Below are 367276 nucleotides of genomic sequence, written 5' to 3'. Positions count from 1 at the left end.
GAGGGTGCGCGAGCAATCCGCCGGCCAGGATCCGCAGGCGGCCCGGGACGCGGCGGTGGCGGCGGTGCGCGCGGTGCTGACCGGCGACCCGGCGCAGAAGGAGCAGGCCAGGAGCCGGGCCGCGGACGCGCTGGCCAAGGCGCAGGGGATCACGCCCGACCAGGCGCGGGCGCAGATCGACGACTACCAGAAGCAGTACGAGCAGGCGGTGTCCACCGCCAAGCAGAAGGCGGAGGCCGCCGCCGCGACGGCGAAGTCGGCGGCGATGCAGGGCGCCTTCTACGCGGCGATCGCGCTGATCCTGGGGGCGCTGGCGGCGTTCCTGGGCGGGCGGCTGGGCGCGCCGAAGCCGGCCACGTTGCCGGGCGCGTACGAGACGCGGCGGGTGTGACGCGGCGGCTCTGAACCCGATCACCGGCCCCCGCCAGCGGGCGGGGGCCATCCCGGCCGGGACGACCGGCCTCCATGCAGCAGGAGACGACACGATGAGCAGCACGAGCGACAAGCTGAAGGGTCTGGCCAACGAGGCGGTGGGCAACGTCAAGCAGGCAGCCGGCAAGGCGACGGGCAACGACAAGCTGGTGGCCGAGGGCAAGGCGCAGGAGCTGAAGGGCGAGGCGCAGAAGGCGGTGGGCGACGTCAAGGACGGCGCGAAGCACCTCGCCGACGCGGTCACCGGAAAGCGCTGACGCCGCACCGATGGCGACGGGTGATGCGCAAGGTCCCGGCGCAACGCCGGGATCAGGCAGGGCAGGCCGACGCGTCGAGGCGGAGATCGTCCCGCCGCGCCGGAATCGGCGCACGCCGCCCGCGACCTCACCTGAGCCGGCAGCCTCGATTTAAGAAGAGGAAGACGCGATGAGCGAAGGATATCCGTCGATGACGGCCCTGCTGGGTCTGCTGGCCGTGGCCGGCTTCCAGAACCATGACAAGATCGGGCAATGGCTCGGTCATCACGGTGCCACCACCACGCCGGCGCGCCCGCTCCCGACCGAGCCCGCGGGGGCGTCGGTCCCGGGCAATCTGGAGCGGCTGATCGGCGGTGTGGGCTCCCTCAGTGTCGGCAGTCTGATCGGCCGCGGCCTCAGCGAACTCGTCGATCATTTCACCAAGGGTGGCCATGCCGAGACGGCCCATTCCTGGATCAACCACGGGCCGAATCGCGACATCCCGGAGGCCGATCTGGAGCGGGCCACCGGACCGCAGACCCTCGCGGCGCTTGAGCAGCGGACTGGCTTGAGCAAGGCCGAACTGCTCGCCCGCCTCTCCCGCGATCTGCCCTCGGCGATCGACCGCTACTCGCCGGATGGCCGGTTGCCGGCCTTCGGGTGAGACGTTGGCCGTCCCCGTCGCGACCGGCTGGTCGCGATGGGGGCAGCCCCTGACCATCCGTCACTCGATCAACTCGTCGGCCTTGGCCATCAGCGAAGGACTGATCGTCAGGCCAAGGGTGGCGGCCGTCCTGACGTTGATGACGGTCAGGAAGCGCGCCGCAGCCTGCACCGGCAGAGAGCCGACCGAAGCGCCGCGCAGGATCCGGTCGATGTAGCCGGCCGCCCGCCCGACCTCCTGTGCGACGCTCGTGGTGTAGGCGGCTAAGCCACCCTGCCGGATCTGCGCCTCGTACGCGTAGACCGCGGGTAGCCGGTGGGCCGCGGCCAGCGCGATGATCTGCGGGCCATGGATCCCCGTCACCGCGTCCGGCAGCACGATGAGCCCGCCGCGCGGCTCCTTGGCGAAAGCGGTGACGGCCCGCTCGATCTCCGGAGCGTCGTGGATGCCGGCGATCCGGGCGTCGATGCCGAGTTCGGGCCCGATCCGGGCGAGCTCGGCCGTGTAGCCGGCGAGGCGCGCAGGGTAATCGGGGTTGATCAAGGCGAGCGCCCGGCCGGTCTCCGGGCTGAGCTCCTTGAGGAGCTGCAGCCATTTCCCAACCAGGGAAAAATCGAAGTTGGTGAAGCCGGTGAGATTGCCATCCGGATGCGACAGGCTGCTCACGAATCCGGCACCGACCGGATCCTGCAGCATCATGAATACGACGGGCGTCGTCTTCGTCGCGCGCTGGAGCACGGTCGTGCCGACCACGCCCTGCGCGAGGACGATGTCGGGCTGACGCGCGAGCATATCCTCCGTCTGCTTGCCCATCTTCTCGGTGTCGCCGTCGCCGAACTGAAGGTCCACCGCGAGATTCTGACCCCAGATCCAGCCGTGGCCCCGCAGGCTCGCCCGCAGGGTTTCGACGATCACCGGACTGTCGGGATGCGCCGCGCCGTAGACGAGGAGGATCCCGAGGCGGCGCCGTTTATCGGCCTGACTCCAGCCGGCGGTCGGCAGGATCGCAGCGCCGCCCAATCCCGCGATGACGTCGCGCCGTCTCATGCGCCTCTTCCAAGCCTGCGACGGTTGCGAAGCCTGAGGGCGGACGCCACTCCGATTTGGGGGGAGCGTCGATGCCGGTGAGTGATCGCGCATGGGATCGGGATGCAAGTCGACGCCGCACGCACCGGGCCATTCTCCGTGTCTTAACGTCTGCGTGCGCTGGTGAAAGCTTTGCGCCCGCGCAGTGAGGACCGGCCTGGGTCCGCTCTCAACGGAGCTCGATCCGCGTGCCGTTCGACCCGTTGAGGAGTCGCTTCAGGTGGAAGGCCGCGACGCTGTCGTCGGGCCGCAATCCGACCAGGGCGGCAAAGGCCGCCAGGGCGCCGGCCTCCCCAGCCTCCAGCTTGGCGAAAGCACTGCGATACTGGCTCAAAGCGGCCTCGTCGTAATCGGCCTCCGTCAGGGGCTCGAAGGCGCGCAAGGCCTCCTGCTTGCCGCGCAGGACGAGATCGCCGAGGGGCCGGCCGCGGAAGGATCCGGCGCGGGTCACCGCGGTCTCGCTGACGCAGATCCGCGTCCCGAACGCCTTGTTGGCATTCTCCAGCCGGGCCGCCGTGTTGATGGTATCGCCATAGGCCGTGTAGTCGAAATAGCGGCCGCCGCCGAAATTGCCCACGATCGCCGGCCCGGCATGCACGCCGATCCGCGTCACGCCGAAGGCGATTCCGCGCTCATGCCAACGGGCCCGGAAACCTTCGGCCGCCCGATCGAGGGCGAGAGCGCAGGCGACGGCCCTGGCGGCGTGGTCCGACTGGTCCCCCGGCGCATTGAACAGGACGTGGAGCGCGTCGCCGACGATCTTGGCGACCGTCCCCTCGTGGGCGAAGACGACATCGGTCATCTCGGCCAGATAGCCGTTCAGGATCTCCGCAAGCAGGCTCGGGTCGAGGCTCTCGACCAGGCTGGTGAAGCCCGCGATGTCGGTGAACAGCGAGGCCACGTCCCGGCGATGACCGCCGAGCTCCAGGCCGGAGGCATCTCCGGCGAGCCGTTCCGCCAGATTCGGTGAGAAGTAGCGGGCGAGCGATGCGTGTGCCCGCTCGGCCTGGGACTGCCGCCGCCGCCCCTCGCGCAAAGCCGCGACATGCCGCAGCGTCCGCTCGATCGTGGTTTCGAGGTCGCCGAAGTCGATCGGTTTCATCAGGAAGTCGAAGGCGCCGCGATTCATCGCGGTGCGGATATTGGCCATGTCGCCGTAAGCGGACACGATGATGGTCGACGGCCGTTCGGCGAAGTCCTGCAGCCTGGAGAGCAGAGTCAGCCCGTCCATACGCGGCATGTTGATGTCGGACACCACCATGTCGATGTCGCGGTGCGCGGCGAGCCTGTCCAGCGCCTCCTGCCCGTCATGCGCGAACAGGAACGTCACCGCGCCCTGGCGGATCTGGCGGCGGAATTTCTGCGTGATCAGCGTCTCGAGATCCGGTTCGTCGTCGACCACCAGAATCTTGGCGCTGGGCAGAGCGTCGCTCATGCCGTCCCCATGCGCAGGGCGAGCCGCTGTTCGATCTCGGTTTTGAGCAGGGCGAAGTCGATGGGTTTGGTGATGAGCCCGACCGCCCCTGCGGCCTCGGCCCGCTCGCGCGTCTCGGCATCGCCGTAGGCCGTGATCATGATCACCGGCACATCGGGCCGCGCCGAGCGGACCAGCGGCAGCAATTCGAGCCCGGTCATCCCGGGCATGTTGATATCGGAAAACATGAGAAGCAGATTCGGCCCGTTCGTGGCCTCGACCCGCTCCAGAGCTTCGGACGCGGAGTGAGCGAAGACCATTTCGAAGCGCCCGGCGCGCAACTCGCGGCGGAACTGCTGCCGGAACAGTTCGGTGACATCGGGTTCGTCGTCGACGACGAGGATCAGGACGTTCATGGCTGGCCCTCGGGCTCGCTCGCCGACACGGGCTTTGCGGCGGGCTCGGCCGGCGCTGCGCCGCCGCGCGGCAGCGTGATCGTGAACTCGGTGAACTGGCCGGGCTGCGTCGCCACGTCGACCGTCCCGCCGTGCTGCTTCACGAGAATGTCGTGGCTGAGCGACAGGCCGAGCCCGGTTCCCTCGCCGGCCGGCTTCGTGGTGAAGAACGGATCGAACATCTTGGCCTTGACGCTCTCGGGGATTCCCGTCCCGTTGTCGCGAACGCGGATCTCGATCGCGTCGCCGCGGTCGCGCGTGGAGACCGCGAGGGCCGGGGCATAGCCGGCCCCGGCCGCGGCGGCCTTCTTCTCCGTGGCGTAGAACCCGTTCGACATCAGGTTCAGCAGCACGCGCGTGATCTCCTGCGGGTAGATATCGGCCATCCCGGCGGCCGGGTCGAAGTCGCGCTCCAGGGTCACGTTGAAGCCGGGTTTGGCGGCACGCGCCCCGTGATAGGCGAGGTTCAGGCTCTCCTCCACCAGAGCGTTGATGTCCACGAGGCGGTGCTCGCCGGATCCGGTGCGCGAATGCAGCAGCATGTTCTTGACGATCGAGTCGGCCCGCTTCCCGTGCTGGATGACCTTATCGAGGTTGTTCTTCAACATTTCGGCGATCTCGTCGGCCTCCTCGCGGATATCCGCCGGGAGCGAGGCCGATTCCAGCATCCCGGTGAGCTCATCCACGAGCTCCTTCGAGAGCGCCGCGAAGTTGTTCACGAAATTCAGGGGGTTCTTGATCTCGTGGGCGATGCCTGCGGTCAGTTGACCGAGCGAGGCGAGCTTTTCGGACTGGACCAGACGGCTCTGCGCCTTCTGGAGATCGTCCAGCGACTGGTTGAGATCGCGGGTCCTTTCCTCGACCTTCGCCTCGAGCGTCTCGTAGGAGTCCTGGATCCGGCTCGCCATGGCGTTGAACCGGTGCGCGAGGGTCTCGATCTCGTCGCCGGTGCGGATCACGATGCGCTCCGACAGGTCCCCTGCGCCGAAGCGCTCCGCACCGTCCTGAAGCTGGCGGATCGGTACGACCATGCGCCGGGCCAGGAAGGTGCCCGCCACCGTCGCCAGCAGCAGGCCGAGGCCCATCAGCGCCAGGGTCTGGAGCACCGATTCCATGAGCGGTTCCATCGCCTCGCGCAACGGCAACTGGACGAACACGATCCAGCCGAGCCGGGGCACCGAGGCATGCGCCGCCAGGACGAGGCTGCCGTCGAGCCAGCTGGCGAGCTGGTAGTCGCGTGCGCCGTCCTTGCCGGGAAGGGCGGCGGCAACCTCCGGAAGACTGGACAGGTCCGTGTCCCGCAACACGAGGCTCAGATCCGGGTGCGCGATGAGCCGTCCGGTCGCCGTCGTGACGAAGGCGTAGCCGTTCGCGCCATTGTGGATAGTGCTGACCACATCCCAGATCAGCTTCAGGTTGACTTCTGCGACGGTCACGCCGGGATCGCGCCCCGCATGGGCGACCGCCACGGTCATGTAAGGTTCGGAGCCCCGACGGAAGTAGACGGGTCCGAACCACGTCTTGTCCTTGAGGGCCTGCGTGAAGCGGGGCGACGTGGAGAAGTCCTTGCCGCTGCCAATCACGTCCGGTTCCAGGCGCGAGACCCGCAGCTGTTCCCGTCCGCTCGGATCGAGATAGGATACCTCGGTGATCGCGGGCGCCTGTCGCATCAGGCGGATGAAGTCGTAGCGCTGCTGATCCGGCGCGATGCGGCGCCACTCGGCGCGCGTCGTCCAGCCGATCTGATTCTCGATCTCGGACACGAAGGCATCCACGCGTTCGGCCGCCGCGTGGGCCTTCTCGCGTTGCACCGCGATGGCATTCTCCTTCGCGTCCCGGAAATTCAGCATCAGGTCGACGGCGCCGTTGATGAGCAGCACCAGCGTCACCAGACCCACGAACGCGACCGCGAATTTTCCCGACAGCGGCAGGCGAAATTGTTTCGGCGGCGCGCGCGGCGGTGTGTCGAGCTTGGTCATTCGACCACCTCGTCCGCCTGCGCGAGCAGGGCGGATGGGATCTCGAAACCCTGGGCGCGCGCGGTCTTCAGGTTGACGACGAGCTCGAACTTCGTCGGGGCCTGGACAGGGAGGATACCGGGTTTGTCGCCACGAAGGATGCGGTCGACGTAGACGGCCGCCCGGCGAACCAGTTCGGCCGGATCGGGGCCGTACGACATCATCCCTCCGCGATAGGCAAAGCGCCGGATGGCATACACCGTCGGGATGCGATGTTCGGAGGTCAGCGCCACCAGGCGATCCCCGTTGGCCTCGCTGAAGGCGCCGGGCGCCACGATCAGCCCGGCCTGTCCGTGCCGCGCCAGATCGGCGACCACGGGCTCGATGTCCGTGGCCCTCTCGGCGACCACGATGCTGTGTTCGATGGCGAGTGCGGCCGCCGTGGTCTTGAAGGCGTTCGCGTAGAGATAGCCGCCGTTGATCTCGCCGCTCGGATTCAGCAGCAGGGTCACCCGCCGGATCGTCGGCACGGCTTCCCGGAGGGCGGCGAGCCACTTGCCGCCGAGCGAGGATTCATACAGCGTGAAGCCCGTGATGTTTCCGGCGGGGCGCTTGAGGCTCGCGATCAACCCGTAACCGACCGGGTCGGTCGCACCGACGAACACGATCGGGATCTTGCGGGTCAGCGTGGACACGGCGCGTAGCTGCGCGTTGAGATACGTGAAGATCGCATCGGGTTCCGTGCGCACCAGTTCGGCGGCGAGCGCATGTGTGCGCTCGTGATTGGCTCCCCCCCAGCGATGATCGATCCGGAGATCCGCCTGTCCGCGCCCGTGAAGGGCCGCGTCGAACGCGGCCGCGAGGGCACGGCCCTCGGCGTCGCCCTCGGTGAACGGCCAGAGTGCCGCCACCCGCGAGGCGGCGACGTTCCAGGCCGCGGCGGACCGGCTCGCGAGGAGCCAAGGCAACCCAGCGATCACGGTTCGCCGCCTCATCCGATCACCGAGCCCCCTCGACCGCCCTTGCCCGACCGGATGAGCCAAGCTTCGCACCCGTGATGCGAACCGGCTGCCCGGAATGTAGCTTAGCCGACGCTCAGCGGTAAAACCACGAAGCGACCGGAACACGGCTTCTAGAATGACAGCCGCATTCCGCCGACGATGTTGCGTGGCGCACCCGCGAACACGGATCCCGTGGTACGCGCGAGAACCGCCGCGTTGTTCTGAAGACCGGTCGCGCCGCTGATCGAATTGGACAGATTTTGCGCGGACGATACGTATGTCGTATCGAATACATTGCGGATTTCGAGATAGACGCTCAGACGCTTGGCGTATCCGCCGGTCAGTTCGGTCGCATAGTGCAGGTTGGCGTTGACGACGGCGTATCCCGGTGCCTTCAACAGGTTGGCGTTGTCGAGATAGAAATCGCCCTGCACCACGGTTTCCACGAAGGCGCCCAGGCCGGCGAACGGGCCGGCCGGCACATCGTAGCCGAGGCGCGCCAGGAGCTGATGGGCCGGAACGCCGGGGATCTGGTTGCCGGCGCGATCGAACCGGCGTGTCAGGCTGCCGGCGCTGAGCTGCTCGGTGTAGCGGGTGTAGATCTGGTCGTCGAACGTGTAGGCCAGGGTCCCGCGCCAGCCGGGCGCGAAGGCCCAGTCGGCGCCGACTTCGATCCCACGATGTTCGGAGGCCGGCGCGTTGAACGTGTAGGTCTGCCGGCCCGCCCCGGGCGATTGCGAGACCAGCTCGTTGCGGAAGAACTCGTAGAACCCGGTCACGCTGAGGCGCAGGGTCTCGAACGGGCTCCAATCCACGCCGAGATCGAAGCCGAGATTCTCCTGGGTCTGGAGCTGGGTGTTGTTGCCGGGCAGCCCGGCCGGGGTGACGAACAGGTTGGCGGCCGAAGGCGTCGCGTATCCGGTGGCGACCCGGCCGCGGAACGCCCAGGCGTCGTCCGGCCGGTAGACCAGGGCAAGTTCGGGGGCGACGTTCAGGAAGCCCCTCTTCGCGTCCGCCACGGTCCGGGTCGTGCCGTTCGCCGTGGTGCCATAGGCGAGATTGCGGCCGGTGATCTGCGTGGTCTCGGCGCTGATGCCGAGGACGCCGGTCCAGCTTTCCGAAAGGCCGAGTTCGAGGCGCGCGCGGCCGCCGAGATTCGACTGCACCGCGGACTGGTCGCCGATCAGCGCCCCGAGCCGTGGGCCGCCATAGGGCGCGAGATTGAACGTCGTGGTGTGGTAATCCAGTTCGTTGTAGCCGAGCGCCACGTATCCCGTCGCCGGCAAGCCGAACAGATCGCCGCGCCGGGTCAGATCGGTGAGGAGGTTCAGGGACGGGAACGTGCCCCGGTAGGCATTGGTGAAGACGGGCTGGTCGAAGTTGCGCTCGTCCAATCCGATCTGCGTCCGCCACGTCGTGACGGCGTCGAGATCGTGCTCCCAACGCGCCGCCACGACGGTCCGGCGGTCGTTGCGCCCGAAGCCGCCCTCGTCGGCGGTGACCGGGACCTGGGTGCCGAAGGCGCCGTTGCGGAACAGCGGGAACGTCGTGCAGCCCGGCGCCGCGCTTGCCGCCGCCGCGCAGCCCCGCTGGTACGGGTTGATGCGATACTGCGTCAGGGACGACCGCGCGGCGAGGTTGGTGTCGAGCGTGTTGTTGATCACCTTGAGGGTGAAGCGATTGTCTGGAGTCGGGGTGTAGCTCGCCAGCAGGTTGATGGTCTGCGTGTCGTAGGCGGAGTGGTCCTGGAATCCGTTGGCCCGCACGTCGCTGGCGAACAGGCTGATCTCCACCGGGCCGCTGACGCCGCCGACCGTGAAGAAGTTGCTGAGATAGCCGAAGCTGCCGGCATCGGTCCCGATCTCGTAGCCGTCGATCTCGCGGCCGGTGCGGGTGCGGAACGCGATCGCGCCGCCGGTGGCGTAGTTGCCGAACAGCGGCGATTGCGGCCCGCGGAACACGTCGACGCGGCTATAGGCCCGGGGATCCGTGAGGTCGAAGCGCGCGGCCCCGTCCGGCTGCGTGAGGACGAAACCGTCTTCCAGCACGACCGTGTTCTTGATCACCCCGGTGGAGCGGGCGTTGTTGCCGCGGATCGAGACGACCACGTCGCGGCCGCCGTTGCCCTGGCGCACGGTGACGCCGGGGCTGTTGACCAGCACCGAGCCGATGCTCGTCGCCGGCCGGTCGGTGATGGTGTTGGCACGGCCAATCCCCGTGACGACCTCGCCGACCGGGTGCTCGATGACGGACGGTGCCGAGCCCGGCGGTGCGGCCACGCCGAAGGCGGCTGGCCCGGCTCGGCCGGTGGCGGGCTGAGCCTCGCCCTCCACGGAGAGTTCCTCCAGCGTCACGGAACTCTGTCCCAGCACGGGGACGGGGATGCCGGCGAGCAGAACGGCGAGGGTGCCGCGGCGCAGGGCAGCTGTATCGATGAACATCGTCTGGTCTCGTCTGATCGGAGGAGCCGGGCGGCGGGCAGCCGCTCCGGTGCGGAAGGGGGCGATCAGGCGGTGGTCGGGGGCGCGCGGGGATCCGCGGATCGGTGGAATTCGAGCGAAGCTCGGACGGGCGGCGGGATCGGCCAGGCCACGGAATGCCAGCGCAGCTTGTGTGCGCATGTCGGTCCGTCCGGCACGGGCGGCGGCGCCAATCCGGCGCGGCACAGCTGGCACAGGGCGCAGGCTGGCGCCGTCTGACCCTGCCGATCGACCAGGCTGACCGGCTCAGCCTGGTCCGGCCCGTGCCCGCACAGGATGCCCGGGGGCAGGTTCCCGGGCGGACCGAGCATCATCCGCAGCGCTCCGACCGGCGCCAGCGCCTGGACCCAGAGGGCGAGCGCGATCAGCGCGACGCCGAGCGGATGCGGCCTCCGGTGGGGCGATCCCGATGTGAACGGCACGCGCACCGCGCCCGTCCGACGCGTCTCAGGCCCGGATCCTTCGTCGGAGGCGCTGCGCAGCGAGGTCGACGGCGAGCATCGCCAGGATGGCGAGGCCGGTCAGCGGGAACACGGCGCCGAGGCCGGCGACCAGCAGGGTCACCGTCGCGACCGCGCGTCGGTCCCGCGGCCAGGGCGGCACGCCGAGGCCGCCGGCGGGGCGTCGCTTCCACCACATGGTGCCGGCGGTGACGGCGAGCAGGATGATGGCGAGGCAGAAGGCCAGCATGGCGAGTTGGTTCGCGCGGCCCCAATGCTCGCCCTTATGGATGCCGATCCCGTACTGGATGGCCTGTCCGACCGGTCCGAGATCGGCAAAGCGCACGTCGAGCAGCGGCGCGCCGGTATATTGATCGAGGGCGATCACCCGTTGCCGGGTGACGTCGCGCGGGTAGACCGAGGCCGCGTAGACGCCGTCGGCCCCGACCGGCAGGGCGAGTTCGTAGCCGCGCGGCATCCCGCGTTCACTGAGGATCGCCGCCGCCCGGTCGATCCCTAGCGTCTCCATCGCCGGGGCGGCCGGATCCGAGCGCGGGACCGGCGCATCCTCCAGGGTCCAGCCCGGGTCGGTCAGCCGATCGCGAAGCGGCACCGTCGAAACCGGCCGCTGTGCCCAGAGGGCAGCGGGCTGGCCGAGGCCCGCGGCATTCGACAAGCCGCGCAGCTGCTGCCCCCACCAGATCGACCAGGGCAGCCCTGTCAGCGCCAGGAAGAGGAGGCCACCCCCCGCAACGAAGCCGGTGACGGCGTGGAGATCGCGCCACCACACCCGCTGCCGTGGCGTCCCGCGCAGGCTGATCACGCCACCGTCCCGGCCACGGGGCCACCACAGATAGGCGCCGGTCACCACCAGGATGACGGCGAAGCCGGCGACGATCTCGATCACCCCGTTCGCGATCGGACCGAGATAGGCGAGGCTGTGCAGGCCGCGCAGGACGACCATGAACTGCCGGTCCTGGGCCACGCGGTCGAGCACGTCGCCGATATAGGGATCCAGGTAGACGAGGATCCTGTGATCCCCGGCCGCGAGGGTGACCAGGGCGGAGGTCTCCGGCGTCGCCGGATCGGTGTAGGAAACCGGTCGGGCGTCCGGCACGGCCTGCGTCGCGTTGAAGATCAGGCGATCCGGTCCGAGCGGTGGCGTCGGGCGGATGGCGACGCGCGTCCGGTAGGCGAACAGGCTTCCGTTGATCTCGTCCTTGAACAGGTAGAGCGCCCCCGTCGCCGACAGGGTGATCAGGAACGGCAGGCAGAGAAGACCTGCGTAGAAGTGCCAGCGCCAGACGGCGCGGTAGACGGCCTCGCGCGAGGCACGCAGTGCGGCGCCCGCCCCATAGGCGGGGGCGCGGCCGGAGATGACGGTCGACATGGGTAAAGGGTCCGGGACTGAGCGATCGGGGAGGGATCGTCAGGCGGACGGAGGACCTCGTGCGGTGCCGACGCGGGGCGGCGGGCCGGTTCTCGGAAGCTCGGCCTCGGGCCGCCAGCTGAGTTGCGCGGCGGGCGCGCGGGGCATGACCGGCCCGGCGCATGCGGCGGCCGGCAAGGCCAGCGCGCCCGCCTGTACCAGCGTGCAGCAGGCATGGACGTGGATCTGGACGGGTCCGTGGCCTGGACCGTCCACGGGATGCTCGGCGCACAGCACGGCACCGGCGTCTGCGAGGGCCGGGACGGGCGCGGCGAAGCCCAGGAAGGCCTGGAGCAGCAGCGCGTAGAGCGCGACCAATCCGATGATCGCGCGGCCCGGGACCGATATGGGCAGGCGCCTGCGCATGGCGCGATCTAGGCGCCTGCGGCGGCGCGCGTCAATGCGGGCGCCGCCCTCGAACCACACCGATCTCGATGTCCCACGGTCCGTCAGGGCATGATCGGCGGGTGGTAGGTCAGCGTGAAGGCGAGCGCCCAGAGCAGGAACAGCACCAGCGGCAGGTGCACGATCAGCTGGAGGAAGCTGAAGCCGACGATGTCGCGCGCCTTCAGGCCGAGGATGCCGACCAGCGGCAGCATCCAGAACGGATTGATCAGGTTCGGCAGCGCCTCGGCGGCGTTGTAGATCATCACCGCCCAGCCGAGATGGACCTTCAGCTCGTTGGCGGCCTGCAGCACGTAGGGCGCCTCCAGCAGCCACTTGCCGCCGCCCGAGGGCACGAAGAAGCCCAGGATCGCCGAGTAGACGCCCATGGTCAGCGGGAAGGTGCCGGTGGTGTTGAGGCTGACGAAAGCGTGGGTGATCGCATCCGACGCGGAGGCGCCGGCGGCGTTCTTCGGCCCGGTCAGCATGCCGCTGATCGCCGCGTAGAGCGGATACTGGATCAGGATGCCCGCGGTGGCCGGCACCGATTTCGCCACCGCCACGAGGAAGCGCTTCGGCCGCCAGTGCAGCAGCAGGCCGAGGGTGAGGAACAGCAGGTTGTAGGTGTTGAGGTTCGAGATCGCCACGATCCAGGATTGGCGGGCGAATTCCTGCACGATCCAGCCGCCCGCGATCACCACGAGCAGGATGGTGAGGATCGGCGAATGTTCCAGCCATTCGCCGGGCTGGCGGGCGGGCGGAATAGCGCTCGTCTCCCGTTCGACCGGGACACCGAGCGCCTCGGCGGTGACGGCTGTCCCGCGGCGGGGCGCGGAGGCATACGCGATGGCGATCGAGACCACGAACAGGATCGCGGCGATCAGCATCGATTGCCAGAGGAAGATCGTCTCGCTGAACGGGATCACGCCGGAGATGGCGAGCAGGTTCTTGGTGAGGCTTGCCGGGTTTGCCTGCAGCTGCGCCGCCGAGGAGCTGAGCCCGAGCGCCCAGGTCGCGCCGAGCCCGAGATAGGCGGCCGCGCCGGCCGCCCGGTAATCCATCCGCAGGTCGGTGCGACGGGCGAGCGCCCGCACCAGCAGGCCGCCGAAGATCAGGCTGAGGCCCCAGCTGATGAACGAGGAGATCATCGTCGCGCCGGCCACGAACCCGACGGCGCCCCGCCCGGTCTTCGGGACCTGCGCCAGCCGCTCGATCAGCGCCTGTACGGGCGGCGACGTGGCCACGACGTAGCCTCCGATGGTGACGAAGGCCATCTGCATGGTGAAGGGGATCAGGCTCCAGAAGCCGTCGCCGAAGCTTTTCGCGATGGCGGCCGGCGGCGCGCCGTTGGCGAGCGCCCCGAGGGCCACGATCACCACCGCGATGGCCACGAAGATGAAGGCATCCGGAAACCAGCGTTCCGCCCAGTTGGTGAAGCGGACCCCGAGCCGTTCCAGCGATCCCCCGGTACCCGGATCAACCGCGGTTGAGCCGGTATTACGGGCGGAATTGGCCGGGATGGTTGGCATGAGGTTCCTCCACGATCAGGTCTTCCCGCTGATCGAAAGCGCAGGATCACGCAGACCGGCGTGATCGCAAGTCGAGAGCCGACAAAGACACGTAACAGCTTGAGGACAATGTGAGCGGGTTCTGTCGCAGGCGCTGCCGCCCCTTAGCCAGGGCGCGTCGTGCGGACCGAGATGTTGACCTATGCCGGCCGAATTCGTCCGCCCCGGTTCAAGACCTGCGACCTCGCGACCGAGGCACGCCTGATGTGGCGTGGACTGAGCGTCCGCAAATCCAGCTTATCGGACCGCATCGGTGTCGGGTGAAGGGGAGGCCGATCACGGCCGGTTTCCGCCGCGCCGTGCACGATGCTGTGATGACGCTGTCTTGAGCAACCGAATACGCGACACGATCGGCGGGTCGTTCCCTATCATGCGGCTCAACACAAGCTGCCCTCTGTCACCGTGTCGTCTTCCGCGATCTCGGCTCAACGCGCGTCTGCCCTTAACGAAGCGGCGGCTGATGACGGAAGGCGCGGATCGACGGCAATTCGCGGCAGGGCGCGCGTGACCACGGGGCCGCCGAGCCCCACAGCCGGGAGACGAGTATGAGTTCGGGCGAGGCACTGCTGCGTGAGGATGCGGATGCGCCGTGGTATGCTGGTCTGACCCGCCGGCATTGGCGCATCCTGTGGGGCAGTTATCTCGGCTGGGTCTTCGACGGTTACGAGGCCGTCGCCCTGATCTACGCCCTGCGGCCGGCGCTCCGCACGATCCTGACCCCCGAGCAGGCCCAGGCCCCCGCCTTCTATGTCGGCCTCGCCATCGGGATCACGCTGCTCGGCTGGGGGCTCGGCGGCCTGATCGGCGGCATCGCGGCCGACTATATCGGTCGCAAGCGCATGATGATGATCTCGATCCTGGGCTACGCGCTGTTCACGGGACTGACGGCCTTCGCGGAGAGCTTCACGCAACTCGCACTCCTGCGCTTCATCACCGGTCTCGCCATCGGCTCGGAATGGTCCACCGGCATCGCCCTCGTGGCCGAGACCTGGCCGAACCGGGCGCGGCCGAAGGGCTGCGGCTTCCTGCAATCCGGTTTCGGCGGCGGCGCGGTGCTCGCCGCGATCGTGTGGGCCGTGCTGGCCGCCACCAACCCGATGGGCGATCAATCCTGGCGGATCATGTTCGCGCTCGGCGCGCTGCCGGCCTTCGTCTGCCTGTACCTGCGGCGGGCGCTCGATGAATCCGAGCAGTGGATGCAGGCACTCAAGGCGCAGCGCTGGTCGGCCACCGCCGAGGATGCGGGCCGCGGTCCCCGCGGCGACGAACGGCCGTTCACGCTGGCCGAGATCTTCCGCGAACCCGAGAGCCGCCGCCGCGTGCTCCTCGCCACGGCGATGTCGTTCGCCACGACGGTCGGCTGGTGGGCGGTGTCATCCTGGCTGCCCGCCTATACCGAGGGGCTGGCCAGGGCGGCCGGCGAGCCGGCCAATGTCTGGGGCCCGCGCATGGGCATCATCTACAACATGGGCGCGATCACCGCCTACGTCGTTTCCGGCTTCGTCGCCGATGCGCTCGGGCGACGCGCCTTCCTGATTCTCACCCATGTCGGTTGCATCGCGACGTCGCTGGCCTGCTATCTTTGGACCGGCGGCCTGGGCGCCTATATGGGCCTCGCCTTCCTGAACGGGTTCTTCACCCTCGGCTTCGCCTTCTCGTGGATGGCGATCTACCTCGTTGAGCTGTTCACGCCGGCCGTGCGGACCACCGCGGCGAGCTTCGTCTTCAACGGGGCGCGGCTGATCGCCTGGATCTTCCCGATCATCGCCGGAGAGATCGTGACGTCTTTCGGGGGCGTGGCGGCTGCGGCGCTGACGATGTCCAGCGTCTACGTGATCGGGCTGATCGTGCCGTGGTTCATGCCGGAGACCACCGGACGGCCGCTGCCGGAGTGAGCCGGGCCCGTGCTGGGCGCGACGCTATCCCGTCGAAAGCGTCAGCGCTCTGAGGAACAGGAAGACTTGTGTGGCGGTCAGTGTTTGGTCGAACGGGCAAGCGGGTGCCCCACACATTCAAAATTGTCGGATAGTTTCAGGCGAATCGGTGGCTGGGGGACCTGGATTCGAACCAGGACTAGAGGAGTCAGAGTCCACCGTTCTACCGTTAAACTATCCCCCAATCGGCCATTAGCCGCATCCGACCGCCCTGATGACGGCCCGGATCGACCGCGCTGCATTCAGCGGCGTCAGGCGTGGGCGGTGAGATAGGCGGATTGGTCCCGCAGGTCAACTGTCGTTCTTCGGTTGACGGGGGATCGGCCGCCGCCGTAACCGTCGGGTTGCGGATGCCGTCGGGAAGGGTGGCCGAGTGGTTTAAGGCAGCGGTCTTGAAAACCGCCGTGGGGGCAACTCCACCGTGGGTTCGAATCCCACCCCTTCCGCCAGCATGCTGCTAAGTGGCTGAAGCGCCGCGAAACGCACCGAAATCAACGGCTTGCGACCGGGCGACTGCTGCAGATCAGTGTACGCAGGGAGCATGACGGACGTGGGTCAGCCCACATACCTCTCGCGTCGCGACGGCAGCGCAAAACAAGCCCCGCTATCGGGAGCCTTGGAGGATCAAGGCCACCTTCCGCCGCCTCAAGGACTTCCGCCGGATCGCCACCCGCTATGACAAGCTCGCCCGCGCCGCCTCAGCTATCGCTCTGGCCTCCGTCATCACGTTCTGGTGCCGATCGAGTCCAGACCTTAGGGGTGGTATGCTACGGATCCCGTCTCGCGCGAACCGAAGTCCGTCCGGCGCCTGCCGGCCCGTCCTGCGCGCGGGCCTCGATGCGATGCGCCATCCGGCCTACGCCGAACCCGGCCCGTAGCTTCGCCGTGACGCCAGCCATCACCACGAGACCGAGCACCAGGGCGAAGACCTTCAACGTGTGGCCGATCGCATCGTCGTAGTGCCGACCGGCATTGACGATCAGCCAACCGACCCCGACGAAGAGCGCGGTCGCAAGGAGCGGGATCGTGAGGTCCGGCATGATCGCGACAACGGCCAAAACGTCGTCGCGGTTCGGTCCATCGAGCCTGACGACCGCTTGCGCGACGCGCTACCGGCTCAGGCTCCGAGGTCCTTCAGAGGCCCAGTCGCCGCTGAGCGACTTTCGGAGCGGGAGACACCGGTTCGGCGCGATGCGTCACGTCGCGGAGCGCCGAGACCATCACGCCGGTCTGCGCTTCGAGCTTGCGCCGCTGCCGGTCGCGGCTGATGGTTCGCCACGCCAAGAGACCGCCGGCCAGGGTCGCCGCCGAACTCGCCACCAAGGGAGCCCCGATCACCGCGGCCCAGAACCCGAGCGGAAGCAGGGCGACCATGGCCAGAAGCCCGGTGCTCAGCGCGACGGCTAACAGGACGATCATGGAAGCCTCGCCCGACTCAAGCGAAACCGCTTCAGCGGCCATCCCTATGTGCCTATGCCGAGCCGGTTAATCGAGGGTCAACGGAAAGATTATGTTTCAGATGTCAAGCAATATCCGGCTCTGAGCCGCCGCCGCACTGGCGATTGTTGAGCTTCGGCGCGGTAGGACCCCGGACGTTCTTCTCAACGCTTTCAGCTGTCCGCCGTGCCGACGATGTCTCCCTGCGGGCCGGAACCCGGCGAAACCACGCGATCGTGGCCGAGCTCTCGAACCTGCGTCGCGGACCACGACGCTCAACCGTGAAAAGTGCCGGATCGGCTCAGCCTCTGCCTCCGATGAAAGAAGCGGCCGGACGAACCCATGCCGGACCGGACCCCGCGTCCGTTCGAGCCCGGACAGCTCCTCGAACCGTATCTCGGGGCGGGGATCCTGCAGCACATCGGCGACTTCCAGAAAAGCCGCTCGTGCCGAAGCGGCTCAGATGAACTTGTTCATTGGGATGCGCTCTTTCGATCGACAAGCACCCTAACCAGTACAAATTAACCACTTGTCGCCCTATACTCGAGCGCATAGCTTCCCGGCATGACGCGGTGCGGGAACAGAGGCTGAAATGGCGGTCGACGACCGCTTCAGTGCACGCTTGGCCGAGATCGCAAGGCTGCTTGGGTGTCCCGTCGAGAGCTTCTTCGGACGCGATGAGGACGTGTTCGATGTCGGCGCAACCTACGAACTGCTGAGCCTGTGGTGCACGATCCGGCAACCGCTCGTCCGACAGCGCATCCTCGAAACCATTCGGCGCGAGCTGGGGCGGGACGGCGCTGCACCGGAGGCGGCCGAGTAAGAGCCTCTCACACAATCCCGGGCACCGGAGTTTTCCCGCTCGCCGCGACAGCGCAGCGGCAGTTCTGTGAGCGGCTCCAAGCCGCGCGACGATCGCCAACGGCAGAGGATACGTGTTCCAGCAAAGGAGACGCGTGCGGCTCCGTCTGGCGCGGCCTCGGTGGCCTGGCCCGACAAGGCTGCACCATCCCGGCGGTTCGGCACCTTCCGAAACGCCTGTCCGGCCGCGACGCGGTTTCGGGCGCACGCGTCGAACAGGGTCGACGGGCGGCTCACACAAAAAGGGCCGGCCGGGCATCACCCCGGCCGGCCTTGTCTTCAGTCGCGGCGTGCCTCAGCGCAGGAGCTGCAGAACGCCCTGCTGCGCGCTGTTGGCCAGCGACAGGGCCGAGATGCCCATCGACTGACGGGTCGACAGCGCCTGCGAGTTCGCGGCCTCCTCGTTGAGATCGGCGTTCGTCAGGTTCGCCGAGCCCGTGCCGAGGATGTTGATCAGCTGCTTGGTGAAGTCCTGGCGGTTCTGCACGACCGTCAGGTTCGAGCCGAAGGAGGTCGACTGCGCGCGCAGCGTCGAGGACGCGGCATCGAGCTTGGTCAGGACGGCGTTGACGTCGGAATCGGCCTGGAAGTTGGAATTGGCACCCGACGTGGCGACCGGGCTGAGACCCAGACCCGTCGAGGAGAAATCGACACCCTGAACCACGAGGTTCGACTTCCCGTTCTCGTTGAACTGGATCTTGAGCTGGTTCGAGCCGCCGCCACCGAGCAGGTTGACGCCGTTGTAGCTCGCATCCGAGGCCAACTGATCGATCTGAGTCAGCAGGCTGTTGAACTGGCTTGCGAGGCTGGTGCGGGTTGCGTCGCCCGATCCTGCGACGGCCGCGGTGCCGGAGACGGCGCCCGTGTAGCCGAGATAGCCGGCATTCGTCGAGTCGAGGGTGATGTCGCTGCTGGTCGAGGCGATGGTGATCTTATGGGTCGTCGCATCGATCGAGAAAACGTTCGATCCGGCTGAGGCATTGAGGGCCGCGACGGCCGCATCGCCGTCGGCGGGCTCGACCGTGGCACCTGACGTGCCCGAGCCCTGCGGGATGGTCGCGGTTTTCGTCGCACCATCGACGGTGAAGGTCACCACCTGACCGCCAGCCCCGGTCGGCGCCGAATAGGCGCCGCTAGCCGTGGTGGATGTCGTGGACGCCGAAACCGGCGGGTTCGCATAGTTCTTGCTGGCCAGCGCCTGGTTGGCGAGCGACTTGGCGCTGTCGATCAGCTTCTGGATGCTGGTGATGCCCTGGTTGGCGGCCTGGATGACCTGCACGCCGTTGCTGACGCCGTTGAGCAGGTTGTTCAGGTCGTTGGACCGGTTGTCGAGGCTCTGAGCGGTGAAGAAGCTCAGCGGATCGTCGAGGGCCGAATTGACCTTCTTGCCGGTGGCAAGGCGGTTCTGGGTGGTCGCGGTCAGAGCCGCCGTATCCTGCAGCGAGAGCAGGTTCTGACGCGTGGCGGCCGACAGGGTGATGGAGGACATGGATCGATCTTTCTGATTGAGGTCCACCCGTTTCTCGGGTGCCGCAGTCATGGCGCCGCAGAAGTTTCTTTCGCGTTAAAACGCAGCGGTCTGTGCCAGTATGCGAGCCGATCCTTAATTTTCTGCGCGTATCACGGATTCAATTGTCTGTACTTTTCTCCGGGATTTCAGCCTGCCATCTCTCGGCGTTGGTAATTCTTGGTACCTGTTGCGGAGCGACTTGCAATCTCTGTCGTCGTCGGTGCGATGAATCCGTAAAGTGCTGATTTTTATTGTAACGACAGGCGCTTCTCTATGGCTGTTGTTCGTTGCGCAAGGTACGCGGATCGCTCGAAAGGTCGGGTCGTTCGTCCGAGCGTGCCGCCCTGGTCCGAACGGCGTTTTGGAAGGCCGCGAAGACCTTGTGCATCTGTGGGCGTTTGTACGGATAGAGATCCACCGGATCCATGTCGTGGATGACCATGCCGGTATCTGCTTCGAAGATCAGCAATCGACCATCCTGGGCCTCGGCGCAATCGAGGATCAGATAGTCGAGCCCGGTTCGACGGTGGATCTCGGCGAAGGCCGTGCGGTGCCGCGGCACGAACCGATCGTCGAACTCGGCCATTGCCAGGGCTTCGGCGTTTCGCTTCGCGGCATCATCGCTCATGCCGGCATTCAGATAATGGATCATCCAATGATCGCGGATGGCCATGTGGCAGAGGAACGGGATCCCGTCGATGAGGACGATCCTGAGCTTCCTGAACAGCCCGTCCGGCCCGCTGTAATCGCAGAATTGCGAGAGATAATAGGCGGCCGCATCGATCTCTCGGATATAGGCCGCAAGATCCTCGTCGCGGTCGATCTTCTGCAGCGCGTTGCCGGCATGGGTATCGATCGGTCGCGCGAGGATCGGGTAGCGCAAGCCGGCCGGCAGGCGGCATCCTGCGGAGACGATGTCGGCCTTCGTCATACGGGCGACGGCCGGGATCAGAAGACCCTCTGCCCCGTCGAGGGCCGCGGCGAGCCCGTGCCGGGACGTCTTCAGGACCTGGCGCGGCGGGTTGATGACCGGGCGATCCCAGCGCGCTGCCGCGGAGGCCAGGGCTTCCAGCACCGGTTCGTTGGCGCTCGAATAGGCGACGGCGACGACGCACACGTCGTGATCGGGCAGGGCGGCAGGAACGTCCTTTCCGGGAAGCACGAACAGGTATTCGACCCAAAAGTCCGGGTGATCCAGCAGGAAATCGACCGGCGTATTGGCCATGAGGTCGCCGGCCGTGGCGATGACGAGCACGCGCGTCGCCGCGTCGGGCTTGCTGGCAAGAAGCCGGAAACGCCGGCATCCCTGCAGAACCTCGCCCTGAAGCTGCAGGGCCGGCTCGAAGCGGTGCATCAGCAGCAGGATCGTCGCCAGATCGAGGGCCGTGCCGGCCTCGAGCGTGCCGTTGCCCGCAAGGGTCAGGATCTCGTCGGCCCGGGCGGCCATATCCGACCCCTCGAACGCCGCCCGGATGAGGCGAGCCGGCCCGATCATCGGGCTGGGGTCGGCGTCGTTCGTCGCTGGCGATGACATCAGTTCACTCCGCCCATGATGGTCAGCGCCTCCGTGGGGACGAAGCCGCTCGGCGCAGCGCGTCCGCGAGGGGGCCGTTCGGCGCGGCTTCCGGTGCCGGCCTGGGGCGCGCCGGGCGCGATTCGGAGCGCGCTTCCGCGACGGGACGCGCCGGGGCCTTCGTCTCGATCGGATCATCCAGCCGCATCGACAGCGCGATCCGCTTGCGGGGGATGTCCACGCCGAGCACCAGGACGCGGATCACCTCGCCGATCCGCACCACCTCGGTGGGCGACGTGATCCGGCGGCGCGCCATCGCCGAGATGTGGACGAGGCCGTCCTGATGGACGCCGATATCCACGAAGGCGCCGAACGCCGCCACGTTGGTGACGACGCCCTCGAGCTGCAGGCCCGGCCGCAGGTCGCCGATCGTCTCGACGCCCTCCTCGAAGCGCGCGGTCTTGAATTCGGGGCGCGGATCGCGGCCCGGCTTCTCCAGCTCTGCGATGATGTCGCGGACGGTCGGCAGGCCGAAACGCGTATCGACGAACGTCTCGGGGCTCAGCTTGGCCAGCGCCGCCGTGTTGCCGAGCAGGACCCGGATGTCGCTCTTGGTCGCCTGGAGGATGCGCCGCACCACCGGATAGGCCTCCGGGTGGACGCCGGAGGCGTCGAGCGGATCGTCGCCCTCCCGGATCCGCAGGAAGCCCGCGGCCAGCTCGAAGGTCTTCGGGCCGAGGCCCGGCACGGCCTTGAGGGCCGTCCGCGTGCGGAAGGGGCCGTTCGTGTCCCGGTGCGCGACGATCCGCTCGGCCAGGGCCGATCCGAGGCCGGAGACCTGCGCCAGCAGGGCAGGGGAGGCGGTGTTCACGTCGACGCCGACCGCGTTCACGGCATCCTCCACCACCGCCGACAGCGAGCGCGACAGTTTCGCCTCGCTCACGTCATGCTGGTATTGGCCGACGCCGATGGCTTTCGGGTCGATCTTCACCAGTTCGGCCAGGGGATCCTGCAGGCGCCGCGCGATCGAGGCAGCGCCGCGATGGGAGACGTCGAGATCGGGCAGCTCCCGGGAGGCGATCTCGGAGGCCGAGTAGACCGAGGCGCCGGCTTCCGAAACCGTGACCTTGACGAGCTTCAGGTCCGGATTCTCCGCGACGACCTCGCCGGCGAGCCGCTCGGTCTCGCGGGATGCCGTGCCGTTGCCGATCGCGAGCATCTCGACGCCGTGGAGACGGCACAGGCGCCCGATGCTCGTCACGGCCTCGCGCCAGCGGCGTTGCGGCTCGTGCGGATAGGTGGTTTCGACCGCGACGATCCGGCCCGTCCGGTCCGCCACCGCGACCTTCACGCCGTTCCGATAGCCCGGATCGAGCCCCATCGTGGGCCGTCCGCCGGCTGGCGCAGCCAGGATCAGGTCCTTCAGGTTGCCGGCAAAGACCTTGACCGCCTCGTCTTCGGCGCGCTCGAACAGCCGCGTGCGCATGTCGTGTTTGATCCCGGTGCGGATCTTGGTGCGCCACGCGGTCCGGACCGTGTCGAGCAGCCACGCGTCGCCGGGGCGTCCCAGCGCCGCGACGCCGAAACGCCGGCAGATCGCCGTCTCGAACGGGCCCGGAACCCCGGGCTGGGACTCCTCGCCCTCCGCCGCGAAGGCGATGTCGAGGACCTCCTCGCGTTCGCCTCGGAAGATCGCCAGGATCCGGTGCGAGGGCATCCGATCCAGGCGCTCGCTCCAGGCGAAGTAATCCGAGAATTTAACCCCCTCGTTCGTCTTGCCCTTGCGGACCTTCGAGACGAGCTGGCCGCCGCGCCAGTAATCCGTCCGCAGGCGCCCGATCAGGTCGGCATCCTCGGAAAAGCGCTCGATCAGGATCGCCCGCGCCCCCTCCAGCGCGGCGGCGGCGTCGGGCACCCCGCGTTCCGCGGACACGAACGCCCGTGCCGCCGCCTCGGGATCCTGCTCCGGGCGCTTCAGGATCGCTTCCGCCAGCGGTTCGAGACCGGCCTCGCGGGCGGTCTGGGCCTTGGTGCGGCGTTTCGGGCGGAAAGGCAGGTAGAGATCTTCCAGACGCGCCTTCGTGTCGGCCGCCGCAAGGGCCGCGGCGATCGCCGGAGTCATGCGCCCCTGGGCCTCGATGCTCTCAGCGATCGCCCGACGCCGGTCGTTCAGATCGCGCAGATAGGACAAGCGCTCTTCCAGCCTGCGCAGCTGCGTGTCGTCGAGGCCGCCCGTATGTTCCTTGCGGTAACGCGCGATGAACGGCACGGTCGCCCCGCCGTCGAGCAGCCCCACCGCGGCTGCCACTTGCGCTTCCCCGACGCCAAGTTCTTCGGCGATGCGTGCGGTCACGGCTTTCATGCGATCTCCGATCGGCAGGATGGCGGATGGGCGAGATTGGCCTGACCTGCCAAGCCGCCGGAAACGTGGCTTTCACCCGGTCCGATCATTTACCGCGGTGCGACCTTCATCGCGACGCCGAGCACCCGAGGTTATTCCTGTGGACAGGACGCAGGCGGGCACGCAGCAGCAATAGGCGTATCGGGCGCGTCGAAGAACTGCAACCTGTCGTCGAACATTTCGACCGGTGGGGCAACTCAAGTCTCGCGGATGCTTCTTCGCCTTCGTCGATCAGTTGACGCCCGTGCTTTCGAATCGGCGCCGATCTTGACGACAAGTTGATCGTGTCATCCCGGTGTCACGGTCAACTGAAATTGTCTTGTCGTCGCATGCTTCGGAAGGCAGGCGCTCCGTGCAGTTCGAGATCCGCGAATCCAGCCGGTCGCTGTGGTCCTGGGTGCTGTTGAACGAGACAGCCGAGACCGTGCTCGAATCACGCCGAAGCTTTCCCTCGCGGGCTCAGGCGACGGCGGCGGCCCTGGCATTCTCCCAGCTCGTCGCTCGGGCAGGGCGCACGCTCTCGGGTAGTCCGCGTCAGATCGGCTTCCTCTGATCGGCCGAGGCGCCTCAGGTCCGGTGGCGGGCCAGACTGACAAGGCTCAGGCAGGCGATCGCGCACCCCACACCCATGGCGCCGAGGCAGCTGATGGTACGCACCGGCTCGCCGCGAGCCAGCACGATGGCGATCGTCAAGGGCGGGAGCAGGAAAGCGAGCAGCAGCGTCATGGCGCGTTCCGGTCGACACAGCATCGATGTGCCGGCGCGACCCTAGCGGCCGATTGGTTAATCGCGTCTGACAGGCGCCCCGGTCGTCGGCGCGGCGCCCCATCGGGTCGCATCGATGCGCGCCGTACCCCAGCCTGTCCCAACCGTGATCGTCAGGGGGAGCAGGACATTGCTGCCCGGCACGGGCGCGAGGCGCACGTGCAGGTCGTCGTTCTCGGACATGCGCCGGACCGAGGAGCCCCGGGCGCGATGCCCGGCGACCGGAACCCAACGGATCCGGCAATCGAGGGCCGGCCCCCTGTAAGGCCCCGCGCTGACGCTCACGACCGCGCCGCGCGACAGAACGAGGTCGGCCCGGGTCGCCCCATCGAAGACCGGGATGCGCCGGTCGCAGAGGGCCGGCGTCAGCGGGCCGGATCCGGCCGGAACGATCAGCATGCCGACGGGATCGGTCACGCCGATCCGGTCGGCGGCCGTCACCGGAACGCGATCGGGCTTCGGCGCCGGCTCGGGATCGACCTCGGCCTTTCGGACGGTGCCCGATTCGAACGCGATGCGGACCAGCACCGGCATGGTCCCGTAACGGCTATCGATGCGGAACGCGTCCGGGACCGCACGGACCGCCGAGAGGCGCCCGTGAGACTGCGCGCTGCCCGATCCCTGGAAGAACCAGCCCGCAAGGCCCGTCAGGCCCCCTTCGAGCTTGAGGGCGTAGCGATCGATCCGCAGGTCCAGGGTGAGTTCGGCCTGACCGACCGGGAGGGTCAGAAAGCTCAAATCGTAATGCGCCGCGAAGGGCGGGGCCGCTTCAGGCGCCGGCGTGCTCTCGGCGGGAGAGACGGTTGCGGCGCACAGGATCAAAGCCCGCCAACGGGACCTCGCCGGCCTTCGGATCCCCTGATGACGACACGGGCCGCTGCGCCCGCCGGGAAGGACCGCCACCCGGCCGGGCGGCGCTCGGTCCGCCGCAACGGTTTTGCGCATCCCCTTCTCTCCCGCGGTCCAGGCGCGGAACGGCCAGCCGGTCAGCTCATGCGAGCCGAACCAACCGTTCGACGAGGGCCGGATCGTGCAGAAGCGCCATGCGCTCCCGCGGCGTCAGCCAAGCCCGGGCCTCGGCAACCGTCTGGGCCTCGCCGATCTTGGCGGCCGCGAGCGTGCGGTCCGCGTCGATGGCGCCACGCGGCCGCTCACGTGCCGGCGGCAGCATCAGGCTATGAGCCTGGGCAAGGCGGGGATCGGCGTGAAGCGTCGCGAGGGCATCGGCCTCGTCGAACGCCGCCGCGACGTTGCGGGCGGTCAGGGCGCCGGCACGGGTGGCGATGGCGGGGGGCGCGGCCTCCTCCGGCGTGGCGAGCAGGCGCCGGCGCTTCAGCGCCAACCCGAGGCCGAGCTGGCCGCTGGCCCAGGAAATCGGGATGGCGAGCACCAGACCCACGATGGTGGGGCTCATCCAGAGGAACAGCGACGTGGCGATGGCGAAGGCCGCGATGCCCGCCACGACGCCCAGCAGCGTGTGCCAACTGTGCCGGGCGATGATGTCGCGCAGCGGGATCGAGCCGTCGTCGCGCCGCTGCGGATTCCAGCCCGTGTCGCGGCCGAGCAGGATGCCCATGACGGACCCGGACTGGATCACCATCGCCACCGGCGCCACCAGGGCTGACAGCAGGATCTCGACGAGGCTCGAGAGCACGAGCCGGCCGCCACCGCCGCAGGCCCGCCGGACCGACCGGTCGAGCAGGGCGAGGATCAGGCCCAGGAACTTCGGCGCCAGCAGCACCGCCATGGTCAGCCCGAACAATTGCAGCGCGCGGACCGGGTCGAACCGCGGGAAGACCGGCGAGAAGCCGGCGCCCCCGAAATAATCCGGTCGCTCCGTGGCGGTCTGGAGGACCAGCAGGATACCGACCACCAGTTGCAGCAGCCAGAGCGGCGAGGCGAGGTAACCCGCGATCCCCGTGGCGAAGTGCTGCCGGGTCGCCGGGTGCAGGCCGGCAGCGCCGATCACCCGTGCGTGCTGGAGGTTGCCCTGCGCCCAGCGCCGGTCGCGGACCGCCACGTCGATCAGCGAGGGCGGGCTCTCCTCGTAGGAGCCTTCCAGGCGGTGCAGCATATAGACCGCCCAGCCGGCCCGGCGGATCAGCGCGGCCTCGACGAAGTCGTGGGACAGGATGTGGCCGCCGAAGGGAGGCTTGCCCGGCAGGTCGGGCAGGCCGCAGGAATCCGCGAAGGCCCGGGTCCGGATGATGGCGTTGTGCCCCCAGTAATTGCCGTCCCGGCCCGACCAAGCCGCGAGTCCGGCCGCGATCACCGGACCGTAGATCCGCGCGGCGAACTGCTGGAGGCGGGCGAACAGCGTGTTGCGGTTGATGATCAGCGGCAGCGTCTGGATGATGCCGGCATCCGGGTCCGCCTCCATGGCGGCGGCGAGCGCCACGATCGCAGGACCGCTCATCAGGCTGTCGGCGTCGAGGACCAGCATGTGGTCGTACTGGCCGCCCCAGCGCGTGACGAAATCGCCGATATTGCCCGCTTTACGATGGTGGTTCTTCGGTCGGTGCCGGTAGTAGAGGCGGGCATCAGGGCCCAGGCGCTCCCGCAGGTCGAGGAACGCACGCTCCTCGGCGATCCAGGCATCGGCCTGCGTCGAATCGGACAGCACGAACCAGTCGAAGTGCCGCCCGAGCCCGGTGGCCTCGACGGCCTCCCGCATCGCCTCGATCCCCGCGAAGGTGCGGGCCGTGGCCTCGTTGTAGACCGGCATCAGCACGGCGGTGCGGGTCGTGAGCGCGACCGGGTTCGCCGGAGCGCGCGCGCGGCGCAGCAGCATCGCGAAACCCAGCAGTGCGCTCGTGAAGGCCAGCGCGATCCACGAGAACGTCAGGCAGAACAGGACCACGAGGGCGAGCTGGAGCGCGGTCGGGCTGCCCGAGACCGACACGGTCTCGACCATCTGCCAGCCGCCATAGGCGGTCAGCGCCAGCGCCCCGCCGAACACCCAGAGGCGCGCGAGCCAGGGGCTGCGCGACCGGCTAACCGGCCTGTGGCCGAGACCCGGATCCCAGCGCGACAGATCCTGGACCGGCATCGCCAGCGGCGCCTCCGGCGGCAGGCCGGAATCGGCCGGCAGGGCGGCGCGCTCAGGCTCAGATGCCGTGCGGGAGGTGGGCTCGGGCAGGGTGATCGTGTCGTCCATTCGCACGGCGGAGGCTGATCCTCTCTCGGTGAGCGGCGGAAATTACGGCGTCCAGCGGTACAGCCACGTCTCGCTGGCCCGGGCTTGCCCGCGCCGGAGCGCGAGGCGCAACTCGCTGGCCTTCTCGCCGCCCGGATCCAGCTCGAACACGATCCGCAGGGTACTGCGATCGCGATAGCGATAGCGGTCCTGCCGGGTGATCGTTCCGGCCGAGGCACTGAGATCCACGTCGATATCGCCCGGCTCGAACAGCGTCTCGCCCTGGAAGTCGACTGCGAACAGCCGTCGGTTGCCGGAACTGCCGTGGCCGCAGCGGCTGTCGCTGACCCGCGCGATCCCGGCCGGCAGCGGGTCGGGCCATCCCTTGGACCAGTGCTGGCGGCAGAGGAAGCGCATCTCACCACCCTTGGCGAGCTTCGCCTTGGGACGCCAATAGGCGAAGACGTTCTCGTTCAGTTCGGAATCGCTCGGGATCTCGAGGAGCGTCACGGCGCCCTCGTTCCAATCGTCCAGCGGCTCCAGCCAGAGGGAGGGCCGCTGCTCCCAATGTCGCTTGTCGTCGTCGAAATCCGTGTAGGCGCGGGCGCGCTGCATCAGGCCGAAACCCTTCGGCCCGCGGTCCACGAAGGCCGAGACCTGGAGGGTTTCGGGATTGTGCACCGGGCGCCAGATCGGCTCGCCGTAGCCGTTGTGGATCGCCAAGCCCTCCACCGAGAAGGCGGCCGCGCGCAGGTCGTCGACATGGCGACGGTCGAGGGGTCCGAACAGGTAGCTCCCCTGCATCCCGCCGAGCCCGATATGGTCGAGATCGGCCCGCGCGAAGACCGTGCCGTCGATCCCGGCGACCGACGCCTCCCGGCCCGGCGTGAGGGTGAGCTTGAACGCCGCCGTCGCGGATTCGGATTCGGCGAGCGCGTGCACCACGATCGGCTGGCCGGGGCTGGGAGTCTCGATGAACAGCGCGCGGAACAGCGGAAATTCCTCGCCCCGCGCGTCCGCCGGCCGCAGCGCCAGCGCCCGGGCGTTGATCCCGAAATCCTGCCCCTCCGCCACGAGGTGGAAGAAGGAGCCGCCCTGGAACAGCGCGAAGTCCGACAGCGCCCCCCCGTCGGCGAACCGTGCGCGCAGCCGGAAGCCCGAGAAGGCGGCGTCATTGTCCAGATCCGGCAGCTCGAGACCCGGGGCCGAGAACGACGCCTTGTCGTAGGCGATCGGCCGCACCAGACCGTTCTCAACCAGAAACAGCGAGACCGGCGTGTCGAAGATCGATCCGCGCAGCAGGGGTTCGAGGCTGTAGCCGAGATCCTGGCCGGCCCAGATCCCGCGATCCTCGGCCGGACGGATCGCGTCGTAGGCGTCCCGCGACAGGTTCTTCAGAACGGCCGGCAGATCGCCGGATTTCGGGCCGGCATAGACGCCCTTGGAGCGGGCGCGGGCGAGGTCGGTGAGCGTGTTCGTCTCGAACGCCGCGCCGGCGGCCGGCAGAGGCGGCGGCGTCTCGGGATCAGCCGCCAGCGCGGCGCGGGGCAGCGACCCTACGGCCGCGCCCAAAGCCCCGGCCAGCACGACGCGGCGGGTCAGGGCGACGGGCGGGCGGGCGTCTCTCGTCATGCGGCGTTCGATCTCTGGTGTCTCAAGGCGTCGCCGGCCCTGCTGCCGACGGACCGGCACCCGCTCCGGCGGAAGGCGTTTCCAATCGGTGTCTATAGGGACTGTCCGGCTGAACCCAGGGTTAAGCGCGCGCGCGAACCGCAAGCCGCTCCGTTGACTTAACCCGAGCCGGCTCTCTAATTCGGCGACCTGCATCGAAACGGGGGAGGCAGCATGGGGTCGTTGCGAGTCACGGGTCACGGCGTGGATCTCGGTGAGAGTCTGCGCAGCCGCGTCGAGGAGCGGATGTCCGCGATACAGACCAAATATCTCGACTCGCATATGAGCGACGCCTGCACCGGTCACGTTACGCTGCGGCGGGATGGAACGGCCTTCCGCACGGATTGCGTGCTGCATCTCGTGTCCGGCCTGACCATCGAGGCGAACGGGTTCGCCCACGACGCGCGGTCGAGCTTCGAGCAGACCGCGGAGCGACTGGAGACCCGGCTGCGCCGCTACAAGCACCGGCTCAAGCAACACGCCACCGGGCCGAGCGACGACGCGGCTGTCGAGGCGGCCTACGCGGTCCTCGCCGCTCCGGAAGAGGATGACGACGAGCCGGCGGATGGGGATGCGCACCCGCCGATCGTCGCCGAGAGCACGCGGACCCTGCAGCGCCGCACCATTGGCGAGGCGGTCACGGCCCTCGATCTGACGGGATCGCCCGTCCTCGTGTTCGTCCACGCTGGCACCGGGCGCGTCAACGTCGTATACCGGCGCAGCGATGGCGCGATCGGCTGGGTGGACCCGCCGAACGCCGTCGACTGACGCGGCGGGTCGGGAGGAACGGAGCCGGAACCGGCCTGTTTCCCGGTCGATTGATGTGCAGGGGCGCGGCCGAAACGGCCGTTGATGCCCCCGCAACGAGGCCCGTTCCAACCGGACGGGCGACGGGGCAACGGTCGTTCGATGCCAGTTCTGGAATTCCTCGACCCCGAGTCGGTCGTGCCGTCGCTGCGCGCGCGGGCCAAGAAGCAGGTGCTTCAGGACCTCGCCGCCCAGGCGGCGCGTCGCCTGCCCGCCCTCGACGAACGGCCCGTCTTCGATACGCTGCTTCAGCGGGAGCGGCTGGGATCGACCGGCATCGGCGACGGCGTGGCGATCCCGCACGGCAAGCTCCCGGGGCTCGACCGGCTGTTCGGCCTGTTCGCGCGCTTCGACCGGCCGGTCGATTTCGAGGCGCTGGACGGCCAGCCGGTCGACATCGCCTTCCTGCTGTTGGCCCCGGAGGGCGCCGGCGCCGATCATCTGAAGGCCCTCGCCCAGGTCGCCCGCGTCCTGCGCGAACCCGGCCTTCTGGCTCATATCCGGGCGGCGCGGGATGCCGGGGCCCTCTACGCCCTGCTGACCCGCTCCACGGCGCCGCAGGCTGCGTGATGTCGAGTCTGCGTATCGCCGGGGTCCTCATGCTGAGCGCGGGGCTGACGGCTCGGCCGGCCCTGGCCCAGGGCGAGACAACCTGCGCGCGCGATCTCCTCGTGGCGCAGTCGATGCAGCGGCAGGCGATCGACCAGCTCGAACAGGCGGACGGCGACGATGCCAAGAACTGCCGCGTCTGGCGGCGGCACGTCGAGACGATGCGCCGGGTCGCGGGGGTCTACGGGCGCTGCCTGTCGGGCTCCGAGCGCGGCGAGCGCCTCGCTCAGGTTCAGGGCTCGGACCGGGAATTCTCGGCGGCCATCAAGGCGCGGTGCCGCGGCCAGTAGGTCGGGGATCACGCGGCGACGCGGACGGATCAATCCAGGTTTTGGGCGGCCAGCGGCTCGGCGACCATTTTCACGGGCTTCCCGCGTCCGATCAGGATCGCCGCCCGCGAGCGTTCGGGATCGGCCTCGAATCGGGTGCGCACCCAGCTGGCCAGGAACTTCACGTATTCGGAGGCGACGAGGCGCGCCGCGGGCGGACTCGTCCACCAGCGGTCGGCGTCGAACGCGTCCGTGACCACCGGATGCGGCAGGACCCGATCGCTGTCCTGCAGGGCATGGACCAGCTCGATCAAGGTGCGCGGCATGTGGTAGTTCGAGGTGACCACGGCCACGGTGTTGAAACGATGCGCCCGCATCCAGCGGCGGGTCTCGATCGCGTTGCCGATGGTGTTGCGCGCCCGGTAATCGAGATCGACGCAGCAGGCGATCAACGCACGCTGCGTCGGGTTCAGCCGGGCGATCTCTTCGCGGCTGGTGCGCTCGTTGACGCCCGTGATCAGCAGGCGTCGCCCGTATCCTCCGGCGAGCAGGTCGATCGCGTCGCCGATGCGTTGCGCGCCTCCGGTGAGTGCGACGATCCCGTCCGCCCGGTCGGCCGGGGCGCGCTCCTGCCGCGCGAGCGCGCTGACGAAGATCAGGAAGCCGGCGAACAGCGCAATTGCCCCGAAGCTCGCACCGAGGCCCAGCACCCACAGGGTCGTCGGTGCGCGGTGACGCGGCCTCGCGAGGCGGGTCGCCGGGTGCGCGAGGCCCCCTTCGTGCCAGGACCAGCCAAGGGCGTCGGCGAGGTGCGGATCCGATGCGCGTGGCATACGCGTGGTCATCCTCCGGAGGATCGGCTTCGATTGCGGCGACCCGGAGGCATCCGGGAGACCCAATCAACACCGCAACGAATAGGTTTCCAGATCGTAAACGTGCTGCCAAGACCCCCCTGTATCCACGCGCGCTGTTTTAAGGTCGGCGGGCGGCCGCGGCCGATCAGGCCAGGAACCGGCGCACCGTGATGCGCGACACCACGCCCGTGACGAGGGACGCGATGACGCCGATGAGCACGACGCTGGCATAGCCGCGCAGCCCGATCTGGAAGGCGCCGAACAGGGCTTCGACCTCTTGCCCCGCCGGTCCGGACCGCGCCGCCCGGGCGAGCACCCCCAAGATCACGAAGGCCAGGATGGCGCAGCCCGCGCCGATCGCACCGCCGCGAAGTCCCAGGCCGAAAAACCGCCGCTGGAAGGCCCGGGCGATGTAATCGTCGTCGGCGCCCACGAAGTGGAGCACCTCGACCACCTCGCGGTTGCTCGCCATGGCGCCCCGCGTGGCGAAGGTGACGGCGAGGCCCGTGGCCACCAGGACGAGGATCACCAGCCCGATCCCGATCCCCACGAAGGCGTTGGCCGCGCTCGACAGCCTTTGAAGCCAGAGCGCGTGGTCGTCGAGGCTCGCGACGCCGGGCAGTGCTTCGAGAAGCCGCGCGCGCAGCCGCTTCAGGTCGGCGCCCTGTCCCCGGGCGAGCTTGAGGGCGATCAGCCGGGGCACCGGCAGATCCGAGAGGTCGAGCCCGCTGCCGAGCCAGGGCTCCAGCAGCCGCTCGGCCTCGGCCTTCGAGAAAACCCGCGTCTCGGCGATGCCGGGCTCCGCCCTGGCGAGATCGGCAGCCCGGGCCAGATCGGCATCGACGTCGCGGCCCGGGCTCGGGCGGATCTGGATCGTGACTTCCTGGGCGACATCGCCCTGCCATTGCGCCGCGTTCGTCGCCACCATCTCGGCCGCGCCGGCGCAGAGGCCCGCCAGGAAGGTCAGGATGGCGATGACCGCCGCCAGGGAGCGCCCGGCCGCGGTGTCGGTCGGCACCAGGGGCGCGTTGCGGCGCAGCTGCGCCGGCAGAGCCGGGGAGGGCGCGCCGGAGACGGAGTCCGGTCGCGCCCGCGGGATGGCCTGAGTGCTCATTCCTCGATCCGCAGCCGGCCGTCGCCGAGCACCATCCGCCGGGCGTCGACCGCATCCATGATGCCGAAATCATGGGTGGCGATGACGACCGACGTCCCGAGCTTGTTCAATTCCAGGAACAGGCGGAGCAGCCGCCGTCCCAATCCCGGATCGACGTTGCCGGTCGGCTCGTCGGCGAGCAGCAGGTCGGGCCGGGCGATCAGCGCCCGGGCGATGGCGGCGCGCTGCTTCTCACCGCCCGACAGGAGCGGCGGCAGGGCATGCATCCGCTCGCCGAGCCCGACCCAGCGCAGCAGCTCGACCACCTCGGCCCGATAGCTCGCCTCCGTCCGCCCCTGGACGCGCAGAGGCAGCGCCACGTTCTCGTAGGTCGTGAGATGATCGAGCAGGCGGAAATCCTGAAAGACCACGCCCATCCGGCGCCGCAGGCCCGTGAGCGCCTTGGCTGAGATGCCGCTCACCTCCTCGCCGAAGATCGAGACGAGGCCGCGGGTCGGCCGAACCGACAGCAGGATCAGCCGCAGCAGCGTCGTCTTGCCGGCGCCCGACGGCCCGGTGAGGAACTGGAACGAGCGTGGGGCGATGCGGAAGCTCACGTCCGACAGCACCTCCGGCCCGAGGCCGTAGCGCATGCCGACATTCTCGAACTGCACCACCGGCCGCTCTGCGCCGGGCAGCAGGCTCTTCATGCTCGCCTGTAGATTCAAGGCCGTGCCGTATCTCTTCGATCCCGCCCCCGGGAATCGCCGGACCGAAGGGCGTTTTCAAGGCCTACCGGATTTCACCGCCGCTTAACCCTGTTCGGCCACACTTTCTCAATCGAATTCACTGTCCGGCCCCGGTTCGGCCGATCGATGCGAGTATGGCGCGTATGCTGATCGTCTGTCCGAGCTGCGCGAGCGCGTACGAGATCGAGGCCGGCAAGGTCGGCATGGAGGGCCGCTCGGTCCGGTGCGCGGCCTGTCGCGAGACGTGGTTCATCACCCCGGCCGACGTGCTCGCCGGGCACGAGGCGGAGCTGGCCGCGGAGGCGGATCCCATCGCCGACACGGCCTGGAAGGAGGCGACCGCCGCGGTCCGGGAGGCGGCCGATCTTCCGGTACCCGCCGCCCGCGCGCCGCGCCCGGGACGCATGACAGTGCGTGGCAAGAGCTTCGGCCTCTCGCCGGCCCTGGCTTTCGGGCTGACGCTGCTGTCGACTTTGCCTCTCGTGTGTCTGGCGCGCGCGAGTGTGGTTCGAGCCGTACCCCAGAGCGCGGCCCTGTTCGCCCGGATCGGGCTGCCGGTCAATCTGCGCGGCATCGCGATCCGCGACGTCACGGCCTTCAGCAGCCCGGCCGACGAGGGCCGACCGGCCGAGCTCGTGGTCGAGGGCGACCTGGTTGGCGTGGCGGCATCCGACGTGCCGGTGGCACCGCTCAGCGCCGAGATCCGTGACGCCGGCGGTCGCGTGCTCCGGACGTTCCCGGTCGCCGCACCGCGGGCGGTGCTCGGTCACGCGGAGGCTGCACGATTCCGCGGTTCACTCACCAACCCCCCCGCTGATGGGCGGGCGATCGTACTCCGGTTCGCGCGCGCAGAGCCCGCGCGGGCCGAGGCTCGGCGCGCATCCGAGCACAACTGAACCCGTCGCTGCCGTTCCTGGCGGTGCAGCCTCGATCCCGAGGCTCGGACGATCCCAAGGCATGGGCGGTTGGAGCGGGACCATATACGCTTCTTGCCCGATGCCTCACGCCGGCGGCGCACCCACGCTGATCGCGGTACGAATGCCAAACCTACGTCGGTTTAGTTTTTATAGATCTTATTTACTGATTTGTGTCGCGCGCGGATCAAATATTAAGGTGTGATAAGTACGGAAACCCGGGTGGATAATAGCGTCATATTGCCGTGTAAGGCTGTCCGTCGCCGAATGATGCAAAATTGCCGCAAGGGCATCAGCAAACAACTTGTCTGAGGATAGACTTATCTCGCGTGCATGTTTTCAATGTTAATATAGCCATGACTTAAAAAAAATAAAGATATCAATATCATTTGTGGCGGAACTTCTGAATTTTTGCGTGCGACGCTCCGCTGTTGCGCCCAAATGATGAATCTGTGATTCTGATAAGATGGCCGCATCTGCAGGCAGGCGTGAATCGCCGGTTGGGATAAATGAGGCTGATCCGCCGTGGTTGCGAATCAAAACGTCCCAGTTTTCTTTGGAACAACCGACTCTGTGGAAGAAAAAAGGGCCTTCGATTACTGGCGCAGCACGGTCATGTCGACGGTGGACTTGCATCGCCTCGATCTGGACCGGCCGTTTGCGGCGAGCCGGATGGTCGCACAGTCGGTCCATGGTGGCGTCTTCCACACGGTCAGTCGGCCTTACAGCCTTGAGCGGATGCCGCATCATATTCGCCGCGACGGCCGCGATGAGGTCGGCGTCATGCTGGTGCGCAAGGGGCGCGGCTACCTCGAGAACGGGCGCCACGGCACGATTCTCGGCGTCGGCGACATCGCGTTCCAAACGTGGAGCCAACCGGGCTCAGGAGGCGGATTGACTGATTTCGAAGAGATCCGGCTCCTGATTCCTCATGCGACGTTCCAATCGCAGATCGGTAACCTTCGCGAGTTGGCAGGCAGCAGGATTCCGGCCGGTCCGCTGAACGAGATGTTTTCCGCTTATCTCCGCACCTTTGCGGCCTCGATCCACACGATGTCCGAGGCGGAGACCGGCATCGCCATCGAGGGCGCGCTTCACCTGCTGCGCGGGCTGATCCATGGGCACACCGCGCGCGGGGATCGGGAGATTTCCGCGGATGCCCTGCGGTCTCTGGCGCTGGCGCGGATCGAGCGATGCCTGCACGATCCGGAGTTCGGGCCGGCGCACCTCGTCGCAGACCTCTGTGTGTCCCGCAGCCGGCTCTACGCGGCCTTCGCGGGTGGCGAGGGTATCGCGGCCACGATCCGCAACGCCCGTCTTGACCGTGCCTACGAGCGGATCGTCCGGGCCCCCAAGAAGGGGTTCAAGATCGCGTCGATCATGGAGGGTTGCGGTCTGACGGATCCGGCAGCCTTCAGCCATGCATTCCGTCAGCGGTTCGGTCTCTCGCCCCGGGACCTCGCCGCCCAGGGCGATGTCTCGAGCATTCAGGAGCGTCCGCGCTCCGCGTCGATGATGTGACGCCGGGGCAACGGCAGCGCGGTGATCCGCCTGGACCGCGAGAGCGCCAGGACCACGCGGATCACCGCGACGCCCACACGCGCGATGCGGATCTCCCGCGGCAACTGGCGCGGGCCGATGGGTCGATAGGCGAGGCGGGGACTCGCGCGCTCGGCTTCCGCCACGGCTTGGCCGAGGGGCAGTCCCGCGATGCGAAGGGCCTCGCCGGGGTCGATCCTGAGCCGCCGCGCCCAGGCTTGGTCCCGCGCGAGCAGGCCCTGCCCATGCTGACGCCGGAAGCGGCGGCGCCAGGCATAGCGGCGCACGGCGCGAAAGAACGATTCCATCCGGGCGTCGCAGAGGGCGTCCGGTTCCTCGCAGCGCGCGCGGATCGTATCGGCGACGCCGCCGGGGGCCCGGCCGGCGAGACGGGCCGAGATGGTCACACAGACGTCGGTGGCATGGCGCACCCGCAGGCCACGCTCGATCAGACGCGCGATGAAGGCACCGTCCTCACCCAGGGGGATCTCCGGCATGCCCCCCACAGCGCAATACGCCGCCCGCGTCACCGCCAGCGTGGCGCCGATCGCGGTGCGATGGCACGGCCAGGGATCGTGCGGATCGGGATCGATCCGCGCCTCCGCCTCGGTGATGAGCGCATCGTAGCGATCTTCGAGCCGACCGCGCGCGGGCAGGGACGGGGGCAGCCTTGCCGCCTCCGCCGCGTCGAGCTCGACGCGGCCGGCAACCGCGTCCGCCCCGGCCCGGATGGCTGCCCAGTTGCGCGCGACCCAGTCCGGTGGTACCCGGCTATCGGCGTCGGTCGACAGGATCATCCCGCCCGGCCGCGTCTCCCCGAGCCAATCCGCTGCTTCATCCATAGCCCGGCGCCGCGCCCAGCCGGCATGCGCCCCGGCGAACGTCTCGGTCATGACCCGGACCGGGATCGACAGGGTCGGCACCGTCGCGGCGACGATCGCTTCGGTCCGGTCCGTGCAGTTGTTGAGGAACAGGACGAGCCCGAGGCCGCCGGGCTCGAGGCCGGTCTGAGCGTCGATGGCGCGCAGGCAGGCCGTGATGCGCTCTTCCTCGTTGCGCACCGGCACCGCGATGATCGCGTCCGGGATCAGGGCATCTGGGGCTGGAACGCGCGTCACCGAATCCACTCCGTCGGGCCCCGGTGAATGGGTCGGGGTCCGCGGCGCTATGACGGACGCTGTCTGAACGAATGCGAAAGCCTGTGAGGGTCGCGCCGGCGCATCAGGCGAAAAGCCGGACGGGCATGAACGCCCCCGTCAAAGCGTTTTCTCGACCAGCCCTTCGATCCATTCGGGCTGCGTCTCGCCGACCGACCGTCCGACTTCGGTTGCGCCCTTGTAGGCGATGAGCGTGCTCTGCATGCGCACGTTCAGCCGCTTCAGCAGCGGCTTCTGCGTGTCGAAGTCGATATCGAAGATCTGGAGGTTCTTGAAGCGCGGCTCGGCCGCCAGCTTGGCCAGGATCGGCTTCTGCGTCTTGCAGATCGGGCACCAGGGCGCGCTGACCTCGATCAGGATCGGCTTCCCGCTCGTCTGGGCCGCCTCGAAGGCGGCCTGCGAGAACGGCACGGTCTCGCCCGCAAGCGCTGAGTCGAAGGCCAAACCCAGGATCGATCCCAGCGCGGCCAGACACGACAGTGCGACGACGCGTCGGCGGTTCCTCATGATGCCTCTCCCGGACGAGTCGATCCCCGTTATCCCCGGGGCATCGGCGTGCGTCTTACGCGACTGACCGATGAAAAGTTGCTCGGTCCCAACATGCCGACAATTCAAAAGCGAATTTTGCCGGTCACATCATCGGGATGAGGCGTGCAACGAGGCATCGCGGTCCTCCGCGATGAGGGCATCGATGTCGCCCGGACCCACGGCCTCCATCGGGCGCCGGATCCGCAGGGCCCGGGTCGGCGCCCCGGCGCGCATCACCAGGACGACGGTCTCCAGATCGGGGCAACCGGGATCGGGGCAGGCGATCTCGTTCACTGCGATTGTGTCGGTCTCGCCGAGATTCAGAGCCGCGACGAGATCGCGCTTCAGCCGGGCCGCGATCTCGGCGCGTTCGGCGGAACGTGCCCGCCATGCCTTGAGGCTGACGAAAGCCATGTGCGGGGCGTGTCCTCGATCAAGTCCGGGCCAAGCCTGGAAAGCCGTCGGCGTCACACCAGCCGATCCAGTCCGGGCGACCGTGGAGCGCAGACGAACGACGGTCAAGCGGCCCGTTCGATGCCTATCTCCGCCGCATACATCATGGGCCGCTCAAGCCATGCCTGATCGCGTTGCCATTGAGCGCGGCACTTATACCAGCCCTCGCTGATCAGAACCCATGGGCCCATGCGCGCAGTCCGATGGACATGATGCGCGCGGGTTGGTCGATGAGGGGTTCCAGGCATGGCAGCAGTGGTCGAGGATGTCGGCATAGGATGTGAAGATCCGATTGCCGAGCCCGTTGTCGCGCATGAACTGCCAGAGGTCCTCGTCCTGAGCCTGTCGAAGGACGTCGGAGAACCAGATCTCTATCGGCCTGCGCGCTCTCCGCCATGCGGGCGGGGAAGTCCTTTTAAGAGCCTCTCACAAAACTCCCGCTGCGCTGTCGCGGCCAGAGGGAAATATCCGGTGCTCGGGAGTTTTGTGAGGAGCTCTAAATGCGGGGATGGCGTCCGGGTCCTGAGCGTGGTGGCGCGGGCGGGCGGAGAGCTTGCGGTAGCCCATGCCCTGCAGGCCCCGGCTCAACCAGCGCGCGTAGAACTTCCCGTCACGCGAGCGTCAGGCGGTCCTCGACGGCACGGACGCCGGGCGCCGACCATGCGGCGCGCTCGGCGAGCTCGCGCTCGCTCCAGACGTCCACGCAGCCGTCCAGGGTCACCTTGTCCCCGTCCACGTGGACGCGGATCGTGTCCGGATCCCTGACGCTCCGCCTCAAGGCGGCGAGGATCCGTTCCTTGACCTCGGTGGGCTGGACCGGCGGCTTCACCGCGATGAGGTTGACGATGTCGGTGATGCCGGCGATCCGCCGCAGCGCCTTATCGACCGCCGCCTTCTGGTGGTAGTACGGCACGCAGCCTTCAAGCGTGACGCAGCCATTCTCGACCTTGAGCGAGACCGAGCGCTCCGGGATCTGCACGTTCCACTCCAGCACCCGGGCGCATCGCTCGGCCAGGGCCTCATCACCCACGCGTGGATTCTCCGGGTAGCGGACCTCGATCCGCTCGACGACGGCCCGCACGCCGCGAACCCGTAGCGCGGCGTGCTCGGCGATGCTCTTCTCGGCGAAATTCCGGACATGGCCGGTGAGCGTCACGACGCCGTCCTCTACGGCGACACCAATCGGCGCCGCATCGATCATCGGTGCGTATTCCAATTCGTCGATGACGTGCTGGCGTATTGTCTGGTCGCTCATGACCTATCTCCTCGGTTCGGCGGGGGTTCAGAGGACCAGCCAGAGCAGCACTGGCGTGACGATTGAGGCCGCTACGGCGAGGGCCAGGGCCTGCAGGCTGCCGGTGGCTTTGTAGCGATAGGCGTCCGTGATGAGTGCGGGCGGGGCATCGTTGCGCGGCACCAATCCGACCGGTACCCGCACGCGACGCACGGTCTGGATGTAGCTGGACCTTAGAACCAGGGTCATCGCTCGCTCCCGTTTCGTCTGACGAGAGGCATCCTGCCGCCCCGCGCCGAGCGCGCCTTGATCCACCTCAACGCCACCGGGCCTGGCCGCTGGCACGGTCGCTCTCGGGATTTGCTTCCTGCGAGGAACCGACATGGACGCGACGCACGAGCCGAGAAGTCGCCATGGCGGCGAATGTCGCGAGGGTCACGGCGGGTGCGACCTGCCCTTCGTACCGGGTCCGCTCGGGCCGGATAGCCTGAGGCAGATCCACGCCTACTGGCGGGCCGCCAATTACCTGTCGGTCGGGCAGATCTACCTCATGGCCAACCCGCTCCTGCGCGAGCCGCTCAAGCCCGAGCACGTCAAGCCGCGGCTCCTCGGCCACTGGGGCACGACGCCCGGCCTCAACTTCATCTACGCGCACCTGAACCGGGTCATACGCCAGCGCGACCTCGACATGATCGCGGTCTGGGGGCCCGGTCACGGTGCGCCGGGGCTTGTGGCCAACGCGTACTTGGAGGGCACCTACAGCGAGATCTATCCGGACGTAGCGCAAGACCTCGACGGGATGGCGCGGTTATTCCGGCAGTTCTCGTTTCCCGGGGGCATCCCGAGCCACGCCTCGCCGGAGCTGCCCGGCTCCATCCACGAGGGCGGCGAGCTCGGCTACTCCCTGGCCCATGCGTTCGGCGCGGCCTTGGACAACCCCGGCCTGACCGTCGCCTGCGTGGTCGGCGACGGCGAGGCGGAGACGGGGCCGCTTGCCGCCGCCTGGCATTCCAACAAGTTCCTGAACCCGACGACCGACGGCGCCGTCCTGCCGATCCTGCACCTCAACGGCTATAAGATCGCCAACCCGACACTCCTCGCCCGGATGCCTGCGGACGAGCTCCGCAGCCTCCTCGTCGGCTATGGCTACGAGCCGTCCTTCGTCGAGGGCGACGAACCGGCCGCCATGCACCAGGCCATGGCGACCGCGCTTGACGCAGTCCTCGATGGGATCACGGCAATCCGGCACGCCGCGCGCTACGGCGAGGTCCGGCGACCGTGCTGGCCAATGATCGTGCTGCGCAGCCCCAAGGGCTGGACGGGACCGAAGACCGTTGACGGCAAGCCGGTCGAGGGCACCTGGCGCTCGCATCAGGTTCCCGTCGCGGCAACGCGGGAAGACCCGGAGCACCGCGCGATCCTGGAAGCCTGGATGCGCTCCTACCGACCGGAGGAGCTGTTCGCCGAGGACGGCTCGCTCGGACCAGAACTCGCCGCTCTGGCGCCAATGGGGCCGCGGCGCATCTCGGCCAACCCGCACGCCAACGCGCATAAGAGCGTGCCCTTGCGGCTGCCGGACCTAAAGGATTTCGCCGTCCCCGTGCCGGGATCCGGCCGCTCCCGAGCCGAGGCCACCCGCACGCTCGGCGGCTACCTTCGGGAGGTACTGTCTCTGAACAGGGACGCACGCAATTTCCGCATCATGGGCCCCGACGAGACCGCCTCGAACCGCCTCGACGCGGTGTTCGAGGTGACGGGCCGGGCTTGGCAGGAGACGGTTCTGCCGGGCGACGACCACCTCCTGCGCGACGGCCGGGTTATGGAGGTACTGAGCGAGCACCTCTGCGAGGGCTGGCTCGAAGGCTACGTGCTCACCGGGCGGCACGGCCTGTTCGCGACCTACGAGGCCTTCGCGCACGTGGTGGACTCGATGGTGAACCAGCACGCCAAGTGGCTGAAGTCCTCACGCGACCTGCCCTGGCGGCGGCCGGTGCCGTCCCTCAACATCCTCCTGTCGTCCCACGTCTGGCGGCAGGACCACAACGGTTTCAGCCACCAGGACCCGGGCTTCATCGACTTCGTGGCCAACAAGCGCGGCGACACGGCCCGCATCTACCTGCCGCCGGACGCGAACTGCCTGCTCTGCGTCACGGATCACTGCCTCCGAACCTACGACCGCATCAACGTTGTCGTGGCCGGCAAGCAGCCTGCGCTGCAGTGGCTGACCCTGGACGAGGCTGTCCCGCACTGCGCGGCCGGCATCGACATCTGGGATTGGGCCTCGAACGAGGGGGAGGCGGAGCCCGACGTGGTGATGGCCTGCGCCGGCGACGTGCCGACGCAGGAGACGCTCGCCGCGGTGGATTGGCTGCGCCGGCATGTCCCGGAGCTCAGGATCCGCGTGGTGAACGTGGTCGACCTGATGACGCTGCCCGCGCCCGAGACGCACCCGCACGGCCTCGACGATGCGACCTTCGACAGCCTGTTCACCCGCGACCGGCCGGCGGTGTTCGCCTATCACGGCTATCCCTGGCTCATCCATCGGTTGACCTACAAAAGGACGAACCACGCCAACTTCCACGTGCACGGCTTCATCGAGGAGGGCACGACCACGACGCCGTTCGACATGTGCGTGCTCAATCGCCTCGACCGGTTCCATCTCGCGCAGGCCGCACTCCGGGCCGTGCCGGGGCTGGGGGCGCAGGCCGAGCACGCCGAGCAAGCGTTGCGGGACGTTCTGGCGGCCCATCGCGAGCATGTCCGCCGCACCGGCGACGACCTGCCGGAGGTGCGGGATTGGACTTGGCCGGAACGGCACGCGCCAGAGGACCATGATCGGCGCATCGACGGCGACATCATGCAGTGCGGTCCGACCGACACGGCCAAGCCCGGGCAGGCGCGGATGGTGGACGGTTATGGCCACCGCCGCGGGCCGGCATGACGAACAGTGCCGATGGCATCGCCTGCCCGAGTTCGGACCTTGATTCGGCGATCACTGACGCTGGCCGTCGTCCTCGACCTCACCGATGTGATCTGCGCTCCCGACATCATAACCGGGGAGGCGGTCCCCAATATCGGCAGGCTGTATCCATCGGTACAGGAGCCGGTCGACTTCGCATGCCCAGACCAGCGGGAGGTCGATCCAGAACGTGCGCCACAACGTCATCAGGGTATTCCCGGCGAGCTCGAACGTCGAGGACTGAGGATGTACTGGCAGGGCCGACGAGCCGCGCGTCATGACATGATCTTTGCCTCGACGTGGCTGACGTGAGCGACCCGGAAGGTGCGCTCGGTCTCGTCGCCGGCATCGCGGATTGAGACGTACTCGCCCTCGACGAAGGCGTGCATGCCGAGATGGTAGCCGGTCTCGTCGTCCTCGTCGGTGCGGTCGTCATAGTCGATCAGCCAGGTCGCGCCGCCCTCGCCGCCGGCGCGGTGCACGAGCCGGCCATGCCGGTCGCGCTCGCCGATCCAGAAGCGGCGAACGCGGCAATGGTCCCGGATTTCGCGCCACAGCGCAGCGTCGAGGCGGCCGTCCGGTCCGAGCGGTGCCACGATCTCGTAGCCCCGTCCGGCACTACCGTCCGGATGCTCCGGGCAGCGTGCCAGCGTCAGGGTCACGCGCTGCAGCGTGGCGGGTCCGCTCGGTTTGCCTGGACGCGGTCCCACCGCCGGAGCAATGGCGTCGGCGCCATGCGTTGCTTGAGCCATAATGAGCCTCCTCGTTTCGGGACGATGTGCGTCCCGAGACATCGGACGCAGAACACCGATCAGATGGAACCTTGATGTGGCGTTGCCGCCGGGTCGCGGACCAAGGGTCCAGAGTCAGCGTAGGCAACCGACACAGATGCCCCGCGTGACCGCATCGTCGCGCTCCTGTTCGCGCGTCCGCCGCTGGATGTCGCTGCCCGGCTTGAGGTCGAGCTTGTCTGGCCTCGGCACCGTCTCGCCGCTCTTGGTCACGTAATCGGTTCGGCTCGATGCAACCCGCTTCGATCCCGAGCCGTCGGCGTCGTGTCCGAACACCGGCAGCGGGACACAAAAGCCAAGGAAGATCCCGGCGGCGGCCAGCGGGAGGGATATCCACGCGACCTTGGTCTCCATCCGGGTGCCAGCGTGCAAGCATGTGCCGTGGAACATGGCGGCTCTCCTCAACTCAGGGCGACGATGCGGTCCTCGACGGCGCGGACGCCCGGCACCGACCAAGCCGCGCGCTCGGCGGCGTCGCGCTCCGCCCAGGCCGAGACCGCCCCCTCCAGCGTGACCTTGTCGCCGGCGACGGTGACCTTGATCCCGTCGGCCTCGGACATGACGCTGCGCCGGAACGCCTCCAGGATCTTGTCCTTGACCGCCGCTGGCGGAACCCGCGGCCTGACCTCGATGCGGTTTGTCACGCCGTGGACGCCCGACAGCTTCCGGACGGCCGCCTCGGCGCCCGCCATCTGGTACTGCCAGTCAACCGTGCCGGTCAGCGTGACCCAGCCGCCGGCGACCTTCACTCGGATGGCCTGCTTCGGGAGGTGCACGGACCAGTCGATGATGGCCAGGGCGCGGGCGGCGATCTGGTCGTCGGCGACCTTCTTCTCGTCGGCGTAGCGGACCTCGATCTCCTGCGCGATGGCGCGCACGCCTCGGACGCGGGGCACGGCGCGCTCGGCCTCCACCTTCTCGGCGTAGCTGCCGACGTGGCCGGTCAGGGTCACGACGCCTTCCGCGACGGCGACGCCGATGGCGCCGGCATCGAGGCTGGGGTCGAAGTCGAGCTCGTCGAGAACGTCGCGGCGCAGATCCTTGTCGGTCATGGCGTCCTCCGTCATGGCATGTGTCCGCTCTGTGCGGAGTAGCTGCCGGGTGATCCTGCGCGGCCTAGCCGGAGGAGCCTTGATCCAGCGCAACCCCGACGCGCCGGTCGGCCTGCGCCAGCGCGGCGCACCGGGTCATCTCCGTGCGCAGGCGAGCGACCGTCGCCTCGATGCCGGCCGCCTTCAGGTCCGATTGCAGTCTTGCGATCAGCGTCTCGTCGTCGGTCACGACGGCGCACTCGGTAAAGGACGTGACGTACCCCTCAGCTGCGGTGCCGCTCAGGCGCATCCGCTCACAGGCCCAGGTCGCCAGGAGACGGTTGCGCCGGTTGCGGGCATGGAAACGCGCCTCCTCCTCCTGGACGAAGCGGCGCTCAGCGGCCCGCTCGCGCTCGTCGAAGGTCGTGGTCATGATCTCCTCCATCGCTGGAGTGGGGCCGGACCGTGCCGGCCGCGGATCAGCCATCCTTGGTCCGGCCGTGGCGGCCGGCCTTGAGGCAGATCAAGCTCTCAGAGGTCGTGGGGAGCGATGCTGCTGGCACATGACCCAGGGCTTCACCATCTCGACCGCCACGAGGTAGGCGACGGTGATCAGCCCGATGCCGAGCAGGGCTGACGGCGAAGGCGCCTGGAAGCCGAACCAAGCTCCTGCCGGCGAGAATGGAAGGGTCAGCGCTGCCGCGAGCGCGGCGAGCGAGGAGACGGTCAGTGTCGCGCTCGGGCGGTCCTGCCAGGGGCGCCCGCTGGTCCGAATGACGAAGATCACCAGGATCTGGGTCGCCATGGATTCGAGGAACCAGGCCGTGCGGAATTCCTCTGCCGAGGCGCCGCAGAGAAGGAGCAGAACGCCGAAAGTCAGGAGATCAAACAGAGAGGAGAGCGGACCCATGACGCCTGCGAACCGGAGGAGCGCCGCCATGTTCCAGACCTGTGGCCGGGCGGTCGCGGTCGGATCGACCCGGTCGAAGGGGATGCCGACCTCCGAGAGGTCGTAGAGCAGGTTGTTAAGAAGGATCTGCGTCGGCAGCATCGGCAGGAACGGCAGCGCCACCGAGGCGACGGCCATCGAGAGCATGTTGCCGAAGTTCGAGCTCGCGCCCATCCGGACATACTTGAGGATGTTGGCGAACGTCCGCCGCCCCTCGTCGACGCCGTCGGCGACGACCTCCAAGTCCGATGCGAGCAGGATCATATCGGCGGCCGCCTGAGCCACTCCTGTCGCTCCCTCGACCGAGAGGCCGATGTCGGCCTGGGCGAGGCCCGGCGCGTCGTTGATGCCGTCGCCCAGAAAACCTACGACCGCGCTCTTGGATTGGAGTGCCCTGACGACGCGCGCCTTCTGGTCGGGTGTCAGCCGGCCGAACGCGTCCACCTTCCGGACCCGGACGGCGAGGGCTGCGTCGCTCAGGCCCGCGACCTCGGAGCCGGACAGGACCGTGCCGGCGCGAAGCCCGACGAGCCCCGCGAGCCGGCGCACCACCACCGGGTCGTCGCCGGACAGAATTTTCAAGCGCACGCCGGCTCTCGCGAGCCGCGCGATGGCGGCAGCCGCCGTCGGCTTGGGCGGATCAGCGAAGGCGCAGAAGCCCTCGAAGACAAGGTCACAATCGTCCAGGGCCCCGAGCGGGCGCAGGGGACCGGTCCAAGCTCGCGAGGCGATTGCGATGCTGCGGAGGCCCTCCTCGGCCAGGATCCGGACCTGCCCGAGGGCCTCGTCGCGACCCTCCGGTCCCAGCGGTTCGCTCCGCCCACCGGCGCGCCGCGCGGTGCAGAGCGCCAGGACCGCGTCCGGGGCGCCCTTCAGGATCAGCAACGGACCCTCCGGTCCCCGCGCGAGGACCGAACCGGTGCGGCGGCCGTAGTCGAACGCCCGTTGGCCGGCGCGTTCCCAGCCCCGCCCGGCGTCGGGATGGGCGTGTGCCAGGGCGGCGTCGAGCGAGCCGCGGTCGCCGCCGAGGTCCGCTGCGACCGCCGCGAGGCTCGCCGGCCGCGCGTCGTCGCGGCCCGTCGGGTCGAGGCTGCGTGCCAACGCGATCTCGGCCGAGGTCAGCGTGCCGGTCTTGTCGGTGCAAAGCACGGTCATCGCGCCGAGGTCGTGGATGGCGGCGAGCCGCTTCACGATGACCTTTCGCGCCGCCATGCGCAGGGCCCCGCGCGAGAGCGTCACCGTGGTGACCATAGGTAGCAGTTCCGGCGTCAGCCCGACGGCGAGCGCGACGGAGAACAAGAGCGAGTCGAGCACCGGCCGGCCGAGGACGACGCGGACCGCCAGGACGGCGACCACCAGGCCGAGGGTGAGTCGCGCGACGACCAAACCGAACGCGTGCAGGTCGCGCTGGAAGGGTGAGGGTGCCTGAGCCTCGGCCAGAGACGAGGCCACCGCGCCGAACATCGTGGTCGGACCCGTGGCGACGACCAGGGCGGTCGCCTCGCCCGTCCGCGCGACGGCGCCGCGGAACAGGGCGTTGAAGGCCTCGGCCGGCTCGGCGGAGCTCACGAGACCCGGCCGCTTCTCGACCGGATAAGGTTCGCCGGTGAGTGCGGCCTCGGCAGCGGTGAAGGCGGCGCTCTCGATGACGAGGGCGTCGGCCGGTATGATGTCGCCGGCTCGCACGCGCAGGATGTCGCCGGGGACGACCTGCTCCACGGGGACGGTGACGAAGCCGTTGTCGCGCCGGACCTCGGCCTTCAGCGCGACCGCGTGGCGCAAAGCCTGGGCGGCTCTCGTCGCGTGACCCTCCTGCACGGTGTCGAGGCCGACCGACAGGCCGAGGATGGCGACGATGATCGCGCCGCCGCCGACGTCGCCGGTCGCCACTGAGACGAGCCCGGCCGCGAGCAGGATCAGGGCGAGCGGTTCGATCAGGCGGCGCAGCACCGCCCGCAGGGCGCCACCGCCCTGCGCACCGGCATCGCTGTTCGGCCCGTAGCGTTCGAGCCGGCGCACCGCCTCAGCGGACCCCAGACCGTCGGAACCGCATTTGAGTTCCGCGCAAAGGGTCTCAAGTCCGCGCGTCCAGAATGCCCCGGTCGGCCCGGACGCCGGCAGGTCCGGCGGCGGGGCGGTGTCGTGGGCGAGCGCCGGAGCCGCCGTCATCTCCATGGGCTAGGCCTGTCGTTCGCCAGCTTGTCGATGCACAACATCACCGGTCGAAGGCAGGGGCGTTGCGGTGGATCAAACCGTCGCGGCGCATGGCCCCTCCAAATCATCATGGTCGGAACCCCCAAAGGCTTGCCCGGTGAGGGACAGGACGTTCGCGCGCAGGACGTCGAGGGACCGGTCGGCCGGGAGACAATGCCACGCGATCGCGCCGCCACCTCGGGCGACCTGAGCGGCGAGGACGGCGGGCGTCGCGTCCGATGGGTCATCGACGCGCCCCTCGATGCGTCTCGCGAGCATCGCTGCCGGTGCCTCCAGCCATACGCCGCGGAAATCGGCGCCCTCGTCCCGCGCGACCGCCTCAATCTCCTTCCGTTCCGAAGGTCGATCGAAGACCGCATCGGCGACGGCGCAGTGGCCTGCGGCCAGGACCCGGGCGGCTTCAATCCGTAGGGCCGCGTAGACGCGATGCGACACGGCGGGAGCGTAGGCCGATGCCGGCAGCCGCGTCAGGGCGTCGACGCCATGCAGGCGCTTGCGGATGCGGTCACTCGACAGGATGCGGGCACCCGGCGCCGAGCCTATCCACGGGGCAACTGCGGCCGCGACGCTCGACTTGCCGGAACCGCTGAAGCCGCCGATCGCCAGGAGGACAACTGGCTTGTCGGCAAGCAAACTGTCCCCGAGCGCCAGATAGGCTCGCGCCTCGGTGGTCTTCGCGGCGGCGACATCGCCAGTCGCGTCGGTCGCTTGCGCCGCCGTGACGTGGGCGCGGATCACCGCGCGCAGTGCCATCAGGAATGGCAGCAAGCCGATCCCGTCGGTCTCCTCCGTTGCATCCAGGTAGCGGTTGAGCAGGAGGTTAGCGAGGTCGCAGCGCTCTCGGTGCCACAGGTCCATGAGGACGAAGGCGAGGTCGTAGAGGATATCGGTCGTCGCGATGGTCTCGCTGAACTCGATGCAGTCGAACGGCGTCGGCCTGCCTTCGAACAGGCAGATATTGCGCAAGGTCAGGTCGCCGTGGCAGCGGCGGACCTTGCCTGCGGCGCGGCGGGAGTCGAGCAAGACGGCATGCCGCGCCAGGGCAACCCGGAACCGCGTGGTAAGAGCCTCCGCCGCCTCGGCGCTGACGAGCCCCGCCGCCTGGAGCGCGGCCCCGTTCATGTCGATGAGCGTCCCGATCGCGGCGGCCCCGCCTCCGTTGCGGTGGATCTCCGCGCCGGCATGGAAGGTCGCGATGACCTGCGCGAGATCCGCGATGTGGCTCGGCTTGAGGCGGCCGTCGCGCGCCATCGCGTCGAACAGGTCCGCCTCCGGGAACCGGCGCATCACCACCACGGCGTCGACGAGGTCTCCGGGCCCGTCGAAGGCCAAGTCTCCCCTCACGTCACGAGTGATCCGCCGGGCGCCGAGATAGAGCGCAGGTGCCGTGCGGCGGTTGAGCGCGACCTCGGCCTCACAGGCGGCGAGCCGGCGCTCGGGCGTTGAGAAGTCGAGATAGGGGAAGCGCACGGCGCGCTTGAGCTTGAAGACGCGGCTGCCTCCCAGGAACAGCCTGGAAATGTGGGTGGTCGCCGTGTTCACCGTTCCCGTGCGCGACAGGGCGAGCGTCAGGAACTCGACGACGTCAACCTGGTCCACAGGTGACATGCGGGTTGATCCTCGGGCGGCTCGACCTTCGAAGCGGCGTAGGCCGAAGTCGGCAGGGCTGAGCACCCTGACCTCGTCGGCGGCCGGCGTGCCGCCCGATCCCACAGACCGGCGCCGCCCGATACGTGCGCCGAAGCCGCTTCACGGGCTTTGCGATGGATCAAGGGAGCTGCTTCGTGGGTGGGACACGCAGAGTTTGCGCGGAGACCGCCATGGCTGCACCAGCCGACCTTCCCAAGGCGTTCGGCCCATTCGGCGCCGCGGCCTCGCTGGACGCGTGGTGCTGTCCGCTGCGGGCGGCGCAGAAAACCCGGCACATCGACGCGGCAATGATGGGAAGGATGATGAAGGCGGACGTCTCGGCCCCCACGACTCTGCCCCCGAGGCCATTGAGGAGGTGTGCAGCGTCGCGAGGCTGATGCGAGGCCTGAACGTTGACCGAGGCCATCCGGCGGCGCGAGCCCGAGGTCCCTCGGGCGATTGAGGCGGCCTGCCTGAGCGGCGCTGAGCGCAACCGATGCACGCGCGAGCTGTGGGCTGGGACGGCTGACGACACATACCCGGATGACTGCCCGAACGCGGCGCGCCTCGGCTGGCTGCGCCATGCTTGATCCGGGATCGGCCATAGAACCTGCATCGTCCGACCAGCAGGTGGCGTCCGGCCCCGCCGTGTCCGGAGACGGAGCCCATCCAGGCCCTATAGGCGAAGGACGCTTTGAGGCGCTTCGGAACCACCTTGCTCGCGGGCCTGACGGATGCGGAGGCTGGGCGAAGGCTTGCACGCGTCGGTCCGAACACGGTCGCCACGGAGGAGCGGACCGGCGCGCTCACCCTGCTCCTGCACCAGCTGGCGAGCCCCGTCGTCTGCTTTCTCGGGCCGGCCGGCGCCCTGTCGCTCGACTTCGGCAACTCGCCTGAGACGGAACGGCGGTGCCTCGCGCATCGGGCTCTCGCCCGTCGCGCGCACCGCGTGACACCGCGCACAGACCACGCCCGCGAGCCCTCGGCCGCGCGCCGCCGTGATGTCCTGCGCCGCGGTGGCCAGGGAGAGCGGCAGCAACGCTACGGCAGCACCGAGGAGGGCGTCTCCTCCGAACATCAGTGGCACATCAGGCAGCAGAGGGGCGAACGGTCGAGGACATCGCGTGTCACACCGCCGAACATCCACTCCCGCAACCGGGAGTGGCCGTAGGCGCCCAGGACGATCAGGTCGGCGTCCTGCAACAGGGCGAAGCGCAGGATCTCCGAGCCGTCATCATCCGCCGTGTGCAGAAGGTGGGCGGTGACGTGGGCGCCGTGCCGGGCGAGGTGGTTGGCCAGGTCGTCCGCGCCCTCATGTCCCGGATCCGCCCCGACGGAGGCGACGAAGACCTGGTCTGCATCGCGCATGAGGGGCAGCGCGGCCGACACCGCCCGTCGCGCTTCGGGACCGTCCTTCCAAGCAACGACGATCCGGGACGCCTTCAGGTGCGCGGTCCGCGGCGGAACGACGAGGACGGGCCTGCCGGCCTCCATCAGGACGGACCCGGGCAGCACGCCGAGCGGCCCTGGATCCTCGTCGCCCGGACCGCGCCGGCTGACGACGACGAGGTCCGCAGCCCGCGCCTGCTCGATGAGGTGCGCCGTGGCATCGATAAAGCTGGGGCGCCAGTCGGTGCGGATGCCATCCCCGGCGGAGCGCTCGAACGACGCGCGTGCCTGGTCCAGGATTGCTTGTATCTGCGCCTTGTTGCGTCGCTCTTGGTCGATGGCATCGTAGATGTCCCGAACCAGGATGGGCGCCGGGACCACGTCGGCGGCCGCACCCGTCAAAGTCGCGTCGAAGCGTCGGGCGAGGTCGGCGGCGAGCCGTATCCGGTCCGGGGCTGCCTCGCCAAGGTCGGCGGGAACAAGGATGTTCGCGTAGTCCATGGCAGCCTCCCAGTTGCGTCGAAGCCGACGAGGGGAGCCTGACCTTGCCTGGTGCGGCACACCTTGATCCATCGCAAGCCCGAAGGGCGCACCCGCCCCCTCACGAAGGTCGCGGAACGCCGCGTGCCTCGGGCTCGCGTCCACCCTGTGGACCGCCGAGCGCGCGCATGGCGTTGAGGATCACGGCGACGTCGATGGCTTCCTGCAGCAAGGCCCCTTGGAGGGGTGAGAGATAGCCCAGCGCCGCCGCGAGCATGCCGGTGAGCGAGAGCCCGAGGCCGACCCAGACGCTCTGGAGCGCGATGGCGCGGGCACGCTTGGCGATGCGGATGGCGCGGGGTAGCGGCGCCAAGCTGTCGACCAGCAGGACGACGTCCGCCGCCTCGGCCGCCGCCGCGGCACCTCGGGCACCGAGTGCCACGCCGAGGTCGGCTGCCGCCAGCGCCGGCGCATCGTTGACCCCGTCGCCGACCATCATCACGGGGCCGCTCCGCCGCTCGGCGGCCACGGTGTCCGTCTTGGACGTCGGGTCCAGGTCGGCGACGATGGCGTCTACCGGCAGCCCGGCAACCAGCGCCTCCGCGATGGGGCGTCGGTCTCCGGTCGCGAGCACCACGCGCTCAAGGCCGCACGCGCGCAGTTCCAAGAGCGTAGTGCCGCCGTCCGCCCGCAGCGGATCGGCGAACTCCAATGCGGCGGCCGGGACGCCATCGACGGCGATCAGCACCGTCGACGCGACCGCCGCGCTGGTCCCTGCCGTGCCCGGTGGCGGGAAGTGGATCCCATGCATCCGCATGATATGCGGACCCCCGACGGCGACGGGCCGCCCCTCCACCAGTCCTGTCAGGCCTTCCCCGGGCATCTCCTCGACCTCCTCGGGTTGCGAGAGCTCCAGGCCTCGCCTCGCCGCCTCCTCGATCAGAGTCCGAGCCAGCGGGTGGCCAGAGGCTTGTTCGAGGGATGCCGCGAATCCCAGGACCTCGCTTTCATCGAGGGCGCCGAGCATACGTGCGGAGGTCAGCTGCGCCGCGCCGTGGGTCAGGGTGCCCGTCTTATCGATCACCAGGACGCGAACCTTGGCCAGCGTCTCCAAAGCCCCGCCGCCCTTGATGAGCACGCCGATGCCGGCCGCGCGCGAGAGGCCGGAGACGAGGGCGACGGGGACCGCCAGGATGAGCGGGCACGGCGTGGCGACGACCAGCACGGCCAGCGCCCGAATGGGGTCGCCGGTGGCGAGCCAGGCGCTTCCAGCCAGCAGCAGCGTCAGGACGAGGAAGGCGAGCCCGTACTGGTCTGCTAGGCGTGCCATCGGCGCCTTCCGGGCTTGCGCCGCCTCCACGAGCCGGACGATCCCGGCATACGTGCTCTCGGCCGCGGGCCGCTCCGTAAGCAGCGTGAACGGCGTGCCCACGTTCACGGTCCCGCTCAGCACGGGCTCGTTCGCGAGGGCGGTGACGGGCAGCGCCTCGCCGGTCAGGCTCGACCGGTCGAGCACGGCTCGGCCCGCGGTGACACGACCGTCCACCGGCAGGACGTCTCCGACGCGCACCAGGATGCGGTCTCCTGGGACTAGCGCCGCGACGGGCACATCGATCAACGCGTTGCCGTCCTCGCGGAGGGCGGTGCGCGGCTGGCGCGCGATCAGCGCCGTCATGGCCCTGCCGGCGCGGCCGGACGCGTAAGCTTCTAGAGACTGGCCGCCCGCGTACATCAGGGCGATGACGGCGCCAGCCAGCGGCTGTGACAGGACGAGCGCGCCGCCCATCGAGAGCAGGGCCACGAGATCGAGGCCGACGTCTCCTTTTTTCAAGCGCGTCGCGATTTGAGCCAGTAGAAGTCCGGTGACGGTTAGGGTGGCAATCGTCCACGCCCACGTGGCGATCTCAGGATGACCCAACCCCCGTCCCAAGAGTCCCGCGCACAAGCAGGCCATTGGCAAAAGAGCCAACCATCCCCGAAGCCACAGCATCCAAACGGCAACGTGGGAGCATCCCATCTCGCGTGAGGGTGTGACCGCTGTCATCATCGTTTGGGTCACTCTTGATCGAGCGTACCTCCTGACTGCGTCTGGGCTGTTTAAAGGGCCATGCGTTAGATCAACGCTTCCGTGAGATCATGATCAAAGCCGCACCATCGTCCGCTGACATGCGTCCCGAGCGCGGCAGCAGACGGGCTGCGAACGGCCAAAACCGCTCAGCACACCCGCCCCGGGATCGCGCTACTGACATTCTTATGGGGCTGCCGCGGTTCCTGGCCGCCCAGGGAGGTCGCCGGTCTCATGAGAGCTGTACGCTACTCCTTCCAGTATGGAGCCTCACTCGCACACTCGGGTCCGTGACTACGAGTCCGGATCGGCTACGCCCGCTGCTCGACCGACAAGCAGAACCTCGCGGTCCAGCGCGCCGAGCTGAAAGTGCTTGGGGTCGCGCCGGAACGGATCCACACGGACTACGGCCTGATCGGTACGAACCGGTCCCGGCCCGGGCTAGAGCGTGTTATTGAGTTTTATCCTGTAACGGCTTCTCACTACCGGTCGTTTGGGCTTCGATCGAAAGTTTCCAAAGGGCTAAAGCCCTTTGGTGGGTCGCCAGGGCGAAGCCCTGGCTGTTCGCAGGGCTCCGCCCTGCACCCGCAAAAGGTCTCGACCTTTTGAAACCATGATGTTCGAGCATCCTCATAGGTCCCTGCCCAAAAATCTAGGGCTAGCAGTCAATAATACGCTCTAGACTCGGTGTCATTGCTATGGAGGTGGTCCATCCGAGGGTGTCGAGCGAGGCTGTGATTGCGAAGCCTGCAACCCCGGACCGGAAACCTCGGATGGACGCCCACCAGAATGCGCGCTAGCCTTGGCGGGCCGCCTTCACGTCTTTGCGTTCTTGGTCGGCCGCTTAGACAAGCCATTTGTACGGGTGACGCCCTGGCACGCGGAGCGATCTGCCCCTGCAGCCGGAGCCGAGCCACCGAGGCATGACAGGATGCTCCCTCGACGAGGGCTGCGACAACGCGCTCACGGAGATCAGTCGATACGGATGACGGCATCGGTGGGCGTGAGCGGCAGAGGCCCCCTCGCCAGTGGGCTCGAATTCGCCTGCACGGCGCGTAACGTCATGATCCGGTCTGTCGACATCCGCGCGCAGGCCTGCGTCAAGACAGGCGCCTCAATCGTCTTCTACCGCGATGGCCCCGGGCTCGTGCCGGGTCGGCTCGCGGCTGTGACCCGCCAGCGCTTCACGGTCGATCGGACACTGATCGAGGCGAGGCGTGACCGGTTCACCGCCCGGCCGGAATGGCAGTCCGGCAACGCCTCGCGTCATGACACAAACACCCTCGTTCGTGGTCCGGGCCGCGCTTTCCAGCGCCGAACCGGCATCCACAAAGGCGGAAAATGCCCAACCGCTCAGCGTCGCCCGCCCTTCCACGTCGGCAATAGCGTCGTGAGCATGGCGCCGAGGATCATGAAGGCGCTCGTCGCCAGCATGCCGCCATTGGTGCTCTGCGTCGTTTCCCGGATCCAGCCCACGGCGAAGGGGCTCACGAAGCCGGCAATCGCCCCCACCGAGTTGATGATGGCGATGCCGGCGGCGGCCTCGACACCCGTGAGGAAGAGCGGCGGCAGGATCCAGAACAGGGCTGTCACCGTATAGCAGCCCGCCGCCGCCACGCAGAGGGCTATGAGCGAGGCCGCCACGTCGCCGGCGAAGAGCGTGCTCGCGGCGAGGCCGAAGGCTCCCACCAGGAACGACGTGACGAGATGCCAGCGACGCTCGTTCCGACGGTCCGAACTCCGTGCGGTCAGGAGCATGCCCACGATCGCCACGCCGAACGGGATGGCGCTGAACAGGCCGATGGCGAGGGGACCCTTGACGCCGGCCTGTGCGATGAGCGTCGGCAACCAGAAGGAAAGCCCATATTGCCCGATCGCTTGGCAGAAGGCGATGATCGAGAGCAGGGCGACGATGCCTGACACGACCCCCGACAGACCTGCTGTCTCGGACGGGGCCGCGACGTCGGCGCGGAGGTCGTTCTCGATGAGCGCCTTCTCGTCTGCCGTCAGCCACCGCGCCTTGGCGGGGCTGTCGTCGAGGCAGACGAGAATCACGAGTCCCAGGATCAGGGATGGGAGGGCCTCGATCAGGAACAGCCATTGCCAGCCGCGCAGGCCCGCGGCGTCGTGAGACATCGCCAGGATCGTGCCGGACAAGGGGCCGCCGATCAGTCCCGCGAGGGGGATGGCACAGATGAACAGGGCGACGACGCGGGCCCGCCGCACGGCCGGGAACCAGTAGGTCAGGTAGAGGATGACGCCCGGATAGAAGCCCGCTTCGGCCGCTCCGAGGAGGAACCGGAGCGTGTAAAAGTGCCACTCGGTCTGGACGAAAGCGAACGCTGCGGAGATGAGCCCCCAGAGGATCATGATCCGGGACAGGGTGAGCCGCGCGCCGATGCGGTGCATCAGCAGATTACTCGGGGTTTCAAAGAGGAAGTAGCCGAAGAAGAAGAGGCCGGCGCCGAATCCGTAGGCAGCCTCGCTGAAGCCGAGATCCCCGAGCATCGTCAGCTTGGCAAACCCGACATTCACGCGGTCCAGGAACGCCGCGACGTAGCACAGCATCAGCAACGGAATGAGCCGCAGGGTCGCTTTGCGATAGGGAGCGCTCGCGGTTTCGGCCGTGACGGTTATCGCAGGCTGCGCGCTCGCAGAAATCATGTCGTCCTTCTCCCCGCGTGAGGACATCCGTCCGCTTCGGTCAGTGTATCGTCAGCAACATCCATGCCATTCATGGCGGAATGAGCGATAATCTGCCGTTTTTATTGGTTGGTCGTTTTACGAATAGCAAAATCGCACGCCGATCGATAGCAATCGGCGCGCGATCTCATCGTCAGGATGGAAACGACCTGGGGCCGCAGCGGTGGGGACGGTCAGTGTGCGGCGAACAGGGTGTCGAGGGACCGGAAGCCCTTGATCTCGATCGGGTTGCCGGACGGATCGTAGAAGAACATCGTCCACTGCTCGCCGGGCTGGCCTTCGAAGCGGGCCATCGGCTCCAGCACGAAGGCGACGCCCTTGTCCTTCAGGCGTGCCGCGAGGTCTTTCCAGTCATCGAGCTGCAGGGCAACGCCCAGATGCGGCATCGGGACGAGGTGGTCTCCCACCCGTCCCGTGTTCGCCACGGCGAACGGCTCGCCGAGATGGAGCGAGATCTCGTGACCGAAGAAATCGAAATCGACCCAGGTGGGCGCGCTGCGGCCTTCCTTGCATCCGAGGACGTCACCGTAGAAGCGCCGCGTTTCGTCGAGGTCGCGGACGTTGTAGGCCAAGTGGAAAAAGCTGCGCATGGTCAAGTCTCCGTTCGGTGCCGCCGGACGGGCCCGTCGGTGCCCCGGCCGAAGGAACCGCGCGACGCGTCGTATCGACCGTCCGATGTGTAGACGCGGGATACGCGCGTGATTAGCTTGGTTCCGGCACCTTCAGAACGAGGCGGAGACTTGGTTTGGAGACGCGTTTCCTCGAAACCTTCGTGGCTGTCGCCGAACGGGGATCCGTCGCCGCAGCGGCCCGCGCTCAAGGGCTGACCGCGACGAGCGTAACCCAGCGGCTCCAGGCCCTGGAGGACGAGCTGAGCATCGAGCTCGTGACCCGCATCGGGCGCGAGATGAAGATCACGCCCGTCGGTGACCGCCTCCTGGAGCAGGTGCGACGCATCCTCGACGACGTCCGCGCCCTGAAGGCCGATGCGTCGGCGAGCGTCAGCGACGCACTGGTGGGAACGCTCAGGATCGGAGCCATCTCCACCGCGCTCACCGGGCTGCTCCCGGATGTGATTGGCCGCTGGGCCACCGAACACCCGGCCCTGGACCTGAAGATCTCCCCCGGTTCCTCGGCCCAGCTGCACGAGGGGTTGATGGACGGACAGTACGACGCGGTGATCTCGGCCGCGCCTCCCTTCACGCTGCCGAAGACGGTGCAAGCCCGTCTCCTCCGGGTCGAGCCGCTGATCTGCCTGTTTCCCGGGCACTTGGCGGGGGAAAGCTCGGATACCGAGGGCGCGATCCGCCGGATCCTCGCGACGGAACGGTTCATCCGCTACGACGCGCTTTCCTGGGGCGGCCGCCTCTGCGATGCCTACCTGCGCGACAAGCGCATCCCGACGCGGGAACTCTGCTCCCTCGACGCCCTGGAAGCGATCGCCCTGCTCGTCGAACGGGGCGCGGGCGCGACCCTGGTGCCCGACTGGGCGCCCCCTTGGCCGGATGTCCCGTCCTGCCGGAAGATCAGGGTCGCCGATCCGGCCTATGCCCGCCGGATCGTGCTGACCCATCCCGTGAAGACCCGTTACGGTCACATCATCGAAGCTCTGATGCGAGCTCTGGCCCCCGGGACGATCTTTACACGGCCGGGACCGCAAGATTCGTAACCGGCGCTTCGGGCAGCGGTCATCGTTGCGCTTCCGGACCTTGAGACATGGCCGACCCGATCCCGGATCTGAAAACGATCCAGATCTTCTATTGGACGGCGACGCTCGGCAGTTTCAGCCGGGCCGCCGAGCACCTCAACACGACGCAGCCGGCGGTGTCCCACCGGATCGCCGCGCTGGAACGGGCCTTCGGGCTGACGCTCATTAACCGGGGGACACGCCACTTGAGCCTCTCGCCCAAGGGGCATGAACTGCTGGGCTACGCCGAGCGCCTCCTGCGCCTGCATGGCGAGATGGTGGGCGCCATGACGGTCCCGGCCACCCAGAGCGGCAGCTTGCGCCTCGGCGTGTCGGAGACGATCGTCCACACGTGGCTGACCGCGTTCATCGACCGGATGGGGCGGACCTATCCCGGCGTCGCCATCGACCTTTCGGTGGACATCTCGCCCGCCATGCGCGACGCCTTGCTGCGACGGGACCTCGACCTAGCCTTCCTGGTCGGGCCGGTCACGACGCCCCGCCTCGTCAACGTGCCCCTCGGACGCTTCTCCACGGCCTGGATCGCGTCGCCGCGCCTTCCCATCGCCGCCGGCCCGGTCGATCTGGCCGACCTCACGCGACACCCGATCATCACCTTCCCGCCCAACACGATGCCCCACACGCATCTGCGGGACCTGCTCGCCCAGGCGGACCTGCCGCCGCTACGCCTCTACACGAGCGCGTCCCTGTCGGCGATCATCCGCATGGCGATCGAAGGGACGGGAATCGGCGCGATCCCCGCCGAGGTCGTTCGATCTGAGATCGACAGGGGGCAGTTGCGGGTGCTCGACGCCAGGGTCCGCCTGCCGGACGTCACCTTCGTGGCAGCCTACGAGAATGCTCCCGATCAGGGGTTGAGCGCCGCAGCGACCCAGATCGCCCTGGAGGTCGCTGCGGACTGGATCGCTATGAACCCCGGGCATGGAAATCCATGACGAGTGATAATTTGTCGTCATCTCCTCTGCCGTTAAACCAGACGGGACATCAAGCAGACGAGGGGACGATGGCGTCGGACTCCGCACTCGTATCGGCCAGTTTGACATCCGCGACAGGCCTCGCCATCCGCCTCGCCTCGCGGGGCGGAGACCTCAACGGCTGCACGGCCGGCATGGCCGATGGCTATGTTCAGGGCAATCTCGCGGTCTTTCCCGAACGGCTGGCTGACGATTTTCGTCTGTTCGCCGAACGCAATCCCAAATCCTGCCCGATCATCGGCGAGTCCAAGCCGGGTCGCCGCGAGATCCCCGAACTCGGGCTCGATCTCGACATCGCGACCGACATCCCGATGTACCGCGTCTGGCGCGGCGGCGAGATGGTCGAGGAGCGGCCGGACGTCGTGGACCTCTGGCGTGACGACCTCGTCGCCTTCGTCATCGGCTGCTCGTTCTCGTTCGAGGCCGCGATGACCGAAGCGGGCCTGCCGCTGCGCCATGTCGAGCGGGGGACGCACGTCGCCATGTACCGCACCAATATCGCGTGTCGGCCCGCTGGCCCGTTCGCGGGGCCGATGGTCGTGTCCATGCGCCCGCTGACGCCTGCGCAGGCGATCCGGGCGGTCGAGGTCACCAGTCGCTATCCACGCGTCCACGGGGCTCCCGTCCACCTCGCGCGGCCGGATCTCATCGGAATCGACGATCTGGACCGCGTCGATTACGGGGATCCCGTGCCGGTCGGGCCGGATGAGATCCCCGTCTTCTGGGCCTGCGGCGTCACCCCGCAATCGGTGATCGCGGCGGCACGGCCGGACTTCGCGATCACCCATGCTCCCGGCTGCATGCTCGTCACGGATCGCCTCAATACAGAGTTCGCGACGGGCTGACGATGACCGAGAATGGAACGCCACGCCTCCTGGATGCGGGCGAGGCGGCGCTCGTCGTCGAATTCGGCACCATGGTCGATCCGTCGATCAGCGACCGGGTTCTCGCCCTCGACGATGCGCTTGCCGCCAACCGTCCGGCGGGCCTCACCGAGACGGTACCGACATACCGCTCCCTGATGATCCATTACGACCCGCTGATCCTCGACCGGGAGACCCTGGCCGGGCATGTCCGCGACCTGACCGGCGGGGACACGGCACGGGCCACCACCCCGGCCCGGTGGATCCTGCCGTGCTGCTACGAGGCCCCCCACGGCGAGGATCTGGCGGCGGTGGCCGATCTCATCGGGCAGACGGTGGATCGGGTCGCGGCCCTCCATACCGGCGGGACCTACCGGGTCTACATGTACGGCTTCGCGCCGGGCTTCGCCTATCTCGGCGGCCTGCCGGAGGTTCTGGCCGTGCCCCGCCGGCCGAGCCCGCGCCCGCCCCATCCGACCAACGCCGTGATGATCGGCGGCGGCCTCGCGGCAGTAGCCACCGTGCCGATGCCGACCGGCTGGTACGTCCTCGGCGCCACACCGTCGAAGCTCTACGCCCCCGAGCGGACGGAGAGCTTCTTCGTGAGCCCCGGCGACGAGATCCGGTTCGAGGCGATCGATGCCGCGAGTTTCGCCAGCCTCGCTATCCGGGAGGCCGCGGGCGAGCGGGTCGCACGGCGCGAGGAGGTACATTAGGTGCGCGTGCTCGCAATCGATGACGCCGGGCCGGGCGTCACCCTCCAGGACGGGGGACGGCACGGCTACCTCCGCTTCGGCATCACTGCCGCCGGGCCGATGGACCCGCTGATGTTCGCCACCGCTAACCGCACGGTGGGCAATCCCCTCCATGCGACGGCCATCGAAGTTTCGACCGGTGGGCTCACCGCCAGCGCGCCGGAAGGTCCGCTCGGCCTCGCACTGATCTCGGCGGGCTTCCGCGCGACCCTTGACGGGGAGGCTCTTCCGACCGCTTGCGCGCTGACCCTGGAGCCGGGCCAAAGACTCGCCATCCGCGCGGGGAGCACCGGGGCCTGGGGCTACCTCGCCGTAGCGGGACGGATCGACGTGGCTCCGGTCCTCGGCTCGACCGCCACCCATACCCGTTCGGCCCTCGGCGGCCTCGGAGGGCGCGGGCTTCGGGCGGGCGATCGGATCCCCGTCGCCGAGGCCCGGATGGGCGATGGCGCCCCCCAGCGCCTCCTCGCTCCGTGGCTCGCGCGAGACCCGTCCCTGATCCGTGTCGTCCTCGGGCCGCAGGACGATTACTTCGCCTCCGACCAGATCGCTGCTTTCCTGGAACGGTCGTGGACGGTCTCCCCCCGGGGCGACCGCATGGCCTGCTTCCTGGATGGCCGTCCGCTCACCCATACGAAGGGCCACGACATCGTGTCGGACGGCGTGGCGATGGGGGCGATCCAGGTCCCGGGTAACGGCCTGCCGATCATCCTCATGGCCGACCGTCAATCGACCGGGGGCTACCCGAAGATCGCCACGGTGATCGGCCCCGACCTCGGGCGGCTGGCTCAGGTGCAGGGCGGTTCACCGATCATCTTCAGCGCCGTCTCGATCGGCGATGCAATTGTCGCGCGGCGTGCGGAAGCTGAGGCGTTGCAGCGTGACATTCAACGTGAGCCAATGGTGCGAACGGACTTTCCGCCAGAATTTCTGCTGAATGTTAATCTGATCGATGGCATCACCGATGCTCTGGCCTGAATTTCGCAATCGTATCCGTGTCGTTCTGCCCGAATAATTTGTCGATCGGTAGCGGTTGGCTGGCACGCAATTGACGAACGCCTACGGACGATCATGATGGCGCGGAATCTGTCGGGTCTGGATCTGCAGGAAGCCGTCTGCTTTTCACGCCGCTTTCCTCCGGAACGGACCAGGCGCGTTTGGCCACATCCCGCGTAAGCTCGAACCTCTGCTCTGTAGGTCGATTTTCGAGAGCCGAAACACAGCTTCCGCAAGGCCGGCACAGGTCAGATCTCGCAGATGGCGAGATGGAAAGTCCGCCCCCGGGGCGGACACACCGAACTGGCACCGGAGCGCTTGACCGTGCGTAACGCCCGATTACCGGGGCCTATCGGCGGTCTGGTCGGGCCACGGATCGCGGACGATGGCGGCCCGCTGACGACGGGCAAGGTTGTCACAGAGGGAAAGCGGCCCTACGAGAGCGTGGCGTACCCGTCCTGGACATGGGGGCGCAGATTCAAATTCTGCCGCTTCGACCAGTCTCTCCGAGACGCAATCCATCCCTGCCTGAGCCGCCCGGACCGCAATCGCGTTGCTGGGGCTCGGCCCCTCAGGCAGGATCATCGGCCGGAGGAGCGAGAGCGCCGTCCATGGCATCGCGATCGCCGGAATGGTCATCTCACGAAGCGGCGGCCCGAGCGTGGCGCACCTTCGCGCGCAGCCTCATCGCCGCGACGGCCCTCATCGGCATCGCGATCATCGCCTTCGTCGCCCTGCTCGATCCCTACGGCCTGCGGGCCGCGCCCGGACATCCCCCGGGGCCGATCATGGACGCCAATCAGCGCCTGTCCTATCCCCAGATCGCCCGGGGCGGGGCGTTCGATGCAGCAGTGTTCGGCACCTCGACGGCCCGCCTGCTCGATCCGAACGCCCTCGACGCGGCCTTCGACGTCCGGTTCGCGAATCTCGCCGTGAACGCCGCGACGCCGGACGAGCAGATTCGCTTGGCCAAGCTTTTCCTCGCGCATCATCGCGTGCGCGCGGTCCTGTTCGGGCTCGACGCGACGTGGTGTTCGGCCGATCCCCCCGCCCGCACGGCCAACGCCTTCCCGGACTGGCTCTACGCGGAAGGCGCGCCCTGGGGCGTGCTGCGGCAGGTGAACCTGCGCTCCGTCACGGTGGCCGCGCAGGTCGGGCTCGCGCGGCTGGGTTTGGAGCAGCCGCGGATGCGGCGGGACGGCTACGCGGTCTTCACCCCGCCGGAGGATCGCTACGATCCGGAGCGCGCGCGCGCCCATATCCGCGCGGGCGCTGCCGATCCAACGGCCGCCGCCGATTCGGAGGACGCACCCATGCCGGCGCTCGCCCGGCTCGACGATCTCCTGAATCGCGTTCCGGCCGCTGCCCTGAAGCTCCTCGTCTTCACCCCGGTCCATGCCGCTGCACAGGGCGCGCCCGGCACGGCACAGGGCCGGCGCGAGGCAGCCTGCAAGAGCCGCGTCGCCGCGATCGGCGCCCGCCACGGCGCCACGGTGGTGGATTTCCGCATCGCCTCGCCGCTCACCCGCCAGGACGCGAATTACTGGGACGCGCTGCATTACCGCCTGCCGGTGGCGGCCCGGATCGTCGCCGACCTGAAGGAAGCGGTGGCGACCGGCGCGGACGATCCGGCCGGCACCTACCGGGTGCTGGCCCACCCCTGAGGCAGGCTCACGTGGCGGCGGCCTCAGCCCGCGCCCAGCCCGCGCGGGTCTCGCTGCAATAGTCGGCGTAACGCCCCTCCCGGATCGCCGCCCGGGCGCCGGCCATCAGATCCTGGTAGTAGGCGAGATTGTTCCAGGTCAGCAGCATCATCCCGAGGATCTCGTTCGAGCGGACGAGATGATGCAGATAGGCGCGCGAATAATCCCGCGTCGCCGGGCAGGTCGAGGCCTCGTCGAGCGGCGCCGTGTCCTCGGCATGGCGGGCATTGCGCAGGTTGATCCGGCCGTGGCGAGTATAGGCGAGGCCGTGGCGGCCGGCACGGGTCGGCATCACGCAGTCGAACATGTCGATGCCGCGGGCCACCGCACCCAGGATGTCATCGGGGGTGCCGACGCCCATCAGGTAGCGGGGCTTGGCGGAGGGCAGGTGCGGCTCCACCGTCTCGATCATCGAAAACATCACCGCCTGCGGCTCGCCGACGGCGAGGCCGCCGACCGCGTAGCCCTTTAGGTCGAGGCCGGCCAGCTCGCGGGCGCTTTCGACCCGCAGATCCGGGACATCGCCGCCCTGTACGATCCCGAACAGCGCCCGCTCGGGCTGCTCGCCGAAGGCGACCCGGCAGCGCTCGGCCCAGCGCAGGGACAGGTGCATCGCCTTCTCGATCGCCGTGTGGTCGGCCGGAAGGCGCACGCATTCGTCGAGCTGCATCTGGATGTCGGAGCCGAGCAGCCCCTGGATCTCGATGGAGCGCTCCGGGCTCATGTGATGCGCCGTCCCATCGATATGCGAGCGGAAGGTCACGCCCTGCTCGTCAATTTTTCGCAGGGCCGAAAGCGACATCACCTGGAAGCCGCCGGAATCGGTCAGGATCGGCCGGTCCCAGTTCATGAAGCGGTGCAGCCCGCCGAGGCGGGCCATCCGCTCGGGGCCAGGGCGCAGCATCAGGTGGTAGGTGTTGCCCAGGACCACGTCGGCGCCGAGGTCGCGGACCTGTTGCGGGTACATCGCCTTGACGGTCGCGGCAGTGCCGACCGGCATGAAGGCCGGCGTCCGGATCGCGCCGCGATGCGTCGTGATCGTCCCGGTGCGGGCCGTGCCGTCCTGCGCCAGCAGGGTGAAGCCGAAGGGGAGGGGATCGGTCATGACAGGTCCGCACCGGGGCCGGGGAAGAGCAGGCTGGCATCGCCGTAGGAGTAGAATCGATAACCCGCCTGGATCGCGTGCGCGTAGGCGGCCCGCATCGTGTCGAGCCCCGAAAAGGCCGAGACCAGCATGAACAATGTCGAGCGTGGCAGGTGGAAATTCGTCACCAGCGCATCGACCGCCCGGAAGCGGTAGCCCGGGGTGATGAAGATGTCGGTCGGCCCCGAGAAGGCGGCGAGCCGACCGTCCGGGCTCGCGGCGCTCTCCAACAGGCGCAGGGCGGTGGTGCCCACCGCGACGATCCGGCCGCCGGCGGCGCGGGTCGCGTTGAGCGCATCGGCGGTCGCCGCATCCAGGATGCCGATCTCCGCGTGCATCCGGTGGCCCTCCGTATCCTCGGCCTTCACCGGCAGGAAGGTGCCGGCCCCGACATGCAGGGTGACGTGGTGGCGCCGCAGCCCGGCGGCATCGAGATCCGCGAGCAGCCCTTCCGAAAAATGCAGGCCCGCCGTGGGGGCCGCGACGGCGCCGGGGTTGCGGGCATAGATCGTCTGGTAGTCCGTAGCGTCCCGGGCGTCGGCCGCGCGCTTGCCGGCGATGTAGGGGGGCAGCGGCAGGGCACCCTCGGCCGCGATGGCGGCGTCGAGCTCGGGTCCGGCCCGGTCGAAGTCGAGCACGATCTCGCCGGCCTCGCCCTTCCCGGCCACGGTGGCGGTCAGGTCGCCGAAGCGCAGCGTGTCGCCGGGGGCGAGCCGCTTGGCCGGACGGCCGAAGGCGCGCCAGCGCGCCGGCCCCTCGCGCAGATGCAGCATCGCCTCGGTGCGCTGCCCGGGCGCGCCCGGCCGCGTCCGCACGCCGTGGAGTCGGGCCGGGATGACCCGCGTGTCGTTGAACACCAAAGCGTCGCCGGCCCGCAGGGCGCCCGGCAGGTCACGGACAGTCCGGTCGGCGAGCGCCGCGCCCGGTCGCACCACGAGCAGCCGCCCGGCATCCCGCGGCTCGGCCGGGCGCAGGGCGATGCTGGTCTCGGGCAGGTCGAAATCGAAGAGGTCCACGCGCATTGCCGGCTGCCTGCACGGAACCGCAACCGGTTTCAACCGCGGAACCCGCGGGAGGCGTACCCGTTTTCCGCGTCACCGAGACGCGAGAGGCTTCACCGATGCCCTGGTACGCTGTCCGCCCCCGCGATGAAGCCGATCCGCGCTGGCCCCTGCCGGGGAAACCCGAGATCGTCCTGAAGGCCGCGGATGCCGACGCGGCCCGGGCGAAGTTCGAGGAAGCCTATCCGAGCCAGCCCTTCGGCAGCCCGGCGGTCCCGGTGCCGGATGCAGGCCTTGGCAGCTTCCGCGGGGAGCCGGACGCGCTGGTCGTCACCGAGACGGGCGAGCCGCCCGCCAATCGGGCATAGCGCGCCGTGGCTGCCCTCGGCCGCCCCCGGCGCGTGACCCTGGATGGCCAGTTGCTGGGCTACTGGGAGCGCGAGGCCGCGCGCCTGGAAACCCTGGCCGCGACCACGAGCTTCGCATGGCAGCGCCGCCTCTATCTGCGGAAGGCCGAGTCTGCCCGGGCCAAGGCCGCGCTGAATCGCCAGCGCGAGGCCGCCCGTGGAGACACTGCCGGTCCGGCTGAGATTTAGCCGAGGCTAAGACCTTTTCGGGAGCGTCGAACCTTTGCCGTGGCCTGGGCCAAGGTTCATGCCGTAAGGGCGCGCCGACTCTCATTCGGCGCCGACCATGGACCGCACCCAGAAAGCCGCACTCTTCAGCGCCGCCATCGGCCTCGCCGTCACGGCCCTCAAGTTCTACGCCGCATGGCTCACCGGCAGCCTCGCGCTGTACTCGGACGCGCTGGAGAGCATCATCAACGTGGTGGCGGCGATCGGCGCCTTCATGGCGCTCCGCGTCGCAGCGCGGCCCGCCGACGAGGACCACCCCTACGGACACCACAAGGCCGAGTTCTTCTCCGCGGTGATCGAGGGCGCGCTGATCATCGTGGCGGCGCTCATGATCCTGCGCGATGCGTATCACGGCGTGCTCGCCCCCAAGCCCCTCGACGCCCCGGCCCTCGGCGTGGCGATCAATGTCGTGGCCGGCATCATCAACGCGGCCTGGGCCATGGCCCTGATGCGGTGGGGTCAGCGGTGGCGCTCGCCGGCCCTGATCGCCGACGCGCGGCACGTCTTCGCCGATGTCGTCACGTCCTGCGGCGTCCTCGTCGGGGTGGGTGCCGTGCTGGTGACGGGCTATCCGGTCCTCGATCCGATCGTGGCTGGGCTGGTGGCGCTCAACATCCTCTGGTCCGGCTACCGGATGGTGCGCGAATCGGTCGACGGCCTCATGGACCGCGCCGCACCGCACGAGATGGTGGCCCAGATCCGATCCCTGATCTCGGAGCACGGCGAAGGGGCCTTGGAGGCCCACGACGTGCGCACCCGGGCGGCCGGGCAGGCGACGTTCATCGATTTTCATCTCGTCGTCCCCGGCGTGATGAGCGTCGAGGAGTCTCACGCGATCTGCGACCGTCTGGAGAACGCCCTGGAGACGACCATCCCCGGGGCGGTGGTGACGATCCATGTCGAGCCCGGCGAGCAGGCCAAGGCCCGCGGCGTGCCGGTGCTCTGACCCGGCGATCCGCTCCGGGAGTCAGCTCCAGGCGTGGAGCGGCGGGTTGACGCCGTTCAGCGCGTGGTTGCCGATAATGGCGTATTTCCACCGGACCGGGTCGTGCAGCGTATGGGTCCTGGCATTGCGCCAGTGGCGGTCAAGATTCTCGGCGGCCAGGGTCGAGCGGGTGCCCGACAGCTCGAACAGCTTGTTGGTGGCAGCGAGCGCAACCTCGGTGGTCAGGACCTTCGCCTCGGCCACGGCGAGCTGGGCGGCCGCCACGTTCTCGGCATCCGGCCGGGCCACCGCCGCGTCGAGGATGAGCCCCGCCCGGTCGAGCAGCGCCTCGGCGGCGTGCTGGCGGATGGTCAGGTCGCCGATCGCCTGGATCGTGTAGGGATCGTCACTGGCGCGCTCCTGCCCGCTGTCGATCCAGGGCCGGGCCTTCTCGCGCACGAACCGGATCGTGTCGTCCAGCGCTTCCCGGGCGATCCCGGCATCGACCGCCGCCTGGATGATCTGGAACGCGGCGCCGTCCGCGGTGGGCGCCTCGTAGCCCTTCCAGGCCGGGACCAGATGCGTCTTGGGCACCCGGACATCCTCGATCAGAACGGTGCCGCTCGCGGTGCCGCGCTGACCGAAGCTCGACCAATCGTCGATGATTGTCAGGCCCGGCGCGTCCCGCTCGGCGATGGCGTACCAAGCGCGGCCCGCGTCATCGAGGGCGACGATCGGAACGAGATGGGCGAGGAGCGCGCCGGTGGCGTAGAACTTCTGGCCACGCACGACGACATGGTCGCCGGCATCGGTGAAGCGCGTGTCGAAATCGGCCGCCCGCCTCGTGCCGCGCTCCGAGAAGGCGTTGCCGAACCGGGTGCCCCGCAGGACCTCCCCGAACAGCAGCCGCTTCTGCGCGTCGTCCGATACGGTCCGGATCGCCGCGACGATGCCGAGATGGTTCTGCGCGATCTGCGCGATGGCGGGGTCCGCCGCCGCGATGATGGCGATGACCTGCGCCAGGGTCCGATAGGACACTTCAGGGCCGCCAAAGGCCCGCGGCACGTTGATCGACCATAGCCCGCTCTGAGAGAACGCATCCAGCTCGGCGAGCGGCCGCACGGCGTTGCGATCCCGTTCCGAAGCGCCGGCGCGGAACTCGGCCGCGAGCCGGCGGGCGATATCGAGCGCCTCCGAATCGCCGCCGATGACATGGGCCTGGGTCGGCGGTCGTTGAGGGCCGGGTGCACCCCGGGCGCCCTGGGGTTCGAGGGTCCGTGCATCGACGGCGATGTTCATGGCAGACTCCGGACGAACAGAGGGAAGGAGCAGTGGATTGTCAGGCCGCCTGGGCGCGCTGGGCGCGGGCGGCCTCCAGGGCGCGCACCCGCGGGATCACGTGCGTGCCGAAATACGCGACCTCTTCCTGGAAATGCAGGAAGCCCAGCAGCGCGAGATCCGCACCGGCATCCTTGAGATCCAGGATCCGCTCGGCGATCTGATCGGGCGTCCCGATCAGATTGCTGCGGAAGCCGTCGTTGTACTGGACCAGATCCTCGAAGGTGGATTTCGCCCAGTTGCCCTCGCCTTCGGGGGAGGCCTTGCCGGCGTTTTTCGCCTCGTCGCCGAAAGCCTTCACGGCATCGGCGTCGGCATGGTCGATGATCTCCTGAAGGACGGCGCGGGCCTCCTCCTCGGTATCGCGGGCGATCACGAAGGCGTTGACGCCGATGCGCGGGTTGTTGCCGCTCTGCGCCGCCTTGGTGCGGATATCGTCGACCTGGGCGCGGATATTTTCGGGCGTGTTGCCGTTGGTGAAGTACCAGTCCGACACCCGGGCCGCCATGTCGCGCGCTGCCCGGGACGAGCCGCCCTGGAAGATCTCGGGCAGCGGCTGGCCCGGCTTCGGCTTCAACGTGTAGTCGCTATAGCGATAGAAATCGCCGCGGAAGGTGAAGTTGTCCTGGGTCCAGATCCCCCGCAGGCTGCGGATGAACTCCTCCGAGCGGCGGTAGCGCTCATCGTGATCGAGCCAGGACTCGCCGATGGCCCGGAACTCGCCCGAGAACCAGCCCGACACGATATTCACGGCGATGCGATTCTCGGTGAGCTGCGCGATCGTGGCGACCTGCTTCGCAACGATCGTGGGATTCCAGGGGCCGGGAAGGATCGCGGCGATCACCTTGAGCCTCGTGGTGGCGGCCAGCAGGGCGTGGCTGAACGCCACCGATTCGTGCTGGTATTCGGCACCGTAGCCGGCCGTGAAGCGGATCTGCGTCAGCGCGTAGTCGAAGCCCGACTGCTCAGCGATCTGCGCAAGCTTCCGATTGTACTCAGCATCCCAGCTCGTCCGTTGCGGGATCTTGCTGATCACCAGGCCGCCCGAGACGTTGGGCACCCAATAGGCGAAGCGGATCGGCTCCCGCTCCGTTGTCGCGATATGATGGCTGGTCATGCGGCGCTCCCTGAACCGCGCGGCGCCCGGCGCCGCGTCCCTCCCGATGGATCGCCGCAAACTGAATACATGATCCAGATGGCGGCCAATCGCTCAAGACAAAGGGAAGTATTCCGCTAGGGAGGTCGAACGTCAAAGGAACGCGTTGCTTTTTTCGCCCCGTCCCAGATGAGGCTGTCCTTCGTACACGCCTCGGCAGAGCGGATCTTTACTGAGCTGTGTCGGGCGTGTCTGTCTCGTGCAGGCGGCGCCATGCGAACACGGAAAAGACCGCGATGAGGCAGGCGGCGAGGCCGAACCACGTGAACGCGTATTGCAGGTGGTTGTTGGGCAGATCGACCCGCAACTGACCGCCCCGGGGCCATGTGGTCTGGCCGGGGGTGGAATCGGCCTCGATCAGGTAGGGCGCGACCTCCGGGAGGCCGCGGGCCGCCGCGATGCCGGCGATGTCCCGGTTGAACCACTCGCCGCGTTTCGGGTCCGGCTCCGGAACGAACAGGCCGCGGGCCTCGCTGGCGCGCAGGATGCCGGTGACCGTGGTCGGACCCTCGATCAGGCCGTCCCGCCGATCGGACTGGGCCTTGCGTTCGGTGGGTACGAAGCCGCGGTTGATCAGCACCACGCCGCCGTCGTCGCGCACGAGGGGCGTCAGCACGTAATAGCCCTGCAGGGCGCGGCCCGGCGTCTCGCCAGGGGCGAGCCCGTGCACGAGGGTCTCCTTGTCGTTGAGGAAGCGGCCGGAAACGCGCACATGGCGGAACTCGTCCCGGGCGGGATCCCAATCCGCGGCCTTCGGCGGAGCGACCGGCTCCGCCTGGGTCTGCCGGACGATGCGGGCGATCAGATCCTCTTTCCAGGCCCTGCGCTCGATCTGCCAGGTTCCGAGGCCGAGCAGGATCGCCAGGGCGATCAGCGCGGCGAGTCCCGGCGCGACGAGATCGCGCCACGCAGCCCGGGCGGCGGCTCCAGTCACGATTTGAAGCGTCCCTGCTCGGCCTTGTTGCTGTACTGGAGCGCGATCAGCAGGCCCTTCAACGGCCGGACGAGGATCAGGCTCAGGCCGACCGACAAGGTCGTCGCCACGAGGGCGTGGACCCAGATCGGCGGCTCGTAGGTGATCTCAAGCCAGAGGGCGAGACCGACCACGACGAGGCCGACGATCGACATGACGAAGAAGGCGGGCCCGTCGGCCGAGTCGAAATGCGCATAGTCGAGGCCGCAGGCTTCGCAGGACGGGCGCAGGGCCAGGAAACCCTTGAACAGGTGGCCCTCGCCGCAGCGCGGGCAGCGGCCCCGCAGACCTGTCGGGATCGGGGGCGGCGGCGAGAAGGTGCGTTGGTCCACGGGGTCACTCCTGACCGATCCACGGCGCTCGCGACCGCGCCGCCTCTGGGTCGTCGGTCTCGATATGGGGATTCGCCGGTTCCGCACACGAAAAAGGGCGGCCGGAGCCGCCCTTCGCAGGCCCGCCATGCAGAGGCGGGATGGATCTCAGTGGGCGCCGCCGTGGAAGACGCCCGAGCCCCACACGTAGATCGCGGCGAACAGGAACAGCCACACGACATCGACGAAGTGCCAGTACCAGGCGGCGAACTCGAAGCCGAGATGCTGGCGCGGCGTGAACTGGCCCGCATAGGCGCGGAACAGGCACACGGCCAGGAAGATCGTGCCGATGATCACGTGGGCGCCGTGGAAGCCCGTCGCCATGAAGAAGGTCGACGAGTAGATGCTGCCCGCGAAGCCGAACTCGGCATGGCTGTACTCGTAGGCCTGGCAGGCGGTGAACAGCACGCCGAGGATGATCGTCAGCCACAGGCCGTATTTCAGGCCCTTGCGATCCCCTTCGAGCAGGGCATGGTGCGCCCAGGTCACCGTGGTCCCCGAAGTCAGCAGGATCAGGGTGTTGAGGAGCGGCAGGTGCCAGGGGTCGAAGGCCTCGATGCCCTTGGGCGGCCAGACGCCGCCGGTGAACTCCACGCGCGACACCTGGATCGGGTCGGCGGTGTAGAGGGCGGCCTCGAAATAGGCCCAGAACCACGCGACGAAGAACATCACCTCGGAGGCGATGAACATCATCATGCCGTAGCGATGATGGAGCTGGACGACGCGGGTGTGATCGCCGGAATTCGCCTCGTGGGCCACGTCCTTCCACCACGAGAACATCGTGTAGAGGACGCCGATCGCGCCGGCGCCGAAGATGTAGGGACCCGGCGTCAGCGTGCCGATCTGCAGGCTCTTCATCCAGAAGACGGCGCCGAAAGCCATCAGGAAGCCCGAGAAGGCGCCGATCAGCGGCCACGGACTCGGGTTCAGGATGTGAAAGTCGTGATTCTTGGCGTGCGCCTCGGCCATCGTCCCGTCGCTCCTCACCCGCCGCCCTGCGCCGTTTCCGGCGTCCGGCCCGACGCTGCTGGCTGTTTGCTCTTATCGTGGTTTGCTCTTGGCCGGACGCGGCACGGACCACGCCCAAGCTTGTCTGCACGTTTAGTCGCTGCGGGCCTGTTTTGTCACGCGCCTGCGATCAGAATCCCCGCTTCTGCCCAGACGGTGCCGTGTTGGCCACGGCACCCGTCACCGGCTCGCCGTTCCTGCTGGCGAAGTAGGTGTAGGACAGCGTCATCTCGGAGAGATGCGCGGTGTTCGAATCGTCGCGCACCGCCGGGTCGACATAGAAGACCACCGGCACGTCGAGGGTCTCGCCCGGCTGGAGCGTCTGCGCGTTGAAGCAGAAGCACGCGATCTTCACGAAGTAGCCGCCCATCAGGCCGGGCTGGACGTTGAAAGTGGCGACCCCCGTCGAGGGCTTCGATCCGGTGTTCTGCACCCGGAAGAAGACCGTCTTGGTCTCGCCGAGCTTGGCCTCGACGCTGTTCGTCTCGGGGGCGAACTTCCAGGGCAGGCCCGGCGCGACGTTGGTGTCGAAATGGACCACCATGCCGTCGTCGGCCCGGGCCGCGGAGGCTGCAAGCGCCGGTCCCTGGCGGGGCGTGCCGTCATAGCCGGTCGCCTTGCAGAAGGCGTCGTAGAGCGGGACCGACGCGAAGGCGAGGCCGACCATGCCGACCGCGAGCCCGGCGCAGGCCAGCGCGGTGCGGTTTGCCCCGCGGCCCGGATTTGGTTGCGCAGAGGCCATGGCGGGTCTCCTCAGAGCGGCCGGGCGAGGATCTGCGGCCCGAGCTTGACGATCGTCAACACGAAGAACAGCAGGACCCAGGCCCCGAGCGCCAGGGCGATCGCCACAGAACGCTTCCGGCGCCGTTTCTCTTCCTCGGGGGTGAGCGGCCGATACTGGATCTCGGGCTCCGGCATGGCGCTCAGCCCAGGACCGGCCGGAACAGGCCGAAGCTCTGCTCGGCCAGCAGCGCCGAGAACAGCGCGAACAGGTACAGGATCGAGAAGCCGAACATGCCGAGCGCCGCGCGCCGCTCGGCCTCGCCCTCGCGGTTGCGCAGGACGCGGATGCTGAACGCCACCATGCCGAGGCCGCCGACGGTGCCGATCACCGCGTAGAGCATTCCGCCGAAGCCGAGCGCGACCGGCGCCAGCCCGAGCGGGGCCAGGAACAGCGAGTACCAGACGATCTGGCGGCGGGTGGAGGCGGGGCCGGCGACGTTCGGCATCATCGGGATGCCGGCGCGGGCGTATTCGTCCGCCTTGATCAGCGCCAGCGCCCAGAAATGCGGCGGGGTCCAGATGAAGATGATGGCGAACAGGATCAGCGACTCGATTCCGACCGAGCCGGTCACGACCGCCTGACCGATGACCGGGGGCAGGGCGCCGGCGGCGCCGCCGATCACGATGTTCTGGGCGGTCGCCCGCTTCAGCCACATCGAATAGACCACCGCGTAGAACACGATGGTGAAGGCGAGCAGCGCCGCGGCCAGGAGGTTGGCGGCGAGCCCCAGAACCAGCACGGACGCCACCGAGAGGAACAGGCCGAAGCCGAGGGCCTCCTCGGAGGTGATCCGACCCGACGGGATCGGCCGCGTCGCCGTGCGGGTCATCACGGCGTCGATATCGGCATCCCACCACATGTTGAGGCAGCCCGAGGCGCCGGCACCCACCGCGATGGCCAGCAGCGAGATCGCGCCGATCGCCGGCTGCACATGGCCCTGCGACACCACCATGCCGACCAGGGCGGTGAAGATCACGAGGACCATCACCCGCGGCTTCAGCAGCGCGAAATAATCCGGTACGTCCCCGCCGGCCGCCGAGCGGGCGGGGGCCGGGCCGTCCCGTCCGATGCTGTTCGTCAGGCTCGTCATCGCGTCTGCCGCTGCTGTGCCGGCGCCCGGCCACGCGCGTCACGGCCGAGTCAGGGTTCGAATTCGATTTGTTCCAAGGCTTGGCGTGGGCGAGGCCCGGGAATGGTCCCCCGGCCCGTGCGGATCGCCCTCAACGCTCGCCCTTGCCGGGAGGTCGGATCGCCGGCCTCCGGGGAAGGGCGAGGGCCGCGGATGCGGCCCTCGCGGTGTTCTATCAGTGTGCGCCCGGCTCGTCGACGATGCGGGGCAGCGTCTCGAACTGGTGGAAGGGCGGCGGGGAGGGGAGCGTCCATTCGAGGGTGGTGGCGCCTTCGCCCCAGGGATTGTCCGCGGCCCGCTCCTTCGAGCGGAAGGCCAGGACCACGCCGATGACGAACACGAACATGCCGAGCCCGAAGATGTGGCCGCCATAGGTCGAGACCTTGTGCCAGCCCGCGAAGGCGTCCGGATAGTCGGCGTAGCGGCGCGGCATCCCGGCGAGCCCGAGGAAGTGCATCGGGAAGAACAGGATGTTGGCGCCGATGAAGGCCAGCCAGAAGTGCAGCTTGCCGGCCCATTCGGGGATGATGCGGCCGGTCATCTTCGGGAACCAGTAGTAGACACCGGCGAAGATGATGAACACCGCGCCGAGCGACAGCACGTAGTGGAAGTGCGCGACCACGTAGTAGGTGTCGTGCAGGTACTTGTCGACCGCCGAGTTGGCGAGCACGACGCCGGTCACGCCGCCGACCGTGAACAGGAAGATGAAGCCCACCGCCCAGTGCATCGCGGCGGTGAAGCGGATGGAGCCGCCCCACATCGTGGCGATCCACGAGAAGATCTTCACGCCGGTCGGCACCGCGATCACCATCGTGGCGAACACGAAGTAGGATTGCGTCTGCAGCGACAGGCCGACCGTGTACATGTGGTGTGCCCACACGACGAAGCCGACGACGCCGATCGCCACCATGGCGTAGGCCATCGCGAGGTAGCCGAAGACGGGCTTGCGCGAGAACGTGGCGATGATGTGCGACACGATGCCGAAGGCCGGCAGGATCATGATGTAGACTTCGGGGTGACCGAAGAACCAGAACAGGTGCTGGTACAGGATCGGATCGCCGCCGCCGGCCGGGTCGAAGAAGGTCGTGCCGAAGTTGCGGTCGGTGAGCAGCATCGTGATGGCGCCCGCCAGGACCGGCAGCGAGAGCAGCAGCAGGAAGGCGGTGACCAGCTCGGCCCAGGCGAAGAGCGGCATCTTGTGCAGCGTCATGCCCGGGGCGCGCATGTTCAGGATGGTCGTGATGAAGTTGATCGCGCCGAGGATCGAGCCCGCGCCGGAGAGGTGCAGGGCGAAGATCGCGAAGTCGACGGCCGGGCCGGGATGGCCGGCGGTCGAGAGCGGCGGGTAGACGGTCCAGCCGGTGCCGGCGCCGGACGCGCCGGGCGCGCCCTCGACGAACAGCGAGCAGAGGAGCGAGCAGAAGCCCGCCACCGTCAGCCAGAACGAGATGTTGTTCATGCGCGGGAACGCCATGTCGGGCGCGCCGATCATGAGGGGCACGAACCAGTTGCCGAAGCCGCCGATCAGCGCCGGCATCACCATGAAGAACACCATGATGAGGCCGTGGCCCGTGACGAACACGTTGTAGGTCGCAGGATTCGAGAAATACTGCAGGCCGGGCTCCTCCATCTCCATCCGGATGCCGAAGGAGAGGAACGCGCCGATCATGCCGGCGCAGAAGGCGAAGAGCAGGTAGAGCGTGCCGATGTCCTTGTGGTTCGTCGACAGGAACCAGCGGGCGAAGAACGACGGCTTGTGGTCGTGGACCTCGTGGGCCTCGGCATGGGCTGCGGCTGTAGCCATGGATTCGGGTGCCTTGTGAATCGGATGGGTGCGGTTCGGTCAGCCGGGGCTCAGCGCGCCTCGGCGAAGCTCGTGCCGGTGTCGATGCGGGCGTATTTGGTCTTCGCCTCCTTCAGCCAGTCGGCATAGGCCTGCTCGCTGACCACGCGGACCACGATCGGCATGTAGGCGTGGCGCTGGCCGCACAGCTCGGAGCACTGGCCGTGGAACGTGCCCTCCTTCTCGGCCTTGAACCACATCTGGTTCAGGCGGCCCGGAACGGCATCGATCTTGAAGCCGAAGGACGGCATGGCCCAGGAATGCAGCACATCCGCGGCGGTGACCTGGATCTTCACGATCTTGCCGACCGGGACCACCATCTCGTTGTCGGTCTGGAGCAGGCGCGGCTGCTTGTCCTCGTCGATGTTGGCGTCGAAGGCGAAGCCGCCGCCGGCCTCGGTCTGCGGATACTCGTAGGACCAGTACCACGCGTGGCCGATGACCTTGACGATCATATCGGCCTTCGGGTCCGAGAGCTGCGTGCGCAGCAGGCGGAAGGAGGGGATCGCCACGGCGACCAGGATCAGCACCGGAACGATCGTCCAGGCGACCTCGATGGCGGTGTTGTGGGTGGTGCGCGACGGGGTGGGGTTGCGCTTCTCGCCGAAGCGGAAGACGCACCACAGGATCAGCCCCAGCACGAAGACCGAGATGGCCAGAGACAGCCAATGGAGGCCCGTCTCGAAGCTCAGGATGTCCCGGGCGTTCTCGGTGACCGGAATCTGTCGGCTCATCTCCCAGGGCGCAGGCTGGCCGAAGCCGGCGGCCTGGGCGTGGACTGTCGGGAAGAGCAGGGCGCCGAGAGCGGCGAGGCTCCAGAGTGACCGGTTGATCGTCCGCACCGTCCGCATCTGCCTCTCGTGGCTCCCCTGGCTGTTGGCTCCCGTCGGACCGGCCGATCCCTGAGAACGGCGAGATTGTACCGACGTGACGGAGTACCGGTTGTGTCACCCGGCATTATCCGACCGGGGCTTCAGACCACAAGCACCGCCAAGGCGCAACCGCACAAGCGTCGCATCGCGCGCTTTCCGGCGGTTTGTGCGCGGCTCACCTCAGTCTTGCGTGGGTTTGCCGCCGAAGCATTGCCTCATGCGCCGCGATCGATACCTAGGGGCCACGCCATCGGAGGTCTGAATGTCGACGGACACCGGGACTCACCCCACTGATCTGCCGCCCTGCTCGCTGAGCGCCCCGATGCAGGTCGTGGCTTATACGGGCGATGCGATGCGGCCTGGCGACCGGGCGCTCGCGGTCGAGACCCCGATCAACCTCGTCTATGGCAGTGTGCCGCACGCGGTCATGATGGCGACGCCCGCCGACCTCGAGGATTTCGCCTACGGCTTCAGTCTCACCGAAGGGATCGTCGAGGGGGCGGGGGAGATCCGCGAAACGCGGGTCGAGGTTGGTCCGGACGGGGTGCGGCTCCATGTCGAGCTGGCCCCGGGACGGCTGCGCGAGCACCTCGCCCGCAAGCGCGCGATCAGCGGGCGCACCGGATGCGGCGTCTGCGGCATCGAGGATCTCGCGGAATTGCCGCGGGCGGAGATGCGCGCCGTCACGGATCTCCGGCTCCCGCTGCCGGCGATTGCCCGGGCCCTCGCGAGCCTCGACGCCGCGCAGCGGCTCGGGACCGAGACACGGGCGGTCCATGCCGCCGCCTGGGCGGCGCTCGACGGGGAACTCCTGGCCGTGCGGGAGGATGTCGGGCGCCACAATGCCCTCGACAAGCTGATCGGCGCCCTGATCCGGTCCGGGACTCCGGCCGATCAGGGGTTCCTCGTGATCACCAGCCGCTGCTCGTTCGAGATGGTCGAGAAGGCGGCGCGTCTCGGCGCCGCCGTCATCGTGGCGATCTCCGCGCCGACCTCCCTGGCTCTGGACCGCGCCCGGGCGCACGGAATCACGCTCTGCGCCATCGCGCGGGCCGACTCGGTCACGGTGTTCACGGGGGCGGAGCGGCTCGTGGCGGCGGGATGATGCAAGACGGTCAAGCCAGACGCTGGAGACCCCGCGCCTCGCGACGGTTCCGTCATCCGCCCCGAAGCACCGAAGCCCTATTGCGCCGCCGCCGGCTCCTTCTCAGAGGGGCCCGGCACGATGGTGGCGCCGCCGATCACTCGCACCGGCTTTCTGTCGGCTGGCGGATCCTTCCACTCCTTGGCGGCGGGCTTGGCTGCATCCGCCATGGCGTGGGCGTCCGGCTTGGCTGTCTCTTCCGGACGTGAGGCTGGGTTTGCGGGCGGCGCCTTCTCGATGGCCGCCGACTTGGTCTCGGGCGCCGTGTCGACCTTCGGTTCGACCTTGGCTGCATCCGTGGGAGTGATTTTCGGGGCCGGCGCCTCGGGGGAGATCCGGTGCGCTGCGCGCGACTCGGGATTGCGTGACGGTACGGCGCGCACAACCTTCCGCGGCTTGGCGCTTCGGCCGACGCTGTCAGGATTGATGCCGTCAGGGTTGGTCTGGGGTAGCGCGGCCGTACCGGCCGGATGGCGGTCGAGCCGAGGGGCTGGCGCCGCCTCCCCCGGGAGGGGCCGAAGGACGCGCCGGGGTCCGGTATCCTCCTCGGTCCAGCCGAATCCGGGGGCGGGACGCTCCAGCCGCGCGTAGGTGTCGGGCGCGCCGAGACGCTGGCGACCGATGATCCCACCGGATCCCGGATCGACGAACAGGCGCATCGGCATGCCCGCGGGGCTTACGGCCTCGACCACGTAGACGCGGCCGTTGAAGCGCGGGCGGCTCAGGCCGGTGAAGCCCTGGTCGGCCAGGCGCCACGCCACGACGCGCGGGGGCACGACCTCTTCCTCGAAGACGAATTGCGCGCTGGCGCCGCGGCAGAGGCCCAGCAGCGCGCCGCCGGACAGGAGCGCGGCGCAGAGGGCCCGTGTCGTCGTGATTCGAAGGCGCGCGGCCGTCCTGCTCGTGATCATCACTCTGGTGCGTTCCCGTTGGAGACCCGGCAGAGTATCCGGTCCCGGCATGGTCCGGGCCGGTGGAACCCGGACCTCGACCATGCCGGCAGGGTCGTTGCCCCGCATGCCGCTTGTGCTCGGCCCCCCGGGTAGAGCGTCCGATTCGGGCGAGATTGCGGAGGCTGGACGGGACAGTCCGACAGGCGACCCACGGCTCGTTCCAGCGCTCGTGTCCGTGCCCGGCTCAAGGCTCACCGGCGGTCACTTGCTGAAAGCATTTCAATCTGGCAATTTCGCGACTTAGGACAGCACAACTGTCCCATCGGCCGTGCACCGGCCGTCGCCGTCTCGCGCGCGGGCGAGGTTTTCGGCAGACGGATACGGGCGCGCCAGCGCGCCGCTCATCGAGCGGTCCGGGTCCTCGATGAACGCAAGCCGATGGACGTGTCCCCTCGGACCGGCCGGATGGCCTGCGACATGAGGTCGGGATGGCTGGCGCCGACGGCTCACGGGCACGAAACATGCTCGCAAGGTCATGAGCGGGGCGCTCATGAACGGACGGTGTCGAGGGAAGGACGAATCGAAGCATGTCACAGCGCAGACCCGCCGACGCGTTTGCCGCTTCCACGCTCCAGGCTGCCGCTCCCCGTGGCGGTGCGACGCCGCTCCTCGTCCGTGATCCGGCGCTGCCGAAACAGCAGGGGGCCTATGATCCGGCCCGGGAGCGGGATGCCTGCGGCGTCGGCTTCATCGCCGACATGCACGACCGTCGCACCCATGCCATCGTCCAGCAGGGTCTGAAGATCCTCGAGAACCTCGATCACCGGGGCGCCGTCGGTGCCGACCCGAAGATGGGTGACGGCTGCGGCATCCTCACGCAGATCCCGCACGGCTTCTTCGCCGAGGAATGCTCGCGCCTGGGTTTCGAGCTGCCGCCGGCCGGTTCCTACGCGATCGGCCAGCTGTTCATACCCAAGGCCGAGGAGCCGGGGGCGATCATCCAGGAGATCGTCGAATCGGCGCTCGCCGCCGAGGGTCTGCCGCTGCTCGGCTGGCGCGACGTCCCGGTCGACTCGGAGGACCTGGGCGAGGCCGTGAAGGCGACCGAGCCGCGCCACCGGCAGGTCTTCATCGGCCGGCCGGCCTCGGTGACCGACCAGGACACGTTCGAGCGCCGGGTCTACGTCGCCCGCAAGGTGATCTCCAACAAGGTCTACGCCCTCGACGACCCGCGGGTGAAGGAATTCTACCCGGTCTCCGTGTCGAGCCGGACCATCGTCTACAAGGGCATGGTGCTGGTCACGCAGCTCGGGAACTACTTCCTCGACCTAAAGGACGAGCGCTTCGTCTCGGCGATCGCCCTCGTTCACCAGCGCTTCGCCACCAACACCTTCCCGACCTGGCGCCTGTCGCACCCGTACCGGATGGTCGCGCATAACGGCGAGATCAACACGCTGCGCGGCAACGTCAACTGGATGGCGGCCCGTCAGGCGAGCGTCGATTCCGACCTGTTCGGCAACGACATCTCGAAGCTGTGGCCGATCTCCTACGAGGGGCAGTCGGACACCGCCTGCTTCGACAACGCCCTCGAATTCCTCGTCCAGGGCGGCTATCCGCTCGCCCACGCGATGATGATGCTCATCCCGGAGGCCTGGGCCGGCAACCCGCTGATGAGCGAGGAGCGGCGCGCCTTCTACGAGTATCACGCCGCCCTGATGGAGCCGTGGGACGGGCCGGCCGCCGTGGCCTTCACGGACGGCCGCCAGATCGGCGCGACCCTCGACCGCAACGGCCTGCGTCCGGCCCGCTACATCGTCACCGATGACGGGCTCGTGGTCCTCGCCTCCGAGATGGGCACGCTGCCGATCCCGGACGAGAAGATCGTCCAATCCTGGCGGCTCCAGCCGGGCCGGATGCTGCTGATCGACCTGCAGAAGGGCCGCATCGTCTCCGACGAGGAGATCAAGGGCGAGCTCGCCGCGGCGCACCCCTATGCCGACTGGGTGAAGAACACCCAGATCGTGCTGGAGGATCTGCGCCCGGTTCAGCCACGCGAGGCCCGCGGCGATGTCAGCCTGCTCGATCGCCAGCAGGCCTTCGGCTACACGCAGGAAGACCTCAAGCTGCTGATGCAGCCTATGGCCGTCACCGGTCAGGAGGCGGTCGGCTCGATGGGCACGGATACGCCGCTCTCGGCCCTCTCCGAGAAGTCGAAGCTGCTCTACACCTACTTCAAGCAGAACTTCGCGCAGGTGACGAACCCGCCGATCGACCCGATCCGCGAGGAGGCCGTGATGAGCCTCGTCTCGTTCATCGGGCCGCGGCCGAACCTGCTCGACATGGAGGGCGCGTCCCGGCGCAAGCGCCTGGAGGTCCGGCAGCCGATCCTGACCAACGCCGACCTGGAGAAGATCCGCTCGATCGGCCATTTCGAGGACCGGTTCGACACCAAGACCCTCGACATGACCTACCCGGCCGAGATGGGCGCGGCGGCCATGGACGGGGCACTCGACCGCCTGTGCGACCGCGCCGAGGCGGCGGTGCGCGGCGGCTACAACATCATCGTTCTCACCGACCGGGCGGTCGGGCCGGACCGGATTCCGATCCCGGCTCTGCTCGCCACGGCCTCCGTCCACAATTACCTGATCCGTAAGGGCCTGCGGACCTCGGTCGGCCTCGTGGTCGAATCGGGCGAGCCGCGCGAGGTGCATCACTTCGCGTGTCTGGCGGGCTACGGCGCGGAGGCGGTGAACCCGTATCTCGCCTTCGAGACCCTGCTCGCCATGAAGGACGAGTTCCCGCCGGACCTCACCGACGACGAGATCATCTACCGCTACATCAAGGCGATCGATAAGGGCCTGTTGAAGGTGATGTCCAAGATGGGCATCTCCACCTACCAGTCCTATTGCGGCGCCCAGATCTTCGACGCGGTCGGCCTGAACTCGACCTTCGTGGGTCGCGATTTCTTCGGCACGGCGACGACCATCGAGGGTGTCGGCATGGCCGAGATCGCCGAGGAGACGGTCCGCCGTCACCGCGACGCCTTCGGCGACGCGCCGGTCTACCGGAACGCGCTCGATGTCGGCGGCGAGTACGCCTATCGGCTCCGCGGCGAGACCCACACCTGGACGCCCGACACGGTGGCGACGCTGCAGCACGCGGTGCGCCTCAACGTGCCCGAGCGCTACCGGGAATACGCGCAGCTGGTGAACCGTCAGGAGAACCAGCTCAAGACCCTGCGCGGCCTGTTCCGGATCAAGTCGGCGGCCGAGATCGGCCGCGCGCCGGTGCCGCTGGAATCGGTCGAGCCCGCCTCCGAGATCGTCAAGCGCTTCGCCACGGGCGCGATGTCGTACGGCTCCATCTCCAAGGAGGCGCACGAGACGCTCGCCATCGCGCTGAACTCGTTCGGCGGCCGCTCGAATTCGGGTGAGGGCGGTGAGGAAGTCGAGCGGTTCAAGCCCCTGCCGGACGGGCGCTCGCGCCGGTCCTCGATCAAGCAGGTCGCCTCCGGCCGGTTCGGCGTCACGACGGAATACCTCGTCAATTCCGACATGATGCAGATCAAGGTCGCGCAGGGCGCCAAGCCGGGCGAGGGCGGCCAGCTGCCCGGCCACAAGGTCGATGCCAAGATCGCCAAGGTCCGCTACGCCACCCCGGGCGTCGGCCTGATCTCGCCGCCGCCGCACCACGACATCTACTCGATCGAGGATCTGGCCCAGCTGATCTTCGACCTGAAGAACGTGAACCCGTCGGCGGACGTGTCGGTGAAGCTCGTCTCGGAGGTCGGCGTCGGCACCGTGGCGGCCGGCGTCGCCAAGGCGCGGGCCGATCACATCACGATCTCGGGCTATGACGGCGGCACCGGTGCGGCGCCGCTGACCTCGCTCAAGCACGCGGGCGGACCCTGGGAGACCGGGCTCGCCGAGACGCAGCAGACGCTGGTGCTCAACAACCTGCGCGGCCGCGTCGCCCTGCAGGCCGATGGCGGCATCCGCACGGGCCGGGACGTGATCATCGCGGCTCTGCTCGGCGCCGACCAGATGGGCTTCTCCACCGCCCCGCTGATCGCGGCCGGCTGCATCATGATGCGCAAGTGCCACCTGAACACCTGCCCGGTCGGCGTCGCCACCCAGGATCCGGTGCTGCGCAAGCGCTTCAAGGGCACGCCCGAGCACGTGGTGAACTACTTCTTCTTCGTGGCCGAGGAGGTCCGGGAGATCCTGGCCTCGCTCGGCTTCACGAAGCTGGAGGAGGCGGTCGGCCGTTCCGACGTGCTCGACAAGGTCGAGGCCATCGCCCACTGGAAGGCGCGCGGGCTCGACTTCACCAAGCTGTTCCACCGGCCGAAGGTGGCCGAGGGCACGGCGATCCGCCACGTCGACGTGCAGCACCACCCGATCGACACGGTCCTCGACCGGCGCCTGATCGAGAAGGCGCAGCACGCCATCGAGACCGGCGCGCCGGTGGTGATCACCGACACGATCCGGAACTCGGACCGGGCCGCGGGCGCGATGCTCTCCGGCGCGGTGGCGAAGGCGCACGGCCATGAAGGCCTGCCCGACGACACGATCGTGGTGAAGCTCGCCGGCACCGCGGGTCAGAGCTTCGGCGCCTGGGCGGCGGCGGGCGTGACGCTCGAACTCACCGGCCACGGCAACGACTATGTCGGCAAGGGCCTGTCGGGCGGCAAGCTGATCATCCGGCCGAGCGAGGCGCTGAAGTCGCCCCCTGACCGGACCATCATGGTCGGCAACACCGTGCTGTACGGAGCGATCGCGGGCGAGTGCTACATCCGCGGCGCCGCGGGCGAGCGCTTCGCGGTGCGCAATTCGGGCGCCATCACGGTGGTCGAGGGCATGGGCGACCATGGCTGCGAGTACATGACCGGCGGCGTGGTCGTGTCGATCGGCGAGACCGGGCGCAACTTCGCGGCCGGCATGTCGGGCGGCATCGCCTACGTGCTGGACGAGGACGGGTCGTTCTCGGCGCGCTGCAACCTGTCGATGGTCGATCTGGAGCCGGTCGAGGAGGAGGACGACCTGATGCGCCGCTTCCACCAGGACGGCGACCTGGAGACCAAGGGGCGGGTCGACATCCTGGCCGACATGTCGGGGCACGACGAGGAGCGGCTGACGCAGCTCATCACCAACCATCTGAAATACACGGGCAGCCCGCGCGCCAAGGCGATCCTCGACGATTGGAGCGGCTTCCGCACCAAGTTCGTGAAGGTGATGCCGGTGGAGTACCGCCGGGCCCTGCGCGAGATGGAGATGGCGCGGATGCCGGTGGCCGCGGAGTAGGGGAGACGGATGGACGGGCAGGTGGCACGGGTTCGCCTCGTCAAGACCGAGACCGAGACCGGGCAGCGCCTCGACATCCCCCCGGGCTTCGTGCTCGGCGGCGAGGAGGCGCTGCTGCGGCAGGACCGGGCGCGGCTCGTCCTCGAACCGGTCTGCCGTCCGTCCCTCCTGTCGGTCCTCGATGGCCTGGCCGATCTCGATGAGACGTGGCCAGACATCGCGGATCCAGTGCCGGAGGATGTCCGGCTCTGAATGCGCTACCTGCTCGACACCAACATCCTTTCGGCGCTGATCCGGTCGCCGCGGGGATCGGTGGCGGAGCGGATCCGGGAGATCGGCGAGGCGGGCATTTATACGAGCGCCATCGTTGCGGCCGAACTCCGCTACGGTGCGCTTCGAAAGGGATCCGAGCGGCTGTCGCGGCAGATCGAGGCGGTGCTGGACACCATCCCGATCACACCCTGGCAGCCGCCGCATGACAGCATCGACGCAAAGCTGCGTCTCGGGCTCGAGCAGGCCGGGACGCCGGTCGGGGCCAACGACCTGCTCATCGCAACGCAGGCGCTCGCCGATGCGAGCGTCCTGGTAACCGACAACACGAGGGAGTTCGCGCGGATCAGCGGGCTAACGATCGAGAACTGGCTGCGGTCCTAACCGTGCGGTTCTCCTTGATACGGCAAAGCCATCCGGCGAGAGACATAGCGGCGCGATTGGACTGATCGATGGGCAAGATCACAGGCTTCCTCGAATTCGACCGGCAGGAGCAGAAGTACCAGCTCGCCGCCGACCGGGTCCGGCACTTTCGGGAATTCACGCTGCCGCTCGACGAGCACGACCTGACGAAACAGGCCGCGCGCTGCATGGATTGCGGCATCCCGTTCTGCCATGGGCCGACCGGCTGCCCGGTCCACAACCAGATTCCGGACTGGAACGACCTCGTCTTCCAGTCGGATTGGGAGGAGGCCTCGCGCAATCTCCACTCCACGAACAATTTTCCCGAGTTCACCGGCCGCATCTGCCCCGCGCCCTGCGAGGAAGCCTGCACGCTGAATCTCGAGAACCAGCCGGTCGCCATCAAGACGATCGAGCAGGCGATCGCCGATCGGGCCTGGAACATGGGCTGGGTGAAGCCGGAGCCGGCCCAGACCCGCACCGGCAAGCGCGTCGCGATCGTGGGTTCCGGCCCCGCTGGCATGGCGGCGGCCCAGCAGCTCGCCCGGGTGGGTCACGACGTCCACGTGTTCGAGCGCGAGCCGAAGGCCGGCGGTCTGCTGCGCTACGGCATCCCCGACTTCAAGATGGAGAAGCGCCACATCGACCGGCGCGTGCGCCAGATGGAGGCCGAGGGCGTGGTCTTCCACTACAACCAGAACATCGGCGTAACGAAGTCGGTGGACGAACTGAAGGCCGAGTTCGATGCGGTCATGTTCTGCGGCGGCGCCGAGGATCCGCGCAACCCGCAGCTGCCGGGACAGGACCTCGACGGCGTCCACTACGCAATGCCCTACCTCGTCCAGTCCAATCGGCGGGTGAGCGCCGAGCCGATGCGCGGCAACGGCGAGCAGCCGATCCTGGCCTCCGGCAAGAACGTCGTGGTCATCGGCGGCGGCGACACGGCCTCCGACTGCGTCGGCACCGCCTTCCGGCAGGGCGCCCTGTCGGTGACGCAGCTCGATATTCGCCCGCGGCCGCCGGAGCGCGAGGACAAGCTGACCGTGTGGCCCTACTGGCCGACCAAGATGCGCACTTCCTCCAGCCAGGCTGAGGGCGCCGAGCGCGAGTTCCAGGCCGCGACGCTTCGGCTCGAAGGCAACAAGAAAGGGCAGCTCACGGGCGTCGTCTGCGCCCGGGTGGACGCCAAGCGCCAGCCGATCCCCGGCACCGAGTTCGTGCTGCCGGCCGATCTCGTATTCATGGCGATCGGCTTCGCGGGGTCGGTCCAGAAGGGCCTTCTGGAGCAATCCGGGATCGGCGTGAGCAAGCGCGGCAACGTCGAAGCGAACGATGAGGATTACCGCACCTCCGACGCGAAGATCTGGGCGGCCGGCGACATGCGCCGGGGTCAATCGCTCGTCGTATGGGCGATCCGCGAAGGTCGGCAGGCGGCCCGGGCCATCGACGAGACGCTGATGGGCGCGAGCGTCCTGCCGCGATAGGTGCACGCTACGACGAAGCCTCCCGGCGTCAGCCGGGGGGCCATCGGAAATCGTCGGCCCGCCCGGGCTGCGGCATCGGCGCGTTCCCGCGCAGCAGCGTCCGCTCCACGGTCCCGAAACTGTCCGCCTCGCGCGGGCGACCATTCAGCAAGGCTCCGCCGGGCGAAACTTCCGTCCGGCTCAGCGGCACGACCGGTCCGGCCGCGGGCTTTACGGGCAGTGCCGGGACGCCGGGGGGCTCGGGCAGGCTCGGCAGCATGGCGGTGATCTGCCGGTCGATCGCCGCCGTATCGGTGGGCTGCCCGGTGCCGTCGAGGCTCGGGGCCGCGGCCGCGGGCGCGCCGCTCGGGGTCACGGCGGCGGACGGCTGATCGGCCTGCGCCGGTGCGGTGCCCATCAGGCGCTTCAGCTCGACATCGGCGAAATGCGCGAGCTTCCGATCGCCGGCTTTCGTGAAATGGACGCCGTCGGCGGTGCGGAGCTTCGCGATCTGTCCTTCCGGATCCGGTCCCGAGGCGGCGTAGCGGTCCCGGTCGTCGACAAAGCCCGGCCAGATGTCGACATAGGTCGCGCCGGCCTTGGTCACGCTGTCGCGCACGATGTCGTTGATCGAGGCGAGGTCGCGGCTCAAGGATTCGCTCTGCATCGGCGGCAGCCCGACCCAGACCAGCGGCAGCTTCCGGTCGGTGAACACCTTCACGAGGGCATCGACCCGCGCCCGGTACAGGCTACGCCAGCGATCGGTCAGAGGCTCGACCGTCTCCTCGCCATCGCGGATCGGCTGCCGGTCGTTGGCGCCCAGCATGACCAGGGCGTAGCGGACCTTCGGGTTCGCCTGCAGGTAATCCTGCGCCACCTTCGGCCAGTCGACCACGTCCTTGCGCACGAGCCCGCTGTCGCCCTTGGCGCGGTCGATCACGGCGACGTCGGCATTGTCCTCGAACACGTCGTCGAGGCCCTTGGCGAGGTGATCTGCGAGCGAATCGCCGAACACCGCGATCTGCACGTGCGGCTCGGTCTTGGCGATTGCGGGTTTCGGCGGTGTCGGAGCCCGGGCGGGACGCACCCGGCGCTTGATCGCCGGTGCGGGGCGCTGCGTTTCGGCGGGGCCGTAACTGCGGGGACGCGGCGCCCGATAGGTCCGCTCCGGCGGGGGGGCGACGGGTTGCGGGCGGTCCTCCCAGGGCCAGTAGAACTGGCGCGGCGCTTCTTGCGGCGGCGCGTAGCGGGGCTGCCGCCCGTAGGTTCCGTCATCCCGGTAATACGCGTCCCGGGAGCGGCGCCGCGGCGGAGCCTCGTAGTAGCTGCCGTTGCCGGGCTGCTGATAGCCGTCGCCCCATTGGGCGAAGGCCGGCGCAGCACCGAACAGCGGAAGGCCCACAAGCCACAGCGCGGCAACCAACCCCAAGTGCCCGGGCCGTCTTGAGCCGCGCCGACCAGCGACTTTCATGCGCATCCCGCACTCTTCACGTCGAACGGAGCCGTCCGAAACGAGCCCACTATAGGGCGAAGTCGTTTCCGGGTCTAAACGCGCGCACCGCATCAGGGTCGGGGCGCCGTCTGGCCCACGACATGGGCGAGGAGCGTGGCGGTGGCGTAGCCGTCGGCCGGCAGGCCCGCGCGAATCTGATAGCGTCGCACCGCCTCGCGCAGTTTGGGCCCGGCGCGGCCATCCGTCGGCCCGTCGTAGAGGCCGGCCGACGCGAGCCCCACCTGAAGCTTCCGAAGGCCCGGCCCGTCGAGGCCCGGCGCCGCCGGCCAGGGAGCGGCCAGCGGCGGCCCGCCCCCCAGCCTGTCGGCGAGATGACCGACGGCCAGCGCGTAGGAATCCGAGGTGTTGTAGCCCCGGATCACCTCGAAATTGTCGGTGATCAGGAAGGCCGGCGCCCCGAGCCCGCCGGGCAGGAACAGGCTGGCGCGCCCCCGCGACGGCAGCGGACCGCCATCCGCCCGCCGGACGCCCCGCGCGGTGAAATCCGCCAGATCGCCCGCGTAGCGCGCCAGATCGAAACCCTCCGGCAGGCGCACCTCGTAACCCCAGGACAGGGCCGGATCCCAGCCGAGATCCTTGAGATAGGCCGCGATCGAGGCCAGCGAATCCGGCGCGCTGGCCCAGATGTCGCGATGGCCGTCCCCGTCGAAATCGACGGCCTGCGCCAGATAGGTGGAGGGCAGGAACTGGACCTGCCCCATCGCCCCCGCCCAGCTTCCGCTCATCCGGTCCGGCGTGACATCGCCCCGCTGCAGGATGGTCAGGGCCGCGAGCAGCTCGTCCCGGAACAGGGTGCCGCGATGACCTGCGGCTGCGAGGGTCGCCAGGGCGCGGATGGTCGGGACATCGCCGGCGCTGGCGCCGAAATCGGATTCGACGCCCCAGATGGCCAGCACCACGGGGCCTGGCACGCCGTATCGGCCCTCGATCGCCTGGAGCGTCGTAACCAGCGTGGCGGCGCGCGCACGGCCTCGGGCGATCCGTCCGCCGGAGACCGCCCCGACCAGATAATCCCAGACCGGCCGGACGAACTCGCTCTGGCGGTGTGTCCGCGCCAGGACGGCGGAATCCGGCGCCACGATCCCGCGGAAGGCGGCCTCGAAGGTCTGAGGCGTCACGCCCCGGGCAGCCGCGTCGGGGCGCAGGGCTTCGACGAAGGCCAGGAACGCGCTGTCGGCGCGCGCGCGCTCCTTCGCATGTGCTGCGCCCGAAAAGCACAGACCGGCCGCAAGCAAGGCCCGCCGCGACAGCACCCCGGTCAGATCCGGTTGCGCTTGGTCAGGTGATCCTCCCAGGCGAGCGCCTGACCCACGATCGCGTCGAGATCGTCGTGGCGCGGCTGCCAGCCCAGCCGCTCCCGGATGAGCCCCGCCTCGGCCACGATCTGGGCCGGGTCGCCGGGGCGCCGCGGGCAGAGCCGCACCGGGAAGTCGCGGCCGGAGATCCGCTTCACCACCTCGATGACGTCGAGCACCGAGTAGCCGCGCCCATAGCCGCAATTCAGCGTCAGGCTCTCGCCGCCCTTCCGCAGGTGATCGAGCGCGACCCGGTGGGCCTCGGCGAGGTCCGAGACCTGGATGTAGTCGCGCAGGCACGAGCCGTCCGGCGTCGGGTAGTCGGTGCCGTAGACGTCGAGGCGCTCGCGCCGGCCGAGCGCTGCCTGCGTGGCGACCTTGATCAGGTGGGTGGCGTTCGGCGTCGACTGGCCGGAGCGGCCCTCGGGATCGGCGCCCGCGACGTTGAAGTAGCGCAGGATCACGTAGGTGAAGTCGTGGGCCGCCGCCGCATCGGCGATCATCCACTCGCTCATGAGCTTGGAGCGGCCGTAGGGGTTGATCGGCTTCAGCGGCAGATCCTCGGGGACCGGCACCACCTCCGGCTCGCCGTAGACGGCCGCCGTCGAGGAGAAGATCACGTGCCGCACGCCGGCCCGGACCGCACCCTCGATCAGCGCGCGGGTCTTCACCGTGTTGGCGAGGTAGTAGCCGAGCGGGTCCGACACGGATTCGGGGACGACGATCTTGGCCGCGAAATGGGCCAGCGCGTCGATCCGGTGCTGCAGGATCGTCTGCGTGACGAGGGCTTGGTCGGCCACGTCGCCGACCACGAGCTTGACGCCCTCCGGCACGGCCCAGTCGAAGCCTGTCGAGAGATCGTCGAGGACGATGACCTCCTCGTGGCCGGCATCGAGCAGCGCCAGAACCATGTGGCTGCCGATATATCCGGCACCGCCCGTCACAAGGACCGCCATGTCATCTCCCTAGATGCCGCCGCCATTAGGGCCGGAGACGATTGCATTGCAACCGCGCGCCGCTCTAAACCTTTGTTGTGGTGCGCTCTCTTGCGCCGGACCGGTGTCCACTTCCGCCGGGCACGCAATAAGCCGTCTTACGTGGTTGCAGACGCTATATTTACGGGACACGGCCTCTTACTATCCACATCCGGCTCTTGCGACGCCTCACATGAATCTGTCTCAGTGCGGCGCCCGTCCGGAATGCGGGTCCCGTTCCGACATGAAGCGCGTCGAGCCAGTCGCTTGAATCGTTGCTCACATCTTTTCATTCAGTCCTTGGGGTTACCGATCGATGAAACCGATCCGCAAGGCCGTCCTGCCCGTCGCGGGCCTGGGCACGCGCTTCCTGCCAGCGACCAAGGCGGTCCCGAAGGAAATGCTCACGGTCGTCGATCGGCCTGTGGTCCAGCACGTCGTCGACGAGGCCCGGGAGGCCGGAATCGAGCATTTCGTGTTCGTGACCGGACGCGGCAAGGCGGTCATCGAGGACCATTTCGACATCGCGTATGAACTCGATCGCACGCTGCAGGAGCGGGGCAAGACGGCCGCCTTCGAGGAACTGAAGAAGGACCTTCCGAAGGCCGGGCAGACGAGCTTCACCCGCCAGCAGGCGCCCCTCGGGCTCGGCCACGCGGTCTGGTGCGCCCGCGAGATCATCGGGGACGAGCCCTTCGCGGTGCTGCTCCCGGACATGCTGAGCCGGGGCTGCATGCAGCAGATGCTGGCGACCTACGAGCGCCACGGCGGCAACATCATCGCGGTCGAGGAAGTGCCGCCCGAAGAGACCCACCAATACGGGATCGTCAGCGTCGGCGAGACCTACGGGCAATCGTTCCGGATCACCGGCATGGTGGAGAAGCCCAAGCAGGGCACCGCGCCGTCGAACTTCATCATCTCCGGTCGCTACATCCTGCAGCCGGAAATCTTCGGGATTCTCGAGCACGGCAAGAAGGGTGCGGGCGGCGAGATCCAGCTCACCGATGCCATGATCGACCTGATGGCAACCCAGGATTTCTTCGGCATGCACTACGAGGGCCGGACCTACGACACCGGATCCAAGCTCGGCTTCCTCGTGGCGAACCTCGCCTATGCCCTGGAGCGGAAGGACCTTGCCGACCCGCTGAGGGCGGAGATCGCCAAGCTCCTGAAGGAACACGGCTGATCAGGGCCGCCGGGCGCGAGGCAGGTATGCGCCAGATGCGGTGCGATCGGCGATTTAGCCCTTGCGTTTTGTGCGCCGCACTTTATTTTGTGCATTGCGAGATCGCGATGGCGTCGCGGTCTCGCTGCCCTTCTTGGGCGTTTCCTCCCTAGACTTCGGGCCGCTCCTTCGGGAGTGGCCTTTTTTCTATGTCGGGAGCGGAGAGCCCCGAGAGGCGGGCTATTCGGCGGCCATGCGGCGCGGCGCCAGGTCACCGAGGTCGGATGCGGCGGCGACGATGATGGCGCGGAGCGCATCGACGAGCCCGGGAAAGCCGGCATGCGTCGCGAGGCTGCTCTCGTTCATGTAGAGCGCGCGATTGACCTCGATCTGCAACGCGTGGCGTCCCAGGTTCGGCTCGCCGTAATGCTCCGTGATGAAGCCGCCCGCATAGGGCTTGTTGCGCACGACGCGAAAGCCCCTGGCTCGGAACGCGGCCTCGAACGCGTCGATGAGCGCGGGCGCGCAGGCGGTCCCGAACCGGTCCCCGAGGACGACATCAGCCTTGATCTCCGCGTCGCGTCCCAGACTCGACGACGGCATCGAATGGCAGTCGATCAGCACGCAGTGCCCGTGAAGCTTGGCCGTTCGCTGGATCAAGCTCCGCAGCATCCGGTGATACGGCTTGTAGAGCCCCTCGATCCGCGCGGTCGCCTCCTCGACCGGCAGCCGCCGGGCGTAGATCTCCTGGCCATCGGCCACGACGCGCGGAACCGTCCCGAGCCCCCCGGCCACCCGCATCGAGCGGGTATTGGCGAACGGCGGGAGCCGCCCGTCGAACATGCGCGGGTCGAGTTCGAACGGCTCGCGATTCACATCCAGGAACGCGCGCGGAAAGTTCGCCCGCAGCAGCGGCGCGCCGAGTTCGACCACGGGCGCGAACAGGCGTTCGACATAGGCATCCTCGGACCGGCGCAGGGCCAGGGCATCGAGGCGCGACGCGGCGATGAAATGCGGGGGGTAGACGGCCCCGGAATGACCGGTATTGAAGACGAAGGGCAGGGTATGCGCCGCGGGTTCGTCCACTGCATAGGGCGGGGCGAATCCGAAGGCGTCTGGCTTGACCGATTCGGGAGCGCTCATCGATGCGTCGACAACCCGGCGGAGGAAGAAGCACGGCAGATCTGCACTGTGGTGTGCGTTCGCCTGCCTGTCCACTCCGTCCCATCGGGTGATCGTGCCATCGGCGACACACGACGCATGCGGTGCGACAGCGATCCTAACACCTTGTTTACCATCCCGTCCCTTTATGGGATCAACACCACGACGCGAAGGCTCGGATCCGGCCGATGAAAATCCTGCTGGCGGAAGACGACAACGACATGCGCCGGTTTCTGGCCAAGGCGCTCCAGAACGCGGGCTATGATGTCCTGTCCTTCGACAACGGCCTCTCGGCGTATAACCGCCTGCGCGAGGAGCCGTTCGAGCTGCTGTTGACCGATATCGTGATGCCCGAGATGGACGGTATCGAGCTGGCGCGCCGCGCCACCGAACTCGACCCCGATATCAAGGTCATGTTCATCACCGGCTTCGCGGCCGTGGCGCTGAACCCCGACTCCAAGGCGCCGAAGGACGCGAAGGTCCTGTCGAAGCCGTTCCACCTGCGCGATCTCGTGAACGAGGTCGAGAAGCTGCTCGCTGCCTGACGGCGACCGGCCCGGCGCTGATGCCGGTCGCGTGGCGTTGAGCCTGTGGCCACGCGGACATAGGCAATGTGCCCTGCGCGCACCTATATGACGGGTGGTCACGCGCGGGACATCGAAGGCCATGCAGCCGGTTACCATCTACACCACGGCGTGGTGCCCCTACTGCTCGGCGGCCAAGAGCCTGCTGAAGGAGAAGGGCGTTCCCTTCCAGGAGATCGACGTCGAGCGGGTGCAGGGCGCCCGCGCCACCATGGTCGGGAAGGCGGGCGGCCGCACGAGCGTGCCGCAGATCTTCGTGGGCGGCACGCATGTCGGCGGCTGCGACGACCTCTACGCCCTCGACCGGGCCGGCAAGCTCGATCCCCTCCTGAGTGACAAAGCCGATGCCTGAGGCCCGCTTCACGGCTGCCTGCGTGCAGATGCGCTCCGGTCGCGATCCGGGCGCCAATCGCGACGCGGCCGTGGCGGGGGTGCGCGAGGCGGCGTCGCGGGGCGCGGCCTATGTCCAGACGCCGGAAATGACGTCCCTGGTCGAGCGCGACCGGCAGCGCCTGTTCGCGCATGTCACGAGCGAGGAGCGCGATCCCACGCTCGCAGCGCTGCGCGACGTCGCGCGGGAGACCGGGACAATCGTGCAGGTGGGCTCCATCGCGGTGCGCGCAGGCGACAAGATCGCCAACCGGGCCTACCTGATCGATGCCGCGGGAGCGATCGTCGCCGCTTACGACAAGCTGCACCTGTTCGACGTCGATCTGCCGAGTGGCGAGCGCTGGCGCGAATCGGCGACCTATACCGGCGGCGCCTGCGCGATCGTCGCTCAGACGCCCCTGGCCACGATCGGCCTGACGATCTGCTACGACATCCGCTTTCCCGGCCTCTATCGCGCCTTGGCGGAAGCGGGGGCCGATGTGCTGACCGCACCGGCCTGCTTCACCCGCCAGACGGGCGCTGCGCATTGGCACGTCCTCCAGCGGGCCCGGGCGATCGAGACCGGCGCCTTCGTGATCTCGGCGGCGCAGGGCGGTGTTCACGAGGATGGACGCGAGACCTTCGGCCATTCCATCATCGTCGATCCCTGGGGGCGCGTGCTCGCCGATGCGGGCGGCGACGAGCCCGGAATCATCCTGGCGGAGATCGACCTCGCCCAGGTCGCCGACGCCCGGGCGCGGATCCCGTCGCTGAAGCACGGACGTGCCTTTACCGTCGAGCGTGTCGGCCTTCAGGTCGAGCCGGCGCAGTAGACACCGATAGCAGAACAATGATCCGGTACAGTCTCGTCTGCGAGGCCGGACACGGCTTCGAGAGCTGGTTCCCGTCCTCCGCTTCCTTCGACACGCAGGTCGCGCGCGGTCTCGTGGTCTGCCCGGTCTGCGACACCACCGCGGTCGGCAAGGCGCTGATGGCGCCGAGCATCGCGCGCAGCGATCGGCCGCAGGCGCCGCATCCGGAGGCGCCTCCGCCGCAGGCCGAAGCTCCGGTGGCCCTGCTCGCCGAGCCGGAGCGTCAGCTCCGGGCCATGCTGAAGGCATTGCGGGAGCAGGTCGTCGCGAGCGCCGAACATGTCGGCGCTCGATTCCCCGAGGAAGCGCGCAAGATCCACTACGGAGAAGCGGAAGGCCGGTCGATCTACGGGGAGGCCAGCCCCGCCGAGGCGCGCGCCTTGATCGAGGAGGGCATCGACGTCGCCGCGATCCCGATTCTGCCCGACGACCGGAATTAGGACATCGACGCGGGCGCCGGGGGCGAGGTCTTCGGTCGGCCGGTCAGCGGCGCGCCGCGGCCGTCCCCGCCAGGGATGCCAGCACGAACGCCACGACGGCGTTCCAGCCGGCCAGCGAAATTCCAAGGATGCGCAAGGCCGCCACCGAGCAATCCACCACCTTGGTGGTTTGCAGGGCGTTGAGGAAGTCTCCGATCTGGCCGGGATTGGTTCCCGTGCCGCCGCCGCAATCCGTCGGCCCGGGCCAGAACCCCCATTCGGCGCCGGCGTGATAGACGCCGAGTCCGGCTCCGTAGAGCAGGCCGAGGGCAGCCAGTCCGAGAGCGATCCGGGCCAGGCGCTCCGGGGCGAACAACGCGATCAGGCCCAGCGGCACCGCCGCGTAATAGGGCAGGCGCTCCGTCAGGCAGAGCTTGCAGGGCGCGTAGCCGGATCCGTACTGCATCACCAGCACGGCGCAGAGGATCACGGCGGAGAGGATGGCCAGCCACAGGCCGGCGGTTTTGAGACGAAGCGCGGCCGCCGTATTCATCGCTACAGGATCACCTTGAACAGCAGGAAGCCGAGGACGATCACCGCCACCGAGATCGCCGCCACCGCGTTGAGATGCCGGTCGAGGACGCCGCGGATCTGGACGCCGTATCGACCGAGCAGTCCGGCGAGGATGAAGAAGCGGGCGCCGCGGGTGACGATCGACAGCACGATGAACCAGAACAGGCTGTAATGGGCGAAGCCCGACGTGATCGTGACGAGCTTGTAGGGGATCGGTGTCAGGCCCTTCAACAGGATCACCCAATGTCCGTACCGGGCATAGGAATCCTGGAAGGTCGCGGCCGAGTTCTGTAGGCCGTAGAGGCGGATCAGCCATTCCCCGACGGAGTCGAACAGCAGGGCCCCGATGGCGTAGCCCACGATGCCACCGAGGACCGATGCGACGGTCGCGATCGTGGCGTAGAGCCAGACCCGGTCCGGTCGGCTGACGGCCATCGGCACCAGCATCGCGTCTGGCGGAACCGGGAAGAACGAACTTTCGGCGAAGGCCACGGCGCCGAGCGCGTAGGGCGCGGAGGGCCTGACGCTGAGGGCCAGGATCCACGCATAGAGCCGGCGGAGCATTCGATCTCCCGTATTGGATCGTTGGCCGCCCTTTGAGCATAGGTGCCGCGCCTTGGCCAGATCGCCCGCCACCGCGAAAAATACGCTTGGCCCGTGCGGTCGACCTGTGCGAAGAGCGCCGGGCAGGCGGGTATGGCGGAACTGGTAGACGCGGGCGACTCAAAATCGCCAGCCGCAAGGCGTGGGGGTTCGATTCCCTCTACCCGCACCACCGCACGCCGCAGAATGCGTTTCCCGTCTCATCGGCCTGGCCGGTCACTCGGCTCGATCGGGTCACGCTCCGTCGGCCAAGGCCGGCAAGACGGACGTTGTTTCGCCCCCGGACGCGGGACGGAGCGTCGCGCTGTCGCCATCCGGGGACGCGCCTATCTTGGCCGAAAGGCGGCTCGCCGGGCCGCGTCTCAGACAGGATGAGGCCGTGAGCGACCGTCGGAGCGTGGCGAGGCTGGAGGCCGTCGACAGCGGGGCGGCTCTGGCCGCGGCCATCCTGGCGGATCTCGGCGCCCCGGCATGATCCCGCCGATCGCCTTTCATCCGGCCTACGAGGCGAGCCTGCCGGCCGGTCACCGCTTCCCGATGCGGAAATACGGGCTGCTTGCCGAGACGTTGATCGCGAAGGGGCTCGCGCCCCTCGGCTTCGTCACGCCCGAGCTGGCCACCGCGGACATCCTCGTTCGTGCCCACGATCCAGCCTACGTGCAGGCGGTCCTGAACTGCACCGTGTCGCCCGACGTCGAGCGGGCGATCGGGCTGCCGGTCGATGCCGCTTTGGTGCGGCGCTCGCGCAGTTCCGTGGGCGGGACCCTGCTGGCGGCGCGTCTGGCGCTCGCCGAGGGGCTGGCCGGCAGTGCCGCCGGCGGGAGCCACCATGCCCGGAGGCAGCAGGGCGCCGGCTTCTGCGTGCTCAACGACGTGGCCGTGGCGGCGCGCACCCTCCAGGCCGAAGGCCTCGTGCGGCGCGCCCTGGTCGTCGATCTCGATGTCCACCAGGGTGACGGGACCGCGGATTGCCTCGCGCTCTGCCCCGACCTGTTCACGCTCTCCATCCACTGCGAGAACAACTATCCCTCTCAGAAGATCGCCGGCGACCTCGATATCGGCCTCCCGGACCGGCTCGGCGACGAGGACTATCTCGCCGTGCTGCGCGGCCGCCTGCCGCAACTGCTCGACGCGCTTGCGCCCGACCTCGTCTTCTACAATGCCGGCGTCGATCCGCATCGGGACGACCGGCTCGGCCGGCTGAGCCTCACGGATGAGGGCTTGCTCGCGCGGGATCGGTACGTCGTGTCCCAGGCGCGGGCCCGCGGGATCCCCCTCGTGGCGGTGATCGGCGGTGGCTACACGACCGATGTGGCGGCGCTGGCGCAGCGCCACGCCCTGGTGTTCGAGGCGCTGGCCGCCGAGGCCGGAGGCGGATCGGACGCCGCGGCCGGGCGCAACCGTCCCCGTTGATGATGCGCTGCGGCATCAGTGTTGGACAGAGATGCCGCGCGCGGTGACTTGGTAAGGTTTGGGCAAGCCTGACGGCCCAGGCTGCGAGAACTGCGGAGGGCGTTCGCGACGCGCCCGCTTCTCGCATTCCGTCGCCGGTGAGGTCGAAGCCATGCTCGCGCGGGTCTGGGACGTGCTGAAGGCGACGCTGGCCGTGGCAGCCCTGATCGCCGCCGCGCTCGTGTCGGCCGACAAGCTCGACCGGCAGCGGGCGCAACCCGTCATCGGCGTCATCGCGGGCGAACCTGTTGTGACCGGCGCCATCGTGCCGGCCGCGCACCCTTGAACGCGGTTGGCGGCGCGCATCCCACGCTCGTTCCGGAGTTCGGCCTCACCACCCGTTGATCCGCGGCCAGACCGCACCGGTGAGATGGCCGTCCGCCACCACATGGTAGCGATCATGCTGCGCGCCGGTCGCACAGGCGTGGTTCGGCAGGATGCGCAGCCGCGCGCCGACCGGGAGATCGGGCAGGGCAGCCGCGGAGCCCTTCCGCAGGGCCAGGATGCCGTGCTCCTGATTGGCGTCGGCGACGATCAGGTCGGGGTAGGGCCGCCCCGCGCGGTCGCAGGCGAGGCCGTAACCCTGATCGACCGCCTGCCGGGCGGTCCCCCGGTCGCGCGAGAGCGCCATCCAGCCGGCATCGGTGATGATCCAGCCCTTCTCCCGCTGGTGGCCGATCACCGTGGCCAGGACGGTCAGCGCGATATCCTCCACCGCGCAGGAGCCGACGCCCGCCTGGAACAGGTCGCCGATCATGAAGACGCCGGCGCGGACCTCGGTGACGCCGTCCAGGCTCTCCGCATAGCGCGCGGTCGGTGTGGAGCCGACGCTGACCACCGGGCAGGGCAGGCCCGCCTCGCGGAGCGACGTGGCCGCCGTCACCGCGGCGACGCGCTCGGCCTCGGCGGCGGCACGCAGCGCATCCGGCTCACTCAGTCCGTAGCTGTCGCCGGCATGCAGGAGCACGCCGCGCAGGCTGGCCGCCTCGGCGAGGATGCGGCCGATCGCGACGAGCCGTTCCGCATCCTGCGGCTTCACGCCGGAGCGGTGGCCGTCCGCGTCGACCTCGATCAGCACCGGCAACCTTTCGCCATGGCGGCGGCTCCAGGTCGCCACCGCCTCGGCCTGCTCCAGCGAGTCGAGGATGATCGCGAGATCCGTCTGCCAATGCCGCCGGATCCAGCCGACCCGCTCGAGCTTCTGGGGCGCGATACCGACCGCGTAGATCATGTCGCGGACGCCGCCCTCGGCGAAATACTCGGCCTCGCGCAGCGTGGAGACGGTTGCGGGCCCGGCTGCGCCCGCCATGGCGATCCGGGCGACGTCGCGGGATTTGGCTGTCTTGAGATGCGGGCGCAGGACCACGCCGAGCCGGTCGAGCCGCGCCCGCATGGCGGCGACGTTGGCGGTCAGCCGGTCGGAATCGAGCAGGAGGCAGGGCGTCTCGATGAGGTCGAGCCCGTCGCCCTCGGCCGAAACCGTGATCTCATCCGCCATCAGGCCGCTCCCGTCTCGCCAGGGACGGCTGTCTGATAGGCGTTTGGCGGCGCCGGTCCAAGATGCGCCGGCTGTGGACTCGGCGTCGCGCGGTTACGCGGACCGCCGGACCGCTTCCACGAAGGCCGCCGCGTCGCGCGCGACATCGGCCGCCGCCTTGCCGGGGCGGTACAGGTTCGAGCCGAGGCCGAACCCGTCGGCGCTCGCCGCCCGCCAGGCGGCGATCCCCTCCGGCGTCACGCCGCCCACGGCGAGAACCCGCGTTCCGGCGGGGAGCACGGCTCTGTGAGCCCGCAGGGCCGCCGGCGACGCGACATCCGCCGGGAAGAGCTTGAGCGCGGTCGCGCCGGCTGCGAGCCCCGCGAAGGCCTCGGTCGGCGTCTGGTAACCGGGCAGAGAGACGAGGCCGAGCGCGCGGGTCGCCCGGATCACCGCGTCATCCGTGTTGGGCGAGACGATCAGGCTGCCGCCGGCCTCCCTGACCGCTTCGACCTGCGCGGCTTCGAGCACCGTGCCGGCCCCCACGAGCGCGCGCCCGGCGAGGCGCTCGGAGAGGCGGGTGATGCTGCGCAGCGGATCGGGGGAGTTCAGTGGCACCTCGATCAGCGTGAACCCGGCATCCGCGAGGGCGTCGCCGATGGCCGGCGCCTCCTCCGGCGTCAGCCCCCGCAGGATCGCGACCAGCGGGCAGGCGGCGAAGGCGGCTTCGAACCGATCGAGGATCGTCATGCGTTCAGGCTCCAGAGGGCGTGGATGCCGGCGGTCGTCGCCCCGTCCGGCACGATGACCGGAGTCCCGCCCATTTCGGTCACCGCGACGGCATAGAGGTCGCTCAGGGTCCCGCCGCCCAGCAGATGGACCGGCCGGCGGCTCAAATCGTCCCGGGTCGCGACATCCGCCCCGATCAGCACGCCGCTGGCGTAGGCGGCGGCCTCGGCGGGTTCAAGCCGGTCGAGCAGCAGCCCGGCCCGGACCTCGAACAAAGTCGCGGCGAGGTTGCCGGACGCGATCCCCCGGCGAAGGCCGCGGCGGAACGCGGCGCCGTCCGCCACCGGCCCGTCGAGCATGCCCGCCAGGATGCCGTGGCTCCGCAGCAGGGCGAAGAGTTCGCCGGTCATCACCGTGGTGAAGTTCGTGATCGCCCCGTCGACGGTCTCGACCCATTTGTTGTGCGTGCCGGGCTGGCAGAACAGGGCGGTCGCCGGCGCCGTGCCGGCATGGATCGCGCCCAGGATCTGGATCTCCTCGCCGCGCATCACGTCGGGCCGCCGGCCGTCCCGCAGGGCGACGCCGGGGACGATCCGCACATCGGGCGCGGCCTCCCGGCAGGATTCGACGAGGCGTTCCAGGGTTGCTGGCGCATCGACATAGGGCGCCTCGCACCAGCCCCGGCTCGACCCGACCATCCCGACGGCGATGACCGGTTCCGCGCCGAAGCGCGCGCGCAACGCCGAGATCTCGGCCGGATAGGCGTCCCGCGCGATGCTGAGCACGCCGCGATCGTCCCGAAGGGTTTCGATCACCGTCCCGTCGGATGCCATCGCGTAGGCCCGCCGGTTGGTCGTGCCCCAGTCGACCGCGATGTAGGCCGCGCGACCGACCATGCCCTCTACCCCCGAGCCCGCGTGCAATTTGTCTGAGTTAATGGGCTTGGCCGGGATGGTCAAGCTTCGACCCGCCCGGACCGGATGGACGACGCCGATATACCAGCCGGGGATTGTCGCGCCGCACCGCGCGTTTGCGATGGACGGATCCGGTGCAGTTCGGCGATATGGTCGCAAGATTCAAAACAAGAATCGGAACTTGGGAGGACAGTGCTTGGCACGGGACGTGATCCTGGCGACCGACGGCCTGACGATGGAATTCCGCGGATTTCGCGCCGTGAACGGCGTGGCGCTACAGGTCGAGCGCGGGACGATCCACGCGCTCATCGGTCCCAATGGGGCCGGCAAGACCACCTGCTTCAACCTGCTGACCAAGTTCCTGATCCCGACCGCGGGCACGATCCGCTACAAGGATCGCGACATCACCGGTCTGAGGGCGGCCGATGTCGCCCGGCTCGGCCTCGTACGCTCCTTCCAGATCTCGGCGGTGTTCCCGCACCTGACCGTCATGGAGAATGTCCGCATCGCCCTGCAACGGCGGCGGCGCGGCGATTCCTTCGACTTCTGGCGTCCCGAGCGGGTGCTGCGGGCGCTGAACGGCGAGGCGCTGGCGCTGGTCGAGGATGTCGGCCTCACCGAATTCGCCGACGTGCCGGCGGTGGAACTGTCCTATGGCCGCAAGCGCGCGCTGGAGATCGCCACCACGCTCGCCCTCGATCCCGAGATGCTGCTCCTCGACGAGCCGATGGCCGGTATGGGCCATGAGGACGTCGACCGCACCGCCGCCCTGATCCGCCGGGTCTCCCGGGATCGGACCATCCTGATGGTCGAGCACAACCTGTCGGTGGTCGCGTCCCTGTCGGACCGCATCACCGTTCTGGCCCGCGGGCAGGTGCTGGCCGAGGGCGATTACGCCACCGTGTCCAAGGATCCGCGCGTGGTCGAAGCCTATATCGGGGCGGGACATGCCTGAGGCCGCGCTGAAGACACCCACGCCCGCTGCCGCGACCGGCGCGCTCCTCACCGTCCGCGGCCTGGAGGGCTGGTACGGCGAGAGCCACGTGCTGCACGGCATCGATATCGATGTCCGGACCGGCGAGGTGATCACGCTGCTCGGCCGCAACGGCGCCGGCAAGACCACGACGCTCCGGGCGATCATCGGCATCCTGGGCAAGCGCGCGGGCTCGATCGTCTATGACGGCGTCGAGACGATCCGCATGGCCTCGCGCAGCATCGCCCGGCTCGGCATCGGCTACGTCCCGGAGGAGCGCGGCATCTTCGCGAGCCTCACGGTCCACGAGAATCTGATGCTGCCGCCGCGGGTCAAGCCCGGCGGCATGTCGGTGGCCGAGATCCACACGCTGTTCCCGAACCTCAAGGAACGCGCCGGCAGCCAGGGCACCAAGCTCTCGGGCGGCGAACAGCAGATGCTGGCGATCGGCCGCATCCTGCGCACCGGCGCCAAGCTGATCCTGCTCGACGAGCCGACGGAGGGTCTGGCGCCGGTGATCGTCCAGCAGATCGGCCGGACCATCCAGCAGTTGAAGGCTAAAGGTTACACCATCATCCTGGTGGAACAGAATTTCCGCTTCGCCCAGACCCTGGCGGACCGGCATTTCGTGATCGAGCAGGGACGGGTGGTCGACATGATCCCCAATGCCGAGCTTGACGCCAATATCGACAAGCTGCACGCCTATCTCGGCGTCTGAAGGCTGTCCAAGAATACTGTTCAAACGCCAGAATCGGCGTCCTGGGGTCCGGCCGGCGGAAGACCGTCGCGCCGATAGTGGATGGAAACGCGCATGTTCGGACGTATCGCCCGGCCCGTGACTCTCGCCGCCCTTGCCGGTGCCCTCATGATGGGCACCGCTGCGGCGCAGACCAACGTGAAGATCGGCATTCTGGGCGACCGCTCGGGCGCCTATTCCGATATCAGCGGCGAGGGCTCGGTGGTGGCCGCCAAGCTCGCGGTCGAGGATTTCAAGCCCGAGCAGCACGGGCTGAAGGTCGAGATCGTCTCGGCGGACCACCAGAACAAGCCGGATGTCGGCGCGGCCATCGCCCGGCAATGGTACGACCGCGACAATGTCGACATGATCACCGACGGGGTGACCTCCTCGGTGGCGCTCGCCATCAGCCAGGTCACCAAGGAGAAGAACAAGGTCTTCATCGATACCGGCGCCGGCACGGCCGACCTCACCGGACCGCAATGCACACCCAACACCATCCACTGGGTCTACGACACGGTGGCGCTCGCCAACGGCACCGGCGGCGCCATGGTCAAGCGCGGCGGCAATACGTGGTTCTTCCTGACCGCCGATTACGTGTTCGGCCAGACGCTCCAGCGCGACACCAGCGCGGTCATCACCAGGAACGGCGGCAAGGTCGTGGGCGCGGTGAAGACCCCGTTCCCGACCTCGGACTTCTCGTCTTTCCTACTGCAGGCTCAAGGATCGGGCGCCAAGGTGATCGGCCTCGCCAACGCTGGGACCGACACGATCAACTCGATCAAGCAGGCGGGTGAATTCGGCATCACCGAGGGCGGACAGGCGCTCGCCGGTCTCCTCGTCTTCTCCTCGGACGTGCACTCGCTCGGCACCAAGGTCGCGCAGGGGCTGGTGCTGACCGAGCCGTTCTACTGGGACCTGAACGACCAGACCCGTGCCTTCTCGGACCGCTTCGCCAAGCAGATGAAGAACGGCTCGAAGCCCACCGCCAACCATGCGGGCGTGTACTCGGACGTGCTGCACTATCTGAAGGCCGTGGCCGAATTGAAATCGACCGCCGACGGCGCCGCGACCGTCGCCAAGATGAAGGCGATGCCGACCGACGACCCGCTGTTCGGCAAGGGCACGATCCGCGCGGACGGGCGCAAGATCCACGACATGTACCTGTTCGAGGTCAAGAAGCCCGCCGAGTCGAAGGGCGAGTGGGACCTCTACAAGACGCTCGAGACGATCCCGGGCGATCAGGTCTTCCGCCCGCTCAACGAGGGCAATTGCCCGCTCGTGAAGGGCTGATGGGGCGATCGGGGCGCGGAGACCGGCCATGACCACGATCTTCGGAGTGCCGACGCAGGCCCTGTTCGGGCAATTGCTGCTCGGCCTGATCAACGGTTCGTTCTACGCGATCCTGTCGCTCGGGCTCGCGATCATCTTCGGGCTGCTCAACATCATCAACTTCGCTCACGGCGCGCTCTACATGATGGGCGCCTTCGTGGCCTGGATGCTGCTCACCTATGTCGGCCTCGGCTATTGGTGGGCGCTGGGGCTGGCACCGCTCGTGGTCGGCGCCTTCGGCATCGTGCTGGAGCGGGTGCTGATCGCGCGGCTCTACAAGCTCGACCATCTCTACGGCCTGCTCCTGACCTTCGGTCTGGCGCTGATCATCCAGGGCCTGTTCCGCAACCAGTACGGCGTCTCGGGGCTCCCCTACGCGATCCCGGCCGAATTGTCGGGCGGGCAGCGCCTGCCGTTCATGTTCCTGCCGAACTACCGGGCCTGGGTGGTGGTCGCCTCGCTGACTGTGTGCATCGCCACCTGGCTCGTGATCGAGAAGACCAAGCTCGGCGCGTATCTGCGCGCCGCCACCGAGAACCCGACGCTGGTCCAGGCCTTCGGCGTGAACGTGCCGCTGTTCCTGACGCTGACCTACGGGTTCGGCGTCGCGCTGGCGGGCTTCGCCGGCGTGCTCGCCGCCCCGATCTACTCGGTCAACCCCAATATGGGCGCCGACATCATCATCGTGGTCTTCGCCGTGGTGGTGATCGGCGGCATGGGCTCGATCATCGGCTCGGTGATCACGGGCTTCACCCTCGGCCTCGTCGAGGGGCTGACCAAGGTGTTCTATCCGGAGGCGTCCGCGACCGTGATCTTCGTGATCATGGTGCTGGTGCTGCTCGTCAAACCCGCCGGCCTGTTCGGGCGCACGGCCTGACCGCGAAGAGGCTCGACACAAATGGCCGACACCGCCGCCATCGATTCCGCCCCGATCGCCGCAGCCTTGCCGACGCGCCGGGACGACAAGGCGCTCCACCGCCTGATCTTCGTCGGCATCGCCGTGCTGCTGATCGTGGCGCCGCTGGTGCTCTACCCCGTCTACCTGATGAAGGTTTTGTGCTTCGCGCTGTTCGCGCTCGCCTTCAACTTGCTGCTCGGCTACGGCGGGCTGCTCTCCTTCGGCCACGCCGCCTATTTCGGCATGGCGAGCTACCTCTGCGCCTACACGGCCAAGAGCCTCGGCTTCACGCCCGAACTCGCGATCCTCTCCGGCACCGCGACGGCAGCTGTGCTGGGGCTGGTCTTCGGCGCGCTGGCGATCCGCCGGCAGGGCATCTACTTCTCGATGATCACCCTGGCGCTCGCCCAGATGGCGTTCTTCTTCTCGCTGCAGGCGAAGTTCACCGGCGGCGAGGACGGGATCCAGGCGGTGCCCCGCGGCAATCTGTTCGGCGCGATCAGCCTCGCCGACGACCGGGCCATGTACGGCCTCGTCTGCGTGATCTTCATGGCCGGAATTCTGCTGATCTACCGCATCGTCCACTCGCCCTTCGGGCAGGTGCTGAAGGCGATCCGGGACAACGAGCCGCGGGCGATCTCGCTCGGCTACCGGGCGAGCCAGTACAAGCTCGCGGTGTTCGTGCTCTCGGCGACGCTGGCCGGGCTCGCCGGATCCACCAAGGCGATCGTGTTCCAGCTCGCCTCGCTGACCGACGTCCACTGGTCGATGTCGGGCGAGGTGGTGCTGATGACGCTGGTCGGCGGCATGGGCACCGTGTTCGGGCCGATCGTCGGCGCGCTGGTGATCGTCACCATGGAGACCTACCTCGCCCAGTTCGGCGCCTGGGTGACGATCATCCAGGGCTGTGTCTTCGTGCTGTGCGTGCTGCTGTTCCGGGAGGGGATCGTCGGTTTGATCGCCCGGCTGGTGCGCCGGCCGCTCTGAATCCGGCGCGCGACGGGGGCGATTATTGATCTGGTGAGTTTTCGTTAACCAAGTCCGCTCAACCTGACGCTGCAAAGCAGTCAGGTCTGCCATGAACAAGGTCCGTCCCCTCAGCATCGACGATCCCGCGCTCGATTGCCCGGTCCCACCGGAGACCGTCGGCCGTCTGATCAAGGCGGACCCGGAGAGCACGGCATTCCTGCTCGACGGGATCCCGGAGGCGACCCGGGCGCGGCTCGCGGTGTGGCTCTACGGCCGCAGCCACACGCACGAGGCCGGCGTCCGGGTGGCGGCGACCTGCGACGGGCCGACCCTGCGCCGGGCCGCCGGCGTTGTCGGCTCCGCGCTGTACGATCTGTCCCGGCGCCCCTACGCGCCGCCGAGCCACGGGACGCGGGCCGGGGCGAGCCGGATCTCGCTGGGCGGGTCGCAGCGCCGCGCCTGAGCGGCTTTGCCAGCTTTTTGTGGCCCTGGAATCGGGCGCAAGTCCCTTCTCCCGTGCGGGCTTGCGGACTCACCCATTAGGCTTGGGATCATCGTGCGGTTGCCGGGCGGGGCGGCGCAGGCTTTCGCATTCCGGCATCGTGCGGGGCTTGCGCGGTGTTTCACGAGGGCCAAGCTCGTCGCCAGATCCTGCCCGGCACAATGACAGAACCGGAATATCCTGCAGGATCGCGAAGGTGACGCCTTGCTTTCCCGCTCACGCTCCCGTGTACTGTATTCACAGAGCCGCCGACAGAGCGGCCTTGATCGGGAGGAAGCATGGCCTCGGTGGGAATCCGCGAGGTTCGCAAGGCTTTCGGATCGACGAACGTCCTGCACGGTGTCTCCGTGGACATCCGGGACGGTGAGTTCGTGATCCTGGTCGGGCCGTCGGGCTGCGGGAAATCAACCCTCCTGCGGATGATCGCCGGGCTGGAGAACATTTCCGGGGGCGAGATCCGTATCGGCGAGCGGGTCGTGAACGATGTGCCGCCCAAGGAGCGGGACATCGCGATGGTGTTCCAGAATTATGCGCTCTATCCGCATCTCACGGTGCGCGAGAACATGGCGTTCTCGATGCGCATCCGGAAGGCGCCGGCCGCCGAGATCGACCTGCGCGTCAACCGGGCGGCGCAGATCCTCGGGCTGACGCATCTCCTCGACCGCTATCCCCGCCAGCTCTCCGGCGGGCAGCGCCAGCGCGTCGCGATGGGGCGGGCGATCGTGCGCGATCCGCAGGTCTTCCTGTTCGACGAGCCGCTCTCGAATCTGGACGCGAAGCTGCGCGTCGCGATGCGCACCGAGATCAAGGAACTGCATCAGCGCCTGAAGACCACGACGATCTACGTCACCCACGATCAGATCGAGGCCATGACCATGGCCGACCGGATCGTCGTGATGCATGACGGCGTCGTCGAGCAGATCGGCCCGCCGCTCGACCTCTACGACCGGCCCGACAACCTGTTCGTCGCCGGCTTCATCGGCTCGCCGGCCATGAATTTCCTGTCCGGCACGATCCGGGCGAACGGCCGCCTGACCTTCGTCACCGATACCGGCCTGACCATTCCCCTCACCGATGCGCCGGCCGGCGCCGCCGGGAAGCCGCTGATCCTCGGGATCCGGCCCGAACATTTCGACCTCGCTCCGGATGGGCTCGCCGCCGAGGTCGTGGTCGTCGAGCCCACCGGTTCCGAGACCATGCTGGCGGTGCGCGCCATCGGTCAGGACCTCACCTGCGTGCTGCGGGAACGCGTGGCCGAGCGGCCGGGGGAGACGATCTCCCTGCGCCCGAACCGCGTGCACCTGTTCGACGCGGCGACCGGTCGCCGTCTGGCGACCTGAGCCGGCCGGCGGACACTCCAAAGACGGGACGGCAGACCGGTCATCTGACAAAAAACATCCAGGGAGAAGCCACCCATGCAAGGTCTCGATCGCCGCTCCCTCCTCGCCGGCGCGGCTGCAGCCGGCCTCGCCGCCGGCGGCGACCTTTTGGGCTTCGCCAAGGCCTGGGCGCAGAACGCCGCGTGGAAGCCGGAGCCCGGAGCCAGCCTGTCGCTGCTGCGCTGGAAGCGCTTCGTCCCGAGCGAGGACGAGGCCTTCCTGAAGCTGGTCGATGGCTTCACGCAGGCGACCGGCGTGAAGATCACGGTCAGCAACGAATCCTACGACGACATCCAGCCCAAGGCCTCGGTGGCCGCCAATACGGGGCAGGGGCCCGACATGGTCTGGGGCCTGTTCTCGTTCCCGGCGCTCTTCCCGGACAAGTGCCTGCCGCTGGAGGATGTCGCCGCCTCCCTCGCCCAGAAATACGGTCCCTGGTTCCCGTCCGCGGAGGCCTACGGCAAGGTCAAGGGCAAGTGGATCGCGATCCCCGTCGCGTTCAACGGCGGCTATCCGAACTATCGCATCTCGGCGATGAAGAAGGCCGGCTTCGATAAATTCCCGACCGACACCGCCGGCTTCCTCGAACTCTGCCGCGGCATGAAGAAGAACAACACCCCGGCCGGGTTCGCCCTCGGCCACGCCACCGGCGACGGCAACACGTGGTGCCACTGGGCGCTCTGGGCGCATGGCGGCAATTTGGTCGACGCCAACGAGAAGATCGTGATCAACTCGCCCGAGACCGCCAAGGCGCTCGAATACGTGAAGGCTCTCTACGAGACCTTCGTGCCCGGCACCGTCTCGTGGAACGATAGCTCCAACAACAAGGCGTTCCTGGCCGGCGACCTGTATCTCACCAACAACGGCATCTCGATCTACGCCGCGGCCAAGAAGGACAACCCGAAGCTCGCCGAGGACATGGACCACGCGGTCTGGCCGGTCGGCCCGGTCGGCAAGCCGACCGAGTTCCAGCTCGCCTTCCCGATCCTGGCCTTCAAGTATTCGAAGGCGCCCAATGCCTGCAAGGCGTTCATCGCCTTCATGATGGAGGCGTCGAACTACAATCCATGGCTGGAGCAGGCGCAGGGCTACCTGTGCGAGCCGCTCTCCAACTATCCCAAGAACCCGATCTGGACGGCGGACCCGAAGAACGCGGTCTTCGCCGAGGCGGGACGGCGCTCCCTGGCGGCGGGCGGCCTCGCGCCGGTGAGCGAGCGCATCGCGGCCGTCCTGGCCGACTTCGTGGTGGTCGACATGTTCGCCAGCCACTGCACCGGCCGCGAGGACGTGAAGGGCGCGATCAAGAACGCCGAGCGCGCCGCCACGCGCATCTTCCGCAACACCTGATCCCCGGCGCGAGAGGCGACAGCATGGCGCATACGGCCCTGACGCAGCCCGCCCCGGTCGCGGTCCGGACCCGTTCAGGCTGGCAGCGCCTGCGGGCGAGCCGCGGCTGGGCCGGCTTCTGGTTCATGCTGCCGACCGCACTGATCCTCGGCCTGTTCCTGGCCTATCCGCTGCTGAAGGGCATCTGGCTGTCCTTCACCAATGCGCGGATCGGCCGAGACGGGATGTTCATCGGCCTGGAGAACTACGAATGGCTCTGGGACGACGACGTGTTCTGGCTCTCGGTGTTCAACACCTGCCTGTACACGGCCGTCGCCTCGATCATTAAATTTGGGGTGGGGCTTTACCTCGCCCTGCTGCTCAACAAGAACATGCCGTGCAAGGCGATCATCCGGTCGATTGTGCTGATCCCGTTCGTGGTGCCGACCGTGCTCTCGGCCATCGCGTTCTGGTGGATCTTCGACAGCCAGTTCTCGATCATCTCGTGGTCGCTGCGCCACCTCGGCATCATCGACGGCAATATCGATTTCCTCGGTGAGCCGACGCTCGCCCGCGCCTGCGTGATCTTCGCCAATATCTGGCGCGGCGTGCCGTTCATCGCGATCACGCTGCTCGCTGGTCTGCAGACGGTCTCGCCCTCGCTCTACGAGGCCGCGACGCTCGACGGCGCCTCGAACTGGCAGATCTTCTGGCGGATCACCCTGCCTTTGCTCACGCCGATCATCGCCGTGGTGATGACCTTCTCGGTGCTGTTCACCTTCACGGACTTCCAGCTGATCTGGGCCATGACCCGCGGCGGCCCGGTGAACGCCACGCATCTGATGGCGACCCTGTCGTATCAGCGCGGCATCCTCTCGGGGACGCTGGGGGAGGGGGCGGCCATCGCCACCGCCATGGTGCCGTTCCTGCTCGCCGCCATCGGCATCTCGTGGTTCGGCCTGCAGCGCCGGGCCTGGCAGGCCGGGGAGTCCGACCGATGAGCGTCCCCGCACCCCCCGCCCATGCCGATCCGCTGCGCACGCCCGTGATGGCGGCCGAGCCCCCGGGACTCACCGACCATTCGGAGGGCATGGCCTATCTGGAGCGCCTGCCCCGGCGGCTCGTGACCACCTACCTGCCGCTCGCGATCATCCTCGTGGTGTTGCTGTTTCCGTTCTACTGGATGGCGCTCACCGCCATCAAACCGGACGAGCAGCTGATCGACATGGAGCGGTTCAACCCGTTCTGGGTCGTGGATCCGACATTCAAGCACATCCACAAGCTGCTGTTCGAGACGCAGTATCCGCGCTGGCTCTGGAACACGATGTACGTGTCGGTCGCCGCCACCGTGCTCTCCCTGTTCGCGAGTGTGCTCGCCGCCTATGCCTGCGTCCGCGTCCGCTACCGGGGTGCGGGCTGGGTCGGTGCGGCGATCTTCCTGGCCTATCTCGTGCCGCCCTCGATCCTGTTCATCCCGCTCGCCACGATCGTGCAGGCCTACGGACTGTTCGACTCGCCGATCGCCCTGATCCTGGCCTATCCGACGATCCTGATCCCGTTCTCGACCTGGCTCCTGATGGGCTACTTCAAGACGATTCCCTACGAGCTCGAGGAATGCGCGCTGATGGACGGCGCCAGCCGCTGGCAGATCCTCATCAGGATCATCCTGCCGCTCGCCTTCCCGGGCCTGATCTCGGCCGGGATCTTCTCGCTGACGCTCTGCTGGAACGAGTTCATCTACGCGCTGACCTTCCTGTCCTCCACGCAGAACAAGACGGTGCCGATCGCCGTGGTGAGCGAATTCGTGGACGGCGACGTCTACAAGTGGGGCTCGCTGATGGCGGGCGCGCTGCTCGGCTCCCTGCCGCTGGTGGTCCTCTACTCGTTCTTCGTCGAATACTATGTCTCCGCCCTCACCGGCGCTGTGAAGGAATGACGCCGTCGGTTTCAGCGCGGATTGCGTGGACACACGCGCGGAATCTTACCTCGAAGGCCGTCCGACCCACGCCCTCATCCTGAGGTGCCGGAGCGCAGCGGAGGCCTCGAAGGAGCCCTCCAGCCGGCCGCGCGATCGCTGGAACGCTCCTTCGAGGCCCGCTGTCGCGGGCACCTCAGGATGAAGGTGTCGGATGGGATGGGGGTGGTTACGCCCGTACGAACGATGGCCGTTGCCAGCACCGCTCGCCTGCGCGGACAATGCGCGGCAGCCGCCGACGCAGAATCGCGGACCATACCCATCGAAGGTCACGCCATGGCCCACTTCATCGACGCCCGCGCCACGCTGGTCAACGACGCCATCGACGGCCTCGTCGCCGCGAGCGGCGGCCGCCTCGCCCGACTCGACGGTGATCCCGGCATCCGTGTGGTGCTGCGCGCGGAACTCGACCCAGGGAAAGTCGCGGTGGTGTCGGGCGGCGGCTCCGGGCACGAGCCGGCCCATGCGGGCTTCGTCGGACCGGGGATGCTGAGCGCCGCGGTGTGCGGCGACGTCTTCGCCTCGCCCAGCGTCGACGCGGTGCTGGCCGGGATCCTCGCCGTGACCGGACCGGCCGGATGTCTCCTCGTCGTCAAGAACTACGCGGGCGACCGGCTGAATTTCGGCCTCGCCGCGGAGCGCGCCCGGGCGCTGGGACACCGGGTCGAGACCGTGATCGTGTCGGACGACATCGCCCTGCCGGATGCCAAGCAGCCCCGCGGCGTCGCCGGAACCCTGTTCGTCCACAAGGTCGCCGGCCACGCCGCCGAGGCGGGCGCGACGCTGGAGACCGTGGCGGCCCTCGCGCGGCGGGCTGCGGCCGCCGCGAAGTCGCTCGGCATCGCGGTCTCGACCTGCACGATCCCCGGCGCGCCGCGCAGCGAGCGTCTGGCGGAGGGGCAGGCCGAGCTCGGCCTCGGCATCCACGGCGAGCCCGGTGTGGAGCGCATCGCGCTGCCTCCGGCGAGCGAGCTCGCCCGGATGATGGCGCAGCGCCTGTCCGGTGCCGTGGCAGGCGACCGGCTGGCCCTGCTGATGAACAATCTCGGCTCGGCCTCCGCGCTGGAGATGCAGATCCTGACGCGGGCGGTGCTCGCCACCGACCTCGGCCGGCGCGTCCGCCTTCTCATCGGCCCCGCGCCCCTGATGACGGCGCTCGACATGCACGGCGCTTCGCTGTCGGTCCTCCCTCTCGACGATGACCTGGAAACGGCCCTGACGGCACCCGTGCCGCTGCCGGCTTGGCCCGGTGCCGCGCGGATCGCCGCGCCGACGCTCCGCCCGATACCCGAAGGGCTTGCCGGCGAAGCCTTCACCCCGTCACGGGATGCCGTGGCGGCCGCGCGGATCGCCGCCGTCGCGCAGGCGCTGATCGCCGCCGAGGACAGGCTCAACGCCCTCGACGCCAAGGTCGGCGATGGCGACGCCGGCACCACCTTCGCGGGCGCGGCCCGCGCCGTGCTCGCTGATCTCGACCGATTGCCGCAGGCCGATCCGGCCGCCCTGTGCCGGGCGCTGGCCGAGCGGATCGGACGGGCGGTCGGCGGATCGAGCGGGGTGCTGGGCTCGATCTTCTTCGCGGCGGCGGCGGCCGCGCTCGCGAAAGGCGCCGCTTGGGCGGCGGCCCTGGCGCAGGGCGTCGCGCGGGTCGAGGGCTATGGCGGCGCGAAGCCGGGCGACCGCACCTTGCTCGACGCGCTGGTCCCGGCGGTCGAAGCTCTGGCGAGCGGCGGCCTCGGTGCGGCGGCCGAAGCGGCCCGCGCCGGCGCCGAGGCCACCGCGCGATTGGATCGGGCCGGCGCCGGCCGTTCCAGCTACCTCGCGGCGGGGGACCTCGCGGGGGTGCAGGATCCCGGCGCGGCCGGCGTCGCGGAGGCTTTCTCGGCGCTGGCGAAGGCGTAGTGTCCGGGATGGTGCGCCGCAATTGACCCCCGGCCAGCCGCGGCCTACCCCATCGCGGATGCGCAGCTGCCTGATCCTCGACGATTATCAGCAGGTGGCCCTCTCCCTGGCCGCGTGGTCGCGCCTCGCCGACCGGGTCGCGGTCTCGGCCATCGCGGAGCACATCGCGGACCATGACGCCCTGGTGGCGCGGATCGCGCAGGCCGAGATCCTCGTGATCATGCGGGAGCGCACACCGTTCCCGGCTGCCCTGCTTGAGCGTCTGCCGCGGCTCGAATTGCTGGTGACGAGCGGTCTGCGCAACCTCGCCATCGATGTCGCGGCCGCCAAGGCGCGGGGGATCACGGTCTGCGGGACGGAATCCAGTCCGACGCCGCCCACCGAGCTGACCTGGGCGCTGATCCTCGGCCTCGCCCGCCATCTCGCGCAGGAAAACCAAGCGCTGCGCACCGGCGGCCCCTGGCAGAGCACGATCGGAACAGACCTCGCCGGAGCGACGCTCGGCATCCTGGGGCTCGGCAAGATCGGCTCGCGGGTCGCCGCCATCGGCCGCGCCTTCGGCATGCGGGTCATGGCCTGGAGCCCGAACCTCGACGCCGGCCGGGCGGCGGCGGCCGGCGTCGCGCTGGCGTCCTCCAAGGAGGCGCTGCTGGAAGCGAGCGATGTCGTCACGATCCACCTCGTGCTCGGCGAGCGGACGCGCGGACTCCTCGGCGAGGCCGAGCTGCGCCGGATGCGGCGCGGCGCCTTTCTGGTGAACACCTCGCGTGCGCCGATCGTCGATCAGGCGGCGCTGCGGCGGGCTCTGGAAGAGGGCTGGATCGCCGGCGCCGGCCTCGACGTGTTCGAGACGGAGCCGCTGCCCGCCGACGATCCGTTCCGCCGGCTGCCGAACCTCCTGGCGCTGCCGCATCTCGGCTACGTCACGCAGGCCAATTACCGGACGTTCTTCTCGCAGGCCGTCGAAAACATCGAGGCGTGGCTCACCGGCGCGCCGATCCGGACCTTGGGCTGAGGCCCTATCCGACCTGCGGATCCAACGCGTCGGCGAGGCCGTCACCGAGCAGGTTGAGCGCCACGAGCGTCGCGATCAGGAACAGCGCCGGGGCGGCCAGCATGTGGGGGGCGGCTTCGATCGCGCGCGCGCCGTCGGCGACGAGCACGCCCCAGCTGGTCTGCGGCTCCTGCACGCCGAGGCCGAGGAACGACAGGAAGCTCTCCAGCAGGATGACCTGCGGCACCAGCAGCGTCGCCGTCACGGCGACCGACCCGAGGGTGTTGGGCACGATGTGGCGCGCGATGATGCCGGGGGCGCCGACGCCCAGGGCTCGGGCCGCGCGCACGAAATCGCGTTCGCGCAGCGACAGGGTCTGGGCGCGGACCACGCGGGCCATGTCGAGCCATTCCACGGCCGCGATCGCGATCAGCATCAGGGTCAGGCTCGGGCGGAAGAAGACCAGCAGCAGGATGACGAAGAACACGAAGGGCAGGGCGTACAGGACATCCACGAAGCGCATCATCACCGCATCGACCACCCCGCCGAGGAAACCGGCCGCGGCCCCGTAGGCCACGCCGATCAGCAGGGCCGCCAGACTCGCCGCGAGGCCGATCGCCAGGGACACGCGCCCGGCCGTCAGGCAGCGGGTGAGCAGATCGCGGCCCTGCACATCGGTGCCGAGGAGGAAGTGCAGGCGCCGCGCCGGCACCGCGACCACGAGGCCGCGGCCGCCATCCCGTTCCTCAAGAACCGTGGGCGGCCCGAAAAGCCCCGAGCGCGGCAGGTAGACGAGGCTGCGCCGGTCCACGCCGGCGTCGGAGGCGAGGGTGAGGCGCATCGTGTCGCCGTCGCGCGCCACCGCGTCGAGCCGGACCCGCATCCGGAAGGCGATGCGCTGCAGGGCCGGGCCGACATGCGCCGCGTCGGGCTGCGCCGCCAGACCGGCGGGCAATTGGCGCAGATCCGGGTAAGCGCGGTCGGGATCGTGGCCGGTCAGATCGGGGCCGACGAAGCAGGCCAGGGCGATCAGAACCAGCACGACGAGGGCCGCCATCGCGGCACGCATCCGGGCGAGGCGTGCCAGGGCGCGTCCCGCTGGTCCCGCAGGTACGGGTATCGCGCTCACGCGGCGCTCCGCAGGCGGGGATCGAGCCACGCGCAGGCGAGGTCGGCCGCGAGATTGAGGGCGATCACGAGCCCCGCGACCAGCAGCACCGTGCCCATCACGAGCGTGTAGTCGCGGTTGAGCGCCCCCTCGACGAAGTAGCGGCCGATCCCCGGCAGGCCGAAGATCGTCTCGACCACCACGGAGCCGGTGAGCAGCGAGGCGGCCAGCGGCCCGAGATAGGCGACCACCGGCAGCAGAGCCCCCCGCAGCGCGTGGCGCGTCACCCGCAGCGGCGGCAGGCCGAGGCTGCGCATGGTCCGCACCGGCTGGGTGCGCAGGACTTCCCCGAGCGAGGCCCGGGTCAGCCGCGCCAGGGCGCCGACCTGCGGCAGGGCCAGGGTGATGACGGGCAGGACGAGGTGGCTCGGTGCGCCGTCGCCCCAGCCGCTCAGCGGCAACCAGCGCAGGGTGAGCCCGAAGGCGATCTGGAGGAGCGGCGCGACCACGAAGCTCGGCAGCGACAGGGTCAGCGCCGCGCCGATTCCGAGGAGGCGATCGACCGCGCCGCCGCGCCGGAGCGCCGCCGCGATGCCGAGCCCGAGGCCGAGCCCCACGGCCAGCAGAAGGGCCAGCCCGCCGAGCGTTGCCGAGACAGGCAGGCCCCGGGCGATCAGGTCGAGCACGCTCCGATCACGGAACGAGAAGGACGGCCCGAGATCGCCCTGCACGAGCGATGCGAGGTAGCTGCCGAACTGCACGATCAGCGGCCGATCGAGGCCGTAGACCCGCCGCAGGTTCTCCATGGCGGCGGGCGCAAGCGGCCGTTCGAGGTCGAAGGGCCCGCCAGGGGCGAGCCGCATCAGGAAGAAGCTGACGGTGATGACCGCGAGCAGCGTCGGAACCGACTGGGCGAGGCGGCGCAGGATGAAGCGGATCACGCGTCGAGCCTTAAGAAGCGCGTCGGCGCGGCGTTGCGCAGGTTCGGATGGTAGCCGTGCAGCCGCGGCGCGATCAGCGCCTTCGAGCGGTAGTGCATCAGCGGGATCCAGGGCAGCTCGCGCAGCGCGATCGCCTCCGCGTCGTAGAGCAGGTCGGCTCGGCGGCTCAGGTCGCGCTCGGCGGCCGCCCGCGCCAGCAGCGCGTCATACGCGGGATCCGACCAATGACCGACATTGAGGCCGTCGTTTCCGCCCTGGAGCAGGAACAGGAAGTTCTGCGGATCGGCATAGTCGGCGATCCAGCTGTAGCGTGCCACGTCGAAGTCGCCCCCGTCGCGCAGGTAGGCGAAATGCGTCTTGGCGTCAGTGTAGACGAAGCGGGTCTTGATACCGAGGTCGCGCCACATCTCGCCGATCGCCACCGCGACGGTGCGGTTGTTGTCGCTGACGTTGAACCGGTACTCCACGGTGAGCGGCCGCTCCGGGCCGAAGCCCGCCTCCGCCAGCAGGCGGCGGGCCTCCTCCTCGTGGTCGATCGGGAGCCCTGCGCGGCCCGCGGTCTCGGGCGGGGTGCGGTAATTGTCGAGGCCGGGCGGGCAGAGCGAATAGGCCGGGCTCATGGTGCCGCCACTCAGTCCGTCGGCGAGATATTCCCGGTCGATCGCGAGGGACAGCGCCTGCCGGACCCGCCGGTCCGAGAACGGCGCCTTGCGGGTGTTCACGGCCAGCGCCGCGAGCCCGAGCGAGGGCCCGAGCACCACCTGCGGGCCGAACCGGCGGCGCAGGTCGGCGATCTGGTCGGCGGGCAGGTCGGCGAGCGAGTCGATTTCCCCGGCGGCGTAGCGGCGCACGGCGGCTGCCATGTCGGGCGTGGGCAGGAACTCGACCTGCCGGATCGCCACGGAGGCGGCTTCGAAATGGTGTGGATTGGCCTCCAGCCGGATCGCGCCGCCCGGTATGTTCTCGGTGAGCCGGTAAGGCCCGTTGGTGACGAGGTTGCCCGGCCGCGTGAAGGATTCGCCGTAGCGCTCCACCGAGGCCCGATGCACCGGCAGCGCGGTCTGATGGGTGAGGAGTTCCAGGATGTAGGGCGTCGGCTGTTCGAGGGTGATCGTCAGCCGCCCTGACCCCTCCGCGGCGACGCCGAGGGCGTCCACGGGCTTCTCGCCGCGGTTGACGGCAGCGGCGTTGCGGATCGGGAACAGGATCTCGGCGTATTTCGCCCCCGTGGCCGGATCGAGGATCCGCCGCAGCGAGTAGACGAAATCGTCTGCGGTGACCGGTTCGCCGTTCGACCAGCGGCCCTCGGGCCGGAGATCGAATTGCAGGGTCAGGCCGTCCTCCGAGATGGTCCAGGCCCGCGCAGCGCCCGGGATGAGTGCACCGCGGTTGTCATAGGTGAGGAGGCCGTCGCAGAGGTCGCGCAGGATGTGGGCCTCCGCCACCGTCGAGGAGCGGTGCGGATCCAGGGTCTCGGGATCGGCGTCGTTCCCGCGGTGATAGATCGGGTCCGCTGCCGCTGCGGCCGGTCGCACGGACGCGAGCGCGGCGGCGCCGGCGAGCCAGTCGCGCCGGCGCAGGCGCATGGTCAGGCGCCGGTCTCCGGGACGAGTCCTGCCGCCTCGATGCCGGCGACCGCGCAGATCTCGTCGTTGTCGGAGGTGTCGCCCGAGATTCCGACCGCGCCGAGAAGGCGACCCTCGCTCGAGCGGATCAGCACACCGCCGGGCACCGGCACCAGGGCCGCGGGCCCGGCCAGATGGGTCACGGCCGCCACGAAGTAGGGCTGCGCTTCTGCGCGGGCGTGGATCGCCCGGGAACCGAGCCCCAGCGCCAGCGCACCATTGGCCTTGCCGCAGGCGATCTCGGCCCGGCGCAGGGAGGTCCCGTCCTCGACGGAGACGCATTTCAGCGCCCCCCGGGCGTCGTAGACGACGACGGCCATAGGCTTCAGGCTGCGAGTCCTGGCCTCCCGGAGGGCGGTCTCGACGATGGTGCGGGCGGCTTCGAGGGTCAGGTCGATCATCGGTGTCCAGAACGAGCGTCGTTTCGCGTGGAGATCATGACTCTATGGGCGGTGCTGCGAGCGGTCTACTGCTGGGACCGGCGTGCTGACCAGGGATGCGGGCCGCCTCAGGCCGCGCGCATCAACTGCCCGAGGCGCGCACCGGCGCGGTCGATCGTGTCGAGCGTGAGCGAGGAATAGCCGATGACGAGGCCCTGGAGCGGCCTGTCTGATTCGTCCGAGGCGGCCAGGGCCGCGGTTTGCAGGGTCAGGCCCGCCCTGCGGCAGGCGTCGCGGAAGACCGGCCGGTTCAGCTCTGCCGGCAGGCCTAGGAAAAAATGGAAGCCGCCCTGGGTGCCGAGCATCGGGAGAGGGCCGCCATAGGCGTCCTGGATCGCCCGCTGCGCCGCCAGGCTCTTGTCGCGGTAGACCCGTTCCATGCGCCGGATGTGATGCGCGAAGTGACCGTCGGCCATGAAGTGGGTCAGGATGTGCTGGTCGAAGGCGCTGTTGCCGCGGCCCGTCTCGGCGCGGGCCGCCCGCAGGCGGGCGCGCAGGCTGCGCGGCACCACGATGTAGCCGACGCGCAGGGTCGGGAATAAGCTCTTGTTAAAGCTGCCCGCATGGATGATCCGGTCGGCCGAATCCATGGCCTTGAACGCCGGAAACCGCACGGCCTCGAAGGCGAACTCGCCGTCGTAATCGTCTTCGACGATGTAGGAATCCGCGCGGCAGGCCCAATCCAGCATCGCTTCGCGCCGCTCGACGCCGAGGCGAACCCCGAGCGGCGACTGGTGGGACGGGGTCACGAGGCAGAGCTTCGCATCCGGCGCCACCGCGGCGGCGTGATCGACGCGCAGGCCCTGCCGGTCCACCGGGACCGGAACGGCCTTGAGCCCGAGCGACCGGACGAGCGCCTCCGCTCCGGCATAGCCCGGCGACTCCAGCCAGACGGCATCGCCCGGAGCCGCGAGGGCACGCAGGCACAGATCCAGGCTGTGGCGGGTCCCGGTGGTGATGAGGATGTCGTCTGCCGCGCAGGCGATGCCGCGGGCGAAGCCGAGATACCGCGCCACCTGCTGCCTGAGGGCGTGATGACCCGAAGGGTCGGGATCGTAGAAGAAATCGAAATCGGCGCCGGAGAGGACGCGGTTCGCCAGCCGCTTCCAGAGCCCGACCGGGAACCGCGCGACGTCGGTCTCGCGGGAAATGAAGGGCCGCTCCGGATCGACGCGGATCCAGTCGGGGAGAGCGCCGGAGTCGGGATCGTCGATCGGCTCGGCTGCGCGCACGGCCTTCGGCCCATTGCGGTCGCTCACATAGGTGCCCGAGCCCCGGCGCGCCTCAAGCAGGCCTTCGGCCGACAACTCCTCGTAGGCCGCGCTCACGAGCCCGCGGCTGATCGCCCATTGCTCCGCGAGGTCGCGGGTGCTGGGCATCTGGCTGCCGGGCGACAGCCGGCCCTCCCGGATCGCAATGCGCAGGGCATCGACCACCCAGCGCGTCTTCGCCCGCTGCGGCGGTGCGAAGGCGATGCCGAGCGGGAGCGAGGTCGCCCTTCGGGCCATCGATCACCCTCCTTGCGATTCGCGAACTGGACCGGCGGAAGACGGCCATTGTGGCTCTTCAGTCGCGCCCGTCCGGCGCCCAGACGTGTCCCGGTACAGCCGAGGACATCCGCGACGGCCTGTCAATTCAAGGCGCCGGTCGCGGCGCGATCGGCTGTCGGAAGATCACCCATGGGGACTCGTTCATGATCGCCGTTGCCGGCCTCTGGGCCGATATCGCCGCACGCATGCTGCCGGCCTACGCGGCGATCGGTGTGGGCTATGCCGTCGGCCGCCTGTCGCGGCAGGACTGGCTGAAAGTCCTGTCCGGCGTGCTGATGTATGGCCTGATCCCGATCGTCGTCTTCCGGAACGCGCTGGCGCTCGCGTTCGGCGCGGCGATCGGCCATGTCGTCCTGTCGATCACCTTCAGTGCGCTGATGGTGTTGTGCGGCCTGCTGATCGTTCCGCGCATCCGCACCGACGTCCCCCGGCGGCTTGCCACCTGCGCCTTCGGATACACCAATATCGGCTGGTTCGGGGTGCCGACCGGGCTGGCGCTGTTCGGTCCGGACAGCCTGCCGATCCTCGTCATGGCCTATGTGGGCGGGCTGTTCTTCGGCAACACGGTGGGGTTCTACCTCGTGGCACGGGATCGCTTCAGCGTGGCGGCCAGCCTGCGCAAGATGGCGGCGATCCCGCCCCTCTATGCCTTCGGGGCCGGACTCGCGGCCCGCGCGTTCGGCCTCGGTGACGCCGCCATCCTGTCCGCCGATGCGGCGTTTCGCATCGCGGCGCTGCTGATGTCGGGCTGCGGCATGATGGTGGTCGGGCTCGGCGCCAGCCGCCTCACCTTGTCTTGGACTGCCATCCGCGCCGTCCTGCGGCTGATCATCTGGCGCCATGTGGCCGGGATCGGGGTGATCTGGGCGGTCATCGGTCTGTTTTCCGCCTGCGGGGCACCGATCCCGCCCGAAATCCGCGCCGTCGTGGTTCTGATCGGGCTGCTCCCGGTGGCGGGCAACATCGTGATCTTCGCCGCGCAGCTCCAGGGCGACGTGGCGGCATCCGCCCTGATCGTTGCGGTCTCCACGACGGTCTCGACCGTCGGCATCCTGATCTGGAGCGTGATGCTCCTGGGTCTGTAGCCTCTGGGCGCGTCGCGGGCCGCGCCTAGTTGGGCCGGTCGACCGGGCGAAGGCCCGATTCAACCCAGATCGGACACCCATGACATCGGACGAGCGCCCATACGTGATCTGCCACATGACGTCGTCGGTGGACGGCCGGATCAAGGTCCGCCGCTGGAAGACCCTGGATGCCGACGATCATTACGAGCGCGTCCACGGCGCGCTCAAGGGCGATGCCTGGATGTGCGGGCGCGTCACCATGCAGGGCTATGCCGACAGCGCCGACCCGCTGCCGGAGCCGGTCTCGGACGATGGCCCTGTCTCCCGGGACGATCACGTCGCACGCCGCGATGCGCCCGGCTACGCGGTGGCGCTCGATGCGCGCGGGCGCCTCGACTGGGGTGCCCGCAACGAGATCGAGGGCGACCATGTCGTCGTCGTGCTCACCGAATCCGTCCCGGACGACCATTTGCGCGCCCTGCGGGCCGGCGGACAATCCTACCTGTTCGCCGGCGAACGAGAGGTGGATTTCGCCCTGGCGGTCACGAAGCTGAAGAGCCTGTTCGGAATCGGGCGGCTGCTCGTGGAGGGCGGCGGCCACATCAACGGTTCGATGCTGAAGGCCGGCGTCATCGACGAATTGAGCCTGCTCCTCGCGCCGGCGGTCGACGGCTTGTCGGGGACCCCGGCGGTGTTCGACGTCACCGGTACCGAAGACGAATCCATGGGCAGTCGGCGCACGCTCGACCTGACGGCCTGCGAGCGGCTGTCCGGCGGTGTGGTCTGGCTGCGCTACCGGATCACGCCGGTCGATCCGCTGGACCGTGCGTGATGCTCGCGAGAAACGCCTCATAGGCGGTCGTGACCGTCCCCGGCCGCTCGAAATGCGGGAAGGCGCCGGTCGGCAGGGTCTCGACCCGCCAGTTCGGGCGCCCGGCGACGCGCGGCACGTGGCGGTAATCGACGAAGTCGCCGCGCACGCCATGGAGCATCCAAACCGGCAGACGCAGCCGCTCGTAGAGCCGCGTCGCGTCGGTGGGGAAGAGGTGGCCGGAGATGAAGCACCAGGGCGCGTGCTCGGCGCCGGGCTGATGCGCCGAGGCGTGATCGTAGGCCAGGAGGCCCTCATCGATCGCCGGGGAGCCGAACGTCTTCTGCAGGAAGAAGCGCATGCTCGGCCGCGTCACCAGCGCGTCGAACAGCGGCCGGCCGAAGGGCGGCCGGTCGAGGAGCTGGAGCAGCCAGTCCCGCCCGCGGTGACCGTCCGGCGGGCCGTCGCCCGAGAGCTGGCCGTCGAAGCCGGTGGGGCTGATGAGGGCGAGGCTGCGATAGGCGTCGGACCGCTCCAGGCTCGCCCGGGCGAGGAACGATGCGGAGAGGGACAGCGCCATAGCGTCGATCGGGACCGCCCCGTGGCGCCGCCGGATCTCCTCCACGATGGCGTGGATCGCCTCCACCATCAGGCGCGGCGTGTAGCGGCGGCGCGACCGTTCCGAGAAGCCGAAGCCGGGGAGATCGAGGGCATAGACCGGCCGGGATGTCCGGAAGTGCAGGTAGAGCGGCCGGACTTCGTAGGCGTTCGCCGCCGCGTTGATCGAGTGGATCAGCAGGAGCGGCACGCCCGCGGGCCCGGCCGACGCATAGAAAGAGAGCTCTCCGGCACGTCGGGTCGCGATCCGTTCGCGGCGCCCGGGCAGGGCCGGCGGGAGGGGCTTGCGGTGATCGACGCCGAGCCGGCTCCACGCGAGCAGACCGGCGGCCGCGCCGGCGAGCGTCAGGGCGGCTGCGGCCGCGGAGCGGCCGGTCCGTTGCCGGGGCAGAAGGCTCATCGGGGCACCTCGCAGCGGGTCCGCCGGGTCCGGCGTCGCGCGACAACGCCGCTGACGGCGGGAAGTGCCGGACCGTAGACGCGGCCCCGAACGCGACGTCCTACGAGGCGTGCCCGGCCAGGCTGCCGGAGCCTCCGGGGCTTACCGAGGGCACCCGCGCGGCCGGCCGGACTGGCGTCCCGCTGCGGCCTGCCGCCTCGCGCAGGAAGTCCACGGTCGGCGGGTCGTTGCGCCAGCCCTGGACGCGCTGGGAGACCAGGATGCTCCGCTCGCGCCGGTCGTAATTGGCGTAGGAGGCGGCCACGAATTCGGCGCGGCTCATCGTGCGCGCGGGGCCGGAGCGTCGGGTCTCGGCCTTGAAGAACAGGGCGCTGCCGGGGATGCCGTAATGCTGCGCGATCTCCGGATAGACCGGCCAGCTGCCCTGGCCGCCGAGGTCGTCCGGCAGGAAGGCGTCGAGATCGCATTCCTCGAACGGAATGCCCGCCTTGGTCAGCAAGCCCCGCGCGAGATCGGAGACGACGAACAGCTTCGTGTGGTTGATCGAGTGCATGAAGCAGCCACGGCGCGCCCAACGGGTCAGGTGCGTGTCGAGGTCGTAATCGGCCTGCCGGCCGAGCCCCCGCAGGTAGGCCACCGACTCGTCCCAGAGATCGTAGTAGCCCAGGCGGTCGAAGACGGGTTCGGCGAAGAGGCGCAGGGCCTGCGCCTGCGAGAAGCCGGCGAGGTAGGCGTAGAGCGTGATCGCCGAATGCGAATGCCCCATGGGTCCGGAGATCAGGCCCTGGAGCGTCGCGGCGTCCTGCACACCGACATGGACGAGGTCCGGGTGATAGGCGCCGAACACGATCGTCGGGATCAGACGCACCTTGGGGTGGGTCCGCAGGGTGTCGATCGTGCCGCCGCCCTTGAAGCGGGGCAGGTAGATGCTGGAGAAGACGTGATCGTAGCCGTCCGCATGCGCCATCAGGTCGGCGAGGCGCGGGAAGCGGCGTGCCGCCGTGAACGCCGACACGAAATCCACCTGCGCGTCCGGCAGGAGATAGCGCATCGCCTTGGCGATCGAGCCGGCTTGGCACACACCGATGACGAGGATGCGCGGCGATCCGGTCCGCTTCTTCCCGAACTGCGCGAGGCGGTGCCGCATCCGCCAGAGGCTATCGACGGTCAACATGCGGCTTCTCTCGCATGTCCGTGAGCCGCGGGCAAACCGCGACCACCGGTCCGGCCCTCGATCGAAGGCTCGCCTTCGTGTTCCCGTCGCGAGAGCCGGAACGTGACAGACGCGCGGCGCTGTCGCCCATCGTGGCTGGCCTGCGCAGCGCACCTGTCACATGCCGAACGCCACGGCGAGGAGAACAGGCATGGCCCCGACGCAACTTCCGGAGGCGATTCCGGAGATCGAGCGCGCGACGCTGCGCCGGGTGACGTGGCGGATCCTGCCGTTCCTGATGCTCGCCTATTTCGTCGCCTTCGTCGACCGGGTGAATGCCGGCTTCGCGGCCCTGCAGATGAATCACGATATCGGGCTCTCGGCGGCGCAATTCGGGCTCGGCGGCGGCCTGTTCTATGTCTCGTATGTGCTGTGCGAGGTGCCGAGCAACCTCGCCATGGAGCGGTTCGGCGCCCGGATCTGGATCGCCCGGATCATGATCACCTGGGGGCTGGTCTCGGCCGCCATGGCGCTCGTGGTCGGACCCTATTCCTTCTACGCCGTGCGCCTGCTGCTGGGTGCCTCCGAGGCGGGCTTCTTCCCGGGCGTGATCCTGTACCTGACCTACTGGTTCCCGCGCGCCTACCGGGGCCGGATCGTGGCCGTCTTCATGGTGGCGATCCCGATCTCGAGCTTCCTCGGCTCCCCGATTTCGGCCGCGATCCTCAACACCGACGGCATGATGGGCCTGCGTGGCTGGCAATGGCTGTTCGTGCTGGAGGCGGTGCCGGCCGTCCTGCTCGGCCTCGCCGCCTTCTTCCTGCTCCCCGACGGCCCCGGCTCGGCGCGCTGGCTGACACCCCAGCAGAGCGCGTGGCTTCAGGAGCGCCTCGCCGCCGAACGCGCCTCCGTGGTGCAGGGTGAGGCGGCCCCGGCCCGGCATCTCTCGGTCTGGCAGGTCATGCGCAACCGCTACGTCCTCGCCGCCTCGCTGATCTACGCCGGCGCCTCGGGGGCCAGCCAATGCCTGTCCCTGTGGCAGCCGCAGATCATCAAGTCGTTCGGCCTGACCAACCTGCAGACGGGCCTGCTCAATTCCATCCCGTTCGGCGTGGCCTCCGTCCTGATGATCCTGTGGGGCCGCTCCTCGGATCGGAACCGGGAGCGAGTGTGGCACACCGCGCTGCCCCTGGGACTGCTGGCGCTGAGTCTGGCCGCCTCGATCGGCACCGCGCAGCTCCTGCCGACGATCCTGATCCTGTGCCTGGCCGTGACCGCCACCTACACGGTGAAGGGGCCGTTCTGGGCGCTCTCCACGGAATGGCTTTCGGCCGGCGCGGCGGCGGCCGGAATCGCGCAGATCAACGCCATCGGCAATATCGGCGGTTTCGTGGGGACCTACCTGCTGGGTGTGATCAAGGACGCCACCGGCAGCTATCCGCTCGGACTTCTCCCGCTGGTCTTTCTTTCGGGACTGGGATGCCTGCTCGTGCTCGGTCTCGGCCGGGGACGGAAGCAGCCGGCGCAGACGCTTCGGGCCTGACGGGATACGCAACGGCCGTCGCCCGAAAACTCGCCCTGAATACAGTATCGAAGGGTTGCGCCGTGTCATGACTGCATGGGCTGCCGAGGATCGATGTCTTGGATCGGATCCTTTTCCCTGATGGCCAATCGTCGCGCAGAGCGAGGCTCGCCTCGCGGCGGTCAAATTCTTGCCCGGACAGCGTTTCCCGGGTCCAACACATCGTTGACATGCCTGCGACCGAGCGTACATTCTGAAGCCGATAGAGCATGAAGCTCTAGGATGCAGTGCCCGCGGGCATGATGGCCGCCGGGTGGCACATGGTCGAGGCGTCCATGCTCGTCCGCAGAACACCCGTGAAACTGTAACGCCACAGGTTCAACCCACGCCCTCCGGTGAACGATCCCTCGTCGGATCTGCGCTGCAGCGGATTGCCTTCCGATTTCGCCAGACGGGTGCATCACGCGCCCCGTCATCGTGCCGGAAGACGAGCCAACGTGACCCACGCACCGGAGTCGATATTGCGCCGCGCATACGCGCGGCAGATCCCGGGTGCAAGGCAAAATTGTTCTTGTGCCCCTTAAGAGCTCCTCACAAAACTCCCGAGCACCGGATATTTCCCTCTGGCCGCGACAGCGCAGCGGGAGTTTTGTGAGAGGCTCTTAAGACTGGTCTTTGAGCTCATAACAAGCAACGCCACAACGTCGAACGGGGAGGTTGCAGGCTTCTGATCGACTCTGCGGGCGGGAGAATGGGACTTGGATTACGTACCTTCGATGGCCGCGGTCGCAGCAGCCGCGCAGAAGTCTCCGCATGCTGATGCGCCAGAATTGGCAAAGTCGAAAGCCGTGGTGCCGGTCGAGCCGACCGCGCTCGATCCCCGGTCGCGCTACACATTGGCACCCGGCGCGGCCGACGCCGTGCTGTCGCTGGCTGACCTGAAGACGCAAGCGGTCAACGCTGCGGACTTCGACACGCGGTACGTTCACGCCGCCCACGTCGCGGAGGCGGTGACCGCCCTGGCGACCGCCCCTGTCGTTTCACCGGAACCGGTGAAGGCGGCCAGCGCCGCGAATCGCAACTGGAACGAGGATGTTCGGCTGGACCACATCCCCACCCGCAAGGTGGGGACCGATACGATCGTCCAATACGACACGCCGCGCGTCATGGCGGCTTGGAGCGCGGCGTTCCCCGACATCCCGAACCGAAAGTACCGCGGCCTCACGCTCGCGGACACGAACATCAGGCCGGAGAAGCGAAAGGCCCTGACGGCTGCGGGTACAACGCTGGTGCCGAAGGATATCCACCTGCTCTGCAACACGGATAATTACAAAACCTTCAGCGAGGCTCATCCTCACACAAACATCAATTGGATTCCGGTCGACAACGAAGACATCCTGCTGTTCTGGCCGGACCAGATCGAAAAAATGGCGGAGGACAATCCGAGTGTCCCCCTCCACGATCCGGAGGAGAGCGGTGAGCCCTGATCCGCGCTGATCTACACATCGGGCAGGACTGCTTCGACATGTCTGGCGAAAGCGCGCGCCAAGGGCGAGGCGTGGCGCTCCGCGATCCGGAGGGTGATGCCGATCCGCGGGAGCGGCGGTAACCCTCTGGTGGACGTCAGGATCCGCAAGTCTGCCGGAACGGCGGAGCGGGTCAGAACGGCAATTGCTTGGCCGGATCGGACCACGGCGAGCAGACCGGACAGACTGCCGCTGGCATAGGCGATCCGGTAGCTGTGACCGGCGCGGTCGAGGGCGGCGAGGGCAGCGCGATGATCGAGCGTATCTGGATCGCCCAGGGCCAGGGGGATGGGAACAGCCCAGAGTGAGGCTTTGTCGCGCGGCACCACCCAGACGAGATCCTCGCGCCGCAGGAGCGGGCGCTCGGTCGCAAGTGGCACCGAGACGAGGGCGAGGTCGAGGCCACCGCGATCGAGTTGCGCCTGAAGACGCGGCGTCGATGCGCAGATCACCTCGATCGCCGCCGCCGGATGATGCTGAGCGAAGCCGCGCAGCAGGGCCGGCAGAAAAGCCTGCGCGTAATCGTCCGGACAGCCGAACCGCAGACTGCCGCTGAGGCTCCCGCCGGAGAGTTCCGCCAGGGCGTCGTCGTGCGCGGACAGGATGCGCCGGGCATGGATCAGCAGGCGCTCACCGGGCACGGTCAACACGACGCCACGGCCCGTCCGCGTCAGAAGTGGCTGCCCGACCAGATCCTCCAGCCGCTTCATCTGCATGCTGAGCGCGGCTTGGCTGCGGCCGATCCGGCCCGCTGCGCGGCTGAGCGCACCTGTCTCCGCGACGCTCGCGAAGCTGCGCAGCAGGTCGATGTCGAGGCTGCGTACCATCAGCGTCCCTGAAGCCTCCCTTCAGAACTATAAGCTGCTGTGAGGGCGAGGACGGTCTTATCATGGCGCCCAGCGCGCAGGAGCGACCATGATGCGAAATGATGATCCCGATTTCTGGATGCGGGCGCACCGGCACCTGATCCGCTACGGCGGCACGTTCGCACCGTTGATCATCGAGCGCGCGGAGGGCAGCTTCGTCTACGACGCGGACGGACGAAAAATCCTCGACTTCACCTCCGGGCAGATGAGCGCGATCCTCGGCCACGGCCATCGCGAGATCGCCGCGGTGGTGGCGGACCATGTCGGCCGGCTCGACCATCTGTTCAGCGGGATGCTGACGCGGCCCGTGGTCGACCTCGCTACGGAACTCGCCCGGCTGGCGCCCGGCGCACTCGAACGCGTGTTGCTGCTCACCACCGGGGCGGAGGCCAACGAGGCGGCGCTCCGCATGGCCAAGCTCGCCACGGGGGGCTGGGAGGTGGTGAGCTTCGCCCAGTCCTGGCACGGGATGACCGCAGGTGCGGCCTCGGCGACCTACAGTGCCGGCCGAAAAGGCTACGGACCGGCCCCGACCGGCTCCTTCGCGATCCCGGCGCCGAACGCCTACCGGCCCGCCTTCGCGAAGGACGGCGCTTTAGACTGGCAGACCGAGCTGGATTACGCCTTCGCGCTGATCGATCGGCAATCGACCGGCAATCTCGCGGCGTTCCTCGCGGAGCCGATCCTGAGTTCCGGCGGCATCATCGAATTGCCGCCGGGCTACCTTGCCGCCCTGAAGGGGAAGTGCGTCGAGCGCGGCATGCTGCTGATCCTCGACGAGGCGCAGACGGGGATCGGCCGCACCGGCCTGATGTTCGCCTGCGAGCGCGACGGCGTCGTGCCCGATATCCTGACGCTCTCGAAGACCCTGGGGGCCGGCCTGCCGCTCGCCGCCGTCCTGACCACCCCGGAGATCGAGGACCTGTGTCATGCGCGCGGCTTCCTCTTCTACACCACGCATGTCTCGGATCCGCTCCCGGCGGCGGTCGGCCTGAAGGTGCTGGAGATCGTGGAGCGGGACGGATTGGTCGCCCGGGCCGAAACCGCCGGCGCGCGGCTCGCAGCGCGGCTTCACGCGCTGCAGCAGCGCTTCCCCTGCATCGGCGACGTGCGCGGCCGCGGCCTGCTCCGCGGCGTCGAGATCGTGGCCGACCGAGCCACGAAAGTTCCGGCACCGGAACTCGGAGACGCGATCACCCGCCGATGCCTGGATTTCGGCCTCAGCATGAACATCGTCCAGTTGCCCGGCATGGGGGGCGTGTTCCGCATCGCGCCGCCGCTCACCGCCACGGATGACGAGATCGACCTCGGGGTCGACATCCTCGGGCGGGCGCTCGAAGCCTGCCTGTAGGGGTTTTCAGGCTGCCTCGATCTCGGTGCTCACGTCGAGCCACTCTTCCTCGGCTGCGGCCAGCGCGCTGGCCGCGTCCGCGCGCATCTTGGCGATCTCGCCGGCCTTGGCGGCGTTCTCCCGGAAGGCGGAGCCATCCTCCAGGGCGGCGTCGATCTTCTGGATGGCGGCGGTGAGCTTCGCCATGCGCGCCTCGATCGCTTCCAGACGCTTGCGCAGGGGCGCGAGCGAGGCGCGACGCTCGACCCCGGCCCGGCGCGCCTCGGCCTTCTGGCCGCCGGCCGGCTCCGCTTCGCGCCCAGCCTCGCGGTCCGGGCCGGACAGGACGAGCCGCCGGTAATCGTCCATGTCGCCGTCGAACGTCTTCACCGTGCCGTCCGCCACCAGCCACAGCCGGTCGGCGCAGGCCTCGACGAGGAAACGGTCGTGCGAGACCAGGATGACGGCGCCCTCGTAGTCGTTGATCGCCTCGACCAGCGCCTGCCGGCTCTCGATATCGAGGTGGTTGGTCGGCTCGTCGAGGATCAGGAGATGCGGCCCGTGGAAGGCTGCGAGCCCCATCAGCAGCCGCGCCTTCTCGCCGCCCGAGAGTTTTTCCACGGGCGTGTCGGCCTTGTTGGCGCCGAAGCCGAGGCGGGCGGTGGCCGCGCGCACCTTGGCTTCGGGCACGTCCGGCATCAGGGTCCGGACATGGGCGTAGGCGCTCTCGGACGGGCGCAGCTCGTCGAGCTGGTGCTGGGCGAAATACGCGACCTCCATCTTGGACGAGCGCTTCACCTCGCCGGCGAGCGGTCCGAGCCGGCCGCCGATCAGCTTGCAGAAGGTCGATTTGCCGTTGCCGTTGGCGCCGAGCAGAGCCACGCGGTCGTCCGGCGCGAGGCTGAGATCGAGGCCCGTGAGCACGATCCGGTCACCGTAGCCGGCCTTCACCCGTTCCATCGCGACGATCGGCGGCGACAGCGGCTTCTCGGGGCTCGGCAGATGGATCACCGGCACGTCGTCCTCGAGGAGCGCGGCGATCGGCTCCATCTTGGCGAGGCGCTTCATCCGCGACTGCGCCTGGCGCGCCTTGGTGGCCTTGGCCTTGAACCGGTCGATGAAGCTCTGCAGATGCGCCCGCTCGGCGTCCTGCTTGGCCTTCGCCTTGGCCTGAAGAATCCGCTTCTCGGAGAGCTGCTTGGCGAAGCTGGTGTAGCCGCCGCGATAGATCGTCAGCTTACCCCGGTCGAGATGCAGGATGTGGTCGACGGATGTGTCGAGCAGGTCGCGATCGTGACTGATGATGATCGCGGTCCGCGGGTAGCGTTCGAGGTAATCGTAGAGCCAGAGCGTGCCCTCGATGTCGAGGTAGTTGGTCGGCTCGTCGAGGAGGAGCAGGTCGGGCTCGGAGAACAGCACGGCGGCGAGCGCCACCCGCATGCGCCAGCCGCCGGAGAAGTCCGAGCAGGGACGCGCCTGCGCGGCGGCGTCGAAGCCGAGGCCGTGCAGAATCGCGGCGGCGCGGGCCGGCGCCGAGTGGGCGCCGATATCGACCAGCCGCGTCTCGATCTCGGCGCGGCGCAGACCGTCGGCGGTCTCGGCCTCCGCCATCAGCCGGGCGCGCTCGGTGTCGGCCGCGAGCACGACGGCGTGCAGCGTCTCCGGGCCGGCCGGGGCTTCCTGCGCGACGGCGCCAATCCGCATCCCCTTGGGCAACGAGACCGCCTTCGCGTCCACCGGCAGGTCACCGAGGATGGCCTTGAACAGCGTGGTCTTGCCGGCGCCGTTCCGCCCGACGAGGCCGACACGCGCGCCCTCCGGGATGGTGAAGCTCGCCGAGTCGAGAATCAGGCGGTCGCCGATGCGGTAAGTGAGGTCGTTGACGCGCAGCATGGCGGCGTTCTGGCCGTCCGAAAGCGGAGAGGCAAGCGCCGCCGGTAGTCCGAGCGATTTCCGACGCCCGGAACCGTCCGATTGCTGACGCCGCAACCGCAGGCTGCATCGCGGGGCAACGCATTAACGAATTCGCATTCTTCCCGAAGCAAATTCACCCCTGGAGCCGATTTGACTGTGCAACGCCCATCCGATGTACGACAGCGGACAAGCCTGCAGAGCAAGGCGTCGTTATGTCCTGTGGATTGTCCCGCAGAAATCTGACGAAGCTGGACTTGGCGCGGGATTGGAAGGAGTCGAGTCTTGCATCTGACTCTGATTCTCACCGACGACATGAGCCGTGGCCAACGTTTGGCGCGGAATCTTGGTGCCGATAAGCGCGCGTTGCTGCACGACCTCTACGGCGATGACGCGCCGCCTGCGGGCGCCGGTCTGATCATCAGCGATGTCAGTGCGCTGACCTCGGAATCCGTGCGTCGCCTCCGTCACGCATTGACCCTTGCGCGTGGGCCCGAAACCCCTTTCCTGATGCTCATCCACGGCAATTTCGGCCGCGGCGAGCTTCAGGCGACCGCCCTCGGCGCGACGCGGGCGCTTCCGGCCTCGGCGGCGAATGCCCTGCTCCTGAATACCGTCGCCGGCCTGACGGATGGCGGCGTCGCACGGACACCGACGCGCGGCGGCCTGCACGATCAGGCGACGGCGGCCCGGGACGTCTTCGCCTCCATCTTCCGCGCCGACGGACCCCCCAATGTGGCGACCGTCGAGTCGGGCGCCGCGCTGGTCAATCAGGCGATCCGCGAGACCAAGGTCCGCGACTGGCTGGCCGTGGTCGCGAATTTCGACGACAACACGCATCGCCACTGCTTGAGCGTCGCCGGTTTGGCCGCCGAATTCGCGCGGACCCTCGGGCTCAATGAGGCCGATTCACGATATCTCGTCAAAGGCGCGCTGCTCCATGACATCGGGAAGGCGAAGATCCCGCGCGCCATCCTGAACAAGCCGGCACCGCTGACACCCGAGGAGCGGCGGGAGATGGACCGCCACCCGGCCATCGGCCACGCCATGCTGGTGAACGAGAACTACGATCCCCTGACCCTGGCGGTCGTCCGATCGCATCACGAATACCTCGACGGTTCGGGCTATCCGGACGGCTTGCGCGACAAGGAAATCCCCGATCTCGTGCGGTTGATCACGATCTCGGACATCTTCGCGGCGCTGATCGAGGCGCGGCCCTACAAGGCGGCAAAGTCGGCCGGGGAAGCCTATGCGATCCTGAAGTCCATGGGTCCCAAGCTCGACGGCGACCTCGTTCGGGCCTTCGCGGCGGTCGCCGGTGCTTGCGACGTGCCGCAGCGCGCCTCGGCCTGACCGCCGGCCCGGGTCTCAAACAAGCTCCCAGGCTGCCTGGTCGCGCATCAGCGCCGCGACGAGGGCGTGATTCAATTCATGCCCGGTATGGCAGGCGGTGACCCGTCCCTCGACCGGATGGCCAGTCAGGGCAAGGTCGCCCACGAGGTCGAGCATACGGTGGCGGACCGGCTCGCCCGGGACGCGCATGCCGCCGAGCACGCGATCGCGCACGAGAAGCGCCGCCGAGCGGGTCGAGACGCCCTGCAGAAAATCCCTGCCCGTGACGTAGCCGAAGGTCCGCCCCGCCATGGCGCGCACGTAGCGGCCGAAGCTGCGCGACGGTGCGATGTCGTGCTCGAATGTCTCGGGCGTGATGGCGCCGGACCAGTCGACCGACCCGAAATGCGCCAACTCGATATGCCCCGTGACGTGGAGACCGGTACCGGGTTCGATCCGGATATGCCGGCGCCCGCTTGTGACCGAGACCGCGCGGAGCACCCGCATGAACCGGCAGCTTTGTGGCTGCTCGCTCCGCCCGGCAGCGCGGATCGCCTCGCACCAGGGAATGGCGCTGCCGTCGAAGATCGGCAACTCGTCAGCGTCGATCTCGGCCAGCGCATTGTCGATCTGGAGGGCGCTCAAAGACGCCATCAGATGCTCGATGGTCCGGACGAGAATGCCCTCGTGCCGGAGCGCGGAGGAGAGAGGCTGCGATTCCCGGTATCGCCAGAGGGCCGGTACGTCGATGACGCGGCCATCCGCCAACCGCCGGCGGAAGACGATGCCGTGATCCGCCGGGGCCGGGCAGACGCGGACCGTGGCGTATCGGCCGGAATGAAGGCTGCGGCCTGACCGTTCGAACGGCAGCGTCAACGTGGCCTGGAGCCGGCGGCCCTGGAGCTTCGGGGCCGACGGGGCCGCATCGGGGTTGGGACGTGTGATCGACAAGGCGTGGTGCATCGGAACCGCCCGCTGCGGCGGACTCGGCGTGTAGCCCAGATAGCTTGATCCACGCTAATAAACTCGTGTTCACGCAGGGTTGGCTTGACCGGCCCGCCCGCGACGGTCACGATCGCGTTGGCCCGATGGTCGGAACGCCGTTGCGGCGGTGTCCGGGCTGCCCCCGTCCCCAAAGCTGTGGCCGGCACCCGTTTGGGCAGGGATGAAGGCCAGACTGGCGTTGAGGGAACCGTACGGATGGCGCGGCTGGGGACGATTCCCTTCTTCAAGGATCCGGGCATCGAGCTCAGCGCCTACGAATCCCGCTGCCATTGGCGCCGGTTCGACGAGAACGAGGTGCTGGTCGACTTCGACGACATCTCCACCGACGTCTACTTCATCGCCTCCGGTGAGGTGCGCATCCTGAACCGCACCCAGTCCGGCAAGGAGGTGATTCTCGGCGAAATGCGCGGCGGCGCGTTCTTCGGGGAGCTCGCCGCGATCGACGGCATCGGCCGCTCCGCGAATGTCACGGCGCTCACCCGGGGCGAGGTCTGCGTGGTGCCGGCTTCGGTGTTCCGGCAGATGGTGTTCGCCTCGGAGGCGATCGCCGACCGTCTTTTCCGCCTGCTGGCCAAGCGCGTGCGCGAGCTGAATACCCGGCTGATGGAGCACGCGCTGCTCGATCTGAAGCATCGTCTGTACGCCGAGCTGCTGCGTCTCTCGGTGCCGCGGACGGGTGCCTCGGGCGAGCGGGTGGTCTCGCCGCCGCCCTACCATCACGTGCTCGCGGCGCGGATCGGCTGCCGCCGCGAGCAGGTCACCCGGGAATTCACCGCCATGGCGGCCGAGGGGCTGGTCGACCGCACCCGCGGCGCCCTGGTGCTGCGCCGCCCGGATCTTCTCGAAGCGCGCGTCGCCGAGGCGTTGCGCGAGGATTCCTGATCCCTTGTCGGGCACGCCGCCGCGCCTGATCCTGGAGGGCCTGACCAAGAGCTTCGGGACGTACCGGGCGGTCGATGCGGTCACGCTCGCGCTGGAACCCGGCGAGTTCTTCTGCCTGCTCGGCCCGTCAGGCTGCGGCAAGAGCACCCTGCTGCGTCTGATCGCGGGATTCGAACGACCGACCGCCGGCCGCATCCGGTTGGGCGGGCAGGATCTCACCGAATTGCCGCCGCATCGGCGCCCGGTGAACATGATGTTCCAGTCCTACGCGCTGTTCCCGCACATGAGCGTGGCGCGGAATATCGGCTACGGCCTCAAGGGGATGGGCAAGGCGGCGATCTCCGCGCGGGTGGCGGAGCTGCTGCGGCTCGTGCGTCTCGACGCATTCGGCGACCGCCGTCCCGAGACGCTCTCGGGCGGACAGCGGCAGCGCGTGGCCCTGGCCCGGGCGCTCGCCCGGGAGCCGAAGCTCCTGCTCCTCGACGAACCCCTCGGCGCCCTCGACAGGGGCCTGCGCGAGGAGACGCAGGGCGAGCTGCGCGCCGTGCAGCGCCGCCTGGGTACCGCCTTCGTGGTCGTGACCCACGATCCGGAAGAGGCGATGATGCTCGCCGACCGGATCGGCGTGATGGAGGCCGGGCGGTTGGTCCAGATCGGGCCGCCGGCCGAGCTCTACAGGCGGCCGGCCAACCGGTACGTGGCGGGGCTGCTCGGGGATGTGAACCTGATCCCGGGGCGCCTCGGCCCGGACGAGGCGGGTGAGGGCCGCTCGGTCGAGACCGCGCACGGTCCGGTTCGGGGGATCCTGACCTCGGCGATGCCCGAGGGTGCGGCGGTGATCGTGGCGGTGCGCCCGGAGGATCTCGTGCTCGGCACGGCGGGGCTGCCGGCTACCGTCACGGAGACGACGTTCCTCGGCGACCGCGTGCGCCGGACTCTCCGGTTGCCGGACGGCTCGATCCTGCGCGCGAGCGGCCGCCCGACCGACGGCGATGGACCACCGGGTTCGGAGGCGCATGCCGGCTTCGCGGCCGAGGCAGCGGCGATCCTTCCGGCATGACCGGAACGCCGCACCGCCTGCTCCGTCTGCCGCCCTTCCTATGGCTGGCGGCGTTTTTCCTCCTGCCCTTCGCGATCACGCTGAAGATCAGCCTGTCGGAGCCGGCGACCGCGATACCGCCCTACCTGCCGGTGCTCGACTGGCGCGGCGGCCTCGATGGCTGGTCGAGCTTTCTCGAAGCGCTCAACCTCGACAATTACGCCACCCTCTACGCCGATCCGTTCTACCGCGACGCCGCCCTCGGCTCCCTGGGTTACGCGGCGCTCGCCAGCGTCATCCTCGTCGCCGCCGGCACGCCGCTGGCCTACGCGCTGGCGCGGGCGCCGTCGCGTTGGCAGCCGGTCCTCGTGGCGCTCGTGGTCGTCCCGTTCTGGACGAGCTTCCTGATCCGGGTCTACGCCTGGATCGCGATCCTGAAGCCGGAGGGGCTCCTCAACCTCGTGCTGCTCCGGCTCGGGCTGATCGGTGCGCCGCTGACCCTCCTCAACACCGACGCCGCGGTGATCATCGGCCTCGTCTACGCATACCTGCCCTTCATGGTGCTGCCGCTCTACGCGGTGATGAACCGCCTCGATCCCACCCTGCGGGACGCCGCCGCGGATCTCGGCGCCTCGCCGACGCGGGTGTTCTGGAGCGTGACGCTGCCGCTCAGCCTGCCCGGCATCGTGGCCGGGGCCGCCCTGTGCTTCATCCCCATGGTCGGCGAATTCATCATCCCGGACCTGCTCGGAAGCTCCGAAACCCTGATGCTCGGCCGGGTCCTGTGGAGCGAGTTCTTCTCGAACCGCGACTGGCCGCTGGCCTCCGCGGTCGCGGTGCTGATCCTCGCCATCGTCGTCATCCCGGTCGTCCTGTTCCGCGACGCTCTGCAGGCGGGCGAGGGGGAGGGACAGGAACCGTGACCTGGGTGACGCGCACCGCCCTCGTGGCCGGGCTCGCCTTCCTCTACGCGCCGATCTTGGTTCTGATCGGCTATTCGTTCAACGCCTCGCCGCTGGTGACGGTCTGGGGCGGGTTCTCGACCCAATGGTACGCGGCCTTGTTCGCCGACGCGCCCCTTCTCGCCTCGGCCTGGGTCTCGCTGAAGGTCGCCGTTCCGGCGAGCCTGATCGCCACGATCCTCGGGACCCTGGCGGCGCTCGTGCTGGAGCGGCAGCGCCGCTTCCGGGGAAGGGCGCTCTTCACCGGCCTCGTCCTCGGGCCGATCGTGATGCCGGAGGTGATGATCGGCCTCTCGCTCCTGCTGATGTTCATCGGCATCGGGCTCGACCGCAGCCTGCTCACCATCGTGATCGCGCACGCGACCTTCTGCACGGGGTTCGTCGCCGTGATGGTGGCGGCGCGCCTGCGCGGCCTCGATCAATCCCTTGAGGAAGCCGCGGCCGACCTCGGCGCATCGCCGATGCGGGTGCTGACGACCATCACCCTGCCGCTGCTCGCACCGGCTTTGGCGGCCGGAATGCTTCTCGCCTTCACGCTGTCGCTCGACGATCTGGTCATCGCCAGCTTCGTTTCGGGGCCGGGCTCGACGACGCTGCCGATGCGCCTCTACAGCCGCGTCCGGCTGGGCGTGAATCCCGAGATCAACGCCGCCTCGACCTTGCTGATCGGGCTGGTGAGCGTGGCCGTGCTGGTCGCCTCCTGGCTGACCGGCCGCCGCGGAGCGCCCTGACGACACGAGGCGGTTCGCACGCGAGACGTATCAGGCCGCCTGCGTGCGGGCTTCCTCGCCGGTGCGTGTCACGAAGGCGAACACGGCCGTGACCACCAGATTCACCGCCAGGGCTGCGACGCCGACATTCACGTCCTGAAGCGGGCCGAGGAACGGAAGCTTCGACAGGCTGAAGCCGGCGAGCACCGTCACCGCCACGGTGGCCACGCCCGCCACGATCCCCGCCGCCGCCGCGGGCCGGCTGAGCGGATTGCGGCGCATCAGGCTCGCGATGAAGCACGGGAAGAGCTGGGTGACGAAGTTGTAGCCCATGAGCAGCAGCTGGACGATCGTGTCCCCGCCTTGGAGCGTGAACCCGACGCAGACCAATGCCAGGATCGGCACGAGGATCTTGCACAGCCGCGCGGTCGCAGCGTCGTCCATGGCCGGCCGAAGGGGCCGGACGAGGTTGTTGGCCACGAGCGTCGCGCCCGCGATCAGGATCATAGACCCGGGGACGAGGGCGGTGAGCACGCCGGTGGCGCCGATCAGACCGATGACCCAGGGCGGGAAGCTCGCCAGCGACAGCTTGAACAGCGACAGGTCGACGTCCGGCCCCGTCAGCCCCGGGACCTGCAGCACCGCGGTGAAGCCGATCATGAACACGAACAGGTTGATCAGTTGGTAGAGCGGCAGGATCACGGCGTTGCGCCGGAAGGCGCCGGGTTCGCGCGCCGTGTAGAGCGACGCGAAGGTGTGCGGCCACATGTATCCGCCAAGCGCCGTGAGCAGGACCGTGGTGGAGAACCAGACCGGGCTCTGGCCGCTTTCGGGCAGCGCCAGGAAGCCGGGTTTGGCCGCCTCGATCGCCCGGAACAGGCCGCCATAGCTGCCGTAAAAGTGCAGGGGCAGGTAGATCCCGAGGAACAGCACCACGAGGAGGATGCTGGTGTCTTTGACGACCGCCGTCCAGGCCGATCCGTGCACCCCAGAGACCACCACGTAGGCGGTGAGCGCCGCAGCGCCGATCCAGATCGCCATCGTCGCCGGTATCGCCCCATAGGACGCCGTCGAGACGATGATTCCGAGGCCCTTGAGCTGTAGCACGAGGTAGGGAACGAGCGCGACGATCCCCACAGCTGCCACCAGCATGCCGAGCGCCGGACTGTCGTACTTCCGCGCGAAGAAATCCGGCTGCGTGTAGAGGCGGTTCTGCTTGGCGTAGCGCCAGACCGGCGGCAGCAACCAGTACGAGGTCACGTAGGCCAGGGTTAGATAGCAGAGGATGTAGTAGGCCGGGCCGCCCTTCCCGTAGGCGATGCCGGACCCGCCGAGGAACGTGAAGGTCGTGTAGATCTCGCCGGCCATCAGCAGGAATACCAGGGCCGTGCCGAAGCCGCGGCCTCCGACAGTCCATTGCTCCAGCCCCATCTCGCGGCCGAGCCGCGCATAGAGGCCGAGGCCGATCGCCAGCGCGAAGCCGGCCGCGACGATGATGAGGGCGATGCTCATCGCGGATCCCCGGACGCGCGATTTTCAGGATCCGTCCAGTAGATCAGCGCCATCACCGCCGAGGTCCCGAGGACGCAGAACACCAGCCAAGCGAGGAGCAGCGGCAGCCCGAGGATGAACGGCTCGACCCGATTCAGAAAGAAAGGACCGATCAGGATTCCGATGAACGGCAGGACGGCGAGCCACCGCAGATTTCGCATGCGCGGTACGATCCAAAAGCCACCTATACTTTGGCGTGGATCAGTCTTGCCGGCCTGTCAATCATGGCCGAGGCGCAGCGTCGATCACCGAGTCGTGCGCTGACGCACACGCGCACGCTTCGGCAGATCCTATGAATCGGTGGTTCGTCGATAACTCCGCAATTCGCGAGGTATCCCGTCCATGATCCGCACGCTGACCTTGCTTTCCCTGGCTGCCCTGCTCGCAGCGCCGGTCGCTGAAGCCCGACCGGGCCGCCCGCCGGCCAAACCCGTGCCCAACGCCGCCAGCAAGACTCGCGAGATCGCTTTGCGCGGATTCAACGCCCGGATGAGCCGGCTTGATGCTCTGATGGGTGTGCCGAGCACCACGCCTGTCCGCTCGCGCTCCGCCGAGGCCGGCCGTTAGCGGCTGGCTTCGAGGCCGCCGGCCTCTTCGATGAACCGCGCCACGGTGTCGGCGCCGGCCCCTTCGCGCAGGGACGCGAACACGTAAGGCCGCGGTCCACGCATCCTCTGCGTATCGGCCTCCATCACCGACAGGTCCGCCCCGACGAGCGGCGCGAGGTCGGTCTTGTTGACGATCAGCAGGTCCGAACGCGTGATGCCCGGGCCGCCCTTGCGCGGGATCTTCTCGCCGCCGGCCACGTCGATCACGTACAGGGTGATGTCGGCGAGTTCCGGCGAGAAGGTCGCGGCGAGGTTGTCGCCGCCGGATTCGATCAGGACCAGATCGAGCTTCGGGAAGCGCCGGCTCATCTCGGCCACGGCCGCGAGGTTGATCGAGGCATCCTCGCGGATGGCGGTGTGCGGACAGCCCCCGGTCTCGACGCCCAGGATGCGCTCCTCCGGAAGAGCGCCGGCCACGGTCAGGATCCGCGCGTCCTCCTTGGTGTAGATGTCGTTGGTGATCGCGCAGATCTCGTAGCGGTCGCGGAACCGCTTGCAGAGCTGCTCCATCAGCGCAGTCTTGCCGGATCCGACGGGGCCGCCGATCCCGACGCGGAGTGGGCCATTCGATGCGGTCATGCTGCGCCTTCAGGATCGGAAGATGCGGGAATACTGGGTTTCGTGGCGGAACGAGCCGAGATCGAGGCGGAACGTCGCCGCGCCCAGGGCATCCAGATCCGCATGCTGGGCCTCGACGGCCAGCCTCGTGAGGCGTGGGGCGAGGGCGGCGATGATCCGCGTGCCCGCAGCTTGGCCGACCGGAGCCGCCCGCAGCGCCGCCGAGACGAGGTTCTGCACGAAGGCGAGCCCGTAGGCCGCGAGCGTCGGCCCGGGCGCCAGGCCGTGCGCTCCGGCCGAGGCGCCGACCGCCACGGGATAGGCCACCGGACCGGGCAGATGAGGAGCCAGAGCGGAGAGCGGCGCGCAGGGCCATGCGCCGAGGGTCGCGTCCAGGAAGCTGCGGCCCTGCTGGCTCGTCTCCAGATGCAACTCGCGCGATGGGGCCAGAGCCAGGGCGAGATCGTTCAGCTCGGCCAGCGTATCGCCGTCCCCTGCCTGCGCGGCCCGATGGGCGTGCTGGGCCAGGATCAGGTCGTTGCGCAACGAGCCGTTTGTGCAGACGTCGCCGAGCCAGTCCAGGAGGCTCGTCTCGTCGCGGATGTCGCCGGCTTCGACAGCCCATTCCAGGCCATGCGAATACGCATAGGCGCCGACCGGATAGCCGGGCGACAGCCACGCCATCAGCCGGAGCGCGTCGGGGATCTCAGCCGGCGGCATGCGGATGGTGGTGATGGGCATGAGCATGGGTTTGGGCATGATCGTGCCCGCCCGCATAGGCACCCCCTTCCGGCTTGAACGGCCGTTCCACCTCTATCGCGGTGCCGCCGAGGCCTCTGACCATGGCGGCGAGGACATGATCTTCGGCGATCCAGATGGCGTCCGTTCCGATCTCGGCCGGGATGTGCCGGTTCCCGATATGCCAGATGAGGCGCTTGAGGGCATGATCGTTCGGCGCCCGGATCTCCAGCAGCCGTTCCGCCGCCGCCTCGACCCAGACGAGGCGGCCGTCATCGAGAACCAGGGCGTCACCGTCCTCCAGTACGGCGGGTTCGGGCAGGTCGAGCAGGAAGCCGAGGCCGCCGATGCCCCGCATGGCGACCCGCCGCCGATGGCGGTCGCCGTGGTCGAGCACGACGCGATCAACGATCTCGCCGCCCGAGAGCGTATCGTGGCGGAGGATGCGGGTGGCGCGGATCATCACGCCAGGGAACTCGGTTCACGCGGCATGTAATCCGGATCCAGCGCCTGTTCGAGCGAGAAGGGCGGTTGTTCCGGGAAAAGCATCAGATCGATTCCGGTCTCCTTCGCGGCGAGCAGGCGACCGGCGAGATAGCATTCCTCGAAGACCACGGCCGGGTAGCGCTTGAGGCTCGGGCTTCCCTTGATCACCCGCGCGATCCTCTTGCGCTGTTCAAGGATCGTGCCGACCCAATGGCTGTTGCGGTTGCCCGGCTGGTACATCCATTTCAGCAGGTGACCGATCAAGATATCGAGCCGGCTCTCGATCTGCTGCCGTTCGCTCCCCCCCACGCTCAAGACCTCGTCGATCAGGTTCGTCACATCGAGTTCATCGAAGCGCCTTTCACGCAGCAGTTGCGCCTGCTCCTCTGCCCAGGCGCAGAGATCCGTCTGGTAGGCGCTCTCGACCTGCTTCGGCTTGAGTGCGGCCTTGGTCATACCGGGCCTCCTGTCACGTCGCCGGATCCTACCTCAGAATAGGAAGTAGCGCTGCGCCATCGGCAGCACCTCGGCGGGTTCGCAGACCAGCAATTCGCCGTCGGCGCGGACGTCGTAGGTCTCCGGATCGACCTCGATCACCGGTGTGGCGTCGTTCAGCACCATGCTCTTCTTGGAGATGCCGCCCCGGACGTTCTCCACCGCGACCAGTTCCTTCTGGACGCCCAGGCGCTCCCGTAAGCCGTCCGCCACGGCGGCCCCGGACACGAAGGTGAGGGCCGTGGCGAAGGGCGCGCGGCCGAAGGCGCCGAACATCGGGCGGTAATGGACCGGCTGCGGCGTCGGGATCGAGGCGTTCGGGTCGCCCATGGGCGCGGCCGCGATGCTCCCCCCCTTCAGGACGAGATCCGGCTTCACGCCGAAGAAGGCCGGCGTCCAGAGGACGAGATCGGCGAGCTTGCCCGGCTCCACGGACCCGACATGCTTCGAAATCCCGTGCGCGATGGCGGGATTGATCGTGTATTTCGCCACGTAGCGCCGCGCGCGCAGGTTGTCGGTGCCCGAGGCGTCGCCGGGGAGGGCGCCGCGCTGGCGCTTCATCTTGTCGGCGGTCTGCCACGTCCGGATGATGACCTCGCCGACCCGGCCCATCGCCTGGCTGTCCGACGACATCATCGAGAGCGCGCCGAGATCGTGCAGGATGTCCTCGGCCGCGATGGTCTCGCGGCGGATCCGGCTCTCCGCGAAGGCGAGATCCTCGGGGATCGATGGGTCGAGGTGGTGGCACACCATCAGCATGTCGAGATGCTCGTCGATGGTGTTGCGCGTGTAGGGCCGCGTCGGGTTGGTGGAGGAGGGCAGCACGTTCGGCAGCCCGGCGACCTTGATGATGTCGGGCGCATGCCCCCCGCCGGCGCCCTCCGTGTGGAAGGCGTGGATGGTCCGGCCCTTGAACGCCGCGATCGTGTCCTCGACGAAGCCCGATTCGTTGAGCGTGTCGGTGTGGATCATGACCTGGATGTCATGGGCATCGGCGACCGACAGGCAGGTATCGATCGCGGCCGGCGTCGTCCCCCAATCCTCGTGGAGCTTCAGCGCGCAGGCGCCGGCCCGGACCATCTCGATGAGGCTTTCCGGCCGGGCGGCATTGCCCTTGCCGGCGAAGGCGAGATTCATCGGGAAGGCGTCGGCGGCCTCGATCATCCGGGCGATGTGCCAGGGACCGGGGGTGCAGGTGGTGGCGAAGGTGCCGTGCGCCGGCCCCGTGCCCCCGCCGAGCATCGTGGTGACGCCGGAGCACAGGGCCTCCTCGATCTGCTGCGGGCAGATGAAGTGGATGTGGCTGTCGAAGCCCCCGGCGGTCAGGATCTTGCCTTCGCCGGCGATGACCTCGGTACCGGGGCCGACCACGATGTCGACGCCCGGCTGCACGTCCGGGTTGCCGGCCTTGCCGAGCCGGAAGATCCGGCCGCGCACGATCCCGACATCGCATTTCACGACGCCCCAATGGTCGAGCACGACGGCGTTTGTGATGACCGTGTCGACGGCGCCATCGGCATTCGTCACCTGGCTCTGGCCCATGCCGTCGCGGATGACCTTGCCGCCGCCGAACTTCACCTCCTCACCGTAGGTGGTGAAATCGCGCTCGACCGTGATCTCCAGGCTGGTATCGGCGAGCCGGATGCGGTCGCCGACCGTGGGGCCGAACATGTCGGCATAGGCGGCGCGGGGAAGGCTGGCGGGCTTCGGGGTGTTGGCCATGGTCAGCTTTCCCGTCGCAGGTGTGTAAAGGCGTCGGCTGGCTCGGCTTTCCGATCGAAGGTCAGCGTCGTGCTGCAGCCGGCGGACCGGTTGATCTCTCCAATCAGATGATCGGCAAAGCCGCCTCGGCCGTTGATCCAGGTGGCAAGAGCGGCCTCGGCGGCTTCGCGATGATCGATGACGATGTTTGCGCTATCGAGAAGTCGCTGGACGAGGGAGGCAAGTGCCGCCTTCTGCTGACGCAGCGGCCGGGAGCGGATCCAGACCGTTTCCGCCAGCACGACTGCGTTCACGAAGAACCGAGCATCGCGGCGGCTCAGGATTTCGGCTGCTTTGGCCGTCTGATCAGGAGCATCGTCAGGCCAGACCGTTTCGTCGACGAGCCACCACAGCAGAACATTGGTGTCGAGGCCAATCACGCCTCGCCATCCTCGCTAGCGTCCCTCGTCCCGCTCCAGCGGGCGCCGCGGCTCTCCTCGATCCAGCGCGCGATGCGTGCGCTATCGACCGGCGTAATCGGATCGCATACAGCGCGTCCGACGCTCCCGCGAAGGTCCGCAAGCGCTTCTGTTCGCGGCTCGACGAAGTAGCGTCCCTTCGCATCCTGCTTGAAGACAAGCTTGTCGCCTGCCTTAAGGCCGAGTGCCTTCCGCAATGGGGCAGGCACCGTCACCTGCCCTTTCGACGTCAGGGTGGCTTCCACGGACTTCATGCCGACGACCTTACTTCAACGCCTTCATGTAAGGAGAAGGACTGGATGACCGCAAGCAATGACGGCCTGTAGCGCCAAATGGCAGGCTCACAGCTTGCCCATCACGTCGCCGCGGAAGCCGTAGACGGTGCGCCCACCCGAGAGCGGCACCAGCGCGACCTCCCGGGTCGAGCCCGGCTCGAAGCGGACGGCGGTGCCCGGCGCGATGTCGAGCCGCTTGCCGCGGGCCTGCTCGCGGGCGAAGACGAGGCCCGGATTCACCTCGAAGAAATGGTAGTGCGAGCCGACCTGAATCGGCCGGTCGCCGGTGTTGGCGACCTCGATCACCGTGCGCTCGGCGCCGGCGTTGAACACGATGTCGCCGGGCAGCGTCGTCACCGTGCCGGGCACGTCCGACGAGGCCGCGCCCCGGATCGGGTGGTGGACCGTCACCAGCTTGGTCCCGTCCGGGAAGGTGGCCTCGACCTGGATGTCGTGAATCATCTCGGGCACCCCCTCCATCACCTGATCGGCGGTCAGCACGGTGGCGCCCGCCTGCATCAGCTCGGCGACGGTGCGGCCGTCACGGGCGCCCTCGACCACGAAGTCGGTGATCAGCGCCACCGCCTCCGGATGGTTGAGTTTCACGCCGCGGGCCAGGCGGTTGCGCGCCACCTGCGCCGCCATGGCGATCAGCAGCTTGTCCTTCTCGCGGGGTGTGAGCAGCACGGGCAACCTCGTCGTCGCGACGGCCGGAGCAAGGATCATGCGCGCGGCGCGGTCAAGGGTGCCGCAGGAAGCCGCAGTTCACGGTGTCATGGCGGTGAACCCGGCGAACAGGTCGGGCAATGGCGCTCCCTTGATCGCGGCCGGCAGATCGCGAGGGTGAATGAACGCATCCTGGAACCAGGGATAGCGTTTGGGATCGAAGGCGGCGCGGACCCAGTCGATGGTCCGGCGCACCCGCTCGATGCGCTCCACATCCGGATGGTAGGTCAACCAGATGTCGAGGCTGTACCGGCCGAGATTGTCGAGCGGGACGACCCGCGCACCGATCGCGCTCGCGTAAGTCGGCAGCAGGCCGATGCCCGCGCCTTTGGCGATCGCCCAGTAATACGCGCTGCTGACGTTGATCTTCAGGGCGACCGGAACCGTGTCGGGAAAACCGGGGATGTCCCGGTTGTAATCCTCCAGGCGGATCGTCTGGCTGCTCGCCTGAACCACGATCCTGTGGCGCGCCAGATCTTCCGGGGCGGCCGGGAGACCGTAGATCTCCTCGTAGTCGCGGCCCGCATAGGGAAGCAGGTGGATGCGGCCGAGCTTCACGATCCGCAGATCCGGACTGGTCGGCCGCGTCAGCTGGATTGCGAGATCGGCCTCCAGCCGCAGGACATCGGCGGATTCCATCGCGCAATGCAGATCGACCGTGAGGCGCGGGTTCGCCCGCTGAAACTCGACCAGCCGCGGGGCGAGCCAGAAGGCGCCTAGCCCCTCGGTCACCGCGATCCGAACCTCACCGGCTTCCGAGAAGGGCGCCGTCTCACCCGCACGCATCAGCCCGAAGGCCGCGGCTTCCATGCGGGTCGCCGCCTCGAGGATCGCGTGCCCCTCGGCTGTCAGGCGGATCCCGTCCACATGGCGGGTGAGCAGCGGCGCACCGATCAGGGCTTCGAGATCGGCAATCCGCCGACGCACCGAGTTGACCGAGAGGCCGAGCTTGGCAGCCGCTGACCGGAAGCTCCCGGACCGTTCCAGCTCGAGGAAGACCCGGATGCTCTGCCAGTCGGGCATCTCGCCGAGCGCCGCCTCGATCTGTTCCATCTACGGAACACCCCTGTTCCAATTTTTGCACATACAGGGCGAGCGCTAGATGCGAAGTGCTGACCCGTCAATCTGCAACTGATGACGGGTCATCCGATGACGGTGCACATCGATCAATCGCAATTCGTCGCCAGCGACTCGGGTCGACTTGGGTCTTCCCAAGTCTCTGCAGGACGACATGAGCTCGGCGCGATCCGCATCGATCGTCTCGCCCGCCATCTCGTCGTCTTCATGCCCATGCCGACGGATCTCGACAGGCTCATCAAGGCCGCGCGGACCGACCTGCCGGATCTTGCGCCGCTCGCGGCCGTGCAGCGGGTCATGTCGCGCAACCCGGATAGCGTCTGGGCGATCGCGCAGCGGCACAGGTTCGATGCCGCGGCGCCGCGGGGCGAGGGCTTCGTCGCCTGTCTGATGCTGAACGCCGACGGCCTCGCCGCGCTCAAGGCCGGGACCTTCGATGCCGGCGATCCGCCGGTGGCGATGTTGGCGGGCCAGCACGAACGTCCGGCGGGCATCTATGTCTGGGCCGTCTACGCGCGCCGGCGGCTGGCCGGCGGCGTCGGCTTGGTCTTCGATCGCCTGTCCAGCCCGAATTATCAGGGTGTCGATTTCTACGCCCGGGCCGCGACTCCGGAGGGCGCGGCGCTCCTGACGACGCTGGGATTTGTCGCGCCGAACCCCCTGCAGGGCGGCCTCTATCACTTCGCCCGTGGAGCGAAGCCCGAGGCGGCGCCGATCTACGACAGCCATCGCCCCGGCCTGAGCGGCACCAGCGTCGCCGTGGCGCGGAGCATGGAGGATCTGTCCCGTGTCATTGCCCTGCGTTCCGCCGTCTACATGGCGGAGCAGGCCTGCCCCTACGAGGAGGAGTTCGACGGCAACGACCTCTCGGCCACCCATCTGATCGGTTATGTCGGCGATGAGCCCGCGGGCTGCCTGCGCATCCGCTTCTTCGCCGATTTCGCCAAGATCGAGCGGCTGGCGGTGCGGGCCGAGTACCGCAACACCCGCATGGCCTTCGCCCTGGTCCGAGCCGGCATCGAACTCGCGCGGGTGAAGGGCTATCGCCGCCTCTACGGGCATGCCCAGAAGCGCCTCGTCGGCTTCTGGAGCCGCTTCGGCTTCCGGGTCTTCGAGGGCGCGCAGGAGCTGGTCTTCTCCGACTTCGACTATGTCGAGATGCTGCTCGAAGCCGAGCGCCATCCCCAGGCCATCGGCATCGGCGTCGATCCCTACGTGATCATTCGGCCCGAGGGCCGCTGGCACAGGGCCGGGGCGCTCGACCGCTCGCGGACGCGCGCCGTGACTCGGCCGTCCGTCGACAACAAGGTCGCCTCGTGATGCGCCAGATCAATCCGGCGCTCTATCGGCGGCCGCGCAGCGTCCCGGTGCTGGTGCTGGTCGACATGCAGCAGGAATACGAGATCGAAGGCCGGCCGCTGGCACTCCCGAGCATCGGCCCGGCCCTGTCGAATTGCCGGCTCGCCCTGGATCATGCCCGCGAGAGCGGGATCCAGGTCGCCTATGTCCGCTGGATCGGGGCGCCCCTGTTCCAGGCCGGCACGCGCTTTGCCCGCTGGATCGAGGGTTTCGAGCCGCAGGGCTGCGACATGATCTTCGATCGGGATCGGCCGTCCTGCTACGCCAGCCCATCCTTCGCGGACGTGATGGAACGGGGCTGTCCGCCGCTCGTCATCGCCGGCTTTGCGGGCGAGGCCGCCTGCCTCGCCACCGCGATCGACGGTTACCATCGCGGTCAGGACATCACCTTTCTCAGCGACGCTTCGGCGAGCCACGGCCTCGACGGGATCGCCGCCGCGGACATCCACCGCTCGGTGAGCGCCGTTCTGCGCGCCTTCGGGGACGTGATGAGCACGCAAGCCTGGATCGCCGCCTCGTCGCCCTTCGGCGCCGCACTCTCCCGCAGCTCAAGCCATGCCAATGATTGATCGATTCCAGAACGACGCCGACGGTGCATCAGTCCGCGCGAACGATGCGGATACCGACCTGCGCCTCGGACGCCACGCCGTCGAACTCCTCCAGGCGGCCAGAGAGGTTGGGGATCCGACGCTCATCGCTCAGGCGGAGGCCATGGCCATGGCGGTCGGGTATGCGCTCGCTGCCCGCGTCGGAGACGCGTTTCCGCACGAGGATTGATCAGGCGCTGTCGTCCTCACCGCCGATCAGGCGCATCGCGCGCAGCCGCTCCGTGCGCTCGTCGCGCGCCCGCCGATCCGCGTCGAGGGCGAGCCAGAGGGCAACCGTCTCGGCATCGCGCTGAAGAGCGTCGCGCCCGTCGGCATCACGGGGCGATGCGGTTGTCTCGATGGCGTCCATCGTCGGTATTCCATGCCTAGAAGTGCCGTCCGCTACAGGCCGCATGCCGGCCGGTCCAGCCCGCGACGCCCCTGGGAAACCGACAAAGAACCATCATCGTCACCCGGATTCTGGCCGTCTCGCACCGCGCCCCGTCCTACACGATGATGCCGAGGCGCTGCGGACAGCAAAGCGGAAGATGAACGGGCCTGCTGGGTGCGGATCGCGAAATCGTAACAACACGGATCTGTGATGAGGCTGGATGGCGGCGAGACGAATGCCCAATGTCGTCTGCACGGCAACAGCCTCCGGCTTCGGGAAACCATCGAAATTATTTCTGCGCCGCGTCATGACAGAAACATCCTGGACACCGGCGCACCATACGCAAGCTCGCCCGGTGCGGTCGGCGCCCGAACCGACGGGCCCTTCGCGGGCGCAGCGCGTCAGGTTTGGGACTCGGTCAACGTGGCGATGACGGCTTCGACCACATCGATCTGTCGCTGCACTTCCACGAAGCGCGGTCCGGCCTCCGATCCATCGCCCAGCACGAAGGTGCCCTTCTGCCGCCGCGCTTGGCGGAGCTTCCGGACCGATGCCACGATAATCTGCCGCTCCTCGATGAGCGCGGCGCGGAGTTCGTTCAGGCCGTCCAGTTCCAGCGTCTGGGCCATGCGGGTTTCTGGTCTCAGCAATGGGTCGTGCAGGTGGCGCTCGTCGGGAACGCGGTGCGCGCGGGGAGACGCGTGCAACCGAACGGGCCGCGCCGCGCCGGTCGTGGCGATGTGCGGCCGCTGTCATCCGGCGGCGGCGCTGACGCTACTCCGCGGCCTTCGACTTTGCACCTGCCCGGCCCCTTCAGGAGGGTGGACCGCGACTGCGCGGCGACGGGCCGGGGCGCCGCTCGCTGGCTGTGCCTGCATCAGGACGCTGGGCCGGCGCGCGACGAACTCGGTGTCTCGCATCGGTGTCGATCGCCGGGATTGTATGCTATTGAATGCAAAGTATTCCGGGGCGCGGCAGGCGGCTCGAGGGGCGGATGTGAGCGCATGCTGAGCGACGATGGGGATCATCGCGCCGCATCTCGATCCGATGAGATCGAGGCGGCTCCCGGCGGAAGCGAGACGCGGCGGTCGGCCGGCAGGAGGCCGAAGCGGGGCCGCGGATTCGCGTTGCTCATCATGCTGCTCGCCGCCGCAGGCGGCGGGGCCTACGGATACACGCGTTTCACGCAGCCCGCGGTCAAGCCGAAGGCAGCCGCACCGCGCCCTGTGCCGGTGACGCTCGGAACCGTCGAGCAGGGACCCTTCGCCCTCGTGTCGAACGGGCTGGGCACCGTACAGGCCTACAACACCGTTCAGGTCCGCACCCGGGTCGACGGCGAGATCCAGCAGGTCGCGTTCCGCGAGGGGCAGACTGTCCACAAGGGCGACGTCCTCGTCCAGGTCGACCCGCGCACCTATCAGGCGACGCTGGATCAGGCGAAGGCCAAGAAGGAGCAGGACACCGCGAACCTGAACAACGCCAAGGCGGACCTCGTCCGGTACACGGGTCTCGGCGCCTACGCGTCGCGGCAGCAGACCGAGACGCAGAGTGCGCTCGTCGCGCAGCTGACCGCGCAGGTCGCCTCCGATCAGGCCGCCATCGACAATGCCGCGACGCAGCTCGGCTACGCCACGATCCGCGCGCCGATCGCCGGCGTGACCGGTTTCCGGCAGGTCGATATCGGCAACATCGTCAATGCCGCGGGCCAGACCCCGATCGTGACGATCACCCAGGTCGAGCCGATCTTCGTGGTCTTCACCGCACCGGAGGATCAGCTCCCCGCGATCACCGCGGCCATGCGGACGGGTGACGTGCCGGTCGAGGCCTGGAGTACGGACGGGCTCACCAAGCTCGCGGAGGGCAAGCTCGCCTTGTTCAACAACCAAGTCGATACCGCGACCGGCACCATCCGGCTCAAGGCCGTGTACGAGAACCAGAACCACGCGCTGTGGCCGGGCCTGTCGGTCTCAACCAAGATGCGGGTGGGCGTCGTGGCACGCGCCGCCACGGTGCCGGACAACGCGATCCAGCACGGACCCGACGGGCTGTTCGTCTTCGTGGTGGACGGGTCCGACCACGCGCATCAGATTTCGCTGAAGGCCGGCCGGTCCGATTCGGGCCGCACCCGGATTCTCGGCGGCGACCTGAAGCCCGGCGAGCGCGTGATCACGGCCGGCCAGTACAAGGTGCAGGACGGCAGCCTCGTCGCGGAGGCCCATGCCACAGGGGCGGCGCAGGCATCCGGTCCCGCACAACAGGTGGAGGCGCACCGCTGATGCGCCGGAAGACCTGCCGGACGGACCGGCACAGGCACGGGGGCCGGAGATGAAAGGCGGCATCTCCGCGCCCTTCATCCGCTTCCCGGTGGCGACCACGCTGATCATGGTCGGCATCCTGTTCCTCGGGGTGGTGGCCTATCCGCTGCTGGGCGTCGCGCCGCTGCCGCAGGTCGATTTCCCGACGATCCAAGTGACGGCGCAGCTCCCCGGCGCCAGCCCGGAGACCATGGCGTCCTCGGTGGCGCAGCCCCTGGAGCGGCAATTCTCACAGATCCCGGGCGTCTCGCAGATGACGTCGCAGAGTTCCCTCGGGATCTCGACGGTCACGGTCCAGTTCGATCTGAACCGCAACATCGACGGCGCTGCGAGCGACATCCAGGCGGCGATCAACGCCGCCGGCGGCCAGTTGCCGAAAAATCTCCCGAGCCCGCCGACCTACCGCAAGGTCAACCCGGCCGACTCGCCGATCCTCCTGCTCTCGGCCACCTCCGACACGATGCCGCTGATCGACGTGGATGACGCGGTCGACGTGCAGCTCGCCCAGCGCATCAGCCAGATCTCGGGCGTCGCGCAGGTCTTCATCGGCGGCCAGCAGAAGCCGGCGATCCGCATCCAGCTCGATCCCGCCAAGCTCGTGGCCAAGAACCTCGCGATGGAGGATGTCCGCACGCAGCTCAGCCTGACCACGGTCAACAACCCGAAGGGCAGTATCGACGGCGGCAGCCACAGCTACACGATCTACGCCAACGACCAGCTCACGGCCGCGAAGAACTGGAACGACGTGATCGTCGCCTACCAGAACGGCGCCCCCTTGCGCGTGCGCGACATCGGCCAGGCCGTCGCCGGGCCCGAGGACACCAAGCAGGCCGGCTGGACCAACGGCAAGCGGGGCGTGTTCCTCGTGGTGTTCAAGCAGCCGGGCGCCAACGTGATCGACACGGTGGACAGCATCAAGGCGCAGCTGCCGCGCCTGACCGCGACGCTGCCGGCCGGCATCAGGATCGACATCCTGAGCGACCGCACCCAGACGATCCGCGCCTCGGTGGAGGACGTGCAGTTCACCCTGCTGCTCACCATCGTGCTGGTGGTGGCGGTGATCTTCGTCTTCCTGCGCAGCTTCTGGGCGACCGTCATCCCGAGCGTGACGGTGCCGCTCGCGCTGCTCGGCGCCTGCGCGCTGATGTGGATGGCGGGCTACACCCTCGACAACCTGTCGCTGATGGCGCTCACCATCTCGGTGGGATTCGTGGTCGACGACGCGATCGTGGTGCTGGAGAACATCAGCCGCTACGTCGAGGAGGGGATGCGGCCGATGGAGGCCGCCTTCAAGGGCGCGGGCGAGATCGGCTTCACCATCGTGTCGATCTCGGTGTCGCTGATCGCGGTGCTGATCCCGCTGCTGCTGATGGGCGGCATCATCGGCCGGCTGTTTCGCGAATTCGCCGTCGTGCTGTCGATGACCATCGCGGTCTCGGCCTTCGTGTCCCTGACGCTGACCCCGATGATGGCCTCGCGCCTGCTGAAGCCGCACGGCGCGGAGCGGCACGGCCGCCTCTACCGGATGAGCGAAGCCGGATTCGACTGGCTGCTGTCGGTCTACGCGGACGCCCTCGACGTGGCCCTGCGCTTCCGCAAAGTCACGCTGCTGGTCTTCTTCGCCACGCTGGCGCTGACCGGCTACCTGTTCGTGGCGATCCCGAAGGGCTTCTTCCCGCAGCAGGATACCGGCTTCATGATCGGCGTCACCGAGGCGGGCCAGGACATCTCGTTCTCGGCGATGAAGACCCTGCAGGAGAAGGTCGGCGCCATCGTGCAGGCCGATCCCGCGGTGGCCACCGTCGGCATGTCCCTCGGCGGCAACGGGCAGGCGCTGAATTCCGGGCGCATGTACATCACGCTGAAGCCCCGCGACGACCGCGACGTCAACGCCTTCCAGGTGATCGGCCGGCTGCGGCCGAAGCTGGATCAGGTCGAGGGCATCCGGACCTTCATCCAGGCGACGCAGGACGTGCGCACCGGCGGCCGCACCTCGCGGACGCAGTTCGAGTACACGTTGCAGGATCCGGATCTCGCCGAGCTGAACACCTGGGCGCCGAAGATCCTCGACACGATGAAGACCCTGCCGCAGCTGCGCGATGTCGCGACAGACCAGCAGACCCGCGGCACGACGCTGACCCTGTCGATCGATCGCGACGCCGCCTCGCGCTACGGCATCACACCCCAGCTCATCGACGACACGCTCTACGACGCGTTCGGCCAAAGGCAGATCGCGCAGTACTTCACGCAGCTCAACAGCTACCACGTGGTGCTGGAGGTGCTGCCGGCCCTTCAGGGCAGCGTCGAGAGCCTCGACAAGATCTACATCAAGGCGCCGAATGGCGGCGGTCAGGTGCCGCTCGCGGCCTTCGCCCACTGGACGACGGTGCCGGTGGCGCCCCTCGCCGTGAACCACCAGGGCCAGTTCCCGGCGGTGACGATCAGCTTCAACCTCGCGCCCGACGTGGCGTTGGGGCAGGCCACCGAGGCGATCGCGCAGGCGATGCGGGACTTGCAGGTGCCTCCCACCGTGTCGAGCGGCTTCCAGGGCACCGCGCAGGCCTTCCAGCAATCGCTCTCGACCGTGCCGCTGCTGATCCTGGCAGCCCTGTTCGTGGTCTACCTGATCCTCGGCATCCTGTACGAGAGCTTCATCCACCCGATCACCATCCTGTCGACGCTGCCCTCGGCCGGCGTCGGCGCGCTGGCGGTGCTGATGTGGGCTGGGTTCGATTTCAGCCTGATCGCGCTGATCGGCATCATTTTGTTGATCGGCATCGTGAAGAAGAACGGCATCATGCTGGTCGATTTCGCGATCGTGGCCGAGCGCGAGGAAGGCATCAGCCCCGAAGCGGCGATCCGGAAGGCCGCCCTGCTGCGCTTCCGCCCGATCCTGATGACCACGATGGCGGCGCTGCTCGGCGGCATCCCGCTGATGTTCGCCCACGGGACCGGCTCCGAGATCCGCCAGCCCCTGGGCTACGCCATGGTCGGCGGCCTCGCAGTCAGCCAGATCCTGACGCTGTTCACGACGCCGGTGATCTACATCTACCTCGACCGGCTCGCGCACCGCTTCTCCTACCCGGACAAGCCGGCGGCGGTCGAAGCCGCCCTCGACGAACCCGAGGTCGAGCCGCTGGAGGAAGTCCGCGGGCCGCCGACGCTGCGGGCGGCGGAGTGAGGCTTGAACCGAGCCGCCGTCTCCGCTGCGCGCGCGGTGACGGCGGCGGCTGACCCTCACGCGACCGCGACCCCGCGCCCTTGTAAAGCCACTCCGCTTGGCACAAGCCGCCAATTCCAGTGAGCCCCGCCAGGCCGGCAAGCCCTGAACTCGAAGGACGCGGATGAGCCAGAACCTGCCGCTGCGAGGGTTGACCGTTCTGGCCCTGGAGCAGGCGGTCGCGGCCCCGTACTGCACCTCGCGGCTCGCCGATGCCGGAGCGCGGGTCATCAAGATCGAGCGCCCGGAGGGCGACTTCGCCCGCGGCTACGACGCGGCGGTCCACGGTCTGTCGAGCTACTTCGTCTGGCTCAACCGCGGCAAGGAGAGCCTCGTCGCCGACATCAAGGATCCGGCGGATGCGCACCTCCTCCACGCGATCCTCGCGCGGACGGACGTGTTCGTGCAGAACCTCGCCCCCGGCGCCGCCGCCCGCGCGGGCTTCGGGTCCGCGGAGCTGCGCGCGCGCCATCCCCGCCTGATCACCGTCGACATTTCCGGCTATGGCGCCGGCCACGCCTACAGCGACATGAAGGCCTACGATCTGCTGGTCCAGGCTGAGAGCGGGCTCGCCGGCATCACCGGCCATCCTGCGGGGCCCGGCCGGGTCGGCGTCTCGGTCTGCGACGTCGCCTGCGGGATGGACGCCCATGCCGCCGTGCTGGAGGCGCTGATCGCCCGAGGCATCACGGGGCAGGGCTGCGCGCTGGAGGTAAGCCTGTTCAGCGGCGCGGCCGACTGGATGAACGTGCCGCTCCTCTACTTCGAAGGCACCGGCCGGGTGCCGCAGCGGGTCGGCCTCGCCCATCCGTCGATCTGCCCCTACGGCGCCTTCCCGACCGCCGATGACAGCCTCGTGCTGATCTCGATTCAGAACGAGCGCGAATGGGGCCGCTTCTGCGCGGTGGTGCTCGACGAACCCGGTCTCGCCACCGCCGAGGGCTACGCGCCGAACACCGCCCGCGTGGCCAACCGGGAGACGGTCGACCGGCGCATCGCCGACACCCTGGCGCGCCTCACCCGCGATGCGGCCGCGGCCCGGCTGAAGGAGGCCGGCACCGCCTACGGCTTCGTCAACACGCTCGCCGACCTCGCCACCCACCCCGCCCTGCTGCGCGCCCCGGTCGAGACGCCCGGCGGCACCGCCCAGATCGTGGCGCCCCCGGTGCTGATCGACGGGCAGGCGCGGGCACTCGGTCCGGTTCCGGAAATCGGCCAGCACAGCGCGCGCATCCGCGCGGAATTTGCGGCACGTTGACCAGCGCGACAGGGGAGGGAACGATGAGACTCGACGGCAAGATCGCGATCGTGACGGGCGCCGGCGGCGGCTTCGGAGCGGGCATCGCCCGCCGCTTCGCCGGGGAGGGCGCCCGCGTGGCCTGCCTCGACCTCGACCGGGCGGCGGCCGAGCGCGTGGCGACGGAGATCGGCGCAAACGCGCTCGCGATCGGCGCGGATGTCGGGAACGCCGCCGAGGTCGAGGCCGCCGTCACGGCGACCCGCGAGCGGTTCGGCGTTCCGCACATCCTGGTCAACAATGCCGGCACCACCCACCGCAACAAGCCGCTGATGGAGGTGACCGAGGAGGAGTTCGACCGCGTGTTCCGGGTGAACGTGAAGTCGATCTTCCACTTCGTCCGGGCGGTCGCCCCGCTGATGCGCGATCAGGGCGGCGGCGTGATCCTGAACGTCAGCTCGACGGCGGCTTTGCGGCCGCGCCCCGGGCTGACGTGGTACAACGCCTCGAAGGGCGCGGCGAGCCTCGCCTCCAAGTCGCTGGCGCTGGAACTGGCGCCCTGGAAGATCCGGGTGAACGCCCTCTGCCCGGTGATGGGCGCGACCGGGCTGCTGGAACAGTTCATGGGGGTGCCCGACACGCCCGAGAACCGCGAACGGTTCATCGCGACGATCCCGCTGGGCCGCATGTCGGAGGCGCGCGACATCGCGGCGGCGGCCCTGTTCCTCGCTTCGGACGAAGCGGAGTTCATCACCGGCGTCGATCTCCCGGTCGATGGCGGCCGGACCGCCTGAGGAGCGACAGCAATGGAAGCCTATACCGAGATCCGCGAAGCCGTGGCGAAGCTCTGTGCGGGCTTCCCAGGCCCCTACTGGCGGGCGCTGGACCGGGAGATGGCCTATCCGACAGAGTTCGTGAACGCGCTGACCGAGAGCGGCTACCTGTCGGTCCTCGTCCCGGAGGAATACGGCGGCTCCGGCCTCCCGCTCTCGGCCGCCGCCGCGATCCTCGAGGAGGTGCAGCGTTCGGGCTGCAACGGTGGAGCCTGCCATGCCCAGATGTACACGATGGGCACGCTGCTGCGGCACGGCTCGGAGGCTCAGAAGGCCGAGTACCTGCCGGGCATCGCCGAGGGACGCCTCCGGCTCCAGGCCTTCGGCGTAACCGAGCCGACCTCCGGCACCGATACCGGCAGTCTGAAGACCACGGCCCGGCGCGAGGGCGATCACTACGTGGTCAACGGCCAGAAGATCTGGACGAGCCGGGCCGAGCATTCCGACCTGATGCTGCTCCTCGCCCGCACGACGCCGCGCACCGAGGGCATGAAGCGTACGGACGGCCTGTCGGTCCTCCTCGTCGACATGCGGAAGGCGCGGGGCAACGGGCTCACCATCCGGCCGATCCGCACGATGATGAACCACGCCACGACGGAAGTCTTCTTCGACAACCTCCGCGTGCCGGCCGAGAACCTGATCGGCGAGGAAGGAAAAGGCTTCCGCTACATCCTGTCGGGCATGAATGCCGAGCGCATCCTGATCGCCGCCGAGTGCGTGGGCGACGCCAAGTGGTTCATCGACAAGGCGAAAGCCTATGCCGGGGAGCGCTCGGTCTTCGGCCGGCCGATCGGCGCCAACCAGGGCGTGCAGTTCCCGATCGCCCGGGCCTACGCCAACATGCGGGCGGCGGAACTGATGGTCCGCGAGGCGCTGACTCTCTACGAGGGGGGCGCCAATCCCGGGGCGGAGGCCAACATGGCCAAGATGCTCGCCGCCGACGCCTCCTTCGAGGCGGCCAATGTCTGCATCCAGACGCATGGCGGCTTCGGCTTTGCCGAGGAATACGATGTGGAGCGCAAGTTCCGCGAAACGCGCCTCTATCAGGTCGCGCCGATCTCCACGAACCTGATCCTGGCCTACCTGTCGGAGCACGTGCTCGGATTGCCGCGCTCGTACTGACGGACACCGGTCCGTCCGTGGGCTCCCTCCTCGCCGTCGCGGGGCGGAGAGGCCTGCCGTGCCCGGAGCGGGTTCATACCCGGCCGCGCCGGGCGGAGCCCGCAAGCTCAAGCTGGCGCGCGGACCCGTTTCGACTCGGATGCGGGCTTCGCCGAAGCGAAACCCGCCCGGCGAAGGCCTCAGGCGAGCTTGAGCCCGACGTTCACGTTGCCGCGGGTGGCGTTCGAGTACGGGCACACCTCGTGGGCGGCGTCCACGAGCTTCTGCGCGTCGGCGCGGTCGAGGCCCGGCAGATTGACCGTCAGGTCGGTGGTGATGCCGAAGCCGCCTTCGGAGCGCGGGCCGATTCCGACCTCGGCGGTCACGCTGGTGTCGGCCGGGATCTTCAACTGCAGCGTGGGCGCCACGACCCTCAAGGCGCCGATGAAGCAGGCCGAGTAGCCGGCGGCAAAGAGCTGCTCCGGGTTGGTACCCGGACCGCCCGCGCCACCGAGTTCCTTCGGCGTCGAGAGCTTGACGTCAAGGCTGCCGTCGGCACTGCGGGCCGTGCCGTCGCGACCTCCGGTGGCTGTAGCGGTGGTGCGGTACTTCACGTCGACGGGCATGAGAATCTCCGGTTGCAGAATGCGAGTCGGCATCTAGGGGCCGGCCGCCGCTACATAGCTGCGAATTAGATTGCGCGCAATCGAAACTCACGGGTCGATCAGGCAGAACCGATCGACGTCGACGAGGCCGCGATCGGTGATCTTGAGGTGCGGGATGACCGGCAGCGGCAGGAACGCCACCTGCAGGAAGGGCTCAGGCAGGACGACCCCGAGGCTTCGCGCGGCGGCCCGCAGGGCGATCAGATCCTGCCGGATCGCGTCGAACGGCATCAGGCTCATGAGGCCGGCGAGCGGCAGCGCGATCTCGGCGCGCACGCAACCGCCCTCCACCACCACGAAACCGCCCTCGATCGCGCCGAGCCGGTTCACGGCCAGCGCCATGTCGGCCTCGTCGACGCCGACCACGGTGATGTTGTGGCTGTCGTGCCCGACCGAGGATGCGATGGCGCCGCGCTGCAGCCCGAACCCCTTCACGAAGGCGACGCCGATCCCCCGCGCACCCGGGGCCGTGCGCCCGTGGCGTTCCACGACCGCGACCTTGATCACGTCCTGGCCGAGATCGACGTGCCGCTCACCCCTGGAATAGGGCAGGGACAGGTCGTGGCGCAGGGTGATGATCTGGCCCGGCACGACGCCGATCACCGGCGTCGAGGGTCCGGAGCCGGGCGCGGCGAAATCCGCCGCCGTCACCGCCCGCGCCCGCACGCTGCCGCGGCCGATCGGTGCGACGGGCGCGCGGCCGGCAAACAGCGCCTCCTCGACGGGCCGTCCGGCGGCGAAGACCCGGGACACCGCGCAGGTCGCGAGATCGTCGAGCACTACGAGGTCGGCCCGCTGACCCGGCGCCACGAGGCCCCGGTCGCGCAGGCCGAAGGCGCGGGCGGCCGACCAGGAGGCGGCCCGGTAGGCGGCGAGCGGCGGCGCGCCCAATGCGATGGCGGTGCGGATGACGAAATCGAGATGGCCCTCCTCGGCGATGTCGAGGGGATTCCGGTCATCGGTGCAGAAGGCCAGGAACGGTGCGGTCCGCTCGGTCAGGATCGGCGCCAGCGCATGCAGATCCTTGCAGACCGAGCCCTCGCGGATCAGTATGGTCATGCCCTTCGAAAGTTTTTCGAGCGCCTCCTCGGGCGTCGTCGCCTCGTGCTCCGTGCGGATGCCGGCCGCGATGTAGCCGTTGAGGCGCTCGCCGCGCAGGAGCGGGGCGTGGCCGTCGATATGCCGGCCCTGGAAAGCCGCGAGCTTCTCCAGCACACCCGGATCGCCGGCGAGCACCCCGGGGAAGTTCATGAACTCGGCGAGCCCGATCACCTTCGGATGGGTGGCGAAGGGCAGCAGGTCGGCCGCGTCGATCCGGGCGCCCGAGGTCTCCAGATGGTCGGTCGCCGGGACGCAGGAGGAGAGCTGCACCCGCAGATCCATCGCCAGCGTCTCCGCCGAGGCTAGAAACCACCGGAAGGCGTCGGTCCCGAGGACATTGGCCATCTCGTGCGGGTCGCAGATCCCGGTGGTGACGCCGTGGGGCAGGACGCAGCGCTCGAATTCCTGCGGCGGCATCAGCGACGATTCGACGTGGAAATGCGTGTCGATGAAGCCCGGCACCACGACCTTGCCGGCGATCTCGATCTCCTGCCGGCCGCGATACGTCCCGAAGGTGCCGACGATCCGGTCGCCGCAGATCGCGATGTCGGACGCCACGAGATCGCCGGTGACGAGATCGAGGAACCGCCCGCCCTTCAGGGCGAGATCGGCCTCGTCCCGGCCCTGACCTTGATCGATGGCCCGCCGCAGGAAATCCACCTGTCGCATCGCGCGCTCTCGCCTCCACCCCGCTATCCGCCGGGAGCATGCCACGGATGCATGGCCCTCGGCGACGCTTGCAGGCGCACCGGCGGGAGCGCAGAAGCCCTGCACCTTCGAAACGGTCGAACCTGCCGATGCCTGCCTATCGTTCCCGCACCACGACCCATGGCCGCAACATGGCCGGCGCCCGCGGCCTCTGGCGCGCCACCGGCATGAAGGATTCCGATTTCGGCAAGCCGATCATCGCGGTGGTGAACTCGTTCACCCAGTTCGTGCCGGGCCACGTTCACCTCAAGGACCTCGGCCAGCTCGTCGCGCGCGAGATCGAGGCGGCCGGCGGCGTCGCCAAGGAATTCAACACCATCGCGGTCGATGACGGCATCGCCATGGGCCATGACGGGATGCTGTACTCGCTTCCCTCCCGCGAACTGATCGCCGACTCGGTCGAGTACATGGTCAACGCACACTGCGCCGACGCGATGGTGTGCATCTCGAACTGCGACAAGATCACCCCCGGCATGCTGATGGCGACGCTCCGCCTCAACATCCCGACCGTGTTCGTCTCGGGCGGCCCGATGGAGGCCGGCAAGGTGCAGCTGCCCGGCATCGCCAAGAAGGTCGATCTCGTCGACGCGATGATCGCGGCGGCCGATGACCGGATCTCGGATTCCGATGTGGCGATCATCGAGCGCTCGGCCTGCCCGACCTGCGGCTCCTGCTCGGGCATGTTCACGGCGAACTCCATGAACTGCCTCACCGAGGCGCTGGGGCTCGCCCTGCCGGGCAACGGCTCGGTGCTCGCCACCCACGCCGACCGCAAGCGCCTGTTCGTCGAGGCCGGCCACCTGATCGTCGATCTCGCCCGCCGCCACTACGAGCAGGACGATGCGAGCGTCCTGCCGCGCTCCGTCGCGAGCCTCAAGGCCTTCGAGAACGCCATGACGCTCGACATCGCCATGGGCGGCTCGACCAACACGGTGCTGCACCTGCTGGCCGCCGCCCACGAGGGCGAGGTGCCCTTCACGATGGCGGATATCGACCGCCTGTCGCGGCGGGTGCCGGTGCTGTGCAAGGTCGCGCCGGCGGTGGCGAACGTCCACATGGAGGACGTGCACCGGGCCGGCGGCATCATGGGCATCCTGGGCGAACTCGATCGCGCCGGCCTGATCGACACCAGCGTCGGCAATGTCTCGGCCGGGACGCTTGGCGCCGCGCTCGCCCGGTGGGACGTGCGCGGCGAGCCGGCCGCCTCGGTCCAGACCTTCTACCGGGCGGCGCCCGGCGGCGTGCCGACCCAGGTGGCGTTCAGCCAGGAATCGCGCTTCGACGAACTCGACCTCGACCGGGAGGGCGGCGTGATCCGCGACGCCGCGCATGCCTACTCGCAGGATGGCGGCCTCGCGGTGCTCTATGGCAACCTCGCCGAGCAGGGCTGCATCGTGAAGACAGCCGGCGTCGATGCCTCGATCCTGACCTTCACCGGGACGGCCCGGGTTTTCGAGAGCCAGGACGCCGCGGTGGACGGCATCCTCAACGGCAAGGTCACGGCCGGCGAGGTGGTGCTGATCCGCTACGAGGGTCCGCGCGGCGGCCCCGGCATGCAGGAGATGCTGTATCCGACGAGCTACCTGAAATCGAAGGGGCTCGGCAAAGCCTGCGCCCTGGTGACGGATGGGCGGTTTTCCGGCGGCTCCTCCGGCCTCTCGATCGGCCACGTCTCCCCGGAGGCGGCCGAGGGCGGGCTGATCGGCCTCGTGCGCGACGGCGACATCATCGCGATCGACATCCCGAACCGCAGCATCCGCCTCGACGTGGATGCGGGCGAGCTGGACCGGCGACGCGTCGAGCAGGAGGCGGCCGGCTGGCAGCCCGCCAAGCCCCGCAAGCGCAAGGTCAGCGCTGCCCTGCGCGCCTACGCGATGCTGACGACCAGCGCCGCGCATGGGGCCGTGCGCCGGGTCTGATCAGCGGCTGCCGCGCACCAGCGCGGCGATGCGCTCACGCAGGGATCTGCGCGCCGGCGCGGCGTCAGTGGCCGTGCCGGGCGGGATGCGGCCGAGGGCGGAGAGCATCAGCGGTTCGATCGCCCTGTAGCCGGCCGGGCTGAGGTGCAGCCCGTCCGTGCCGTAGGACCGGCGCAAACCGCCTGACCCGTCGTCCAGCACCGAGTGGTAGTCGATGTAGGTCGCGCCGTGCTCATGGGCGTGGTCGCGCAGCCACGCATTGACGGAGCCGATCATCGCCGGGGCGTCCGGTACCGCCGGATTCCACGGGATCCGGGCGGCCGGCATGATCGAGCCGACCCAGGCCTTCACGCCCATCGCCCGCGCCTCGTCGAGCATGCCGGCGATGGTTTGAGCGATTGCGTCGGCGGGGACGAAGAACCCCTCGTTGCGGCCGATATCGTTCACCCCACACAGCAGGTGGACGCCCTTTGCCCCGGTCTCCTCCAGATCGCGGCGGAACCGCATGGTGATCCAGCGCGCGGTCTGGCCCGATCCGCCGCGGGGGATGAGACCATGTTCCGCGAAGGTCGCGGCGCGGTCATTGCCCCACTGCTCGGTGATCGAGTCCCCGATGAAGACGATCGGCGTCACCATGGATCAGGCCGGAGCTCCGGTTCGAGCGCCGAGCAACGCGGAGACCTCCGCCTGAAGCCTTTCCGCCATCACCTGCCGGCCCTCGGAGGTCACGTGCACGATATCGGTGAACAGGAAGCGGCGATCATCCGCGAACAGGCGGCTCAGATCCCGCACCGCGAAAGGCGTATCGGGACCCAGGTCGAGGCGGTTGAGAACGCCCTCGAAGCGATCGTACTGCCGGTCGAGATAGGCCAGGAAGGACCCTGAGGCGGCATTCGCCTCCTCGGCCACCCGCTCGGTTTTGCGCACCACGGTGGGCTGGAGATAAAATCGAATCGGCGCGCCGATGCCGGGGGCGAGTCGGGCGAGGCGCTTCAGCGACAGCTCGAAGTGGCGGACCACCTCCCATTCCCAGATATCGGACTGCCAGTTCGTCAGCGCGCGCAGGTTCTCCAGGCGATTGAAAATCATCGCCTGCAGGCTCTCGTAGGAGAGCGCCTCCGTCTCGGCCTCAGAGCGCCTGGTGTCGAAGAAGTAATCGTGCAGGCATTCGCTGGCGAAGTGATTGAACGGGTAACCCGCCCGCGGATCGAAGCTCCACGGTTGGAAGATGTCAGTCCCGCCGCCAACGATCAGGATCACGTCCGGCTGAAGATCCATCAGCCGTGTCGTGATCAGAGCGATCATCTGGTTCAGGTTGGCGGAAATCGCGCCGAAATTGTAGACCCGCGCCCCTTCGCCGTGGGTCCGCTTCAGCCCGGTCTCGAGCCGGCCGGGCACCGTGTCGGCGAAGACCTGGCCCTCAAGCAGCGTGCTGTCGCCGACGAGGAAGACGCGCAGCGTCTCGGAGGCGGGCCGTGCCTCCGCGTGCATTGTGTTGAAGTAGCCGAGCCCGTCGTAGCGCCACCCCCTGTCCGGCTGGAACGCCAGCGGCTTTCCGGCGAACTGGACGTAGGGCGCCGGGAAACGCGAGTTGGCGTCGAAGTTCTGGAAGAGCCGCACGAAGGTCTGGCGTCTGATGAGCGCGTCGGCGTCAGACGTCCGCTGGGTCATGATCCCTCTCTCCACCCGCCCGATCGCGTTGCCAGCCGGCGCGACTCCAGGCCTTCGTCGTGACGCGCTCTTGCGCCGGGCCGGTGTCCGCCGCGCCGGAGAACGCTCTAGCCGCGGAAGTCGGCCTGATGCTGGAGGAACCAGCCGTAGGTCCGGCGCAGGCCGTCCTCCAGGCCGATCTCCGGCCGCCAGCCCATGGCGGCCAGCCGCGACACATCCATCAGCTTGCGCGGCGTGCCGTCGGGCTTCGACGCGTCGAATTCCAGGCGGCCTTCGTAACCGATCACCCGCGCCAGCGCCTCGGCCAGCTCTCGGATCGTGCAGTCCTGTCCCGTGCCGACATTGATGTGCGACAGGTCCGGCCGGGTGTTGGCCGCGTAGACCGCCTCGTCGAGGCCCATCACGAAGACGCTTGCCCGCGCCATGTCGTCGACGTGCAGGAACTCGCGCATCGCCCGGCCCGTGCCCCAGACCGCCACGCTCGGGCGCTCCGCCACCTTCGCCTCGTGCAGCCGGCGCATCAGGGCCGGCAGGACGTGGGAATTCTCCGGGTGGAAGTTGTCGTTGGGCCCGTACAGGTTGGTCGGCATCACGCTGCGGTAGTGCCGTCCGTACTGCCGGTTGTAGCTCTCGCACATCTTGATGCCGGCGATCTTGGCGATGGCGTAGGGCTCGTTGGTCGGCTCAAGCACGCCGGTGAGCAGCGCATCCTCGCGCATCGGTTGTTCCGCGTGCTTGGGGTAGATGCAGGACGAGCCCAGGAACAGCAGCCGGTCGACGCCGCCGAGGTGGGCCGCGTGGATGACGTTGGCCTGGATGACGAGGTTGTCGTGGATGAACTCGGCCGGGTAGGTGTTGTTGGCGTGGATGCCGCCGACCTTGGCGGCGGCGAGGTAGACCTGATCGATGCGGTTCTCGGCGAAGAAGCGGCGCACCGCGGCCTGATCGGTCAGGTCGAGGCTCTGCCGGTCGGCGGTGAGGATGCGTCCGTGGCCCAGCGCCTCCAGGCACCGCACGATCGCCGAGCCCACCATGCCGCGATGGCCCGCCACGAAGATGGTCTGACCGCGATCTTCCATCAGATCATCCCTCACGTCCCGTTTCCTGTCTGCCCATCAGTCTGCAAGGGCCTATAGCGCCGTTCGACCGGGGAATCGCGGCACGACCGCGGATTTTTTGCGGCGCGCCGCGTCGGACGCTGTTGCCGCGGCCCCGGCATGGCGTCGCTCGTTCACGGTTGGCCCTTGCGCCCAGCGGAAACACCGCCATAGTGTCAACTCATGCTGACAGTTGTGGCCGGTCACACTATAGAACAAATCCGCGACCGGCGACCGCACGCTGTGGTCATCGGCTCGGGCTTCGGTGGACTGGCCGCGGCGGTGCGCCTCGGCGCCCGGGGATACCGCGTCACGGTGCTGGAGCGGCTCGAACAGGCGGGCGGCCGCGCGCGGGTTCACCGGCAGGACGGTTTCACCTTCGATGCCGGGCCGACCATCGTCACGGCGCCCCAGCTGTTCGAGGAACTCTGGACGCTGGCCGGACGGCGCCTGTCCGACGACGTGACCCTGGTTCCGATGGATCCCTTCTACCGCATCCGGTTCGCGGACGGATCGTCCTTCGCCTACAGCGGGGATCCGGAGCGGATGCGGGCCGAGGTCGCCCGCTTCGCACCGGACGACGTGGCCGGTTACGAGCGCTTCATGGCGCACAGCCGGGCCGTCTGCGCGATCGGATTCGAGCAACTCGGCCATGTCCCGTTCGGGCGGATCGGCGCGATGCTGAAGATCGCGCCGGATCTGATCCGCCTGTCCGGCCACCGTTCGGTTCACGGGGTGGTGGCGCGCTTCATCCGCGACGAGCGGCTGCGCACGGTCTTCAGCTTCCACCCGCTGCTCATCGGCGGAAATCCCTTCCGCGCCAGCGCGATCTACTGTCTGATCGCGGATCTGGAGCGCCGCTGGGGTGTCCATTTCGCCATGGGCGGCACCGGCCAATTGGTCGACGGGCTCGTTCGCCTGATCCGCAGCCAGCGCGGGCGGGTACGGCTCGGCGCCGATGTGGCACGTATCCGCGTCCAGCGCGGCGCGGCGACGGGGGTCGAACTTCAGGGCGGCGAGACGATCCCGGCCGATGTCGTGGTCTCGAACGCCGATTCGGCGGTGACGCATGCGCGGCTGCTGCCGCGGGCGCAGAGCTGGAGTCCGGCCCGACTCCGCCGTGCCCGCTCCTCCATGGGCCTGTTCGTCTGGTATTTCGGCACGCAACGTCGCTATCCGCAGGTGGATCACCACACGATCCTGCTCGGACCGCGCTACCGGGGGCTTCTGGCCGACATCTTCGACCGCAAGGTGCTGGCCGACGATGCGAGCCTCTATCTGCATCGTCCCACGGCGACCGATCCGAGCCTCGCACCGCCGGGATGCGATGCCTTCTATGTCCTGGCGCCGGTGCCGAATCTCGCGGGCGGCCAGGATTGGAGGGCGCTTGCCGAGCCGTATCGGCGACGGATCGCACGGATCCTGGAGGCGAGCCTGCTCCCGGGGCTGACCGAGGCGATCGTGACCTCCAAGGTGACGACGCCGCAGGACTTCCAGGATGATTTCCTGAGCTATCGCGGTTCCGGCTTCGGTCTGGAACCCGTGCTGACGCAATCCGCCTGGTTCCGCCCGCACAATTGCGACGGCCAGGTGCGCAACCTTTACCTGGTCGGCGCGGGCACGCATCCCGGCGCCGGCCTGCCCGGCGTGCTCTCGTCCGCCCGCGTCCTCGACAGCGTGGTTCCCGATGCCCGCGTTACCGCCTGAATTCGCCGCCGCCGCCGACCGGACCGCCTGCCGGGTCGCGATCCGGCGGGGTTCGAAGAGCTTCTTCGCGGCCGGGCAGCTCCTGCCGGCTGAAATCCGCGAGGCGGCCTACGGCCTCTACGCGTTCTGCCGCTACTCGGACGATCTGGTGGACGAGGCCACCAGTCCGGCCGCCCGCCACGCCGCGGTGGCGCGCCTCGATCAGCGGATGACCTGGGCCTATGCCGGCGAGCCCGCCGATACCCCCGCCGATCGGGCCTTCTCGGAGATCGTGAAGGGGAGCGCGATCCCGGAAGCGCTGCCGCGGGCCCTCATCGAGGGCTTGGCCTGGGACGCCGAGGGGCGGCGCTATGCCGATCTCGATGCGCTTCACGCCTACGCGGCGCGGGTCGCCGGCTCGGTCGGCGCCATGATGGCGTTGATCATGGGGGTCCGCGCGCCCGAAGCCCTGGCCCGGGCCTGCGATCTCGGGGCTGCGATGCAGCTCACAAACATCGCCCGCGATGTCGGCGAGGACGCCCGCATGGGCCGGCTCTATCTGCCGCTCGACTGGATGCGGGCGGGTGGCCTCGACCCCGACGCGTTCCTGGCCGATCCTCGGCCGAGCCCGGCGCTCACCGTCATCGTCGCCCGGCTGCTCGCCGAGGCGGACCGGCTCTATCGCCGCGCCGAGGCCGGAATCGCCCAGCTTCCGCCGCGCTGCCGGCCCGCTATCCGCGCCGCCGGCCTGATCTACCGCGAGATCGGGGGCAGGATCGCGGAGGCCGGCCACGACACGGTCACCCGCCGTGCCCGTGTCGGTGGTGCCCGCAAGCTCGCGCTGCTCGCCCGAGCGGTGCCGGCACGGGCGCAAACCGCCGATCTGGCCGCCCCTGCGCTGCCGCAGGCACTGTTCCTGATCGAGGCGGTCGGGCGGCACCCGCTCGCGCCGCTGCGCCAGCGGCCGGCCCTGCGACCCTGGTGGGATGTCGTCGGACGCGTGGTCCACGTGCTCGATCTGATCGAGCGCATGCAAGAGCGGGAAGCCTTCAGCCGGTCCGCGCCGTCCTGAGCGGCGCGGGCGTGGGTGATTTCCTGTTCGCCGCCCTGGCGAAGGCGGCGCGCAGGGCTGACACTCATTTCAGATCCCGCACATAGGTATCCCCGGACGCGGCCTTGAGGGCCGCTCCGGCCTCGCGGCCGATCCGCTCGGCCTCAGCGGCCGGTCCCTGGCGGGACACCGACCAGTGCCGGCTCCCGTCCGGCAGGAACAGCAGACCGTCGAGCGTCAGGGTCTCGCCCGCGATGCGCGCCAGGGCGGCGATCGGCGTCCGGCAGGACCCGTCGAGTTCCGCCAGCAGCGCCCGCTCGGCCGCGACTTCCGTGGTGGTCCGGGCGCAGGCGATGGGCGCCAGCAGATCGCGAACCGCGTGATCCGCCGCCCGGCACTCGATGCCGAGGGCGCCCTGCGCCACGGCGGGCAGCATCTCCTCGACGGAGAGGACGCTGCGGGCCATGTGGGCGAGCCCGAGGCGCTCGAGCCCGGCCAAGGCGAGCAGCGTCGCATCGCATTCGCCCGCTTCGAGCTTGCGCATCCGCGTGTTGGCATTGCCGCGCAGCGGGACGACCTTGAGATCCGGCCGGCGCATCAGGACCTGGGCGCCCCGGCGCAGCGACGAGGTGCCGACCCGCGCGCCGGGCGGCAGGCCGGCCAGTCCGTCGGCGTGCGGCGACAGGAAGGCATCCCGCGGATCGTCGCGCTCCAGAATGCAGGCGATGATCAGCCCTTCGGGAAGCCAGGTCTCCACATCCTTCATGGAATGGACCGCGACGTCGACCGCGTCGGCGAAGAGGGCCTGTTCGAGTTCCTTGGTGAACAGCCCCTTGCCGCCGATCTCGGAGAGCGGCCGATCCAGGATCTTGTCGGCCACGGTGGTGACGACGACGAGCTCGGTCTCCAGCCCCGGATTGGCCGCGACGATCCGGTCGCGCACCATCCCGGTCTGCGCGAGCGCCATCGGGGAGCCGCGGGTGCCGATGCGCAGGGGACGGTCCATCATCTGTCTTCGGATCTTCCTGGCTGGGTCGGGCCGCGCCTTATAGACCGGCCGCCACGGGACGGTCAGGGGTATTCAGCTTTCCTGAACCGCCCCGGTGACAAAATCGCCTTCGGCGGCGCCCCGCTTTCGCCGGACTGGGCACGTAGCGGGTCGCCGGCGCCACGAAACGATGGGACCTGACGCGATGTTGATCCTGCCGACCCGACGGCAGTTCCTGGCCGGTCTCGGCGCTGGGGTCGGTCTGACGGCGGCGACCGGCGTCTACGCGCTCGATATCGAGCCGCTGCGCCGCCTCGTCGTGACGTCCTACGCGCCGGCCCTGCCGCACTGGGATCCCGCGCTGCGCCTGCGCGTCGCGGTGCTCGCGGATTTCCACATCTGCGAGCCCTATATGCCGTTCGACCGGGTGGCCGAGATCGTGGACGCCACGAACGCGCTCAAGCCCGATCTGGTCCTGCTGCTCGGCGACTACCCGGCGGGATACATCGCGTGGCGGAAGCTGCCGCTCAGCCAGTTCGCCCGGATGATGGAAGGCCTGAAGGCGCCGCTGGGCACGCACGCGATCCTGGGCAATCACGACTGGTGGGACGACGAGGCCGTCCAGACGGCCCGCAGCGGGACACCCGCGGTCAAGCGCTTCCTGGAGGCGCGGGGCATCCCCGTGATGGAGAATGAGGCCGTCCGCCTCGTCAAGGATGGCCGCCCGTTCTGGCTCGCGGGCCTCGCCGACCAGCAGCCGTTCATGGGCAGCTGGAAGTCGCTCAGCCACGCGGACGTGCCGCGCACGCTCGAAGCGATCACCGACACGGCGCCGGCCATCCTGATGGCGCACGAACCCGACATCTTCCTCAACCTGTCGGATCGATTCTCTCTGACGCTCGCCGGACATACCCATGGCGGGCAGGTCCGGGTGTTCGGCCGTTCGCCCGTGCTTCGGAAGATCCAGGGCCACGACTATTCCTACGGGCATATCGTGCAGGACGGGCGCCACATGATCGTGTCGGGCGGCTTCGGCATGAGCCGGATCCCGATGCGATTCGGCGTGCCGCCGGAGATCGTGCTGCTCGAACTCGGACAGAACGAGCCTTCGCCCGCGGCCTGATCGCTGCGGCGCTCGCCGCCCGACCCGTACCGCGCTATCTGCGTGCCATGCGCGCGCTGCTGCCCCTCCTCGCTCTTTCCTGCCTCGCGGCGACCCCTGGATCCGCCAGGGCTCAGTCCTGCGAGACGCTGGTCGAGCGCGTCACCGCCGAAACCTCCGCCCGGGCGACCGAGCGGCGCAGCGATTACGCCAGCTTCTCGGCGAGCCCCGACATGACCTTGACCCTGGCCTGCGGTGCGCCGGACCTGTCCTCGGTCGGCGCCCAGTTCCGTGGGGCGAATCCGCCGGATGCCTATTACGACCTGTTCGGCCATGCCGGGCACGCGGTGACCGGCATCGATGCCGCGGTGATCACCGACGCCGCCCACAAGGCCCAGGCGGCAGCGGTCCGGCTGCGCCACAGCAATGTCGATCTCGGCGGCGCCCGGGTCACGTGCTCGGCGATGGTCTCGCCCGACAAGGGGCCGCTGACCCTCTGCGCCGTGATCGAGCACAGCGACCGGAGCTGAGCCCGGCGGCGCGCCGCCGGGCGACCGTCCTGCCTCAGAGCGGGATGTTGTCGTGCTTCTTCCAGGGCTGCTCCATCTTCTTGGTGCGCAGCATGTCCAGCGCCCGGGCGATCCGGCGCCGGGTGGAATGCGGCATGATCACCTCGTCGATGTAGCCGCGCTCGGCCGCCACGAAGGGCGACAGGAAGCGATCCTCGTACTCGCCGGTGCGGGCCGCGATCTTCTCGGGATCGCCCATCTCGCTGCGGAAGATGATCTCCACCGCACCCTTGGCGCCCATCACGGCGATCTGCGCTGTCGGCCACGCATAGTTGACGTCGGCGCCGACATGCTTCGATGCCATCACGTCGTAGGCTCCGCCGAAGGCCTTGCGCGTGATGATGGTGACGAGCGGCACGGTGGCCTGGCTGTAGGCGAAGAGCAGCTTGGCGCCGTGCTTGATCAGGCCGCCATATTCCTGCGCCGTGCCCGGCAGGAAGCCCGGCACGTCCACGAAGGTCACGATCGGGATGCCGAAGGCGTCGCAGTAGCGCACGAACCGCGCCGCCTTCCGCGACGCGTCCGAATCGAGCACGCCCGCCAGGACCAGCGGCTGGTTGGCCACGAAGCCGACCGTGCGCCCCTCGATCCGGCCGAAGCCCGTGATGATGTTGCGCGCGTAGGCCGCCTGGATCTCGAAGAAGTCGCCCTCGTCCACCACCCGGCGGATCAGCTCGCCCATGTCGTAGGGCTTGTTCGGGTTGTCGGGGATCAGCGTGTCGAGGGAGGAATCGAGCCGGTTGACATCGTCGAAGCTCTCCAGCTCCGGCACGCCGTCGATGTTGTTGGCGGGCAGGAAGTCGAGCAGCCGGCGGATCTGGAGGATCGCCTCCACGTCGTTCTCGAATGAGCCATCCGCGATCGACGACTTGGTGGTGTGGACCTTGGCGCCGCCCAGTTCCTCGGCGGTGACGACCTCGTTGGTCACGGTCTTCACCACGTCCGGACCGGTGACGAACATGTAGCTGGTGTCACGGACCATGAAGATGAAATCGGTCATGGCCGGCGAGTAGACGTCGCCGCCCGCGCAGGGGCCCATGATCACCGAGATCTGCGGGATGACGCCCGAGGCCATGACGTTGCGGCGGAACACCTCGCCGTAGCCGCCGAGCGCCGCCACGCCCTCCTGGATGCGGGCGCCGCCGGCATCGAAGATGCCGATGATCGGGGCGCGCATCTTCAGCGCCATGTCCTGCACCTTCACGATCTTCTGCGCGTGGGCTTCCGAGAGCGACCCGCCGAACACGGTGAAGTCCTTGGAGAACAGGAAGACGGTGCGGCCGTTGATCGTGCCCCAGCCGGTGACGACGCCGTCGCCCGGGATCTTCTGGGTCTCCATGCCGAAATCCGTGGAGCGATGCTGCACGAACATGTCGAACTCCTCGAACGACCCGTGGTCGAGCAGGAGTTCGATGCGCTCGCGCGCCGTGAGCTTGCCGCGGTTGTGCTGCGCCTCGACGCGCTTCTCACCGCCGCCGAGGCGCGCCTTGGCCCGGCGCTCTTCGAGCTTGTCGAGGATGTCCTTCATCGCTGATTCCGCCCTTCCCCAGCCGGTGACCTGGAATCCGGATCGAGCCGGGTCCAAGCTTGTGCATTCGCCGATGGTGCGCCCTTAGCACGCGCCTTCCGGGCGGCAAACCGACATGTTTGTCAGAGCTTTGGGGGTGATGGTGGACGGTGCAGGGATCGAACCTGCGACCTTTCCCGTGTGAAGGGAACGCACTACCGCTGTGCTAACCGTCCGAGCCGGCGTCACGTCCGACGTGTCGCCCACGCATGTCCAGCGCGGCGAACCGGTGGCGGGCCTTCTAGGGCGCGGCGGGCCGGAACGTCAAGCGCGGTTCGCGATGTTCCTGCGCTCGCCTGACGGGTGCGGTCGGCGCGCATCCTCCGACGAGCGGGCGGTGACCGGCCCAGGATGGCCTTCGGCTGATGCCTCTGACGCCCGTTGTCTCAGGTTCTTCCCCGGCCCACGGTTGACAAGTCCGCCGCCCCGGTGCGCTGTGCCCCCATGCACGAGGGGCCAGCGGGCATGACGCCCGGCAGCGACGTGACGACGGAAGGCGCGGGTCGGGCGCAACGGCCGCGCGTGGCGATCACCTACTGCACGCAATGCAACTGGCTGCTGCGCTCCGCCTGGATGGCGCAGGAGCTGCTCTCGACCTTCCGCGACGATCTCGGCGAGGTGGCCCTGATCCCGGCATCCGGCGGCGCGTTCCGCATCGAGATCGGGCCGACACTGGTGTGGGAGCGGGTGCGCGACGGCGGCTTTCCCGACGTGAAGGCGCTCAAGCAGCGGGTGCGGGACCACCTCGACCCGGAGCGCGATCTCGGCCATATCGACCGGTCATGAGGCCAGGGAACGGCGAGGAGCCCGCGGGGTACCGCGGGCCGGGGACGGGCCCCGCTTGAGTCCGGACCAGCAGGCTGAGGGCGGCGGCGTCCCGGCGGTGATCCCCGCGCGCCGGTCATGGCTGTCGCGGCGGCTTCACCGCTTCGCCGGCAACGGCTTCTCGACGCAGGTCTATCTGATTGCGCTCGTGGTGGCGCTGATCGGCCCCGGGCTCCTGTTCACCAGCATCCTGTTGATGCGCTACGCCTCGGCCGAACGGGCGCGGTTCGAGCAGGATGCGCGCGAGAACGTACGCGGGATCGGCCTGTCGCTGGACCGCGATACCGCGGGTCTCGTCTCGGTGCTTCAGACACTGGCCACGTCCCCGCGGATCCGACAGGGCGATTTTGACGCGTTCGACGCGCAGGCGCGGTTGGTGCGCGAATCGATCGACCTCGACGTGCTGCTCCGGCGGACGAACGGCCAGGAGGTCGTCAACACCGGCGTGCCGCGCGGCGCCCCGCTGCCCGTGATGGCGCTGCCCTTCGACCAGGATCTGGCGAAGGGAACGCAACGCGCCATGGTCAGCGGCTTCGTGCCGGGACTCTCCGCGAGTGAGGCGACCTACGCGGTCGGCGTGCCCGTGATGATGGACGGCGAGGTCGGCTACATCCTGAGCTTCACCGTGCCGCTCACCCGCCTTCAGGGCATCCTGTCCCGCGAGGTCGTGCCGGGTTGGACGACGGGCATCAGCGACCGCAACGGCATCGTGATGGCGCGCCTGCCCGATCCCGACTCGGTGGTGGGCCGGCCGCGGCTCGCGAGCCTGCGGCAGATCCAGTCCGCGACGCCCGGCGTCTGGGAGGGGCAGGACCGGCAGCACAAGCCGGTGGTGGTCATCGAGGCGCGGTCCCGTCTCACCGGCTGGATGGTCGCGACCAGCATCCCCCAGGCCCTGGTCGATGCGCGCGTCCGCCGCTGGATCTGGGCCTTCGCGGGTTTCGGCCTGCTGGTGCTCGCCACCTCGTCCCTGCTCGCCGTTAATCTGTGGTCGCGGGTCTCCCGTCCGCTGCGTCTGCTGGCCGCGTCGGGGCCCGCCCTGGCGCGGGGCGAGGCGATCCCGCGGATCGAATCGCCGGTTCACGAGATCCAGCGCCTCGCCCTCGTCCTGTCGGAGGCCTCGCTCCGGCTGCGCACCCGCGAGGAGGAGCGCGACCGGGCGCTGGCCGACACGCGGCGCGGCCTGACGGCGCTCAGCGAGAGCGAGGCCCGCTTCCGCCACATGGCCGATTCGGCGCCGGCCCTGATCTGGATGACGGACGAGACCGGCGATGTCAGCTTCGCGAACCTGCATTTCGAGCACATGTTCGGGATGCCGGCGGCGAAGCTCGCCGAGGAGGGCTGGACCCGGATCGTTCATCCGGATGATCTCGATGCGTTCCGAGCCGGCTTCTCGGAAGCCTTCGGCGGGCGGGTGCCGTTCCGCATCGAGGTGCGGGTGATCGACAGGGATCGGATCGTACGGTGGCTGCGCTGCGAGGGTGTGCCGCGCCTCGACGACGATCACAATTTCCTCGGCTATACCGGCTGCAACATCGACATCACCGACGCGAAGAACGCGGAGGAGCACCTGCTGCTCCTGATCCACGAGCTCAACCACCGGGTGAAGAACACCCTGGCCACGGTGCAGTCGATCGCGGCGCAATCCCTGCGCGGCCTCGAAGGCGCGGAGGCCGATGCCGCCCGGGCGGCCTTCGAGGCCCGCCTGCTGGCGCTGGCCCGGGTCCATGACGTGCTCACCCGGGAGAGCTGGGAGGGCGCCGAACTCTCGGCGGTGGTGGCGGATGCGATCCGGCCGCTCGAATCCGGCGATGGCCGTGCCTCGCGGTTCCGGGTCACCGGGCCGCCCCTGCGGCTGGCCCCGCGGCTCGCCCTGTCCATCGCGATGGCGCTACACGAACTCGGCACCAACGCGGTGAAGTACGGCGCCCTCTCGAAGGAGGGCGGCGTGGTGGACATCGCGTGGACGGTGCGGCGCGAGGACGAGACGCGGCTCTCCCTGCGCTGGTCGGAGCGCGGTGGCCCCCCCGTGAAGAAGCCGACCCGCACCGGTTTCGGCTCGCGGCTGATCGAGCGCAGCCTCGCCCGGGAACTGGCCGGCGAGGTCGCGCTGAGCTACGAGCCGGCCGGCGTGGTCTGCACCATCGAGGCACCGGTGCCGCCGCCGGGGCTGCTGGAACGCAAGGGCGCCGCCGCACCGACGCGGATCGCGCCGCTGCCGCTGGCGGGGTGAGAAGGCCGCCGCCTGTTCGTCAATGATACGGATCGGCCGCGTCCCGCAGGCCATCGCCCAGGAAATTGAAGGCCAGCACCGTCACCAGCACCGGCAGCACCGGCGCCAGCAACCACGGATAGAGCTGCACCGCCGCGAGATTCTGCGCCTCGTTGAGCAGCACGCCCCAGCTCGTCACGGGCGGCCTCAGGCCCAGCCCAAGAAAGGAGAGGGCGGTCTCGCCGAGGATCATGGTGGGGATCGACAGGGTCGCCGAGGCGATCAGGTGGCTCATGAAGTTCGGGATCAGGTGCCGGCCGATCACCCGGGCCGGGGAGGCGCCCATCAGTTCGGCCGCCTGGACGAAATCCTCCTCGCGCAAAGCCAGGAGTTTTCCGCGGACCGCCCGGGCGAGGCCCGGCCAGTCCAGGAGCCCCAGGATCACCGTGATGCCGAAGAAGATCAGCAGCGGGCTCCAGTTCGGCGGCAGGGCGGCCGAGAGGGCGAGCCAGAGCGGCAATTCGGGCAGGGAGCGCACGACCTCGATCAGCCGCTGCACCCCGGCATCGACGATCCCGCCGAAATAACCCGCGATGCCGCCGAAGAAGAGGCCGAGCGCGAAGGAGATCGCCACGCCCACGAGGCCGATGGTGAGCGAAATCCGCGCGCCGTAGATCAGGCGCGAGAACAGGTCGCGGCCGAGCTTGTCGGTGCCGAGCAGGAACAGCGTGCCGTTCTCCGGCGGGCAGACGACGTGAAGATCGCTCGGGATCAGTCCGAGCCAAGCGTAGCCGTCGCCCCGGCACAGGAAGCGCAGGGGCTGCGGGGCGGCCGTGTCGGCCCTGTAGTCCCGGCGGAACGTGTCGAGGTCGAGATGCGCCCGGTAGGGGTAGACGAACGGCCCGACGAAGCGGCCCTCGTGGAACAGGTGGACGCCCTGGGGCGGCGCGTAGAGAAAGTCGCCGTTGCGCCGCGCCTGCCCGTATGGGGCGAGCTGTTCCACGAACGGCACGATCGCGTAGAGCGCGAGCAGGATCACGGCTGAGGCCACGGCAAGGCGGTGGCGCAGGAATTTCCGAAGGATCAGCCGCCACGCCGAAGCACTCTCCGCGCGGCCTTCGGCGCCGGCCTCCGGCTCGAAGGGCGCCGGGTCGATGAAGTGGCTTTCGGCCGAGAGCGCGTCCGTCATCGCAGCCCCATTCATCGCAGCCCCATGCGGATGCGCGGGTCGAGCCAGACCAGGGTCAGGTCGGAGATCAGCATCCCGACGAGCGTCAAGGCCGCGACGAACATCAGGATGAAGCCGGCCATGAACTGGTCCTGGCTGCGCAGGGCCTCCAGAAGCAGCGGCCCCACCGTGGGCAGGCTCAGCACCAGCGAGACCAGCACCGAGCCCGAGACGAGGTGCGGCAGCAGGTTGCCGATATCGGCCACGAACGGATTCAGCGACATCCGGAACGGGTATTTCAGCAGCGCCTTGAGGGGCGGCAAGCCCTTGGCGCGGGCGGTCACCGTGTAGGGCTTGGCGAGTTCATCCAGCAGATTGGCGCGCATCCGCCGGATCATCGCCGCCGTCCCGCCGAGCCCGATCACAAGGGTCGGCACGATGAGGTGGCCCAGCAGCGAGCGGATCTTTTCCCAGGTCCAGGGCTGATTGGTCAGCGCCGAATCGTAGAGGCCGCCGATCGACAGCCCGAACCAGCGGTTGGCGTAGAACAGAAGGATCAGCGCCAGCAGGAAGCCCGGCACGGCGAGGCCGACATAGCCCAGCAGGGTCACCACCGCGTCGCCGAACGTGTTGCGGTGCGTCGCCGAGTAGATCGCCGCCGGGATCGCCACGAGATGGACGAACACCACCGCGGTCAGATTGATCAGCAGGGTCAGCCACAGGGCGTCGCCGACGACGTCCGCGACCGGCTTGTCGTATTCGAACGACCAGCCCCAATCGCCCTGGAGCAGCCCCGAGAAGCCCGCCGCACCGGGCATGAGCCCGATCCACATCAGGTATTGCTGCCAGACCGGCCGATCGAGCCCGTATTGCCGGATGAGCAATTCGGCCTTCGCCACGGAACTGGCGTCGCCGGTGGCGCGCAGCTCCATGATCTGGTTGGTCAGGTAGTCGCCGGGCGGCAGCTTGATGATCACGAAGACGAGCGCCGAGATCACCAGAAGCGTCGCCGCCATGGTGAGGATGCGGCGGAGGATGACGGCGATCACCGGGCCTCCGCGCGCCGGTCGGCGTCCTTGTCCCAGAACAGCTCGTCGATGCGCTGCACGCCGATCATGGCGGTGGGATCCCAGGAATAGAGGGCGCGTTTCGGCAGGTTGATCAGGCGATCGGCGCCGACCACCGGCTGCAGCGCCCCCGCCACCGTGCCGATCACCCAGGTGTTGCGCGCGTGGTTCATCAGCATCTCGCGCCAGATCGTGGCCTGTCTGACCACGTCGTCGGTGTCGCGCCACTGGCGGTCGAGGTCGAGGAGCCGCTGCACCTCCGGAACGTCGCAGGGCTCCCCGCTCTTGCCGCGGCTTTCGACGTTCTGGCTCCAGAGCGGCCAGGAATAATGCTCCGGCTGCGCAGGGCTCAGCTCGGTCGGCGGCATGATGGCGGTCGGCACCGCGAGGTCGAGCCCCTGGGCCGCCACCATCACGGTCACGCCGGCGATCGAGCGCCGGTGCAGGTTGGTGCGCTCCTGCGGCTTGGTGATCAGGCGGATGCCGATCTCGCGCCAGAACTCCGTGATGAGCAGCAGCGCGTCCAGCACCATCTCGGCCTCGCCGTCGCTCTCGACCACGACCTCCAGGGGGCGACCGCCGGGCAGGAGCCGCGTGCCGGAGCCGTCGCGGCCGGTCAGGCCCATGGCGTCGAGCAGCTTCGTGGCCCCGGCCGGGTCGTAGCCGGCGTTGAGGGTCCGCATCTCCGGCTCGAAGAGCTTGCTGTCCGACACGATCGTGTCGTTGCCCTCGGTGCCGAGCCCGAACAGCAGCGTGTTGTTGAGCGTCCGGCGATCGATGGCGAGCGAGAGGGCGTGGCGGTAGCGCACGTCGCGGTTGAGCTGGCGCCAGACCGGATCGACCGTGGTGAGATTCGGGTAGAGGGCGAATTCCGAGCCGCGCGCCACCGGCCAGAGATTGGTGCGGTAGCGATGCGTCGCCTCGCCCTCCTTGAGGCTCGGGATGTCGGGCATCGAGAGGCCGCGGAACATCAGGTCGGCCTCGCCGGCATTGGTCTTGGCGACCAGCAGGCCCTGCGAGGCCACGTCCATCACGATCGCATCGATGTAGGGGAGCTGCGTGCCGGCCGTGTCGACCCGGTGGTAGGAGCGGTTGCGCTCGAATCGGAAGCGGGTTGCGGGCGAGCGGGTCCGCGGCACCCAGCCCTGCAGGGTCGGGCAGTCCGGATTGTTGAGCTCGTAATTGTCGTCCATGCGGTTGTGGAGCGCCGCCCAGCTGCGGAGCTTGAGCGCCTTGGCCTTCGCATCGGCCGCCTCCTTGCCGATGTAGCGGGCGTGGACCGGCTTCAGGTAATGCGCCGGCCGGTAGATCAGCGGGTCCCGCGGCGCGGCGAGAGCCGGCAGGAACAGCGGGTTCGGCCGGTCCCAGCTGTAGCGGATCGTGACCGGGTCCAGCACCTCGACCTGGGGCAGCTTGCCCTCGACGCGGAAGAAGGCCGGCGGCCCGTCCGGGCTCAGCGCCTTCTCGTTCGCGACATCCTCCCAGTAGTAGCGGAAATCCTCGGTGGTGAACGGATGCCCGTCCGACCAGCGATGACCCTTGCGGAGGGTGAAGGTGAAGCGCCCGCCCGCGACATCGACGCGCTCCAGCAGATCGGGCTGCAGGTTCAGATCGGCATCGTAGCCGACGAGCCGCGTGTAGCCGTAGACCGAGAGGTAGCGGACGTCCCGCGCCTTGGCGATCAGGGTCCGGATCGTACCGCCGGCCGTGCCGAGCCGGCGGCCCTGGGCGGCGAGATCGACAACGAGGGGGGAGGCCGGTGGGGCGGAGGCCTCGGCCGGCGGGGTGTCTGCGCGGGCTGCGATCGGCGCGCGCGAGCAGGCCAGGCTGGCGCCGAGGCCGGCGAGGAGGGCGCGGCGGGAGACGCTGCACTCCCTCCCCCCTTTGCGGGGGAGGGTGGCCCCCGAGGGGGGTCGGGAGAGGGGAGCGACGGTGCAGGATTGTGCTGTGCCCGTCATGAAAGTCGCGCTCTTGCTTGAACCGTCGCTCCCCCCTTGCGGGACTTCGTCCCGACCCGACCCCTGCTGACGCAGGGGCCACCCTCCCCCGCAGAGGGGGGAGGGGAAACCGTCGCGCTCGTCGCGGCCGTTCATGGCCCGCCTCGCAGCGTCACCGAGGTCAGCCGCGCCGGCGAATACCCCGTGGCCCGGTGGAGATCGTCGAAGGCATGCGATCGGGCGATCAGACCCGCCGCCTGCCGCATCAGCGCGTCGTCGGCCGGCTGCTCGAACGGGCGGCCGTTCCGGATCCAGCGGATCGGCTCAGGGCTGCGCTCGGGGCCGGTGATCATCGCAATGGTCGGGTGCGCAGGGCCGCCATGGGCGTGGATCCGGTGGCCGGCCGCGTCGTCGTCGAACAGCAGGCGGGTCAGGCCGCGGGCGTGCGCTTCGACAACCCGCCGCCCCTGCGCCACGTGATCGTCGAAGAACGCCACCGTGGCCGCCGGGTCGAGCATCGACCAATCGGCCGTGGACCAGTCGGCGGTGCTGTAGCGGGCCTGCCGGTCGCGATACTGGAGGCCCGTCAGGTCGGGATCGTGGCAGAAGATCCGCGCCTCCGGGCAGGCCTGCCGGATGACCCAGGTGGTCAGCCCGCGGAACACGCCCGACTCGATGACGAAGGCCGGTTTCAAGGCCCGCAAGGCCACGTAGAGCTGCAGCGCCCCGTTGAACCCGCTGCCGCCGCGCCGCTGCCGTACGGGCGCCGTCGGGATCAGCGACCAGAAGGCCCGGACCTGATCGATGACGGGTCCGTCCGGATTCAGCCCGGCCGCCGCGAGGTCGCGCTCCAGGATGGCGGCCGCCGATTCGAGCAGCGTCGCCACCTCGCGCGGGGAGGTCGGGCGGTGGCTCCAGTCGGGCGCGGCCGGCACGAGGTCGTAACCCAGCCGGTCGAACAGCGGCCCGAGCACCTTCCGGCGCAGGCGCTCCATCACGACCGGGGGGCGCATCTGGCTCATGCGGCCACCGCTTCGGTCGCGCCGCCGAACCGCACCCGGTGGCCGGCCTCGATCGTGCGCATCGCGCCCGCCTCGTCGGGCTCCAGCCGGTAGGGCGCCTCCCAGCGCGTCGGATCGTTCCGGTCGGCCGCCACCGCCGCGAAGTCGAGCGGGTGGTCGAGGCTCGGATCGGGCACGGCGGCGAGCAGCGCCCGCGTATAGGGATGGACCGGCCGGCGGAACAGCGCGGCCCGGGGCGCCTCCTCGACGATCCGGCCGCGGCACATCACGCTGATCGTATCCGCCATGTAGTCGATCACCGCCAGGTTGTGAGACACGATGAGGTAGGAGAGCCCCAAAGCCGCCTGGAGATCCTTCAGCAGGTTCAGGATCTGCGCCTGCACCGACACGTCGAGCGCCGAGACCGGCTCGTCGAGCACGAGGAGGCGCGGCTCGACGGCGAGCGCGCGGGCGATGCCGATACGCTGGCGCTGGCCGCCCGAGAAGGCGTGCGGATAGCGGCCGAGGCCGCTCGCCTCCAAGCCGACCATGGCCATCAGGGCGCGGCAGCGCTCCTTGCGCTCGGCCGCCGGGACGCCGTGGATCTCCATCGGCTCGCACAGGATCTGACGCACCGTCATGCGCGGATCGAGGGAGGCGTAGGGATCCTGGAACACGAACTGGACCGTGCGCCGGTAGGCGAACAGCGCGTCGCCGCCCAGCGCGTGGACGTCCCGTGGGCCGCTGCCGTCGTCGAACAGGATCCGGCCGGAATCCGGGGCGAGCGCCCGCATGATCATCTTCGAGACCGTGGTCTTGCCCGAGCCCGATTCGCCGACGAGCCCAAGTGTTTGGCCGGCGGCGAGGCTGAGCGACACGTCGGAGACGGCGTGCACGAGGCGCGGCTTCTGGAAGATCCGGCCGGAGCGCAGCGTGAAGGTTTTGCTCACTCCCTCGACCTGGAGGATCGGGCCCGCCAGCGGCGCACGCACCTGCACCGGCGGGATTTCGGCCTTGGCCGGGCGGATCGGGGTCAGGCGCTCGCCCGGCGCCATGTCGAACCGGGGCACCGCATGGAGCAGCGCCCGGAGATAGGCGTGGCCGGGCGCGCGCATCACCGCCTCGCGCGGGCCGGATTCGACGAGGCGCCCGCGATAGAGCACGGCGACATCGTGAGCCACGTTGGCGACCACGCCGAGATCGTGGGTGATGAGCAGGATCGCCATCCCGGTCTCCTCCTGGAGTCGGGCGAGCAGGGCGAGGATCTGGGCCTGAGTGGTCACGTCGAGCGCCGTGGTCGGCTCGTCGGCGACCAGCAGGGCCGGCTTCAGGATCAGCGCCATGGCGATCATCGCGCGCTGGCGCAGGCCGCCCGACAGCTCGAACGGGTAGGTCCGCAGGGCGCGCTTCGGATCGGGAAAGCCGACGCGGGCCAGGGCCTCCTGCGTGCGCGCATCCGATTCCCGCTGGTCGGCGCCGGTGTGGATGCGCAGCGCCTCGCCGATCTGGTCGCCGATCGTGTGGAGCGGCGAAAGGCAGGTCATCGGCTCCTGGAAGATCATCGCGATGCGCTGGCCGCGGATCGCCCGCATGGCCGCGCCCTCGGCGGGGAGCCGCGCGATGTCGATCTCCGTGCTGCCGTCGCGAAACAGGATCTGGCCCCGGGTGATGGCGGCGGATGGCGGCAGGATCCGCAGGATCGCCTGCGCGGTCACCGACTTGCCCGAGCCCGATTCCCCGACAAGCGCCAGGGTGCGCCCCCGCTTCACGTCGAGCGACAGGCCGTGCAGCGCCTCGAACGGTGTCGGCTCGGCTCGGAACGCGACCGCAAGATCGCGTATGGACAGAAGCGCGCTCAAACGGTCCCCGCGACCTCAAGCCCGGCATGATGGGGCGGCCTATCGCACCTGTCCATTGCGACACTGTCGAAGGCACTGCGTGGATGCAGCATTGCAATCGCCGGATGCTTGAGGAGCACGCTCAGGAGCGCCTCGATAAAGCCCCAGACGGCCTCGTCCTGCGCCAGATGGTGGGTCAGCAATCCGATCGGGCGCTCTGGTCCCTGCGTGATAGCGTCGGCGAGGGCGTCGAGCATCGCCCCGGGGTCGCGCAGGGAGCGTGAGCCGCGCCAGTCGATCGGATCGAGCGTGGCGTCGATCCGGCGCAGGCCGGCGATCGGCGGTCCGGGGACCGCAGAGAGGCCGCGATAGCCGAGATCCGGCAGGGCGGCCGCGAGCGTCGGCGCGAGGCGGTTCCAGGGCGGCACGAAGACCGGGAGGAGGATCGAGCCCGGCACGCGCTCCCGGGCGATGCGTAGGCCCGCGGCCGCATCCGCGACGCACGCGGCCAGCGGACGATCGGCGCCGAATTCCGCGGGCTTGGCGCCGGGCGGCGCGTGGTTGCGGTGGGCGAGGCCGTGGACCGCGACGCTTACATCCGGCGCCGCTTCGAGGCGTCTCGCCAGGGCCGGTTCGAGGCCGGCTGGAATGGCGGCGAGCAGGAGCGGGGCATCATAGTCCTGCGCCAGCCCGACCAGCCGGTCGAGGGCGGGGGTCGCCGTCACCGCGTCGTCGTCGCGCCAGAGGAAGGGAATCACGAGGCCGCGCTCACCGGCAGCGTCGAGCGCCTGACGCAGCCTGTGCCAGCACGAAACGCCATCCGGGCGAAGCGTGGGTTCTTCTCCCGTGCGGGCTGGCAAACCCGGATCTTTTCGTTGGACCGCGACGTTCGTGGCGGAGCGCGACCGGCCCCCTCTCCCCTGCGGGACAGGGTCGGGATGAGGGGCGAGAGGGTTCAGGATCGGTTGCGCCACCGAAGCGCCCCGAGGGCGCGTCGCGTCCGGCGCGTTCTCGTCTCTCACCCTGTCCCCCTCCGGCACGGGAACGGCGACCCGCACCTCATCCTCGATCGGCGCGTCCGGACCTGATGTGCGCGTTCGCACCTCCGCATGGAACAGGGGGCACGTCGCGCCCGATTCGTCAGGCCGTGTTCGGCCCTCTTGCGCCGTGCCCTCGCGACCGGAGCTCGCATCACCCACAGGCTCCGAGCTGCGCGCTCGCGCCGGATCGATCCGTCCCGGGGCGGAGATCGTTCCAGCCGTCGGTTGCCGGCTCCTTCCGCGACGATCCGCATGAAGCGCCTCGACGATCTCGACCGACCGCGCAGCCCCTCTCAGGTCGAGCCCATGGACACCCGGCGGGGGCGCCCGCAGCTGAGCCTCCACCGCCTGGAGCAGCGCCCCGGCATGCAGCGTCGCCTCCGGCAGGATCCGTGCGAGGCCGCGCGCCGCGAGATGCTCCGCGCGCAGCCGCTGCTCGGTCTCACCGCCGGCCTCGAACGGCACCAGCACGGCGGGCGTCCCGGCCGCGAGGAGATCGGTGGCGGTGTTGTAGCCGGACTGGCTCACCGACAGCGCGGCACCGGCCAGCAGGGCCCGGTAATCCGCCCGGGCACGGCCGAGGATATGTTCCGGCAGGCCCCGGGCGATGTCGGTGAGCGCACCCTCCGGCACGCCGTGGCCGGCCAGGATCCGCCAGCCGAGATCCGGTCGCAGGCGGGCCGCGTCGGCGGCGGCGCGCAGGAGCAGCAGTCCGGCCGGCCCGGATCCGGCGGCGACCAGCACACCGGCGCGCGCTGCGGCCGGGACAGGGCGCGTGCCCTCGTCCACGTAGCCCGTGTAGCGAAGCTTGGCGGCCGTGACGGAATCGAGCGGCCAGGAGGCGTCGAGGGGCACGAGCGTCGGATCGCCGTGGACCAGCACGGCGTCGTAGAAGGCCGCGACCCGGGCATGGGCCTGCGCGATCCGCTCCGGCCGCGGCGAGGCGACGAGGATGTCACGCACGGAGGCGAGGATCAGCGGGCGCGGCACCCGCGCATTCGCGGCCTCGACGAGGGCCAGGAACTCCTCCGCCAGGGCGCGACGGCCGAAGGGGAACAGCTCGGTCAGCACGGCATCGGGCGCGAAGCCCTCGAACGCTTCGCGCATCACGGTGCGGCGGTGCGTCAGCCACTCCGTATCCGCCGGCTCCCCGTCCGGCTTGAGCAGCGTCGAGAACGCCGTTCCGACGATGTGCAGCGGCGGCAGCTGGACGAGGCGCACGGAGTCGAGGCGCACCAGGGGTGCCGGAACGCCGCCGGAGATCAGCATCACCTCGTGGCCGGCCGTCGCGAAGGCCCGGCCCAGGGCCGCGGCGCGCGTCAGATGCCCGGCGCCGAGCAGATGCGTGACGGCGATCAGGACGCGCATGCGGAGACCTCCGACGCGGTGTCGTTCGCGGCTGCGCCGAGGCCGCCCGAAACCCGGAGCCGGGCGGCGATCAGCGACACGGCGGCCTCCTCCGAGAAGTCCCGCACGAGCCGGGCGCGCGCCGCCGCGCCGAGGCGGCGTCTCCGGTCCGGATCCCCCGCCAGACCGGTCAGGGCCGCCGTCAGGGCCGCCGGCTCGCCGGGCGGGACCAGGACGCCGTGGACGCCATCGCAGATGAATTCCGGCGTGCCGCCGAAGGCCGTCGCGAGGATCGGCAGGGCCTGGCTCGCGGCCTCCATCAGGACGTTCGGCAAGCCGTCGCGGTCGCCGCCGGGGCCGGGCTTGGTCGGCAACACAAATAAGTCGGCCTCGCGCATGGCCGCGATGACCTCCGGTTGCGCCAGGGCGCCCCGGAACGTTACCCGCCCGGCGAGACCGCGCTCGCGAACCCGCGCCTCCAGCGCGCCGCGCAATTCGCCGCCGCCGATCAGCACGAGCCGCCAATGAAGGGCCGCCGGGAGGCCCGCGAGGGCATCGATCAGGTCGTCATGCCCCTTCTTGGCCACGAGCCGTCCCACGCAGACGAGCCGTAACGGTGCCGCGGGGTCGGTGCCGTCACGCGGGTCGTCCCGCCTGGGCGCATCGGGGAAGCGGCCGAGATCGAGCCCGTGATAGGCGAGCAGCGTCCGCCCCTGAGCCAGCGCATCGAGACGCCTCTGACCGTCGCGGGTGCAGGTCACACCCCAGCGGGCGTCGCGCAATTTTTCGGCCAAGTCCCAGTCCGGCGTCGTCCAGATGTCCTTGGCGTGGGCTGAAAAGCTCCAGCCGCGTCCCGTCAGCAGAGCCGCGTAGCGGGCCACGCTGGCGGGCGTGTGCAGGAAATGCACGTGGATATGCGTGCTTTGAGCGGGCAGCTCGCGGGCCAGAACCAGCGCCTGGCCGAGCCGGCGCAGGCGCGAGGCCGTGGGGTCACGCAAGAGATCGCGGAGGAAGAGCTTCAGGAGCGCGGGCAGATGCCGCCGCCGCAGCGCAGCCAGGAAACCCCGCAGCACGCGGAACGGCGCATCGCGCAGGTATTCGGGGAGATAGGAGACCGGCGCGCGGATCGCCTTGTGCATCGGGTGATACGCCCGGTCGGTCGGGCGGCGCAGGGACCAGATCTCCAGATGCAGCCCGCGCCGCTCCAGGGCCAGGATCTCCTGGGCGATGAAGGTCTCGGACAGCCGCGGATAGCCCTTCAGGACGACGGCGATCCGTCGCTCGCTCACGAGTAGGCCCGCACGCGCTGGTGCCCGACGCGGGATCCGGCGAGCGCCCGGACCCGCCGGGCGACGGCTTCGAGTCCGCCCAGCAGGCCCGGCACGAGGACACGCGACGGCTCGGTCTGGTCCGGAAGGGCGCGAAGGGCTGTGGCCATGCGTTCCGGCGCCCGTCCATCCTCCTCCATCAGAACCCGCACGAGGCCCAGGCCCTCTGCCGCCAGGGCGCGGATCGCCTGCTCCCGGCGCGGTTCGGTGCGCGGCACGAGGATCGCCCGGCGATCGAAGGACAGGATCTCGCAGAACGTGTTGTAGCCCCCCATGGCGACCACGCCGGCCGCCTTGCTCATCAGGAACTCGATCTCGCTGTCGAAGGTGATGGCGACGACCCGCCCGGCGAGGGCGCCGATGCGCGCGTCGAACCCGGCGCGGGCCGCATCGTCGAGGAACGGCCCGAAGGCGATGAGCGCGGGCAGCGGGATGCCCGGATCGGCCTCGTAGGCGGCGAGGACCCAGTCGATCAGCGCGGCGCCGTCCCCGCCGCCGCCCGCCGTGACGAGGATGAACGGGCCCTTGGCCACGGCCGGCTCCTCGCGCCCGCGACGCCGTTCCGGCAGGTCGCGGCGCAGATAACCGGTGAAGGTCAGCCGCTCGGCGATCCGGGCTGCGGTCTCCGGCTCCATCGGCAGCGCAGCCAGGGGCTCGTGGATGCGGCTCAGGCCGTAGACCCAGATCTCGTCGTAGAAGCGCGCCATGGTCTCGACGGCGCCCTTGCGCTCCCATTCAAGGACGAGACGATCGGCCTCGTCGAGCACGTCGCGCAGGCCGAGGACCAGCCGGATCCCCCGCCCGGCCGCCCAATCGAGGGTCGGCAGCAACTCGCCGTGAAACCCGGCGGGCTCCTTGTCGACGACGATCATGTCGGGATCGAAGGCCGCGCAGGTGCGGGCGATGATGTCGGTCCGCAGCGCCACCGTCCGGTCGAGGGGCACGGCGGCGTCCCGGCTGGCATAGCCCCCATCGGGGAATTTCACGACCGGCGGCAGCCGGACCGTCTGCACGCCGGGTGCGAAGGCGAAGCGGTCGATCACCGGCGACCCGGACACGATCAGCGCCCGGGCCCGGGCGTCCCCCGACACGATCGCGTTGGCGATCGCCCGCGAGCGGCGCAGATGGCCGAGCCCGAAAGTGTCGTGGCTGTAGATGAGAACGCGTGGGCCGGATGACGCCTCGTCCTCTCGCATTCCGGTGACCGCCTCGGTTGACGGCGCGAGGATCGCAGCCGACGCCCTCTCGCACAAGCGGGGCCGGACGGTAAACAGCGCCATCGGGCAGCGGTGCATCGGTCTGATTGCAACTGTGTGACGGGCTGTGTCCGCCGTCAAACGCTCGCAGGGGGCGGTCTTACCGGCCTGCCGTCGGGCGCGTCGACGGACCCTGCGACCGGATCGGCGGCCTGGGCATCCGGAACGGCAGCATCAGCCGCACGAGCGGGTTGCGGAACCGGTCGAGCGACAGGCTCTCGTGTATCGCGCGCACCGGCTCGCCGCACAGGGTCGAGGCGAGGAGCGAGCGGGCATAGAACGGCGTGTTCTCGTAGGTGGTGAGGACGCGCGCCCGGCCGTCGTCGCTGCGGGTCTCGCGACGCATCCGCCAGAGGCGCGTCGGCGGCAAAGGGGCGGCCGCGGGTGGGCGGATCTCGCGCCGGCTGCCGTCCCGGTTGAAGCGCAGCGACAGGTTCTGGCCGCCGCCCGCCCGGTGCTGCACGTCGTACAGGATCGCGGCGCCGTCCGGCAGGTCGGCCCGGCACCAGGTCCAGCGGGTGAAGGCGTCCTCCAAAGCTTCGTCGCCGTCGTTGGTGTCGAAATAGGCGCTCCCGCTCCACCTGAGGCCCGGCTGCTCGAACGCGACCTCCACCCGCGAGGACGGCGCCATCGGCCACCAGCGATGGCGCCCGGCGCGGTCGAGGTGGAACGGGCCGGCCGTGAAGCCCGGCGGCTCCAGCCGGACCGTGCCGCGCAGCCGGTGGGGCAGGGGAGATCCGCGCTCGTCGATCCGGATGGTCAGCGCCGTGCCGTCCCACTGCATCGCGCTCGGTCCGATGGCGATGTGATCGGCGTCCCGCGACAGGCTGTCGGCGCGCCGCTCCGTCATGGCGAAGCGGCTCTGCGCGCCGTAGAGCACGACGTTCATCGCACAGTGTGCGAACGGGTCGCGCTCGGCGCTCCAGGCGTAATAGGGCGAGAACACGCTGCCGATGAACGCGATGATCGTGAGGCCCTGCCGGCCGTCGTCGCTCACCGCATCGACGTACCACCACGCGTAGCCGCCCTGCGCGACCGGCCCGTCGAAGCGCGGTCGTCCAAAATCGCCGCCGCCGCCAGCCGGCCCGACTGCGCCGCCATCGGCACGCCCGGCCCCGGATGGACCGAGCCCCCCGCGAGGTACAGGCCCGGCAGCGCCGTCCGCGCGCCGGCCCGCTTGAAGGTCGCCGCCCAGCCCTGCGCCGCCCGCCCGTAGAGCGCGCCCCCCGTCCCCGGAAACAGGGCCTCGAAGTCCCGAGGCGTCGTGGTCACGGGCGATCCCATCTCCAGGCTCAGCCCGCAGGACTCCAACCGGCGCAACAGGTTCCTTGCGCATGTCTCGATCTCCGGTTGCGTGGGGGGGCGGTCCCGGCCGTCCGCCGGGGCGTTGACGAGGAGAAGCAGGCGCTCGGGTCCTGCCGGCGTGCTTCCGGATTCCGTCCGGTCCTGCGCGCAGACATAGACGGTCGGGTCCTCGGGCAGCCGGCGCCCGCGCAGGATCGCGTCGAACTCGGCCCTGTAATCTTCCGAGAAGAACACGGTGTGGTGGGCGAGGGGGAAACCCCGCGGCGTCGCCACGGCGCAGAAGGTCACGGCCGAGAGCGAGCGCTCGGCCGGCGCCAGCCGCGCGCCGGCCGGAACCGCATCGGGGCCGAGCAGCCCGCCGCCGAGGGCCGCGCAATCGGCGTTGCAGACGATGATGTCGGCCGCGATCCGCTCGCCGCCGGCCAGAAAGACGCCGCCCGCCCGGCCGCCCTCGGCGACGATGCGCGCCACATGGGCACCGTAGCGGAACGTGGCCCCCCGTTCCGCGGCGAGATCCGCAATCGCCTGCGCCAGGGCGCTCAAGCCCCCCGCGACGGTCCAGATTCCCGCCTGTTCCACATGGGCGACGAGCATCAGCGTCGCCGGCGCGCTGAACGGCGAGGCGCCGCAATAGGTGGCGTAGCGGCCGAACAGCTGCAGCAGCCGCGGATCGCGGAAGAACGTGCCGAGGGCCGACCACAGATTGGCGAAGGGCTGGATCCGCCAGAGGTCGCCGAGACCCGAGATTCCCACCCGCTTGGCAAGGCCCGCCGGGTTGGTCCGGCCGTCGCGGATGAACGGACCTTCGAGGGTGCGGTAGATCTCCGCCGACCGGGCGCAGAAGCGCCGGTAGCCGTCGGCCTCCCTTGGGCTCGCAAAGGCCGCGATGGCCGCGGCCGAGGCCTCGATGTCGGCGAAGAGGTCGAGGCGTTCGTCGCGGCTCCAGGCGTGCCGGGCCAGGAGCTCCGCGGGGCTCAGCGCGACATGGTCATCGAGCCGTTCGCCGCATTCGGCAAAAAGCTCCTCGAACACCCAGCGCATGGTGAAGACGGTCGGTCCCGCCTCGACGGCTTGGCCCCCGACCGGAACGCTGCGCATCTTGCCGCCCGGCTGCGCGGCCCGTTCCAGAACGGTGACGTCGAGTCCCGCCTGCGCGAGCCGGAGCGCGGCAGCCAAGCCGCCGATGCCGGCCCCGATCACGACGACGCGCTCCTGCGCCACGTCCGCCCCGCTGTTTCGCTCCGAAACGGGATTGATCTCCCGTCCGCCGAGTGTCAATAAGAAATGACACCTGTCGCTGACAACCCAAAACCACACGGGAGACAACGCGATGGAGTCGGGCCGGCGGATCGAAATGGCGCTGGATCGCGCCGTGGCGCACGCAGAGGCGCCGGGGGCACCGCCGCTTCTCGCGGAAGCCCTGCGCTACGCGGTATTCCCCGGCGGGCACAGGATCCGCCCGCGCCTCTGCCTCTCCGTGGCGCTGGCCTGCGGCGACGACGATCCGGCGGGTTCGACGGCGGCGGCGGCGGCCATCGAGCTGCTGCACTGCGCGTCGCTCGTCCACGACGATCTGCCGTGCTTCGACGATGCGCCGATGCGTCGGCAGAAGCCCTCGGTCCACGTCGCTTTCGGCGAGCCGATCGCGGTCCTGACGGGCGATGCGCTGATCGTGCTCGCCTTCGAGACGGTCGCCCGCGCGGCAGGCCCCCATCCGAGGCGACTCGGCCGGCTGGTCGGCCTCCTCGGCCGCGCTGCGGGCTCGCCCTCCGGCATCGCGGCGGGGCAGGCCTGGGAATCGGAGGCGCATGTGAGCCTCAGCGACTACCAGCAGGCCAAGACCGGCGCGCTCTTCGCGGCCGCCACGGTTGCCGGTGCAGCCGCCGCGGGTGCCGAGCCCGAACCCTGGCGCCGACTCGGCGAATGCCTGGGCGAAGCCTATCAGGTGGCCGACGACCTGCGGGACGTCGCCTGCCGCCAGGAGGAGATCGGCAAGCCGGCCGGGCGCGATGCCACGCTCGGCCGCCCGAACGCGGCGGCTTTGCTCGGCACCGGTGGTGCTTTGGACCGTCTGTCCCGGCTCACCCGCGAGGCCGTGGCGGCGATCCCGGATTGTCCCGGCGCGGCAGCCCTCACCGCCGAGATCGAGGCGCAGGCGCGGCTGTTTCTGCCGGCGAGCCTGCGGACGGTGGTGGCCTGAGCGCCGGCACCCTGCCTGGGGCCGAGGCGCGACCGCCGGCCCCGGCCGCCTGGAGCGAGCGGTGGCTCGCGTGGCGCAACCGCCTGGTGGCGAATCCGCGGTTTCAGCGCTGGGCGGCCGGGTTTCCGCCGACCCGCGGCATCGCCCGCCGCAACACGCGCGCGCTGTTCGATCTCTGCGCCGGCTTCGTCTACGCGCAGGTGCTGACCGCCTGCATCCGGCTCGATCTCTTCGCGATCCTGGCCGATGGTCCGATGCCGACGGAGCTGCTGTCCCGTCGCCTCGATCTGCCATTGGAGAACGCCCGGCGCCTGCTTCGCGCCGCCGAATCGCTCGGACTGGTGCGGTCGCTCAAGGGCGATCGGTACGCGCTGGCCGACCTCGGTGCCGCGCTCAACGGAAACCCCGGAATCGCCGCGATGGTCGAGCACCACGCGCTGCTCTACGACGACCTCGCCGACCCGGTGCGCCTCCTGCGCGGTCAGGCACAGCCGACCCGGCTGTCGGGCTACTGGCCCTACGCATCCGGCACCGCGGCCGAACCCGAGGCCTATGCCCGCTACAGCGCCCTGATGGGCGCCTCGCAGGCCATGATCGCCGAGGATGTGCTCGACGCCTGCGATCTGTCCGGCACCCGACATCTGATGGATGTCGGCGGCGGCGAGGGCGTCTTCCTCGAAGCGGTCGCCGCCCGACACGCGCATCTCGACCTGACCCTGTTCGATCTGCCCACTGTGGCCGAGCGCGCAGCTGCGCGGCTGTCGCGGCTGGGGCTCGGCGACCGCATCCCCTGCCGCGGCGGCGACTTCCACGCCGGTCTGCCACAGGGCGCCGACACGATCTCGCTGGTGCGGATCGTCCACGATCACGACGACCGCCCGGCCCAGGCCCTCCTCGCGGCGGCCCATGCGGCGCTGCCCCCCGGCGGGCGCCTGATCCTGGCCGAACCGATGGCCGGAACGCCGGGGGCCGAACCCGCGGGAGACGCGTATTTCGGCCTCTACCTGCTGGCCATGGGGGCCGGCCGGCCGCGCCGCAGCGCCGAGCTGAGCGCCATGCTCCGGGAGGCCGGATTTGCCTCTGTCCGTGAGCCGAAAACCCGCCGCCCGTTGCTCGCCAGGATGCTGATCGCCCGGAAAATGGCCGCCCCGTCGTAAGTTCTACTTGACGCTCCGACGTGTCTATCTAGGATGACACTTAGCGACATCGTTCCTGCGAGAGTCGCCTGAAGCAGGGCGGAAATTCCCACCATGGATGCGCTCGCCGTCCTCCTCGAACGTCCGGAACACCTGTCGGTCCAGCGGCTGAGGCTTGAGCCTGCCGACGGGTCCGACGCTGTCGTCGCGATCGCCTGGAGCGGGATCAGCACCGGAACGGAGCGCCTGCTCTGGTCGGGCCGCATGCCGTCCTTTCCCGGCATGGGCTACCCGCTGGTGCCCGGCTACGAATCCGTCGGCACGGTCGTGGAGGCGGACGATGCCGGTGCCGTCCGGGTGGGCCAGACCGTCTTCGTACCCGGCGCCCGCTGCTTCGGCGCGGTGCGCGGCCTGTTCGGCGGTGCCGCCTCGCATCTGGTCGCACCCGCCACCCGGCTGGTGCCGGTCAATGAAGGGCTCGGCGATACCGCCTGTCTCCTCGCCCTCGCGGCGACGGCCTATCGGGCGCTCGGCGGCATTCGGCCCGGGGCGACTCCGTTGATCGTCGGACACGGCGTGCTCGGCCGGCTGCTGGCGCGCCTGACGCGCGCGGCCGGCGCGGCGCCGACCGTCTGGGAGCGGGATCCGGTCCGTCGGGCCGGTGATCACGGCTATCCGGTCCTCTCCCCCGAGGATGATCCCCGCCGCGACTACGCGGTGATCACCGATGTCAGTGGCGACGCCTCGGGCCTCGACGCGCTGATCGCGCGGCTCGCGCCCGGCGGCGAGATCGTGCTCGCGGGCTTCTACGAGGCGCCGCTGAGCTTCGCCTTCCCGCCAGCCTTCATGCGCGAGGCCCGGATCCGCATCTCGGCCGAGTTCAAGCCGGAGGATCTCGTCGCCGTGACGGCGCTGATCGAGGCCGGCCGGCTCTCCCTCGACGGTTTGATCACGCACCGCGTGCCCGCGGCCGATGCCGAGGCCGCCTACCGCACGGCCTTCACCGACCCCGCCTGCCTCAAGATGATCCTCGACTGGAGGGACGCCGCGTGAACGTTCAGCTCAACAAGGCCGCCCTCAGCCAAGCGACCCAGCTCCGCGCCGAGGCCGCGATCGAGCCCGATGCCGTCTCGACCGTGCCGGCGAAGAAAGAGACGCAGATCATCGCGATCTACGGCAAGGGCGGCATCGGCAAGTCGTTCACGCTCGCCAATCTCAGCTACATGATGGCGCAGCAGGGCAAGAAGGTCCTGCTGATCGGCTGCGACCCGAAGAGCGACACCACCTCGCTCCTCTTCGGCGGCAAGGCCTGCCCGACCATCATCGAGACCTCGACCAAGAAGAAGCTCGCCGGCGAGGCGGTCGCGATCGGCGACGTCTGCTTCAAGCGCGACGGCGTCTACGCGATGGAACTCGGCGGGCCGGAAGTCGGACGCGGCTGCGGCGGGCGCGGCATCATCCACGGCTTCGAGCTGCTGGAAAAGCTTGGGTTCCACGAATGGGGCTTCGATTCCGTCCTGCTCGACTTCCTCGGTGACGTGGTCTGCGGCGGCTTCGGCCTGCCGATCGCCCGGGACATGTGCCAGAAGGTCATCGTCGTCGGCTCGAACGACCTGCAGTCGCTCTACGTCGCCAACAACGTCTGCTCGGCGGTCGAATACTTCCGCAAGCTCGGCGGCAATGTCGGCGTCGGCGGGCTGGTGATCAACAAGGATGACGGCACCGGCGAGGCCCAGGCCTTTGCGGAGGCCGTCGGCATCCCGGTCCTGGCCTCGATCCCGGCCGACGAGGATATCCGGCGCAAGAGCGCCAATTACGAGATCATCGGCAAGCCGGACGGGCGCTGGGGCGCGCTGTTCGCGGAACTCGCCGCCAACGTCGCCGAGGCCGCGCCGCATCGGCCGATGCCGCTCTCGCAGGATGGACTGCTCGGCCTGTTCTCCAGCGAGACCACCGGCCGCGACGTGGTCCTGGTCCCCGCGACTCACGAGGACATGTGCGGCGTCGCCCACGTGTCCAAGCCGTCCCTCGAAGTCGTCTACGACGAGGTCTGAGGCATGGCCGTCTCCCTCGACATCGCCGATCTGCGGGCCCGCCAGGTGGCCTCGACGATCGATCGCGCCGCCACAGAGGGCGACGGTCTCGGCTGCCACGCCGGCAAGGACGCGATGCGGGCGGCCGCGGAAGCCGCCGGCCTATCGGAGACGCTGGCGCAGCTCCGCGAAGACTATCCGCAGGGGCCGCACGATCAGCCGCAGAGCATGTGCCCGGCCTTCGGCTCGCTCCGGGTCGGCCTGCGGATGCGCCGCACCGCCACGATCCTCTCCGGGAGCGCCTGCTGCGTCTACGGCCTGACCTTCACGTCGCATTTCTATGGGGCCAAGCGCAGCGTCGGCTACGTGCCGTTCAACTCGGAGACCCTGGTCACCGGCAAGCTGTTCGAGGACATCCGCGAGGCGGTCCACGCCACCGCGAAGCCGGAGGATTACGACGCCGTCGTCGTCATCAACCTCTGTGTGCCCACCGCATCCGGTGTTCCGCTGCGTTTGCTCCCAAAAGAAATCGACGGCGTCCGGGTGATCGGCATCGACGTGCCGGGCTTCGGCGTGCCGACCCATGCCGAGGCCAAGGACGTGCTGGCCGGCGCCATGCTGAAGGTCGCCCGCGGGGAGGCCGAGCAGGGTCCGGTCGCGGCGCCTCGCGGCGGCCGCTCGGCGCGCCCGAGCGTGGCACTCCTCGGCGAAGTGTTTCCGGCCGACCCGGTGGTGATCGGATCGCTGCTTGAGCCGCTGGGGCTGTCCGCCGGGCCGGTAGTGCCGACCCGGGAATGGCGCGAGCTCTACGCCGCCCTCGATTGTGCCGCCGTGGCGGCGATCCACCCGTTCTACACGGCCTCGCTTCGCGAATTCGAGGCGGCGGGCCGCCCGATCGTCGGCTCGGCCCCCGTGGGCGTCGATGGTACGGCCGACTGGCTCGACCGGATCGGCGAGGCCTGCGGCGTGCCCCGCGCCACCGTCGAGGCGGCCAAGAACAGGATCCTGCCCGGGATCCGCGGCGCACTCGGTGCGATGCCGATCAAGGGCCGGATCACGCTCTCGGGCTACGAGGGCTCGGAACTTCTGGTGGCGCGCCTCCTCGTCGAGAGCGGCGCCGAGGTGCCGTATGTCGGCACCGCCTGCCCGCGCACGCCCTGGTCGGAAGCCGATCGCGACTGGCTGGAATCCCGCGGTACCGAGGTGCGCTACCGGGCCTCGCTGGAAGACGACCTCCACGCCTTGGAGTCGCTGAAACCCGACCTCGCGATCGGCACGACGCCGGTGGTGCAGCGGGCCAAGGAGCGCGGCACGCCGGCGCTCTACTTCACCAACCTGATCTCGGCGCGTCCGCTGATGGGCGCGGCCGGCGCCGGGTCGCTCGCCACGGTGATCAATGCCGCGCTCGGCAACAGGGCGCGGTTCGACGCCATGCGCGACTTCTTCGAGGGCGTCGGCACCGGCCACGCCGCTGGCGTCTGGCAGGAGGTGCCGCAGCGCCGCCAGGGTCCGAAGATCGAAGGTCCGAAGACGCCGATCGGGGAGATGGCGTGATGCTGATCCTCGATCACGACAGGGCCGGGGGCTACTGGGGTGCGGTCTACGTCTTCACGGCGATCAAGGGCCTTCAGGTTGTCATCGACGGCCCTGTCGGCTGCGAGAACCTGCCGGTCACCTCGGTGCTGCACTACACCGACGCGCTGCCGCCGCACGAACTGCCGATCGTCGTCACCGGCCTCGCCGAGGAAGAGTTGGGCCGCCACGGCACCGAGGGCGCCATGAAGCGCGCCCACGCCACCCTCGATCCGGGCCAGCCGAGCGTGGTGGTGACCGGCTCCATCGCCGAGATGATCGGCGGCGGCGTGACTCCGGAGGGGACCGGCCTCCAGCGCTTCCTGCCCCGCACCATCGACGAGGACCAGTGGCAGGCGGCCGACCGGGCCATGCGCTGGCTCTGGCAGGAATACGGGGCGAAAAAATTCGTCAAAAAGGGCATCCCGACCCGGCCCGAGAAAAAGCCTGGCGAAAAGCCGCGGGTGAACCTGATCGGCCCGGCCTACGGCACGTTCAACATGCCCTCCGACCTCGCCGAGATCCGGCGGCTGGTGGAGGGGATCGGCGCCGAGGTGAACCTGACCTTTCCGCTCGGCGCGCACCTCGCCGACGTGCCGAAGCTCGTCAACGCCGACGCCAATATCTGCCTCTACCGCGAGTTCGGCCGGCTGCTCTGCGAGGATCTGGAGCGCCCGTACCTCCAGGCGCCGATCGGGATTTTCTCGACCACCAAGTTCCTGCGCTCGCTCGGCGCAATCCTGGGCCTTGACCCCGAGCCGTTCATCGAGCGGGAGCGCCACACCACGATCAAGCCGGTCTGGGACCTCTGGCGCTCGGTGACGCAGGATTTTTTTGGGACCGCGAGCTTCGGCATCGTGGCCACCGAGACCTACGCCCGCGGCGTGCGCCACTTCCTCGAAGACGAGGTGGGCCTGCCCTGCCACTTCGCCTTCGGGCGCTCGGCCGGGGCGAAGCCCGACAACGCCGCCGTGCGCGCCGCGATCGCCGCGCAGCCGCCGCTGGTTCTGTTCGGCTCGTTCAACGAGCGGATGTACCTCGCCGAATCCGGCGCGCGGGCGACCTACGTCCCGGCCTCGTTCCCTGGGGCGATCATCCGGCGGCACACCGGCACGCCGTTCATGGGCTACGCGGGCGCGACCTACCTCGTGCAGGAGGTGTGCAACGCCCTGTTCGACACCCTCTTCCACATCCTGCCGCTCGCCCGCGACATGGACAAGGTCGAGGCGACCCCGGCCCGCCGTCACGCCGAACTGCCCTGGGACGAGGCCGCCCGGCAGGCGCTCGACGCTCTGGTGGACTCGCAGCCGGTGCTCGCCCGGATCTCTGCCGCCAAGCGCCTGCGCGACGCCGCCGAGCGCGCAGCGCGGGACGCCGAATCCGAGGCCGTGGCGCCCGCCCATGTGGCGCGGGCCCGGGCCGATCTCGCCGGGGGGATCCCGGCATGAATCATCTCACCGTTTCACCCAGAGGAGACCTGACGATGCGTACGATGGTCCCGACCGCGCGCCAGCACCAGGAAGAGATCCAGTTCCGGCTGATCCTGGCGGCGACCTACCCGTTCTTCCTCGCCGCCGCGGCGGTGAACCGGTTCCGGCCCGCCCGGGAGGTCGCCCGTCCGGGCATGGCGCCGGCGCGCCGCTCGGTCTTCGGCGAGGCCCGCGCCATGGCGGTTCAGGCGATCCCCTTCGCCTTCATGGGCTGACGCGCCTTGGAGCGCTCTCCGTCGAAGTGGCCGCCGGTTCGGCGCAAGAGGGCGAGTCAAAACAAAGACTTAGAGCCGTTTCCGATCGCAGCGTGATCGGAAACGGCTCTAAGCGAGACGCTTCCGTCCGGTGACGCGGGGGAAGTCGAGCCGGGGGCGCCGCAAGGTCCCACGGCTGAACCCGTCGCGCTTCGCCAGAGGCGCGGCCAACACACGGAGGTCTGAACGATGGCGAGTGGACCCGTCACTACAGAAAGACCGAGCAGCCTGTCCGGGCTGACGGAACCGGAAGCCAAGGAGTTCCACGCGATCTTCCTGACGAGCTTCCTCATCTTCACGGCGATCGCCGTGGTCGCCCACATCCTCGTCTGGCTGTGGCGTCCGTGGCTCCCTGGACCGCAGGGCTACGCCTCGCTCGAGGGCGTCCGCGATGCGGCCCACGCCCTCGTCACGATGATCGGCTGAGGAGGCTCGAATGCACAAGGTCTGGTTGCTGTTCGATCCGCGCCGCACGCTGGTGGCTCTGTTCACCTTCCTCTTCATCCTGGCGCTGCTGATCCACTTCATCCTGCTCTCGACCGACCGGTTCAACTGGCTGGACGGGCCGAGGAACAACAAGGCGGCCGCGAACACGATCACGCTCGCCCTGCCGCAGATGCCGGCCTGAGTGCCGGTCCGGACCGCGGCGCGCGAGGGCCGCGGTCACCGCTTGTGTCCTTCTTCGGCCTGACTGGGGAGCAGCCGCCATGGCGATGCTGAGCTTCGAGCGCAAATACAGGATTCGCGGCGGCACCCTGCTCGGCGGCGACCTGTTCGACTTCTGGGTCGGGCCGTTCTTCGTCGGCTTCTTCGGCGTGGTCGGGATGTTCTTCACGGTGCTGGGCACCGCGCTCGTCATCTACGGCGCGGCGATCGGGCCGACCTGGAACATCTGGCAGATCAATATCGCGCCGCCGGATATCAGCTACGGCTTGAGGCTCGCGCCGTTGAAGGACGGCGGCCTCTGGCAGATCATCACCATGTGCGCGCTGGGCTCGTTCGTGTCCTGGGCGCTGCGCGAGGTCGAGATCTGCCGCAAGCTCGGCATCGGCTATCACGTGCCGGTCGCCTTCGGCATGGCGATCTTTGCCTATTTCACGCTGGAGGTGATCCGCCCGTTCCTGATGGGCGCCTGGGGCTACGGCTTCCCCTACGGCATCCTCAGCCACCTCGATTGGGTGTCGAACACCGGATATCAGTATCTCCACTTCCACTACAACCCGGCGCACATGCTGGCCGTGACGTTCTTCTTCACCACGACGCTGGCGCTGGCCATGCACGGCGGCCTGATCCTCTCGGCGACGAACCCGAAGAAGGGCGAGACCGTCAAGACGCCCGAGCACGAGGACACGTTCTTCCGCGACACGATCGGCTACTCGATCGGAACCCTGGGCGTGCACCGCCTCGGTCTGTTCCTGGCCCTGTCGGCGGGGTTCTGGAGCGCGGTCTGCATCGTGATCAGCGGTCCGTTCTGGACGCAGGGCTGGCCGCAATGGTGGGGCTGGTGGCTCAACCTGCCGGTCTGGCGATGAGCGACGGACGGAAGCCACGTCGAAACGGATGATGCGCGCCGCGCCCGGCGTGCGGCACTCCCGGGGGAGGGCAGGCCATGGCCTATTACCAGAACATCTTCACGCAGGTTCAGGTGCGCCCGCTGAAGCCGGAGCACGGCGTGCCGGTCGCCGTCGATGATCGGATCGGCAAGCCGTTCAACAGCTACCTGTTCGGGCTCATCGGCAATTCCCAAGTCGGGCCGATCTATATCGGCTATATCGCGGCGCTGTCGATCACCTGCGGGGTGATCGCCTTCGAGATCATCGGGCTCAACATGTGGGCCTCGGTGAACTGGGATCCGGTCCAGTTCGTGCGGCAATTGCCGTGGCTCGCCCTGGAGCCGCCCCTGCCGAAATACGGGTTGAAGGTCCTGCCGCCGCTCAACGAGGGCGGCTGGTGGTTGATCGCCGGCTTCTTCCTCACCGCGGCCATCCTGCTCTGGTGGGTTCACCTCTACCGGCGTGCGCGCGCGCTCGGCCTCGGGACCCATGTGCCATGGGCCTTCGCGTCGGCGATCTGGCTCTACCTCGTCCTCGGCTTCATTCGGCCGCTGCTGATGGGTTCGTGGTCGGAGGCGGTGCCGTTCGGGATCTTCCCGCACCTCGATTGGACCGCGGCCTTCTCGCTCCGCTACGGCAACCTGTTCTACAACCCGTTCCACATGCTCTCGATCACGTTCCTCTACGGATCGACGTTGCTGTTCGCGATGCACGGGGGCACCATCCTGGCCTGCTCGCGCTACGGCGCCGAGCGCGAGATCGACCAGATCGTCGATCGCGGCACCGCCACCGAGCGCGCCGCCCTGTTCTGGCGCTGGACCATGGGCTTCAACGCCACGATGGAGTCGATCCACCGCTGGGCATGGTGGTTCGCGGTGCTGACCACGCTGACCGGCGGCATCGGCATCCTGCTCACCGGCACCGTGGTCGACAACTGGTACCTCTGGGCCGTCAAGCACCACGTCGCCCCCGCCTATCCGCAGGTCTACGGCCCGATCGTGGATCCCGCCCATCTCGCACCCGGCCCGAGGCCGTGAGGAGGCCGTCATGAAGACGATTCTGGCGGTGGTCGGCGGGGCGCTGGCGCTGTTCCTCACCATCGCGATGTTCGGCGGCGCGGGCTGGACCCACCCGCCCATGGCGGTCAAGCAGACCGGCTTCCGCGGGACGGGCATGGACCTGATCCGCACCCGGGCCGGCAACGAGGCGCTGGCGGAAGCCAACCGGGCGCCGGCCCCGGCCGATCCCGCAGAAGCCGGCGGCGAGAAGGCTTCGGCCGTCTACGAGAACGTGCAGGTTCTGGGCGATCTCTCGGCCGAGCAATTCAACCGCGTGATGGTCTCGATCACCGAATGGGTCGCGCCGCAGCAGGGTTGCACCTACTGCCACAGCACCGAGAACATGGCCTCCGACGAGCTCTATCAGAAGCGCGTCGCCCGCCGCATGCTGCAGATGACCCAGTACATCAATGCGTCCTGGAAGGAGAACCACGTCCATCAGGCCGGCGTGACCTGCTACACCTGCCACCGGGGCAATCCGGTGCCGGCCAATATCTGGTTCGACCATCCGGTCCAGGGGGCCGGGCGCTTCATCCCGCGCAACAACAGCCAGAACCTCGCCTCAGCTGAGGTCGGCAATACCTCGCTGCCCTACGACGTCTATCAGGCCTTCTACCAGCACAAGGAGACGTCGGAGGATGCCGTCCGGGTCAACGCCACCACGGCGCTGCCCGAGACCAAGGGCAAGCCGATCCAGGATGCGGAGAAGACGTTTGCGATCATGATCAGCATGTCGCAATCGCTCGGCGTGAACTGCACCTTCTGCCACAACACCCGCTCGGTGGCGCAGTGGGACACGAGCACGCCGAACCGCGTCCATGCCTGGTACGGCATCCGCATGGTGCGGGACCTCAACCAGGACTACATGACGCCGCTGACCTCAACCTTCCCGCGCAACCGCCTCGGGGCACTCGGGGACGCGCCGAAGATCAACTGCGCCACCTGCCACAACGGCGCCAACAAGCCGCTCAACGGCGCCAACGTGATCGAGCCCTATCCGGAGTTGGCGCACCCGACGGTGGCGGTGAATCTGCCGGTGGGCGAGGCGAAGGATCCGATCCCCGGGACGCAGACGCCGACGCCCAAGCCCACGAAGCCTTGATCCGGGCGGCGGAGCGGAAAGGCTCCGCCGCCTGCAAGCCACAGGGAACCTCCGTCGGGTAGAGGCGTCAGTCTCATCGGCCAAGCTCGGCTTTGAGAGGCGCCCATGACGATCACCATCTCGAATCTTCAGCCGCTCATCGCGATCCTCGCCGGGATCCTGATTCTGGTGATGCCGCGGCTCCTCAACTACATCGTGGCGATCTACCTGATCGTGGTCGGCGTCATCGGCCTGGGAATACTGCGTTGACCCGCGGCGCGCCCGGGCGGGGGCGCCACGCCTGACAGACCGCCACCGCCGTCAGCCGCGTGCGCACAACGCCATCGCGCGTTCATCTTGCGTTGCGCTGCGGGATGGTCCAACCCCGCCCATCAGCTCGGCCGGAGCCGGGCCTCAGACATGGACGGGATCGACATGGCGACCGGCAGCGCGAAGTGGGTCTATGCCTTCGGCGACGGCAAGGCGGAGGGCAAGTCGCAGATGCGCGACCTGCTCGGCGGCAAGGGGGCCAACCTCGCCGAGATGTCCAACCTCGGACTGCCGGTACCGCCCGGCTTCACCATCACCACCGAAGTCTGCACCTACTATTACGATCACGGCAAGTCCTACCCGCCGGAGCTGAAGGATCAGGTCGCGGCCGCGCTCGCCCAGATCGGCGCGCTGACGGGGCGCAAGTTCGGCGACAAGACCAACCCGCTCCTCGTCTCGGTCCGCTCGGGCGCCCGCGCCTCGATGCCCGGCATGATGGACACGGTGCTCAACCTCGGCCTCAACGACGAGACCGTCCTGGCGTTGGCCAAGGAGGCCGACGACGAGCGCTTCGCCTACGATTCCTACCGCCGCTTCATCACCATGTATTCGAACGTGGTCCTCGGCGTGGAGCACCACGCCTTCGAGGAGGCGCTTGAGCAGTACAAGGAGAGCAAGGGTTTCGACCTCGACACCGAGCTCGGCGCCGGCGACTGGAAGACCCTGATCCAGACCTACAAGACAATCGTGCGCAACGAGCACGGCTCGGACTTCCCGCAGGGGGCCGACGACCAGCTCTGGGGCGCGATCGGCGCCGTCTTCGATTCCTGGATGATCCCGCGCGCCAAGAAGTACCGGGAGCTGAACAACATTCCCGAAAGCTGGGGCACGGCCGTCAACGTGCAGGCGATGGTGTTCGGCAACATGGGTGACACCTCGGCGACCGGCGTCGCCTTCACCCGCAATCCCTCCACCGGCGAGAAGGCGCTCTACGGCGAGTTCCTGATCAACGCGCAGGGCGAGGACGTGGTGGCGGGCATCCGCACCCCGCAGAACATCACCGAGAAGGCCCGTATCGAGGCCGAGAGCGACAAGCCTTCCATGGAGAAGGCCATGCCCGAGAGCTACGCGGAGCTGACCCGGATCTACGGGATCCTGGAATCGCATTACCGCGACATGCAGGACATGGAATTCACCATCGAGAAGGGGAAGCTCTGGATGCTCCAGACCCGCAACGGCAAGCGCACGGCCAAGGCCGCCCTGCGCATCGCCGTGGATCTGGCGGGCGAGGGGCTCATTTCCCGCGAGGAGGCGATCGGCCGCGTCGAGCCCGGCGCCCTCGACCAGCTCCTGCATCCGACCATCGACCCGAAGGCCGACCGCAAGGTCATCGCCTCCGGCCTGCCGGCCTCGCCGGGTGCGGCGACCGGTGAGATCGTGTTCAACTCCGAGGACGCGGAGGCCCATCGCAAGGCCGAGCGCAAGTGCATCCTCGTGCGCATCGAGACCTCGCCCGAGGACATCCACGGCATGCACGCCGCCGAGGGCATCCTGACCACCCGCGGCGGCATGACCAGCCACGCGGCCGTGGTGGCCCGCGGCATGGGCAAGCCCTGCGTGTCGGGCGTCGGCTCGATCCGGATCGACTACAAGGCGCAGACCCTCTCGGTCGGCGGCGTCACGCTGAAGGCCGGCGACAAGATCACCATCGACGGCTCGACCGGTCAGGTGATCCAGGGCGAGGTGAAGATGCTGGAGCCCGAGCTGTCGGGCGACTTCGCCACCCTGATGGAATGGGCCGACGCCTTCCGGGGCATGAAGGTCCGGGCCAATGCCGACACGCCGACCGATGCGCGGACCGCGCGCAACTTCGGTGCCGAGGGCATCGGCCTCTGCCGCACAGAGCACATGTTCTTCGAGGGCGACCGCATCATCGCGGTGCGCGAGATGATCCTGGCCGACGACGCCGAGGGCCGCCGGGCGGCGCTGGCGAAGATCCTGCCCTACCAGCGCCAGGACTTCCTGGAGCTGTTCACGATCATGTCGGGCCTGCCGGTGACGATCCGCCTGCTCGACCCGCCGCTCCACGAGTTCCTGCCGCACACCGACGCCGAGGTGGCCGAGGTCGTGAAGGCCACGGGCGTGGCCGAGGAGAAGATCCGGCATCGGATGCGCGAGCTGTCCGAGCACAACCCGATGCTCGGTTTCCGCGGCTGCCGCCTCGCGATCGCCTTCCCGGAGATCGCCGAGATGCAGGCCCGGGCGATCTTCGAGGCCGCCGTGCAGGCCGCTGCCGATACCGGCAAGCCGGTCACCCCCGAGGTCATGGTGCCCTTGGTCTTCACCCGCGCCGAGTTCGACCTCGTGAAGGCGCGCATCGATGCCATGGCGAAGGCCGTGTCTGAGGAGAAGGGCGCGACCCTCGACTACCAGGTCGGCACCATGATCGAGCTGCCGCGGGCGGCGCTGAAGGCCGGCGAGATCGCCGAGACGGCCGAGTTCTTCTCCTTCGGCACCAACGACCTGACCCAGACGGCTCTGGGCATCTCCCGCGACGACGCCGCGACCTTCCTGGGGCCCTACACCCAGAAGGGCATCCTGCCGGCCGACCCGTTCATCACCATCGACCAGGAGGGCGTGGGTGAGCTGGTGCGGATCGGCGTCGAGCGCGGGCGCAAGACGCGGGCGAACATCAAGCTCGGCATCTGCGGCGAGCACGGCGGCGATCCGGCCTCGGTGGGCTTCTGCCAGGAGGTCGGGCTCGATTACGTGTCCTGCTCGCCCTACCGCGTGCCGATCGCCCGCCTCGCGGCCGCCCAGGCGGCGCTCGGCAAGGTGTCCGGCAAGGAGGGCTGAGGCCGCCTCGTGGAGGGCACGTGGCGGTGCCCTCCAACCGGTTATCAACCAAGTGTAAAATGAGCCGTTGGAAAAAGGCGGCTCCTCGCAAGAACTCGACCGGAAATGGGACGTTGACCACTTGAGCCGATGGGTCGGGCGTGCCTTTCTTCGATCCGCGGCGGGTCCAGCGTCACCCGTCAGAATCACCGGCCATGATCCAGCCCGATTCCGCGCCCCTGTGCATCAGCGAGCCGCAAGCTGTTGCGGCCGCGCCGCGCGCCGCCATGCGGGCCTATCTGGCGCTGATGGCAGCCCTCGGCGGCATGGTCACCGCCGGGATGCTCATGATGTCGGTGGCGACGAACAGCGGCAACGAAGCGGATCGCATCGCCTCCATGCAGGATGACAGCTACGCGGCGACGCTGGTGGCGGCGCTGAGCGTCAACCTGTCCAAGCCGTTGCGCTGACGTCTTCCGCGCGGCGACGCCGACCGGGCATCCAATCCGCACCCAGGTTGAAGCCGGGTTCGGGTCAATCGCAGCGGCTCAGCGCCCCGTGGATGCCGGCCGCGTCGCCGATCCGGTGAACCGCGCCGAGGCGAGGTCGTCCCCGGGGCTGCGCGCACTGAACCGCGTTGTCGTACGCTCCGGCGCCGCGGCCACGACGGCATCCGGCGCGGCGTCGCGAATACGGATCGTGGCGATGCGGACCGGTGCGCTGCGGCTCGCCGGTGCTGCGACCGAACCGGCTGAGACCGCCTCGAACAGGGCGCGCAGCTGCAGCTTGGCGTCGGCATCCGGGGCGACCAGGGTACGGACCCGGGTTGGATCGGAAGGGGAGGGCTTCTCCAGGGCACGGATTTCGTTTGCGGCCGGAAGATTGGCCATGCCGCCCTTCAGCGCGGCGAACTGCACCGGACGCGGCGGAGGCAGCGGCATAGTGAGCGCAGCCACCACGGCGGCAAGGTCGGACGGCCGGCGCGGCGGAAGCGGCGCGACCACGGCAGACAAGGCCTCCTCCGCCTTCGCGTCCGCGGGAGCCGCGGTGAGCAGCGCTTTCGCATCCGTACCCTTCGCGTCCGCCGCCTTCGCCAGCTCGCGCTGGACGAGGGAGCCGCGCAGGGCGTCGTCGGCAGCGGGCGCCGCATAGGCGAGGGCGGTGCGGGTCCCGGCCATATCCTGCGGATCGGCGCTCGCCACGGCGACGACCGGCGCCCGGCGCGGCTTGGCGGCCACGGCGACCGGCGGCGGCGCAGGTGCGGGGTCCGATCTGCCGCCGCCGAACAGGCTCGCCAGGAAGCCGAACAGGCTCGGCCCGTCCTCTTCCTCGCCGCTGGCCATCTGGGTGGTGATGCCCGCGACGGTGCCGCCGCGGGCCAGGATCTCGGCCTTGGCCTCCTCGTAGCGGGGGAAGGGACGGTTGTCGCTCGGCAGCAGCACCGTCTTGCCGTCCGGGAACAGGCGCGCGAGCTGGTCGTGGGTCATGCGCGGCCACATCCGCACCGAGCCGACGTCGAGATGGATGAACGGCGTGCCCGCATGCGGGTACCAGCCGACGCCGCCGCGCTGCATCTGGAGCCCGACCTCACGGATCCGGTCGATCGACACGTCCGGCAGGAAGAAATCCATCGCCTTGCCAAGCATGTGCTGGCTGTACTCGGCCACCATCTTCGAGCGGCGGCGCAGCATCGCGTTGGTGCCGGGCGAGCGATAGGCGGAGACGATGTGGATCGGCTGGTTCGAGCCAACCTGCCGATAGGCCTCCCACACCGTATCGAACAGGCGCGGATCCATCTTGATCGGCTCGTTGATGCGCCAGTCGCGCAGGAGCCAGTTCAGCTGTTCGAGGGCCGCGCGGTCGTAGCGCCCATCCCGCTTGAACGTGATGGTCGCGCTTTCCTGCGTGTGCGTGTGGTAGATCGTGAGCGTGCGCGTGTCGCCGTTGGCGATTGCGTCCTCGGTCTCGGCCGTCCCGGCGAGCAACCCCATCGCGATGCCCGACAGGGCCAGGGCTAGCTTTCGGAGGGGGAGAAGGCGCGGCACGATGGTCCTGATCCTCTTCCGCCCGGTGCGGCCGGCGCGGAGCGCGCCCGGCTATCGGCGGAAACGGCTAAGGCTGGACCGTGGCGAAATCGTGCCCGGATGTGTGGCCACGCACGTGAAAGTTGCGAGATGAGCCGCCGGTTGCGCGGAGCCTACCAGTAGCTCCGCGGCACGGCCTGCTGCGGCGCCGGCGTCCACAGCCCGGGCTCGCCATATGCCGGCGCATCATCGGCGCGGGCGGCCCGGCGCAGATGGCGCCGCGGCGGCGCGACCTCCTCGTAGCGCTCGTCCGGCCATTCATCGGCCAGGCGGCGATGGATCGAACGGTGCTGGGCAGCGTGGACCTTCCGGGTCGTCGGAACAGCCTCAGCTTTGCGACGCGGTGCCTCGTCCGGCAATCGGGCGATCGCGCCCCCCCCGCCGCCCGGCAGCCCGAGGGCCGCGCGCATCGGCGCATCGTAGCCGTAGAGATCGGGCAGGGTGCGGTAGCTGCCGCCATCGTCCACGTAAGCCGTGAAGTAGGCGAGGTGGACCGGCAGCTTCTCGGGCAGCCGGAGCGTACGCTCACCCTTGCCGATCAGCTTCTTGAGCCGCTCGGCCGACCAGTCCGGCAGCACCACGTCGGCGAGGCGGAACGGGTCGTCCACACGCACGCAGCCGTGGCTGAAATCGCGCCTGGCGGCGGAGAACAGCGAGCGGTTCGGCGTGTCGTGCAGGTAGACTGCGTGCTGGTTCGGGAACATGAACTTGATGAAGCCCAGCGCGTTGCGCTCGCCCGGAGGCTGGCGCAGCGAGATGTGGCCGCCGCGGCGGACCACCTCGTAGCCGCCCCAGGTCTTGCCGCCGTAGCCCGCGAGCTTCGGCGCCATGGTCTTCAGGATCGAGGGCGGCACGTACCAGGATGGATTGACGACCGCGTATTCCATGAGCCCCGAGAAGAGCGGGGTGCGCGAATCCGGCTTGCCGACGATCACCCGGGCCTCGTCGCGCAGGACGCCGCCGCGATAGGCGCGCAGGCGATATTCCGGCACGTTGACCAGGATGTAGTCCGACCCGAGATCCCCCGGCAGCCAGCGCCACCGCTCCATGTTGACGATCAGCTCGGACTCGCTGCCGGTGGGCCGCGCAGCACGGCCGGCATCGGCGAGCGCCAGCACGGTCTGCACGTTCAGGATGCCGGTGGCGGGCAGCCCCCGGCCGCGCTGGAACTTCGTCACCGCGTCGGCGACGGCGGCATCGTAGGTGTCGGGCTCGCCGGGGCCCTGGTCGAGCGTCCCGGCCGGGCGGTTCTCCAGACCGAAATGCGCGCGCAGCAGCGGCACGCGGGCATCGTGCATGCCAAGCCGCAAGGCCGGCCCGGATGGCAGCCGCAACGGCTTCACGGCAGTCGGCGCCGGGCCGCGCAGGGCGGCCAGACGGGCCTTCAGGGCGAGGTAGCCCCGCGTCGTCGGGTTGTAGCCCTGGAGCACGTCGCCGGCCTTCACGCCGGCATCGGCAAGCTTGGCCAGCACGTCGTTGCCGGCCGGCAGGTCGAGATGCGGCGTGATCAGCCGCGAGATCGATGCGAGATTGACCCGGCCGCCGCGGGCATCGCGGGCGTAGAGGAAAGCCGCCGCGGACAGGCGCAGATCGGCGTCCGCGATCGCCTTCTCGTCCGGCTTCTCGGGCAGAGAGGGGATCGTGTAGGCGTGTGCGTCGAGGCCGTCCTCGGCGGCGGCGGTGAGCCGGGCCGAGACGGATTTGGCGGCCTCGGTCCAGGCGCCGTCGGCGATCCAGAGCGGCTTGTCGGCCCGGGCCTCGTAGAACGATCGGATGGCGTCGCGATCCTTGGTCGTCAGCCGCAGCAGGAGCGGCGCCGGATCGTTGAGCCGGGCGAACAAAGCCGCGCCGAGCGGATCGGTCGGGGCGACGGGGGCCGCAGCGGCTGGCGCCGGCTCGGCGGCCGGGGCTTCGGGCTTGTAGTCCGGCAGCGCGGCCGGGGCCGGATCCGGGGCCGTCGCGGGCGTCGGCGGCGCCAGGATCGGCGCGGTGGCGGACGTGTCGAGCGCCGCCGTTTCGGCAGCCAGGGCGGCAGAGGCCACCGAGCCGGTCATGAGGGCGGCCAGCGCCATGAGGCTTGAGCGCGGGACGCGCATCGTATTCTCCCGGGGAGCGGCGACAGGACCGCACGCGCAGATTGTGATTATCCGCGCAAGCGTGACGTTCAGCAACCGCAGTCGTTCCAAGTAGAAGTGCCGACCTGCCGTCGCCGAGGGATCGATCAATGCTGCAGAGAGTGCGGCCGGATGAATGATCGATTCGTAGGGTGCAGCAGTTTCAAAGTTCGTTCACGGATGGCGACACGGTATCCGCCCGGTGCGCTAGCACACCCGGCACCGCCTCAGGCCGCGTCCTCGCCCTTGGCATCGCCTTCGAGGCCGAGGTCCTTCAGCTTCCGATAGAGCGTCGACCGGCCGATCCCGAGGCGGCGCGAGACCTCCGACATGCGCTGGCGGTAAAACTGCAGCGCGTAGCGGATGATCTCGGCTTCCAGCACGTCCATGGGCTTCATCTCACCGGTCTCCTCGGCGACGAGCGACATAGCGTGCGGGTCGCGCACCTCGACGCGGACGATCTCCCGGACCGGCTCGGGGACATAGGCCGGCATTGGCGGCTGCACGGGGAGGGGCGGGATCCGGACGTCGAACCCTTCGACCTGCGCGGCGATCTGCGGGAACTCGGCAACCGTGAGCTCGTCGCCATCGGCCAGCACCACCGCCCGGAACAGGGCGTTCTCCAGCTGGCGGACGTTCCCGGGCCAGGGATAGCGGGTCAGCAGCGCCATCGCCTCGGGTGTGATCGCCCGCACGCGCTTGCCCTCCTCGGCGGAGAAGCGCGCGCAGAACGAGCGGACGAGGTCGGGGATGTCCTCCCGGCGCGCCCGCAGCGGCGGCAGGGTCATCGGGAAGACGTTGAGGCGGTAATAGAGATCCTCGCGGAACTTGCCCTGCTTCACGAGGTCGAGGAGCGAACGGTTGGTCGCCGAGACGAGGCGGATATCGACCCGCACCGGGCGCTTGCCGCCGACCGGATCGACCTCGCCCTCCTGGAGCGCGCGCAGCAGCTTCACCTGCGCGTCGAGGGGCAACTCGCCGATCTCGTCGAGGAACAGGGTGCCGCCCGAGGCCTCCACGAACTTGCCGGCATGCTTCTCGGTGGCGCCGGTGAAAGCGCCCTTCTCGTGGCCGAACAGGGTGGATTCCACGAGGTTCTCGGGGATCGCCCCGCAATTGACCGTCACGAACGGCTTGCCGCGCCGATCCCCCGAGCCCTGGATCGCCCGGGCCAGCACCTCCTTGCCGACGCCGGATTCACCCTCGATCAGCACCGGGATGTTGGACTTCGCCGCCCGCTCGGCGAGGCGGATGACCCGCTCCATGTCGGGGCTCTTGGAGGCGAGGTCCTTGAAGGTCAGCGCGCCGGAGGCCCGGCGGCGCATGCGGCGCACCTCCTCCTCCAGGGTGTCGACCCGCAGGGCGTTCTTGATCGAGACCTGCAGCCGCTCGGCGCCCGCGGGCTTGACCACGAAATCGACTGCGCCGGCCCGCATGGCCGAGACGACCGCGTCGATCGATCCGTTCGAGGTCTGCACGATGACCGGCGTCGCGAGGCCGCCCTTGCGCATCTCGGCGAGCACGCCGAGCCCGTCGAGGCCGGGCATGACGAGATCGAGGAGGACCACATCCGCGCCCTCGGACTTCAGCACGGTCAGCGCGTCGGCACCGTTTTCGACCACCCGGGGCTCGAAGCCGAAGCGACGCACCGCCGCCTCGGCGAGACGCCGCTGGACCGGGTCGTCGTCCACGATGAGCACGGTGGTGGACATGGCGGCTCCCTGACCGGCACGCCGACCCGGCCGGCGGCGCGGGGCGATCCCGGACACCGGTTCCGATTCGGCGGCTGTTTCGTTTCGAGCCGGAGGGTGAACCACAGACGTAAAGTGGCGCTTAACGACGTTTGCACAGTCCGGCGGGTTTCTGGCCGCGCCCCTCGCCAACCCGCCGCGTTGAACGCGTGGCGGCCCACTCGATATCAGGGTACGGAACCAGCTCCCCGTAAAAGGAACGCACGACATGATGCCGAGCCCCACCGCGTCGCCGGTGATCGTCCGCCTGCCCGAAGGCGTGAGCGCCGCGCGCGCCGCCGCGAAGGCTGCCGACCTCGGCGTTCTCCCGGAATGGGACCTGACCGACCTCTATGCGGGCCTCGACGACCCGAATTTCTCCGCCGACATGACCCGGGCCGAGGAGGAGTGCCGCCGCTTCTCCGAGAGCTATGCCGGGCGCATCGCCGAGATGGCCGCCGGGCCAGACGCTTCCGCGGGCCTCGCCGAGGCGGTGCGGGCCTACGAGGGAATCGAGGACCTGCTCGGCAAGCTGATGTCGTTCGCCGGCCTCGTCTATTCCGGCGACACGACCGACGAGGCCCGGGCCAAATTCTACGGCGACACCCGCGAGCGCCTGACCAACGCCTCCGCCGATCTGCTGTTCTTCGCCCTCGAGCTCAACCGGGTCGAGGATGCGGTGATGAACGCCGCGATGGCGGCGGGGCCGCTCGCCCGCTACGCGCCGTGGATCGAGGATCTGCGCCGGGAGAAGCCGCACCAGCTCGACGACCGGACCGAAAAGCTCTTCCTCGAGAAATCCGTCACTTCGAACGCCGCCTGGGACCGGCTGTTCAACGAGACCATCGCGTCGCTGCGCTTCACCGTGCAGGGCGAGGAGATGCCGCTGGAGCCGACCCTCAACAAGCTCCAGGATTCCGACGGGGCCGTCCGCAAGGAGGCCGCGGGGGCGATCAGCACGGTGCTGCGCGGGCATCTGCGGGTGTTCACGCTGATCACCAACACGCTGGCCAAGGACAAGGAGATCTCGGACCGCTGGCGCGGCTTCAAGGACGTGGCCGATGCCCGCCACCTCGCCAACCGGGTCGAGCCCGAGGTGGTTGAGGCCCTGGTCGATGCCGTGCGGGCGGCCTATCCGCGCCTGTCGCACCGCTATTACAAGCTGAAGGCGAAGTGGTTCGGGCAGGAGACGCTGCCCTACTGGGATCGCAACGCGCCGCTGCCGAAGGTCGAGCAGCGCACGATCCCCTGGACCGAGGCGCGCGACACCGTCCTCTCGGCCTACGACGCGTTCTCGCCGAAGATGGCCGGCATCGCGAGGCGCTTCTTCGACGACCGCTGGATCGACGCGCCGACCCGGCCCGGCAAGGCCCCGGGCGCCTTCGCGCACCCGACCGTGCCCTCGGTTCACCCCTACGTGCTGGTGAATTACCAGGGCAAGCCGCGGGACGTGATGACCCTCGCCCACGAACTGGGCCACGGCGTCCATCAGGTGCTCGCCGGCCCGAACGGCGCGCTGATGGCGCCGACGCCGCTGACGCTTGCCGAGACCGCCAGCGTGTTCGGCGAGATGCTGACCTTCCGCAAGCTGCTGGCCGCCACCACCGACACGACCCAGCGCCGGGCCATGCTCGCCGCCAAGGTCGAGGACATGATCAACACGGTGGTCCGCCAGATCGCCTTCTACTCGTTCGAGCGGAAGGTGCACCTCGCCCGCGCCAAGGGCGAGCTGACGACCGACCAGATCAACGCCCTCTGGCTGTCGGTGCAGGCGGAATCCTTGGGTCCGGCGATCACGCTCGATGCCGGCTACGAGCCCTACTGGGCCTATATCCCGCACTTCATCCACTCGCCGTTCTACGTCTACGCCTACGCGTTCGGCGACTGCCTCGTGAACTCGCTCTACGGCGTCTATGCCCGGGCCGAGGAGGGCTTCGTGGATCGCTATTTCGCGCTTCTCTCGGCCGGCGGCTCGAAGCCCTACGGCGCCCTGCTCGCGCCCTTCGGCCTCGACGCGAAGGATCCGGGTTTCTGGCAGATCGGCCTCGGCATGATCGAGGGGATGATCGTCGAGCTGGAAGGCATGGAGGGGCAGGGCTGACGGGGCTCTGCCGAAAAGGCCTCCTGGATGTTATACTCAACGTATAACATCCAGGCGTTGATCATGAAGCTCGAAGTCAAGCGTGTCGGCAATTCGACTGGCCTCATCCTACCGAAGGAACTCCTGGGCAAGCTCAACCTGACTCAGGGTGATTGGCTCTACGTCACCGAGAATTCGGACGGCTCCGTTCGGCTATCGCCCTACGATCCGGCATTCGAGAAGGGTATGAAGATCGCCGAAAAGGCGATGAAGACTTATCGCAATGCCCTGGCGGAACTCGCAAAATGAGCGTCGGTCAGGAGATCGAATGGCTCGTGAGCGACCTCGTTCAGGCCATTCACGCTCAGCAGCTTCGGCTCTTCGGCGGACCGCCGGGCTTGCGCGACGAGGGGGCGCTCGAGTCCGCGCTTGGGCGCCCGATGAATCGGGTCGCGTATGCAGAAGATGCTGGTGACATCGATCTAGCTGAACTGGCCGCGGCATACGCGTTCGGTATCGCCAAAAATCGTCCGTTCATCGACGGCAACAAGCGCGCCGCCCTCCTGGCGCTCGTGACGTTCCTCGGTTTGAACGGCATCAATTTCGTTGCCGACGAAGCGGAGGCAGTGCTGATGATCCGCGGCCTCGCCGCCGGCGAGATCGACGAATCGGGCCTCACCCGCTGGATCCGGGACAACTGGCCGGCCTGAGGCCCGCGGCGCAGGGCCCCACGCCCTTGGTCCGCGACCCGGCGCGGCATATCTGCAAAGCATCAGCAGACAAGCAGATCGAGACATGGCCGAGATCGACCGCGAAGCGAACCGTTTCTCAGCCCGTGCGGGGCGCTACGCCAGCGTCGGCGCGAATGTCGGGGGCGTCGCCGCCCGCATGGCCATGGCCCGGCTGTTCGGCAAGGAGGGCACCACCAACGCCGCCGCCCTGGCGCAGGCGCTGGGCGGGCTGAAGGGTCCGATCATGAAGGTGGCGCAGCTGCTCGCCACCGTGCCCGATCTGCTGCCGCCGGAATACGCCGCCGAGTTGCAGAAGCTCCAGGCCGACGCCCCACCCATGGGTGCCGCCTTCGTCCGACGGCGGATGCAGTCCGAGCTGGGTGCCGGGTGGCAGGCAAGGTTCGGCAGCTTCGATCTGAAGCCGGCTGCCGCAGCCTCCCTCGGCCAGGTTCACCGCGCCACCACCAAGGATGGTCAGCGCCTCGCTTGCAAACTTCAGTACCCGGATATGCAATCGGCGGTCGAAGCCGATCTCAAGCAGCTCGAGGTTGCCTTCGCGCTCCATCGCCGGATGAATTCCTGGCTCGACACGCGGGAGATCGCCAAGGAGATCGGCGCGCGCGTGCGCGAGGAGCTCGATTACGAGCGCGAGGCCAAGCACGCCGGCCTCTACGGCGCGGTGCTCAAGGACATCGACGCGGTGCGCGTCCCGGAAGTCTTCCCGGCTCTGTCTACCAAGCGCCTGCTGACGCTCGGCTGGCTCGACGGCGACAAGATCCTGGGCTTCGCCGAGGAGCCGGTGGAGATCCGCAACCGCATCGCCCAGGCGATGTTCAAGGCGTGGTGGCACCCGTTCAGCCGGGCCGCGGTGATCCATGGAGACCCGCATCTCGGCAATTACACGGTCTTTTCGGAAGGCGGGGAGGCCGCCGGGATCAACCTCCTCGATTACGGTTGCGTGCGCATCTTCCATCCCCGCTTCGTCGGCGGCGTGGTGGATCTCTACCGAGGGCTTTTAGAGAATGACGGCGCGCGTATCGTCCACGCCTACGAGGTCTGGGGCTTCAAGAATCTCGACAAGGAGAAGATCGAGATTCTGAATATCTGGGCCCGGTTCATCTACGGGCCGCTGTTGGAAGACCGCACCCGCACCGTCGCCGACGGCGTGAAGCCCGGGGAATACGGCCGGCGGCAGGCCTTCGAGGTGCATCAGGCCCTCAAGGAGCGCGGCCCCGTGACCGTCCCGCAGGAATTCGTCTTCATGGATCGCGCCGCGGTCGGCCTCGGCGCCGTGTTTCTCCACTTGCGATCGGAGCTCAACTACCACCGCCTGTTCGAGGCGGAGATCGAGCATTTCTCCCTGGACGAACTCGCCGAGCGCCAAGGTCACGCGCTGGCCGAGGCGGGGCTCCCGAAGCCGGTCTGAGACTGCACGCAATCTCGATCGCGCTGGTGATCAATTGCGTGCGTCCGATTGCGGCAGGTAAACGCTTGAGCTACATCCCACCGTGACCGCAAGAAGTCGCGTCTTAGGGATACGAGCGCACGATGGCTGAGAGTGACACGGTGGCCGGACACACCTACAGCCCGGCGATGGACGCGAAGACGCACGAGCAGACCTATCGGGGCTTCGTCCGCTTCGTCGAGATCGCCACGGGCGTCGTGATCTGCTGGGTGCTGGCCCTGGCGATCGGCGGCATCCGCGAGGCCTGGCTCCTGGCGATCGTCGGCGTGGTCGCGGCAGGTGCGGCGGGCGCGGTGGGCGCTCTGGCCCCGGCCGTCGGATGGCGCGCTCCCCTCGTGGTTGGCCTGCTGCTGCTGCTCTACCTCTTCTTCGCCTGAGTTCGGTCCGGTCGGCCCCCGGGGCCGGTCATACCGTACCGTTCGCTCGCGCGTGCCCGCAAACGAAACGTTTATGTGCGGCGTGCGATTGAGTTGGGCGCAAGTTACATTCTTGCCCGTTTCATCACAGTCTCTTAGGTCCGCATCTCGCAAAGCGGCGCCGTTTCGCGCATTCGGGCCGCCGAGCTTATCCAGAGGAATCCGCGCATGCGAATTGCTGTGCTGTCCGAGACGGACTCTGCGGAGCCGCGCGTCGCTGCGGTTCCCGAGACCGTGAAGAAATTCAAGGCGCTCGGCGCCGACGTCGTGGTGCAGTCCGGCGCGGGCAAGAAGGCCGGCATCTTGGACGACGAGTATGAGGCGGCGGGAGCCACCATCGCGGGGAGTGCCGCCGATGCTGCGCGCGATGCCGATCTCGTCCTGAAGGTTCGCCGGCCGAAGACCGACGAGCTGTCGCTCTTCAAGCGTGACGCCGCCGTCGTGGCCATCATGGACCCCTACGGCAACGAGGACGCCCTGAAGGCGATGGCGAATGCCGGCGTCGCGGCCTTCTCGATGGAATTGATGCCGCGCATCACCCGCGCGCAGGTGATGGACGTGCTGTCTTCGCAGGCGAACCTCGCGGGCTACCGGGCGGTGGTGGACGGCGCCGCCGAATACGGCCGCGCCATGCCGATGATGATGACGGCCGCCGGCACCGTGCCGGCCGCCCGCGTCTTCGTGATGGGTGTCGGCGTCGCGGGCCTCCAGGCCATCGCCACGGCCCGGCGCCTCGGCGCGGTCGTGACCGCGACCGATGTGCGCCCGGCCACCAAGGAGCAGGTCGAGTCGCTCGGCGCGAAGTTCGTCGCCGTCGAGGATGACGAGTTCAAGCAGGCCGAGACCGCGGGCGGCTACGCCAAGGAGATGTCGGCCGAATACCAGAGAAAGCAGGCGGAGCTGGTCAAGGGCCACATCGCCAAGCAGGACATCGTCATCACCACGGCCCTGATCCCGGGCCGCCCGGCGCCGAAGCTGGTCTCCGAGGAGATGGTGGCGTCGATGAAGCCGGGCTCGGTCCTGGTCGATCTCGCGGTCGAGCGCGGCGGCAACGTCGCCGGCGCCAAGCCCGGCGAGGTCGTCACCACGGAGCGGGGCGTCAAGATCGTCGGGCATACCAACGTGCCGGGCCGGCTCGCCGCCACCGCGTCGAGCCTCTACGCCCGCAACCTCTACGCCTTCGTCGAGACGCTGATCGACAAGGAGTCGAAGGCGCTGAACATCAACTGGGACGACGAGCTGGTGAAGGCCACGAATCTCACCCGCGGCGGTTCGGTGGTGCACGCCTCCTTCCAGCCCAAGGCCGATGGGCCCGCCTCCGAAGCCGCCTCCGTCGGCCTCGCCCAATCCGAGGCCGGCAAGGGCTCCGCCGCCGCCTCGAGCGCACAGTAAGATCCCGTCGCGAGGAGTAGCAGAATGGCAACCGTCATCGTCCCTCCCGACCAGGCGGCCGATCAGGCCCGCGTGCTGGCCGACGCCGCGAACGCGGCCGCCGCGGTGGCGCGCAACGCCGCCGACCAAGCCCAGGCCATCGCCGACGGCATGGGTCACGGTCTCAGCGCAGCCACCGGCGGCGCCGTCGATCCGACCGTGTTCCGGCTCGCGATCTTCGTGCTGGCGATCTTCGTCGGTTATTACGTGGTCTGGTCGGTGACCCCGGCCCTCCACACGCCGCTCATGTCGGTCACCAACGCGATCTCCTCGGTGATCATCGTCGGCGCGATCCTGGCGGTCGGCGTCCCGCTGATCGAGAAGGGCACCGGGCTCGCCCGGTTCTTCGGTTTCATCGGAATCGTGCTCGCCAGCGTGAACATCTTCGGCGGCTTCCTCGTCACGCAACGCATGCTCGGCATGTACAAGAAGAAGGGCTGAGCCGGTGTCCGAGAACGTCTCCTCCCTTCTCTATATCGTCGCCGGCGTCCTGTTCATCATGGCGCTGCGGGGGCTCTCGCATCCCACCACCTCCCGGCAGGGCAACCTGTACGGCATGGTCGGCATGGCGCTTGCCATCCTGACCACCCTGGTCGGCCATCCGCCGGCCGGAGTGGGCGCGTGGGTTCTGGTGCTGCTCGGCTTGGGGATCGGCGGCGGCGCCGGCGCCGTGATCGCCAAGCGCGTCCCGATGACCGCGATGCCGCAGCTGGTCGCGGCCTTCCACTCGCTGGTCGGCCTCGCGGCGGTGTTCGTGGCAGCGGGCGCTCTCTATGCGCCGCAGGCCTTCGGCATCATAGAGAACGGCCACTTCCACAAGCAGTCGCTGTTCGAGATGGGGCTCGGCGTCGCCATCGGCGCCATCACCTTCACCGGCTCGGTGATCGCCTTCGCGAAGCTCGACGGGCGGATGTCCGGCAAGCCGATCATGCTGCCGCAGCGCCACCTCATCAACGGGCTGCTGGCCGCCGCACTCGTGCTGCTGATCGCCCTGTTCATCGGCACAGAGTCGAAGGCCCTGTTCTGGCTGATCGTCATCGCGTCGCTGGTGCTCGGCGGCCTGATCATCATCCCGATCGGCGGCGCCGACATGCCGGTGGTCGTGTCGATGCTGAACTCCTACTCGGGCTGGGCGGCGGCCGGCATCGGCTTCACCCTGGGCAACCTCGCGCTGATCATCACCGGCTCGCTGGTCGGCTCCTCGGGCGCGATCCTGTCCTACATCATGTGCCACGCGATGAACCGCTCGTTCATCTCGGTGATCCTGGGCGGTTTCGGCGGCGACACAGCGGCGGCCGGCACCGGTCAGGTCGAGACCCGGCCGGTGAAGCAGGGCTCGGCCGACGACGCGGCCTACATCATGAAGAATGCCGAGCGGGTCATCATCGTCCCCGGCTACGGCATGGCGGTCGCGCAGGCCCAGCACTCGCTGCGCGAGATGGCCGACATGCTGAAGAAGGAGGGCGTCGACGTGAAATACGCCATCCACCCGGTGGCGGGCCGCATGCCGGGCCACATGAACGTGCTGCTCGCCGAGGCGAACGTGCCCTACGACGAGGTGTTCGAGCTGGAGGATATCAACGGCGAGTTCCCGCAGGCGGACGTGGCCTTCGTGATCGGCGCCAACGACGTCACCAACCCGGCGGCGAAGACCGACAAGACCTCGCCGATCTACGGTATGCCGATCCTCGACGTGGAGAAGGCCAAGACCGTGCTGTTCATCAAGCGCGGCATGGGCTCGGGCTACGCGGGCGTCGAGAACGAGGTGTTCTTCCGCGACAACACCATGATGCTGTTCGGCGACGCCAAGAAGGTGGTCGACAACATTCTCAAGGCGCTCTGACGCGCGCGTATGCGCGCGGATCACCGGGGCGGGCAGCGATGCCCGCCCCGTTTCGTTTCGGGCGCCTGCGCGGCGGGCTGTTGCGGCGGAGCCTGGGATTTTGCGGCGCTGCCGGTGTAGGTTGCCGCCCGTGTCGTCCGCAGTTTTCCTCGCCGATCCGCCAGCCTTCCTGGGTGTGGCCGCTTCCGTGACCGGCCGGCGCTGGCAGGAGCGGTGCGGCGGCGCGGCGGCCCAGAATCACATCGCCAAGATGGTGCAGGCCCACGGGCTGCCGGAATTGCTGGCCCGGGTTCTCGCCGGCCGCGGCATTGCCCCGGACGAGGCGGCCCGCCATCTGGCCCCCCGCCTGCGCGATCTTATGCCTGATCCCGATACGCTGCTCGACATGGACGCGGCCGTCCGCCGTCTCGTGCGCGCCATCCGACGCGGCGAGACCGTGGCGGTGTTCGGCGATTACGATGTCGATGGTGCCGCGAGCGCTGCCCTGCTGGCCGGCTACCTGCGCGGCCTCGGCATCCGCGCGCCGATCCACATCCCCGACCGGATCACCGAGGGCTACGGCCCCAATGTCGGGGCGATCACCGCCCTCGCGGCGGACGGCGCCACCCTGCTGGTCTGCGTCGATTGCGGGACGAGCGGCCATGCCCCGCTCGAAGAGGCGGAGAAGTCGGGCCTCGACGTCATCGTCCTCGATCACCATGCCGCCGCCGAGGTGCTGCCGCCGGCCCGCGCCGTCGTGAACCCGAACCGGCTCGATGATCTCTCGGGCCTCGGCCATCTCTGCGCGGCCGGCGTGGTGTTCCTGACGGTGGTCGCCCTGAACCGCACCCTGCGACGCGAGGGCTTCTTCGGTCCGAGCCGGCCCGAGCCCGTCCTGACCGACGCCCTCGACCTCGTGGCGCTGGCGACCGTCGCCGACGTGGTGCCGCTCACCGGCCTGAACCGGGCCTTCGTCAATCAGGGGCTGACGGTGATGCGCCATCGCGGCCGCACCGGGCTCGCGGCTTTGCTCGACGCCGCCTCGCTCAGCGAGCCGCCGGAGGCGTGGCACCTCGGCTACGTGCTCGGGCCGCGCATCAATGCCGGGGGGCGGATCGGCGATTCGGGCCTCGGTGCCCGGCTGCTGACCACGGCGGATCCGGAGGAAGCCACGCGCATCGCAGCCGAGCTTGATCACCTGAACCGCGAGCGGCAGGCCATCGAGGCGCAGGCCGTGGCCGAGGCCGAGGCCGAAATGGACCACGCCCTGACCCTCGACCCCGCCCGCGCCGTGCTGGTGGCGGCGAGCGCCGCGTGGCATCCGGGCGTGGTCGGCTTGATCGCGTCGCGGCTGAAGGAACGGTTCAACCGCCCGGCCTTCGCCTTCGCGTTACGCCCGGATGGCAGCGCCACCGGGTCGGGCCGCTCGATCCCGGGCGCCGATCTCGGGCTGGCGGTGCGCGCCTGCGTGGAGGCCCGGATCGCCTCCAAGGGCGGCGGTCACGCCATGGCGGCCGGCGTGACCCTGAGGGCCGACGACATCCCGCGCTTCGAGGCGCACCTCGCCACGCTCCTCGGATCGAGCGTTGCCCTCGCACGCGCGGCCGATGCGCTCCTGATCGATGGAAGCCTCAGCGCCGGCGGGGCCACGGCCGAGACGGTGCGTCTGCTCCAGAAGGCCGGGCCGTTCGGGCAGGGCGCGCCGGAGCCGATCTTCGCGCTGGGGCGCCACCGGCTCGTGGATGCGGGCGTGGTCGGATCGGGCCATGTCCGGGCCCGCCTGCGCAGCCGCGACGGTCAGGCGGTGGGGGCGATCTGCTTCCGGGCGGCCGAGCGCCCCCTCGGCCTCGCTCTGCTCAATGGGATCGGCCGCGAGATCCATGTCGCCGGCACGCTCTCGTGCGACCGCTGGCGTGGTGCCGAGCGGGCACAGTTGCGGATCGTCGATCTCGCCCCGGCCGAGTCCTGATCAGCCGCCCGCCATCACCAGCGCCCAGAAACGCTTGTAGCGCGTGGTGGGCGCGTCGACCCGGGCGATGCCGATCCGGCGGATCTGCGGGAGCAGCATGTTCTTGTTGTGCTCCGGACTGGCCTTCCAGCGGGCGAGCACCTGCTCCAAAGTCTCGGAGCCCGCGCTCAGATTCTCAGCCGCCCAGGACTTCGCGAGCCCGGCCGAAGCCATGCGCGAGGTGAAGCTGCCGCCGATCTCGTGGCTGAGCTGCCCGTGGCGGGCATTGTTGCCGGCCTGGAAGGCCGCGGCCTTCACCAGCACCGGATCGACCACGACGGGGCTCAACCCGTGCTGGACGCGGTAGGCCGAGATCGCCGCGGCGGCCGCCACCTCGTCGAGCACGGCCGCATGCGTGGCATTCTCGACCGCAGGCTCTTCCGGCGAGAAGGTCAGGCCGCCGCATCCGGTCAGGACGAGCAGCAGCGCGGCGGCGAGGAGGCGGGTGAGGTTCGGCACGGTCCGGACGGTGATGTTTCGGCGATCGGGCGCCTCCCTCCAGTCGGGTTGCGGCGAAAGCGCGGCGGCTGTGGACCGCATCAGGCGGTTTGCAGGGGGCGTGGCAGAGGTGCCACGTCGATCAGGCGGCCAGGGCGGAGTTTCCGAGCATGACCGGAGAGAATGCGCGCAGAAGATCCGGATCGAGGTGACCCCGGGCCTCGACCATGATCGCCAGCGCTTCAGGACCGCTGGCGGGCTGTCGATAGGTCCGCCGCTCCGTCAGCGCCGAGAAGACGTCGCAGATGCTGATGATCCGCACGAGATCGCTGATGGCTGCGCCGGCGAGGCGGTCGGGATAGCCTGTCCCATCGAGGCGCTCATGGTGATGGCGCACGACGTCGATGACTTCGGGCTCGATGTCGCCCTGTGCGGCCAGCAGCGTCGCGCCGATCTCCGGATGACGCTGCATCAACCGAATTTCTTCGGGATTGAGCGGCCCGGGCTTGTTCAGGATATCGACGGGAATCCGCGATTTGCCGATATCGTGCAGCAACGCGGCGCGTACGAGGCGGCGGAGATCATTGCGGCTCAGGCCGATCTGCGACCCAAGGGTCGCCGCATGGCCGGCGACTCCCAGCGTGTGCTGATAGACCCCGATATCGTGACGCCAGACCGCTTCGAGCCAGGCGCCGATGCCGACGTCGGACACCGCAGCCAGCACCAGTTCCGTGCCTCGATCGACGTCGGCGCGCTGAAGCCCGGCGCCGAGCGCGGCGCTGTCGAACAGGTCCGCGACGATCGCGGTTGCCCCCGCCACGTGCTCCCCGAGCCGCCGCTTGCGCGTCTCGGCCGAACGCGTCGCCTCCTCGATCATCGCGAAGGCATCGGCCAGGACGACCTGGCGCGGTGCGGTGGCGGGAAGCTGGCGCAGATGCGCGCGCGTCAGGGGTGCGGGCTCGCCGCGCGCCAGAAGCAGACACGGCACCGGGGGCCTCGACCACCGAAAATCCCGTTCCAGTGCGACGGCGCGATCCGGTGGCACATCGAGAATGACGAGGTGGGGACGCGCCGCTGGGAGCGCCGCGTCAGATTCGGCGGCGCGGCAATCCATGACGAGGGCAATGGCTCGTTCCAGGGCCGCACGCTCCGTCGGCCGATCCGAAATCAGCAGAACGAAGGGCTGGTCCGCGTATCGCGATACAGCACGGAGGGCCGACACGGTTGCTCCCTCGCCCGTTGGGTCAACTCTGCGTTGACCCTAACGGGAAGTTCCGAGGAAAGCGTTAACCCTACGCAGTCAGCGCCGTGCGCGCAAATCCGGATCAGGCAAGCTTGGCCGAGGCGATCGGGCGGCTGGCGCCGGCAGCAGGGGTTCCGACGCGATCGTTGGAGCTCAGGAAATCCGCGAACTTCACCGTCAGCAGAGCCTGGCAGATGGCGAACGCGACGAAGAGGATGAGGAAGCTGGCGATCATTGGGGAACTCCGAGGCGGCCGTCCGGCTGATGTTGCGACGCGTCAAATGGCATGCCGCCCTGCAGCGTGGTATGCCAAATACGGAATGCCGATCATGCGAAGCATGCATGTCCGACCGGCCTCTCGTTTGTTGCGAGCTTGAGACGCGGCGAGCATGCGCTCTGCGCGGCCGAGAGCGTCTCTTCCATCGAAGGTTATGCTGCGTTGCCGCGACAGGGTTCGGCCGTCGACGCGGAGACGATTCAAGCCGTCATCACGCCCGGAAAATTCCTATGCGTTCCGCCGGGCGACCAGCGCGTCGATCAGTCGAGATAGTCGCCGTACGTGTCGACGTGCTGCGCCAAGCCCAGACCGTGCTCACGCACGAGGCGCTCCGCCAGATCGGCATCCCGCGCTTCGAGGGCGGCGATGATGGCGACATGCTCGCGGATCGAGCGCTCGGCCCGGTCGCCCTGACGCAGGGCCGTGCTGCGGATCCCGCGGACATGCATGAGCAGGTTACTGGTCAGATCAGCGATCGCCTCGCAGTGACCCAGCGCGATGATCCGCTGATGAAAGCGGATGTTGGCGTCGGAATATTCGTCGATATGTTCGGACGGCTGTCCCTCGAAGAACTCCGGAAATGCATCGCGCAGGGATCGCAGTTGCGCGTCCGTGGCGCGTGTACAGGCGAGGCGTGCCGCCATGCTTTCCAGCGCCGTCCAGGCGTGGATCATGTTGACGATCTCGCGCTTGTTCTTCTTGATGACGAAGACGCCGCGCCGTGCCTCCGAGCGGACAAATCCCTCCTGTTCCAGAACCGTCAGCGCCTCACGAACAGGTGTTCGGCTGACGCCGAGATCCTGCGAGAGCTTGCGCTCGTCGAGCCTGACCTCGTCCGGTCGCCCGTAGATATCCATGTTGGTGATGGCTGTCTTCAGCGCTTCGTATGCCAAGGTCCGGAGACTTGAACTGGCGACGATCGGCTTGACGCTCAGCGGTTCGGAGTTCGACATCCCTGGTCCAGCGGCTCACGCACATGATGTACCGCACGCATTCTCAGTCGTGCGCTTACAAGCGGACTACCCCAAACCTTACCGAGATCCTAGTCGACAGCGAACGGGTCCCACAGACCTGTGACGAGAACGTGTGGCCCCGCGCTCGATCGAACGAAACGCCAGGATGCGACGCGCACCCCTGCACCACGTCGCAGCCGACGCCCTTAATCCCGAATGCAGAACATGTATTTTTCTGCATGTTCGATTGACACATGCTCTCAATATAAGCACCATCCTTCTGGCATACCGTCGACCAATGTAGTCGAGCGTGTCGTGCAACGAGATGCTTCGTCGCGGAAGACCTCGTTTGATCAACGTTCAAGAATTTTTTGAAGTACGACCGCCGTTTTGTTCTGCCGTAACGGGACCGGGCAGGGCATACAGGGTGCTGAAAACAGACCGCAAAAAATATAATCCGTCAGGAGGGAAGCGTATGTCCGAGATCCGCACACCCGTGGGGAGCGGCCGATGGCTGCAACTCGCCTTCGGCGTCGTCTGCATGTGCATGATCGCCAACATGCAATACGGCTGGACCTTCTTCGTGAACCCGATGCAGGAGCGTCACGGCTGGGACAGGGCGGCGATCCAGGTGGCGTTCACGCTGTTCGTGGTGACCGAGACCTGGCTGGTGCCGATCGAGGGCTGGTTCGTCGATAAGTACGGCCCGCGCATCGTCACCCTGTTCGGCGGCCTGCTCTGCGGCATCGCCTGGGTGATGAACTCCTACGCCGAGTCGCTCACCATGCTCTACGTCGCCGCCGCGATCGGCGGGACCGGGGCCGGCGCCGTCTACGGCACCTGCGTGGGCAACTCCCTGAAGTGGTTTCCGGACCGCCGCGGCCTCGCCGCCGGCATCACCGCGATGGGCTTCGGCGCGGGTTCGGCGCTGACCGTCGTGCCGATCCAGGCGATGATCAAGGCGCAGGGCTACGAGGCCGCCTTCTTCACCTTCGGCATCGGGCAGGGCCTCATCGTGATGCTGATCGCCCTTTTCCTGCGCGCGCCCGCCAAGGGCCAGGTGCCCGAAATCGCCCGCGTCAGCCAGTCGAAGCGGGATTACAAGCCGGCCGAGATGGTCCGCACCCCGATCTTCTGGGTGATGTACGCGATGTTCGTCATGATGGCCGCGGGCGGCCTGATGGCGACCGCGCAGCTCGGGCCCATCGCCAAGGACTTCATGATCGCCGACGTGCCGGTCTCGCTGCTCGGCATCACCCTGCCGGCGCTGACCTTCGCGGCGACCCTCGACCGGGTGCTCAACGGCGTGACGCGGCCGTTCTTCGGCTGGGTCTCCGACCATATCGGCCGCGAGAACACGATGTTCCTCTCATTCGCGATCGAGGGCCTCGGGATCTACGCGCTGAGCCAGCTCGGCCATAACCCGATCGCCTTCGTGCTGCTGACCGGCCTCGTGTTCTTCGCCTGGGGCGAGATCTACTCCCTGTTCCCGGCGACCTGCGGTGACACGTTCGGCTCGAAATACGCGGCCACCAATGCCGGGCTGCTCTACACCGCCAAGGGGACGGCGGCGCTGATCGTGCCCTATACCAGCGTGCTGACCACGATGACCGGGAGCTGGCACGCGGTGTTCCTGGCGGCGGCGGCGCTCAACATCCTGGCCGCGCTGCTCGCGCTCTTCGTGCTGAAGCCGATGCGCGCGGCCTACACCAGGAAGCCCGAGGCGAGCCTCGCCCCGGCGCTGGCCCAGTAAGTCCAGCCGCACGCACGACGCGAGCCCGGCGCTTTACGGCGCCGGGCTTTTGCGCATACCCGAGGCCCGGGCCTTCCGGAGATCGGGCATGGACAGGGACGAGCGGATCGCGCGGGAGAGCGTCGTGGCGGCGGCGCGGGAGCTCGACGCGCAGGGCCTGAACCGCGGCACCTCGGGCAACGTCTCGGTGCGTTTCCGCGATGGGTTGCTGATCACGCCCTCGGGCCTGCCGACCGCCCGGATGCGGCCCGAGGATGTCGTGCCCCTGGAGTTCGACGGCACGCACCCCGCGGACCAGAAGCCGTCATCGGAATGGCGCTTCCACCGGGACATCCTCGCGTCCCGTTCGGATTGCGGCGCGGTTGTCCACGCGCACCCGGTCTACTGCACCGCCTTCGCGCTGTGCCGAAAGGAAATCCCGGCGGTCCACTACATGATCGCGGCCTTCGGCGGCCCCAGCGTCCGCTGCGCGCCCTATGCGCCCTACGGCACCGCCGAACTGTCGGAGCTGGCGCTGGCGGCGCTGGTCGATCGCAATGTCTGCCTGCTCGCCAATCACGGCATGATCGCCGCCGGAGCGAGCCTGGAGAAGGCCCTCTGGCTCGCCGTCGAGCTGGAAACGCTCTGTCACCAATACGCGGTCGCGCTGCAGGTGGGCACGCCGGCCATCCTGTCGGGTCACGAGATCGACGCGACCGTGGAGCGCTTTCGCGGATACGGATTGAACGCGGCGAGCGACAAGAGCCGGTGATTTCACCGGGAGCCCGCAGGGCCGCCTTGCCTTTGCCGATCAGGCCAGCACGCGCTGGTCGAGGAAGCTTTTGCCGCCGTGCGAATGCACCACGGAGCCGCCGCGCGGCTCGATCACCGGCAGATCCGCCAGGGCGTTGACGACATGCGCCATGGTCGGCAGGTCCGACCATGCGGCGCGGTGGAAGCGCACCGTGGCATCGCCGATCTGTCGACGATCGATCGTGACGTGCGGATCGGCGAGCGGCGTCAGGGTGACCTGATGGATTTCGGCCTCACCCCAGGCCCCGGTCCGCGGGATGTACTTCACCATCAGGGTTCCGTCCGAAGCGGGCGTGGGGCCCGGACCGGACGCGTCGCGCAGCGCGGAGACGGTGAGATCGAGGAAGCGGAAGCCCATCCACCCGGCTGTGCAGACCTGTGCGCCCTCCCATAGACGCGGTTCGGCGATCTCCGCGTACAGCTTGGGATGCCCGATCTCGTCGCGCCCCGTGATGATCGGATCGGCGAGGTTCTCCCAGACGACGGCCAGCAAACGGCCGGTGGCCGCGTCCCGGGCGCCCTTGAAGGTCACCGGCCAATGGACGTGGATCATCGCGTAGCCGCGACCCGCCAACCATTCGATCCCGGTCAGGTAGTGGCATTCCACCGTTACGACCGGCTCGCCGGAGAGGCTGAACCCTTCAGGCAGATGGCCCTCGAGTCGCGCCGCATCGGTCAAGAAGCTGGCCGCGAGCGAGAGCCGTCGCGGACTGTCCTTGGAATCACCGCCGATACCGTCGGGCTTCTGGCGCGGCCCCGGGGCCGGCCCGAAATGCGTCGGCATGCGATAGATGCGGCCGGCCTCGAAACGATACGTCATCGCTGTTCCCCTCGATCCCGGGATGTCGCGAAGTCTGCATCGTCTATCGTCGATGACTATCCGATCATCCGCCCGGGGATCGACTTCGATGCGCGCGACAGGACTTGATGCTATCGCATCGCGCGGCCGAAATGAGCGGCCCCATCCTTATTTCTGTGATGCCACTTTGAAATGGTCGGCGGCCTGGCAAGCCAGGATTGCGGAGCCCTGCGGCGTCTGGGCGGCACGCGCCTGGCCGAGCCCGCTCAAGCCAGACCGGGCGACGTGCGCGTCAGAGGCGCGTGGGATGGCGCCTCTGTCTCGGTCAGCGGCCGAGCGCCTGCCCCAAGGTGAGCCCGGTCTCCCGGGCGTAGTCGGCGGCCGCGACCTTCTTGCCGCCCTCCGGCTTGACCTTCCGGATCTCGATCTGGCCGCCCTGCGCGCAGACGGTGAAACCCGCGTCGTCGATCGCGATCACCTCGCCGGGCTTGCCCTTCACGTCGCTCAGGCGCCGGACCGGGTGCAGGCAGGAATCGAAGATCTGCAGCTTCTGGCCGCCCCGGGTCGTCCAGGCGCCGGGGGCAGGGTTGGCGGCGCGGATCAGGTTGAAGATCTGCTCCGCATGGGCCGACCAATGGATCTCGGCCTCCGCGGCGCGGAACCAGCCTTCGTAGGTCGCCGCGTCCTCGTCCTGATCGATCTCGACATGCTGGCCCGACACCACGAGGTCGGCTGCCTCCAGCATCGCGTCGACGCCCATCGGGAAAAGGTTGTCGAAATACACCTCGCCCAAGGTCGCGTCGGCGCCGATCGCGCAGGTCTTCTGGAGGATCACCGGTCCCTCATCGAGGCCATCGGTCGGCCGGAAGATCGTGAGGCCGGTCTGCAGATCGCCCCGGGCGATCGGCCAGTTGATCGAGGACGGGCCGCGATACCGGGGCAGCAGGCTCGGATGATACTGGATCGTGCCGTGCTTCGGGATCGTGACGAAGCTCTGCGGCGCGAACTGCAGGACGTAGGCCATGATGCCGATATCGGCATCGAGGCCACGCATGGCCTCCTCGGCCTCCGGGCTCTTCAGGCTCGGAAACTGGAAGACCGGGAGACCCTTCTCCTCGGCGGCGGTCTTCAGGACATCCGGCTTGGCCCCGGGCTTCTCCGGTGCGCAGAACACGCCCGCCACCGTGTCGCCGCGCTGGAGGAACGCCTCCAGGACGGCCTTCCCGAAATCCTGCTGACCGATGAAGGCGATGCGCATGCAATCTCCGAAAGCGTCATGCGACCCGCGTCGCGGGGTGGGGAAGGGGCCGCCGGCTCGTCGGGAGCCGCCGGTTTCCTCGTTCGGCTGCGGGGGCGGTGGACCACCCGCGCGTTGCAAACCCTCAGCTCACTCGGCCGCGATCTTCTGGATCGCGCCGATCGCCCCCGAATTGGCGATCTCGCCGACCTCCGCCTCGGAGTAGCCGAGCACGCTGCGCAGGATCTCCTCGGTGTGCTCGCCGAGCAGCGGAGACCGCGCCACCTCGCTCGGGCTCGCCGAGAGCTTGATGGGGTTGCCGACCGTCAGGTACTTGCCGCGGGTCGGGTGATCGACCTCCACGATGGTACCGGTCTTCCGCAAAGCCTCGTCCTCGGCGATCTCCTTCATCGACAGGATCGGGCCGCAGGGGATGTCGTGCTTGTTGAGCGTGTCCATCGCCTCGAACTTCGACACCTTCATCGTCCACGCCTCGATGCGCGTGAAGATCTCGTTCAGATGCGGCAGGCGAGCCTTCGGGGTCGCGTAGTTCGGGTCGGTCTTCCAGCCGGGCTCGCCGATGATGTCGCAGATCGGCTCCCACACCGCGGCCTGGGTGATGACGTAGATGTAGGCGTTGGGATCCTGCTCCCAGCCCTTGCAGCGCAGGATGCGCCCCGGCTGGCCGCCGCCGGAATCGTTGCCCGCCCGCGGGGTCGCCTCGCCGAACGGGATGCCCTCGCCGAACTGGCTGTACTCCTTGAGCGGCCCGTGCTGGAGGCGCTGCTGGTCGCGCAGCTTCACCCGGCACAGGTTCAGCACGCCGTCCTGCATGGCGCAGTCGACCCTCTGGCCGAGGCCGCTATGGGTGCGGTGATAGAGGGCCGTGACGATGCCGAGCGCGAGATGAAGCCCGGTGCCGGAATCGCCGATCTGCGCGCCGGTCACCATCGGGATGCCGTCGCGGAAACCGGTCGTCGAGGCCGAGCCGCCGGCGCATTGCGCGACGTTCTCGTAGACCTTGCAATCCTCGTAGCGGCCGGGCCCGAAACCCTTGACCGAGGCCAGGATCATCCGCGGGTTGGCCTCGTGGATCTTCTCCCAGGTCAGGCCCATCCGGGCGAGCGCGCCGGGCGCGAAGTTCTCGACGAGGACGTCGCACTCCTTGATAAGACGCCACAGCACCTCCTTGCCCTTCGGATTCTTCGAATCGAGGGTGATCGAGCGCTTGTTGTGGTTCAGCATCGTGAAATACAGGCTGTCCACGTCCGGGATATCCTGGAGCTGCTGGCGCGTGGCATCGCCCACGCCCGGCCGCTCGACCTTGATCACGTCAGCCCCGAACCACGCGAGCAGCTGCGTGCAGGTCGGGCCGGATTGAACGTGGGTGAAGTCCAGGATGCGGACGCCTTCGAGGGCCTTGGTCATGATCGGTCTCGGAGCTGGGGACGGTCGTCGGGAGTGCGGAAGTCGGTTCAGGCCGACCGGGCAGACGGCGGGCGGGCAGCCTCGCTCCGCAAGGCACGGCGCGGACTATCGGGGCAGCCTCGCCCCATCCTCGAACGAATCATATCTGCACGTCCTCCCAAAGCGCGGCCTCGTCGTCTCGCGAAACCGTCGTGCGGATCCCGATCTGGGCTCCATCGTCTGTATACCACATGCCATTCGTGCCATGCGAGACCCCATTTGGGCCATGATCCGGCGGCGGGCTACCTACCGTAAGCTGTCCCGGCAAACGGCTCAACGCGCTGCTATTGGTGAAAGGCTGGATCGCGTCCGACACCCCTTGGCATCCATCCGAATGCGGTCCATGATTTTGCCAAAATCGGAAGCCGGCAGGCCAGCCGAGGAACACAACGCCACAGGAGGGACGCCCATGCTCGCCAGCACCAGCCTGATCAAATCGTCCTGGATCGCGGTGGATGTCGCCTGCGACCGGGCGGAGCGCGTGCTCGTGGTCGAGACCTATATCGCGGTGAGTCCGCTGGAACCCAATTTCGACGCCGCGCAGTACGAGCGCGTCCTGGCCTGCGTGCAGAAGGTGCTCAAGTCCCACCCCGAGATCGACCGGGCGTCGATCCTGAGCATGCATCGCGGCTCCGGCTGCACGGCCCTGTTCCGCGATCCCCCGGCGACGGTGGAGCGGCCGGCGGCCGCTTGAGACGCTCGCCTGCGAGGGGAATACCGGGTCGGCGCGCGCGGACGCGATGCGGTCGAGCACGGCCGTAGAAGCGTCAGGATGAGTGTTCCGTCGGATCGCTGGAAGCCTCGGGGGGCGTGAGGGCGACGCGCGCCGCGTGGAACCACCAGAGCGGGATGTCGCGATTGGCGTGGACCAATTCCGACGCCCAGCCCTCCTTCGGCATGACGTCGGCGCGGTCGGCGAAGAGGCGCAGCGCGCTCTCGGCCCGCTCCCGCAGACAGCGCTCGCGAATCGCGTCCCGCTCCGCCGCGGCCCGCGCTTCGGTCTGCTCGATCAGGCGGCGCGTCGCCAGATCGTCGGCATCGAAGGCGAAGTGCTGCCAGAAACTCTCGGCCTCCCGCGCCACATCCCGCTCGCGCTGCATCCGTGTCAGGGCCGACTCGGCCACATCGCGGGCGGCCTCGGCGGTTTCGGCGCGGTTGAGCAAGCGATTGTTGGCCTCCAGCAATTCCCTCTCGCGTTCCGGCGCCATCCGCTGACGCCGGAGCACGCGCAACTCCTCGTCGGCACCCGCGCGTTCCGACGCGTCCGCGATGATTGGGGCGAGGGGGCCGGCCGCGAGGGCATCGACGCGCCTGAGATAGCGCTCGCGCAGGCCCGGATGATCGACATCGAGCGCCATGTCGTCCCAAGCGGGAAGGTTGGGCTGCTCGTCGCGGTCGCAGCCATACAGGGCGCGCGCCAGGGAACTGCGCAGATCGTCCGGAAACGGCGCCGTGGCGTGTTCGTTCATGGACCTGCATTCGGGCGGGGCAATCGATCCAACCTACAACGCGGCTCGACGTTGAAGGAAACCGCCCGAGGCCAAAGGACGCGAATTTTTCTTCGCCGCGTCATTGTTTCGAAGAGCGACCGGTCGAAGGCGTCGTCGATCCTGCAGCGCCTCCGTGTTTGTATGAAAACGCGCAATTCTTTTCAGGCGTTCGGTGCATCCCGGATGCCTGTGCAGATCTTCAATGTCACGGATTTGCGGAGGGAAGAACGAGATACGTTCTTGCACCACGGACACCATTTCACGCCGCGACGCGAGATCGAGCCAGAAGGCATCATGGCCTCGGCGCCTGACACGGCCCCGAATTTTCAACCTTCCGTAGAAAGCGCCACGCCTTAACTTGTGGCGCGCCCAGCCGACGCAGGTTACATCGACGCTCGCACCCGTGTCGCATCGATGCACCCATGAACCATACGGGCTACAACCCGGCGCTCGTCGCCCTGTCGGTCGGCATCGCGGTTTTCGCGTCCTACACGGCCCTCGATCTCGGCGCGCGCATGCGCCGGCCGTCACCCGGCCCCCGCTGGCCGTGGATCATCGGATCGGCGCTGGCGATGGGCGGCGGCATCTGGTCGATGCACTTCGTGGGCATGCTGGCCTTCGACATGGGCATGGCCGCCACCTACGATATCGGCCGGACCGTGCTCTCGCTCGTCATCGCCGTGGCGGTGACCGGACTGGCGTTCGCGTGGGTCGCCTACAGGGGTGAGGGCGCGTCGGCGATCCTGGTCGCGGGGCCGCTCATGGGGCTCGGCGTGGCGGCGATGCATTATACCGGCATGGCGGCGCTGCGGATCCCCGGCGACCTCGCCTATGACCCGGCGCTGGTCGCGGTGTCGGTCGCGATCGCGGTGAGCGCGGCGACGGCGGCCTTGTGGCTCGCATTCCGGGATCACGCGGTCGGCCGGAAGCTGATCGCCGCCGGCATCATGGGGTTCGCCGTCGCGGGGATGCACTATACCGGCATGGCGGCGGCGACCTTTACGGCCGAAGCGGCGGGCGCCCCCCATGCCCATGCCGTGATGCTGGCGCCGGGACAGCAGAACCTCGCGCTCTACGTGTCCGGGACGACGTTCTTCATCCTGTTCCTGGCGATGCTGGGTTCGTCCCTCGACCAGCAGCGCATCCAGCGCGACCTACAGGCCAGCGAGGCACGGTTCCGGGCCGCGGTCCAGGCGGTTCGGGGCGTGCTCTGGACCAACGATGCCACTGGCCAGATGATCGGCGAGCAGCCGGGCTGGAGTGCCATGACCGGGCAGACCCGCGAGGAGTATCGGGGCTACGGCTGGGCCAAGGTGGTTCATCCGGAGGATGCCCAGGCGACGGTGGATGCCTGGAACGAGACCGTGCGGACCCGGAGCACGTTCATCCACGAGCACCGCGTGCGCATGGCGGACGGGACGTGGCGCCACTTCGCGATCAGGGCCGTTCCGGTGCTGGATGCGCGCGGTGAGATCCGCGAGTGGGTCGGGGTCCACACCGACATCACCGAGCAGCGGGAAGCCGAGGCTGAGCTCAGGGAATCGAATGAGGAGATCCAGCGCTACGCCTACATCGTCAGCCACGATCTGCGCGCGCCCCTCGTCAACGTCATGGGCTTCACCAGCGAGCTCGAGGCGACGCGGCTCGACGCGCGGGCGGCGCTCGCCGGGCACCCGCAGGCGGAGCGGATCGACGCGGATTTCAGCGAGGCGCTCGGCTTCATCAAGGCCGCGGTCAACCGCATGGAAGGCCTGATCGCCGCGATCCTCAAGCTGTCCCGCGAAGGACGGAGGCAGTTCCGGCCGGAACGCCTCGATATGACGGCCCTGCTCCAGGGCCTCGCCGATACGCACCGGCACCAGGCCGAGGCGGCCCGCGCCGTGGTGACGATCGCGCCCGACTTACCCGCGATCGTCGCCGACCGGCTCGCGATCGAGCAGATCTTCGGCAACCTTCTGGATAACGCCATCAAGTATCTCGATCCGTCCCGGCCCGGGCAGATCGTGGTCACGGCCCATTCCGCCGGTCCGCGGGGCATCTGCTTCTCGGTCACCGACAACGGACGCGGCATCGCGGAGCGGGATCACGCCCGCGTCTTCGAGCTGTTCCGAAGGTCCGGGACACAGGACCGGCCCGGCGAGGGTATCGGCCTCGCCCATGTGAAAGCCCTCGTGAGAAACTTTGGAGGCCGGATCGAAGTCCGTTCGCAACTCGGCGAGGGCACGACCTTCAACGTGACCTTGCCGCGCGGCGCGTCTACAGCGTGCGTCGCGGATCCTGAACCGGCACCACGCGTTGCCGCATGAGCGTGGAGCGGCCCGTGCACCCCGTCAGCATCGTGATGATCGAGGACGACGAGGGGCATGCACGCCTGATCGAGCGCAACATCCGGCGCGCCGGCGTCAACAACGAGATCGTGGCGTTCCAGGACGGGACCTCGGCGCTCACCTACCTCCTCGGGCCGGACGGATCCGGCGAGGCGAGCGCCCGGCGCCACCTCCTCGTTCTCCTCGATCTCAACCTGCCCGACATGACGGGTCTCGACATCCTGGAGAAGGTCAAGGCGAACCCGCATACCCGCCGCTCCCCCGTCGTGGTGCTCACCACGACCGACGACAGCCGCGAGATCCAACGCTGCTACGATCTCGGCGCCAACGTCTACATCACGAAGCCGGTGAACTACGAGGGGTTCGCCAACGCGATCCGCCAACTCGGGCTGTTCTTCTCGGTGATGGAGGTTCCCCAGAACCCATGACCGCGGAGCAGGCCGGCGCGGACGGCGCCGCTCCGGCGGCGCGCATCCTCTACATCGACGACGATCCGGGCCTCGGACGTCTGGTCCGGCGTTCGCTGGAGGCGCGGGGCTACACGGTGGAGCTGTGCGCGAGCGGCGCCGACGGCTTGGTCCGGCTGGCGCAGGGCGGGATCGGCGCCGTGGCGCTCGACCATCACATGCCCGGCCAGACCGGCCTCGACCTGCTGCCGGAGATCCGCGCGCTGCCGCAGGCGCCGCCGGTGATCTACGTGACCGGCTCGGACGATTCGCGCGTCGCCGTCGCCGCCCTCAAGGCCGGGGCCGTGGATTACGTCTGGAAGGACGTGCAGGGCCAGTTCCGCGAACTCCTCTGCGAGGCCGTCGACACCGCGCTCCGGCAGGAGGCCCTGCGGCGCGACAAGGAACGGGCCGAGGCCGAGATGCGCGAGGCCCGCGACCGGGCCGAATTGCTGCTGCGCGAGGTCAACCACCGCGTCGCCAATTCCCTGGCCCTGGTGGCGGCCCTGGCGCACATGCAGCGCAACGCCGTCAGCGACCCCTCCGCCAAGGCGGCCCTCGACGAGATGCAGGCGCGGATCTCGGCCATCGCCGGCATCCACCGCCGGCTCTATACCTCGGACGATGTCGAGTCGGTCGCGCTGGACGCCTATCTCGGCAGCCTCATCGAGGAGTTGCAGGCCGCCATGCGGGCGAGCGGGCGGGACCACGCGATCCGGCTGCGCGCCGAATCGGTTCATCTCTCCCCCGACAAGGCGGTCTCGGTCGGCGTCGTGGTGACCGAACTCGTCACCAACGCCTACAAATACGCCTATCCGCCGGGCATGTCGGGCGAGATCCGGGTCGCCGTGGACCGGGACGGATGCGATTCGATCCGCCTCGCGGTCGAGGATGACGGCGTCGGCTGGACCGGCGAGGGCGAGATCCGCGGAACCGGTCTCGGTTCGCGCATCGTGCGCGCCATGGCGACGAACCTGCGTTCGGCGCTCTGCTACAGCCCCGGCGGGCAGGGTACCCGGGCGGTGCTTGCGTTCCGCGCGTGAGGCTCAGGCGCTCGATCCACCCGTCATCCGATCAAGGGCGGCGAGCATCGGTTGAAGCTCCGCTTCCCCGAGCTGGTGAAAGCCCAGCGCCCGCCCGATGAAGAGCCCCAGGATCGCGAAGAACAGCACGGAGCCCTCGCCCGGGCAGGCCCCCTCGATCCGGCTCAGGCGATCGAGCTGATCCGCCACGAAAGCCCGGTAATCCTTCAGCGCCTCCGACGAATCGAGGGAAGCAAGAAGTAGCGCACGGGACGATTCGTCATCCTCGCAGTAATGCGAGCGCACATGTGCGATCATCGCTTTGGGAAGTTGTGACGGGCCGGGCGGAATGGCGGCCTCGCAGGCGGCGATTTCTTCCCGGAGACGCGTGAGTTCCCGATTGACCAAGGCGGCGATTAGCGCTTCCTTCGATGCGTAATGGTGGAGCACGCCGCCTTTGCTGAGCCCAGCCTCGGCCGCGACCGCATCGATGGTCAGCGCGCGCGCACCGCCCTTCAGGAGAACCGCGGTCGCCGCTTCGAGGATGCTTTCGGGCCGGTCCGCCAGCCGTTTACGCTTGCCCTGCATCAGACACCACCTTAAAAACCGACTGGACGGTATGTAACGGAAGGGTTAGGAACGCGCCACGCCGTTTTCACGAACCCGGCCAGGGTGGTCGACCGCATGAAAATCTCCATGGACCGCGCCGCATTCCGGCTTCTCCTCGTAGTAAGCGGGTTCGGTGCCGTCGGGTGCGTCCATGCGGAGCCTGCGGCGATCGAGGGTGAGGCGCTGGCGCGGGTCCGAATCGTCGAAGCGCGTCGGACGCCAATCGCCTCGGAGGCCGTGCTGACCGGCGACATCCAGCCGCAGGCCCAGGTCAACGTGGCGTTTCGCACGAACGGCAAGGTCGTCGCGCGGCGGGTGGAAGTCGGCGATCACGTCGAGGCCGATCAGGTGCTCGGCGTGATCGAACCTCTGACCCAGCAGGCGAATCTCGACAACGCCAAGGCGGCCCTCACCTCGGCCGAGGCGCTTCAGACCCAGGCAAAGATGTCGTTCGAGCGTCAGAAGCAGCTTCTGGCAGGCGGCTTCACCACACGGTCCACCTACGACAACGCGGAGCAGGAACTGCGCACCACCCAGGCCGCGGTGGAATCGGCACGGGCCGCCCTCGGCACCGCGCAGGAGCAACTCTCGTACACGGAACTGCGCGCCGGCGTCGCCGGGATCGTGACGAGCCGCACCTTCGAGGTCGGGCAGGTGGTCCAGTCGGGCCAGACCGTCCTGGTCCTCGCGCAGGACGGGCCGCGGGATGCGGTGTTCAACGTCTACGAATCGCTCCTCGCCCAGCCGCCGGCCGGCGGCGCGATCACGGTGGCGCTGCAATCCGATCCGGCCGTGACGGCGACCGGGACGGTGCGCGAGGTCTCGCCAACGGTCGATGCCGCGAGCGGCACCGTCCGGGTCAAGATCGGCCTGAAGACGACGCCGCCCGCGATGGGGCTCGGCGCCGTCGTCGTCGGGCACGGCCGGTTCGCCCCGCACGAGGCGGTGGTGCTGCCCTGGTCGGCGCTCTACCGGTACGACGGAAAGCCGGCCGTATGGATCTTCGACCCGGCCAAGCGGTCGGTCGCGATCCGCGCCGTCGAGATCGACCGGTTCGGATCCGACATCATCGCGCTGAAGCGTGGCGTCGAGCCGGGCGAACGCGTGGTCGTGGCCGGCATCCAGTTCCTGCGCCCGGGCCAGACAGTGGCCGCCATCGAGATCGCCGACCACTGATGAAGACGCGCACCATCCTCGTTCTCGCGGCCCTCGCTCTGCTGGGCGGCTGCATCGATCACGGCGACGATTCGAAGGCCGACGCGCCGGTCCGGCCCGTGCTGACCCAGGTCGTCCAGCCGAGCGACACGATCATCCTCGGGCCGTTCGCCGGGACGATCGAGCCCCGCTACCAGACCCAGCTCGGCTTCCAGATCCCGGGCCGGATGGTGGCGCGCGACGTCACCATCGGCGACATCGTCAAGAAGGGGCAGCGCCTGGCCGCCCTCGACACGATCGTCAGCCGCTTCGACCTGACCCGCGCCGAGGCCGATCTCGCCGATGCCCGCGCCCAGGCCGAGAACGCCGAGGCGGCCGAAGCGCGGACGCGCCGGCTGATGACCGGCAACAGCGTCGCGCAGGCCACGCTCGATCAGGCGGTCGCCCGGCGCGACACCGCGCGGGCGCGGGTCGACCAAGCGCTGGCGAGCCTGCAGAAGGCCCGCGACCAGATGGGCTACACGGAACTCAAGGCCGAGTTCGACGGCGTCGTGACCCAGCGCCTCGCCGAGATCGGACAGGTGCTGAGCGCCGGCCAGGGGGTGGTCACCGTGGCCCGGCCGGATGTGCGCGAGGCCGTGGTCGACATTCCCGAGACCTATGTCGGCGCGTTGCCGCCGGATTGCCGCTTCACCGTCGCGCTCCAGAGCGCCCCGGACCTGACCACGACCGGCCGGATGCGCGAGATCGCACCGCTCGCCGAAGCCGGCACGCGCTCGAAGCGGATCCGCATCGCCCTGGACGATCCAGGTCTCGCCTTTCGCCTGGGCGCGACCATCGACGTCGCGCTCGCCAGCAAGGTCCGCCCGCGCTTCCTGCTGCCGCCCTCGGCGCTGCTGGAAGAGGGCAACCGCCGCTCGGTCTGGGTGGTCACGCCGGATGGCAAAGCGGTGACGCGGCGCGCGGTGACGGTGGCGGAGGAGCGCGACCGTGCGGATCAGGGCCGCATCGCCGTCATCGACGGTCTGCGGGCCGGTGACCGGGTCGTGGTCGCCGGCGTCCACTCGCTCAAGGACGGTCAGCCCGTGCGGCTGACGGACGACGCCGTCTGAGCCGGCGGCAGGGGTTTGACGTGAAAAGCTTCAATCTCTCCGATTGGGCGCTCGGGCACCGCTCGTTCGTCTGGTTCCTGATGGTCGTCGCGCTGATCGCGGGGGCGATGGCCTATACCCGTCTCGGCCGTGAGGAGGATCCGCCCTTCACGATCAAGACCATGGTGGTGCAGACCACGTGGCCGGGCGCGACCATCAAGGAGACCCTCGATCAGGTCACCGACCGGGTCGAGAAGGAGCTGCAGCAGCTCAACGGACTGGATTACGTCCGCAGCTACACGACGCCCGGCTCTTCGACGGTGTTCGTGCAGTTCCGCGACACGCTGAAGAAGAACGAGATCCAGCCGGCCTTCTATCAGGTGCGCAAGCGCCTCGGCGACATCAGGGGGCAGTTCCCCGAAGGCGTGCAGGGACCGTTCTTCAACGACGAATTCGGCGACGTCTACGGCAACATCTACGCCTTTACGTCAGATGGGCTGACCTATCGGCAGTTGCGCGACTACGTCGAGGGCGTGCGCACCGAAGTGCTGCGGGTGCCCGATATCGGCAAGACCCAGCTGATCGGCTCCCAGGCCGAGACGATCTTCCTCGATTTCTCGACCCGGAAGCTCGCGGGCTACGGCATCGACTTCTCGGCGCTGATCAAGGCGCTCCAGGCGCAGAACGCCGTCTCGGCGTCCGGCGTGGTCCAGGCCGGTCCCGAACGCGTGTCCTTGCGGGTCAGCGGGTCCTTCGCGTCGGAGGCCGCGCTCCAGGACGTCAATCTGCGGGTGAACGACCGCTTCTTCCGCCTCGCCGACATCGCCGAGATCAGCCGCGGCTACGAGGACCCGCCCACCGCCCTGTTCCGGGTCGACGGCAAGCCCGCGATCGGGCTCGCCATCGCGATGCGGCCTGGCGCCAACCTGCTCCATTTCGGCGAGGCGCTGAAGGAGCGGATGCGGCTGATCGAGGCGAAGCTGCCGGTGGGCGTCGGCGTCCATCTCGTGTCGGACCAGCCCCGCCAGGTCGAGCACGCGGTCGGCGGCTTCACCGAGGCGCTGGTCGAGGCCATCGTGATCGTGCTGGCCGTGAGCTTCGTGAGTCTCGGCGTCCGGGCCGGGCTCGTGGTCTCCGTGTCGATCCCCCTCGTCCTGGCGATCGTCTTCGTGATCATGCAGATCATGGACGTGACGCTGCAGCGCATCTCCCTCGGCGCGCTGATCATCGCGCTGGGCCTCCTGGTCGATGATGCCATGATCACCGTGGAGATGATGGTGGCGCGCCTGGAGCGCGGCGACACGCTCCAGAAGGCCGCCACCTTCGCCTACACCTCAACGGCCTTCCCGATGCTGACCGGGACGCTCGTCACGGTGGCGGGCTTCCTGCCGATCGGCTTCAACGGCTCGGGGGCGGGGGAGTACACCTACTCGCTGTTCGTGGTGCTCGCCGCGTCGCTGCTGGTCTCGTGGGTGGTCGCGGTGCTGTTCGCGCCACTCATCGGCGTGACGCTCCTCCCCAAGACCATGAAGCATCACAGCGAGAAGGACGGGCTGTTCACGCGGCTGTTCACGGCGGCTTTGCGGGTCGCGATGCGCTGGCACTGGACCACGGTCGTGATCTGTCTCGCCGTGATGGGCACGGCGATCGTCGGCATGGGGCACGTCCAGCAGCAATTCTTCCCGGCCTCGGATCGCTCCGAGGTGCTGGTCGATCTGACGCTGCCGCAGAACGCGACGATCGCCGAGACGAAGGCGCAGATGGACCGCTTCGAGGCCAAGCTGAAGGACGATGCCGACGTGACGAGCTGGTCGTCCTATGTCGGACAAGGCGCGGTGCGCTTCTACCTGCCCCTCGATCAGCAATTGTCGAACGCGTTCTTCGGCCAGATCGTGATCGTCACGAAGTCGCTGGACGTGCGCGACCACGTGATGGAGCGCCTTCAGGACATGGCCCGGCGCGACTTCGTGGGGACCGACGTTCTCGTGCAGCCCCTCAGCCTGGGGCCGCCCGTGGGACGACCGGTCCAGTACCGGCTCAGCGGCCCCGACATCGAGAAGGTGCGCCACCTCGCCCTCGACCTCGCCAACGTGGTCGCCACCGACGCGCGGCTCGATGTGCCGACCTTCGACTGGAACGAGCCCGGCAAGGTCCTGCGCATCGAGATCCTGCAGGACAAGGCGCGCCAGCTCGGCGTGTCGAGCCAGGACGTCGCCGGCATCCTCAACGGCATCGAGGGCGGGCAGGCGATGACGCAGGTGCGCGACTCGATCTACCTCGTGAACGTCGTCGGCCGGGCGCGTGCCGCCGAGCGGTCCTCGCTGGATACCCTGCAATCGCTGCAGGTCGGTCTCGCCAACGGCTCCGTGGTGCCGCTCCTGGCCTTCGCGCGGATCGGCTACGACCTCGAACAGCCGATCGTCTGGCGCCGCGACCGGCTGCCCACCGTCACGGTGCGCGCCACGATCCGCGATGCGACGCAGGCCCCCACCATCGTGGCCGCGTTGCAGCCGGGGATCGACGCCTTCGTGAAAGCCCTGCCCGAGGGGTACTTTCTGCAAACCGGCGGCGCTGTCGAGGAATCCGCCAAGGGGCAGGGCCCGATCGCGGCCGTCGTGCCGGTGATGCTGCTGGCCATGGCGCTGCTGCTGATGATCCAGCTTCAGAGTTTCGGACGCACGCTGCTCGTCTTCACCGTGGCGCCCCTCGGGCTGATCGGCGTGGTCCCGGCGCTGTTGCTGTTCGACAAGCCGATGGGCTTCGTCGCCATCTTAGGCATCCTGGCGCTGATTGGGATCATCATCCGCAACGCCGTCATCCTGGTGAGCCAGATCGAGGAGTTCCGGGCCGACGGCATGGCGCCGTGGGATGCGGTCTACGAGGCGACCCACCACCGGATGCGGCCGATCCTGCTGACGGCGGCGGCGGCGAGCCTCGGCCTGATCCCGATCGCCCGGGAGGTGTTCTGGGGCCCGATGGCCTACGCGATGATCGGCGGCATCCTGGCCGCCACCGTCCTGACGCTCCTGTTCCTGCCCGCACTCTATGTCGGCTGCTACCGGATACGGCCCCAGGCGGGTGGCACGACGTCGCACCCGGCGTGAACCCCGCAATCCGTGCCGGAAATCAGAGCCGGCACGTCGCCCCACCCTCACGATCGGCATGATGTTCCTGATCGCTGCGGGACGGATCGGAACACGTGTCGAGTGCCGCAACGATCCGTGCTCCGGTCGGCACGCTCTCGTGCGGCCCGATGGATTGGAGCGGCGAGAGCGGCCTGCGACACCGCGCCCCGGTCGGAACCTCGCCTAAAATCCGAGCACGAATTTCTGATAACGACGATAATTGCGCAGCTTGTCCTTCCGATCACTTCGCAACAACTTATATAATTTTTCAAGTATTGAATATAGATTTTTATATTGAAGATTTTCAGGCAGAGGCCGCGCCTAAAAATGGCGGCAGTCCAGCGGCACTTCAGCTATGGCTTGGCGATTGAAAATTGATAAATTGTGGACTAATTGCTACCGATATCGTGCCGATCCTTCCCCGCACGAGAGTGAACGGTTTCGGGTTTACCTCGATGCAGCCCTTTTTCTCGACGGACGGCCTCCATCCCCGGAACAGGTTTGAAAGCTGGCGCGACGTCGTCGTCACACATGGTCTGCCGATGAAGCTCGAGTGTCTTGAGGAAAGATCCTTCGAGGCGCAGATCGACGTGGGCGATGTCGGGCCGCTGAGTTTGACCCGGTACTCGCAGAACGTGGTGCGAGGCGAGACGACGCAGGAGATGATTCGGCGCCACGGCCTGGACCAGAATCTCGTCGTGGCCCTGGTCCTGGCCGGCAGCCTCAGCACCATCCAGGAAGACCGCGCCGCCATCTGCGGGCCCGGTAGCTTACTTGTGCTCGACAGCCGCCCGTCGGTGAACGAGAGCAGCTTCGGCTGCCAAGCCCTCTGCCTGCAATTGCCGCGCGAGCGCGTCGAGAGCGTGCTCGGGCCTGCGCGGCTGTACTCTTCGCTGGAGATCGGACCGGAACTGGGGGCCACCGGCCTCGTGAACACGTTCCTCCAGGATCTCATCCGCTCGCGGTTCCAACTGACGCCCGATGGTGCCGAGCGCATGGCTGCGATCGGCGTCGATCTGATCGTGGCAAGCATCGCCGAGCGACTGGCCCACGATCTGCCGCAGCCGCTGCACGGCGTCCTCCTGGTGCAGCGCGCGAAGGCCTACGTCGATGCTCATCTTCACGATCACGTGCTCGACCCGCACCATCTCGCGGCCGCCATGGGCGTGTCGCTTCGCCGCCTGCAGGAGCTGTTCCAAGAGGGCGATCAGTGTATCTCCGACTACATCTGGCATCGCAGGCTTGAGAGAGCCGCCCGGCTCCTGAACGATCCGGCCTGCGCGCACATGGCGATCGGGATGCTCGCCTATGGCTGCGGCTTCGTCAGCCAGGCCCATTTCTCCAGGCGCTTCAAAGACCGCTTCGGCGTGACGCCGCGGGAGTACCGGCAGGTGCCCGCGTAAATCTGCGCGGATCGGCCTGAAACTTCCGGCTCGATGAACTTTTGGGTCGAACCAGAAACCTGGAGTCCCGCCCCCATGAATGCCTTCATCGCCGTCGTCCTGGTCTGCGCCAACGGCATCGCCCAGGATACCTGCACGGACGACCGCGCCCTGGAGGTCCGCAAGGTCCGCGTCGCCAACGAACTCGGCTGCGCCACCGGCTGGCAGGAGATCATCGCCCGCACCGAGCGGCGCGACGAGATCGGCAAGAGCGCCTATCTCAAGACCGAGTGCCGCCGCGTGAAGGAGTTGCAGTAAGAGGCGCTGCCGCTACCTGTCGTATTTGATGTAGGCGAAGCGCGGGTCGGCCGGCGTGCCTTCGAGCCCCTGGCCCTCCAATGCGGGCTGCCAGGACACAACCTCCTCGATCTTCTTCGCCAGGGCGAAATCCTTGTCGGTGATGCCCTTGGCGGCATGGTTCATCAGCCGGACCTCGACCCAGGCGTAGGAAGCGGTCAGGTCGGGATGGTGCCATGCGGCTTCCGCGAGGTGGCCGACGGTGTTGATCACCATCAGCGTGCTCTTCCAGCCTGCCGTCTTGTAGGTGCGGCGGATCCACCCGTCCTCGAGCCGCCAAGTGGGTAACTCAGCCTTGAGCCGCGCCTCCACGGTCGCGTCGTCCAGAACGCCCTCACGCCGTTCGCTCATCTGCCGCCCCTTCTCGATCGATCGCGGCAGGGTGACGCCCCAACCAGCCCGGCGCAAGCGCCTCCTGCGCGGTGGACGCGGCGGCGTGCCGGCCCTATGACCCTTTTCCAATGGCGCCGGGACAAGTCCGCAATCCAGTCTGCCACGCCTGAAGACTGCAAAAGACGATGGGAGAAGGCGTGATGCTGTCACGGCGCGCGATGCTCGCCGGGGGCCTGCTGGGCGGCCTCGGCCTTCGGGCGGCGCGGGCCGACACGCCGGTCGTGCGCCTCGGAAGCCTGCCCTTCGGCACCTCGACCTGGGAGGCGGCCGTGATCAAGGCCCGCGGCCTCGATACGGCCAACGGCTTCCAGCTCGACGCCGTCAAGCTCGCCGGGAACGACGCCGCGCGGATCGGCTTCATCGGCGGTCAAGTCGATACGATCGTCGGCGACCTGCTCTGGGCGGCGCGCCTCGGCAATGACGGGCAGGCGGTGCGCTTCATCCCGTATTCCACCTCCGAGGGCGCCGTGATGGTGCCGGCCGACAGCCCGATCAAGAGCCTGAAGGATCTCGACGGCAAGCGGTTCGGCGTGGCGGGCGGCCCCCTGGACAAGAACTGGCTGCTGCTCAAGGCGCAGGCCAAGGATGCTGCCGGGATCGACCTCGAACGGACCGCCGAGATCGCCTACGGCGCGCCGCCGCTCATCACCCTGAAGCTGGAGCAGGGCGCGCTCGACGCGGCGCTGACCTACTGGACCTATTGCGCGCGGCTCGAAGCCAAGAAATTCCGGCGCCTCGTCGGTGCCGAAGACATCATGCACGCGCTCGGCGTCCCGGGGGACGTGGCGCTGATCGGCTATCTCTTCCAGGATACGGTCGTGAAGGAGAAGCCGGACGCGGTCGCGGGCTTCTACCGCGCCTCCCGCGCCGCCAAGGACATGCTGGCCCAGGATCCCTCCACGTGGCAGATTGTGCGCCCCCTGATGGCCGCGGAGGACGAGGCGACCTTCGAGGCGCTGAAGCGTGATTTCCTGGCCGGGATTCCCCGCCGCCCCGTGGCGGAGGAGCGCGCCGACGCGGAAAAACTCTACGCCGTGATGGCGCGGCTCGGCGGAACGCGCCTCGTCGGCAAGGGGGACAGCCTCCCGCCCGATCTCTACTACGACAGCGGCCGCAATGGCTGAGGATTCCGTCCACCGCCGGGCGCGCATGCGTCTGAGGATCGCCGGGACCGCATGGGTGCGCTGACCCGGATCGCGTCCCTGGTGGTGTTGATCGGCGCGTGGCAGGCGTCCGCGCTCGAAGCGCATTCGCGCCTGCTGCCGGCGCCGCTCGCGGTGCTGAGCTTCATCATTCAGGAGGCGGCGCGCGGCGATCTCGCCCACAATGTCGGCATCACGCTGCTGCGGGTGGCGATCTCCTTCGCCGTCGCGATGGTGCTCGGCGTCGCGCTGGGCGTCGCGCTCGGCCGCTCGAAGGCCGCCGACCTGACCCTCGACACGCCGCTCCTCGTGCTCCTCAACACGCCGGCCCTCGTCATCACGGTGCTGGCCTATGTCTGGGTCGGGCTGACCGAGACGGCGGCCATCCTGGCGGTGGTGCTCAACAAGCTGCCCAACGTGGCGGTGATCGTGCGCGAGGGTGCCCGCAACCTCGATCCCGGTCTCGACGAGATGGCCCGCGCCTACCGGCTCGACCGGTGGACCTGGATCCGCGACATCCTGATCCCGCAGCTCCAGCCCTACATGGTCACGGCGGCGCGCTCGGGGCTTTCGCTCGCCTGGAAGATCGTGCTCGTCGTCGAGTTGCTCGGCCGGCCGGACGGGGTCGGCTTCGCGATCAACTACTACTTCGTCCAGAGCACCGACGTGGCCGCGATCATCGGCTACAGCCTCGTCTTCATGGCCGTGATGATCAGCATCGATGTCCTCCTCCTGCAGCGGCTCGAAGCCCATGTCCGCCGCTGGCGCTGAACCCGTCCTTCGGGTCGCGATCGACTCGAAATGGTACCGGCCGCGCGAGTCCGAACCCGTCGAGGCGGTCCGCAACCTCGCCTTCGGCATCGCGGCGGGCGAGATCGTGTGCCTGATCGGCCCCTCCGGCGCCGGCAAGACCACGACATTGCGCATCCTCCTCGGGCTCGACACCGCCTTCGCGGGTCGCGTCTCCGGGGCCGAGCAGGCCGGAATCGTGTTCCAGGAACCGCGGCTGCTGCCCTGGCGCAGCGTCGAGCACAATGTCCGACTGGGCCTGCCCCGGGCGCGGCGGGGCCGGGACCTCGACGCTCTGTTCGCGCAGCTCGGGCTGACGCCATGGCGGAAAAGCTATCCGAAGGCGCTCTCGCTCGGCATGCAGCGGCGCGTGGCCCTCGCCCGGGCGCTGGCCGACGGGCCGCGGGTTCTGGTGCTCGACGAGCCCTTCGTCTCGCTCGACGATGCCGCCGCCGCCGAGCTGCGCGGCCTCGTCGTGGATACGGTCGATCGGACCGGCATGAGCGTCCTGATGGTGACCCACAACGTCGCCGAGGCGATCGGGATCGCGGACCGCCTGCTCCTGGTTTCGCGCCGGCCCGCGAGCCTGATCGCGGACGTGTCCCTCGACCGGCCGCGCCACGCGCGCGACCGGGCCTGGGCCGAGGCGACCCGGGCGACGCTCGCGGCGCGGTACCCGGAGCTCATCGCGCTCTGACGGCGAAAGCCTCAGTTCGCCTTGGCGTCGACATCCAGCCGATCGAGCACGAGGGCGGGCGAGCGCGCCGCGCCCAGATCGATGAAGCCGATGCCGGCGGGTTCCTTGGCCTTTGCGTGCAGCACCAGCTTGCCGGGCTTCATCACGAACTGCCCCATCGCGGCCCCGATCGCCCTGGCGGCCGGTCCGTTGCCGAGGATGATCGGAACACCGAGCAGGCTCGCGGTGACGTATTCCTTGCGCAACTCGTCCGGCTTGAGGCTGAGATCCTTCGCCTGCGCGGTCAGGAAGCGCTCGAACAGGCCGGCATTCTCCACCGTGAGGTCGAGGGTCTTGGCGCTGCCGGAGAACATCAGCAGGGTCGCGGCCGGAAGGGTGCCGGAGAGGAGTTCCGGCCCGATCCCGCCCAGCGTCCCGGACAGGCGAACGGTGCCGATGTCGCGGCCCGAGACCGTGACGTCGCGCACGGTCAGATCGCGCGCCTTCTCGTCGATGGCGGCGTCCGCCACCACGTCGAGGTCGACGTTGCGGTACCCATAGGCCGGGAGCATCCCGACGATGGGCTGGCCGGCCAGCAGATCGGCGGGGAGGCTCAAGCCCGACAGCGTGAGGCGGCTGCTGCTCGGCATGCCGTCGCTGGGCGGACCGAAGGCGAGGGTGGCCTCCCGCAGGGCGATCCGCCGTTCCGGCGGCGGCGTGACCGTGACCGCCAGCGGGTCCCCGATACGCGGCTCGGAGGCCTTCTGATCCGCGGACTTGCCGGCACCGGGCCGGGCCACCTCCGCGCCGGTCCCGCGGCCCGGGGCTCGTGCCTCGCGGGCGGGCGGGCGTTCGGGCGCGGCCTCCGGCGGGAGCGCGATGGCCAGATCGCTCAGGGTGAGGTTGCCGATCTGCGGCGTGAGGCGGCGCATCTCGGCGTCGGAGAAGCCGATCCCGGCCGCCGGCTCCGCGGCGATCCCCTTCAGGGCCGCCACCGTGGGGGCGAGCGACGCACCGGTCAGGGTCAGGCGGCCGAGCTGCGTGCGGACAGCCCCCCGCGACAGCGAAAGATCCTCGAGCCGGGTCCCGGCCTCCGGCCCGGTGGACGCAAAAGCGACCCGGCGGATCTCGAACAGCAGCGGCCCCTTCGGATCGGCATCGCTGACGCTGAGACCCTGCAGTTCCAGGCTTCCGACCGTCGTCGCGTCGATCAGGTCGGCGGCCGCGGCCGCGAAGGCGCGGCGATCGGTGCCCTCCTGGAATCCGCCGGCCACGATGGCGAAGGCGCCGTTCCAGCCGTCCGGGATCTGCCGGCCGCCAAGATCGCTGCCATTCAGGGTCGCGATCTTCACGGTGGTGCCACGCGCATCCGCGTAGGTGACGTCCGAGACCTGGATCGTCCCGTAGACCCGCTGAACCGGCCCCTTGCCGTCCCCCGGCACGGTGTACAAGCGGCTGAGCGCCGCGAGGTCGAGATCCGTCGCCCGCACCTGGCCGTAGGTTCCTGAGCCGCGGTTCGGCCCGGAGACGGCGCTCACGGTCGCGCCGGCGGCCGTGAGTTCGCCGACGCGGCCGGCCCGCACATCCCGGGCGACGACGTCGCGATAGGTCACGGTCTGGCGGTTCTCGCCCGGCCCGACGCTCTCGGAGGTCAGGACCGGAACGGTCAGGCTGCCGGCATCGAGCCGCGCCAGCCGCTCGCTCCACGGGACAGCCGAGTCCGGCCGGAGGAGGGCGGTGAGATCGTCCTTCGAGAGGCGCGTCCCGCTCGCTGTCAGCTTCGGCGCCTTTAGGAGCGTGCCGCCGAGGGGGAGGACCACATCGGTGACCGTCACGTCCTGGACCGCGACGGCGCCTTCCTGGGCGGCGAGCGGTGCCGGAAGGCCGGCAAGGCAGAGCAGCGCCGCCGTTCCGGCCGCCGCCAGGGTCGACCGGAGGCGGGATCGGGCCTTCGGAGAGATCATGACAGGATCCGGACCAGAGTGTTCACGCGTGTCTGTTACGCGTGCCGCGTTTTGCCGGGCGAGGCAATCGCGCCTGCCGGCTCACTCTTTCGCGCCCGAACGGGTGTCGTAAGCCGGCAACGGCCGGCACAAGCCGTGGCGGGCCGGCTCTCGTGGGGCCGGGCAGGAGTCGTCTCTGCTGGCAGAGCAGATTACAGATAGAATAGCGATCCGTTTCGTGGATAGACGGCCGCGCCGATTCTACCTCGAAACAAAGTCGAATGTCTTTGATTTATGCCTCGAAACCTTCAACAAAAGGTAGAACGAGCAAAAATCCCACTTACCTCAAAATTGCAATCGCAAGATTAGGCCGGCAAAATCCTAGAACACTGTTGATCACAGGGGCTCGTCGTCTATCATCAAAGGAAGCGTCGGCAAAGCCCGCACGGCAAGATTGCATAATATTAAGGGATTTATTGCCATGTACAACGTGAAACTGGGAAAATCAGCGACATATCTTGTTGATTTACTTCAAGATCGTGAGATTTCGAACGGGCACACATCAGTCAGCAAAAGCGCAGACACGGTCGCCCTATCGTCGGACCCAAGGAGCGCGCGAACGATTTCGCCGGCGATAGCGGACGTCCTGCTTTCATTTTCCGACAAAACATCAACTTCGGATCCGAGCGAGAAGACGGTCCAATCTCGTAGTCATCGGCCCATAATAGACGATGTGGATGGCAATGACTTAACAAATCTTGAGCTTGATTTGCACACCAACAGGTTTAAATCTCGGGCGCCATCTTCCTTAGCAGAAAAGCTGCAAAAATACACAGACGAGGAGCTGTCAGAAGGGGTTGACGTCAGATTGAGCGACAAAAGTTTAGTCGAGATGGCAAAAGATAACGTGCTCGGAATTATACACTATCATTACGATGACAAAGAGGCTCAACAGTGGATGGAAGAGCACTTTGGTCCAAGCGGTGAGATGAATTGTGACCCCAATGACCCATGCGTTCAGGCCGTTCTGAATGGAACGGCGAAGATTTTCCGCGGAACCGACATCCCTGAGGTTGGACTCTGGAATCTCGAGGAAAAGATTTATGGCACCGACCCGGTCTCTAAATCTCGGGTGGTTGTAGGCACCAGAACATCCAGCGGCATCGATAAGAATTTCGTGGCCGAATTTGAAAAGAATAACCCCGGTTACGGTGTTCGTCCGGTACTGATGTGGCAAGACGTAGCGTTGGTCGTATACGCAAAACCGTGACGCGAAAGAACCCTGCGATCGCAATCCAGGCAGGGTTCACAGTGTGATTCGCCGTTTGGGCTCGCGACCTATAGCGAGAAGGACGTGCCGCAGCCGCAGGACGCCGTGGCGAGCGGGTTCTCGATCTTGAAGGATTGGCCGATCAGGTCGTTCACGAAATCGATGGTCGAGCCGCTCATGTATTCCAGAGAGACCGGATCGACCACCACGGTGGCGCCGTCGCGCTCGATCGCGATGTCCTGCGCCTCACGGCCCCGGACGATGTCGAAGGCGTAGGAGAAGCCCGAACAGCCGCCGCCGTTGACGCTGATCCGCAGCGACGAGCCGGCGGGCTCGGAGGTCATGATCTCGTTGATGCGCTTGGCCGCGCGGTCGGTCAGGGTGATGTCAGCCATCGGTCTCTAGGCCACGCATTCGTTCGGTGGACGCCGCTGCCGGACCGTTGTCCCGGGCGTCATGACCGACAAGATATGGTTCCTGAGCCCGCGTCGCAACGCGTGGGACGAGGAGCGGTCATGACCCTTATGCGTGAGACAGGGGGCGGATCCCGTGCGGCCTAACGGCGAGCGCTGGCGCGCGCCCTACGCCACGGATCCGGCCCGGACCCGGGGTCGCCTCATCCCCGAGGCCGGCTCGCCGACCCGCAGCGACTTCCAACGCGACCGGGACCGGATCATCCACTCGACGGCGTTCCGGCGGCTGAAGCACAAGACGCAGGTCTTCGTGCATCACGAGGGGGACCATTACCGGACCCGGCTGACCCACACCCTGGAGGTCAGCCAGATCGGTCGGGCGCTGGCGCGGGCGCTGGGGCTCGACGAGGATCTCGCCGAGGCTTTGGCGCTGAGCCACGACCTCGGCCACACCTGCTTCGGCCATACCGGCGAGGATGCGCTCGACGCCTGCATGGCCGAGCATGGCGGCTTCGACCACAACGCGCAGGCCCTGAGGATCGTGACGCGCCTGGAGCGGCGCTACGCCGGGTTCGACGGGCTCAACCTCGCCTGGGAGACGCTGGAGGGGCTGGTCAAGCACAACGGCCCGCTGCTCGATTCCGAGGGCCGGCCGACGCCGCGCTACGCCGAGCGCGGCATCCCGGCCGCGATCCTGGAATACGATAGGCTGAATCCGCTCGACCTGTGGAGCCAGGCCGGCCCGGAGGCGCAGGCCGCCTCGCTCGCCGACGATATCGCCTATGCGGCCCACGATCTCGACGACGGCCTGCGCGCCGGCCTGTTCGAGATCCCGGAGCTGCGCGCCGTGCCGTTCCTGGCCGGGCTGCTGGACGAGATCGATGGGTTGCACCCGGGCCTGGAGCCCTCGCGCAAGATCCACGAATTGGCGCGGCGCGTGATCACGCGCTTCGTCGAGGACGTGATCCGCGAGGGTGGCCGCCGGATCGCGGCTTTGAAGCCGCATCGTGTCGAGGATATCCGCGGGGCGCGCGAGCCGGTCATCGCGTTCTCGCCGGAGATTTCCGCCGCCGACGCCGATATCATGCGCTTCCTGTGGGGGCGGATGTACCGGCATCCGGGTGTCGTGGCGGTGCGCAGGAAGGCCGACGCCATCGTCCGCGATCTGTTCACCGCCTTCACCGCGGATCCGGCGCGCATGCCCGAGGAGTGGAACACCGGCCTCGACGGCGCGCCGCCGGCCCGGATCGCACGCCGGGTCGCCGACTACATCGCCGGTATGACCGACACCTACGCGGTGCTGGCCCATCGCAAGCTCTACGACACGACGCCGGATCTGCACTGGGAGTTGCCGAGCCGGGGCTTGCCGTTGGCCGAGCCGTGACGGGCACCGCGCATGGCGGGTTGAGGCCCGGGGCGCCTCGCCGTCCCAGCCGCCGTTCGTCTGCTCGGCCCTGAGCGCCGCACCGCACCCGCGCCGTGACACCCTCCCGCCCCCTTGCTAGACGGCCCGGGCGGGCGCAGCCCGATTGGGCCGGGCGACAGGTTCCCCGCGAGCGAGACCGAGACGATGAACATATTCGCCCTGTTCGAGGCGCGCGTGCGCGAGGCCCTGGAGGCGCTGACCCGCGCCGGCCAGCTGCCGGAGGGGCTGGATCTCGGCCGCGTGGTCGTCGAGCCGCCGCGCGACCCGTCCCACGGCGACCTCGCCACCAACGCCGCCCTGGTGCTCGCCAAGGAGGCGCGAACCAATCCGAAGGCCCTGGGCGAGGCTTTGGCCGCGGAACTGCGGACCGATCCGCGCATCGTCGAGGCGAGCGTTGCCGGACCCGGCTTCATCAACCTGCGGCTCGATCCCGCGATCTTCCACGCCGTGCTGCGCAGCGCCCTCACCGCGCCGGAGGCGTTCGGCCGGGCGCAGATGCCGGGCGGCCCGATCAACGTCGAGTACGTCTCGGCCAACCCCACCGGGCCGATGCATGTCGGGCACGGCCGGGGCGCGGTGTTCGGCGACGCCCTGTGCAATCTGCTGGTCGCCGCCGGCCGGACCGTGACGCGGGAATATTACATCAACGATGCCGGCGCGCAGGTCGACGTTCTGGCCCGCTCGGCCTTCCAGCGCTACCGCGAAGCGCTGGGCGAACCCTTCGCGATCGGGGAGGGGCTGTATCCCGGCGATTACCTGAAGCCCGTCGGCGCCAAGCTCGCCGAGACGCACGGGCGTGCGCTGCTCGACCAGCCCGAATCGGCGTGGCTGCCGGTGGTGCGGGAGACCGCACTCGGCATGATGATGGCCATGATCCGGGCCGATCTGGAGGCGATCGGAATCCGGCACGACGTGTTCTTCTCCGAGCGGACGCTTCAGGAGAGCGGCGCCGTCAAGGCGCTCCTCCAAGAGCTGCGCGAGCGCGGCCTCGTCTACGAGGGCCGGCTGCCGCCGCCGAAGGGCCAGCTGCCCGACGATTGGGAGGATCGCGAGCAGACGCTGTTCCGCACGAAGGAGTTCGGCGACGACAGCGACCGGCCGCTGCTGAAATCCGATGGGTCCTACACCTATTTCGCCTCCGATATCGCCTATCACCGGGCGAAGTACGTCGCAGGCGCCACCGAGCTCATCGACGTGCTCGGCGCCGACCATGGCGGCTACGTGAAGCGCATGCAGGCGGCCGTGAAGGCCGTGAGCGACGGCAAGGCGACGCTCGACGTCAAGCTCTGCCAGCTCGTGCGGCTGTTGCGCGCAGGCGAGCCGGTGAAGATGTCGAAGCGGGCCGGCGAGTTCGTCACCCTGCGCGACGTCATCGACGAAGTCGGGCGCGACGCGATCCGCTTCATGATGCTCTACCGCAAGAACGATGCGACGCTGGATTTCGACCTCGCCAAGGTGGTCGAGCAGTCGAAGGACAATCCGGTCTTCTACGTACAATACGCCCATGCCCGGGTGCGCTCGGTCCAGCGGCAGGCCCGGGACGCGTTTCCCGACGCCGACCTGTCGCCCGCCAAGCTGGTCGAGGAGGCGGATTTCGGCCTGCTCACCGACCCGGGCGAAATCGAAATGATGCGGCTCATCGCCCAGTACCCGCGCGTCGTCGAATCGGCGGCCGTGGCCCACGAGCCCCATCGGATCGCGTTCCACCTCTATGAAACCGCTTCTGCGCTCCATAGTTTCTGGAACAAGGGCAAAGACTTGCCGCAATTACGGTTTGTTAATGCAACCGATCGAAAGTCGACCTGGGCCCGGCTCGCGCTCGCCGAAGCACTACGGAGCACGCTCGCCGCGGGCCTCGCGGTACTTGGTGTGACCGCGCCGGACGAGATGCGATAGGGCCGCGCGGAAGCGGTCCTCAGCCGGCGCTGATGTGAGGATGCTGCCATGACGAACGCTTCGCGCGCTCAGGTCGATCTGGACGCCCTCGCGCGCGACTTGCACCACGAGCATCCGCAGGGGCAGGGCGCTGGGAAGGTTGATCCCCTGGCCGAACTCGCGCGGATCGTCGGGCAGGACGACCCGTTCCGCGCGCTCCTCGCCGCCCGCGACCAAATGCGGGCCGTAGCCCCTCCGGAGCCGCAAACCGGGTGGAACGGCCGGGTCGAGCCGACTTTCACGCCGGAGCCCGCCAAGGCCTCACCGGCTGACGCGTTCGATCAGTATCTCGCCTCCGTCGAACGGGATACGCACGAAGAGGCGCCCTATGCCCACGCTGGCGGCGCAGCCGACGACAGTGCTGACGAGGTTTACGCGGACGACCGGCCCCTGCAGCGCGCCAATCCGCGACGCCGGCTCGTCTCCGTCGGGGCCGGCATTGCCGTGGTCGCGGTCGCCATCACGGGGGCTCTCACCTACAAGGGCCTGAGTGGCACCAGCCACGGCGGCGTGCCGGTGGTCCAAGCGGATTCGACGCCCCTGAAGGTCGCGCCCAAGGTGGCCGACGGCGTCGAGATCCCCGATCAGAACCGGCAGATCTACGATCCGAAGGGCAAGAAGGACGGCCAGATCAAGATCGTGAACCGCGAGGAACAGCCCCTCGACGTGGCCGAGGCGGCGCGGGCGGCACAGGGTCCGACGGCCAGCCCATCCAGCCAGGGTGGCACGACGCCGGGTAACGGCCCGTTCGAGGCGTTCGGCGAGCCGCGCCGCGTCCGGACCGTCGCAGTGAAGCCCGAGGCGCCGCCCGCACCCCCGGCCCGCGAGGCTGCGCAGGCCGACGCGGGCCCGTCGCCGATCCCCACCATGGTGCTGCCCACCGACGAGCCGCCGCCCGCGCCGGCACCGAAGGCCAAGCCGAACCGCCAGGCTGCCGCGAGCGCGCCGCAGGCGATCCCGGCTCCGGTCGAGGCGCCGCCGGCCCCGACCCCCGTCGAGGCGCCGCCGCCGAAGCCCGTGGCCGTGAAGCCCCCGCCGAAGGCCGCCCAGCGCGTCGCCACCGCGGGTCCGGCCTCCCTCCCGGATACCACCGCCAGCACCACGCGGACCGACGATGCGGCCGTGACCAGCGGCGCCGTCGGCGGATTCGCGGTGCAACTCGGCGTCCGCGGTTCGGCCGCGGAGGCGCGGGCCGCGCTGCATCAGCTGCAGGGCAAGTACAGCCAGTTGGCCGGAAAGCCGGAGCTCATCCGCCAGGCCGAGGTCAACGGCAAGACCATCTTCCGCGTCCGCGTCGGGCCGCTCGAGAAGGCCGAGGCGTCGAGCCTGTGCAGTTCGCTGCAGAGTGCCGGCGGTCAGTGCTTCGTCGCGAAGAACTGACACGCCGGGGCTGCCGCCACGCCCACAATCGTCGTGATGGCGCCGATCGCGGTCGGCCCCGGCATGCCGGCGGCCGGCGTCGAGGCCGAGCCCCGTCGGCGTCGACCCGCCTGAACGGGCCGCATTCCTGATCCGAGTCCTGGCGGCAACACTCCTGGCGCGCGCGCCCGTCCCTGGCATCATGCCGTCGATTCGGCTTGCCGGCTCCCAGTTCCCGCCCGACTCTGTGCGCATCGAGTCTGCCCGGCCGAGCGCGTCCTTCGCGTCGCGCACCCACCGAGTCCTGTTGAGACCTTCCGATGACCTCCCGTGCCCTGATCCTCGGTTGCGCCGGCAAATCGCTCTCCGCAGAGGAGGGCGCCTTCTTCCGCGACGTGCGGCCCTGGGGCTTCATCCTGTTCAAGCGCAACATCGGCACGCCCGACGAGGTGCGCGCGCTGACGGATGCGCTGCGCGCCTGCCTCGGCCGCGACACGGCGCCGATCCTGATCGATCAGGAGGGGGGCCGGGTCCAGCGCATGGGTCCGCCGCACTGGCCGGCCTATCCGGCGGGCGGGCGTTATGGCCGGCTGAACGGCAGCGCCACGACGATCGCCCGCCTGGGGGCGCGCCTGATGGCGCACGATCTCGCGGAGGTCGGCATCAACGTGGATTGCGCCCCCGTCCTCGACGTTCCGACCCAGGGCGCGCACGACATCATCGGCGACCGGGCCTACGGGACGAATCCGGCCTCCGTCGCAGCGATCGGCCGGGCGGTCGCCGAGGGTCTGATGGCCGGCGGAGTCCTGCCGGTGATGAAGCACATTCCGGGGCACGGCCGCGCCGCCTGCGACAGCCATCACGGTTTGCCGGTGGTCGAAGCCAGTCGGGAAGCGCTGGAGGCGCAGGATTTCCGCCCCTTCCAGGCGCTCGCCGATCTGCCGATGGCGATGAGCGCCCACGTGGTGTTCGCCGCGATCGACCCCGAGCGCCCGGCCACGCAATCCGCGACGGTCATCCGCGAGGTGATCCGCGGTGCGATCGGCTTCGACGGCCTGTTGATGACCGACGACCTGTCGATGCACGCTCTGATCGGAACGTTCCGCGAGCGGGCCGAGCGGGCCTTCGCGGCGGGTATCGATGTCGGTCTCCATTGCAACGGCGCGATGGAGGAGATGCGCGCCGTCGCCGAAGCCGCCCCAACGCTCGCGGGGCAGGCCGCGGAGCGGGCCGCCGCCGCGCTGGCGCGCCTCGACCCGGCCGGCGACGGGCTGGACGTGCCGGAGGCGCGGGCGCAGTTCGCGGCGGCGTTGGCAGCCGCCTGACCCGCGGCCTTCCACCGCGGCCTTCCACCGCCCCTGGCACCGCCCGTGCTTGTGTTCGCGCGGCGTGATCCCTAGGTTCGCCCCGAAATCCTCAACCGGACGTGGCGTCCCGCTCCCGCTTTCCGGGGCGCACGCAGGAGGTTGCCATGGGCAGCATGAGTATCTGGCACTGGGTCATCGTCGCCGTCATCGTGATGCTGCTCTTCGGGCGCGGCAAGGTCTCCGACCTGATGGGTGACGTCGCCAAGGGCATCAAGGCGTTCAAGAAGGGCATGGCGGAGGACGAGACGCCCCCGGCGAACCCGACCGTCGTGCCGCCGGCCGAGCCCGTCCGCACGATCCCGCACACGGCCGAGACCAGCCCCGGCACCGCCATTCCGGCGAGCCACATCCCCGCCGGCGAACGCAAGCCGGTCTAGGGTACTGCCACGGGACGTGCGCTGGTGTAGAGCCTGACGGGAGCCGAGCTTCGGTTCCCCGGGCAGCAGGACCGTCGACGACATGCTGGACATGAGTTGGGGCGAGGTGATGCTGATCGGCGGCGTCGCCCTCATCGTCATCGGGCCGAAGGACCTGCCGAAGGCGCTCCGCACCGTCGGGCAGATCACCTCGAAGCTGCGCCGCATGGCCGGCGAGTTCCAGATGCAGTTCAACGAGGCGATCCGCGAGGCCGAACTCGACGACGTTCGCCGCGAGGTCGATGGCATCCGCAATACCGTGCGCGGCGTGGGCTCGACCTTCAATCCCGTCCAGACGATCCGCGACGAGCTGAAGGGCGCCGTCGAGGGCCGGACCAAGGTCGGACCGGAGAAGCTCGGCCCCCCGCCGCCCGCCGGAGAGACGCGCTCCCTCGCCGAGGCGACGGCGCAGCTCAAGGCCGAGCAGGAGGCCCCGAGTCCCGCCTCCGACACGGCATCCGCGGCGCCGCATCCCGCCCCGCAGCCGGCGGCCGTGGAAGCGCCGCTCCCTGTCCCCGGCTCGGTCGACGATCCGTTCGGCCCACCCGCAGATCCGGTCGTGGCCCATGAGGCCCCCGTCGATCCGAAGAACGGCGCCGCTGCCCGATGATCACCGACGCCGACGAGGCCGAGATCGAAGCCTCCCGGGCTCCGCTGCTCGAGCACCTGATCGAGCTGCGCGCGCGCCTGATCAAGTCGCTCATCGCTTTCGTGCTGATGTTCTTCGCGTGCTTCTTCTTCTCACGCGACATCTACAATGTGCTGGTCTACCCCTACGTCTCGGTGGTCGGCGCGCAGAATGCCGAACTGATCGCGACCCACTTCCTCGAACAGGTCTTCACCAACATCAAGCTCAGCGTCTTCGGCGCGGCCTTCCTGGCCTTCCCGGTGATCGCCACCCAGATCTACGCGTTCGTGGCGCCGGGGCTCTACCGGAACGAGCGCAAGGCCTTCCTGCCCTACCTCGTGGCCACGCCGATCTTCTTCCTGCTCGGCGCGCTGGTGGTGTTCTTCCTGGCGATGCCGCTGCTGATCAAGTTCTCGGTCTCGCTCCAGCAGGTGGGCGTGGCCGGCGAGCCGACGATCAAGCTGCTGCCCAAGGTGGACGAATACCTGTCGCTGATCATGACGCTGATCTTCGCGTTCGGCATCGCGTTCCAGTTGCCGGTGATCCTGACCCTGCTGGGGCAGATCGGCATCATCGACGCGGCCTTCCTGCGCGAGAAGCGGCGCTACGCCATCGTGCTGGTCTTCGTCGCGGCCGCGGTGCTGACGCCGCCCGACGTGATCTCTCAGCTTTCCCTCGCGATCCCGATGCTGCTCCTCTATGAGGCCTCCGTGTTCTCGGTGGCCCGGGTCGAGAAGCTGCGGGCGGCGCGGCGCGCCGCGGAGGGGCTGGACCCGTAGGACATCCCCCCCTTGGTTCGGAAGGCGGCTCGCGCATGCTCGTCACGGGCCGCGATCCGATCCTGGGTCAGGGGCTTCCAAAGGGACGTGTCCCTTTGGTGGGGTGTCGGGGTAAAACCCTGACATTGAGGACCCGGTCGTCCACGACCCTATTCCCGGTCGCATGCTGACACACCGTGAGCCGCTGGCGCGGCGCTCCGTGTGCTGCGCGTCCCGGTGTGCCGAGCCCACGCCGCGACCCGGGGCCAAACACCTTGAAACAGCTGGGTCACGGACCTTTTGAAACCGGGATGTTGGCCGAAGCGCCGCCTATCGGCACGATGAGTCCGGCCGGGGCCCTCATTCCACCCGCAGCAACACGTGTCGCTTCTTACCGAAGGAGAGCTTGATCACGCCGTCGGCCGTGAGGTCGCCCTGGCCCAGCACCGCCTTCTCGTCCGTCACCGGCACGTCGTTGACGCGCAGGCCGCCGCCCTTGATCTGGCGCCGGGCCTCGCTGGTCGAGGGCACGAGCTTCGCGATCTCCGGACCGAAGGCGGTCAGCACCCCGAGCCCGGCCTGCAGCGTCGCGGCCGGCACCGAGACGCTCGGCAGGTCGGCCGCGAGCGTGCCCTCGACGAAGGTCTTGCGCGCCGTCTCGGCGGCCGCCTCCGCGGCCTCGCGGCCGTGCATCAGGGCCGTCGCCTCGGTGGCCAGCACCGTCTTGGCGGCGTTGATCTCGGAGCCGGCGAGCGCCGCCAGCCGCGTGATCTCCTCCATCGGCAGCAGGGTGAACAGCTTGAGGAAGCGGGCCACGTCCGCATCCTCGGTGTTCCGCCAGAACTGCCAGTAATCGTAGGGCTTCAGCATGTCCGGGTTGAGCCAGACGGCGCCGGCGGCGGTCTTGCCCATCTTGGCGCCCGACGACGTGGTCAGGAGCGGGCAGGTCAGGGCGTAGAGCTGCGGCGTGCCCATGCGGCGGCCGAGATCGATGCCGTTGACGATGTTGCCCCACTGGTCCGAGCCGCCCATCTGCATGACGCAGCCGTAGCGGCGGTTCAGCTCCACGAAGTCGTAGGATTGCAGGATCATGTAGTTGAATTCCAGGAACGAGAGTTCCTGGTCGCGCTCCAGGCGCAGGCGCACGCTGTCCATCGACAGCATGCGGTTCACCGAGAAATGGCGGCCGACATCGCGCAGCATCTCGATGTAGTTGAGCTTCGTCAGCCACTCGGCATTGTCGACCATCACGGCATCGTCGGCGCCCGCGCCGAAGCGCAGGAACCGGTCGAAGGTCTTGCGGATCTCGGCCTTGTTGGCATCGATCTGCTCGACGGTGAGGATCTTTCGCGTCTCGTCGCGCCCCGACGGATCGCCGACCCGCGTGGTGCCGCCGCCCATCAGGGCGATCGGCTTCCCGCCCGTGGCCTGCAGCCAGTGCAGCATCATGATCGAGAGCAGGTGCCCGACATGCAGCGAGGGCGCCGTGCAATCGTAGCCGACATAGGTGGTGAGCCGGCCTTCCAGGGCCGCCGCGTCGATCCCGGCGAGGTCGGAGGTCTGGTGGATATAGCCGCGCTCGGTCAGGATCCGCAGGAAATCGGATTTCGGCGCGAAGCTCTCGGCGGTCATGGATACAATCTCGGGCCGCGTGCTGGCGCGACAGGCCGAGGCCCCGCATGCTAGCTCGCGCTGGGTTCAGGATACGGCGCGCTCTTAGCAGGGCGTTCGCGGAAAGGCACGGGGCGGAACGGCATGGCGATGATGCGCGCGATCGGGCTGATGAGCGGCACCTCGCTGGACGGCGTCGACATCGCGCTGATCGAGACCGACGGCGAGCGGGTCCACGTGGTCAAGGGCCACAACAACTTCCTGGAGCCGCTGGGGCCGACCGGCTACCGCGGCTACGCGGAGGACGAGAAGGCGCTCCTGCGCGCGGCGACCAAGGACGCGGAATCCGTTCTCCATCCCGGCGACCGGCCCGGCCGCCTGCCGGAGGCGGAGGCCTTCGTCACGCAGGCCCATGCCGAGGCGGTCGAGCGCTTTCTTGAGGAAAACGGCCTGTCCGCCTCGGACATCGACGTCATCGGTTTTCACGGACAGACCGTGATCCACCGGCCCGACCAGCGCATCTCGATCCAGATCGGCGACGGACAGGCCCTGGCGACGCGCCTCGGCATCCCGGTGGTGTCTGATCTGCGCCGGGCCGACATCGAGGCGGGCGGGCAGGGCGCGCCGCTCGTGCCGGTGTTCCACAAGGCGCTCGCCGAGGCGTCGGGCTTCGACGGGCCGTTCGGCATCCTCAATATCGGCGGCGTCGCCAACGCGACGCTGATCGACTCGAAGGGCGGCGTCATCGCCTTCGACACCGGCCCCGGCAATGCCCTGATCGACGAGTGGATGCAGGAGCGCGAGGGCAAGAACCTCGACGATGGCGGCCGCACCGCCGCCCGGGGCCGGCCCGACGAGCAACTCCTCGCGTGGCTGCTGACGCACCCGTTCTTCTTCCGCAAGCCGCCCAAATCCCTCGACCGGAACTGGTTCTCGCACAAGCTGGCGGGCCAGCTCTCCACCGAGGACGGCGCCGCGACGCTCACCGCCTTCACGGCCCGCGCGGTCGCCCGCGCCCTCGACCACGCCCCTGAGATCCCGACCCGCTGGATCGTGGCCGGCGGCGGCGCCCGCAACGGCGAGTTGGTGCGGCTGCTGAACTACCACCTGCGCGCCGAGATCACGACAGCCGACGCGATCGGCTGGTCCTCGGCCTATCTGGAGGCGCAGGCCTTCGCGTATCTGGCCGTGCGCTCGCTCAAGGGCCTGCCCATCACCTTCCCGTCGACCACTGGGGTCCGCGAATCCTTGACCGGTGGGGTTCTGGCGCAGCCGTGAGCCTCGGCTACGCGCTTCGGCGGATCATCGAGGAATACCCGCTCGCCCGGCTCGACCCGCCAGCCGGGCATCCGCTCGCCACGGTGATCCGGAAGGGCGCGCCGGACGAGTTGCGCGGCGCGCTGGCCGCGATCGACGGTCCGTTCCTCGTGAAGGGCAGCCCGGGGCGCGGAGCCAAGTGGGCCGCCGTGCCGTGGCTCGCGATCTTCGATCCCGCGATCACCACCAGCGCGACGCGGGGCTACTATCTGGTCTATCTGTTCCCGGCGCACCGCGAGGCGGTGCATCTGTCGCTCGCACAGGGCACGGTGGCGGCGATCCGCACGTACGGAGCCAGCGCGGGCGATCGTCTCCGGACGAGCGGCGTGATGCTCCGAAAACGCCTCGCCGACTTCGCCGACCGGCTTCCGAACGACACCATTGGCCTGGGCACGGCCGGCGAGTTGCCGGAGGGCTACGAGGCCGCCCACATCCTGGGCCTCACCTACGGTCGCGACGCCCTCGGCGATGAGCGGCGGCTGCGGACCGATCTCGCGGTTGCCGTGTCGGCCTACCGGGCGCTGAAGGCGCGGGGTGGCCTCGCTGCGGAAAGCCGGTCCGTCTGAACATCGGCTCGCCGAGATGAACTGGCATACGCGCGGATTGACGTCTCGTGCGTCCGAGGCCGAGCGGCCTCGGGGCTTTCGGTCATTCGATCTATCGGCGCGGTCGCGATGCTGGCAGGCATCGTTCACGGCTTCCGAGCGCGGCCTCGTCTGCGCGCCGTAAGCCGCGGGTACGACGAACGCGTCCCGGCTCAGGCGAACTCCAGGATCACCGCGTCGACCGCGAGGCTTTCACCCTCCTTCGCGTGGATCTTGCCCACGGTCGCGTCCCGCTCGGCGCGCAGCACGTTCTCCATCTTCATCGCCTCGACGACCGCGATCGGCTCGCCGTTCTTCACCTCCTGGCCCTCGGTCACCAGGATCTGCTTCACGAGCCCCGGCATCGGGCAGAGCACCTGCTTGCCCGAGCCCGCCTGCTCCTTCACCGGCATCAAAGCGGCGAGCTCGGCCTCGCGGCGGGTATAGACACGGGCCTCGGCGGCCGCGCCCGCGTGCTGCAGGAACACGCCGTTGAGCAGGCTGCGCACCTGGATTGCGACGCGCTCCGACCCGATCGTGCCGATCCAGACCGGCTCGCCCGGACGCCACGCGCTCGCCACCGTCAGCGACGCGCCGTCGTCCTGGGTGATCAGCAGATCCTCGCCCTCCGGCTGGACCGTGACGGGATAGGACTGACCGGCCAGGATCACGACGCGATCCCGCTCGAAGGCGAACAGGCCCGGCGCCCGCATCTGCCCGGAGATGCCGCGCTTGCGCTGGTTGAGCTTGTGATCGATCGCCGCTGCGGCGGCCATCATGCGCAGCGCCACCGGCCCGGCGGGCTCCGGCGCCGTAAAGCCCTCCGGAAACTCCTCGGCGATGAAGCCGGTGGACAGGCGGCCCTCCTGCCAGCGCGGATGCGCCATCAGGGCCGACAGGAACGGGATGTTGTGGCGGATGCCGTCGATCGCGAAAGCGTCGAGCGCCTCGGCCTGCGCGGCGATCGCCTCGGCGCGGCTCGGCGCCCAGGTCACCAGCTTGGCGATCATCGGATCGTAGTGGATGGCGATCTCGCCGCCTTCTTCCACGCCGGTATCGTTGCGCACGATCGCCTTGCCCTGCTGCCCCTCCTCCGGCGGACGGTAGGTGGTCAGCCGGCCGATCGAGGGCAGGAAGTTGCGGGTCGGATCCTCGGCATAGACGCGGCTTTCCACAGCCCAGCCGTTGAGCTTCACGTCGTCCTGGGTGATCGGCAGCTTCTCGCCGGCGGCGACGCGGATCATCAGCTCGACGAGATCGAGCCCGGTGATCATCTCGGTCACCGGATGCTCGACCTGCAGACGGGTGTTCATCTCGAGGAAGTAGAACGACTTGTCCTGCCCGGCCACGAACTCGACCGTGCCGGCCGAATCGTAGTTCACCGCCTTGGCGAGGGCGACGGCCTGCTCGCCCATCTTGCGGCGGGTCTTCTTGTCGAGGAGCGGCGATGGCGCCTCCTCGATCACTTTCTGGTTACGCCGCTGAATCGAGCACTCGCGCTCGCCGAGGTAGATGACGTTCCCGTGCTTATCGCCGATCAGCTGGATCTCGATGTGGCGCGGATCTGTGATGAACTTCTCGATGAAGACGCGGTCGTCGCCGAACGAGGAAGCCGCCTCCGACTTGGCGCGGGCGAAGCCCTCCGCGACCTCGTCGCCCGAGAAGGCGATGCGCATGCCCTTGCCGCCGCCGCCCGCGGAGGCCTTGATCATCACCGGGTAGCCGATCTCGTCGGCGATCGTCCGGGCATGCTCGGGTGATTCGATCACCCCGAGGAATCCGGGGACCGTGGAGACCTCGGCCGCAGCCGCCGCCTTCTTCGATTCGATCTTGTCGCCCATGGCGGCGATCGCGGCGGGATTCGGGCCGATGAACACGATGCCGGCGGCTTCGAGCGCCTTCGGGAAGGCCTCGCGCTCGGAGAGGAAGCCGTAGCCGGGATGCACGGCCTGCGCGCCGGTCTGCTTGCAGGCCTCGACGATCTTGTCGATGACCAGATAGGATTCCGCCGCTGCGGCGGGGCCGATATGCACGGCCTCGTCGGCCATGGCGACGTGCACGGCGTCGCGATCGGCATCCGAGTAGACCGCTACGGTCCTGATGCCCATCTTCCGGGCGGTCTTGATGACCCGGCAGGCGATCTCGCCCCGGTTGGCAATCAGGATCTTGTCGAACATCGCTGGCGCACTGCATCCGAGATCGCCGGACTGCGCACCGGCTTGACTGTCCCGATAGATCAGTTGCGCGACAGACGGAAGCTGCGCCTTTGTCGAAGGCTCAGGCGGCCAGTGCAAAGCTCATGCGGGCGGGCTGGACCGCGTCATGGGTCCGGCGGTTGGCTTCGAGGGCGAAGGCCATCAGCGATTCGGCGCTGCCCTGGGCTTCCCGGACGATCTCCATGGCGATCCGCGCACCGACCGGGCTCGGGCCCTCGCGACCGCTGAGCGAGGCGGCGAGCCAGGCGGCCACGTCGCGGTCGATGTAACCGGTCGGCCGGGTGCCCCATACGGCGAAGTCGACGACCGAGGCCACGAGGAAGTCGGCGAAGGCCTCGGAACCGATCACCGCGCGCTCCAGGGCGATCAGCAGGTCCGCCTCTTCGCGGGTCATCAGGCCTTCTGGGAGAACCTCACGCTTGAGGACCAGCAGGTCCTCGTCGCTGATCATGCCTGTCGAAACGGCATGGTTGCAGAACTGTTGAACGGAAATCATGGTCATGGTCGCCTGCTCCTCCGACCTGTGTTGCGGTCGGTGCTTGTCCCTGTGTGTCTTCAACTTACGGGACGGCTTCCCTGCCAGAAGTTAATGGCCAGATCTGAACGGAAGTTCAGGTAAACACCCCCCAAGCAAGCAGGCTTATTGGGACGTTGACCGGTTGCGTTACCGGACGATGACCGTCGCGCCGACGGGGACGCGATTGTAGAGGTCCACCACGTCGATGTTGCGCATGCGGATGCAGCCGGAGGAGACCGCCTGCCCGATCTTCTCCGGCTCGTTGGTGCCGTGGATCCGGTAGAGCGTGTCCTTGCCGTGGTCCGACAGGTAGAGGGCGCGGGCGCCCAGCGGATTCATCGGCCCGCCCTGCATGGCGTGGACATGCGGCCAGCGCTTGATCATCTCGGCCGGCGGGTTCCAGGCCGGCCATTCCGCCTTGCGGTCGACGGTGGCCTTGCCGGTCCAGCCATAGGCCTCGTCGCCGACCGAGACGCCGTAGCGGAGCGCCTTCCCGCCGGGCTCAACGAGGTAGAGCTGACGCTCCTTGGTCTCGACCACGATGGTGCCGGGCGGCTCATGAGTCGGATCGTTCATCTCGTACCGGGCGAAATGCGGGTCGAACTCGGCATCCGGCACGAGCGCCATGAATTCCGCATCGCGCGCCGAGAGGGCGGGATCGGGCACGCCCTTGAAGGTGCAGCCCGCCAGGAGACCCGCACAGACGATGATCGGGACGATGCGCATGCGGCCGGTCTCGACGTTGAATCCCGTACCGAAAACCGTTCGGTGACTGGGAAAATCCGAAGACGATCGGGACAAGCCTAATCGTCGTGGGCACGCGGCCGTAGTCCGCGCGTTGCGACCGTGGCACATTGCCGGCTCCTGTTGCAGACGCGCGACAGGACCGGACCCGGGAGCGACCGTCGTGACCACACTGTACGTGAGCCATCCCGCCAGCTTCGATCATCTCGTGCCGGAGGGCCACCCGGAGCGGCCAGCCCGGATGCGCGCGGTCGAACGCGCGCTGGAAGACGAACGCTTTGCCGGCCTCGTGCGCGCTTCGGCGCCCCGTGCGGACTTGGAGATCGCCGCGCTCGCCCATCCCCGCTCCTATATCGACGCGCTGGTCGCGGCGGTGCCGGAGCAGGGCATGGTCGGAATCGACTCGGACACGGTCCTGTCGGCCGGCAGCCTGGAGGCGGCGTTGCGGGCGATCGGCGGTGCCACGCACGCCATCGACGCCGTCGTCGCGGGCGAGTGCCGCAACGCGTTCGTCGCCATGCGGCCGCCCGGCCACCACGCGGAGCGGACCCGGTCCATGGGGTTCTGCCTGTTCAATCACGCCGCCATCGCGGCCCGCTACGCCCAGACGAAGCACGGCGCCGGGCGCGTGGCGCTGGTCGATTGGGATGTCCATCACGGCAACGGCAGCCAGGACATCTTCTGGGACGATGCCTCCGTCCTGTACTGCTCGACCCATCAGATGCCGCTCTTCCCCGGCTCCGGCGCCGCCTCGGAGCGGGGCGACAGGGATACGATCGTCAACGTGCCCCTGCAGCCGAACGACGACGGCGAGATCTTTCGCGAGGCCTTCGAGACCGGCATCCTGTCGCGCCTGGAGACGTTTCGGCCGGATGTGATCGTGATCTCGGCGGGGTTCGATGCCCATCGCCTCGATCCGCTGGCCAATCTCCGGCTCGAGGCCGAGGATTTCGCCTGGGCGACGCGGCGATTGATGGAGCTGGCGGAACGCTGCGCCGGTGGGCGCATCGTCTCGGTGTTGGAGGGCGGCTACAGCCTGGAAGGTCTCGCGAAGTCGACCGCCGCGCATGTCGACGCGCTGATGGGTCGATAGGATCGTTGCGCGCTCATCGGATCGCACCGTAGGCTCAGGCTTTCGGGGGATCAGAATCATGAGAGCGCCGAGCCGCTTCATGGCGGCGGCCGCCAGCCGCCGGACAGGATGTGCGCGATGACGACGGCCGGTTTCCTGGCCTACGCGCTGGCGCTGGGTGTCGCTGCCGCAATCCCGGGCCCGGGGGTCGTGGCGCTCGTCGCCCGGGCGCTGGCTTCCGGGTTCCGGGCCGGGATGGCGTTCGCCGGGGGCCTGATCCTGGGCGATCTGACCTTTCTTGCGGCCGCAGTGTTCGGGCTGACCCGCGTGGCCGAGGCGCTCGGCGACGTCTTCGTCGTGGTCCGGGTCGGCGCCGGCCTCTATCTCGGCTATCTGGCGATCCAGCTCTGGCGCGCTGCGGCGCGGGCGCAGCCCGTGGCGCGTCGCGGTGCCGACCGCCCCCTCGCGAGCTTCCTCGCCGGACTGACCGTGACGCTCGCCAACCCCAAGACGATCGTGTTCTATCTCGCGGTGCTGCCGACCCTCCTGGACCTGCGGTCGGTCACGCGCAGCGACTTCGCCGTGCTCGTCGCCGTCACGGCCCTCGTCCTCATCGCGGTGACGACGCCCTACGCGGCCCTCGCGTCCCGGGCGCGGCACGCGCTGCAGAGTTCCGCATTCCATCGACGGCTGAACCGCAGCGCCGCCGCCATCATGGCCGGCGCCGCGATCTGGACGGTCGCGCGCCGCGCCTGACGAGCCGGCTACGCCTCCAACGGCTCGTCGCCCAGGTGTTCGATGCCGAAGCCCGACAGGCCGACATAGGCGCGCGACGAGGTCGCGAGGTTCCGGAACGAGACGACGCCGAGATCGCGCAGGATCTGTGCCCCGAGGCCGACCTCGCGCCATTGACGCGCGCGCAGGGCCTCGGTGCCCTCTTCGGTCACGCTGTTGACCGGCACGCCCGCCGTCCCGTCGCGGAGATAGACCAGCACCCCGCGCCCGGCCGCCGCGAAGCGCCGCAGCACCGCGTCGATCTGCTTGCCACCGCCGATCACATCGGCCGCGACGTTGGAGCGATGGAGGCGCACCAGCACATCGCGCCCGTCGCCGATCTCGCCCATCACGAAGGCAAATTGCTGGATCGTCTCGAAGGGCGTCGAGAACACGTAGGCGTTCATGTCGCCGTGATTCGACCGGACCGGGAAATGCCCGACCCGCTCCACCAGCCGGTCCCGGGCCTGCCGGTAGGCGATGAGATCGGCGACCGAGACCTGCTTGAGTCCATGCTTCTCGGCAAAAGCCTCGATCTGCGGCCCCTTCATCACGGTGCCGTCGTCATTGGCGAGCTCGCAGATCACACCGACGGGAGGCAGCTCCGCCAGGCGGCAGAGATCGACCGCGGCCTCGGTGTGGCCGGACCGCATGAGCACGCCGCCGTCGCGGGCGATCAGCGGGAAGACGTGGCCGGGGCGCACGAAATCGCCCGCGCCCATGTTGCCGTTGGCGAGCGCCCGGACCGTGTTGCAACGCTGCTCCGCCGAGATGCCCGTGGTCAGGCCGTGCTTCACATCCACCGTGACCGTGAAGGCGGTGCCGAGCGGCGCGTCGTTCGAGGCGACCATCGGTGTCAGGTGCAGCCGCTTGGCCTCGCTCTGCGTGAGCGGCGCGCAGACGATGCCGCAGGTGTTGCGGATGATGAACGCCATTTTCTCGGGCGTGCAGAGCGAGGCCGCGACGACGAGGTCGCCCTCGTTCTCGCGGTCGTCGTCGTCGGTGACGACGACGATCTCGCCCTTGGCGAAGGCCGCGATGGCCTCGGTGACGGTGCAGTGGGGCACGGGCATTCTCGAAATGGTGGGGCCGGGAGCGGGATCAGGCCTGAGGCCCGACCTGCCCGCGGTGGCGCAGGTAATGATCGGCGAGCACGCAGGCCATCATGGCCTCCGCCACCGGGACGGCGCGGATGCCGACACAGGGATCGTGGCGGCCCTTCGTGACGAGATCCACCTCGGCGCCGTCGCGGGTGACCGACCGGCGCGCCGTCAGGATCGAGGATGTGGGCTTCACAGCGAATCGCACCACCACCGGCTGGCCGCTGGAGAGGCCGCCGAGGATCCCGCCGGCGTGATTGGCGAGGAAGCGGGGGCGCCCGTCATTCCCGGCGCGCATCTCGTCGGCATTGTCCTCGCCGCGCAGGGCTGCGGCTGCGAACCCGTCGCCGATCTCGACGCCCTTCACGGCGTTGATCGACATCATGGCGGCGGCGAGATCCGCGTCGAGCTTGCCGTAGATCGGCGCGCCGAGGCCCGGCGGGACGCCCTCGGCCACAACCTCGATCACGGCACCCACCGATGAGCCATCCTTCCGGATCGCGTCGAGGTACTCCTCATAGAAGCTCGCCGTCTCGGCGTCGGGGCAGAAGAACGGGTTGCGCTCCACCTCAGCCCAGTCCCAGCGGGAGCGATCAATGGCGTGCGGACCCATCTGGATCAGGGCTGCCCGGATGGTGATCCCCGGGATGACCTTGCGGGCCACGGCGCCGGCGGCCACGCGCGCCGCGGTTTCCCGGGCGGAGGAGCGGCCACCGCCGCGATAGTCGCGGATGCCGTACTTCGCGTCGTAGGTGTAGTCGGCATGGCCGGGCCGGTAGCTGTCGCGGATCTCGGAATAATCCTTCGAGCGCTGGTCCGTATTCTCGATCACCAGCGCGATCGGCGTGCCGGTGGTGAGCTGGCGTCCATCGGTGCGGTCGTCGGCGAAGACGCCGGACAGGATCTTCACCTGATCGGGCTCGCGGCGCTGGGTGGTGAAGCGCGACTGGCCGGGCTTGCGCCGGTCGAGCTCCGCCTGGATCTCCTCGGCCTCCAGCGGCAGGCCGGGGGGGCAGCCATCGACCACGCAGCCCAGCGCGACCCCGTGGCTCTCGCCGAAGGTCGTGACGCGGAACAGGTGGCCGAAGGTGTTGTGCGACATGGCGCGGCTGCCTTAGCGCGGGAGCGGCGGGGGCACAAACCGCAGCCGGGTTCGGTCGCGCCGCCCGCTGTAGCAGATCCGCATCATAGCCTGGAAGCGGTCTGGCGGATGTTGCCGGTGAATCCGATTCCGGCAACAGCCTTCCGCATGGCGGTCTGGCTTTGCACGGCGATCCTCTTACATCGATTCGGGCGGCGCGCGCGGGAGCATCGGGTCATGGGTTTGGGGGAAACCGTCAGCGCGTCCGTGGTCGCCACGATCACCCCGGCCGTGGCCGACGCGGCATCACGCGCCTGCACGGGCGATCCCTTGGGACGCACCGACCGCGGCGCGATGGCGAGGCCCAGCGGCTGCTGATCGCCGCGGCATGCCCCTCTATTTCGCCTACGGCGCCAACATGGATGCCGCCGCGATGGCCCTGCGCTGCCCGGTCTCGCGGCTGATCGGCGTCGGGCATCTGCCGGGCCACCGCTTCATCATCATGCGCGAAGGCTACGCCACGGTGGTGCGTCATGCCCGGCACACCGTCTGGGGCGTGCTCTGGGAACTCGCCGGCGGCGACATCCCGGCGCTCGACCGCTACGAGGGCGTGGCGGGCGGCCTCTATACGAAGGCTTCTCTTCCGATCCGGAGCCCGAAGGGCGTCAAGCGCGCCCTGATCTATCGCGGCTGCTCCACCGCGCCCGGTCGTCCGCGGCCCGGATACCTGAACGCCGTCCTGGCGGCGGCTCGCGCGGCGGACCTGCCATCGGCCTACATCCGGGAGTTGAGCGGTTGGTCGCACGGCTGTCCGGCCTGATCGCGCCACAACTGGTACGCGACATGCTTGCCCACGTTCGAGCTGGCGGGCGGAAAGCCTCACCGCGCCCGACCGGCCATTCAGAATTGCAAAGGACGCCCGTCGGTCAACGGCGATCAGCGCGCGTCTGCGAGGGAGAGTTTCGTATGTCGTATCTGGCGCCCGCCGATTTCGTGAAGAAGGCCGTCGACGCGGGAGAGTCGAAGGTCTTCATGGCCACCAAGGACACCTTCATCCGCGCCTACATGGCCGGCGCGATCCTGGCGCTCGCCGCCGCGTTCGCGGTCACCATCAACCAGACCACCGGCCAGCCGCTGGTCGGCGCGCTGCTGTTCCCGGTCGGCTTCTCGATGCTGTACCTGCTGGGCTACGACCTCTTCACGGGCGTCTGCGTGCTCACGCCGCTGGCGCTGATCGACAAGCGGCCCGGCGTCACCGTGGCGGGCGTCGCGCGCAACTGGGCCCTGGTGTTCTTCGGCAACTTCGCAGGCGCGCTCACCACCGCGGTGATGATGTCGATCGTGTTCACCTTCGGCTTCGCCACCGAGCCGAACGCCGTCGGCAAGCTGATCGCCGGCATCGGCGAGGCCCGGACGCTGGGCTACGAGAAGTACGGCGCCTCCGGCATGCTGACCCTCTTCGTCCGCGCCATGATGTGCAACTGGATGGTCTCGACCGGCGTGATCGGCGCGATGCTGTCCACCTCGGTGCCCGGCAAGGTGATCGCCATGTGGATGCCGATCACGGTGTTCTTCTTCATGACCTTTGAGCACTCCGTGGTGAACATGTTCCTGTTCCCGTCGGCGATCCTCATGGGCGGCCATCTGACGGTCATGGACTACCTGTTGTGGAACGAGATCCCGACGCTGATCGGCAACATCGTCGGCGGTATCGCCTTCACCGGCCTGATGCTCTACTCGACCCATGTACGGACCGGCGCGACGCGGTCGGCGGTCATCGACGCGAATGTGCGTCGCCCTATCGCGGCCGAGTGAGGCAATCCGGGCCCGCGCAGAGATGCGCGGGTCCTTTGGTGGGTTTGCATCTGCATGCGTGAGACACGGACGGTCGCCGTCGTCATCAAGGGGCGGGTGCAGGGCGTATCGTATCGGGCTTGGACCCAGAGCGAGGCCCGGGCGCGCGGCCTGACCGGTTCCGTACGCAACCGCGACGACGGCGCGGTCGAAGCCGTCTTCAGCGGCGCGCCGGAGGCCGTGGCCGAGATGCTGATGCTGTGCCGGTCGGGACCATCGGGCGCCAGCGTCACCGACATCACCGCGCGCGAGCGCGACGCCCCGCCCGAGCGCGACGGCTTCGAGATCCTGCGCGGCTGAACCGACTGGTCTTGCGTGCGGCTTCTGCGCCGGTCTCTTGGCTGATATGCGTCGTGGCCCTGCGCGAACACGCTATTCGACATCCATGACCGATCTATCCGCCGGCCAGGCCGCGTTCTCGCCCCTGGATCTCGGGGCGCTGCTGTACTTCATCCTCGCCTGGGTGGCGTACGGGCTGTCCGTCGGCCGGCTCCGAGGCCGGATGGTGTCCCTCAGCCAGATCATGAACGGCCACCGTTCCAACTGGGCGCGGCAGGTGATCGGCCGTGACAACCGGGTGGTCGACACGCAGATCAACGCCTCCCTTCAGAACGGCACCGCCTTCTTCGCCTCGACCTCGCTGATCGCCCTCGGGTCGGTCCTCACCCTGTCGCGCTCCGGCGACGACGTCCTGAACCTGTTCGCCACGCTGCCGTTCGGCATGGTGGCTAGCCGGCTCACCTGGGAGCTCAAAGTCGCCGGACTCGCGCTGGTCTTCGTCTACGCCTTCTTCAAGTTCGCCTGGGCCTATCGGCTGTTCAATTATGCGGCGATCCTGCTCGGCGCGGTGCCGCCGAAAGGGTCCGGGGCGAGCGAGGCCGAGATGCTGCGGGCCGTGCGGCGGCTCGCCGCGATGAATGTCAGCGCCGGCCGCCACTTCGCGCGCGGGCAGCGTGCCTTCTTCTTCGCGCTGGCGTATCTCGGCTGGTTCATCAGCCCCTACGTGCTGTTCGTCTCGACATCGGCGGTGGTGATCATCATGTGGCGGCGGCAGTTCGCCTCCGAGATCCGCTCGGCGCTGATCGAAGCCGGAGAGGGTCCCCACGAGGGGCCGCTCCTGCCGTCCCTGGAAGAGGCCCGGATATGACCGAGACGAGACCGGACGACACGGCGATCGAGCAGACCATGCTCGGCCTCGTGGCTGCGCGCGGAGCGGAGAAGACCGTCTGCCCCTCCGAGGTCGCCCGGGCGCTCGGCGGCCCGCATCCGGACGGGTGGGGTCCCCTGATGCAGCCGGTGCGGCGTGTTGCGGTGCGCCTCGCCCATGCGGGCCGCGTCGCGATCCTGCGCAAGGGCAAGCCGGTGGACCCCGACGACTTTCGGGGAATCTACCGGCTGGCGCTGCCCGCAGGCACCTCCGGCCCCGGCAGCCAGTCCGGCGTGTAGCCCGCCCACCGGTAGACCGCGAGGCCGATCCACTCCTTCACCCCCAGGTCGAGCTGGAGCAGGCCGTCCGAGGCGAAGCCGTTGAAGCGGGTCAGGTCGCCCCAGCCGCGCGTCCGGTAGTCGACCGGGAAGGCGTCGACCGCAAACCCGGCCTGCCGGAAGCATCCGACCGCCCGCGGCATGTGCCAGGCCGACGTCACGAGGAGCCAGCGCTCGCCGGGCTTCGGCTGCACCAGCGCCGCCGTGAACGTCGCGTTCTCACGGGTGTTGCGCGAGCGGTTTTCCAAGATGAGGCGCGTGCGGGGCACGCCGATCGTATCGGCCTGCCGGCTGACGATGTCGGCCTCCGCGATCCCGCCCCCGATGAAGCCGCTGCCGCCGGAGAAGACCAGCCGGGCCGCCGGGTAGCGCCGGGCCAGATCGGCCAGATAGATCGGCCGCTCGCCGGCATCGTTGACGACGATCTGCGCCCGCGCCTCGGACAGGCCGGACTCGATCCCACCGCCGAGCACGATGATGCCCGCGGGCGGCGGGCCGTCCGTCGGGAATGGCGGAAAGCGCTGTTCGAGGGGGAGAAGGACCGCCTCCGAGAGGGGAGTCAATCCTCCAAGGGCCAAGCCGGCGGCGCCCAGCAGCGCGAGGACAGAGCCGGTCCGCCGAAGCCGCGTCAGAAGCAGCAGGACGCCGATCAGGACCGCGAAGATGAAGAAATTCGACGGGGTGATCAGGAAGTAGATCACCTTCGAGAGCGGGAAGAACGCGGCGCTCACGCCGTCTTCGTCTCCGCCTGGAACCGCTCCAGCGCCGCCGCATCCGGGGGCAGGAGGCCGGCGAGGCTCTCGCCGCGTTCGACCTCGCGCTGGATCCAGAGATCGAGGCGCTGCTGCTCGACGGCCTCAAAGGCGATCCGCTCGGCGATGGCGGCGGGCAGCGCCACGATCCCGGCCTCGGTGCAGACGACGATGTCGCCGGGATGGATCGCGGCCCCGCCGCACGCGACGGGTTGCTGCGTGCCGACGAGCGCGAGTGTCCCAACCCCGCCCTGGGGCGCGCTCCAATGCGGCAGGCCGATCGCCTCGGACAGGGCCGCATCGGTGACGAGGCCCACGGCACCGCGCTGGGCGAGCCGGGCCGACAGGATGGCACCGAAGGGCAGGGCCAGACCCGACCCGGCGGCATCGATCACCACGACCGCGCCTTCGGGAACAGCCTCGATCGCGGCGGCGAGATCGCCCGCAGCATCGTCCCGGGTCGGGATCATCCGGAGCGTGTAGGCGGTCCCGATCGCGGTTCCGCCGCCGCCGGCCGACAGGCCCCGCGGGCTGAACGCCTTGACGCCGGCCCGCGCCAGGGCGCGGGCGAGGCTTGCGGCTGTCACCGCGGAGAGCGCGTCGCGCAGGGTCGGGTCGATCGCCATCGGGGCTTCCTGAAAGCGGTGCGATCAGCGCCGCACACTGTGCCAAGGTGGATCCGGCGCGCGCGACGGCAAGCCCGCCGGAACGCTCAGCCGATGGGCTCGCCCAGAGCTTTGGCCGCCCCCGGCCGGGCGGCGATCCGCTCGTACCACCGGCGCAGGGCCGGGCGCTCGACGCGCTCGGCCGGGAGGTTCAGCCAGCGATGCGCCGCGCAGCCGAGGGCGATGTCGGCGATCGCGAAGCGGTCGCCGACCACGTAATCCCGATCCGCCAGATGCGCGTCGAGGATCGCCGCCTGAGCCTCCGTGTTCTTCAGCGACTGGGCGATGAGGGCGCGGTCGGGCTCGGGCGCGCGGAAGAGCTGCCAGAAGGCGTCGCGCATGGCCGGCGTGAAGGTCGTGGCCTGCCAGTCGAGCCACTGATCGACATGGGCGCGGGCGCGGGGATCTTCGGGTAAGCCGAGGGCGGGGCAGGTCGCCGCCAGGTAGCGGAGGATCGCGTTCGACTCCCAGAGGACGAAGCCGTCCTCCTCCAGCGTCGGCACCAGCCCGTTCGGGTTCAGCGCCCGGTAGGCGGGATCGGAGACGATCCCGAAGGCGCCGCCCGCGTCGATCCGCTCGTAGACGAGCCCGGCTTCGTCGAGCCCCCAGACCGCCTTCTGCACGTTCACCGAGGTGAGTCGTCCCCAGAGTTTGCGCATCGTCACGCCTTCATGCTCACGCTTTCGGCGGATAGGCGTGGTCGCGCCCGTCCGGGTCGGTCACGCGCTGCCCGTCTTCGGTTTCGAACAGGTAGTTGGGCCCCACCGGCACCTTGCCGTGACCGCCGGGAATGTCGAGCACGTAAGTCGGCTGGGCGAGGCCCGAGAGCCGCCCGCGCAGGGTCCGCATCAGGGCCTGTCCCGCGGCGAGGCCCGTGCGCAGGTGGCTCGTGCCCGGCGCGAGATCGCCGTGGTGCAGGTAATAGGGCTTGATCCGGTTCTCGACGAAGGTCCGCATCAGGGCCTCCAAGGTCCCGGCCTCGTCGTTGACGCCGCGCAGCAGCACGGTCTGACTCACCATCGGGATGCCGGCATCGACCAGCCGGGCGCAGGCCGCCCGTGCGGCTGGCGTGAATTCGCGCGCGTGGTTCGCGTGCAGGGCGACGAAAACGGCGCGCCCGAATCGGCGCAGCGCCCGCACGAGATCCTCCGACACGCTGTCGGGTTTGACGACGGGCACGCGGGTGTGGATCCGCAGGACGCGCACATGCGCGATGGCCGAGAGCCGCTCCGCGATATCGCCGAGGCGCCGGGCCGAGAGCGCGAACGGGTCGCCGCCGGTGAGCACGACCTCCCAGATCCGCGGATCCTGCGCGATATACGCGACAGCGGCCTCCAGCTCGGCCTCGCTCAGCGTTCCGAGCCCGTTCGGCCCGACCATTTCCCGCCGGAAGCAGAAGCGGCAATAGACGGGACAGACATGCAGCGGCTTGAGCAGCACGCGGTCGGGGTAGCGGTGGACGATCCCGGCGACGGGCGCGTGGGCAGCGTCGCCGATCGGGTCGGCGCGTTCCTCGGGTTCGACCCGGCCTTCCTCGACCGAGGGCACGAATTGCCGGGCGATCGGATCATCGGGGTCCGATGGATCGATCAACTCGGCCATGTCGGGCGTCAGCGAGACGGCGTAGCGGTCCAGAATCGCGCGCAGCATGTCGGCCTCGACGCCTGAGATCAGGCCGGCATCGGCGAGATCGTCGGTGCTGCGCAGGGCATGGGTCACGCCTGAGTCTCCGCGACGGGGGTCCAGATCACATCCTCGATGCGGGTCGCGCCGCAGGCCAGCATCGCCAGCCGGTCGAAGCCGAGGGCGATCCCGGAGGCGTCCGGCATGACGGCCAGGGCCGCCAGAAACTCCTCGTCGATCGGGTAACGCTCGCCGTACACGCGCAGCTTCTCCGTCATCTCAGCCTCGAAGCGGCGGCGCTGCTCGCCCGGATCCGTCAGCTCCCCGAAGGCATTGGCGAGTTCGACGCCGCACACATACAGCTCGAACCGTTCGGCGACGCGCCCGTCATGCGGTGCCGGCCGGGCCAGCGCCGCCTCGCTCACCGGATATTCGCACAGGATCGTCGGTCGCCCGATCCCGAGATGCGGTTCGATCCGCGCCACGAGGACCCGCGAGACGAGATCGGCCCAGGTGTCGTCCGGCGCGACCCGCAGACCGGCGTTGGCCACCGCGCCTGCGAGGGCGTCCCGGTCGGTTTCGCCGGTGCGCGACACGGTGGCGAGCAGATCGATCCCGGCAAGGCGATCGAACGCCTCGGCCACCGTCAGCCGCTCGGGCTCCGCCAAGGGGTCCGCGTCGCGGCCGCGATACGTGAAGCGGCGCGCGCCGGTCGTGGTGGCGGCAAGCCGCAGCAGGTCGGCGCAATCCGCCATGAGGGTCGTGTAGGGCGCTCCAGCCCGGTACCATTCGAGCATCGTGAATTCGGGATGGTGCAGCGGCCCCCGTTCGCGGTTCCGGAACACCCGGGCGAGGCTGAACAGCCGCGTCTCGCCGGCCGCCAGCAGCTTCTTGCAGGCGAATTCGGGCGAGGTGTGCAGGTAGAGCGGCGTGCGCGCGCCGCTGGCGCCCACGGCCTCGGTGGCGAAGGCCGAGAGATGCGCCTCGTTGCCCGGCGAGACCTGCAGGCAGGCCGCCTCCACCTCGACGAAATCCCGCTCGGCGAACCAGGCCCGGAACGCCGCGGTGAGGCGGTTGCGCTGCATCAGCGCCGGCCGGCGATCGGCGTGGCGCTCGGCGGCCCACCAGGGGGAGGGCGGGCTCGTCAGCACGCTGGGCGCTCGGACACGGGCGAAGACGCTGCGCCTGTCATGATCGGGTCGCTCCGGCCCATCCCCATCCTCGGCCGCGACGCGCTCCATCCCCGGCTCACAACGACAAATCGGCCGCCCGCTGGCAACCGGGACGCAGATGCGATAGTGGCGGGGTCCGAGATGCAGCGCCCGCGCTTGGCGCGTGCCGCCCCCCATGTCAATGCAGGACGCAATTCCGTGAAGGTGATCGCCTCAACGCTCCGCAAGGGCAACGTCGTCGAGAAGGACGGCAAGCTCTACGTGATCCTGTTCGCCGAGAACATCCATCCCGGCAAGGGCACGCCGGTGACCCAGCTCGACATGCGCCGGATCACGGACGGCGTGAAGGTGTCCGAGCGCTACCGGACGACCGAGCAGGTCGAGCGCGCCTTCGTGGAGGATCGCGAGCACACCTTCCTGTACAGCGACGGCGAGGGGTTCCACTTCATGAACCCCGAGAATTACGAGCAGATCGCGGTTCCGGAGGATGTGGTCGGCGACGCCGCGCCCTACCTCCAGGAGGGCATGGCCGTCATGCTGTCCGTCCATAACGGCGTGCCGCTGACGATCGAGCTGCCGCAGCGCGTGACGCTGGAGGTCACCGAGACCGAGCCGGTCCTGAAGGGGCAGACCGCCTCCTCGTCTTACAAGCCCGCCACGCTCTCGAACGGCGTGCGCACGACCGTGCCGCCCCACATCGCGGCCGGGACGCGCATCGTCGTCATGACGGCGGACGGATCCTACGTCGAGCGCGCCAAGGACTGACCGGATCGATCGGCCGGACCGCTGCCGGCCTCAGCGCGGTGCGTGCGCGGCGTTCTCGAGGGAGGCGTAGCAGCCCTGCGAGAGCGCCTGGGCGCGCAGCCGCTCCAGCGGGCTGAACGGACGGCCATCCTCGCGGAAAAGATCCTCGCGCAGCAACGCATCCGATGTGCAGCGGGCGGCGATCCGGCAGAGCGGCGGCTCGCCACCGGTGCGGGTGCAGATCGTCACGTAATCGGCCCGGAACGCCCGCAAGCCCGCGCGCGGATTGGGACCTGTCACCGTCACCAGGCCGGTCAGCAGTGCTAGCAGCACCAGCTGATGGATCAGGTAGAAGGTGAGGCTGTGGCGTCCCAGGAAGGTCAGGCCACGGCCGGGCGCGGAATGGGGAATCCAGGCGCCGATGCGCGAGCCGGCGAGCCTGGGTAGCCCGATCCGGCCGAGGACGATCCCGGCGAGCACCAGCCCGAACCACGGAAAGAGCGGCACGTAATCGTTGGTTCGCGGCATCGCCGCGCCGAGGCCGAGGAAGAAGAGTTCAGGCGCATCGAGGAATGCCGCATGCACGAGATGCGGTGCCGCGAGCACCAGTGCCGCCGCGAGCGCCGTCACCGGGACGGGAAGGAACAGGAAGGCGAGCCCCAGCACGCTCGAGACGGCGATGCAGTGCAGGATGCCGAAGAACACATAGGCGTCCGGAAACGCCAGCCACGTGCCCAGGGTCACCAGGAGGGCGCCGCCGCCGATGCGCGCGAGGCGCAGCAGAGTCGGCCGAGGCCGGATCCCCCGACCGTTCATCAGCACGAGCCCGACACCGACGAGCACGAGGAAACTGCCGGCGATCATCTCGGCGGCGAGACGCCCGGCCGGCGTCACGGCGTAATTCTCGGCGGTCAGCCTCAGGTATCCCACGTCCCATAGGGTGTGATAGCTCGCCATGGCGATGAGGGCCGCGGCCCGCGCCGCATCGATCACCGGCAGTCGGTCCCACCGGGCCCCGGCAGGGGAATCGAGGGGGCGGAGGATGGGGGCTACGTCGACCGACATGACGGCGAACCCAAATCACGGCGGCCCGGGACCTGCCAAGGGCCTACCGCGGGGCCAGGAAGCGTCGCCGAGAGCCGGTCTCTCGGAAACGTGAAGCGCGCCGGGATGGTCGCGCCGCAATGCGTTTGCGCATGCCGTTTGCGGTGGAACGACTGTTGCCGCCGCGCATACACCCACCGAGATTGCAACTCGGTCACACTCCCGTGCCGGCGAAACGGGCTTCCCGCGAGTCAGGACTTCGTTAATCTTGCCGGGAAACGGCGCGGCGTGATTCAGGGTAGGTTGTTCGGCCATGTCTGACGAACGCGGATCCGGGCCGGAGAACCCTGATCGGGGCGTGAATCCGCGCGGTGGCGAGACGGGACCACGCGCGGACGAGGCGCTGGAGCTCGTCGAAGTGGCGGGCCACATCAAGTGGTTCGACGTCGCCAAGGGCTTCGGATTCATCGTGCCGGACGACGGCGCGCCCGACATCCTGCTGCACGTCACCTGCCTGCGGCGCGACGGCTACCAGGCAGCCAGCGAGGGGGCGCGCATCGTCGTGGAGGCGGTGGAACGGCCCCGCGGCTGGCAGGCCTTCCGGGTGATCTCCCTCGATCAGGCGACGGCGGTCCATCCCGCGGAGATGCCGCTGCCGCGCACGCACGTGACCGTGACGCCGACGAGCGGGCTGGAAACCGCCGTGGTGAAATGGTTCAACCGGTTGCGCGGCTTCGGCTTCCTGACCCGCGGCGACGGCACGCCCGACATCTTCGTGCACATGGAAACGCTGCGCCGGTACGGGATCGCCGAGTTGAAGCCGGGCGAGGCGGTCCTGGTGCGCTACGGCGACGGCTCGAAGGGCGTCATGGCAGCCGAGGTCCGCTTGATCGACGGGACGCTCCCGGCGTCACATTGAGGCGGTCCCGCCTCGACCGGTCGGGGTGCGGGCGGATTCCCCCAGCCGGCTTCCTGGCCTATGTGAACGGCGAGCAGCGGGTACCCCGCGCATCGACCCACGAGAGGCTTCAGCCTGTGAGAATCCTGTCCCGCTTCGCGGCGGCCGCGGCCGTCGTCAGCCTCGGCCTGAGTTCAGCCCATCCGGTTTCGACGGCCTACGCTCAGGCGCCGGCCGAGGCCGCGACCGCGAAGACGGAGCCGCTGACGATCGTCACGAAGTCGGGGCCGAAGCGCTTCGCCGTCGAGGTCATGCGCGACGATGCCGGGCGGTCCCGCGGTCTGATGTTCCGCCGGCACATGGCGGCCGATCACGGCATGCTGTTCGATTTCGAGCGGGACGAGCCCGTCACCATGTGGATGAAGAACACCTATCTCCCCCTCGACATGGTCTTCATCCGGCCCGACGGCACCGTCAGCCGCATCGCCGCCGATACGGAGCCTCTGTCCACGGCGATCATCCCCTCGGGCAGCCCGGTTCTCGCGGTGCTGGAACTCAATGCCGGCACGGCGGCCAAGCTCGGGATCCAGCCCGGCGACCGGGTCGAGCACGGCATGTTCCGCGGACGTTGACGCGGCGGGCACAAAGCGAACGCACCGGGAACAAGTACCTTGACCGACGCCGTGATCCGCGCCAGTGTTCCGGCAATGTTCCGATGCTTCGGAATGCCGGGACGGCGCGGAGGACCCGATGAGCGACGTGGCCGAGGCCGAGCTGTTCGGCAATGACGATTGGTCCGTCCAGGCGGACGGGATCGAGCACAGGGATACGGGATACTTCATCGCGCGCGACGCCCTCGCGGCCCGGCGCGCCGAGGGTCTCTGGGACTGGCCCCTTCAGATGGCCGAGAAGCGCTGGTGCCGGCCGAGCCTGTTCCGCGAGGCGTTCCTGGCAGCCCTCGACCGATTCGGCATTCCCCGCGATGCGGAGCTGATCCGCTCGTTCGCCCTCGGCTACGGGATCCGTGCGGTGGTCTCGCCGGCGGCGGAAACCTTCGTGACGCTGGCCGACATGCTGCAGCCGCGGGAGGTGCCGGCATCGATCCGGGTTACGGCCCGACCCGCGATCCGCACGCTCACCGCCGCAGGCGCGTGATGCCGCAGGCGGCTCAGCCGGGGGCGGTCGGGCAATAGGACGCGCCGGCCTCCTGCGGGGAGACGATCGCCGCCAAACACGGTACCCCTTCCCAGAGGGATCAGGGAGGTACCAGCATGGCGGAGCAGGGCGCGGTCGGCAGCATCGCGGGGCTTGAGGGGCTGATAAATCCGCCGCTGTCGCGGCGCGGCTTTGTCATGACCAGCCTGATGAGCGGCCTGACGCTCGCGACCACCCGTGTCGAGGCGCAGGTCATCCACACCGATACCGCCGGCATCGAGGCGGGTGAGGTGAAGATCCCGGCGGCGGACGGACCCATGCCGGCCTATCGCGCGGTTCCGGAGGGGACGGGCCCGTTCCCGATCGTGCTGGTGATCGAGGAGATTTTCGGCGTCCACGATTACATCAAGGATATTTGCCGCCGCCTCGCCAAAGCCGGATACTGCGCGGTCGCACCCGAGCTGTATGCCCGGCAGGGCGATCTCACGACGATGACCGATCCGAAGATCATCATCCGCGACATCATTTCGAAGACGCCGGACGCGCAGTGGATCAGCGACCTCGACGCGACGGCAGCCTGGGCCGCCTCGGCCGCCAAAGGCGACGGCCAGCGGCTGGCGGCCATGGGATGGTGCCGGGGTGGACGCGACGTGTGGCTCTACGCGGCGCACCGTCGCGACCTGAAGGCGGCCGTAGCCTGGTATGGGCCGGTGGGCGGCGATCGCACGGACATCCAGCCGCGCACGGCCGGCGACGTCGCCGCTGAGATCAACGCGCCGCTGCTCGGGCTCTACGGCGGATCCGATACGGGCATCCCCGTCGCCTCCGTGGAGGAAGCGCGGGACCGTGCGAAGGCAGCGGGGAGAACCGTCGAACTGGTGATCTATCCCGACGCGCCGCACGGCTTCCACGCGGATTACCGCCCCAGCTACCGCCAGGCGGCGGCGGAAGACGGATGGGCGCGCGCACTCGCCTTCCTGAAGGCGCACGGCGTCGGGTGACGCGCTTCTTCGATCCCGGAGACGGTCCTGGGGCCGTATCCGGGCGTTCCTGGAAGGCTGTGTTACTCAGGACACAAACACAACTTCTTTATTATGCAAGGATCACAGGAGGCTCCGTGCCTGCGCGGGTCCGGCCCACCGCCGCGAGAATGCGTTGAACCGATTGCGGCGGCCGCCGTTCAGCCCCTGTAGAGTGTCCTGGCCCATGAGCGATTCGGTACAGACCGGCCAGAAGCCCGTCATCCTCGTCGTGGAGGACCAGCCCGACGAGCGTTTCCTCGCGGCTACGCTCTTGGAGGATACCGGCTTCACCGTGATCGAGGCTGAAACGGCGGACCGCGCGCTCGCCATCCTCAACGATCGGGCGGACGAGGTGAGCGTCGTCTTCTCGGACGTGCGCACACCCGGTCCGATCGGAGGCTTCGAGCTGGCGCGGATCATCGGTGTGACTTGGCCGCGGGTGCGCGTGCTCCTGACATCCGGCGATGCAGGCGACCAGCCGAGCGACCTGAGAGTATCCGCGACCTTCATTCCAAAGCCCTGGCGCGCCGAGGATATCCTGGCCTGGGTCGAGCAGGCGGCGGGTCGTCCGTCGGGCAGCACCGGTCCGTCGATCATCGGCCCCGGTGGCAAAATTATCAGCCCGGGCCTGGAAACTTGAAGCATCGGCGTCGTTGAAGCCACACCCGGAGCGCGGCGCCGGGCTTCTCGCACAACAAGGGATTGCAGGCGTCGTCATGAAGATCGTCGCGGCCAATCACGCGGATTCCTTGCGCCGTCCCGGGACGTCGGACACGTCCGAAGCTGCCGAAGTGATTGTCCTCGACTCCCTGCGCGACGAGCTGCGCAACGTCTACGGCGAGGCTGACGACGCTCTGCCTCACGCGCTGACGGCGCTGGCGCGCCGGCTCGACCCTGCGCACGCGGCCGGGCATGATCGGACCGCCTGAGTTCCGGAGACGGGAGCCGCGTCCCGCGCAGTCGGGTCACTGGCGAGTCCGGTCTGCAAAGGCGGGACACCCCCAAATGTCTCGAAAACGGGCCGATCGAAATCGGCCAGACGCGCGGGATTGTCTGTAGAGATACAGATCTTCGAACAGCGTAGAAAAAGTTTACGCGCGGTCACGTGTCGAATGTGAACAATGTCCAGTTCGGTCTCGTCGGCCCCGCCCAGCGTCCTTTGCACAGCGGCTGTATCGGCCGGACCGGGTCGCCAAGGCGTGAGAATCTGCTATTCAGCGGCAGCAACCCTGCCGGCGTAGGCGTTTCTCAATCGAGCCCTTCATGCGTCTTCCCGCTATTCGTGCGTCGCTCGCCGCGGCCGCGATCATGATCCTGGCCGGAACGCTGTCGGCCGAGGCGGCGACGCCGCCACCTCAACCGGCCGACGGCGCGGGGGGCGTCGGAGATCGCAAGGCTACCGTGGTCAAACGCCTCCTCGGACGCGGCGCCACGGGCACCTACGCCTTCTACACGGCAGGACCCGCTCCCGAGGCCGGTCGGCCGGTCGCCGTGTTCCTGCATGGCTGGGGCATCGTGAATCCCCAGAGCTACGGGGCCTGGATCGATCACCTGGCTCGCCAGGGCTGGCTCGTCATCCTGCCGCGCTTTCAGGAGGTGAACCGGACGCGTCCCGCCGATGCGCCGGCCAACGCTGAATCGCTCGTCAAGGCCGCCCTGGCGGATCTCGCCGCGGATAGCGAAGCCAAGCCCGATCTCGGCCGCGTCGCGATGATCGGCCATCTGGCCGGTGCGCCCATGGCCATGGATCTCGCGGCGGACGCGAAGGCCCGGGGCTTGCCCGTACCGAAACTCGTCTTCGCGGTGACGCCCGGCGGCATCGCCAGCGGAGCGAAATCGCGGGGCATCGCGCTCGGCGACCTCTCCGCGATCGACCCCGCAACCATCATCGTGACCATGGTGGGCGACAAGGATACGCGGGCTGCGGATTTCGCCGCAAAGCGCCTGTTGCGTGAAGCGAGTTCCGTGCCGGTGGATCGCAAATTGTTCGTGCGGATCCTCTCGGACGATCACGGTTTTCCGGCGCTCACCGCAACGCTGGCGGCGCCGGCGGGGGTCGATACGGCCTACGATGGTGGCGCCATCAAGCCGGCGCCTGAGCCCAAGGATGCGCCGAAGGACACGCCGAGGCCGCCACCGTTCCGCTGGTCGCCCGACATGGCGCTTACGGGCGAGCAGCAGACGTTGGTGTCCCAGGTCAACGTCGCCCGGGTGGATGCGCTGGATTACCTCGGCTTCTGGAAGACCTTCGACCTCGCGGCCGCCGCGGCCTTCGCGGGCTCGGACGCGACGGTGCTCAAGAACAACCCGCGGCTCGCCGATATGGAGCGCTGGAGCGATGGTTGGCCGGTGAAGCGGCTCGCCGTCGAGACGCCGCGCCCGGCGCCGGCGGCACAGGCCAAGCCGGCTGCCGAGGCCAGACCGGCTGCGCCGTCGCGGGGGCGCTGAGACCTCCGGCCGCGCAGCTTGGCCTTGGCGCATGGCTTGCTACGATGCTCCCGTTCGAAACGGGAGCGCATCCATGCCCGAGTTCGTCGCCAGCCTGCTGGCCGCAGCGGCTTTCTGCTTGGCCCTGCTCGCCCTGAACGCGTTCACGCGCGTCCTGATTCAGGCCCATCTCGGACCCTCTGACCTGGGGGAGACCGGCCTCCTGCAGCTGGGCGGCGCGCTGGTCGCCGCCCGTATCGCCTACCGGCGGGGGCCGCATCGCGAGTCCCTGTGAGGGCGGCTCGGCTGTCAGGACCTTCAGCGCAGGAAGGCCCCGAACGAGCGCGGTCCGTCACCGGTCGCTAGGGTTCCGATCACCTTGAGCGTGGCCGCGTCGAGGACGCTCAGGGTGTTGTCGCCCCAGTTGGCGACGTACAGGCGGCCGTCCGCGTCGGCGCCGATGCCCTCCGGGTGATCGCCGACATCGATGTCGGTGATCGGCTTGAGCGTTCCGAGATCGAAGACCGTGACGCTGCCGGCGTATTGATCGGTGACGAAGCCGCGCCCTCGGCTGAGCGCGATCACGTAGGGCCGCCGGCCTGTCGGGACCCGCCCGATCTCGCGGCCCGCCGCGAGATCGATCACCGAGACGTCGTCGCCGGTGACGTTGGCCGTGTAGGCGCGGCCGGCCGGCGCGTCGAGGGTGATGCCGAACGGGTGTTGGCCCACCGGTATGGTCGCGGTCTCGCGGCGCGCCACCGCGTCCACGACCGAGACCGTATTGGCCTCCCGGTTGGCGACGTAGAGCGTCGCCCCGTCGGGGCTGACTGCGATCCCCGAGGGCGAGGCCCCGACCGCGATCTCGCCGTCCGGAACCAGGGTTCCGCCGCGCTCGTCGAGGACGAACAGGCGGTGCCCGTACCAGTCGGCGACGTAGACCCGGCCCCCCCGCGGGTCGGCCGCGATGCCGAGCGGGCCGCCGGGCAGCGGCACCTCGGACAGGACCTTGCCGGCGTCGAGATCCAGGACCGCGACGCCATGGCCCTCGGGACGGGTCACGTAGGCGCGCCTGCGATCCGCCGAGAGGGCGATCCCGGCCGGCGCCCCGTCGACGGGGATCCGGCGCACGACCTTGCCGGCGGCAAGATCCACCACCTCGACCGCGCCGCCGAGCTGCGCGGTGACGATCGCCTCCCGCGCCGGCTCGGCGCGGGCAACGCTTCCGACGAGCGCGAGGGCGGCGGCGAGCGCCGCCCGGCCGAACGTCACGAGCCCTTCTCGACCTTGGCCTTCAGGTTGGCGAGGCTCGCCTTGATCCAGTCGCCGACGCCCTTCTCGGAGGCCTCATCGTTGAGCTCGGGTGGCGGATCATTGTTCATGTAGCCGCGGTAGAAGGCGGCCTTCCACTCGACCTTCGACTTGGCGTCGCCCTCGGGCTCGACCGTGATCGTCGCCGAATAATCGTTGGCCGGCAGATCCTTCACGTCGACCTTGTCGATGTAGTACGAGAACAGCTTGTCCTCGGGCTTGTACTTGTTGCTGGTCTCCTGGATCTGATCGCCGTTCTTGAGCGTCAGCACCCGCTTGAACTTGCCGGCCGGATCGCCGTTCAGCTCGGTCTTGGTGACGTTCTGCATCCAATCGGCGTTCTTCACATCGCCGACCACCGCCCAGACCTTGTCGGCCGGCGCGTTGATCTCGATCGACTCCTGGATCTTGCGCCGGGTCGGACCATGGGCCTGCGCCGTCGCGGCGACGAGCGCCGCGGTGGCCGCCAAGGCCAGGGTGATTTTCTTCATCGTGTCCTTCTCCTCCCGCCCTCAGCGGTCGTCGCGACCGAGGATCCGCGCCTCGGGGCCGAGGGCCGCCGCGACCTTGTCCTCGATCCAGCCCCAGGCCTCGCGCTCGCGGGGTCCGGCGGTCTTGCCCACGGCGATGGCGAGGTAGGCCATCTCCGTCAACACCTTCTCGGGTTCCAGCATGTGGAGCCGGGTCGAAAGAATAGCGGCCTCCAAGACCGCTGCCTGCGCGCGGTTATAGCCGATGAAGGGCGCGTGGGCTTCGCTGTGGACCATGCGGCCACGGAAGCGCGGGCGGCTCTCGTGATCCTCGATCGATGCGACTTCGAACTCGGCGTGGCCGAAGCTGTCGGCGAGGCGCCGGCCTGCGATCGCATCGCAGGCCAAGGTCGGCCATTCACGCCGCCCGGTGACCGCCCCGGCGATCACCCGGATGTCGCGGGGGCTGGAGGCCGCGAAGCAGGGATTCGCCTCCAGATTAGCAATGGTCGGCGAAGGCCGGAACGGCGCCAGCACGTAGCCGTCCTCCTCGCCGATCAGCCCGAAGGGCACGAGGTGCAGCTCGCCCGCGGGGGAGAGCGTCGTGACGATGGTTTCCAGGATCAGCGGCATCGGCTCACGCTTGGTCCACCGGCACCAGCCGGCCGCAGACCAGCTTCGTTTTCGGCCCCTGCGGGCGCTCTGGCGAAGCCTCGGCGCGGGCCGCCTCCTCAGGGATAGTCTCCGGCGGCGCGGCGTCGGCCTCCGGCTTCACCAGCCGCGCATCCCGGGTGCCCGGCGGCGGCGCGTCGGAGCCGGAATGGCGCGTGCGGCCGGCCTTCTTGAATGCGGTCGCGTCCTCGACCTCGGCGTCGGCGGCGCAGCCCCAATCCAGGGGCTCATCCTGCACGTAGCGCTTGCCGAGCCGCCACGCGGTTTCGGCCTTGGCGAGCTCCGCGCCGAGATAGAAGGCGTGGGCGCCGTCGCTGGCGACGTCGAGTTCGGGGAAGAACGCCATCGCGTCGGTGCCGACCCTGTGGATGTGGCGGTTGTAGACGTGAATGCCATCCTCCGCGACGGCGATCCGGTAATTTGGATCGCGCACCTCCGCGGCGGCCTGGGCGATCTCCTCGGAGGTCTGCACGAAGGGCCGCTTGTCGTGAAGCGCCAGCAGCGCCCGGCCGTAGCCCTTGGGCAGGGCCGAATCCGCCTTGGCGGCGTACATCACCCGCCGGGCCGCGTCGTGCTCCTCGACGGTGCGGCGGGTGTGGTTCGAGACCTGCACGATCAGCACGTTCCGGATTGCCAGCTCCGAGCACATGCCGACGAGGAGGGCGGTGACGCCGAGCGAATCCGCCTCCGTGAGTTCGGTGAGGTTGCCGGTGCCCATCATCATGGCGATGTCGGGCCAGCGGGCGCGGGTGTCGCGGTAGCGGGCAATTGAATCCACGAAGCCGTGGTGGATCGGCTCCAGGATCGGATCGGCGAGGAACGGGCGCCCGGCCTCGCGCATCCGCTCGATCGCCCGGTCGAGGGAGGGCAGGTCGTCGGGGCGCGTCGGCACCAGCACGGGCACCGCGTCGGTCTCGAAGGCGAGATCGAGGGTGTCCTCGTTGAGGCTCAGCAGGAAGTCGGCCCCGGCTCCGGCGCCCCGGGCCAGCTCCTCGCGGGAGAAGGAATCGACGCTGACCTTGAGCCCGGCGCCCTTCAGCGCGCGCACGGAGTCCTCCAGGTGCGGGAACGGCGTGTCGGGCAGACCGCCGAGGTCGATCACGTCGGCGCCCCTCCGGGCGAGGTCCTGCCCCTTGGCCAGGATCTCGGCGACGCTCATCTTCGAGGCATCGACGATCTCGGAGAAGATCCGCAGGTCGTGGCGGGAGAGATCGACCTTCCGGGCCGAGAGCCCGAGCCAAGCCGGGAGATCGACCACCTCGTCGGGCCCGCGCTCCACCGGCACGCCGAAATGGGCGGCGAGGTGCTCCGGGTCCGCCCGGCAGCGGCCCGGCAGGATCACCCGGGTCGCGCCTGCGGGCAGCTCGACCCGGCGGCGGATGATCTCCTCGGTCATCAGGGCGGCGACCTTCACGCCGGCATCCGCGATGCTCCAGCGGAAGGTTTCGGGCAAGCCGGCCGCGACCTTCTCCAGCCGCGCCCGGGCGAGGCGGCCCGTGACGAAGACGATGTGCTCCGGCGCGCTCACGCGGCATCCCGCGGCGCGACGACGACCCGGCGGCTCGGCCCCCAGATCTCGATCGGGCCGCCGTAGCGGCCCGCGAAGGCCGGGAAGGCGGCGTCCACGAGCCCGCTCGCGGAGAGGGCGGCGGCATCCTGCCCCGGCGGCGCGTCGACGGATTTCACCAGCACGCAGCGCCTGGCGGCGACCCGCCCGGCGAGCCAGAGGGCGAGGCTATCGGAGGTCACGTCCCAGGTCTCGGGGATGTCCCGATGCCCAGCGCGCAGTGGGCGCGGGTTCCAGACGCGCGCCGTGGCAGAGACGGCCTCGGCCCAGGGTTCCAGGGTCTGCACGAGGCGCGGCTCGATCCCGCGGAAGATGCCGGCGGCGTCGCTCATGGCGTCGAGCGCCCGGCGATGCGCCTCGGCGTCGTCGAATCCCTCCCGCACCTGCGCGGCCCGCACGAGACCCGCGAAGGTCCCGCCGCCCGGCACCACGATGCAGCGTCCGAAGGCGCCGTCGGCGATCTCGGCCAGCAGCGCGCGGCGGCGATGCGGATCCGCCTCCAGGCTGCCGCCGATCTTGATGACCGAGATCACGCGGCATCCCGCTGATTGGGGCGGAGCGCCCGCAGGGCCTCGGCGATCCGCAGGGGATCGATGCCGTTGCGGCGGTCGAAGTCGCGGCACAGGCCGCCCCGGAAGCCGAGATAGTCCGGCCCGTGTTCGGCGAGCGGCGCGATGTCGATGACGCGCAATGACCCCGCGAGGCCGCTCATCAGGCCGTGGGCGCGGCAGGCCTGCGTGAAGGCCGCGAGATCGCCGGGCGGCGCGAGATCGGGCAGGCGCGCGCCATTCTTGCCGGCCGTGTCGATCATCGCGCCCGCGAAGCCGGCCTGGGCCAGGGCCGGAACCAGCGCGGCCGCGGGACCATCCTCGGCGAACAGGACGGCGATCAGGCGTCCGGGCGCCGCCACGGCCAGACCCGCCAAGGCGGCGGTCTCGCGCCGGCGGCCCGCGTCGAGGCCGGTCTTCACCCAATCGACGCCGGTGGCCGCCATGGCGGCGATCGCGGCCGGCGCCGGATCGGCCACCGCGCTGGTGACCGCCCCGCCGGCCACGCGGGCCACGATCTCGCGCACCCGGTCCGGATCGAGGGCGCCCAGGGCCCCGTGCTCGGGATCCTTGGCGTCGATCAGGTCGGCGCCCGCGAGCCGTGCGGCCTCGGCTTCCGCCGGATCGCGGATGCTGACGAGCAGGCGGGGCAGGGGGCTGAGATGGGCGTTGGACGCGGACACGGATGACTCAGGGCGTTGACGAAGATCTCAGGACTTCCCGGGCAGCGGCTCGGCGAGCAGGCGGTTCTTCACCACCCAGCGCATGGCGTGCGCCCAGGTGTCGTCGGTGTCGGCCCGGATCGTGACCTGCCCGCCGCGCACCACCTTGCCGGTCCCGGCCTCGGCGATGGTGACGTTCAGGTTGAAGATCTGGCCCGATCCCTTCTCCACATAACCGGTCGCGACGAGGTCCGCACCCAGGCTCTTGCCGATGTCCGCCGCGCAGCCGTTGCATTTGTAGAGCGGACCCTCCTTCGCCACCGCGTCGGCCTTCGGCGCGGTGTCGACGATCTCCAGCCCGGCCTGATCGTGCAGCGCCTTGCGCAGCTCATCGGTTATCAGCGTCAGCTTCTTCGTGTCGGCCGGCCGCGCCCGCGCCCCGTAGGAGGCGCCGGGTTCGAACAGTTCCACCGGGAACACCGCGACCGTCCCGGCGGCCCGCGCGACGGCGGGCAGGATGGCGCCGAGGGCGAGAAGACCGCAGAGGGTCGCCGCTCGGAGGGGCTGATGGCGCATGGGCGGGCGTTCCTCTCGACGCTCCGGCCGCTTCGGGCGGCCTCGATCCGGCCATAGGTCGGGCGACGGGACACTTTGGCAATGTACTTCCCGGCCGGCCTGCTCCACGAGGGGCCTCCGCACGGTCGGTCACGCGGTCGTCGGGACGTGAACGGCGCAACGACAAGCCGCACTAGAGCGGTCGGGACGGAAACTGGTAGAGGCCGTGCCTATGCACCATCCGGCAGCCGAGATACGCGTCCGTCGCCCGGCACGGCGGCGCTGGCTTCGGGCCGGCCTCGCCCTGCTGGCGCTGATGCCGCCTGCCGCCTGGGCGCAGCAGCCGGCACCGGGGCCGATCGACACGCCTATCGGCCTGATCTACCGGCCGCAGCCCGCCCCGTCCTCGTACGACGCCGAGGCGGCGCCCGAGGACGAGGGCTTGGCGGGCGCCAGGATGGGCATCGCCGACAACAACACGACGGGCCGCTTCACGAAGCAGACCTACACCCTCGATGACGTGGCGCTGACCGGCGACAAGCCGGATCCGGTCGCCGCCGCCAGGGAACTCGTGGGGAAGGGCATCCGCTACCTCGTCCTGGCGCTGCCCGCCGACGCCGTGCTGGCGGTCTCGGACGCGGTGAAGGATACGGGCGCCGTCGTGCTGAATGCCGGCGCCCCGGATGACCGGCTGCGCGGCGCCGATTGCCGGGCCAACGTGTTCCACATCCTGCCCTCCCGGGCGATGCTCACCGACGCTCTGGCGCAATATCTCACGGTCATGCGCTGGCGGAAGATCTTCCTGATCGTCGGCCCGACCGATGGCGACAAGGCCTATGCGGACGCGGTGCGCAACTCGGCCCGCAAGTTCGCGCTCAAGATCACGGCGGAAAAACCCTGGACCTTCGGGCCTCTGGCCAAGGCGCGGGGCGATACCCCGACCCGGGCTGAGGCGATGGTCTTCACCCGGGGCCTCGACTACGACATGGCGATCGTGGCCGACGAGGAGGGCGACTGGGGCGATTACGTCCCCTATCGCACGGTGGATCCCCGTCCGGTCGGCGGGACGCAGGCGCTGACCCCGACGACATGGTCCCCCGTCCTCGAAACCTGGGGCGCCGCGCAGGCGCAGAACCGGTTCCGCCGGCTCGCCGGGCGGCTGATGCGGCCACTCGATTATCAGGCCTGGGCGGCGGTGCGGACGGTCGGCGAGGCGGTGACCGCCAAGAAGACCAACGATCCCGCTGCGATTGCGCCCTTCCTGTCCGAGCCGGAATTCACCCTGCCGGCCTACAAGGGGGTGCCGCTGAGCTTCCGCCCCTGGGATCACCAGCTCCGGCAGGCGATCATCGTGGTCCAGCCGAAGGCTCTGGTCTCGGTGGCGCCGGAGCAGGGTTTCCTGCATCAGCGCACGCCGCTCGACACGCTGGGGGTGGATCTCCCGGAGACCACCTGCAAGTTCAAGTGAGTAACAGCGCGTCGAAGCGGTTCGGTGCTTGCAACGGGTGGGGAGCCCGTTGACGTTGACTGCCTCCGCGCCACACATCTCGTTCGGTCGGTGAGATCGCAACACAGCTGCTTCGATCAACGAGAAACCCGATGAGTGCTTCGTTTCAGGATGCGCCGGCCCACCAGGAAGAGGGCAGCGCAGTGATCAACCTCAACGAGGCCGTTGAACGCGCCAAGGCATGGCTGCATGCGACAATGTCCGGTGAAAGCATCACGAACGTCGGTCTGGAAGAGGTCGAGCACCAACCCGGATACTGGAACATCACGCTCGGCTTCTCGCGACCTTGGGACGCGACTCGCAACGCAGTCACAGTGCTGAGCGGCGCGGTGGTCATGCGCCGAACTTTCAAAACCATCACGGTCGATGAACGGACGGGCGAGGTCGTCGCGATGAAAAATCGCACCCCCGAAATGTGATGGCGAAATACGCCCTCCTCGACATGAATTTACTCGTTCTATTTATCGTTGGCGGAACAAATCGACGATACATCCGCTTACACAAAAACAGCAGACAGTTTTCGGAAAGCGACTATGATATTCTGTTGCGGCACGTGGCTGTCTCAGCCGGACTTATGACAACTGCACAGATTCTATCCGAGACGGCCAACTTACTTCGTCAGATTGCTGACCCGATCAAGTCTGAGATATCCACGTTTTTCAAATTGTTCGTCATGAGCGCCCAGGAGTTGCAGCCGGCCGCGGTGAGTGCCGTTTCGGACCCTGCCTACCTGTGGCTTGGCTTCAACGATGCTGCGATACTGACCTGTCTTGGCGCGGATAGGGTGCTTATCACCGGAGACGGCAACCTTCACGCCGCCGCAATCGAGCGCTCGAACGGCGTGTTGCACTTTACGGAACTGAGACAGTCCGAGTAATTGTCCGCACACAAACGGTCTTACGCGGAACTCCAGGGTCGGCTCCGAATGCCGCATCCCCTCGCTCCGTGAGGAATCCGCACTAAGGTGCATGTGCGGGAGCACCGAACAGGGCACCGAGGGAGGAGATTGGATGAGCCGCCGGATCGAGGCAGGACTGAGCGTTGTCGCCCTCGGTACGTGGGTCGCCCTGTGCGGGCCGGCCGCCGCCTTCACCGCCTACGTCACCAACGAGAAGGGCAATTCGGTCAGCGTCATCGACACCACCACCATGGCGGTGACCGCGACCTGGAAGGTGGGCCGCCGCCCCCGCGGCGTGACCCTGTCCAAGGACGGCAAGGAACTGTTCGTCTGCGCCAGTGACGACGACCGGATCGACGTGCTCGACACGAGTTCCGGCAAGGTGGTCCGCTCGCTCCGCTCAGGGCCGGATCCGGAGCAGTTCATCCTGGATGCCTCGGGCAACCCGCTCTACGTCGCCAACGAGGACGACAGCCAAGTCACCATCATCGACATCGAGAAGAACAAGGTCCTGGCCGAGGTGCCGGTCGGGGTCGAGCCGGAGGGGATGGGCCTGTCGCCGGACGGGAAGATCCTGGTCAACACCTCCGAGACGACCAACATGGCCCATTTCATCGACACCAAGACCTTCCAGGTCATCGACAATGTGCTGGTGGATGCGCGGCCGCGCTTCGCCGAGTTCACGGCCGACGGCAAGTTCCTCTGGGTGTCCGCGGAGGTCGGCGGCACGGTGAGCGTGATCGACGTGGCCCAGCGCCGGGTCATCAAGAAGATCACCTTCAAGATCCCGAGCGTGAACGACGAGGCGATCCAGCCCGTGGGCATCCGGATCACCAGGGACGGGACCAAGGCCTTCGTGGCGTTGGGTCCCGCCAACCGCGTCGCGGTGATCGATGCCAAGACCTACGCGGTCGAGAAGTACCTGCCCGTCGGCCAGCGCGTCTGGCAGCTGGCCTTCACGCCGGATCAGAAGCAGCTGTTCACCACGAACGGCACCTCCAACGACGTCTCGGTGATCGACGTGGCCTCCGAGAAGGTGATCAAGAGCATCCCGGTCGGCCTGCTGCCCTGGGGCGTGGCGATCGCGCCGAACTGATCCGGAGCCTGAAGCAATCCAATCCGCTCGACCGGCGGCACAGGGTGGGAAGCGACACGATGCGGATGTTTCGATTGGCGGCGCTGGCCTGCGTGGGGCTGCTCGCGGCCGGTCCGGCCTTGGCACTGGACCTGACCAAGAAGCGGGAGAATTTGCCGGACCTCGTCCTCGGCGACGATCAGGGCAACGATTTCACGGTCGAGAACAAGGACATCACGCTCGAATCCGGCAAGGCCTACCGGCTGCGCATCGTCGCCAAGGGGCATCAGGAGTACAAGTTCTATGCCCCTGAGTTCTTCCGGTACATCTGGTTCAATCAGATCGTGATCGAGCACAAGGAGATCCACGGCGGCGGCCCGCCCGATCATCTGGAGTTCGATGATCCCGGCGAGATCGCGATCGAGTTCGTGGCGATCAAGCCGGGCACCTACACCTGGGCGGCGCATGGCCTGGAGTCCAAGGGCATGACTGGCACGCTGACGGTGAAGTGATGGGACGTTTTCTCGGCATCACGCGCGCTGCCGCCGCGTCTCCCTCCCCCCTCTGCGGGGGAAGGGCAGCCGCGGCCTTCGCGGCGGGTCTTCTGTCAGCGGCCCCGGCCCTCGCCGCCGGCGACGCTTCCTCCTGCGCCGAGGGCATCACGATGATCCGCGACGCTCTGGCGCTGAACCCGCATGAATCCGCGTTGCCCAAGCTCCGCAAGGCCCTGCGGGTCGCCGAGCGGGAACAGAAGGAGGGCGAGTTCGACGAGTGCCTCGACGCGGTCGCCGACGCCCGGAAGGTGCTGGGCCGATGAGCGCCGAGGCGGCGCTCCGGGTCGAGCATGTCGGCCACCGGTTCGGCGCCCGGGCGGCCCTCGAGGACGTGTCGCTCGACGTGGGAATCGGGCGCTTCGCGGCGCTGCTCGGGCCGAACGGCGCCGGCAAGACCACGCTCTTCTCCGTGATTACCCGCCTCTACAACAACCAGACCGGCCGGGTCTCGATCTTTGGCCATGCGCTCGATCGCGAGTCGTCTCGGGCGCTCGCTCGGCTCGGCGTGGTGTTCCAGGCGCGCACCCTCGACACCGATCTCACCGTCGAGCAGAATCTCCTCTACCACGCGAGCCTGCACGGCATCGCCCGCGGCGCCGGGAAGGAGCGGGTCGGCCTGCTCCTCGACCGGGTCGGGCTCGCCGACAGGCGGCACGACAAGGTGCGGACGCTGTCAGGCGGCCAGTCGCGCCGCATCGAGATCGCCCGCTCGCTGATCCATCGGCCGGATCTGCTGCTCCTCGACGAGCCGACGGTGGGCCTCGATCTCGAATCGCGCGCCGACATCGTGGCGATCGTGCGGGCGCTGGTGCGCGAGGAGGGCCTGTCGGTGCTCTGGGCGACCCACATCTTCGAGGAGATCTCGCCCGAGGACGACGCGATCGTGCTGCATCGCGGCCGGATCGTGGCCCGGGGCCGGGCCGGCGATATCGGCGCGCCCGGCGAGGCGCTCGCCGACGCGTTCCGGCGCATCGTGTCGGAGCCGGGGAGGGCGGCCGCATGAGCATGCGGATGGGCGGCGCATCGCAGGATCGAGGGCAGCATCCATGACGGCGCCGACGCATGTCTCCACGCCGGTCGCGCCAGTGCCCACCCGCACCGCGCCGGCCCGGATCGGCCGCCTCGACGCGGTCGGCTACCTGATCTGCCTCGGCGGCATCGTCCGGCGCGAATTGCTGCGCTTCTTCAATCAGAAGGAGCGGTTCTTCTCGGCCCTCGTCCGGCCGCTGGTCTGGCTGTTCATCTTCGCGGCGGGGTTCCGCAACACGCTCGGCGTCTCGATCGAGCCGCCCTACCAGACCTACGTGCTCTACGAGGTCTACGTGGTGCCCGGCCTCGCCGTGATGATCCAGCTGTTCAACGGCATGCAATCGTCGCTCTCGATGGTCTACGACCGCGAGGTCGGCTCCATGAAGGTGCTGCTGACCTCGCCCTATCCGCGCTGGCTGCTGCTGCTGGCCAAGCTGATCGCGGGCGTCGCGGTGTCGATCGTTCAGGCCTACGCGTTCCTGGCGGTCGCCTATTTCTGGGAGACCGACATCCCGCCGCTCGGCTACCTGACGGCGCTGCCGGCCTTCCTGGCCTCGGGTCTGATGCTCGGGGCGATCGGCCTGTTCCTGTCCTCGCTGGTGCGCCAGCTTGAGAACTTCGCCAGCGTGATGAACTTCGTGATCTTCCCGATGTTCTTCGCGTCCTCGGCGCTCTACCCCCTGTGGCGGATCCGGGAATCCTCCGAGACCCTCTACTGGATCTGCGAGCTCAACCCGTTCAGCCACGCGGTGCAGCTCGTCCGCTACGCCCTCTACGTCCAGTTCGAGCCCGTAGCCTGCGCCGTCGTGGTCGGCGTGACGCTCGCCTTCTTCGGCATGGCGGTCATCGCCTACGATCCCGGCCGCGGCATCATGGCCCGGCGCGGTGGCCCGGCCGGCGAGACCCCCTGATGGAGTCCGTTTCGATGAACCATCTCATGCGCCGTCTCTTCGTTCCCACCCTCGGGCTGACCCTCCTGGCCGGACCGGTCCTGGCGCAGCCGAAGACCGATCCGGACTGGCCCTGCGTCCAGCGCAAGGTGGCGACGCTGAGCCCCGGCCAGTTCTGGACCGGCCCGGATATCGCGGCGGCCGGCGATTGGGGCAGCGACAACGACGCCGCCGTGCTGGCACAGAAGATCGCCTCCCGGCGCACCGACCTGTCGCAGGTCGGCCCATTGCTGGATGACTTCGCCGGCAAATTCGGCACCGAGAGGGACGCCAAGGACAAGGCCCTGACCCGGGTCTATGCGGGCGTCTTCGAGGTGATCAACGGCGAGCGCGACAAAGTCGTGGGCGGCATCGCGCGCTATGCCCAGGGCCAGCGTCGCATGGCGGAGCGGATCCGCGACGAGGCCGACAAGATCAGCCAGACCAAGGATGCGCCGAGCGCGACCGACGCGACCGAGCTGCCGAAGGACCAGTCGGATCTTGAGACGAAGTTCGCCTGGGACCGTCGCATCTTCCAGGAGCGCAGCCAGTCCCTCACCTATGTCTGTGAGGTTCCGCAGCTCCTCGAGCAGCGGCTCGGCGAGATTGCGCGGATGATTCAGACCCGCCTCTGAGAGGCGTGCCGCGGCCACCCTGGCCTTGCCGGATAATCCCGGCACACCTTGCCTAATCATCCACAAGTCTTTGAGTCTGAACGCAAAACTGTTGCGAGGGTGCCACGTGCCGGAGCGATCGGCCGTCCAGGCGTTGAAAGCGAACTCAAAATCCGCGGCGAACCGCCAAGCACGATTGTGAACTTTAACTCCACCCGCCATGAGTATTGCCAAGCCCGGGACAACCGGGAACAGGTCTCAAGGCAGGGGAATCGCGATGTCACGTCGGGCGCTTCGGAGCGGCTTGCTCGCGTCTGCTTCAGTCTTGGCGATCTCGGTCGCTCCGGGCGCAGTACAGGCCCAGCAATCGGTTACCTTGGGCGAGATCAGCGTCGTTTCGACATCGCCGGTCGGGGCCGGCGGCGGTAATTCGAGCGGTGCCCTGAACCTCGACCGCGCCGCCCAGGTCGCCCCGACCCTGCCCGTGGCCCCCGGCACCGTGCGCCTGCGCGGCTCCGAGCAGCCGCTCAACAAGATCCCCAGCACGGTCGAGACCGTCACGCCCCGCCAGATCGACGTCGACCGCGGCACCGACAACATCATCGCGACCTTCGCGCGCTCGACGCCGGGCGTGAACATCAGCGACTCGCAGGGCAACGGCAACCGCGTCGACCTCAACTATCGCGGCTTCACCGCCTCGCCCGTGCAGGGCGTGCCGCAGGGCTTGGCCGTCTACCAGAACGGCATCCGCATCAACGAGGCGTTCGGCGACGTCGTCAATTTCGACCTGATCCCGCCGCAGGCGGTCCAGCGCATCGACGTGGTCACCGGCAATCCCGTCTTCGGCCTCAACGCCATCGGCGGCGCGGTCAACATCCAGATGAAGAACGGCTTCACCTGGCAGGGCACCGAGATCTCGGCCTGGGGCGGCTCGGATGCACGCACGGCCGGCTACCTCGAATACGGCAAGGTCTCCGACAACTGGAGCTTCTACTTCACCGGCGACGGTTTGAACGACCGCGGCTGGCGCTACCAGAACCCGAGCACGATCGGCCGGCTCTACGCGGATCTCGGCTATCGCTCGCAGGATTCGGAGTTCCACCTGATCGGGCTGGCCGCGCGCAGCTTCTACGGCGCGGCGGCCGCGACGCCGGTGGACTTCACTCACGTCGATCCGCGGGCGATCTTCACCTACCCGCAGACGCAGACCACGCAGGTCGGCACGCTCCAGCTCACCGGCCGGGTCGACATCTCGCCGACCTGGGATCTCGCCGGCAACGCCTATTTCCGCCGCTTCAGCGAGCGCTACGTCGACGGCAACGACGGCAATTTCGAGCAGTGCAGCTCGCGGTCGAGCTTCCGCGGCTTCCTCTGCTATCAGGATGACGGCTTCAGCCCGTCCGCCGGCCAATCGCAGAACGCGTTCCGCAACCAGTTCCTGCTGCTCGGCCAGCAGAACCAGCGCATCCCGTTCTCGCGCAACATTCCCTACGGAACCATCGACTCCACCCAGACGGAGTCGCAGGGCTATGGCGGCTCGCTGCAGGCGGCCAACCGCGACCGGATCTTCGGCCTGCCCAATACCTTCCTCATCGGCGGCAGCGTCGATGCGGCCGACTACTCGTTCAAGTCGTCGAGCACCCTGGGTGTGATCAACCCGAACCTGCTGATCACGACCGATCCCAGCAATCCGTATTACGGCAACATTCCTGGCCTCGGCACGCCCTATATCCGCACCCTGGGCGCCCTCGGCATCGCCCCGAGTTCGGTCCAGGGCTCGAACCTGTATCTCGGCCTCTACGCCACCGACACGCTCGACGTGACCGACCGGCTCTCGCTCACCGCCGGCTTCCGGCTCAACCACGCGCATATCCGCTCGGTCGATCAGACCGGGTTCTCGCCGGACGTGACGGGCTCGCACGAATACACCAAGGTCAACCCGCTGGCGGGCCTGACCTACCAGTTCGATCCGGCGCTCAACCTCTACGGCAGCTACTCGGAATCGAACCGTGCCCCGACACCGCTCGAACTCGCCTGCGCCAACCCGGACCGGCCGTGCCTGCTGCCGAACTCCCTGGTCGCCGACCCGCCGCTCAAGCAGGTCACCGGCCAGACCTACGAGGTCGGCTTCCGCGGCGTGATCCCGAGCTTCCTCTCCGGCGGCGCCCTGACCTACAAGGCCGGCGTGTTCCGCACCGATCTGACCAACGACATCATCCAGATCGCGGTCGCCGGCAACGCGGCCCGCGCCTACTACGTCAACGTACCCTCGACCCGGCGCCAGGGCATCGAGGTGAGCGCCGAATACGTCGTCAGCCCCGAATTGCTGGTCTACGCCAACTACGCGCTGATCGACGCCACTTTCCAGTTCAATCAGACGCTGTCGTCGCCCAACAACCCCTTTGCGGATGACGGGGCCATCCAGGTCCGCAAGGGCAACAAGGTCCCGCTGATTCCGGATCATCAGATCAAGGCCGGGTTCGAATACAACATCACCCCGGACTGGCGCTTCGGCCTGAACGTCTCGGCCTTCTCGTCCTCCTACTTCCGCGGCGACGAGTCGAACCTGAACCGCAAGCTGCCGGCCTATTACGTGATGAACCTCACGACGAAATACCAAGTGACCAAGAACCTGGAGATCTTCGGGCTGATCACCAACCTGACCAACAACCGCTACGCCACATTCGGCACCTTCGCCGAGCCCGGCGCGATCGCGGGCAACCTGTCGATCAACGATCCGCGGACCACGACCCTGGCGCAGCCGCTCTCCGTCTATGCCGGTTTGACCTACCGGTTCGGTGCCGATCCCGTGCCGATGGCGCCGGAGCCGGTCATCCGCAAGTACTGATGCCATAGGCGAGACCGGCGGGCGCCTCCCGCGGCTTTTGCGGCCGCGTGGGGCGCCCGTTCGCGTTTGAAGGCGGGTGTGCGGCCTCCTGTCTCGGGAACGCGCCTGTGCCCCCGGAGTCTCCTCGGTGAATCGCTCTCGCGCCCCCGTCGGGTTCGCGCGCCGGACGAGCCACGCTGTCTTGGAGACCGATCCTGATGATGTTCCGTTTCGCCGTCGCAGCCCTCACCCTCGCCGCAGCCACGCCTGCCCTCGCAACGCCGTGCGCCGATGAGGTCAGCACCCTGCAGCGGCGGCTCGACAGCGCCGGCGCGGCTGCGGTGACGGGCAAGACGCCGCCCGGTGGCGTGACCTCGTCGGATTCACCGAAGGCCCTCGACAAGCCGCCGGCCCTCACCAAGTCGGATGCCAGCGTGAAGCCGACCGCCGCCGGTGTCGAGGAGGCCAAGAAGCTCGTTGCGAAGGCCGGTGAGCAGGACAAGGCCGGCGACGCCCAGGGCTGCCGCGACACGATCATGAAGGCCAAGGAGAAGGCCGGCGCCCTGCCGTAAGGCTTGACGCGCGGCCCCGATCAGTAGGCGTTCTCGGTCTTGAGCAGCGCGAAAGGCGTCGTCGCCAGGATCTGCAGATCGAGGACAACCGACCAGTTCTCAATGTAGTACAGGTCGTGTTCGACGCGCCGCTGCAGCTTCTCGGACGTGTCGGTCTCGCCGCGCCAGCCATTGACCTGCGCCCAGCCGGTGATGCCGGGCTTGACCTTGTGGCGGGCGAAATAGCCATCGACCACTTGGTCGTACAGGGTGTTCGCGGCCTTCGCCTGCAGCGCGTGCGGCCGCGGGCCGACGAGGGAGAGATCGCCCTTCAGAACGTTGAAGAGCTGCGGCAGCTCGTCGAGCGAGGTCTTGCGGATGAAGCGGCCCACCGGCGTCACCCGCGGGTCGCCACGGGTCACCATCCTGGCCGCGCCCGCGTCGCATTGATCGACATACATCGAGCGGAACTTGAAGACCTCGATCAGCTCGTTGTTGAAGCCGTGCCGCTTCTGGCGGAACAGCACCGGCCCGCGCGAGGTCAGCCGCACGGCGAGCGCCACGGCCAGCATGACGGGCGACAGGGCGAGCAGCAGCATCAGGCCGACGCAGCGGTCGAAGAGCGCCTTCACCACGACATCCCAATCGGCGATCGGCTTGTCGAACACGTCGAGCACCGGCACCGCGCCGAGATAGGAGTAGCTGCGCGGCCGCAGGCGCAGCTTGGCGGCGTGGGCGGACAGCCGGATGTCGATCGGCAGGACCCAGAGCTTGGCCAGCATCTGCAGGATGCGCGCTTCGGCCGTGATGGGGATGGTGAAGACGATGAGGTCGAGCCGCGCGTGCCGGGCATAATCCACGAGGTCGTCGACATTGCCGAGCTTGGGATGACCCGCCACCACGTCCGACGAGCGGTCGGTGTTGCGGTCATCGAAGACCCCGACGATGCGGATCCCGCTATCGCTCTGCGCCTCGAGGGCGGCGATCAGATCCTCCGCGGGTTTGCCGCCGCCCACGATCGCGGTGCGGCGATCGAACCGGCCGGCGCGGGTCTGCGCCTCGATCACCCGGAAGAGGATGAAGCGCCCGATCAGCAGCGCCCCGAGCCCGGTCCCATAGAAGGTCGCCAGCCACAGGCGCGAATAATGGTCGGCCACCTTGGCGAGCACCAAGCCGGCCGCCACCATCAGGAAGGTCAGCGACCAGGCGGTGCTGAGGCGGATCGCACTCTTGAAGAACGCGCGGAATGCGGTGATCCGGTAGCAGCCCGCCGTCTGGATCAGGGCGACCGTGATCAGCGCGATCAGGCCGATCGCCCCGGCATAGGTCACGCCGAACGCCACCCGGCCATGCAGCATGATCAGGTGCAACAGCGCGCCGAGGCCGAAGATCAGGGCACATTCCAGCGCCCGGACCAGCCCCGCCACCACGATCGGGGAAATCGCGGTCCCGCCGGGGACGGCCGTCTCGGCCAGCGGCGTCGGAGAATCGGTGCGCGGCACGGGGGGCGTCTCAGGAGGACCGGCGGCCTCCAGAAGATCGCGGATGTCGAACGCACTCATCGAACTGCCCTCTTCCGCACCCGCCGGCGATGTCCTCGATCCAGCGTGGCACGGGGCATTATCGGAAGACTTAAAAGCGATCCGCCCGCGGCGATATTGGTCGCTGCGAGCGGCCTATCGGCCATCACATGATCTTTGCCCCGATCAGGCCGTCCGCGGCCCGGCGATCTCCGGAACCTTGACGGTGCGGCGGTCGGACCCGGCTTGGAACGCGGCGGCGTAGCCCGAGATGACTTCGCTGCCCATGCGCTCCAGCGAGAAGCGCTGGCGGACGGAGGCGCTGAGCGCCTGCATCCGAGCTTCCAGCGCCGCCGGAGCCTCGTCGAGCACCCGACGGATGCCGGAGGCGATGGCCGCAGGGTCCCGCGCGGGGATGAGATCGTCCGCCGCCTGTCCGAAAATCTCGGGGATCCCGCCGACTCGCGTCGCCACCAGCGGCTGTCGAGCGGCCACAGCCTCCAGGACCACGTAGGGCAGGGACTCCGCCAGCGAGGGCACCACGAGCATCCGACCCCGGGCCAGGACCGGTCGGATCGCCTGCGGGGGCTCGAAGGAGACCATGCCGCCAAGCCCGAGGCGGTCCACGTTCTCACGCAGGATCTCGCTGTCCGGCCCGGACCCGACCATCAGAAGACGCAGCGCGCGGCCTTCGCTCCGCAGCCGGACGAGGGCCTCGAGCAGATAGGGCAAGCCTTTGGCCTCGCGCAGCTCGCCGACATAGAGCAGATCGAACGGATCAGCGACGCGCTCCAGGGGGGCGAACTCCGCATCGGCGAGGCCGTTGTGGACGATGCGGGTCACCCGCTCCGGGCCGCCCACGAAGCTCCGGTGCCGCCCGGCGACGTACTCGCTCTCGAACAGGAAGGCGTCCGTCCGGCGGGCGAGAACCGCCTCGGCCCCCATGTAGAGGCGATGCAGCGCAGTGCCCGGCCGGTAATTGTAGCTGCCGCCGTGCGGCGTGTAGCAGCGGATCGCCGCGCTGCCCCGCGCGAGCCGCGCGTAGGCTCCCCCCTTCGCGCCATGGCCGTGAAGGACATCGGCCCCGACCAGGGCCGCCCGGCGGCCGACCGCCCTCAGGGATCCCCAATCCGACCGGTCCGGATTACGCCGCATCGGGATCCGCAACAGGCCGAGTTCCAGGCTGGGCAGGAGGTCGGCGAGGGCCCGTTCGCCGCGCTCGCCGCCAGTCATGGAATCGCAGATGATCCCCACCGCGTGTCCCGCTTCGGCCTGAACACGGGCGAGATCCATCACGTGCCGGAACAGCCCCCCGACGGGAGCCCGGAAGACGTGAAGGATCCGGTAACGCTCTGCGGCACGCGCGTCGTTCGGCTTGGCGACCACGGTATCGCTCCCGGTGGAAACTATCCGGGAGTTTATGGAGCGCCAGGGGTCGTGGCGGTCTTAAATGCAGCTCTGTGGCTGCACCCTTTTCATCGGGACGGTAAGCGGAGTTTTACTGCCGCGGAAACAATTCACGTCAGCGGGAGCCCGTTGAGGCTCGCCCAGATGGTCCCGTAATGGCAGGTGGTCGCGGCGAGCACGAAGCCGTGCCAGATCGCGTTCTGGAAGGGCAGCGTTCGCCACACGTGGAACACCACGCCGATCGAGTAGAGCGCACCGCCGATCGCCAGCAGCCACAGGGCGGTCGGCTGAAGGCTCGCAATCACCGACTCGTAGGCAAACAGGCCGCTCCAGCCGAGCATCAGGTAGAGTCCGATGGACAACCGATCGAACCGCCCGGGGAGAAGCAGCTTGACGGCAATCCCGACCAGGGCGACCACCCAGATCACCGCCAGCAGCAGATAGGCGCGTGGCCCGGATCCCACGAGGGCGACGAGCGGCGTGTAGGTGCCGGCGATCATCAGGTAGATGAGGGCGTGGTCGGCACGGCGCAGCAGCCACTTGCGCGGACTGACCGGGTACAGGTTGTAGAGGGCCGAGACGCCGAGCATCAGCACCAGGGCGGTCGCGTAGACGGCGACGGCGGCTCGCTCGCCCAGACCGAGATGGGCCGTGACGGCCGTGACCACCAGCGCCACGGCGCCGGCCAATCCGAGAACGACCCCCAGACCGTGGATCACGCCGTCCGCCACGATCTCACGGGGCGTGTAATGCCACGTCAGGGACAGTGGGCGACCATCCTCCGCGAGAGACATCGTCAGGCCTCCTGCAACGCTTGCAGTTTAAAGCTTGAACAGTCTTGATCGTTCCATGTGCAGATTGCCGAGGCGGAGTTATCCCAAGGATTTCGGCGTACTACGAAAGTTCTCGTGCGGTGCGGCAACCTTGCCGCACCGCAGGATAGTCTACAGGCCGCGCCCGGCGAGCCCTTCGAAGCCGATGGGCGGGTCAGCCTTCGCGGCCCAGCTGACCCCGATCTTTTCTCCGATCCCAAGACTGAGCCGGGCATGAACCGTGGCCATGGTGAGGACCGCCATCGCCAAGACCTGATGGGCCAAGGCCGCCCAGAGCGGGATGGCGAGGAGCAGCGTCGCGATCCCAAGCATCGCCTGGGCCAACGCGAGGACGGCCACGCCCGTTGCGCGTCCCGCCGAATCGCCTGGTCCGGTGAGTCTGGCGTCGATCGCGTGCAGGATCGCGACGACGATGACGAGATAGGCGGTCATCCGGTGGTCGAACTGCACGAGGGCGTGATTGTCGACGAAGTTCTCGATCCAGGGGCGGATGGCGAAAAGAGTCTCGACCGGCGGGACGAGGGCACCGTCCATCGTGGGCCACGTGTTGTAGACCAGACCAGCATGCGAGCCTGCGACGAGCCCGCCGAGGAAGATCTGCACGAGGACCAGCGCCGGCAGCAGCGCCGCGGTCGCGCGCAGGCGCGTCGGCGCCGGCTCCAATGCGCGGCCGCGTTGGCCTGCCGCGAGCCAGACCAGACCCGCCAGGATGAGGCTCGCCGTGGTCAGGTGAAGGGCGAGCTTGAGCGGCGCCACGGCGGTCATGCCGGGCTGAAGACCCGAGGCCACCATGATCCAGCCGATGGCGCCCTGGAGACCGCCCAGGACGCCGAGGCCGAGCAGGCCCAGGCCGAGGTTCCGGCTGATCCGCCCCTGCCACCAGAACACGATCAGCGGGAGGAAGAAGACGATGCCGATCAACCGCCCGAGCAGACGGTGGCCCCACTCCCAGCCATACAGCACCTTGAACGCGGAGAGGCCCATCCCCTGATTGAGGATGTTGTATTGCGGCGTGTCCTTGTACTTGGCGAATTCCGCCGCCCAATCCGCGTCGGAGAGGGGCGGGATGATCCCGGTCACCGGCCGCCACTCGGTGATCGACAGACCTGACCCCGTGAGCCGCGTCGCGCCGCCCACCGCCACCATGGCGACCACGAGGGCGGCGACCACGTATAGCCAGATTCGCACCGCGCCCGATCGTGGTGCGCCCGCAACTCTCGCCATCATCTGCCGTCCTTCTGCCCGGAACCGGGATCCGCGGGTGCCCGCACCGGGGTTAGGATATGCGCGGGCCGGCAGCAATGTCGGCGGCGCCGCAGCCCGCGGCAGACCGCGCGTTGCCAAGCCCGAGGCCTGACGATAGCCCACAGCAACGGGCTCATCGTAGAATCATCACGAGACGCTATGCGCCGCCGCACCCGAACCCTGATCGGCACCCTCGCGATCCTGGCCTTCGTCTGTGTCTATGGACCGTTGGCGATGACGCTGGCGGACAGCCGGATCTCGGAAACGCCGGCGGCGGTGCAGGCCGTGCTCTACTCGATCCTGGGCATCGCCTGGATTTTCCCGCTGATGCCGCTGATCCGATGGATGGAACGGCCGGATCGCTGAAGCGGACCCTCGATTTCGCCGCACTCCGCGATCACAAGCGGCCCATCCGCTCCCGAGATCGCAGCATCGTGCTCCGTCCCTTCATGCGCTTCACGCCCCTGGCAACCCTCATCGTGCTGCTCGTCCCCCTGCCGGCGCTGGCCCAGGGAACACCGCGGTCGATCGGCGAATGCGAGCGGCTCAAGAACGATCTGGCCTACAACCAGTGCCTGGCGATGTTCGGTCCAGCGGCCAAGAACGTGGCCGGCGGCTACGCATCGGCCGATAGCGGGTCGATGCCCGCTTCCGCCATGGCGGAAGCCATACCGCAGGTGGAAGAAACGGCGGAGCCCGCCACGAGCGGCCGACGCCGCTACCGTGGACATCGCGGCCGGCAATACGCCTCGTTCTCGACGGGGTATCGGCACCGGCGGCGGCGCTAGAGCCGCGTTACCGGAAAGGCTCCGGGCCGCGCGCGTTCGCTGCGCGGTCGGGCGCGGCCCGGGGGGCCGTCACGCCACGTTGAGCCGTCGACCCCGGTTCCAGGCCAGGAACGGCACGCCGGAGAGCAGACTGCTCAGGGCCGCTCGCGATTGATGGCATCCGTTGATCGACACGCGAGGCAGGGCGTGGAGGTGGCTCGAATGGCCGGCGAAGAGGTGGCCGGGCCGGGTCGTGACTCCGGTGGCGAAGCCCAGGCTCCGGGCCAGCGCGAATTCCCGCGCCCCCGCCGAGGTCGGATCGCCGACCGGATAGGACAGGTGCCGTACAGGACGATCGAGCATGGCCTCGATCTGGGTACGTCCCTCCGCGATCTCCCGAGCCGCGAACGCCTCCGGATGCTTCGCCAGCATCGGATGGCTCACCGTATGCGCTCCGATCGTCACGGCGGGATCCTTCGCCAGATCGCGCAGGTCCGCCCAGGACAGGCAGAGTTCGGAGGCAATCTGCCCCGGCGGGAAGCCGGCTCGGCGACAAAGCTCGGCGATCCGGACGAGAAGCTCCGCCTCCCCGCCGCCGCGCAGGTCGCGATACAGCGCGTCGAAGGCGAGCGCCTTCTCGCCGGGACTGCGCGCCGGCAGATCGACGCTGCGCGCGCCGATGCCGATCCGCACCCGGTCGAGCCGCGCGATGGCGCGCTCCAGTTCGATCCACCACAGCCGGCCGGTCTGATCCGCGAAGGCGCTGGTGACGAACAGCGTCCACGGCACTCCGTGTCGCGCCAGGACCGGCCGCGCATGCACCACGTTGTCGCGATAGCCGTCGTCGAAGGTCAGAACCGCGAAGGGCGGGCCATAATCCGGCTCGGCGAGACGTTCCGGGACGGCGTCGAGGCCGATCACTTCGAAGCCGCGGTCATCCAGTTCCCGGAGCGTCAGGTCGAGGAAGTCCGGCGTGATGGAGAGCAGGCGGTTCGGTGCGAAGGCCTGTGGCGGGTCCGGACTGACATGATGGAAGGTGAGGATGACGCCGAGCCCGCGCGAGGCCGGGCTCAACCAGCGATCTGCCCCGATGGCCTGAATCGCACGAAAACCGGTCGCGAAAACCCGATGCTTGGTGTTCGACGACAGCATGATCTCACACCGATCAGGCCGATCGGCCTGCAACCGCCACCCTGCTCGCGTCGCGGTAAACAAAGTTCAAAGGCCGAAGGATCGTCAATATGCAGGCAATAGACGATTAGCCACATCATGCGTTTTGCGCCACAATCGGCCTGCGAAGTGTCGGGCAGGACAGGGAACGCCACCGCTTGTTCAGCGCCCCACGGTGAGGATCGGCCTGCGGCGGGCGACCGTGCGCGGTCCAGCAGGGGTGAGAGACAATGGCGGTCGCCCTCCCGGTCGCGGATACGGATATGATCGCTGCTCCGCCGACCGGGGCGCTCGTGGCGGAACTCATCCGTGATCCGGCCGCGGCCGAACTGATCTGGCGACAGATCGAAGGTGATCCGCAGAGCGTGCAGACGCCTTACCAGCGGTTCGACTGGACGATGGCCTACCTGCGCGCGCGCGGGCTGGCCGGACATGCCCGGCTCCTCATCCTGCGGGACGGGCAAGGCCGCGCCCGGATCCTCCTGCCGCTGGTCATGGAGCGGCGGTTCGGCCTGCATATCGCCCGGACGGTCGGCGACAGCCATGCGAACTACCATCTGCCCCTCTTCGCAAGCCGCGACGCGACGACGATCCGTGCGGATGACGTCATCGCGGCACTCCGGCATGCCGGTCAGGCGGCCGGCATCGATGTCTACGCGTTGCAGCATCAGCCCCGCTTCTGGGACGGAACGGCGAACCCCTTCGCGCTCCGCGGCGAGCCCGAGGCCAGCAACGGCTACGGACTGACCCTCGGATCGGATCCCGAGGCGACGGTGCGGCGGGTCTTCAGCGCCGATGCCCGGAAGAAGCTGCGCTCGAAGGAGAGGCGTCTGATCGAAGGGCAGGGCCCCGTCGTCTATCGCCGCGCCGAATCCGCCGGGGAAACAGCCCGGTTCCTCGCCGCCTTCTATACCCATAAATCCGCACGGTTCGCCGCGATGGGCATCGCCGACCCTTACGCGGATGCCTCCATTCGAGCCTTCCTGACGGCGGCCGCGGCCGGTCCGAAACCGGCACTGGAGTTCCATGCGCTCTGCCTCGCGGAGAGCGGACGGGTGCTGGCGACCTTCGGCGGCGCGGTCACCGGTCGACGATACAGCGGGATGATGACCGCCTTCGATCCGGATCCCGAGATCGCCCGATATAGCCCCGGCGATCTGCTGCTGCATCACCTCGTGCGCGAGCAGTCGGCACGGGGGCGGCTCGGCTTCGATCTCGGCGTCGGCGAGGCGCGCTACAAGGCCAGCATCTGCGACGAGACCATCGAACTCGTCGAGGCGATCATACCGGTCACGCTGTCCGGCCGAACCTACGGCGCGCTCCGGCAAAGTCTCGTACGCGTCAAGCGCGGGATCAAGCGAGACCCCCGCCTCTACACCGCGGTCCAGCGCCTGCGGAGGATACGCCGCGCCTAGAGGCTCTCCGCCAGAGCCAACGCCGGTTCAAGGCATGAGCCCGGCACGCCAGGAAATCAGGGCCGCTCCCGATCGCGTCGCGATCGGGAGCGATCATGACGATCAGGCGGCGTTGAGGCGAAGTTCGGCGTCGAGCGCCTCCCCGGCGGCCGGCCGGTCCTGCGCCACAAGGATCTGTCCGGCACCCGCTTCCTTCGCGGCAGCATAGATATCGGCCAGCGCCGGATCTTCCGCCGAGGCATTCGAGGCGATCACCACCGTGTCCATGTACCCGCCGACGAGGTCGAGAAGCTCTTCGGCATCCGGCGCGGCTCTGAGGCAGCAGATCACCCAATCATACGCCTCGGCCATCGCCTCGAAGGTCAGGGTCAGCGCATCCGGCTCGTCGGACAGCACGGAGGTCGCGCGCCGCCCGACCTCGATCACGTGGAGGCCGCTGGCGCGATCGGCCTGGATCACGTCGAGGAAGGCAGCCTCGCCGGCGACGAGATCGGTGAAGCCGAGCTTGCCGTCGGCGCGTCCGGCATTCAGCGTGACGGCGACCAGGGTTCCGGCCGAGCCGAGGGCCTGTGTCAGGGCGGTCGACAGGCCCGCCACGCCGTTGGTCCGGCCGGTCTCGACAATCAGGACGCGGCGGCCGGACGGAGCGTCCTCGGCGCGCGGAGCGGCGGTGATCCGAGCGATCAGCGGGGCCAGATTGAAAGCTTCCGCGGTGGGAGCGGGCACCGGTTCCAGCGGCGCGGCCGGAGGCTCGGACGCCTTCGACCAGCCCGCCGGATTCATCGCTTCCGGGAAGGTGAAGAGCGGCCGTTCGAGAACCGGCTCCCGACGCGGACGATCCTCTGCCGGATCGAAAGCTTCGTCCCGATCGGCCACGGTCCGGGCGGCATCCGCCAGCAGGGCACGGGCGATGACGGCGCCGATCGCGAGCATCAGCGTGATCAGCGTCGCGAAGGCGATGATCGGCAGCTTCTTCGGGAAGGAGGGCACTTCCGGTGTAACCGCGCGGGACACGATGCGGGCATCGGCCGGGGTCGCGGCCTCCCCGTCGCGGGCCGCCGCCTCGCGGTAGCGGGAGAGGTAGGATTCGAGCTGCTCGCGCTGCGCCTTGGCCTCGCGCTCCAGCGCACGCAGCTGGATCTCGCTGGAATTGCCGCGCACCACGACGTCCTGCTGACCGTCCACCGCCGCCTGCAGGCTGTCGACCCGCGCATCAGCGATCTTGGAATCGTTCTCCAGGGTGCGCACGACGCGCTCGGCCGAGGCCTTGATCTGGGCATCGAGATCCTCGAGCTGAGCCTTCAGCTCCTTGATGCGCGGATGGGCCGGCAGGAGCGTCCGCGATTCGAGGGCGAGCTGCGCCCGCACCGCGATGCGGTTCTCGACGATGCGCCGGATGACCTCGTTGTTGGCGACATCCGGGATCTCGAAGGCGCGCCCGTCCTTGATCAGGTCCTTGATGGCCTTCACCTTTCCGGTCAGGTCCGCCTTGAGGATCCGGGTCGCGGAAAGCTGGCTGGAGAGTTCGCCGAGCTGCTGGGCCGTGAGCGGCCGGCCCGTGGCGCTGCCGACGAGGCCGTTCTGCGCCCGGAACGCCTCGACCTTCGCCTCGGCTTCCGCCACGCGCTTGCGCAGCCCGTCGATATTGCCGCCGAGCCAGGTCGAGGCATAGCGGGCGGTATCGACCTTGTCGGCTTCGAGCGACGAAATGTAGAGGCGCGCGATGGTATTCGCGGCCTCCGCAGCCAGCGCAGCGTCCTTGGCGCGAAACTCGATGGTCAGGATACGCGACTTGCCGGCCGGATAGACGAGCAGGTGCTCGAAATAGGCGTCGAGCACCCGATCCTCGGCCGGGCGATCGAGGGGATTAGCGCCGATGCCCAGCATCATCAGCACGCGCTGAACCGGGCCGATGCTGCCTGCGCCGGGGTCGAATTCCGGGTTGCCGACGAGCTTGAGACGGCGGATCGCCTCCCGGGCGAGATCGCGCGACATCACGACCTGGACCTGGCTCGCCACCGCCTGTTCGTCGATCGGCGCCAGCTGATCGCCCCGCTCCTGCGCGGTGCGGGCGAAAGCGGGATCCCGGCTCTCCAGAAGAAGCTTCGCCTCGCCGGTGTAGCGCGGGCTCACGACGTTGACGAAGACGGTGGCCCCCAGGGCGACGACCAGCGTCGGCCCGACGATCCAGCCGAGCGAGCGGCGCAGGATGCGGGGCACTTGAGCGAGGCCAACGCTTTCCTGGGCGCCCGACAGCCCTCCGGGCACGGCTTCAATCGAGCGTTGACGAATACGGGACATGCGGACGCTCTGGGCGTGGGGGCAGACCGGCAGCACGTAAGGCCGCCCGGCAGCTATTTGCGGATATTAAGGTTGCTCAAGAGTTAAAGCGGCCGCCCGGTCAGGAAGACGCAAGGCACAGACGGCACATCAGACTTCATTAACCTTAACAGCCTAATCCTGGCCTCCACCGCATTTATGACGGCGATGGTGATGAACCGGCGCGCTCTCCTCCTCTCCCTCGGCACGAGCCTCGCGCTCGGCGGATGCCTGCGTCCGACCTTCCGGACCGATCAGCTCGATGCCACCGGCACCGGGTCGATCGCCGCGCGCTACACCTTGGCCGCGGGCGACAAGCTACGGGTCATCGTCTTCGGCCAGGACAACCTGTCGAATATTTACGCGGTCGATGGGGCAGGGCGCATCGCGATGCCGCTGATCGGCGTCGTGCAGGTCGGTGGACAGACGACCGGCCAGGCCGCCCGGGCGATCGAGGCCAAGCTCGCCTCAGGCTTCGTGCGCGAGCCGCATGTGACGGTGGAGGTCGACGCCTACCGCCCGTTCTACATCCTCGGCGAGGTCACCACGTCCGGCCAGTACCCGTTCGTGAACGGCATGACGGTCGAGACGGCAGTGGCGATCGCGGCTGGGTTCGGCCCCCGTGCCGCGCGGGATTACGCCGTCCTCACCCGCGACACGGGCGGCGGCCAGCTGGTGAGCGGAATCGTGCCGATGACCTACTCGGTCCGGCCGGGCGACACGATCGTGATCAAGGAGCGGTTCTTCTGAGAAGCCCGGTCACTGCCCATCCCGCCACGGGTTGATCACGCGCATGGCGGTCTTTTCGGTGGGGATCGGGGTGGCGAGCGGCGGAATTGGTGTGCTCGTCCGCGCCATCATGCGGCGGGCCTCCTGGGCAGGATGCGCGCCGACGGGCGTGAACAGGCCCGCGAGGACCTTGCGCGTCCCCTTGCTGACGAAGCGCGAGGTCTGTGTCGGCTCGAAATCCCGCAGGGCATGGCGCTTGTCGGGGTCGCCCGTGAAGACCTTGGCTCCGGAATTCAGGACGACGATGTCGCCGGGCCGAAGCGTCTCATCCTTCAGCAAGGCTGCGGTCGCACCTGCTTTCATGTCGATCGGGATCTGACGCGGCGAGATATCCGCCTCCTTGACGCGGATCTTGACCGGCAATGCGGCGAAGCGCGTCTGGAGGCGCCGCCGGGCGGAGCCGAGGCGTGGGGAGGCGTGCCGGGCGACTTGCGGTGCGTAGGAGGGCGCCGGCTGAACCTGCTGGGATACGGGCGCAGGCCGAGCGCCGAACAGCATTTCCAGGAAGCCGAGTTCGGCTGCCTCGGCCCGGAGGCTACTTCCGGCCACCAGACCGGCAGCCGTTACGACGGCCAGCAGGCAGCCCGTGCGAAGCGTCATGGCAACCTTCCGAAACCTTACTCGACCTGGACATTGGTCTCTCAACCGCAAGGTGTGCGATTGGGTTCCGAAGGGTTGCGGTCGCTCAGAGCGACTTGGTGAAGATTGAGGCGGCGTCGTATTCGAGATGCCGAAAACAGTGTCTAACGTGCGGCATCGGCGCGACCGAGGTCTCGATCAAGCCGGTTCCGATTGTTCACCCTCGCCGATACAGTCGAGGGCGCGCTCCACGGCACTGACCGCGTCCATGAGATGCTGCACCGTACGCTCGACCTCGCGCGCGGGACGGCCCATCGCAGCGGCGCGCGCGCTCACATCCTCGAGCTGTTCGAGCAGCTCGAGAAGGTCGCCCGCCACGGTGACGACTTCGCAGCGGGCGAGGCGCGCGACGCTCGCGCGGGGACGGAAGGGCAAAACGTTGCTCATCGCCGATGGTTGTCGCCCGAAAGGCCCTGGATTCGCCAGGGGGTGCCGCCGCCTATCCGCCGCAAACGCGAGGCGTGGTGGATTTTCCGTGGCCGCCGCGCATCGGAGGCCACAGAACCGATTCACGGTCGGCGGTCGCCCTTGACGGGCTCGTCCCCGCTCTGACGATGGCGGAACTGCCATACCCGCGATCAGGGCCGGTCATCGGCCGAACCCGTCAGGACTCCTCATGCGCTTCAGCCTTCTGGTCTTTTCCGCGCTCGCGATCGGCGGCCTGTGCGCCTGCGCCACCGACGGGCCCGATTCCCGCAGCGGTCTCGCCGAGAGCTTCAACCTCGACAATTACCGCGCCTCCAGCAACACCAACGGCACCCAGACGCGGCGCGACGTGAACCGGGCCTACACGCAGCCGACCCTTCCGACGATCGGCAACCGCGGCATGTGAGTGAGCACAGACCTTCGACCGGACGCGCTCAGCGTTTCGCCAGCGCGTCCGCGAAGGTCGTGATCCGGTTCCGGGCGTAGACCGGCAGGCCGGCGCTGATCGACGTGCCGGTGTTGAAGCTCGAATTCCCCATCAGCACCTGCGCGGGCAGCAGGTTCTTCAGCACCGGCACCCGGGCATACTCCGCCTTCCGGTCGAGCACGTCGCCCTTGATGGCGAGCGCCATGTAGGTGGTGACGACCGTCTTGCCCGGGTCGTTCGGCATCGGCTGGAACACCGCCAGGAACTTGCCGAAGCGCAGGATCTGGTTGACCCAGAAGATCGTCTGTTCCAGCCCGCCGGCCACGGGCGTGTCGATCTTGGTGAGCGCCCGCAGCGGCGCGTCCTGATCGGCCCCCAGCACCCGCAACTCGCTCTGGAAGGAGACATATTCGGCGATCTTCTTGGCCGAGCCTTCCTCCAGCTTGTTGGCGAGCTTCACCCCGAGCGGCAGCTTGCCCTCGAGATCGTAGCGCGACTCGATGCAGGCGCCGGCGCCCTGGCACCAGGGACGGTCCGGCCGCTTGGCGAAGGCGGCCGCCGGATCCTTGTTGGGCGTCACGTCGGCGACCGAGATGGCGCGGTGCTTGATCGCCGGATCCATCTTCTGGACGAAGGCGAGGTTGGCGTAGGACGCGACGTCGATCGAGTCCGGCGGCCGCGGCACGACGAAACGCCCCTCGGCCACGTAGATCTTGAGGGTCTCGTGCCGCGGCTTGGTCACGCCGTTCACCGTGACGGTGTAGTCGGGCTCCTTGTAGCCGGGGTAGGGGGCGAGCACCGCCGCCTCGGCGGGCCGCACCTTCTGCCAATCGAGATACGGGATCAGCCCGTTCTCCGGTGCGGTCGGCTTGTCGCGGTGATCGGTGAACAGGATCTGGCCGGGCTTGATCGTGGCCGGATCGACCGCCGAGACCGAGGGGACTTCCTTGATCCGGTCGGCCGCGGGGGCCGCGGCGGTGTTGGCGGCGGGCGTCTGCGCGCGGGCCGGGATCGCGGCCAGCAGCGCGAGGGCCAGAACCGCGGAAACTCGGGCCGCAGAAACGCGGGCGGCGGGAAGCTGCGTTCGCAACGGGACTCTCATCCTCTTGGGGAGTGCGGTCAGAAGCCGGATTCTTCGCCGAACAGGTAGTCCGGATCGCGGCGGCGCGGCCTGCGCACGCCGTCATCCCCGAACGGCGAGCGCGCGGCCTGGCCCGGCCACGGCCTGTACGGGTCCTGACCGTCAGGATCCAGATCTCCCTGCGCGCGGCGGCTGCGCGGCGGTGGACGGTCTCCGAACGGGTCGAGCGGGTCCGCTTGCGGGCGCTCGCCGGTCATGTTGCCATAGTAGTCGCCCGCGACGCTCGCGCCGTCCTCGGCACCGCCGAGGTCGCCGTCCTCGGCATCCGGCCGCATCGCGTAGAGCGTCTCGCGCGGCACGAGGCGATATTGGGTGTCGGCCATCTTGCCGTCACCGCTCGTGCGGAAATGCTCGATGAAGCCGCCGCCCGCGACCCGGACGCCGCTGCGTGGATCGATCGCCAGATCGGCGATGAACGGCCGCGCCTCGGGGGAGGGGCCCTTCAGCGGCGTCTTCGGCACGCCGTTGGCCCAGGCGGCCTGCAGGATCGCCGAGGCGATCGGGACCGAGACGTGACCGCCGGTCTGGCCGCGGCCGAGGGTCTTCCGGCTGCCATCGGCATTGTCGTAGCCGACCCAGACCACCACGGTGATCTCGTTGGTGAGGCCCGCGAACCACGCGTCGTTCTCGTTCTCCGACGTGCCGGTCTTGCCGGCCACATAGGCCGAGACCTTCGACAGGGCTGCTGCTGTGCCGTGCTGGGTCACGCCCTGCAGCATGGTCTTGAGCTGGTAGAACGCCACCCGGTCGGCCGAGGCGATCCGGACCGGCTCCCGGGCCGCATGTGTGTAGAGGGACTTGCCGTCCCGCTCGACCGATTCGAGCGCGTAGGGCGCGGGCCGCGCGCCCTCGTTGGCCACCGCCGCGTAGAAGGCCGCGAGGTCGAGCATGCGCACCGGCTGCGCGCCCAGGACGAACGGATAATAGGGTTCGCATTCCGCGTAGATCTGCGCTTCGAGGGCGATGTCGCAGACGCGCTTCAGGCTCGCGGGCGCCTTCGGGGCGATGCCGCCCTGGAGGAGCCGTGCGGTCACGAGATTCTTCGAGAATTCGAGCCCGCGCCGGAGCGTCGTCGGTCCCGAACCGCCGCCCTCGTAATTCTTCGGCGACCACGAATCGCCGGTTCCGTTGATTGGCGGCAGGGTGACGGGGGAGTCCATCACCAGCGTGTTCGGCTGCAGGCCGGCGTTGAGGGCCGCCAGATAGGTGAGCGGCTTCAGGGTCGAGCCCGGCTGCCGCACCGTCTGCGTGACGCGGTTGAGCTGGCTCAGCGGATAGGAGAAGCCCCCCGCCATGGCGAGGATCCGGCCGGTCTGATTCTCCAGGACCAGAGCCGCGCCCTGGACGCTCGGCTTGACGCGGAGTTGCGCGTGCGGGCCGCCCTTGCCCTGCGTGACCTTCACCCGCACCACGTCGTAGGGCTGCAACTTACCCCGGGCGATGCCGGCATCGAGAGAGGCGGTGCGGCCATCCGCGAGCCCGACCTTGATGCCGCCGCGCCCCGTCTCCAGCACGACCGCCATCGGCCAGCGAACGTCATAGAGCACCGGTCGCGCGCTCTCCAACGCCAGCAGCCAGGCGGGCTTGCGCTGCGGCGCGGCGATCACCTTCGAGGCCCGGAGCATTCTGGCGTCCGGCTTGACGGCGTCGGCCCGGGCACCCGTCACGGACGGAGCCGCCTGCGGCGCCGCCTCGGGGGCCGGCGTCGCGGCCTGGATCCGGCGGACGCTGTCGGCGAGGTTGAGTTCCGGCCCCGTGAAGGTCTGGCGCCCGGTGGAGCGCTCGTAATTGGCCAGCCCGTCCTGCAACGCCTCCTCGACGGCCCGCTGGAGCCCGGCATTGATGGTCGAGCGCACGGTGAAGGAGCCGGACGTGAGCGAATCGACCCCCGCGAAGGTCCGCGCCTCCCGATTGAGGAAGTCGACGGCGTAGAAGCCGGAATCGCGCCGCGCCGTCTCGATCGGCTTGAGGCCGAGATCGGACTTGATCGCCGCATTCATCTCGGCCTCGGTGATCGTGCCCTCCTCCTTGAGGCGGGACAGCACATAGGCGCGCCGCTCGCGGGCCCGGTCCGGATACTTGTCGGGGCTGTAGAAGTTCGGCCCCTTGGGCATGCCGGCGAGCAGGGCCGCCTCCGGCAGGGTGAGCTGGCCGACCGGCTTCCCGAAATAGCTCTCCGCCGCCATCTCGATCCCGTAGGCGCCGCGGCCGAGATAGATGCCGTTGAGATAGAGGCCGAGGATCTGCGGCTTCGAGAGGATCCGCTCCAGCCGCGAGGCGACGATCATCTCGCGGATCTTGCGCTCGTAGGTGACGTCGTCGCCGACCGAGAGGTTCTTGACCACCTGCTGGGTGATGGTCGAGCCGCCCGCCGGCCGCCCCGGCGAGGCGAGATTGCCGATGAAGGCGCGGATCACCCCGCGCTCGTCGATGCCGTGGTGGCTCTCGAACCGCTTGTCCTCGGCGGCGATGAAGGCCTTCTGCACCAGCGTCGGGACCGCGGTAATCGGCACCACGATGCGCCGGCCGTTCGGCTCCGCGGCCTCCGCGAAGGGCTTTCCCGCGCCGTCGAGGATCCGGGTCATGCCGGGCAGGGCCTTGTCGCGCAGGGCCTCGGCGCTCGGCAGGTCCTTGGTGGCGTTGTCGTAGAACTCGATCACCGCCTTCGCGTCGAATGGGGAATTCGGCGGGTTCTCGCCCTTGCAGAACTGCTTGTAGCTGACGTTCAGCTCGTTGATGTCGAGCCCGTGCAGGATCTTCGGTGCGGACGGGCCGGCGACCGTCGTCGGATCCTCCATGGCGGTGGAGATCAGGTCGTCGAGGTTGATGTCCTCGATGTCGAAGGCCTTGCGCATGTGGGCGCAGCCGTCGCGCAGCAGCCGCACGACTTCCGGCCCGTCGGTGGCCGGATCGAATCGCGTGCGGACCGCCTCCGGCCGGGTGGTGACCTGGCTCAGCGTCAGGGCGGTCGCGAACAGCTTGATCAGGATGGCGTTCATACGGGCCGGATTCGGGGACGCAACGGGCGAGCCGGACCGTCCGGGCGCGCGCCTGAACAGGGCGTGCACAACGCGGCTGATTTAAGGACGCAACAAACGGCAACGCTTTGGGCCGGCCCCACGTTCTGGAGGCGCGACGATGCCGGGGGCCGCATGATCACCGACTTGTGGTACAAGAACGCCGTCATCTACTGCCTGTCGGTCGGCACCTTCATGGACGCCAACGGCGACGGCGTCGGGGACTTCGCCGGGCTTGAGCGCCGGCTCGACTACATCCAGGGGCTCGGCGCCACCGCGATCTGGCTGATGCCGTTCCAGCCCTCGCCCAAGAAGGATGGCGGCTACGACATCGCGGATTATTACGGTGTCGATCCCGCCTACGGCTCGCTCGGCGACTTCGTGGCCTTCACGCACGCCGCCAAGCAGCGGGGCCTGCGCGTGCTCATCGACCTCGTGGTCAACCACACGTCGGACCAGCATCCCTGGTTCCAGGCCGCCCGCGCCGATCCGAACTCCCCCTACCGCGACTGGTATGTCTGGTCGGACGAGCGGCCGGCCACCGCCGACGAGGGGATGGTCTTTCCCGGCGTGCAGGACACGACCTGGACCTACGATGCGAAGGCCAAGGCCTGGTACTTCCACCGGTTCTTCAACTTCCAGCCGGATCTGAACACCGCCAACCCCGCGGTGCTGGCCGAGATCCTGAAGATCATGGGCTTCTGGATCCAGCTCGGCGTCTCGGGCTTCCGGATGGACGCGGTGCCCTTCGTCATCGCCGAGAAGGGCGCCGATGTCGGCGGCAAGCCGCGCGAGCAGTTCGACATGCTGCGCGACTTCCGCGAGTTCCTGCAATGGCGGCAGGGCGACGCCATTATCCTGGCCGAGGCCAACATCCTGCCGAACCAGGATTTCGCCTATTTCGGCGACGACGCCGACCGCATGCACATGATGTTCAACTTCCAGGTCAATCAGGCGACCTTCTACGCTCTGGCCGGCCACGATGCCCGGCCCCTCGTGAAGGCGATCGAGAAGACGAAGCCGCGGCCGCTCTCGTGCCAGTGGGGCATCTTCCTGCGAAACCATGACGAGCTGGATCTGGGGCGGCTCACCGAGGCGCAGCGGCAGGCCGTGTTCGCGGAATTCGGGCCGGAGAAGCACATGCAGCTCTACGACCGGGGCATCCGCCGCCGCTTCGCCCCGATGCTGGCGGGCGACCCGCGGCGCATCCGGATGGCCTACTCGCTGATGTTCACCCTGCCCGGCACGCCCGTGCTGCGCTACGGCGACGAGATCGGCATGGGCGACGACCTCGCGCTGAAGGAGCGGGATTGCGCCCGCACGCCGATGCAGTGGACCGGCGAGCACCAGGGTGGCTTCTCCAAGGCCGACACCACCGTGCTTCCGGTGATCGATCACGGGCCCTACGGCTACGCGCACGTCAACGTCGCCGACCAGCGCCACGAGCGGGATTCGCTGCTCAACTGGATGCAGAGCATCATCCGCCAGCGCAAGGAAACGCCGGAGATCGGCTGGGGCGATGTCGTCGCGGTGCCGACGGGCAAGAACTCGGTGCTGGCCCTGCGCTACGAATGGCGCGGCAACGCCGTCCTGTGCGTGCACAACCTCGCGGCGGAGCCGGTGGAGATCGCCCTCGAATCCGGCAGCCCGGATCCGGAGCACGACGTGCTGGTCGACGTGCTCACCGGCGCGCGCAGCGCGGTCCGGGACGACGGCACGCATTGTGTGTTTCTGGAAGGCTACGGCTACCACTGGTACCGCGTCGGCGGGCTCGACGCGCTGTTGAAGCGGCGGCCGGCATGAGGACGGCCCGATGACGCCTCGCGCTCGTCCGGCCGAACCGATAGGACAGGCCGGAGCGAGGTGGGACATGGCCCGGACGAAGCATTATCCCTCGGACGCGACGATCGCCGACATCCTGCCGGACCTCGCGGACGGCGAGGCCTATCTGCGTCAGGTTCTTGTCACCATGCGGATGTGCCAGAAGCATTACGGTGACGCCTGGGTCCGGATCGGCGTCACCGGCCGATCGCCGACGCCATCCTATCGGATCGACCGGCCGGACGAGACGGCCACGGGCGACGGGGCGTTCGAGGCCGGCAGGGCTCTGTTCGGTGCCTATGGCGGACGGTCCCACGACCGGTTCACGCAGGTCAACACGGCGGAGACACGCTGGAGCACGCGCGCCCTCGGCATGGCCGAGATGCTGACGCTCCACGAGAGCCTGCGCCGCCCGAGAGGCGACGCGGCCTGAACCGATCGCGCAGGGTGCCGCCGGTGCGCGTTCTGCGCTAGACTCGGACCGAGGGCGTCCGGAGCGGCGCTGCCAACATGCGGAACGACATGCCAGGTACGCCACGCGCCGGGATCATCCCGGTCACGCCCTTCCAGCAGAATTGCACCCTGATCTGGGACGATGCCACCAAGGTCGGCGCCGTGGTGGATCCCGGCGGGGACTTGGACCGGATCGAGGCGGCGATCCGCGAGCAGGGCGTGACGGTCGAGAAGATCCTTCTGACGCACGGCCATGTCGACCACGCCGCCGGCGCCGACGAGCTGCGCGAGCGCCTCGGCGTCCCGGTGGAAGGTCCGCACCTCGCCGACAAGTTCCTCCTCGACTCCCTGCCCGAGACGGCGGCCAATTACGGGCTTGGCGAGGCCCGGGCCCTGACCCCGGACCGCTGGCTGAACGAGGGCGACGCCGTGACGGTGGGCGGTCTCGACTTCGACATCCTGCACTGCCCCGGCCATTCCCCCGGCAGCGTCGTGTTCGTCAGCCGCGACGCGCGCTTCGCCCTGGTGGGCGACGTCGTGTTCAAAGGCTCGGTCGGCCGCACCGATCTGCCCGGCGGCAACCACGAGCAGCTGATCCGGGCGATCAAGGAGAAGGTTCTGCCGCTCGGCGACGATCTCGCCTTCATCCCGGGCCACGGCCCGACCGGCACGCTCGGCGAGGAGCGCGTCTCCAACCCGTTCCTGCAGGATTGAAGCCGATGGACAAGCGCCGCATCGGCCGCTCCGCTCTCACGGTCGCGCCCTTCTGCCTGGGCGGCAACGTCTTCGGCTGGACCGCCGACGAGGCGACCTCCTTCGCGATCCTCGACCGGTTCGTGGATCAGGGCTTCGACTTCATCGACACGGCCGACGTCTATTCGCGCTGGGCGCCGGGCCACGCGGGCGGCGAATCCGAGACGGTGATCGGGCGCTGGTTCGCGGCCAGGCCGGGGGTGCGCGACCGGGTCGTGCTCGCCACCAAGGTCGGCATGGATATGGGCGAGGCCGGCAAGGGCCTCTCGGCGCAGCATGTCGAGCGGGCCTGCGAGGCGTCCCTGCGGCGGCTGCAAACCGACCGGATCGATCTCTACCAGTCGCATCTCGACGATGCCGATGTGGCGCTGGAGGAGACCCTGCGCGCCTACGAGCGCCTGATCGCCGCCGGCAAGGTGCGCGTGATCGGCGCGTCGAACTACGAAGCCGGTCGGCTCAAGGAGGTGCTGGCGCTCTCGGCCTCCGCGGGCCTGCCGCGCTACGAGTGCCTGCAGCCGGATTACAGCCTCGCCGAGCGCGGCTACGAGGCCGAGCTGGAGCCGCTGTGCCGGGCCGAGCAGGTCGGCGTGATCGGCTACTTCTCGCTGGCGGCGGGCTTCCTCACGGGGAAATACCGGTCCGCGCAGGATGCCGCCGGCCGTCCCCGGGAGAACCGCGTCGCGAAGTATCTCAACCCGCGCGGCTTCGCCCTGCTCGACGCGCTCGATTCGGCCGCGTCGGCACACGGGGCGAGCCCGGCGCAGGTGGCGCTCGCCTGGATCATCGCCCGGCCGGGCATCACCGCGCCGATCGCCAGCGCCACCTCGGTGGCGCAGCTCGACGAGCTGCTGGGCGCGGCCCGGCTGACGCTATCGCCCGAGGCGATCACGCGCCTCGACGAAGCCAGCGCGGGCGGAATCGAGGGCTAACGCGCCGTTAAGCCGGGAGCGTCAGAAAAGCACCCGGGGCCCCGCCCTGGGCGCGCAAAAATCGTGCAAACTCAATGTGGAACCCCTATATCAGGCAGACCGAGTGAGAGTTCAGGCGTGGGCGCCTGACGGCGCGAGTCCCTCCGTCGCGTAAAGGCCCGCCTGCCCGAGGAAGTTCATGGCCGACACCCCCCAGACCGAGCACGCCGATTACGGCGCGGAATCGATCCGCGTGCTGAAAGGCCTCGATGCCGTCCGCAAGCGGCCCGGCATGTACATTGGTGATACCGACGACGGCTCCGGCCTCCACCACATGGTGTACGAGGTCGTGGACAACGCCATCGACGAGGCGCTCGCCGGCCACGCCGACCTCGTCACCGTGACCCTCAACGCCGACGGCTCCTGCACGGTGTCCGACAACGGACGCGGCATCCCGGTGGACATCCACAAGGAGGAGGGCGTCTCCGCGGCCGAGGTCATCATGACCCAGCTGCACGCGGGCGGAAAGTTCGACCAGAACTCCTACAAGGTCTCCGGCGGCCTGCACGGCGTCGGCGTTTCGGTGGTCAACGCGCTCTCCTCCTGGCTGAAGTTGCGGATCTGGCGCAACGACAAGGAGCACGCCATGGAGTTCCGCCATGGCGATGCCGTGGCGCCGCTCGAAGTGGTCGGCCCCGGCAACGGGCGTCGCGGGACGGAAGTCACCTTCCTGCCCTCGACCGACACCTTCACGATGATCGAGTTCGATTACGGGACGCTGGAGAAGCGCCTGCGCGAACTCGCCTTCCTCAATTCCGGCGTGCGCATCGTGCTGACCGACGCACGCCATGCCGAGAAGAAGCGCGAGGAGCTGTACTACGAGGGCGGGATCGAGGCGTTCGTCCGCTACCTGGACCGCTCGCGCAAGCCGATCGACGGCATGACCAGCCCCGTCGTGGTCCGCGCCGAGCGCGACGGCATCCGGGTCGAAGTCGCGTTCTGGTGGAACGACTCGTTCAACGAGACGGTGCTGCCCTTCACCAACAACATCCCGCAGCGCGACGGCGGCACCCATATGGCGGGCTTCCGCGCCGCCCTGACCCGCCAGATCACCGGCTACGCCGATTCCACCGGCATCTCCAAGAAGGAGAAGGTCTCGCTCACCGGCGAGGATTGCCGCGAAGGCCTGACCGCGGTCATCTCCGTGCAGGTGCCGGACCCGAAATTCTCGTCCCAGACCAAGGACAAGCTGGTCTCGTCCGAGGTGCGGCCGGCGGTGGAGAACGTCCTCAACGAGGGGCTTTCGACCTGGCTGGAGGAGAACCCCTCCCAGGCGCGTTCGGTAATGGGCAAGGTGGTGTTGGCAGCCTCGGCCCGCGAGGCGGCCCGCAAGGCGCGCGAGACCGTGACCCGCAAGGGCGCGCTCGACATCGCCTCGCTGCCCGGCAAGCTTGCCGATTGTCAGGAGCGCGACCCGACCAAGTGCGAGATCCTGCTGGTTGAGGGCGATTCCGCCGGCGGCTCGGCGAAGCAGGGCCGCGACCGGACCTTCCAGGCGGTGCTGCCGCTGCGCGGCAAGATCCTGAACGTCGAGCGCGTCCGCGCCGACCGGATGCTGTCCTCAGCGGAGATCGGGACCCTGATCACGGCGCTCGGCGCCGGCATCGGGCGTTCTTCGACCGACCGCGAGGGCTTCAACCCGGAGAAGCTGCGCTACCACCGCATCATCATCATGACCGATGCGGACGTGGACGGCTCGCACATCCGGACCCTGCTGCTGACCTTCTTCTTCCGGCAGATGCCGGAGCTGATCGAGCGCGGCCACCTCTACATCGCCCAGCCGCCGCTCTATAAAGCCGAGCGCGGCCGGCGCGCGATCTACCTGAAAGACGAGCGCGCGCTCGAAGACTACCTGATCGACCAGGGCACCGACGGCGCCGTGCTGCGGCTCTCGACCGGGGCGGAATTCGCCGGTCCCCAACTCAAGAGCCTCGTCGAGGAGGCGCGGACCTTCCGGAGCATCCTGCAGGGGCTGCACACGCGCTACGACCGGGCCGTGGTCGAGCAGGCGGTGCTGGCCGGGGCCTTCGATCCGGAGGCGGCCGACCGCCCCGGCGAGGCTGAGGTGCTGGCCGACATGACCGCCCGCCGCCTCGACGCCATCGCCGACGAGATCGAGCAGGGCTGGCAGGGCGAATCGTTCGAGGGCGGCTACCGCCTCAGCCGGACGCTGCGCGGCGTCCGGCAGGTGGCGACCCTTGATGCCGGGCTGATCACCTCGCAGGAGGCCCGCCGCCTGTCCGAGCGGGCCGACGCCTTCCGGGAGATCTACGGCGAGCCGGCGACGCTGATGCGCAAGTCCGACGAGACGGTCCTGCACGGTCCGGTCGCCCTGTTCGAGGCCGTGATGGCGTTCGGCCGCAAGGGCCTCCAGCTCCAGCGCTACAAGGGCCTCGGCGAGATGACCGCCCAGCAGCTCTGGGAGACGACGCTCGACCGCGACGTGCGCTCGCTGCTGCAGGTGAAGGTGAAGGACGTCACCGACGCCGACGACCTGTTCGTGAAGCTGATGGGCGACGTCGTGGAGCCGCGGCGCGAGTTCATTCAGGAGAACGCCTTGAGCGTGGCAAACCTCGACGTTTAGCCAATCGCCTGTAATTTCTCAGTAAAACATGTCCCGGGAAGCGATTTATTTGGACCGATTTACTGAGAAGCCTGACCCCGGTGGCATATCCGCCGGTCGGCACAAGCTGGGAGAGCATTGATTCAGAGATGCTCTTCGCTGTCAACGTCGACCTTTCGTTGGTGCTTTGGGAGACCGACATCCAACGCTTCGAAGGCGGTTACCCGCTGAGCGCCGTGGCCACCGAGGCCTTCGGGGTATGGATCGCCTAGGTCCGGGACTTTAAGACCCCGACGTTCCGGTTGACCCGCCGGGGCGTGGACTCGGATGCTTCGGAATCCGGGCATTGTGCGATGTCATCGATCCCGGGTGCTCCCGCCTTCGAAGCGCGACGGGTTCCGGTCCGCCCGGGACGAATGCGGTCTCCGGCATCCCTCTCCATTTTGCCGGGGCGCGGGATCACCACCGCGTCGTGGACCATCTCAAGCTTACGGAGGCCCTCGATCAGCTTCGGGTGCTCCTCCGTGCGGAACGAGTCGTCCCATACGAACGGGATCAGCACGCGCCATTTCGGGTCCACGCGGTAGAGCGCCGCGTCGGCCGCGATCTCCTCGACGATCTTGGCGAACGATACGCCCGCCCGGACGAACTTCACCTCGATGACCAGGCCCAGGCTCGGTACGGTCAGGTCCATCCGAGGGTTCTTGTGCCCGACCGGCGGCGTGTACTCCTCCGCGTTGAGGTCGGGGAAGAGCGGTGCCAAGGTCGTCCAGAGCAGGTTCTGGACGTGGTACTCGTTCTCGATATCCCAACGGACCAGCGCTGACCTGGGCGTGCGCGGTCGCTCCTCCCAGGTCCAGAGCCGCAACGACCGCTCCACGCCCTGCAGCACCCGCAGGACGTCCCCTGGTTCGAGACGCCCGAGGCGGGCCGGCATGTTGGTCTCGCACAGGGCTTCGAAGGCCCGGAGGGTTAGCGCCGCCCGCGCCGGGTCGCCCATGGCGGGCTCGAAGCGCAACACGTTACGCCAAGCGGGCCGTCGGCATTCCGCGTCGGCCGGGACGATGCCGAGATCGGCGAGCGCGACCCGTGCCTCCGGCAGCATCGTCGCGAGGTCGCGCCGGGCGGGCGCTTCGAGGATGTGTGCCGCCGCGACCATCAGGGAACGGTTGAGATCCGAAAGCCCCGCGGCCGTGGCGCCGCGCACCACCAGCGCGCCGAGCCACGCGGCATCGCGGCGGTGGAGCAGGCGGTTCACGCCCAGCGCGAGGCCGAGGGCGGACAGGCCGTCGGCCTCAAGGGTCGGTGGCAGATGCGGCCTGAACCAGCTCCGCGCCCCGAGCCACGCGACGCCTTCGCGGAACGTACCGGAGAACGCCTCGGCAAGTCCCGGGTCGGTCGCGCCGTAGCCGAGGATCGCCACGTGCCCGGCGGAGCGACCACCCGGCGACCCGAGGGCCACCGCGGCAGCGGCGGCGAGATCCCCCATCGGACCCGCGGCCCCGAGGACCCAGGCCCGAAAGGCCTGGACGAGGGGGGACGTGTCCCCTTCACGGGAGGCGGCCGCTAGGCCGGCCCGGATGTCGGCGACGCCGGGCCCGTCGCTCAGAGGAACCACGGCTTCCTCATCACGCGACCGCCCTCGGCGGCATCCGCGTCCCAGCCCGGCGTCCGCTCCAGGCCCGACAGCTGCTTGGCGATCTCGTCGGCGTAGACGAGCGGGATGGGCAGGCCGGACGGCCCGAACGTGCGCCAGGAATGGAACGCGAAATCCGACGCCTGACGCACGAGGACCGCCATGTCCCGATAGGTCGAGCTGTCGTGGAGGCGGAGGAGCACCGGACCGGGCAGGCCTTGCGAGGCCGACTTCACCTCCTTGCGTCCTGTCAGCGAGAGGAGCCACTCCCGCTCGCTCAATCGCACCGCCTGCCCCCGCTCCGGCGCGAAGGCGCCCTTGCCGTCGGGCCAGGCGCGGTCGAACAGCGTGAACGGATGATCCTCGACGACGTGCAGGAACGCGAAGCTCACGTTCGTCGCCCCGATCCCCGCGACCGCCGTCTCGACGGCCTGCACCGTCTCCCGGCTGAGCTGCGTGAACGCGTGGAAGACGAGCCTCACCGCATCGCCGGGACGCCACGCCTCCTCCCGGCCGATGCGCCCGATGGCGTCGACGATGCTGTCGCTCAACGCGGCAGGGAAGGCCTCGAACGGAACCGCCCCCGTCCGGGCGTCGAGGAGATAGTGGCCCTGGCTGGAGAAGACCGTCGCGATGCCGACGAACCGCTCGCCGGGGCCGCGGCGACCCTCCTTGACAGTGTGCGACCCCAGCCCGACGACCAGTTCATGATCGGTCGGCGAACGCGCGACGAGCAGCCAGGGAGCGCCGCCGAGCTTGGCGTAGGTCGCCAGGCTCATGTTGGCCAGCGCGTTCGCGTACCCGAACGCGTCGAGGCCCAGCATCTCGGTCGAGAGCGCCTGGACCGGCACGTCCCGCTTGAGGAAGGTCGCCTTGCTCATCCAGTACGGGCTATCGGCGTGCGGCCGCTCCTGCAGGGCCCGCTCCACCTGCACCATCGCGAGGTCCCACGGCTCGTCGCGCGCCGCCGCATCCCTGAGGGCGGTCCGTGCGGCGTCGGCATAGGCCGGACCGCTGCGACCTGCGGCCTCGAAATAACGGATCTCGGGCTCGTCCAGCCTGAACCGGCCGAGCAGCCCGCCGCCGTGGGGGACGAGGCCCGTTTCGCTCGCGATGTCGGGCCTGCCGTGCAGGAAATCTTGCATCGCAGCGGCGACCTCGTCGCGGCGTCCGGCCTGGTGAAGGACCGCGATGCGCGGCCTCTTCGGCTCGAACGTCTGCCGGTCGAACGGTCCGATGCGGTCCAGGCTCTGCTGCTTCCAGCCGTTCGAGGTCTCGGACGAACGGACCGGGTCGAACGACAGCTTCGGTCTCCACACGGCCTCCGCGGGCGGGAAGGAGGCTGCGTCGACGGCTTGGTCGAGCAGCCCTCCTAGACGGAGCGGGACGCCGTCGGCCAGGTCCATCGCCCGGTTCCCGAGCTGGGTCAGCACCCCGTGCACGATCTCCATGGTCCGCGCGCCGCCATGCCACTCCGCCTCGGCTCTCTGGACCGCCTTGAGCGCCCGCTCGGACTGCCCCTGCGTGATGACCTCGACCACCTTGTTGAAGTTGGCGCGCGTGGGTTCGAGGAAGACCTCCCCACTCGACACGACGGAGGGGCCGGCGCCGTGATCGTCCAGGGTCAGCGTGTCCCGCCCGACCTCGACGACGCGGCCCGCGTAGGCGAGCCGCCGCGACACCTTCGGGTCGGGATCCTCGCGCCAGGACGAGACCGCGGCGCCGGTCAGCGGCACGCCGAGTTCGAGGAGCGTCCGGCACGACGCGTCGATGATCGTGCGCAGCCGCTTGGCGCAGGTCAGGACGACGTAGGCGTCGCCCCGGGGCGGCCGCAGGATGCGCGTGTCGAACTCCAGGACCAGCCGCTTCCTCAGCCAACCGGGCAGGCCGACGTCCTCGGCGAGGACGTTCTCCCGCTTTCCGGCGACGGTCGGCGGCCTCCTGCGGATCAGGAGGCCGGCCTCCGGGGAGGCCGCGAGCAGCCGGAAGACCGCCTCGCGGGTCAACGCCGACACGAGCCGAAGGTGCTCGGCCGCGGGCAGTTCCATCCTGTCAGTCGGGAGGTTCGCCCCGGCGATGAGGGGCACGACCGCCATGTCCGTCCCGTCGTGCCGGGTCGCGAACACGTCGTTCTCCGGCCGGTCGAGGTAGGCGTGGAGCAGCGCACGGTCGAACGGGACCACCGAAGCCGGGATCGAACCCGGAGGCGTCAGGACGCGGATCGCGTTCAAGGCGAGTTGCGGGCGGACCCTTTCGCCGGGACGGAAAGCCATGCCGCACTATACGCGGTAGCCGCCTCCAGACGAGGCGCAACCGTCCCGAGGCGCGGCCGTCCACACCCTATGCTGTTAAAAACGGTCATTCGTCATTTGGGGTTGATGGCCCCTCGTGACGTTCTCCAGCGCCGCCCTTAGGCGGCGAGGAGCGTCCCGGGACGACGCACGGCCTGACGGCCCACGTTGGCGTCCCCGAGGGGCTGACCCCCTTCGCTCGCGGCGAGCGCCGCAAGACCTCGACCGAGGATCACCCCGGCCGCGTTCACGTCTCGGTGCTCGTCCGCCCCGCACGGGCACACGTGCCGGCGCAGCGATAGCGGCTTAGCTGCCACCGCCCCGCAATCCCGGCACTCCGCGGACGAGTTCCGCGCGTCGACGAGGATCAGCTTACCACCGGCTCTCACGGCCTTGTAGCGGACGAGCCCCACCAACTTCCCCCAGCCCGCGTCCAGGATGGACCGGTTCAACCCCCGCTTCTGCGCCACGTTCGTACCCGGCTCGTCCACCGTGCCCGCGGCCGAGCCGGTCAGGTTGGCGATGCGCAGATCCTCCAGCACGATCAGGCTGTGCTCGCGCGTCAGCTGCGCCGAGACCCGGTGCAGGTGCGTGTCGCGGGCGTTCGCCACGCGCCGGAGCTGTCGGCCGAGCCGCGCCTTGACCTTGCGCCGGCGGGCCGAGCCCTTCTTGCACCGGGCGAGCGCCCAGCGCGACACCCGGATCTCGCGCTCGCGCCTGGACGCTGGCCGGATGTTCGGGATTCGCTCGCCGGTGGACAGCGTCAGCAGCGCCTCGCCGGCAGGCGGCGTGGTCGCGACGACCTCTGAGGTCTCGACGGTGAAGCCGGCGTACCAGTGCCGCCCGACCTTCGTGAACGTCACGCCCAGGATCTTGGCGTCGCCCGGCAGCGGTCGGTCGTGGTTGAGCCGGATCGGCCGGTCCATACCCTTCAGCCGGATGCGGTCGCCTTCGTGGCGCAGCCCGGTGGCCTCCAGCAGGCCGAAGCTGCGCCAGCGCGACAGCGGCTTGAACCGCGGGAAGCCGGCCTTGCCGCCCTTCTTCACCCGGCCGAAGAAGCCGGTAAACGCGTCCTCGACGCGCTTCAGCGTCCACCGGCCCATATTCACTGGATCGGCGCAGTGGCCGTCGGGATCGTCGGCACGGATGACGGTGAGGCTCTTCTGCTGATCGATGCGGGTGATCGGCTTGCGCGCCAGACGCCAAGCGTCGCGCCGCTCCTGGAGCGCGGCGTTGTACAGGAGGCGCTGCCGCTCCAGCCGCTCGTCGAGCAGACGGTGCTGGGGCGCGGTCGGCCGAAGCTTCTGGCGGTACGTCAGGATCACACGGCAAAGCTAGAACAGATGCGGAACACGTCAAGGCCAAAACGGACGCTCATCAACCCCAAACGACGAAGAACCTTAAAAACCTTGGAGCGATCAAAGCCGAAAGCCCCCGTACGTCGACCTTCGGCACGTCGCGCGAGCGCTTCGACGGAATGCCCTTCGGCCCGGGCGCAACTCGGATGCGCCCGGGCCGAATACCTGGGGCGGCGACCGCGTCGTCGGTCGGTCGGAACATCCTGGCCCACGGGCCCCGACCGCAACGCCCGGTTCCGTACCCGCCGTGCGCGCAGGTGAGAGCAAGTTCCGGCCCGGCTCCCGGCCGTCATCGACACGGGGACGTCGAAAGTCGCCCGATAGGGTAACGGCTCCGGCATCGCGTGGAGTCATGGTCCCATCCCGCCCCGGGATGGGAAGGCCATCCCCGCGCCAACGGCGGCGCCAGCCTCGGGGGCTCGATCCGGCGTTTCGGGCACGCCGGCCGGAAACGCCCCGACGCTCCGTCCGGCGCGCTTCGGAGCTCCTCGGTCAGGTCATCCGCCGTTTCCGGTGAGGACGAGCGCGTCGTGAGGCTGAACCTTCCAGACATGTTCCCCGTCGCCGAACACGCCGCGCAGGGTCTCGTCGAGGACATCGACCTCGGGGATGCGGTTGACCAACACGATAGTCGACGACCGACCCGGAACGCCGTCCTGTCCGACGACACGCGCCATCGCCTCCCGCACGGATTGCCGCCGCTGCCACCGGGCCGACTGGTCCCTGGGTGGACGCAGGTCGATCGGCGCGTGCAGGTAACGGCACGACAGATCTTCGAACAGGCGGAAGACGGACGGCCTGCTCAGCCCGGGAAGATCGAAGTACGGGTAGAGTCGGGCGTCGACCACCAGCGCGTGCCGGCTCATGGAGACCGCGCGCGTGAACGTCACGCCGTGGACGTCGGCCATGGGCAGGCACGAGACGCGGCGAACGGGACGATGATCGAAGAGCGAGAGCTGTCGAACCGGCGCCGAAGACCCTGTAAAACCCTCGGTTTCCCAGGGTGTTGTCTCGACGAGGCGGAGGAGTGGTTTGCTCACGCTTGCAGCGCTCCCAGGCCCGATTCGAGATCCAGATAATGTACCCGCAGCACTTCCGAGTGACCACCCCAAACCGGTTCGCCGACCCGGTAATCCCCGGTCAGCTTGTCCTTGTAGTCTCGGTCCTTCAGGAAAGCGCGGGCATACATCCTCGGTGCGACCCCGACGAACGGGTGGAACAGGACCTTGGCGTTGGCCCGGGCGGCCGGGACACCGGGCCGTGCGGAGCCGACAGTTCCCGAACCCTGTACGCTTGAGGGCGGTTCCCACCCATCCACACCCGTCGTGATGGCGTCGCAATGGAGGCCGATCGCCCGGCTTTTCGGATAGGGCTCGATGTACTGCACCTCGTCGATCCCGGCGGCGACGATGTGGCGGGCGCAGTAATGGCAGGGGAACGTGCTGACATAGAGCCGGCATCCCCTCGGCGAGGTGCCGGTCCGGGCGGCGGTCAGGATCGCGTCCATCTCCGCGTGGACCGCCCGGCTGAACTCGATCAGGCCACCGATCTTCGTGCGCCGAAGCTCGGCCACCGCCTGTCCTTTCTCCCTTCCCTCGGCCAAGGCGGGGTATTTGTCGATGAGCTCGCCGATGATCTCGTTCTGCTCGCGGTTGCTGCTGCAGAACTTGTCCGGCCGGAACGCGCAGCGATGGTCGGGGGCTTCCCCGTCGAGATCGGTCCCGTAAAGCCCTCCGCCCGCCCTCGGCACGTCGTTGGTGCCGGTCGCGACGATGTTCCCCTTCGCGTCCACGAGCGCCGCCCCGACCTGTCGCGACAGGCACGCGCTCCTCAGTTGGGCCGAATGGGCTTGATGCATCGCCGTCTCGGCGACGTTCGGTCTGATGACGTCCGACGCCGTGAGGATCCGCACCAGGCGCCGCAGCGGCTCGTTCATCCCGGTGTTCTTCGGGTCGTCGCCGGCATCCTTCGAATTGTCGACGAAGAAATCCGCCTCGTGGAAGGTGTCGACGACGTGCTGGCCGTGCCTCTCCGGCGCGTCGCCGTCGCGATCCATGAAGGCCGTGACGGCCCGGCGCGTCTCCTGGCGGCCCCGGTCGTTGAAGTCGAACAGCTCCCGGGTCAGCCGGCCGTGGCGGGCATCGTCGTCGCACACGACGCCGACGAGCGTGAAGGCGTCTTGGTAGATCCGGCGGAGGAGGTGCGCCTCCGCAGGATGGCGCAGGGAGTCGATGATGTAGGCACGCGGCTTCCCGTCGATCTCGCCCTCCGGCCTGCCGCTCGCCTCCGCGCGGAGGGCGCGGATGCGCGCGATGACGGCGCGGGCGACTGCCGCATTGTCGTCGAAAGCCAGCCGCATCGCGTCGCCGAGGTCCTGCATGTGCACGACGCCGGCGAGCGTCTTGCGACCGCCGGCCGGGCCGAGGTCGCGCCCGTTGTTCCGGGCCCAGGCCTTGATCTCCGCGCTCGCCTTGACGATGCGGACCTCGTATCCGCCGTCCTCGACCGACTGCGTTTCGAGGAACTCCTTGACGATCTGGGCTGCCCGGCCCGCCCCGGAACCGCCCGGTCCGACGACCGCGATGAAAAGCTCGTTCGCGCGGAAGTTCCGGAGCAGGCTCTGGCTCGTCTCGCCAGGGCGCGGGCCGGCCGCGGTCGGCAAACGTCCGGTCGTCGCTGCATCGGCCATTGGGGGTCGACTCTTGGAATGCCGTGGTCACGGCAGCAAAGCTGGAACGCCGCGGAGATGCCACGGCGGCACAGGCCTGTGAAGTGGCTATCCAGGGTCGTCTCCCACCGCCCAGCCGGTTTGGAGCATGTTCCGCTTCCCCGGACGGCCGGTCCGCGCGGGATCGCGGATGCGCTGCGCGGAATCGGCCTCACGGGCGCGCCGGCGGGCGGAGCGACCCGTGGCCGTTCGGCGCCCGCACGGGAACGTCCGGGTCACCGCGACGCCTGTGCTCCCTCTGCCGGATGCCGACCGGCCCTTTGCGGGACCAGGACGATGAGCGCGACGATGAAGGCCGCGATCACGACGGAAGCGAGCGGCCGGCTCAGGTTCAGCCCGCCGTTGGCGACCGGCTTGTCGAGGAAATCGCCCACCGTGGCCCCGAGCGGGCGGGTCAGGATGAACGCCGCCCAGAAGAGCGTGACCCGTGAGACGGAGGTCCGATAGTACAGGGCGATGACGACCGCGAGCGCCGCCGCGAAGACGAGGGCGCCACCCTCGTAGCCGAGGCCGCCCGTGTCCGCGAGCCAGTCGCCGAGCGCGGTGCCCAACGTCTGCGAGAAGGTGATCGCTCCCCAATAGAACGCCTCGACCCGCGGGGTCGAGACCGTGTCCACCGACACGGTGCCCTCGGTCGCGTACCAGAGCCCGAGCACGGCCGCGAGGCAGGCGAGGAGCAGGGTCGACCCGCCGGTGTATCCGATGCCGAGCGAGCGGTCGGCGAAGTCCGCCATCGTCGTGCCGAAGGTGGTCGAGGCGACGATCGTGGACCAGTACAGGACCGGGTGGAACCGCTTCGACATGACCTGGGCGACCACGAGCGCGACCAGCAGCACGGCGAACAGGGCGGTGCCGGCGAGGTAGCCCCAATTAAGGGTCATTGTGACGGTGTCGCCGCCGGTCTCCCCGAGCGTCGTGGCCAGGATCTTGATGATCCAGAAGCCCAGCGTGACCTCGGGGACCTTGCTCAGGGCGCGTTCGTAACGGTCGTCCATGGGACCTGCTCCTTCTTCGAGGGGAAACCTCACGGCGCGTCGGCGCAGGCCGCCCGGCGGTCGGCACGCTGCGGGATGAGGAGGACGAACCCGGCCAGGACGAGCGCCAGCACGCCGGAGATCGTGATGTCGTCGATGCCCAGGCCGCCGGAAGCGACCGGCTTGTCGAGCGAGTTGGCGAGGGTGGCGCCGAGCGGCCGCGTCAGGACGAACGCCGTCCAGAACAGCATCGGCCTGGAAACGCGCGTTCGCAGATGGAGGGCCGTGACCACGGCCAGTGCGACGAGGATGAGGAGCGCGCTCCCGATGTACCCGAGCCCGCTGCTGTCGGCCATCCAGTCGCCCAACGCGGTGCCGAGCGTCTGGGAGAACATGACCGTTGCCCAGTAGAAACCTTCGGCCCGCGGGGACCGCACCGTCTCCACGGCGACCGTGCCGAGCGTGCGCTTCCACAGGATCAGGGTCGCGACGACCGATCCGAGCAGCACCAGGGACCCGCCCGCGTAGCCGATGCCGAGGGACCTGTCGCAGAAGTCGGCGAGGGTCGTGCCTGCGAGCGTCGTCGCCGTGACCACGGCCCAGTACAGGATCGGATGGAAGCGGTCCGCCCGGACCTGTGCGGCCAGCAGCACCGCCAGGGCGGCCCCGAAGATCGCCGTGCCGGCGAGATAGCCGAGGCCGAGCGTCAACGTGACGGCGTTGCCGCCGACCTCGCCCAGGGTCGTGGCTACGATCTTGATGGCCCAGAACCCGGCGGTGGCTTCTGGCACCTTGGCGGGTTCGACCTGTCCGGGTCGCTCGGTCGGTTGCATCGGGCTGCCGTGGGAGAGCGAGGGCCGGCTCAGCCGGTGTGGGTCTGGTCGATGATGGCGAGCAGGTCGTCGACCGCGCGACGGCAGGCGGCGGGATCGGGGTTCGACGCCCGCAGCGCGTCGAGGGCGCGGTCGATGGCCTTGTCCACGACGTGCCAGTCGGCGGCGGCTCGCGGCTTCAGGCCGGCCTCGGACGCGTCCCAGGACAATTCCAGGTCCTTGATGCGCGTCTTGGCGGCGGCGAGGTCGCCCCGGTCGGCCAGCGCCTTCACGTCGACGACGATGGCCCGGAACTTGGAGAGGTCGCCGAGCCTCGACGCCGCCATCGCGGCGGGCGTCGCTCCGACGGCGGCGTCCTGCATCGCCAGCAGGCCCAGGGGGGCGGCCGTGGCGCCGATGACCGTCGCGGCGATGGCGGCGAGGAGGACGTTTCGCATGGTCGTTCGCTCCGTGTCGTGCGGCGTTGTAAGGACTGGAGGATGGGGATGCGGGAGGCGGCGGACGGTCAGGACCGCCGCTGTCCGGCCGGCTCGTCCGGGCGTCCGGAGACAAGGCTCAGGGACGTCACCAGGGCGACGATGACGGCGAAGAAGACGAGGCTGGTGGCGGCCGTGCCGAACCCGAGGCCGCCGTATTCCCGTGCCTGCGACAGCAGATCGCCCAGCGATGCGCCGAGGGGGCGCGTGACGATGTAGGCGAGCCAGAAGGTCGTCACCGGGTTCGCGCCGAGCCGCCAGGCGAGGGCGAGGGCGGCCAGGATCGTGCCGAAGACGGCGACGCCGAGATTGAAGCCGAGCCCCAGCGCCTCCGTGGCCAGGTCGCCCGCGGCCGTGCCGAGCGCGAAGGTCAGGAGGATGGCGAGCCAGTAGAACGCCTCGCGGCGCCGGGTCACGATGGCGTGGATCGAGAGCGTCCGCTCGGTCGCGTACCAGAGGGCGAACACGGCGGCGAGGGCGGCCGCGAACACGCCGGTGCTGACGAAGAGGCTCACGCCGAGCTTGTCGGTCAGGATGTCGGTGACCTGCGTGCCGACCACGCTGACGAGGACGACGGTCGACCAATAGGTCCAGGGCACGTAGCGCCGCTCGCGCACCTGCAGGGCGAGGACGGCCGCGAGGAGGCCGGCCGTGAGGGTGGCGGTGACGGCGGCACCCAGGCCGACGTTCACCGCGAGGTAGTCCGCGCCGGTCTCGCCGACGGTCGTGGAGAGTATCTTGATGACCCAGAAGGCCGCGGTGACCTCCGGTACCTTGTTCAAGACCTGGCGCTGGATCTCGCTCATCCCCGTCTCCCGTCCGTCATGGTCGGTCACGGTGATAGCGAGCCAGAATGAGGGCAGAATGAGCTTCGTCCGGCGGAGCCGCGGGCTCGGCCTCAGGCCGGCAGTCTGACCGTTGCGAGGGTCCCCCGTCCGTCCCGTCGGTTTTCGACCGTCAGGCCGAGGTCGTTGCGCTCCGCGATGCGGCGGGCGATGGCGAGCCCGAGCCCCGTGCCTTCGACTTCCGGTGGCGCGGCCCGGAAGAAGCGGTCGAACAGGCGGCCCTCGCTTCCCGGCGGCAGCCCGCAGCCGGTGTCCCGAACCGTGACGACGCACGCACCGTCCCGGTTCAGCAGACGGACGTCGACCTGCCCTCCCGACGGCGTGTAGCGCAGGGCGTTGTCGACCAGGTTGGCGAACAGGACGCGGACCTCGTCCTCCGACGCGTGAAGCGTCGCGGGCGTCTCGATGTGCACGCCCAGGTCGATGTCCTTGCGCTGGGCGAGCACGACGTGGTCGGCGACGCAGTCGAGCAGGAGCTGGCCGAGGTCGACGGATGCGGGACGGGCCTCGGCACCGTCGTCGAGCCGGGCGAGACGGAGCAGTTGATCCACCAGCCGGTTCGCCCGCCGGAGGCCGCCCGCGAGAGCCATTCGCCGCGCGTCGCCCCCGCCACCGGCAGGCACGCCGAGGGCGTCGAGCTGGATCTGCATCGCGGCAAGCGGCGTACGCAGTTCGTGCGCGGCGTCGGCGACGAACCGTCTCTGGGCGGCGAGAGCGGCCTGCAGGCGCAGGATGAGCCCGTTCATGGCCTCGACGAGGGGCGCCACCTCCGTCGGCACGCCGCGCGTCGGCAGGGGACCCTGGGCGGTGGCCCCGCGCCCGGCGAGGTCATGCACCAAGCCGTCGAGCCGCCCGAGCGCCCGGTCCATCGCCCAGCCGACCACGATCCACGACAGCGGGACGAGGAGCAGCAGGGGGGCCACGGCGCCGAGCGCCGCATTGCGTGCGAACTCGGCCCTCACCACGTCACGCTGGGCCACCCTGACGGTCATGGTGCCGTTGACGGTCGTGTAGGTACGCCAGAGCTCCCCGCCCATGACGGCGTTCGCGTATCCCGTGCGCCCGGGGCGGCGGACGTCGGCACCGCGGTCGCCGCGCAGGACCTGCCCGTCCTTCCAGATGGTGACGGCGAGTTGGTCCTCCGGGTCCTGGTCGGCGGCGGGCGGCGCGTCCGCATTTGCGTCCGGGAGCCCGGGACCGGCGTTGAGGGCGACCTGCCGCAGCTGCCCGTCGAGGAAATCAGCCGCCTCGATCCGCGCGAGGGCATAGGCCGCGACCATCGCGGCCAGGCCGATGCCGGCCAGCAGGGCGGTCATCCAGCCGAGTGCCGTGCGGCGCACGGAGGCGGCCCTCATGGCTTGGGCACCATCCAGCCCGCGCCGCGGACGTTGAGGATCGCGCCCTTTCCGACCTTGCGGCGGACCGTGAGGATCAGGGCGTCCACCGCGTTGCTCTCGACCTCCTCGCCCCACCCGTAGATGCGTTCCTCGATCTGCGCCCGCGAGAGGATGCGCCCCGGTCGCTCCATGAGCGCGTGCATGAGGGCGTATTCGCGCGCCGACAGAACCGCGACGGTCCCGGCGTGGGACAGCACATGGCTCTCCGTGTCGAGTTCGGTCTCGGCGGCCACGAGCCGGGCGCTCGCCCGCCCGGCCCGGCGCCGCAGGATGGCCCGCATCCGGGCGAGCAGCTCGCGCATCTCGAAGGGCTTGACCATGTAGTCGTCGGCACCGAGGTCGAGGCCCGCGACGCGGCTGTCGAGTCCGTCCCGCGCCGTGATGATGAGCACCGACGTGTCGTTGCCCGCCGTCCGCGCGGAGCTGAGAACCTGCAGTCCGTCGGCGCCGGGCAGGCCGAGGTCCAGCAGGACCATGGCATGGCCGCCGACCCGCAGCGCCGTTTCGGCCGTGGGTCCGTCGCGCACCCAATCGACGGAGTAGCCTTCGGCGGCAAGGCCGTGCGACAGCCCTTCGCCGATCATGCGGTCGTCCTCGATCAGCAGCACGCGCATGGGTCGCTTCGTTCGGCTCGGGGCCTCCGCGGCACGGCGCAGCCCGCCCCCGCTCGGCGAGCCGCGACAGGGACGGATCCGCGCCACGGACCGGCCCAGCCTGCAGCCCGGCAGCCGCGACGGCAAGACCGCTCGACGGACGACCATTGTGGGCTTGCCCGGGGTCGCGGTGCGCGGGCGCACCGGACTTCCGTGACCGCCGACACGCCTTTCGCCCCGTGCCGTCACCGGTCAGGGCGGGCGGCATGGCCCGACCCGGATTCGCACCGTCGGAGAGGCCGGCGTCGAGAATGCGGCGGAGAAGGGTTTCCCGTGTTGTGTCACCTATGACCCAACATGGTCGCCCTTGCCAAGGTCGACCGACGTTTCGAATACCGGGGTGCCACCATCGGGTAGTCGTCGGGCAAGCCGTAGCGTTCCCGGTACGCGCTGGGGGTCAATCCATGGCTAGCCAAATGCCGCTTGAGGAGCGCGTAGGCCTTGCCGTTGATGAAGCTGACGAGCGCGTCGGGCGTGATCGAACTTCTCACCTCCGCCGGCGAGCGTCTCGGCGGCCGTTCGCACGCCGCGGCGGCGGGTTCCGACAAGCCCGTCAAGGCCGAGTGGACGGACGCGATCAGGTTAGGCAACTCGCGTGGTGCGGCGGCATTGTTTCGCACATAGGCGCAAACTATGCTGATGGTGAGATTCGCGCGAATTTCGGTCTCTGGGAGCTGAAAGTTTGGCATATCCCGAATCCTCATCGGTTAAAAAATTGTCAGTCTGCATTTCTATCTTGAGTATGAGTTGGGCGAACTATAAACGATAAAGATCTTATCTTGCGCCACTCCGGTGTATAGGCCTGCGTCGACCTCATAGTTCGATGCCGCCCCATCTTCGACTGAGATAGCGTAGACCAGGCAGCTGTGGCGAGCTGCACCCCTCGGAGCCACCTCCCGGAGGCCTCGGACGCTTTCCTCACGGGCGCACCACCATCGGGAACTTGCTGGCCAGGCTGAGGCAGAGCGCGTCCCGATTGCGCACGGCCGCCATCCGGTCGTACTCCGACGCGCCGGCGTACATCTGGCGGGCGCCCTCCCGGGACCCGACCGCCTCGAAGCAACTCCTCGCACGCTCGACGATGGCGGGGTTGTAGGCGGAGTAGCCGCAGATCGCCGCGGCACGCCGGAGCAATCCATGCATCCGTAAGAAGTCCGAGCACGCGAAGGGAGCAGCGACGGCTGCAGGTGCAGCGGCGCCACAGACGGCGACCACGGTCAGGGCGAGTGGGTACGATGCCGCCCTCCTAGGCATCGGACCCGACCCGGCGCTTGGCGTTTGGGGGACGGACGTCACGGTGCGGATCGCCGCCTCCGAACGGCAGCCGCAGCCCGGAGACGTAGGGGTAGACGGCCGGCAGCACGACGAGCGTGAGGAGCGTCGCCGTGATCAGGCCGCCGATCACCACGGTGGCGAGCGGACGTTGCACCTCGGCGCCGGCGCTGGTCGAGAGCGCCATCGGCAGGAAGCCCAACGTCGCGACGAGGGCGGTCGTCAACACCGGGCGCAGCCGCATCTCCGCGGCCTCTGTCGCCGCCTGGACAGCGTCGAGGCGCGAGCGCTCCAGGTCCCTGATGTAGCTCGTCAGCACGACGCCGTTCAGCACGGCGATGCCGAAGGTGGCGATGAAGCCGATGGCGGCCGAGACCGAGAAAGGCAGCCCGCGCAGGTACAGCGCCAGGATGCCGCCGGTGGCCGCCACCGGCACGTTGAGGAAGATCAGCCCGGCGAGCCGGATGTCGCCGAACATCACCACGAGCAGCACCAGGATCGCCGCCATCGCGGCCGGGACCACCACGGAAAGCCGGCTCGTCGCCTCCTGCAGGTTCTGGAATTGCCCGCTCCACCGCAGGGCGTAGCGCGGCGGCAGGCTGACCTGGGCCTTTACCGTCGCCTGCGCCTCGGCCACGAAGCTCTGCACGTCGCGCCCGCGCACGTTGGCCTGGACCGAGATGCGCCGCTGCAGGCGCTCGCGGCTGATCTGGGCCGGACCGGTGGCGACGTCGACCGACGCCACGAGGGAGAGCGGGACGAGGGCCTTGCCGCTGCGTCCGACCGGCAGCGCGCGGATGCGCTCAAGGTCGCCGCGGTCGGCGGCAGCGAGCCGCACCACGATGTCGGTGATGGCGTTGTCGTCGCGATAGACCAGGCCGGCCGGACGCCCGCCGATCGCCTCGACGGTGTCGAGGATGTCGCTGACGTTGATCCCGTAGCGGGCGGCCGCCGCACGGTCGACCTGGATCGACAGGGCCGGCATCCCGGCCTGTGCCTCGGCCTTCACGTCGGCCGCGCCCGCCACGCCCGAGACGGCGCGCACGATCGCGTCGGCCTTCTCCTTCAGCACGGCGAGGTCGTCGCCGTAGAGGCTGATCGCCACGTCGCCGCGCACGCCCTCCAGCAGGTCGTCCATGCGCATCTGGATCGGCTGCGAGAAGCTGTAGGCGACGCCCGGCACCTCCTCCTTGAGCCGCCGGTCGAAGGCCGCGACGAGACCGTCCTGCGTGTCGGCGGTCGTCCAGGTGGCGGGGTCGGTGAGGGTGATGAAGCTGTCGGTCGATTCGACGCCCATCGGGTCGGTGGGGATCTCGGCGCTGCCGGTGAGCGAGACGACGCGCTTCACCTCGGGGAAGGATGTCAGCACCGTCTCGATCCGATGGACGGCCTTGAGCGAGGCGTCGAGGTTGATCCCGGGCAGCTTCTCCGAGGTGACGACCACCGACCCCTCCGAGAGCTTGGGCAGGAATTCGCCCCCGAGCCGGGTGGCGACGAGGCAACTGCCCGCGAACAGGGCGATGGTGACGAGCACCGTGGCACCGGCCCGGCGCTGGGCGAGCCGCAGCACCGGCGTGTAGAGCGCCCGAACCCCGTGGACGAGGCGCGTCTCGCGCTCGCCGACGCCCCGGCCCGCGAGCGCGAGGGCCGCGAGCGCGGGCATCAGGGTCATGGTCAGGACCAGCGACCCGGCGAGCGCCAGGATGACGGTCAAGGCCATTGGCCGAAACATCTTGCCCGCCACCCCTTCGAGCGCCAGCACCGGCAGATAGACCAGGATGATGATCGCCACCGCGAACAGGATGGGCTTGGCGACCTCGGCGGTGGCGTCGCGGATGACGTCGAGGGCCGGTCGCCCGGGCTGCCCGCCGCGGGCGCGCAGCACGTTCTCGACCATGACCACGGCGCCGTCGACGATCAGGCCGAAATCGATGGCGCCCAGGCTCATCAGGTTGCCGGACAGGCCGATGAGCCGCATGCCCGCGAACGCCATCAGCATGGAGAGCGGGATCGCGACCGCGACGACGAGGCCGGCGCGCAGGTTGCCGAGCAGGAGGAGCAGCACGACGACGACGAGCGCCGCTCCCTCCAGCAGGTTGTGCTCGACCGTGTGGATCGTGCGTTCCACCAGGGCCGAGCGGTCGTAATAGGGCAGGATCTCGATGCCGGGCGGCAATTGCGGGCGCAGGTCCGTGATGGCGGCCTTGACCCGCTCCACGACTGCGCTCGCGTTCTCGCCCTGCTGCATCATGGCGATGCCGACGACGGTCTCCCCGGCCGCGTCGCGGCTCACCGCGCCGAGGCGGACCTTGGGCGCCTCCACCACCTCGCCCAGGGTGCCGACGGTGACGGGCAGGCCGCCCGCGTTCGTGGCCACCACGATGTTGGCGATGTCCGCGGGACCCTTGGCGAGGCCGAGGCCGCGGATCACCTCCTGCTGGTCGTTGTGCTCGATATAGGCGCCCCCGCGCGCCATGTTGTTCTCGGCGAGCGCCGCGTAGACCTGGCCGAGGGTCACGCCGTAGCGGTGCAGCGCCTCGGCCGAGACGCGCGCCTCGTAGGTCGGCAATTCCCCGCCGTAAATGTTCACGTCCGCGATGCCGGGCGTCAGCTTCAGCCGCGGTGCGATGGTCCATTGAAGGATGCGCTTGAGCTCCATCGGCGAATAGGCCGGCCCGCGCAGCTCGAACTGGTAGATCTCGCCAAGCCCGGTCGCCATCGGCCCCATCTGCGGCTCGCCGACGCCGGCCGGCATCATCGCCCTGGCCTGGGGCAGGCGCTGGAAGACCTGGGCCCGCGCCTCCGTGACGGCCATGCCGTCCTCGAAGGTGACGTAGACCGCCGAGACCCCGAAGCGGGAGATCGAGCGGATGCCCGAGAGGCCCGGCGCGCCCGCCATCGCGTTCTCCACGGGGAAGCTGACGAGGCGCTCCACCTCCTGCGGGCTGAGGCCGGGCGAGAGCGTCAGGATCATCACCTGCTTGGGCGAGATGTCCGGCACCGCGTCGATGGATAGCCCTTCGAGGTTGACTATGCCCCCGGCGGTCCCTGCGAGCGCGACGGCGAGGACGAGCCACCGTCGGCGGATCAGGAGGGCGAACCAGGCCTTCACCGGGTCAATCCGTCGAGCCGAGCAGGGCGCGAAGCAGGACGGCCTTGAGGCCGAAGCTGCCATCGGTCACCACCGTCTCGCCGGCCGCGACGCCTTTCGTGACCTCGACCCAGTCGGAACGCTGCACCCCGAGCTGCAGCACGCGCCTCTCGAAGCGGTCCTCCGCCGTGCGCACGAAGGCGATGGGGCCGCTCTCGGTTTGCTGCACGGCGGCGGCCGGGACCGTCACGCCCTCCCGTCCGAGGTCGGCGGCGATCTCGACCCGGACGAACATGTTGGCGCGGAGTAATCCCCCCGGGTTGGCGATCTCGATGCGCGCCGGGGCGGTGTTGCTGGCGGGATCGAGCGCGGCGTTGACGGAGCGCACGCGGCCCTCGAAGGCGGGGTGGTCCGGCACCGGCGCCCGGACCTCGGCCGGGTCACCCGCTCTCACCCTGCCGATGTCGCGCCCGTAGAGGTTGGCAAGGACGAGGATGCGAGAGGGATCGGCCACCGTGAACGCGTCGCGGTTGCTATCGACGACCTCGCCGAGCGTGATGTTCGCGGTCGTGACGACGCCGTCGATGGGCGAGACGATGGCGCTGGTGCCGACAGGCGCGCCGGGCTCGGGCGCGAGGCGCTCGTACTGCGCGGTGTAGAGCTCGACCTTGGCCTGCGCGGAGAGCGTGGACGCGTGCGCCTTGGCGAGGTCGACCTGGCGCCGGTCGACGTCGGCCTGGGCGACGCCCGAGACCTTGAGGAGGTCCTGGCCGCGCTTCAGGTTCGTCGCGGCGACCTTCTCCGTCGCTTGCGCCTCGACGAGGCTCGCCTTCGCTTCGGCGAGGCCGTTGCGGGCGTCGAGCACGCCGGCCGCGTCGAGGGTCGCGAGCGTCTGCCCGGCGCGCACGGGATCGCCCGGCTGGACCGCGAGACTGAGGACGCGCCCTTGCGTCCGCGGCTTGAGATGGGTGACGCGCCGCTCGTCGAAGCTGACCGTGCCAGGTGACCGGACCGGAAGGACGATCCTGCGGACCTGCGCTTGCCCGAACGCCAGGCCCAGGCGCTTCTGCCCGGCCGCGTCGAGTACCACGAGGTCTGAATCCGCCTGTCGAGGCGCGTCGGCCTGCTCCGCCCGCGTGGCCTGACCGGGGGAAGGGGCTTCGACGCCGAGCCAGGTGAGCGCAGGTCTGAGATAGGCTTCCGTGACCCCGCGTTGCCACCAGCCCACGGAGGCGAGCGCCACCGCCGCGACCAGCAGAACCCAGCCTCGGGCCGACGGCTTTCCCATCGGACCCCGTGTGGAGGGGTCCGGCTTGGCCCGGGCCCTCGCGTCGAACGGCTCGGAGACGGGGTCACCGTCGCCGGCGAGGCGCGAAACTGTCTCGACGGTCAAGAGCACGCCCGCATTCGTCCCGCTAGATTAGAGCCGTTCCAACACCTACGTTGAATGCTGCCCGTCGCCACTAAATTCGCGTTCAGTCTCACGTTTCGCCGAGACGGCGGCGGCTCGTTGCGACAATGGATCGTATGATGGCCGAAAGGGCGTTTCAGGCAGGCTGAAGCACGTGGCGAGACTTCTGCTGATCGAGGACGATGCCGAGACGGCACGCGAGGTGCGTGGCGACCTAGGCGGGCGCGGCCACGTCGTCGGCTGGGCTTCGACCGGACCGGAGGGCGCGGCCTACGCGCGCGACGAGGCCTGGGACGCGATCATCCTCGACCGCATGCTGCCGGGGCTCGACGGGCTCAGCGTGCTGCAGGACCTGAGGCGCGCAGGGAACCGGACGCCGGCCCTGGTGCTCAGCACGCTCGGCGACGTCGACGAGCGCATCCGCGGTCTGCGGGCGGGTGGCGACGACTACCTTGCCAAACCCTTCGTGCTCGCGGAGCTCGCGGCGCGCATCGAGGCGCTCCTGCGCCGTCCCGTCGACGCCCGCGAGACGATCCTGCGGGTCGGCAGCCTGGAGATCGACCTGATCGGCGGCACGGGCCGGCGCGGGGCCCGCGACCTCGGCCTTCTGCCGCGCGAGCTCAAACTCCTTGAATACCTGATGCGCCGTCCGGGTCAGGTCGTGACCCGGACGCTGTTGTTCGAGGAGGTCTGGAACTACCGGTTCACGCCGAAGTCGAACCTCATCGACGTCCATGTCGGGCGCCTGCGCCGCAAGTTGGAGGCGGTCGGCGAGCCGCCCCTCATCCACAACGTGCGCGGCATCGGCTTCACGCTCGCGCCCGATGACTGACCTGCTGCGCTCCACAACCTTCCGTTGGGCGCTGGGCATCGCGATCTGGTCCGTCCTGCTCGTGTTGGCGACGTTCTCCTTCGTCTACTGGCAGACGGCCGCCTATCTGCGGGAGGAACTGGCCGAGACGCTCCGGCTGGAGGTCCGGGCGGCAGCGGCGGATCCGGCCGCGACCGCGATGCGCGCGGAGACCTGGATTGCCATGGACCTGCACGCCACGCATTTCGGCGGCCTTTTCGGACCCGACGGCAAACGTCGCTCCGGCAATCTCGACGCCGTACCGGATGGCTTGGCGCGCGACGGGGACGCCCACCGCGTCAGCGCCGACCTCGACATCGCGGGCCGCGCGCTGCGCGACGAGATCTGGGCGGCCGCGCTCTCGCTTCCTGACGGAAGGACGGTGGTCATCGCACACGACACCGACGAGATCGACCGGGTGCAAGCCACCACCCTGCGCGCGCTCGGCCTCGGCCTGATGCCGACGCTCGCGCTCTCGGGGCTCGGGGGATTGCTGCTCGCGGGCCGGGCGCGACGGCGCCTGGCGGCGACGGAGGCCGCGGTGGCCCAGGTGATGCGCGGGGACCTGCGCAAGCGTCTGCCGGTCGGCGGCGGGAACGACGAGTTCGACCGGCTGGCCGGCAACGTCAACCGGATGCTCGACGAGATCGAGCGCCTGCTGGGCGAGGTCAGCAGCGTCGGCGACGCGGTCGCGCACGACCTACGGACGCCGCTGACCAGGCTGCGGGCGCGGCTGGAGCGAACCCGTGAACAGGCCAGCAGCGTCGCGGAGTTCCGCGAGGCGGTGGACCAGGGGCTTGCCTGGATCGACCAGACGCTCGCGATGGTGACGGCCGTACTGCGCATCGGCGAGATCGAGCACGGTCGGCGCTGCGCGGGCTTCGCGCCGGTCGACCTCGCCGCGGTCGTCCGCGAGACGGCGGAGTTCTACGCGCCGGTCGCCGAGGACAAGGCCGTTTCCCTCGATGTCGCCGTGGAAGCGGGAATCCCGCCGGTCGACGGTGACCGCGACCTTCTCTTCGAGGCCGTGTCGAACCTTGTCGACAACGCCGTGAAGTTCGCACCGCCCGGCGGCCGTGTCCGGATCGGCTTGGCGCGAGAGGTGAAGGGCGTCGTCATCCTCGTCGAGGACACCGGGCCCGGCATCTCTCCGGCTGAGCGCGACCACGTGTTCCAGCGTTTCTATCGGGCGGAACGCGCTCGCCAGACGCCGGGCAACGGACTCGGGCTCGGCCTCGTCGCCGCGATCGCAAAGCTGCACGGGTTCACGGTGGAAGTGCGGGATTCGCCCGAGGGCGGCGCCCGCTTCGCGGTCCTATGGCCTCTGGGAAAGCCGAGAGGACAGGAAGGGCCGCGCGATGCGGGGGCGGGCGGCAAAACCGCTGTTCGGGTCATCGGCGAACACGCGAGATAACCCTGTCTCCGCGACGGACAGAACCTGCACCTGCGACGGCGTCCTGTTGCATGGCGATGCCAGCGGCTCCGAGCGCGGCCAGGATCGCGACGGCGAGACGGAAAAACCTGGATCGCGGCAGGAGGGGTACCTGGCGATGCGGCGCGGCATCGTGGGTCTGAACGGCACCCGTAGGGCGCTGCTGTCGAGCGGGTTCGGGCCCTAACCGCATTCCCGTTCGACCTCGGATCGGCGCGGCGTTCGCTGCCGGACCGCGGTGCGGACGGAGCCTTGTCCCGCCGGCGCGAGGATCTCGACCGCCTCCGTGCGGAAGCCGCGCCACCTGGGGCTCGCGCTCGGCTACGACGTCTGGATCGCCTCGAACGACGGCGACCGCTCCGATGCGCCGGGCAAGCTGTCGCACGGCTGCCTGCCGGATCGCCTGCGGCCACCAAAGGCTCGACCGAGACGGTGCGGCTGACCGCCGTGATCCGCCTCGACAAGGCGAGCCGCGACGTGGCGGCGGCCGTCGAGATCGAGCATGCGACCGGCATCTACTCCGGCATCGTGCGCATGCTCGACCTGGCGCTCGGCGTCGAGGAGGCCGTCGCCCGCAACTCCTCACTGGTCGCCCCCGACGACCGAGAGGACGATGTCCGTGCGCGGTCCGCGCGGCCCGCGTTCTCCCGGGTCGCCGAGCTGGCTTTCCCTATCGCTCCTACGGGGCGCGCTACGGCGCCGCCGTGACACCATCACCCGCTTCGGCAGTGGCCTGAAGGGCGTGCTCACCATCGCCAAGTCGATAACGCCGCGAGGGGGAAGGCCGTAGGAACGCTTTTCGGACCGGGCACGTCCCCGTTGCGCGGTCGATGGCTCATGGGGCGCGAGGCGAATGACCGGGGCGGCGACGAAGCGGCTCCCGCGACCGTTGGCGTGCTCCTGCCGATGCGGTCGCGCTTCGGCACGTATCGGAGGCAGGAAGCGTCCCACGTCTCTCGTCGGACCTGACGCCCCCGCCGGAGAGCTGCCGGTCGATCAGGAGCCGCGATAGCGGGAAGCGTCCGCCGCGGGAGGGCCGGCCCGAATCCGGTCCCAAGGGATCCGAACCCATCCTCCGCCGAGGCCGTCAGCCAGCCGACGACGTCGAACTCCGCCGACGTCGCCCGGGCCCTGGCCGCCGGCGGCGCGTATGCCAAGCACAGGAACGTCGCTGTCGGGTACCCGCGGGACCACGAGCATGGTCTGGGGTCCTACGCCGTCGTTTCGCGGCTACGGTCCACGCCGCGAGGGACGCTCATGCGAAATCCGATGCCGTGGTCGCGCGACGGGCTGCCGGTGATCCGGACGTCGACCTCCGGTCCGGCCCAGGTCTCCGCGAAGGCATCCATCGCCTTGGCGTCCATGGACACGAAGGCCCGGGACCGGGGCCCCCGGCATTCCTGGAATGGATGTCCGACGCCGTGAACGAACACGTTCCGGTCGTCCCGGTCGATGCTCATCTTCACGTCGCCGCATGTCGTCAGGAGGAAATGGCTGAGCGGCTCGACCAGGGCCATGTAGTCGGCCTTCTGGGTTCGCAGCCAGTCCGGATAATCCACCACCACCTTCGAATTCGTCAGCGCATAGGCCGAGTTGACGACCTCCCTGATAAGCGTGAGGCCGCTCTTGCGTGCAGCCTCATACGGGCGCGGCGAATGTGCCTGGACATCCAGCAGGTTGTTCAATGCCTCCTTGATGGCCACGATCTGCAGGTAAGGTATCTCCTCGCCCTGCCGTGCGGCGGAGATCGTCTTGGGGAAACGCTCATGGACGAGGCTGGCCATGCTTCCGAGACGTCCCACCGCACGTTCCCGAACCATCTCGACCGAGAGGTGCTGGCGGTGAAGGCGTCGCTCCGCCGCCGCCGCGTTCGCCTGTGCCTTGGCGAGGGCCTCCCTCAAGCCGGCGACCTTCGCCTCGGCGGCCGACGCCCGCATCTCCGCCTCGGCCAAGGCGAGGCGAAGGTCGCTGACGTCGACCCAGACGGACGTCATCCCGCCTTCGGCCTCCCCGGCCTCGATCCGGCGGGCCCAGCGGTTCTCCGCCGTTCCGACATCCTCGACGCCCGTCCCGGCCGAGACGGCGGCGAGCGCCACCTCGGCCGAGGTGCCGACCACCCGCTCGAACTCGCGATTTGCCGACAGGACCGTGCCATCGCCCGTGGAGACGCAGATGCCGATCCCGCACGCCTGCCAGACGGTCTCGGGTCGCACCGGGGCAGCCTCGGTCCCCGGCCGCGCAACGGCGGCCCTGCCCGACGCCGTGAGGGCCAGCTCGGCTTCGCGCCCCGACCTATCGCGCCGGACCAGCCCGTGCCCCTCCAGCATCGTGAGCATGCGCGAGAGGTTGGACTGGCCGAGGCCCGTCGCTTCGAGGACGGCCGCGCGGCTCATCCGGCCCGCGCTCCCGGCCAGCAGCCGGAGAACGTCCAGGACGTGCCGCTTACCCAGGACCTCGCCGACCGGCTGGGCCTCGAAGAAGCGGGCGTTGCGCTCGACGATGTCGGCGAGCGCCGCGACCTGGTGCGCGGTGGCCTCCGCCCCGCCTTGGCGCATCAGGACGCTCGCCCGACCACAGGTGTCGAGCCACTGCGCCGTCTCGGGACCGGCCACCCGGTTCGCGACGAGGCGCCAGACGACCTCCTGGAGGGCCAGATAGACGCCCCTGGCGAACTTCGGCGCGTCCTCGGACAACAGGTCCCTCAGCAGGGCGAAGGCATCGACCGGGCCGACCTCGCCGAGGGCGATCTCGTCGAGGCGACGCTGTCTGGGGTCACCGCGCATGGCCATCTCCGGAGCGACGTTTCACAAAGGTTCACATTGGAGTGTGGTGGCCGCAAGTCAACGGGGCGTTTACGGCAGGACCGTATAAACGGTGAAAGATTGTGAAACGAGTAGGTCGGCCTCGCGGAGGTCGCCCACCCGCTCCGGCGCGGCGAGGACGTAACCGAAGCCGCCGTCCTCCCGCTCCGGGTAGACCTGCTGGACGACGAAGCTTCGCGTGTCGAAGCTGACCTGGAGCTGGTGCGCGGCGCCGAGGTGATCCCTCATGGTCCGCCAGTCGCCGCAGGACGGGATGATCATCCAATCGACGTCGAGTTCGGTCAGGACGGGTGTCACCCTCTGGCAGAAGTCGAGGCAGACGCCGAAGCCGAACAGGCCGCGCCGCGTCACGAGCACTTCCAGCGCCTCCCCCAGTTCGATCTGTTCGAAGCGGCCATCCTTGTCCCTGTACGGGAAGAGCTTGCGGAAGCGCAGGAGTTCCCGGCCGGCGCCGTCGTAGACCACGGCCTCGTTCCAGGCGCTCTCGCCGTCGCGCACGTGCCATGAGCCGGCGACGACGAGGTCGGGACCGAGCCTGGTCTCGCCATCGCCGTTCCAGTCCGCGCGCGCGAGCGTCCCGGGCACGAGCTCGCGCAGGTCCGGCATCAACGTCAGCTCCGGGAACACGTGCGCGAAGCAGGAACGGCGCGCGGCCTCGGCGACGTCGGACCTGACGGCCTCCGGCGTCGGCCCGACCGCCGCCCGCGCCAGGAAGTATCGCTCGTCGTCCTCGTCCTCGGGCAGCACATCGAAGCCCGGGAACAGCGACGCCCCGAAGGTCAGGGCCGAGCCGTCGAGGCCGGTCCGCGGGTGGACGGTGAAGCGGACCGGGAGGCCTCGGATCACCGCCGGAACGATGCGGGACAGCAGCAGGGCGCGACGCGTGTACGGCCGCGGCAGGGCTCCCGGCAGGTAGGGAGAGCGCCAGGCGCTGCGCGGCAACGGAACGAGAAAGAAGCCCTGCCCATCGACCGCGTGGTACCAATCGTCGTTCGGGTCCCGGACGGGCCGGCCGGTGTCCATGTCGGCGATCTTGCGCTCGGCGGCCCGCAGCCAGCCCCCCAACTTCGTCAGGCGGACCGCGTCGCTGTCGCTTCCCGGCAGGTTCAACGCCCCCGGCGCGAGACCCCCGAGGGCGTAGGCCGCGTCGCCCGCAGCCACGATATCGGCCTCCGGGAGCGTCCCGTAGGTACCCTGCGCCGTCACCGGCGCGAGCGGCAGCAGGGTCCAGACGCGCACGAGGGCGAGCCGCCAGGTCTCCACGTCGTCAGGGTCGATCGACAGGTTCGCGGCGACGTCGGCGATCTTGGCCAGCCACGCCGACCGGGTCAGGCTCTGCATGAGGGACCTTGCTGCCAAGGCACCAGCACGGACAGCCGTGCGCGAGGGGACGGCTGGGGGACACGCGCCGGGCGGAAAATCGACGTCCGGGGGCCAGGACATCGGGGCGCACGTCATCGACGTGACGGCTTCCGCCGTCAAGGCGCCTCGCGACCGGCTGACCGGGCCGCCGGCGGCCCGGCGGTCGGTCGGGGCCGACCTGCGGTCCGCATCGGACCGCCTCCGGAGCAACGACTGAACCGTATCGTCCCGGATCGCCCAAGGCGCCGCGCCGGCAGCCGCCTTGTTGCCGGTGCGCCACACCGGATCGGGAAGCGCGTCACCGGAGGGGCGCCGAGCTTGATCCTCCCACGTGGGAAGGCCGCAACTTCGCGAGATCTTGGCCTCTAGCCCGGCTCTCCGCCGCGGCCCAGGAAGGATCGCATGGTGGCACCGCTCCTGTGGGACGGTCCGGCGCAGACGCGCCGCCGGTTCATCTCCGGCCTCGGCGCCTGCGCCGCCGCGGGTCTCGCGGCGCGCAGCCGCTCCGCGTTCGCCCTGGCGAGCCCCGGCGAGGCCACCGTGCCTCGCGCCGCGAGCTACGACCTCACGCTGGCCCGCGGCACGGTCAACAAGACCGGCGCCACGACCTGGGCGAATACCATCAACGGCGGCGTGCCGGGCCCGGTGCTGCGCTGGCGCGAGGGTGACGTCGTCACCATCAACGTCCGCAACGAATTGCCCGAGATGACGGGCATGCATTGGCACGGCATCATCCTGCCCAACGACATGGACGGCGTGCCCGGCCTGGAGTTTCCGGGCATCCAGCCGGGCGAGTCCTTCACCTACCGCTTCCCGGTGCTGCAGAGCGGCACCTACTGGTACCACAGCCACATGGGCTACCAGGAGCAGAAGGGCGTCTACGGCGCGCTGATCATCGAGCCGCGCGGCCGCGACCTGGTCCAGGCGGACCGCGATTACGTCGTGCTTCTCAGCGACTGGACCGACGAGGACCCCGGGCGCATCCAGAACAAGCTGAAGTACCAAGCCGACTACTACAATTTCGGCAAGCGCACTGTCGGGACGTTCTTTGCCGACGCCGAGCGCAGCGGGCTCGCCGACACGATCAAGGAGCGCTGGCACGAGTCCGAGTCGCGCATGGACCCGTCCGGCCTGGAGGCACCGTCCGGCGAGACCTACACCTACCTGATGAACGGACAGCCGCCCGGGGCGAACTGGACGGCCCTGTTCCGGCCCGGCGAGCGGGTCCGGCTGCGCATCATCAACGCCTCGGCGGCGACCTACTACGACCTGCGCATCCCCGGCCTGACCATGAGCGTGGTCAACGTCCACGGCAACGACGTCGTCCCGGTGTCGGTCGACCAGTTCCGCATCGGCGTGGCCGAGACATACGACGTGATCGTGCGCCCGCGCGAGGCGCGGGCCTACACCATCTTCGCGCAGGACCTCGGCCGCTCCGGATACGCCCGCGGAACGCTCGCGCCCCGGCCGGGGATGGAGGCGGAGATCCCGCCCTTCGACCCGCGGCCGCTGCGGACCATGACCGACATGGGCATGCAGGGCATGATGGGCCGCGACCAGATCGGCGCGTCCCATCCCGACGGCTCGCGCATCGGGGGCATCCTCGGCGAGCATGCCCGCGAGATCGTGCCGGACGAGCGTCGCCTCGCGGGCCACCAGCCCATGGCGAAGCCGCCGCCCGGCGTCGAGCTCGACGAGACCGGCGTCGAGGTCCAGATGAAGCCGAAGATGCTGAGCGACCGCACCCGCATCCCCGGTGACGGCCTGAACCAGCTGAACCGTCGTGTGCTCACCTACTCGGACCTGCGCTCGATCAACCCCGGCGTCGACGACCGCCAGCCGACCCGCGAGATCGTGCTCAGGCTCAGCGGCAACATGCAGCGCATGATCTGGGGTTTCGACGGCAAGAAGTTCACCGAGGTCGGACCGATCGACGTGACCGTAGGGGAACGATTCCGGCTCGTGATGATCAACGAGACGATGATGAGCCACCCGATCCACCTGCATGGCATGTGGATGGAGCTGGAGAACGGGCACGGGCGGCATCGACCTTACCTGCACACGGTCAGCGTCGCTCCGGCCGAGAAGCTGTCGATGCTGGTCACCCCCGTGGCGACCGGGCAGTGGCCGCTGCACTGCCACATCCTGTATCATTTCGAGGCCGGCATGTTCCGTACCCTGCGCGTGCTGCCGAGGGGGGCGTGATGCGCGCGCCCGCCACCCTCGCGCTCGTCGTCCCGCTCATCGTCCTCGCGCCCTCCGGCGTCCTGGCGCAGAGCGTGACCGGGCTGCTCAACGGCGGCACGCGCCTCGGGCCGGATACGCTGCAGGGCGCCGCGCCCTACGGCAACCCGATCCTCGACGACCGGGTGTACGCCCATGCCTTCCTCAACCAGTTCGAGGGTCGCTTCGGGGACGGGAGCTACTTCCGTTACGACGGACAGGCATGGATCGGGGACGACTACAACAAGCTGTGGCTGAAATCGGAGGGTCGCTACAACGCCGGCAATCGTGGACGTTTCTCGGACGGCGACCATGAGGCCCTCTACACCCGGCCGATCTCGACCTATTTCGACATGCAGGTCGGCGTGCGCTCGGACATCGACAGCCTGCGCAACCGCACCTGGGCGGCCTTCGGCGTCCAGGGGCTGGCCATCGGGTTCTGGAACCTCGAACTGACCGGCTACGCCAGCGACAACGGCCGCTTCGCGTTCCGGGGAAACGCCTCCTATGACCTCTACCTGACGCAGCGCCTGATCCTGCAGCCGCAGATCGAGATGAACGCCTACTCGAAGGCCGACCGCGGCCGGGAGCTCGGTTCGGGGGTATCGGACATCGATATGGGCCTGCGCCTGCGCTACGAGTTCACCCGCGAGATCGCACCCTACGTCGGCCTTTCCTACCAGCAGTTCCTGGGCGGCACGGCGAATTACCGGCGCCGGTCCGGCGAGGGCACCGGCGACGTGCGGGCGCTGGCCGGCCTGCGCCTCTGGTACTGAGAGGGTCCCGGGCCGGCCGATCCCCCATCCATTGCCACGCGGAGGTAGAGGGGCCGCCTCCTGACACGTCCGTGGCGGTGCCTTCCTTCGCCGAACCGTGGAGATCGGCCGTGCCTTACACCTCTCGACCACGCCTCGCCGCGCTCGCGCTCCTGGCTGGCCTCGGATCCGCTCAAGCGCAGGCCGTCACGGAGCCGGGTATGAAGGGCTACGGAATCAGGGCGGTGGACGGGAGGACGCTCAACGAGATGTTGGGCCGCTGCGCCGCCGCCGACCACGGCGAGGCCGTCCTCGCGCCGGGCGAGACCCCGGCCTTGCTGGCCGCGCGATGCGGTCAGCTCCGGCGTTCCCTCCGGACCCAACCGGGCAACACGGCGCAACGGCGCTGACCCGCGTCCCGCGGACGTCGACCATGCGCGCGGGGTGAGCGCACCCGTGCCCCGGATCGTCTCCGACCCGTAACGCGCCCGTCATTCGGTCGGACCGGCCTCGATCCGCGCGGGCCGGGCTGAGGTGGGTCCTCCGCCCGCCCGGGCGGGCTCGCGGGCGAGGGCGTCGAGCAGCGGGCATTCCGGACGGTCATCGCCGGGGCATATCCCGGCGAGCCCCCGCAACGAGGCCGCGGCGTCCGCGAGCGCGGCGGCGCGTCTTTCCAGGTCGGTCGCGCGCCGAAGGGCCAGGTCCTTCACCCCGGCGCTGGCACGCGCCTCATCGCGCCACAGGCGCAGAAGGGTGGCGGTGTCGGCGACCGAGAAGCCGAGGAGGCGGGCGCGGTGCACGAACCGCAGCGTCCGCACCTCCTCCTCGGCGTAGACGCGATGGCCCGAGACCGACCGGGTCGGCGATGGGATCAGACCGGTGCGCTCGTAGTAGCGGATCATCTTGGGCGAGATCCCGCAGGCGCGTGCCGCCTCCCCGATCCTCATCGCCCCACCTCCCGTCGCACCGGGTCCCATCGGCGCTCGCGGCCGAGCTTGAACGCCGCGACCGATCCGACCTCGCGACCGTCCCGCGTCGGCGGATGCCGGGGAATTCCGCGGTACGGTCGCATCCTGGGCGGTCGAACGGGGCCGGGCGGGCGCAGGCCCCGCAGGGTTGTCGCGGCTGGAAGCACCGAAGGCGGCACCTCGTCTCCCGCGAGCGGCTTCGCGACCCGAGACGGCCGCGGCCGAGCCTCGTCCGGCGCGGGCCCCCGGGCGGCGGAAGAGGAGCGTCCGCGTTCGGGGAAACGCATGGCGTGAGCGCGCATCGGCTAGGCCGCCTCCCGTGCCGACGCCGGCCTCGCGATACCTGGCTGAACGGCGGCCGGAATGTCGACGGCCCGCGTGACCTCGGCGAAGCGCGCGGTCGCGTCCGACCAATCCTGGGCGAAATCGAACAGCTCCCTGAGGGCCGGCGCGATTTCCTTGTAGGCCGCGAGCGCCGCCACCAGGGCGCCGAGGGTGAGGCGGCCTTGCACGACGAGATAGCCGCCGATCAGGAAGAAGAAGAACGGCGTGAGGTTGGACGTGTAGTTGTACAGGCTCTTGATGCCGCCCTTCATGTCGTTGATGGCGACGCGGAGCCGCTCAAGCTCTTCGACGTGCGCCATGTGACGCCGCAACGACGAGGCGGGTGGATCGCGCTCCGCCGCGGAAGGGGCGAGGCCTGGGCGCCCGGCGACCTCGGGCGTGGTGACGAGGGCGCCCAGCGTCCGCGTGGCGAGGACGCGCTGCCGGACCTTCGCGTTCAGGCGCCTTTGGAGGCGCGGCAGGACCGTGAGCTGCACCGGCAGCATGATCAGCGCGGCAAAGGCAAGGGCGACGTCCTGGAGCAGGAGGAAGGCGACGCTCGTGACCAGCACGCCCCCCTGCACGATGGGGACCGCGACAAGGCTGCCGCCGAAGTAGCCGATGGGCTCGACCTCCTGGACCGCCACGGCGGAGAGCGTCGTGCGGCGTTCGACCGAGCGCTCCGTCCGCACGCGCCGCAGGACGGCCAGGCGCAGGCGGCGCACGACGCGCTCGTTGACGCGTCCGCGGACCCGGTTCGCCGCGTACTTCAGGAGGCCGTTTACGGTGAGGACGGCGAGGTAGCCGGCGCACAGGGCGAACAGGAGTTCCGTGCGGCCGAGGGGGAGTCCCAGGAACGTCATGCCGGGATGCCCGTCGCCCCGCGCGTCGTCGAGCGTGTGGTTGACGATGTGCTTGGGTATCTCAAGGGTCAGCCAGGCGGCCGGCAGCGTGGCGAGAGACAGGAAGACCAGGCGGACCTGAATGCCCGCCGTGGCACCCAGGACGTATGCCTCCAGGCGCCGTCCCGGCCGGAGCGCGAAGCCGCGATGCCGACGGCTACGGGACGGAGCGTCCCGCAGGGCATCGGTGGCTCCCGCCGCTGCGATAGCATCCGCCGTCCGCCGACGGCGGCGCAGTGCGGCGCGGCCGACGAGCCACGCGGTCCACGCGGGCGCCACGACGAAGACGAGGAGGGCATCGGCGACGATCCACCAGTGGCCGTGTGGGTAGTCGAGGCCCGTGAGCCTGTGGGCGAGGGCGTGGATGGCTTCGATTGCCGTCACGGGGCGGATCGGTCCGAATTTCCGGGAGGGGAGGGCGCGCTTCGCGGCCCGGCGTTCTTGATGGGTTCAGTCGGCATCCGGCGGCCCCACCTCTCGTGCGTCCACCTCCGAGGGCATGCCATCCCCTGGGAGAGCGCCGTCGCCCTCGTCCCCCAGCGCGGCGCGCGCGCCGCGACCCACGGCCCCCGCCCTCGTTTCGAATCGGACGGTTCGGAACGTCCCGAAGGCGAACTGGCGTCTCGTGCGGATCGAACAGGGTCTGAAGCCCGCCCGTTCGACCGCCTTGAGGGAGGCGGCGTTGTCGGCGTCGACGAAGGCCACCAAGCGTCCCTTGCCCTGTGACCGGGCGCGTTCGGCGATCAGGTGCACGGCGGCGGCCATGACGCCCAGGCCGCGGAAGCCCTCCGGCGTGAAGGCGTTCTCCAGCATGGCCTCGTCGGCCGCCAGAACCGGCAGGGCCCCGGACCGCCGGACCGCGTCGCCGTAACCGGGGTCGGTGAGCCACTGGACGTGGCACGGGCGGCCCGACCCGACCTCGTCGAGCACGTAGCAGCGGCTCGGCAGGACGCCGTGCGCGGCGGCGCGCAATCGCCACTCGACGTCAGCGCGTTCGCGCTTCGCCGCCTCGTCGCCGCCAGCGGGGAAGAGGGCCGCGAGGTCGTCCGGCCGGAAGTCGCGCAATCGCACCGGGATCCTGGCGACCGGCGGTTCGATGGCGACCGACAGGTCCCGCCCAAAACCTATCGAGACCCGCCTGGAGTAGGGGCCCAGGGCGATGCGCCGGGCCACCCTGGCGCGCAGCATCGCCAATCCATCGCCGAGGGAACCGTCGCCGCGCGTGCGCGGGTAGGGCTTGAACGTCATGCCGAGCCTCCCTCGTTCCGCCGGCGGCGCGCCAGGGCGGCCATGCGTCGACGCGCACGGGTGACCGGCGCCTTCCGGCGCACCCAGGGGAGCGGCGGGAGCGCCGCCCATTCGGGCCGCATCAGCCGCCCCCCATGATCCGGGCGGTCCGGCTCTCGACGGCCCGGACGCGCGCGACGTGCGCGGCCCAGAACCGGTTCGCGAGGAGCGTGACGGCCGTCGGTGCCGAGCGGGGTTTCGATGCGGATGTCCGCGGGATGCCGGGACCGGCCGTCGCCGCGACCGCCGCGAGCGGCGACCCCATGGCGGCCAGCCGGTCGTGGGCGCGCCGGCAGTAATCGACGGAGCGCGGCGTCATGCGCTCCTCGCCGTGGCCGGCGCGATACTTGGCGAGTGCACGGCAGACGTCGCCGCCCGCGAGGTTCCAGGCCCGTGCGAGGTAGGCGACGCCGAAGCGGATGTTCGTGGCCGGGTCGAGAAGTTCCGCAGCCGGCCCGCGATGACCGAGCATCGCCGCCGTGGCAGGCCGGACCTGCATCAGCCCGAGTTCGCCGACCGTTCCGACCGCCCCGGCGTCGTAGCCGCTCTCGACGAACGCGACCGCCTCGGCGAGCGCGGGCGGGACCCCGCGTGCCGTCGCCTCCCGCAACAGGAGTTCGCCATAGGCGGTGCGACCGCCGGCCGTGGCGTTCCCGTCGACGACGCCCGTCGCGAATCGTCCCGCGGTGCCCTCCGTCCCCTCCGCCGCGGCCGACCCGACGCCGGCGACCGCCGCGAGGCCGAGGAGGACGCCCAGGGCGCGAGGCGCCGCGGCCGGGCGTGGGCCGTTCCGGCCGAATGCCACTACTTGGCTTTCTGGATGCGGGTGACGGCGATCGAGCCGTTCACGCGGTCGGCCGAGAACCGCACCCGCTCGCCGGGCCTCAGGCCCTTGAGCATGGCCGGGTCCTGGACCTTGTAGGCCATCGTCATCGCGTCCATCCCGATATTCGGGATGGCCTCGTGGTCGAGGGTCACCTTGCCCGCGGCGTCGTCGACCTTCTTGACGGTTCCGGCGACGAGCGGGGCGTTCGACGGCGTCGCCTGCGGAGTCGGCTGCGGGGCCGCCTTCTCAGCGGAGGGTGTATCCGGCTTACCCTGGGCCGGGTCGCCCTTCGCCTGACGGTCCAACGGTCCCTCGCCCGACGGCGTCTGGTTCGGCTGCGGCCGGTAGCCGGCCTCGCGGCTGCGGACCTGCCACTGCTTCAGGGCGTCGATCTTCGCCTGCTGCTCGTCCTGGATCTTCTGCGCGATCTCGCGCAGCTGCCGGTCACCGCCGTAGTCGAGCTGCGTCTTGGCAAGGAACAGCGTCTCCTCGTAGCTGGCGATGAGCAGCTCGGCGAAGTCCCGGTCCGGGTCGCCGGTCAGCTTCGTGCCCCGGAAACGGTTCGTCATCGTTTCGCGCGCCCGCTCCAGCGCTGCGGGCGCGCCCTTGGCCGGCTGCGCGCCGGCGTGCTGCGGGGTCGGGCCGACGAGCGCGGCCACGAGCGCGGCGGTCAGGATCAGGCGTCGCATGGTTGCTCCATCTCAGGGCTCCGAAGCCATCGCGCGGGACCGGGCGGAAGCCGCGCCAGGGCTTCCCTCCAGGGCGCTACCTCGCCTTCTGGATCTTCGTGACGGTGTAGGCGCCGCCGGTCCCGTCGACGTCGAAGTCGACCTTGTCCCCCGCCTTGAGATCCTTGAGCATCGCGGGATCCTTGACGGGGTACGCCATCGTCATCGCGTCCATGTCGAGCTTCGGGATCGCCGCGTGGTCGAGCGTCACCTTGCCCGCCGCCGGGTCGACCTTCGTCACCGTCCCCTTCACGGACTGCGCCCATGCAGGCGCCGCGACCGCCAGGAAGGCCGCCGAAAGGACGGCGAGCGGGAACTTGCTTCTCATGGCTTCTTCTCCTCAGGTCGATTGAACCGCCACGCCGGCGCCGTTGAGGGGACTCGGCGACCGGCGCGGCGGACTTCGGACGGGATCGCTCCCGTTCCGAACGGGTTCGCCTGCCGCGCCCGTGGCGCTCGGGCAGGCCTTCTGGCGCGTTGCGGGCGTCCGCCTAGTGCTCGTGGCCGCCCGAGTTCGCGGCCGTACGGCGCGTCCGGGGATCGACGACCTGCAGGTCGGTCTGGCTGGCGCGGCGGCCCTTCGGGGTATTCGGGGCCCGGGCCGGCTCCGGCATCGGCTCGCCGGTCCACTCGTAGGCGAGGGTGCCTTCCGGGTGCTTGTACCAACCGGGGTCGCGGTAGTCGCCGGCCGCCAGAGCCGGACGGACCTTCAGGACCGTGAACATCCCGCCCATCTCCACGGACCCGAACGGGCCCGTGCCGGTCATCATCGGCAGCGTGTTCTCGGGCAGCGGCATCTCCATCTCGGTCATCATTCCGCCGCCGGTGGACCCCATCGGCATGTAACCGGGGGCGATCTTCTGGATCTGCTTGGCCGTGCTCTTCAGGTTCACGCCGATGTAGGTCCGCACGTTGTGGCCCATGGCGTTCATGGTGTGGTGCGACTTGTGGCAGTGGATCGCCCAGTCGCCCGGGTTGTCGGCGTTGAACTCGATGGCCCGCATCTGCCCGACCGCGACGTCGACCGACACCTCCGGCAACTGATAGTTTTCGTTGATCCAGCCGCCGTCCGTGCCCGTGACCTTGAAGTCGACGCCGTGGACGTGGATCGGGTGGTTGGTCATGGTCAGGTTGCCGAAGCGCATCCGGACCTTGTCGCCCTGTCGCGCGACCATCGGGTCGATGCCCGGCCAGACCCGGCTGTTGAAGCACCACATGTTCATGTTGAGCATCGTGTTGACCTTGGGCACGTAGGACCCGGCCTCGATGTCGTAGGCGTTCAGCAGCCAGACGAAGTCGCGGTCGACCCGCCGCTCGGCGGGGTCGCGCGGATGCACGACGAAGAAGCCCATCATGCCCATCGCCATCTGGACCATCTCGTCCGAGTGCGGGTGGTACATGAAGGTGCCGGAGCGCCTGAGGATGAACTCGTAGACGAAGGTCTTGCCCGGCGGGATGCCGGGTTGGGTCAGCCCCGCGACCCCGTCCATGCCGTTGGGCAGCGTCTGCCCGTGCCAGTGCACGGCGGTCGCCTCCGGAAGGCGGTTGGTGACGAAGATGCGGACCTTGTCGCCCTCGACCGCCTCGATGGTCGGTCCGGGCGATTGCCCGTTGTACCCCCAGAGCCGGGCGTCCATGCCGGGCGCCATCTCGCGCACGACCGGCTCGGCGATGAGGTGGAACTCCTTCCAGTCGCCGCGCATCCGCCACGGCAGCGTCCAGCCGTTGAGCGTCACCACCGGTTGGTAGTCCGGCCCGCTCGTCGGATAGAGCGGCGGCTGCATGGTCGCCTTGTCCATGATCGGGGCTTCCGGAAGCCCTGCGGCCTGGACGCGCCCGCTGATCATGGAGGTGCCGGCGAGCACGAGGCCGCCCGCTCCCAGGATCCCTCTGCGCGAGATGTCGGTCATGGATTCCCTCCGAATGTCATGGGCAGCCTGGGGCCCGGACCTCAGCCGCCGGGCGTCGCGACGGCGAGGCTCGTGCCCGGGGTGCCCCCGGCGGCCTCGCCGCCGAAGTTGCCCCCCGAGAACCCGCCGCCGACGGTCGCCGCCTTGAGGTCGGTCGCCGCGATCCAGAAGTCGCGCTGCGCCTCGATCGCCTGGATGTTGCTCAGGATCCTGGCCCGGGCGTCGACGATCAGCGTCGTCACGTCCAGGAGCATGCCGCTGTACTGGAGCAGGGCCTGGTCCTGGATCGTCCTGCGCAGGGGCAGCACGCTGGTCTGGTAGTGCCGGGTGATGTCGTACTGCCCGCGGTAGCGCTGGTAGGCCTCGCGGACCTCGGAGCGGGCGTTGACCGCGCGCTCCGCCAGGCGGTTGGCGCTGGCGAGGTAGCTTTCCTGCGCGCCCCGCACGGCGGTCGTCCCGAAGTCGTAGATCGGGATGACGAGATCCGCCGAGAACCCGTTCAGGCTGGCCTTGTCGACCTTCGGGGCGGCGCCCTCGCCCCCCGCGGTCCTCGACTGCGAGAACCGGTTCGCGAAGCCCGCGTCGAAGACGCTGACGAAGCCGCTGGCCTGGTTCAGGCCGAACCGCCCGACGAGCGATTGCAGTTCGAAGCGGGCGGCCTGCACGTCGGCCCGCTTGCTCATCGCCTCGGCCTCGATGGCGCGCCCGTCGACGAGCCTCCCGGGCAGGGACGGGAGGCCGTTGGGCAGGCGAAAGTCGACGTCCCGTCCCCAGAGACCGAGCAGTCGGGTCAGCCGCTCCCGTTCGGCGCGTTGCTGCACCCGCGCCTTGGCGAGCTGTGCGCCCAACTCGCTGTAGAAGGCGTGCTCGCGCGCCTGTTCCAGCTTGTTCAGCGCGCCCGTCTCGCCCAGCTGCTTGGCCAGCGTCGAGGCGGATTCGGCGCCGGCCAGCGCCTGTTCGAGGAAGGCGGTCGCCTGGTTGGCCGCCACGGTCCGGTAGAATTGCCGGCGCGCCTCGCCCCCGAGCCGCAGGACCTGCTCCGCCGCGTTGTACTGGTCGGCCGTGAACCGCTGCCGCGCGATCTCGACGCGCACCGGGAGCGTCGCCAACTCCAGCACGCTGGCGGCGACGGCGCGCTCGATCTCCGTGTTGAAACCCAATCCCCACTGCGTGATCGAGAGGCGCGGCGAGGGCGGCAGCGTGGCCTGCACGTACTGCGCCTCGGAAACGCCGAGGTCGTTGAAGGCGGCCTGCAAGCCCCGGTTCCTCAGGAGCGCGACCTGCACCGCGCCGTCGGCGGTCAGGGGACGGCGCAGCAACGCGTCCACGCGCGCGTCCGCGCTCGGCGCGACGCCCTGGTCGTCCGCCTTCACGATGTCCTTGCGCAGTTCGAGCGCCGCGTAGCCGCCGGCGACGGAGAGGCCTGCGTCCGGCGAGAAGCTCGCGCAGCCTCCCAAGGCGAGGCCGAGGCCGGTGACGCCCGCGGCCACGCGCACGAACCGCCCCCGGACGGCCTCGTCCGGCGGTCGCGCGGTCGTACCGGCGTGTCCCGGCGCGGTCGTCGTGCCACTCATGTCCGGTAGTCCGGCGGCGCCGCCCGTTTCGTTACAGCGACGGGCCATCACCGCCCTCCCGAATCGCGCTTGCCGCCCATGCCGGGCATCCCGTCCATGCCCGGCATGCCCCCCATCCCGCCGGACCCGGCCTTCGGCGTGACCTGACGATTGAGCTCGCGCCAATCCTTCGGGTCGACGACGCCGAAGTCCTTCACGCCCTGCGTCACCTTGGCGTAGCGGGGCGGCCGCACCGGGATGTCCGGTTCCGAGGGGAGGACCAGCCCGGCGGGAACGGCGGCGGGCAAGCAGCCGGCGAGCGGCAGGACCGCCGCGAGCGCGGCCGGTCTCGGCAACTTGAACATCTTGGATTTCCCGGATTGAGGCGGACGGCCGAAGGCACGCCCAGGCGTGGCACGAGCCGCGGGTCCAGCGGCGACGGCGTCGCGCCCGGCGAAGGCGTCGGCTCGTTGGAGGTGTGCGAGGCCGTCCCGTCGGAGCGGCCGAGGGCGGGCGCTAGATCCGCCCGCGCGTCACGCTTGGCGCCTCGGCGGCCGCTCGATCCGTAGCGGATGCGCGTCGACGGCTCCGTCCACCTGGACGATCAGGACCCGCTCCGACGGATGGAATTCCAGGGCGATGCTTGCCCATGGCAGGGTCGGAAGCGCGGCTTGGCACGCGAGCGGGCAGCATGTCGCCGGGCAGGGAGGATGCTTGGGGCGATGCCGATGGCCAGGGCACCCTTCGTCGGCGGCCGCCGCCGGCACGGCGAGGGACATCCCGCGTATCCCAGCCTCGTCCGGCTCGTTCTGGCCGCCCAAGGCGCCGGCGACGTGCGCGAGGGGCGTCGCCGCGGCGGCGGCCATGTGGCGGTGAGCCATCGACTGCCGGCCCATCGTGCACGGCGCCGCCGGCGCGATGGCCAAGGCCAACGCGAGTACGGCAAGCAGCAATGCGCGCACGACATTCACTGATCAGGGCCCCTGCCTAATCTTCGCGGACATTCTCACGCCTGGGTGGAAGCTGCAATCCGTGGCGCTCAACCGATGTCCCACAAACTCAGCGTGTTGGAAGTTCGCCACATGCCGGTGTCGACGGCGAAGTCGCACGCCGCGGATTGACCGCAGCACCGGTTCCGGAACCTCCGTGGCGTTCATGCGAGGGACGTTGGCGCTACCCGGGTCGGGTATCGCCGCGGCACGTCCGTCAATGAGCGTGTTCGTGCGGTGCGGAGGGAGCGTCCGGCGCCGGGCGCGTCTCTACCTTGCCCGCGGCGGCATCGGGCGTGGTCGGGGCGTCCGCGGTCTCGTGGTCGTCGCCATGGTCGTGGGGATGGCCGCCGCTTGCGGGGTGGACGTGGTCGCCCGATTTTGGGAGCGCCATGACGCCCAGGCCGTAGCGGTAGACGTTCTCGCCGCCGAGCCAGCCCGTGACCGCGAGGGCCCCGGAACCTCCGGCGAGGAGCGCCAGCAGCACGACGCCCGCGCCGGCGACCTTCCGGCGCTCCAGCCAGGCGACGCCGGCGGCGGCGAGGAACACGAGCGCGGTGGCGATGGCCCAGCGAAGGTGGACGGTCATGTTCGCGTGCGAGGCCGCGTCGTGCGCGACCGTGTTGTACGCCGACCACCCCGTGGCGAGGGTCGCGACCGTGACGGCCGCGCCGATCGCGAGGTTCCATCGGGCGGCGGCCGTGAGCGCGCCCCCCGATGCCGCTTTCCTGAACAGGGTCCCCGCGGCGAAGAGGACGCTGGCCGTGATGAGTAGGGCGACCGTGAAATGGACCGCGACCGGATGCCAGTTCGGGATCACCTCGATCATGATCGTACTCCTGGGAAGACGTCGAAGGCGGGACGGGCCGGCTTCTTGCCCGGACCGCCCCGGGTGGGGGGAAAAAGCGACGGCGCCGAACGCCGGCTCCGGGACGAGCCCGCCGTCGTCCCAGGATCGGAGATCGCCCTCTCGGCGGCGCTCTCGGCAGACCTGTCCATGCGAAGGGACAGCGCGGGCGGCGAGGCTCCGGAGGCGTCCCGCCCGGCCCGTGGCGTAGGCCCCGGCGAGGTCTAAGATCGGGGCATAGGCTTGGCAATTATGCCCGGCACATGCCTGCGCTCCCGGGCATGCCGCGAGCGCTGTAACCTTTCGGCGGCCGCTTGCGGATTGTTCTCCGAGCGGCGCGGCCGATCATGCGTCACCTTCGGCCGACGGGCCGCAGGGCTCGGATCGCCGTACGACACGCTCCCGCAGGATGGTGCTGCGGTCTTGGGGACACGGCGGGGTGGCGGAACATGCGACGTATCACCGGCATCCGCTCAGCGGCTACGAACCGGCCCGCCTAGTCCCGGTGCTGCAGACGGAGGAGGAACTGCGCGGGCTGCTCATCGCCAGCCTTGCGGGCAGCGCGGCCGACTACCGGCGCTTCCTGGGGCGGCTCGGGTCGCACCTGCGCGCGTATTACAAGGGCAAGCTAACCCGCTCCGGCCGTCCCGACACCGAGGCGGAGGATCTCGTCCAGGAGACGCTGATGGTGATCCACGTGCGGCGGCACACCTATGACGTCACGCAACCGGTGACGCCGTGGATCCACGCCATCGCCCGCTACAAGCTCATCGACCATCTTCGGCGTACGCGTGCGGCCGCGGCCGACGTCCCGGTCGAGGATGCCGGCGTGCTGGTGGCTCGCGACGATCATGTCGCGGCGGAGAGTTCGCTCGACGTCGAGCGCCTCCTGGCGCACCTGCCGCCCAAGATGAGGAACGCGATCCTGTCGACGAGGGTCGAGGGCCTGAGCGCCGCCGAGGCGGCCGAACGCGCCGGGATGTCCGAGACCGCGATCAAGGTGAGCGTCCACCGCGGCCTGAAGACCCTGGCCAATCTCGTGGGAGGCAAGGCGAGATGAAGACCGACGAACTCATCGGCCTGCTGGGCGCCAGCTTCGAGCGCGAGCCGGTCGGGGCCCCCTGGATGACCCGCCGGCTCGCGCTGGCGGTCGCGGTCGGCGCGACGGCCGCGCTGTGCCTGGCGCTGGCGTTTCTGGGCCTGCGTCCCGGCCTGACCGAGGTCCGGCCGCTGCTGTTCCTCGCCTTCAAGTTCTCGTTCGCGGCCGCGGTCGGGGGTCTCGCGCTCCGGTATCTCGTCAGGGCGGCCAGGCCCGGCGGCGAGAGCCGCGTCCATCTCGGGGTCGCCGCCTTGCCGTTCCTCGTGGTCGCGGCGCTGGCGTGCGTGAGCCTCACGATGACGCCGGCCGAACATTGGCACGGCGTGGTATCCGGTCACACCTGGCTCGAATGCCTCATCTCGATTCCCGTGATCGCCGTCGTGCCGTTCGCCGTCGTCACGTGGGCGGTTCGACGGTTCGGCGCCCCGACGGATCTCGTGCGGGCGGGCGCCCTGGTCGGCCTCTCCGCGGGAGCCGTGAGCGCGCTCGGCTATTCGCTGCACTGCATGGACGACACCGTACCGTTCGTCGCCGTCTGGTACGGGGGGACGATCGCGATGTGCACGCTCGTCGGAGCGCTCCTGGGGCCACGCCTCCTTCGCTGGTAGCGAGCCGGTTCGGAACATCCTCCGGATCGCCTCGCGGGGTCCGAGGGGCGACGCGACGGCTTCAGCGTCTGTCGCCGGCCGACGCTTCATGACGAGGGCCCCCCGCGGTATCGCCGCGGATGGGATCCGGAAAGTCGACGGGCACGAACCCCCACCCGGCTGCGCGAGGCAAACCGGGCGCCGCGCATCCCGCAATCGCTTGCAGGATCGTCCCTCCGGATGAGCGAGGCGCCACCCCGGGCGACCCCGGCCTAATCCTACGAAAGTTCGCAGCGCGCTGTAACGGTACCTCCGAGACATCCGGACTTGAAGACAAGGAGCGTCAAGCTTCTCATCAGGTCAACGGGTTCCGCCATGAAAAGCAAGATCATCCCCGCCTTTGCAGGAATCGCCATGCTCGCCGGACTGCCGGGTCACGCCCTCGCGGGGTGGATGGACAACGTCCCACCCCGTTTTCTGCCCCAGACGCATCAATCGCAACGGACCGCACCGCCTCGGGTCGAAGCTCCGGATGTCGGCCTGACGACCGGATCGATCAGCGCGGTGCCCCGCCGCCCTGCCGCCGGCCGGTCGGCGTCCCCCGCCCGGCACTTCTGAACCTCCCGCGCGGTCCGAACCGCCGGACCGGCCGATTGGGGTCGTGCGGGGTGGGGTTTGGCGCGCCGGCCCGCACCGCCCACCGCGCGCAGGGCCAAGAGTGCGGTGGGTTTCCCGGATGCCCGGACAGCACGCGCGTGGAGGCCGGGGGGCGGGACCCTGCGCCCTGGCGATGGGCGGCCAGCGCGACAGCCCGAGGTCGACGACCGGCTCACGCCGGCGACGCACGCGACCGTTCCCTCCATCGGCCGCCTTCCACATGGCGCGCTCGGAAGAGGGCCGCTCCGCCGTCCCGGGGGGTACCAGGGGACCGATGGCGTCGACGCGGCTTCCATGGCGGCCTCGATCCGGCCTCTCGCCGCCGGTCGGCGTCGGCCATGGCACGCGAGGCGGACCGCGCCATGGCACGGTCCGGCGGGCCCGTCGGGGAACGGGTCCCCGGGACGCCCACCCGGCGAGGTCGGTCGGCGGATCGGCCGCCCGACCAAACGGAACCTTGACCTTCTAGACGTGGGACGCGCCCTCTCCCTTCACACTGGCCTTCCGCCCGGATCGAAAAGCTGGCATCGTTCCCGCGTGACGCTCTTGATCGCCCTTCGGCGAGTGTTGCCGCTCCTGGCGGTGCTCAGTCTCGCCCTGACGCCGGTGGCCGCTCCCGCGGCCGCCGCAGGGATGGGTGCGTTCATAATGACGCAAGCCGCGCCTGGGACGACCTCGGCCATCGCACATGCCGGGATGGAGGGTATGGACGCGGGCGACGCGGACATGGCCGACATGCCGTGCTGCCCGCCCGGAGAGGGGGCGCAACCCGACTGCGCCAAGGCCGCTTGTCCGCTGCTGGCGCTCTGCCTCGCCAGCATCGTCTCCCTCCCGCCGAGCGCGGCGTCCGTCCCGGCCCCGGTAGCGACGCGAACGAGCCGGGTGTGGCCCGATGCGGCGTCCTTCGCCAGCGTATCCGGCCGCCCGTTACCCGAGCCCCCCCGAGCCTGAGCCCGATGCCGCCGGCGTGAGCGCCGGCACGACGCCGCGCGTCCGCGCGTGGCCACTCATCGCGTTCAGGAGACGAAACCCGTGACCAAGTATCCCTTCGCGCGCGCCCTCGGTGCCGCGCTGCTCGGTGCCGCCCTGTCGGTCCCGGTCCTGCCGGCGCTCGCCGGCATCGAGGACTACGCCTTCGAGCTGACCAGGACGGAGGCGAAGGTCGGCGAGACCGTCCTCTTGGTGCACCTCATGGACAAGCGCACCGGCAAGCCCGTTCCGGACGCGGTGATCTTCGCCAAGCGCATCGACATGGCGCCCGACAGCATGGACGAGATGACCTCGACGATCGAGCAGGTCCCGTCGACGGAGCCTGGCCTCTACCGCTTCAAGGCGAAGCTCACGATGGCCGGGGGCTGGCGGCTCTCGCTGGGGGCGAAGGTCCAGGGCGAAACAGGTACCGTCGAGGACAGGCTCGTCTTCCGGGCGGTCCTGTGAGCCGCTCGGCATGGCTCGCCGGGATCCTCGCCGCGTCGGCGGCGGGGGGCACCGGGTACTGGGCGGGGCGCGATGGCAGCCCCGTTCCGGTCCTCGTCGAGCGCGCACGGACCGAATCCGCCCACTGGCTTCCGACCGGCATGCCGGGTCCGCAGGCACCGGCGCCGGCGAAGGTCACGGGTCCGGTGGTCTACTACCAGGATCCGGATGGGAAGCCGGTCTACTCCGCGTCGCCGAGAACGACTGCGGAGGGGCACGACTTCCGGGCGGTTCGGGCCAGCGAGGACGTGCGCTTCGACCAGGCACGAGAGAGCGAGGCGACATCCCCCGACAGGGCCGGCCACGACGTGACCGGGCACGGCATGGCGGCGCATGGAACGGCGGCGGCCGGGAAGCCCGACGGGGGCGCGCGCAAGGTGCTCTACTACCGCAACCCGATGGGCCTGCCGGACACCTCGACGACCCCGAAGAAGGATTCGATGGGGATGGACTACATCCCCGTCTACGCGGGCGAGGACGAGGGCGGCGACGTCGTGACCGTCTCCCCCGGCAAGGTCCAGCGGACCGGCGTCCGGACCGAGACCGTGGAGCGGCGGGTCGTCGCCCAATCCGTGCGGGTGCCGGGCACCGTCGCCCTCGACGAACGGCGCGTCACGGTCATCGCGACCCGGTCGGACGCGTATGTCGACCATGTCGAGGACGTCACCACCGGCGACCGCGTCCGCAAGGGCCAGCCGCTGGTCCACGTCTACTCGCCCGAGATCAACGCCGCCGCCGCGCAGCTCATCGCCAACCCGGGCTTCGACGGGGCGCGCCGCAGGCTTCAGAACCTGAACGTCTCAGAAGCCGTCATCGACGAGATGGAGCGCACCCGGAAGGTGCCGATGGCCATCACCTGGTCGTCGGCCAGGGACGGCGTGGTGCTGCAGCGCTCGGCCGTCGAGGGCATGAAGGCCGCCGCCGGTGACACCCTGTTCCGGATCGGCGACATCTCGGCCGTATGGGTGCTGGCCGACGTGCCCGAGCGCGACCTCGCCGGGGTCCGCGTCGGGCAGGCCGTGACCGTGCGCCTCCGCTCGGCGCCGGGACGGACCTTCTCCGGCAAGGTCGGCGTCATCTACCCGCAGGTGAACCCGGACACCCGCACCACGCGGGTCCGCATCGAGCTGCCGAACCCGGACGGCGCGCTGCTGCCGGACATGTACGCCGAGGTCGAGATCGCCTCGGGAACGGGCAAGCCCGTCGTGGCGGTGCCCGACGACGCGGTCATCGACACGGGTGCACGGCAAGTGGTGCTACTCGACAGGGGCGCAGGCCGCTTCGAGCCGCGCGAGGTCAAGGTCGGGGTTCGCGGCACCGGCTTCGTCGAGATCCGCGACGGCGTCGCCGCCGGCGAGCGGGTGGTCACGGCGGCGAATTTCCTGATCGACGCCGAGAGCAACCTGAAGGCGGCGCTGAAGTCCATGGCGGCCCCGAAGGCGGATGACCGGCAGGCGGCGAATGTGGAGGGCAAGCCATGATCGCGCGCCTGATCGGCTGGTCGGCCCGCAACCTCGTGCTGGTGTTGGTCGGGACCGTGTTCGCGGTCGCGACAGGCGTCATGGCGCTCAGGACGCTGCCGCTCGACGCCATCCCCGACCTCTCGGACGTGCAGGCCATCGTCTACACCGAGTATCCGGGGCAGGCGCCCCAGGTGGTCGAGGACCAGGTCACCTACCCGCTGACCACCGCCATGCTGACGGTCCCGAAGGCGAAGGTGGTGCGGGGCTTCTCGTTCTTCGGGGTCAGCTTCGTCTACGTGATCTTCGAGGAAGGCACCGACCCGTACTGGGGCCGCTCGCGGGTGCTGGAATACCTCAACGGGGCGGCGAGCCGGCTTCCCGCGGGGGTGACGCCGACGCTGGGCCCCGACGCGACCGGCGTGGGCTGGGTCTACCAGTACGTGGTGGTGGCGCGTGAGCGCACGCTCGCCGAGCTCCGGTCCCTGCAGGACTGGGTCGTTCGCTTCGGCGCCTCGCGCGCCGAGGGCGTGGCCGAGGTCGCGGGCGTCGGCGGCTTCGTCAAGCAGTATAACGTCGTCGTCGACCCGAACCGCCTGCGCGCGCAGGGCATCAGCCTGAACAAGCTCCGGGACGCCATCCGGGCGAGCAACGCCGACGTCGGCGGGCGCACGGTCGAGCTCTCCGAGTTCGAATTCATGGTGCGCGGGCGCGGCTACCTGAGGGGCGTCGCCGACATCGAGACCATCGTGCTGAAGACCTCGGGCGGCACGCCCCTGCGGGTCCGGGACGTCGCCCGGGTCGAGCTCGGACCGGACGAGCGGCGCGGCCTCGCCGAGCTGAACGGCGAGGGCGAGGTCGCCGGCGGCATCGTCCTGCAGCGCTTCGGCGCGAACGCCCTGACCGTCATCGAGAACGCGAAGGCGAAGCTCGCCGAGGTGGCGAGGAGCCTGCCTGCCGGCACGGAGATCCTGCCGGTCTACGACCGCTCGCGGCTGATCGAGGCCGCCATCGAGACGCTGCGGCACACGCTCGTCGAGGAGAGCGTCATCGTCTCGCTCGTCTGCGTCGTGTTCCTGCTCCACGTCCGTAGCGCGCTGGTGGCCATCCTGATGCTGCCGGTCGGCATCCTGATGGCGTTCGCGGGGATGAAGGCGCTCGGCATCGGCGCCAACATCATGTCGCTCGGCGGCATCGCCATCGCGGTCGGCGCCATGATCGACGCCGCCATCGTGATGATCGAGAACGCCCACAAGCACCTGGAGCGGGCGCCGCCGGGCAAGCGACGGGTCGAGGTCCTGGTCGAGGCCGCCGCCGAGGTCGGGCCGTCGCTGTTTCTCTCGCTCCTCATCGTCACCGTGAGCTTCCTGCCGATCTTCACCCTGGAGGGCGAGGAGGGGCGCCTGTTCGGGCCGCTCGCCGTCACCAAGACCTTTGCCATGGCGGCGGCCGCGCTCCTGTCGGTGACCCTGGTGCCGGCGCTCATGGTGCTGTTCGTGCGCGGGCGCATCGTGCCGGAGCATCGCAACCCCGTGAACCGGCTCCTGATCTGGCTTTACCGGCCGCTCATCGCCGGCGTGCTGCGGGCGCGCATCCCCACGATCCTGCTCGCCCTCGGTGTCCTGGCGGCGACGGTCTGGCCGGCGCGCCAGCTCGGATCGGAGTTCATGCCGGAACTCGACGAGGGCACGCTGATGTACATGCCGACGACGTTGCCGGGCATCTCGGTCACCAAGGCCGCCGAGCTGCTGGCGACCCAGGACCGGATCATCAAGTCCTTCCCGGAGGTCGCCTCGGTCTACGGCAAGGCGGGCCGTGCCAACACGGCGACCGACCCGGCGCCGATGGAGATGGCCGAGACCATCATCAGCCTCAAGCCGAAGGCGCAATGGCGCCCGGGCGTGACCTTGGCCAGCCTCAAGGCCGAGATGGACCGGGCGCTGCAGTTCCCGGGCGTGTCCAACGCCTGGACGCAGCCGATCCGAGCCCGCATCGACATGCTCTCGACCGGCATCCGGACGCCGGTCGGCATCAAGGTGCTCGGGACCGATTTCGGCACCATGGAGAAGGTCGCCCGCCAGGTCGAGGCGGTGGTGCGCGACGTGCCGGGCACGTCGAGCGCCTACGCCGAGCGGGTCGTCGGCGGCTACTTCCTCGACATCGCGCCGGACCGCGACGCGCTCGGGCGCTACGGACTGACGGTCGGGGACGTGCAGGACGTCGTCGCCACGGCGCTCGGCGGCCAGGCCGTGACGACCACGGTCGAGGGCCGCGAGCGCTACACCGTCAACGTGCGCTACCCGCGCGCCTCCCGCTCGGACCCGAGGGCCATCGCCGACGAGGTGCAGGTGCCCCTTCCGGCGGGGGGTACGGTCCCCCTGCGCGAGGTGGCGAAGGTCGAGCTCACCCGGGGGCCGACCTCGATCCGCACCGAGAACGGGCAGCTCGCGGTCTACATCTTCGTCGACCTCACGGGGCGCGACCTCGGCGGCTACGTGGCCGACGCGCGGGCCGCGGTCGACGGCGAGGTCACGCTGCCGCCGGGCACGACGCTGCAGTGGAGCGGGCAGTACGAGTACCTGGAGCGCGCCGCGGCGCGTCTCAGGATCGTCGTGCCGCTGACGCTGCTGGTCGTGTTCCTGCTGCTCTACCTCAACTTCCGGCGCCTGACCGAGACGCTGATCGTCATGCTGTCCCTGCCGTTCGCGCTCGTCGGTGGCGTCTGGCTGATGTGGTGGATGGGCTTCAACATGTCGGTGGCGGTGGCGGTCGGCTTCATCGCCCTGGCGGGGGTCGCGGCGGAGACCGGCGTGATCATGCTGGTCTACCTCGACCATGCCTGGGACGAGGTCCGGGCCGGGTGCGCCCGCGAGGGACGCTCGCTCACGGGCGAGGATCTGAGGCGGGCCATCATGGTCGGCGCGGTCGAGCGGGTGCGGCCCAAGATGATGACGGTGGTCGCCATCATGGCGGGGCTCCTGCCCATCCTCTGGAGCACCGGCTCGGGCTCCGAGGTCATGCAGCGCATCGCCGTGCCGATGATCGGCGGCATGGTCTCCTCGACCGTGCTGACCCTCGTGGTGATCCCGGCCGTCTATGCTTGGGTGAAAGGGCGCGGGTTGCCGCAGGCCGTCGAGGCGGCCGGGGAAGGTGCCCGGATGCCCCTGGCGGCCGAATGAGTGAGCAACGGGAGCGGATGATGAAGTCTGACATGATGCCATCCCGGCGAGCCGTGCTCGTGGGCCTGGCGGCGGCCCTGGCCGTCGGTCGATCCGGCTCGGCAAGGGGCCTGCCGACCGTCGCCGTGACGAAGGACCCGAGTTGCGGTTGCTGCGCGAAGTGGGTGGACCACCTGCGCCAGGCCGGCTTCACGGTGACGGTGACCGAGGGGCCCGTGACCGCGGTGAAGGCGCGTCTCGGCGTGCCGCGGGACCTCGCCTCCTGCCACACCGCCCTCGTCGACGGCTACGTGGTCGAGGGACACGTCCCGGCCGACGCCATCAAGCGGTTGTTGGCCGAGCGCCCGAACGGAACCGGGCTGGCCGTTCCGGGCATGCCGGCCGGCTCGCCCGGCATGGAGGTCGAGGGCAGGGATCCCGCCACCTACGCGGTGATCCTGTTCGGACCCGAGGGGCGAACCGCCTTCGCCCGTTATCGTGGCGGCGAACCGGCCTGAGCGCGGCCGACGTGCGGGTGATCGCCGTCGCCGTCCACGGTGGTGAACGGTCGTCGCGCCGCCGCGCAAGTGCCGACGCCCCGCTTCGTGCCCGGACATCCCTCGAAGGCGGGCCTAGCGCAGGCGGGAACTCGGTTCACAGCCTCGCCCCGACGGAATGAAGATCGGAGTGGCGAAGGGGGCGCCGCAACGCTAGGACTTTGCGGATCCGAGAGAGTTTCGTCACCACCATGAATCGCGCAAGCCTCATCGGGGTCGCTTTGCACTATTTGACGCAATTGAGGATGTCGGTCGGGCACCGCAATAGCCTCAACCTACAAGACATCAACGTCCATGCGGAAGCGTTTTTTCGAGATTTTCTGAACTTGGCGTTTGACTATAAGCTGAAAAACATCAACATAGTAGAGAGGAACGCGCGAGCTATCGATTTGGGCGACGAGGACGAACGGATCGCCATCCAGGTGACGTCGACGTCGGAATTGGACAAGATCAAGCATACCCATAAGGGCTTCGTGGCGAGCGGCCTGGACGGCAAATACGACCGCCTGGTCGTTCTCATCATCGGAGAGAAGCGCAGGTACCGGGAGTCGTTCCTAGGCGGCGACGGCGTGTTCAGCATGTCCCTGGTGGACGACGTCTGGGACATTCCCGAGCTCCTGAGGAAGGTCGGCGACCTTCGCTTGGACAGGCTTGAGCGCTGCTGCGAGTTCCTGCGCGACGAGTTGAAGATCCCCGAGCCCCGGCAGTCCAACGAGGTTGGTACCCTGATCCGCCTCATAGAGGTGCTCAGCGCCGCCGAGGAAGGGATCTCGGTCGGCGACAACCGGGAGGACCCCGATCCCGACAGGAAGATCCGCGACCGATTCGCGGATCACGCCGCCTTCCTCGAACAGCGGTTCGTCGACTTGCACGAGATATATGGACGGGCGCTGGCGGAAGTGAACAGGCATACCGACCTCGGGCACGTGCGTGTGCGCAAGCTCCAGGTCTACCTCATGAATTGGAGCGACCGCGTCCTGACGGAATATGGAGGCGATCCCAAAGCCGCCCTCGACGCGCTGACCGAAAAGGTCCTTCGGATGATGGGCACCAGCGCCGTCGCGTTCGACGATTGCGCCATTCGATATTACCTTGTCGATCAGCTGATTGCCTGCAACGTGTTCCCGAACAAGCGCGCGCTCGATGCCTAGCATCTTCCTCAAGGACGAGGCACTCGACAAGTCTCCGGCAATCGTCGGTTTCGAGATCGCGCGGTACATCAGGCAGTCGGGCAAGGGTCGCGTCAGTATCTTCGACGTGGTGGAGCGTTTCAAACGCGAGAGTTGGTTCGCGTGGAATTCGTTCTTTTATGGCATCACCTTCCTATACGCCGTTGGCCTGATCGATTTCGAAGAACCATACCTGATCGTCCGTGATGTTGATTGAGCGTCTCTACACCGAGCCCGCGACCATCGATCCCATCGTCTTCACGGCAGGGGTCAATGTGATCCTGGGTGAGAGCGACGTGACCAGCTCCAAGAACAACGGCGTC

The 367276-nt window shown here is 69.0% G+C and carries 348 protein-coding genes, 4 tRNA genes and 3 pseudogenes (1 of these 355 only partly in view); 180 read left to right on the top strand and 175 right to left on the bottom strand.

Features of this window, described 5'->3' with window-relative positions:
• From FVE89_RS13280 to FVE89_RS13270, 3 genes and pseudogenes are all read left to right on the top strand, one after another.
• Positions 1–391: pseudogene (locus tag FVE89_RS13280) on the top strand (PhnA-like protein); the annotation flags it as partial.
• A 94-nt stretch (positions 392–485) separates the two neighbouring features.
• Positions 486–689 (top strand): CsbD family protein, encoded by a 204-nt coding sequence (locus tag FVE89_RS13275; RefSeq protein ID WP_160534392.1) that lies wholly within the window; start codon positions 486–488, stop codon positions 687–689.
• Positions 690–858: 169 nt separating this feature from the next.
• Positions 859–1332, top strand: a complete 474-nt coding sequence (locus tag FVE89_RS13270; RefSeq protein ID WP_160534391.1) for a YidB family protein — start codon at positions 859–861, stop codon at positions 1330–1332.
• A 60-nt stretch (positions 1333–1392) separates the two neighbouring features.
• Here the strand turns inward: FVE89_RS13270 and FVE89_RS13265 are convergent, their stop codons facing one another.
• The 10 genes from FVE89_RS13265 to FVE89_RS13220 form a co-directional block, all read right to left on the bottom strand.
• Positions 1393–2379, bottom strand: a complete 987-nt coding sequence (locus FVE89_RS13265) for an ABC transporter substrate-binding protein (protein ID WP_160534390.1) — start codon at positions 2377–2379, stop codon at positions 1393–1395.
• A 208-nt stretch (positions 2380–2587) separates the two neighbouring features.
• A complete protein-coding gene (locus tag FVE89_RS13260) occupies positions 2588–3853 on the bottom strand; it encodes an adenylate/guanylate cyclase domain-containing protein (protein WP_160534389.1) in 1266 nt (421 codons plus the stop codon).
• Positions 3850–4248, bottom strand: coding sequence for a response regulator (locus FVE89_RS13255; RefSeq protein WP_160534388.1), 399 nt, complete (start codon positions 4246–4248; stop codon positions 3850–3852). Before FVE89_RS13255 ends, FVE89_RS13260 begins: the two co-directional genes overlap by 4 nt.
• A complete protein-coding gene (locus FVE89_RS13250; protein WP_160534387.1) occupies positions 4245–6266 on the bottom strand; it encodes a cache domain-containing protein in 2022 nt (673 codons plus the stop codon). The genes FVE89_RS13255 and FVE89_RS13250 overlap by 4 nt, the downstream gene beginning before the upstream one ends.
• Entirely contained in the window at positions 6263–7213 is a 951-nt protein-coding gene (locus FVE89_RS13245; protein WP_246730669.1) for an ABC transporter substrate-binding protein, read from the bottom strand. Before FVE89_RS13245 ends, FVE89_RS13250 begins: the two co-directional genes overlap by 4 nt.
• Before the next feature lie 164 nt (positions 7214–7377).
• Positions 7378–9687: a TonB-dependent receptor gene (locus tag FVE89_RS13240; RefSeq protein WP_160534385.1), complete on the bottom strand. Its 2310-nt coding sequence runs from the start codon at positions 9685–9687 to the stop codon at positions 7378–7380.
• Between the two features lie 65 nt (positions 9688–9752).
• A complete protein-coding gene (locus tag FVE89_RS13235) occupies positions 9753–10154 on the bottom strand; it encodes a DUF2946 domain-containing protein (protein ID WP_160534384.1) in 402 nt (133 codons plus the stop codon).
• A 19-nt stretch (positions 10155–10173) separates the two neighbouring features.
• On the bottom strand, positions 10174–11556 hold the full coding sequence (locus tag FVE89_RS13230) for a PepSY domain-containing protein (RefSeq protein WP_160534383.1): 1383 nt from the start codon (positions 11554–11556) through the stop codon (positions 10174–10176).
• A 39-nt stretch (positions 11557–11595) separates the two neighbouring features.
• Positions 11596–11961: a hypothetical protein gene (locus FVE89_RS13225; RefSeq protein WP_160534382.1), complete on the bottom strand. Its 366-nt coding sequence runs from the start codon at positions 11959–11961 to the stop codon at positions 11596–11598.
• A gap of 83 nt (positions 11962–12044) precedes the next feature.
• On the bottom strand, positions 12045–13508 hold the full coding sequence (locus FVE89_RS13220) for a TIGR00366 family protein (RefSeq protein WP_246730667.1): 1464 nt from the start codon (positions 13506–13508) through the stop codon (positions 12045–12047).
• Between the two features lie 584 nt (positions 13509–14092).
• Here FVE89_RS13220 and FVE89_RS13215 point away from each other — a divergent pair.
• The gene (locus FVE89_RS13215) at positions 14093–15442 is read left to right on the top strand and encodes an MFS transporter (RefSeq protein WP_160534381.1); all 1350 of its coding nucleotides are present in this window, start codon (positions 14093–14095) and stop codon (positions 15440–15442) included.
• 149 nt (positions 15443–15591) lie between these two features.
• On the opposite strand, the gene FVE89_RS13210 is transcribed toward FVE89_RS13215, so the two are convergent.
• A tRNA-Gln gene (locus FVE89_RS13210) sits at positions 15592–15665 on the bottom strand.
• Between the two features lie 175 nt (positions 15666–15840).
• On the opposite strand from FVE89_RS13210, the gene FVE89_RS13205 reads away from it, so the two are divergent.
• Both FVE89_RS13205 and FVE89_RS13200 read left to right on the top strand, forming a co-directional pair.
• Positions 15841–15930 (top strand) — tRNA-Ser (locus FVE89_RS13205).
• 144 nt (positions 15931–16074) lie between these two features.
• Positions 16075–16218: pseudogene (locus tag FVE89_RS13200) on the top strand (IS5/IS1182 family transposase); the annotation flags it as partial.
• Positions 16219–16248: 30 nt separating this feature from the next.
• Here FVE89_RS13200 and FVE89_RS13195 read toward each other — a convergent pair.
• Together FVE89_RS13195 and FVE89_RS13190 are read right to left on the bottom strand one after the other, a co-directional pair.
• On the bottom strand, positions 16249–16521 hold the full coding sequence (locus FVE89_RS13195) for a hypothetical protein (RefSeq protein ID WP_210254053.1): 273 nt from the start codon (positions 16519–16521) through the stop codon (positions 16249–16251).
• A 94-nt stretch (positions 16522–16615) separates the two neighbouring features.
• Positions 16616–16900, bottom strand: a complete 285-nt coding sequence (locus FVE89_RS13190; RefSeq protein WP_160534379.1) for a hypothetical protein — start codon at positions 16898–16900, stop codon at positions 16616–16618.
• Positions 16901–17510: 610 nt separating this feature from the next.
• Here FVE89_RS13190 and FVE89_RS13185 point away from each other — a divergent pair.
• A complete protein-coding gene (locus FVE89_RS13185) occupies positions 17511–17741 on the top strand; it encodes a hypothetical protein (protein WP_160534378.1) in 231 nt (76 codons plus the stop codon).
• Between the two features lie 333 nt (positions 17742–18074).
• Here FVE89_RS13185 and FVE89_RS13180 read toward each other — a convergent pair whose 3' ends face one another.
• The 3 genes from FVE89_RS13180 to FVE89_RS13170 all read right to left on the bottom strand — a co-directional run bounded on the left by FVE89_RS13180 (position 18075) and on the right by FVE89_RS13170 (position 23164).
• On the bottom strand, positions 18075–19268 hold the full coding sequence (locus FVE89_RS13180) for a flagellin (RefSeq protein WP_160534377.1): 1194 nt from the start codon (positions 19266–19268) through the stop codon (positions 18075–18077).
• A gap of 292 nt (positions 19269–19560) precedes the next feature.
• Complete coding sequence (locus tag FVE89_RS13175; RefSeq protein WP_202130754.1) at positions 19561–20823, bottom strand: hypothetical protein; 1263 nt, start codon at positions 20821–20823, stop codon at positions 19561–19563.
• Positions 20824–20845: 22 nt separating this feature from the next.
• Positions 20846–23164: a Tex family protein gene (locus tag FVE89_RS13170; RefSeq protein ID WP_160534376.1), complete on the bottom strand. Its 2319-nt coding sequence runs from the start codon at positions 23162–23164 to the stop codon at positions 20846–20848.
• Between the two features lie 391 nt (positions 23165–23555).
• On the opposite strand from FVE89_RS13170, the gene FVE89_RS13165 reads away from it, so the two are divergent.
• Positions 23556–23756, top strand: coding sequence for a hypothetical protein (locus FVE89_RS13165; protein ID WP_160534375.1), 201 nt, complete (start codon positions 23556–23558; stop codon positions 23754–23756).
• Between the two features lie 14 nt (positions 23757–23770).
• Here FVE89_RS13165 and FVE89_RS30530 read toward each other — a convergent pair whose 3' ends face one another.
• From FVE89_RS30530 to FVE89_RS13150, 4 genes are read right to left on the bottom strand one after another with little or no spacing between them, the layout of a single operon-like run.
• The gene (locus tag FVE89_RS30530) at positions 23771–23929 is read right to left on the bottom strand and encodes a hypothetical protein (RefSeq protein ID WP_202130752.1); all 159 of its coding nucleotides are present in this window, start codon (positions 23927–23929) and stop codon (positions 23771–23773) included.
• Between the two features lie 57 nt (positions 23930–23986).
• Complete coding sequence (locus tag FVE89_RS13160) at positions 23987–24913, bottom strand: DUF3108 domain-containing protein (RefSeq protein WP_160534374.1); 927 nt, start codon at positions 24911–24913, stop codon at positions 23987–23989.
• A 46-nt stretch (positions 24914–24959) separates the two neighbouring features.
• Positions 24960–27125, bottom strand: coding sequence for a glucans biosynthesis glucosyltransferase MdoH (mdoH, locus tag FVE89_RS13155; RefSeq protein ID WP_160534423.1), 2166 nt, complete (start codon positions 27123–27125; stop codon positions 24960–24962).
• Positions 27126–27167: 42 nt separating this feature from the next.
• Entirely contained in the window at positions 27168–28736 is a 1569-nt protein-coding gene (locus tag FVE89_RS13150) for a glucan biosynthesis protein D (protein ID WP_160534373.1), read from the bottom strand.
• Between the two features lie 213 nt (positions 28737–28949).
• Here FVE89_RS13150 and FVE89_RS13145 point away from each other — a divergent pair, with 213 nt between their 5' ends.
• The 3 genes from FVE89_RS13145 (at position 28950) to FVE89_RS13135 (ending at position 30481) form a co-directional block, all read left to right on the top strand.
• The gene (locus FVE89_RS13145) at positions 28950–29543 is read left to right on the top strand and encodes an HPF/RaiA family ribosome-associated protein (protein WP_160534372.1); all 594 of its coding nucleotides are present in this window, start codon (positions 28950–28952) and stop codon (positions 29541–29543) included.
• 141 nt (positions 29544–29684) lie between these two features.
• A complete protein-coding gene (gene ptsN, locus FVE89_RS13140; protein ID WP_160534371.1) occupies positions 29685–30152 on the top strand; it encodes a PTS IIA-like nitrogen regulatory protein PtsN in 468 nt (155 codons plus the stop codon).
• A 29-nt stretch (positions 30153–30181) separates the two neighbouring features.
• Positions 30182–30481: a hypothetical protein gene (locus tag FVE89_RS13135; RefSeq protein ID WP_246730708.1), complete on the top strand. Its 300-nt coding sequence runs from the start codon at positions 30182–30184 to the stop codon at positions 30479–30481.
• 29 nt (positions 30482–30510) lie between these two features.
• On the opposite strand, the gene FVE89_RS13130 is transcribed toward FVE89_RS13135, so the two are convergent.
• The 3 genes from FVE89_RS13130 to ftsE all read right to left on the bottom strand — a co-directional run bounded on the left by FVE89_RS13130 (position 30511) and on the right by ftsE (position 33117).
• Positions 30511–31293 (bottom strand): YdcF family protein, encoded by a 783-nt coding sequence (locus FVE89_RS13130; RefSeq protein ID WP_160534369.1) that lies wholly within the window; start codon positions 31291–31293, stop codon positions 30511–30513.
• 166 nt (positions 31294–31459) lie between these two features.
• Positions 31460–32428, bottom strand: coding sequence for an ABC transporter permease (locus tag FVE89_RS13125; RefSeq protein WP_160534368.1), 969 nt, complete (start codon positions 32426–32428; stop codon positions 31460–31462).
• Positions 32425–33117, bottom strand: coding sequence for a cell division ATP-binding protein FtsE (gene ftsE, locus FVE89_RS13120; RefSeq protein ID WP_160534422.1), 693 nt, complete (start codon positions 33115–33117; stop codon positions 32425–32427). The genes FVE89_RS13125 and ftsE overlap by 4 nt, the downstream gene beginning before the upstream one ends.
• 173 nt (positions 33118–33290) lie before the next feature.
• Between ftsE and FVE89_RS13115 the strand changes: the two genes are divergently transcribed.
• Entirely contained in the window at positions 33291–34052 is a 762-nt protein-coding gene (locus FVE89_RS13115; protein WP_342389853.1) for a zinc-ribbon domain-containing protein, read from the top strand.
• 633 nt (positions 34053–34685) lie between these two features.
• On the top strand, positions 34686–35591 hold the full coding sequence (locus FVE89_RS31675; RefSeq protein ID WP_202130750.1) for a helix-turn-helix domain-containing protein: 906 nt from the start codon (positions 34686–34688) through the stop codon (positions 35589–35591).
• On the opposite strand, the gene FVE89_RS13105 is transcribed toward FVE89_RS31675, so the two are convergent.
• The 6 genes and pseudogenes from FVE89_RS13105 to FVE89_RS13080 form a co-directional block, all read right to left on the bottom strand.
• The gene (locus tag FVE89_RS13105) at positions 35558–36727 is read right to left on the bottom strand and encodes a glycosyltransferase (RefSeq protein WP_342389854.1); all 1170 of its coding nucleotides are present in this window, start codon (positions 36725–36727) and stop codon (positions 35558–35560) included. The genes FVE89_RS31675 and FVE89_RS13105 overlap by 34 nt on opposite strands.
• A gap of 138 nt (positions 36728–36865) precedes the next feature.
• The gene (locus FVE89_RS13100) at positions 36866–37273 is read right to left on the bottom strand and encodes a thioredoxin family protein (protein ID WP_160534366.1); all 408 of its coding nucleotides are present in this window, start codon (positions 37271–37273) and stop codon (positions 36866–36868) included.
• Between the two features lie 129 nt (positions 37274–37402).
• Positions 37403–37708, bottom strand: coding sequence for a hypothetical protein (locus FVE89_RS13095; protein ID WP_160534365.1), 306 nt, complete (start codon positions 37706–37708; stop codon positions 37403–37405).
• A 211-nt stretch (positions 37709–37919) separates the two neighbouring features.
• A pseudogene (locus FVE89_RS31130) lies at positions 37920–38080 on the bottom strand (IS630 family transposase); the annotation flags it as partial.
• A 277-nt stretch (positions 38081–38357) separates the two neighbouring features.
• A complete protein-coding gene (locus tag FVE89_RS13085) occupies positions 38358–39002 on the bottom strand; it encodes a BON domain-containing protein (RefSeq protein ID WP_160534363.1) in 645 nt (214 codons plus the stop codon).
• Between the two features lie 27 nt (positions 39003–39029).
• Complete coding sequence (locus FVE89_RS13080) at positions 39030–39230, bottom strand: hypothetical protein (protein WP_160534362.1); 201 nt, start codon at positions 39228–39230, stop codon at positions 39030–39032.
• Positions 39231–39363: 133 nt separating this feature from the next.
• On the opposite strand from FVE89_RS13080, the gene FVE89_RS13075 reads away from it, so the two are divergent.
• Positions 39364–41922, top strand: coding sequence for a phosphoketolase family protein (locus FVE89_RS13075; protein WP_160534361.1), 2559 nt, complete (start codon positions 39364–39366; stop codon positions 41920–41922).
• Positions 41923–41973: 51 nt separating this feature from the next.
• On the opposite strand, the gene FVE89_RS13070 is transcribed toward FVE89_RS13075, so the two are convergent.
• The 7 genes from FVE89_RS13070 to FVE89_RS13040 form a co-directional block, all read right to left on the bottom strand.
• On the bottom strand, positions 41974–42219 hold the full coding sequence (locus FVE89_RS13070) for a hypothetical protein (protein ID WP_160534360.1): 246 nt from the start codon (positions 42217–42219) through the stop codon (positions 41974–41976).
• Positions 42216–42692, bottom strand: a complete 477-nt coding sequence (locus FVE89_RS13065) for a hypothetical protein (RefSeq protein WP_202130749.1) — start codon at positions 42690–42692, stop codon at positions 42216–42218. The genes FVE89_RS13070 and FVE89_RS13065 overlap by 4 nt, the downstream gene beginning before the upstream one ends.
• Positions 42693–42806: 114 nt before the next feature.
• Positions 42807–43121 (bottom strand): hypothetical protein, encoded by a 315-nt coding sequence (locus FVE89_RS13060; protein WP_160534359.1) that lies wholly within the window; start codon positions 43119–43121, stop codon positions 42807–42809.
• Between the two features lie 11 nt (positions 43122–43132).
• On the bottom strand, positions 43133–43783 hold the full coding sequence (locus FVE89_RS13055; RefSeq protein WP_160534358.1) for a BON domain-containing protein: 651 nt from the start codon (positions 43781–43783) through the stop codon (positions 43133–43135).
• A 64-nt stretch (positions 43784–43847) separates the two neighbouring features.
• Entirely contained in the window at positions 43848–44195 is a 348-nt protein-coding gene (locus tag FVE89_RS13050) for a DUF1476 domain-containing protein (protein ID WP_160534357.1), read from the bottom strand.
• 90 nt (positions 44196–44285) lie between these two features.
• Positions 44286–46886 carry a magnesium-translocating P-type ATPase gene (gene mgtA / locus FVE89_RS13045; protein WP_160534356.1) on the bottom strand — a complete coding sequence of 867 codons (2601 nt, stop codon included), beginning with the start codon at positions 46884–46886 and terminating at the stop codon, positions 44286–44288.
• Between the two features lie 72 nt (positions 46887–46958).
• Positions 46959–48638, bottom strand: coding sequence for an AAA family ATPase (locus tag FVE89_RS13040; RefSeq protein WP_348644686.1), 1680 nt, complete (start codon positions 48636–48638; stop codon positions 46959–46961).
• A gap of 610 nt (positions 48639–49248) precedes the next feature.
• Between FVE89_RS13040 and FVE89_RS31120 the strand changes: the two genes are divergently transcribed.
• Positions 49249–49725, top strand: coding sequence for a cation-transporting P-type ATPase (locus FVE89_RS31120; RefSeq protein WP_348644685.1), 477 nt, complete (start codon positions 49249–49251; stop codon positions 49723–49725).
• On the opposite strand, the gene FVE89_RS13030 is transcribed toward FVE89_RS31120, so the two are convergent.
• Positions 49632–50444: a universal stress protein gene (locus tag FVE89_RS13030; protein WP_160534417.1), complete on the bottom strand. Its 813-nt coding sequence runs from the start codon at positions 50442–50444 to the stop codon at positions 49632–49634. The genes FVE89_RS31120 and FVE89_RS13030 overlap by 94 nt on opposite strands.
• Positions 50445–50544: 100 nt before the next feature.
• Complete coding sequence (locus tag FVE89_RS13025; RefSeq protein WP_246730706.1) at positions 50545–52440, bottom strand: heavy metal translocating P-type ATPase; 1896 nt, start codon at positions 52438–52440, stop codon at positions 50545–50547.
• A gap of 354 nt (positions 52441–52794) precedes the next feature.
• Here FVE89_RS13025 and FVE89_RS13020 point away from each other — a divergent pair, with 354 nt between their 5' ends.
• Entirely contained in the window at positions 52795–53097 is a 303-nt protein-coding gene (locus tag FVE89_RS13020) for a recombinase family protein (RefSeq protein ID WP_160534416.1), read from the top strand.
• A 744-nt stretch (positions 53098–53841) separates the two neighbouring features.
• Here FVE89_RS13020 and FVE89_RS13015 read toward each other — a convergent pair.
• A complete protein-coding gene (locus FVE89_RS13015; protein ID WP_160534354.1) occupies positions 53842–55152 on the bottom strand; it encodes an MFS transporter in 1311 nt (436 codons plus the stop codon).
• A 212-nt stretch (positions 55153–55364) separates the two neighbouring features.
• Positions 55365–55781: a VOC family protein gene (locus FVE89_RS13010; RefSeq protein ID WP_160534353.1), complete on the bottom strand. Its 417-nt coding sequence runs from the start codon at positions 55779–55781 to the stop codon at positions 55365–55367.
• 155 nt (positions 55782–55936) lie between these two features.
• On the opposite strand from FVE89_RS13010, the gene FVE89_RS13005 reads away from it, so the two are divergent.
• From FVE89_RS13005 to FVE89_RS12980, 6 genes are all read left to right on the top strand, one after another.
• Positions 55937–56860, top strand: a complete 924-nt coding sequence (locus FVE89_RS13005; protein WP_160534352.1) for a LysR substrate-binding domain-containing protein — start codon at positions 55937–55939, stop codon at positions 56858–56860.
• Positions 56861–56907: 47 nt separating this feature from the next.
• Positions 56908–57834, top strand: coding sequence for a LysR family transcriptional regulator (locus FVE89_RS13000; RefSeq protein WP_202130748.1), 927 nt, complete (start codon positions 56908–56910; stop codon positions 57832–57834).
• 68 nt (positions 57835–57902) lie between these two features.
• Positions 57903–58718, top strand: coding sequence for a putative hydro-lyase (locus FVE89_RS12995; RefSeq protein ID WP_160534351.1), 816 nt, complete (start codon positions 57903–57905; stop codon positions 58716–58718).
• A 2-nt stretch (positions 58719–58720) separates the two neighbouring features.
• Positions 58721–59452 carry an allophanate hydrolase subunit 1 gene (locus FVE89_RS12990; RefSeq protein ID WP_160534350.1) on the top strand — a complete coding sequence of 244 codons (732 nt, stop codon included), beginning with the start codon at positions 58721–58723 and terminating at the stop codon, positions 59450–59452.
• Positions 59453–60469, top strand: coding sequence for a biotin-dependent carboxyltransferase family protein (locus FVE89_RS12985; RefSeq protein ID WP_160534349.1), 1017 nt, complete (start codon positions 59453–59455; stop codon positions 60467–60469).
• 629 nt (positions 60470–61098) lie between these two features.
• The gene (locus tag FVE89_RS12980; protein WP_246730663.1) at positions 61099–62151 is read left to right on the top strand and encodes a hypothetical protein; all 1053 of its coding nucleotides are present in this window, start codon (positions 61099–61101) and stop codon (positions 62149–62151) included.
• 7 nt (positions 62152–62158) lie between these two features.
• Here the strand turns inward: FVE89_RS12980 and tgt are convergent, their stop codons facing one another.
• Both tgt and queA read right to left on the bottom strand, forming a co-directional pair.
• Positions 62159–63295, bottom strand: coding sequence for a tRNA guanosine(34) transglycosylase Tgt (tgt, locus tag FVE89_RS12975; RefSeq protein ID WP_160534348.1), 1137 nt, complete (start codon positions 63293–63295; stop codon positions 62159–62161).
• Entirely contained in the window at positions 63292–64356 is a 1065-nt protein-coding gene (gene queA, locus FVE89_RS12970; RefSeq protein ID WP_160534347.1) for a tRNA preQ1(34) S-adenosylmethionine ribosyltransferase-isomerase QueA, read from the bottom strand. The genes tgt and queA overlap by 4 nt, the downstream gene beginning before the upstream one ends.
• A 98-nt stretch (positions 64357–64454) precedes the next feature.
• On the opposite strand from queA, the gene FVE89_RS12965 reads away from it, so the two are divergent.
• From FVE89_RS12965 to FVE89_RS12955, 3 genes are all read left to right on the top strand, one after another.
• Positions 64455–64703, top strand: a complete 249-nt coding sequence (locus FVE89_RS12965; RefSeq protein WP_160534346.1) for a hypothetical protein — start codon at positions 64455–64457, stop codon at positions 64701–64703.
• A 6-nt stretch (positions 64704–64709) separates the two neighbouring features.
• Positions 64710–64931 carry a hypothetical protein gene (locus FVE89_RS12960; protein ID WP_160534345.1) on the top strand — a complete coding sequence of 74 codons (222 nt, stop codon included), beginning with the start codon at positions 64710–64712 and terminating at the stop codon, positions 64929–64931.
• A 97-nt stretch (positions 64932–65028) separates the two neighbouring features.
• Positions 65029–65916: a cation diffusion facilitator family transporter gene (locus FVE89_RS12955; protein WP_160534344.1), complete on the top strand. Its 888-nt coding sequence runs from the start codon at positions 65029–65031 to the stop codon at positions 65914–65916.
• A gap of 21 nt (positions 65917–65937) precedes the next feature.
• Here FVE89_RS12955 and FVE89_RS12950 read toward each other — a convergent pair whose 3' ends face one another.
• The 10 genes from FVE89_RS12950 to coxB all read right to left on the bottom strand — a co-directional run bounded on the left by FVE89_RS12950 (position 65938) and on the right by coxB (position 75348).
• Positions 65938–67194, bottom strand: coding sequence for an SfnB family sulfur acquisition oxidoreductase (locus FVE89_RS12950; RefSeq protein WP_160534343.1), 1257 nt, complete (start codon positions 67192–67194; stop codon positions 65938–65940).
• 40 nt (positions 67195–67234) lie between these two features.
• Positions 67235–68350, bottom strand: a complete 1116-nt coding sequence (sfnG, locus tag FVE89_RS12945; RefSeq protein WP_160534342.1) for a dimethylsulfone monooxygenase SfnG — start codon at positions 68348–68350, stop codon at positions 67235–67237.
• Between the two features lie 208 nt (positions 68351–68558).
• Positions 68559–69323: an SURF1 family protein gene (locus FVE89_RS12940; protein ID WP_342389861.1), complete on the bottom strand. Its 765-nt coding sequence runs from the start codon at positions 69321–69323 to the stop codon at positions 68559–68561.
• On the bottom strand, positions 69320–69694 hold the full coding sequence (locus FVE89_RS12935) for a DUF983 domain-containing protein (RefSeq protein WP_342389862.1): 375 nt from the start codon (positions 69692–69694) through the stop codon (positions 69320–69322). Before FVE89_RS12935 ends, FVE89_RS12940 begins: the two co-directional genes overlap by 4 nt.
• Positions 69695–69841: 147 nt before the next feature.
• Positions 69842–70702 carry a cytochrome c oxidase subunit 3 gene (locus tag FVE89_RS12930; protein WP_160534341.1) on the bottom strand — a complete coding sequence of 287 codons (861 nt, stop codon included), beginning with the start codon at positions 70700–70702 and terminating at the stop codon, positions 69842–69844.
• A gap of 169 nt (positions 70703–70871) precedes the next feature.
• A complete protein-coding gene (locus FVE89_RS12925; RefSeq protein ID WP_160534340.1) occupies positions 70872–71483 on the bottom strand; it encodes a cytochrome c oxidase assembly protein in 612 nt (203 codons plus the stop codon).
• 11 nt (positions 71484–71494) lie between these two features.
• Positions 71495–71659 carry a hypothetical protein gene (locus tag FVE89_RS30525; protein ID WP_202130747.1) on the bottom strand — a complete coding sequence of 55 codons (165 nt, stop codon included), beginning with the start codon at positions 71657–71659 and terminating at the stop codon, positions 71495–71497.
• Between the two features lie 5 nt (positions 71660–71664).
• Entirely contained in the window at positions 71665–72615 is a 951-nt protein-coding gene (locus FVE89_RS12920) for a heme o synthase (RefSeq protein WP_160534339.1), read from the bottom strand.
• A 214-nt stretch (positions 72616–72829) separates the two neighbouring features.
• Complete coding sequence (gene ctaD / locus FVE89_RS12915; RefSeq protein ID WP_160534338.1) at positions 72830–74458, bottom strand: cytochrome c oxidase subunit I; 1629 nt, start codon at positions 74456–74458, stop codon at positions 72830–72832.
• Positions 74459–74508: 50 nt separating this feature from the next.
• Positions 74509–75348: a cytochrome c oxidase subunit II gene (gene coxB / locus FVE89_RS12910; RefSeq protein WP_160534337.1), complete on the bottom strand. Its 840-nt coding sequence runs from the start codon at positions 75346–75348 to the stop codon at positions 74509–74511.
• Positions 75349–75691: 343 nt separating this feature from the next.
• On the opposite strand from coxB, the gene fdhD reads away from it, so the two are divergent.
• The gene (gene fdhD, locus FVE89_RS12905) at positions 75692–76474 is read left to right on the top strand and encodes a formate dehydrogenase accessory sulfurtransferase FdhD (protein WP_246730703.1); all 783 of its coding nucleotides are present in this window, start codon (positions 75692–75694) and stop codon (positions 76472–76474) included.
• Positions 76475–76551: 77 nt separating this feature from the next.
• Here the strand turns inward: fdhD and FVE89_RS12900 are convergent, their stop codons facing one another.
• Positions 76552–77424 (bottom strand): hypothetical protein, encoded by an 873-nt coding sequence (locus tag FVE89_RS12900; protein ID WP_160534335.1) that lies wholly within the window; start codon positions 77422–77424, stop codon positions 76552–76554.
• Between the two features lie 569 nt (positions 77425–77993).
• Here FVE89_RS12900 and gltB point away from each other — a divergent pair.
• The 4 genes from gltB to FVE89_RS12880 all read left to right on the top strand — a co-directional run bounded on the left by gltB (position 77994) and on the right by FVE89_RS12880 (position 84865).
• Positions 77994–82709 carry a glutamate synthase large subunit gene (gene gltB / locus FVE89_RS12895; RefSeq protein ID WP_160534334.1) on the top strand — a complete coding sequence of 1572 codons (4716 nt, stop codon included), beginning with the start codon at positions 77994–77996 and terminating at the stop codon, positions 82707–82709.
• 21 nt (positions 82710–82730) lie between these two features.
• Positions 82731–82961, top strand: coding sequence for an AbrB/MazE/SpoVT family DNA-binding domain-containing protein (locus tag FVE89_RS12890; RefSeq protein ID WP_246730660.1), 231 nt, complete (start codon positions 82731–82733; stop codon positions 82959–82961).
• Positions 82962–83363, top strand: a complete 402-nt coding sequence (locus tag FVE89_RS12885; protein WP_160534332.1) for a type II toxin-antitoxin system VapC family toxin — start codon at positions 82962–82964, stop codon at positions 83361–83363.
• A 68-nt stretch (positions 83364–83431) separates the two neighbouring features.
• Positions 83432–84865, top strand: coding sequence for a glutamate synthase subunit beta (locus FVE89_RS12880; protein ID WP_160534331.1), 1434 nt, complete (start codon positions 83432–83434; stop codon positions 84863–84865).
• A 28-nt stretch (positions 84866–84893) separates the two neighbouring features.
• Here FVE89_RS12880 and FVE89_RS12875 read toward each other — a convergent pair whose 3' ends face one another.
• The 3 genes from FVE89_RS12875 to galE form a co-directional block, all read right to left on the bottom strand.
• Complete coding sequence (locus FVE89_RS12875) at positions 84894–86321, bottom strand: SGNH family hydrolase (protein WP_160534330.1); 1428 nt, start codon at positions 86319–86321, stop codon at positions 84894–84896.
• 86 nt (positions 86322–86407) lie between these two features.
• Entirely contained in the window at positions 86408–87610 is a 1203-nt protein-coding gene (locus FVE89_RS12870; RefSeq protein WP_342389863.1) for a lytic murein transglycosylase, read from the bottom strand.
• Between the two features lie 5 nt (positions 87611–87615).
• Positions 87616–88608 (bottom strand): UDP-glucose 4-epimerase GalE, encoded by a 993-nt coding sequence (gene galE, locus FVE89_RS12865; protein WP_160534329.1) that lies wholly within the window; start codon positions 88606–88608, stop codon positions 87616–87618.
• Positions 88609–88942: 334 nt separating this feature from the next.
• Between galE and galU the strand changes: the two genes are divergently transcribed.
• Positions 88943–89812: a UTP--glucose-1-phosphate uridylyltransferase GalU gene (gene galU / locus FVE89_RS12860; RefSeq protein WP_160534328.1), complete on the top strand. Its 870-nt coding sequence runs from the start codon at positions 88943–88945 to the stop codon at positions 89810–89812.
• A 219-nt stretch (positions 89813–90031) separates the two neighbouring features.
• Here galU and FVE89_RS12855 read toward each other — a convergent pair whose 3' ends face one another.
• Positions 90032–90934 (bottom strand): N-formylglutamate amidohydrolase, encoded by a 903-nt coding sequence (locus tag FVE89_RS12855; protein ID WP_160534327.1) that lies wholly within the window; start codon positions 90932–90934, stop codon positions 90032–90034.
• A 206-nt stretch (positions 90935–91140) separates the two neighbouring features.
• On the opposite strand from FVE89_RS12855, the gene FVE89_RS12850 reads away from it, so the two are divergent.
• The 4 genes from FVE89_RS12850 to FVE89_RS12835 all read left to right on the top strand — a co-directional run bounded on the left by FVE89_RS12850 (position 91141) and on the right by FVE89_RS12835 (position 93217).
• Complete coding sequence (locus FVE89_RS12850; protein ID WP_003603128.1) at positions 91141–91497, top strand: response regulator; 357 nt, start codon at positions 91141–91143, stop codon at positions 91495–91497.
• A 121-nt stretch (positions 91498–91618) separates the two neighbouring features.
• Positions 91619–91888 carry a glutaredoxin 3 gene (gene grxC, locus FVE89_RS12845; protein ID WP_160534326.1) on the top strand — a complete coding sequence of 90 codons (270 nt, stop codon included), beginning with the start codon at positions 91619–91621 and terminating at the stop codon, positions 91886–91888.
• The gene (locus FVE89_RS12840; RefSeq protein ID WP_160534325.1) at positions 91881–92738 is read left to right on the top strand and encodes a carbon-nitrogen hydrolase family protein; all 858 of its coding nucleotides are present in this window, start codon (positions 91881–91883) and stop codon (positions 92736–92738) included. The genes grxC and FVE89_RS12840 overlap by 8 nt, the downstream gene beginning before the upstream one ends.
• Positions 92739–92755: 17 nt before the next feature.
• A complete protein-coding gene (locus FVE89_RS12835) occupies positions 92756–93217 on the top strand; it encodes a DUF1178 family protein (protein ID WP_160534324.1) in 462 nt (153 codons plus the stop codon).
• A 43-nt stretch (positions 93218–93260) separates the two neighbouring features.
• On the opposite strand, the gene FVE89_RS12830 is transcribed toward FVE89_RS12835, so the two are convergent.
• Both FVE89_RS12830 and FVE89_RS12825 read right to left on the bottom strand, forming a co-directional pair.
• Complete coding sequence (locus tag FVE89_RS12830; RefSeq protein ID WP_160534323.1) at positions 93261–93749, bottom strand: disulfide bond formation protein B; 489 nt, start codon at positions 93747–93749, stop codon at positions 93261–93263.
• A 2-nt stretch (positions 93750–93751) separates the two neighbouring features.
• Positions 93752–94333: a YqaA family protein gene (locus FVE89_RS12825; protein ID WP_160534322.1), complete on the bottom strand. Its 582-nt coding sequence runs from the start codon at positions 94331–94333 to the stop codon at positions 93752–93754.
• A 126-nt stretch (positions 94334–94459) separates the two neighbouring features.
• On the opposite strand from FVE89_RS12825, the gene FVE89_RS12820 reads away from it, so the two are divergent.
• The 3 genes from FVE89_RS12820 (at position 94460) to FVE89_RS30520 (ending at position 96110) form a co-directional block, all read left to right on the top strand.
• Positions 94460–94544: transfer RNA gene (locus FVE89_RS12820), tRNA-Leu, on the top strand.
• 299 nt (positions 94545–94843) lie between these two features.
• Positions 94844–95785 carry a histone deacetylase gene (locus FVE89_RS12815; protein ID WP_202130746.1) on the top strand — a complete coding sequence of 314 codons (942 nt, stop codon included), beginning with the start codon at positions 94844–94846 and terminating at the stop codon, positions 95783–95785.
• A gap of 151 nt (positions 95786–95936) precedes the next feature.
• Complete coding sequence (locus FVE89_RS30520) at positions 95937–96110, top strand: hypothetical protein (RefSeq protein WP_202130745.1); 174 nt, start codon at positions 95937–95939, stop codon at positions 96108–96110.
• A gap of 45 nt (positions 96111–96155) precedes the next feature.
• On the opposite strand, the gene FVE89_RS12810 is transcribed toward FVE89_RS30520, so the two are convergent.
• From FVE89_RS12810 to FVE89_RS12800, 3 genes are all read right to left on the bottom strand, one after another.
• Positions 96156–97322, bottom strand: a complete 1167-nt coding sequence (locus tag FVE89_RS12810) for an alanine racemase (protein ID WP_160534321.1) — start codon at positions 97320–97322, stop codon at positions 96156–96158.
• A gap of 93 nt (positions 97323–97415) precedes the next feature.
• Positions 97416–98051, bottom strand: coding sequence for a 2-dehydro-3-deoxy-6-phosphogalactonate aldolase (locus tag FVE89_RS12805; RefSeq protein WP_160534320.1), 636 nt, complete (start codon positions 98049–98051; stop codon positions 97416–97418).
• A complete protein-coding gene (locus tag FVE89_RS12800; protein ID WP_160534319.1) occupies positions 98048–98926 on the bottom strand; it encodes a 2-dehydro-3-deoxygalactonokinase in 879 nt (292 codons plus the stop codon). Before FVE89_RS12800 ends, FVE89_RS12805 begins: the two co-directional genes overlap by 4 nt.
• Before the next feature lie 214 nt (positions 98927–99140).
• On the opposite strand from FVE89_RS12800, the gene FVE89_RS12795 reads away from it, so the two are divergent.
• From FVE89_RS12795 to FVE89_RS12740, 12 genes are all read left to right on the top strand, one after another.
• Positions 99141–99899, top strand: coding sequence for an ABC transporter ATP-binding protein (locus FVE89_RS12795; RefSeq protein WP_160534318.1), 759 nt, complete (start codon positions 99141–99143; stop codon positions 99897–99899).
• A complete protein-coding gene (locus FVE89_RS12790; protein ID WP_160534317.1) occupies positions 99892–100635 on the top strand; it encodes an ABC transporter ATP-binding protein in 744 nt (247 codons plus the stop codon). Before FVE89_RS12795 ends, FVE89_RS12790 begins: the two co-directional genes overlap by 8 nt.
• Before the next feature lie 93 nt (positions 100636–100728).
• Complete coding sequence (locus FVE89_RS12785) at positions 100729–101946, top strand: ABC transporter substrate-binding protein (RefSeq protein WP_160534316.1); 1218 nt, start codon at positions 100729–100731, stop codon at positions 101944–101946.
• A gap of 28 nt (positions 101947–101974) precedes the next feature.
• The gene (locus tag FVE89_RS12780) at positions 101975–102862 is read left to right on the top strand and encodes a branched-chain amino acid ABC transporter permease (RefSeq protein ID WP_024827895.1); all 888 of its coding nucleotides are present in this window, start codon (positions 101975–101977) and stop codon (positions 102860–102862) included.
• Positions 102863–102883: 21 nt separating this feature from the next.
• Positions 102884–103870 (top strand): branched-chain amino acid ABC transporter permease, encoded by a 987-nt coding sequence (locus FVE89_RS12775; RefSeq protein ID WP_160534315.1) that lies wholly within the window; start codon positions 102884–102886, stop codon positions 103868–103870.
• A gap of 91 nt (positions 103871–103961) precedes the next feature.
• Positions 103962–104315, top strand: coding sequence for a hypothetical protein (locus FVE89_RS12770; protein ID WP_160534314.1), 354 nt, complete (start codon positions 103962–103964; stop codon positions 104313–104315).
• Between the two features lie 317 nt (positions 104316–104632).
• Positions 104633–105694, top strand: coding sequence for a sn-glycerol-3-phosphate ABC transporter ATP-binding protein UgpC (gene ugpC, locus FVE89_RS12765; protein WP_160534313.1), 1062 nt, complete (start codon positions 104633–104635; stop codon positions 105692–105694).
• A 75-nt stretch (positions 105695–105769) separates the two neighbouring features.
• Positions 105770–107080: an ABC transporter substrate-binding protein gene (locus FVE89_RS12760; RefSeq protein WP_160534312.1), complete on the top strand. Its 1311-nt coding sequence runs from the start codon at positions 105770–105772 to the stop codon at positions 107078–107080.
• Positions 107081–107103: 23 nt separating this feature from the next.
• Entirely contained in the window at positions 107104–108060 is a 957-nt protein-coding gene (locus FVE89_RS12755) for a sugar ABC transporter permease (RefSeq protein WP_160534311.1), read from the top strand.
• A gap of 47 nt (positions 108061–108107) precedes the next feature.
• A complete protein-coding gene (locus FVE89_RS12750) occupies positions 108108–108995 on the top strand; it encodes a carbohydrate ABC transporter permease (RefSeq protein WP_246730702.1) in 888 nt (295 codons plus the stop codon).
• 315 nt (positions 108996–109310) lie between these two features.
• Positions 109311–110936, top strand: coding sequence for a dihydroxyacetone kinase subunit DhaK (locus tag FVE89_RS12745; protein ID WP_160534309.1), 1626 nt, complete (start codon positions 109311–109313; stop codon positions 110934–110936).
• A gap of 58 nt (positions 110937–110994) precedes the next feature.
• The gene (locus FVE89_RS12740) at positions 110995–111951 is read left to right on the top strand and encodes a D-2-hydroxyacid dehydrogenase family protein (RefSeq protein ID WP_202130744.1); all 957 of its coding nucleotides are present in this window, start codon (positions 110995–110997) and stop codon (positions 111949–111951) included.
• 4 nt (positions 111952–111955) lie between these two features.
• Here the strand turns inward: FVE89_RS12740 and FVE89_RS12735 are convergent, their stop codons facing one another.
• The 5 genes from FVE89_RS12735 to FVE89_RS12715 all read right to left on the bottom strand — a co-directional run bounded on the left by FVE89_RS12735 (position 111956) and on the right by FVE89_RS12715 (position 117552).
• On the bottom strand, positions 111956–113059 hold the full coding sequence (locus FVE89_RS12735) for an ABC transporter permease (protein WP_342389867.1): 1104 nt from the start codon (positions 113057–113059) through the stop codon (positions 111956–111958).
• Complete coding sequence (locus FVE89_RS12730) at positions 113056–113979, bottom strand: ABC transporter permease subunit (protein WP_160534308.1); 924 nt, start codon at positions 113977–113979, stop codon at positions 113056–113058. Before FVE89_RS12730 ends, FVE89_RS12735 begins: the two co-directional genes overlap by 4 nt.
• Positions 113976–115565, bottom strand: coding sequence for a peptide ABC transporter substrate-binding protein (locus FVE89_RS12725; protein WP_160534307.1), 1590 nt, complete (start codon positions 115563–115565; stop codon positions 113976–113978). The genes FVE89_RS12730 and FVE89_RS12725 overlap by 4 nt, the downstream gene beginning before the upstream one ends.
• Before the next feature lie 2 nt (positions 115566–115567).
• Positions 115568–116005 carry a heme-binding protein gene (locus FVE89_RS12720; protein WP_160534306.1) on the bottom strand — a complete coding sequence of 146 codons (438 nt, stop codon included), beginning with the start codon at positions 116003–116005 and terminating at the stop codon, positions 115568–115570.
• A 107-nt stretch (positions 116006–116112) separates the two neighbouring features.
• Positions 116113–117552 (bottom strand): PLP-dependent aminotransferase family protein, encoded by a 1440-nt coding sequence (locus FVE89_RS12715; RefSeq protein WP_160534305.1) that lies wholly within the window; start codon positions 117550–117552, stop codon positions 116113–116115.
• Between the two features lie 185 nt (positions 117553–117737).
• Here FVE89_RS12715 and FVE89_RS12710 point away from each other — a divergent pair, with 185 nt between their 5' ends.
• Entirely contained in the window at positions 117738–118679 is a 942-nt protein-coding gene (locus tag FVE89_RS12710) for a hypothetical protein (protein ID WP_160534304.1), read from the top strand.
• A gap of 79 nt (positions 118680–118758) precedes the next feature.
• Positions 118759–119490 carry a RibD family protein gene (locus FVE89_RS12705; protein WP_160534303.1) on the top strand — a complete coding sequence of 244 codons (732 nt, stop codon included), beginning with the start codon at positions 118759–118761 and terminating at the stop codon, positions 119488–119490.
• Here the strand turns inward: FVE89_RS12705 and FVE89_RS12700 are convergent.
• Together FVE89_RS12700 and FVE89_RS12695 are read right to left on the bottom strand one after the other, a co-directional pair.
• Positions 119459–120487: an alpha/beta hydrolase gene (locus FVE89_RS12700; RefSeq protein ID WP_160534302.1), complete on the bottom strand. Its 1029-nt coding sequence runs from the start codon at positions 120485–120487 to the stop codon at positions 119459–119461. The two genes, FVE89_RS12705 and FVE89_RS12700, sit on opposite strands and share 32 nt — an antisense overlap.
• A gap of 100 nt (positions 120488–120587) precedes the next feature.
• A complete protein-coding gene (locus FVE89_RS12695; protein WP_160534301.1) occupies positions 120588–121661 on the bottom strand; it encodes a WcbI family polysaccharide biosynthesis putative acetyltransferase in 1074 nt (357 codons plus the stop codon).
• Positions 121662–121851: 190 nt separating this feature from the next.
• On the opposite strand from FVE89_RS12695, the gene FVE89_RS12690 reads away from it, so the two are divergent.
• Both FVE89_RS12690 and FVE89_RS12685 read left to right on the top strand, forming a co-directional pair.
• Positions 121852–123183: an MFS transporter gene (locus FVE89_RS12690; protein ID WP_160534300.1), complete on the top strand. Its 1332-nt coding sequence runs from the start codon at positions 121852–121854 to the stop codon at positions 123181–123183.
• 737 nt (positions 123184–123920) lie between these two features.
• Positions 123921–124649 carry a hypothetical protein gene (locus FVE89_RS12685; RefSeq protein ID WP_246730658.1) on the top strand — a complete coding sequence of 243 codons (729 nt, stop codon included), beginning with the start codon at positions 123921–123923 and terminating at the stop codon, positions 124647–124649.
• A gap of 11 nt (positions 124650–124660) precedes the next feature.
• On the opposite strand, the gene FVE89_RS12680 is transcribed toward FVE89_RS12685, so the two are convergent.
• Positions 124661–125515, bottom strand: coding sequence for a LysR substrate-binding domain-containing protein (locus FVE89_RS12680; RefSeq protein WP_160534299.1), 855 nt, complete (start codon positions 125513–125515; stop codon positions 124661–124663).
• An 88-nt stretch (positions 125516–125603) separates the two neighbouring features.
• Between FVE89_RS12680 and FVE89_RS12675 the strand changes: the two genes are divergently transcribed.
• Positions 125604–126905: an aspartate aminotransferase family protein gene (locus FVE89_RS12675; protein ID WP_160534298.1), complete on the top strand. Its 1302-nt coding sequence runs from the start codon at positions 125604–125606 to the stop codon at positions 126903–126905.
• 6 nt (positions 126906–126911) lie between these two features.
• Here the strand turns inward: FVE89_RS12675 and FVE89_RS12670 are convergent, their stop codons facing one another.
• Positions 126912–128777, bottom strand: coding sequence for an ABC-F family ATP-binding cassette domain-containing protein (locus tag FVE89_RS12670; RefSeq protein ID WP_160534297.1), 1866 nt, complete (start codon positions 128775–128777; stop codon positions 126912–126914).
• Positions 128778–129305: 528 nt separating this feature from the next.
• Between FVE89_RS12670 and FVE89_RS12665 the strand changes: the two genes are divergently transcribed.
• Positions 129306–130148 carry an HD-GYP domain-containing protein gene (locus FVE89_RS12665; RefSeq protein ID WP_246730651.1) on the top strand — a complete coding sequence of 281 codons (843 nt, stop codon included), beginning with the start codon at positions 129306–129308 and terminating at the stop codon, positions 130146–130148.
• A gap of 15 nt (positions 130149–130163) precedes the next feature.
• On the opposite strand, the gene FVE89_RS12660 is transcribed toward FVE89_RS12665, so the two are convergent.
• Entirely contained in the window at positions 130164–131072 is a 909-nt protein-coding gene (locus tag FVE89_RS12660) for a UDP-3-O-acyl-N-acetylglucosamine deacetylase (protein ID WP_342390083.1), read from the bottom strand.
• Positions 131073–131327: 255 nt separating this feature from the next.
• Here FVE89_RS12660 and FVE89_RS12655 point away from each other — a divergent pair, with 255 nt between their 5' ends.
• Genes FVE89_RS12655 through FVE89_RS12640 form a run of 4 tightly spaced genes read left to right on the top strand, consistent with a single transcriptional unit; the run spans position 131328 to position 134746 of the window.
• On the top strand, positions 131328–132014 hold the full coding sequence (locus FVE89_RS12655; RefSeq protein ID WP_160534294.1) for a Crp/Fnr family transcriptional regulator: 687 nt from the start codon (positions 131328–131330) through the stop codon (positions 132012–132014).
• A 4-nt stretch (positions 132015–132018) separates the two neighbouring features.
• A complete protein-coding gene (locus tag FVE89_RS12650) occupies positions 132019–133074 on the top strand; it encodes an ABC transporter ATP-binding protein (protein ID WP_160534293.1) in 1056 nt (351 codons plus the stop codon).
• Entirely contained in the window at positions 133071–133976 is a 906-nt protein-coding gene (locus FVE89_RS12645; RefSeq protein WP_160534292.1) for an ABC transporter permease subunit, read from the top strand. The genes FVE89_RS12650 and FVE89_RS12645 overlap by 4 nt, the downstream gene beginning before the upstream one ends.
• The gene (locus FVE89_RS12640; protein ID WP_160534291.1) at positions 133973–134746 is read left to right on the top strand and encodes an ABC transporter permease subunit; all 774 of its coding nucleotides are present in this window, start codon (positions 133973–133975) and stop codon (positions 134744–134746) included. The genes FVE89_RS12645 and FVE89_RS12640 overlap by 4 nt, the downstream gene beginning before the upstream one ends.
• Positions 134747–134776: 30 nt before the next feature.
• Here the strand turns inward: FVE89_RS12640 and FVE89_RS12635 are convergent, their stop codons facing one another.
• Both FVE89_RS12635 and FVE89_RS12630 read right to left on the bottom strand, forming a co-directional pair.
• Positions 134777–136237 carry a sodium:solute symporter gene (locus FVE89_RS12635; protein WP_160534290.1) on the bottom strand — a complete coding sequence of 487 codons (1461 nt, stop codon included), beginning with the start codon at positions 136235–136237 and terminating at the stop codon, positions 134777–134779.
• Positions 136234–136437: a DUF3311 domain-containing protein gene (locus FVE89_RS12630; protein ID WP_160534289.1), complete on the bottom strand. Its 204-nt coding sequence runs from the start codon at positions 136435–136437 to the stop codon at positions 136234–136236. The genes FVE89_RS12635 and FVE89_RS12630 overlap by 4 nt, the downstream gene beginning before the upstream one ends.
• 181 nt (positions 136438–136618) lie before the next feature.
• Here FVE89_RS12630 and FVE89_RS12625 point away from each other — a divergent pair, with 181 nt between their 5' ends.
• Positions 136619–136843, top strand: coding sequence for a hypothetical protein (locus FVE89_RS12625; RefSeq protein ID WP_160534288.1), 225 nt, complete (start codon positions 136619–136621; stop codon positions 136841–136843).
• Here FVE89_RS12625 and ureG read toward each other — a convergent pair.
• From ureG to FVE89_RS12580, 9 genes are all read right to left on the bottom strand, one after another.
• Positions 136840–137463, bottom strand: a complete 624-nt coding sequence (ureG, locus tag FVE89_RS12620) for an urease accessory protein UreG (RefSeq protein ID WP_160534287.1) — start codon at positions 137461–137463, stop codon at positions 136840–136842. The two genes, FVE89_RS12625 and ureG, sit on opposite strands and share 4 nt — an antisense overlap.
• Before the next feature lie 9 nt (positions 137464–137472).
• Complete coding sequence (locus FVE89_RS12615; protein ID WP_246730647.1) at positions 137473–138183, bottom strand: urease accessory protein UreF; 711 nt, start codon at positions 138181–138183, stop codon at positions 137473–137475.
• Positions 138149–138643: an urease accessory protein UreE gene (locus tag FVE89_RS12610; protein ID WP_160534286.1), complete on the bottom strand. Its 495-nt coding sequence runs from the start codon at positions 138641–138643 to the stop codon at positions 138149–138151. Before FVE89_RS12610 ends, FVE89_RS12615 begins: the two co-directional genes overlap by 35 nt.
• Entirely contained in the window at positions 138643–139122 is a 480-nt protein-coding gene (locus FVE89_RS12605) for a DUF29 domain-containing protein (RefSeq protein ID WP_160534285.1), read from the bottom strand. The genes FVE89_RS12610 and FVE89_RS12605 overlap by 1 nt, the downstream gene beginning before the upstream one ends.
• Positions 139123–139155: 33 nt before the next feature.
• Positions 139156–140883 (bottom strand): urease subunit alpha, encoded by a 1728-nt coding sequence (ureC, locus tag FVE89_RS12600; protein WP_160534284.1) that lies wholly within the window; start codon positions 140881–140883, stop codon positions 139156–139158.
• Positions 140884–140885: 2 nt separating this feature from the next.
• On the bottom strand, positions 140886–141302 hold the full coding sequence (locus tag FVE89_RS12595; RefSeq protein WP_160534283.1) for a PIN domain-containing protein: 417 nt from the start codon (positions 141300–141302) through the stop codon (positions 140886–140888).
• Positions 141299–141595 (bottom strand): type II toxin-antitoxin system PrlF family antitoxin, encoded by a 297-nt coding sequence (locus FVE89_RS12590; protein WP_160534282.1) that lies wholly within the window; start codon positions 141593–141595, stop codon positions 141299–141301. Before FVE89_RS12590 ends, FVE89_RS12595 begins: the two co-directional genes overlap by 4 nt.
• A gap of 87 nt (positions 141596–141682) precedes the next feature.
• Positions 141683–142303 (bottom strand): urease subunit gamma, encoded by a 621-nt coding sequence (locus FVE89_RS12585; protein WP_160534281.1) that lies wholly within the window; start codon positions 142301–142303, stop codon positions 141683–141685.
• Between the two features lie 78 nt (positions 142304–142381).
• Complete coding sequence (locus FVE89_RS12580) at positions 142382–143395, bottom strand: LysR family transcriptional regulator (RefSeq protein ID WP_160534280.1); 1014 nt, start codon at positions 143393–143395, stop codon at positions 142382–142384.
• Between the two features lie 231 nt (positions 143396–143626).
• Between FVE89_RS12580 and FVE89_RS31670 the strand changes: the two genes are divergently transcribed.
• From FVE89_RS31670 to FVE89_RS30515, 3 genes are read left to right on the top strand one after another with little or no spacing between them, the layout of a single operon-like run.
• Entirely contained in the window at positions 143627–144739 is a 1113-nt protein-coding gene (locus tag FVE89_RS31670) for a GNAT family N-acetyltransferase (protein ID WP_342389870.1), read from the top strand.
• Complete coding sequence (locus FVE89_RS12570; protein WP_202130742.1) at positions 144739–145347, top strand: cysteine hydrolase; 609 nt, start codon at positions 144739–144741, stop codon at positions 145345–145347. The genes FVE89_RS31670 and FVE89_RS12570 overlap by 1 nt, the downstream gene beginning before the upstream one ends.
• On the top strand, positions 145340–145555 hold the full coding sequence (locus FVE89_RS30515; RefSeq protein WP_202130792.1) for a hypothetical protein: 216 nt from the start codon (positions 145340–145342) through the stop codon (positions 145553–145555). Before FVE89_RS12570 ends, FVE89_RS30515 begins: the two co-directional genes overlap by 8 nt.
• Here FVE89_RS30515 and FVE89_RS30510 read toward each other — a convergent pair whose 3' ends face one another.
• Complete coding sequence (locus tag FVE89_RS30510) at positions 145556–145735, bottom strand: hypothetical protein (RefSeq protein ID WP_202130791.1); 180 nt, start codon at positions 145733–145735, stop codon at positions 145556–145558. It lies immediately after the preceding gene.
• Positions 145736–146157: 422 nt separating this feature from the next.
• On the bottom strand, positions 146158–146385 hold the full coding sequence (locus tag FVE89_RS12565) for an HOOK family protein (RefSeq protein WP_160534277.1): 228 nt from the start codon (positions 146383–146385) through the stop codon (positions 146158–146160).
• Between the two features lie 375 nt (positions 146386–146760).
• Between FVE89_RS12565 and FVE89_RS12560 the strand changes: the two genes are divergently transcribed.
• From FVE89_RS12560 to FVE89_RS12540, 5 genes are all read left to right on the top strand, one after another.
• Positions 146761–148032 carry an efflux RND transporter periplasmic adaptor subunit gene (locus tag FVE89_RS12560; protein ID WP_160534276.1) on the top strand — a complete coding sequence of 424 codons (1272 nt, stop codon included), beginning with the start codon at positions 146761–146763 and terminating at the stop codon, positions 148030–148032.
• A gap of 49 nt (positions 148033–148081) precedes the next feature.
• On the top strand, positions 148082–151252 hold the full coding sequence (locus FVE89_RS12555; protein WP_160534275.1) for an efflux RND transporter permease subunit: 3171 nt from the start codon (positions 148082–148084) through the stop codon (positions 151250–151252).
• A gap of 163 nt (positions 151253–151415) precedes the next feature.
• Positions 151416–152549 carry a CaiB/BaiF CoA-transferase family protein gene (locus tag FVE89_RS12550; protein ID WP_160534274.1) on the top strand — a complete coding sequence of 378 codons (1134 nt, stop codon included), beginning with the start codon at positions 151416–151418 and terminating at the stop codon, positions 152547–152549.
• A gap of 23 nt (positions 152550–152572) precedes the next feature.
• A complete protein-coding gene (locus FVE89_RS12545) occupies positions 152573–153322 on the top strand; it encodes a glucose 1-dehydrogenase (RefSeq protein WP_160534273.1) in 750 nt (249 codons plus the stop codon).
• 12 nt (positions 153323–153334) lie between these two features.
• Entirely contained in the window at positions 153335–154483 is a 1149-nt protein-coding gene (locus FVE89_RS12540) for an acyl-CoA dehydrogenase family protein (RefSeq protein WP_160534272.1), read from the top strand.
• A gap of 179 nt (positions 154484–154662) precedes the next feature.
• Here the strand turns inward: FVE89_RS12540 and FVE89_RS12535 are convergent, their stop codons facing one another.
• Both FVE89_RS12535 and ade read right to left on the bottom strand, forming a co-directional pair.
• A complete protein-coding gene (locus FVE89_RS12535) occupies positions 154663–155088 on the bottom strand; it encodes an organic hydroperoxide resistance protein (protein ID WP_160534271.1) in 426 nt (141 codons plus the stop codon).
• An 87-nt stretch (positions 155089–155175) separates the two neighbouring features.
• Complete coding sequence (ade, locus tag FVE89_RS12530; protein ID WP_160534270.1) at positions 155176–156897, bottom strand: adenine deaminase; 1722 nt, start codon at positions 156895–156897, stop codon at positions 155176–155178.
• A 128-nt stretch (positions 156898–157025) separates the two neighbouring features.
• Here ade and ilvD point away from each other — a divergent pair, with 128 nt between their 5' ends.
• Positions 157026–158855: a dihydroxy-acid dehydratase gene (gene ilvD / locus FVE89_RS12525; RefSeq protein ID WP_160534269.1), complete on the top strand. Its 1830-nt coding sequence runs from the start codon at positions 157026–157028 to the stop codon at positions 158853–158855.
• On the opposite strand, the gene FVE89_RS12520 is transcribed toward ilvD, so the two are convergent.
• From FVE89_RS12520 to FVE89_RS12510, 3 genes are all read right to left on the bottom strand, one after another.
• The gene (locus tag FVE89_RS12520; protein ID WP_160534268.1) at positions 158856–159491 is read right to left on the bottom strand and encodes a GDSL-type esterase/lipase family protein; all 636 of its coding nucleotides are present in this window, start codon (positions 159489–159491) and stop codon (positions 158856–158858) included.
• 3 nt (positions 159492–159494) lie between these two features.
• A complete protein-coding gene (locus FVE89_RS12515) occupies positions 159495–160526 on the bottom strand; it encodes an SGNH/GDSL hydrolase family protein (RefSeq protein ID WP_160534267.1) in 1032 nt (343 codons plus the stop codon).
• A 107-nt stretch (positions 160527–160633) separates the two neighbouring features.
• Complete coding sequence (locus FVE89_RS12510; RefSeq protein ID WP_160534266.1) at positions 160634–161605, bottom strand: GDP-L-fucose synthase; 972 nt, start codon at positions 161603–161605, stop codon at positions 160634–160636.
• A gap of 201 nt (positions 161606–161806) precedes the next feature.
• On the opposite strand from FVE89_RS12510, the gene FVE89_RS12505 reads away from it, so the two are divergent.
• Positions 161807–163330, top strand: coding sequence for a phytoene desaturase (locus FVE89_RS12505; protein ID WP_160534265.1), 1524 nt, complete (start codon positions 161807–161809; stop codon positions 163328–163330).
• The gene (locus FVE89_RS12500) at positions 163311–164381 is read left to right on the top strand and encodes a phytoene/squalene synthase family protein (protein ID WP_160534264.1); all 1071 of its coding nucleotides are present in this window, start codon (positions 163311–163313) and stop codon (positions 164379–164381) included. Before FVE89_RS12505 ends, FVE89_RS12500 begins: the two co-directional genes overlap by 20 nt.
• 64 nt (positions 164382–164445) lie before the next feature.
• On the opposite strand, the gene hemC is transcribed toward FVE89_RS12500, so the two are convergent.
• Entirely contained in the window at positions 164446–165369 is a 924-nt protein-coding gene (hemC, locus tag FVE89_RS12495) for a hydroxymethylbilane synthase (protein ID WP_160534263.1), read from the bottom strand.
• 184 nt (positions 165370–165553) lie between these two features.
• On the opposite strand from hemC, the gene FVE89_RS12490 reads away from it, so the two are divergent.
• Both FVE89_RS12490 and FVE89_RS12485 read left to right on the top strand, forming a co-directional pair.
• On the top strand, positions 165554–166471 hold the full coding sequence (locus FVE89_RS12490; RefSeq protein WP_160534262.1) for a metallophosphoesterase: 918 nt from the start codon (positions 165554–165556) through the stop codon (positions 166469–166471).
• A 47-nt stretch (positions 166472–166518) separates the two neighbouring features.
• Complete coding sequence (locus tag FVE89_RS12485; RefSeq protein WP_160534261.1) at positions 166519–166980, top strand: ABC transporter ATPase; 462 nt, start codon at positions 166519–166521, stop codon at positions 166978–166980.
• Between the two features lie 34 nt (positions 166981–167014).
• Here the strand turns inward: FVE89_RS12485 and FVE89_RS12480 are convergent, their stop codons facing one another.
• On the bottom strand, positions 167015–168547 hold the full coding sequence (locus tag FVE89_RS12480; RefSeq protein ID WP_160534260.1) for an acyl-CoA carboxylase subunit beta: 1533 nt from the start codon (positions 168545–168547) through the stop codon (positions 167015–167017).
• A gap of 140 nt (positions 168548–168687) precedes the next feature.
• Positions 168688–168762 (bottom strand) — tRNA-Val (locus FVE89_RS12475).
• 289 nt (positions 168763–169051) lie between these two features.
• Here FVE89_RS12475 and FVE89_RS12470 point away from each other — a divergent pair.
• Together FVE89_RS12470 and FVE89_RS12465 are read left to right on the top strand one after the other, a co-directional pair.
• Entirely contained in the window at positions 169052–169372 is a 321-nt protein-coding gene (locus FVE89_RS12470; protein ID WP_160534259.1) for a SelT/SelW/SelH family protein, read from the top strand.
• A gap of 55 nt (positions 169373–169427) precedes the next feature.
• Positions 169428–171644, top strand: coding sequence for an HWE histidine kinase domain-containing protein (locus FVE89_RS12465; RefSeq protein WP_160534258.1), 2217 nt, complete (start codon positions 169428–169430; stop codon positions 171642–171644).
• Between the two features lie 19 nt (positions 171645–171663).
• Here FVE89_RS12465 and FVE89_RS12460 read toward each other — a convergent pair whose 3' ends face one another.
• From FVE89_RS12460 to crtD, 10 genes are all read right to left on the bottom strand, one after another.
• Positions 171664–172812 carry an ABC transporter permease gene (locus FVE89_RS12460; RefSeq protein ID WP_160534257.1) on the bottom strand — a complete coding sequence of 383 codons (1149 nt, stop codon included), beginning with the start codon at positions 172810–172812 and terminating at the stop codon, positions 171664–171666.
• 11 nt (positions 172813–172823) lie between these two features.
• Positions 172824–173840 (bottom strand): ABC transporter permease, encoded by a 1017-nt coding sequence (locus tag FVE89_RS12455; RefSeq protein ID WP_160534256.1) that lies wholly within the window; start codon positions 173838–173840, stop codon positions 172824–172826.
• Entirely contained in the window at positions 173837–175816 is a 1980-nt protein-coding gene (locus tag FVE89_RS12450; protein WP_202130741.1) for an ABC transporter substrate-binding protein, read from the bottom strand. Before FVE89_RS12450 ends, FVE89_RS12455 begins: the two co-directional genes overlap by 4 nt.
• Positions 175817–175947: 131 nt before the next feature.
• Positions 175948–176817, bottom strand: a complete 870-nt coding sequence (locus FVE89_RS12445; RefSeq protein ID WP_160534255.1) for a hypothetical protein — start codon at positions 176815–176817, stop codon at positions 175948–175950.
• Positions 176814–178655: an ABC transporter ATP-binding protein gene (locus FVE89_RS12440; RefSeq protein WP_160534254.1), complete on the bottom strand. Its 1842-nt coding sequence runs from the start codon at positions 178653–178655 to the stop codon at positions 176814–176816. The genes FVE89_RS12445 and FVE89_RS12440 overlap by 4 nt, the downstream gene beginning before the upstream one ends.
• Positions 178652–181042 carry a glycosyltransferase gene (locus FVE89_RS31110; RefSeq protein WP_246730644.1) on the bottom strand — a complete coding sequence of 797 codons (2391 nt, stop codon included), beginning with the start codon at positions 181040–181042 and terminating at the stop codon, positions 178652–178654. Before FVE89_RS31110 ends, FVE89_RS12440 begins: the two co-directional genes overlap by 4 nt.
• Positions 181030–182310 (bottom strand): glycosyltransferase family 4 protein, encoded by a 1281-nt coding sequence (locus FVE89_RS12425; protein ID WP_160534253.1) that lies wholly within the window; start codon positions 182308–182310, stop codon positions 181030–181032. Before FVE89_RS12425 ends, FVE89_RS31110 begins: the two co-directional genes overlap by 13 nt.
• Complete coding sequence (locus tag FVE89_RS12420; protein WP_160534252.1) at positions 182307–183545, bottom strand: glycosyltransferase; 1239 nt, start codon at positions 183543–183545, stop codon at positions 182307–182309. The genes FVE89_RS12425 and FVE89_RS12420 overlap by 4 nt, the downstream gene beginning before the upstream one ends.
• Positions 183546–183705: 160 nt before the next feature.
• The gene (locus tag FVE89_RS12415) at positions 183706–184602 is read right to left on the bottom strand and encodes a carotenoid 1,2-hydratase (protein ID WP_160534251.1); all 897 of its coding nucleotides are present in this window, start codon (positions 184600–184602) and stop codon (positions 183706–183708) included.
• Positions 184599–186131: a 1-hydroxycarotenoid 3,4-desaturase CrtD gene (gene crtD / locus FVE89_RS12410; RefSeq protein ID WP_160534250.1), complete on the bottom strand. Its 1533-nt coding sequence runs from the start codon at positions 186129–186131 to the stop codon at positions 184599–184601. The genes FVE89_RS12415 and crtD overlap by 4 nt, the downstream gene beginning before the upstream one ends.
• 109 nt (positions 186132–186240) lie before the next feature.
• Here crtD and FVE89_RS12405 point away from each other — a divergent pair, with 109 nt between their 5' ends.
• From FVE89_RS12405 to FVE89_RS12335, 15 genes are all read left to right on the top strand, one after another.
• Positions 186241–187110 carry a polyprenyl synthetase family protein gene (locus FVE89_RS12405; RefSeq protein ID WP_160534249.1) on the top strand — a complete coding sequence of 290 codons (870 nt, stop codon included), beginning with the start codon at positions 186241–186243 and terminating at the stop codon, positions 187108–187110.
• A gap of 86 nt (positions 187111–187196) precedes the next feature.
• Positions 187197–188267, top strand: coding sequence for a methyltransferase (locus FVE89_RS12400; protein ID WP_160534248.1), 1071 nt, complete (start codon positions 187197–187199; stop codon positions 188265–188267).
• 93 nt (positions 188268–188360) lie between these two features.
• Positions 188361–189299 carry a chlorophyll synthesis pathway protein BchC gene (bchC, locus tag FVE89_RS12395; RefSeq protein WP_160534247.1) on the top strand — a complete coding sequence of 313 codons (939 nt, stop codon included), beginning with the start codon at positions 188361–188363 and terminating at the stop codon, positions 189297–189299.
• Positions 189296–190300 carry a chlorophyllide a reductase iron protein subunit X gene (locus tag FVE89_RS12390; protein ID WP_160534246.1) on the top strand — a complete coding sequence of 335 codons (1005 nt, stop codon included), beginning with the start codon at positions 189296–189298 and terminating at the stop codon, positions 190298–190300. Before bchC ends, FVE89_RS12390 begins: the two co-directional genes overlap by 4 nt.
• A gap of 3 nt (positions 190301–190303) precedes the next feature.
• Entirely contained in the window at positions 190304–191833 is a 1530-nt protein-coding gene (gene bchY / locus FVE89_RS12385) for a chlorophyllide a reductase subunit Y (RefSeq protein WP_160534245.1), read from the top strand.
• Positions 191833–193299 (top strand): chlorophyllide a reductase subunit Z, encoded by a 1467-nt coding sequence (gene bchZ, locus FVE89_RS12380; RefSeq protein WP_160534244.1) that lies wholly within the window; start codon positions 191833–191835, stop codon positions 193297–193299. The genes bchY and bchZ overlap by 1 nt, the downstream gene beginning before the upstream one ends.
• Before the next feature lie 35 nt (positions 193300–193334).
• Positions 193335–193556: a hypothetical protein gene (locus FVE89_RS12375; RefSeq protein ID WP_202130739.1), complete on the top strand. Its 222-nt coding sequence runs from the start codon at positions 193335–193337 to the stop codon at positions 193554–193556.
• 228 nt (positions 193557–193784) lie between these two features.
• The gene (gene pufB, locus FVE89_RS12370; RefSeq protein WP_012319767.1) at positions 193785–194021 is read left to right on the top strand and encodes a light-harvesting antenna LH1, beta subunit; all 237 of its coding nucleotides are present in this window, start codon (positions 193785–193787) and stop codon (positions 194019–194021) included.
• Between the two features lie 10 nt (positions 194022–194031).
• Positions 194032–194223, top strand: coding sequence for a light-harvesting antenna LH1, alpha subunit (gene pufA, locus FVE89_RS12365; RefSeq protein ID WP_160534243.1), 192 nt, complete (start codon positions 194032–194034; stop codon positions 194221–194223).
• Between the two features lie 79 nt (positions 194224–194302).
• Positions 194303–195127, top strand: coding sequence for a photosynthetic reaction center subunit L (pufL, locus tag FVE89_RS12360; RefSeq protein ID WP_160534242.1), 825 nt, complete (start codon positions 194303–194305; stop codon positions 195125–195127).
• Between the two features lie 77 nt (positions 195128–195204).
• Positions 195205–196185: a photosynthetic reaction center subunit M gene (pufM, locus tag FVE89_RS12355; protein ID WP_160534241.1), complete on the top strand. Its 981-nt coding sequence runs from the start codon at positions 195205–195207 to the stop codon at positions 196183–196185.
• A gap of 10 nt (positions 196186–196195) precedes the next feature.
• Positions 196196–197308: a photosynthetic reaction center cytochrome PufC gene (gene pufC, locus FVE89_RS12350; protein ID WP_160534240.1), complete on the top strand. Its 1113-nt coding sequence runs from the start codon at positions 196196–196198 to the stop codon at positions 197306–197308.
• A gap of 105 nt (positions 197309–197413) precedes the next feature.
• On the top strand, positions 197414–197557 hold the full coding sequence (locus FVE89_RS12345) for a DUF3096 domain-containing protein (RefSeq protein ID WP_160534239.1): 144 nt from the start codon (positions 197414–197416) through the stop codon (positions 197555–197557).
• A gap of 165 nt (positions 197558–197722) precedes the next feature.
• Positions 197723–200413, top strand: a complete 2691-nt coding sequence (ppdK, locus tag FVE89_RS12340) for a pyruvate, phosphate dikinase (protein ID WP_160534238.1) — start codon at positions 197723–197725, stop codon at positions 200411–200413.
• Positions 200414–200607: 194 nt separating this feature from the next.
• Complete coding sequence (locus tag FVE89_RS12335) at positions 200608–200862, top strand: hypothetical protein (protein WP_160534237.1); 255 nt, start codon at positions 200608–200610, stop codon at positions 200860–200862.
• A gap of 78 nt (positions 200863–200940) precedes the next feature.
• On the opposite strand, the gene FVE89_RS12330 is transcribed toward FVE89_RS12335, so the two are convergent.
• The 3 genes from FVE89_RS12330 to FVE89_RS12320 all read right to left on the bottom strand — a co-directional run bounded on the left by FVE89_RS12330 (position 200941) and on the right by FVE89_RS12320 (position 206302).
• Entirely contained in the window at positions 200941–202383 is a 1443-nt protein-coding gene (locus tag FVE89_RS12330; protein ID WP_160534403.1) for a DUF882 domain-containing protein, read from the bottom strand.
• Positions 202384–202589: 206 nt separating this feature from the next.
• Positions 202590–204572, bottom strand: coding sequence for a L,D-transpeptidase family protein (locus tag FVE89_RS12325; protein WP_160534236.1), 1983 nt, complete (start codon positions 204570–204572; stop codon positions 202590–202592).
• A 245-nt stretch (positions 204573–204817) separates the two neighbouring features.
• Positions 204818–206302 (bottom strand): sigma-54 dependent transcriptional regulator, encoded by a 1485-nt coding sequence (locus FVE89_RS12320; protein WP_160534235.1) that lies wholly within the window; start codon positions 206300–206302, stop codon positions 204818–204820.
• A 247-nt stretch (positions 206303–206549) separates the two neighbouring features.
• On the opposite strand from FVE89_RS12320, the gene FVE89_RS12315 reads away from it, so the two are divergent.
• From FVE89_RS12315 to recJ, 9 genes are all read left to right on the top strand, one after another.
• A complete protein-coding gene (locus FVE89_RS12315; RefSeq protein WP_160534234.1) occupies positions 206550–208421 on the top strand; it encodes a M3 family oligoendopeptidase in 1872 nt (623 codons plus the stop codon).
• Positions 208422–208484: 63 nt separating this feature from the next.
• Positions 208485–208709, top strand: a complete 225-nt coding sequence (locus tag FVE89_RS12310) for an AbrB/MazE/SpoVT family DNA-binding domain-containing protein (RefSeq protein ID WP_160534233.1) — start codon at positions 208485–208487, stop codon at positions 208707–208709.
• Positions 208706–209110, top strand: coding sequence for a type II toxin-antitoxin system death-on-curing family toxin (locus FVE89_RS12305; protein ID WP_160534232.1), 405 nt, complete (start codon positions 208706–208708; stop codon positions 209108–209110). Before FVE89_RS12310 ends, FVE89_RS12305 begins: the two co-directional genes overlap by 4 nt.
• An 85-nt stretch (positions 209111–209195) precedes the next feature.
• On the top strand, positions 209196–210557 hold the full coding sequence (locus FVE89_RS12300; RefSeq protein WP_160534231.1) for an AarF/ABC1/UbiB kinase family protein: 1362 nt from the start codon (positions 209196–209198) through the stop codon (positions 210555–210557).
• A gap of 122 nt (positions 210558–210679) precedes the next feature.
• Positions 210680–210973 (top strand): aa3-type cytochrome c oxidase subunit IV, encoded by a 294-nt coding sequence (locus FVE89_RS12295; RefSeq protein WP_160534230.1) that lies wholly within the window; start codon positions 210680–210682, stop codon positions 210971–210973.
• Between the two features lie 207 nt (positions 210974–211180).
• Positions 211181–212404: a Re/Si-specific NAD(P)(+) transhydrogenase subunit alpha gene (locus tag FVE89_RS12290; protein WP_160534229.1), complete on the top strand. Its 1224-nt coding sequence runs from the start codon at positions 211181–211183 to the stop codon at positions 212402–212404.
• A gap of 24 nt (positions 212405–212428) precedes the next feature.
• Complete coding sequence (locus FVE89_RS12285) at positions 212429–212884, top strand: proton-translocating transhydrogenase family protein (RefSeq protein ID WP_160534228.1); 456 nt, start codon at positions 212429–212431, stop codon at positions 212882–212884.
• Between the two features lie 4 nt (positions 212885–212888).
• A complete protein-coding gene (locus tag FVE89_RS12280; protein ID WP_160534227.1) occupies positions 212889–214286 on the top strand; it encodes an NAD(P)(+) transhydrogenase (Re/Si-specific) subunit beta in 1398 nt (465 codons plus the stop codon).
• A 130-nt stretch (positions 214287–214416) separates the two neighbouring features.
• A complete protein-coding gene (recJ, locus tag FVE89_RS12275; protein WP_160534226.1) occupies positions 214417–216234 on the top strand; it encodes a single-stranded-DNA-specific exonuclease RecJ in 1818 nt (605 codons plus the stop codon).
• On the opposite strand, the gene FVE89_RS12270 is transcribed toward recJ, so the two are convergent.
• From FVE89_RS12270 to FVE89_RS12260, 4 genes are all read right to left on the bottom strand, one after another.
• Positions 216235–216732 (bottom strand): CAP domain-containing protein, encoded by a 498-nt coding sequence (locus FVE89_RS12270; protein WP_160534402.1) that lies wholly within the window; start codon positions 216730–216732, stop codon positions 216235–216237.
• 121 nt (positions 216733–216853) lie between these two features.
• Positions 216854–217933: an HD-GYP domain-containing protein gene (locus FVE89_RS12265; RefSeq protein ID WP_342389876.1), complete on the bottom strand. Its 1080-nt coding sequence runs from the start codon at positions 217931–217933 to the stop codon at positions 216854–216856.
• Positions 217934–218036: 103 nt separating this feature from the next.
• The gene (locus FVE89_RS30505) at positions 218037–218189 is read right to left on the bottom strand and encodes a hypothetical protein (protein ID WP_202130736.1); all 153 of its coding nucleotides are present in this window, start codon (positions 218187–218189) and stop codon (positions 218037–218039) included.
• A 302-nt stretch (positions 218190–218491) separates the two neighbouring features.
• A complete protein-coding gene (locus FVE89_RS12260) occupies positions 218492–219184 on the bottom strand; it encodes a GntR family transcriptional regulator (RefSeq protein WP_160534225.1) in 693 nt (230 codons plus the stop codon).
• A 475-nt stretch (positions 219185–219659) separates the two neighbouring features.
• Here FVE89_RS12260 and oxlT point away from each other — a divergent pair, with 475 nt between their 5' ends.
• Positions 219660–220937 (top strand): oxalate/formate MFS antiporter, encoded by a 1278-nt coding sequence (oxlT, locus tag FVE89_RS12255; RefSeq protein WP_160534224.1) that lies wholly within the window; start codon positions 219660–219662, stop codon positions 220935–220937.
• A gap of 88 nt (positions 220938–221025) precedes the next feature.
• On the top strand, positions 221026–221688 hold the full coding sequence (locus FVE89_RS12250) for a class II aldolase/adducin family protein (RefSeq protein WP_160534223.1): 663 nt from the start codon (positions 221026–221028) through the stop codon (positions 221686–221688).
• 39 nt (positions 221689–221727) lie between these two features.
• On the opposite strand, the gene FVE89_RS12245 is transcribed toward FVE89_RS12250, so the two are convergent.
• The 3 genes from FVE89_RS12245 to frc all read right to left on the bottom strand — a co-directional run bounded on the left by FVE89_RS12245 (position 221728) and on the right by frc (position 225193).
• Entirely contained in the window at positions 221728–222549 is an 822-nt protein-coding gene (locus FVE89_RS12245) for an acetoacetate decarboxylase family protein (protein WP_160534222.1), read from the bottom strand.
• Between the two features lie 304 nt (positions 222550–222853).
• On the bottom strand, positions 222854–223786 hold the full coding sequence (locus FVE89_RS12240; protein ID WP_160534221.1) for a methionyl-tRNA formyltransferase: 933 nt from the start codon (positions 223784–223786) through the stop codon (positions 222854–222856).
• Positions 223787–223915: 129 nt separating this feature from the next.
• Complete coding sequence (frc, locus tag FVE89_RS12235; RefSeq protein ID WP_160534220.1) at positions 223916–225193, bottom strand: formyl-CoA transferase; 1278 nt, start codon at positions 225191–225193, stop codon at positions 223916–223918.
• A 448-nt stretch (positions 225194–225641) separates the two neighbouring features.
• On the opposite strand from frc, the gene FVE89_RS12230 reads away from it, so the two are divergent.
• A complete protein-coding gene (locus FVE89_RS12230; RefSeq protein WP_160534219.1) occupies positions 225642–225926 on the top strand; it encodes a hypothetical protein in 285 nt (94 codons plus the stop codon).
• A gap of 73 nt (positions 225927–225999) precedes the next feature.
• Here FVE89_RS12230 and FVE89_RS12225 read toward each other — a convergent pair whose 3' ends face one another.
• A complete protein-coding gene (locus FVE89_RS12225; protein WP_160534218.1) occupies positions 226000–226701 on the bottom strand; it encodes a hypothetical protein in 702 nt (233 codons plus the stop codon).
• A 443-nt stretch (positions 226702–227144) separates the two neighbouring features.
• Between FVE89_RS12225 and FVE89_RS12220 the strand changes: the two genes are divergently transcribed.
• Genes FVE89_RS12220 through FVE89_RS12210 form a run of 3 tightly spaced genes read left to right on the top strand, consistent with a single transcriptional unit; the run spans position 227145 to position 230538 of the window.
• Entirely contained in the window at positions 227145–229028 is a 1884-nt protein-coding gene (locus tag FVE89_RS12220; RefSeq protein ID WP_160534217.1) for an MHYT domain-containing protein, read from the top strand.
• A complete protein-coding gene (locus FVE89_RS12215) occupies positions 229025–229477 on the top strand; it encodes a response regulator (protein ID WP_160534216.1) in 453 nt (150 codons plus the stop codon). Before FVE89_RS12220 ends, FVE89_RS12215 begins: the two co-directional genes overlap by 4 nt.
• Positions 229474–230538 carry a response regulator gene (locus FVE89_RS12210; protein WP_160534215.1) on the top strand — a complete coding sequence of 355 codons (1065 nt, stop codon included), beginning with the start codon at positions 229474–229476 and terminating at the stop codon, positions 230536–230538. Before FVE89_RS12215 ends, FVE89_RS12210 begins: the two co-directional genes overlap by 4 nt.
• 3 nt (positions 230539–230541) lie before the next feature.
• Here FVE89_RS12210 and FVE89_RS12205 read toward each other — a convergent pair whose 3' ends face one another.
• Positions 230542–231105, bottom strand: a complete 564-nt coding sequence (locus tag FVE89_RS12205) for a TetR/AcrR family transcriptional regulator (protein WP_160534214.1) — start codon at positions 231103–231105, stop codon at positions 230542–230544.
• Between the two features lie 108 nt (positions 231106–231213).
• On the opposite strand from FVE89_RS12205, the gene FVE89_RS12200 reads away from it, so the two are divergent.
• The 6 genes from FVE89_RS12200 (at position 231214) to FVE89_RS12175 (ending at position 238197) form a co-directional block, all read left to right on the top strand.
• Positions 231214–232302, top strand: a complete 1089-nt coding sequence (locus FVE89_RS12200; protein WP_202130735.1) for an efflux RND transporter periplasmic adaptor subunit — start codon at positions 231214–231216, stop codon at positions 232300–232302.
• On the top strand, positions 232302–233393 hold the full coding sequence (locus FVE89_RS12195) for an efflux RND transporter periplasmic adaptor subunit (RefSeq protein ID WP_160534212.1): 1092 nt from the start codon (positions 232302–232304) through the stop codon (positions 233391–233393). Before FVE89_RS12200 ends, FVE89_RS12195 begins: the two co-directional genes overlap by 1 nt.
• Before the next feature lie 20 nt (positions 233394–233413).
• Entirely contained in the window at positions 233414–236476 is a 3063-nt protein-coding gene (locus tag FVE89_RS12190; protein ID WP_160534211.1) for an efflux RND transporter permease subunit, read from the top strand.
• 95 nt (positions 236477–236571) lie between these two features.
• Complete coding sequence (locus FVE89_RS12185) at positions 236572–236868, top strand: hypothetical protein (protein WP_160534210.1); 297 nt, start codon at positions 236572–236574, stop codon at positions 236866–236868.
• A gap of 36 nt (positions 236869–236904) precedes the next feature.
• Positions 236905–237900, top strand: coding sequence for a helix-turn-helix domain-containing protein (locus FVE89_RS12180; RefSeq protein ID WP_342389880.1), 996 nt, complete (start codon positions 236905–236907; stop codon positions 237898–237900).
• A gap of 75 nt (positions 237901–237975) precedes the next feature.
• Positions 237976–238197, top strand: coding sequence for a hypothetical protein (locus FVE89_RS12175; RefSeq protein ID WP_160534209.1), 222 nt, complete (start codon positions 237976–237978; stop codon positions 238195–238197).
• A 12-nt stretch (positions 238198–238209) separates the two neighbouring features.
• Here the strand turns inward: FVE89_RS12175 and FVE89_RS12170 are convergent, their stop codons facing one another.
• A complete protein-coding gene (locus tag FVE89_RS12170) occupies positions 238210–238587 on the bottom strand; it encodes a 4a-hydroxytetrahydrobiopterin dehydratase (RefSeq protein ID WP_160534208.1) in 378 nt (125 codons plus the stop codon).
• Positions 238588–238769: 182 nt separating this feature from the next.
• Here FVE89_RS12170 and FVE89_RS12165 point away from each other — a divergent pair, with 182 nt between their 5' ends.
• Genes FVE89_RS12165 through FVE89_RS12155 form a run of 3 tightly spaced genes read left to right on the top strand, consistent with a single transcriptional unit; the run spans position 238770 to position 241257 of the window.
• Positions 238770–239753 (top strand): ABC transporter substrate-binding protein, encoded by a 984-nt coding sequence (locus FVE89_RS12165; RefSeq protein ID WP_160534207.1) that lies wholly within the window; start codon positions 238770–238772, stop codon positions 239751–239753.
• Between the two features lie 51 nt (positions 239754–239804).
• A complete protein-coding gene (locus FVE89_RS12160; RefSeq protein ID WP_160534206.1) occupies positions 239805–240542 on the top strand; it encodes an ABC transporter permease subunit in 738 nt (245 codons plus the stop codon).
• Positions 240523–241257 (top strand): ATP-binding cassette domain-containing protein, encoded by a 735-nt coding sequence (locus tag FVE89_RS12155; protein WP_160534205.1) that lies wholly within the window; start codon positions 240523–240525, stop codon positions 241255–241257. The genes FVE89_RS12160 and FVE89_RS12155 overlap by 20 nt, the downstream gene beginning before the upstream one ends.
• An 11-nt stretch (positions 241258–241268) precedes the next feature.
• On the opposite strand, the gene FVE89_RS12150 is transcribed toward FVE89_RS12155, so the two are convergent.
• Complete coding sequence (locus FVE89_RS12150) at positions 241269–243200, bottom strand: hypothetical protein (protein WP_160534204.1); 1932 nt, start codon at positions 243198–243200, stop codon at positions 241269–241271.
• A gap of 460 nt (positions 243201–243660) precedes the next feature.
• Here FVE89_RS12150 and FVE89_RS12145 point away from each other — a divergent pair, with 460 nt between their 5' ends.
• Positions 243661–244449, top strand: coding sequence for a hypothetical protein (locus FVE89_RS12145; RefSeq protein ID WP_160534203.1), 789 nt, complete (start codon positions 243661–243663; stop codon positions 244447–244449).
• Between the two features lie 68 nt (positions 244450–244517).
• Here the strand turns inward: FVE89_RS12145 and FVE89_RS12140 are convergent, their stop codons facing one another.
• Positions 244518–244844, bottom strand: coding sequence for an iron-sulfur cluster assembly accessory protein (locus tag FVE89_RS12140; RefSeq protein WP_160534202.1), 327 nt, complete (start codon positions 244842–244844; stop codon positions 244518–244520).
• A gap of 154 nt (positions 244845–244998) precedes the next feature.
• Here FVE89_RS12140 and FVE89_RS12135 point away from each other — a divergent pair, with 154 nt between their 5' ends.
• From FVE89_RS12135 to tatC, 7 genes are all read left to right on the top strand, one after another.
• Positions 244999–246246, top strand: coding sequence for a deoxyguanosinetriphosphate triphosphohydrolase (locus FVE89_RS12135; RefSeq protein WP_160534201.1), 1248 nt, complete (start codon positions 244999–245001; stop codon positions 246244–246246).
• A gap of 186 nt (positions 246247–246432) precedes the next feature.
• The gene (gene argS, locus FVE89_RS12130; RefSeq protein ID WP_160534200.1) at positions 246433–248184 is read left to right on the top strand and encodes an arginine--tRNA ligase; all 1752 of its coding nucleotides are present in this window, start codon (positions 246433–246435) and stop codon (positions 248182–248184) included.
• 48 nt (positions 248185–248232) lie between these two features.
• Positions 248233–249603, top strand: a complete 1371-nt coding sequence (locus FVE89_RS12125) for an SPOR domain-containing protein (RefSeq protein WP_160534199.1) — start codon at positions 248233–248235, stop codon at positions 249601–249603.
• A 299-nt stretch (positions 249604–249902) separates the two neighbouring features.
• Complete coding sequence (gene nagZ / locus FVE89_RS12120; protein ID WP_160534198.1) at positions 249903–250907, top strand: beta-N-acetylhexosaminidase; 1005 nt, start codon at positions 249903–249905, stop codon at positions 250905–250907.
• Positions 250908–251053: 146 nt separating this feature from the next.
• Complete coding sequence (locus FVE89_RS12115; protein WP_160534197.1) at positions 251054–251326, top strand: twin-arginine translocase TatA/TatE family subunit; 273 nt, start codon at positions 251054–251056, stop codon at positions 251324–251326.
• An 82-nt stretch (positions 251327–251408) separates the two neighbouring features.
• Entirely contained in the window at positions 251409–251975 is a 567-nt protein-coding gene (gene tatB, locus FVE89_RS12110; protein ID WP_160534196.1) for a Sec-independent protein translocase protein TatB, read from the top strand.
• Entirely contained in the window at positions 251972–252772 is an 801-nt protein-coding gene (gene tatC / locus FVE89_RS12105) for a twin-arginine translocase subunit TatC (RefSeq protein WP_160534195.1), read from the top strand. The genes tatB and tatC overlap by 4 nt, the downstream gene beginning before the upstream one ends.
• A gap of 339 nt (positions 252773–253111) precedes the next feature.
• Here tatC and tyrS read toward each other — a convergent pair whose 3' ends face one another.
• Complete coding sequence (gene tyrS, locus FVE89_RS12100) at positions 253112–254383, bottom strand: tyrosine--tRNA ligase (RefSeq protein WP_160534194.1); 1272 nt, start codon at positions 254381–254383, stop codon at positions 253112–253114.
• 123 nt (positions 254384–254506) lie between these two features.
• On the opposite strand from tyrS, the gene FVE89_RS12095 reads away from it, so the two are divergent.
• Positions 254507–255640, top strand: a complete 1134-nt coding sequence (locus tag FVE89_RS12095) for an anhydro-N-acetylmuramic acid kinase (protein WP_160534193.1) — start codon at positions 254507–254509, stop codon at positions 255638–255640.
• Positions 255637–256245, top strand: coding sequence for a DUF3578 domain-containing protein (locus FVE89_RS12090; RefSeq protein ID WP_160534192.1), 609 nt, complete (start codon positions 255637–255639; stop codon positions 256243–256245). Before FVE89_RS12095 ends, FVE89_RS12090 begins: the two co-directional genes overlap by 4 nt.
• A 191-nt stretch (positions 256246–256436) precedes the next feature.
• On the opposite strand, the gene FVE89_RS12085 is transcribed toward FVE89_RS12090, so the two are convergent.
• The 3 genes from FVE89_RS12085 to FVE89_RS12075 all read right to left on the bottom strand — a co-directional run bounded on the left by FVE89_RS12085 (position 256437) and on the right by FVE89_RS12075 (position 259722).
• Entirely contained in the window at positions 256437–258440 is a 2004-nt protein-coding gene (locus FVE89_RS12085) for an acetyl/propionyl/methylcrotonyl-CoA carboxylase subunit alpha (protein ID WP_160534191.1), read from the bottom strand.
• A 100-nt stretch (positions 258441–258540) separates the two neighbouring features.
• Entirely contained in the window at positions 258541–258981 is a 441-nt protein-coding gene (locus FVE89_RS12080; protein ID WP_160534190.1) for a hypothetical protein, read from the bottom strand.
• A gap of 162 nt (positions 258982–259143) precedes the next feature.
• Entirely contained in the window at positions 259144–259722 is a 579-nt protein-coding gene (locus tag FVE89_RS12075) for a L,D-transpeptidase (RefSeq protein ID WP_160534189.1), read from the bottom strand.
• 181 nt (positions 259723–259903) lie between these two features.
• Here FVE89_RS12075 and FVE89_RS12070 point away from each other — a divergent pair, with 181 nt between their 5' ends.
• Together FVE89_RS12070 and FVE89_RS12065 are read left to right on the top strand one after the other, a co-directional pair.
• Positions 259904–260833 (top strand): histone deacetylase family protein, encoded by a 930-nt coding sequence (locus FVE89_RS12070; RefSeq protein ID WP_160534188.1) that lies wholly within the window; start codon positions 259904–259906, stop codon positions 260831–260833.
• A 117-nt stretch (positions 260834–260950) separates the two neighbouring features.
• Entirely contained in the window at positions 260951–261568 is a 618-nt protein-coding gene (locus FVE89_RS12065) for a LysE family translocator (RefSeq protein ID WP_160534187.1), read from the top strand.
• Positions 261569–261576: 8 nt separating this feature from the next.
• Here FVE89_RS12065 and ribB read toward each other — a convergent pair whose 3' ends face one another.
• Together ribB and aroC are read right to left on the bottom strand one after the other, a co-directional pair.
• The gene (ribB, locus tag FVE89_RS12060; protein ID WP_160534186.1) at positions 261577–262653 is read right to left on the bottom strand and encodes a 3,4-dihydroxy-2-butanone-4-phosphate synthase; all 1077 of its coding nucleotides are present in this window, start codon (positions 262651–262653) and stop codon (positions 261577–261579) included.
• Between the two features lie 34 nt (positions 262654–262687).
• Entirely contained in the window at positions 262688–263788 is a 1101-nt protein-coding gene (gene aroC, locus FVE89_RS12055) for a chorismate synthase (protein ID WP_160534185.1), read from the bottom strand.
• A 117-nt stretch (positions 263789–263905) separates the two neighbouring features.
• Here aroC and FVE89_RS12050 point away from each other — a divergent pair, with 117 nt between their 5' ends.
• From FVE89_RS12050 to FVE89_RS12025, 6 genes are all read left to right on the top strand, one after another.
• Entirely contained in the window at positions 263906–264145 is a 240-nt protein-coding gene (locus tag FVE89_RS12050) for a hypothetical protein (protein WP_160534184.1), read from the top strand.
• A gap of 10 nt (positions 264146–264155) precedes the next feature.
• Positions 264156–264587 (top strand): gamma-glutamylcyclotransferase family protein, encoded by a 432-nt coding sequence (locus tag FVE89_RS12045; RefSeq protein WP_160534183.1) that lies wholly within the window; start codon positions 264156–264158, stop codon positions 264585–264587.
• 146 nt (positions 264588–264733) lie between these two features.
• Positions 264734–265582 (top strand): formate/nitrite transporter family protein, encoded by an 849-nt coding sequence (locus FVE89_RS12040; RefSeq protein WP_160534399.1) that lies wholly within the window; start codon positions 264734–264736, stop codon positions 265580–265582.
• A gap of 54 nt (positions 265583–265636) precedes the next feature.
• Positions 265637–265921, top strand: coding sequence for an acylphosphatase (locus FVE89_RS12035; protein WP_160534182.1), 285 nt, complete (start codon positions 265637–265639; stop codon positions 265919–265921).
• Positions 265922–266006: 85 nt separating this feature from the next.
• Complete coding sequence (locus FVE89_RS12030) at positions 266007–266768, top strand: DUF599 domain-containing protein (RefSeq protein ID WP_160534181.1); 762 nt, start codon at positions 266007–266009, stop codon at positions 266766–266768.
• Positions 266765–267067 carry a DUF3253 domain-containing protein gene (locus tag FVE89_RS12025; protein ID WP_160534180.1) on the top strand — a complete coding sequence of 101 codons (303 nt, stop codon included), beginning with the start codon at positions 266765–266767 and terminating at the stop codon, positions 267065–267067. Before FVE89_RS12030 ends, FVE89_RS12025 begins: the two co-directional genes overlap by 4 nt.
• Here FVE89_RS12025 and FVE89_RS12020 read toward each other — a convergent pair.
• The 5 genes from FVE89_RS12020 to epmA all read right to left on the bottom strand — a co-directional run bounded on the left by FVE89_RS12020 (position 267010) and on the right by epmA (position 271294).
• A complete protein-coding gene (locus FVE89_RS12020; RefSeq protein ID WP_160534179.1) occupies positions 267010–267837 on the bottom strand; it encodes a YdcF family protein in 828 nt (275 codons plus the stop codon). The genes FVE89_RS12025 and FVE89_RS12020 overlap by 58 nt on opposite strands.
• Positions 267834–268484: a dimethylmenaquinone methyltransferase gene (locus tag FVE89_RS12015; protein WP_160534178.1), complete on the bottom strand. Its 651-nt coding sequence runs from the start codon at positions 268482–268484 to the stop codon at positions 267834–267836. The genes FVE89_RS12020 and FVE89_RS12015 overlap by 4 nt, the downstream gene beginning before the upstream one ends.
• An 86-nt stretch (positions 268485–268570) precedes the next feature.
• Positions 268571–269182, bottom strand: a complete 612-nt coding sequence (locus FVE89_RS12010) for a glutathione S-transferase family protein (RefSeq protein WP_160534177.1) — start codon at positions 269180–269182, stop codon at positions 268571–268573.
• 16 nt (positions 269183–269198) lie between these two features.
• Positions 269199–270242, bottom strand: coding sequence for a lysine-2,3-aminomutase-like protein (locus FVE89_RS12005; protein WP_160534176.1), 1044 nt, complete (start codon positions 270240–270242; stop codon positions 269199–269201).
• Positions 270239–271294 carry an EF-P lysine aminoacylase EpmA gene (epmA, locus tag FVE89_RS12000; RefSeq protein ID WP_246730685.1) on the bottom strand — a complete coding sequence of 352 codons (1056 nt, stop codon included), beginning with the start codon at positions 271292–271294 and terminating at the stop codon, positions 270239–270241. Before epmA ends, FVE89_RS12005 begins: the two co-directional genes overlap by 4 nt.
• A gap of 165 nt (positions 271295–271459) precedes the next feature.
• On the opposite strand from epmA, the gene efp reads away from it, so the two are divergent.
• Positions 271460–272083 (top strand): elongation factor P, encoded by a 624-nt coding sequence (gene efp / locus FVE89_RS11995; RefSeq protein WP_202130732.1) that lies wholly within the window; start codon positions 271460–271462, stop codon positions 272081–272083.
• Between the two features lie 30 nt (positions 272084–272113).
• Here the strand turns inward: efp and FVE89_RS11990 are convergent, their stop codons facing one another.
• Entirely contained in the window at positions 272114–273127 is a 1014-nt protein-coding gene (locus FVE89_RS11990) for a heparan-alpha-glucosaminide N-acetyltransferase (RefSeq protein ID WP_160534173.1), read from the bottom strand.
• A 292-nt stretch (positions 273128–273419) separates the two neighbouring features.
• On the opposite strand from FVE89_RS11990, the gene FVE89_RS11985 reads away from it, so the two are divergent.
• The 8 genes from FVE89_RS11985 (at position 273420) to FVE89_RS11950 (ending at position 278903) form a co-directional block, all read left to right on the top strand.
• Positions 273420–274025: a cold-shock protein gene (locus tag FVE89_RS11985; protein ID WP_246730642.1), complete on the top strand. Its 606-nt coding sequence runs from the start codon at positions 273420–273422 to the stop codon at positions 274023–274025.
• A gap of 116 nt (positions 274026–274141) precedes the next feature.
• The gene (locus FVE89_RS11980) at positions 274142–274636 is read left to right on the top strand and encodes a DUF192 domain-containing protein (RefSeq protein WP_160534172.1); all 495 of its coding nucleotides are present in this window, start codon (positions 274142–274144) and stop codon (positions 274634–274636) included.
• 118 nt (positions 274637–274754) lie between these two features.
• Positions 274755–275159, top strand: a complete 405-nt coding sequence (locus tag FVE89_RS11975) for a hypothetical protein (RefSeq protein WP_160534171.1) — start codon at positions 274755–274757, stop codon at positions 275157–275159.
• Positions 275160–275275: 116 nt separating this feature from the next.
• Positions 275276–276160, top strand: a complete 885-nt coding sequence (locus FVE89_RS11970) for a dienelactone hydrolase family protein (protein WP_160534170.1) — start codon at positions 275276–275278, stop codon at positions 276158–276160.
• Between the two features lie 205 nt (positions 276161–276365).
• Complete coding sequence (locus FVE89_RS11965) at positions 276366–276821, top strand: response regulator (protein WP_160534397.1); 456 nt, start codon at positions 276366–276368, stop codon at positions 276819–276821.
• A gap of 76 nt (positions 276822–276897) precedes the next feature.
• On the top strand, positions 276898–277110 hold the full coding sequence (locus FVE89_RS11960) for a hypothetical protein (RefSeq protein WP_160534169.1): 213 nt from the start codon (positions 276898–276900) through the stop codon (positions 277108–277110).
• Between the two features lie 334 nt (positions 277111–277444).
• On the top strand, positions 277445–278629 hold the full coding sequence (locus FVE89_RS11955; protein ID WP_160534168.1) for an alpha/beta hydrolase: 1185 nt from the start codon (positions 277445–277447) through the stop codon (positions 278627–278629).
• 73 nt (positions 278630–278702) lie between these two features.
• The gene (locus FVE89_RS11950) at positions 278703–278903 is read left to right on the top strand and encodes a hypothetical protein (RefSeq protein ID WP_160534167.1); all 201 of its coding nucleotides are present in this window, start codon (positions 278703–278705) and stop codon (positions 278901–278903) included.
• A 23-nt stretch (positions 278904–278926) separates the two neighbouring features.
• Here the strand turns inward: FVE89_RS11950 and FVE89_RS11945 are convergent, their stop codons facing one another.
• The 7 genes from FVE89_RS11945 to FVE89_RS11915 are packed head-to-tail and all read right to left on the bottom strand — an operon-like array spanning position 278927 to position 284411.
• Positions 278927–279877, bottom strand: coding sequence for a YncE family protein (locus FVE89_RS11945; RefSeq protein ID WP_160534166.1), 951 nt, complete (start codon positions 279875–279877; stop codon positions 278927–278929).
• Positions 279874–280407: an SRPBCC family protein gene (locus FVE89_RS11940; RefSeq protein ID WP_160534165.1), complete on the bottom strand. Its 534-nt coding sequence runs from the start codon at positions 280405–280407 to the stop codon at positions 279874–279876. Before FVE89_RS11940 ends, FVE89_RS11945 begins: the two co-directional genes overlap by 4 nt.
• A 21-nt stretch (positions 280408–280428) precedes the next feature.
• Positions 280429–281019, bottom strand: a complete 591-nt coding sequence (locus FVE89_RS11935; RefSeq protein ID WP_160534164.1) for a DUF447 domain-containing protein — start codon at positions 281017–281019, stop codon at positions 280429–280431.
• A gap of 4 nt (positions 281020–281023) precedes the next feature.
• The gene (locus tag FVE89_RS11930) at positions 281024–282586 is read right to left on the bottom strand and encodes a DUF6513 domain-containing protein (protein ID WP_160534163.1); all 1563 of its coding nucleotides are present in this window, start codon (positions 282584–282586) and stop codon (positions 281024–281026) included.
• On the bottom strand, positions 282583–283158 hold the full coding sequence (locus FVE89_RS11925) for a uridylate kinase (protein ID WP_160534162.1): 576 nt from the start codon (positions 283156–283158) through the stop codon (positions 282583–282585). The genes FVE89_RS11930 and FVE89_RS11925 overlap by 4 nt, the downstream gene beginning before the upstream one ends.
• Positions 283155–283856: a (5-formylfuran-3-yl)methyl phosphate synthase gene (locus FVE89_RS11920; RefSeq protein WP_160534161.1), complete on the bottom strand. Its 702-nt coding sequence runs from the start codon at positions 283854–283856 to the stop codon at positions 283155–283157. Before FVE89_RS11920 ends, FVE89_RS11925 begins: the two co-directional genes overlap by 4 nt.
• A gap of 27 nt (positions 283857–283883) precedes the next feature.
• Positions 283884–284411 carry a DUF3280 domain-containing protein gene (locus tag FVE89_RS11915; protein ID WP_160534160.1) on the bottom strand — a complete coding sequence of 176 codons (528 nt, stop codon included), beginning with the start codon at positions 284409–284411 and terminating at the stop codon, positions 283884–283886.
• A gap of 211 nt (positions 284412–284622) precedes the next feature.
• Here FVE89_RS11915 and FVE89_RS11910 point away from each other — a divergent pair, with 211 nt between their 5' ends.
• From FVE89_RS11910 to FVE89_RS11860, 11 genes are all read left to right on the top strand, one after another.
• A complete protein-coding gene (locus FVE89_RS11910; RefSeq protein WP_160534159.1) occupies positions 284623–285858 on the top strand; it encodes an ABC transporter substrate-binding protein in 1236 nt (411 codons plus the stop codon).
• Positions 285859–285989: 131 nt separating this feature from the next.
• The gene (locus FVE89_RS11905; RefSeq protein ID WP_160534158.1) at positions 285990–286316 is read left to right on the top strand and encodes a hypothetical protein; all 327 of its coding nucleotides are present in this window, start codon (positions 285990–285992) and stop codon (positions 286314–286316) included.
• Positions 286316–286774 (top strand): hypothetical protein, encoded by a 459-nt coding sequence (locus FVE89_RS11900; RefSeq protein WP_160534157.1) that lies wholly within the window; start codon positions 286316–286318, stop codon positions 286772–286774. The genes FVE89_RS11905 and FVE89_RS11900 overlap by 1 nt, the downstream gene beginning before the upstream one ends.
• Before the next feature lie 133 nt (positions 286775–286907).
• Positions 286908–287891: a YVTN family beta-propeller repeat protein gene (locus tag FVE89_RS11895; protein WP_160534156.1), complete on the top strand. Its 984-nt coding sequence runs from the start codon at positions 286908–286910 to the stop codon at positions 287889–287891.
• Positions 287892–287956: 65 nt separating this feature from the next.
• Positions 287957–288382, top strand: a complete 426-nt coding sequence (locus FVE89_RS11890; protein WP_202130769.1) for a hypothetical protein — start codon at positions 287957–287959, stop codon at positions 288380–288382.
• Between the two features lie 92 nt (positions 288383–288474).
• Positions 288475–288687 (top strand): hypothetical protein, encoded by a 213-nt coding sequence (locus FVE89_RS11885; protein WP_160534396.1) that lies wholly within the window; start codon positions 288475–288477, stop codon positions 288685–288687.
• The gene (locus tag FVE89_RS11880) at positions 288684–289427 is read left to right on the top strand and encodes an ABC transporter ATP-binding protein (RefSeq protein ID WP_160534154.1); all 744 of its coding nucleotides are present in this window, start codon (positions 288684–288686) and stop codon (positions 289425–289427) included. The genes FVE89_RS11885 and FVE89_RS11880 overlap by 4 nt, the downstream gene beginning before the upstream one ends.
• 43 nt (positions 289428–289470) lie before the next feature.
• Positions 289471–290364, top strand: coding sequence for an ABC transporter permease (locus tag FVE89_RS11875; RefSeq protein WP_160534153.1), 894 nt, complete (start codon positions 289471–289473; stop codon positions 290362–290364).
• 14 nt (positions 290365–290378) lie between these two features.
• Positions 290379–291017, top strand: coding sequence for a hypothetical protein (locus FVE89_RS11870; protein WP_160534152.1), 639 nt, complete (start codon positions 290379–290381; stop codon positions 291015–291017).
• A 256-nt stretch (positions 291018–291273) separates the two neighbouring features.
• On the top strand, positions 291274–293844 hold the full coding sequence (locus tag FVE89_RS11865) for a TonB-dependent receptor (protein ID WP_160534151.1): 2571 nt from the start codon (positions 291274–291276) through the stop codon (positions 293842–293844).
• A 197-nt stretch (positions 293845–294041) separates the two neighbouring features.
• Positions 294042–294395, top strand: coding sequence for a hypothetical protein (locus tag FVE89_RS11860; RefSeq protein WP_160534150.1), 354 nt, complete (start codon positions 294042–294044; stop codon positions 294393–294395).
• A 20-nt stretch (positions 294396–294415) separates the two neighbouring features.
• On the opposite strand, the gene FVE89_RS11855 is transcribed toward FVE89_RS11860, so the two are convergent.
• The 4 genes from FVE89_RS11855 to FVE89_RS11840 all read right to left on the bottom strand — a co-directional run bounded on the left by FVE89_RS11855 (position 294416) and on the right by FVE89_RS11840 (position 299361).
• Positions 294416–295936: an undecaprenyl-phosphate glucose phosphotransferase gene (locus FVE89_RS11855; RefSeq protein WP_160534149.1), complete on the bottom strand. Its 1521-nt coding sequence runs from the start codon at positions 295934–295936 to the stop codon at positions 294416–294418.
• Between the two features lie 144 nt (positions 295937–296080).
• Complete coding sequence (locus tag FVE89_RS11850; RefSeq protein WP_160534148.1) at positions 296081–297280, bottom strand: glycosyltransferase family 4 protein; 1200 nt, start codon at positions 297278–297280, stop codon at positions 296081–296083.
• A gap of 131 nt (positions 297281–297411) precedes the next feature.
• Positions 297412–298095: a hemolysin III family protein gene (locus FVE89_RS11845; RefSeq protein ID WP_160534147.1), complete on the bottom strand. Its 684-nt coding sequence runs from the start codon at positions 298093–298095 to the stop codon at positions 297412–297414.
• A gap of 150 nt (positions 298096–298245) precedes the next feature.
• On the bottom strand, positions 298246–299361 hold the full coding sequence (locus tag FVE89_RS11840) for a COX15/CtaA family protein (protein WP_160534146.1): 1116 nt from the start codon (positions 299359–299361) through the stop codon (positions 298246–298248).
• A gap of 177 nt (positions 299362–299538) precedes the next feature.
• Here FVE89_RS11840 and FVE89_RS11835 point away from each other — a divergent pair, with 177 nt between their 5' ends.
• Together FVE89_RS11835 and FVE89_RS11830 are read left to right on the top strand one after the other, a co-directional pair.
• Positions 299539–299745 carry a DUF2842 domain-containing protein gene (locus FVE89_RS11835; protein ID WP_160534145.1) on the top strand — a complete coding sequence of 69 codons (207 nt, stop codon included), beginning with the start codon at positions 299539–299541 and terminating at the stop codon, positions 299743–299745.
• Positions 299746–299828: 83 nt separating this feature from the next.
• Positions 299829–300167, top strand: coding sequence for a hypothetical protein (locus tag FVE89_RS11830; RefSeq protein ID WP_160534395.1), 339 nt, complete (start codon positions 299829–299831; stop codon positions 300165–300167).
• 69 nt (positions 300168–300236) lie between these two features.
• Here FVE89_RS11830 and FVE89_RS11825 read toward each other — a convergent pair whose 3' ends face one another.
• Positions 300237–301298 carry a polysaccharide deacetylase family protein gene (locus FVE89_RS11825; RefSeq protein WP_160534144.1) on the bottom strand — a complete coding sequence of 354 codons (1062 nt, stop codon included), beginning with the start codon at positions 301296–301298 and terminating at the stop codon, positions 300237–300239.
• Positions 301299–301579: 281 nt separating this feature from the next.
• Here FVE89_RS11825 and FVE89_RS11820 point away from each other — a divergent pair, with 281 nt between their 5' ends.
• Positions 301580–302731 carry a GNAT family N-acetyltransferase gene (locus tag FVE89_RS11820; RefSeq protein ID WP_246730640.1) on the top strand — a complete coding sequence of 384 codons (1152 nt, stop codon included), beginning with the start codon at positions 301580–301582 and terminating at the stop codon, positions 302729–302731.
• A 102-nt stretch (positions 302732–302833) separates the two neighbouring features.
• Here the strand turns inward: FVE89_RS11820 and FVE89_RS11815 are convergent, their stop codons facing one another.
• Complete coding sequence (locus FVE89_RS11815) at positions 302834–305032, bottom strand: GumC family protein (protein WP_160534142.1); 2199 nt, start codon at positions 305030–305032, stop codon at positions 302834–302836.
• Positions 305033–305218: 186 nt separating this feature from the next.
• Between FVE89_RS11815 and FVE89_RS11810 the strand changes: the two genes are divergently transcribed.
• Positions 305219–305800, top strand: a complete 582-nt coding sequence (locus FVE89_RS11810) for a polysaccharide biosynthesis/export family protein (RefSeq protein WP_160534141.1) — start codon at positions 305219–305221, stop codon at positions 305798–305800.
• 9 nt (positions 305801–305809) lie between these two features.
• On the opposite strand, the gene FVE89_RS11805 is transcribed toward FVE89_RS11810, so the two are convergent.
• Both FVE89_RS11805 and FVE89_RS11800 read right to left on the bottom strand, forming a co-directional pair.
• On the bottom strand, positions 305810–306439 hold the full coding sequence (locus FVE89_RS11805; RefSeq protein ID WP_160534140.1) for a hypothetical protein: 630 nt from the start codon (positions 306437–306439) through the stop codon (positions 305810–305812).
• 177 nt (positions 306440–306616) lie between these two features.
• Positions 306617–306865 carry a hypothetical protein gene (locus FVE89_RS11800; protein WP_160534139.1) on the bottom strand — a complete coding sequence of 83 codons (249 nt, stop codon included), beginning with the start codon at positions 306863–306865 and terminating at the stop codon, positions 306617–306619.
• Positions 306866–307094: 229 nt separating this feature from the next.
• Here FVE89_RS11800 and FVE89_RS11795 point away from each other — a divergent pair, with 229 nt between their 5' ends.
• Complete coding sequence (locus FVE89_RS11795; RefSeq protein WP_160534138.1) at positions 307095–307310, top strand: hypothetical protein; 216 nt, start codon at positions 307095–307097, stop codon at positions 307308–307310.
• A 28-nt stretch (positions 307311–307338) separates the two neighbouring features.
• On the opposite strand, the gene FVE89_RS11790 is transcribed toward FVE89_RS11795, so the two are convergent.
• Both FVE89_RS11790 and FVE89_RS11785 read right to left on the bottom strand, forming a co-directional pair.
• Positions 307339–308433, bottom strand: coding sequence for a hypothetical protein (locus FVE89_RS11790; protein WP_160534137.1), 1095 nt, complete (start codon positions 308431–308433; stop codon positions 307339–307341).
• A 17-nt stretch (positions 308434–308450) separates the two neighbouring features.
• On the bottom strand, positions 308451–311471 hold the full coding sequence (locus FVE89_RS11785) for a transglycosylase domain-containing protein (protein ID WP_160534136.1): 3021 nt from the start codon (positions 311469–311471) through the stop codon (positions 308451–308453).
• Between the two features lie 153 nt (positions 311472–311624).
• On the opposite strand from FVE89_RS11785, the gene FVE89_RS11780 reads away from it, so the two are divergent.
• From FVE89_RS11780 to FVE89_RS31515, 6 genes are all read left to right on the top strand, one after another.
• Entirely contained in the window at positions 311625–313292 is a 1668-nt protein-coding gene (locus FVE89_RS11780) for an alpha-amylase family protein (protein WP_160534135.1), read from the top strand.
• A 67-nt stretch (positions 313293–313359) separates the two neighbouring features.
• On the top strand, positions 313360–313743 hold the full coding sequence (locus FVE89_RS11775; RefSeq protein ID WP_160534134.1) for a hypothetical protein: 384 nt from the start codon (positions 313360–313362) through the stop codon (positions 313741–313743).
• A gap of 89 nt (positions 313744–313832) precedes the next feature.
• Positions 313833–314477, top strand: coding sequence for an MBL fold metallo-hydrolase (locus FVE89_RS11770; protein ID WP_160534133.1), 645 nt, complete (start codon positions 313833–313835; stop codon positions 314475–314477).
• 5 nt (positions 314478–314482) lie between these two features.
• The gene (locus FVE89_RS11765) at positions 314483–315445 is read left to right on the top strand and encodes an aldo/keto reductase (RefSeq protein ID WP_160534132.1); all 963 of its coding nucleotides are present in this window, start codon (positions 314483–314485) and stop codon (positions 315443–315445) included.
• A gap of 178 nt (positions 315446–315623) precedes the next feature.
• The gene (gene gyrB, locus FVE89_RS11760; protein ID WP_160534131.1) at positions 315624–318068 is read left to right on the top strand and encodes a DNA topoisomerase (ATP-hydrolyzing) subunit B; all 2445 of its coding nucleotides are present in this window, start codon (positions 315624–315626) and stop codon (positions 318066–318068) included.
• A gap of 128 nt (positions 318069–318196) precedes the next feature.
• Entirely contained in the window at positions 318197–318319 is a 123-nt protein-coding gene (locus FVE89_RS31515; protein WP_274852095.1) for a hypothetical protein, read from the top strand.
• On the opposite strand, the gene FVE89_RS11755 is transcribed toward FVE89_RS31515, so the two are convergent.
• From FVE89_RS11755 to FVE89_RS11685, 15 genes are all read right to left on the bottom strand, one after another.
• Positions 318316–319665 carry a hypothetical protein gene (locus tag FVE89_RS11755; protein ID WP_160534130.1) on the bottom strand — a complete coding sequence of 450 codons (1350 nt, stop codon included), beginning with the start codon at positions 319663–319665 and terminating at the stop codon, positions 318316–318318. The genes FVE89_RS31515 and FVE89_RS11755 overlap by 4 nt on opposite strands.
• Complete coding sequence (locus tag FVE89_RS11750; protein ID WP_210254052.1) at positions 319653–321956, bottom strand: hypothetical protein; 2304 nt, start codon at positions 321954–321956, stop codon at positions 319653–319655. The genes FVE89_RS11755 and FVE89_RS11750 overlap by 13 nt, the downstream gene beginning before the upstream one ends.
• Positions 321957–322093: 137 nt before the next feature.
• Complete coding sequence (locus FVE89_RS11745) at positions 322094–323299, bottom strand: RNA-guided endonuclease TnpB family protein (protein WP_116655371.1); 1206 nt, start codon at positions 323297–323299, stop codon at positions 322094–322096.
• A gap of 530 nt (positions 323300–323829) precedes the next feature.
• Positions 323830–324240, bottom strand: coding sequence for a hypothetical protein (locus tag FVE89_RS11740; protein WP_116655370.1), 411 nt, complete (start codon positions 324238–324240; stop codon positions 323830–323832).
• A 128-nt stretch (positions 324241–324368) separates the two neighbouring features.
• Positions 324369–326021, bottom strand: coding sequence for an anti-phage dCTP deaminase (locus FVE89_RS11735; protein ID WP_160534128.1), 1653 nt, complete (start codon positions 326019–326021; stop codon positions 324369–324371).
• A gap of 254 nt (positions 326022–326275) precedes the next feature.
• Positions 326276–327055: a hypothetical protein gene (locus tag FVE89_RS11730; RefSeq protein WP_116655368.1), complete on the bottom strand. Its 780-nt coding sequence runs from the start codon at positions 327053–327055 to the stop codon at positions 326276–326278.
• A 29-nt stretch (positions 327056–327084) separates the two neighbouring features.
• Positions 327085–327867, bottom strand: a complete 783-nt coding sequence (locus FVE89_RS11725) for a hypothetical protein (protein WP_246730639.1) — start codon at positions 327865–327867, stop codon at positions 327085–327087.
• Between the two features lie 29 nt (positions 327868–327896).
• Positions 327897–328304 carry a histidine kinase gene (locus tag FVE89_RS11720; protein WP_116655367.1) on the bottom strand — a complete coding sequence of 136 codons (408 nt, stop codon included), beginning with the start codon at positions 328302–328304 and terminating at the stop codon, positions 327897–327899.
• A gap of 68 nt (positions 328305–328372) precedes the next feature.
• Positions 328373–329149 (bottom strand): hypothetical protein, encoded by a 777-nt coding sequence (locus tag FVE89_RS11715; RefSeq protein WP_116655366.1) that lies wholly within the window; start codon positions 329147–329149, stop codon positions 328373–328375.
• Positions 329150–329241: 92 nt separating this feature from the next.
• On the bottom strand, positions 329242–330543 hold the full coding sequence (locus FVE89_RS11710) for an ATP-binding protein (RefSeq protein ID WP_116655365.1): 1302 nt from the start codon (positions 330541–330543) through the stop codon (positions 329242–329244).
• Positions 330540–331199, bottom strand: coding sequence for a response regulator transcription factor (locus FVE89_RS11705; protein WP_116655364.1), 660 nt, complete (start codon positions 331197–331199; stop codon positions 330540–330542). The genes FVE89_RS11710 and FVE89_RS11705 overlap by 4 nt, the downstream gene beginning before the upstream one ends.
• A gap of 320 nt (positions 331200–331519) precedes the next feature.
• Positions 331520–331927, bottom strand: coding sequence for a MucR family transcriptional regulator (locus tag FVE89_RS11700; protein WP_116655495.1), 408 nt, complete (start codon positions 331925–331927; stop codon positions 331520–331522).
• 229 nt (positions 331928–332156) lie between these two features.
• On the bottom strand, positions 332157–332381 hold the full coding sequence (locus FVE89_RS11695; protein ID WP_245337753.1) for a hypothetical protein: 225 nt from the start codon (positions 332379–332381) through the stop codon (positions 332157–332159).
• 103 nt (positions 332382–332484) lie between these two features.
• Positions 332485–335622 carry a CusA/CzcA family heavy metal efflux RND transporter gene (locus FVE89_RS11690; protein WP_116655363.1) on the bottom strand — a complete coding sequence of 1046 codons (3138 nt, stop codon included), beginning with the start codon at positions 335620–335622 and terminating at the stop codon, positions 332485–332487.
• A 4-nt stretch (positions 335623–335626) separates the two neighbouring features.
• Entirely contained in the window at positions 335627–336889 is a 1263-nt protein-coding gene (locus FVE89_RS11685) for an efflux RND transporter periplasmic adaptor subunit (protein ID WP_116655362.1), read from the bottom strand.
• Positions 336890–337166: 277 nt separating this feature from the next.
• Here FVE89_RS11685 and FVE89_RS11680 point away from each other — a divergent pair, with 277 nt between their 5' ends.
• The 3 genes from FVE89_RS11680 (at position 337167) to FVE89_RS11665 (ending at position 340002) form a co-directional block, all read left to right on the top strand.
• On the top strand, positions 337167–337844 hold the full coding sequence (locus tag FVE89_RS11680; RefSeq protein WP_116655361.1) for a response regulator transcription factor: 678 nt from the start codon (positions 337167–337169) through the stop codon (positions 337842–337844).
• The gene (locus FVE89_RS11675) at positions 337837–339276 is read left to right on the top strand and encodes an ATP-binding protein (protein WP_246730680.1); all 1440 of its coding nucleotides are present in this window, start codon (positions 337837–337839) and stop codon (positions 339274–339276) included. Before FVE89_RS11680 ends, FVE89_RS11675 begins: the two co-directional genes overlap by 8 nt.
• Before the next feature lie 450 nt (positions 339277–339726).
• Positions 339727–340002 carry a hypothetical protein gene (locus FVE89_RS11665; protein ID WP_116655360.1) on the top strand — a complete coding sequence of 92 codons (276 nt, stop codon included), beginning with the start codon at positions 339727–339729 and terminating at the stop codon, positions 340000–340002.
• Between the two features lie 503 nt (positions 340003–340505).
• Here the strand turns inward: FVE89_RS11665 and FVE89_RS11660 are convergent.
• Both FVE89_RS11660 and FVE89_RS11655 read right to left on the bottom strand, forming a co-directional pair.
• The gene (locus tag FVE89_RS11660; RefSeq protein WP_160534124.1) at positions 340506–342077 is read right to left on the bottom strand and encodes a helix-turn-helix domain-containing protein; all 1572 of its coding nucleotides are present in this window, start codon (positions 342075–342077) and stop codon (positions 340506–340508) included.
• A gap of 69 nt (positions 342078–342146) precedes the next feature.
• Positions 342147–343457, bottom strand: coding sequence for a hypothetical protein (locus FVE89_RS11655; protein ID WP_116655358.1), 1311 nt, complete (start codon positions 343455–343457; stop codon positions 342147–342149).
• Between the two features lie 423 nt (positions 343458–343880).
• Between FVE89_RS11655 and FVE89_RS11650 the strand changes: the two genes are divergently transcribed.
• The 3 genes from FVE89_RS11650 (at position 343881) to FVE89_RS11640 (ending at position 346866) form a co-directional block, all read left to right on the top strand.
• Positions 343881–345683 carry a copper resistance system multicopper oxidase gene (locus tag FVE89_RS11650; RefSeq protein WP_116655356.1) on the top strand — a complete coding sequence of 601 codons (1803 nt, stop codon included), beginning with the start codon at positions 343881–343883 and terminating at the stop codon, positions 345681–345683.
• Positions 345683–346477 (top strand): copper resistance protein B, encoded by a 795-nt coding sequence (locus FVE89_RS11645; protein WP_116655355.1) that lies wholly within the window; start codon positions 345683–345685, stop codon positions 346475–346477. The genes FVE89_RS11650 and FVE89_RS11645 overlap by 1 nt, the downstream gene beginning before the upstream one ends.
• 110 nt (positions 346478–346587) lie before the next feature.
• Positions 346588–346866 (top strand): hypothetical protein, encoded by a 279-nt coding sequence (locus FVE89_RS11640; RefSeq protein WP_160534123.1) that lies wholly within the window; start codon positions 346588–346590, stop codon positions 346864–346866.
• A gap of 81 nt (positions 346867–346947) precedes the next feature.
• On the opposite strand, the gene FVE89_RS11635 is transcribed toward FVE89_RS11640, so the two are convergent.
• From FVE89_RS11635 to FVE89_RS11585, 11 genes are all read right to left on the bottom strand, one after another.
• The gene (locus FVE89_RS11635; protein ID WP_116655353.1) at positions 346948–347403 is read right to left on the bottom strand and encodes a MerR family DNA-binding transcriptional regulator; all 456 of its coding nucleotides are present in this window, start codon (positions 347401–347403) and stop codon (positions 346948–346950) included.
• Positions 347404–347729: 326 nt separating this feature from the next.
• Positions 347730–349034 carry a multidrug ABC transporter ATPase gene (locus FVE89_RS11630; protein ID WP_116655352.1) on the bottom strand — a complete coding sequence of 435 codons (1305 nt, stop codon included), beginning with the start codon at positions 349032–349034 and terminating at the stop codon, positions 347730–347732.
• A 66-nt stretch (positions 349035–349100) separates the two neighbouring features.
• A complete protein-coding gene (locus tag FVE89_RS11625; protein WP_116655351.1) occupies positions 349101–349898 on the bottom strand; it encodes a GNAT family N-acetyltransferase in 798 nt (265 codons plus the stop codon).
• A 121-nt stretch (positions 349899–350019) separates the two neighbouring features.
• Positions 350020–350742, bottom strand: a complete 723-nt coding sequence (locus FVE89_RS11620; RefSeq protein ID WP_116655350.1) for a transglycosylase SLT domain-containing protein — start codon at positions 350740–350742, stop codon at positions 350020–350022.
• The gene (locus FVE89_RS11615; protein ID WP_116655349.1) at positions 350742–351452 is read right to left on the bottom strand and encodes a copper-binding protein; all 711 of its coding nucleotides are present in this window, start codon (positions 351450–351452) and stop codon (positions 350742–350744) included. The genes FVE89_RS11620 and FVE89_RS11615 overlap by 1 nt, the downstream gene beginning before the upstream one ends.
• Positions 351453–351528: 76 nt before the next feature.
• Positions 351529–351819 (bottom strand): copper-binding protein, encoded by a 291-nt coding sequence (locus tag FVE89_RS11610; RefSeq protein WP_059408100.1) that lies wholly within the window; start codon positions 351817–351819, stop codon positions 351529–351531.
• A 163-nt stretch (positions 351820–351982) separates the two neighbouring features.
• Positions 351983–353401, bottom strand: a complete 1419-nt coding sequence (locus FVE89_RS11605; RefSeq protein WP_116655348.1) for a copper oxidase — start codon at positions 353399–353401, stop codon at positions 351983–351985.
• 41 nt (positions 353402–353442) lie between these two features.
• Positions 353443–354975, bottom strand: coding sequence for a TolC family protein (locus tag FVE89_RS11600; protein WP_116655347.1), 1533 nt, complete (start codon positions 354973–354975; stop codon positions 353443–353445).
• 47 nt (positions 354976–355022) lie between these two features.
• Positions 355023–355319, bottom strand: a complete 297-nt coding sequence (locus FVE89_RS11595; protein WP_116655346.1) for a hypothetical protein — start codon at positions 355317–355319, stop codon at positions 355023–355025.
• A 168-nt stretch (positions 355320–355487) separates the two neighbouring features.
• Positions 355488–355916, bottom strand: coding sequence for a hypothetical protein (locus FVE89_RS11590; protein WP_274852096.1), 429 nt, complete (start codon positions 355914–355916; stop codon positions 355488–355490).
• A gap of 244 nt (positions 355917–356160) precedes the next feature.
• The gene (locus tag FVE89_RS11585) at positions 356161–356772 is read right to left on the bottom strand and encodes a DUF2231 domain-containing protein (RefSeq protein ID WP_116655344.1); all 612 of its coding nucleotides are present in this window, start codon (positions 356770–356772) and stop codon (positions 356161–356163) included.
• A 523-nt stretch (positions 356773–357295) separates the two neighbouring features.
• On the opposite strand from FVE89_RS11585, the gene FVE89_RS11580 reads away from it, so the two are divergent.
• From FVE89_RS11580 to FVE89_RS11540, 10 genes are all read left to right on the top strand, one after another.
• Positions 357296–357850, top strand: a complete 555-nt coding sequence (locus tag FVE89_RS11580; RefSeq protein WP_116655343.1) for a sigma-70 family RNA polymerase sigma factor — start codon at positions 357296–357298, stop codon at positions 357848–357850.
• Positions 357847–358497: a DUF1109 domain-containing protein gene (locus FVE89_RS11575; protein WP_116655342.1), complete on the top strand. Its 651-nt coding sequence runs from the start codon at positions 357847–357849 to the stop codon at positions 358495–358497. The genes FVE89_RS11580 and FVE89_RS11575 overlap by 4 nt, the downstream gene beginning before the upstream one ends.
• A 1173-nt stretch (positions 358498–359670) precedes the next feature.
• Positions 359671–360084, top strand: coding sequence for a hypothetical protein (locus tag FVE89_RS31105; RefSeq protein WP_116655341.1), 414 nt, complete (start codon positions 359671–359673; stop codon positions 360082–360084).
• An 81-nt stretch (positions 360085–360165) separates the two neighbouring features.
• Positions 360166–360570, top strand: coding sequence for a FixH family protein (locus FVE89_RS11570; protein ID WP_160534122.1), 405 nt, complete (start codon positions 360166–360168; stop codon positions 360568–360570).
• A complete protein-coding gene (locus FVE89_RS11565; RefSeq protein WP_116655339.1) occupies positions 360567–362090 on the top strand; it encodes an efflux RND transporter periplasmic adaptor subunit in 1524 nt (507 codons plus the stop codon). The genes FVE89_RS11570 and FVE89_RS11565 overlap by 4 nt, the downstream gene beginning before the upstream one ends.
• Positions 362087–365248, top strand: coding sequence for a CusA/CzcA family heavy metal efflux RND transporter (locus tag FVE89_RS11560; RefSeq protein ID WP_116655338.1), 3162 nt, complete (start codon positions 362087–362089; stop codon positions 365246–365248). Before FVE89_RS11565 ends, FVE89_RS11560 begins: the two co-directional genes overlap by 4 nt.
• A 20-nt stretch (positions 365249–365268) precedes the next feature.
• Entirely contained in the window at positions 365269–365745 is a 477-nt protein-coding gene (locus FVE89_RS11555) for a DUF411 domain-containing protein (RefSeq protein WP_116655337.1), read from the top strand.
• Positions 365746–365975: 230 nt separating this feature from the next.
• A complete protein-coding gene (locus tag FVE89_RS11550) occupies positions 365976–366935 on the top strand; it encodes an SMEK domain-containing protein (protein ID WP_116655336.1) in 960 nt (319 codons plus the stop codon).
• On the top strand, positions 366928–367170 hold the full coding sequence (locus FVE89_RS11545) for a hypothetical protein (protein WP_059408078.1): 243 nt from the start codon (positions 366928–366930) through the stop codon (positions 367168–367170). The genes FVE89_RS11550 and FVE89_RS11545 overlap by 8 nt, the downstream gene beginning before the upstream one ends.
• A protein-coding gene (locus FVE89_RS11540) for a DUF2326 domain-containing protein (RefSeq protein ID WP_116655335.1) crosses the window boundary here: on the top strand, positions 367160–367276 show its 5' end (the start). The gene runs 1599 nt beyond the window's last position; 117 of the gene's 1716 nt are visible here — the first part of the coding sequence; it begins with the start codon at positions 367160–367162; the stop codon falls past the right edge of the window. The genes FVE89_RS11545 and FVE89_RS11540 overlap by 11 nt, the downstream gene beginning before the upstream one ends.

Origin of the sequence: Methylobacterium sp. 2A (assembly GCF_009806555.1) — a bacterium.
Classification (GTDB): Bacteria; Pseudomonadota; Alphaproteobacteria; order Rhizobiales; family Beijerinckiaceae; genus Methylobacterium.
This window is presented reverse-complemented; position numbering and strand designations above follow the sequence as displayed.

Excerpts from the sequence above, each read along its gene's own strand:
- FVE89_RS13275 (WP_160534392.1), top strand. The coding sequence starts at position 486 with ATGAGCAGCACGAGCGACAAGCTGAAGGGTCTGGCCAACGAGGCGGTG.
- FVE89_RS13270 (WP_160534391.1), top strand. The coding sequence starts at position 859 with ATGAGCGAAGGATATCCGTCGATGACGGCCCTGCTGGGTCTGCTGGCC.
- FVE89_RS13265 (WP_160534390.1), bottom strand. The coding sequence starts at position 2,379 with ATGAGACGGCGCGACGTCATCGCGGGATTGGGCGGCGCTGCGATCCTG.
- FVE89_RS13260 (WP_160534389.1), bottom strand. The coding sequence starts at position 3,853 with ATGAGCGACGCTCTGCCCAGCGCCAAGATTCTGGTGGTCGACGACGAA.
- FVE89_RS13255 (WP_160534388.1), bottom strand. The coding sequence starts at position 4,248 with ATGAACGTCCTGATCCTCGTCGTCGACGACGAACCCGATGTCACCGAA.
- FVE89_RS13250 (WP_160534387.1), bottom strand. The coding sequence starts at position 6,266 with ATGACCAAGCTCGACACACCGCCGCGCGCGCCGCCGAAACAATTTCGC.
- FVE89_RS13240 (WP_160534385.1), bottom strand. The coding sequence starts at position 9,687 with ATGTTCATCGATACAGCTGCCCTGCGCCGCGGCACCCTCGCCGTTCTG.
- FVE89_RS13230 (WP_160534383.1), bottom strand. The coding sequence starts at position 11,556 with ATGTCGACCGTCATCTCCGGCCGCGCCCCCGCCTATGGGGCGGGCGCC.
- FVE89_RS13225 (WP_160534382.1), bottom strand. The coding sequence starts at position 11,961 with ATGCGCAGGCGCCTGCCCATATCGGTCCCGGGCCGCGCGATCATCGGA.
- FVE89_RS13220 (WP_246730667.1), bottom strand. The coding sequence starts at position 13,508 with ATGCCAACCATCCCGGCCAATTCCGCCCGTAATACCGGCTCAACCGCG.
- FVE89_RS13215 (WP_160534381.1), top strand. The coding sequence starts at position 14,093 with ATGAGTTCGGGCGAGGCACTGCTGCGTGAGGATGCGGATGCGCCGTGG.
- FVE89_RS13195 (WP_210254053.1), bottom strand. The coding sequence starts at position 16,521 with ATGCCGGACCTCACGATCCCGCTCCTTGCGACCGCGCTCTTCGTCGGG.
- FVE89_RS13190 (WP_160534379.1), bottom strand. The coding sequence starts at position 16,900 with ATGATCGTCCTGTTAGCCGTCGCGCTGAGCACCGGGCTTCTGGCCATG.
- FVE89_RS13185 (WP_160534378.1), top strand. The coding sequence starts at position 17,511 with ATGGCGGTCGACGACCGCTTCAGTGCACGCTTGGCCGAGATCGCAAGG.
- FVE89_RS13180 (WP_160534377.1), bottom strand. The coding sequence starts at position 19,268 with ATGTCCTCCATCACCCTGTCGGCCGCCACGCGTCAGAACCTGCTCTCG.
- FVE89_RS13175 (WP_202130754.1), bottom strand. The coding sequence starts at position 20,823 with ATGTCATCGCCAGCGACGAACGACGCCGACCCCAGCCCGATGATCGGG.
- FVE89_RS13170 (WP_160534376.1), bottom strand. The coding sequence starts at position 23,164 with ATGAAAGCCGTGACCGCACGCATCGCCGAAGAACTTGGCGTCGGGGAA.
- FVE89_RS30530 (WP_202130752.1), bottom strand. The coding sequence starts at position 23,929 with ATGACGCTGCTGCTCGCTTTCCTGCTCCCGCCCTTGACGATCGCCATC.
- FVE89_RS13160 (WP_160534374.1), bottom strand. The coding sequence starts at position 24,913 with ATGCGCAAAACCGTTGCGGCGGACCGAGCGCCGCCCGGCCGGGTGGCG.
- mdoH (WP_160534423.1), bottom strand. The coding sequence starts at position 27,125 with ATGGACGACACGATCACCCTGCCCGAGCCCACCTCCCGCACGGCATCT.
- FVE89_RS13150 (WP_160534373.1), bottom strand. The coding sequence starts at position 28,736 with ATGACGAGAGACGCCCGCCCGCCCGTCGCCCTGACCCGCCGCGTCGTG.
- FVE89_RS13145 (WP_160534372.1), top strand. The coding sequence starts at position 28,950 with ATGGGGTCGTTGCGAGTCACGGGTCACGGCGTGGATCTCGGTGAGAGT.
- ptsN (WP_160534371.1), top strand. The coding sequence starts at position 29,685 with ATGCCAGTTCTGGAATTCCTCGACCCCGAGTCGGTCGTGCCGTCGCTG.
- FVE89_RS13135 (WP_246730708.1), top strand. The coding sequence starts at position 30,182 with ATGCTGAGCGCGGGGCTGACGGCTCGGCCGGCCCTGGCCCAGGGCGAG.
- FVE89_RS13130 (WP_160534369.1), bottom strand. The coding sequence starts at position 31,293 with ATGCCACGCGCATCGGATCCGCACCTCGCCGACGCCCTTGGCTGGTCC.
- FVE89_RS13125 (WP_160534368.1), bottom strand. The coding sequence starts at position 32,428 with ATGAGCACTCAGGCCATCCCGCGGGCGCGACCGGACTCCGTCTCCGGC.
- ftsE (WP_160534422.1), bottom strand. The coding sequence starts at position 33,117 with ATGAAGAGCCTGCTGCCCGGCGCAGAGCGGCCGGTGGTGCAGTTCGAG.
- FVE89_RS13115 (WP_342389853.1), top strand. The coding sequence starts at position 33,291 with ATGGCGCGTATGCTGATCGTCTGTCCGAGCTGCGCGAGCGCGTACGAG.
- FVE89_RS31675 (WP_202130750.1), top strand. The coding sequence starts at position 34,686 with ATGTCGACGGTGGACTTGCATCGCCTCGATCTGGACCGGCCGTTTGCG.
- FVE89_RS13100 (WP_160534366.1), bottom strand. The coding sequence starts at position 37,273 with ATGAGGAACCGCCGACGCGTCGTCGCACTGTCGTGTCTGGCCGCGCTG.
- FVE89_RS13095 (WP_160534365.1), bottom strand. The coding sequence starts at position 37,708 with ATGGCTTTCGTCAGCCTCAAGGCATGGCGGGCACGTTCCGCCGAACGC.
- FVE89_RS13085 (WP_160534363.1), bottom strand. The coding sequence starts at position 39,002 with ATGAGCGACCAGACAATACGCCAGCACGTCATCGACGAATTGGAATAC.
- FVE89_RS13080 (WP_160534362.1), bottom strand. The coding sequence starts at position 39,230 with ATGACCCTGGTTCTAAGGTCCAGCTACATCCAGACCGTGCGTCGCGTG.
- FVE89_RS13075 (WP_160534361.1), top strand. The coding sequence starts at position 39,364 with ATGGACGCGACGCACGAGCCGAGAAGTCGCCATGGCGGCGAATGTCGC.
- FVE89_RS13070 (WP_160534360.1), bottom strand. The coding sequence starts at position 42,219 with ATGACGCGCGGCTCGTCGGCCCTGCCAGTACATCCTCAGTCCTCGACG.
- FVE89_RS13065 (WP_202130749.1), bottom strand. The coding sequence starts at position 42,692 with ATGGCTCAAGCAACGCATGGCGCCGACGCCATTGCTCCGGCGGTGGGA.
- FVE89_RS13060 (WP_160534359.1), bottom strand. The coding sequence starts at position 43,121 with ATGTTCCACGGCACATGCTTGCACGCTGGCACCCGGATGGAGACCAAG.
- FVE89_RS13055 (WP_160534358.1), bottom strand. The coding sequence starts at position 43,783 with ATGACCGACAAGGATCTGCGCCGCGACGTTCTCGACGAGCTCGACTTC.
- FVE89_RS13050 (WP_160534357.1), bottom strand. The coding sequence starts at position 44,195 with ATGACCACGACCTTCGACGAGCGCGAGCGGGCCGCTGAGCGCCGCTTC.
- mgtA (WP_160534356.1), bottom strand. The coding sequence starts at position 46,886 with ATGGAGATGACGGCGGCTCCGGCGCTCGCCCACGACACCGCCCCGCCG.
- FVE89_RS13030 (WP_160534417.1), bottom strand. The coding sequence starts at position 50,444 with ATGGACTACGCGAACATCCTTGTTCCCGCCGACCTTGGCGAGGCAGCC.
- FVE89_RS13025 (WP_246730706.1), bottom strand. The coding sequence starts at position 52,440 with ATGGGATGCTCCCACGTTGCCGTTTGGATGCTGTGGCTTCGGGGATGG.
- FVE89_RS13015 (WP_160534354.1), bottom strand. The coding sequence starts at position 55,152 with ATGATTTCTGCGAGCGCGCAGCCTGCGATAACCGTCACGGCCGAAACC.
- FVE89_RS13010 (WP_160534353.1), bottom strand. The coding sequence starts at position 55,781 with ATGCGCAGCTTTTTCCACTTGGCCTACAACGTCCGCGACCTCGACGAA.
- FVE89_RS13000 (WP_202130748.1), top strand. The coding sequence starts at position 56,908 with ATGGCCGACCCGATCCCGGATCTGAAAACGATCCAGATCTTCTATTGG.
- FVE89_RS12995 (WP_160534351.1), top strand. The coding sequence starts at position 57,903 with ATGGCGTCGGACTCCGCACTCGTATCGGCCAGTTTGACATCCGCGACA.
- FVE89_RS12990 (WP_160534350.1), top strand. The coding sequence starts at position 58,721 with ATGACCGAGAATGGAACGCCACGCCTCCTGGATGCGGGCGAGGCGGCG.
- FVE89_RS12980 (WP_246730663.1), top strand. The coding sequence starts at position 61,099 with ATGGCATCGCGATCGCCGGAATGGTCATCTCACGAAGCGGCGGCCCGA.
- tgt (WP_160534348.1), bottom strand. The coding sequence starts at position 63,295 with ATGACCGATCCCCTCCCCTTCGGCTTCACCCTGCTGGCGCAGGACGGC.
- queA (WP_160534347.1), bottom strand. The coding sequence starts at position 64,356 with ATGCGCGTGGACCTCTTCGATTTCGACCTGCCCGAGACCAGCATCGCC.
- FVE89_RS12965 (WP_160534346.1), top strand. The coding sequence starts at position 64,455 with ATGCCCTGGTACGCTGTCCGCCCCCGCGATGAAGCCGATCCGCGCTGG.
- FVE89_RS12955 (WP_160534344.1), top strand. The coding sequence starts at position 65,029 with ATGGACCGCACCCAGAAAGCCGCACTCTTCAGCGCCGCCATCGGCCTC.
- FVE89_RS12950 (WP_160534343.1), bottom strand. The coding sequence starts at position 67,194 with ATGAACATCGCCGTCGATGCACGGACCCTCGAACCCCAGGGCGCCCGG.
- sfnG (WP_160534342.1), bottom strand. The coding sequence starts at position 68,350 with ATGACCAGCCATCATATCGCGACAACGGAGCGGGAGCCGATCCGCTTC.
- FVE89_RS12930 (WP_160534341.1), bottom strand. The coding sequence starts at position 70,702 with ATGGCCGAGGCGCACGCCAAGAATCACGACTTTCACATCCTGAACCCG.
- FVE89_RS12925 (WP_160534340.1), bottom strand. The coding sequence starts at position 71,483 with ATGGCCTCTGCGCAACCAAATCCGGGCCGCGGGGCAAACCGCACCGCG.
- FVE89_RS30525 (WP_202130747.1), bottom strand. The coding sequence starts at position 71,659 with ATGCCGGAGCCCGAGATCCAGTATCGGCCGCTCACCCCCGAGGAAGAG.
- FVE89_RS12920 (WP_160534339.1), bottom strand. The coding sequence starts at position 72,615 with ATGACGAGCCTGACGAACAGCATCGGACGGGACGGCCCGGCCCCCGCC.
- ctaD (WP_160534338.1), bottom strand. The coding sequence starts at position 74,458 with ATGGCTACAGCCGCAGCCCATGCCGAGGCCCACGAGGTCCACGACCAC.
- coxB (WP_160534337.1), bottom strand. The coding sequence starts at position 75,348 with ATGCGGACGGTGCGGACGATCAACCGGTCACTCTGGAGCCTCGCCGCT.
- fdhD (WP_246730703.1), top strand. The coding sequence starts at position 75,692 with ATGCAGGTCGTGGCTTATACGGGCGATGCGATGCGGCCTGGCGACCGG.
- FVE89_RS12900 (WP_160534335.1), bottom strand. The coding sequence starts at position 77,424 with ATGATCACGAGCAGGACGGCCGCGCGCCTTCGAATCACGACGACACGG.
- gltB (WP_160534334.1), top strand. The coding sequence starts at position 77,994 with ATGTCACAGCGCAGACCCGCCGACGCGTTTGCCGCTTCCACGCTCCAG.
- FVE89_RS12885 (WP_160534332.1), top strand. The coding sequence starts at position 82,962 with ATGCGCTACCTGCTCGACACCAACATCCTTTCGGCGCTGATCCGGTCG.
- FVE89_RS12880 (WP_160534331.1), top strand. The coding sequence starts at position 83,432 with ATGGGCAAGATCACAGGCTTCCTCGAATTCGACCGGCAGGAGCAGAAG.
- FVE89_RS12875 (WP_160534330.1), bottom strand. The coding sequence starts at position 86,321 with ATGCGCATGAAAGTCGCTGGTCGGCGCGGCTCAAGACGGCCCGGGCAC.
- galE (WP_160534329.1), bottom strand. The coding sequence starts at position 88,608 with ATGGCGGTCCTTGTGACGGGCGGTGCCGGATATATCGGCAGCCACATG.
- galU (WP_160534328.1), top strand. The coding sequence starts at position 88,943 with ATGAAACCGATCCGCAAGGCCGTCCTGCCCGTCGCGGGCCTGGGCACG.
- FVE89_RS12855 (WP_160534327.1), bottom strand. The coding sequence starts at position 90,934 with ATGAGCGCTCCCGAATCGGTCAAGCCAGACGCCTTCGGATTCGCCCCG.
- FVE89_RS12850 (WP_003603128.1), top strand. The coding sequence starts at position 91,141 with ATGAAAATCCTGCTGGCGGAAGACGACAACGACATGCGCCGGTTTCTG.
- grxC (WP_160534326.1), top strand. The coding sequence starts at position 91,619 with ATGCAGCCGGTTACCATCTACACCACGGCGTGGTGCCCCTACTGCTCG.
- FVE89_RS12840 (WP_160534325.1), top strand. The coding sequence starts at position 91,881 with ATGCCTGAGGCCCGCTTCACGGCTGCCTGCGTGCAGATGCGCTCCGGT.
- FVE89_RS12835 (WP_160534324.1), top strand. The coding sequence starts at position 92,756 with ATGATCCGGTACAGTCTCGTCTGCGAGGCCGGACACGGCTTCGAGAGC.
- FVE89_RS12830 (WP_160534323.1), bottom strand. The coding sequence starts at position 93,749 with ATGAATACGGCGGCCGCGCTTCGTCTCAAAACCGCCGGCCTGTGGCTG.
- FVE89_RS12825 (WP_160534322.1), bottom strand. The coding sequence starts at position 94,333 with ATGCTCCGCCGGCTCTATGCGTGGATCCTGGCCCTCAGCGTCAGGCCC.
- FVE89_RS12815 (WP_202130746.1), top strand. The coding sequence starts at position 94,844 with ATGATCCCGCCGATCGCCTTTCATCCGGCCTACGAGGCGAGCCTGCCG.
- FVE89_RS30520 (WP_202130745.1), top strand. The coding sequence starts at position 95,937 with ATGCTCGCGCGGGTCTGGGACGTGCTGAAGGCGACGCTGGCCGTGGCA.
- FVE89_RS12810 (WP_160534321.1), bottom strand. The coding sequence starts at position 97,322 with ATGGCGGATGAGATCACGGTTTCGGCCGAGGGCGACGGGCTCGACCTC.
- FVE89_RS12805 (WP_160534320.1), bottom strand. The coding sequence starts at position 98,051 with ATGACGATCCTCGATCGGTTCGAAGCCGCCTTCGCCGCCTGCCCGCTG.
- FVE89_RS12800 (WP_160534319.1), bottom strand. The coding sequence starts at position 98,926 with ATGGTCGGTCGCGCGGCCTACATCGCGGTCGACTGGGGCACGACCAAC.
- FVE89_RS12790 (WP_160534317.1), top strand. The coding sequence starts at position 99,892 with ATGCCTGAGGCCGCGCTGAAGACACCCACGCCCGCTGCCGCGACCGGC.
- FVE89_RS12785 (WP_160534316.1), top strand. The coding sequence starts at position 100,729 with ATGTTCGGACGTATCGCCCGGCCCGTGACTCTCGCCGCCCTTGCCGGT.
- FVE89_RS12780 (WP_024827895.1), top strand. The coding sequence starts at position 101,975 with ATGACCACGATCTTCGGAGTGCCGACGCAGGCCCTGTTCGGGCAATTG.
- FVE89_RS12775 (WP_160534315.1), top strand. The coding sequence starts at position 102,884 with ATGGCCGACACCGCCGCCATCGATTCCGCCCCGATCGCCGCAGCCTTG.
- FVE89_RS12770 (WP_160534314.1), top strand. The coding sequence starts at position 103,962 with ATGAACAAGGTCCGTCCCCTCAGCATCGACGATCCCGCGCTCGATTGC.
- ugpC (WP_160534313.1), top strand. The coding sequence starts at position 104,633 with ATGGCCTCGGTGGGAATCCGCGAGGTTCGCAAGGCTTTCGGATCGACG.
- FVE89_RS12760 (WP_160534312.1), top strand. The coding sequence starts at position 105,770 with ATGCAAGGTCTCGATCGCCGCTCCCTCCTCGCCGGCGCGGCTGCAGCC.
- FVE89_RS12755 (WP_160534311.1), top strand. The coding sequence starts at position 107,104 with ATGGCGCATACGGCCCTGACGCAGCCCGCCCCGGTCGCGGTCCGGACC.
- FVE89_RS12750 (WP_246730702.1), top strand. The coding sequence starts at position 108,108 with ATGGCGGCCGAGCCCCCGGGACTCACCGACCATTCGGAGGGCATGGCC.
- FVE89_RS12745 (WP_160534309.1), top strand. The coding sequence starts at position 109,311 with ATGGCCCACTTCATCGACGCCCGCGCCACGCTGGTCAACGACGCCATC.
- FVE89_RS12740 (WP_202130744.1), top strand. The coding sequence starts at position 110,995 with ATGCGCAGCTGCCTGATCCTCGACGATTATCAGCAGGTGGCCCTCTCC.
- FVE89_RS12725 (WP_160534307.1), bottom strand. The coding sequence starts at position 115,565 with ATGCGCCTGCGCCGGCGCGACTGGCTCGCCGGCGCCGCCGCGCTCGCG.
- FVE89_RS12720 (WP_160534306.1), bottom strand. The coding sequence starts at position 116,005 with ATGATCGACCTGACCCTCGAAGCCGCCCGCACCATCGTCGAGACCGCC.
- FVE89_RS12715 (WP_160534305.1), bottom strand. The coding sequence starts at position 117,552 with ATGGCCCGAAGGGCGACCTCGCTCCCGCTCGGCATCGCCTTCGCACCG.
- FVE89_RS12710 (WP_160534304.1), top strand. The coding sequence starts at position 117,738 with ATGATCGCCGTTGCCGGCCTCTGGGCCGATATCGCCGCACGCATGCTG.
- FVE89_RS12705 (WP_160534303.1), top strand. The coding sequence starts at position 118,759 with ATGACATCGGACGAGCGCCCATACGTGATCTGCCACATGACGTCGTCG.
- FVE89_RS12700 (WP_160534302.1), bottom strand. The coding sequence starts at position 120,487 with ATGAGCCTTCTGCCCCGGCAACGGACCGGCCGCTCCGCGGCCGCAGCC.
- FVE89_RS12695 (WP_160534301.1), bottom strand. The coding sequence starts at position 121,661 with ATGTTGACCGTCGATAGCCTCTGGCGGATGCGGCACCGCCTCGCGCAG.
- FVE89_RS12690 (WP_160534300.1), top strand. The coding sequence starts at position 121,852 with ATGGCCCCGACGCAACTTCCGGAGGCGATTCCGGAGATCGAGCGCGCG.
- FVE89_RS12680 (WP_160534299.1), bottom strand. The coding sequence starts at position 125,515 with ATGGTACGCAGCCTCGACATCGACCTGCTGCGCAGCTTCGCGAGCGTC.
- FVE89_RS12675 (WP_160534298.1), top strand. The coding sequence starts at position 125,604 with ATGATGCGAAATGATGATCCCGATTTCTGGATGCGGGCGCACCGGCAC.
- FVE89_RS12670 (WP_160534297.1), bottom strand. The coding sequence starts at position 128,777 with ATGCTGCGCGTCAACGACCTCACTTACCGCATCGGCGACCGCCTGATT.
- FVE89_RS12665 (WP_246730651.1), top strand. The coding sequence starts at position 129,306 with ATGCTCATCCACGGCAATTTCGGCCGCGGCGAGCTTCAGGCGACCGCC.
- FVE89_RS12655 (WP_160534294.1), top strand. The coding sequence starts at position 131,328 with ATGGCGCGGCTGGGGACGATTCCCTTCTTCAAGGATCCGGGCATCGAG.
- FVE89_RS12645 (WP_160534292.1), top strand. The coding sequence starts at position 133,071 with ATGACCGGAACGCCGCACCGCCTGCTCCGTCTGCCGCCCTTCCTATGG.
- FVE89_RS12635 (WP_160534290.1), bottom strand. The coding sequence starts at position 136,237 with ATGAGCATCGCCCTCATCATCGTCGCGGCCGGCTTCGCGCTGGCGATC.
- FVE89_RS12630 (WP_160534289.1), bottom strand. The coding sequence starts at position 136,437 with ATGCGAAATCTGCGGTGGCTCGCCGTCCTGCCGTTCATCGGAATCCTG.
- FVE89_RS12625 (WP_160534288.1), top strand. The coding sequence starts at position 136,619 with ATGATCCGCACGCTGACCTTGCTTTCCCTGGCTGCCCTGCTCGCAGCG.
- ureG (WP_160534287.1), bottom strand. The coding sequence starts at position 137,463 with ATGACCGCATCGAATGGCCCACTCCGCGTCGGGATCGGCGGCCCCGTC.
- FVE89_RS12615 (WP_246730647.1), bottom strand. The coding sequence starts at position 138,183 with ATGCCCATCACCACCATCCGCATGCCGCCGGCTGAGATCCCCGACGCG.
- FVE89_RS12610 (WP_160534286.1), bottom strand. The coding sequence starts at position 138,643 with ATGATCCGCGCCACCCGCATCCTCCGCCACGATACGCTCTCGGGCGGC.
- FVE89_RS12605 (WP_160534285.1), bottom strand. The coding sequence starts at position 139,122 with ATGACCAAGGCCGCACTCAAGCCGAAGCAGGTCGAGAGCGCCTACCAG.
- ureC (WP_160534284.1), bottom strand. The coding sequence starts at position 140,883 with ATGGCCAACACCCCGAAGCCCGCCAGCCTTCCCCGCGCCGCCTATGCC.
- FVE89_RS12590 (WP_160534282.1), bottom strand. The coding sequence starts at position 141,595 with ATGAAGTCCGTGGAAGCCACCCTGACGTCGAAAGGGCAGGTGACGGTG.
- FVE89_RS12580 (WP_160534280.1), bottom strand. The coding sequence starts at position 143,395 with ATGGAACAGATCGAGGCGGCGCTCGGCGAGATGCCCGACTGGCAGAGC.
- FVE89_RS31670 (WP_342389870.1), top strand. The coding sequence starts at position 143,627 with ATGCCCATGCCGACGGATCTCGACAGGCTCATCAAGGCCGCGCGGACC.
- FVE89_RS12570 (WP_202130742.1), top strand. The coding sequence starts at position 144,739 with ATGCGCCAGATCAATCCGGCGCTCTATCGGCGGCCGCGCAGCGTCCCG.
- FVE89_RS30515 (WP_202130792.1), top strand. The coding sequence starts at position 145,340 with ATGATTGATCGATTCCAGAACGACGCCGACGGTGCATCAGTCCGCGCG.
- FVE89_RS30510 (WP_202130791.1), bottom strand. The coding sequence starts at position 145,735 with ATGGACGCCATCGAGACAACCGCATCGCCCCGTGATGCCGACGGGCGC.
- FVE89_RS12565 (WP_160534277.1), bottom strand. The coding sequence starts at position 146,385 with ATGGCCCAGACGCTGGAACTGGACGGCCTGAACGAACTCCGCGCCGCG.
- FVE89_RS12560 (WP_160534276.1), top strand. The coding sequence starts at position 146,761 with ATGCTGAGCGACGATGGGGATCATCGCGCCGCATCTCGATCCGATGAG.
- FVE89_RS12555 (WP_160534275.1), top strand. The coding sequence starts at position 148,082 with ATGAAAGGCGGCATCTCCGCGCCCTTCATCCGCTTCCCGGTGGCGACC.
- FVE89_RS12550 (WP_160534274.1), top strand. The coding sequence starts at position 151,416 with ATGAGCCAGAACCTGCCGCTGCGAGGGTTGACCGTTCTGGCCCTGGAG.
- FVE89_RS12545 (WP_160534273.1), top strand. The coding sequence starts at position 152,573 with ATGAGACTCGACGGCAAGATCGCGATCGTGACGGGCGCCGGCGGCGGC.
- FVE89_RS12540 (WP_160534272.1), top strand. The coding sequence starts at position 153,335 with ATGGAAGCCTATACCGAGATCCGCGAAGCCGTGGCGAAGCTCTGTGCG.
- FVE89_RS12535 (WP_160534271.1), bottom strand. The coding sequence starts at position 155,088 with ATGCCCGTCGACGTGAAGTACCGCACCACCGCTACAGCCACCGGAGGT.
- ade (WP_160534270.1), bottom strand. The coding sequence starts at position 156,897 with ATGCGACAGGTGGATTTCCTGCGGCGGGCCATCGATCAAGGTCAGGGC.
- ilvD (WP_160534269.1), top strand. The coding sequence starts at position 157,026 with ATGCCTGCCTATCGTTCCCGCACCACGACCCATGGCCGCAACATGGCC.
- FVE89_RS12520 (WP_160534268.1), bottom strand. The coding sequence starts at position 159,491 with ATGGTGACGCCGATCGTCTTCATCGGGGACTCGATCACCGAGCAGTGG.
- FVE89_RS12515 (WP_160534267.1), bottom strand. The coding sequence starts at position 160,526 with ATGACCCAGCGGACGTCTGACGCCGACGCGCTCATCAGACGCCAGACC.
- FVE89_RS12510 (WP_160534266.1), bottom strand. The coding sequence starts at position 161,605 with ATGGAAGATCGCGGTCAGACCATCTTCGTGGCGGGCCATCGCGGCATG.
- FVE89_RS12505 (WP_160534265.1), top strand. The coding sequence starts at position 161,807 with ATGCTGACAGTTGTGGCCGGTCACACTATAGAACAAATCCGCGACCGG.
- FVE89_RS12500 (WP_160534264.1), top strand. The coding sequence starts at position 163,311 with ATGCCCGCGTTACCGCCTGAATTCGCCGCCGCCGCCGACCGGACCGCC.
- hemC (WP_160534263.1), bottom strand. The coding sequence starts at position 165,369 with ATGATGGACCGTCCCCTGCGCATCGGCACCCGCGGCTCCCCGATGGCG.
- FVE89_RS12490 (WP_160534262.1), top strand. The coding sequence starts at position 165,554 with ATGTTGATCCTGCCGACCCGACGGCAGTTCCTGGCCGGTCTCGGCGCT.
- FVE89_RS12485 (WP_160534261.1), top strand. The coding sequence starts at position 166,519 with ATGCGCGCGCTGCTGCCCCTCCTCGCTCTTTCCTGCCTCGCGGCGACC.
- FVE89_RS12480 (WP_160534260.1), bottom strand. The coding sequence starts at position 168,547 with ATGAAGGACATCCTCGACAAGCTCGAAGAGCGCCGGGCCAAGGCGCGC.
- FVE89_RS12470 (WP_160534259.1), top strand. The coding sequence starts at position 169,052 with ATGACGCCCGGCAGCGACGTGACGACGGAAGGCGCGGGTCGGGCGCAA.
- FVE89_RS12460 (WP_160534257.1), bottom strand. The coding sequence starts at position 172,812 with ATGACGGACGCGCTCTCGGCCGAAAGCCACTTCATCGACCCGGCGCCC.
- FVE89_RS12450 (WP_202130741.1), bottom strand. The coding sequence starts at position 175,816 with ATGACGGGCACAGCACAATCCTGCACCGTCGCTCCCCTCTCCCGACCC.
- FVE89_RS12445 (WP_160534255.1), bottom strand. The coding sequence starts at position 176,817 with ATGAGCCAGATGCGCCCCCCGGTCGTGATGGAGCGCCTGCGCCGGAAG.
- FVE89_RS31110 (WP_246730644.1), bottom strand. The coding sequence starts at position 181,042 with ATGCGCGTCCTGATCGCCGTCACGCATCTGCTCGGCGCCGGGCATCTG.
- FVE89_RS12420 (WP_160534252.1), bottom strand. The coding sequence starts at position 183,545 with ATGCGAGAGGACGAGGCGTCATCCGGCCCACGCGTTCTCATCTACAGC.
- FVE89_RS12405 (WP_160534249.1), top strand. The coding sequence starts at position 186,241 with ATGGAGTCGGGCCGGCGGATCGAAATGGCGCTGGATCGCGCCGTGGCG.
- bchC (WP_160534247.1), top strand. The coding sequence starts at position 188,361 with ATGGATGCGCTCGCCGTCCTCCTCGAACGTCCGGAACACCTGTCGGTC.
- bchY (WP_160534245.1), top strand. The coding sequence starts at position 190,304 with ATGGCCGTCTCCCTCGACATCGCCGATCTGCGGGCCCGCCAGGTGGCC.
- bchZ (WP_160534244.1), top strand. The coding sequence starts at position 191,833 with ATGCTGATCCTCGATCACGACAGGGCCGGGGGCTACTGGGGTGCGGTC.
- FVE89_RS12375 (WP_202130739.1), top strand. The coding sequence starts at position 193,335 with ATGCGTACGATGGTCCCGACCGCGCGCCAGCACCAGGAAGAGATCCAG.
- pufB (WP_012319767.1), top strand. The coding sequence starts at position 193,785 with ATGGCGAGTGGACCCGTCACTACAGAAAGACCGAGCAGCCTGTCCGGG.
- pufA (WP_160534243.1), top strand. The coding sequence starts at position 194,032 with ATGCACAAGGTCTGGTTGCTGTTCGATCCGCGCCGCACGCTGGTGGCT.
- pufL (WP_160534242.1), top strand. The coding sequence starts at position 194,303 with ATGGCGATGCTGAGCTTCGAGCGCAAATACAGGATTCGCGGCGGCACC.
- pufM (WP_160534241.1), top strand. The coding sequence starts at position 195,205 with ATGGCCTATTACCAGAACATCTTCACGCAGGTTCAGGTGCGCCCGCTG.
- pufC (WP_160534240.1), top strand. The coding sequence starts at position 196,196 with ATGAAGACGATTCTGGCGGTGGTCGGCGGGGCGCTGGCGCTGTTCCTC.
- FVE89_RS12345 (WP_160534239.1), top strand. The coding sequence starts at position 197,414 with ATGACGATCACCATCTCGAATCTTCAGCCGCTCATCGCGATCCTCGCC.
- ppdK (WP_160534238.1), top strand. The coding sequence starts at position 197,723 with ATGGCGACCGGCAGCGCGAAGTGGGTCTATGCCTTCGGCGACGGCAAG.
- FVE89_RS12335 (WP_160534237.1), top strand. The coding sequence starts at position 200,608 with ATGATCCAGCCCGATTCCGCGCCCCTGTGCATCAGCGAGCCGCAAGCT.
- FVE89_RS12330 (WP_160534403.1), bottom strand. The coding sequence starts at position 202,383 with ATGGGGTTGCTCGCCGGGACGGCCGAGACCGAGGACGCAATCGCCAAC.
- FVE89_RS12325 (WP_160534236.1), bottom strand. The coding sequence starts at position 204,572 with ATGCGCGTCCCGCGCTCAAGCCTCATGGCGCTGGCCGCCCTCATGACC.
- FVE89_RS12320 (WP_160534235.1), bottom strand. The coding sequence starts at position 206,302 with ATGTCCACCACCGTGCTCATCGTGGACGACGACCCGGTCCAGCGGCGT.
- FVE89_RS12315 (WP_160534234.1), top strand. The coding sequence starts at position 206,550 with ATGATGCCGAGCCCCACCGCGTCGCCGGTGATCGTCCGCCTGCCCGAA.
- FVE89_RS12310 (WP_160534233.1), top strand. The coding sequence starts at position 208,485 with ATGAAGCTCGAAGTCAAGCGTGTCGGCAATTCGACTGGCCTCATCCTA.
- FVE89_RS12305 (WP_160534232.1), top strand. The coding sequence starts at position 208,706 with ATGAGCGTCGGTCAGGAGATCGAATGGCTCGTGAGCGACCTCGTTCAG.
- FVE89_RS12300 (WP_160534231.1), top strand. The coding sequence starts at position 209,196 with ATGGCCGAGATCGACCGCGAAGCGAACCGTTTCTCAGCCCGTGCGGGG.
- FVE89_RS12295 (WP_160534230.1), top strand. The coding sequence starts at position 210,680 with ATGGCTGAGAGTGACACGGTGGCCGGACACACCTACAGCCCGGCGATG.
- FVE89_RS12290 (WP_160534229.1), top strand. The coding sequence starts at position 211,181 with ATGCGAATTGCTGTGCTGTCCGAGACGGACTCTGCGGAGCCGCGCGTC.
- FVE89_RS12285 (WP_160534228.1), top strand. The coding sequence starts at position 212,429 with ATGGCAACCGTCATCGTCCCTCCCGACCAGGCGGCCGATCAGGCCCGC.
- FVE89_RS30505 (WP_202130736.1), bottom strand. The coding sequence starts at position 218,189 with ATGATCGCCAGCTTCCTCATCCTCTTCGTCGCGTTCGCCATCTGCCAG.
- FVE89_RS12260 (WP_160534225.1), bottom strand. The coding sequence starts at position 219,184 with ATGTCGAACTCCGAACCGCTGAGCGTCAAGCCGATCGTCGCCAGTTCA.
- oxlT (WP_160534224.1), top strand. The coding sequence starts at position 219,660 with ATGTCCGAGATCCGCACACCCGTGGGGAGCGGCCGATGGCTGCAACTC.
- FVE89_RS12250 (WP_160534223.1), top strand. The coding sequence starts at position 221,026 with ATGGACAGGGACGAGCGGATCGCGCGGGAGAGCGTCGTGGCGGCGGCG.
- FVE89_RS12245 (WP_160534222.1), bottom strand. The coding sequence starts at position 222,549 with ATGACGTATCGTTTCGAGGCCGGCCGCATCTATCGCATGCCGACGCAT.
- FVE89_RS12240 (WP_160534221.1), bottom strand. The coding sequence starts at position 223,786 with ATGCGCATCGCCTTCATCGGTCAGCAGGATTTCGGGAAGGCCGTCCTG.
- frc (WP_160534220.1), bottom strand. The coding sequence starts at position 225,193 with ATGACCAAGGCCCTCGAAGGCGTCCGCATCCTGGACTTCACCCACGTT.
- FVE89_RS12230 (WP_160534219.1), top strand. The coding sequence starts at position 225,642 with ATGCTCGCCAGCACCAGCCTGATCAAATCGTCCTGGATCGCGGTGGAT.
- FVE89_RS12225 (WP_160534218.1), bottom strand. The coding sequence starts at position 226,701 with ATGAACGAACACGCCACGGCGCCGTTTCCGGACGATCTGCGCAGTTCC.
- FVE89_RS12220 (WP_160534217.1), top strand. The coding sequence starts at position 227,145 with ATGAACCATACGGGCTACAACCCGGCGCTCGTCGCCCTGTCGGTCGGC.
- FVE89_RS12215 (WP_160534216.1), top strand. The coding sequence starts at position 229,025 with ATGAGCGTGGAGCGGCCCGTGCACCCCGTCAGCATCGTGATGATCGAG.
- FVE89_RS12210 (WP_160534215.1), top strand. The coding sequence starts at position 229,474 with ATGACCGCGGAGCAGGCCGGCGCGGACGGCGCCGCTCCGGCGGCGCGC.
- FVE89_RS12205 (WP_160534214.1), bottom strand. The coding sequence starts at position 231,105 with ATGCAGGGCAAGCGTAAACGGCTGGCGGACCGGCCCGAAAGCATCCTC.
- FVE89_RS12200 (WP_202130735.1), top strand. The coding sequence starts at position 231,214 with ATGGACCGCGCCGCATTCCGGCTTCTCCTCGTAGTAAGCGGGTTCGGT.
- FVE89_RS12195 (WP_160534212.1), top strand. The coding sequence starts at position 232,302 with ATGAAGACGCGCACCATCCTCGTTCTCGCGGCCCTCGCTCTGCTGGGC.
- FVE89_RS12175 (WP_160534209.1), top strand. The coding sequence starts at position 237,976 with ATGAATGCCTTCATCGCCGTCGTCCTGGTCTGCGCCAACGGCATCGCC.
- FVE89_RS12170 (WP_160534208.1), bottom strand. The coding sequence starts at position 238,587 with ATGAGCGAACGGCGTGAGGGCGTTCTGGACGACGCGACCGTGGAGGCG.
- FVE89_RS12165 (WP_160534207.1), top strand. The coding sequence starts at position 238,770 with ATGCTGTCACGGCGCGCGATGCTCGCCGGGGGCCTGCTGGGCGGCCTC.
- FVE89_RS12160 (WP_160534206.1), top strand. The coding sequence starts at position 239,805 with ATGGGTGCGCTGACCCGGATCGCGTCCCTGGTGGTGTTGATCGGCGCG.
- FVE89_RS12155 (WP_160534205.1), top strand. The coding sequence starts at position 240,523 with ATGTCCGCCGCTGGCGCTGAACCCGTCCTTCGGGTCGCGATCGACTCG.
- FVE89_RS12150 (WP_160534204.1), bottom strand. The coding sequence starts at position 243,200 with ATGATCTCTCCGAAGGCCCGATCCCGCCTCCGGTCGACCCTGGCGGCG.
- FVE89_RS12145 (WP_160534203.1), top strand. The coding sequence starts at position 243,661 with ATGTACAACGTGAAACTGGGAAAATCAGCGACATATCTTGTTGATTTA.
- FVE89_RS12140 (WP_160534202.1), bottom strand. The coding sequence starts at position 244,844 with ATGGCTGACATCACCCTGACCGACCGCGCGGCCAAGCGCATCAACGAG.
- argS (WP_160534200.1), top strand. The coding sequence starts at position 246,433 with ATGAACATATTCGCCCTGTTCGAGGCGCGCGTGCGCGAGGCCCTGGAG.
- FVE89_RS12125 (WP_160534199.1), top strand. The coding sequence starts at position 248,233 with ATGACGAACGCTTCGCGCGCTCAGGTCGATCTGGACGCCCTCGCGCGC.
- nagZ (WP_160534198.1), top strand. The coding sequence starts at position 249,903 with ATGACCTCCCGTGCCCTGATCCTCGGTTGCGCCGGCAAATCGCTCTCC.
- FVE89_RS12115 (WP_160534197.1), top strand. The coding sequence starts at position 251,054 with ATGGGCAGCATGAGTATCTGGCACTGGGTCATCGTCGCCGTCATCGTG.
- tatB (WP_160534196.1), top strand. The coding sequence starts at position 251,409 with ATGCTGGACATGAGTTGGGGCGAGGTGATGCTGATCGGCGGCGTCGCC.
- tatC (WP_160534195.1), top strand. The coding sequence starts at position 251,972 with ATGATCACCGACGCCGACGAGGCCGAGATCGAAGCCTCCCGGGCTCCG.
- tyrS (WP_160534194.1), bottom strand. The coding sequence starts at position 254,383 with ATGACCGCCGAGAGCTTCGCGCCGAAATCCGATTTCCTGCGGATCCTG.
- FVE89_RS12095 (WP_160534193.1), top strand. The coding sequence starts at position 254,507 with ATGGCGATGATGCGCGCGATCGGGCTGATGAGCGGCACCTCGCTGGAC.
- FVE89_RS12085 (WP_160534191.1), bottom strand. The coding sequence starts at position 258,440 with ATGTTCGACAAGATCCTGATTGCCAACCGGGGCGAGATCGCCTGCCGG.
- FVE89_RS12080 (WP_160534190.1), bottom strand. The coding sequence starts at position 258,981 with ATGACCATGATTTCCGTTCAACAGTTCTGCAACCATGCCGTTTCGACA.
- FVE89_RS12075 (WP_160534189.1), bottom strand. The coding sequence starts at position 259,722 with ATGCGCATCGTCCCGATCATCGTCTGTGCGGGTCTCCTGGCGGGCTGC.
- FVE89_RS12065 (WP_160534187.1), top strand. The coding sequence starts at position 260,951 with ATGACGACGGCCGGTTTCCTGGCCTACGCGCTGGCGCTGGGTGTCGCT.
- aroC (WP_160534185.1), bottom strand. The coding sequence starts at position 263,788 with ATGTCGCACAACACCTTCGGCCACCTGTTCCGCGTCACGACCTTCGGC.
- FVE89_RS12045 (WP_160534183.1), top strand. The coding sequence starts at position 264,156 with ATGCCCCTCTATTTCGCCTACGGCGCCAACATGGATGCCGCCGCGATG.
- FVE89_RS12040 (WP_160534399.1), top strand. The coding sequence starts at position 264,734 with ATGTCGTATCTGGCGCCCGCCGATTTCGTGAAGAAGGCCGTCGACGCG.
- FVE89_RS12035 (WP_160534182.1), top strand. The coding sequence starts at position 265,637 with ATGCGTGAGACACGGACGGTCGCCGTCGTCATCAAGGGGCGGGTGCAG.
- FVE89_RS12030 (WP_160534181.1), top strand. The coding sequence starts at position 266,007 with ATGACCGATCTATCCGCCGGCCAGGCCGCGTTCTCGCCCCTGGATCTC.
- FVE89_RS12025 (WP_160534180.1), top strand. The coding sequence starts at position 266,765 with ATGACCGAGACGAGACCGGACGACACGGCGATCGAGCAGACCATGCTC.
- FVE89_RS12015 (WP_160534178.1), bottom strand. The coding sequence starts at position 268,484 with ATGGCGATCGACCCGACCCTGCGCGACGCGCTCTCCGCGGTGACAGCC.
- FVE89_RS12010 (WP_160534177.1), bottom strand. The coding sequence starts at position 269,182 with ATGCGCAAACTCTGGGGACGACTCACCTCGGTGAACGTGCAGAAGGCG.
- efp (WP_202130732.1), top strand. The coding sequence starts at position 271,460 with ATGCAGCGCCCGCGCTTGGCGCGTGCCGCCCCCCATGTCAATGCAGGA.
- FVE89_RS11990 (WP_160534173.1), bottom strand. The coding sequence starts at position 273,127 with ATGTCGGTCGACGTAGCCCCCATCCTCCGCCCCCTCGATTCCCCTGCC.
- FVE89_RS11985 (WP_246730642.1), top strand. The coding sequence starts at position 273,420 with ATGTCTGACGAACGCGGATCCGGGCCGGAGAACCCTGATCGGGGCGTG.
- FVE89_RS11975 (WP_160534171.1), top strand. The coding sequence starts at position 274,755 with ATGAGCGACGTGGCCGAGGCCGAGCTGTTCGGCAATGACGATTGGTCC.
- FVE89_RS11970 (WP_160534170.1), top strand. The coding sequence starts at position 275,276 with ATGGCGGAGCAGGGCGCGGTCGGCAGCATCGCGGGGCTTGAGGGGCTG.
- FVE89_RS11965 (WP_160534397.1), top strand. The coding sequence starts at position 276,366 with ATGAGCGATTCGGTACAGACCGGCCAGAAGCCCGTCATCCTCGTCGTG.
- FVE89_RS11960 (WP_160534169.1), top strand. The coding sequence starts at position 276,898 with ATGAAGATCGTCGCGGCCAATCACGCGGATTCCTTGCGCCGTCCCGGG.
- FVE89_RS11955 (WP_160534168.1), top strand. The coding sequence starts at position 277,445 with ATGCGTCTTCCCGCTATTCGTGCGTCGCTCGCCGCGGCCGCGATCATG.
- FVE89_RS11950 (WP_160534167.1), top strand. The coding sequence starts at position 278,703 with ATGCCCGAGTTCGTCGCCAGCCTGCTGGCCGCAGCGGCTTTCTGCTTG.
- FVE89_RS11940 (WP_160534165.1), bottom strand. The coding sequence starts at position 280,407 with ATGAAGAAAATCACCCTGGCCTTGGCGGCCACCGCGGCGCTCGTCGCC.
- FVE89_RS11935 (WP_160534164.1), bottom strand. The coding sequence starts at position 281,019 with ATGCCGCTGATCCTGGAAACCATCGTCACGACGCTCTCCCCCGCGGGC.
- FVE89_RS11915 (WP_160534160.1), bottom strand. The coding sequence starts at position 284,411 with ATGCGCCATCAGCCCCTCCGAGCGGCGACCCTCTGCGGTCTTCTCGCC.
- FVE89_RS11910 (WP_160534159.1), top strand. The coding sequence starts at position 284,623 with ATGCACCATCCGGCAGCCGAGATACGCGTCCGTCGCCCGGCACGGCGG.
- FVE89_RS11905 (WP_160534158.1), top strand. The coding sequence starts at position 285,990 with ATGAGTGCTTCGTTTCAGGATGCGCCGGCCCACCAGGAAGAGGGCAGC.
- FVE89_RS11900 (WP_160534157.1), top strand. The coding sequence starts at position 286,316 with ATGGCGAAATACGCCCTCCTCGACATGAATTTACTCGTTCTATTTATC.
- FVE89_RS11895 (WP_160534156.1), top strand. The coding sequence starts at position 286,908 with ATGAGCCGCCGGATCGAGGCAGGACTGAGCGTTGTCGCCCTCGGTACG.
- FVE89_RS11890 (WP_202130769.1), top strand. The coding sequence starts at position 287,957 with ATGTTTCGATTGGCGGCGCTGGCCTGCGTGGGGCTGCTCGCGGCCGGT.
- FVE89_RS11880 (WP_160534154.1), top strand. The coding sequence starts at position 288,684 with ATGAGCGCCGAGGCGGCGCTCCGGGTCGAGCATGTCGGCCACCGGTTC.
- FVE89_RS11875 (WP_160534153.1), top strand. The coding sequence starts at position 289,471 with ATGACGGCGCCGACGCATGTCTCCACGCCGGTCGCGCCAGTGCCCACC.
- FVE89_RS11870 (WP_160534152.1), top strand. The coding sequence starts at position 290,379 with ATGAACCATCTCATGCGCCGTCTCTTCGTTCCCACCCTCGGGCTGACC.
- FVE89_RS11865 (WP_160534151.1), top strand. The coding sequence starts at position 291,274 with ATGTCACGTCGGGCGCTTCGGAGCGGCTTGCTCGCGTCTGCTTCAGTC.
- FVE89_RS11860 (WP_160534150.1), top strand. The coding sequence starts at position 294,042 with ATGATGTTCCGTTTCGCCGTCGCAGCCCTCACCCTCGCCGCAGCCACG.
- FVE89_RS11855 (WP_160534149.1), bottom strand. The coding sequence starts at position 295,936 with ATGAGTGCGTTCGACATCCGCGATCTTCTGGAGGCCGCCGGTCCTCCT.
- FVE89_RS11845 (WP_160534147.1), bottom strand. The coding sequence starts at position 298,095 with ATGTCTCTCGCGGAGGATGGTCGCCCACTGTCCCTGACGTGGCATTAC.
- FVE89_RS11840 (WP_160534146.1), bottom strand. The coding sequence starts at position 299,361 with ATGATGGCGAGAGTTGCGGGCGCACCACGATCGGGCGCGGTGCGAATC.
- FVE89_RS11835 (WP_160534145.1), top strand. The coding sequence starts at position 299,539 with ATGCGCCGCCGCACCCGAACCCTGATCGGCACCCTCGCGATCCTGGCC.
- FVE89_RS11830 (WP_160534395.1), top strand. The coding sequence starts at position 299,829 with ATGCGCTTCACGCCCCTGGCAACCCTCATCGTGCTGCTCGTCCCCCTG.
- FVE89_RS11825 (WP_160534144.1), bottom strand. The coding sequence starts at position 301,298 with ATGCTGTCGTCGAACACCAAGCATCGGGTTTTCGCGACCGGTTTTCGT.
- FVE89_RS11820 (WP_246730640.1), top strand. The coding sequence starts at position 301,580 with ATGATCGCTGCTCCGCCGACCGGGGCGCTCGTGGCGGAACTCATCCGT.
- FVE89_RS11815 (WP_160534142.1), bottom strand. The coding sequence starts at position 305,032 with ATGTCCCGTATTCGTCAACGCTCGATTGAAGCCGTGCCCGGAGGGCTG.
- FVE89_RS11810 (WP_160534141.1), top strand. The coding sequence starts at position 305,219 with ATGGTGATGAACCGGCGCGCTCTCCTCCTCTCCCTCGGCACGAGCCTC.
- FVE89_RS11805 (WP_160534140.1), bottom strand. The coding sequence starts at position 306,439 with ATGACGCTTCGCACGGGCTGCCTGCTGGCCGTCGTAACGGCTGCCGGT.
- FVE89_RS11800 (WP_160534139.1), bottom strand. The coding sequence starts at position 306,865 with ATGAGCAACGTTTTGCCCTTCCGTCCCCGCGCGAGCGTCGCGCGCCTC.
- FVE89_RS11795 (WP_160534138.1), top strand. The coding sequence starts at position 307,095 with ATGCGCTTCAGCCTTCTGGTCTTTTCCGCGCTCGCGATCGGCGGCCTG.
- FVE89_RS11790 (WP_160534137.1), bottom strand. The coding sequence starts at position 308,433 with ATGAGAGTCCCGTTGCGAACGCAGCTTCCCGCCGCCCGCGTTTCTGCG.
- FVE89_RS11785 (WP_160534136.1), bottom strand. The coding sequence starts at position 311,471 with ATGAACGCCATCCTGATCAAGCTGTTCGCGACCGCCCTGACGCTGAGC.
- FVE89_RS11780 (WP_160534135.1), top strand. The coding sequence starts at position 311,625 with ATGATCACCGACTTGTGGTACAAGAACGCCGTCATCTACTGCCTGTCG.
- FVE89_RS11775 (WP_160534134.1), top strand. The coding sequence starts at position 313,360 with ATGGCCCGGACGAAGCATTATCCCTCGGACGCGACGATCGCCGACATC.
- FVE89_RS11770 (WP_160534133.1), top strand. The coding sequence starts at position 313,833 with ATGCCAGGTACGCCACGCGCCGGGATCATCCCGGTCACGCCCTTCCAG.
- FVE89_RS11765 (WP_160534132.1), top strand. The coding sequence starts at position 314,483 with ATGGACAAGCGCCGCATCGGCCGCTCCGCTCTCACGGTCGCGCCCTTC.
- gyrB (WP_160534131.1), top strand. The coding sequence starts at position 315,624 with ATGGCCGACACCCCCCAGACCGAGCACGCCGATTACGGCGCGGAATCG.
- FVE89_RS31515 (WP_274852095.1), top strand. The coding sequence starts at position 318,197 with ATGCTCTTCGCTGTCAACGTCGACCTTTCGTTGGTGCTTTGGGAGACC.
- FVE89_RS11750 (WP_210254052.1), bottom strand. The coding sequence starts at position 321,956 with ATGGCTTTCCGTCCCGGCGAAAGGGTCCGCCCGCAACTCGCCTTGAAC.
- FVE89_RS11740 (WP_116655370.1), bottom strand. The coding sequence starts at position 324,240 with ATGGCCGACGTCCACGGCGTGACGTTCACGCGCGCGGTCTCCATGAGC.
- FVE89_RS11735 (WP_160534128.1), bottom strand. The coding sequence starts at position 326,021 with ATGGCCGATGCAGCGACGACCGGACGTTTGCCGACCGCGGCCGGCCCG.
- FVE89_RS11730 (WP_116655368.1), bottom strand. The coding sequence starts at position 327,055 with ATGGACGACCGTTACGAACGCGCCCTGAGCAAGGTCCCCGAGGTCACG.
- FVE89_RS11725 (WP_246730639.1), bottom strand. The coding sequence starts at position 327,867 with ATGCAACCGACCGAGCGACCCGGACAGGTCGAACCCGCCAAGGTGCCA.
- FVE89_RS11720 (WP_116655367.1), bottom strand. The coding sequence starts at position 328,304 with ATGCGAAACGTCCTCCTCGCCGCCATCGCCGCGACGGTCATCGGCGCC.
- FVE89_RS11715 (WP_116655366.1), bottom strand. The coding sequence starts at position 329,149 with ATGAGCGAGATCCAGCGCCAGGTCTTGAACAAGGTACCGGAGGTCACC.
- FVE89_RS11710 (WP_116655365.1), bottom strand. The coding sequence starts at position 330,543 with ATGAGGGCCGCCTCCGTGCGCCGCACGGCACTCGGCTGGATGACCGCC.
- FVE89_RS11705 (WP_116655364.1), bottom strand. The coding sequence starts at position 331,199 with ATGCGCGTGCTGCTGATCGAGGACGACCGCATGATCGGCGAAGGGCTG.
- FVE89_RS11700 (WP_116655495.1), bottom strand. The coding sequence starts at position 331,927 with ATGCCAAACTTTCAGCTCCCAGAGACCGAAATTCGCGCGAATCTCACC.
- FVE89_RS11695 (WP_245337753.1), bottom strand. The coding sequence starts at position 332,381 with ATGCATGGATTGCTCCGGCGTGCCGCGGCGATCTGCGGCTACTCCGCC.
- FVE89_RS11685 (WP_116655362.1), bottom strand. The coding sequence starts at position 336,889 with ATGGGAAAGCCGTCGGCCCGAGGCTGGGTTCTGCTGGTCGCGGCGGTG.
- FVE89_RS11675 (WP_246730680.1), top strand. The coding sequence starts at position 337,837 with ATGACTGACCTGCTGCGCTCCACAACCTTCCGTTGGGCGCTGGGCATC.
- FVE89_RS11660 (WP_160534124.1), bottom strand. The coding sequence starts at position 342,077 with ATGCGCGGTGACCCCAGACAGCGTCGCCTCGACGAGATCGCCCTCGGC.
- FVE89_RS11655 (WP_116655358.1), bottom strand. The coding sequence starts at position 343,457 with ATGCAGAGCCTGACCCGGTCGGCGTGGCTGGCCAAGATCGCCGACGTC.
- FVE89_RS11650 (WP_116655356.1), top strand. The coding sequence starts at position 343,881 with ATGGTGGCACCGCTCCTGTGGGACGGTCCGGCGCAGACGCGCCGCCGG.
- FVE89_RS11645 (WP_116655355.1), top strand. The coding sequence starts at position 345,683 with ATGCGCGCGCCCGCCACCCTCGCGCTCGTCGTCCCGCTCATCGTCCTC.
- FVE89_RS11635 (WP_116655353.1), bottom strand. The coding sequence starts at position 347,403 with ATGAGGATCGGGGAGGCGGCACGCGCCTGCGGGATCTCGCCCAAGATG.
- FVE89_RS11625 (WP_116655351.1), bottom strand. The coding sequence starts at position 349,898 with ATGACGTTCAAGCCCTACCCGCGCACGCGCGGCGACGGTTCCCTCGGC.
- FVE89_RS11615 (WP_116655349.1), bottom strand. The coding sequence starts at position 351,452 with ATGCGACGCCTGATCCTGACCGCCGCGCTCGTGGCCGCGCTCGTCGGC.
- FVE89_RS11610 (WP_059408100.1), bottom strand. The coding sequence starts at position 351,819 with ATGAGAAGCAAGTTCCCGCTCGCCGTCCTTTCGGCGGCCTTCCTGGCG.
- FVE89_RS11605 (WP_116655348.1), bottom strand. The coding sequence starts at position 353,401 with ATGACCGACATCTCGCGCAGAGGGATCCTGGGAGCGGGCGGCCTCGTG.
- FVE89_RS11600 (WP_116655347.1), bottom strand. The coding sequence starts at position 354,975 with ATGAGTGGCACGACGACCGCGCCGGGACACGCCGGTACGACCGCGCGA.
- FVE89_RS11595 (WP_116655346.1), bottom strand. The coding sequence starts at position 355,319 with ATGTTCAAGTTGCCGAGACCGGCCGCGCTCGCGGCGGTCCTGCCGCTC.
- FVE89_RS11585 (WP_116655344.1), bottom strand. The coding sequence starts at position 356,772 with ATGATCGAGGTGATCCCGAACTGGCATCCGGTCGCGGTCCATTTCACG.
- FVE89_RS11575 (WP_116655342.1), top strand. The coding sequence starts at position 357,847 with ATGAAGACCGACGAACTCATCGGCCTGCTGGGCGCCAGCTTCGAGCGC.
- FVE89_RS11560 (WP_116655338.1), top strand. The coding sequence starts at position 362,087 with ATGATCGCGCGCCTGATCGGCTGGTCGGCCCGCAACCTCGTGCTGGTG.
- FVE89_RS11555 (WP_116655337.1), top strand. The coding sequence starts at position 365,269 with ATGAAGTCTGACATGATGCCATCCCGGCGAGCCGTGCTCGTGGGCCTG.
- FVE89_RS11550 (WP_116655336.1), top strand. The coding sequence starts at position 365,976 with ATGAATCGCGCAAGCCTCATCGGGGTCGCTTTGCACTATTTGACGCAA.
- FVE89_RS11545 (WP_059408078.1), top strand. The coding sequence starts at position 366,928 with ATGCCTAGCATCTTCCTCAAGGACGAGGCACTCGACAAGTCTCCGGCA.